The organism is Kitasatospora sp. NPDC090308 (genome assembly GCF_044769485.1).
Classification (GTDB): Bacteria; Actinomycetota; Actinomycetes; order Streptomycetales; family Streptomycetaceae; genus Kitasatospora; species Kitasatospora fiedleri.
Genome location: NZ_JBIVXY010000005.1, coordinates 1 through 454,291, shown reverse-complemented (window position 1 = coordinate 454,291; position 454,291 = coordinate 1). Strand labels below are relative to the sequence as shown.

At 75.0% G+C, this 454,291-nt stretch carries 401 protein-coding genes, 1 tRNA gene, 2 pseudogenes and 2 riboswitches (1 of these 406 cut by a window edge); of the genes and pseudogenes, 234 read left to right on the top strand and 170 right to left on the bottom strand.

Going from position 1 to position 454,291, the window contains the following annotated elements; translation table 11 throughout:
* From hisS to ACIQVD_RS15250, 3 genes are all read left to right on the top strand, one after another.
* A protein-coding gene (gene hisS / locus ACIQVD_RS15260; protein ID WP_400689533.1) for a histidine--tRNA ligase crosses the window boundary here: on the top strand, positions 1–545 show its final stretch. Its footprint begins 718 nt before the window's first position; the window shows 545 of its 1,263 coding nt (coding positions 719–1,263); its start codon lies beyond the left edge, outside the window; its stop codon occupies positions 543–545.
* Entirely contained in the window at positions 542–2,356 is a 1,815-nt protein-coding gene (gene aspS, locus ACIQVD_RS15255; protein ID WP_400689530.1) for an aspartate--tRNA ligase, read from the top strand. Before hisS ends, aspS begins: the two co-directional genes overlap by 4 nt.
* Positions 2,357–2,512: 156 nt before the next feature.
* Complete coding sequence (locus ACIQVD_RS15250) at positions 2,513–3,019, top strand: GNAT family N-acetyltransferase (protein ID WP_400689528.1); 507 nt, start codon at positions 2,513–2,515, stop codon at positions 3,017–3,019.
* On the opposite strand, the gene ACIQVD_RS15245 is transcribed toward ACIQVD_RS15250, so the two are convergent.
* Complete coding sequence (locus ACIQVD_RS15245; RefSeq protein ID WP_402289327.1) at positions 2,992–3,957, bottom strand: LysR family transcriptional regulator; 966 nt, start codon at positions 3,955–3,957, stop codon at positions 2,992–2,994. The two genes, ACIQVD_RS15250 and ACIQVD_RS15245, sit on opposite strands and share 28 nt — an antisense overlap.
* A gap of 363 nt (positions 3,958–4,320) precedes the next feature.
* Here ACIQVD_RS15245 and ppk2 point away from each other — a divergent pair, with 363 nt between their 5' ends.
* From ppk2 to rpsD, 4 genes are all read left to right on the top strand, one after another.
* Complete coding sequence (ppk2, locus tag ACIQVD_RS15240) at positions 4,321–5,118, top strand: polyphosphate kinase 2 (protein ID WP_400689791.1); 798 nt, start codon at positions 4,321–4,323, stop codon at positions 5,116–5,118.
* A 9-nt stretch (positions 5,119–5,127) separates the two neighbouring features.
* Positions 5,128–5,748, top strand: coding sequence for an L-threonylcarbamoyladenylate synthase (locus tag ACIQVD_RS15235; RefSeq protein WP_400689522.1), 621 nt, complete (start codon positions 5,128–5,130; stop codon positions 5,746–5,748).
* Positions 5,749–5,804: 56 nt separating this feature from the next.
* Positions 5,805–7,154 carry a replication-associated recombination protein A gene (locus ACIQVD_RS15230; RefSeq protein WP_400689519.1) on the top strand — a complete coding sequence of 450 codons (1,350 nt, stop codon included), beginning with the start codon at positions 5,805–5,807 and terminating at the stop codon, positions 7,152–7,154.
* A gap of 305 nt (positions 7,155–7,459) precedes the next feature.
* Positions 7,460–8,074 (top strand): 30S ribosomal protein S4, encoded by a 615-nt coding sequence (gene rpsD / locus ACIQVD_RS15225; protein ID WP_033211599.1) that lies wholly within the window; start codon positions 7,460–7,462, stop codon positions 8,072–8,074.
* Here rpsD and ACIQVD_RS15220 read toward each other — a convergent pair.
* Entirely contained in the window at positions 8,062–10,233 is a 2,172-nt protein-coding gene (locus tag ACIQVD_RS15220) for an ATP-binding protein (protein WP_402289322.1), read from the bottom strand. The two genes, rpsD and ACIQVD_RS15220, sit on opposite strands and share 13 nt — an antisense overlap.
* Positions 10,234–10,457: 224 nt before the next feature.
* On the opposite strand from ACIQVD_RS15220, the gene ACIQVD_RS15215 reads away from it, so the two are divergent.
* The 14 genes from ACIQVD_RS15215 (at position 10,458) to ACIQVD_RS15150 (ending at position 24,517) form a co-directional block, all read left to right on the top strand.
* Complete coding sequence (locus ACIQVD_RS15215) at positions 10,458–10,937, top strand: DUF948 domain-containing protein (RefSeq protein ID WP_100835270.1); 480 nt, start codon at positions 10,458–10,460, stop codon at positions 10,935–10,937.
* Between the two features lie 5 nt (positions 10,938–10,942).
* Entirely contained in the window at positions 10,943–11,383 is a 441-nt protein-coding gene (locus ACIQVD_RS15210; protein WP_400689516.1) for a DUF6167 family protein, read from the top strand.
* Positions 11,383–14,049 carry an alanine--tRNA ligase gene (gene alaS / locus ACIQVD_RS15205; RefSeq protein WP_402289318.1) on the top strand — a complete coding sequence of 889 codons (2,667 nt, stop codon included), beginning with the start codon at positions 11,383–11,385 and terminating at the stop codon, positions 14,047–14,049. Before ACIQVD_RS15210 ends, alaS begins: the two co-directional genes overlap by 1 nt.
* 14 nt (positions 14,050–14,063) lie before the next feature.
* Complete coding sequence (gene ruvX, locus ACIQVD_RS15200; protein ID WP_100838352.1) at positions 14,064–14,537, top strand: Holliday junction resolvase RuvX; 474 nt, start codon at positions 14,064–14,066, stop codon at positions 14,535–14,537.
* 130 nt (positions 14,538–14,667) lie between these two features.
* The gene (gene mltG / locus ACIQVD_RS15195) at positions 14,668–15,855 is read left to right on the top strand and encodes an endolytic transglycosylase MltG (protein WP_402289314.1); all 1,188 of its coding nucleotides are present in this window, start codon (positions 14,668–14,670) and stop codon (positions 15,853–15,855) included.
* 116 nt (positions 15,856–15,971) lie between these two features.
* On the top strand, positions 15,972–17,915 hold the full coding sequence (mltG, locus tag ACIQVD_RS15190; RefSeq protein ID WP_402289311.1) for an endolytic transglycosylase MltG: 1,944 nt from the start codon (positions 15,972–15,974) through the stop codon (positions 17,913–17,915).
* 89 nt (positions 17,916–18,004) lie between these two features.
* Entirely contained in the window at positions 18,005–18,826 is an 822-nt protein-coding gene (locus ACIQVD_RS15185; protein WP_400689503.1) for an ABC transporter ATP-binding protein, read from the top strand.
* 23 nt (positions 18,827–18,849) lie between these two features.
* Positions 18,850–19,344, top strand: a complete 495-nt coding sequence (locus tag ACIQVD_RS15180; protein ID WP_402289531.1) for a GNAT family N-acetyltransferase — start codon at positions 18,850–18,852, stop codon at positions 19,342–19,344.
* An 11-nt stretch (positions 19,345–19,355) separates the two neighbouring features.
* Complete coding sequence (locus ACIQVD_RS15175; protein ID WP_400689500.1) at positions 19,356–20,183, top strand: shikimate dehydrogenase; 828 nt, start codon at positions 19,356–19,358, stop codon at positions 20,181–20,183.
* Between the two features lie 170 nt (positions 20,184–20,353).
* Positions 20,354–21,538: a chorismate synthase gene (aroC, locus tag ACIQVD_RS15170; protein WP_400689497.1), complete on the top strand. Its 1,185-nt coding sequence runs from the start codon at positions 20,354–20,356 to the stop codon at positions 21,536–21,538.
* A complete protein-coding gene (locus tag ACIQVD_RS15165; protein WP_400689494.1) occupies positions 21,535–22,065 on the top strand; it encodes a shikimate kinase in 531 nt (176 codons plus the stop codon). Before aroC ends, ACIQVD_RS15165 begins: the two co-directional genes overlap by 4 nt.
* Entirely contained in the window at positions 22,058–23,152 is a 1,095-nt protein-coding gene (gene aroB, locus ACIQVD_RS15160) for a 3-dehydroquinate synthase (RefSeq protein ID WP_400689491.1), read from the top strand. Before ACIQVD_RS15165 ends, aroB begins: the two co-directional genes overlap by 8 nt.
* Positions 23,149–23,601 (top strand): type II 3-dehydroquinate dehydratase, encoded by a 453-nt coding sequence (gene aroQ / locus ACIQVD_RS15155; RefSeq protein WP_100835262.1) that lies wholly within the window; start codon positions 23,149–23,151, stop codon positions 23,599–23,601. Before aroB ends, aroQ begins: the two co-directional genes overlap by 4 nt.
* A gap of 67 nt (positions 23,602–23,668) precedes the next feature.
* The gene (locus ACIQVD_RS15150) at positions 23,669–24,517 is read left to right on the top strand and encodes an AAA family ATPase (RefSeq protein ID WP_402289304.1); all 849 of its coding nucleotides are present in this window, start codon (positions 23,669–23,671) and stop codon (positions 24,515–24,517) included.
* 79 nt (positions 24,518–24,596) lie between these two features.
* On the opposite strand, the gene ACIQVD_RS15145 is transcribed toward ACIQVD_RS15150, so the two are convergent.
* Entirely contained in the window at positions 24,597–25,499 is a 903-nt protein-coding gene (locus ACIQVD_RS15145) for an SDR family oxidoreductase (RefSeq protein WP_402289301.1), read from the bottom strand.
* Positions 25,500–25,593: 94 nt separating this feature from the next.
* Between ACIQVD_RS15145 and ACIQVD_RS15140 the strand changes: the two genes are divergently transcribed.
* The 4 genes from ACIQVD_RS15140 (at position 25,594) to ACIQVD_RS15125 (ending at position 29,266) form a co-directional block, all read left to right on the top strand.
* Positions 25,594–26,160, top strand: a complete 567-nt coding sequence (locus ACIQVD_RS15140) for a helix-turn-helix domain-containing protein (protein ID WP_402289298.1) — start codon at positions 25,594–25,596, stop codon at positions 26,158–26,160.
* A 78-nt stretch (positions 26,161–26,238) separates the two neighbouring features.
* Positions 26,239–27,045, top strand: coding sequence for an Fpg/Nei family DNA glycosylase (locus ACIQVD_RS15135; protein ID WP_402289295.1), 807 nt, complete (start codon positions 26,239–26,241; stop codon positions 27,043–27,045).
* Between the two features lie 82 nt (positions 27,046–27,127).
* Positions 27,128–27,820, top strand: coding sequence for a DUF6445 family protein (locus ACIQVD_RS15130; RefSeq protein WP_402289293.1), 693 nt, complete (start codon positions 27,128–27,130; stop codon positions 27,818–27,820).
* A gap of 83 nt (positions 27,821–27,903) precedes the next feature.
* Positions 27,904–28,114: riboswitch (cobalamin riboswitch) on the top strand.
* 30 nt (positions 28,115–28,144) lie between these two features.
* Positions 28,145–29,266 carry a HoxN/HupN/NixA family nickel/cobalt transporter gene (locus ACIQVD_RS15125; protein ID WP_402289290.1) on the top strand — a complete coding sequence of 374 codons (1,122 nt, stop codon included), beginning with the start codon at positions 28,145–28,147 and terminating at the stop codon, positions 29,264–29,266.
* A 7-nt stretch (positions 29,267–29,273) separates the two neighbouring features.
* Here ACIQVD_RS15125 and ACIQVD_RS15120 read toward each other — a convergent pair whose 3' ends face one another.
* Positions 29,274–30,119 (bottom strand): EamA family transporter, encoded by an 846-nt coding sequence (locus ACIQVD_RS15120; RefSeq protein ID WP_402289287.1) that lies wholly within the window; start codon positions 30,117–30,119, stop codon positions 29,274–29,276.
* Positions 30,120–30,238: 119 nt separating this feature from the next.
* Here ACIQVD_RS15120 and ACIQVD_RS15115 point away from each other — a divergent pair, with 119 nt between their 5' ends.
* Positions 30,239–30,814: a helix-turn-helix domain-containing protein gene (locus tag ACIQVD_RS15115; protein ID WP_100835256.1), complete on the top strand. Its 576-nt coding sequence runs from the start codon at positions 30,239–30,241 to the stop codon at positions 30,812–30,814.
* 93 nt (positions 30,815–30,907) lie between these two features.
* Here ACIQVD_RS15115 and ACIQVD_RS15110 read toward each other — a convergent pair whose 3' ends face one another.
* Both ACIQVD_RS15110 and rpmG read right to left on the bottom strand, forming a co-directional pair.
* A complete protein-coding gene (locus ACIQVD_RS15110) occupies positions 30,908–31,150 on the bottom strand; it encodes a type B 50S ribosomal protein L31 (protein ID WP_400689461.1) in 243 nt (80 codons plus the stop codon).
* 57 nt (positions 31,151–31,207) lie between these two features.
* Entirely contained in the window at positions 31,208–31,372 is a 165-nt protein-coding gene (rpmG, locus tag ACIQVD_RS15105; protein WP_100835254.1) for a 50S ribosomal protein L33, read from the bottom strand.
* Between the two features lie 138 nt (positions 31,373–31,510).
* Between rpmG and ACIQVD_RS15100 the strand changes: the two genes are divergently transcribed.
* The 5 genes from ACIQVD_RS15100 (at position 31,511) to ACIQVD_RS15080 (ending at position 35,617) form a co-directional block, all read left to right on the top strand.
* A complete protein-coding gene (locus ACIQVD_RS15100; RefSeq protein ID WP_400689458.1) occupies positions 31,511–32,626 on the top strand; it encodes an aminopeptidase P family protein in 1,116 nt (371 codons plus the stop codon).
* A gap of 70 nt (positions 32,627–32,696) precedes the next feature.
* On the top strand, positions 32,697–33,260 hold the full coding sequence (gene efp / locus ACIQVD_RS15095) for an elongation factor P (RefSeq protein ID WP_033211640.1): 564 nt from the start codon (positions 32,697–32,699) through the stop codon (positions 33,258–33,260).
* 2 nt (positions 33,261–33,262) lie between these two features.
* On the top strand, positions 33,263–33,700 hold the full coding sequence (nusB, locus tag ACIQVD_RS15090) for a transcription antitermination factor NusB (protein ID WP_099897939.1): 438 nt from the start codon (positions 33,263–33,265) through the stop codon (positions 33,698–33,700).
* 70 nt (positions 33,701–33,770) lie between these two features.
* Positions 33,771–34,634, top strand: a complete 864-nt coding sequence (locus ACIQVD_RS15085) for a thioesterase family protein (protein ID WP_400689454.1) — start codon at positions 33,771–33,773, stop codon at positions 34,632–34,634.
* Between the two features lie 197 nt (positions 34,635–34,831).
* A complete protein-coding gene (locus tag ACIQVD_RS15080) occupies positions 34,832–35,617 on the top strand; it encodes a hypothetical protein (protein WP_400689451.1) in 786 nt (261 codons plus the stop codon).
* A 136-nt stretch (positions 35,618–35,753) separates the two neighbouring features.
* Here the strand turns inward: ACIQVD_RS15080 and ACIQVD_RS15075 are convergent, their stop codons facing one another.
* Positions 35,754–36,257, bottom strand: a complete 504-nt coding sequence (locus ACIQVD_RS15075; RefSeq protein ID WP_030459171.1) for a transcriptional regulator — start codon at positions 36,255–36,257, stop codon at positions 35,754–35,756.
* Positions 36,258–36,520: 263 nt separating this feature from the next.
* On the opposite strand from ACIQVD_RS15075, the gene pyrR reads away from it, so the two are divergent.
* From pyrR to ACIQVD_RS15010, 13 genes are all read left to right on the top strand, one after another.
* On the top strand, positions 36,521–37,132 hold the full coding sequence (gene pyrR, locus ACIQVD_RS15070) for a bifunctional pyr operon transcriptional regulator/uracil phosphoribosyltransferase PyrR (protein ID WP_111555853.1): 612 nt from the start codon (positions 36,521–36,523) through the stop codon (positions 37,130–37,132).
* Between the two features lie 122 nt (positions 37,133–37,254).
* Entirely contained in the window at positions 37,255–38,547 is a 1,293-nt protein-coding gene (locus tag ACIQVD_RS15065) for a dihydroorotase (RefSeq protein ID WP_400689447.1), read from the top strand.
* Positions 38,547–39,104, top strand: coding sequence for a hypothetical protein (locus tag ACIQVD_RS15060; RefSeq protein WP_100835248.1), 558 nt, complete (start codon positions 38,547–38,549; stop codon positions 39,102–39,104). The genes ACIQVD_RS15065 and ACIQVD_RS15060 overlap by 1 nt, the downstream gene beginning before the upstream one ends.
* On the top strand, positions 39,101–40,258 hold the full coding sequence (gene carA / locus ACIQVD_RS15055) for a glutamine-hydrolyzing carbamoyl-phosphate synthase small subunit (RefSeq protein ID WP_400689443.1): 1,158 nt from the start codon (positions 39,101–39,103) through the stop codon (positions 40,256–40,258). The genes ACIQVD_RS15060 and carA overlap by 4 nt, the downstream gene beginning before the upstream one ends.
* A complete protein-coding gene (gene carB / locus ACIQVD_RS15050; protein ID WP_400689440.1) occupies positions 40,251–43,559 on the top strand; it encodes a carbamoyl-phosphate synthase large subunit in 3,309 nt (1,102 codons plus the stop codon). Before carA ends, carB begins: the two co-directional genes overlap by 8 nt.
* A gap of 92 nt (positions 43,560–43,651) precedes the next feature.
* The gene (locus tag ACIQVD_RS15045) at positions 43,652–44,749 is read left to right on the top strand and encodes a quinone-dependent dihydroorotate dehydrogenase (RefSeq protein ID WP_402289276.1); all 1,098 of its coding nucleotides are present in this window, start codon (positions 43,652–43,654) and stop codon (positions 44,747–44,749) included.
* Positions 44,750–44,799: 50 nt separating this feature from the next.
* Positions 44,800–45,639 carry an orotidine-5'-phosphate decarboxylase gene (gene pyrF / locus ACIQVD_RS15040; RefSeq protein WP_400689434.1) on the top strand — a complete coding sequence of 280 codons (840 nt, stop codon included), beginning with the start codon at positions 44,800–44,802 and terminating at the stop codon, positions 45,637–45,639.
* A 229-nt stretch (positions 45,640–45,868) separates the two neighbouring features.
* Positions 45,869–46,195: an integration host factor, actinobacterial type gene (gene mihF, locus ACIQVD_RS15035; RefSeq protein ID WP_030459182.1), complete on the top strand. Its 327-nt coding sequence runs from the start codon at positions 45,869–45,871 to the stop codon at positions 46,193–46,195.
* Between the two features lie 48 nt (positions 46,196–46,243).
* Positions 46,244–46,801: a guanylate kinase gene (gmk, locus tag ACIQVD_RS15030; protein WP_400689430.1), complete on the top strand. Its 558-nt coding sequence runs from the start codon at positions 46,244–46,246 to the stop codon at positions 46,799–46,801.
* Between the two features lie 52 nt (positions 46,802–46,853).
* Complete coding sequence (gene rpoZ, locus ACIQVD_RS15025) at positions 46,854–47,120, top strand: DNA-directed RNA polymerase subunit omega (protein WP_030459184.1); 267 nt, start codon at positions 46,854–46,856, stop codon at positions 47,118–47,120.
* A gap of 194 nt (positions 47,121–47,314) precedes the next feature.
* Positions 47,315–48,541, top strand: coding sequence for a bifunctional phosphopantothenoylcysteine decarboxylase/phosphopantothenate--cysteine ligase CoaBC (coaBC, locus tag ACIQVD_RS15020; RefSeq protein ID WP_400689426.1), 1,227 nt, complete (start codon positions 47,315–47,317; stop codon positions 48,539–48,541).
* 246 nt (positions 48,542–48,787) lie between these two features.
* The gene (gene metK / locus ACIQVD_RS15015) at positions 48,788–49,999 is read left to right on the top strand and encodes a methionine adenosyltransferase (RefSeq protein WP_400689423.1); all 1,212 of its coding nucleotides are present in this window, start codon (positions 48,788–48,790) and stop codon (positions 49,997–49,999) included.
* A 100-nt stretch (positions 50,000–50,099) separates the two neighbouring features.
* The gene (locus ACIQVD_RS15010; RefSeq protein ID WP_402289269.1) at positions 50,100–52,202 is read left to right on the top strand and encodes a primosomal protein N'; all 2,103 of its coding nucleotides are present in this window, start codon (positions 50,100–50,102) and stop codon (positions 52,200–52,202) included.
* Positions 52,203–52,414: 212 nt separating this feature from the next.
* Here ACIQVD_RS15010 and ACIQVD_RS15005 read toward each other — a convergent pair whose 3' ends face one another.
* The gene (locus ACIQVD_RS15005) at positions 52,415–52,927 is read right to left on the bottom strand and encodes a hypothetical protein (RefSeq protein WP_402289266.1); all 513 of its coding nucleotides are present in this window, start codon (positions 52,925–52,927) and stop codon (positions 52,415–52,417) included.
* A gap of 216 nt (positions 52,928–53,143) precedes the next feature.
* On the opposite strand from ACIQVD_RS15005, the gene def reads away from it, so the two are divergent.
* The 3 genes from def (at position 53,144) to ACIQVD_RS14990 (ending at position 56,418) form a co-directional block, all read left to right on the top strand.
* Positions 53,144–53,689 (top strand): peptide deformylase, encoded by a 546-nt coding sequence (def, locus tag ACIQVD_RS15000; protein ID WP_100835238.1) that lies wholly within the window; start codon positions 53,144–53,146, stop codon positions 53,687–53,689.
* Positions 53,690–53,894: 205 nt separating this feature from the next.
* A complete protein-coding gene (fmt, locus tag ACIQVD_RS14995) occupies positions 53,895–54,827 on the top strand; it encodes a methionyl-tRNA formyltransferase (RefSeq protein WP_400689415.1) in 933 nt (310 codons plus the stop codon).
* Between the two features lie 157 nt (positions 54,828–54,984).
* The gene (locus ACIQVD_RS14990; protein ID WP_400689413.1) at positions 54,985–56,418 is read left to right on the top strand and encodes an RsmB/NOP family class I SAM-dependent RNA methyltransferase; all 1,434 of its coding nucleotides are present in this window, start codon (positions 54,985–54,987) and stop codon (positions 56,416–56,418) included.
* 53 nt (positions 56,419–56,471) lie between these two features.
* Here ACIQVD_RS14990 and ACIQVD_RS14985 read toward each other — a convergent pair whose 3' ends face one another.
* Positions 56,472–57,302: a helix-turn-helix transcriptional regulator gene (locus ACIQVD_RS14985; protein ID WP_402289261.1), complete on the bottom strand. Its 831-nt coding sequence runs from the start codon at positions 57,300–57,302 to the stop codon at positions 56,472–56,474.
* Positions 57,303–57,404: 102 nt separating this feature from the next.
* On the opposite strand from ACIQVD_RS14985, the gene ACIQVD_RS14980 reads away from it, so the two are divergent.
* Positions 57,405–58,214, top strand: coding sequence for an SDR family NAD(P)-dependent oxidoreductase (locus ACIQVD_RS14980; protein WP_402289258.1), 810 nt, complete (start codon positions 57,405–57,407; stop codon positions 58,212–58,214).
* Positions 58,215–58,406: 192 nt separating this feature from the next.
* Positions 58,407–59,378 (top strand): aldo/keto reductase, encoded by a 972-nt coding sequence (locus ACIQVD_RS14975; RefSeq protein ID WP_100835233.1) that lies wholly within the window; start codon positions 58,407–58,409, stop codon positions 59,376–59,378.
* Between the two features lie 159 nt (positions 59,379–59,537).
* Here the strand turns inward: ACIQVD_RS14975 and ACIQVD_RS14970 are convergent, their stop codons facing one another.
* Both ACIQVD_RS14970 and ACIQVD_RS14965 read right to left on the bottom strand, forming a co-directional pair.
* Positions 59,538–60,260 carry a leucine-rich repeat domain-containing protein gene (locus tag ACIQVD_RS14970; RefSeq protein WP_402289254.1) on the bottom strand — a complete coding sequence of 241 codons (723 nt, stop codon included), beginning with the start codon at positions 60,258–60,260 and terminating at the stop codon, positions 59,538–59,540.
* Positions 60,257–60,769 (bottom strand): GNAT family N-acetyltransferase, encoded by a 513-nt coding sequence (locus tag ACIQVD_RS14965; RefSeq protein WP_402289251.1) that lies wholly within the window; start codon positions 60,767–60,769, stop codon positions 60,257–60,259. The genes ACIQVD_RS14970 and ACIQVD_RS14965 overlap by 4 nt, the downstream gene beginning before the upstream one ends.
* Positions 60,770–60,977: 208 nt before the next feature.
* Here ACIQVD_RS14965 and ACIQVD_RS14960 point away from each other — a divergent pair, with 208 nt between their 5' ends.
* Positions 60,978–61,604, top strand: coding sequence for a C39 family peptidase (locus tag ACIQVD_RS14960; protein WP_400689385.1), 627 nt, complete (start codon positions 60,978–60,980; stop codon positions 61,602–61,604).
* Between the two features lie 154 nt (positions 61,605–61,758).
* Here the strand turns inward: ACIQVD_RS14960 and ACIQVD_RS14955 are convergent, their stop codons facing one another.
* The gene (locus tag ACIQVD_RS14955) at positions 61,759–62,613 is read right to left on the bottom strand and encodes a hypothetical protein (protein ID WP_402289248.1); all 855 of its coding nucleotides are present in this window, start codon (positions 62,611–62,613) and stop codon (positions 61,759–61,761) included.
* A gap of 309 nt (positions 62,614–62,922) precedes the next feature.
* On the opposite strand from ACIQVD_RS14955, the gene rpe reads away from it, so the two are divergent.
* Entirely contained in the window at positions 62,923–63,606 is a 684-nt protein-coding gene (gene rpe, locus ACIQVD_RS14950) for a ribulose-phosphate 3-epimerase (RefSeq protein ID WP_100835229.1), read from the top strand.
* A 154-nt stretch (positions 63,607–63,760) separates the two neighbouring features.
* Complete coding sequence (locus ACIQVD_RS14945; protein WP_402289245.1) at positions 63,761–64,720, top strand: pirin family protein; 960 nt, start codon at positions 63,761–63,763, stop codon at positions 64,718–64,720.
* Between the two features lie 58 nt (positions 64,721–64,778).
* Here the strand turns inward: ACIQVD_RS14945 and ACIQVD_RS14940 are convergent, their stop codons facing one another.
* On the bottom strand, positions 64,779–65,375 hold the full coding sequence (locus ACIQVD_RS14940; RefSeq protein ID WP_402289243.1) for an O-methyltransferase: 597 nt from the start codon (positions 65,373–65,375) through the stop codon (positions 64,779–64,781).
* A gap of 203 nt (positions 65,376–65,578) precedes the next feature.
* Here ACIQVD_RS14940 and ACIQVD_RS14935 point away from each other — a divergent pair, with 203 nt between their 5' ends.
* On the top strand, positions 65,579–66,613 hold the full coding sequence (locus tag ACIQVD_RS14935) for a patatin family protein (RefSeq protein ID WP_400689372.1): 1,035 nt from the start codon (positions 65,579–65,581) through the stop codon (positions 66,611–66,613).
* 442 nt (positions 66,614–67,055) lie between these two features.
* Here ACIQVD_RS14935 and ACIQVD_RS14930 read toward each other — a convergent pair whose 3' ends face one another.
* Together ACIQVD_RS14930 and ACIQVD_RS14925 are read right to left on the bottom strand one after the other, a co-directional pair.
* Complete coding sequence (locus ACIQVD_RS14930; protein ID WP_400689370.1) at positions 67,056–67,580, bottom strand: hypothetical protein; 525 nt, start codon at positions 67,578–67,580, stop codon at positions 67,056–67,058.
* Positions 67,581–67,856: 276 nt separating this feature from the next.
* Positions 67,857–69,494 carry a hypothetical protein gene (locus ACIQVD_RS14925; protein ID WP_402289239.1) on the bottom strand — a complete coding sequence of 546 codons (1,638 nt, stop codon included), beginning with the start codon at positions 69,492–69,494 and terminating at the stop codon, positions 67,857–67,859.
* A 143-nt stretch (positions 69,495–69,637) separates the two neighbouring features.
* Here ACIQVD_RS14925 and ACIQVD_RS14920 point away from each other — a divergent pair, with 143 nt between their 5' ends.
* Positions 69,638–70,450, top strand: a complete 813-nt coding sequence (locus ACIQVD_RS14920) for a DUF6348 family protein (RefSeq protein ID WP_402289236.1) — start codon at positions 69,638–69,640, stop codon at positions 70,448–70,450.
* Between the two features lie 94 nt (positions 70,451–70,544).
* Here the strand turns inward: ACIQVD_RS14920 and ACIQVD_RS14915 are convergent, their stop codons facing one another.
* The 3 genes from ACIQVD_RS14915 to ACIQVD_RS14905 form a co-directional block, all read right to left on the bottom strand.
* The gene (locus ACIQVD_RS14915; protein WP_402289233.1) at positions 70,545–71,048 is read right to left on the bottom strand and encodes an NUDIX hydrolase; all 504 of its coding nucleotides are present in this window, start codon (positions 71,046–71,048) and stop codon (positions 70,545–70,547) included.
* On the bottom strand, positions 71,045–72,544 hold the full coding sequence (locus tag ACIQVD_RS14910; RefSeq protein WP_400689358.1) for an SDR family NAD(P)-dependent oxidoreductase: 1,500 nt from the start codon (positions 72,542–72,544) through the stop codon (positions 71,045–71,047). The genes ACIQVD_RS14915 and ACIQVD_RS14910 overlap by 4 nt, the downstream gene beginning before the upstream one ends.
* Before the next feature lie 174 nt (positions 72,545–72,718).
* Entirely contained in the window at positions 72,719–73,684 is a 966-nt protein-coding gene (locus ACIQVD_RS14905) for an AEC family transporter (RefSeq protein ID WP_402289230.1), read from the bottom strand.
* A gap of 649 nt (positions 73,685–74,333) precedes the next feature.
* On the opposite strand from ACIQVD_RS14905, the gene ACIQVD_RS14900 reads away from it, so the two are divergent.
* Positions 74,334–75,164, top strand: a complete 831-nt coding sequence (locus ACIQVD_RS14900; RefSeq protein WP_400689352.1) for a transglycosylase SLT domain-containing protein — start codon at positions 74,334–74,336, stop codon at positions 75,162–75,164.
* A 125-nt stretch (positions 75,165–75,289) separates the two neighbouring features.
* On the opposite strand, the gene ACIQVD_RS14895 is transcribed toward ACIQVD_RS14900, so the two are convergent.
* Positions 75,290–76,366, bottom strand: coding sequence for a Gfo/Idh/MocA family protein (locus ACIQVD_RS14895; protein ID WP_402289226.1), 1,077 nt, complete (start codon positions 76,364–76,366; stop codon positions 75,290–75,292).
* 131 nt (positions 76,367–76,497) lie between these two features.
* On the opposite strand from ACIQVD_RS14895, the gene ACIQVD_RS14890 reads away from it, so the two are divergent.
* Entirely contained in the window at positions 76,498–77,085 is a 588-nt protein-coding gene (locus ACIQVD_RS14890; RefSeq protein ID WP_400689347.1) for a TetR/AcrR family transcriptional regulator, read from the top strand.
* A gap of 235 nt (positions 77,086–77,320) precedes the next feature.
* A complete protein-coding gene (locus tag ACIQVD_RS14885; RefSeq protein WP_402289222.1) occupies positions 77,321–78,760 on the top strand; it encodes a GuaB1 family IMP dehydrogenase-related protein in 1,440 nt (479 codons plus the stop codon).
* A gap of 94 nt (positions 78,761–78,854) precedes the next feature.
* On the opposite strand, the gene ACIQVD_RS14880 is transcribed toward ACIQVD_RS14885, so the two are convergent.
* The 3 genes from ACIQVD_RS14880 to ACIQVD_RS14870 all read right to left on the bottom strand — a co-directional run bounded on the left by ACIQVD_RS14880 (position 78,855) and on the right by ACIQVD_RS14870 (position 81,578).
* The gene (locus tag ACIQVD_RS14880) at positions 78,855–79,199 is read right to left on the bottom strand and encodes a hypothetical protein (protein WP_402289219.1); all 345 of its coding nucleotides are present in this window, start codon (positions 79,197–79,199) and stop codon (positions 78,855–78,857) included.
* 65 nt (positions 79,200–79,264) lie between these two features.
* Complete coding sequence (locus ACIQVD_RS14875; RefSeq protein WP_402289216.1) at positions 79,265–80,776, bottom strand: hypothetical protein; 1,512 nt, start codon at positions 80,774–80,776, stop codon at positions 79,265–79,267.
* Positions 80,777–80,909: 133 nt separating this feature from the next.
* Positions 80,910–81,578: a DUF5995 family protein gene (locus ACIQVD_RS14870; RefSeq protein ID WP_402289213.1), complete on the bottom strand. Its 669-nt coding sequence runs from the start codon at positions 81,576–81,578 to the stop codon at positions 80,910–80,912.
* 650 nt (positions 81,579–82,228) lie between these two features.
* Here ACIQVD_RS14870 and ACIQVD_RS14865 point away from each other — a divergent pair.
* Complete coding sequence (locus tag ACIQVD_RS14865) at positions 82,229–82,444, top strand: hypothetical protein (protein ID WP_402289210.1); 216 nt, start codon at positions 82,229–82,231, stop codon at positions 82,442–82,444.
* Positions 82,445–82,465: 21 nt separating this feature from the next.
* Positions 82,466–83,638, top strand: coding sequence for a tyrosine--tRNA ligase (gene tyrS / locus ACIQVD_RS14860; protein ID WP_402289207.1), 1,173 nt, complete (start codon positions 82,466–82,468; stop codon positions 83,636–83,638).
* 25 nt (positions 83,639–83,663) lie between these two features.
* Here tyrS and ACIQVD_RS14855 read toward each other — a convergent pair whose 3' ends face one another.
* Positions 83,664–85,250 carry a CehA/McbA family metallohydrolase gene (locus ACIQVD_RS14855; protein ID WP_402289204.1) on the bottom strand — a complete coding sequence of 529 codons (1,587 nt, stop codon included), beginning with the start codon at positions 85,248–85,250 and terminating at the stop codon, positions 83,664–83,666.
* Positions 85,251–85,815: 565 nt separating this feature from the next.
* On the opposite strand from ACIQVD_RS14855, the gene ACIQVD_RS14850 reads away from it, so the two are divergent.
* The 5 genes from ACIQVD_RS14850 to ACIQVD_RS14830 all read left to right on the top strand — a co-directional run bounded on the left by ACIQVD_RS14850 (position 85,816) and on the right by ACIQVD_RS14830 (position 90,927).
* A complete protein-coding gene (locus tag ACIQVD_RS14850; protein WP_402289201.1) occupies positions 85,816–87,585 on the top strand; it encodes an ATP-binding protein in 1,770 nt (589 codons plus the stop codon).
* The gene (locus ACIQVD_RS14845; protein WP_030462807.1) at positions 87,582–87,989 is read left to right on the top strand and encodes a roadblock/LC7 domain-containing protein; all 408 of its coding nucleotides are present in this window, start codon (positions 87,582–87,584) and stop codon (positions 87,987–87,989) included. Before ACIQVD_RS14850 ends, ACIQVD_RS14845 begins: the two co-directional genes overlap by 4 nt.
* A gap of 262 nt (positions 87,990–88,251) precedes the next feature.
* Complete coding sequence (locus tag ACIQVD_RS14840) at positions 88,252–88,605, top strand: DUF742 domain-containing protein (RefSeq protein ID WP_100835214.1); 354 nt, start codon at positions 88,252–88,254, stop codon at positions 88,603–88,605.
* The gene (locus tag ACIQVD_RS14835; protein ID WP_402289197.1) at positions 88,586–89,275 is read left to right on the top strand and encodes a GTP-binding protein; all 690 of its coding nucleotides are present in this window, start codon (positions 88,586–88,588) and stop codon (positions 89,273–89,275) included. Before ACIQVD_RS14840 ends, ACIQVD_RS14835 begins: the two co-directional genes overlap by 20 nt.
* Positions 89,276–89,352: 77 nt before the next feature.
* On the top strand, positions 89,353–90,927 hold the full coding sequence (locus ACIQVD_RS14830; RefSeq protein WP_402289194.1) for a cytochrome P450: 1,575 nt from the start codon (positions 89,353–89,355) through the stop codon (positions 90,925–90,927).
* A 27-nt stretch (positions 90,928–90,954) separates the two neighbouring features.
* Here the strand turns inward: ACIQVD_RS14830 and ACIQVD_RS14825 are convergent, their stop codons facing one another.
* Both ACIQVD_RS14825 and ACIQVD_RS14820 read right to left on the bottom strand, forming a co-directional pair.
* Positions 90,955–91,176 (bottom strand): hypothetical protein, encoded by a 222-nt coding sequence (locus ACIQVD_RS14825; protein WP_402289191.1) that lies wholly within the window; start codon positions 91,174–91,176, stop codon positions 90,955–90,957.
* A gap of 698 nt (positions 91,177–91,874) precedes the next feature.
* Positions 91,875–92,672, bottom strand: a complete 798-nt coding sequence (locus ACIQVD_RS14820; protein WP_100835212.1) for a lytic polysaccharide monooxygenase — start codon at positions 92,670–92,672, stop codon at positions 91,875–91,877.
* Between the two features lie 682 nt (positions 92,673–93,354).
* On the opposite strand from ACIQVD_RS14820, the gene ACIQVD_RS14815 reads away from it, so the two are divergent.
* From ACIQVD_RS14815 to ACIQVD_RS14795, 5 genes are all read left to right on the top strand, one after another.
* The gene (locus ACIQVD_RS14815; protein ID WP_100835211.1) at positions 93,355–94,476 is read left to right on the top strand and encodes an LLM class flavin-dependent oxidoreductase; all 1,122 of its coding nucleotides are present in this window, start codon (positions 93,355–93,357) and stop codon (positions 94,474–94,476) included.
* Positions 94,473–95,408 carry an ABC transporter permease gene (locus ACIQVD_RS14810; protein ID WP_402289187.1) on the top strand — a complete coding sequence of 312 codons (936 nt, stop codon included), beginning with the start codon at positions 94,473–94,475 and terminating at the stop codon, positions 95,406–95,408. Before ACIQVD_RS14815 ends, ACIQVD_RS14810 begins: the two co-directional genes overlap by 4 nt.
* A 38-nt stretch (positions 95,409–95,446) precedes the next feature.
* The gene (locus ACIQVD_RS14805) at positions 95,447–96,496 is read left to right on the top strand and encodes an ABC transporter substrate-binding protein (RefSeq protein WP_402289184.1); all 1,050 of its coding nucleotides are present in this window, start codon (positions 95,447–95,449) and stop codon (positions 96,494–96,496) included.
* 40 nt (positions 96,497–96,536) lie between these two features.
* Positions 96,537–97,361 (top strand): ABC transporter ATP-binding protein, encoded by an 825-nt coding sequence (locus ACIQVD_RS14800; protein WP_402289529.1) that lies wholly within the window; start codon positions 96,537–96,539, stop codon positions 97,359–97,361.
* A gap of 163 nt (positions 97,362–97,524) precedes the next feature.
* Complete coding sequence (locus tag ACIQVD_RS14795; RefSeq protein ID WP_402289181.1) at positions 97,525–99,363, top strand: hypothetical protein; 1,839 nt, start codon at positions 97,525–97,527, stop codon at positions 99,361–99,363.
* Between the two features lie 224 nt (positions 99,364–99,587).
* Here the strand turns inward: ACIQVD_RS14795 and ACIQVD_RS14790 are convergent, their stop codons facing one another.
* Positions 99,588–100,982, bottom strand: coding sequence for a uracil-xanthine permease family protein (locus ACIQVD_RS14790; protein WP_402289178.1), 1,395 nt, complete (start codon positions 100,980–100,982; stop codon positions 99,588–99,590).
* A gap of 182 nt (positions 100,983–101,164) precedes the next feature.
* A complete protein-coding gene (locus tag ACIQVD_RS14785; protein WP_402289175.1) occupies positions 101,165–101,737 on the bottom strand; it encodes a TetR/AcrR family transcriptional regulator in 573 nt (190 codons plus the stop codon).
* Between the two features lie 83 nt (positions 101,738–101,820).
* Here ACIQVD_RS14785 and ACIQVD_RS14780 point away from each other — a divergent pair, with 83 nt between their 5' ends.
* The 3 genes from ACIQVD_RS14780 (at position 101,821) to ACIQVD_RS14770 (ending at position 103,518) form a co-directional block, all read left to right on the top strand.
* Positions 101,821–102,699, top strand: a complete 879-nt coding sequence (locus tag ACIQVD_RS14780) for an SDR family oxidoreductase (RefSeq protein ID WP_402289172.1) — start codon at positions 101,821–101,823, stop codon at positions 102,697–102,699.
* A 302-nt stretch (positions 102,700–103,001) separates the two neighbouring features.
* Positions 103,002–103,190 carry a hypothetical protein gene (locus ACIQVD_RS14775; RefSeq protein WP_402289169.1) on the top strand — a complete coding sequence of 63 codons (189 nt, stop codon included), beginning with the start codon at positions 103,002–103,004 and terminating at the stop codon, positions 103,188–103,190.
* A gap of 79 nt (positions 103,191–103,269) precedes the next feature.
* Positions 103,270–103,518 (top strand): hypothetical protein, encoded by a 249-nt coding sequence (locus tag ACIQVD_RS14770; protein WP_402289167.1) that lies wholly within the window; start codon positions 103,270–103,272, stop codon positions 103,516–103,518.
* A 133-nt stretch (positions 103,519–103,651) separates the two neighbouring features.
* On the opposite strand, the gene ACIQVD_RS14765 is transcribed toward ACIQVD_RS14770, so the two are convergent.
* Positions 103,652–103,990, bottom strand: coding sequence for a hypothetical protein (locus ACIQVD_RS14765; RefSeq protein ID WP_402289164.1), 339 nt, complete (start codon positions 103,988–103,990; stop codon positions 103,652–103,654).
* Between the two features lie 492 nt (positions 103,991–104,482).
* Here ACIQVD_RS14765 and ACIQVD_RS14760 point away from each other — a divergent pair, with 492 nt between their 5' ends.
* Positions 104,483–105,727, top strand: coding sequence for a peptidase S8 (locus tag ACIQVD_RS14760; protein ID WP_400686341.1), 1,245 nt, complete (start codon positions 104,483–104,485; stop codon positions 105,725–105,727).
* Positions 105,728–105,803: 76 nt separating this feature from the next.
* On the opposite strand, the gene ACIQVD_RS14755 is transcribed toward ACIQVD_RS14760, so the two are convergent.
* Positions 105,804–106,727 carry an NAD(P)H-binding protein gene (locus ACIQVD_RS14755; protein WP_402289161.1) on the bottom strand — a complete coding sequence of 308 codons (924 nt, stop codon included), beginning with the start codon at positions 106,725–106,727 and terminating at the stop codon, positions 105,804–105,806.
* A gap of 86 nt (positions 106,728–106,813) precedes the next feature.
* On the opposite strand from ACIQVD_RS14755, the gene ACIQVD_RS14750 reads away from it, so the two are divergent.
* Positions 106,814–107,530, top strand: coding sequence for a TetR/AcrR family transcriptional regulator (locus tag ACIQVD_RS14750; RefSeq protein WP_400686336.1), 717 nt, complete (start codon positions 106,814–106,816; stop codon positions 107,528–107,530).
* Positions 107,531–107,798: 268 nt separating this feature from the next.
* Entirely contained in the window at positions 107,799–108,566 is a 768-nt protein-coding gene (locus ACIQVD_RS14745) for an NPP1 family protein (protein WP_402289159.1), read from the top strand.
* A 191-nt stretch (positions 108,567–108,757) separates the two neighbouring features.
* Here ACIQVD_RS14745 and ACIQVD_RS14740 read toward each other — a convergent pair whose 3' ends face one another.
* Together ACIQVD_RS14740 and ACIQVD_RS14735 are read right to left on the bottom strand one after the other, a co-directional pair.
* Positions 108,758–112,240 carry a discoidin domain-containing protein gene (locus ACIQVD_RS14740; RefSeq protein WP_402289156.1) on the bottom strand — a complete coding sequence of 1,161 codons (3,483 nt, stop codon included), beginning with the start codon at positions 112,238–112,240 and terminating at the stop codon, positions 108,758–108,760.
* A 47-nt stretch (positions 112,241–112,287) separates the two neighbouring features.
* Positions 112,288–114,066, bottom strand: coding sequence for a discoidin domain-containing protein (locus ACIQVD_RS14735; protein WP_402289153.1), 1,779 nt, complete (start codon positions 114,064–114,066; stop codon positions 112,288–112,290).
* Between the two features lie 354 nt (positions 114,067–114,420).
* Here ACIQVD_RS14735 and ACIQVD_RS14730 point away from each other — a divergent pair, with 354 nt between their 5' ends.
* A complete protein-coding gene (locus ACIQVD_RS14730; protein WP_402289151.1) occupies positions 114,421–115,752 on the top strand; it encodes an MFS transporter in 1,332 nt (443 codons plus the stop codon).
* 78 nt (positions 115,753–115,830) lie between these two features.
* Here the strand turns inward: ACIQVD_RS14730 and ACIQVD_RS14725 are convergent, their stop codons facing one another.
* The 4 genes from ACIQVD_RS14725 to ACIQVD_RS14710 form a co-directional block, all read right to left on the bottom strand.
* On the bottom strand, positions 115,831–117,939 hold the full coding sequence (locus tag ACIQVD_RS14725) for a cellulose binding domain-containing protein (RefSeq protein ID WP_402289149.1): 2,109 nt from the start codon (positions 117,937–117,939) through the stop codon (positions 115,831–115,833).
* 357 nt (positions 117,940–118,296) lie between these two features.
* The gene (thpR, locus tag ACIQVD_RS14720) at positions 118,297–118,899 is read right to left on the bottom strand and encodes an RNA 2',3'-cyclic phosphodiesterase (protein ID WP_402289146.1); all 603 of its coding nucleotides are present in this window, start codon (positions 118,897–118,899) and stop codon (positions 118,297–118,299) included.
* Between the two features lie 46 nt (positions 118,900–118,945).
* Positions 118,946–119,797: a fumarylacetoacetate hydrolase family protein gene (locus ACIQVD_RS14715; RefSeq protein ID WP_400686320.1), complete on the bottom strand. Its 852-nt coding sequence runs from the start codon at positions 119,795–119,797 to the stop codon at positions 118,946–118,948.
* Between the two features lie 363 nt (positions 119,798–120,160).
* On the bottom strand, positions 120,161–120,796 hold the full coding sequence (locus ACIQVD_RS14710) for a hypothetical protein (RefSeq protein ID WP_402289144.1): 636 nt from the start codon (positions 120,794–120,796) through the stop codon (positions 120,161–120,163).
* Positions 120,797–121,147: 351 nt separating this feature from the next.
* On the opposite strand from ACIQVD_RS14710, the gene ACIQVD_RS14705 reads away from it, so the two are divergent.
* Positions 121,148–122,491, top strand: coding sequence for a hypothetical protein (locus ACIQVD_RS14705; protein ID WP_402289142.1), 1,344 nt, complete (start codon positions 121,148–121,150; stop codon positions 122,489–122,491).
* A 145-nt stretch (positions 122,492–122,636) separates the two neighbouring features.
* Here ACIQVD_RS14705 and ACIQVD_RS14700 read toward each other — a convergent pair whose 3' ends face one another.
* Positions 122,637–122,906, bottom strand: a complete 270-nt coding sequence (locus ACIQVD_RS14700; RefSeq protein ID WP_400686311.1) for a GlsB/YeaQ/YmgE family stress response membrane protein — start codon at positions 122,904–122,906, stop codon at positions 122,637–122,639.
* Positions 122,907–123,174: 268 nt separating this feature from the next.
* On the opposite strand from ACIQVD_RS14700, the gene ACIQVD_RS14695 reads away from it, so the two are divergent.
* The 5 genes from ACIQVD_RS14695 (at position 123,175) to ACIQVD_RS14675 (ending at position 127,548) form a co-directional block, all read left to right on the top strand.
* Positions 123,175–124,188 carry a hypothetical protein gene (locus tag ACIQVD_RS14695; protein ID WP_402289140.1) on the top strand — a complete coding sequence of 338 codons (1,014 nt, stop codon included), beginning with the start codon at positions 123,175–123,177 and terminating at the stop codon, positions 124,186–124,188.
* A gap of 122 nt (positions 124,189–124,310) precedes the next feature.
* Positions 124,311–125,117 (top strand): hypothetical protein, encoded by an 807-nt coding sequence (locus ACIQVD_RS14690; RefSeq protein ID WP_402289137.1) that lies wholly within the window; start codon positions 124,311–124,313, stop codon positions 125,115–125,117.
* A 262-nt stretch (positions 125,118–125,379) separates the two neighbouring features.
* Positions 125,380–125,868, top strand: coding sequence for a MarR family winged helix-turn-helix transcriptional regulator (locus tag ACIQVD_RS14685; RefSeq protein ID WP_402289526.1), 489 nt, complete (start codon positions 125,380–125,382; stop codon positions 125,866–125,868).
* The gene (locus ACIQVD_RS14680) at positions 125,865–126,722 is read left to right on the top strand and encodes an ATP-binding cassette domain-containing protein (protein ID WP_402289135.1); all 858 of its coding nucleotides are present in this window, start codon (positions 125,865–125,867) and stop codon (positions 126,720–126,722) included. The genes ACIQVD_RS14685 and ACIQVD_RS14680 overlap by 4 nt, the downstream gene beginning before the upstream one ends.
* Positions 126,682–127,548, top strand: coding sequence for an ABC transporter permease (locus tag ACIQVD_RS14675; RefSeq protein ID WP_111552544.1), 867 nt, complete (start codon positions 126,682–126,684; stop codon positions 127,546–127,548). Before ACIQVD_RS14680 ends, ACIQVD_RS14675 begins: the two co-directional genes overlap by 41 nt.
* A 29-nt stretch (positions 127,549–127,577) precedes the next feature.
* Here the strand turns inward: ACIQVD_RS14675 and ACIQVD_RS14670 are convergent, their stop codons facing one another.
* Positions 127,578–128,045 (bottom strand): SsgA family sporulation/cell division regulator, encoded by a 468-nt coding sequence (locus ACIQVD_RS14670; protein WP_402289524.1) that lies wholly within the window; start codon positions 128,043–128,045, stop codon positions 127,578–127,580.
* A 325-nt stretch (positions 128,046–128,370) separates the two neighbouring features.
* Here ACIQVD_RS14670 and ACIQVD_RS14665 point away from each other — a divergent pair, with 325 nt between their 5' ends.
* On the top strand, positions 128,371–129,591 hold the full coding sequence (locus ACIQVD_RS14665; RefSeq protein ID WP_402289133.1) for a PucR family transcriptional regulator: 1,221 nt from the start codon (positions 128,371–128,373) through the stop codon (positions 129,589–129,591).
* 15 nt (positions 129,592–129,606) lie between these two features.
* Here ACIQVD_RS14665 and ACIQVD_RS14660 read toward each other — a convergent pair whose 3' ends face one another.
* From ACIQVD_RS14660 to ACIQVD_RS14645, 4 genes are all read right to left on the bottom strand, one after another.
* A complete protein-coding gene (locus ACIQVD_RS14660; protein ID WP_402289130.1) occupies positions 129,607–130,050 on the bottom strand; it encodes a hypothetical protein in 444 nt (147 codons plus the stop codon).
* A 119-nt stretch (positions 130,051–130,169) separates the two neighbouring features.
* Positions 130,170–131,828, bottom strand: a complete 1,659-nt coding sequence (locus tag ACIQVD_RS14655) for an alpha/beta hydrolase (protein WP_402289127.1) — start codon at positions 131,826–131,828, stop codon at positions 130,170–130,172.
* Positions 131,804–132,112, bottom strand: a complete 309-nt coding sequence (locus tag ACIQVD_RS14650; RefSeq protein WP_400686289.1) for a hypothetical protein — start codon at positions 132,110–132,112, stop codon at positions 131,804–131,806. Before ACIQVD_RS14650 ends, ACIQVD_RS14655 begins: the two co-directional genes overlap by 25 nt.
* Before the next feature lie 180 nt (positions 132,113–132,292).
* Entirely contained in the window at positions 132,293–132,766 is a 474-nt protein-coding gene (locus ACIQVD_RS14645) for a hemerythrin domain-containing protein (RefSeq protein WP_400686286.1), read from the bottom strand.
* A gap of 96 nt (positions 132,767–132,862) precedes the next feature.
* Between ACIQVD_RS14645 and ACIQVD_RS14640 the strand changes: the two genes are divergently transcribed.
* Together ACIQVD_RS14640 and ACIQVD_RS14635 are read left to right on the top strand one after the other, a co-directional pair.
* On the top strand, positions 132,863–134,146 hold the full coding sequence (locus tag ACIQVD_RS14640; protein ID WP_402289124.1) for an MFS transporter: 1,284 nt from the start codon (positions 132,863–132,865) through the stop codon (positions 134,144–134,146).
* A 231-nt stretch (positions 134,147–134,377) separates the two neighbouring features.
* Positions 134,378–137,836, top strand: coding sequence for a carbohydrate binding domain-containing protein (locus ACIQVD_RS14635; RefSeq protein WP_402289122.1), 3,459 nt, complete (start codon positions 134,378–134,380; stop codon positions 137,834–137,836).
* Positions 137,837–138,102: 266 nt separating this feature from the next.
* On the opposite strand, the gene ACIQVD_RS14630 is transcribed toward ACIQVD_RS14635, so the two are convergent.
* The 4 genes from ACIQVD_RS14630 to ACIQVD_RS14615 form a co-directional block, all read right to left on the bottom strand.
* Positions 138,103–138,927 (bottom strand): CHAP domain-containing protein, encoded by an 825-nt coding sequence (locus tag ACIQVD_RS14630; protein ID WP_146616408.1) that lies wholly within the window; start codon positions 138,925–138,927, stop codon positions 138,103–138,105.
* A gap of 153 nt (positions 138,928–139,080) precedes the next feature.
* Positions 139,081–139,965, bottom strand: coding sequence for a peptidoglycan-binding protein (locus tag ACIQVD_RS14625; protein ID WP_400686277.1), 885 nt, complete (start codon positions 139,963–139,965; stop codon positions 139,081–139,083).
* Positions 139,966–140,225: 260 nt separating this feature from the next.
* Positions 140,226–140,669 (bottom strand): hypothetical protein, encoded by a 444-nt coding sequence (locus tag ACIQVD_RS14620; RefSeq protein WP_400686274.1) that lies wholly within the window; start codon positions 140,667–140,669, stop codon positions 140,226–140,228.
* Between the two features lie 402 nt (positions 140,670–141,071).
* The gene (locus ACIQVD_RS14615) at positions 141,072–141,233 is read right to left on the bottom strand and encodes a hypothetical protein (protein ID WP_158585356.1); all 162 of its coding nucleotides are present in this window, start codon (positions 141,231–141,233) and stop codon (positions 141,072–141,074) included.
* A 553-nt stretch (positions 141,234–141,786) separates the two neighbouring features.
* On the opposite strand from ACIQVD_RS14615, the gene ACIQVD_RS14610 reads away from it, so the two are divergent.
* The gene (locus ACIQVD_RS14610; protein ID WP_402289117.1) at positions 141,787–142,761 is read left to right on the top strand and encodes a LuxR family transcriptional regulator; all 975 of its coding nucleotides are present in this window, start codon (positions 141,787–141,789) and stop codon (positions 142,759–142,761) included.
* A gap of 48 nt (positions 142,762–142,809) precedes the next feature.
* Here the strand turns inward: ACIQVD_RS14610 and ACIQVD_RS14605 are convergent, their stop codons facing one another.
* Positions 142,810–143,238, bottom strand: a complete 429-nt coding sequence (locus ACIQVD_RS14605; protein WP_402289114.1) for a MerR family transcriptional regulator — start codon at positions 143,236–143,238, stop codon at positions 142,810–142,812.
* Positions 143,235–143,423, bottom strand: a complete 189-nt coding sequence (locus ACIQVD_RS14600) for a hypothetical protein (RefSeq protein WP_402289111.1) — start codon at positions 143,421–143,423, stop codon at positions 143,235–143,237. Before ACIQVD_RS14600 ends, ACIQVD_RS14605 begins: the two co-directional genes overlap by 4 nt.
* Before the next feature lie 466 nt (positions 143,424–143,889).
* Between ACIQVD_RS14600 and ACIQVD_RS14595 the strand changes: the two genes are divergently transcribed.
* Complete coding sequence (locus tag ACIQVD_RS14595) at positions 143,890–144,690, top strand: helical backbone metal receptor (protein ID WP_402289109.1); 801 nt, start codon at positions 143,890–143,892, stop codon at positions 144,688–144,690.
* A 24-nt stretch (positions 144,691–144,714) separates the two neighbouring features.
* Here ACIQVD_RS14595 and ACIQVD_RS14590 read toward each other — a convergent pair whose 3' ends face one another.
* Both ACIQVD_RS14590 and ACIQVD_RS14585 read right to left on the bottom strand, forming a co-directional pair.
* The gene (locus tag ACIQVD_RS14590; protein WP_402289106.1) at positions 144,715–145,371 is read right to left on the bottom strand and encodes a TetR/AcrR family transcriptional regulator; all 657 of its coding nucleotides are present in this window, start codon (positions 145,369–145,371) and stop codon (positions 144,715–144,717) included.
* A gap of 133 nt (positions 145,372–145,504) precedes the next feature.
* Positions 145,505–146,182 carry a (2Fe-2S)-binding protein gene (locus ACIQVD_RS14585; RefSeq protein WP_400686258.1) on the bottom strand — a complete coding sequence of 226 codons (678 nt, stop codon included), beginning with the start codon at positions 146,180–146,182 and terminating at the stop codon, positions 145,505–145,507.
* 142 nt (positions 146,183–146,324) lie between these two features.
* On the opposite strand from ACIQVD_RS14585, the gene ACIQVD_RS14580 reads away from it, so the two are divergent.
* The 3 genes from ACIQVD_RS14580 to ACIQVD_RS14570 all read left to right on the top strand — a co-directional run bounded on the left by ACIQVD_RS14580 (position 146,325) and on the right by ACIQVD_RS14570 (position 148,425).
* A complete protein-coding gene (locus ACIQVD_RS14580) occupies positions 146,325–146,549 on the top strand; it encodes a hypothetical protein (protein WP_402289103.1) in 225 nt (74 codons plus the stop codon).
* 77 nt (positions 146,550–146,626) lie between these two features.
* A complete protein-coding gene (locus ACIQVD_RS14575; protein WP_402289101.1) occupies positions 146,627–147,598 on the top strand; it encodes an aldo/keto reductase in 972 nt (323 codons plus the stop codon).
* An 83-nt stretch (positions 147,599–147,681) separates the two neighbouring features.
* Positions 147,682–148,425: an SOS response-associated peptidase gene (locus tag ACIQVD_RS14570; RefSeq protein WP_402289099.1), complete on the top strand. Its 744-nt coding sequence runs from the start codon at positions 147,682–147,684 to the stop codon at positions 148,423–148,425.
* Positions 148,426–148,454: 29 nt separating this feature from the next.
* Here ACIQVD_RS14570 and ACIQVD_RS14565 read toward each other — a convergent pair whose 3' ends face one another.
* On the bottom strand, positions 148,455–148,661 hold the full coding sequence (locus ACIQVD_RS14565) for a hypothetical protein (RefSeq protein WP_400686246.1): 207 nt from the start codon (positions 148,659–148,661) through the stop codon (positions 148,455–148,457).
* 211 nt (positions 148,662–148,872) lie between these two features.
* Here ACIQVD_RS14565 and ACIQVD_RS14560 point away from each other — a divergent pair, with 211 nt between their 5' ends.
* Both ACIQVD_RS14560 and ACIQVD_RS14555 read left to right on the top strand, forming a co-directional pair.
* Entirely contained in the window at positions 148,873–150,759 is a 1,887-nt protein-coding gene (locus ACIQVD_RS14560) for an HAD-IA family hydrolase (RefSeq protein ID WP_402289097.1), read from the top strand.
* Positions 150,760–150,926: 167 nt separating this feature from the next.
* The gene (locus tag ACIQVD_RS14555) at positions 150,927–151,580 is read left to right on the top strand and encodes an endonuclease (RefSeq protein ID WP_402289095.1); all 654 of its coding nucleotides are present in this window, start codon (positions 150,927–150,929) and stop codon (positions 151,578–151,580) included.
* A gap of 71 nt (positions 151,581–151,651) precedes the next feature.
* On the opposite strand, the gene ACIQVD_RS14550 is transcribed toward ACIQVD_RS14555, so the two are convergent.
* Positions 151,652–152,653: a cytochrome c oxidase assembly protein gene (locus ACIQVD_RS14550; protein WP_402289092.1), complete on the bottom strand. Its 1,002-nt coding sequence runs from the start codon at positions 152,651–152,653 to the stop codon at positions 151,652–151,654.
* A gap of 156 nt (positions 152,654–152,809) precedes the next feature.
* On the opposite strand from ACIQVD_RS14550, the gene ACIQVD_RS14545 reads away from it, so the two are divergent.
* Positions 152,810–154,195 carry an FtsW/RodA/SpoVE family cell cycle protein gene (locus ACIQVD_RS14545; protein WP_402289089.1) on the top strand — a complete coding sequence of 462 codons (1,386 nt, stop codon included), beginning with the start codon at positions 152,810–152,812 and terminating at the stop codon, positions 154,193–154,195.
* Positions 154,196–154,392: 197 nt separating this feature from the next.
* Here the strand turns inward: ACIQVD_RS14545 and ACIQVD_RS14540 are convergent, their stop codons facing one another.
* Together ACIQVD_RS14540 and ACIQVD_RS14535 are read right to left on the bottom strand one after the other, a co-directional pair.
* Complete coding sequence (locus ACIQVD_RS14540) at positions 154,393–154,992, bottom strand: LysE family translocator (RefSeq protein WP_400686230.1); 600 nt, start codon at positions 154,990–154,992, stop codon at positions 154,393–154,395.
* Between the two features lie 16 nt (positions 154,993–155,008).
* Positions 155,009–155,755 (bottom strand): metallophosphoesterase, encoded by a 747-nt coding sequence (locus ACIQVD_RS14535; protein WP_402289085.1) that lies wholly within the window; start codon positions 155,753–155,755, stop codon positions 155,009–155,011.
* Positions 155,756–155,877: 122 nt separating this feature from the next.
* Here ACIQVD_RS14535 and ACIQVD_RS14530 point away from each other — a divergent pair, with 122 nt between their 5' ends.
* On the top strand, positions 155,878–156,504 hold the full coding sequence (locus ACIQVD_RS14530) for a CGNR zinc finger domain-containing protein (RefSeq protein ID WP_400686226.1): 627 nt from the start codon (positions 155,878–155,880) through the stop codon (positions 156,502–156,504).
* A gap of 113 nt (positions 156,505–156,617) precedes the next feature.
* On the opposite strand, the gene ACIQVD_RS14525 is transcribed toward ACIQVD_RS14530, so the two are convergent.
* The 3 genes from ACIQVD_RS14525 to ACIQVD_RS14515 all read right to left on the bottom strand — a co-directional run bounded on the left by ACIQVD_RS14525 (position 156,618) and on the right by ACIQVD_RS14515 (position 159,188).
* On the bottom strand, positions 156,618–158,006 hold the full coding sequence (locus ACIQVD_RS14525) for an FAD-dependent oxidoreductase (protein WP_402289082.1): 1,389 nt from the start codon (positions 158,004–158,006) through the stop codon (positions 156,618–156,620).
* A 214-nt stretch (positions 158,007–158,220) separates the two neighbouring features.
* Entirely contained in the window at positions 158,221–158,859 is a 639-nt protein-coding gene (locus tag ACIQVD_RS14520) for an MSMEG_1061 family FMN-dependent PPOX-type flavoprotein (RefSeq protein WP_402289079.1), read from the bottom strand.
* Positions 158,860–158,939: 80 nt separating this feature from the next.
* Positions 158,940–159,188 carry an SCO4226 family nickel-binding protein gene (locus ACIQVD_RS14515; RefSeq protein WP_400686220.1) on the bottom strand — a complete coding sequence of 83 codons (249 nt, stop codon included), beginning with the start codon at positions 159,186–159,188 and terminating at the stop codon, positions 158,940–158,942.
* 149 nt (positions 159,189–159,337) lie between these two features.
* Positions 159,338–159,465, top strand: a riboswitch (FMN riboswitch).
* A 183-nt stretch (positions 159,466–159,648) separates the two neighbouring features.
* Between ACIQVD_RS14515 and ACIQVD_RS14510 the strand changes: the two genes are divergently transcribed.
* The 9 genes from ACIQVD_RS14510 (at position 159,649) to ACIQVD_RS14470 (ending at position 167,386) form a co-directional block, all read left to right on the top strand.
* Complete coding sequence (locus ACIQVD_RS14510) at positions 159,649–160,308, top strand: riboflavin synthase (protein WP_402289076.1); 660 nt, start codon at positions 159,649–159,651, stop codon at positions 160,306–160,308.
* 56 nt (positions 160,309–160,364) lie between these two features.
* On the top strand, positions 160,365–160,946 hold the full coding sequence (locus ACIQVD_RS14505) for a nicotinamide riboside transporter PnuC (protein ID WP_402289522.1): 582 nt from the start codon (positions 160,365–160,367) through the stop codon (positions 160,944–160,946).
* Positions 160,943–162,256 (top strand): bifunctional 3,4-dihydroxy-2-butanone-4-phosphate synthase/GTP cyclohydrolase II, encoded by a 1,314-nt coding sequence (locus ACIQVD_RS14500; RefSeq protein ID WP_400686215.1) that lies wholly within the window; start codon positions 160,943–160,945, stop codon positions 162,254–162,256. The genes ACIQVD_RS14505 and ACIQVD_RS14500 overlap by 4 nt, the downstream gene beginning before the upstream one ends.
* A 95-nt stretch (positions 162,257–162,351) precedes the next feature.
* On the top strand, positions 162,352–162,846 hold the full coding sequence (gene ribH, locus ACIQVD_RS14495; protein ID WP_100835154.1) for a 6,7-dimethyl-8-ribityllumazine synthase: 495 nt from the start codon (positions 162,352–162,354) through the stop codon (positions 162,844–162,846).
* 119 nt (positions 162,847–162,965) lie between these two features.
* Positions 162,966–163,238 carry a phosphoribosyl-ATP diphosphatase gene (locus tag ACIQVD_RS14490; protein ID WP_111552569.1) on the top strand — a complete coding sequence of 91 codons (273 nt, stop codon included), beginning with the start codon at positions 162,966–162,968 and terminating at the stop codon, positions 163,236–163,238.
* A gap of 89 nt (positions 163,239–163,327) precedes the next feature.
* The gene (gene hisG / locus ACIQVD_RS14485; RefSeq protein WP_400686211.1) at positions 163,328–164,176 is read left to right on the top strand and encodes an ATP phosphoribosyltransferase; all 849 of its coding nucleotides are present in this window, start codon (positions 163,328–163,330) and stop codon (positions 164,174–164,176) included.
* Positions 164,177–164,229: 53 nt separating this feature from the next.
* On the top strand, positions 164,230–164,688 hold the full coding sequence (locus ACIQVD_RS14480) for a PH domain-containing protein (RefSeq protein WP_400686208.1): 459 nt from the start codon (positions 164,230–164,232) through the stop codon (positions 164,686–164,688).
* 308 nt (positions 164,689–164,996) lie between these two features.
* The gene (locus ACIQVD_RS14475) at positions 164,997–166,340 is read left to right on the top strand and encodes a hemolysin family protein (protein ID WP_400686205.1); all 1,344 of its coding nucleotides are present in this window, start codon (positions 164,997–164,999) and stop codon (positions 166,338–166,340) included.
* Positions 166,337–167,386 carry a hemolysin family protein gene (locus ACIQVD_RS14470; RefSeq protein ID WP_100835149.1) on the top strand — a complete coding sequence of 350 codons (1,050 nt, stop codon included), beginning with the start codon at positions 166,337–166,339 and terminating at the stop codon, positions 167,384–167,386. Before ACIQVD_RS14475 ends, ACIQVD_RS14470 begins: the two co-directional genes overlap by 4 nt.
* 63 nt (positions 167,387–167,449) lie before the next feature.
* Here the strand turns inward: ACIQVD_RS14470 and ACIQVD_RS14465 are convergent, their stop codons facing one another.
* From ACIQVD_RS14465 to ACIQVD_RS14450, 4 genes are all read right to left on the bottom strand, one after another.
* Complete coding sequence (locus tag ACIQVD_RS14465; RefSeq protein WP_400686203.1) at positions 167,450–168,172, bottom strand: DUF4230 domain-containing protein; 723 nt, start codon at positions 168,170–168,172, stop codon at positions 167,450–167,452.
* A complete protein-coding gene (locus tag ACIQVD_RS14460; RefSeq protein ID WP_402289519.1) occupies positions 168,169–170,001 on the bottom strand; it encodes an AAA family ATPase in 1,833 nt (610 codons plus the stop codon). Before ACIQVD_RS14460 ends, ACIQVD_RS14465 begins: the two co-directional genes overlap by 4 nt.
* Positions 170,002–170,317: 316 nt before the next feature.
* A complete protein-coding gene (locus tag ACIQVD_RS14455; protein ID WP_402289068.1) occupies positions 170,318–170,953 on the bottom strand; it encodes a uridine kinase in 636 nt (211 codons plus the stop codon).
* A 149-nt stretch (positions 170,954–171,102) separates the two neighbouring features.
* Positions 171,103–171,504, bottom strand: coding sequence for a hypothetical protein (locus ACIQVD_RS14450; RefSeq protein WP_111552575.1), 402 nt, complete (start codon positions 171,502–171,504; stop codon positions 171,103–171,105).
* Between the two features lie 209 nt (positions 171,505–171,713).
* On the opposite strand from ACIQVD_RS14450, the gene ACIQVD_RS14445 reads away from it, so the two are divergent.
* The 5 genes from ACIQVD_RS14445 to fxsA all read left to right on the top strand — a co-directional run bounded on the left by ACIQVD_RS14445 (position 171,714) and on the right by fxsA (position 177,174).
* The gene (locus tag ACIQVD_RS14445; RefSeq protein WP_176185772.1) at positions 171,714–172,154 is read left to right on the top strand and encodes an Lrp/AsnC family transcriptional regulator; all 441 of its coding nucleotides are present in this window, start codon (positions 171,714–171,716) and stop codon (positions 172,152–172,154) included.
* A gap of 42 nt (positions 172,155–172,196) precedes the next feature.
* A complete protein-coding gene (locus ACIQVD_RS14440; RefSeq protein ID WP_402289065.1) occupies positions 172,197–173,810 on the top strand; it encodes an amidohydrolase in 1,614 nt (537 codons plus the stop codon).
* Positions 173,811–173,880: 70 nt separating this feature from the next.
* Positions 173,881–174,684 carry an amidase family protein gene (locus ACIQVD_RS14435; protein ID WP_402289516.1) on the top strand — a complete coding sequence of 268 codons (804 nt, stop codon included), beginning with the start codon at positions 173,881–173,883 and terminating at the stop codon, positions 174,682–174,684.
* Positions 174,685–174,811: 127 nt separating this feature from the next.
* Positions 174,812–176,440, top strand: coding sequence for an apolipoprotein N-acyltransferase (gene lnt / locus ACIQVD_RS14430; protein WP_400686192.1), 1,629 nt, complete (start codon positions 174,812–174,814; stop codon positions 176,438–176,440).
* Positions 176,441–176,577: 137 nt separating this feature from the next.
* On the top strand, positions 176,578–177,174 hold the full coding sequence (gene fxsA, locus ACIQVD_RS14425) for an FxsA family membrane protein (RefSeq protein WP_400686189.1): 597 nt from the start codon (positions 176,578–176,580) through the stop codon (positions 177,172–177,174).
* Between the two features lie 115 nt (positions 177,175–177,289).
* On the opposite strand, the gene ACIQVD_RS14420 is transcribed toward fxsA, so the two are convergent.
* From ACIQVD_RS14420 to ACIQVD_RS14410, 3 genes are all read right to left on the bottom strand, one after another.
* On the bottom strand, positions 177,290–177,664 hold the full coding sequence (locus tag ACIQVD_RS14420; protein ID WP_014134296.1) for an RNA polymerase-binding protein RbpA: 375 nt from the start codon (positions 177,662–177,664) through the stop codon (positions 177,290–177,292).
* Between the two features lie 235 nt (positions 177,665–177,899).
* Positions 177,900–179,519 (bottom strand): FtsK/SpoIIIE domain-containing protein, encoded by a 1,620-nt coding sequence (locus ACIQVD_RS14415; protein ID WP_402289061.1) that lies wholly within the window; start codon positions 179,517–179,519, stop codon positions 177,900–177,902.
* Between the two features lie 177 nt (positions 179,520–179,696).
* Positions 179,697–179,891, bottom strand: coding sequence for a hypothetical protein (locus ACIQVD_RS14410; protein ID WP_100835141.1), 195 nt, complete (start codon positions 179,889–179,891; stop codon positions 179,697–179,699).
* Between the two features lie 348 nt (positions 179,892–180,239).
* Between ACIQVD_RS14410 and ACIQVD_RS14405 the strand changes: the two genes are divergently transcribed.
* From ACIQVD_RS14405 to ACIQVD_RS14380, 6 genes are all read left to right on the top strand, one after another.
* Complete coding sequence (locus ACIQVD_RS14405) at positions 180,240–180,641, top strand: ankyrin repeat domain-containing protein (RefSeq protein ID WP_400686183.1); 402 nt, start codon at positions 180,240–180,242, stop codon at positions 180,639–180,641.
* Positions 180,642–180,783: 142 nt separating this feature from the next.
* Positions 180,784–181,290 (top strand): GNAT family N-acetyltransferase, encoded by a 507-nt coding sequence (locus ACIQVD_RS14400; RefSeq protein WP_400686180.1) that lies wholly within the window; start codon positions 180,784–180,786, stop codon positions 181,288–181,290.
* Positions 181,291–181,545: 255 nt separating this feature from the next.
* Positions 181,546–183,009: an endo-1,4-beta-xylanase gene (locus ACIQVD_RS14395; RefSeq protein ID WP_402289057.1), complete on the top strand. Its 1,464-nt coding sequence runs from the start codon at positions 181,546–181,548 to the stop codon at positions 183,007–183,009.
* A 358-nt stretch (positions 183,010–183,367) separates the two neighbouring features.
* A complete protein-coding gene (locus ACIQVD_RS14390; protein WP_402289054.1) occupies positions 183,368–184,255 on the top strand; it encodes a nucleotidyltransferase domain-containing protein in 888 nt (295 codons plus the stop codon).
* 2 nt (positions 184,256–184,257) lie between these two features.
* The gene (locus ACIQVD_RS14385; RefSeq protein WP_402289513.1) at positions 184,258–184,788 is read left to right on the top strand and encodes a GNAT family N-acetyltransferase; all 531 of its coding nucleotides are present in this window, start codon (positions 184,258–184,260) and stop codon (positions 184,786–184,788) included.
* 106 nt (positions 184,789–184,894) lie between these two features.
* Positions 184,895–185,044, top strand: coding sequence for a hypothetical protein (locus tag ACIQVD_RS14380; protein ID WP_402289052.1), 150 nt, complete (start codon positions 184,895–184,897; stop codon positions 185,042–185,044).
* A gap of 7 nt (positions 185,045–185,051) precedes the next feature.
* On the opposite strand, the gene ACIQVD_RS14375 is transcribed toward ACIQVD_RS14380, so the two are convergent.
* Positions 185,052–185,858, bottom strand: coding sequence for an alpha/beta fold hydrolase (locus tag ACIQVD_RS14375; RefSeq protein ID WP_402289049.1), 807 nt, complete (start codon positions 185,856–185,858; stop codon positions 185,052–185,054).
* Entirely contained in the window at positions 185,855–186,370 is a 516-nt protein-coding gene (locus ACIQVD_RS14370) for a MarR family winged helix-turn-helix transcriptional regulator (RefSeq protein ID WP_402289047.1), read from the bottom strand. Before ACIQVD_RS14370 ends, ACIQVD_RS14375 begins: the two co-directional genes overlap by 4 nt.
* 131 nt (positions 186,371–186,501) lie before the next feature.
* On the opposite strand from ACIQVD_RS14370, the gene ACIQVD_RS14365 reads away from it, so the two are divergent.
* Both ACIQVD_RS14365 and ACIQVD_RS14360 read left to right on the top strand, forming a co-directional pair.
* Positions 186,502–187,317 (top strand): SDR family NAD(P)-dependent oxidoreductase, encoded by an 816-nt coding sequence (locus tag ACIQVD_RS14365; protein ID WP_402289045.1) that lies wholly within the window; start codon positions 186,502–186,504, stop codon positions 187,315–187,317.
* A 98-nt stretch (positions 187,318–187,415) separates the two neighbouring features.
* Positions 187,416–188,645 carry a LuxR C-terminal-related transcriptional regulator gene (locus tag ACIQVD_RS14360; protein ID WP_402289043.1) on the top strand — a complete coding sequence of 410 codons (1,230 nt, stop codon included), beginning with the start codon at positions 187,416–187,418 and terminating at the stop codon, positions 188,643–188,645.
* Positions 188,646–188,708: 63 nt separating this feature from the next.
* Here the strand turns inward: ACIQVD_RS14360 and ACIQVD_RS14355 are convergent, their stop codons facing one another.
* The 6 genes from ACIQVD_RS14355 to ACIQVD_RS14330 form a co-directional block, all read right to left on the bottom strand.
* Complete coding sequence (locus ACIQVD_RS14355) at positions 188,709–189,251, bottom strand: hypothetical protein (protein WP_402289041.1); 543 nt, start codon at positions 189,249–189,251, stop codon at positions 188,709–188,711.
* 208 nt (positions 189,252–189,459) lie between these two features.
* Positions 189,460–190,101 carry a vitamin K epoxide reductase family protein gene (locus tag ACIQVD_RS14350; protein ID WP_402289510.1) on the bottom strand — a complete coding sequence of 214 codons (642 nt, stop codon included), beginning with the start codon at positions 190,099–190,101 and terminating at the stop codon, positions 189,460–189,462.
* Between the two features lie 5 nt (positions 190,102–190,106).
* On the bottom strand, positions 190,107–190,958 hold the full coding sequence (locus ACIQVD_RS14345) for a DsbA family protein (RefSeq protein ID WP_402289039.1): 852 nt from the start codon (positions 190,956–190,958) through the stop codon (positions 190,107–190,109).
* A gap of 146 nt (positions 190,959–191,104) precedes the next feature.
* Entirely contained in the window at positions 191,105–191,743 is a 639-nt protein-coding gene (locus ACIQVD_RS14340) for a hypothetical protein (RefSeq protein WP_100835129.1), read from the bottom strand.
* Between the two features lie 233 nt (positions 191,744–191,976).
* On the bottom strand, positions 191,977–193,227 hold the full coding sequence (gene thrS, locus ACIQVD_RS14335; RefSeq protein ID WP_402289508.1) for a threonine--tRNA ligase: 1,251 nt from the start codon (positions 193,225–193,227) through the stop codon (positions 191,977–191,979).
* 370 nt (positions 193,228–193,597) lie between these two features.
* On the bottom strand, positions 193,598–194,668 hold the full coding sequence (locus tag ACIQVD_RS14330) for a helix-turn-helix transcriptional regulator (RefSeq protein ID WP_402289037.1): 1,071 nt from the start codon (positions 194,666–194,668) through the stop codon (positions 193,598–193,600).
* A gap of 148 nt (positions 194,669–194,816) precedes the next feature.
* Here ACIQVD_RS14330 and ACIQVD_RS14325 point away from each other — a divergent pair, with 148 nt between their 5' ends.
* The 3 genes from ACIQVD_RS14325 (at position 194,817) to ACIQVD_RS14315 (ending at position 197,673) form a co-directional block, all read left to right on the top strand.
* Positions 194,817–195,293 (top strand): DUF3224 domain-containing protein, encoded by a 477-nt coding sequence (locus ACIQVD_RS14325; protein WP_402289035.1) that lies wholly within the window; start codon positions 194,817–194,819, stop codon positions 195,291–195,293.
* Between the two features lie 156 nt (positions 195,294–195,449).
* Positions 195,450–196,778 (top strand): cytochrome P450, encoded by a 1,329-nt coding sequence (locus ACIQVD_RS14320; protein WP_402289032.1) that lies wholly within the window; start codon positions 195,450–195,452, stop codon positions 196,776–196,778.
* 112 nt (positions 196,779–196,890) lie between these two features.
* Complete coding sequence (locus tag ACIQVD_RS14315; protein ID WP_402289030.1) at positions 196,891–197,673, top strand: SDR family oxidoreductase; 783 nt, start codon at positions 196,891–196,893, stop codon at positions 197,671–197,673.
* A 42-nt stretch (positions 197,674–197,715) separates the two neighbouring features.
* Here ACIQVD_RS14315 and ACIQVD_RS14310 read toward each other — a convergent pair whose 3' ends face one another.
* Positions 197,716–199,209: a SulP family inorganic anion transporter gene (locus ACIQVD_RS14310; RefSeq protein WP_402289028.1), complete on the bottom strand. Its 1,494-nt coding sequence runs from the start codon at positions 199,207–199,209 to the stop codon at positions 197,716–197,718.
* A gap of 192 nt (positions 199,210–199,401) precedes the next feature.
* Between ACIQVD_RS14310 and ACIQVD_RS14305 the strand changes: the two genes are divergently transcribed.
* A complete protein-coding gene (locus ACIQVD_RS14305; protein ID WP_402289506.1) occupies positions 199,402–199,791 on the top strand; it encodes a MerR family transcriptional regulator in 390 nt (129 codons plus the stop codon).
* A gap of 43 nt (positions 199,792–199,834) precedes the next feature.
* Here the strand turns inward: ACIQVD_RS14305 and ACIQVD_RS14300 are convergent, their stop codons facing one another.
* The 3 genes from ACIQVD_RS14300 to ACIQVD_RS14290 form a co-directional block, all read right to left on the bottom strand.
* Entirely contained in the window at positions 199,835–200,233 is a 399-nt protein-coding gene (locus ACIQVD_RS14300; RefSeq protein ID WP_402289504.1) for a DUF1992 domain-containing protein, read from the bottom strand.
* Between the two features lie 753 nt (positions 200,234–200,986).
* On the bottom strand, positions 200,987–201,415 hold the full coding sequence (locus ACIQVD_RS14295; protein WP_402289025.1) for a MarR family winged helix-turn-helix transcriptional regulator: 429 nt from the start codon (positions 201,413–201,415) through the stop codon (positions 200,987–200,989).
* On the bottom strand, positions 201,415–201,831 hold the full coding sequence (locus tag ACIQVD_RS14290) for a polyketide cyclase (protein WP_402289022.1): 417 nt from the start codon (positions 201,829–201,831) through the stop codon (positions 201,415–201,417). The genes ACIQVD_RS14295 and ACIQVD_RS14290 overlap by 1 nt, the downstream gene beginning before the upstream one ends.
* Before the next feature lie 41 nt (positions 201,832–201,872).
* On the opposite strand from ACIQVD_RS14290, the gene ACIQVD_RS14285 reads away from it, so the two are divergent.
* Positions 201,873–202,418 (top strand): hypothetical protein, encoded by a 546-nt coding sequence (locus ACIQVD_RS14285; RefSeq protein ID WP_402289019.1) that lies wholly within the window; start codon positions 201,873–201,875, stop codon positions 202,416–202,418.
* Between the two features lie 221 nt (positions 202,419–202,639).
* Here the strand turns inward: ACIQVD_RS14285 and ACIQVD_RS14280 are convergent, their stop codons facing one another.
* On the bottom strand, positions 202,640–203,671 hold the full coding sequence (locus ACIQVD_RS14280; RefSeq protein WP_402289016.1) for an ROK family protein: 1,032 nt from the start codon (positions 203,669–203,671) through the stop codon (positions 202,640–202,642).
* 295 nt (positions 203,672–203,966) lie between these two features.
* Between ACIQVD_RS14280 and ACIQVD_RS14275 the strand changes: the two genes are divergently transcribed.
* The gene (locus tag ACIQVD_RS14275) at positions 203,967–204,995 is read left to right on the top strand and encodes a LacI family DNA-binding transcriptional regulator (RefSeq protein WP_402289014.1); all 1,029 of its coding nucleotides are present in this window, start codon (positions 203,967–203,969) and stop codon (positions 204,993–204,995) included.
* Positions 204,996–205,031: 36 nt separating this feature from the next.
* Here the strand turns inward: ACIQVD_RS14275 and ACIQVD_RS14270 are convergent, their stop codons facing one another.
* Complete coding sequence (locus tag ACIQVD_RS14270; protein ID WP_402289011.1) at positions 205,032–205,691, bottom strand: hypothetical protein; 660 nt, start codon at positions 205,689–205,691, stop codon at positions 205,032–205,034.
* A gap of 190 nt (positions 205,692–205,881) precedes the next feature.
* Positions 205,882–206,643: a response regulator gene (locus ACIQVD_RS14265; RefSeq protein ID WP_402289009.1), complete on the bottom strand. Its 762-nt coding sequence runs from the start codon at positions 206,641–206,643 to the stop codon at positions 205,882–205,884.
* Between the two features lie 113 nt (positions 206,644–206,756).
* Here ACIQVD_RS14265 and ACIQVD_RS14260 point away from each other — a divergent pair, with 113 nt between their 5' ends.
* The 4 genes from ACIQVD_RS14260 (at position 206,757) to ACIQVD_RS14245 (ending at position 213,380) form a co-directional block, all read left to right on the top strand.
* The gene (locus ACIQVD_RS14260) at positions 206,757–208,484 is read left to right on the top strand and encodes a CHASE3 domain-containing protein (protein WP_402289006.1); all 1,728 of its coding nucleotides are present in this window, start codon (positions 206,757–206,759) and stop codon (positions 208,482–208,484) included.
* On the top strand, positions 208,481–209,683 hold the full coding sequence (locus tag ACIQVD_RS14255; RefSeq protein WP_400686114.1) for a PP2C family protein-serine/threonine phosphatase: 1,203 nt from the start codon (positions 208,481–208,483) through the stop codon (positions 209,681–209,683). Before ACIQVD_RS14260 ends, ACIQVD_RS14255 begins: the two co-directional genes overlap by 4 nt.
* Before the next feature lie 232 nt (positions 209,684–209,915).
* Positions 209,916–212,327, top strand: coding sequence for a glycoside hydrolase family 2 protein (locus ACIQVD_RS14250; protein ID WP_402289004.1), 2,412 nt, complete (start codon positions 209,916–209,918; stop codon positions 212,325–212,327).
* 225 nt (positions 212,328–212,552) lie between these two features.
* On the top strand, positions 212,553–213,380 hold the full coding sequence (locus tag ACIQVD_RS14245; protein WP_400686110.1) for an alpha/beta fold hydrolase: 828 nt from the start codon (positions 212,553–212,555) through the stop codon (positions 213,378–213,380).
* Here ACIQVD_RS14245 and ACIQVD_RS14240 read toward each other — a convergent pair.
* Positions 213,370–214,320, bottom strand: a complete 951-nt coding sequence (locus tag ACIQVD_RS14240; RefSeq protein ID WP_402289000.1) for an aldo/keto reductase — start codon at positions 214,318–214,320, stop codon at positions 213,370–213,372. The genes ACIQVD_RS14245 and ACIQVD_RS14240 overlap by 11 nt on opposite strands.
* Positions 214,321–214,654: 334 nt before the next feature.
* Here ACIQVD_RS14240 and ACIQVD_RS14235 point away from each other — a divergent pair, with 334 nt between their 5' ends.
* The 3 genes from ACIQVD_RS14235 to ACIQVD_RS14225 all read left to right on the top strand — a co-directional run bounded on the left by ACIQVD_RS14235 (position 214,655) and on the right by ACIQVD_RS14225 (position 217,098).
* Positions 214,655–215,329 (top strand): DedA family protein, encoded by a 675-nt coding sequence (locus ACIQVD_RS14235; protein WP_400686104.1) that lies wholly within the window; start codon positions 214,655–214,657, stop codon positions 215,327–215,329.
* A gap of 180 nt (positions 215,330–215,509) precedes the next feature.
* Positions 215,510–216,202: an O-methyltransferase gene (locus ACIQVD_RS14230; protein WP_402288998.1), complete on the top strand. Its 693-nt coding sequence runs from the start codon at positions 215,510–215,512 to the stop codon at positions 216,200–216,202.
* A gap of 5 nt (positions 216,203–216,207) precedes the next feature.
* Positions 216,208–217,098 carry a Gfo/Idh/MocA family protein gene (locus ACIQVD_RS14225; protein WP_402288996.1) on the top strand — a complete coding sequence of 297 codons (891 nt, stop codon included), beginning with the start codon at positions 216,208–216,210 and terminating at the stop codon, positions 217,096–217,098.
* A gap of 31 nt (positions 217,099–217,129) precedes the next feature.
* Here the strand turns inward: ACIQVD_RS14225 and ACIQVD_RS14220 are convergent, their stop codons facing one another.
* Together ACIQVD_RS14220 and ACIQVD_RS14215 are read right to left on the bottom strand one after the other, a co-directional pair.
* Complete coding sequence (locus tag ACIQVD_RS14220; RefSeq protein ID WP_402289502.1) at positions 217,130–218,089, bottom strand: hypothetical protein; 960 nt, start codon at positions 218,087–218,089, stop codon at positions 217,130–217,132.
* A gap of 172 nt (positions 218,090–218,261) precedes the next feature.
* On the bottom strand, positions 218,262–219,350 hold the full coding sequence (locus tag ACIQVD_RS14215) for a hypothetical protein (protein ID WP_402288994.1): 1,089 nt from the start codon (positions 219,348–219,350) through the stop codon (positions 218,262–218,264).
* 153 nt (positions 219,351–219,503) lie between these two features.
* Between ACIQVD_RS14215 and ACIQVD_RS14210 the strand changes: the two genes are divergently transcribed.
* A complete protein-coding gene (locus ACIQVD_RS14210) occupies positions 219,504–220,670 on the top strand; it encodes a damage-control phosphatase ARMT1 family protein (RefSeq protein ID WP_402288991.1) in 1,167 nt (388 codons plus the stop codon).
* A gap of 262 nt (positions 220,671–220,932) precedes the next feature.
* Here ACIQVD_RS14210 and ACIQVD_RS14205 read toward each other — a convergent pair whose 3' ends face one another.
* A complete protein-coding gene (locus ACIQVD_RS14205; RefSeq protein ID WP_402288988.1) occupies positions 220,933–221,883 on the bottom strand; it encodes a formylglycine-generating enzyme family protein in 951 nt (316 codons plus the stop codon).
* Positions 221,884–222,012: 129 nt separating this feature from the next.
* Between ACIQVD_RS14205 and ACIQVD_RS14200 the strand changes: the two genes are divergently transcribed.
* A complete protein-coding gene (locus ACIQVD_RS14200; protein WP_402288986.1) occupies positions 222,013–224,361 on the top strand; it encodes an arylsulfatase in 2,349 nt (782 codons plus the stop codon).
* 308 nt (positions 224,362–224,669) lie between these two features.
* Positions 224,670–225,617, top strand: coding sequence for a GNAT family N-acetyltransferase (locus ACIQVD_RS14195; protein WP_282204948.1), 948 nt, complete (start codon positions 224,670–224,672; stop codon positions 225,615–225,617).
* Positions 225,618–225,701: 84 nt separating this feature from the next.
* Here ACIQVD_RS14195 and ACIQVD_RS14190 read toward each other — a convergent pair whose 3' ends face one another.
* Together ACIQVD_RS14190 and ACIQVD_RS14185 are read right to left on the bottom strand one after the other, a co-directional pair.
* Complete coding sequence (locus ACIQVD_RS14190; RefSeq protein ID WP_402288983.1) at positions 225,702–227,486, bottom strand: ATP-binding cassette domain-containing protein; 1,785 nt, start codon at positions 227,484–227,486, stop codon at positions 225,702–225,704.
* A complete protein-coding gene (locus ACIQVD_RS14185; RefSeq protein ID WP_402288980.1) occupies positions 227,483–229,555 on the bottom strand; it encodes an ABC transporter ATP-binding protein in 2,073 nt (690 codons plus the stop codon). The genes ACIQVD_RS14190 and ACIQVD_RS14185 overlap by 4 nt, the downstream gene beginning before the upstream one ends.
* A 543-nt stretch (positions 229,556–230,098) precedes the next feature.
* Here ACIQVD_RS14185 and ACIQVD_RS14180 point away from each other — a divergent pair.
* The 8 genes and pseudogenes from ACIQVD_RS14180 to ACIQVD_RS14145 all read left to right on the top strand — a co-directional run bounded on the left by ACIQVD_RS14180 (position 230,099) and on the right by ACIQVD_RS14145 (position 237,284).
* On the top strand, positions 230,099–231,472 hold the full coding sequence (locus ACIQVD_RS14180; RefSeq protein WP_402288977.1) for a condensation domain-containing protein: 1,374 nt from the start codon (positions 230,099–230,101) through the stop codon (positions 231,470–231,472).
* 146 nt (positions 231,473–231,618) lie between these two features.
* Positions 231,619–232,515, top strand: a complete 897-nt coding sequence (locus ACIQVD_RS14175; RefSeq protein WP_402288974.1) for a diiron oxygenase — start codon at positions 231,619–231,621, stop codon at positions 232,513–232,515.
* 37 nt (positions 232,516–232,552) lie between these two features.
* Complete coding sequence (locus tag ACIQVD_RS14170; RefSeq protein ID WP_402288971.1) at positions 232,553–233,404, top strand: hypothetical protein; 852 nt, start codon at positions 232,553–232,555, stop codon at positions 233,402–233,404.
* Positions 233,391–234,557 (top strand): NAD(P)H-dependent flavin oxidoreductase, encoded by a 1,167-nt coding sequence (locus tag ACIQVD_RS14165; protein WP_402288968.1) that lies wholly within the window; start codon positions 233,391–233,393, stop codon positions 234,555–234,557. Before ACIQVD_RS14170 ends, ACIQVD_RS14165 begins: the two co-directional genes overlap by 14 nt.
* Positions 234,558–234,592: 35 nt before the next feature.
* Positions 234,593–234,973 (top strand): annotated as a pseudogene (locus ACIQVD_RS14160) (holo-ACP synthase); the annotation flags it as partial.
* Positions 234,974–235,102: 129 nt separating this feature from the next.
* On the top strand, positions 235,103–235,342 hold the full coding sequence (locus tag ACIQVD_RS14155) for an acyl carrier protein (RefSeq protein WP_282206433.1): 240 nt from the start codon (positions 235,103–235,105) through the stop codon (positions 235,340–235,342).
* On the top strand, positions 235,339–236,523 hold the full coding sequence (locus tag ACIQVD_RS14150) for a hypothetical protein (protein ID WP_402288965.1): 1,185 nt from the start codon (positions 235,339–235,341) through the stop codon (positions 236,521–236,523). Before ACIQVD_RS14155 ends, ACIQVD_RS14150 begins: the two co-directional genes overlap by 4 nt.
* Before the next feature lie 14 nt (positions 236,524–236,537).
* The gene (locus tag ACIQVD_RS14145) at positions 236,538–237,284 is read left to right on the top strand and encodes a class I SAM-dependent methyltransferase (RefSeq protein ID WP_402288961.1); all 747 of its coding nucleotides are present in this window, start codon (positions 236,538–236,540) and stop codon (positions 237,282–237,284) included.
* Positions 237,285–237,404: 120 nt separating this feature from the next.
* Here the strand turns inward: ACIQVD_RS14145 and ACIQVD_RS14140 are convergent, their stop codons facing one another.
* On the bottom strand, positions 237,405–238,256 hold the full coding sequence (locus ACIQVD_RS14140) for a lysozyme (protein WP_402288958.1): 852 nt from the start codon (positions 238,254–238,256) through the stop codon (positions 237,405–237,407).
* 276 nt (positions 238,257–238,532) lie between these two features.
* Between ACIQVD_RS14140 and ACIQVD_RS14135 the strand changes: the two genes are divergently transcribed.
* The 3 genes from ACIQVD_RS14135 (at position 238,533) to ACIQVD_RS14125 (ending at position 241,586) form a co-directional block, all read left to right on the top strand.
* Positions 238,533–239,405, top strand: coding sequence for a metallophosphoesterase family protein (locus ACIQVD_RS14135; RefSeq protein WP_402288956.1), 873 nt, complete (start codon positions 238,533–238,535; stop codon positions 239,403–239,405).
* Between the two features lie 82 nt (positions 239,406–239,487).
* Entirely contained in the window at positions 239,488–240,618 is a 1,131-nt protein-coding gene (locus tag ACIQVD_RS14130; RefSeq protein WP_402288953.1) for a winged helix DNA-binding domain-containing protein, read from the top strand.
* Between the two features lie 227 nt (positions 240,619–240,845).
* Positions 240,846–241,586, top strand: coding sequence for a 3-keto-5-aminohexanoate cleavage protein (locus ACIQVD_RS14125; protein WP_402288951.1), 741 nt, complete (start codon positions 240,846–240,848; stop codon positions 241,584–241,586).
* A gap of 485 nt (positions 241,587–242,071) precedes the next feature.
* On the opposite strand, the gene ACIQVD_RS14120 is transcribed toward ACIQVD_RS14125, so the two are convergent.
* Together ACIQVD_RS14120 and ACIQVD_RS14115 are read right to left on the bottom strand one after the other, a co-directional pair.
* Positions 242,072–242,665 carry a hypothetical protein gene (locus tag ACIQVD_RS14120; RefSeq protein ID WP_402288949.1) on the bottom strand — a complete coding sequence of 198 codons (594 nt, stop codon included), beginning with the start codon at positions 242,663–242,665 and terminating at the stop codon, positions 242,072–242,074.
* A 311-nt stretch (positions 242,666–242,976) separates the two neighbouring features.
* A complete protein-coding gene (locus ACIQVD_RS14115; protein WP_402288946.1) occupies positions 242,977–243,705 on the bottom strand; it encodes a type II toxin-antitoxin system PemK/MazF family toxin in 729 nt (242 codons plus the stop codon).
* Positions 243,706–243,922: 217 nt separating this feature from the next.
* Between ACIQVD_RS14115 and ACIQVD_RS14110 the strand changes: the two genes are divergently transcribed.
* The 4 genes from ACIQVD_RS14110 (at position 243,923) to ACIQVD_RS14095 (ending at position 247,843) form a co-directional block, all read left to right on the top strand.
* Positions 243,923–244,276: a PRC-barrel domain-containing protein gene (locus ACIQVD_RS14110; protein ID WP_400686047.1), complete on the top strand. Its 354-nt coding sequence runs from the start codon at positions 243,923–243,925 to the stop codon at positions 244,274–244,276.
* A 685-nt stretch (positions 244,277–244,961) separates the two neighbouring features.
* Positions 244,962–245,996: a protein-L-isoaspartate O-methyltransferase gene (locus ACIQVD_RS14105; protein ID WP_402288944.1), complete on the top strand. Its 1,035-nt coding sequence runs from the start codon at positions 244,962–244,964 to the stop codon at positions 245,994–245,996.
* 398 nt (positions 245,997–246,394) lie between these two features.
* Complete coding sequence (locus ACIQVD_RS14100; RefSeq protein WP_402288941.1) at positions 246,395–246,889, top strand: hypothetical protein; 495 nt, start codon at positions 246,395–246,397, stop codon at positions 246,887–246,889.
* Between the two features lie 372 nt (positions 246,890–247,261).
* Positions 247,262–247,843, top strand: a complete 582-nt coding sequence (locus ACIQVD_RS14095; protein ID WP_400686016.1) for a GNAT family N-acetyltransferase — start codon at positions 247,262–247,264, stop codon at positions 247,841–247,843.
* A gap of 7 nt (positions 247,844–247,850) precedes the next feature.
* Here the strand turns inward: ACIQVD_RS14095 and ACIQVD_RS14090 are convergent, their stop codons facing one another.
* Positions 247,851–249,908 carry a glycosyl hydrolase family 28-related protein gene (locus tag ACIQVD_RS14090; protein ID WP_402288939.1) on the bottom strand — a complete coding sequence of 686 codons (2,058 nt, stop codon included), beginning with the start codon at positions 249,906–249,908 and terminating at the stop codon, positions 247,851–247,853.
* A 121-nt stretch (positions 249,909–250,029) separates the two neighbouring features.
* Positions 250,030–250,431 (bottom strand): YkvA family protein, encoded by a 402-nt coding sequence (locus ACIQVD_RS14085; protein ID WP_400686011.1) that lies wholly within the window; start codon positions 250,429–250,431, stop codon positions 250,030–250,032.
* Between the two features lie 191 nt (positions 250,432–250,622).
* Here ACIQVD_RS14085 and ACIQVD_RS14080 point away from each other — a divergent pair, with 191 nt between their 5' ends.
* Positions 250,623–250,865, top strand: coding sequence for a hypothetical protein (locus ACIQVD_RS14080; RefSeq protein WP_400686008.1), 243 nt, complete (start codon positions 250,623–250,625; stop codon positions 250,863–250,865).
* A gap of 133 nt (positions 250,866–250,998) precedes the next feature.
* On the opposite strand, the gene ACIQVD_RS14075 is transcribed toward ACIQVD_RS14080, so the two are convergent.
* Both ACIQVD_RS14075 and ACIQVD_RS14070 read right to left on the bottom strand, forming a co-directional pair.
* A complete protein-coding gene (locus tag ACIQVD_RS14075) occupies positions 250,999–251,583 on the bottom strand; it encodes an isochorismatase family protein (protein WP_400686005.1) in 585 nt (194 codons plus the stop codon).
* Positions 251,584–251,743: 160 nt separating this feature from the next.
* Positions 251,744–252,238 carry a glutathione peroxidase gene (locus tag ACIQVD_RS14070; RefSeq protein WP_100835088.1) on the bottom strand — a complete coding sequence of 165 codons (495 nt, stop codon included), beginning with the start codon at positions 252,236–252,238 and terminating at the stop codon, positions 251,744–251,746.
* Between the two features lie 186 nt (positions 252,239–252,424).
* Between ACIQVD_RS14070 and ACIQVD_RS14065 the strand changes: the two genes are divergently transcribed.
* From ACIQVD_RS14065 to ACIQVD_RS14055, 3 genes are all read left to right on the top strand, one after another.
* Entirely contained in the window at positions 252,425–253,129 is a 705-nt protein-coding gene (locus ACIQVD_RS14065; protein WP_400686002.1) for a flavodoxin family protein, read from the top strand.
* A gap of 97 nt (positions 253,130–253,226) precedes the next feature.
* Positions 253,227–253,589, top strand: a complete 363-nt coding sequence (locus ACIQVD_RS14060) for a hypothetical protein (protein ID WP_400686000.1) — start codon at positions 253,227–253,229, stop codon at positions 253,587–253,589.
* Between the two features lie 63 nt (positions 253,590–253,652).
* Entirely contained in the window at positions 253,653–254,534 is an 882-nt protein-coding gene (locus tag ACIQVD_RS14055; protein WP_402288933.1) for a class I SAM-dependent methyltransferase, read from the top strand.
* 321 nt (positions 254,535–254,855) lie between these two features.
* Here ACIQVD_RS14055 and ACIQVD_RS14050 read toward each other — a convergent pair whose 3' ends face one another.
* Positions 254,856–256,073 (bottom strand): cation:proton antiporter, encoded by a 1,218-nt coding sequence (locus ACIQVD_RS14050; RefSeq protein WP_100835081.1) that lies wholly within the window; start codon positions 256,071–256,073, stop codon positions 254,856–254,858.
* Positions 256,074–256,077: 4 nt separating this feature from the next.
* The gene (locus ACIQVD_RS14045; protein WP_100835080.1) at positions 256,078–256,548 is read right to left on the bottom strand and encodes a TrkA C-terminal domain-containing protein; all 471 of its coding nucleotides are present in this window, start codon (positions 256,546–256,548) and stop codon (positions 256,078–256,080) included.
* A gap of 525 nt (positions 256,549–257,073) precedes the next feature.
* Between ACIQVD_RS14045 and ACIQVD_RS14040 the strand changes: the two genes are divergently transcribed.
* Together ACIQVD_RS14040 and ACIQVD_RS14035 are read left to right on the top strand one after the other, a co-directional pair.
* On the top strand, positions 257,074–259,650 hold the full coding sequence (locus tag ACIQVD_RS14040; RefSeq protein ID WP_402288931.1) for a discoidin domain-containing protein: 2,577 nt from the start codon (positions 257,074–257,076) through the stop codon (positions 259,648–259,650).
* A 535-nt stretch (positions 259,651–260,185) separates the two neighbouring features.
* A complete protein-coding gene (locus ACIQVD_RS14035) occupies positions 260,186–262,198 on the top strand; it encodes a sigma-70 family RNA polymerase sigma factor (RefSeq protein ID WP_402288929.1) in 2,013 nt (670 codons plus the stop codon).
* A 117-nt stretch (positions 262,199–262,315) separates the two neighbouring features.
* On the opposite strand, the gene ACIQVD_RS14030 is transcribed toward ACIQVD_RS14035, so the two are convergent.
* Positions 262,316–263,770 carry an amidase gene (locus ACIQVD_RS14030; protein WP_402288927.1) on the bottom strand — a complete coding sequence of 485 codons (1,455 nt, stop codon included), beginning with the start codon at positions 263,768–263,770 and terminating at the stop codon, positions 262,316–262,318.
* 209 nt (positions 263,771–263,979) lie between these two features.
* On the opposite strand from ACIQVD_RS14030, the gene ACIQVD_RS14025 reads away from it, so the two are divergent.
* Positions 263,980–264,408 (top strand): nuclear transport factor 2 family protein, encoded by a 429-nt coding sequence (locus ACIQVD_RS14025; protein ID WP_402288925.1) that lies wholly within the window; start codon positions 263,980–263,982, stop codon positions 264,406–264,408.
* Positions 264,409–264,477: 69 nt separating this feature from the next.
* Here the strand turns inward: ACIQVD_RS14025 and lanL are convergent, their stop codons facing one another.
* The 4 genes from lanL to ACIQVD_RS14005 all read right to left on the bottom strand — a co-directional run bounded on the left by lanL (position 264,478) and on the right by ACIQVD_RS14005 (position 270,570).
* On the bottom strand, positions 264,478–267,207 hold the full coding sequence (gene lanL / locus ACIQVD_RS14020; protein WP_402288923.1) for a class IV lanthionine synthetase LanL: 2,730 nt from the start codon (positions 267,205–267,207) through the stop codon (positions 264,478–264,480).
* A 2-nt stretch (positions 267,208–267,209) separates the two neighbouring features.
* Positions 267,210–267,377 (bottom strand): SflA family class IV lanthipeptide, encoded by a 168-nt coding sequence (locus ACIQVD_RS14015; protein ID WP_199528016.1) that lies wholly within the window; start codon positions 267,375–267,377, stop codon positions 267,210–267,212.
* A gap of 242 nt (positions 267,378–267,619) precedes the next feature.
* Complete coding sequence (locus ACIQVD_RS14010; RefSeq protein WP_402288920.1) at positions 267,620–269,872, bottom strand: MMPL family transporter; 2,253 nt, start codon at positions 269,870–269,872, stop codon at positions 267,620–267,622.
* A 215-nt stretch (positions 269,873–270,087) separates the two neighbouring features.
* Positions 270,088–270,570, bottom strand: a complete 483-nt coding sequence (locus ACIQVD_RS14005; protein WP_402288918.1) for a tyrosine protein phosphatase — start codon at positions 270,568–270,570, stop codon at positions 270,088–270,090.
* A 430-nt stretch (positions 270,571–271,000) separates the two neighbouring features.
* On the opposite strand from ACIQVD_RS14005, the gene ACIQVD_RS14000 reads away from it, so the two are divergent.
* Positions 271,001–272,197 carry an aminotransferase class V-fold PLP-dependent enzyme gene (locus tag ACIQVD_RS14000; protein WP_402288916.1) on the top strand — a complete coding sequence of 399 codons (1,197 nt, stop codon included), beginning with the start codon at positions 271,001–271,003 and terminating at the stop codon, positions 272,195–272,197.
* A gap of 40 nt (positions 272,198–272,237) precedes the next feature.
* Here ACIQVD_RS14000 and ACIQVD_RS13995 read toward each other — a convergent pair whose 3' ends face one another.
* The gene (locus ACIQVD_RS13995) at positions 272,238–272,897 is read right to left on the bottom strand and encodes a TetR/AcrR family transcriptional regulator (RefSeq protein ID WP_402288914.1); all 660 of its coding nucleotides are present in this window, start codon (positions 272,895–272,897) and stop codon (positions 272,238–272,240) included.
* A 116-nt stretch (positions 272,898–273,013) separates the two neighbouring features.
* Between ACIQVD_RS13995 and ACIQVD_RS13990 the strand changes: the two genes are divergently transcribed.
* On the top strand, positions 273,014–274,162 hold the full coding sequence (locus tag ACIQVD_RS13990; protein ID WP_402288911.1) for an FAD-dependent oxidoreductase: 1,149 nt from the start codon (positions 273,014–273,016) through the stop codon (positions 274,160–274,162).
* Between the two features lie 193 nt (positions 274,163–274,355).
* Here the strand turns inward: ACIQVD_RS13990 and xylA are convergent, their stop codons facing one another.
* Positions 274,356–275,522, bottom strand: a complete 1,167-nt coding sequence (xylA, locus tag ACIQVD_RS13985; protein ID WP_400685964.1) for a xylose isomerase — start codon at positions 275,520–275,522, stop codon at positions 274,356–274,358.
* Between the two features lie 284 nt (positions 275,523–275,806).
* On the opposite strand from xylA, the gene xylB reads away from it, so the two are divergent.
* The gene (xylB, locus tag ACIQVD_RS13980) at positions 275,807–277,234 is read left to right on the top strand and encodes a xylulokinase (RefSeq protein ID WP_402288908.1); all 1,428 of its coding nucleotides are present in this window, start codon (positions 275,807–275,809) and stop codon (positions 277,232–277,234) included.
* Between the two features lie 210 nt (positions 277,235–277,444).
* Positions 277,445–278,815, top strand: a complete 1,371-nt coding sequence (locus ACIQVD_RS13975; RefSeq protein WP_402288905.1) for an ROK family protein — start codon at positions 277,445–277,447, stop codon at positions 278,813–278,815.
* 143 nt (positions 278,816–278,958) lie between these two features.
* Here ACIQVD_RS13975 and ACIQVD_RS13970 read toward each other — a convergent pair whose 3' ends face one another.
* The 4 genes from ACIQVD_RS13970 to ACIQVD_RS13955 form a co-directional block, all read right to left on the bottom strand.
* Positions 278,959–279,564 (bottom strand): polysaccharide deacetylase family protein, encoded by a 606-nt coding sequence (locus tag ACIQVD_RS13970; RefSeq protein ID WP_402288904.1) that lies wholly within the window; start codon positions 279,562–279,564, stop codon positions 278,959–278,961.
* 184 nt (positions 279,565–279,748) lie between these two features.
* The gene (locus ACIQVD_RS13965) at positions 279,749–280,780 is read right to left on the bottom strand and encodes a LacI family DNA-binding transcriptional regulator (RefSeq protein WP_100835064.1); all 1,032 of its coding nucleotides are present in this window, start codon (positions 280,778–280,780) and stop codon (positions 279,749–279,751) included.
* A gap of 180 nt (positions 280,781–280,960) precedes the next feature.
* Positions 280,961–281,110: a hypothetical protein gene (locus tag ACIQVD_RS13960; protein WP_402288902.1), complete on the bottom strand. Its 150-nt coding sequence runs from the start codon at positions 281,108–281,110 to the stop codon at positions 280,961–280,963.
* Positions 281,111–282,080: 970 nt separating this feature from the next.
* Positions 282,081–282,554, bottom strand: a complete 474-nt coding sequence (locus ACIQVD_RS13955) for a MarR family winged helix-turn-helix transcriptional regulator (protein ID WP_402288900.1) — start codon at positions 282,552–282,554, stop codon at positions 282,081–282,083.
* An 88-nt stretch (positions 282,555–282,642) separates the two neighbouring features.
* On the opposite strand from ACIQVD_RS13955, the gene ACIQVD_RS13950 reads away from it, so the two are divergent.
* From ACIQVD_RS13950 to ACIQVD_RS13940, 3 genes are read left to right on the top strand one after another with little or no spacing between them, the layout of a single operon-like run.
* On the top strand, positions 282,643–284,079 hold the full coding sequence (locus ACIQVD_RS13950; protein ID WP_402288897.1) for an MFS transporter: 1,437 nt from the start codon (positions 282,643–282,645) through the stop codon (positions 284,077–284,079).
* A 35-nt stretch (positions 284,080–284,114) separates the two neighbouring features.
* Entirely contained in the window at positions 284,115–284,687 is a 573-nt protein-coding gene (locus ACIQVD_RS13945) for a YbhB/YbcL family Raf kinase inhibitor-like protein (RefSeq protein WP_402288895.1), read from the top strand.
* Positions 284,684–285,448 carry a transposase gene (locus tag ACIQVD_RS13940; RefSeq protein WP_402288892.1) on the top strand — a complete coding sequence of 255 codons (765 nt, stop codon included), beginning with the start codon at positions 284,684–284,686 and terminating at the stop codon, positions 285,446–285,448. The genes ACIQVD_RS13945 and ACIQVD_RS13940 overlap by 4 nt, the downstream gene beginning before the upstream one ends.
* A gap of 217 nt (positions 285,449–285,665) precedes the next feature.
* Here the strand turns inward: ACIQVD_RS13940 and ACIQVD_RS13935 are convergent, their stop codons facing one another.
* Positions 285,666–286,076: a spore-associated protein A gene (locus ACIQVD_RS13935; protein WP_400685938.1), complete on the bottom strand. Its 411-nt coding sequence runs from the start codon at positions 286,074–286,076 to the stop codon at positions 285,666–285,668.
* 459 nt (positions 286,077–286,535) lie between these two features.
* Between ACIQVD_RS13935 and ACIQVD_RS13930 the strand changes: the two genes are divergently transcribed.
* From ACIQVD_RS13930 to ACIQVD_RS13915, 4 genes are all read left to right on the top strand, one after another.
* Positions 286,536–286,925 carry a DUF1508 domain-containing protein gene (locus ACIQVD_RS13930; RefSeq protein WP_400685935.1) on the top strand — a complete coding sequence of 130 codons (390 nt, stop codon included), beginning with the start codon at positions 286,536–286,538 and terminating at the stop codon, positions 286,923–286,925.
* Positions 286,922–287,335, top strand: coding sequence for a hypothetical protein (locus tag ACIQVD_RS13925; protein WP_402288889.1), 414 nt, complete (start codon positions 286,922–286,924; stop codon positions 287,333–287,335). The genes ACIQVD_RS13930 and ACIQVD_RS13925 overlap by 4 nt, the downstream gene beginning before the upstream one ends.
* A 436-nt stretch (positions 287,336–287,771) precedes the next feature.
* On the top strand, positions 287,772–288,803 hold the full coding sequence (locus ACIQVD_RS13920) for a substrate-binding domain-containing protein (protein ID WP_400685931.1): 1,032 nt from the start codon (positions 287,772–287,774) through the stop codon (positions 288,801–288,803).
* A gap of 252 nt (positions 288,804–289,055) precedes the next feature.
* Positions 289,056–289,640, top strand: a complete 585-nt coding sequence (locus ACIQVD_RS13915) for a hypothetical protein (RefSeq protein WP_400685928.1) — start codon at positions 289,056–289,058, stop codon at positions 289,638–289,640.
* 102 nt (positions 289,641–289,742) lie between these two features.
* Here the strand turns inward: ACIQVD_RS13915 and ACIQVD_RS13910 are convergent, their stop codons facing one another.
* Positions 289,743–290,093: a PRC-barrel domain-containing protein gene (locus ACIQVD_RS13910; protein ID WP_111552672.1), complete on the bottom strand. Its 351-nt coding sequence runs from the start codon at positions 290,091–290,093 to the stop codon at positions 289,743–289,745.
* A gap of 226 nt (positions 290,094–290,319) precedes the next feature.
* On the opposite strand from ACIQVD_RS13910, the gene ACIQVD_RS13905 reads away from it, so the two are divergent.
* From ACIQVD_RS13905 to ACIQVD_RS13870, 8 genes are all read left to right on the top strand, one after another.
* Entirely contained in the window at positions 290,320–290,928 is a 609-nt protein-coding gene (locus ACIQVD_RS13905; protein WP_402288884.1) for a hypothetical protein, read from the top strand.
* A gap of 240 nt (positions 290,929–291,168) precedes the next feature.
* A complete protein-coding gene (locus tag ACIQVD_RS13900; protein WP_402288882.1) occupies positions 291,169–293,667 on the top strand; it encodes a hypothetical protein in 2,499 nt (832 codons plus the stop codon).
* A gap of 111 nt (positions 293,668–293,778) precedes the next feature.
* The gene (pstC, locus tag ACIQVD_RS13895; RefSeq protein ID WP_100835057.1) at positions 293,779–294,795 is read left to right on the top strand and encodes a phosphate ABC transporter permease subunit PstC; all 1,017 of its coding nucleotides are present in this window, start codon (positions 293,779–293,781) and stop codon (positions 294,793–294,795) included.
* Positions 294,796–294,808: 13 nt separating this feature from the next.
* Positions 294,809–296,104: a phosphate ABC transporter permease PstA gene (gene pstA / locus ACIQVD_RS13890; protein WP_402288879.1), complete on the top strand. Its 1,296-nt coding sequence runs from the start codon at positions 294,809–294,811 to the stop codon at positions 296,102–296,104.
* A 26-nt stretch (positions 296,105–296,130) separates the two neighbouring features.
* Positions 296,131–297,843, top strand: a complete 1,713-nt coding sequence (locus tag ACIQVD_RS13885) for a substrate-binding domain-containing protein (RefSeq protein WP_402288877.1) — start codon at positions 296,131–296,133, stop codon at positions 297,841–297,843.
* Positions 297,844–298,000: 157 nt separating this feature from the next.
* A complete protein-coding gene (locus tag ACIQVD_RS13880) occupies positions 298,001–298,942 on the top strand; it encodes a sortase (protein WP_402288875.1) in 942 nt (313 codons plus the stop codon).
* Between the two features lie 35 nt (positions 298,943–298,977).
* Positions 298,978–299,859, top strand: coding sequence for a phosphate ABC transporter ATP-binding protein (locus ACIQVD_RS13875; RefSeq protein ID WP_402288873.1), 882 nt, complete (start codon positions 298,978–298,980; stop codon positions 299,857–299,859).
* A 167-nt stretch (positions 299,860–300,026) separates the two neighbouring features.
* Positions 300,027–300,578 (top strand): YceI family protein, encoded by a 552-nt coding sequence (locus tag ACIQVD_RS13870; RefSeq protein ID WP_400685909.1) that lies wholly within the window; start codon positions 300,027–300,029, stop codon positions 300,576–300,578.
* A 100-nt stretch (positions 300,579–300,678) separates the two neighbouring features.
* Here ACIQVD_RS13870 and ACIQVD_RS13865 read toward each other — a convergent pair whose 3' ends face one another.
* The gene (locus ACIQVD_RS13865) at positions 300,679–301,170 is read right to left on the bottom strand and encodes a hypothetical protein (protein WP_402288869.1); all 492 of its coding nucleotides are present in this window, start codon (positions 301,168–301,170) and stop codon (positions 300,679–300,681) included.
* A gap of 422 nt (positions 301,171–301,592) precedes the next feature.
* Between ACIQVD_RS13865 and ACIQVD_RS13860 the strand changes: the two genes are divergently transcribed.
* The 3 genes from ACIQVD_RS13860 (at position 301,593) to ACIQVD_RS13850 (ending at position 308,655) form a co-directional block, all read left to right on the top strand.
* The gene (locus tag ACIQVD_RS13860; protein WP_402288866.1) at positions 301,593–306,203 is read left to right on the top strand and encodes an AAA domain-containing protein; all 4,611 of its coding nucleotides are present in this window, start codon (positions 301,593–301,595) and stop codon (positions 306,201–306,203) included.
* Complete coding sequence (locus ACIQVD_RS13855; RefSeq protein WP_402288865.1) at positions 306,200–307,042, top strand: hypothetical protein; 843 nt, start codon at positions 306,200–306,202, stop codon at positions 307,040–307,042. Before ACIQVD_RS13860 ends, ACIQVD_RS13855 begins: the two co-directional genes overlap by 4 nt.
* A gap of 164 nt (positions 307,043–307,206) precedes the next feature.
* A complete protein-coding gene (locus ACIQVD_RS13850) occupies positions 307,207–308,655 on the top strand; it encodes a dihydrolipoyl dehydrogenase family protein (protein WP_402288863.1) in 1,449 nt (482 codons plus the stop codon).
* Positions 308,656–308,674: 19 nt separating this feature from the next.
* On the opposite strand, the gene ACIQVD_RS13845 is transcribed toward ACIQVD_RS13850, so the two are convergent.
* A complete protein-coding gene (locus ACIQVD_RS13845) occupies positions 308,675–309,352 on the bottom strand; it encodes a hypothetical protein (RefSeq protein WP_402288861.1) in 678 nt (225 codons plus the stop codon).
* 214 nt (positions 309,353–309,566) lie between these two features.
* Here ACIQVD_RS13845 and ACIQVD_RS13840 point away from each other — a divergent pair, with 214 nt between their 5' ends.
* Positions 309,567–310,586 carry an LLM class flavin-dependent oxidoreductase gene (locus ACIQVD_RS13840; protein ID WP_400685903.1) on the top strand — a complete coding sequence of 340 codons (1,020 nt, stop codon included), beginning with the start codon at positions 309,567–309,569 and terminating at the stop codon, positions 310,584–310,586.
* A gap of 52 nt (positions 310,587–310,638) precedes the next feature.
* Here the strand turns inward: ACIQVD_RS13840 and ACIQVD_RS13835 are convergent, their stop codons facing one another.
* From ACIQVD_RS13835 to ACIQVD_RS13820, 4 genes are all read right to left on the bottom strand, one after another.
* Positions 310,639–310,995, bottom strand: coding sequence for a putative quinol monooxygenase (locus tag ACIQVD_RS13835; protein WP_100835050.1), 357 nt, complete (start codon positions 310,993–310,995; stop codon positions 310,639–310,641).
* 123 nt (positions 310,996–311,118) lie between these two features.
* Positions 311,119–312,357 carry a 3-deoxy-7-phosphoheptulonate synthase gene (locus tag ACIQVD_RS13830; protein WP_400686378.1) on the bottom strand — a complete coding sequence of 413 codons (1,239 nt, stop codon included), beginning with the start codon at positions 312,355–312,357 and terminating at the stop codon, positions 311,119–311,121.
* A 38-nt stretch (positions 312,358–312,395) separates the two neighbouring features.
* Entirely contained in the window at positions 312,396–313,040 is a 645-nt protein-coding gene (locus tag ACIQVD_RS13825; RefSeq protein WP_100838318.1) for an O-methyltransferase, read from the bottom strand.
* Between the two features lie 235 nt (positions 313,041–313,275).
* The gene (locus ACIQVD_RS13820; RefSeq protein ID WP_400685900.1) at positions 313,276–314,004 is read right to left on the bottom strand and encodes a hypothetical protein; all 729 of its coding nucleotides are present in this window, start codon (positions 314,002–314,004) and stop codon (positions 313,276–313,278) included.
* Positions 314,005–314,689: 685 nt separating this feature from the next.
* Here ACIQVD_RS13820 and ACIQVD_RS13815 point away from each other — a divergent pair.
* Positions 314,690–316,438, top strand: a complete 1,749-nt coding sequence (locus tag ACIQVD_RS13815) for a class I adenylate-forming enzyme family protein (RefSeq protein ID WP_402288857.1) — start codon at positions 314,690–314,692, stop codon at positions 316,436–316,438.
* Positions 316,439–316,557: 119 nt separating this feature from the next.
* Here ACIQVD_RS13815 and ACIQVD_RS13810 read toward each other — a convergent pair whose 3' ends face one another.
* Entirely contained in the window at positions 316,558–317,433 is an 876-nt protein-coding gene (locus ACIQVD_RS13810; RefSeq protein ID WP_111552683.1) for a LysR family transcriptional regulator, read from the bottom strand.
* Positions 317,434–317,603: 170 nt separating this feature from the next.
* On the opposite strand from ACIQVD_RS13810, the gene ACIQVD_RS13805 reads away from it, so the two are divergent.
* Genes ACIQVD_RS13805 through ACIQVD_RS13790 form a run of 4 tightly spaced genes read left to right on the top strand, consistent with a single transcriptional unit; the run spans position 317,604 to position 321,259 of the window.
* Complete coding sequence (locus ACIQVD_RS13805; RefSeq protein ID WP_100835046.1) at positions 317,604–319,016, top strand: MFS transporter; 1,413 nt, start codon at positions 317,604–317,606, stop codon at positions 319,014–319,016.
* A gap of 52 nt (positions 319,017–319,068) precedes the next feature.
* Positions 319,069–319,677: a VOC family protein gene (locus ACIQVD_RS13800; RefSeq protein ID WP_402288855.1), complete on the top strand. Its 609-nt coding sequence runs from the start codon at positions 319,069–319,071 to the stop codon at positions 319,675–319,677.
* Positions 319,674–319,928 (top strand): hypothetical protein, encoded by a 255-nt coding sequence (locus ACIQVD_RS13795; RefSeq protein WP_402288853.1) that lies wholly within the window; start codon positions 319,674–319,676, stop codon positions 319,926–319,928. Before ACIQVD_RS13800 ends, ACIQVD_RS13795 begins: the two co-directional genes overlap by 4 nt.
* Positions 319,925–321,259, top strand: coding sequence for an FAD-dependent oxidoreductase (locus ACIQVD_RS13790; RefSeq protein ID WP_400685891.1), 1,335 nt, complete (start codon positions 319,925–319,927; stop codon positions 321,257–321,259). Before ACIQVD_RS13795 ends, ACIQVD_RS13790 begins: the two co-directional genes overlap by 4 nt.
* Positions 321,260–321,399: 140 nt before the next feature.
* Here ACIQVD_RS13790 and ACIQVD_RS13785 read toward each other — a convergent pair whose 3' ends face one another.
* From ACIQVD_RS13785 to ACIQVD_RS13770, 4 genes are all read right to left on the bottom strand, one after another.
* On the bottom strand, positions 321,400–322,275 hold the full coding sequence (locus tag ACIQVD_RS13785) for a LysR family transcriptional regulator (protein ID WP_402288850.1): 876 nt from the start codon (positions 322,273–322,275) through the stop codon (positions 321,400–321,402).
* A gap of 460 nt (positions 322,276–322,735) precedes the next feature.
* Positions 322,736–325,561 carry a cellulose binding domain-containing protein gene (locus ACIQVD_RS13780; protein ID WP_402288848.1) on the bottom strand — a complete coding sequence of 942 codons (2,826 nt, stop codon included), beginning with the start codon at positions 325,559–325,561 and terminating at the stop codon, positions 322,736–322,738.
* A gap of 284 nt (positions 325,562–325,845) precedes the next feature.
* Positions 325,846–326,925, bottom strand: a complete 1,080-nt coding sequence (locus ACIQVD_RS13775; RefSeq protein ID WP_400685884.1) for a LacI family DNA-binding transcriptional regulator — start codon at positions 326,923–326,925, stop codon at positions 325,846–325,848.
* 219 nt (positions 326,926–327,144) lie between these two features.
* Positions 327,145–328,101 (bottom strand): alpha/beta fold hydrolase, encoded by a 957-nt coding sequence (locus tag ACIQVD_RS13770; RefSeq protein ID WP_402288845.1) that lies wholly within the window; start codon positions 328,099–328,101, stop codon positions 327,145–327,147.
* Between the two features lie 168 nt (positions 328,102–328,269).
* Between ACIQVD_RS13770 and ACIQVD_RS13765 the strand changes: the two genes are divergently transcribed.
* On the top strand, positions 328,270–330,306 hold the full coding sequence (locus tag ACIQVD_RS13765) for a BTAD domain-containing putative transcriptional regulator (RefSeq protein WP_402288843.1): 2,037 nt from the start codon (positions 328,270–328,272) through the stop codon (positions 330,304–330,306).
* A gap of 269 nt (positions 330,307–330,575) precedes the next feature.
* Positions 330,576–332,267, top strand: a complete 1,692-nt coding sequence (locus ACIQVD_RS13760; protein WP_400685878.1) for a PP2C family protein-serine/threonine phosphatase — start codon at positions 330,576–330,578, stop codon at positions 332,265–332,267.
* Between the two features lie 82 nt (positions 332,268–332,349).
* Here the strand turns inward: ACIQVD_RS13760 and ACIQVD_RS13755 are convergent, their stop codons facing one another.
* Positions 332,350–333,213 (bottom strand): universal stress protein, encoded by an 864-nt coding sequence (locus ACIQVD_RS13755; RefSeq protein WP_400685876.1) that lies wholly within the window; start codon positions 333,211–333,213, stop codon positions 332,350–332,352.
* 329 nt (positions 333,214–333,542) lie between these two features.
* Here ACIQVD_RS13755 and ACIQVD_RS13750 point away from each other — a divergent pair, with 329 nt between their 5' ends.
* From ACIQVD_RS13750 to ACIQVD_RS13740, 3 genes are all read left to right on the top strand, one after another.
* On the top strand, positions 333,543–334,196 hold the full coding sequence (locus tag ACIQVD_RS13750) for a pyridoxamine 5'-phosphate oxidase family protein (protein WP_402288839.1): 654 nt from the start codon (positions 333,543–333,545) through the stop codon (positions 334,194–334,196).
* Between the two features lie 253 nt (positions 334,197–334,449).
* Positions 334,450–336,669, top strand: a complete 2,220-nt coding sequence (locus tag ACIQVD_RS13745) for an NADP-dependent isocitrate dehydrogenase (RefSeq protein ID WP_400685872.1) — start codon at positions 334,450–334,452, stop codon at positions 336,667–336,669.
* A gap of 101 nt (positions 336,670–336,770) precedes the next feature.
* A complete protein-coding gene (locus ACIQVD_RS13740) occupies positions 336,771–337,241 on the top strand; it encodes an NUDIX hydrolase (protein WP_400685870.1) in 471 nt (156 codons plus the stop codon).
* A gap of 41 nt (positions 337,242–337,282) precedes the next feature.
* Here ACIQVD_RS13740 and ACIQVD_RS13735 read toward each other — a convergent pair whose 3' ends face one another.
* Positions 337,283–337,819 carry a GNAT family N-acetyltransferase gene (locus ACIQVD_RS13735; RefSeq protein ID WP_400685867.1) on the bottom strand — a complete coding sequence of 179 codons (537 nt, stop codon included), beginning with the start codon at positions 337,817–337,819 and terminating at the stop codon, positions 337,283–337,285.
* A gap of 98 nt (positions 337,820–337,917) precedes the next feature.
* Complete coding sequence (locus ACIQVD_RS13730; RefSeq protein ID WP_402288835.1) at positions 337,918–338,346, bottom strand: GNAT family N-acetyltransferase; 429 nt, start codon at positions 338,344–338,346, stop codon at positions 337,918–337,920.
* 183 nt (positions 338,347–338,529) lie between these two features.
* Between ACIQVD_RS13730 and ACIQVD_RS13725 the strand changes: the two genes are divergently transcribed.
* From ACIQVD_RS13725 to ACIQVD_RS13715, 3 genes are all read left to right on the top strand, one after another.
* Entirely contained in the window at positions 338,530–339,690 is a 1,161-nt protein-coding gene (locus ACIQVD_RS13725) for an FAD-dependent oxidoreductase (RefSeq protein ID WP_402288833.1), read from the top strand.
* Between the two features lie 193 nt (positions 339,691–339,883).
* Positions 339,884–341,554 (top strand): ricin-type beta-trefoil lectin domain protein, encoded by a 1,671-nt coding sequence (locus tag ACIQVD_RS13720; RefSeq protein WP_400685858.1) that lies wholly within the window; start codon positions 339,884–339,886, stop codon positions 341,552–341,554.
* A gap of 213 nt (positions 341,555–341,767) precedes the next feature.
* Positions 341,768–342,505, top strand: a complete 738-nt coding sequence (locus ACIQVD_RS13715) for a TetR/AcrR family transcriptional regulator (RefSeq protein ID WP_402288831.1) — start codon at positions 341,768–341,770, stop codon at positions 342,503–342,505.
* Positions 342,506–342,569: 64 nt separating this feature from the next.
* On the opposite strand, the gene ACIQVD_RS13710 is transcribed toward ACIQVD_RS13715, so the two are convergent.
* Positions 342,570–344,321 (bottom strand): sodium:proton exchanger, encoded by a 1,752-nt coding sequence (locus ACIQVD_RS13710; protein WP_402288829.1) that lies wholly within the window; start codon positions 344,319–344,321, stop codon positions 342,570–342,572.
* 185 nt (positions 344,322–344,506) lie between these two features.
* Between ACIQVD_RS13710 and ACIQVD_RS13705 the strand changes: the two genes are divergently transcribed.
* Entirely contained in the window at positions 344,507–346,858 is a 2,352-nt protein-coding gene (locus tag ACIQVD_RS13705) for a hypothetical protein (protein WP_402288826.1), read from the top strand.
* 90 nt (positions 346,859–346,948) lie between these two features.
* On the opposite strand, the gene ACIQVD_RS13700 is transcribed toward ACIQVD_RS13705, so the two are convergent.
* Positions 346,949–347,578: a TetR/AcrR family transcriptional regulator gene (locus tag ACIQVD_RS13700; RefSeq protein WP_400685846.1), complete on the bottom strand. Its 630-nt coding sequence runs from the start codon at positions 347,576–347,578 to the stop codon at positions 346,949–346,951.
* A gap of 95 nt (positions 347,579–347,673) precedes the next feature.
* Between ACIQVD_RS13700 and ACIQVD_RS13695 the strand changes: the two genes are divergently transcribed.
* Positions 347,674–348,606 carry an aldo/keto reductase gene (locus ACIQVD_RS13695; RefSeq protein ID WP_402288824.1) on the top strand — a complete coding sequence of 311 codons (933 nt, stop codon included), beginning with the start codon at positions 347,674–347,676 and terminating at the stop codon, positions 348,604–348,606.
* Between the two features lie 81 nt (positions 348,607–348,687).
* On the opposite strand, the gene ACIQVD_RS13690 is transcribed toward ACIQVD_RS13695, so the two are convergent.
* From ACIQVD_RS13690 to ACIQVD_RS13680, 3 genes are all read right to left on the bottom strand, one after another.
* Positions 348,688–349,734: a hypothetical protein gene (locus ACIQVD_RS13690; protein ID WP_402288822.1), complete on the bottom strand. Its 1,047-nt coding sequence runs from the start codon at positions 349,732–349,734 to the stop codon at positions 348,688–348,690.
* Between the two features lie 100 nt (positions 349,735–349,834).
* Complete coding sequence (locus ACIQVD_RS13685) at positions 349,835–350,161, bottom strand: deoxyxylulose-5-phosphate synthase (protein WP_400685837.1); 327 nt, start codon at positions 350,159–350,161, stop codon at positions 349,835–349,837.
* A 107-nt stretch (positions 350,162–350,268) separates the two neighbouring features.
* Positions 350,269–350,808 (bottom strand): MarR family winged helix-turn-helix transcriptional regulator, encoded by a 540-nt coding sequence (locus ACIQVD_RS13680; RefSeq protein ID WP_402288818.1) that lies wholly within the window; start codon positions 350,806–350,808, stop codon positions 350,269–350,271.
* Between the two features lie 42 nt (positions 350,809–350,850).
* Here ACIQVD_RS13680 and ACIQVD_RS13675 point away from each other — a divergent pair, with 42 nt between their 5' ends.
* From ACIQVD_RS13675 to ACIQVD_RS13665, 3 genes are all read left to right on the top strand, one after another.
* Positions 350,851–351,756, top strand: coding sequence for an alpha/beta hydrolase (locus ACIQVD_RS13675; protein ID WP_402288817.1), 906 nt, complete (start codon positions 350,851–350,853; stop codon positions 351,754–351,756).
* Positions 351,757–351,906: 150 nt separating this feature from the next.
* Entirely contained in the window at positions 351,907–353,247 is a 1,341-nt protein-coding gene (locus ACIQVD_RS13670; protein ID WP_400685828.1) for an NAD(P)/FAD-dependent oxidoreductase, read from the top strand.
* 159 nt (positions 353,248–353,406) lie between these two features.
* Complete coding sequence (locus tag ACIQVD_RS13665) at positions 353,407–354,066, top strand: zinc ribbon domain-containing protein (RefSeq protein ID WP_400685825.1); 660 nt, start codon at positions 353,407–353,409, stop codon at positions 354,064–354,066.
* 70 nt (positions 354,067–354,136) lie between these two features.
* Here ACIQVD_RS13665 and ACIQVD_RS13660 read toward each other — a convergent pair whose 3' ends face one another.
* Entirely contained in the window at positions 354,137–354,388 is a 252-nt protein-coding gene (locus tag ACIQVD_RS13660; RefSeq protein ID WP_400685822.1) for a hypothetical protein, read from the bottom strand.
* A 189-nt stretch (positions 354,389–354,577) separates the two neighbouring features.
* Between ACIQVD_RS13660 and ACIQVD_RS13655 the strand changes: the two genes are divergently transcribed.
* From ACIQVD_RS13655 to ACIQVD_RS13645, 3 genes are all read left to right on the top strand, one after another.
* Positions 354,578–355,207, top strand: a complete 630-nt coding sequence (locus ACIQVD_RS13655) for a helix-turn-helix domain-containing protein (protein WP_402288812.1) — start codon at positions 354,578–354,580, stop codon at positions 355,205–355,207.
* 32 nt (positions 355,208–355,239) lie between these two features.
* Positions 355,240–355,791, top strand: coding sequence for a DUF3291 domain-containing protein (locus ACIQVD_RS13650; protein WP_402288810.1), 552 nt, complete (start codon positions 355,240–355,242; stop codon positions 355,789–355,791).
* A gap of 162 nt (positions 355,792–355,953) precedes the next feature.
* On the top strand, positions 355,954–356,961 hold the full coding sequence (locus ACIQVD_RS13645) for an NADP-dependent oxidoreductase (protein WP_400685813.1): 1,008 nt from the start codon (positions 355,954–355,956) through the stop codon (positions 356,959–356,961).
* 33 nt (positions 356,962–356,994) lie between these two features.
* On the opposite strand, the gene ACIQVD_RS13640 is transcribed toward ACIQVD_RS13645, so the two are convergent.
* The 3 genes from ACIQVD_RS13640 to ACIQVD_RS13630 all read right to left on the bottom strand — a co-directional run bounded on the left by ACIQVD_RS13640 (position 356,995) and on the right by ACIQVD_RS13630 (position 362,455).
* Complete coding sequence (locus tag ACIQVD_RS13640) at positions 356,995–358,977, bottom strand: hypothetical protein (protein ID WP_402288806.1); 1,983 nt, start codon at positions 358,975–358,977, stop codon at positions 356,995–356,997.
* A gap of 57 nt (positions 358,978–359,034) precedes the next feature.
* Positions 359,035–361,389, bottom strand: coding sequence for a CRISPR-associated endonuclease Cas3'' (locus tag ACIQVD_RS13635; protein ID WP_402288804.1), 2,355 nt, complete (start codon positions 361,387–361,389; stop codon positions 359,035–359,037).
* 91 nt (positions 361,390–361,480) lie between these two features.
* Positions 361,481–362,455, bottom strand: coding sequence for a serine/threonine dehydratase (locus ACIQVD_RS13630; RefSeq protein ID WP_402288802.1), 975 nt, complete (start codon positions 362,453–362,455; stop codon positions 361,481–361,483).
* A 308-nt stretch (positions 362,456–362,763) separates the two neighbouring features.
* On the opposite strand from ACIQVD_RS13630, the gene ACIQVD_RS13625 reads away from it, so the two are divergent.
* A complete protein-coding gene (locus ACIQVD_RS13625) occupies positions 362,764–364,107 on the top strand; it encodes a cryptochrome/photolyase family protein (RefSeq protein WP_400685801.1) in 1,344 nt (447 codons plus the stop codon).
* A gap of 231 nt (positions 364,108–364,338) precedes the next feature.
* A complete protein-coding gene (locus ACIQVD_RS13620) occupies positions 364,339–364,758 on the top strand; it encodes an STAS domain-containing protein (RefSeq protein ID WP_159072992.1) in 420 nt (139 codons plus the stop codon).
* A 70-nt stretch (positions 364,759–364,828) separates the two neighbouring features.
* On the opposite strand, the gene ACIQVD_RS13615 is transcribed toward ACIQVD_RS13620, so the two are convergent.
* The 3 genes from ACIQVD_RS13615 to ACIQVD_RS13605 all read right to left on the bottom strand — a co-directional run bounded on the left by ACIQVD_RS13615 (position 364,829) and on the right by ACIQVD_RS13605 (position 369,190).
* Positions 364,829–366,508 carry a sigma-70 family RNA polymerase sigma factor gene (locus ACIQVD_RS13615; protein WP_402288799.1) on the bottom strand — a complete coding sequence of 560 codons (1,680 nt, stop codon included), beginning with the start codon at positions 366,506–366,508 and terminating at the stop codon, positions 364,829–364,831.
* A gap of 258 nt (positions 366,509–366,766) precedes the next feature.
* Positions 366,767–367,492, bottom strand: coding sequence for a transglycosylase SLT domain-containing protein (locus ACIQVD_RS13610; RefSeq protein ID WP_400685795.1), 726 nt, complete (start codon positions 367,490–367,492; stop codon positions 366,767–366,769).
* Positions 367,493–367,936: 444 nt separating this feature from the next.
* Positions 367,937–369,190, bottom strand: a complete 1,254-nt coding sequence (locus ACIQVD_RS13605) for an SLC13 family permease (protein WP_400685792.1) — start codon at positions 369,188–369,190, stop codon at positions 367,937–367,939.
* A 202-nt stretch (positions 369,191–369,392) separates the two neighbouring features.
* Between ACIQVD_RS13605 and ACIQVD_RS13600 the strand changes: the two genes are divergently transcribed.
* The 4 genes from ACIQVD_RS13600 to ACIQVD_RS13585 all read left to right on the top strand — a co-directional run bounded on the left by ACIQVD_RS13600 (position 369,393) and on the right by ACIQVD_RS13585 (position 371,917).
* Positions 369,393–369,707, top strand: a complete 315-nt coding sequence (locus tag ACIQVD_RS13600; protein WP_402288795.1) for a hypothetical protein — start codon at positions 369,393–369,395, stop codon at positions 369,705–369,707.
* Positions 369,708–369,806: 99 nt separating this feature from the next.
* Positions 369,807–370,637 (top strand): hypothetical protein, encoded by an 831-nt coding sequence (locus tag ACIQVD_RS13595; protein WP_402288794.1) that lies wholly within the window; start codon positions 369,807–369,809, stop codon positions 370,635–370,637.
* A gap of 74 nt (positions 370,638–370,711) precedes the next feature.
* A complete protein-coding gene (locus ACIQVD_RS13590) occupies positions 370,712–371,371 on the top strand; it encodes a class I SAM-dependent methyltransferase (RefSeq protein WP_402288792.1) in 660 nt (219 codons plus the stop codon).
* Positions 371,372–371,419: 48 nt separating this feature from the next.
* On the top strand, positions 371,420–371,917 hold the full coding sequence (locus tag ACIQVD_RS13585) for a DinB family protein (protein WP_400685781.1): 498 nt from the start codon (positions 371,420–371,422) through the stop codon (positions 371,915–371,917).
* A 45-nt stretch (positions 371,918–371,962) separates the two neighbouring features.
* Here the strand turns inward: ACIQVD_RS13585 and ACIQVD_RS13580 are convergent, their stop codons facing one another.
* Together ACIQVD_RS13580 and ACIQVD_RS13575 are read right to left on the bottom strand one after the other, a co-directional pair.
* Positions 371,963–372,250: a helix-turn-helix transcriptional regulator gene (locus tag ACIQVD_RS13580; RefSeq protein WP_111552720.1), complete on the bottom strand. Its 288-nt coding sequence runs from the start codon at positions 372,248–372,250 to the stop codon at positions 371,963–371,965.
* A 59-nt stretch (positions 372,251–372,309) separates the two neighbouring features.
* Positions 372,310–372,774, bottom strand: a complete 465-nt coding sequence (locus tag ACIQVD_RS13575) for a nuclear transport factor 2 family protein (RefSeq protein WP_402288788.1) — start codon at positions 372,772–372,774, stop codon at positions 372,310–372,312.
* A gap of 156 nt (positions 372,775–372,930) precedes the next feature.
* Between ACIQVD_RS13575 and ACIQVD_RS13570 the strand changes: the two genes are divergently transcribed.
* The 4 genes from ACIQVD_RS13570 to ACIQVD_RS13555 all read left to right on the top strand — a co-directional run bounded on the left by ACIQVD_RS13570 (position 372,931) and on the right by ACIQVD_RS13555 (position 376,479).
* Positions 372,931–373,509: a TetR/AcrR family transcriptional regulator gene (locus ACIQVD_RS13570; RefSeq protein ID WP_402288785.1), complete on the top strand. Its 579-nt coding sequence runs from the start codon at positions 372,931–372,933 to the stop codon at positions 373,507–373,509.
* A gap of 127 nt (positions 373,510–373,636) precedes the next feature.
* The gene (locus ACIQVD_RS13565; RefSeq protein WP_100835002.1) at positions 373,637–373,807 is read left to right on the top strand and encodes a hydrophobic protein; all 171 of its coding nucleotides are present in this window, start codon (positions 373,637–373,639) and stop codon (positions 373,805–373,807) included.
* Between the two features lie 541 nt (positions 373,808–374,348).
* A complete protein-coding gene (gene map, locus ACIQVD_RS13560; RefSeq protein ID WP_400685772.1) occupies positions 374,349–375,116 on the top strand; it encodes a type I methionyl aminopeptidase in 768 nt (255 codons plus the stop codon).
* A gap of 523 nt (positions 375,117–375,639) precedes the next feature.
* A complete protein-coding gene (locus ACIQVD_RS13555) occupies positions 375,640–376,479 on the top strand; it encodes a transglycosylase family protein (RefSeq protein WP_402288782.1) in 840 nt (279 codons plus the stop codon).
* Between the two features lie 116 nt (positions 376,480–376,595).
* On the opposite strand, the gene ACIQVD_RS13550 is transcribed toward ACIQVD_RS13555, so the two are convergent.
* The 3 genes from ACIQVD_RS13550 to ACIQVD_RS13540 form a co-directional block, all read right to left on the bottom strand.
* Entirely contained in the window at positions 376,596–376,952 is a 357-nt protein-coding gene (locus ACIQVD_RS13550; RefSeq protein WP_400685767.1) for an immunity 51 family protein, read from the bottom strand.
* A 57-nt stretch (positions 376,953–377,009) separates the two neighbouring features.
* The gene (locus ACIQVD_RS13545) at positions 377,010–377,363 is read right to left on the bottom strand and encodes a hypothetical protein (RefSeq protein ID WP_100834991.1); all 354 of its coding nucleotides are present in this window, start codon (positions 377,361–377,363) and stop codon (positions 377,010–377,012) included.
* A gap of 96 nt (positions 377,364–377,459) precedes the next feature.
* Positions 377,460–378,587: a YhjD/YihY/BrkB family envelope integrity protein gene (locus ACIQVD_RS13540; RefSeq protein WP_402288778.1), complete on the bottom strand. Its 1,128-nt coding sequence runs from the start codon at positions 378,585–378,587 to the stop codon at positions 377,460–377,462.
* Positions 378,588–378,709: 122 nt separating this feature from the next.
* On the opposite strand from ACIQVD_RS13540, the gene ACIQVD_RS13535 reads away from it, so the two are divergent.
* Positions 378,710–379,822 carry a mechanosensitive ion channel family protein gene (locus ACIQVD_RS13535; protein ID WP_402288775.1) on the top strand — a complete coding sequence of 371 codons (1,113 nt, stop codon included), beginning with the start codon at positions 378,710–378,712 and terminating at the stop codon, positions 379,820–379,822.
* A 67-nt stretch (positions 379,823–379,889) separates the two neighbouring features.
* Here the strand turns inward: ACIQVD_RS13535 and ACIQVD_RS13530 are convergent, their stop codons facing one another.
* A complete protein-coding gene (locus ACIQVD_RS13530) occupies positions 379,890–381,023 on the bottom strand; it encodes a polysaccharide deacetylase family protein (protein WP_402288773.1) in 1,134 nt (377 codons plus the stop codon).
* Between the two features lie 118 nt (positions 381,024–381,141).
* Between ACIQVD_RS13530 and ACIQVD_RS13525 the strand changes: the two genes are divergently transcribed.
* Positions 381,142–383,622, top strand: a complete 2,481-nt coding sequence (locus tag ACIQVD_RS13525; RefSeq protein WP_400685756.1) for a SpoIIE family protein phosphatase — start codon at positions 381,142–381,144, stop codon at positions 383,620–383,622.
* Between the two features lie 210 nt (positions 383,623–383,832).
* Here the strand turns inward: ACIQVD_RS13525 and ACIQVD_RS13520 are convergent, their stop codons facing one another.
* Complete coding sequence (locus ACIQVD_RS13520; RefSeq protein WP_400685753.1) at positions 383,833–384,495, bottom strand: response regulator; 663 nt, start codon at positions 384,493–384,495, stop codon at positions 383,833–383,835.
* Positions 384,492–385,838, bottom strand: a complete 1,347-nt coding sequence (locus ACIQVD_RS13515; protein WP_402288769.1) for a sensor histidine kinase — start codon at positions 385,836–385,838, stop codon at positions 384,492–384,494. Before ACIQVD_RS13515 ends, ACIQVD_RS13520 begins: the two co-directional genes overlap by 4 nt.
* A gap of 242 nt (positions 385,839–386,080) precedes the next feature.
* Between ACIQVD_RS13515 and ACIQVD_RS13510 the strand changes: the two genes are divergently transcribed.
* The 3 genes from ACIQVD_RS13510 to ACIQVD_RS13500 all read left to right on the top strand — a co-directional run bounded on the left by ACIQVD_RS13510 (position 386,081) and on the right by ACIQVD_RS13500 (position 390,014).
* Complete coding sequence (locus ACIQVD_RS13510; RefSeq protein ID WP_402288766.1) at positions 386,081–387,592, top strand: alpha/beta hydrolase family protein; 1,512 nt, start codon at positions 386,081–386,083, stop codon at positions 387,590–387,592.
* A 154-nt stretch (positions 387,593–387,746) separates the two neighbouring features.
* The gene (locus ACIQVD_RS13505) at positions 387,747–389,327 is read left to right on the top strand and encodes a sensor histidine kinase (protein ID WP_402289499.1); all 1,581 of its coding nucleotides are present in this window, start codon (positions 387,747–387,749) and stop codon (positions 389,325–389,327) included.
* Between the two features lie 39 nt (positions 389,328–389,366).
* The gene (locus ACIQVD_RS13500) at positions 389,367–390,014 is read left to right on the top strand and encodes a response regulator (protein ID WP_402288764.1); all 648 of its coding nucleotides are present in this window, start codon (positions 389,367–389,369) and stop codon (positions 390,012–390,014) included.
* A 7-nt stretch (positions 390,015–390,021) separates the two neighbouring features.
* Here ACIQVD_RS13500 and ACIQVD_RS13495 read toward each other — a convergent pair whose 3' ends face one another.
* From ACIQVD_RS13495 to ACIQVD_RS13485, 3 genes are all read right to left on the bottom strand, one after another.
* Positions 390,022–390,369 (bottom strand): hypothetical protein, encoded by a 348-nt coding sequence (locus ACIQVD_RS13495; protein ID WP_402288761.1) that lies wholly within the window; start codon positions 390,367–390,369, stop codon positions 390,022–390,024.
* 153 nt (positions 390,370–390,522) lie between these two features.
* Positions 390,523–391,482, bottom strand: a complete 960-nt coding sequence (locus ACIQVD_RS13490; RefSeq protein ID WP_402288759.1) for a hypothetical protein — start codon at positions 391,480–391,482, stop codon at positions 390,523–390,525.
* 1,074 nt (positions 391,483–392,556) lie between these two features.
* Positions 392,557–393,231 (bottom strand): AAA family ATPase, encoded by a 675-nt coding sequence (locus ACIQVD_RS13485; RefSeq protein ID WP_402288757.1) that lies wholly within the window; start codon positions 393,229–393,231, stop codon positions 392,557–392,559.
* A 230-nt stretch (positions 393,232–393,461) separates the two neighbouring features.
* Here ACIQVD_RS13485 and ACIQVD_RS13480 point away from each other — a divergent pair, with 230 nt between their 5' ends.
* From ACIQVD_RS13480 to ACIQVD_RS13470, 3 genes are all read left to right on the top strand, one after another.
* Complete coding sequence (locus ACIQVD_RS13480) at positions 393,462–394,343, top strand: RimK family alpha-L-glutamate ligase (protein ID WP_100834979.1); 882 nt, start codon at positions 393,462–393,464, stop codon at positions 394,341–394,343.
* 131 nt (positions 394,344–394,474) lie between these two features.
* Positions 394,475–395,134, top strand: coding sequence for a RimK family alpha-L-glutamate ligase (locus tag ACIQVD_RS13475; protein WP_402288755.1), 660 nt, complete (start codon positions 394,475–394,477; stop codon positions 395,132–395,134).
* Between the two features lie 238 nt (positions 395,135–395,372).
* The gene (locus ACIQVD_RS13470) at positions 395,373–397,058 is read left to right on the top strand and encodes a GAF domain-containing protein (RefSeq protein WP_402288753.1); all 1,686 of its coding nucleotides are present in this window, start codon (positions 395,373–395,375) and stop codon (positions 397,056–397,058) included.
* A 33-nt stretch (positions 397,059–397,091) separates the two neighbouring features.
* On the opposite strand, the gene ACIQVD_RS13465 is transcribed toward ACIQVD_RS13470, so the two are convergent.
* From ACIQVD_RS13465 to ACIQVD_RS13455, 3 genes are all read right to left on the bottom strand, one after another.
* Positions 397,092–398,396: an RNA polymerase sigma factor gene (locus tag ACIQVD_RS13465; protein ID WP_402288750.1), complete on the bottom strand. Its 1,305-nt coding sequence runs from the start codon at positions 398,394–398,396 to the stop codon at positions 397,092–397,094.
* A complete protein-coding gene (locus ACIQVD_RS13460) occupies positions 398,396–398,815 on the bottom strand; it encodes a YciI family protein (RefSeq protein WP_400685733.1) in 420 nt (139 codons plus the stop codon). Before ACIQVD_RS13460 ends, ACIQVD_RS13465 begins: the two co-directional genes overlap by 1 nt.
* A 147-nt stretch (positions 398,816–398,962) precedes the next feature.
* Positions 398,963–399,559, bottom strand: coding sequence for a hypothetical protein (locus tag ACIQVD_RS13455; protein ID WP_402288748.1), 597 nt, complete (start codon positions 399,557–399,559; stop codon positions 398,963–398,965).
* Between the two features lie 219 nt (positions 399,560–399,778).
* On the opposite strand from ACIQVD_RS13455, the gene ACIQVD_RS13450 reads away from it, so the two are divergent.
* Positions 399,779–400,564 carry a GNAT family N-acetyltransferase gene (locus tag ACIQVD_RS13450; protein WP_402288746.1) on the top strand — a complete coding sequence of 262 codons (786 nt, stop codon included), beginning with the start codon at positions 399,779–399,781 and terminating at the stop codon, positions 400,562–400,564.
* Positions 400,565–400,585: 21 nt separating this feature from the next.
* Positions 400,586–401,158 carry a hypothetical protein gene (locus ACIQVD_RS13445; RefSeq protein ID WP_402288744.1) on the top strand — a complete coding sequence of 191 codons (573 nt, stop codon included), beginning with the start codon at positions 400,586–400,588 and terminating at the stop codon, positions 401,156–401,158.
* A 22-nt stretch (positions 401,159–401,180) separates the two neighbouring features.
* Here the strand turns inward: ACIQVD_RS13445 and ACIQVD_RS13440 are convergent, their stop codons facing one another.
* Entirely contained in the window at positions 401,181–402,035 is an 855-nt protein-coding gene (locus tag ACIQVD_RS13440; protein ID WP_402288741.1) for a hypothetical protein, read from the bottom strand.
* A 15-nt stretch (positions 402,036–402,050) separates the two neighbouring features.
* Between ACIQVD_RS13440 and ACIQVD_RS13435 the strand changes: the two are divergent.
* A pseudogene (locus tag ACIQVD_RS13435) lies at positions 402,051–402,497 on the top strand (AAA family ATPase); the annotation flags it as partial.
* A gap of 233 nt (positions 402,498–402,730) precedes the next feature.
* Here the strand turns inward: ACIQVD_RS13435 and ACIQVD_RS13430 are convergent.
* Positions 402,731–403,414, bottom strand: a complete 684-nt coding sequence (locus ACIQVD_RS13430) for a response regulator (protein ID WP_400685716.1) — start codon at positions 403,412–403,414, stop codon at positions 402,731–402,733.
* A gap of 819 nt (positions 403,415–404,233) precedes the next feature.
* Between ACIQVD_RS13430 and ACIQVD_RS13425 the strand changes: the two genes are divergently transcribed.
* The 5 genes from ACIQVD_RS13425 (at position 404,234) to ACIQVD_RS13405 (ending at position 409,492) form a co-directional block, all read left to right on the top strand.
* On the top strand, positions 404,234–406,195 hold the full coding sequence (locus ACIQVD_RS13425) for an amino acid transporter (RefSeq protein ID WP_402288739.1): 1,962 nt from the start codon (positions 404,234–404,236) through the stop codon (positions 406,193–406,195).
* A gap of 284 nt (positions 406,196–406,479) precedes the next feature.
* Positions 406,480–406,692 (top strand): hypothetical protein, encoded by a 213-nt coding sequence (locus ACIQVD_RS13420; protein WP_400685710.1) that lies wholly within the window; start codon positions 406,480–406,482, stop codon positions 406,690–406,692.
* 1 nt (position 406,693) lies between these two features.
* Positions 406,694–407,167 (top strand): E2/UBC family protein, encoded by a 474-nt coding sequence (locus tag ACIQVD_RS13415; protein WP_400685707.1) that lies wholly within the window; start codon positions 406,694–406,696, stop codon positions 407,165–407,167.
* On the top strand, positions 407,164–408,825 hold the full coding sequence (locus ACIQVD_RS13410; protein ID WP_402288736.1) for a HesA/MoeB/ThiF family protein: 1,662 nt from the start codon (positions 407,164–407,166) through the stop codon (positions 408,823–408,825). The genes ACIQVD_RS13415 and ACIQVD_RS13410 overlap by 4 nt, the downstream gene beginning before the upstream one ends.
* On the top strand, positions 408,815–409,492 hold the full coding sequence (locus ACIQVD_RS13405) for a DUF4189 domain-containing protein (RefSeq protein WP_402288734.1): 678 nt from the start codon (positions 408,815–408,817) through the stop codon (positions 409,490–409,492). Before ACIQVD_RS13410 ends, ACIQVD_RS13405 begins: the two co-directional genes overlap by 11 nt.
* A 43-nt stretch (positions 409,493–409,535) precedes the next feature.
* On the opposite strand, the gene ACIQVD_RS13400 is transcribed toward ACIQVD_RS13405, so the two are convergent.
* The 13 genes from ACIQVD_RS13400 to ACIQVD_RS13340 all read right to left on the bottom strand — a co-directional run bounded on the left by ACIQVD_RS13400 (position 409,536) and on the right by ACIQVD_RS13340 (position 422,657).
* Complete coding sequence (locus ACIQVD_RS13400; RefSeq protein ID WP_402288731.1) at positions 409,536–410,321, bottom strand: DUF4232 domain-containing protein; 786 nt, start codon at positions 410,319–410,321, stop codon at positions 409,536–409,538.
* A 440-nt stretch (positions 410,322–410,761) separates the two neighbouring features.
* Positions 410,762–411,964, bottom strand: coding sequence for a DUF5685 family protein (locus tag ACIQVD_RS13395; protein WP_402288728.1), 1,203 nt, complete (start codon positions 411,962–411,964; stop codon positions 410,762–410,764).
* Between the two features lie 114 nt (positions 411,965–412,078).
* Positions 412,079–412,537: a GNAT family N-acetyltransferase gene (locus ACIQVD_RS13390; protein ID WP_400685692.1), complete on the bottom strand. Its 459-nt coding sequence runs from the start codon at positions 412,535–412,537 to the stop codon at positions 412,079–412,081.
* Between the two features lie 113 nt (positions 412,538–412,650).
* Complete coding sequence (locus tag ACIQVD_RS13385; protein ID WP_100834969.1) at positions 412,651–413,031, bottom strand: DUF6188 family protein; 381 nt, start codon at positions 413,029–413,031, stop codon at positions 412,651–412,653.
* 159 nt (positions 413,032–413,190) lie between these two features.
* Positions 413,191–414,282 (bottom strand): NUDIX hydrolase, encoded by a 1,092-nt coding sequence (locus tag ACIQVD_RS13380; protein ID WP_402288725.1) that lies wholly within the window; start codon positions 414,280–414,282, stop codon positions 413,191–413,193.
* A gap of 170 nt (positions 414,283–414,452) precedes the next feature.
* Positions 414,453–414,641 carry a YegP family protein gene (locus ACIQVD_RS13375; RefSeq protein ID WP_100834967.1) on the bottom strand — a complete coding sequence of 63 codons (189 nt, stop codon included), beginning with the start codon at positions 414,639–414,641 and terminating at the stop codon, positions 414,453–414,455.
* A gap of 150 nt (positions 414,642–414,791) precedes the next feature.
* Positions 414,792–415,586: a phosphotransferase gene (locus ACIQVD_RS13370; protein ID WP_402288722.1), complete on the bottom strand. Its 795-nt coding sequence runs from the start codon at positions 415,584–415,586 to the stop codon at positions 414,792–414,794.
* A 34-nt stretch (positions 415,587–415,620) separates the two neighbouring features.
* The gene (locus ACIQVD_RS13365) at positions 415,621–416,943 is read right to left on the bottom strand and encodes an aldehyde dehydrogenase family protein (RefSeq protein WP_402288720.1); all 1,323 of its coding nucleotides are present in this window, start codon (positions 416,941–416,943) and stop codon (positions 415,621–415,623) included.
* 92 nt (positions 416,944–417,035) lie between these two features.
* Entirely contained in the window at positions 417,036–418,883 is a 1,848-nt protein-coding gene (locus ACIQVD_RS13360; RefSeq protein WP_402288718.1) for an asparagine synthase, read from the bottom strand.
* A complete protein-coding gene (locus ACIQVD_RS13355; RefSeq protein ID WP_402288715.1) occupies positions 418,876–419,484 on the bottom strand; it encodes a hypothetical protein in 609 nt (202 codons plus the stop codon). The genes ACIQVD_RS13360 and ACIQVD_RS13355 overlap by 8 nt, the downstream gene beginning before the upstream one ends.
* Before the next feature lie 19 nt (positions 419,485–419,503).
* Positions 419,504–420,337: a hypothetical protein gene (locus ACIQVD_RS13350; protein WP_402288714.1), complete on the bottom strand. Its 834-nt coding sequence runs from the start codon at positions 420,335–420,337 to the stop codon at positions 419,504–419,506.
* Between the two features lie 319 nt (positions 420,338–420,656).
* Complete coding sequence (locus ACIQVD_RS13345; RefSeq protein ID WP_402288711.1) at positions 420,657–421,808, bottom strand: hypothetical protein; 1,152 nt, start codon at positions 421,806–421,808, stop codon at positions 420,657–420,659.
* A gap of 180 nt (positions 421,809–421,988) precedes the next feature.
* Entirely contained in the window at positions 421,989–422,657 is a 669-nt protein-coding gene (locus ACIQVD_RS13340) for a cupin domain-containing protein (RefSeq protein WP_400685666.1), read from the bottom strand.
* 152 nt (positions 422,658–422,809) lie between these two features.
* On the opposite strand from ACIQVD_RS13340, the gene ACIQVD_RS13335 reads away from it, so the two are divergent.
* Positions 422,810–423,025, top strand: a complete 216-nt coding sequence (locus tag ACIQVD_RS13335; protein WP_400685663.1) for a hypothetical protein — start codon at positions 422,810–422,812, stop codon at positions 423,023–423,025.
* A 66-nt stretch (positions 423,026–423,091) separates the two neighbouring features.
* Here ACIQVD_RS13335 and ACIQVD_RS13330 read toward each other — a convergent pair whose 3' ends face one another.
* Both ACIQVD_RS13330 and ACIQVD_RS13325 read right to left on the bottom strand, forming a co-directional pair.
* Positions 423,092–424,489 carry an NADP-dependent succinic semialdehyde dehydrogenase gene (locus tag ACIQVD_RS13330; RefSeq protein WP_111552753.1) on the bottom strand — a complete coding sequence of 466 codons (1,398 nt, stop codon included), beginning with the start codon at positions 424,487–424,489 and terminating at the stop codon, positions 423,092–423,094.
* Between the two features lie 67 nt (positions 424,490–424,556).
* Positions 424,557–424,627 (bottom strand) — tRNA-Cys (locus ACIQVD_RS13325).
* Between the two features lie 303 nt (positions 424,628–424,930).
* On the opposite strand from ACIQVD_RS13325, the gene ACIQVD_RS13320 reads away from it, so the two are divergent.
* A complete protein-coding gene (locus ACIQVD_RS13320) occupies positions 424,931–425,299 on the top strand; it encodes a helix-turn-helix transcriptional regulator (protein WP_400686370.1) in 369 nt (122 codons plus the stop codon).
* Between the two features lie 95 nt (positions 425,300–425,394).
* Positions 425,395–425,808, top strand: coding sequence for a VOC family protein (locus tag ACIQVD_RS13315; protein ID WP_400685659.1), 414 nt, complete (start codon positions 425,395–425,397; stop codon positions 425,806–425,808).
* 79 nt (positions 425,809–425,887) lie between these two features.
* Here ACIQVD_RS13315 and sph read toward each other — a convergent pair whose 3' ends face one another.
* Complete coding sequence (gene sph, locus ACIQVD_RS13310) at positions 425,888–426,865, bottom strand: sphingomyelin phosphodiesterase (RefSeq protein ID WP_400685656.1); 978 nt, start codon at positions 426,863–426,865, stop codon at positions 425,888–425,890.
* A 188-nt stretch (positions 426,866–427,053) separates the two neighbouring features.
* Here sph and ACIQVD_RS13305 point away from each other — a divergent pair, with 188 nt between their 5' ends.
* Complete coding sequence (locus ACIQVD_RS13305; RefSeq protein WP_402288707.1) at positions 427,054–427,785, top strand: Clp protease N-terminal domain-containing protein; 732 nt, start codon at positions 427,054–427,056, stop codon at positions 427,783–427,785.
* A gap of 186 nt (positions 427,786–427,971) precedes the next feature.
* Entirely contained in the window at positions 427,972–428,595 is a 624-nt protein-coding gene (locus ACIQVD_RS13300; RefSeq protein ID WP_400685650.1) for a GNAT family N-acetyltransferase, read from the top strand.
* 261 nt (positions 428,596–428,856) lie between these two features.
* Here the strand turns inward: ACIQVD_RS13300 and ACIQVD_RS13295 are convergent, their stop codons facing one another.
* Positions 428,857–430,146 carry a hypothetical protein gene (locus tag ACIQVD_RS13295; protein WP_402288704.1) on the bottom strand — a complete coding sequence of 430 codons (1,290 nt, stop codon included), beginning with the start codon at positions 430,144–430,146 and terminating at the stop codon, positions 428,857–428,859.
* A gap of 377 nt (positions 430,147–430,523) precedes the next feature.
* Here ACIQVD_RS13295 and ACIQVD_RS13290 point away from each other — a divergent pair, with 377 nt between their 5' ends.
* Positions 430,524–431,165 (top strand): class I SAM-dependent methyltransferase, encoded by a 642-nt coding sequence (locus tag ACIQVD_RS13290; protein ID WP_402288701.1) that lies wholly within the window; start codon positions 430,524–430,526, stop codon positions 431,163–431,165.
* 34 nt (positions 431,166–431,199) lie between these two features.
* Here the strand turns inward: ACIQVD_RS13290 and ACIQVD_RS13285 are convergent, their stop codons facing one another.
* The gene (locus ACIQVD_RS13285) at positions 431,200–431,787 is read right to left on the bottom strand and encodes a helix-turn-helix domain-containing protein (protein ID WP_402288698.1); all 588 of its coding nucleotides are present in this window, start codon (positions 431,785–431,787) and stop codon (positions 431,200–431,202) included.
* Between the two features lie 46 nt (positions 431,788–431,833).
* Here ACIQVD_RS13285 and ACIQVD_RS13280 point away from each other — a divergent pair, with 46 nt between their 5' ends.
* A complete protein-coding gene (locus ACIQVD_RS13280; RefSeq protein WP_402288696.1) occupies positions 431,834–432,343 on the top strand; it encodes a YbaK/EbsC family protein in 510 nt (169 codons plus the stop codon).
* A gap of 581 nt (positions 432,344–432,924) precedes the next feature.
* On the opposite strand, the gene ACIQVD_RS13275 is transcribed toward ACIQVD_RS13280, so the two are convergent.
* Entirely contained in the window at positions 432,925–433,545 is a 621-nt protein-coding gene (locus ACIQVD_RS13275) for a MarR family winged helix-turn-helix transcriptional regulator (protein WP_402288693.1), read from the bottom strand.
* A 72-nt stretch (positions 433,546–433,617) separates the two neighbouring features.
* Here ACIQVD_RS13275 and ACIQVD_RS13270 point away from each other — a divergent pair, with 72 nt between their 5' ends.
* Positions 433,618–434,331: an SDR family NAD(P)-dependent oxidoreductase gene (locus ACIQVD_RS13270; RefSeq protein ID WP_402288691.1), complete on the top strand. Its 714-nt coding sequence runs from the start codon at positions 433,618–433,620 to the stop codon at positions 434,329–434,331.
* Positions 434,332–434,345: 14 nt separating this feature from the next.
* Here the strand turns inward: ACIQVD_RS13270 and ACIQVD_RS13265 are convergent, their stop codons facing one another.
* Entirely contained in the window at positions 434,346–434,642 is a 297-nt protein-coding gene (locus ACIQVD_RS13265) for a hypothetical protein (RefSeq protein ID WP_111552762.1), read from the bottom strand.
* 386 nt (positions 434,643–435,028) lie between these two features.
* Between ACIQVD_RS13265 and ACIQVD_RS13260 the strand changes: the two genes are divergently transcribed.
* Positions 435,029–436,351, top strand: coding sequence for a DUF2254 domain-containing protein (locus tag ACIQVD_RS13260; protein WP_402288688.1), 1,323 nt, complete (start codon positions 435,029–435,031; stop codon positions 436,349–436,351).
* Between the two features lie 129 nt (positions 436,352–436,480).
* Here ACIQVD_RS13260 and ACIQVD_RS13255 read toward each other — a convergent pair whose 3' ends face one another.
* Together ACIQVD_RS13255 and ACIQVD_RS13250 are read right to left on the bottom strand one after the other, a co-directional pair.
* Positions 436,481–437,437: a cytochrome c oxidase assembly protein gene (locus ACIQVD_RS13255; RefSeq protein ID WP_402288686.1), complete on the bottom strand. Its 957-nt coding sequence runs from the start codon at positions 437,435–437,437 to the stop codon at positions 436,481–436,483.
* Positions 437,438–437,708: 271 nt separating this feature from the next.
* Positions 437,709–438,878 (bottom strand): cytochrome P450, encoded by a 1,170-nt coding sequence (locus ACIQVD_RS13250; RefSeq protein ID WP_400685626.1) that lies wholly within the window; start codon positions 438,876–438,878, stop codon positions 437,709–437,711.
* A gap of 828 nt (positions 438,879–439,706) precedes the next feature.
* Between ACIQVD_RS13250 and ACIQVD_RS13245 the strand changes: the two genes are divergently transcribed.
* Positions 439,707–454,291: SDR family NAD(P)-dependent oxidoreductase (locus tag ACIQVD_RS13245; RefSeq protein WP_402288683.1), on the top strand; the 14,585-nt coding region annotated here is incomplete at its 3' end.

Below are 454,291 nucleotides of genomic sequence, written 5' to 3'. Positions count from 1 at the left end.
ACCTGCTCACCCGCGCGGGCGTCGCGTTCACCGACGACCCCAAGCTGGTCCGCGGCCTGGACTACTACACCCGCACCACCTTCGAGTTCGTGCACAACGGCCTCGGCGCCCAGTCCGCGATCGGCGGCGGCGGCCGGTACGACGGCCTGTCCGAGATGATCGGCGGCCCGGCGCTGCCCTCGGTCGGCTGGGCCCTCGGCGTGGACCGCACCTTCCTGGCGCTGGAGGCCGAGGGCGTCGCCCTCGACCTGCCGGCCGGCACCGAGGTGTACGCCGTCGCGCTCAGCGAGGAGGCGAAGACCGTCCTGTTCGCCACCGCGGTCGAGCTGCGCCGCGCCGGGGTGGCCACCGACCTCGCGTTCGGTGTCAAGGGCATCAAGAACGCCATGAAGTCCGCCGACCGGTCGGGTGCGCGCTACGCCCTGATCGCGGGCGACCGGGACCTCGCCGAGGGCGTGGTCCAGCTCAAGGACATGGAGTCCGGCGAGCAGACCCCCGTCGCCCTGGCGGCGCTCGTCACCACCCTGAAGGAGAAGCAGCTGTGATCCGCACGCACGACGCGGGCACGCTCCGCGCGGAGCACGCCGGCACCACCGTCACCCTGGCCGGCTGGGTGGCCCGCCGCCGTGACCACGGCGGCGTGGCCTTCATCGACCTGCGGGACGCCTCGGGCACCGTGCAGGTCGTGGTCCGCGACCTGGAGTCGGTGCACGGGCTGCGGTCCGAGTACTGCGTGAAGGTGACCGGCGAGGTCCGGGTCCGCCCCGAGGGCAACGAGAACCCGGACATCCCGACCGGCGCGGTCGAGGTCGTCGTGGAGTCCATCGAGGTGCTGTCCGAGGCCGCGCCGCTGCCGTTCCAGGTCGCCGAGTACGAGCCCGGCTCGGTCAACGAGGAGGTGCGGCTGCGCTACCGCTACCTCGACCTGCGCCGCGAGGGCCCGGCCCGCGCGCTGCGGCTGCGCTCGAAGGTCAACCACATCATCCGCACGGTGATGGAGGAGAACGACTACCTCGACATCGAGACCCCGTACCTGACCCGCTCCACCCCCGAGGGCGCCCGCGACTTCCTCGTCCCGGTCCGCCTCCAGCCGGGCCACTGGTACGCCCTGCCGCAGTCGCCGCAGCTGTTCAAGCAGCTGCTGATGGTGGCCGGCATGGAGCGCTACTACCAGATCGCCCGCTGCTTCCGCGACGAGGACTTCCGCGCCGACCGGCAGCCCGAGTTCACCCAGCTCGACGTCGAGGCGTCCTTCGTCGACCAGGAGGACGTGCTGGCCCTCGGCGAGAAGATCGTCGGCCGGATCTGGAAGGAGGTGCACGGGTACGAGATCCCGAACCCGCTGCCCCGCCTGACCTACGCCGACGCGATGGCGCGCTACGGCTCCGACAAGCCGGACGTCCGCTTCGGCCAGGAACTCACCGACCTGACCGCGTACTTCAAGGGCACCGAGTTCCGGGTCTTCCAGGCCCCGTACGTCGGCGCGGTCGTGATGCCCGGCGGCGCCTCGCAGCCCCGCAAGCAGCTCGACGCCTGGCAGGACTGGGCCAAGGCCCGCGGCGCCCGCGGCCTCGCGTACGTCCTGGTGGACGCCGAGACCGGCGAGCTGCGCGGCCCGGTCGCCAAGAACCTGTCCGAGGAGCACCTGGCCGGCCTGGCCGCCGCCGCGGGCGCCAAGCCCGGCGACGCGGTGTTCTTCGCGGCCGGCAAGAAGACCCCCTCGCAGGAGCTGCTCGGCGCCGCCCGCCTGGAGATCGGCCGCCGCTGCCAGCTGATCGACGAGTCGCAGTGGGCCTTCCTCTGGGTCGTGGACTTCCCGATGTTCGAGCCGATCGAGGACGACAAGGGCGAGTTCCAGGGCTGGCACGCCGTGCACCACCCCTTCACCGCGCCGACCGCCGAGTCGCTGGCCACCTTCGACACCGACCCGGGCAGCGCGCTCTCCAACGCCTACGACCTGGTGCTCAACGGCTCGGAGCTGGGCGGCGGTTCGATCCGCATCCACCAGCGGGACGTGCAGAAGCGGGCGTTCGACGCGATCGGCCTGTCCGAGGAGGAGGCCGCCGCGCAGTTCGGCTTCCTGCTGGACGCCTTCAACTACGGCCCGCCGCCGCACGGCGGCATCGCGCTCGGCCTGGACCGCGTGGTCACCCTGCTGGGCGGCTACGACACCATCCGGGACGTCATCGCCTTCCCGAAGACCTCCACCGGCGGCGACCCGCTGACCGGCGCCCCCACCCCCATCACTCCGGCCCAGCGCCGCGAGGCCGGGGTGGACGCCCAGCCCAAGGCCAAGGACAACGCCAAGGACGCCGCCAAGGCCGGTGCCGGGAGCGAGGCCGAGCCCACCGCCTGACCCCCGCCCCCGGGCGCCCCGCCGAGTTCTGACGGGGCATCACGGAGATCACGATTCGTCCCGGCCCCGGCCGGTGCGCGCCCACCAGGAGTAGGCTGCCACCGCCCGGGGCCGGACCGCTGCACAACGGGGTGCAGGGCGCACGAGGGATCAAGGATGACCGTACGCACCAGAGTTGAACTCCCCACCGACACCGCCGAGACCCGGCGGGTGCACATGGCGGCCTTCCCAGGCCCCGAAGAGGCGGACCTGGTGGACGCGCTGCGCCGCGACGCCGCCTGGCTGCCCGCCCTGTCCCTGGTCGCGGTGGACGAGCGCGAGGTCGTCATCGGCCACGCCCTGCTCACCCGGCTGCGGATCGGCAACGGCCGGGGCCTGGCCCTCGCGCCCGTCGCGGTCGCCCCCGAGTGGCAGCGCAAGGGCGTCGGCACCGCCGTGGTGCGGGCCGCGCTGGCCGCCGCCGCCGAGGCCGGCGAGCGGGTCGTGGTGGTGCTCGGCGACCCGGGCTACTACGGCCGGTTCGGCTTCGCGCCCGCCTCCGGGCACCGCATCACCGGGCCCTTCGACGTCCCCGACGGGCACTTCCAGGCCCTGCCGCTGCCCGGCGCCGACGGCGTCCCGCACGGGGTGTGCCGCTACCCCGCGCCGTTCGTCGAGGTCTGAGCACCCGCCGCCGGGGCCGACCGGCCGCCACCGGTCGCCCGGAACTGCACCTCCAGGTGCAGCCGGCAGGACTCCGCGAACGCCGCCATGGCCGGCGTCTCCGCCCGCCCCGGCGCCCGGAACAGCCCCACCAGGCTCGGCCCCAGCCCGCGCACCGGCAGGCAGCGCACGTCCGGGCGGCTCGCCCAGCGGCCCACCGCGCGCGGCGCGAACCCCACCCCCTGCCCGCAGGCCACCGCGGCCATCCACTCGTCCGCGTTGTGCGCCACCGCCCCGATCCGCACCGGCCGCCCGCCGCGCTCCGGCGCGCCCAGCCAGTACTCCCGCCACACCCCGGCCTGCTCCGGGATCGCCACGAACGGCTCGTCCCACAGCTCCGCCGCGTCCAGCGCGGTCCGGGCCGCCAGCCGGTGGTCGGCCGCCAGCACCGCCCAGCGCTCCTCGGTGCCCAGCGGCGCGTGCGCGTACCGCTCGGCCATCGACGCCGGGGCGTGCCACAGCGCCAGGTCCAGCTCGCCCGAGGCCAGGCCGGAGGACTCGTCGAACCAGTCGTTCTGCCGCAGCCGCACCCGCCAGCCCGGCATCCGGCGGGTGAAGTCCTTCACCACCGCCCGGCCCAGCAGGTTGATCGTCGACCCCTCGAAGCCCACCCGCAGCTCCCCGCCGGCCTCCGCCGCCGCCAGCCTGGTCGCCCGCAGCGCCCCCTCCCAGCCCGCCAGCAGCGCCGCGGCCCGCGCCACCAGCTCCGCGCCCGCCGCGGTCGGCGCCACCCCGGTCCGCGAGCGCCGGAACAGCTCCACCCCGAGCTGCCGCTCCAGCGCCCTGACCTGCCTGGTCAGCGTCGGCTGGCTCACCCCCAGCCGGGCCGCGGCCGCGGTCAGCTGGCCCTCCTCGGCGACCACGGTCAGGTAGCGCAGCATCCGGGTGTCCACATCCATGCCCCCAGGTTATGGACCAAGGCATTGGACCCGGGCCCCGGGGGTGCCGCAGAGTGGTCCGGCCTTCCCCGGCGCGCACGGCACCGGCGGCACGGGGGACCGCCGGTGCCCGCCGGGGAGGGGTGCCCGCGGGCCGCCCGAACTGCGGCGGCGCCCGGCGGCCCTTAGCCTGAGGGATCGTCAGCGTCGGCGACCCGGTGAGCGGAGGGCACACCCGTGGCGGCACCCAGCACAGGCAAGGCGGGCAAGGCGGGCAGGGCGGGCAGCAGCACAGGCAAGGCGGGCGGCGCGGGCAAGGCGGGCGGCGCGGGCAAGGCGGGCGGCGCGGGCAAGGCGGGCAAGAAGCCCGGCCGGGCCGAGCGGATGCCCAGGAAGCTCTACGAGGACGAACTGCTCCGCCTCCAGCGCGAACTGGTCATGCTCCAGGAGTGGGTGCGCACCGAGGGCGTCCGGATGGTGGTCGTCTTCGAGGGCCGGGACGCGGCCGGCAAGGGCGGCGCGATCAAGCGCGTCACCGAGTACCTCAACCCCCGGATCGCCCGGGTGGTCGCCCTGCCCGCCCCCACCGAGCGCCAGCGCGGCCAGTGGTACTTCCAGCGCTACGTCGAACAGCTCCCGGCGGCCGGCGAGATGGTGCTGTTCGACCGCTCCTGGTACAACCGGGCGGGCGTCGAGAAGGTGATGGGCTTCTGCACCGACGAGGAGTACTGGCAGTTCCTGCACCAGTGCCCCACCTTCGAGCGGATGCTGGTCGAGGCCGGCATCCTGCTGCGCAAGTACTGGTTCTCGGTCAGCGACGTCGAGCAGGAGCGCCGCTTCCGCGACCGGCTCCACGACCCGATGCGGCAGTGGAAGCTCTCCCCGATGGACGTCGAGTCCATCACCCGGTGGGAGGACTACTCGCGGGCCAAGGACGAGATGTTCGTCTACACCGACATCCCCGAGTCACCCTGGAACGTGGTCGAGAGCGACGACAAGCGCCGCGCCCGGATCAACATGATCGCCCACCTGCTGTCCACCGTCCCGTACCACGAGGTGGTCAAGCCCGCCGTCGCCCTGCCGCCCCGCCCCGGGACGCGCGGCTACCAGCGCCCGCCGCGGGACCTCCAGAAGTACGTCTTCGACCACGCCGCGACGGTGCTGGCGCAGGCCGGGAAGTAGGGTCGAGCAATGGCGAAGTACTTCGACGTGCACCCCGAGACGCCCCAGCCGCGCACCATCGGCACCGTGGTGGCGAGCCTCCGGGACGGCGCCCTCATCGCGTACCCCACCGACTCCTGTTTCGCCCTCGGCTGTCGCCTCGACAACCGGGAAGCCCTGGACCGGATCCGCACCATCCGGCGGCTCGACGACCGCCACCACTTCACCCTGATGTGCCAGGACTTCGCCCAGCTGGGCAAGTTCGCCCAGCTCGACAACAACGTCTTCCGCGCCGTCAAGGCGGCGACGCCCGGCAGCTACACCTTCATCCTCCCCGCCACCAAGGAGGTGCCGCGCCGGCTGCTGCACCCGAAGAAGAAGACCGTCGGCGTCCGCATCCCCGACCACGCCGTCACCCAGGCGCTGCTGGCCGAACTCGGCGAACCCATGGTCTCCAGCACCCTGCTGCTGCCCGGCGAGGAGGAGCCGATGACGCAGGGCTGGGAGATCAAGGAGCGCCTCGACCACGTGCTGGACGCGGTGGTCGACTCCGGCGACTGCGGGACGGTGCCGACGACGGTCGTCGACTTCTCCGACGGGGTGCCGGAGATCGTCCGCCACGGGGCGGGGGACCCGGAGCGCTTCGAGTAGCCGGAGCCGGGCCCCGGCCGGGGCGGGCTGTCGGAGCGGTCGCATAGGCTCGGGGCGTGGACGAGCCCGACCTTTTCACCCATGCCGCCGAGGAACGCCAGAGCGCCGAGCCGGGGCGCGCCCCGCTCGCGGTGCGGATGCGGCCGCGGACGCTGGACGAGGTGGCCGGGCAGCGGCAGCTGCTCAAGGAGGGCTCGCCGCTGCGCCGGCTGGTCGCCGGGTCGCGCGGCCCGGCGGCCACCAGCTCGGTGATCCTGTGGGGGCCGCCCGGCACCGGCAAGACCACGCTGGCGCACGTGATCAGCCAGGCGGTGGAGGGCCGGTTCGTCGAGCTCTCGGCGATCACGCACGGCGTCAAGGAGGTCCGGGCGGTGATCGAGGGCGCCCGGCGGGCGGTCGGGATGAGCGGCCGGGAGACGGTGCTGTTCCTGGACGAGATCCACCGCTTCTCCAAGGCCCAGCAGGACTCGCTGCTGCCCGCCGTGGAGAACCGCTGGGTCACCCTGATCGCCGCGACCACCGAGAACCCGTACTTCTCGGTCATCTCCCCGCTGCTGTCGCGGAGCCTGCTGCTCACCCTGGAGTCCCTCACCGACGAGGACGTCCGTACCCTGCTGCGCCGCGCCACCACCGACGAGCGGGGCCTGGGCGGCAGCGTGGAGCTGAGCGCGGAGGCCGAGGACCACCTGGTGCGGCTGGCCGGGGGCGACGCCCGGCGGGCGCTGACCACGCTGGAGGCGGCGGCCGGGGCGGTGCTGGAGCAGGGCGGGAAGCTGCTGACCCTGGCGGCGACCGAGACGGCGGTCAACCAGGCCGCGGTGCGCTACGACCGGGACGGCGACCAGCACTACGACGTGGCGAGCGCGCTGATCAAGTCGATCCGCGGCAGCGACGTGGACGCCACCCTGCACTACCTGGCCCGGATGATCGAGGCCGGGGAGGACCCGCGCTTCATCGCCCGCCGCCTGATGATCTCCGCCAGCGAGGACGTCGGCCTGGCCGACCCGACCGCGCTGTCCACCGCGGTGGCCGCCGCCCAGGCGGTCGCGCTGATCGGCTTCCCGGAGGCCCGGATCATCCTCTCCCAGGCGGCGATCGCGCTGGCCCTGGCGCCCAAGTCGAACGCCGCGTACCTGGCCATCGACGCCGCCCTGGCCGACGTCCGGCAGGGCCTGGCCGGCGCGGTGCCCGCGCACCTGCGGGACGCGCACTACGGCGGGGCGAAGAAGCTCGGGCACGGCAAGGGGTACCAGTACCCGCACGACCTGCCGGAGGGCATCGCCGCGCAGCAGTACGCGCCGGACGAGGTGCACGGCAAGGAGTACTACCGGCCGACCAGGCGGGGCGGCGAGGCCCGGTACGCGGACATCGCGGAGTGGACCAGGGCCCGGCTCAAGGGGGAGTGACCGTCCCGTATAGTAGGGGGGTGTGTCCCGGGCCCGGGGTTCCGCGAGGAGCGACCGGCCGCACCAGCGGGGCACCGAACCGGGGCCTCCCGCGAGGGAGTTCCCCCAGGAGCGGCGTGCACCGGCCTTCGGTGTCGCGGGCCTCCCACCACCCTTCCCGGTCGTGGGTGCCCCGTGTGCAAGCACATAGTGCCCGGTCGCGGAGAGCGGCTGACCGTCCGGCAACGGGCGGTTTTTCTCCGGGCCGCGAGAAGCGTCCTCCGTCAACACCTGGTGACAGCCGTATCTGAACAGGAAAAGGAAACATGGCGAACCAGAAGCGCCCCAAGGTCAAGATCGCCCGTGCTCTCGGCGTTCCGCTGACCCCGAAGTCCGTCAAGTACTTCGAGGCCCGCCCGTACCCGCCCGGCCAGCACGGCCGCGGCCGCAAGCAGAACTCTGACTACAAGGTCCGTCTGACCGAGAAGCAGCGTCTGCGCGCGCAGTACGACCTCAGCGAGAAGCAGATGGCGCGTGCCTTCGAGGCCGCCAAGAAGGTCGAGGGCAAGACCGGTGAGGCGCTCGTCGCCCTGCTGGAGGTCCGCCTCGACTCCCTGGTCCTGCGTTCGGGCATCGCCCGCACCATCTACCAGGCCCGCCAGATGGTCGTGCACGGTCACATCGAGGTCAACGGCTCGAAGGTCAACAAGCCGTCGTTCCAGATGAAGCCGGGCTACGTCGTCACGGTGAAGGAGAAGTCCAAGGAGAAGGTCCCCTTCCAGGTGGCTCGTGAGGGCGGCAACGCCGGCGAGGGCCAGACCCCGAAGTACCTCGAGGTCAACCTGAAGGCCCTGGCCTTCCGCCTGGACCGCGCGCCGCAGCGCCGCGAGGTTCCGGTCGTCTGCGACGAGCAGCTCGTCGTCGAGTACTACTCGCGCTGACCCGCGAGCGGAACGCCCCCCCGGTCCTCGGACCGCGGGGGCGTTTCCCGTTCCCCGGGGCCGTCCGCCGCGGGCGGGTCGAGGGCGCGGCGGACGGCGGCGTCCAGGTCGAGCCGGGAGCCGAGCCGGAAGGCCGCCGCGTACTCCTCGCCGCCGAGGCCGGCCCGGGCGCGCCGCTCGCACTCCAGGTGCGGGCCGTTGAAGGAGCGGGAGCCGAAGAACGGGGTGCCGACGGCCCGCCAGAGCCGGTGCGCGGCGCCCTGCAGGACCCGGGCCTCGCGCAGGTCGGCGTCCGCGCCCTCGGTGGCCAGCAGGGCCAGCAGGTCCATCGCCAGCACGATGCCCAGCAGGTCGCGGAACAGGTGGTTGAGCCGCATCGACTCGCGGGCCAGGGTCCGGGCCGTCCGCAGGTCGCCGGCCTGCCGCCGGGCGAAGGCCATCGCGTACAGGCAGTAGCCGTACGCCCACTGCTCGCCGTGCTCCTCGCAGGTCTCCCGGAGCCGTTCGATCCCGGCCCGGCCGCCCTCCTCGTCGCCCTGGAACAGCCGGGCGAGGGCGAGTTCGAACCTGGCCATCAGGACGTTGGAGTTGAGCTCGCCGAGGGTGTCGTAGTGCCACAGCGCCTCCTCGAACAGCTCGGCGGCGCGGGCCGGGTCGTCGCCGATCAGGGCGGCGCAGCCCTGCCGGTGGACGGCGTAGGCCAGCGCCCGGTCGTCGCCGGTGTCCTGGGCCTGGCGGCGGCACTCCTCCAGGGCGGGGCGGGCCCGGTCCAGGTCGCCCTGGAGGGTGGCGAGGTAGCCGGTGACCCAGAGCGCCTTGGCCCGGGCGTCGGTGGGTTCGGGGGCCAGCGCGAGGGCCCGGTCGAGCCAGTGCCGGCCCTCGCCGAGGTGGCCGGTGCCGACCCAGAAGTACCAGAGCGTGCCGGCCAGCACGAGGGCGAGCTGCTCCTCGCCGGGTTCGGCGAGCGAGAACTCCAGCGCGGCGCGCAGGTTGGGGTGGGCGAGCCGGGTGCGGTCGGCGGTCTCGGCCTGCCGGGGGCCGAACCACTCGACCTCGCCCCAGGTGGCGACGCCGAGGTACCAGTCGCGGTGGCGGCGGCGCAGCCGGGGGCCGTCGCCGCCGGCCCGCAGCCAGTGCGCGCCGTACTCGCGCAGGGTGTCGAGCATCCGGAAGCGGACGGCGCCGTCGCCGTCGAGGCGCTCCAGGACGGACTTGTCGACCAGCGAGTCGACCAGCCCGAGCACGTCGTCCGGCTCCAGGCCGCGCCCGGCGCAGACGTACTCGACGGCGTCCAGGTCGAAGCCGGCGGCGAAGACCGAGAGGCGGGCCCAGAGTAAACGTTCCTGCATGGTGCAGAGTTCGTGGCTCCAGCCGATCGCGGTGCGCAGCGTGCGGTGCCGGGGCGGGGCCGTCCGGGCGCCGCCGGTGAGCACCCGGAAGCGGTCGTCCAGCCGGGCCGCCAACTGCTCGACGGAGAGCGCGCGCAGCCGCCCGGCGGCCAGCTCCAGGGCCAGCGGGATGCCGTCCAGCCGACGGCAGAGCAGGGCCACCCCGGCCCGGTTGCCGGCCTCCAGCCGGAAGCCCGGCCGGACGGCCGCCGCGCGGTCGGCGAACAGCAGCATCGCCTCCGGGTCCGGCCCGCCGCCGGCCCCGCCGTCGGCCGCCGCCTCGTACGCCAGCGGGGCCAGCGGCAGCAGGTGCTCGCCCGCGGTGCGCAGCGACTGCCGGGAGGTGGCGAGCACCCGCAGGCCGGGCGCGGCGCGCAGCAGGGCGTCCGCCAGCTCGGCGCAGGCGTCGACCAGGTGCTCGCAGCCGTCCAGCACCAGCAGGGCCCGGCGGTCGGCGAGTTGCTCGACCAGCACGTCCAGCGGCGGGCGGGCGGTGTGGTCGGTCAGGTGCAGCGCCTCCAGCACGGCGTGGCCGAGCAGCAGCGGGTCCTGCACGGGGGCGAGCTCGGCGAGGTGCGCGCCGTCCGGGAAGCCGTCGGCCAGCCGGGCGGCGGCGCGCAGCGCGAGGCGGGACTTGCCGACGCCGCCCGGGCCGGTCACCGTGACCAGCCGGGCCCGGGCCAGCAGGGCGGACAGCTCGTCGAGTTCGGCGGCCCGGCCGACGAAGCTGGTGACCTCGGCCGGCAGCCGGCCCGCCGCCGTGCTCGCCATGGACGCCCCCGCCGCTAGGAAACCCGGAACCCGCCGACCCGCGTTCCGCGAGCCAAACCCCCAACGAGGTGACCTGACGGTAGGTTACGCGCCGGATCCGCCGGTCCGGCCGGGCCGGGGCGGGCCCGCCGGCGGATATACCGGTCGGGGAACGAGCCGCTGTCACGGTAGGGTTCGGTACGAGTTGCACACGTGGGGAATCACTGCCGAGGGAGCGCGCGAAGGTGTCCGTGGGAGAGCTGGCCGGGCTGCTGGTGGCCGTCTTCTGGGCGGTCCTGGTCACCCTGCTCGCCGTGGTGTTGGTGCGGCTGTCCAAGGTGCTGCGGGAGGCCACCGGGTTGGTCTCCGCCGTCACCGAGCAGGCCGTGCCGCTGCTGCGGGACGCGAGCAGCGCCGTGCACAGCGCGCAGGAGCAGCTGGAGCGGGTGGACGAGATCACCGCCAACGTGCAGGACGCGGCGGCCGACGCCAAGGCGCTGTCGTCCACCGTGGCCGCCACGCTGGGCGGGCCGCTGGTGAAGGTGGCCGCGTTCAGCTACGGCGTCCGCAAGGCCGTCTCCCGGCAGCAGGCCGGGCCCGGCGCGGTGCCGCAGCAGGCGGGTGAGCGCGAGGAGTTGGCCCGGCTGATCCGGGCCGAGGTGCGGGCCGCGACGGCGCCGCGCGGCGGGCTGCTGGCCCGGGTCCGCCGGGCCGTGAGGGGCTGACGGCGATGGTGCGCAGGATCTTCTGGATGGCGGTCGGCGCGGGCGCCACCGTCTGGGCCATGAACAAGGCCAACGAGGCGGTGCACCGCCTCACCCCGGACTCGCTGTCCGGCACCGCCGCCCGCGGCGCGCTCCACCTCGGCGACGCGGCCAAGCGCTTCGCCCGGGACGTCCGGGCCGGCATGGACGAGCGCGAGCGCGAGCTGCGCGCGGACCTCGGCCTGGACGGCACGGCGGTCGTCGAGCCGCCCCGCCGCCGGGCGCTGGGCGGGTCGGCCGCCGCCGACGACGGGGCCCGAGCTATCTCGGCGGCCCCGGGCTCCCCGGCCGCCGCCCTGCCCCCGTCGTCGCGCGCACCGCGCCGCACCACCCCCCAGACCCTCGTTGCCAAGCCCCGCCAGCGCGAGCTGCCGGGCCGCACGACCGATCGGAAGGACCCCCACTGATGGAGTCGGCAGAGATCCGCCGCCGCTGGCTGCGCTTCTTCGAGGAGCGCGGCCACACCGTCGTACCGTCGGCCTCGCTGGTCGCCGACGACCCCACCCTGCTGCTGGTCAACGCCGGCATGGTGCCCTTCAAGCCGTACTTCCTGGGCGAGGTCAAGCCGCAGTTCTCGCGCGCCACCAGCGTGCAGAAGTGCGTCCGCACGCTGGACATCGAGGAGGTCGGGAAGACAACCCGGCACGGCTCGTTCTTCCAGATGTGCGGCAACTTCTCGTTCGGCGACTACTTCAAGGAAGGCGCGATCACGTTCGCCTGGGAGCTGCTGACCAGCTCGGTGGCGGACGGCGGCTACGGCCTGGACCCGGAGAAGCTCTGGATCACCGTCTACCGGGACGACGACGAGGCCGAGCAGATCTGGCGGGACGTCGTCGGCGTCCCGGCCGAGCGGATCCAGCGCCTGGGCATGAAGGACAACTTCTGGTCGATGGGCGTCCCCGGCCCGTGCGGCCCGTGCTCGGAGATCAACTACGACCGCGGCCCCGCGTACGGCGAGGAGGGCGGCCCGGCGGTCAACGGCGAGCGCTACCTGGAGATCTGGAACCTGGTCTTCATGCAGTACGAGCGCGGCCACGGCGACGGCAAGGACGGCTTCGAGATCCTCGGCGACCTGCCGAGCAAGAACATCGACACCGGCCTCGGCCTGGAGCGCCTCGCCGCCGTCCTGCAGGGCGTCGACAACCTGTTCGAGATCGACACCAGCCGGATGATCCTCGACCGCGCCGCCGAGCTCACCGGCCACGCCTACGGCGCCGACCACAAGTCGGACGTCTCGCTGCGCGTGGTCACCGACCACTTCCGCACCGCGCTGATGCTGGTCGGCGACGGCGTCACCCCCGGCAACGAGGGCCGCGGCTACGTGCTGCGCCGCATCCTGCGCCGGGCGATCCGCAACATGCGGCTGCTGGGCGCCACCGAGCCGGTCGCCAAGGAGCTGATCGACGTCTCGATCAAGGCGATGGCCCCGCAGTACCCGGAGCTGGAGAGCGACCGCAAGCGGATCGAGACGGTCGTCGTGGCCGAGGAGAACGCCTTCCTGCAGACCCTGCGCTCCGGCACCAGCCTGCTGGACGCCGCGGTCACCGAGACCAGGCAGTCCGGCGGCGCGGTGCTCTCCGGCGAGCAGGCGTTCAAGCTGCACGACACCTACGGCTTCCCGATCGACCTCACCCTGGAGATGGCCGAGGAGCAGGGCCTCCAGGTCGACGAGGCCGGCTTCCGTCGCCTGATGCAGGAGCAGCGCGACCGCGCCAAGGCCGACGCCAAGGCCAAGAAGATGGGCCACGCCGACGTCGCCGCGTACCGCGAGGTCGCCGACAAGGCGGGCGCGTCCGTCTTCACCGGCTACAGCCACACCGAGGGCGAGGCCACCGTGGTCGGCCTGCTGGTGGACGGCGTCCCGTCGCCGGCCGCCACCGAGGGCGACGAGGTCGAGCTGATCCTCGACCGCACCCCGTTCTACGCCGAGGGCGGCGGCCAGCTCGCCGACCACGGCCGCATCCGGCTCGACTCCGGCGCGGTGGTCGAGGTCCGGGACGTGCAGCAGCCGGTGCCCGGCGTGATCGTGCACTCCGGCGGGGTGCTGTTCGGCGAGGTGGTGCTCGGCGCGTCCGCGTACGCCACCATCGACACCGACCGCCGCCGGGCCGTCTCGCGCGCCCACTCGGCCACCCACCTGACCCACCAGGCGCTGCGCGACGCGCTCGGCCCGACCGCCGCCCAGGCCGGTTCGGAGAACGCGCCGGGCCGCTTCCGGTTCGACTTCGGCTCGCCGGCCGCCGTCCCCGGCTCGGTGCTGACCGACGTCGAGCAGAAGATCAACGAGGTGCTGGTCCGCGAACTCGACGTCACCGCCGAGGTGATGACGATGGACCAGGCCCGCAAGCAGGGCGCCATCGCGATGTTCGGCGAGAAGTACGGCGACTCGGTCCGGGTGGTCACCATCGGCGACTTCTCCAAGGAGCTGTGCGGCGGTACCCACGTCGGCAACACCGCCCAGCTGGGCCTGGTGAAGCTGCTCGGCGAGTCCTCGATCGGCTCCGGCGTGCGCCGGGTGGAGGCGCTGGTCGGCGTCGACGCGTACCGGTTCCTGGCCCGCGAGCACACCGTGGTCTCCCAGCTGACCGAGCTGGTCAAGGGCCGCCCGGAGGAGCTGCCGGAGAAGATCTCCGGGATGCTCACCAAGCTCAAGGACGCCGAGAAGGAGATCGAGAAGTTCCGCGCGGAGAAGGTCCTGCAGGCCGCCGCGGGCCTCGCCGAGGGCGCCGAGGACGTCCGGGGCGTGGCCCTGGTCGCCGCCCGGGTCGGTGACGGCACCGGCGCGGACGAGCTGCGCAAGCTGGTGCTGGACGTCCGGGCCCGGCTCGGCAACCGCCCGGCCGTGGTCGCCGCGTTCACCGTCGCGGGCGACCGCCCGCTGACCGTGATCGCCACCAACGAGGACGCCCGGGCGCGCGGCATCAAGGCCGGCGAGCTGGTCCGGGCCGCGGCCAAGACCCTCGGCGGCGGCGGTGGCGGCAAGGACGACGTGGCGCAGGGCGGCGGCACGAACCCGGCCGCCGTCGCGGACGCCGTCGCGGCCGTGCGGGCGCTGGTGGCCGAGCGCGCGTGAGCGAGGAACACCCCGTGGAGGAGAAGGTCTTCCGGCGCGGCCGGCGGATCGCCGTCGACGTGGGCGACGCCCGGATCGGGGTCGCGGTCTGCGACCCCGACGGGCTGATCGCCACCCCGGTGGAGACCGTCCCCGCCGGGGGCCGCTCGCAGGCCCGCCTGCGGGCGATCGCGGAGGAGTACGAGGCCATCGAGGTGGTGGTCGGCCTGCCGCGCTCGCTGAACGGCAAGGAGGGCCCGGCCGCCGCCAAGGTCCGCGAGTACGCGGGCCGGCTGGCCGGCCTGCTGTACCCGGTCGGGGTGCGGCTGGTGGACGAGCGGATGACCACCGTCACCGCCGCCGCCGGGCTGCGCGCCTCCGGGCGGTCGGCCAAGAAGGGCCGCTCGGTGATCGACCAGGCCGCCGCCGTGGTGATCCTGCAGTCGGCCCTTGAGACCGAACGGGTGAGCGGGCGCGCGCCCGGCGAGAGTGTCGAGCCGGTGGTCTGACCGGTACGGGTTAGCTTCCCGGTCGAGGGGCCCGTGCGGACGCGCGTCCGCACGGGCCCCTGGCGTCGCGCGGGGGCGGAGGCCGCCCGGCCGCGGCGCCAGGACGCCGCCCGCCGCCGGAAGGCCCGCCGTGACCGACCCGTACACCGCGCCCGGACTCACCCCCGGCCACCTCGGCGCCCCCGTGCTGGAGCCCGAGGGCGCCCCGCCCGGCCTGCCGTACGGCGTCGAACCGCCCGACCCGGACCAGCTGCGCACCCGCGCCGCGTGCTGCCTGAGCGTCGCCGGGCTGCTCGGCGTGGCGATGGCCGCCGCGCTCGCGCTGTTCGTGCTCTGGCCCGAGGGCGAGCAGCCCGCCCCCGACTACCCCGGCGGCGGCACCGGGCAGGTCCAGGTCTCGGTCGCGCAGGGCGCCAGCATCACCCAGATCGGCAAGACCCTGACCGCCAAGCACGTGGTCGCCTCCACCCGGGCCTTCACCGAGGCCGCGGCCAAGAGCCCGGCCGGCGACAACATCCACCCCGGGACCTACACACTCAAGGAGAAGATGTCGGCGGTCTCGGCACTCAACGTGCTGCTCGACCCGTCCAACGCCAACGCCCTGACCATCCCCGAGGGCTGGCGCTCCACCCAGGTCTTCGCCGCGATCGACACCCGGCTCGGCCTGGAACCGGGCACCACCGCGGCCGCCGCCGAGCAGCACGCCGCCGAACTCGGCCTCCCCGCCGACGCCGCCGGCCACCTGGAGGGCTACCTCTACCCGGCCACCTACGCCGTGACCGGGGACAGCACCCCGCTCACCCTCCTTCAAGACATGGTCAAGGAGGCCGACGGCAACCTCGACGGTCCCGCGGTCGCCGACGCGGCCAGCGCCAACGGCGTCTCCCCGTACGGGCTGCTGGCCGTCGCCAGCCTCGCCCAGGCCGAGGCCGACAACCCCGAGGACATGGCCCGGGTCGCCCGCGTCGTCTACAACCGGCTGGCCAAGAAGATGCCGCTCCAGCTCGACTCCACCATCAACTACGCACTCGGCCGCTCCACCCTCACCACCACCCAGGACGACACCCGGCTCGACTCGCCCTTCAACACCTACGCCCACCCCGGCCTGCCGCCCACCCCCATCGGCAACCCCGGCCGGGACGCGCTGCGGGCCGCCCTGCACCCCGCCGACGGTGACTGGCTGTACTTCGTGACCGTCCGACCCGGGGACACCAGGTTCACCGACAGCGAGGAGCAGCAGCGCAAGAACGTCGACGAGTTCAACGCCTACCGCGCCCAGCACGCCTCGCCCCCGGCCGCCGGGAGCCCCTCCCCGTGAACGACAGCAGGCAGTGACCGTCCTTGGCTACGCTGCGGTACGGTAGCGTCTCCGACCACGGGCTGCGCGGACAGCACGCGGGTTCGACGGACACCCTGGACGCTGTAAGGGGATCGATGACTGATCAGAGCGGGCGCTACGGCTCCCAGGGCGACCAGCCGTGGTACCCCGGCGAACAGCCACAGCCCCAGGGCCCGTACGGGCAGCCGGACTACCTCCAGCAGTACCCCCAGGGCTACCCGCAGCAGCCGGACGGGTCCTACGGCGAGCAGCAGCAGTTCGTGCAGCAGCAACAGCCCGGGATGCAGCAGGGGTACCCGCAGCAGGGCTACCCGCAGCAGCAGGGCGGCTCCTACGGGGGCCAGCAGCAGTTCGTGCAGCAGCAGGGCGTGCCCCAGGGGTACCCGCAGCAGCAGGGCGGCTCCTACGGCGGGCAGCAGCAGTTCGTGCAGCAGCAGCAACAGCCCGGGATGCAGCCGGGCATGGCGCAGCAGGGCTACCCGCAGCAGCAGATGCCGATGGGGGCCGGCCACCCGCAGCAGCCGGGCATGCCGCAGCAGGGCGTACAGCAGCAGGGCGTGCAGCCGCAGCAGCAGTTCGGCCAGCGGACGGGCCTGCCGCCGCAGCCGGGGATGCCGCAGCAGGGCACCCCGCCGCACGGTTTCCCGGTCGGCCGGCAGGTGCAGCAGCAGTCGCAGCCGCAGCAGGGCCCCGCCGCGCGGGCGGCGCAGCCCCGGTCGGCGGAGGCGGCCGGCGGCCCCGGGCCGGACGGCATCGACTGGGAGGCGGAGGCCGCGGCCCTCGACGACCCGTCGGCCGGCCGCCGGAGCACCGCCGCGCCCGACGAGCGGACCGACGAGGAGCACGGGGACTGGGCCGAGGACGGGTACCTGGACGAGGAGGACGAGGACGCCTCGTTCTTCTCCGGGCAGGACGACTCCCGCGAGGCCGAGCGCAAGCGCAAGGAGAAGGGCAAGAAGTCGGGCCGCCGCAACCGCGGCGCGTGCCTGGTGGTCGCCCTGGTGCTGCTCGGCGGCGTGGGCGGCGCGGGCTGGTGGGGCTACGGCTTCTACCAGGACCACTTCGGCCCGCCGCCGGACTTCAAGGGCGACGGCTCCGGCTCGGTGAACATCACCGTCAAGGAGGGCGCGGCCGGCGAGGCGATCGGCAAGACCCTGCTGGACGCCGGCGTGGTGAAGAGCATCAAGGCGTTCAGCGCCGCGTACGAGAAGGACCCCAAGGGGCGCGGCATCCAGCCGGGCGTCTACACCCTCAGGCACCAGATGTCCGCCGCCGCGGCGCTCAAGGAGCTGGTGGAGTCCAACGGCGGCAACGCGCTGATCATCCCCGAGGGGCTGAAGGCCGCCGACATCTACACCAAGATCGACGGCAAGCTGAAGCTCGCCCCGGGCACCACGGCGAACGTCGCCAAGGACCAGGCCGGCAGCCTGGGCCTGCCCGGCTACGCCAACAACAACCCGGAGGGCTTCCTCTGGCCGACCCGCTACTCGGTCGCCGACGGCATGAAGCCCGAGGAGCTGCTGAAGCAGATGGTGGCCAACGCCGTCCAGAAGTACGGCGACCTCAAGCTGGACGAGGCGGCGCAGAAGATCGGGCTGAAGAACGCGTACGAGGTGGTGACCGAGGCCAGCATCCTGCAGGCCGAGGGCAACAACTCGGAGGACTTCGGCAAGATGGCCCGCGCCATCTCCAACCGCCTGACCACCAACGTCACCCAGCACAAGCTGGGCGTGGACACCACCCTGCAGTACTCGCTGGGCCGCACCAAGCTCACCGAGCAGGAGATCAACGACGGGTCGAACAAGTACAACTCGTACATCAACCCGGGCCTGCCGCCGACCCCGATCAGCAACCCGGGGCAGGAGGCGCTCGACGCCGTGCTCAACCCGACGCCGGGCGACTGGGTGTTCTGGCTGGCCGTCTCGCCGCAGGAGACCAAGTTCGCGGCGACCGGCGCGGAGCACGCCAAGAACACCCAGGAGTGGTGTCTGGCCAAGGGCATGAAGTACGACTCCAAGCACGTCGCCTGCACGTCCTGACCTGCGCGTCCTGACCTGAGCACGACGGGCCGTCCGGTGGGCGATATGGCTTTGCGGGACGGCCGGGTGGTGCGGGTAGCGTGAGGCGGATGGAGACACCGCAGACACCGCACCTGCCCGAACCGGCCCTGCTGGAGGCCGCCGCCGTCGACGTGGTCCGGGGCGGGCAGTACCTGTTGCGGGACGTGTCGCTGACCGTCCGGGCCGGGGAGCACTGGGCGGTGCTCGGGGCGAACGGGGCCGGCAAGAGCACCCTGCTGTCGCTGCTGGGCGCGGTCGAGCACCCCACCGCGGGCACCGTGAAGGTACTGGGCAGGCAGCTCGGCAGGGTCGACGTCCGGGAGCTGCGCGCGCACCTCGGGCACGTCAACCCGCGGCACCCGCTGCGCTCCCCGCTGACGGTGCGGCAGGTCGTGCTGACCGGCACCACGCAGACCATCGAGCCGGACCTGTGGCACCAGCCCACCGCCGAACAGCTCGACCACGCCGAGGAGTTGATCCGGACCCTGGGCGTCGCGCACCGCGCCGAGAGCCCCTGGACCACGCTCTCCCAGGGTGAGCGCGGCCGGGTCCTGATCGCCCGCGCGCTGATGCCCGAGCCCCGGCTGTTGCTGCTCGACGAGCCCGCCACCGGCCTCGACCTGACCGCCCGCGAACAGCTCCTGGAGAGCCTGGACGAGCTGCGCTCCCGCTACCCCGAGCTGGCCTCCGTGCTGGTCACCCACCACCTGGAGGAACTGCCCGGGACCACCAGCCACGCCCTGCTGCTGCGCGACGGCCTGACCACCGCGGCCGGCCCCGCCACCGAGGTGCTGACCACCGGGCTGGTCTCCGAGTGCTTCCGGCACCCGATCCGGATCACCCGCAGCGAGGGCCGCTGGTCCGCCCGCACCCGCCGGGGCACCGAGTGACCACCGCCCCGCCCGCCTGGACGCTGCGCCCCGCCACCGCCGCCGACCTGGAGCCGCTGGCCGAGCTGCGGGCCGGGGCGATGCGCCCCGACCTGGAACGGCTGGGCCGCTACGACGGGCACAGGGTCCGGCAGCGGCTGCGCGACGCGTACCGGCCGCGGCACACCTCGGTGGTCGAGGTGCCCGGCTTCCCGTCGCCCGCCGGGTGCCTGGCGCTCGCCCCCGACGAGCGGCCCGGCACCCTGCTGCTGGAGCACTTCTACCTCGACCCGGCGCTGCACGGCCGCGGCCTGGGCACCGCCGTGCTGCGCGACGCGCTGGAGCGGGCCGACGCCGCCGGCCTGGCCGTCCGGCTGAACGTGCTGCGGGGCAGCCCCGCCCGGCGGCTGTACGAGCGGCACGGCTTCGTGCTGGAGTCCGAGGACCCGGTCGACGTCTTCCTGCACCGCCCCGCCGCCGACCCCGCCCGCACTGCCCGCACCACCCGTACCGCCCGTACCACCAGCACCACTCCCTGAAAGGCCGCTTCGTGACCACCCCGCACCGGGCCGCCGTGCTCGGCTCGCCGATCGCCCACTCGCTCTCCCCGCTCCTGCACGCGGCCGGGTACGCCGCGCTCGGGCTGACCGACTGGCAGTACGGCCGGTACGACGTCGACGAGTCGGCGCTGACGGCGTTCGTCACCGGCCTCGACCCCGCCGAGTGGGCCGGCCTGTCGCTGACCATGCCGCTCAAGCGGGCGATCCGGCCGCTGCTGGACACCGTCAGCGACACCGCCCGGGCGGTGGACGCCGTCAACACCGTGGTGATCGACCGCGACGGGCGGCGGCACGGCGACAACACCGACGTCCCCGGCCTGGTCAACGCGCTGCGCGAGCACGGCGTCGAGCGGGTCGGGTCGGCCGCGGTGCTGGGCGCCGGGGCCACCGCCTCCTCGGCGCTGGCCGCGCTGGCCCAGGTCTGCGACGGCGAGGTCACCGCGTACGTGCGCAGCGCCGCCCGGGCCGCCGAGATGCGGGAGCTGGGGGAGCGGCTGGGCGTGGTGGTGCGCACCGCCGACTGGGCGGACGCCGCGCGGGCGCTGGCCGGACCGCTGACGGTCTCCACCACGCCGGTCGGGGCGACCGACTGCTTCGCGGCGCACCTGACGGCGGCGCCCGGCGTGCTGTTCGACGTGCTGTACCACCCGTGGCCGACCGCGCTGGCCGCGGCCTGCCTGGAGCGCGGCGGCACCGTGCTGGGCGGGCTGGACCTGCTGGTGCACCAGGCGGTGCTCCAGTTCGAGCGGTTCACGGGCGTGCCGCACGGCCCGCTGGCGGCGATGCGGAAGGCGGGCGAGACCGCGCTCGCCGGGTGACGGACCCGTTCGGTTCCGGACGTTCGCTGTCCGCCACCCGGACCGTGGCCCCGGTGACCTGCGGGACGTGAAAGGATCGGAGTTCGCCCGCCGTGTTCCTGCGGCCGGGCAGGACGAGACGCCGGGCCGGCCGCCGTTCACGGCGCGGGCCGCTGACGAAGGAGCTTTCGGTGGGTAGCTTGCGCTGGCTCACGGCGGGGGAGTCGCACGGCCCCGCTCTGGTCGCGACGCTGGAGGGCCTGCCGGCCGGGGTGCCGGTCACCACCGCGATGGTGGCCGACGCGCTGGCCCGCCGCCGGCTCGGTTACGGCCGCGGCGCGCGGATGAAGTTCGAGCAGGACCAGGTGACCTTCCTCGGCGGAGTCCGGCACGGCGAGACCATGGGCTCGCCGGTGGCGGTCATGGTCGGCAACACCGAGTGGCCGAAGTGGGAGCAGGTCATGTCGGCCGACCCGGTCGACCCCGAGGTGCTCGCGGGCCTGGCCCGCAACGAGGCGCTGACCCGGCCCCGCCCCGGCCACGCCGACCTGGCGGGCATGCAGAAGTACTCGATCGACGAGGCCCGGCCGATCCTGGAGCGCGCCAGCGCCCGGGAGACCGCGGCCCGGGTCGCGCTCGGCGCGGTCGCCCGCTCCTACCTCAAGGAGACCTGCGGCATCGAGATCGTCAGCCACGTGGTGGAGCTGGCCGCCGCCAAGGCCCCGGCCGGGGTGCTGCCGCTGCCCGCCGACGAGGCCCGGCTGGACGAGGACCCGGTGCGCTGCCTGGACGCCGACGCGTCGAAGGCGATGGTGGCCGAGATCGACCAGGCCCACAAGGACGGCGACACCCTCGGCGGCGTGGTCGAGGTGCTGGCCTACGGCGTGCCGGTCGGCCTCGGCTCGCACGTGCACTGGGACCGCCGGCTGGACGCCCGGCTGGCCGCCGCGCTGATGGGCATCCAGGCGATCAAGGGCGTCGAGGTCGGCGACGGCTTCGAGCTGGCCCGGGTGCCCGGCTCGCAGGCGCACGACGAGATCGTCCCGACGCCGGACGGCGTCAGGCGCACCTCCGGCCGCTCCGGCGGCACCGAGGGCGGCCTGTCCACCGGCGAGCTGCTGCGGGTGCGGGCCGCGATGAAGCCGATCGCGACCGTCCCGCGGGCCCTGCAGACCCTGGACGTGCGCACCGGCGAGCCGGCCAAGGCACACCACCAGCGCTCCGACGTGTGCGCCGTCCCGGCGGCCGGCATCGTCGCCGAGGCGATGGTGGCGCTGGTGCTGGCGGACGCGGTGGCGGAGAAGTTCGGCGGCGACAACGTCTCCGAGACCCGCCGCAACGTGCAGTCCTACCTCGACAACCTGATCGTCCGATGAGCGCACCGGCCACACCCGCGGTGGTGCTGGTCGGCCCGCCCGGCAGCGGCAAGTCCACCGTCGGACGGGTCCTCGCCGACCGCCTCGGCCTGCCGTTCCGCGACACCGACACCGATGTCGAGCAGGCCGCCGGCAAGCCCATCCCGGAGATCTTCCTCGACGAGGGCGAGCCGCACTTCCGGCAACTGGAGCGGGCCGCCGTCCGGGCCGCCGTCACCGGCTTCCCCGGCGTGCTCGCGCTCGGCGGCGGCGCGGTCATGGCCGAGGAGACCCGGGCGCTGCTCGCCCCGCTGCCCGTGGTGTTCCTGGAGGTGCCGCTCGCCGACGCGGTCAAGCGGGTCGGCCTGGACGCCCCCCGCCCGCTGCTCGCGGTCAACCCGCGGGCCCGCTGGCGCGAGCTGATGGAGGCCCGCCGCCCGCTCTACCTGGAGGTCGCCACCACCGTGGCCGACACCGGGGACCGCACGCCCGAACAGGTCGCCGACGCCGTACTCGACGCACTGGAGTTGGAGAACCCCCATGTCTGACCCGGACCTCGTCCGCATCCAGGTCGCGGGCAGCGACGGCCACGCCCCCTACGAGGTGCTGATCGGCCACCAGCTGCTCGGTGAACTCGCCCCGCTGATCGGCCCGAAGGCCAAGCGGGTCGCCGTCATCCACCCGGAGGCCCTGGAGGCCACCGGCGAGGCGGTCCGCGCGGACCTCGCCGACCAGGGCTACGAGGCGATCGCCCTCCAGGTGCCGAACGCCGAGGACGCCAAGAGCGCCGAGGTCGCCGCGTACTGCTGGTCGGTGCTCGGCCAGACCGGCTTCACCCGCAGCGACGTGGTGGTCGGCCTCGGCGGCGGCGCCACCACCGACCTGGCGGGCTTCGTCGCGGCGACCTGGCTGCGCGGGGTGCGCTGGATCTCGGTGCCCACCACGCTGCTCGGCATGGTCGACGCGGCCGTCGGCGGCAAGACCGGCATCAACATCGCCGAGGGCAAGAACATGGTCGGCGCCTTCCACCCGCCCGCGGGCGTGCTGGCCGACCTCGACACCCTGGAGACGCTCGGCAAGCACGACTACGTCTCCGGCCTGGCCGAGGTGATCAAGGCCGGCTTCATCGCCGACCCGGTCATCCTCGACCTGGTCGAGGCCGACCCGGAGGCCGCCACCACCCCGGCCGGGCCGCACACCCTGGAGCTGATCCGCCGGGCCATCCAGGTCAAGGCCGACGTGGTCTCCGGCGACCTCAAGGAGTCCGGCCGCCGCGAGATCCTCAACTACGGCCACACCCTGGGCCACGCCATCGAGCGCAACGAGCGCTACAAGTGGCGGCACGGCGCGGCGATCTCCATCGGCATGGTCTTCGCCGCCGAACTCGGCCGCCTGGCCGGGCGGTTGGACGACGCCACCGCCGACCGCCACCGCACCGTGCTGGCCTCGGTCGGCCTGCCGCTGACCTACCGCGCGGACGCCTGGCCGAAGCTGCTGGACGCCATGAAGATCGACAAGAAGTCGCGCGGCGACCTGCTGCGCTTCGTCGTCCTGGACGGCCTGGCCAGGACCTCCATCCTGGAGGGCCCGGACCCGTCCGTGCTGGTCGCCGCCTACGGGGAGGTCTCCGGATGAGCACGCCCGCCACCCGCGTCCTGGTCCTGAACGGCCCCAACCTGGGCCGGCTCGGCTCCCGCGAACCCGACGTGTACGGCTCCACCTCGTACGCGGGCCTGGTCGAGCGCTGCACCGCGCTCGGCGCCGAACTGGGCCTGTCGGTGGAGGTCCGGGAGACCAACTCCGAGGCGGAGATGGTCGGTTGGCTGCACGAGGCGGCGGACGCGAAGACCCCCGTGGTGATCAACCCGGGCGCCTTCACCCACTACTCGTACGCGATGCGCGACGCCGCCGCCCAGCGCACCGCCCCGCTGGTCGAGGTGCACATCTCCAACCCGTACACCCGCGAGACCTTCCGGCACACCTCGGTCATCGCCGCCGTCGCCTCCGGCACCATCGCCGGCTTCGGCCTCGGCTCCTACGAGCTCGCCCTGCGCGCCCTCGCCGAGCAGCTCACCGGCCGCTGACGCACGCCGGGCCCGGTGGCGGACTTGTGCCCGCCACCGGGCCGACGTGTACATTCGGCGCAGGGAGGTGACGGTGAGCCAGTACGCGCAGAACCAGCACGCGGGGGGCCAAGTGCCACCACGACCTGCGGTGTCCCCGCAGCCGACGGGCCCTCAGCCGCCGTACCCCGCACCGGCCCTGCCCGGCGCCACCCAGGCGATCCCCACCCTGGGGCCGGCCGCGCCCCGGCCGGACCGCCCGACCGTCCCGCTGAAGGCCGTCGGCCCGGTCGCGCCCGGCGGCACCGGCCACTTCCTGCTCCCGACCGGAGGGACCGTCCAACTGCCCGCCCCGCCACCGCAGCAGCCCGCGTTCCCCGCCCCGCTGCCCGGCCCGATCGCCGTCCTGCTGATCGGCCCGGCCGGCGCCGGCAAGACCACCGTCGCCCGGTACTGGGCCGAACGCCGCCCCACCCCCACCGCGCACATCAGCCTCGACGACGTCCGCGAGTGGGTCCAGTCCGGCTTCGCCAACCCGCAGTCCGGCTGGAACACCGCCTCCGAGGCCCAGTACCGCCTGGCCCGCCGCACCTGCGGCTTCGCCTGCCGCAACTACCTCGCCAACGGCATCTCCTGCATCATCGACGACGCGGTCTTCCCCGACCGCCCCGCGATCGGCCTCGGCGGCTGGAAACGCCACATCGGCCCCGGCATGATCCCCGTCGTCCTGCTCCCCGGCCTCGACCGCGTCCTCGCCCGCAACGCCGAACGCTCCGGCAACCGCCGCCTCTCCGACGACCAAGTCGCCCACATCCACGGCCGGATGGCCGGCTGGCGCACCTCCGGCCTGCCGATCATCGACAACTCCAACCTGAGCGTCCCGGAGACCGCGGCAGCCCTGGACCACGCGGTCCTGAGCCGGTTGCACGCGCGCTGAGGTTCCGCTGCGCGGCGAGGGGCGGAGGGGGTTGGAGGCGGTCGCCGCCCCGGGCCGTGCGGTCGCGGGTGTGCGGGGGTCAGCTCTCGGTGAAGTAGTGGTCCTGGTCGAGGTCGTCGAGCAGGCCCGGGTGCCGGGGCTGCCAGTCGAGCAGGGTGCGGGTGGCTTCGGAGGAGGCGGGCAGGTCGAGGGGGACGAGGCGGGCGAGGAAGCCGAAGTGTTCGGCGGCGCGGTCCTCGGGGACGGGGGCGGTGGGGACGCCGAGGCGGATGCCGATGCGTTCGGCGATCTCGCGGAAGGGGACGCCCTCGTCGTCGACGGCGTGCAGGCGGGTGCCGGCGGGGGCGTGTTCGAGGGCGAGGCGGTAGAGGTGGGCGGCGTCCAGGGTGTGGACGGAGGGCCAGCGGTTGGTGCCCTCGCCGAGGTAGCCGGAGGTGCCGGTGGCGCGGGCGATCCGGATCAGGGTGGGGACGAAGCCGTGCCGGTCGAGCGGGCTGTGGACGACCGGGGGCAGCCGGACGACGCTGGAGCGCACCCCGTCCGCCGCGGCGTCGACGATCGCCTGCTCGGCCTCGGTGCGCGGGGCGCCGGGGGCGACCAGGCTCTCCAGGGAGGGCCGGCCGGGCGTGTTGCCGCCGCCCGTCCCGCCGGTGCCGACCAGCGGCTTGCCGGTGCCCGCGAGCGCCTCGACCAGGACCCGGACGGCCTTCAGGTCGTCGGCCATCGCGCCCTCGTAGTCGCCCTGGGCCATCGCCTCGTGCTTGAAGGCGAGGTGGACCACCCCGTCGGCGGCCGAGGCGGCGGCCCGCAGGCCGTCCAGGTCGTCGAGGTCGCCGTGGCGGACGTCCGCGCCGAGGGCGGTGAGCGCGGTGGCGGAGGCGTCGGAGCGGGCCAGGCCGGTGACCCGGTGGCCGGCGGCGAGCAGTTCGGGGACGAGGGCGGAGCCGAGGTGGCCGGTGGCTCCGGTGACGAAGACGTGCATGGGGGTGGACCTCCGAGTGATGGGACCTTGTCCCGTCACCATAACGCGCGGAGCCCCGTGATGCGACCATCTCCCGTCACGTAGACTCCGTGCCATGGCCAGATGGGACCCGAACGCGCGCGAACGGCTGGAGCGCGCGGCGCTCGAACTCTTCGTCCACCAGGGCTACGACCGCACCACCGTCGCCGAGATCGCCGAACGCGCCGGGCTGGCCAAGAGCACCTTCTTCCGGCACTTCGCCGACAAGCGCGAGGTGCTCTCCGGCGGCGACGTGCTGCTGCGCCTGCTCGCCGACGCGATCGCCGCCGCCCCGCCCGGGGCCGGCCCGCTGGAGGCCGCCGGGGCCGCCCTCGCCGCCGCCGGTGCCCACGCCTTCACCGCCGAACGCCACCCCGCCGTCCGCGAGCGCCAGCAGGTGGTCGCCGCCAACCCCGAGCTCACCGAACGCGAACTCCTCAAGCGCGAGGCCCTCGCCACCGCCCTCACCGCGGCCCTGCGCGGGCGCGGCGTCCCCGACCCGGCCGCCGTCCTCACCGCCGAACTCACCCTGCTCGCCCTGCGCACCGCCCTCGCCCACTGGGCGGCCCGCCCCGGCCAGGACTTCACCGCCCTCGCCCTGGCCGAACTCGCCGCCCTGCGCGAGGCCGCCGCTGCCCTCTGAACCGGGCCGCCCGGCCTGTCCGAGCGCCCTGGGACAATGGACTCCTCGCGACCACCACGACCGAGGAGTTGACCGCCGGTGCCCGAGGGGCATGTGATCCACCGCCTGGCCAGGCAGAACGACGAGCTGTTCGGGGGGCGCCCGGTGCGGGTCTCCAGCCCGCAGGGGCGCTTCGCGGAGGGGGCCGCGCTGATCGACGGGCGGGTGCTGGACGAGGCGGAGGCGCACGGCAAGCACCTGTTCCTGGGCTTCGGCGAGCACTGGCTGCACGTGCACCTGGGGCTGTACGGGAAGTACGCGTTCGGGGCGGGCGAGGCGCCCGAGCCGGTCGGGCAGGTCCGGCTGCGGATGGTCAACGGCACCGGGTACGCCGACCTGCGCGGGCCGACCGCCTGCGAGCTGCTCACGCCGGAGGAGAAGGCGGCCGTCCACCGCCGACTGGGGCCGGACCCGCTGCGGGCCGGGGAGTCGGGGGAGGCGGCCTGGCGGCGGGTCTCCCGCAGCGGCAGCACGGTGGCCGCGCTGCTGATGGACCAGAAGGTGCTGGCCGGCGTCGGGAACGTGTACCGCGCCGAGGTGCTGTTCCGGCTCGGGATCAGCCCGCACCGCCCCGGGCGCGAGCTGTCCCGGGCCGAGTGGGACGCGATCTGGACGGACCTGGTGGCGCTGATGCACGACGGCGTGGCCGCGGGCCGGATCGACACCGTCCGCCCCGAGCACACCCCGGAGGCGATGGGCCGCCCGCCGCGGGTGGACGACCACGGCGGCGAGGTGTACGTGTACCGGCGGCACGACCGGCCCTGCCTGGTCTGCGGCACCCCGGTCCGCACCGAGGAGCTGGCCGCCCGGAACCTGTTCTGGTGCCCGCGCTGCCAGCGGTCCTGACGCCGCGTCACGGGCAAGCCTTGACGCAAGGTTGACCGGATCTTGGGCGAGGCCCCGGAACACCGCTCCTATTGTCGGGTCCATGCCCGCTCTCCCGTTCCAGGACCGGCGCCCCGCCCCGGCGCTCCCGGTCCTGCCGTACCGCAAGCCCACCCGCGGCCGTGACTACTGGGTCCTGGACGACGTCCTCCCGGACCCGGACGCGGTGCGCGCCCGGCACCTGGCGCGCACCGACTGGGACGAGGGCTACCCGCACAAGCCGGAGTCCTGGCCGGGCCTGCGGGCCATGCCCGGCCTGGAGCCGGCGGAGCTGGCGCGGGTCGAGGAGCTGGTCCGGGAGGCCACCGGCGCGCCGCGGATCTGGGCGCTGGACGAGGCCGAGGGCGGCACCTTCAACCACAACTGCGTGCAGGTGGTGGGCGCCGGGGAGTGCGAGCCGCGCCCGCACACCGACTCCCGCTCGCTGTGCCGCTACGCCGCCGTGCTGTACCTCAACCCGGCCGTCCCCAAGCGCTGCGGCACCAGCTTCTACCGGCAGAGCCTGCCCGGCGGCCGGCTCGGCGGCAACAGCGTGGTCGCCCCGCACAACAACCTGGTGGACGCGCTGGGCACCCGCTTCGTCCCGCCGGACTCCTTCACCGAGGACCTGGCCGTCCCGCACCGCTACAACCGGCTGCTGCTCTACACCGCCAACCTGATCCACACCGCGACCGAGTACCACGGGACGGCGCTGGAGGAGAAGCGGATGACCTGCGTCTTCTTCTGGATGGCCTGACCGGCGGTCAGCACACCGCTGACCAGGCGTGATCTGCGCCACCCCGGCCCGGGTGCGCCCTTGCCGCGGCACCCGCGGCGGGCCTACGGTGGGCGGGCCGTGGTGCTCGGGAAGCCGGTGCACCGTGTCCGCCACGCGAGTGCGCGGCACGGGAGTCCGGAGCGGCCCTCGCCACTGTGATCGGGGAGTCGTCGGCTCCCACCCCGTGCCACTGGCCCCCGCGGCCGGGAAGGCCGGGCGCCGGCGCGCAACACCCCGTCAGCCAGGAGACCGGCCACGGCATCTCACGAAGTGATCCACGAGGTGCTGGAGCGTGATCCGCGGATGACCGCGCCCGAATCGACCCTGGCCGGGACCGGCCCGGTCGCCGTCCTGCCCGCCCTGCGCTGGCGGCGCGAGGACACCCTGCGTACGGCCGGGCTGATGGCGGTGATCCTGGCCCTGCACGCGGTGGCCTTCGGGACGCTGCTGTTCCTGGTGGTGCCGTACGACTACCGGGTCGGCACCCAGGTGTTCGGCGTCGGCCTGGGCGTCACCGCGTACACCCTGGGGATGCGGCACGCCTTCGACGCCGACCACATCGCGGTGATCGACAACACCACCCGCAAGCTGATGGCGGACGGCCGCCGCCCGGTCTCGGTGGGCTTCTGGTTCGCGCTCGGCCACTCCTCGATGGTGGTGCTGATGGCCGCCCTGGTGGCTGGGGGCGCGGCGCTGGCGGGCACCCTGATGGACGAGGACTCGACCACCCACCAGGTGCTGGGCACCGTCGGCACCACCGCGTCCGGTGCCTTCCTCTACCTGATCGCGGCGCTCAACCTGGTCGCCCTGCTGGGCATCTGGCGGGTGTTCCGGGCGATGCGGGCCGGGGAGTACGACGAGGCCGAGCTGGAGAAGCACCTGGACGCCCGGGGCTTCCTGGCCCGGCTGCTGAACCGGGCCACCCGCTCGATCAGCCGCCCCGGGCAGATGTTCCCGGTCGGCATGGTGCTCGGCCTGGGCTTCGACACCGCCACCGAGGTCACCCTGATGGTGATGGCGGGCTCCGGCGCGGCCTCCGGCCTGCCCTGGTACGCGGTGGTCTGCCTGCCGCTGCTGTTCGCCGCCGGGATGAGCCTGTTCGACACCCTGGACGGCACGTTCATGAACATCGCCTACCAGTGGGCGTTCTCGAACCCGGTCCGCAAGGTGTACTACAACCTGACCATCACCGGGCTGTCGATCGCGGTGGCCTTCGTGATCGGCACCATCGAGCTGGTCGCCGTGCTGCACGACAAGTTCGGCCTGACCGACCCCGTCACCGGCTGGATCGCCGGCCTCGGCCTGGACAACGTCGGCTTCGTGATCGTCGGCCTGTTCGTGGTGGTCTGGGCCGCCGCGATCGGCTACTGGCGGATCGCCAAGCGCTCCCGGGCGTTCGGCGGCCCGCGGGCGGGCGCGTCCTGACGGCGCGTCAGCCGGCGGCCAGGATCAGTGTCCCGGCCACCGCGAGGCCCGCGCCCACCACCTGCACCCGCAGCAGCCGCTCCTTCAGCAGGCCGCGCGCCATCAGCGCGGTGACCACCGGGTAGAGCGAGGCCAGTACGGCCGCCACCGCCACCGACCCCAGGTGCGAGGCGGCCGCGTACAGGCCGTTCGCGGCCACGTCGGCCACCCCGACGGCGGTCAGCGCGGGCAGCGACCGGGCGCCCGCCGAAAGTCCGAGGGGCCGCCGGCGGGCCGCGGCGGCCAGCATCCCGGCCCCGACCACCGCGTTGGTCAGCCGCTGCACGCACAGCGTGAGCAGCAGGGCGCCGCCCGCGCTGGCGTGCGCGACCAGGGCCAGCACCGCCCCGAAGGCGAACGCCGCGCCCAGCGTCAGCACCAGCACCCGCCGGCCGACCGCGGGCCCGCCGCGCTGCGGGCCGCCCGCCAGGGCGACCCCGGCGACGGCCACCGCGATGCCCAACCCCTGGACGGCGCCGGGCCGTTCGCCGAGGAACAGGCCGACGCCGATCGGCACCAGCACGCCGACGGTGGCCAGCGGCGACACCACGCCCATCGGCCCGAGCGCCAGCGCCCGGTAGAACGCCAGCAGCGCGAACGGCCCGACCACGCCCGCCGCCACCGCGTACCAGAGGGCGGGGGAGGCCCCCGGCCAGCCGCCGGTGGCGGTCACCGCCGCCGCGAGCACCGCGGCGGCGGCCGACTGGGAGAGCACCACCACGGTCGGCGCGGGCACCCGCCGGGTGATCGCCCCGCCCCCGTAGTCGGCGACGCCCCAGAGCAGGCTGGCGAGCAGCGCGAACGCGGCGCTCACCGGAGGAACCGGCAGGCGGACAGCATGGTGGACCCCGCAGTACAGTCGGTGGATCTGTCGATGCCGCCGCAGCATAGTTCAACCTGCTGCACCCGCCCAACCAGAATATTGGACTGCCCGTGCCGGACGCCGATCTCGTCACCCAGGCCCTCGCCCGCAACCTCAAGCGTCTGCGGCTCGAACGCGGCCACACCCTGGACGCCCTGGCCGCCCGCTCCGGGGTCAGCCGCGGCATGGTCGTCCAGATCGAACAGGCCCGCACCAACCCGAGCGTGGGCACCGTGGTCCGGCTCGCCGACGCGCTCGGGGTCTCGATCGCCCGGCTGCTCGACTACGACGAGACCTCCGCCGTCCGGATCGTCCCCGCCGAGCAGGCCGTCCGGCTGTGGAACGGCCCCGGGGGCGGCAGCGGCACCCTGCTCGGCGGCGCCGAGGCCCCCGGGCCGCTGGAGCTGTGGTCCTGGCGGCTGCACCCCGGCGAGTCGCACGCCTCCGACCCGCACCCGCCCGGCACCGTCGAGATCGCCCGGGTCGACGAGGGCGTGCTCACCCTCACCCTGGACGGCCGCGAGCACCGCGTCCCGGCCGGGGCCACCGCCTCCTACGAGGCCGGCACCGCGCACGGCTACCGCAACGACGGCGACGCGCCGTGCCTGGTCACCATGGTGGTCTCGGTCCCCCCGCCCGGCGCGTAGCCGACCGCCGACCGCCGACCGCCGACCGGCGGCCGGACACGGGCGAAGGGCCCCGGGGAAGCCCCGGGGCCCTTCGCGTCCCGCCGTGCGCCGTCAGCCGCCGTACCTGCGCCGGTACAGCTCCACCCGGCCCTCGGTGTCCATCAGCCGGGCCCTGCCGGTGTAGAACGGGTGGCTCGCCGAGGACGTCTCGACGTCCACCACCGGGTACGTCCGCCCGTCGGCCCACTCGACCGTCCGCTCGCTCGCGGCGGTGGAACGGGTCAGGAACGACAGGCCCCCGGTCTTGTCGCGGAACACCACCGGACGGTAGTCGGGGTGAATTCCCTGCTGCATGACTGCTCCTCCTCGCTGTGTGTCGGTCGGTCTGGTCCTCCGGGCTCCCCGGGTGCCTCAGCGGGCCTCGCGGAACTCCACGTGCCGCCCGGCCACCGGATCGAACTTCCTCAGCACCATCCGGTCCGGGTCGTTGCGGCGGTTCTTCCGCGTCGCGTACGTGAACCCGGTGCCCGCCGTCGACCGGAGCGTGACCACCGGTCGCAGTTCGCTGCGTGCCATGCCCGCCTCCTCTCCGTCCTTCTCCCGGCAACGATTGCCGTTTTCATCAGGTCACAACACGGCCGCCCCGCCGGGCATTCCCCACCCGACGGCCCGCCCCGACAGGCGCCCCGGGGCCCCCGTTCGTAGGCTCGGAGCATGTCCGACGCGCACGCCGAACGACGCGAACGCCTCCGCGAGCACTGCAGCGCCTCCGGGGCCGACGCCGCGCTGATCACGCGCGCCGCCAACGTCCGCTACCTGACCGGCTGCCCGCCGCTGGGCGCCGCGCTGCTGCTCACCCGCGAGCGCGCGGTGCTCGCGGTGCCCGAGGACGCCGAGCCGGCCGAGGGCGGCGAGGGCGGCGAACGGCGGCTCGACCCGGAGGTCACCCGGCTGCCGGTGCCCGGCGAGGCCGACGCGGCGTGCGCCGCCGCCGAGGCCGCCGCCCGGCTGCGGGTGCGCGACCTGGCCGTCGAGGAGCACGACCTCACGGTGGCCCGGCACCGCGCCGTCGCCCGGCTGGCGCAGGCGGACCGGCTGCTGGACCTGGACCGGGCGGTCGAGCGGCTGCGGGTGGTCAAGGACGAGCACGAGATCGCCGACCTGCGGATCGCCGCCGAGATCGCCGACCAGGCCCTCGGCGAGCTGCTCGAATCCATCCTGGTCGGCCGCACCGAGCGGCACCTGGCGATGGAGCTGGAGCGCCGGATGATCGACCACGGCGCCGACCGGGCCGCCTTCCCGGTCTCGGTCGGCACCGGCACCCACTCCGGCCTGGAGCGCCACCAGCCCACCGACCGCCGGGTCGAGGAGGGCGACTTCCTCACCGTCGCGCTCGGCGCCAGCTACCGCGGCTACGGCATCTCCACCGCCCGCACCTTCGTGATCGGCGCCGCCCCCGCCGCCTGGCAGGTCGAGCTGCACCGGCTGGTCTTCCACGCCCAGCGGGCCGGCCGGGAGGCCCTCGGCCCCGGCGTCGAGCAGCACGTCCCGGACGACGCGGCCCGCTCGATCCTCCAGGCCGCGGGCCACGCCGAGCGCTCCGTGCACGCCCTGGGGCACGGCATCGGCCTGGAGATCCGGGAGGCTCCGCGCCTGGGGCCCGCCGACATGGGTAAACTGGACAATCGCGTGCCGGTCACCGTCGGCCCCGGGGTCCATCTCCCGGGTCGGGGCGGCGTCCGGATCGAGGACACGCTCGTGGTGCGGCCTCCCGAGGAGGGCGGGCCCGAGCTGCTCACCATCACCACCAAGGAGCTCCTCGCGCTGTGACCGAGCCCGGTCCCGGCGGCGCGCCGCTTGGTGTTCCTTGACAGCGGACATATCAGGAGTAAGTGCGCCCGTGGCTACCACGAACGATCTCAAGAACGGCATGGTCCTCAAGCTGGACGGCGGCAAGCTCTGGACCGTCGTCGAGTTCCAGCACGTCAAGCCCGGCAAGGGCCCGGCCTTCGTTCGCACCAAGCTGAAGGAGGTCCTCTCCGGCAAGGTCGTCGAGAAGACCTTCAACGCGGGCATCAAGGTCGAGACCGCCAACGTCGACAAGCGGACCATGCAGTACTCGTACCGCGACGGCGACGCGTTCATCTTCATGGACATGGACACCTACGACCAGGTCCCGGTCGACTCCGCCACCGTCGGCGACGCCGCCAAGTACCTGCTGGAGGGCTTCGAGGCCCTGGTCGCGCAGAACGAGGGCGTCCCGCTGTACGTCGAGCTCCCCGCCGCGGTCGAGCTGGTCATCGCCGAGACCGAGCCGGGCGTCCAGGGCGACCGCTCCACCGGCGGCACCAAGCCCGCCACCCTGGAGACCGGCGCCGAGATCCAGGTGCCGCTGTTCGTCACCACGGGCGAGAAGGTCAAGGTCGACACCCGCGACGGCAGCTACCTCGGCCGGGTCAAGTAACCGTGGCGGCTGCTCGTAGCAAGGCCCGCACCCGGGCCTTCCAGATCCTGTTCGAGGCGGACCACCGCGGCGTGTCCCCCGAACGGGTGCTCGCCGACTGGATCGCGCGGGCCCGCGACCCCCGTCCGGACGAGGGCATCCCGCAGGTCGCGGAGTACACCATGCAGCTGGTCGAGGGCTACGCGCAGCACGCGCGCACCATCGACGACCTGATCTCCACCTACGCGGTGGGCTGGACGCTGGACCGGATGCCGATCGCCGACCGCAACGTGCTCCGGCTCGGTGCGTACGAGCTGATCTGGGAGGACGGGACGCCCGACGCGGTGGTCCTGGACGAGTCGGTGGAGATCGCCAAGGAGTTCTCCACGGACGAGTCGCCGGCCTTCGTCAACGGCCTGCTCGCCCGGTTCATGGAGCTCAAGCCGAGCATCCGGCGCTGAGCCCCGCACCTCCCGAAGGCCGCCGGACCTGTTGGTCCGGCGGCCTTCGCGCGTAAGCTACCGGCAAGTAATGTTCTTGCCCGCCGCGCAGAAGGGCCGCGAAGCCATGCCGGAGACCACCCCCGCCTTCGAGTTCGACCAGGGCATCGCGCTCACCCCGCACCCCGGCGAACCCGGCCGCTACGACGGCGAACTCGGCGACGGCTGGCAGATCGGCGGCGGCGTCAACGGCGGCCTGCTGCTCGCCTTCGCCGCGCACGCCCTCGCCCGGGAGGCCGGACCGGCGCACCCGCACCCGCTCACCGTCAGCGGCACCTACGTCTCCGCCTCCCGGCCCGGCCCGGCCACCGTCCGCACCGAGATCGTCCGGCGCGGGCGCAGCCTGGCCACCGGCAGCGCCGTCCTCTCCCAGGGCGGCGAGGAGCGGCTGCGCCTGACCGCCTCCTTCACCGACCTCGCCGGGCTCGACGCGGAGGTCGCCACCACCGCGCTGCCGCCGGAGCTGCCCGGGCCCGAGCAGTGCATAGGCGTCGAGCACGCCCCGCGCGAACTCATCGCCCAGGCCGCCCTGTTGCAGCGCCTCGACCTGCGGCTCGACCCGGCCGCCATCGGCTGGGCGATGGGGCAGCCGTCCAAGCGGGGGCGCATCCAGGGCTGGTTCCGGCTCGCCGACAAGCGCCCCGCCGACCCGCTCTCCCTGCTGCTCGCCGCCGACGCCCTCCCGCCGGTCACCTTCGACCTCGGCCGCCCCGGCTGGGCCCCCACCATCGAACTCACCGTGCACGTCCGGGCGCTGCCCGCCGACGGCTGGCTCCGGGTCTCCCACGCCACCCGCAACGTGGCCGGCGGGTACTTCGAGGAGGACTGCGAGATCTGGGACGAGAACGGCCGACTGGTCGCCCAGTCCCGCCAGTTGGCGAAGACGCCGCGCTGAGCCCCCCGGCCCGGACCCGCTCCGGCGACGGTCGGTTGCAGACTTGTGACAGGCCGTGTGTGTGGGGCGGGTGTGGGAGGGGAGGAGTGGGACAGCAGTTGCTCGACCGAGAACCCCGGGAGCCACCGATGTCCAGGAACAGCCGCCGGCCGCGCCGTTGCAGTGCAGAGCCCTCGCACCGGGGCGGGGAGGTCTTCGTGACGGGCATCCTGACCGGCGAGGCGGACTTCGAGCGGGTGCGGGCCTGGCAGGTGACGGACGCGCCGGACTACGCCACGTACCTGCGGGAGGCCGGGGAGCTGCTGGCCGGGGCGGTCGAGGAGTACGGCACCGTCCGGGCCCGGATGTTCCACCCGGAGGACTTCGCCGACTACTGCCTGCTGCACGGGCTGGACGTGCGGGAGCAGGCCGCGCGGGACGGCTACCTGGTCAACCCGCCGCTGCAGACCCAGCTGGTGACGTACCGCGGCGAGGACCTGCCGGACTTCCTGCCGCGGCTGGTCCGGGCCCGCGAGGGCGGGCTGACGCTCCGGTACGCGGACCTGCTGATGGACGGGGCGCTGTGCGGGACGGCGGGCGCGGTGGCCGAGCCGCGGGCGCGCTGGACGTACCAGCAGGCGTCCGAGGTGTTCCGGCGGGTGCTGGTCGGGGCGGGCTGCGGGGCGTACGAGTTCCGGGTGGTGGTGGACGCGCCGTCCGGGCCGCTGGAGGCCCGGGCCCGGGTGCTGCACTGGGAGGACGGCGCGGTGCGGATCAACGACGAGGACCTGGACCTGGTCACCGCGGTGCTGTGCGCCGGGCTCTACCGCGAACTGCCGGGCGCCGCGGTGCTGCACGGGACGCAGGGCTCGGGCGCGCTGTGCGGGGAGTACCGGCAGGTGGCCTGGGCCTGGCGGAGCACCGGCCAGGAGTGGTCGCCGGCCGAGCTGGCGGTGGCCGGGGTGGCGGCGGTCCCCGGGTTCAGCCTGGGCACGGTGGTCTGAGCCGCCCGGCCGGCGCGGCCCGGCGGGCCCGGAACGGCGGGCGGGGAAGTGCGAGACAGCGGGGCGGGAGACCGGTTGCTTCCGGTGTCCCGCCCCGCTGTGACGTTTCTTCAAACGGACGAGCGGCCGACCGAGGTCAGCTCGCGTCCTCCTCGCGGACCGCGCGGCGCGCGTCCGGGTTCAGCACGCCCCAGCTGATCAGCTGCTCGGTGAGGATCGAGGGGGACTGGTCGTAGATGACGGCCAGGGTGCGCAGGTCGTCCTGGCGGATCGAGAGCACCTTGCCGTTGTAGTCGCCGCGCTGCGACTGGATGGTCGCGGCGTAGCGCTGCAGCGGGCCGGCCTTCTCGGACGGGACCTGGGTCAGCCGCTCCAGGTCGAGGACCAGGCGCGGCGGCGGCTCGGCGGCCCCGCCCGGGGTGCCGCCGGGCAGCAGCTCCTGCACCGGCACGCCGTAGAACTCGGCCAGCTCGGCGAGGCGCTGCACGGTGACCGCGCGGTCACCGCGCTCGTAGGAGCCGACGACCACAGCCTTCCAGCGACCCTGGGACTTCTCCTCGACGCCGTGCAGGGAGAGACCCTGCTGAGTGCGGATCGCCCGGAGCTTGGCTCCGAGCTGCTTCGCGTAGTCGCTGGACAATGGATCTCCCCGGACGAGATTGCTTCGCGTGCGCTGAAATGTGAGCGACGAGGGCCACTGCGGCGCACCTTCGTAACTCACTGTGAGGTTACGTAGAGTGAGGGTGGCGCGTCAAGCCGAATGGGGCACTCGTGCGAACGGGCGGCGAACGGGCCGCGATCAGCACGCTGCTACCATGGGCCAGGCTCCGGCTGCGGTCGGAAACCATTCCAGACATCCTTTAAGACCCGTCCCGTGAGGCGGGGAAGGAGGTCCGCTCCGGCATGACCACACCCAGTTCCACCCCCCGCGCCCCGCACCAGGTGCTGGACGCCACCGACATCGCCCGGGTCGTCACCCGGATCGCGCACGAGATCGTCGAACGCGCCAAGGGCGCCGAGGACGTCGTGCTGCTCGGCATCCACACCCGCGGCGTCCACCTGGCCCGTCGGCTCCAGGGCAAGCTGGCCCAGATCACCGGCCGGGAGATCCCGCTCGGGACGCTGGACATCACCATGTACCGGGACGACCTGCGGCTGAAGCCCGCCCGGGCCCAGGAGCACACCGAGATCCCGCCCGGCGGCATCGACGGCAAGCTGGTGGTCATGGTCGACGACGTGCTGTTCTCCGGCCGGACGATCCGCGCCGCGCTCGACGCGCTCAACGACATCGGCCGCCCGCGCGCCGTCCGGCTGGCCGTCCTGGTCGACCGCGGCCACCGCGAACTGCCCATCCGCGCCGACTACGTGGGCAAGAACCTGCCCACCTCGCTGCGCGAGGCCGTGCAGGTCCGGCTGGCCGAGTCCGACGGGCTGGACGCCGTCCTGCTGGGCGACCGCGACTACGCGGCCCGCTCCTCCCAGGCCCTCGCCGCCGACCCCGAACCCGCGCAGTAGCGCCGCGTGAAGCGCCACCCCGACCCCGGCCCCGACGGCGCCGCGGCCGCCCCGCGCCGCGCCCCCGGCCCGGCGACCGACACCGACGCTCCCCGCACCCCCGACCCCCAGGAGGCCGCCCAGTGACCACCTACCTGATCCGCAACGCCCAGATCCTCGGCGGCGCCCCCCGGGACATCCACATCGCCGACGGCGTCTTCGCCGCGATCGGCGAGGACCTGGACGTCACGGCCGACATCGACCTCGACGCGCGCGGCCTGGTCGCCCTGCCCGGCCTGGTCGACCTGCACACCCACCTGCGCGAGCCCGGCCGGGAGGACGCCGAGACCGTGCTCACCGGCACCCGGGCCGCCGCCATGGGCGGCTACACCGCGGTGCACGCGATGGCCAACACCTTCCCGGTCGCCGACAGCGCCGAGGTGGTCGAGCAGGTCTGGCGGCTCGGCCGGGCCTCCGGCTACTGCGACGTGCAGCCGGTCGGCGCCGTCACCGTCGGCCTGGAGGGCAAGGAGCTCGCCGGACTCGGCGCGATGCACGACTCCGCCGCCGCGGTCCGGGTGTTCTCCGACGACGGCAAGTGCGTGGACGACCCGGTGCTCATGCGCCGCGCCCTGGAGTACGTGAGGACCGTCGACGGCGTGATCGCCCAGCACGCCCAGGAGCCCCGGCTGACCGCCGGCGCCCAGATGAACGAGGGCACCGTCTCCGGCGAGTTGGGCCTGCCCGGCTGGCCCGCCGTCGCCGAGGAGTCGATCATCGCCCGGGACGTGCTGCTCGCCGCGCACCTCGGCGCCCGGGTGCACATCTGCCACCTGTCCACCGCCGGGTCGGTCGAGATCGTCCGCTGGGCCAAGGGCCGCGGCTGGGACGTCACCGCCGAGGTCACCCCGCACCACCTGCTGCTCACCGACGAGACGGTGCGCAGCAACGACCCGGTGTACAAGGTCAACCCGCCGCTGCGCACCGCCGCCGACGTCGAGGCGCTGCGCGAGGCGCTGGCCGACGGCACCATCGACGCCGTCGCCACCGACCACGCCCCGCACCCCGCGGCGGACAAGGACTGCGCCTGGACGGTCGCCGCGATGGGCATGGTCGGCCTGGAGACCGCGCTGTCGGTCGTGCAGCAGACCATGGTCGACACCGGCCTGCTGAACTGGGAGGGCGTCGCGGACCGGATGTCGCACCGCCCGGCCCGGATCGGTCGGCTGAGCGGCCACGGACGGTCGGTCTCGGTGGGCGAGCCCGCCAACCTGGTGCTGTTCGATCCCGCGTACCGTGGAGTGGTGAACCCCGACACCTTCGCCACCCGCTCCCGCAACAGCCCGTACCAGGGGATGGACCTGCCCGGCCGGGTGCACGCCACCTTCCTCCGCGGTGAGGCGACCGTGCTGGCCGGAGAGCTGGTCGAGCGCTGATGCTGCTCGCCACCGAGAAGGGCCGCGTCACCGACTGGCCCGGGTACATCGGCGCCACGGTCGGCCTGTTGATCCTGATCGCGCTGGTGTACTGGCTGATGCGGCAGGGCTGGAACTGGCGGCGCACGCTCCAGTCCGACCTGCCCGCGCCGGAGCCCGCACCGCAGGACCCCGGCCCGGCGCTGCTGGCGGCGCCCGGCCGCTACCACGGCTCCACCACCGCCGGGAACTGGCTGGACCGGGTCGTCGCGCACGGCCTGGGCAAGCGCAGCCTGGCCGAACTCACGCTCACCGAGCGGGGCCTGCTGGCCCGCCGCCCCGGCGAGGACGACCTGTGGATCCCGGCCGCCGCGCTCACCGGCGCCCGCACCGACTCCGGCCTCGCCGGGAAGGTCGTGCCGAGCGGACTGCTGGTGGTCGGCTGGCGGCTCGGCGGGAGCGAGCTGGAGAGCGGCTTCCGCCTGGACGCCGCCGCCGCGCACGACGACTGGGTCGAGGCCGTGCAGGCACTAGTGACACGTACGAAGACGATGAAGACGGAAGAGGCCGCCACATGACCGCACCTGCCCCCACCACGCAGCGCACCAGGCGGGAGCGCGTGCCTGCCGTGCTCGTCCTGGAGGACGGCCGGACCTTCCGCGGCCAGGCGTACGGCGCGGTCGGCGAGACCTTCGGCGAGGCGGTCTTCAACACCGGCATGTCCGGCTACCAGGAGACCCTGACCGACCCGTCCTACCACCGCCAGGTGGTCGTGATGACCGCCCCGCAGATCGGCAACACCGGCTGGAACGACGAGGACGACGAGTCGCAGCGGATCTGGGTCTCCGGCTACGTGGTCCGCGACCCCGCCCGGGTCGCCTCCAACTGGCGCTCGAAGCGCTCGCTGGACGAGGAGCTGGAGCGCCAGGGCGTCGTCGGCATCAGCGGGATCGACACCCGCGCGCTCACCCGCCACCTGCGCGAGCGCGGCGCGATGCGGGTCGGCATCTTCTCCGGCCCGGCCGTCGCCGACCGGGCCGAGCTGCTGGCCAAGGTGCAGCAGGCCCCGGAGATGAAGGGCGCCGACCTGTGCGCCGAGGTCGCCACCAAGGAGACCTACGTCGTCCCGGCGATCGGCGAGAAGAAGTTCACCGTCGCCGCCCTCGACCTCGGGATCAAGGGCATGACCCCGCAGCGGATGGCCGAGCGCGGCATCGAGGTGCACGTGCTGCCCGCGAACAGCTCGGTGGAGGACATCTACGCCGTGCGGCCCGACGGCGTGTTCTTCTCCAACGGCCCCGGCGACCCGGCCACCGCCGACCGGCAGGTCGAGGTGCTGCGCGGCGTGCTGGCCAAGAAGACCCCGTTCTTCGGCATCTGCTTCGGCAACCAGCTCCTGGGCCGGGCCCTCGGGTTCGGCACCTACAAGCTCAAGTACGGCCACCGCGGCATCAACCAGCCGGTGCAGGACCGCGCCACCGGCAAGGTCGAGGTGACCGCCCACAACCACGGCTTCGCCGTGGACGCGCCGCTGGACCGGGTGAGCGACACCCCCTTCGGGCGGGTCGAGGTCTCCCACGTCTGCCTCAACGACGACGTGGTCGAGGGCCTCCGGGCACTCGACACCCCCGCCTTCAGCGTGCAGTACCACCCCGAAGCGGCAGCCGGCCCGCACGACGCCGCCTACCTCTTCGACCGCTTCGTGAGCCTTATGGAGGGCCAGCGTGCCTAAGCGCACCGACATCAAGTCCGTCCTGGTGATCGGCTCCGGTCCGATCGTCATCGGCCAGGCGGCGGAGTTCGACTACTCGGGTACGCAGGCCTGCCGGGTGCTCAAGGCGGAGGGGCTGCGGGTCATCCTGGTCAACTCCAACCCGGCGACCATCATGACCGACCCGGAGATCGCCGACGCCACCTACGTCGAGCCGATCACCCCGGACTTCGTCGAGAAGATCATCGCCAAGGAGCGCCCCGACGCGCTGCTGCCGACCCTGGGCGGCCAGACCGCGCTGAACACCGCGATCTCGCTGCACAAGGCCGGCACGCTGGAGAAGTACGACGTCGAGCTGATCGGCGCCGACGTCGAGGCGATCAACAAGGGCGAGGACCGCGAGCTGTTCAAGGGCGTGGTCGAGGCCGTCCGCGCCAAGATCGGCCACGGCGAGTCCGCCCGCTCGGTGATCTGCCACTCGATGGAGGACGTCCTGGCCGGCGTCGACACCCTCGGCGGCTACCCGGTCGTGGTCCGCCCCTCCTTCACCATGGGCGGCGCCGGCTCCGGCTTCGCGCACGACGAGGAGGACCTGCGCCGGATCGCCGGCCAGGGCCTGACCCTCTCGCCGACCACCGAGGTGCTCCTGGAGGAGTCCATCCTCGGCTGGAAGGAGTACGAGCTGGAGCTGATGCGCGACAAGCACGACAACGTCGTGGTGGTCTGCTCCATCGAGAACTTCGACCCGATGGGCGTGCACACCGGCGACTCGATCACCGTCGCCCCGGCGATGACGCTCACCGACCGCGAGTACCAGATCCTGCGCGACATCGGCATCGCGGTGATCCGCGAGGTCGGCGTCGACACCGGCGGCTGCAACATCCAGTTCGCGGTCAACCCCGCCGACGGCCGGGTCATCGTCATCGAGATGAACCCGCGCGTCTCGCGCTCCTCCGCGCTGGCCTCCAAGGCGACCGGCTTCCCGATCGCCAAGATCGCCGCGAAGCTCGCCGTCGGCTACACGCTGGACGAGATCCCCAACGACATCACCGAGCAGACCCCGGCCTCCTTCGAGCCGTCCCTCGACTACGTCGTCGTCAAGGTGCCGCGCTTCGCGTTCGAGAAGTTCCCGTCCGCCGACGCCACGCTGACCACCACCATGAAGTCGGTCGGCGAGGCCATGGCGATGGGCCGCAACTTCCCCGAGGCGCTGAATAAGGCGCTGCGCTCGCTGGAGAAGAAGGACTCCCAGTTCAGCTGGGTCGGCGAGCCGGGTGACAAGGCCGAGCTGCTGGTCAAGGCCCAGGTCCCGACCGACGGCCGGATCAACACCGTCATGCAGGCGATCCGGGCCGGCGCCACCCCCGAGGAGGTCTTCGAGTCCACGAAGATCGACCCGTGGTTCGTCGACCAGCTCTTCCTGGTCAACGAGATCGCCGCCGAGCTCGCCGAGGGCGACAAGCTCGACCCGGAGCTGCTGCGGCACGCCAAGCGGCACGGCTTCTCCGACCAGCAGATCGGCGAGATCCGCGGCCTGCGGGCCGACGTGGTCCGCGAGGTGCGGCACGCGCTGGGCATCCGCCCGGTGTTCAAGACGGTCGACACCTGCGCCGCCGAGTTCGCCGCGAAGACCCCGTACTTCTACTCGTCCTACGACGAGGAGAGCGAGGTCGCCCCGCGCACCAAGCCCGCCGTGATCATCCTGGGCTCCGGCCCGAACCGGATCGGCCAGGGCATCGAGTTCGACTACTCCTGCGTGCACGCCTCCTTCGCGCTCGCCGACGCCGGGTACGAGACCGTGATGGTCAACTGCAACCCGGAGACCGTCTCCACCGACTACGACACCTCCGACCGGCTCTACTTCGAGCCGCTCACCCTGGAGGACGTGCTGGAGATCGTGCACGCCGAGCAGCAGGCCGGACCGCTGGCCGGCGTGATCGTGCAGCTCGGCGGCCAGACCCCGCTGGGCCTGGCGCAGGCGCTCAAGGACAACGGCGTGCCGATCGTCGGCACCCCGCCGGAGGCGATCCACCTCGCCGAGGAGCGCGGCGCGTTCGGCCGGGTGCTGCGCGACGCGGGCCTGCCCGCGCCCAAGCACGGCACCGCGTTCTCCTTCGAGGAGGCCAAGGCGATCGCCGACGAGATCGGCTACCCCGTGCTGGCCCGCCCGTCCTACGTGCTCGGCGGCCGCGGCATGGAGATCGTCTACGACGAGCCCTCGCTCGCCTCCTACCTGGAGCGGCACGCCGGCCTGATCTCCGAGCACCCCGTGCTGATCGACCGCTTCCTCGACGACGCGGTCGAGATCGACGTCGACGCCCTCTACGACGGTCACGAGCTGTACCTCGGCGGCGTCATGGAGCACATCGAGGAGGCCGGCATCCACTCCGGCGACTCCGCCTGCGCGCTGCCCCCGATCACCCTCGGCGGGTACGACATCAAGCGGCTGCGCTCGGCCACCGAGGGCATCGCCGAGGGCGTCGGCGTGCGCGGCCTGATCAACATCCAGTTCGCGCTCTCCGGCGACATCCTGTACGTGCTGGAGGCCAACCCGCGCGCCTCCCGCACCGTGCCGTTCACCTCCAAGGCCACCGCCGTCCCGCTGGCCAAGGCCGCCGCCCGGATCTCGCTCGGCGCCACCGTCGCCGAACTGCGCGCCGAGGGCCTGCTGCCCCGGGAGGGCGACGGCGGCACGCTGCCCGCCGACGCGCCGATCTCGGTCAAGGAGGCCGTGATGCCGTGGTCGCGCTTCCGCGACGTGCACGGCCGCGGCGTGGACACCGTGCTCGGCCCCGAGATGCGCTCCACCGGCGAGGTCATGGGCATCGACCGGGTCTTCGGCACCGCGTACGCCAAGTCCCAGGCCGGCGCGTACGGCGCCCTGCCCACCAAGGGCAAGGTGTTCGTCTCGGTCGCCAACCGCGACAAGCGCAACCTGGTCTTCCCGGCCCGCGCGCTGGTCGAGCTCGGCTTCGAACTGCTCGCCACCACCGGCACCGCCGAGGTGCTCCAGCGCGGCGGCATCCCCGCCACCGTGGTGCGCAAGCACTCCGACGGCGTGGGCCCGGACGGCGAGAAGACCATCGTCCAGCTGATCCACGAGGGCGAGGTCGACCTGATCATCAACACCCCGTACGGCACCGGCGGCCGCCTCGACGGCTACGAGATCCGCACCGCCGCGGTCTCCCGGGGCGTGCCCTGCCTGACCACCGTGCAGGCGATGGGCGCGGCCGTCCAGGGCATCGCCGAGCTGCGGCGCGGCGAGATCGGCGTGATGTCGCTGCAGGAGCACGCCGCCCTGATCAACTCCGGCCGCAGCTAGGCCGAACCCGTGGGGGGCACGCCGGTCCGGTCACCGGGTGCCCCCCACGTCCATGTCCCGGTCCGGCTCGGCTGACGGAGGTCACCCCCGCGATGTACAAGCTCCTGTTCCACCTGGTGTTCAAGAAGATGGACCCGGAGAAGGCCCACCACCTGGCCTTCTTCTGCATCCGGCTGGCCCGCTCGGTGCCCGGCCTGCGCACGCTGGTGCGGGCCCTGCTCGCCCCGCGCGACCCCCGGCTGCGCACCACCGCGCTCGGCCTCGACCTGCCCGGCCCGTTCGGCCTCGGCGCGGGCTTCGACAAGGACGGCATCGGCATCGACGGCCTGTCCATGCTCGGCTTCGACTACGTCGAGATCGGCACCGTCACCGGCGAGCCGCAGCCCGGCAACCCGGCGCCCCGACTGTTCCGGCTGGTCGAGGACCGGGCGCTGATCAACCGGATGGGCTTCAACAACCAGGGCTCGGCCCGGGTCGCCGCCCGCCTCGCCGCCCGCCCGCACACCACCAGCACCCCCGTCATCGGCGTCAACATCGGCAAGACCAAGGCCGTGCCGGAGGACGAGGCGACGGCCGACTACCTGAAGAGCGCCCGGGCGCTCGCCCCCTACGCCGACTACCTGGTCGTCAACGTCTCCTCGCCGAACACCCCCGGGCTGCGCAACCTCCAGGCCGTCCAGGTGCTCGGGCCGCTGCTGTGGGACGTCCGCAAGGCCGCCGACGAGGTCACCCGCCACCACGTGCCGCTGCTGGTGAAGATCGCCCCCGACCTCGCCGACGAGGACATCGACGAGATCGCCGACATGGCCCTGCACCTCGGCCTGGACGGCATCATCGCCACCAACACCACCATCGGCCGCGAGGGCCTGCGCACCCCCGCCGAGCGGGTCGCCGAGATCGGCATGGGCGGCCTCTCCGGCGCCCCGCTCAAGGAGCGCTCGCTGGAGGTGCTGGAGCGGCTGCGCAAGCGCACCGACGGCCGGCTCGCCCTCGTCTCGGTCGGCGGGATCGAGACCGCCGAGGACGCCTGGCAGCGCATCCTGGCCGGCGCCGACCTGGTCCAGGGCTACTCCGCGTTCATCTACCAGGGCCCGTTCTGGATGCGCAAGGTGCACAGGGGCCTGTCGGCCCGGCTGCGCGCCGCCGGGTACGCCACCATCGGCGAGGCGGTCGGCCGGGGCAACCGCTGAGACCCGCCCCGCCCACCGCACCACCACGACCACGACGACGAGAGACCGCGATGACTGACACCACGCCCTTCGGCACCCGCCTGCGCGCCGCCCTCGACACCCGGGGCCAGCTCTGCGTCGGCATCGACCCGCACGCCTCGCTGCTCACCGCCTGGGGCCTGAACGACGACCTGGCCGGGCTGGAGACCTTCTCCCGCACGGTGGTCGAGGCGCTGGCCGACCGGGTCGCGGTGCTCAAGCCGCAGTCCGCGTTCTTCGAGCGCTTCGGCAGCCGCGGCACCGCCGTGCTGGAGCGCGCGGTGGCCGAGGCCCGGGCGGCCGGGGCGCTGGTGCTGATGGACGCCAAGCGCGGCGACATCGGCTCGACCATGGCCGCGTACGCCGAGACCTTCCTGGCGCCGGACAGCCCGCTGTTCTCCGACGCGCTCACCGTCAGCCCCTACCTGGGCTTCGGCTCGCTCCAGCCGGCCGTGGACCTGGCGCACGCCAACGGCTGCGGCCTGTTCGCGCTGGCGCTGACCTCCAACCCGGAGGGGCACGAGGTGCAGCGCGCGGTCGGCGCGGACGGGCGGAGCGTGGCGCAGGCGGTGCTGGACCGGCTGGCGGCGGAGAACGCGGGCGCCGAGCCGCTCGGGTCGTTCGGCGCGGTGGTCGGCGCGACCCTCGCGGACGCCGGCGTGGACCTGGCGATCAACGGCCCGCTGCTGGCCCCCGGCGTGGGCGCGCAGGGCGCCACCGCGGCCGACCTGCCGCGGGTCTTCGGCGACCAGGTGCGCAACGTGGTGCCCTCGGTCAGCCGGGACGTGCTCAGGCACGGACCGTCGGTGGCGGCGCTCCGGCAGGCCGCGCAGGTGTTCGTCGACGATGTGAGGGGCGTCACAAACGCCTGAGCAATCGGCCGCCAACTCGGTTGATTTGACCGGAAAACTCCCAGGTCGGCCCCTGCTGACCTGGACTTTTCGTGTTCTTTTCCTGACGCGGCGGCCCAAGTTGGGTAGTGTCCGGCGGTAGGACGCCAGTTGGCGGTGGTCACGGCCACCTCCGCAGGTCAGAGCCTGTGGCGTCCGGGCACCACCAAGTCATGGCTCATCCCTTCCATCCACACCTGAGGTGAACGGCGTGGCTCTTCCGCCCCTTACTCCCGAACAGCGCACCGCCGCGCTCGCCAAGGCCGCCGAGGCTCGCCGGAAGCGTGCCGACGTCAAGAACCGGCTGAAGCACTCGGGCGCCTCGCTGCACGACGTCATCAAGGCCGGCAAGTCCGACGACGAGGTCATCGGCAAGATGAAGGTCTCCGCCCTGCTGGAGTCCCTGCCGGGCGTCGGCAAGGTGCGCGCCAAGCAGATCATGGAGCGCCTGGGCATCTCCGAGAGCCGTCGCGTGCGCGGCCTCGGTACGAACCAGATCGCTTCCCTGGAGCGCGAGTTCGGCGGCGCCGCCTCCTGACCGGAGGCCGGTGTCGGCGGAACCTCCGCGATCCGGGATAATCGGTGCATGAGTGAGCGTCCGCGGCTGACCGTGCTCTCCGGCCCCTCCGGGGTCGGCAAGAGCACGGTCGTCGCTCATATGAGGAAGCAGTTCCCCGAGGTCTGGCTGTCGGTGTCGGCGACGACCCGGCACCCGCGCCCCGGTGAGCGCGACGGCGTGCAGTACCACTTCGTCGACCACGAGCAGTTCGACAAGCTGGTGGCCAACGGCGAGCTGCTGGAGTGGGCGGTCTTCGCCGGGAACCGGTACGGGACGCCGCGCCAGGCGGTGCTCGACAAGCTCGACAAGGGCGAGCCGGTGCTGCTGGAGATCGACCTCCAGGGCGCCCGGCAGGTCAAGGAGTCGATGCCCGAGGCGCAGTTGGTCTTCCTGGCCCCGCCGAGCTGGGAGGAGCTGGTCCGCCGGCTCACCGGCCGGGGCACCGAGCCGCAGGACGTGATCGACGAGCGGCTCGCGGTGGCGAAGGTCGAGCTGGCGGCGGAGTCGGAGTTCGACACGACCCTTGTCAACACCTCCGTCGAGCAGGTAGCGGCCGAACTGCTAGCCTTGCTCGGTGTAGCCTGACCGGATCGGCTGCACCCAGCCGGTCTGACAAAACCACTTCGGAAGGTTCAGCGTGTCCTCTTCGATGACCGCGCCCGAGGGCATCATCAACCCGCCGATCGACGAGCTGCTCGAGGCCACCGACTCCAAGTACAGCCTGGTGATCTACGCGGCCAAGCGGGCCCGCCAGATCAACGCGTACTACTCCCAGCTGGGCGAGGGCCTGCTGGAGTACGTCGGCCCGCTGGTCGACACCCACGTGCACGAGAAGCCGCTGTCGATCGCGCTCCGCGAGATCAACGCCGGCCTGCTCACCGCCGAGGCGGTCGAGGGCGCCTGAGCCCCGCGCTCCCCGGAGGGCCCGTCCGACGCCACCGCGCGTCGGGCGGGCCCTCCGTCGTTCCCGGGGCCGTGGGTCCGTAGGCCCGCGAGGGCCCGCGGGGTGTGCGCGGTGACACGTCGCAGCCGCGCGCTGAGGGGCCGTAAGGTGGGCGCGAGCCCGTCGCAGCGTCGCAGCAAGGAGAGCCGACCGTCATGAACGCGTCCCGTGTGGTCCTCGGCGTGAGCGGCGGGATCGCCGCCTACAAGGCCTGTGAGCTGCTGCGGAGGTTCAGCGAGTCCGGGCACGAGGTGACGGTGGTGCCGACCGCGGCGGCGCTGCACTTCGTCGGGGAGGCGACCTGGGCGGCGCTGTCCGGGCGGCCGGCGGCGACCGAGACCTGGGAGCGGGTGCACGAGGTCCCGCACGTGCGGATCGGGCAGCGGGCGGACCTGGTGGTGGTCGCCCCGGCCACCGCCGACCTGCTGGCGAAGGCCGCCCACGGCCTGGCCGACGACCTGCTGACCAACACCCTGCTGACCGCCCGCTGCCCGGTGGTGTTCGCGCCCGCCATGCACACCGAGATGTGGGAGCACCCCGCCACCCGGGAGAACGTCGCCACGCTGCGGCGGCGCGGCGCGGTCGTCATCGAGCCGGCCGTGGGCCGGCTCACCGGCGTCGACACCGGCAAGGGCCGGCTGCCCGACCCGGCCGAGATCTTCGCCGTCTGCCGCCGGCTGCTGGAGCGCGGCCCGCTGGAGCGCGACCTGACCGGCCGTCACGTGGTGGTCTCGGCGGGCGGCACCCGCGAGCCGCTCGACCCGGTGCGCTTCCTCGGCAACCGCTCCTCCGGCAAGCAGGGCTACGCGCTGGCCGCCACCGCGGTGGCCCGCGGGGCCCGGGTCACCCTGGTGGCCGCGAACACCGCGCTGCCCGACCCGGCCGGGGTGGACGTGGTCCGGGTCGGCACCGCGCTGCAGCTGCGCGAGGCGGTGCTGAAGGCCGCCGGGGACGCCGACGCGGTGGTGATGGCCGCCGCGGTGGCCGACTTCCGGCCCGCCGAGTACGCTAGCGGCAAGATCAAGAAGGTGGACGGGGTCGAGCCCGCGCCGATCGTGCTGGTCCGCAACCCCGACGTGCTGGCCGAGGTCGCCGCCGACCGCCCCCGTCCGGGGCAGCTGGTGGTCGGCTTCGCCGCCGAGACCGACGACGTGCTGGCCAACGGCCGGGCCAAGCTCGCCCGCAAGGGCTGCGACCTGCTGGTGGTCAACGAGGTCGGCGACGGCAAGGCGTTCGGCCAGGACACCAACAGCGCCGTGCTGCTCGGCGCGGACGGCTCGGAAGTCCACATCGCGGACGGGCCGAAGGAGATCCTGGCGGACGCGATCTGGGACCAGGTCGCCGCCCGGCTGCCCCGCGACGGCGCCGAGGCGGAGCGTTAACCGACGCAACGCCCCGAGTTGTCCCGGTAGTTGGATCTTGCGGAGCCGCCGGTTCGGCCGCGACCCGCCCTGACCGGCGAAGATCCACCGGTGTGATCCGTGTCCCGGACACGACGGACCTTCGTCAGGAGTGCCCCGCGATCGGTAGCCGACCGTTACACTCCACTCCAGGAATCAAGTCTTTCCGGATGCCTCGGGACTTCCGAGCGCATTCAGTCAGCAGCCGCTGCAACCCCAGGGAGCGCTGTGTCTCGCCGCCTGTTCACCTCGGAGTCCGTGACCGAGGGACACCCCGACAAGATCGCTGACCAGATCAGCGACACCATCCTGGACGCCCTCCTGAAGGACGACCCGACCTCGCGCGTGGCCGTGGAGACCCTGATCACCACGGGTCTGGTGCACATCGCCGGCGAGGTGACCACGAAGGCGTACGCGCCGATCGCGCAGCTGGTCCGGGAGAAGATCCTGGAGATCGGCTACGACTCGTCGAAGAAGGGCTTCGACGGGGCCTCGTGCGGTGTGTCGGTGTCGATCGGCGCGCAGTCGCCGGACATCGCGCAGGGTGTGGACACCGCGCACGAGCACCGGGTCGAAGGCGACGTCGAGGACGAGCTGGACCGGCAGGGCGCGGGCGACCAGGGCCTGATGTTCGGTTACGCGTGCGACGACACGCCGGAGCTGATGCCGCTGCCGATCACGCTGGCGCACCGGCTGTCGCGGCGGTTGAGCGAGGTCCGCAAGAACGGGACGATCCCGTACCTGCGGCCCGACGGCAAGACCCAGGTCACCATCGAGTACGACGGCGACCGGGCGGTGCGGCTGGACACCGTGGTGGTGTCCTCGCAGCACGCCAGCGACATCGACCTGGACTCGCTGCTCACCCCGGACATCCGGGAGTTCGTGGTGGAGCCGGAGCTGAAGGCGCTGGCCGAGCAGGGCATCGAGCTGGTCACCGAGGGCTACCGGCTGCTGGTGAACCCGACCGGGCGGTTCGAGATCGGCGGGCCGATGGGCGACGCGGGCCTGACCGGCCGCAAGATCATCATCGACACGTACGGCGGCATGGCCCGCCACGGCGGCGGCGCCTTCTCGGGCAAGGACCCGTCCAAGGTGGACCGCTCGGCGGCGTACGCGATGCGCTGGGTGGCGAAGAACATCGTCGCCGCCGGCCTGGCCCGCCGGGCCGAGGTCCAGGTCGCGTACGCGATCGGCAAGGCCGAGCCGGTGGGCCTGTTCGTGGAGACCTTCGGCACCGAGAGCGTCCCGGTCACCAAGATCCAGGAAGCCGTCACCAAGGTCTTCGACCTGCGCCCGGCCGCGATCATCCGCGACCTGGACCTGCTGCGCCCGATCTACCAGCAGACCGCCGCGTACGGCCACTTCGGTCGTGAGCTGCCGGACTTCACCTGGGAGCGCACCGACCGCGTCGACGCGCTGAAGGCCGCCGCCACCAGCTGAGCACGCCCCATCCGCAGCCGTCCGTCCGGGGGTTCCCGCCCCCGGCGGGCGGCTGCGTCGTGCCGCCGGTGCTGTCGGCGGGTTCCGCTAGGTTGGGGGCGTGAGCAGCGCGGACGGCCCCGGGGAGCAGCTGGCGTTCATCCGGGAGACGGTGCGCCGGGCGAAGCCGCGGGCCGCGCGCGGCGTGGTGCCCGCCGAGCGGCAGCCGGTGGCGCGGGTGCTGGTCGACAAGGGTGTGCTGAGCCTGGACCAGTACTTCGACTACGCGGTGCCCGAGGCGATGTCCGAGGACGCCCGGCCGGGCGTCCGGGTCCGGGTGCGGTTCGGCGGCCGGGTCGGCGCGCACGGGCGGCGCGAGGGCGGGGCGCTGCACGACGGGTTCGTGGTCGAGCGGCGGGACGACTCCGACTACCCGGGCCCGCTGGCGCCGCTGGCCCGGGTCCTGTCGCCCGAGCAGGTGCTGACGCCGCAACTGCTGCGGCTGTGCCGGGCCGTTGCCGACCGCTACGCCGGGACGCTGGCGGACGTGCTGCAACTGGCGATCCCGCCCCGGCACGCCGGGGCGGAGGGCGAGCCGTCACCGCGCCCGCTGCCGCCGCCGGACGCGCCCCCGGCCGGGAGCTGGGAGCGGTACGTGCACGGGCCCGAGTTCCTCGGCTCGCTGGCGGGCGGGCACGCCCCGCGCGCGGTCTGGACGGCGCTGCCCGGCCCCGAGTGGCCGGCCGAGATCGCCCGGGCGGTCGCGGCGACCCTGGCCGCCGGGCGCGGCGCGCTGGTGGTGCTGCCGGACGGGCGCGCGGTGGCCCGGGTGGACGCGGCGCTGCGGGCGCTGCTCGGCGAGGGGCGGCACGCGGTGCTGGCCGCCGAGACCGGCCCGCAGGAGCGCTACCGGCGCTGGCTGTCGGTCAGCCGGGGCTCGGTGCGGGCCGCGATCGGCACCCGGGCGACGGTGTTCGCACCGGTGCGCGACCTCGGGCTGGTGGTGGTCTGGTCGGACGGCGACAGCAGCCACAGCGACCCCAACGCGCCGTACCCGCACGTGCGGGAGGTGGCGCTGCTGCGGGCCGCCGAGGAGGGCGCGGCGGTGCTGCTGGGCGGCGTGTCGATGACGGTCGAGGCCGCGCAGCTGCTGCGCTCCGGCTGGGCCCGGCCGCTGGCCGCCGCCCGGGAGACGGTCCGGCGGACCGCGCCCCGGGTGCGCACGGTGACCGAGCACGACCAGGCCCGGGACGGGGCGGCCCAGGCCGCCCGGCTGCCGTCGGTGGCCTGGGAGACCGCCCGGGAGGCGCTGGCCCGGGGGCCGGTGCTGGTCCAGGTGCCGCGACGGGGCTACGCGCCCCGGCTGGTCTGCGGGAACTGCCGGGAGACGGCCCGCTGCCGGGCCTGCGGCGGGCCGCTGCAGTCGCCGGCGGCGGACGCCGCGCTGGTCTGCGCCTGGTGCGGAACGGAGGAGGCGGACTGGCACTGCGTCGAGTGCGGGTCGTTCCGGCTGCGGGCCGCGGTGGTGGGCGTGCGGCGCACCGCGGAGGAGCTGGGCAAGGCGTTCCCGCGCATCCCGGTGCGGACGTCCGGGCGGGACGCGGTGCTGGCGACGGTGCCGGGCACGCCCGCGCTGGTGCTGGCCACGCCCGGCGCGGAGCCGGTCGCGGACGGGCCCGGGTACGCGGCGGCGCTGCTGCTGGACGGCTGGGCGCTGCTCAACCGGCCCGACCTGCGGGCCGGCGAGGAGGCGGTGCGGCGCTGGCTGACGGCCGCCGCGCTGGTCCGCCCGGCGGGGGAGGGCGGCACCGTCGTGGTGGTCGCGGAGCCGGCGGCGCGGCCGGTGCAGGCGCTGGTGCGGTGGGACCCGGCCGGGCACGCCGGGACGGAACTCGACGAGCGGGAGGAGCTCAGGTTCCCGCCGGTCTCGCGGATGGCCTCGGTGACGGGGCCGGCCCGGGCGGTCGCGGACCTGCTGGGGCTGCTGCGGCTCCCGGCGGGCGCGGACGTGCTGGGGCCGGTGCCGGTGTCGGTTCCGGCGCACGGGGGTTCGGGGGGTTCCGGGGGAGCGCGGGAGGAGGGGGTGGAGCGCGCGCTGGTGCGGGTCGCGCCGGGGCAGGGGGCCGCGCTGGCGTCCGCGCTGAAGGCGGCGCAGATCGCGCGGCTGGCGCTGCGGGGGGCGGAGACGGTGCGGATCCGGGTGGACCCGACGGACATCGGCTGAGACCCGCTGCGCCGGGCGTTGGCGGGATGGTGCGGAAACGGGGGCGCGGGGAACTGCGCGCGGCGGGAGTCGCGCGTCAGCGAGGTCGCGGGGTGGGGCAAGTTCTGGTCCTGCGTCGCGATCTGGCTGTGCGTGCTCGGTCGGCCGTGCAGTTCCCCGCGCCCCTGGTGTCGCGCGTTCCGGTGTCGCGCGTTCCGGGTTCGTCCGGAGCGTCAGCGGGTGCGCTGGGGCATCAGGGGGCTGGCCTGGCGGGCCTGCGGGATCGGGGGGCGGGCCGCGGCGGCGGCGTGTTCGGCCGCGGTGGTGGCGATGGTGGCGATGGGCGGCGGGGCGGCGGGGGTCTCGGTGTCGCGCGGGGTGGGGAGGAGTTCGCCGGTGGGACGGCGCATGCCGTAGCGGCGGTGGACGGCCTGCTTGGTGACGCCGAGGGCGGAGCCCACGGAGTCCCAGGAGAAGCCGAGGGCGCGGTCGAACTCGACGGCGGCGGCGACCAGGGTCTCGACGCTCTCGCGCAGTTCCTGGGCGAGCCGGACCGTCGGGGCCGGGGCGCGGCCGTAGACCACGAATCCGGCGGACGTGCTGGGGCGGCGGGGCCGGTAGACGTTGCCCAGCTGGGCGGTGAGCGTGCGCAGGGCGTCGACCTGGCGGCGGACCCGCTCGATGTCCCGCACCAGCAGGTGCAGGGACGCCCGGGCCCGGGCGTCGTGGTTGATCTGCTCGGCCATGGCCTCGTTGCCACCTCTCGGTCGGGTCGCGTGCTCGGGGCGCTCGCGCGTCCCGGTCAATTCGCATTGACCAACGCACGGCGGGTCGTTGGGTCACGCGCGGACTGCGACTCGGGATATGCCAGTGGCCGCTCCGAAGCGCCGCCGGGGATTGCATAGACTTCCCGGAGGCCGTCCTTTCCGGGCGGTCCTGTCGGTGCAGAGGGAGTCGCAGTCTTGGCAGTTCAGCCGATCCGGATCTTCGGCGACCCGGTGCTGCGGGCCACCGCGAAGCAGGTGACCGTCTTCGACAAGGAGCTGCGGAAGCTGGTGAAGGACCTCACCGACACCATGCTGGAGGCTCCCGGGGCGGGGCTGGCGGCGCCGCAACTGGGCGTCTCGCTGCGGGTGTTCACGTACCACGTGGACGGCGTGGTGGGCCACCTGATCAACCCGGACCTGTCGCTCAGCGAGGAGGAGCAGGACGGCCCCGAGGGGTGCCTGTCGCTGCCCGGCCTGCGGTTCGACACCAAGCGGGCGTACGGGGTGGTGGCCCGGGGCGTCAACATGTACGGGGACCCGGTGACGGTGGAGGGCACCCAGCTGATGGCGCGCTGCATCCAGCACGAGACCGACCACCTGGACGGGATCATCTTCATCGACCGGCTGGACCGGGAGGCCCGGAAGGCCGCCATGAAGGCGATCCGGGAGACGGACTGGGGCGGCGGCCCCGCGCCGACGGTGCGGATCTCGCCGCATTCCACCTTCGGCCCGATCCGCTGACGGTCCGCCCGACGGTTCGTCCGCCGACCGCGCGCGGACGCCGCCCGACGCCGGGCGGAAAAGCGGTGCCCGGAACGGCGGGCCGCCCGGCGGGCATTCTCCGGCAACCCGACGTTCCGACCGTTCGCATCCCAGCGAACCCAGCGAACCCAGTGTTCCCCGTGATCCCAGCGATCCCCGTGATCCCAGTGAAAGGCCCCCGCCCGTGCGTCTCGTCTTCGCCGGCACCCCCGAGGTCGCCGTTCCCGCCCTGGACGCCCTGCTGGCCTCCCGGCACGAGGTGGTCGCCGTGGTGACCCGCCCCGACGCGCCGGCCGGGCGCGGGCGCAGGTTGGTGGCCAGCCCCGTCGCGCAGCGCGCCGAGGAGGCGGGCATCGAGGTGCTCAAGCCGGCCCGGCCGAGCGAGCCGGAGTTCCTGGCCCGGCTGGCCGAACTCGCCCCCGACTGCTGCCCGGTGGTGGCGTACGGCGCGCTGATCCGGCCCGGCGCGCTGGAGATCCCGGTGCACGGCTGGGTGAACCTGCACTTCTCGCTGCTGCCCGCGTGGCGCGGCGCCGCGCCCGTGCAGCACGCGGTGCTGGCGGGCGACGAGGTGACCGGCGCGTCCACCTTCCTGATCGAGGAGGGACTGGACTCCGGGCCGGTGTTCGGCGTCCTGACCGAGACGGTCAAGCCCACCGACACCAGCGGCGACCTGCTCGGCCGGCTCTCCCGCGCGGGCGCCGAGCTGCTGGTGCGCACCATGGACGCGATCGAGGACGGGCAGGCCCGGCCCGAGCCGCAGCCGCTCGCCGGGGTCTCGCTGGCGCCCAAGCTCACCGTCGAGGACGCCCGGATCGAGTGGACCCACCCCGCGCTGCGGGTCGACCGGGTGGTGCGCGGCTGCGCGCCCGCGCCCGGGGCCTGGACCACCTTCCGCGGCGAGCGGCTCAAGCTGACCGGCCCGGTGCGCCTGCTGCCGGGCGAGAGCGCGCTGGCGCCGGGCGAGCTGGCGGTGGCCAAGAACAGCGTCCGGGTCGGCACCGGGAGCCACGAGGTGGAGCTCGGCGAGGTCCGTCCGCAGGGCAAGAAGGCGATGCCGGCCGCGGACTGGGCGCGCGGCGCACGGATCGAGACCGGGGAGCGCTTCGAGGGCTGAGGGCTGAGGGCCGCCGGTCGTACGGGGACGGGAGCGGGGACGGGGCTGGTCCGGACGGCGGGAGCGGGGGCGGGCGGCGGGTTCGGCCTAGACTTGGGGCGAGACCCCTCGGTGGGTCGGACCTGATCCGCAGCACCTTTGTTTCGAGGCACCCGTTGTGAGCACCCCCGCCGGCGCGAAGCGCGCCCCCCGTCCGCACCGCCGTCCCAAGAAGGACCCCGCCCGGATCGTCGCGTTCCGGGCGCTGCGGGCCGTCGACGAGCGTGACGCGTACGCCAACCTGATCCTGCCGTCGCTGCTGCGCGAGGCCGAGCGCAAGGGCATGGAGCGGCGCGACGCCGCGCTCGCCACCGAGCTGGTGTACGGCACGCTGCGCGGCCAGGGCACCTACGACGCGGTCATCGCGGCCTGCGTGGACCGCCCGCTGCGCGAGGTCGACCCGCCGGTGCTGGACGTCCTGTCGCTGGGCGCGCACCAGCTGCTCGGCACCCGGATCCCCAGCCACGCGGCGGTCTCCGCGACCGTCGAGCTGGCCCGGGTGGTGCTCGGCGACGGCCGGGCCAAGTTCGTCAACGCCGTGCTGCGCAAGATCAGCGCCCAGGATCTGGCGGGCTGGGTCGCCCAGGTCGCCCCGCCGTACGAGGACGACGCCGAGGACCACCTGGCCGTCGTCCACTCCCACCCGCGCTGGGTGGTCTCCTCGCTGTGGGACGCGCTCGGCCGCTGGCAGCCGGACGCGAGCGGCCGGGAGGCGATGGAGCGGCTGCTGGAGGCCGACAACGCCCGCCCCGAGGTGACCCTGGTCGCCCGGCCCGGCCGCTCCTCGGTCGCCGAACTGCGCGCGGCGCTGCCCGAGGTCGAGGACGGCCGCTGGTCGCCGTACGCGCTGCGGCTCACCGACGGCGGCGACCCGGCCGGGGTGGACGCGGTGCGGGAGAACCGGGCCGGCGTCCAGGACGAGGGCAGCCAGCTGGTCGCGCTCGCCCTCGCCAACGCGCCGCTGGACGGCCCCGACCGGCTCTGGCTGGACGGCTGCGCGGGCCCCGGCGGCAAGGCCGCGCTGCTCGGCGCGGTCGCCGCGGAGCGCGGCGCGGCGCTGGTCGCCTCCGAGAAGCAGCCGCACCGCGCCCGGCTGGTGGCCCGCGCGCTGGACGGAAACCCCGGCCCGTACGCCGTCATCACCGCGGACGGGACGCGGGGCGCCTGGGAGCGGGGCGCGTTCGACCGCGTCCTGGTCGACGTGCCGTGCTCGGGCCTGGGCGCGCTGCGCCGCCGCCCGGAGGCGCGGTGGCGGCGGCGCCCCGAGGACATCGCCGGTTTCGGTCCGCTGCAAAGGGAGTTGCTCCGTTCGGCGCTGGACGCGGCGCGGGTCGGCGGCGTGGTCGGCTACGCGACCTGCTCCCCGCACCTGGCGGAGACCCGGGCGGTGGTCGACGACGTGCTGCGCGGCCGGGAGGACGTGGAGTGGATCGACGCCCGCCCGCTGCTGCCCGGCGTCCCCGACCTGGGCGACGGCCCGGACGTCCAGCTGTGGCCGCACCTGCACGGGACGGACGCGATGTACCTGGCGCTGCTGCGGCGAACCGCCTGACGGCGGGCGGGAGCCGGGGCGGCACCGCGGGGGCCGGTGCCGCCCCGGCGGGGTCAGCCGGTGAGCGTCTGGGTTCCCAGGACGGAGAGCAGGGCGAGGCGTTCGGCGTCCTCGGTGTCGGGCCCGGCGGTGTAGGCCATGATGCGCAGCCGGCTGCCGGCGACGTGCAGGACGTCGCAGTCCAGGGTGAGGGGGCCGACGGCGGGGTGGTCGACGGTCTTGCGGCTCGACTCGTGCTCGGCGGTGGTGCCGGTGTCCCAGAGCTCGGCGAAGCGGGCGCTGCGCCGTCGGAGCCGGGTGATCAGGTCGGCGAGCGCGGCGTCGTCGGGGTAGAGGGCGCTGGTGCGGCGGAGGTCGGCGGCGAGGAGCCGCTGGAGGGCGCCGTTGGATTCGGGGGTGTGGCGCACCCGGGTGGTGGAGGTGACGAAGGCGCGCCAGGCGGCGTTCAGGTCGGGGCCGGTCCACTCTCCCATCAGGGCGGTGTGGAGGGGGTTGGCGAGGAGCTGGGTCCAGGTGGCGTCGTAGACCGCGACGGGGGTGGTGGTGAGGCGGTCGAGGATGCGGTGGACGCCGGGGGTGATGTGGCGGGGGACCGTGGCGGGGCCGGGCACGGCGAGTCCGGCGAGGCGGAAGAGGTGTTCGCGTTCGCCGCTCTCCAGGCGCAGGCCGCGGGCGAGGGCCTCGACGACCTGGGGTGAGGGGTTGCGGGCGCGCCCCTGTTCCAGGCGGACGATGTAGTCGGCGGAGATCCCGGTCAGGTGGGAGAGCTCTTCGCGGCGCAGCCCGGGGGCGCGTCGGCGGCCACCGCCGGGAAGGCCGGCCCGGTCGGGGGCGATGCGGTCGCGCCAGGCGTGCAGGGCCGCGCCGAGTTCTGTCGAGGGCATGCCCTCATTGTGGCAAAAGGGCGCTTTGTGTTTCCTGGTACCGATGGTCCCAGGAAAGCGGGTCCACTCCCTGACGGGGCGATCGGTGCGCATGCTGGAGGCATGAGTGAGACACGACGTGAGGAAACACCCGCCACGGGCAAGCTCGCCCTCGTCACCGGCGCGACCTCCGGCATCGGCAAGGCGTTCGCCGAACGCTTCGCCGCCGACGGCTACGACCTGATCGTCGTCGGCCGCCGCCGGGACCGCCTGGAGGAGTTCGCCGCCGCGCACCCCGAGGTCGGGGTCCGCACCGTCGCGGCCGACCTCTCCACCGAGGAGGGCATCGACGCCCTCGCGGCGATCTGCGCGGCCGAGCCGCTGGACGTGCTGGTCAACAACGCCGGCGTCTCCCACTACATGCCGCTGGCCGACCTGCCCGCCGACAGGGCCCGCGAACTCGTCAACGTCAAGGTCCTGGCCCCCACCCAGCTGATGCGCGCCGCGGTGGGGCCCATGCAGCGCCGCGGGACGGGCACCATCCTCAACGTCGCCGGCATGATCGCCTTCTCCGGGCCCGCCGACAAGAGCGTCATGCCCCGCCGCGCCGTCTACGCCGGGACCCTGGCCCACCTGGTCGCCATGACCCAGGCCCTGGCCGCCGAGGTCGAGGACTCCGGCGTCACCGTCGCCGTGGTCTGCCCCGGCGTGGTGGCCACCGAGTTCCACTCCTCCCAGGGCATGGACCTGAGCGCCGTCCCCCGGATGAGCGCCGAGGACCTCGTCACCGGCGCCCTGCGCGGCCTGGAACTCGGCGAGACCGTCATCGCCCCCGGCGTCGAGGACTACCGGCTGCTGCGGAACGTGTTCACCGCCGACCTCGCCGCCTTCGGCGGCCAGTCCCCGGCCCTCGCCACCCGCTACACCGCGTAGCCGCGGCGGCCGGTGCCCCTCGGGGGCGGACGGTTCCTGACGGCGGGTCGGCTGCGGGTGCGGACGCGACGGAGGCGGCGAGGCGGGCGGGTCGGGGGCGGCCGGTCGTGGCCGGCCGTGGCCGGTGCTGGACGGTGCTGGACGGGCGGGTGGTACTGGACAAGTCGGCCGGTGCGGCGGAGGGTGGAAGCCATGGAGTACACCCACCTCGGCCGCACCGGCCTGTCCGTCTCCCGGCTCTGCCTGGGCACCATGAACTTCGGCCCGCACACCGTGGAGGCCGACGCGCACCGGATCATGGACGCCGCGCACGGGCACGGCATCAACTTCTTCGACACCGCCAACGTCTACGGCTGGGGCGAGAACAGGGGCCTCACCGAGAGCATCATCGGCAACTGGTTCGCCAAGGGCGGCGGACGGCGCGAGAAGACCGTGATCGCCACCAAGCTGTACGGCGACATGGGCGACTGGCCCAACGAGGGCAAGCTCTCCGCGCTCAACATCCGCCGCGCCGTGGACGCCAGCCTGCGCCGCCTGCAGACCGACCACATCGACCTCTACCAGATGCACCACGTCGACCGGGACACCCCCTGGGACGAGGTCTGGCAGGCGATGGAGGTGCTCACCCTCCAGGGCAAGATCATCTACGTCGGCTCCTCCAACTTCGCCGGCTGGCACCTCGCCCAGGCCCAGGAGACCGCCAGGGCCCGCAACTTCCTCGGCCTGACCAGCGAGCAGTCGCTGTACAACCTGATCGAGCGCAGCGTCGAGCTGGAGGTCGTCCCCGCCGCCCAGCACTACGGACTCGGCCTGATCCCGTGGTCCCCGCTGCACGGCGGCCTGCTTGGCGGCGTGCTGCGCAAGGAGCGCGAGGGCGTGCGCCGCGCCGAGGGCCGGGCCCAGGACACCCTGAACGAGCACCGCGAGCAGATCCAGGCGTACGAGGACCTGTGCGAGGAGCTCGGCCACGAGCCCGGCGACGTCGCGCTGGCCTGGCTGCGCGGCCGTCCGGCCGTCACCGCCCCGATCATCGGCCCCCGCACCGAGGAGCAGTTGGACGCGGCGGTGCGCTCGCTGGAGGTCCGGCTGGACGCCAAGGCGCTGGAGCGGCTGGACGAGATCTTCCCCGGCTACCGCACCGCGCCGGAGCACTACGCCTGGTGAGGCGCTGACGGCTGGCGGCGGCTGACGGCGGCTGACGGTTGTCGAGCGTTGTCGACGGCTGTCGAGGGCTGTCGAGGGCTGTCGACGGCTGTGGGGGGCGGTCCGGCGGGGGTTCCTCCGCCGGGCCGCCCGTCCGTCCGCCCGTTCGTCCGGGTCGGGTCAGAAGTACACGGCGCAGCCGCGCCGTTCGAGGGCGTCGACCAGGTGCGGGGCGGGCGGGTGCGGGGTCCAGCGCAGGTCGAGCTTCTCCAGTGCGGGGAGTTCGGCCAGCCAGGACGGGACCTGCGTCAACGGGTTGCCGCGCAGGTCGAGTTCGCGCAGCAGCGGGAGCCCGGCCAGCGCGGGCGGCAGGGTGGTGAGCCGGTTGTCGCGCAGTTCCAGGCAGCGCAGCTCGCGCAGCCCGGAGAGCGCGGCGGGCAGTGCCGTCAGGCGGTTGCCGCGCAGGCGCAGTTCGCGCAGCCGGGACAGCGCGCCGAGGGCTGCCGGGAGGGCGGTCAACCGGCAGTTCTGCGCGCGCAGTTCGATGAGCCGGACCAAGTCGCCGATGCTGTCCGGGAGTTCGGTGAGCGGGTTGTCGCCGACGTTGAGGTAGCGCAGCCGGTGCAGGCGTCCGAGGGCGGCCGGCAGCGCGGTGAGCCGGTTGTCGTGCAGGTAGAGGAAGCCGGACAGGCCGGTGAGGGCGCCGATCCGGTCGGGGACGGCGATGAGCGCGTTGTGCCCCAGGTCGAGGGTCCGCAGGCGGGTGAACTCGCCGATGGTGTCCGGGAGTTCGGTCAGCTCGTTGTCCGCGAGGATCAGCACCTCGGCGTCCGTGCGGGCCCACACCCCGTCCGGTACGGCGCGCAGGCCCGCCCGCCACAGGTTCACCACCGGGCCGGTCACAGGGCCTTCTCCAGCCAGTGCGCGGCGTACGGGTTGGTGTTGTACGGCGGGATGTCCGCGTAGCCGGCGGCCGTGTACAGCGCGCGGGCCTCGGCGAATTCGGCCATGGTGTCCAGCCGCAGCCGGGTGCGGCCCAGCGCGCGGGCGGCGTCCTCGGCGGCGGCCAGCAGGGCGCGGCCCAGGCCGTGCCCGCGGGCGGACGGGCGGACGTACAGCCGTTTCAGCTCGGCGCTGCCGGGGGCGCCGGAGACGGTGGGGGCGCCGGGGTCGGCGGGGTCGGCGGCCAGGGTCCGGACGCCCGCGCACCCCGCCGGGCGGCCGTCCAGCCGGGCGAGCAGGAACACGCCGCCGCGCGGCGCGGTGAGTTCGAGGTCCGCCGGGGCCTCCTCGGCGGGCAGCGCTCCGGCGGGCGGGGGCCCGCTCCAGCGGCGGCGTACCTCGGCCTGGTACTCGGTCAGCAGCAGGCGGGCGTCGGGGGAGTCGACGGGTTCGGGGCGGATCTCGGCCACGGCGGTTCCGTTCGGGGGCGGGGGCGGGTGGGCGCGAGGACGGACGATACTGCCGAAACGACGGGCGGGCGATCACGCGGACGGGCGATGGCCACCGCGTCCGCCGGGCCGCGCGGCGCGGTTCCTCCCGCTGCCGGTGGGGTGGCGGTTCCCGGTGTCGCGGACGGCGCTCCGGGGGACGGGGGTGGAAGTGCGCCAGGATGACCGGGTGAAGCCGATCAGCCATCAGGTCCCCTACTACTCCCAGTGGGAGTCGCCCGAACTCGTGCCCGACATCCTGGACGGCACGCTGCGGGCCGCCGACGACCCGTTGTGGGAGCGCTCCGGCGCCGCCGACGAGGACGAGTACGAGTACTGGTCGTGGCGGCTGTGCGGGATGGCCTGCCTGCGGATGGCACTCGACCACTGGTGGGGCGTCGCCCCGGCGGCCGTCCCGCTCGCCGAGGAGTGCCAACGGGCCGGGGCGTACGTCCGGCACCCCGACGGGCGGCTCGACGGCCTGATCCACGCCCCGTTCGCCGCGTACGCCCGCACCCGCTGGGGCCTGCACGCCGAGGCGGTCGACCCGCTGCCCGCCGATCGGATCGCCGCCGAACTCGCCGCGGGCCGGCTCCCGGTGCTCTCCGTCCACCCCGCCATCCGCACCCTCGCCCCCGAAGTGCCGCGCACCGGCGGGCACCTGGTGCTCGCGGTCGGCGCCGACGACGAGGCGCTGCGGATCCACAACCCGTCCGGCTTCCCCGACGGCTCGCAGCGCGCCGCCCGGGTCCCCTGGGGCGACCTGGAGCGGTTCTACTCCGGCCGCGCCATCGTCCTCGGCCCGCCCCCGTACTGACCGGCCGGCCGGGCTCCGGGGGAGGCCCTGCTGATGCGGACGGCGGACGGCGGACGGCGGCTGGCGGGCGGCGGACGGCGGACGGCGGGCGGCGGGCGACGTCCGGTGCGGCTGAACCCCGGCCGGGCGGCCGGGGTGGGCGATCCGCTCGGCGTCAGGCCGCGTTGGGCAGGCCGATCGGGGTGGTCGGGGGCAGGTCGGCGCGGCAGGCGGCGGAGATCGGGCGCAGCGCGGTGAGGAGTTCGTCCAGCTCGGAGCGGTGGAAGTGCGTCCAGACCCGGGAGGCGGCCAGGTCGGTGGCGGCCTCCAGGGCCAGGTGGCGGCGGCGGCCCTCGGGGGTCAGCGAGCCGTCCGGGGCCAGCCAGTGGCGGTCGGTCAGACGGGCGGTGGCCTCGTCCCACTCGGTGTCGCTCCAGCCCCGGTGCGGCTGGAGCGTCTCGCGGCGGGTGTCCAGCGCGCAGCGGACCACCAGCGCCTCGCAGCCGTCGAGGCCCTCGGTGACCAGGGCGGCGACGTGGCCGTCGCCCCGGTGCTCGCGCAGCACGGTGGTGGCCTGCCACAGTCGGGCCAGGCGGCCCTCCGGGCGGGGGAGGTCGGCGTTCGCGGCGGCCAGCACGCGCCCACAACAGTCCAGGCCCTCGACGGCCCGTTCCAGCAGTTCCACCGAACGGTCGATCAGATCCGGCTTCACGTCCGCCAGGACGCGCCGCAGCGCGCCCGTCACCCCCTCGACCCGGGCCTCCAGCGCCTGCTCCGGGCTCGCCAGCGTCCACACCGCCGGCAGCGCCCGTTCGACCATCTGCGGCGCGAAGTTGAAGAACGCGGCCACCACCGGCGCCGCGTCCACCGCGCCCAGCGGCGCCGAGCGGCCGCCGAAGTAACCGCGCCAGTAACCGCGCAGCCCGGCCGCCTCGTACGCGGCGCGGGCCTCGGGGGAGAAGTAGGTGAGGGCGTGGACGGGTTCGAACAGCCACCAGAGAGCACGTGCGGGGTGGACGACCTGGGTCATCGGACGCCTTTCGTGAGGGGCGAGCAGCGTTGGGTCCGCCTGCTGTGGAGCCTGCCAGAGCGGGCCGACACCGGGAAGGGGAAGTGTTTCGGCAGTGTGAACACTTCGGGGGTGCGCCTCCGCGACGTGCGGGCGCTCCGAGACGGGGTCCGCCGCCCGGCCCGCTGCCCGGTCACCTGCCCGGTCACCTGCCCGATCTGCCGCCCGGCCCGCTGCCCGGCCACCTGCCGGGCCGTCCGGCGGACGGGGGATGATGGTCGGGGGCGGTCGCCCGGGCCGCCCGCACCGAGTCGTGAAGGTACCCTCGCCATGGCGCAGATCAACCCCAGCATCCTGTCCGCGGACTTCGCCCGCCTCGCCGACGAGGCCGAGGCGGTGCGCGGCGCGGACTGGCTGCACGTCGACGTGATGGACAACCACTTCGTCCCCAACCTCACGCTGGGCGTGCCGATCGTCGAGTCGCTGGCCCGCGCCACCGACACCCCCCTCGACTGCCACCTGATGATCGAACAGCCCGACCGCTGGGCCCCGCAGTACGTCGAGGCCGGCGCCGGCTCCGTCACCTTCCACGTCGAGGCCGCCGCCGCCCCCGTCCGGCTCGCCCGGGAGATCCGCGCCAAGGGCGCCCGCGCCTCGATGGCGCTGCGCCCCGCCACCCCGATCGAGCCGTACGAGGACCTGCTGCCCGAGCTGGACATGGTGCTGATCATGACGGTGGAGCCCGGCTTCGGCGGCCAGGCGTTCCTCGACATCATGCTCCCCAAGATCCGCCGCACCCGGCAGCTGATCGACAAGCACGGCCTCGACCTGTGGCTCCAGGTCGACGGCGGGGTCGCCCCCGCCACCATCGAGGCCTGCGCCGAGGCCGGGGCCGACGTGTTCGTGGCCGGTTCGGCGGTCTACGGCGCGGCCGACCCGGCGGAGGCGGTCCGCGCGCTGCGCGCCCAGGCGGAGGCGGCGAGCGCCGAGGCCTGGTGGGCCTGCAAGCACTGAGGCCGCCTCGTCGGCTGACGGGGGGGTGCGTCCGTGTCCGCGTCTGCGTGTGGGGGCGGGGCGGGGACGGGAGCGGGTGCGTTCGCGGGATTCGTCCGGACACGAGGGTGCGCGCGGCCGGAGGCGGCCGGCGGTCCGGTCGATACTGGCGGCCATGAGCAACCTCGACCGGAAACCCGCCCCGGCCGTCTGCGGACGCCAGGCCGCCACCGGCCCCGTCAAGGACCTGCTGACCGGGCGGCGCGTTCCGCTCGGCGAGTCCACCGTGGTCCGGCGGCTGCTGCCCAACCTCGGCCGCCGGATGGTCGGCGCCTGGTGCTTCGTCGACCACTACGGCCCCGACGACATCGCCGACGAGCCCGGCATGCAGGTGCCGCCGCACCCCCACACGGGCCTGCAGACCGTCAGCTGGCTGCACGAGGGCAGCGTGCTGCACCGGGACAGCCTCGGCAGCGTGCAGACCGTCCGCCCGCGCGAACTCGGCCTGATGACCTCCGGCCGGGCCATCTCGCACTCCGAGCAGTCCCCGCGCGAGCACGCGCCGCTGCTGCACGGCGCCCAGCTCTGGGTCGCCCTCCCCGACGCCCACCGGCACACCGCGCCCGCCTTCGAACACCACCCCGAGCTGCCCGTCGTCACCGCCGGCGGCCTGCACGCCGACCTCATCCTCGGCACCCTCGACGGGGCCACCTCCCCCGGCACCACCCACACCGCCCTCACCGGCGCCGACCTCGCCCTCCGCGAGGGCGCCGCCCACCGCCTCCCGCTCGAACCCGGCTTCGAGTACGCCGTCCTCGCCATGACCGGCAGCACCGACGTCGACGGCGTCCCGGTCGAACCAGGCTCCCTCCTCTACCTCGGCTGCGGCCGCCGCGAACTCCCGCTGCGCGCCCGCACCGACGCCGCCCTGCTGCTGCTCGGCGGCGAACCCTTCGAGGAACGCCTCGTCATGTGGTGGAACTTCGTCGGCCGCACGCACGAGGAGATCGCGGCGGCCCGCGCCGACTGGGAGACCGGCACCCGCTTCGGCCGGGTCCACGGCTACGACGGCGAACGGCTGCACGCCCCGCCACTGCCGCCGCTGCCGCTGAAGCCGCGGGGACGCGAGCGCTGAGCGGACCCGGGCATTGACCGGACCCGAGCATTGACCGGACCCGAGAGCCGAGCGGACGTCAGGGGCGGCGGGTGGCCAGCAGGGTGGACAGGTCGGGGGCGAGGCGGACCTCGGTGGTGAGCAGGGCCGGGTGGTCGTACCAGACGGTGCGGCCGGTGTCGGGCGCGCCCCGGTGGGTCGGTGGCCAGCCGGTGAGCGGGGTGAGGTCGTCGACCACCAGGGTGCCGCCGGGGGTGAGCAGGCGTTCCGGGTCGGCGGGCGCGGACTGCTTGCCGTTGCCGCCGCCGTCCAGGGCCAGCAGGTCGAACGGGCCGTGCGGGTGGATCCGCGTCCAGTCGCCGTGCAGCACCTCCAGGTCGGGCACGTCGGCGAACAACTCCCTTACCGCGGCCACGCGTTCGGCCTCCCGCTCGACGCTCACCACCCGGACGCCCGGCCGCCGCCCGGCGAGCAGCCAGCCCAGGCCGACGCCGCACCCGGTCCCGGTCTCGCCGATCCGGCCGGTCGCGCCCGCAGCGAGGGCCTGTAGCAGCCGCCCGTGCTCCGGGCGGCAGGACCGGGTGAACCCCAGCCGGTCCGCCAACTCGACGGCCCGGGCGACGGGTTCGGGCAGCGCGGCGGTGGCGGAGCGGGCGGAGGTGCCGAAGGATGACATGGCGTCACACTAGTCTGGCGCAGGGTGACGGGCCGGGGAGAGCGGGTGGGGGACGGGGGTGGTGGCGTGGCAGGGCGGTGCGCCCGGGTTCGTGTGCGACACTTCTCGGCGTTCCGGACGTCGGGGCCGCGGCGCTCGGCGGGACGTCCGGGCGGGCGGGGCGCGGGTGTCGGTACGGGAGTGCGGGAGTAGGGGAGTACGGCGTGGATCAGCAGGACGGGTTCGGGATCGCGGACACCGCGGACGCCACGGATGCCACGGGCGCGCGGGGCCGGGTCCTGGCCGCCCTCGCCGAGCGGTGGCGCACCGGCAGCCGTCCCGGCGGGCGGACCGACGGGCTGCGGATCGCGCTCGCCGTCGAGGGCGGCGGCATGCGCGGCATCATCTCCGGCGGCATGGCCCTGGCCCTCCACGAGGCCGGTCTCACCGGGGTGTTCGACGCCGTCTACGGAGCCTCCGCCGGGGCGCTGACCGGCGCCTGGCTGCTCAGCAGCGACCCCGGGCAGCTCGCGGGCTGGGCCGACGCGGAGTACGCCCGGGCGATGGTCCGGCCCGGCAACGTGCTGCGCGGCCGTCCCGTCGTCGACCTGCACAACCTGGTCGAGCACCTCTACGCGCACGTGGCCCGGATGGACTTCGACGCGATCCTCGCCAACCCCACCACCCTGCACCCGATCGCCACCCACACCGGCACCGGCGTCGCCACCGACCTCCACCCCCTGCTCACCGACCCGGCCCGGCTCCGCCTCGCCCTGCGGGCCAGCGCCGCCCTCCCGCTGCTCGCCGGACCGCCGGTGGAACTCGACGGCAGCCGCTACTACGACGCCGGGCTGGCCGAGTCCATCCCGTTCCGCACCGCGCTCGCCCAGGGCGCCACGCACGTCCTGGTGCTGCGCTCGCGGGGCCCGGTCCCGGCGACGGCGGCGACGGCTGCGGCGGCTGCGGTGGCGGCCGGGCCCTCGCGCGGCTCCCGGATGGTCGCCCGGACGGTGCTGCGCCGCTACCCCGCGCCGCTGCGCGACTCCTACCTGGGGCGGGCCGAACGGCTGCTCGCCGACGAGGAGTTGCTCGGCCGCCACGACCTCGCCCCGCCCGCCGACGGCCCCGCCGTGCTCTCCGTCCGCCCCGGGCCGGAGGCCCCGAAGGTCGGACGGCTGACCCGGGACCCGGCGCTGTTGCGGGCCGCGATGGACGCCGGGCGGGCGGCGATGGACGAGCTGATCGTCCGGCTGTCCTGAGCCGCGCCGTAGTTGGGGCGGAGTGGGGCGGAGGTCGGGCGGTGGTGGGCGTTGGTGGGGCTGTGCAGGATGGGGCCGTGCTGTGCGTTGCGCCGCCGCCGTCTCGCGGCTGCTGTCGCTGTCGCCGCGCCGTCTCGCTGCTGGCAGGATCGGCCGGGCGGGGATGGGCGGGCTGATCGTCCGGCTGACTTGAACCGCACTGCGGTTGGGCGGTGGTGGGGCTGTGCAGGATGGGGCCGTGCTGTGCGTCGCGCCGCCGCCGTCTCGCGGCTGCTGTCGCTGTCGCCGCGCCGTCTCGCTGCTGGCAGGATCGGCCGAACGGGGATGGAGGGGCTGATCGTCCGGCTGTCCTGAGCCGCGCTACGGTCGGGCCGTCGTCGGGCCGTGCCGCGCGTCGCCGCTGCCGCCGGCCCGCCGCTGCCGCCGGCCGCTGCTGCCGGGGTCAGCCGGCCCGGCGGAGCAGGATGCCGCGGCTGCCCGGGGCGAGGGTGCGGTGGGTGGGGCGCGGGGCGGCCAGGTCGATCTCCTCCACCAGCAGCCAGCCCTGTTGGGCGGAGAGCCACGGGCGGAGTCGGCCGTCCAGGGCGGGCGGGGCGAGGGCGACGAACAGCAGGTCGGTGGGGAGGGCGTGCAGCAGTTCCAGGTCCTGGCCGGCGTGCAGGGTGTCGATCAGCAGGACCGCGCCGAAGCGGCGGCGTACCGGTGGCGGGGCCGCCAGGTCGGCCCCGCTGAGCCGTAGTCGGGCCCGTCCGCGCAGTCGGTCCCAGAGTCGGGCCCGCAGGGCGGGGTCCGGTTCGGCGGCGTGCACGGTGTACCCGGCCCGCAGCAGCCGTCCGGTCAGCGCGCCGTCGCCGGCGCCGAGTTCGGCCAGCGCTCCGCTGCCCGGCGGCCGGTGGCGGGCGACCCAGGCGGCGGTGGCGTCCAGCCGTTCGGCCTCGTACTCGGAGGCCACCAGTGTCTCGGCCACGGTCACGTCCTGTCCCAGGGTTCCGAACGGCCGCGCGTGCGAACCGCTACGACCCTAGCCATCTGTTTCGTTCGTGGTCCATACCACCACGGTGAAAAGTTTACGGTTCACGGTCAATTCACAGGCTGGGCGGATGCGTTGCGGGCCGCGGACCGCAGGTGGCGGCGGGGGCGGCCGGGGGCGGCCGAGGTCGGCCGGGGGGGGAGAGAAGGGCGGAGCCCCGGCAGGCCCTGGTGGGGGCGCTGGCGGGGCTCCTGGGCCGTGGACCGGCCGGGGTCAGTGCAGGTCGTCGAGGTCGCCGAGCTCCTCGAGGTCGAGCTCGAAGTCGTCGTCGTAGCGGTCGTCGCGCTCGGACTCGGGCTTGCGCTGCGGGGTGACGCGGCCCAACTGGAGGTTGGGGTACATGGCGGCGCTGAGCTCGTCGGCGATGATGCCGTCGGGGGAGGCGGTGTTCTCGGGGTCGCCCTCGGCGGTGCGGTTGGTGCGGCGCTGGGAGGCGCCGCGGATGCCGGAGCCGCCGACCGGGCCGTAGCCGCCGTGGCCCATGGCCGCCATGCCCATCATGCCGCCCGGCGGGACGCCGCGGCCGACGGAGTTGGTGGCGGTGGAGGGGGAGGAGCCGGAACCCGAGCCGGAGCCGGAACCGCCGCTGCCCTCACCGGACTTCTGGGTCTCGATCCGGGTGCCGCTGCTGCCCCGGCCGCTGTTGCCGAGGCTGCCGGCCGGCATCGAGAGCCGGGGGACGAAGGCGCCGCCGCCCTGACCGCCGGTGCCGCCGGTGCCCCCGCCCGCGCCGCTGCCGGAACCGGACCCGGAGCCGCCGGACGCGCCGCCGCCGTGACCGCCGGAGACGAGCGGCTCCTTGAGGCCGAGCGTGTTGAGGCCCGAGCCGCCGCTCCTGCCGCCGGAGAGCCCGGAGCCGATCGGGCCGAGCTTGGGCATCAGGCCCGCGAACGCGGCGAGCCCCGCGTCGCCGCCGCCCAGGCGCGGACCGTTCAGCGCGGGGGACGCGCCGGCGGAAGCGCCGTTGGTGGCCGTCGCGTTGGGGCTGAGCGGGTTGGCCGCGAGCGAGGTGAGGCTGTTCAGCACCGTGCGGTTGCTGTCCTCGTTCTCGTTGAGGTTGCCCGCCATCTTGTCCATCTTGTCCGCGGTGTCGCGGAACGAGGCGAGGATGCGCTTGAGGACGTCCTCGGCGATGGTCTGCAGCACCTTCTCGGCGGCCTCGATCACCAGCTTGCCGAACTTGTCGCCGGAGTCGCCCATCTTCAGGCTCTGCACGATCCGCTTGAAGCTGGTGCCGTGCGTCTCGATGTCGTCCGCGCCGCGGCGCAGGTCGGCCGCGCACTGGGCGAGTTGGGCCAGGTCGATGGAGAAGCCCTGCCCGTTGGAGTTGTTGGACGGGGTGGGCACGATCTTCTGCGCGGCCTTCTCGATCATGTCCTCGATCGGCCGGGTGACGGTCTGGGCGAGCTTGCCGACCGCCGCCTCCAGCAGCTGGTTCATGATCTCGCGGCCCATCCGCAGCACCGCCGCCGCGCTCCACGGCCCGGTGGACGAGGCCGCCGCCAACTGGGCCTGGATGGAGAAAAGTTGGGTGATGGACTGGGTCTTGGCCAGCTCGACCACCACGGCCGCCGCCCGCAGCACCTTGGACACCGTCTGGCAGGTCTCGACGATCACCTTGGAGTACTTGGTGATGGTGCTCCACAGCTCGGAGAGCTTGTCCGCCGATTCGCCCTGGTAGACCTCGTGCAGCAGGGTGAGCGCCTTGTCCGCCGTCATCTGGGCGCCGTCCAGCGCTCCGGCGAACTTGTCCAACTGGTCGGCCAGTTGGTTGAGCTCGTCCTCGTTGGCGGCCGGGAAACGCACGCCCAGCAGCCCGATGATGTGGTTGAGCCCCGATGGTAGTTCCACAGCCATTGCCGCCCCCAGCTGCTGCCCGCGGTAAGTCCCTGATCGCGCAGTGCGACGATACACACAGCGGACGACATCGACTACCTGACCCGGTCCCCACCCACACATTGTGAGCAAATCTGTACAACGTTACGGTGTGCGCCATGGCATGGGGATCATGGTGGCGCGGCCGGTCGGGCACCGGCCCGGACGCGTCCGGCAAGAGTACGGAACGACCGTCCGAGCAGGCGGTGTTGGGCGCGGTGGCGGACGAACTGTCCGCGCTGCACGGCGAGCGGTGGCGGGTCGAGGGCGAAGAGGTCCGCGGGCCGGGCGAGTTGGCGGTCCGGCTGGGCGCCGCGCCGGACGACGACCCGGACCGGCTGGAACTGGTGTTCCTGGCCGACCGGGACCGCCCGGAGACCGCCGTCCGGGACCGGGTGCCCCGGATCGACGGCGGCGACCAGGACCCGGTCCGCCGGGGCGTCGAGGCGTGGGCGTCCACCACGGGCGCCGCGCTGATCGAACTCGTCGCCCACAACGGCCGGTTCGCCGGCCACCTCGACCCCGCCGACCCGGACGGCCTGCCCGGCTGGCACGCCATCCACGGCGGCGTGGTCGGCTGGGGCACCGGCCGGCACTTCCACGACGTGCAGGACTGGCTGGTCCGCAACCCCGTGCTGCCCGCCCTCGCCCCGGCCCTGGGCGGGGACCTCGGCCGGGACCAACTCGTCGGCGTGCAGGTGCACTTCGGCGGTAGCGGTGGTAGCGGTGGAGGTGGTGGCGGCGCCGGGCAGTCCGCCGAGGTATGGGTGCACGGTGAACCGCACGCCGCCGCGTCCGCGGCCCTCGCCGGGCTGGACTGGCCCCGGGTCACCGAGGGCGACGCCTACGCCCGGACCTTCGTCCTGCTGGTGCGCCGCGCCGGGACCAGGCCCCCGGCGAACGTCCGGCTCCGGGCGGCCGAGCGCAGGTAGCGCAGGTAGCGCAAGGCGCGGAGGACGCGTCGCGGAGGCGCTCCGGAAGTCTCCGGGCCGCCTCCGCGGGGTTCCGCACGTGCCTGACGGTCCGTCAGGAGTGCGGTGCCGCCGCCGGATAGTGCCAGGTGCCGCCCGGGGCGCGGTGGTCCGGCAGCCAGGCGGCCAGCACCTGCGCGGACGGGTAGAACATCGGCTCGGGGAGCGCGCCCACCGGGAAGCGCTCCCAGCCGGCGCACGCGTGCGGTTCGGTGACCAGGGCCTCGGCCAGGCTCGGCGGGGCCAGGACCGCCGCCGTCACCCGGGTGCGGCCCAGCTCGTGGTCGAGCAGCACCGCCAGCACCCGCATCTCCTCGGCGGGCAGCACGATGCCGGTCTCCTCGGCCAACTCCCGTGCGGCGGCGGCCTCGAAGGACTCCCCGGGGTGGTCCACCTTGCCGCCCGGCAGGCTCCAGGTCGGCGACTCCCCGGCGGTGGTGCGCCGCCCGAGAAGCACTCGCCCGTCCCCGGTCGGCACGATCACGCCCGCGCCGACCAGCGGCGGCAGCGGGTGCGCGGCGGCCGGGGGCCGCGCGTCGAGGGGCCGGACGTCCGTCACCACTTGCCCTTCTGGTAGTCCTTCAGGAAGCAGCCGTAGAGGTCCTCGCCGAGTTCGCCGCGGACGATCGGGTCGTACACCCGGGCCGCGCCGTCCACCAGGTCGAGCGGGGCGTGGAAGCCCTCCTCGTGCAGGCGCATCTTCTCCGGGTGCGGGCGCTCGTCGGTGATCCAGCCGGTGTCCACCGCGGTCATCAGGATGCCGTCGGTCTCGAACATCTCCTGCGCGCTGGTGCGGGTCAGCATGTTCAGCGCGGCCTTCGCCATGTTGGTGTGCGGGTGGCCCGAGCCCTTGTAGCCGCGCTCGAAGACGCCCTCCATCGCCGAGACGTTGACCACGTACTTGCGGCGCGCCGAGGACGCGGCGAGCGCCGGGCGCAGCTGCGAGATCAGGATGAACGGGGCGGTGGAGTTGCACAGTTGCACCTCCAGCAGCTCGATCGGGCCGACCTCGGAGACGGTCTGCACCCAGCTGTTGGTGTCCGCCAGGTCCGGCACCAGGCCGCCCGCGTCGATCGCCGTCCCGGCCGCGATCCGCTCCGGCGAGGCCGAACCCGTCACCAGGGCCAGCGAGGTGACCTGCTCGGCGCTCACCGAGGGCCGCTCGCCGCGGCTCTGCCCCGGCAGCGCCGGCACGTCCACCGCGCCCGAGCCGAACCGGCCGATCACCGTGGACGCGGGCAGCGCCCCGGCCGGCAGCGGCGCCGACTCGGCCGCGACCAGCTCGCGGTACGCCCCGGGGGAGCGGCGCACGGTCTGCGCCGCGTTGTTGATCAGGATGTCCAGCGGGCCGTCCGCGGCGACCTCGTCCGCCAGCGCCATCACCTGCGCCGGGTCGCGCAGGTCGATGCCGACGATCTTCAGGCGGTGGATCCACTCGGCGCTGTCCGGCATCGCGGTGAAGCGGCGGATCGCGTCGTTCGGGAAGCGGGTGGTGATGGTGGTGTGCGCGCCGTCGCGCAGCAGGCACAGCGCGATGTACATGCCGATCTTGGCGCGTCCGCCGGTCAGCAGCGCGCGCTTGCCGGTCAGGTCGGTCCGGGCGTGCCGGCGCGAGCGGTTCAGCGCGGCGCAGGAGCGGCACAGCTGGTGGTAGAACGCGTCCACCTCCACGTACCGCTGCTTGCAGGTGTAGCAGGAGCGCGGGCGCTCCAGGATGCCGGCCAGCTCGGTGGTGGTCTCGGTGCTCAGCCCGAACGCGCCCGCCGTCTCGTCGTCGATCCGCCCCGGCGCGCCCGTCGCGGTCCGCGCCGTCACCGCGCGGTCGTTGGCGGTCTTGCGGGCCCGGGTCTCCTGCCGGCGGCGCTGCTTGAGGGTGCGGAACAGGCCGCCGACCGCCAGCCGGACCCGGATCGCGTCCGGGTGGTCGACGTGGATCTCGTCCAGCTCGGCGAGCACGTTCAGGCACAGCTCCAGGCGTTCGGGGTCGATGCCCTTGCCGTAGTCGGTGTCGTCCTCGACCGGGGCGCTGCCCGGGCCGCTCTGCTGGTTCGTCACTGCCGATGCTTCCTCGTCGCCCCATCCGTACCGCCGAACTCTACGGGAGCGGCCCCCGCCGGAGCGAAGCCTGTGACCTGCCGCACTCCCGGACCGGTGGTCTGCCGCACTCCCGGACGTGTGACCTGCCGCACTTCCCGGTCGCCGGCCCGCCGCGCACCCCGGCGGGTCCGGTCAACCGCCGCCCAGCGACCAGGCGATGACCGACAGCGTCAGCATCGACAGCACCGTCGACGCCAGCACCGCCGAGCGGGCCAGCACCGGAGCCGCCCCGTACAGCCGCGCGTACACGTACACGTTCTGCGCTGTCGGCAGCGCCGACAGCAGCACCGCCGCCCGCAACTGCGGCCCCCGCAGGTGCAGCAGCAGCGCGCCCACCGCCAGCGCGGCCAGCGGCTGCCCGACCGTCTTCACCAGCACCGCGAGACCCAGCTCACCCCGGTCCGGGCGCTGCGCCGCCGCGCCCGGCGGGGTGCGCAGCGACAGTCCGAGGGTGACCAGCGCGGTCGGGACGGCCGCCGCGCCCAGCAGGTCCGCCGAGTGCGCCAGCGGCCCCGGCAGCCGCCAGCCCGCCGCCGAGAACAGCGCGCCCAGGCCCGCGCCGAGGATCACCGGGTTGCGCAGCGGCAGCAGCGCCAGGCGCCGCAGCCGCGCGGCGGGGCGGGAGGCGGGGGAAGAGGGAGAAGGGGAGGCGGTGGTCGCGTCCAGCACGGTCAGCATCAGCGGGGTGACCAGCAGCACCTGGAACAGCAGCACCGGTGCCGCGTACGAGGCGTCGCCGAGGACCTGCGCGGCGACCGGGATGCCGAGGTTGCCCGAGTTCACGTAGCCCGCCGCCATCACCGCCACCGTCCGCTCGGCCGGGGTCCGGCGCAGCCGCCGCAGCCGCCGTCCGACGGGCAGGCCCAGCAGGGAGGCGATCAGCGTCCCGGCGGCGAACGCCAGTACCCAGCGGTCGGCGAAGGAGGCCAGGTCGGTGCGGGCCACCACGGTGAAGAGCGCGGCCGGCATCGAGACGTGGAACACGAACCGCCCGAGCACCGCCTCCGCGTCCGCCCCCAGCAGCCCCGTCCGCCCGGCCAGCCACCCGGCCGCCGTCAGCACCCAGATCGGCGCGAACGCCGAGACCAACGCCTCCACCCTGACCTCCCGCCGCAGTCAACCAGGCCCGCCCGGGCCCGGGGCCGGTGGGGGGAGGGGATGGGGCCGGGGGAAGGGGGGGCGAGGGGAGGGCGGAGGCGTGAGCCGGGTCACGGCGTGGGCGGTTCCGGTGGTCGGGCGGATGCGGTGGGTGGCCGGGGGGAGAGCGGCGTCACAGGGCGGGGCGGTGGCCGGGGTCACACGGGGGGCGGGGGCGCGGAGCGGGGGCGGAGGGGGTGGAGCCCTTGGCGGGACTGGGCTCGGGCCCAAATTCCCGGTGTCGGGGGGAGGTTGGGCGGTGCTGTGACCTTCTTCATAGGCGGGGTGGAATACGGGGGGTCGGTGAGAGTGAACTCCCTTGGTAGATAAGGGAATTCGAGTTGTGGAGGAGTTGTGTAGGTCCCATTTGGGGGTGTTTGCCGCCTGGTTGGGGCTCCGGCAGTCTCGTGGTTGTGCCCCGAGCCGATCCGAGTGCTCACGGGGCTTCATGACGCAGCGGACCGCGAGACCAGCGCGGCGCGGCGTCCCCGGTGAGCAGGAGCCGCCGGGCCGGCCGTCCCGGGCCGAAGGAACCCGCACCGAGCGGGGACCACGCATGTCCGCCCGGGCCCGGCATGACCTGGAACCGACTCTCGGAGGTACCCGAAACATGCGACGCATCAAGCACAACCTCGGCCGATTGCCCCAGGTGCGGATGGGCCACCACCGCATGCCCGACGCCGTCCTCGGCATCGGACTGGCCGGCGCCATCGCCGTGGGCACGCTGCTGCCCGTCACCCAGGCGTTCGCCGGACCCGCGTCCCACCGCACCGACGCCGCCGCGGTCACCGCCGCGGACACCCAGGACGCGAACCGCGACGGCGGCCAGGCCGCCTCCCGCAGCGAGGCGCGCGAGCCGGTCCAGCAGGACCAGCCGGCCGCCGACCAGCAGGCCGCGGACCAGGCCAAGCAGGCCGCCGACCAGCAGGCGGCCGAGCAGGCCGCCCAGCAGCAGGCCGCGGACCAGGCCAAGCAGGCCGCGGACCAGCAGGCGGCCGAGCAGGCCGCCCAGCAGCAGGCCGCCGAGCAGGCCAAGCAGGCCGCGGACCAGCAGGCCGCCGAGCAGGCCGCCGCCGCCGCGAAGAAGACCTACCCGAACAACCTGGACGGCTGGATCCAGGAGGCCCGCGACGTCCTGGCCGCCAACGGCCAGCACGTCCCGTCCGCGAAGGCGATGCGCGCCGCCGCGATCGCCGAGTCCTCCGGCAACCCGAACGCCCAGAACAACTGGGACTCGAACGCCAAGAAGGGCACCCCGTCGATCGGCCTGACCCAGGTGATCATGCCGACCTTCAAGGTGTACGCGCTGCCCGGCCACACGGACATCCGCAACCCCGTCGACAACCTGATCGCCAGCTCCCGCTACTGCGACGCCCGCTACGGCAACATGGACAACATGGCCGCCGCCCGCGGCTACGGCGCCAACTGGCGCGGCTACTAGGAACCGCCCACCAGCGCGGAACCGCCTCTCGGCCCCCTCGGTGCACCGCACCGCAGGGGGCCGCGGCACGCCCGCGGGGAGCGGGCGGGCCGGGGGGAGGGGGACCGGGACCGGCGGCGTCGCGCTCAGCGCACCTGCTGCGGGGCGCCGGTCGCCGCCGAGCGCTCGATCGCGGCGAGGAGACGGTGGTGGGCCGCCGCGGTGTGGAAGTCCGGGCTGGGGGTGCGGCCCCGGGCGATCGCCTCGGCGACCTCCTGGTAGACGGCCGCGACGTTGGCGACCGGACCGGCGGCGGGGTCGAAGGGGACGGTCCGGTAGCGGGCGGGGACCGGTGCCGGTTCGCCGTCGACCCGGATGTCCCAGTCCGTCCAGTGCATGTACGTGCCGGGGCGGGGCGGGACGGCGGTCAGCGTGCCGTCGGAGCCGACCAGCTTGATCAGGAACCCGTCCGGGCTGCCGCTGCCGCCGTGCACGGTGACGGACGCGGCGGCACCGTTCTCCAGCGTGCCGAGGAGCAGCACCTGGGAGGGCACCCCGTTGCGGACCGTCCGCCCGGTGCCGGTGACCTCGACGCGGTCGCGGGACCGGGGCAGCCTCGCGGAGACCTCGACCAGCGGGCCCGCGACCCGGTGCAGGGTGGCCAGGAAGTGGCCGGCCATGACGGTCAGCAGCGAGGTGCCCGCGGCGGGATCGGTGGACCACTCCAGTTCCGGCGCGATCCGGGGCCCGCCCAGCGGATCGCCCGCGGCGACCAGGACGGCGGACTCCAGGCGGCCGATCGTCCCGGCGGCCAGCAGGTCGGCCACGTACCGGGCGTCCGGCGACCGGTGCCCCTGCAGGTTCACGGCGTGGACGACGCCCGCCGCGTCGGCCGCCCGGGCGAGTTCCTCCGCCTCCGGGGCGTCCACGCCCAGCGGCCACTCGGAGAGCACGTGCTTGCCCGCCGCCAGCGCGGCCCGGACCGCCGCCGCGTGCCCGGACGCCTTGACCGACACCACGACCAGGTCCACCTCGGGACGGGCGGCGAGCGCCTCGGCGCCGACGAGGGCCAGCGGGACGCCGTGGGCGGCCGCCACCCGGTCGGCACCGGCCTGCCCGGTCGTCGCGACCGCGGTCACCTCGAAGTCCGCGAGCCCGGCGAGTGCGGGCAGGTGCGAGGCGGCGGCCCAGCCGCTCGCTCCGACGATTCCGACCCTGATCACGCGTCCTCCCCGACGGCCTGTCCTGCCCGGTTTCTAACCGATCGGTTAGAAACTAGGCGAGCGGGCGCGCGGATTCAAGGGGGGTCGAGGGAGTACCGTGCCGGGAGGCCGGAAACCGGAGGAGGTACGGCATGCCAGGCGGTCGCCCGCGCGCCTTCGACCCGCGGACCGCGCTCGACCGGGCGCTCGAACTCTTCTGGCGGCAGGGCTACGAGGGGACGTCCCTGTCGGACCTGACCGCGGCGATGGGCATCAACCGCAACAGCCTCTACGCGACGTTCGGCAACAAGGAGGAGCTGTTCCGCAAGGCGCTCGACCGCTACTTCACCGGCCCCGGCGCCTTTGCCGCCGAGGCGCTGGAGGAACCCACCGCGCGAGCCGTCGTCGAGCGGATGCTGCTCGGGGCCGTCGAGCTGACCGGCGGGACGCACGCGCCGCCCGGGTGCCTGAGCGTCAACAGCGTGCACGCCTGCGGCCCGGACTCCCGGGCGGTCCGCGAGGAGGTGATCGCCCGGCGGATGGCCGGTGAAGCCGCCCTGCGCCGGCGCTTCGAGCGGGCCCCCGACCTGCCGGCCGGCTGCGACCCCGGCGTCCTGGCCCGGCTGGTCCACACCGTCACCGACGGCATCGCCGTCCAGGCGGCGAGCGGTCACACCCGCGAGCAGGTGCGGCAGGTGGCCGACCTGGCGCTGCGCACGCTGTTCCCGTCGGCGGACTGAGCCGGACCGGGGCGGCCGGGGGTGGCCGCGCGGGGGCCGGTGGCGGGGGCCGATGGCGGGGGTTTGGAGGTTCGTACGAGGCGGTTCCGGGATCGGGGGCGTCCGGTTGTGGTGATCTTCAGGATTCGGGCGTGGGCTGGCTCGGGGCGGGGGAATCAACGAGAATCGAACGTTGGGTGTGCGCGGCTCGGCCGCGTGGCGCCGTAACGTTTCTCCCCAGCCAGAGAGCCCCTTCATGCGCTTCCTGAACGACCTCAAGCCCGCGTACGACCTCACGTACGACGACGTCTTCATGGTCCCCAGCCGTTCCGCGGTGGGCTCCCGGCAGGGTGTCGATCTGTCCTCGAACGACGGGACGGGAACCACCATCCCGCTGGTGGTGGCGAACATGACCGCGATCGCCGGGCGGCGGATGGCGGAGACGGTGGCCCGGCGCGGCGGGCTGGTGGCGATCCCGCAGGACATCCCGATCGAGGTGGTGTCCGAGGTGATCGGCTGGGTCAAGCAGCGGCACCTGGTGCACGACACCGCGCTGACGCTGAGCCCCGGCGACACCGTCGCGGACGCGCTCTCGCTGCTGCCCAAGCGCGCGCACGGCGCGCTGGTGGTGGTCGAGGGCGGCAAGCCCGTCGGCGTGGTGACGGAGAGCGACTGCCAGGGGGTGGACCGCTTCACCAGCCTCTCCGAGGTGATGTCGCGCGACCTGCTGCTGCTGGACCGGGACATCGACCCGCGCACGGCGTTCGACCGGCTGAACGAGGCGCACCGCAAGCTCGCCCCGGTGGTCGCCGGGGACGGCACCCTGGTCGGCCTCCTGACCCGGAAGAACGCGCTGCGCGCCACCCTCTACACCCCCGCGGTGGACGGCGCGGGCCGCCTGCGGATCGCCGCCACCGTCGGCATCAACGGCGACGTGGCCGGCCGGGCCAAGGCGCTGCTGGAGGCCGGGGCGGACGTGCTGGTGGTCGACACCGCGCACGGCCACCAGGAGTCGATGATCAGCGCGCTGCGCGCGGTGCGCGGGCTGGACCCGCAGGTGCCGGTCGTCGCGGGCAACGTGGTCTCGGCGGACGGCGTGCGGGACCTGGTCGAGGCGGGCGCGGACATCCTCAAGGTCGGCGTCGGCCCCGGCGCGATGTGCACCACCCGGATGATGACCGGCGTCGGCCGGCCGCAGTTCTCCGCCGTGCTGGAGTGCGCCGCCGAGGCGCGCCGGCTGGGCAAGCACGTCTGGGCGGACGGCGGCGTGCGCCACCCGCGCGACGTGGCGATGGCGCTGGCCGCGGGCGCGTCCAACGTGATGGTCGGCTCCTGGTTCGCGGGCACCCTGGAGTCGCCGGGCGACCTCCAGGCCACCGCGGACGGCCGCCAGTACAAGGAGAGCTTCGGCATGGCCTCGGCCCGCGCCGTGCGCAACCGCACCTCCGAGGAGTCGGCGTACGACCGGGCCCGCAAGGCCCTCTTCGAGGAGGGCATCTCCACCTCGCGGATGTTCATCGACCCGGCCCGCCCGGGCGTCGAGGACCTGATCGACTCGATCGTCGCGGGCGTCCGCTCCTCCTGCACCTACGCGGGCGCGGCGAGCCTGGAGGAGTTCCACGAGAAGGCGATCGTCGGCATCCAGAGCGCGGCCGGCTACGCCGAGGGCAAGCCGCTGCACTCCAGCTGGGCCTGAGCGGTCGGTAGTCGGTAGCCGGCGGGGGCCGGGAGAGGGGCCGGGCACTCCGGGGGAGTGCCCGGCCCCTCCGCGCGCCGCCCCCGGCCCGGAGTCAGAAGGCGTAGCCGCCGTGCTCGTCCCACGGGACGTCGAGGTCGTCCAGGTGCACGTGCCACCGCGCCCCGGGCAGGGCGCGGCGCAGGGCGGTCACCGCAGCCAGCACGTGGGTGATCACCGGCAGCGCCCGGTCCGGGTCGAGCGGCAGCTTGGTGGAGCCCGCCACGATCCGCCCCGGCTCGCCGCCGCCGTCCTCGGGCAGGTCGTACAGGTACAGGCTCTCCTCGTCCCGGTACGGGAAGGACGCCAGGTGGGCGGCGGCGACGCGGGCGACCGCGGACGCCTCGGCCGCGGTCAGCGGCAGCGCGCGGGCTGCGGAGTAGTAGAGGGAGACGCTCATGGCCGGAGCGTACGGGCGCGGTACGACAGCGCCGCCGGGCTCGCGCCGCCTTCTCCGGGAGCCGGTCAGCGGTCGCGGTGCGCCGTCCGGGAGCGTGCCGCGAGGCCGTGCGGCGGTTCCCGGCGGACGGTGACGGTGCTGACCGCCGTCCCGTCGGACGAGTGGACGTGGATCCAGCCCCGGGCGAAGTCCCACAGGTCGTCGTGCGCGCCGCGCTCGGTGGGCGCCCCGAGCGGCAGGTCCGCGCGGGCGGGCTCGCCCGGCATCCCGTCGACGAAGGCCGCGAAGCGCTCGCTCCGGTGGCCGCGGCCACCGATCTCGACCTCGGCGACGGCGCCGCGGCGGAGCGTCAGGCGCACCCCGGGGAGGCCGCGCACGTGGGCGACGAGCGGGTGCGCCTCCGGTCGGCCCAGGACGTCGAGGAACAGCGTGAACTCGCCGGAGCGCCACCGGTGGACGCCGGGCGGGGCGCTGGTCCCGCGCAGGACCGCCGTCACCGCGTCCGCGGTACCGGCCACGTACTCGACGTACTCGACGTACTCGACCAGGAGGTCGCGGGTGCCGTAGCGGTACAGGTCGGTGCCCCCGCCGGTCGCCGACGGCAGGCCGAGCGCGCGGTGGAAGTCCGCGCGGGTGGGCGGCCGGGCCGTCCCGGGGAGCAGGTCGGGCGCGTGCCGGTAGGCCGGGCCGGAGGCGTCCGCGCGGAGCCGGACCCGGGCGCTCAGGACCCGGCCCTCCTCGACCTGCACCTCGACGCCGCCGTCGAACGCGAGCAGCCGCCGGGGAGAGCCGGAGGACGCCGCCCACCGCCGGCCCGTCCCGCCCGCGAGCCGCGCCACCTCCCGGAAGGCCGCGCCCGCCTCGGGCTCCCCGAGCGCGGCGAGGAAGGCGCGGACCGGGCCCTCCGGCAGCGGCCGCGGGGCCGGGCGCTCCAGGGCGATCTCGACCAGGCCGCCGTCGGCGTACCCGAGCCGCACCCGGTCGCCCTCGACGGCGTACACGTCGCCGCCCTCCTCCACCGGATCGCCCAGGACCGCCCGGGCCCGGGCGCGGTCGCTGCCCGGGGGCAGCCCGCCGATCAGCGCGGCCGGGCGGGGGTGGGCGCCGTCGCCGACCAGCCGGAACACCCGGTCGGCGGTGCCGTTCGGGCCGGCGGCGAGGCTCCGGGAGACCTCGGCCCGGGCGCTGTCCGCGGGTTCGTCCAACGCGTCGACGTGCCACCAGAGTTCGCCCTCGAACCGGGGCGGCAGCATGCGGGCCCGGCACGGGGACCACCGCTCCGGGTACCAGGACCCGCCGCCCGGGTGGAACAGCAGCAGGTCGTCGTGCTCGCCCCGCCAGCACTCGCCCTCGAACGGCCCCAGCCCCTCACCGGCGAGCGCCGCGGCGTACTGCTCGTCCGTCAGCGCGAACAGGGCGTCGGCGGAGCCGTGGCCGACCTGCTGGTCGACGCCGACCCAGGCCCGGCCCGTCGACACCTCGACGCCGAGGCTCGGCCTGCGGGCGACCTGCACGAAGTGCCGCGGGTCGGGGCCACGGCGCTTCGACCCCTGTTCGTCCTTCGTGCGCTTCGCCATGGCTGTTCCGTCCCGTGCTCGTGCTCGTGTCCGTGCCCGCCCTCGTCCGCAGGCCGTCCCGGCGTCCGATCCGGCGCCCGTCCCGCCGGTGGACCCATCATCGGGCACCGGTCCGTCAGGCCCCGGAGCGCGGTCAGTTCGGGCTGAGCGGGGTGAGCAGGGCGCGGCCGACCATGCCGACGGAGCCGGAGAGGGCGTCGGCGACCAGGGCGCGGGCGGGCGGCAGGCGGCGCAGCTCCCACAGGGCGAGGACGGAGGCCCAGGCGGCGTCGCGGGCGCGGTCGATGCTCCAGACCGACAGCACGTGCAGCAGCGCGCCGCCGGCCGGCACGGGCAGCAGGGAGGCGCGGACCTCGGCCTCGACCCGGGCGAGCAGGGCGTTGATCCGCAGGTAGTCGGCGTGCAGCCGGTCGGGGGTGCGGTCGGTGAGGCGGCAGGTGTCGAGGACGGCGAGCGGGAGGTCGTTCTCGATGTGGGCGTTCATGCCCGCCAGGGCGAACTGGAGCGGGTGGACGCCCGGGGCGGCGCGCAGCTCGAACAGCGGGCGCCAGCAGGCGGCGGGGCGGCGTCCGGCGCGGTCGTCGTCGACGGCGGCGAGGTAGCGGGCGGCGAAGACGGCGTCGAGTTCGGCCATGGCGGCCGGGTCGTCGAAGTACCCGGCGGCGAGGTGGTCGCGGACCAGCCGGGTGACGGTCAGGTACATCGCGTTGAACACGGCGACCCCGTCGCGGGACGGGAGTTCGGCGGCCAGGTCCGTCATCCGGTCGACCACCTGGTCCACCGTCAGTACCGGTGCGGTCATGCGCACGCTCCCATCGGGATGATCGGACAAGGGGATGGTGGGCTGATACTCCGTCACCTTCGCAGCCGGGGGCGCCGCTGCCAAGGCGCACACGTGGTGCGGGCGGGTGGAAAACCGCGGCGCGCGGGACGGGGGGAACCGGGCGCGCGGGACGCGGAAAAACCGGGTGCGCGGGGCGGGGGAGATGCGGCAGCATGGGCGGCGACGGCGGTGCCGGGCGCGGTTCGCGCTCCCGCCGTTCCCTGTCCCCGGAGGTTCGCGTGGTGAAGCGATATTAGTGGCGGCTCGCACCGCCCTCCGGCCTGCCCTCCTCACCCCGGGCGGCCGGGACTCCCGGCCTTCGGACGATCCCGTTGACGCGCTGACGTACTGACGCGCCGACGCGTTGACGCGCCCGCCCCGCCGTGCCTGCTGCGCCTCCGACCGGGCGCGGCCGGGCGTCGGCACCTGCCGCGAGCCGTGGGCGGTCGCCCCTTCGCGGGCCGGCCGGCAGCGCTGTCGACCGGCCTCCTCCGAACCCCCCGCCTCCGTCGTCCCGTGCCGCCCGGCCGTGCCCACCGCGTCCACCGCGTCCACCGCGCCGCTGTGTCCGCTGTGCCCGCGTGCCTGCCGTGCCGCCGTACGCCGACGCACCCCCCGAGAGGATGGCCATGACCGCCACCGCGTTCGACCGCACCACCGCACGGATCCGTGCACTGATCGAGGACGAGGGGGAGTGGCGGGAGGGCCCGGAGCTGGGCCGGCTGCTCGGGCTGCTGGCCGGGCGCCGGTGCGCCGACCTGTCGGGGCTCGGCCCGCGGCGGCAGGCCGAGCTGCTCGGGGCGCGCGCCGCGCAGGTGCTGCCCGGCGTCCGGTCGCTGGCCTAACTGCTGGGCGAGGGAAGGCCGTTGACGGTGAAGTTCGGCATCGACCCGACCGGCGCGGAGGTGCACCTCGGGCACGCCGTGCCGATGATCCTGGCCAGCCGGTTGCAGCGGATGGGCCACCGGGTGGTGTTCCTGGTCGGCGACGTCACCGCCCGGATCGGCGACCCGTCCGGCCGCAGCGCCGAGCGCCCGCCGCTCACCGAGGAGGACGTCCGGCGGAACGTGGCCACCTACCGGCAGCAGGTCGGCCCGTTCTTCGACTTCTCCCGCGCCGAGTTCCGCTTCAACAGCGAGTGGCTGGCGCCGATGACACTGCCGAGCTTCCTGGCGGTACTGGCCCGGCTGCCCGCCTCCGCCGCGCTCCAGCGCGAGGACTTCCGCACCCGGCTCGCCGAGGGCAGCGGGCTCACCCTCGCCGAACTCGTCTACTCCGTGGTGATGGCGACGGACTCGGTGGAGCTGGCCGCCGACGTCGAGCTCGGCGGCCTCGACCAGCTGCTCAACCTGCAGATGTGCCGCCGGGTGATGGCGGCGGCCGGGCAGCGGCCCGAGGTGGTGCTGGCCACCGGGCTGATCGAGGGCACCGACGGCACCGGCGCCAAGATGAGCAAGTCGAAGAACAACTACGTCGCCCTGGGCTTCCCCGCCGAGGAGATGTTCGGCCGCCTGATGGCCTGCGCGGACCGGCTGCTGCCCGGGTACCTCCGGGCACTCACCGAACTCCTCGACGAGGAGGTCGAGCTGCTGCTCGCCCAGGTCGGCGACGGCCGCCGGCACCCGGTGGCGGCGAAGACCCTGCTGGCCGCCGCCGTCACCGCCACCGTGCACGGGGAGGACGCCGCGATCGCCGCCCGGGACGCGTTCCGGGCGCGGTACGCGGTGCGCCGCTACTCCCGGGCGGGGCCGCTGCCCGCCGTCGACCCGGCCGTGCACGGCGCGGCCACCCTCGGCGACCTGCTGGTCAAGGTCAGCGGCGAACTGCCCAGCCTCAACCAGGTCCGCCGGGTCGCCGCGGCGGGCGGCCTCAGGCTGGTCGTCGAACACACCGACGGCGCGCAGCACACCGTCCCGCTCACCCGCACCGACGCGGACGAGCGCCTGCTCGTCGTCCTCGGCACCCACGACCTCGCCCGCCCGACCGCCACCCGCCGGGTGTTCCTGCGCTGCGGGCGGAAGGTGCTGGAACTGACCTGAGCGGGGGCGCGAGGAGCGGAGCGGGTCAGGGGGTGGTGGCGAGGAGGATCGGGTTGGTGAGGGCCGCCATCGGGCCCCAGGGGAGGGCGGGGCCCATGGTGGTGCCCTGGCCCGGGGTGCCGTCCGGCCTGGGGTGGCGGACCTCGGCGCGGACGTAGCCGGCGAGGGAGGCGGTGGTGCGCCAGGTGAGGGTGGTGGGGCCGGTGGGGGAGAGGGGCTCCTGGTGGAGCTGGCCCTCGTCGGTGAGCAGGCGGGCGGTCCCGCCGGGGACGCCGGAGACGGTGAGGCGGACGTCGACGGGGGCGTCGGCGGGGACGGTCAGGCGTTCGCCGATGCCGGCCTGGCGGCCGTGGCCGGTGGCGGTGAACTCCAGCTGCACGGCGGCGGATTCGGCGATCCAGCTGCGTCCGGCGCGCAGGCCGTCGAGGACCGCGGCGCGGCTCAGGTCCTCGGCGAGGACGACGTTGTGCGGGCTGCCGATCGGCTGCGGCTCGCTGTGGGCGTCGCTGTTGCCCAGCGCGGGCAGCCAGCCCCGGCCCTCGCGCAGGGCGGCGGCCAGGCCGGCGTCCCAGGTGTCGACGGCGGATTCGTCGTCGTACGTCCAGGGGCCGTTCCAGACCTCGACGGCGTCGGCGTCCCGGTAGCCGAACTTCCACTGGCAGGCCACGTACGGGCAGTAGGGGTGCGCGGGGACGACCAGGCCGCCGTCGCGGCGGACCTGGCGGGCGAAGCGGGGGAACAGGTCGTCGCGGGAGCGGTAGCGCCAGTCGACGAAGCGGCCGGGCTCCAGGCCGAGGGCCAGCCAGTGGCCGTTGCGGGTGGTGACCTCCTCGCCGGTGACGATCAGCAGGTCGTCCCCGGCCAGCGGGCCCCAGACGCCGTGCGCGGAGCTGGTGTTGTGGTCGGTGGAGACGATGAAGTCCAGCCCGGCGGCCCGGGCGCCGGCCGCGACCTCCTCGGGCCGGCGGCGCCCGTCCGAGTGCACGGTGTGCAGGTGGCAGTCGCCCCGGTACCAGGCCCGGCCGCGGCCGCGGGCCCGTTCGGCCGGGTAGTGCGGGGTGAAGGCCGGGCCCGGGCGGCCGAACCGGAAGGTGACCTCGACCGTGTAGGCCAGGCCCTGCGGGGCGACCTGGTACGGGCCGAGCACCACGTGCCAGGTGCCCGGGTCGATCGGTCCGGGCAGGTAGCCGGGGGTGGCGGCGGTCGCGGAGATGCTGAACGAGTCGCGGAAGCCGCCGGACCAGCCGCGGAAGCCCCGGCCGCCCGGGTCGGTGCCGCGCTGGTCGAAGAGGCCGATGTCGCAGGAGTTGCCCGGGGTGCCGGCCGGGACGGCGGGCCGGTCGTAGCGGTACGACACCGCGATCTCCCGCACCCCGGGCGGGACGTCCACCGGGAGGTGGACGAAGTCGGGCGCGCCGGTGGGGAGTCGGCCGGTCAGCGTGACGGTCCGGTCGGCGGGGGCGGGACCGGGGCCGGAGGCGGAGGGACCGGTGGTGGGGGCGGCGGAGGCGGTGGCCGGGGCGGCCAGGCCGACGGCGGTCGCGGCACCGGTGGCGAGGCCGGTGCGCAGCAGGGCGCGGCGGCCGGGCCGGGCGGACGGGTCGGTGGGCATCGGGGCCTCCGGTCGTGGGCGCGGACGGGTCGTCCGGGGTCCCTACCCGGCGGGGTGAACCGGCGGTGATCCGGGGGCGAGCCGGGGCCCACCGGACTGCGGAGGAGCCGTGAACGGGGTGCGCGGCGGCGTCCGGGCCGGGCCGGGGCGGGCCCTCGAACCCCTGTCGCGGGGGCGGGCGGGAGTTCGAGGACCGGCCCTAGCAGTTTCGACCGGCCGTGGTCGAAGGTTTGCCGGGACTGCCGCTCGTCCGGGTGAATCCGGCGGGTGGGGCTACTCCGGGGCCGCATGGTGCGACAAGCCTATGAGTCGGGCGCGGGACGGTCCGGACCGCCCGGGCGGGCCCCGGGAACAGCCTCTAGCAGGGGCAACTCTCCTGGGGGAAAAGAGCCCTGACGGACCGTCAGGTCCTCCGTGCACCGGCTATGCTGCTTCGCGCCCGGGCCCCGCCGCACCGCCCGGCCCCGCCCACCCCCCTGTCCCCTCCGAGCGTATGAGGATGCTGATGCTTCGAGCCGGATCGTCACCAGACGGATCGTCTTCAGGAGGACGGCTGCCCGCGGCCGTGCTCGTCTGTCTGCTGCCCGCGGCGGTGATCGGCGCGGCCGTCGGCCTCGCCGCCGCGGCGAACCCGGGCGCGGCGACCTCGGGGATCATCTGGTGCGGCCTGGTGGGCGCCGCGGCCGTGGCGGTGGCGGGGTACGAAGCGGTGCGCCGGGGCCGCGCACTGGAGCTGGCCCGCGAGGAGGCCGCCCGGCAGGACGCCGAGCAGCGGCACCGCCTGGCCCGGCAGCAGGCCGGCATGCTCGAACTCGCCAGGAACGAACTCCCGCAGGCCGTCGCCCGGATGCAGGGCGGCGAGTTCATCACCGACGTGCTCCGCTCCTACGAGCAGCAGCACGTCACCAACGCCGGCGACGAGTTCCACGACTTCCGCTACGCCGTGCTGCGCGCCGTCCTGGACGCCGTCGACAACGAGGAGGCGATGCGCGAGTCCGCGCAGCGCGCCTTCGTCAACATCGCCCGCCGGGTCCAGGCCATCGTCCACCGCCAGGCCATCGACCTGCGCAAGATGGAGGACCGGCACGGCGACGACCCCGCGGTCTTCGACGACCTGCTGCTGCTCGACCACGGCAACGCCCTGATCGGCCGCCTCGCCGACTCCATCGCCGTGCTCGGCGGTGCCCGCCCCGGCCGCCAGTGGAACAACCCCGTCCCGCTGTACAGCGTGCTGCGCGGCGGTATCTCCCGCATCCTCGACTTCCGCCGGGTCGAACTCCACCCGGTCTCCGAGGTCGCCGTGGTCGGCCCCGCCGTCGAACCGCTGATCCACGCGCTCGCCGAACTCCTCGACAACGCCACCCGCTACTCGCCGCCGCAGACCAACGTCCACCTCACCGCCGTCGAGGTGCAGACCGGCATCGCCATCGAGATCGAGGACGGCGGCCTCAGCCTCGGCGAGGAGGGCCGCGCCCGGGCCGAACGGATGCTCGCCGAGGCCGAGTCCGGCATCGACCTCAACGGCCTCGGCGAGGCCCCCCGGCTCGGCCTCGCCGTGGTCGGCCGACTCGCCCGCGCCTACGGCTTCCAGGTCTCGCTGCGCCCCTCCGCGTACGGCGGCGTGCGCGCCGTGCTGATCGTCCCCGAGGCGTACATCACCACCGCGCCCGCGCCCAGCCGCGCCCACGGCATCGGCCGGATCGCCACCACCACCCCGCTGGCCTTCCCCTCCCCCCAGGGGCCGGGCGGCCAGTACGACGGCGAGCCCTACCCGCCGGTGCCCGGCGCCGAGTTTGCGGACACCGCGCCCCGCCCGCACCCCGCCGCCGCCACGCACACCCCCGCCGGGGGCTTCGCCGCCACCGGGGCCTTCCCGGCCTCCGCACCGGGGACGTTCCCGGCCCCCTCCGGCGGCACGTTCCCGCGCGCCGTGCCCGCGGCGGCGTCCGGACCGGCGTCCGCGACGGGGTCCGGGCCGACGTCCGGACCGGCGTCCAAGCCGTACGAGGACGACGTGCCCCAGGTGTTCGAGCGCACCGCGAACGGGCTGCCCCAGCGCCGCCGGCACGCCGCACCGTCCCGCTTCGGTGCTTCCCGCCCCGCGCAGCAGGCCCCGGCCCGGACGCCGGCCCCTGCCCCGACCCAGGCCCCGGCGCCCGCGGTGCGGGCCGCGACCGCGCCGCAGACACCCGTACCCGCACCCGCCCCCGAGCCGGTCCAACCCGGCCTGTGGCTGGCCGCCTTCACCGACGGCGTCAACGGCACCGCGCCGGCCGCCGGGCCGGGCGGCGGCAGCCACGCCAGTGACGAATCAGCAGGGAAAGGCGACAAGTGATTCAGCAACGGACCAACATGGACTGGATGCTCAAGGACCTCGCGGAGACCGTCCCGTGCATCCGGCACGTCATCGTGCTGTCCGCGGACGGCCTGCGGCTGGCCCAGCACGGCACCGACCCCGACACCGCGGACCGGCTGGCCGCCGCCTGCGCCGGACTCCAGAGCCTGGCCAACGCGGTCGGCCACGAGTTCCCGCACGGCGACGGGCGGATGCGGCTGGTGGTGATCGAGGTCGGCGGCGGCTTCTTCTACCTGATGGCGGCCGGCTCCCGGGCCTACCTGGCGGTCCTCGCGGACGAGGGCGTGGACGCGGGCCTGGTCGGCCAGCGGATGCGCGACCTGGTCGCCCGGATCGGCGAGCACCTGACCACACCCGTCCGCGGCAGCGAGCAGATCGCGTGAGTCGCGCCGCCGACCCGACCGGCCGACGGGTCGGGCCAGGGGCCGGGCGCCCCGTCGGGCCACGGGCCGGACGGCGGGCGCTCCGTCGGGCCGGGTCACGGCCGGGCCGGGCGGGCGCACCGCCCGCCGGGTCCGACGCGGCAGCGGCGGCGACGGCGGCGGCAGTCGCAGCCGCCGGGACGGCCGGAACCACCGGGACGGCCGGAACCACCGGAACACCGCCGACGCGCCGACCGGCCGTCGGCCACACCGAGGTGCGGGGATGAGCAACCAGGACTGGGCGGACGCCAACCCGGAGCGGCTCTACGTGATCAGCGGGGGGCGCGACCGCAAGTCCGCCACCGCCGGGTTCGACCTGGTCACGCTGGTCGTCGCCCGCGCCCGGCCCGAGCCCACCATGCAGCCCGAGCACGCCGCGATCCTGCGGATCTGCGGCTCCCCGCTCTCGGTCGCCGAGATCTCCGCCTACCTGCGGCTGCCGAACAGCCTGGTCACCGTCCTGCTGGCGGACCTGCTCGCCGAGCGCCGGATCGAGGTCCGCGCCCCCGTCCCCCCGGCCGCCCTTCCCGACCTTTCCCTGCTGGAGGCAGTGATCCATGGACTTCAACGGCTCTGAGCCGCGCGGGCCGCGCGAGGCCGAGCTGCTCCCGGCGACCGTGGCCACCGCCGTCAAGGTCGTCATCGTCGGCGGCTTCGGGGTCGGCAAGACCACCCTGGTCGGCGCGGTCAGCGAGATCCGCCCGCTGACCACCGAGGAGACCATGACCGAGGCGGGCGTCGGCATCGACGACCTGGCCGGGGTGGAGCGCAAGGACTCCACCACCGTGGCGATGGACTTCGGCCGGATCACCATCAGCGACGAACTGGTGCTGTACGTCTTCGGCACGCCCGGCCAGGAGCGCTTCTGGTTCCTCTGGAACGGCCTGTTCGAGGGCGCGCTGGGCGCGGTCGTGCTGGTCGACACCCGCCGGCTGGAGGTCTCCTTCGACGTCCTGGGCCGGCTGGAGGACCGCGGGGTGCCGTTCGTGGTCGCGCTCAACGGCTTCCCGGAGTCGCCCCGTTACCCCGTCGACGAACTGCGCGCCGCGCTCGACCTGCCGCACCACGTGCCGATCGTCCACTGCGACGCCCGCTCCCGGGAGTCCAGCCGGGACGTGCTGATGGCCCTGATGCGCTACCTGTACGACCTCGCCGCCCAGCCGGGCGGGTCCGGCGGGTCCGCTGCGTCCGGTGCGTCCGGCGGGTCCGTCCCGGCCGCGACGCCCTCGGCCCAGCCGGTCGGCTGACGTCCCGCCGTCCCGCCCGCCGCCCCACCGGCCGCCCGCGGCCCGTCAACTCCTCCTCCTCTCCCCGGAGTCATCCCGTGACGTACGAAGAGCACGCGTACCAGGGCGCGCCCGTCCCGCCGCCCGGCTGTCCCGCCCACCGCGCCGCCGGGGGGCCGCCGGGCGGTGGACTGCTGCGGCTGTTCGGCCCCGAGGCCGAGGCCGACCCGGCCGGTTTCTACGAGAAGCTGCGCGCCGAGCACGGCGAGGTCGCACCCGTCCTGCTGCACGGCGACCTGCCGGCCTGGCTGGTGCTGGGCTACTCGGCGAACCTGACCGCGATGCGCACCCCGTCCCGGTTCTCCCGGGACTCCCGGCGCTGGACCGAGTTCCGGGAGGGCCGGGTCGCCCCCGACTCCCCGGTGCTGCCGGTGATCGCCTGGCAGCCGACCTGCTCCTTCGTCGACGGCGAGGAGCACCGCCGGCTGCGGGTCGCCGTCACCGACGGCCTGAACCGCTTCGACCGGCGCGGCATGCGGCGCTACGTCACCCGGTTCTCCGACCAGCTGATCGCCGAGTTCGGCGACAGCGGCCGGGTCGACCTGGTCTCCCAGTTCGCCGAGCACCTGCCGATGCTGGTGATGACCCAGCTCCTCGGCATGCCCGAGGAGTACGGCCCGCGGCTGGTCGAGGCCGCCCGCGACCTGGTCAAGGGCACCGAGACGTCCGTCGCCAGCAACGAGTACGTGGTCGAGTCGCTGCGCCGCACCGTGGAGCGCAAGCGCGACGAGCCCGGCCAGGACCTGATCACCTGGCTGATCGAGCACCCGTCCGGGCTGAGCGAGGACGAGGTGCTGGAGCACCTGCGCTCGGTGCTGCTGGCCGCCAACGAGACCACCATCAACCTGATCTCCGAGACGCTGAAGATGGTCCTCACCGACAGCCGCTTCCGCGCCCACCTGTCGGGCGGCCAGATGACCCTGCCGGACGCGCTCGACCAAGTGCTCTGGGACTCACCGCCGTTCATGCTGGTGCCCGGCCGCTGGGCGACCGGTGACACCGAACTCGGCGGGCAGGCCATCAAGGCCGGCGACATGCTGCTGCTCGGCGTCGCGGCGGGCAACGCCGACCCGGCGGTCCGGCCCGACCTGGACACCCCGCTGTTCGGCAACCGCTCGCACCTGGCGTTCGGCAGCGGTCCGCACGAGTGCCCCGGGCAGGAGATCGGGCGGGCGATCGCCGAGTCCGGCATCGACATCCTGCTCACCCGGCTGCCCGACCTCCAACTCTCGGTGGAAGAGGACCAGTTGGTCTGGCGGGGCAACTGGATGTCCCGGCACCTGACCGAGCTGCCGGCCCGCTTCACCCCGCGCGCCGCGCTCCAGCCGCAGGCGGCGGCACCGGCCGCCGGGGCCGTCCCCTCGAACCCGTCGTACCCGTCGACCTCGCGGTATCCGGAGACCGCGCCGACCGCGCCGTCCGCGCCGTACCCGTCGAGTTCGGCGACGGCGTTCGGGCCGTCCGTGCCCGGCCCGCGGACGCCCGCCACCACCCCGGCGCGGACGGCGCCCGTCCCGGTGGCCGTCGCGCCGCCGCTGCCGCCCGCACCGCCGGTGGTGCCCCCGCAGCGGCGCGGCTGGTGGGGTGCGCTGCTGGCCCGGCTGCGGGGCTGACGGGGGCGGCCGGTCCCCGCCCCGGCCCTACCGGGAGGGGCGGGCCGGGGCCGGGTCCGGGATCTGGGCCGGGCCCGGGATCTGGGCCGGGGCGGTGGTCCGGGCTGCCGCCGTTCCGGCCGGGGCCCGGGCGAAGGCGCGGACGAACGGGTGCGGGCCCTCGTGCTCCGGGGCCAGCTCCGGCTGGAACAGGGTGGCCAGGTGGGACGGGTGGCCGGGCAGTTCGGCGATCCGGACCTCGCCGTCCACGTCGTGCCCGGTGGAGCGCGTGTCGTGCGCGCGCAGCGCGTCCAGGCAGCCGGGGGCGGGCGTGTAGCCACAGTGGTAGCGGGCGGTGGCCGGCCGGCTCCGCGCCGAGCAGCCGGGCCGCCGCCGAACCGGGGGAGAGCCGGATGCCGCCCTCCTGCCGGTACAGCGACCAGGACAGCGGGACGATCACCAACTCCGCTGCCCCCGGCTCCTGTTCGGCGTGGGCCGCGCCGCCGACGCCGCACGCGTGCCGTCAGGGCGGCAGCCGGGCGGGCCGGGAGCCGGGGGCGTGAGGCGCGGCGCGTCGGGCCGGAGGCTGAGCCGGGCGGTGGGTGTGCTGCGGCGGGAAGCCGGGGGCGCGAGGACCGCGGAGGGCGTGGCGACGATTCGGGGGATGGCGGTCGCGGCCGGGGCGGACGGTCGGCCGGGGTGCCTGGTGGGAGGGCCGACGGCCGGTGGGCGTGTTGCTGCGCGGGTCGAGGTGGGAAGGCGGGGCGTCGGCGATCCGGGGCGGACGGTCGGGCGGACGGGGATGCCCGGTGCACGTCGCGGGCAGCAGCCGGGGCGGGGGGCTCGGGAGCGCGTGGGCCCCCGACCCGGGTGCGGGTCGGGGGCCTGGTGCCGGGCCGGGTCGGGCGGCCCTCCCCCACAGGGGGCCGTCGGTCGGTCAGCGGTGTCGCGGGGTGCCGGGTGGCTCGTCAGCAGGCGCCGAGGTCGTCCCAGACGCCCCACTGGCCGGTGGTGCCGGGCTGCTCGCCCTGGGTCCACCACTTGGCGCGCCAGTTGTGGCCGCCGTAGGAGACGGTCTGGCCGGCGCTGTACGCCGCGGTCGCGTTCCAGGCGGCGGTCGTGCAGCTGCCGGTGCCGCCGGTGGTCCCGCCCGTGGTGCCGCCGGTGGTGCCGCCCGTCGTCCCGCCGGTGGTCCCGCCGGTCGTGCCGCCCGTGGTGCCCCCGGTGGTGCCGCCCGTCGTCCCGCCCGTGCCGCCGATGTTGACGTCGATGCAGGAGTAGAACGCGTTCGCGGTGTCCGAGATGTTCCACACCGCGAGGACCTTCTGGCGGCCGGTGTAGCTGCCGAAGTTCACGGTCTGGCTGAGGTCGGCCGGCGGCTGGGCGTTGTTGCCGGGGAACGTGGCGATCAGCTTGTTGCCGATGTAGTACTGCCAGTTCGCGGTGGAGTGCCGGGCGGTGAAGTGCCAGGTGAAGGTCTGGACGGAGGACACGTTGGTGACCTTCCAGCCCAGGTTGTCGTTGTCCAGCTCGGCGTACTCGGAGTGACCGCCGGAACAGGTGAACAGACCCTTCGGGCCCTCGACGCTCTGCGGCTCGTACTTGATCTGGCCGCAGCTGACCACGTTGTTGGCGCACTGGTCCTGGCGGCTCGCCGGGTTGGTGATCCAGCCGTGGGCGCTGGCGGTGCCCGCGCTCATGGTCATGCCGAGCAGGGGGGCGACCAGCGCGCCGACGACGGCGGTCACCTTTCTCTTGGTCTGCATGGGGGGTGCCTTCCTGAGGTGGGGGGTTCAGGTCCGTCCTGGACCGTCCAGGTACGTCGGTCCCCGTCGTGGCGCGGTGGGGCGGACACGAACGGGGTTCCTCCGTACGACCGTTGCGACAGGCCGGAGACGGTCATAGGTCTAGACCGACTGCTGGGGGAGACGATAGCGGCGTACCGGGCGCGGTCAAGTGGTTGAACGAAAGGTTTGTTTCCAGTAGGCGCGGTCCGTCGAATAACTGATCGGACGTCACCGGGGTTGGCCGAAAAGACCCGTGGCGCCGACCGCTTCGGCGAACCGTCCGGATCGTGGACGCAGTGACCGCGATGTGGACGTTTTCGACCCCCGACCGGCCGGAACGTGGTAGCTTCCGGCGCATGTCGCAGCGCGTATTCCTCACCACCCGGGGTCACATCGACCTTCTCCGGGTGTGTTCCGCTGCCTGTCGCCGCGCCTGAGCGCCGCACGCCCCCGGCTTCGCCGGTACCCCGCCGCACCTGCGCGTCCGTAGCCCCCGCGTCCGCACCCCCGCGTCCGCAGCGGGTGCGGAGGGTGCCGTCGCCGCGCCCGCACCCTGCCGACCGTACGACCCGGTACGCCCGGTCAGTCCGGTACGCCCGTGTGCGAGCCCCGCCCGCTGTCCCGCCCGCCGCCTCGGCCGCCCCCGGAGAAGAGGACCCCCGTGCCCGACCGAACCCCCGTGTTCCACTGGTTCCTGCCCACCGGCGGCGACGGCCGCGACCCCGGCGGCGTCACCGCCGTGCAGGGCCGCACCGGTGCCGCGACCCGCCGGCCCGCCGACGTCGACTACCTGGCGCAGGTCGCCCGGGCCGCCGAGCAGGCCGGGTTCACCGCGCTGCTCGCGCCGGTCGGCCTCGGCTGCGTCGACCCGTGGGTCCTGGCCACCGCGCTCACCCAGCACACCCGCCGGATCGGCTTCCTGGTCGCCTTCCGAGCCGGTTTCGCCAGCCCCACCCTGCTCGCCCAGCAGGCCGACTCCTTCCGCCGCCTGGCCGGCGGCCGGCTCCGGCTGAACGTGGTGACCGGCGGCGACCCCGCCGAACAGCGCGCCTACGGCGACCACCTGGCCCACGACGAGCGCTACGCCCGTACCGACGAGGTGATGGCCGCGCTGCGCGACCTGCTGGACGGCAAGCGCGTCGACCGCCGGGGCGAGCACCTGCAACTCGCCGACGCCCAACTCGTCGACCCCGCCGTCGAGCACCCCGTCCCGCTGTACTTCGGCGGCGCCTCGCCCGCCGCCGAGCAGGTCGCCGCCCGCCGCGCCGACGTCCAACTGCTGTGGGGCGAACCGCCGGCGGCGATCGCCGAGCGGATCACCCGGCTGCGCGCGATCGCCGCCGAGCAGGGGCGCACCCTGCGGTACGGGCTGCGGCTGCACGTGATCAGCCGCGACACCGCCGAGCAGGCGTGGGCCGAGGCCGACCGGATCCTGTCCGGCATCGACCCGGCGGCCGTCCGGGCCAGCCAGGCCCGGTTCGCCGCGATGGACTCCACCGGCCAGGCCCGGATGGCGGCCCTGCACGGCGGCGGCACCGCCGCCGCCCGCGACCTGCTGGTCGCCCCCAACCTGTGGGCCGGCATCGGCCTGGTCCGGGAGGGCGCCGGCACCGCCCTGGTCGGCTCGCACGACGAGGTCGCCGCCCGCCTCGCCGAGTACCGGGCCCTGGGCGTCGACGAGTTCATCCTCTCCGGCTACCCGCACCTGGAGGAGGCGTACCGGGTCGGCGAGGAGGTCGTGCCCCGGGTGCGCGCCCTGCTGGCCGAACGGGACGCGGCATGAGCGCGGCGACGGGGACCGGGACGACGACCGGTACGACGACCGCCACGAAGGCCGGTACGAAGGCCGGTACGAAGGCCGGTACGGCGGGCGTGACGGGAACGCCGGGTGCGGCGGGCGCGTGGGCCGGGGCCTCCCGGGGCCGGGCGGCCGAGGCGCTGCGCTGGACGGCGCTGCGCGCCCTGGCGCTCGCCGCGCTGCTGGCCGGCTGGCAGCTCGTCGTCCAACTCCAGGTGTGGCCGAGGGCGTTGGTGCCCTCGCCGGGCGAGGTGTGGCACCAGTTCGTGCTCGCCTCCACCGTCCACGACGGCGTCCGCGGCTACAGCGGCCACCTGCTGGGCGAGCACCTCGCCGCCAGCCTGCGCCGGATCGCCCAGGGCACCGGCTGGGCGGTCCTGTTCGGCACCGCGCTCGGCCTGGCGATCGGCACCCTGCGCCCGGTCGCGGTGGTGCTGGAGCCCGCCGTCACCTTCCTGCGCACCCTGCCGCCGCTGGCCTACCTGAGCCTGCTGGTGATCTGGTTCGGCATCGACGAGTCGCCCAAGGTCTGGCTGCTGCTGATCGCCGCGCTGCCGCCGGTCGCCGCCGCCACCGCGGCCGCCGTGCGCGGGGTGCCCGGCGACCTGCTGGAGGCCGCCCGGGCGCTCGGCGCGGGCCGCTGGTCGCTGCTGGGCGGGGTGGTGCTGCCCGCCGCGCTGCCCGAGATCCTCACCGGGGTGCGGATCGCCGTCGGCGTCGCGTACACCTCGGTGGTGGCCGCCGAGACCATCAACGGGGTGCCCGGCATCGGCGGCATGATCCGCGACGCCCAGCGCTACAACCAGACCGCCGTCGTGCTCGCCGGAATCATCACCATCGGCCTGTCCGGCATCGTCCTGGACGGCCTGCTCAAGGCCGTCGAACGGCTCGCCGTGCCCTGGCGCGGACTCGCCTGACCGTCCGTCAATCCTTTTTTATCCCAAGGGAGTTCGCCATGTCCGAGAACCGCCGTACCGTCCTGCGCGCCGCCACCGCCGCCGCGGCGGCCGTGCTGCTGACCGCCGCCGCCACCGCCTGCTCCAGCTCCGGATCCGGCAGCGCCGACGGCAAGGGCAGAACCACCGTCCGGATCGCCTACCAGGAGATACCCAACGCCGACCTGGTGGTGAAGGACAGGCGGCTGCTGGAGCAGGCGCTGCCCGACGCCGACGTCAAGTGGGTGAAGTTCGACTCCGGCGGCGACGTCAACACCGCCGTCCTGGCCGGCTCGGTCGACTTCGGACTGGCCGGCTCCAGCCCCGTCACCAAGGGCCTGGCCGCGCCGCTGAACATCCCGTACAAGGTGCTCTGGGTGCACGACCTGATCGGCGAGAACGAGGCGCTGGTCGCCCGCGGCGGCATCACCTCGGTGGAGCAGCTGGTCGGCAAGAAGGTCGCCACCCCGTTCGGCTCCACCTCGCACTACTCGCTGCTGGCCGCCCTCCAGGCGGCCGGCGTCGACCCGGCGAAGGTGAACGTCATCGACCTCCAGCCGCAGGACGCGCTGGCCGCCTGGAAGCGCGGCGACATCGACGCCGCCTACACCTGGACGCCCACCCTCACCGAGCTGGAGAAGGACGGCAAGGTGCTGGTGACCAGCCGCCAGCTCGCCGACCAGGGCAAGCGCACCGCCGACCTCGGCGTGGTCACGAACGCCTTCGCCCAGGCCCACCCCGAGATCGTCACCGCCTGGCTCAAGGCCGAGGACCAGGCCGTCACGCTCGCCAAGAGCGACCCCGAGCAGGCCGCCGCCTCGATCGCCAAGGAGCTCAACCTCAGCCCCGCCGACGCGCTCGCCCAGCTCAAGCAGCTCGTCCTGCTCACCGCCGCCGAACAGGCCGGCCCCGACTACCTGGGCAAGCCCGGCGCGCCCGGCAGGCTCGCCGACAACCTGCACGACGCCGCGGTGTTCCTGAAGGGCCAGCAGAAGATCGACGCGGTGCCCGACGCCTCGGTGTTCGCCAAGGCACTGGCCGTGGAGGAGCTGGCCCGTGTCACCGGCTGAGGCGCCCGGACCGCCGACCGGGGCGGCCGGGGCGGCCGAGGTGGGCGAGGTGGCCGAGGCGGCCGAACGCACGCCCCCCGCAGTCGCGTTGGACCGGATCACGGTCCGGTACGGCGGCACGCGGGGCCGGCGGCGGGCCGGGCGTGAGGTGACCGCCGTCCACGACGTCTCGTTGACCGTCGCGGAGGGGGAGTTCGTCGTCCTGGTCGGCCCGTCCGGCTGCGGCAAGACCACCCTGCTGCGGGTGGTCGCCGGGTTCGAACCGGCCGTCGAGGGCGGCGCGCTGGTGCACGGCGCGCCGCCCCGGCCCGGGCACGGCACCGGGCTGGTGTTCCAGCAGCCGCGGCTGTTCCCGTGGCGCACCGTCGGCGGCAACCTGGCCTTCGCGCTCGCCCGGCACGGTCTGCCCCGGGCCGAACGGGCCGCCCGCACGGCCGAGTTGCTCGACCTGGTCGGCCTGTCCGGCTACGCCGGGCGGCGCACCTGGGAGCTGTCCGGCGGCCAGCAGCAACGGGTCGCCATCGCCCGGGCACTGGCCGGCCGGCCCCGGCTGCTGCTGCTCGACGAGCCGTTCGCCGCCCTGGACGCGCTCACCCGCGAACGCCTCCAGGAGGAACTGCGCACCCTCACCGCCCGGACCGGCACCGCCGTGCTGTTCGTCACGCACTCGGTGGACGAGGCGGTGCTGCTCGGCTCCCGGGTCCTGGTGATGGCCGCCGACCCCGGCCGGGTGGTCGCCGACCTGCCCGTCGACCTGCCCCGCGACAGCGCCACCGACCCCGCCGCGCTGCGCGGCACCCCCGAGTTCGCCCACCTGCGCGGCACGCTCTCCCGCACCCTGCGGGAGGCCGCCGGGGCCGCCTGACGGGCCGTCACGCCAGCGTGTCCGGCAACGGCCGAGGACCGGGGTTCACGGCGGCGCTCAGTCCGGTCGTCCGCCCGCTCCGCAGGCTTGCCGGGCGGGCGGGGCGGGAACGATGGACCAGGGGGGCCCGCGCCGTGGAGCGGGTCGGGAACGGGGGAGCGGGATGACGAGTGCACGGGGCCGCCACGCGGCGCGGAGCGCCCTGGTCTTGGTGGCCGTCTGGTGGCTGTGGATGCCGCTGCTGGCGGTGCTGACCCGGGTGGTCAAGCACTTCCTGTTCGGCGGCTTCGGCCAGCAGGACCAGAGCTACCTGCTGCTGGTCGAGCGCCTGTTCTTCCCGCGCGGCGGCCCGCTGGACGCCGCGCCGCTGTTCTGGTTCTGGCTCGCGATCGGCCTGGGCGGCACCGGGGTGGCGCTCGGGTACGTGGTCGAGGAGTCCGGGGCGGGCCTGCGCGACTGGTGGGTCCGGCTGGCGACGGCCGCGGTGGTGCTGGCGGTGCTCGGCTCGCTGGTGCGCGCGGGCACCGGCCTGTGGGACGACGACAAGGACGCGGGCCGGTTCTACGCCCGCTCCACCGTCCTGGACGTACCGGCGGGCGGCGCGGCCACCCCGCGCTCGGTGCTCCCGGTCACCGAGCACAGCCGTCCCGGCGACGGTACGCGCTGCGACCTGGTCGGCACCTCGGACGTCCCGGCCTGCGTCAAGACCGCCCCGATGCCGGACTTCGACTTCGAGGCCCGCACCGCGTCCTACGCCGCCGCCACCAAGGCGCTCACCGACAGCGCGGGCCTGACCTCCGGCGTCCACCTGCTGAACCACAGCCTGCACTACCTGCCCGGCGCCGCCGCCGGCGACGGCGCTGCGGGTGACGGCAGCAGCGGCCGGCCGGCGGCCGGGGTGTGGACGGCCGTGCTGGACGGCTCCGGCGAGCAGCCGATGGAGGGCGTCGCGGTCTGGGACGGCGGCTCCAACTCCGTCACCTCCTGCGCCTTCGGCGGCGACCACGCCTTCGACCGGGCCTTCGGCGGGACGGGCGCGGTCAGCCTGCGCAACCTGCTCGCCGAGCGCTTCCCCGACCTGGTCTACAGCGACCAGGACATCTGGGGCTACTGCGACGGCCCGGACGTCCGCACCGCCCGGCCCGTGGTCGTCATCTCGGTGGCCAGGCAGACCGGTTGGAAGCAGCGCACGGTGCTCGCCCCGGCCGGCGTCCTGGTGCTCAAGGGCTCCGCCGACGGTCGCCCCGACCTCGCCCACCGGCCCACCGCGGCCCCCGGCGACCTGCCCGGCGCGGTCTACCCGGCCTCGGTGGTCCGCTCGCAGATCCACGAGGTGCAGTGGCTCGGCGGGCGCGGCGCCAAGGACGACCGCGGCTTCGGCTACGACCACACCTCGGCCGCCGCGAACGCCACCAACCCCGGCGAGTTCCTGCTCCGCTCGAAGGCCGACGGCCACCTGTACTACGTGACGCCGCTGGTGCCCCGGGACAGCTCCTCGCAACTGGTGGTCGCCTTCGCGGTCCTCCAGGCCGACCGGGTCGGCGACGGCCTCAACGACCTGCACGTGTACGTCCGGGCCGACGACGCCCCGTCGGTCAACCTGGACGTGCTGGCCAGCCGGATGGTCTCGTACATGGCCCAGCAGACCTCGATCACCATCAGCGTGGGCGAGGGCGGCGCGCTCCAGGAGATCATCCCGTTCGGCCGGGACATGTGGCGCGGCTTCGTCGACTTCAACGGGCAGACCCAGGACTACATCGACCTCTCGGGCGACGCCACCGTCACCCCCAACCTGGTCTCCCTCAAGGGCGCCGTCATCCCGCCCGGCGCCCAGCCGCAACCGCAGCCGCAGCCCGATCCGGCGGCGACGCCCGCGCCGCAGCCCTCCACAGCACCCGTCGGCTGCGGCGGCGACCCGGCCCAGCTCTCCGACCGCCAACTCGCTGACTGCATCGCCGAGTTGTCCCGCACCCTGCAGGGCCGCCTGCCGGCCGGTGGCTGAACCGGCCGACGGGCGGGCTCTCGGCGTCGGGCGTCCGCCGCAGCGCGGGCGGCGCCGCTACACCGAGGGCGACGTGGAGCGGCTGCGGCTGCGCACCGTCCTGCGCGCCCACGAGCAGCGCGTCCTGGACCGACTCGCCGAGCCGCACCGCTCGTTGGACATCGTCCGGCACGAGGTCGCGGCGTACGAGGACTACCTCGACGGGGCGGCGGACCGAGCCGGCCTCACTCCCGCCGCTCGTCGTCGTACGCGCTGGTGCCCTCGTCCAGCAGCGGGCCGTCCCCGGGCTGCGGGTGCTTCAGGTGGGCGGGGGCCAGGGCGCGCAGGCCGTGGTAGCCGAGCAGCGTGATCAGGGTGCCCAGCGCGATGCCGCTCAACTCGAAGTCGTCGGTGAACTTCAGCGTCACGTTGCCGATGCCGACGATCACGCCCGCCGCGACCGGCACCAGGTTCAGCGGGTTGGTCAGGTCCACCTTGTTGTGGATCCAGATCTGCGCGCCCAGCAGGCCGATCATGCCGTACAGCACCACCGTGATGCCGCCCAGCACCCCGCCCGGGACCGCCGCGATCACCGCGCCGAACTTCGGGCACAGGCCGAACAGGATCGCGAAGCCGGCCGCGCACCAGTACGCCGCCGTCGAGTACACCCGGGTCGCCGCCATCACGCCGATGTTCTCCGCGTACGTGGTCGTCGCCGGACCGCCCACCGCCGTGGAGAGCACCGTCGCCGCGCCGTCCGCCATGATCGCGGTGCCCATCCGGTCGTCCAGCGGGTCACCCGTCATCTCCGAGACGGCCTTCACGTGCCCGGCGTTCTCCGCGATCAGCGCCACCACCACCGGCAGCGCCACCAGCACCGCCGAGGTCGAGAAGCTCGGCGCGTGCAGCGACGGCAGGCCGATCCAGTCCGCCTTGCCGACGCCCGACAGGTCGAGGCGCCAGTGCTCCGTCGCCGCCCCGCCGCCCACCGGCGAGTCGATCCTTCCGAAGACGCGGTCGAACAGCCAGGACGCCGCGTACCCGAACACCAGCCCCAGGAAGATCGCGATCCGTGACCAGAACCCGCGCAGCACCACCAGCGCCAGCGCCGTGAACGCCATCGTCAGCAGCGCCGTCCACTGGTCCTGCGGCCAGTACGTCCCCGCCGCCACCGGCGCCAGGTTGAACCCGATCAGCATCACCACCGCGCCCGTCACCACCGGCGGCAGCACCGCGTGGATCACCCGCGCCCCGAACCCCTGCACCACCGCCCCGCACGCCGCCAGCACCGCGCCCACCACCAGCAGCGCACCCGTCAGCGTCGACGCGTCCCCGCCCTGGGCCTTGATCACCGCCGCCACGCCCACGAACGACAGGCTGGAGCCCAGGTACGACGGAATCCGCCCCTGCGTCACCAGCAGGAAGAACACCGTCGCCACACCCGACACCATCACCGCGAGGTTCGGGTCCAACCCCATCAACACCGGCGCGACGAACGTCGCCCCGAACATCGCCACCACGTGCTGCGCCCCGAGCCCGACCGTCCGCCCCCACGACAGCCGCTCGTCCGGCCGCACCACCGCCCCCGGCCGCGGCGCCCGCCCGTCCCCGTGCAGCTTCCACCCGAACCCGACCTTCATCCCGTTCCCTGTTCCACTCGACCGGACCGCCCTGGAGCGGGCTCCATGACCACATGCTGACGCACCATGATCCCCCGCCCGCGGAATCGTCCGGGTCGGTGGGCGCCGCGTCAACCGGGTCGTCGAAGAGAGGGGGCGGACGACGTCGCCGAGGTCGGTGCCGCCTGCCGGGACAGCCGGGGCTACCGCAGGTCGGTGACGGCCGAGCGCAGTTCCTCGAACGCCGCGCGCAGGTGGGGGGCGAGTTCCTCGTCGTCCCGTTCGGGGTTCCACCGCTGGTACCCCGTGGTGAAGGCGAGCACGCCGATCTCGGCCGCTATCCGCGCCGCCGGTCGGGGCACCCGCCGCCTCCCGAGCGCTTCGGCCATCGCGGCGGCGAGGCCGGCGTGCTTCTGCTCCAGGCCTTCCTGGAGCTCCCGGTTCGCCTCGACCGCCGCTCGCATCAGCGGACTGATCTCGCGGTTGAAGGGCGTCATCGCGGCGGCGGCGTGTTCCAGCCCGGCGCGCACGGCCTCCAGCGGGGTGGCCGAGGGCGGGGCGGCCTCGATGCCGTCGGCCAGCAGGCGGCCGAGCGTCTCCCGGCCCGCGGTGAGGACGTCCCGCTTGTCGCCGAAGTAGCGGTGGAAGGTGCTGCGGGTCAGGCCCGCCCGCTCGGCGATCTGGGAGACGGTGGTGGCGTCGTAGCCCTGCTCCGCGAACAGCCGCAGTGCTTCGGCTACCAGGCGCTGCCGGGCGTCGGGCTTCCATCGTGGCATGTCGCCATCGTACGTGATGCGACAGGTGGCGCATCGCGTGTACATTGATGAGACACCTGTTGCATCACTCTGGGGAGACTCCCATGCACGTGTTCATCACCGGCGGGACCGGCCTGATCGGATCCGCCGTCCTCGCCGAACTCCTCTCCGCGGACCACCGCGTCACCGCGCTCGCGCGCTCCGACGCCTCGGCCGCGAAGGCCCGGGCGGCCGGCGCCGACGTCCTGCGCGGCAGCCTCACCGACCTGGACGTCCTGCGCGAGGGCGCCCGGAAGGCCGACGGCGTGATCAGCCTCGCCTTCGGCAACGACTTCAGCGCGCCGGACGCGTTCGTCCGGGCGATGGCCGAGGAGGCCGCCGCCGTCGACGCGCTGGGAGAGTCCCTGGTGGGCACGGACCGCCCGCTGGTCGTGGTCTCGGGCACCCCCGCCGTGCCGGGCCGGCCCGCCACCGAACAGGACGCCCTGCCCGAGGGCCCGGTCGCCGAGCGCAGCCGCACCGTGGCCCGCGCGCTCGCGCTGGCGTCCCGGGGCGTGCGCAGCTCCGCGGTGCGCATGCCGCGCACCGTGCACGACAACGGCGCCGGCGGCTTCGCCGGACTGCTCACCGAGGCCGCCCGCCGCACCGGCGTCGCGGGCTACCCGGGCGACGGCGAGCAGCGCTGGCCCGCCGTCCACGCGCGCGACGCCGCCGTGCTGTTCCGCCTCGCCCTGGAGCAGTCCCCCGCCGGCGGCGTCTACCACGCGGTCGCCGACGAGGGCGACAAGGTCCGCGACATCGCCGCGGTCATCGGTCGCCGCCTCGACCTCCCGGTCCGGCCCGTCCCGCAGGAGGACTTCGGCTTCCTCGGCCCGATCTTCGCCACCGACCAGCCCGCCACCAGCACCCGCACCCGCGCCGCCCTCGGCTGGACGCCCACCCACCCGAGCCTGCTGGAAGACCTGGAGAACATCGCACCCTGACCCCCGCCGGCCCCGCCCGGACGGCGACACCCGCAGTGCGGCCGGCCGGAGCTGTCGTCCTCCGTCAGGTGGGCCGTCGACAAGGTCCGGTCCGACCGCAGCAGGACATCGCCCGGACGGTTGTGCCGTGCTGCGGTAAGCGCCCTCGCAGGCGGCCGGTGCGCCGGCGCCCTGCGAGGGCTTCCGGGTCGACCCTGTTTTCTCGTGACCGCGGGGGAGATCCGTCGTAGCCTGCTGCCCGCGGATCGTGCGGGAAGGGAAGTGGGCTACGGACGTGGGACGCGCTTCCAGCGGATCGCCTCGTGAGTAGGCGTCGCTACGTGGCCAGAGGTGTTCCTGGCGGATACCGCGTCTGGGACAACCGGGGGCGCCGGTGGTGGGGTGATCTTTACGAGCTCTGCCCCGACGATCTCACTGCCGAACTGAACGGCGGGGCCGATCCGGAGAGACTCACCGCTCTCCTCAAGCGGTACAGGGCCCAGAAGCGGTAGTGCGGATGTCGTGACAGGAGGGCGAAGAGGTCCCGGGCCGGGGCGCCGAGCAGGCCGTCCGCGCGTGAGTCTGCGGCCCATGACGCCGATCATCGCCCGGCGGATCGACGGCGAAGTGCCGGCGGGTGGTTCGGGGGCCGCCGAGGCGGCGCCCGGGTTCATCGCGCGGCTCGACGGGGCGTACCGCCGGCTCACCGTGGACGACGGCGCCGCCGCCTTGGGCGCGGCGCTGGGGCTGCGGCGGTCCGTCCTCGCGGAGCGCGAGGGGTGGGGGCGCCGCAGGCCGGTCGAGATCCCCTGGGGGAGTGGCCCGGGCGGGCGCCACTGAGCGCGCGACGGCCCGCGCGCGACGGCCCCCGCCGACTCCGTTGCGGCGGGGGCGACTTGGGCGGTGGTGGTCCGGTTGCCCGGCTGCCGCACTACGGCCCGCCATCGGGGCCCCGATGGCGGGCCGGGTCGGGTCAGGGGCGGCGGAGCTTGCGGAAGATCAGCCAGACCACCAGGGCGATCACCGCGATCACGATGACGGACACCAGCAGGAAGCCGATCAGGCCGCCCTTGGACTTCTTCTTTTTCTTCGCCTTGCTCTTCGCCAACTGGGTGGCGTGCTGGGCCCGTTGGCCGGTCGGGGCCTGGGGCTGGGTCTGGGTGCCGGCCGCCGGTGCGGCGGCGGGTGCCTGCTGGGCGGCGGCGGTGACCGCGGTGGTGCGCGGTGCGGCGGACGCCGTGCCGGTGGCCAGCGTGGCGCCGCCGCCCGCCAGTGCCAGGGCGAGCAGCACTCCTGCCAGACGTGTTCTCATCTGCCAACCTCGTTCCCGTCCGGCCCCCGTGGCCTGCGACCGGTTCACTGTGGCAGGTGTCGGGCGCGCCGCGACAGGGGAGGGGCGCGGCCTGTTCCCGGACTGTGACGGTGTCACCGCCCGGTCCGGCGACGGTCACGGTCGGGTCCCCGGGGGTCGGGGGCGGAAGCGGCGGAAGCGGCGGAGGGGGCGGAAGGGGGCGGAAGGGGGCGGAAGCGGAGGTAAACCCTCCCCAGGCGAAGGGGCGTCGACTGGCCAAGCGTCAGGCCCGTTGGGTAAAGGTGCGGTTCGGATCGTCCCGGGCCGCTTGTTGGGCATGAGCATGCCCGCCTACTGTCGAACGCCAGTCCGGTGTTGCACGGACTCCCCGGTTCGACGGCGGCCCCGAATCCCGCCGTCAGGCCCGGCCCGGCCACGCGGGCGGACACCATCCGCCGGTGCGGCCCGGCCTGCACCGCTTCCGGTCTACCCCAGCCAAGGAGGCACTTCCGCATGCGCACTTCCGCCGCAGCCCGCCGTACGGCCCTCGCCGTCGCGGGCACCGCCGCCCTCCTCCTCTCCGCCTTCACGGCCGCCGCCCCGGCGGGCGCGGCGGCCGACCCCCAGGTGTACGGCAAGGACGGCACGTCCTGGGTCAAGGCGTGCGACACCCTCGCCCACGGCGACACCGTGGCCTGTCACGCGCTGCGCGTGACCAGCACGGTGGAGGGCGTCCGGCAGCTCGGCGTCACCCCGAACGCCACCCCGTCCGGCCTCGGGCCGAGCGACCTGCTGAGCGCCTACAAGCTGCCAGCCAACGGCGGCGCCGGGACGACCATCGCGATCGTGGACGCGTACAACGACCCGAACGCCGAGTCGGACATGGCCGTCTACCGCTCCCAGTACGGACTGCCCGCCTGCACCAAGGCCAGCGGGTGCTTCAAGCAGGTCAACCAGACCGGCGGCAGCAGCCTGCCGGCGAACAACTCCGGCTGGGCGGGCGAGATATCGCTCGACCTCGACATGGTCTCCGCGATCGCCCCCAACGCCCACATCATCCTGGTCGAGGCGAGCAGCGCGACCATGGCCAACCTCGGCACCTCGGTGAACACCGCGGTGAGCCTGGGCGCCAAGTTCGTCTCCAACAGCTACGGCGGCTCGGAGTCCTCCGCCGACACCTCGTACGACTCCTCGTACTTCAACCACCCGGGCGTCGCCATCACCGTCTCCTCCGGCGACTCCGCCTACGGCGCCCAGTACCCGGCCGCCTCCAGGTACGTGACCGCGGTCGGCGGCACCGCCCTCAAGCGGGACTCCAGCGCCCGCGGCTGGTCGGAGAGCGTCTGGCTGACCAACTCCACCGAGGGCACCGGCTCCGGCTGCTCCAAGTACGACGCGAAGCCGACCTGGCAGAAGGACACCGGCTGCACCAAGCGCACCATCGCCGACGTCTCGGCCGTCGCCGACCCCGCCACCGGCGTCGCCGTCTACCAGACCTACGGCGGCAGCGGCTGGGCCGTCTACGGCGGCACCAGCGCCGCGGCCCCGATCATCGCCGGCGTCTACGCCCTGGGCGGCAACCCCTCCAGCGGCTCCAGCCCGGCGTCCTTCCCCTACGCCCACACCTCCGCGCTCTTCGACGTGACCTCCGGCTCGAACGGCTCCTGCTCGCCCTCCTACCTCTGCAAGGCCGGCGCCGGCTACGACGGCCCGACCGGCCTCGGCACCCCCAACGGCACCGCCGCCTTCACCGGCTGACGCCGCACCGCTCGGAACGGCTCCGACCGGAGGCCGCCACCCCGCGAGCCGGGGTGGCGGCCTCCGCCGTGTCAGGTCAGGCGGCGCCGGCGAGCAGGTCCCGGACGGTGCGGGGCTCGCGGGCGAGGAGGGCGGACAGCAGCGGGTCGGTGCCCGCGAAGTGGCCCTGGGCGGCGGCCTGGTAGATGCCGAGGGTGAAGCGGGCCATGAACTCCGGCGTGCCCGAGGCCACTTGGGTGGCCACCCACTCCTCGGGACCGACGGTGACGCAGCGGACCGGACGGCCGGACAGCTCGGCGGCCAGGTCGGCCACCTGGTGGAAGGTGGGCGCCGCGGCGGCGGTGAGGGTGACCGGGCCGTCGTACCCGCGGGCGGCCGGACCGCCGTGCCCGTCGGTGGTCGGACCGTCGTGCCCGTCGGCGCCCGGGCCGCCGTGCCCGCCGAGGGTGGCGAGGATGACCGCGGCGGCCTCGGCGGCGTCCTCGCGGGCGGTCCAGGAGACCGGGCCGTCGGCGGGGACGGTGAGGGTGCCGGTCTCGCGCCAGGGCCCGGCCAGGTGGGCGAGGCTGTGGGCGTAGAAGCCGTTGCGCAGGGCGGTCCAGGCGAGGCCGGAGTCGGCGAGCAGCCGCTCGGTCGCGGCGTGGTCGCGGGCGGGCTTGAAGGCGCTGTCGGGGTGGGCGCCCTGGTGGCTGGTGTAGAGGACGCGGCCGACGCCGGCCGCGACGGCGGCGTCGATCGCGGTGCGGTGCAGGGCGACGGCGTCCGCGCCCGGGTCGCTGGCGGAGACCAGCAGCAGTTGGTCGGCGCCCTCGAAGGCGCGGGGCAGCGAGGCCGGGTCGGCGTAGTCGCCGCGGCGCACCCGCACGCCGAGGTCGGCGAACCGCCGGGCCCGGGTGGGTTCGCGCACGGCGACGACGACCTCCGCGGCCGGGACGCGGGCCAGCAGGTGGTCGACGGTGGCGCCGTTGAGCGCGCCGGTGGCTCCGGTGATGACGATCATGGTCCACTCCACGTGTTATCGGTGTTTCGCTTTCGACGTTAGCACTGGAAATTCACCGATAACAAATGTGAGATACCATTGGAAACGTGAACGATGCCGGTCCCCGCCCCCCGCAGACCTCGCGCGACGCCGTCCGCGCCCGGCTGGTCGAGGTCGCCGCCCGACTGCTCGCCGCCGACGGCCCCGACGCGGTCACCACCCGCTCGGTGGCGCTCGCCGCCGGCGTCCAGGCCCCCACCATCTACCGCCTCTTCGGCGACAAGGACGGCCTGCTGGACGCCGTCGCCGAGCACGGCTTCGCCACCTACATGGCGCGCAAACCGCCGGTCGACGCGGACGAGGACCCGGTGCGCGGGCTGCGCGCCGGCTGGGACCTGCACATCGGCTTCGGCCTGGTCAACCCGGCCCTGTTCCGGCTGATGCACACCACGGCGCCGAGCCCGGACGGGCGGTCCGCCGCCGAGGCCGGGCTGCGGATCCTGCGGCAGCGGGTGGGCCGGGTCGCCCGGGCCGGGCGGCTGCGCGTCCCCGAACGGCGCGCCGTCGACCTGATCCGGGCGGCCGGCACCGGGGTCGTCCTCACCCTGATCGACCAGCCCGAGGAGAGCCGCGACACCACCCTGGCCGACCTGGCCTGGGAGGCGGTCCGCAGCACTGTCCTGGTCGACCCCCGGGAACTCGCCCTCTCCGTCCCGGCCACGGCCGCGGTCACCCTGCGCGCCGCGCTGCCCGGCCTGGAGGTGTTCACCCCGCACGAGAGCGCGCTGTTCGGCGACTGGCTGGAGCGCGTCGCCGAAGCCTGAGGACGCGCCGCCGGAGTCCGCGGGCGCGCCGCCGCCCCGTTTCGACCGGCGTTCCCCGCCCGGCCACCCCTCGTGCGCCACCCCTCGTGCACCACCCCGTACCCCCGCGTCGGCGCGCCCGGCGCGGGGGTCGTCCGACGCCCCGGTCCACGCCTTGACGGTCGTGGGTGCCCGCTCTAGATTCGCCGTGCCCGTACCGGAGTTGACGGCCCGTCGGCCGCCCGGAGCGGCGAACCGCACCGCACGCGACGGCTGACGAGGAGCCACCATGCGCAAGCCGAGTTCTCCGGCCAGGGCCCTGCTCGGCCTGGCCGCCGCGACGGCGCTCGTCGTGGCACTGCCGGCCTCCGCCGGGGCCAACGTGCTGACCCGGCTGCCGCAGAACGCCCCGGGGCTGGACCAGACCTTCTCCCCGGCGTACGACTACGACAAGGACGGCTGCTACGCCACGGCCGCGATCGGCGCCGACGGCACGATCAACCCGGGGCTGAAGCTCGGCGGCGACGTCAACGGCCACTGCCACGACTACGCCCAGCTCGCCGACTCCAACACCTACTCGCGCACCAGGTGCAACAACGGCTGGTGCGCGCTGATGTACGCCAGCTACTTCGAGAAGGACCAGGCCACCCTGGGCCCGGCGGCGATCGGGCACCGGCACGACTGGGAGCACGTGCTGGTGTGGGTGCACGACGACCAGGTCCAGTACGTGTCGGTCTCCCAGCACAGCGGCTACCAGGTCGCCGCCCGCTCGGCGATCCGCTTCGACGGCACCCACCCGAAGATCGTCTACCACAAGGACGGCGTCTCCACCCACGACTTCCGGTTCGCCAACGCCAACGACGAGCCGGCCGAGAACGCCACCGGCACCTGGTTCTACCCGCGCCTGGTCGGCTGGGACGGCTACCCGGCCGGCTACCGCGACAAGCTGCTGGCGGCCGACTTCGGCGCGGCCACCATCAAGATCGGCGACGGGGACTTCGCGTACGCGCTGGCGCACGCGATGCCCGCGGGCATCCCGTTCGACCCCAATGCCTGACGCCCGACGCGCGACGCCCGATACCCGGCGCCAGGACGGTCGGAGAGGCCGCCGCGGCCGCCGAGGAGAAGCGGGGAAGCCGAGAAGCGGGGAAGCCGAGAAGCGGGGAAGCCGAGAAGCGGCGAAGACGAGGGCCGGGGGCGCCCCGAGGAGGGCGCCCCCGGCCGGGGGGGACGGGAAGGGGGGCGGGGTCAGTCCATCGTGTTGGCGACGACGGTGGTCGGGTTGGCGAGGGTGGCGGTCAGCGGCAGGTTGCGCGAGCTGTCACCGACCAGGATCTGGTAACTGCCCGCCGTGGCGGTCCAGTTGCTGCTTGCGGTGTCCCAGTGCGCCAGGTCGTGCGCCGTCACGGTGAAGGTGACGGTGCCGGACGCGCCGGGGTTCAGGGTGATCCGCTGGAAGCCCTTGAGCTGGTGCGGGGGCTCGCCGGTGGCGGCCGGGGCACCGACGTACAGCTGGGCGACCTCCGTCCCGGCCCGGCCGCCGGTGTTGGTGACGGTCGCGGTGACCGTCGCCCGGCCGTTGGTCAGCGGGCCCACCTGGAGGTTGCCGAACGCGAAGCCGGTGTACGACAGGCCGTGGCCGAACGGGAACAGCGGGGTGAGGTTGTTCGTGTCGTACCAGCGGTACCCGATCTTCAGGCCCTCCGAGTACTGCACGGTGCCGCCGGTGCCCGGCCACTGCGCGGGGGTGTTCGCCGGGACCTGGGAGAGCGAGGCGGGGAAGGTGATCGGCAGGTGCCCGGACGGGTTGACGTCGCCGAACAGTAGCGCCGCGATCGCCTCGCCGAACTCCTGGCCCTGGTAGAAGCCCTCGAACACGCCCGCGACCTGGTTCAGCCAGGGCATCATGATCGCGGAGTTGTTGCTGAGCACCACGACGGTGTTCGGGTTGGCCGCGGCCACCGCCGAGATCAGCGCGTCCTGGTTGTCGGGCAGGGTGAGCGTGGTGGTGTCGGCGGTCTCGTGGCCGTAGTCGTCGGCCGCGAAGACGATCGCCACGTTCGAGGACCTGGCGAGCGCGACCGCGGCGGCCTGGTCGGTGCCGTCGTTGTAGGCGACGGTGGTGTTCGTCCCCGCGGTGCGCTGCTGGATGCCGTACAGCGGGGTGTAGGTGCCGGAGCTGGTGGCGTTGCCGCTGCCGCCGCCCGAGGTGAGCGTGCCGGGCCCGGCCTGGGTGCCGATGATCGCGAGCGAGCGGCCGCCGTTGGCGTCGAGCGGCAGCAGGCCGTTGTTCTTCAGCAGGACGGTGCCCTCCTCGGCGCCGCGCAGCGCGACCGCCCGGTGCGCCGGGGTGGCGACGATGGCGGTCTTGGAGCCGCTGGGCGCCTTGTCGAACATGCCGAAGCGGAACATCTGGGTCAGCACCCGGGAGACCATGGTGTCGAAGGTCGCCTGGGTGACCTGGCCGTTGGCGACGGCCTGCAGCAGCGCGGTGGCGAAGAAGCCGCTGAACGGCATCTCGACCGTCTCGCCCGCGTTGGCCGAGGGCACGGTGGAGTGGATGCCGCCCCAGTCCGAGGTGATGAAGCCCTGGAAGCCGGCCTGCTGGTACATCGCGACGTTCTCCAGCGCCGGGTTCTGGCACGAGTACTCGCCGTTGACCATGCTGTACCCGCACATCAGCGCCGCCGCGCCGCCCTTCTCGATCGCGGTCTGGAAGGCCGGCAGGTAGATCTCCTGGAGGGCGCGGGTGTCGACGATCTCGTTGCCGGGCGCCGAGGGCTGCTCGACGTTGTACGCGGCCACGTGCTTGACCTCGGCCATCACGCCCTGGCTCTGCATGCCCTGGACGTCGGCGCTGGCGATCTGCCCGCTCAGGTACGGGTCCTCGCCGAAGGTCTCGTAGGCCCGTCCCCAGCGCGGGTCGCGCACCATGTTGACGGTCGGGCCGAGCGAGACGTTCACGCCCTTGCCGGCGAACTCCTGGCCGACCGCCACGCCGAACTCGTGCACGTAGTCGGTGTCGAAGGTGGCCGCGGACACCTCGCCGTCCGGGAACTGGGTGACGCCGCCGAGCCCGTCGCCGACGCCGCTCGGCCCGTCCTCGAAGTTGACGTCCGGGATGCACAGGCCGGGCTGCCCGGCGATCTGCCCGATGTACACCTCCGAGCCGTCGCCGTACAGCATCCGGTCCTTCTGCTCCTGGGTCATCGCGCCCATCAGCTGGGCGACCCGGGTGGCGACCGGCACGTCCGGCCGGTTGACCCACGGGCAGGTGCCCGGTGCGGGCTTCGGCGGCGGCGGGGGGATGGTGACGGTCTGGTTGCCGACCGTGCGGACGGCCAGCTCCCAGAGCGAGAAGCCGTACCCGGTGGCCCGGGTGGTGGCGTACAGCCGCAGGTAGCGGCCGGTGCCGGAGGCGTTCACGGTCTGGGTGCCGCCGGTGCCCGTCGTGGTGGACCAGACGGTCGTCCAGTTGGCGTCGTCGGTGGAGAGGTCGATCCGGAACCCGCTGGCGTACGCGTTCTCCCACTGGAGCACCACCTGGCACACCGGCAGGTTCCCGCCGAGGTCCACCACGATCCACTGCGGCTCCCCGACCTCGCTCGACCAGCGGGTCAGGGTGCTGCCGTCGGTCGCGTAGAACGCGTCGTACGCCGGGTTGCCGTCCTGCACCGAGGACCCGGTGGCCGGGTGCCCGAGCGCCGCGTTGACGGTGCCGCAGCCGCCGCCCCCGCCGGACGGGGACGGTGACGGGGACGGCGAGGGGCTGGTGCTGCCGCCGCTGCCGCCGGTGAAGACCTGGAACTCCCAGAGCGAGTAGCCGTACTGGGTGGCCCGGGCGGTGCCGTACACCCGGACGTACCGACCGGTGGCGGCGAGGTCCAGTGTCTCGGTGCCGCCGGTGCCGGTGGTGGTGGACCAGGCGGTGGACCAGTTCGTGCCGTCGGTGGAGGTCTGGAGCTGGAACGCCGTGGCGTACGCGGCCTCCCAGCTCAGCACGGCCCGGCAGAGCGTCAGCGCGGAGCCGAGGTCGACCTGGAGCCACTGCGGGTCGGCCGCGGCGCTGGACCAGCGGGTGCCCGCGTCGCCGTCCACGGCCGCGGCGGCCGGGAAGGCGTCGCTCTGCTGCGAGGAGGCGGTCACCGGCCGGTTCTGCGCGGCGTTCTGGGTGCCGCAGACGGCCCCGCCCCCGCCGCTCCCGGCCGTCCCGTAGACCTGGAACTCCCAGAGCGAGTAGCCGTACTGGGTGGTGCGGGCGGTGCCGTACACCCGGACGTAGCGGGCGGTGCCGCTGACGTTGAGCGTCTCGGTGCCGCCGGTGCCGGTGGTGGTGGAGTAGGCGGTGGTCCAGGTCGAGCCGTTGGCGGAGAACTGGAGCTGGTACGCCTTGGCGGCGGCGGTCTCCCACTGGAGGACGACCTGGCTGACCGTCTGGACGGTGCCCAGGTCGACCTGGAGCCACTGGGGGTCGGCGGCGGCGCTGGACCAGCGGGTGCCGGTGTTGCCGTCGACGGCGGCCGAGGCCGGTGTCCCGGCGTTCTCGGTGGACGAGGCGGTCGCGGGCTTGTTCTGCGAGAGCAGGGTCCCGGCGGCCTGCGCGGCGGGCGCGCCGGAGACCAGCAGGGTGGTGAGCAGGGCCAGGACGGCGAGCGCCGCCGTCCACAGCGTTCTGACGGTGGGGCGGGGCACCGGGGCGGAGCCCGGTGGGCGTGCTGCGCGTGCGTTCACGGATCTCCTCGCGGACGGCGGTCGAAGGGGCGGACGGGCGGCCGGGCTCAGTAGCCGACCGCGACCTCCAGCCACTGCGGGTTCGCGTGCGAGATGTAGGAGGACTGGCTCGCGTAGTCGTCGTACGGGAAGCCGTACGCCAGCGAGTCGATCGCGCGGTCGTGCCAGAACTTGGCGTAGTAGTTGGCCGGGCCCGCCGCGTAGTACTTGCTCGGGTCGGACCACTGGCTCTGCGGCAGCGTGGCGACGTGCCGGTTGAGCGCCGCGCACATGCCCGGGTCGCCGGCCAGGGTGCCCGCGCAGCCGAAGATGTTCGAGGTGGACTCGTTCACGCCGACCGAATTCGCGTACGCCGTGAAGTAGTTGGCGTTCACGCCGCCGGTGCGGAAGCTCGGGTCGCTGCCCGGCGCGATGATCCGGTACGGGGCCTCGGTCTGCGCCAGCACCTTGAACTCCTGCGGCACGGCGTTCGCGAAGTCCTGGAACAGCTGGGTGCGGCTCTCGTTGAACACCGACTGCGCGTCACCGACCTGCACGTCGTAGCCGTCGGTGGTGTGCAGCCGCATCGCCAGCGGCAGGGCCCAGGCGTCGACCCGGGTGGTGTTGCCGTTGAACACGTTCGCGCCGACGGTGAACTCGATGAAGTCGGCGTACCGGCTGGTCGGCGAACCGAGGTAGAAGTACATCCGGCCGGAGGAGTTGGCGGGCATGTCGAGGTAGGGCTGCTCGGCGATCGAGTGGGTCTGCCCGTTGAAGCTCCAGTAGACCTGGCTGTCCGGGTAGGCGCCGTTGGTGCGGTTCAGCACCTTGACCGTCAGCACGTTCGAGGCCGGCGGGATGGTGCTGGTGTCGCCCCAGAACGGGTCGGTGCCGGTCCCGGAGGTCGGGCTCGGGCTGGGCGAGGAGCCCGTCCCGGTGGTGAAGACCTGGAACTCCCAGAGCGAGTAGCCGTACGGGGTGGTGCGGGCGGTGCCGTACACCCGGACGTAGCGGGCGGTGCCGGTGAGGTTCAGGGTTTCGGTGCCGCCGGTGCCGGTGGTGGTGGAGTAGGCGGTGGTCCAGTTCGTGCCGTCGGTGGACAGCTGGAGCTGGTACGCCTTGGCGGCGGCGGTCTCCCACTGGAGCACGGCCCGGCAGACGGTCTGGACGGTGCCCAGGTCGACCTGGAGCCACTGGGGGTCGGCGGCGGCGCTGGACCAGCGGGTGCCGGTGTTGCCGTCGACGGCGGCGGAGGCGGGTGTCCCGGCGTTCTCGGTGGACGAGGCGGTCGCGGGCCGGTTCTGCGCGGCGTTCTGGGTGCCGCAGGTGCCGGGCGCGGAGGAGCCGCCGTAGACCTGGAACTCCCAGAGCGAGTAGCCGTACTGGGTGGTGCGGGCGGTGCCGTACACCCGGACGTAGCGGGCGGTGCCGCTGACGTTGAGCGTCTCGGTGCCGCCGGTGCCGGTGGTGGTGGAGTAGGCGGTGGTCCAGGTCGAGCCGTTGGTCGAGAGCTGGAGCTGGTACGCCTTGGCGGCGGCGGTCTCCCACTGGAGGACGACCTGGCTGATCGCCTGGCTGGTGCCGAGGTCGACCTGGAGCCACTGGGGGTCGGCGGCGGCGCTGGACCAGCGGGTGCCGGTGTTGCCGTCGACGGCGGCCGAGGCGGGTGTCCCGGCGTTCTCGGTGGACGAGGCGGTCGCGGGCTTGTTCTGCGAGAGCAGGATCCCGGCGGCCTGGGCGGTCGGCGCCGGGGCCAGGGCGAGCAGCAGGCTCGCCAGCAGGGCGGCGACGGCGAGGAGGGCGCACAGCGGCGTCCTCCAGTGCAGGTGGGTGCGTGGCGCGAGCATCTGACGGCTCCTCGGGTGCGCGTGCAGGTGGGGGTGGGATGTGCGGGCGCGCAGCGAGAGAGAGGGGAGCGCTGAGAGCGCTCTCTCGCCCCAGCAGTGTGCGGAGCTGGGAGAATGCATGTCAAGCGGGAGAGCGCTCTCCCATTTCGGCGCTCGGAGACGGTCTGAAACCGGCACGTCGGAGGGGTCGGCCGGGCGCACCGGAACGCGGGATTCCGCCCCGGGCGGAGGGTCGGGGCGGGGCGCGGCTAGGGTGCGTGGGGGCACCGGCCGGTCCGCTTCTCAGGTCCGTTCGGCGCGTTCCGCCCGTTCCGTCCGCTCCGCCTGTCCCGTCCCCCGGAGGCCCGCGTTCCCATGGAGTCCAGCCCGGAGTTCCGTGTCCCCGTGCAGGCCCCGCCGGGCGTCCGTCCGGCGGACCGCTCGGAGCCCCGGCCGCCCGGCGCGGCGGTCCGCCGGCACCGCCGGGCCCTGCAACTCTGCTTCGGGATACCCGGGCTGGCGCTCGCCACCTGGGTCACCCGCACCCCCGACGTCCGGGACCGGCTGCACGCCTCCACCGCCGAGATGGGCCTGGTGCTCTTCGGGATGTCGATCGGCTCGATGCTCGGCATCCTGGCGGCCGGCGCGCTGGTGGCCCGGTTCTCCACCCGGCCCGTCATCATCACCGGCATGGGCCTGGTGCTGGCCAGTTCGGGCACCACCGCCCTGGGCGCGGCCCTCTCCTCGGCCCCGCTGGTGGCCTTCGGCCTGCTGCTGATCGGCGCGGGCGTGGGCCTCTCGGAAGTCGCCAGCAACGTCGACGGCGCCGACGTGGAACGCGCGTACGGCCGCCCCGTCCTACCCGCCCTGCACGGCTGCTACAGCCTCGGCACCCTGATCGGCGCCGCCCTCGGCGCGGGCGGCGCCGCGATCGGCCTGCCCGTCCCCTGGCACCTGGCCGCCGTCCTGCTGGTGACCGCCGTGCTGTTCGCCCTCGCCCTGCCGGGCCTGCGCCCCGGCCTCGGCCGCGCCACCGGTGCCGACGCCGGTACTGCCGCCGGTGCCGACGCGCCGGTTCCCGGCAGTGCCCCGGCGGTGACGGCGGCGGACCGGCGGCCCTACCTCGACCCGCGGCTGCTGCTGATCGGCGGCGTGGTGTTCGCGATGACCCTGGCCGAGGGCTCCGCCACCGACTGGCTGCCGCTGCTGATGGTCGACGGCCACGACATGCCGGCCGGCCTCGGCTCGCTGGTCTACGCCGGGTTCGCCGCCACCATGGCCGCCGGCCGCTTCGCGGGCGGCCCCGTGGTCGCCCGCCTCGGCCGTCCCCTGGTGCTCGGCGGCGGCGCGCTCCTCACCGCCGCGGGCATCGCGCTGGTCTCGCTCGTCGACTCCCCGGCCGCGGCGGGCTGCGCCGTCCTGCTCTGGGGCCTGGGCACCGCCCTCGGCTTCCCGCTCGCGCTCTCGGCCGCCGGGGAGTCGGGCCCCGACACCACCGCCCGGATCGCCCTCACCTCCCGGATCGGCTACGTCGCCCTGCTCGCGGGCCCCCCGACGCTCGGCTTCCTCGGCGAGCACCACGGGCTGCGGGCCGCGATGCTCCCGGTCCTGCTCCTGGTCCTCACCGCCGCCGCCCTCTCCCCGTCCACCGCGACCCGGGCCCCGTCCCCGGTTCCGTCCCCGGCCCCGGTCGGCAACGAGACCTGACCGCCCGTCGACGACGCCCGACCGGCCGGGAGCGGGGGCTCCCGGCCGGGTGCGCGGGCGGCGGCCCGGTGCGGAGGGTCAGCCGATGGTGCGGCAGACCGTGCCGTTCAGCCGGAACACCGTCGGGGACGGGTTGGCGCCGTTGTTGCCGCCGACGAAGCCGAACTCGGCGGAGGTGCCGCCGTTCGGCGCCAGGCGGGCGTTGTCCCGGCCGTTGGTGACCCGGACGTGCTGCCCGGTGGCGGCGATGTCCGCGTTCCACCAGGAGCCGACGGACTGTCCGGCGGAGGGCCAGTCGAAGTCCAGCGTCCAGCCGTTCAGGTCCGCCGGGCCGGTGTTGCTCACCACGACGTCGGCCACGAAGCCGTTGCCCCAGCCGCTGGTCACCCGGTACGAGACGGTGCAGGTGCTGTCGTCCGGGGTGCCGGTGGTGAAGGTCAGCGGGGCGGAGGGCCGGGAGAGGCGCCCGGCCTGGTCGCGGGCCAGCACGTTGACGGTGTGCCGGGAGCCCGGCGGCAGGTTGCGCAGGGTGGTGGAGGTGCCGGTCGAGGAGCCGATCAACTGGACGGTGGTGCCCAGCTGTTCGTAGACCTCGTAGCGGTCCGCCGCACCGGTGGCGGCCGGCCAGGACAGGGTCGCGGTGGTGGCGTCCACCGCGGTGGCGCGCGGCGCGCCGGGGGTGCCGACGGTGGCGGCCGACGAGCCGGTGCCGGGCTTGGCGTGCACGGTCAGCACGGTGATCGAGTACGGGGCCAGGGTCACCGAGGCGGCGGTCGCGGTGCCGGTGGCGTCCACCAGGCCCGGGTCGCCGGGCGCCCAGCGCTGCACCGCGGGGGCGGCGGTGCCGGGGGTGAAGCCGAGGTAGCGCAGGTCCGCGGTGTGGGTGGTGGCGGGGCTCCGGTTCAGCAGCAGCACGCCGAGGTCGCCGTCGGCGCGCAGCACCGCGTGCGAGGAGACGTCGGGGCCGGAGGCGCCGGAGGCCAGCATGGTGTCGCCGGGGTCGCCGAGCGCGCCCAGCGCCTTGATGCCGTGGTACGGCGCGAACGGCGTGTTCACGGCCGGCTCGCAGACGCTGCCGGTGCAACTGCCGTTCGACAGCAGGCCCATGTCGCCGTAGTCGGTCTCCCCGTTGACGGTGGTGATCGGGCCCGCGCCGTTGTGGGTGTCCCACCAGTCGACGCTGAACACGCCGTTCTCCAGCGCGGTGCTCATCGCCTCCGCCGCGAACAGGCCGTTCGGGCGGCTGGTGAGGGCGCCGTTGCCGGAGTCGGAGTTCACCTCGGTCATCGCGATGCCGATGCGCGCCGAGTCCGCGCCCGCGTACCGGTCCAGCAGGCTGCGCACCTCGCGCAGTTCGCCGGGCAGTTGCCGCACGGCGGCCAGCGCCTGCTCGCCGCCGCCGGCGTTCGGGTACCAGTGGACGCTGACGAAGTCCACGTCGTGCGCGACGGCGGCCAGCACGGTGTGGTTCCAGTCGCCGCTGTCGCCGGCCGCGACGATGCCGTCCGGCCAGTTGCCGGGCATGGTCAGCACCGCGCCGATCTTCACCGTCGGGTCGACGGCCTTCATGGCCGCGGCGTACGCCTTGACCTCCCGGGCGTACTGGTCCGGCGACTTGTCGGCGTGGGTGTCGTTCTCCCAGCCGCTGCCGTAGACGCCGTTGCCGTAGATCTCGTTGCCGATCTCCCAGTACTTCGCCCCGTAGCCCTTGGTGACGTTGGCGTACCGGACCCAGTCCGCCGCCTCCTGGGGGGTGCCCGAGCCGTAGTTGGCGATCAGGATCGGCTGCGCGCCGGTCGCCCGCACCGTCCCCATGAACGCGTCGAACCCGGTGCCCGGGGCGACGTAGCCGCCCGGCGCGGTGTGGTCGGCCCAGTGGTAGATGTCCGCGTACGAGCCGCCCGGGTAGCGCAGCGCGCCGATCCCGGCGTCCCGGTAGAGCGAGGCCACCTGGGGGTCGTTCATGGCGGAGTCCCAGATGGCGGTGTTGACGCCGAGCGCGGCCGGATCGACGGTGCCCAGGCCCGCGTTCGCGTTCACCGTGACCGTGGTGTCGCCGACGGGGACGGGGTCGGCGGCCGCGGCGGGGGCGGACAGCGGCAGCGCCGCCGCGAGCACGGCCAGGACGGCCGGGGCCGCCGCGGCGAGCGGGCGGCGGGGCCCGGCTGATCTCCTGCGGAACAGCATGGGGGTCGTTCCTCCCGGGTGGGGCGCCGGCCCGGGGCCGCACCACGGCGGCCCCGGGCCCGGACGGGGGCGGGGGATGTGAGGGCGGTGCGGCGTACGGTGCCGCGGGGCGGTCGACGGTGCGTGCGCCGACCGCCTTGGGAGCGCTCCCATGGTGGGAAGGCGAGCCGGGGCTGTCAATCCCGCGCCCGTGCCCCCGGCCGTCCGCGCAGCTCCGGGGGCCGCCGGGGCGGGTGAAACGTTCGCGGGGGGCCGGGCGGCGGGGTTCCGGGCCGTGGGGTTCCAGGTGGCGGGGCCTCGGGCGGTCGGGCCTCAGGCGGCCGGGTCTCGGGCGGTGCGGCCTCGGGCGGCGCGGTCTCAGGCGGTGCGGTCGGGACGGCCGGCGGTGGCGAAGGGCCAGGACTCGATGTCGCGGTAGTGGATCGGGCCGGGGCCGCGGGCGGTGTTGCTGCCGACCAGGTGCAGGCGCGCCGTCCACCAGCTCCGGCCGGTGAACCCGGCGAGGACGGCGGCGCTCGCCGGGACGCTGGTGGCGTCGTCGCGGCGGGCCCGGGCCAGCGTCAGGTGCGGGTGCAGCGGGCGCTCCCGGAAGCCGATGCCCCGGGCGCGCACCAGGCCCCGGACCTCCTCGGCCAGCCGGTGCAGCCCCGCCAGGTCCCCGTCGACGCCGCTCCACAGCAGCCGCCCGTCGAAGTGGCCCCCGCCACGCAGCCCCAGCCGCAGCGCGGGCCGCCCGACGGCGGCGCCGGACAGCGCGGAACGCAGCAACGGGACCGCGCCGGACGGGAGTTCACCGAGGAAGGCCAGCGTGATGTGCCAGTCCTCGATCCGGTTCCAGCGCAGCCCGGGGTACGCCTCGTAGGCGGGGCGCAGCGCCCGGGCCAGCTCGTCCTTGGCCTCGTCGGGCGGGGCGAGCGCCACGAAAGCGCGCAGGGCCGGGGGCTCGGAAGGATCGTCCACCAGGGATTTCTAGCACCCCGGCCCGGCCTTGCCGGCCGTCGGCCCGTCAGGCGTCGGCGAGGGTCTGGCGCTGGGTGCCGAGGCCGTCGACGGACAGCTCGACCACGTCGCCCGCCCGCAGGTACGGCTTGTCGGGGCGGCCGAGGGCGACGCCGGCCGGCGTGCCGGTGTTGATCACGTCGCCGGGGTTGAGCACCATGTACTGGCTCAAGTACCAGACCAGGTACGGCACATCGAAGATCATGTGCGCGGTGCTGCCGTCCTGCCGCGACTCGCCGTTGACGCTCAGCCGCAGGCCGAGCGCCTGCGGGTCGGGCACCTCGTCCGGGGTCACCAGCCAGGGGCCGAGCGGGTTGAAGGTCTCGCAGGACTTGCCGAGGTCCCACTGCGGGGAGAAGTCGAGCTGGAACTCCCGCTCCGAGACGTCGTTGCTGACCGCGTACCCGGCGACGCACGCGGCGGCCCCGGCCGGGTCGGCGAGGTAGCGGGCGCGCTGCCCGATCACCACCGCCAGCTCCACCTCGTAGTCCGTCCGGGTCGAGCCGCGCGGCACCAGCACCTCGTCGTCCGGGCCGACGACCGTCGCCGGGTCCTTCATGAACACCACCGGCCGCGCCGGGATCGCCGCCCCGGTCTCCTCCGCGTGGTCCCGGTAGTTGAGCCCGACGCAGACCACCTTCCCGGGCCGGGCGACCGGCGCCCCCCGCCGCACCCCGGCACTCGCCACCACCGGCAGCGACCCCGCCGCGAGCGCCGCCCGCACCCGCTCGACCCCGCCCCCCGCGAGGAACGCCCCGTCGATGTCACCGGTCAGCCCGGCCAGCGAGTACGCGGTGCCGTCGGCGTCCAGGACGGCCGGCAACTCTTCACCGGGCGCGCCGATGCGCAGCAGCTTCATGGGGAACGGACTCCTCTGCGGGCGGGGACGGGGTGCCTGACGACCTTAGGTTTCCGGCCCGGGCCACGACAAGGAGCCCCCCTTCCCGGCGGACGCCGGTCAGGGGCCGGCGCGGATGCCCGGGCGAAGGCGGAGGGGGATCGCCCGGACACGGTGGGGCGACCTCGAAGCCGACGTCGGTCCGGGCAACTCCCGAGAAGCGCGTCGCGGTCCTTCGCGGCCGGTCGGGGCCCGACCGCCGGGAGAGCGATCGGGAAGGTTTCCGAACGGAACGGGAGCCGTCAATCCCCTTGGTGAAAAAGGGGACTGGTGGCATATCGGGTCCGTCCGTCCGACCGGTGTCCTCGGCGTTCTCGGTGGTTCTCAGTGCTCGAGGTCGGCGCGCATCCGGACGAACCGTGCGGCGGCGTCCGCCGGGGAGGTGGCGGGGAACAGCGCGACGGCGGCGGTGGAGGCGTCCGTCCAGCCGCACAGGGCGTCGGCGCCGAGCGGGAAGCACTCCAGGTTGCCGCCGAGCGGACCGGCCGGGTAGGCGACGGAGGTGCCGGGGCTGCCGGTGGAGCCCTCGCCGAGCGCGTAGTCGATCAGGCCGCGCCACAGGTGTTCGCGGCGCTTGCTCGGGTCCTCGGGCACGTTGTCGACTCCGGCGAACAGCACCGGACGGCCGGAACCTCCCTTCGCCTGCCGGTAGTTGGCCTCCACCAGGGTCATCCCCTCGCGCATCTCGCCCGGGTCGACCGGCACGTCGCTCAGCTGCGCGTCCCCGGTGGCCCGGGTCAGGCCGCCCGCCGTGGCGGCCTCGGTCAGGGCGCGCTTGCCGCCCGACGCGGACGCGGAAGCCGAAGCCGAAGTCGACGCGGAAACCGAGGCGGACGTGGACGTGGGCGGGGCGGCGTCGGCGTCCGTGCCCTCCGGGTCGCAGGCGGCGAGGGTGAGCGTCGCGGCCAGCGCCGCGGTGGCGAGCAGGGTGCGGGCGGCGAGCGGGCGGCGTCTGGTCATGGCGGGTTCCTCCCGGGTGCGTGGTGGCGGAGCGGCCGACCGGACGGGGCGGCTGGACCCCGTGCGGCGGTACGGGGCAGGACGCTACGGCCGTCCGTCGGGCCGCCGGGGCGAAGACGCGGATTCCGGACCGCATCGGGACCGGACGGTGACACGCCGGCGGACCGGTCGCAGCGAAGGGGACGGGGGCGGGGGCGCGCCGGCGCCGGGCCGCCGGGCCGCCGGGCGTCGGGTGGAAAACCGTTTGGCCGAACGGCGCGCCGCGGCGATGATCGGGCGGGTGCGCGCCCCGGCCGGTGCCGGAGCGCCCCGTGGACCACCCCCCACCCCCGAACTCCAGGAGAAGACTGCGTGCACGCCGACCTCACCAAGGCCCGCGAACTGCTCGACGCCGGTGACCCGCAGGGCGCCGTCCGGGAACTGCGGAGCGTCGCCGACGGCCTGAGCGCCGCCGAACTCGCCCCGGCAGTGAGGCAGTTGGCCGAGCTGGTGGGGATCGACGACCTGGCGGGCGCCGCCGCCGAACTGGCCGCCGACCCGTCCGGCCCCGCCGCGCTGTACGCGTACGGGTACGCCTGCATCGAGCACGGCCTGTCCGAGTTCGCCGTCCCCGCGTTGCGCCAGGCGCTGCGCGGCGCGCGGCAGGCCGCCGCCGAGCCGGAGGCCAAGGCGGCCAAGCGGCGGCTGTTCGGCCGCTCCCGCCCGGCCGGGCCGGCGGTGAACCCGCGGCAGGTGCTGCTGGAGCTGGCCGTCGCGCTGGAGGACGGCGAGCGGCACCACGAGGCCGTCGAGCTGCTCCGGGAGCACCGGGACGTCACCGGCGACTGGCCCGACCGCTACCTGCTGGTGCACAACGCGCTGATGGCCGGGGACCTCGACCTCGCCCGGGAGGTCTTCGGGCAGCTCTCCGCGCCCGACGACACCTGGCGCCCCGCCGCCGACCGGATCCGCCGCACCCTGGCCCGGGCCGCCGCCGTCCCGCCGGCCGGCCCGGCCGACCTGCGCGGCTGGCACCACGTGCTCACCGGCGGCCTGCTCGCCACCCTCTCCCCGTACGGCCACGACGCCGGGATGACCGGCCGCTGGGCGTACTTCCAGGGCGGCTGGGACGACTGCCGGCTCGGCCTGGAGCGGCTGCGCGTCGTGCTGGACGCCACCGGCCGCCGCCCCGCCGCCGTCGCGCTGCTGCCCGACCGGGGCAGCCGGGCGCTCGGCCTGGCCGCGGCCGAGCTGCTGGGCCTGCCCGCCGCCCCGTACCGGCCGGGCACGCCGGACACGCTGGTGGTGGCGTACGACCTGAACGAGCTGGACGGGGAGGTGCTCTCCGCGCTGCACGAGCGGGCCCCCGGCGAGCTGCTGTACGAGCACGCCACCTGCTGGACGGACACCCCCGCGGTGTCGGCGGACGTCTGCGGCCTGCTGGTGCAGCGGATCGTCGCGCCCTGGGAGCCGCGGATGACGGTGGACGGGGACGGCGAGGTCACCTCGTCCCCGGCCGACGAGCGCCCGGCCGAGGAGCTGGCCCGGGAGATCCTGGCCGCCTCCGCCGAGCCCGACCCGGGCGACGGGGCGACCCCGCCCGACCCGGACGCGGCGCTGGCGGGCTTCGCGGCCCGCGCCGCCGCCACCTGGGCGACCGGCAGCCGGGACCGGATCCGCTCCGCCGGGCCGGTGCGCAGCTCCCGCTTCGACTGACCGGCCACCGCGTCGCCCGCCGCGTCGCCCGCCGCGCCGTCCGCCGCGCCGTCCGCCCGGTCCCCGGGAGGACCCCCGGCACGCCACCGCCCGCCCGGCAGGGAGCCGGGCGGGCGGTGGGTGGGTCGGCCGTGGACCGCGGGGGCTACCTGCCCGAGCGGGACTTGCTCCAGGCCGGGGCGACGAAGGCCACCAGGACGACGGCGAAACCGATCTGGAGCAGGTGCCTGATCCAGTCGATGCCGCCGGTGTGCCGGACGCCGATCCAGCCGGCCACCAGGTTTCCGAGCAGTGCGCCGACCGCACCGAGCAGCATGGTCAGCCACCACGGGATGGACTGCGGTCCGCGCAGGATCAGCTTGGCCAGCACGCCCAGCACGAAACCGATCAACAGAATCCAGAGGAGTTGGAACATCGAGACCCAGCCTTTCCGGTCGGGCGCCGGCGGTCGACGGCGGTGAGCCGTACACGGGCCCGCCGACGGGACGGTCCGCACCAGCCATGATCGCGTGCCGGGGGAGCCCGGGCATCTCGACGGACACCCGTTCGCCGGGTTTGCAGAACCCGGGCAAAGGGTACGCGCGGTAGCCGAACCGGAGGGTCCGGTGATTGCGTCACGACGCGATGTGATGGGATAAACGACCTCAGCAGACGTCAGGTCAGGTCCTACGGGGGGACACGGAATGGCAGCGGGTTTCGGTTACGAACCGGGCGAATTGGCGCGGATCCAGCAGGACTTCCAGGCGATCCAGCAGCGGATGGGTGAACTGTCCCAGCGGACCGGCCGGATCAAGGGCGTGATGGCCAGGGCCGTCACCACCGACCTCGCGGCGGGCGCCCTCGGCGGCGTCATCGGGTTCGGCGCGGTGGTCGCCCAGGTGCGTGAACGGGTCGGCGCGATCGAGCGGCAGGTCGCGGCCCTGGAGGCCACCAAGAACGAGCTCACCAAGAACCTCGGCAGCGACGTCAACAAGCTCGGCGTCATCGTCAAGCAGTACGCGGACGCCGAGCGGCGCGCCCGCGAGGGCGTCCGGAAACCCGGCCAGGGCGGCCACCCGGGGAAGCCGGCCGACCCGAAGAAGCCCGCCGGCGGCCACGGCGGCACGCACGAGGCCAAGCCCACCGGACCGAAGAAGCCGATGCCCACCAGCCCGAAGAAGCCCACCGGCGGCCACGGCGGCCACGGCGGCCACGGCGGTCACGGCGAGGACCCCACGCCGACGGTCTCCCACGAGGGTGCGATCAAGGTCGGCCAGGTCAGCTACCAGGGCGCCGGCAAGTACCGGAGCGGCGAGGCCGCCTGCCGCGAGTACATCTCCCAGGCCCTGGACGCGATGGGCGTCACCGACCCGAAGGCCCGCGCCGCCTGGACCGAGGGCATGCTGACCATCGCCTCCCGGGAGTCCTCGTACAACGCGCCCGGCTCGCAGATCAACGCCTGGGACAGCAACGCCCACGGCGCCGTCGTCGGCGACGGCAAGCCCGCGAACTGCTCGCGCGGCGGCTGGCAGTGCATCCCGAGCACCTTCGCGGCCAACCACGTCAAGGGCACCTCGACCGACATCTACGACCCGGTGGCCAACGTCGCGGCGTCCATGACGTACATCCGCAGCAGGTACAAGGTCGCGCCGGACGGGCACGACCTGGCGAGCAAGGTGCCGCAGGCCAACCCGCACCACAAGCCGCAGGGCTACTGACCGGGCCCCCGCCGGGACGGCCGTTCCCGCCCGGGGACGGCCGCCCCCGCCGCGCCCCGTCCCGGCCGGGCCCGTTCCCCCTTCCTCTCTCCACCGTCCTCGAACTCCCCAGGGATACATCCGTGCGTTCGCTCCGCCTCGCCGCCGCCACGGTGGCCTGCCTGTCCGCCGTCGCCTTCCTGTCGGCGTGCGACCCGGAGGGCACCGACACCGGTGACTCCGCCGCCTCCGCCGCGCCCGGCACCGCGTCCACCGCCACGGCCGCCTCCGCCGCGCCGTCCGCCGACGGCGCCAAGTCCCCCGCCGCGTCCAAGACCCCGGCCGCGCCCGAGGCCACCCCCGGGAAGGCCGGCCGGCTGCCCGCCGGGGTGTGGATCGACCCGAAGTCCGTGCCGCTGAACTCCGCGCTGCACTGGAAGGCGGGCCCGGCGAAGGTGCTCGGCGAGAAGGGCAGGCTGCGGATCGAGGAACTCTGCAAGATCCCGCGCGACGACTCCTTCGCCGAGGTGCCGATCGTGGAGACCGCCGCACTGGGCGGCGCCGCCGGGGACTGGTCGGCCGACGAGACGATCGCCAGCTTCGGCTCGTCCGCGAAGAGCAGCGCCGCGGCGCAGAGCGCGTACGCCCTGCTCACCGGCGTCACGGAGGGGCTGAAGGGCTGCGCCTCCACCGTGCCGGGCGCCACCGTCAAGGTCACCGTCGAGGACGGGGCGTCGGTGGCCGCCACCCTGACGGTGCCGCAGTCGGGCGGCGGCAGCACCGAGGTGCGCGAGTACCTGACGGCGAAGGACGGCTCGCTCGCCGAACTGACCCTGCACGCCCAGCTGCCCAAGGGCGGCCACCCGAAGACCGCCTGGTCCGGGGGCTCCGACGACGCGGTGCTGAACCCGCTGGGCGGCGCGGTGTGCACCGCGTTCGACGACTGCTGAGCCCGCTTCCCGTCCCACCCCGCCCGTTCCACCCCGCCTGTTCCACCCCTTCCGCCGGGCCGGTCCGCGTGCGCAACGCGGCCCGGCCCGACGGCGTTCCGGCGCGCTGCTCCGGTGCTCCGGTGCGGCGTTCCGGCGCGGCGTTCCCGGAAGCTTGCGGAACTCTTTACCGGACACCCCTCGACCGATACCTCTCATTCAGAGCTAAAATCGAAGGGTGAGCGAACACCTGGCGAAGGGCCCGGAACCCGGTGAACGGGCGGTGCCGAACGGTGCCGAGACCGGAACGGCGGCGGAGGCGGAGGAGCTCTCCGTCCTCCTGGTCGGCATCCAGCGGCTGATCCGCCGCCAGCTGCGGGCGGGGCTGGCCGTGCCGCGGCTGCGCGGCGCCCAGGTCGAACTGCTGCGCCTGGTGGCGGACACGCCCGGGACGCGGGTCTCGGAGGCGGCCGAGGAGCTGTTCCTGGCCGGCAACTCGGTGTCCACGCTGGTCAACCAGCTGGTCGGACAGGGTCTGCTGCGCCGTGAGACCGACCCGGCGGACCGGCGGGCGGCGCTGCTGTACGTCACCGACGAGGCGGTCGAGCGGCTGGCCGCCTGGCGGGTCCGGCGGGCCGAACTGGTCGGCGAAGTGGTGGCGGAACTCGACGAGGCGGAGCGGGCGGCCCTGGCGGCCGCGGTGCCCGCCCTGCGCGCGGTCGCGGCCGGCCTGCGGGCCAGGGCGGCCGGAGAGGGGAGTGCGGAGGCATGAGCGAACAGGACCAACCGGCCGTCGAGTGCCGGGAGTTGGTGTACAGCTTCCACCACGGCCGGGGGAAGGGCCCGGTCACCCGGGCGGTGGACGGCGTCGACCTGACGGTGCGCCCCGGCGAGGTGTTCGGGCTGCTCGGGCCGAACGGCGCGGGCAAGACCACCACGATCCGGGCGATCACCACCCTGCTGCCGACGTCCCGCGGCATGGTGCGGGTGTTCGGCCACGACTGCGCCGCCGAACGCACCGGGGTGCGGCGCCTGCTCGGCTACGTCCCGCAGGCGCTGTCCGCGGACTCCGGGCTGACCGGGCGGGAGAACGTCGCCCTGTTCGCCCGGGTCTTCGACGTCTCCCGCGCCGAGCGCGCCGAACGGGTCGCCCAGGCGCTGGCCGCCGTCGACCTGACCGAGGCCGCCGACCGGATGGCCGGCACCTACTCCGGCGGCATGGTGCGCCGGCTCGAACTGGCCCAGGCCCTGGTCAGCGCGCCCCGGCTGCTGGTGCTGGACGAGCCCACCATCGGACTGGACCCGATCGCCCGGGCCGGCGTCTGGGAGCGGGTGGACGCGGTCCGCCGCGCCACCGGCATGACGGTGCTGGTCACCACCCACTACATGGACGAGGCGGACCGGCACTGCGACCGGATCGCCCTGATGGACCGCGGCCGGATCCGCGCGCTCGGCACCCCCGAGGAGCTCAAGGCCCGGGTCCGGGCCGAGGACCCGGCCCAGCAGGCGCCCACCCTGGACGACGTGTTCCGGCACTTCTCCGGGCGCGCGCTGACCGACGACGCCAAGGAAGGGGAGTTCTCGGATGTCCGCCGCACCCGCCGCACCGCAAGCCGAGTCGGCTGAGCACCGCCCGTCCGCCGGGCCCGAGTTGGGCCTGTTGCTGGTACCGCCGAAGGCCCGCACGGGCTGGCGGGTGGTCCCGGCCCGGGTCGTCGCGATGTGCACCGTCGAGCTGCAGAAGCTGCGGCACGACCGCACCGAGCTGTACACCCGGGCGGTCCAGCCCGCCCTGTGGCTGCTGATCTTCGGGGAGACCTTCACCCGGCTGAAGGCGATCCCGACCGGCGGCATCCCGTACCTGGACTACCTGGCGCCCGGCATCATCGCGCAGTCCGCGATGTTCATCGCGATCTTCTACGGCATCATGATCATCTGGGAGCGGGACTCCGGGGTGCTCACCAAACTGCTGGTCACCCCGACCCCGCGGGCCGCGCTGGTCACCGGCAAGGCGTTCGCCGCCGGGGTGAAGGCGGTGATCCAGGCCGCCGTGGTGGTGGTGCTGGCCGCGGTGCTCGGCGTCGGCATGACCGCCAACCCGCTGCGGCTGCTGGGCGTCGCGGTCGCGGTGGTGCTCGGCTCGGCCTTCTTCTCCTGCCTGTCGATGACCATCGCGGGCATCGTGCTCACCCGCGACCGGCTGATGGGCATCGGACAGGCCATCACCATGCCGCTGTTCTTCGGCTCCAACGCGCTCTACCCCGTCGACCTGATGCCCGGCTGGCTCCAGGCCGTCAGCCGGGCCAACCCGCTCAGCTACCAGGTCGACGCCCTGCGCGGCCTGCTCATCGGCACCCCGTCCCACCTCGCCCTCGACTTCGGCGTACTCGCCCTGGCCACCGGCGCCGGCATCACCGCGGCCTCCGCGCTGCTGGGGCGGCTGGCCCGCTGAGAGCCGCTGGCCGCGCCCCCGGCCCGGCCTCAGCAGCCGGGCTCGAACGCCCCGCCCGCGCCGCCCGCCCTGTTCGCCGCGTTCGCCGCGAACAGGGCGTCCAGCGCCCGGTCCACCCGGTCGCGCTCGGCCGCCCCGCCCGGCGGGACCAGGTGCAGCGTGTGCCGCACCCAGGCCGCCACCCGGGCGGCGGGAGCCTGGAGGAAGGCGTCGCCCTCCGGGGAGCAGAGCATCAGGGCGACCGTCCGCCGCCCGTCCACCGAGGCCGGCCAGACCCGTACGTCGCCCAGCCCGGTGGGCCGCAGCAGCCCCTGCGCCAGCAGGTCCCGGGCGAAGAACCAGCCGATCGGCTGCGCCGAGTCGACGTGGAAGGCGACGTGCACCGCGTACGGGTCGTCGGTGCGGTACACCAGCCGCGCCGGAACCGGGAAGACCTCCTCCGGCGACAGCAGCAGGTCCATCACCAGGTCGAGGCGCAGCTCGGCGGGGCTCTCCATCACGGGTGCCCTCTCCACTCGGTCCGGCCCGGCGGGTCCGGGCCGGTCTGGGCAGCAGACTAGAGCCGCCCGGCGCGCCCCGGGCCCCGCCGGCACCAACGCTGTCCGGACGGACAGCCGCGGCCCGGCCCGGCCTGTGGGCCGCGACAAAACGCTCCGCCAACGGCCTGACGCCGCGTCAACACCCGCCCCCGCCCTCACCCGGGGAACGCCCGTCCGGCCGCAGCCCGTCCCGGCACCCCACGCCGCCCCCGGCCGCCCGGCGCGCCTCCGCACCCACCGGACGCGCCACCGCACGCCACCGCGCGCCGCCTAGGCTCACCGCATGGGCACCCGACTCACCGACGCGCCGCCCGACTCGGCCGCGCGACTGGCCGGCCACCTGCTGAACCGACTCACCGCGCTCACCGAGGAGACGGTCCGCCGGATCCGCGGCGCCATGACCGTCTACCGCAGCGCCGGACCGCTGCCCGCCGGGGACCTCGCCGAATCCGTCCGCAGCAACATCGAGTTCACCCTGCGCCGGCTCGCCCACGAGGACGGCCTCAGCCTGGAGGCCCCCCGCCGCACCGGGCGGCTGCGCGCCGAGCAGGGCGTCCCGTCGGCCACCGTGCAGTCCGCGTTCCGGGTCGGCTTCGCCCACCTCTGGGAGACCATGGCCGCCGAGTCGCAGCGCCACGGCCTCGCCACCAGCGAGGAGTTGGTGCAGATGGCCACCGACGTCTGGCGGTTCAACGAGGAGTCGACCACCGCCATGATGAACGCCTTCAACGAGACCACCGCCCTGCTGATGGTCCGCCGCGACCAGGAGCGCTCCGCCCTCGTCGACGTGGTGCTGCGCGGCGGCATGGGCAACCCCGGCTCCGTCCTGGAAGCCGCCGACATGCTCACCCTCCCATACGACGGCACCTTCGCCGTGGTTGTCGCCCACGCCCCCGGCCTCGCCCGGCAGGCCCTCCCCGACATCGAACCCACCCTGCGCGCCCACGACATGGGCTCCGCCTGGCGGCTCACCCCCGACGCCCACATCGGCATCGTCTCGATGCGCGCCGCCGCCGCGATCGACCTGCTGGTCGACACCCTGCGCGGCCAGACCGTCCGCCGGGCCGGCGTCAGCCCCTGCTACACCCGTCTCGACCAGACCCCGCAGGCCCTCCACCTCGCCCAGGTCGCCCTCGCCAGCTCCGCCCGCCCCGACGAGACGGTCACCCTCTTCGACGCCAACCCGCTCCCCATGCTGGTCGCCAGCGCACCCTCCACCGCCTCCCGGATCGGCAACCAGGTGCTCGGCCACGTCACGGCGCTCCCCGACGGCCAGCGCGACCAACTCCTCACCACCCTCTCCACCTGGTTCGCCGTCGACGGCTCCGCCGACAAGGCCGCCAAACTCCTCCACTGCCACCCCAACACCGTCCGCTACCGCCTGCGCCGCATCGAACAGCTCTCCGGCCGCTCCACCGAACGCCGCCTCGACTCCGCCGAGCTCTACATCGCCCTCCAGGCCGTCCTCCACCTGCCCGAGGTGGTCCGCGACCCCCTGGAGTGACCCGGTGCGCGACGGTCAGGGGGCGGGAGGCGGCATGAGGCAGCGGGTGTTGACGGTGAAGGTGAGCCGGTCGGTGCCCCCGCCGGTGCTGACGTCGATGAAGTAGCGCCCTTCGGTGTGCCTGGCGTACAGGAGCACGTCGGGCCGGTCCTGCACTGTTTCGCGGTAGCCGGTGACGGTGAAGCCGTCCTTCTCGAGAGCGGACCTGATCTTGCGGACGGCATCGGGATGTTGAGTCCGGGGGACGACGCCCGTTGCGTGGTAGGCGAGGGTGTATCGGCCGTCGGCGGCGACTTCGCCGTTCCTGCCCTCGCAGGTGCTGAAGTAGGGCTTGACGCTGTCCGGAGTCAGGGCGACATCGGCGGTCTGGGCCAGGTACCGGGTCAGGTGCTGGGCCCATGCCTCGGCTTCACTCTTGGCCATGACAGGCAGCGGTTCGTTCGGATCGGGGCTGTTCACGCAGGCTCCCAGGAGGAGTGACAGGGCCAGGACGACAGCGGCGCGGGTTGGCACGCGGTGTCCGGGAGGTGTGCTCGATCGGTGCATCGGAAGGTCTCTGTCCGGGCGGCGTTCGGGTGTCACAGGCCGGGCACGAGGGCATCGGGCTCGCCGCGGTGGTTGTCGACGGTATTCGGCGGCCGACCGGCGATGATCTTCCCTTGGTTGGCCAGGCTCTCGCTGTGGGGATCCCAGTAGCCGCTGTGGCCGGAGGTGTCGATGGCGAGGGTGTTCCCGTCGAAGACACCGAGGGTTGGGTCGGGGCCGAGGGTCAGACCGGTGGCGAGGCTGATGTTGTCGTCGGCTGCGGTTCCGGCCCAGAAATGGTCGGGATCGATGTGGAGGTCGGAGGCGGTGCCGGTGGTCATGCCGGGGCTGGCGATGGCGACGATGTCGTCCGCCTGTAGGCCCTGGCCCCCGGCTGCGGCGGCTCCGACGGCGGTGGTGCCGTAGCTGTGGCCGATGACGGTCAGGTGGCTGCGGTGGTCTCCTGCGGAGACGCGCAGGCCGCTGGTGAAGCGACGCATGTCCTCGGCGCCGTCCTCGGCACGGCCGCGGGTGAGGACGCTGCCGCTCACCTCGGGCGCGTCGTAGCCGAGCCAGGACACCACCGCGATCCTCTGCCCCGGGGCAGCCGCCTCCTCCGCCGCGTCCTGCAACCTGCTGATCCGGTCGATCTGACCGGGCATCTCCTTGACGGTCGTGCCGGTGCCGGGCACCAGGACGGCGGTGTGGTCGGCGGTGTCCGGATCGCCGGTGGACACGATGGCCCTGCCGTCGCCCCGCGGGTCCAGGCCCAGCAGGAACAGCCGGTGCTGTTCGTCAGATCCGTCCCGCCGGTCGAGCGTCTCCTTCAGTACGCGGAGGGCGGTCTCGCGCCGGCCGTACTCGTCGGCCGTCAGCCCCGAGCCCCTGGCGTCGCCGGCCTTCAGGGCGTCGAGCCGCTGCTCCAGGACGAGGCGGTTGGCCCGGTCCCGCACGGTGGCGGGGAGGCCGTCGAGGCGGCCGAGCTCCTCGGGGTGCAGGGCGAGGAGGCGCTGCTGCTGTTCGGGCGTCAGCGACCTCCACCACCGGGCGGCCCGTGCGGGGTCCTCGTTCGCCGGGAGGTACGGGGCGGCGAGGGCGAGGTCCGCGGCGACGTCCCGGACGTCCTTGGCCGATTCGCTCGCGGCCCCGAACACCCGGGGCCGCGTGAGGATGTCCGCGCCGAGCCGTCCGAGCGCGCGGGCGCCCTGGTCGCTGGCCTCGCGGGCGGTGTCGAGTGCGGTGTCGATGCGGCCCTGGAGCTGCGCGCGCAGCAGGGTCCGGCGTTGCCGCTCGTCGCGGGCGTCCGGGTCGTGGCGGTCCGACGCGGCCTGCGGCGGGAGGCCGACCGTGCCGTCGTCGGCCACCGGGAGGTTCCACTCGTCGGCCCGCCGGAGCGCGTTCGACAGGTTCGTCCTGGCCTGGTCCATCCGGTCGGCGACGGTGTCCAGCACCAGCGCCACCGACTCGGCCTCCACCCGGACGACCTCCAGCTCCTGCTCGGTGGACTCCATCGTGAAGAACGCGCTGTCCGCGTCCCTGCCCTGCCAGTGCGCCCGCAGCGGCCCGTTGACCCGGTGCCGGTGCCGGCCGTTGGCGTCCTCCGCCGCGGCGGACAGCCGACGCCAGCCCTCGGCCGCATCCCGGAGGCCGCCGGGGTCGAAACGCCGGAGCAGCGCGAAGTCGCCGCTCACCGCGCCCCCGGCTTCCGCCACGTCCCGGCGATCCGGTCGTCGTTCCACTCGTGCCCCTGCGCACTGGCCTCCAGGGCCGCGGCCGTGGCGGCCAGCCGCTCCGCCAGCCCGCCGAGCGGCGGCGCCCACCCGTTCGCGAGGCGCTGCAACTCCGCGCCCACCGACCACCCCGCCAGCTCCCCGCCGGTCGCCCGGCTGGCACCGGTCGCCGCGGCGACCGGCCGCCGCAACTCCTCACCGATGCTCCGCGAGGCGGCGGCCGAAGCCCTCAACTCGGCCGGGTCCACGCTGATCTGCTCGCTCACTGATCTCCCCTGGACGGTGCCACCGGCAGAGATCATACGGGCACGTAGTGACACTGCGTATCCACCCGGATACTCGGCAGGTGGACGCGCGCCGGGGTGGTGCGCCGGGCGCCGAGGTCCGGCACCGCACCACCGGACCCGCTGACCGGGGGTGTCGCGCCGGGTGCCCGCGAGGTCGGGTCAGCCCGGTGGGGAGGGGCGGCGGTCGGGGTGGGCGGCCCGCCAGGCGGCCATCGAGGTGTTCCAGTCGGCGGCGGTCAGGGCGATCAGGGAGGCGGGGAAGAGCCCGTCCTCCTCCTTGGCGATGTGGGCGTGCAACTCGGCGAAGGCGGTCAGCAGGGCGGAACGGTCGGCGGGGCGGGCGAGGTCGGTGGTGGCGAGGAGGTCCGCGAGGGCGCGGTGCTCGGTCTCCAGGGCGTCGATGTACGCCGTGAACTCCGGGTCCGTGCGCATCACTCGGAACAGGCCGTCCTCCTCGCCCCGCCAGTGCGCGGCGAGTTCGGCGGCCAGCGGTGCCAGCAGTGCTCCCGCCGAGATCGGGTCGTCCGACTCCAGTAGGCGGGCGATCTCCCCGGTCAGGTCGGTGGCCGCCTCGTGCTCCCGGATGAAGTCCTTGATCAGCGGGATCTCGCGGCACCCGCAGTAGTGGCACATCCCGCCAGTGTGGAGGCCCGACCCCGCTGGTGGACCGACGGCACGCGGGGACGGGATTTGCCTTCGAGCGGGTCGAGGTTCCTAGCGTCGGCCGCCATGGGAACCAGCACTGCCGATACCGATACCGATACCGATACCGACACCGACACCGATACCGATGCCGCCGGGCTGCCCCGGGCGTACCTGTGGTGGCTCGCGGGCACCCGGGTCTCCGCCGTCGGGGACGCCGCCCTCGCCGCCGCCCTCGGTTGGGCCGGTGCCGGCTACGGCGGGTCGGCCGCCGGGCTGGTGCTGGCCGCGGTCACCGTGCCGCGCACCGTCCTGTTGCTGCTCGGCGGGGCGGTGGTCGACCGGTACGGGCCCCGGCGGGTGGCGCTGCTCGCGGACGCGGCGATGGTGGTCGTCGTCCTGGCGTTGGCGGTGGTGGACCGGACGGCGGGTGGCGGCCGGTGGACGCTGATCGGGTTCGCGCTGCTGATCGGCACCGTCGACGCCTTCCAGCTCCCCGCGAGCGGTGCGCTGCCGCGGCTGCTGGTCACCCCCGCCCAGCTGTCCCGGGCGCTGGCGCTGCGTCAGGCCGGGGGCCAGGTGGCGGTGCTGCTCGGCGCTCCGGTCGGCGCGCTGCTGGTCGGGGGCGTCGGCCTGGCGGGGGCGGCGGTCGCCGACGCGGTGACCTTCCTCGCGGTCCTCGCGGTGACGCTGCGGCTGCGGGTGGGGCTGCGGGAGGAGGAGGGGGAGGAGGTCGGACGGAGCGGGGACGGCCTGGTGGCGGGACTGGCGGACGGTCTGCGGGTGGTGCGGCGGGACCGGACGCTGCGGGTCGCGCTGCCGGTGGCCGCGGTCGCGGCGGCCGGGGTGCTGCCGGTGGTCGGGCTGCTCGGACCGCTGCTGGTCCGGGCGCACGCCTGGGGCGCGGGCGCCGTGGGGCTGTCGGCCGGGGGACAGGCGCTCGGCGTGCTGGGCGTCTCGCTGGCCGCCGCCCGGTACGGGGTGCTCCGCCGGGCCGGGCGCGGCGTCGTCCTCGGGCTGGGGATCGCCGCCCTCGGCACCGCCGCGCTCGCCCTGGCCCCCGCCCCGGCCCAGGCCGGGGCGGCCGCGGTGCTGGTCGGGGCCGGTTCCAGCGTCTTCGCCTGCCACCTGGGCCCGCTCGTGCTGTCCGGTGCGCCCACGACCCACCTCGGGCGGGTGCAGGCGCTGCTCGCGCTCGTCCAGAGCGCGGCCCTCACCGCGGCCAACCCCGTCTGGGGCGCGCTCGCCGGGGCGGTCGGCGTCCGGGCCTCGCTGCTCGGCTGCGCGGCCCTCACCGGCGCGGTGGCGGTGGCGGTGGTCGTGACCCGCGCGCTGCGGGAGCCGAAGGGGCTTCTGATGGTGGCGAGTTGACGGAGCGTCAGTTCCACTGTCCCCACTGGTGGTTGCGGAAAGAATTTTCGGCGAGTGGGGTGGATTCTCGGCGGAATGCCCGGCAGTGGGGAGGTCAAGAAGTCTTTACAGGCCGGTCATGTCTCAGTAACCTCCTGGAAGTTCTTGCAGGTTCTTGCGCAAGTTCCCCCACCCACCCCCTGCCGCAAGGCAGTTCCCCACCGCCTGCGGCCCCGTACGAGGGGCACTCCCTTGATCAGACGAGCACGGCACCGACGGCGCCCCATCGCCGTCGTCCTCACCGCGGTAGCGGCGCTCACCGCCGGTCTGCTGTCCACGGCCCCACTCGGCGCCGCCGCGAGCGCGGCGGCCGGCACCGCGGCGGTCGGCGGCAACACCGCCACCGTCTTCTACTACACCAGGACCAGCAACTGGTCGGCGTACAAGCTGCACTGGGCCCCGGACGGCGGTGCCTGGACCGCCGTGCCGGGCGTGGCGATGGAGGCGGCCTGCACGGACTGGGTGAAGAGGACCGTCGACCTGGGCAGCGCCACCGGGTTGCAGGCGACGTTCACCGACGGCTCCGGCACCTGGGACAGCAACGGCGGCAAGAACTACGCCCTGGGCACCGGCGCCGTGGTGGTCAAGGACGGCGTGATCGCCCACAGCGACCCGTGCGGAGACGACAACGGCGGTACCGGAAACCCGAGTTCGAGCCCGAGTCCGAGCCCGGGCGGACAGGGTGGCACCGGCGCGAGCGCGACCGTCTACTACTTCACCAAGTCCCGCAACTGGTCGGCCTACGACCTGCACTACGCCCCGAACGGTGGGACGTGGACCGCCGTGCCGGGCGTGGCGATGGAGGCGGCCTGCACGGACTGGGTGAAGAGGACCGTCGACCTGGGCAGCGCCGCCGGATTGCAGGCGACGTTCACCGACGGCTCCGGCAGCTGGGACAACAACGGCGGCAGGAACTACGCCCTCGGGACGGGCGTGGTGACGGTCAAGGACGGCGTCGTCGGCAGCACCGCGCCGTGCTCCGCCGGGACCGCGAGCCCGAGCCCGAGCCCGAGCCCGAGTCCGTCCACCAGTACCTCCCCGTCCGCGTCCGCGTCCCCGTCCCCGTCCGCGAGCAGCAGCCCGCCCGTCGGGAAGAGCGCCACCGTGTTCTACTCGACGGCCGTGGTCGGCTGGAGCGTCGTCAACCTGCACTACGCCCCGGCGGGCGGGGCGTGGACGGCGGTGCCGGGTGTCGGGATGACGCTCGCCTGTCCCGGCTGGTACAGGCGCACCGTCGACCTGGGCGGTGCGGCCACCCTGGCGGCGACGTTCAACAACGGCAACGGCACCTGGGACAACAACAACGGCGTCAACTACGTCCTCCCGTCGGGCGTCAGCACCGTGCAGAACGGCAAGGTCACCGCGAACGCCGCCGACCCGTGCGCGGCCGTCGTCCCCGACACCACCGCGCCGAGCGCGCCGAGCGGCGTGGCCGCCGCCGCGACCGACACCTCCGTCGTGCTGACCTGGGAACCGGCCACCGACAATGTGGGTGTAACGGGCTACCGGGTCACCCGTAGCGGTGGCACCAAGGGCACCTCGGTGGTCAACGTCGGCTCGACGGTGTACGCGGACAGCGGCCTGGAGCCGCGCACCGTCTACACCTACACCGTCAAGGCGCTGGACGCGGCCGGGAACGTCTCCGCCGCCTCCGCCGCCGCGGTCGCCACCACCGGGGAGGCCCCGCCGGCCGCCCGGCCCGGCGAGATGATCGGCACCGACCCGCGCAAGGACCCGATCTACTTTGTGCTCACCGCCCGCTTCTACGACGGTGACCCGTCCAACGACCGGGGCGGCAACCAGGACGTGAAGTCCGGCAACGCGGCCAACGGCGACCCGATGTTCCGCGGCGACTTCAAGGGGCTGGTGCAGAAGCTCGACTACGTCAAGGGCCTGGGCTTCTCGGCGATCTGGATCACCCCGGTGGTGCTCAACCGCTCCGACTACGACTACCACGGCTACCACGGCTACGACTTCTACCGGGTCGACCCGCGGCTGGAGTCGGCCGGGGCCTCCTACCAGGACCTGATCAACGCCGCCCACGCCAAGGGCATCAAGGTCTACCAGGACGTGGTCTACAACCACAGCTCCCGCTGGGGCGCCAAGGGCCTGTACGTGCCGACCGTGTACGGCGTCCGGGACGCGCAGTGGTCCTGGTACTACGACGAGAAGCAGCCCGGCTTCGAGTACGACGGCCTGACCGTCGAGCCGAAGAGCGGCAAGTCGTACTACAACGGCGACCTGTGGTCGACCACCCAGCCCAGCGGCCAGACCTGCGTCGGCTGGGGCACCCCGACCCAGTACAAGAGCCCCGAGGGCTACACCATCTACAACTGCCAGTGGCCGAGTCCGACCTCTGGCATGTTCCCGTCAACCTACTATCACACCTGCTGGATAGGCAATTGGGAGGGCGAGGACTCGCGCTCCTGCTGGCTGGCCGACGACCTGGCCGACTTCAACACCGAGGACGCCGACGTCCAGAACTACCTGATCGGCGCCTACGACAAGTACATCGACATGGGCGTGGACGGCTTCCGGGTCGACACCGCCGTGCACGTCCCGCGCGTCACCTGGAACCGGCGCTTCCTGCCCGCCATCCAGCAGCGCGTCACCCGGGACTGGGGGCCGGCCAAGGCGCAGAACTTCTTCGTCTTCGGCGAGGTCGCCGCGTTCGTCAACGACAAGTGGAACCGCGGCTCGGTCAACCACTCCGCGCAGTTCTACACCTGGAAGGAGCGCAAGGACTACACCGCCGACGACGCGCAGGCCGCGCTCGACCAGTACACCTACGAGGAGCAGCTCGGCACCGGCAACCAGCCGACGTCCGCCAACGCCTTCCTGGACGGCAACGCCTACCACGCGCCCGACCACTCGAAGTTCTCCGGCATGAACATCATCGACATGCGGATGCACATGAACTTCGGCGACGCGCACAACGCGTACAACAACGGCAAGGACTCCGACGACTCCACCAACGACGCCACCTACAACGTGGTCTACGTCGACAGCCACGACTACGGGCCCAACAAGTCCGCTGTGCGCTACACCGGCGGCACCGACGCCTGGGCCGAGAACATGGCGCTGATGTGGACCTTCCGCGGCATCCCCACCCTGTACTACGGCTCCGAGATCGAGTTCCAGGCCGGGAAGCAGATCGACTGCGGCCCGTCCTGCCCGCTCGCCACCACCGGCCGCGCGTACTACGGCGACCACGTCGAGGGCAGCGTCACCGCCCCCGACTTCTCCGTCGTCTCCGGCGCGAGCGGCGCCGTCGCCGCCACGCTCCAGCAGCCGCTGGTCAAGCAGGTGCAGCGGCTCAACCAGATCCGCCGGGCGATCCCCGCCCTGCAGATGGGGCAGTACTCCACCGAGGGCGTCACCGGCGGGATGTCCTTCAAGCGCCGCTACACCGACGCCGCCGCCGGGGTCGACTCCTTCGCCCTGGTCACCGTCACCGACGCCGCCACCTTCACCGGCGTCCCCAACGGCACGTACCGGGACGCCGTCTCCGGGGCCGTCCGCACCGTCACCGACGGCACCCTGTCCGTGCCCGCCCCCGGCAAGGGCAACCTGCGGGTCTACGTCCTCGACCTGGGCGGCAGGAACGCTGCCCCGGGCAAGGTCGGCACCGACGGCCCCTACCTGAAGTAGCCACCCGCGCCTCGGCGTTGCGGCACCGCGGCAGCGGTCGGCGAGCCGTCGGCCCGCCGTCGGTCCGTCGGCGGCCCGCCGACCGCACGCCGACCGCACGTCGACCGCACGTCGAAGCCCCGTCGGACGGAGGCGACCTGGAAGGGTCACCTGCCCGACGGGGCTTCGACACGTACCGCTGCGGCTCCGGCGGAGTTCGTCACACCGCCGTGGGCCGCGCGCTCACCGGATCGGCCCGGTGCTGCCGGGGGCCGGTCGGTGGCGGTTTAGAAGTGGATCATGTGCTGGAAGGACGACTCCGCGCTGCTGACCTTGAGGTGGCTGCGGGTGCCGTAGGCGAGCGGGTTGTTCCAGTTGTACTCCTCCACGTCGAAGGAGCCGTCGGAGTACACCGCGTTGACGTAGGCGACGTGGCCGTAGGCCCCGTGGGTGTCGTTCACGGCGATGGCGCCGACGGTCGGGGTGGTGTTGACGCTGATGCCGAGGCGGCGGGCGGCGTCGTCCCAGGTGCTGGCGTTGCCCCAGGTGGTGCCGCCGTAGGAGTTGCTGAAGTTCGGGATGCCGAGGCGGTCCGCGATGCGGAAGGCCGCGAAGGCGGTGCAGTTCTTGGCGGCGAAGCCGCGGGTGCCGCCGTCGAAGTCGTTGGTGGGGCTCTCGTTGTCGTTGCTGGAGCTGCTGAGGAACTTGTGGGAGGCGTCGTTGTTCTTCAGGGTGGAGTTGAGGTTGCCCTTGGCACCGGGGGCGAAGTCCTGGTAGGAGCCGGCGTAGCCGCTGTTGTAGTAGACGCGGACGGTCTGGCTGCTGCGGTTCCACACCGATGCGGCGTTGTTCTTGACGCAGAGACCCTGGCCGGCGCCGGACCCCTTGAACTCGTAGCAGTCCGGCTGGCTGTCCCCGTAGTTGCTGAGGGAGCCGGTGAAGTCGGAGACCGAGCCAGCCTCGTCGCTGTTGTAGTAGTAGCAGAACTCTCCGGAGCCGCAGGATCCGTCGCGGGACGCGGCGAAGGCGGGCGCGGAGGTGGTGGCGATCAGCGGGACGGCCAGCGCCAGGGCGGTGCCGGCGACGGTGATCATGTTGCGTATGTTCTTCACGGTCTTCTCTCTCGGTGACGTGCCGTCAACGGGCGCTGACGGGCGATCGGGTCGTGCTTCGGTCGTGCTTCGGTCGTGCTCGGGCCGTGCCCCGGTCGTGCTCGGGCCGTGCCTCGGGTCGTGCGTGGGTCGTGCTCGGGAGGTACCGCGCGGTCAGTGCGTGCGCTGGTACTCCTCCCAGGTCTGGATCGGGACGTGGGGGCCGTCGTCGGCGGCGTGGTTGGCCAGGCCGTTGAGGCCGAGGTAGTAGTCACCGGTCTGGTTCTGGGCCTGCGTGGACAGGTCGGTGTCGTTGATCGCGGCGGCGTGGATGTGCCACGGCCAGTCGCCCTGGTTGGGGTTGCGGACCCAGGCGGCGAACCCGACCTGGCGCAGGGCCTTGGCGACGGCGGTGCGGGTGGCGCTGGTCATGCCGTCGACGTTGATGTCCACGACACCGCCGCCGTCGTGGGTGCCGGCCGAGGTGGGGTCGCCGCCGGGGTTGTAGGAGCCCTGGTCCAGGGTGAGCTTGTAGCCCAGGAGGCGTTCGGCTTCGGTCAGCATGTTCTGGGTGCGGGTGTCGATGGTGTAGCCGTTCCGCTGCACGTGGGCGCCGGGGCCGATCTGCTGGGTGACGGTGTACCGGCCCTGCCCGAGCGTGGTGAGGGAGGTGGTGCCGGGCAGACCGTTGGCGGCCAGGCCGGTGTAGCCGAGGGAGCGCTGGTAGGCGGCGTAGGCGGTGATGGTGGTGGTGCCGAAGTAGCCGTCCACCCACTTGGCGTCGAGGAGGCCGCGGGCCTGCAGGGCCCGCTCGACGGCCAGGACCGAGTCCTTGGCGCCCGGGGTCAGCGTGTTGTCGGCGCGCCGGGGGTCGATCTGGGCGGCCAGCACGGTGGCCTCCATGTTCACCGTCGGCAGCGCGGTGGCCGCCGCCGCCTCGGTACGGGGCGTCGGGGTCGCCGCGTTGGCCTGGGCGGCGCTCAGCACCAGGCCGCTCAGGACGGCGGCGGCCGTGAGCAGTCGGGCGGCGGTCTTGCGGGTCTTGATGGCGGATGCCATGCGATGGTTCCTTCTGGTTCGGTGGAGGATGGATCTCGACCCCGGCCCTACTCCCGTCCCGGTGTCGGGCAGCGGGCAGCGGGCGGGCGGGGGTTCAGTCGAAGGGGCTCCCGGCCGGGGCGGCGCTCAGCGGCACCGTTGGTCGGTGCGGCCGGCCGGTGCGGTCGTCACGGCTGTCAGGACTGTTGCGACCGTCACGGCCGTCACGGTCGCCGGTGTTCCGGGAGCCGGTGCCACGGCGGTCGCCGCGGGTGGGACGGTCAGCAGCGGACGTCGGTCTTGACCGCGATGTCGCCGTCGTTGGGGTAGGGGATGGGGCCGTAGCCCGTCCAGCCCAGGCCCTGGGTGCACTCCGCCAGGGTCGCGGCACCGAAGGACCACAGCTCCACGGAGTTGTGGCCGCACCGGGGGTCCTGGACGTCGTGCCCGCCGCCGGTGACGATGGCCGTGCACACGTCCCAGCTGCTGTGGGTGTTGCGGTAGCCCTCCCACACGTACAGGTAGGAGTAGTTCTTCCCGCAGCCCTTGTACTGCTTCACCGACGCCATCGTCTGTCCGCCGACGTTGAGGTAGGCGGTGCTGCCGATCTGGGTGACGCTGGAACAACCGGACGGGGTGGCCGCGGCGTTGGCCGCTCCGGGGATGGCGACGAGCATCGGCACGGCGATGGCCGCGGCGGTGGCGATCTTGGCGAGGACGCGCATGGCGAGGAGCCTTCTTTCGGGAAAGGGGAAGGGAGGAGGTGTCTCGGCCGTCGCCGGGGCGCCGGAGCGGGTTCCGCCGGGGGCGGGCCGGGCCGCTCGGGGCGTGCGGAGACCGGCGGGCGGGGCCGAGGGAGCCTGGGACGACCGCTGCGTCGGCCATCGGGGGCTGTCGCGGTCGGGGTCGTCTCTTCCCGACTGGACGTCATGTGCCGGGCCGGGCCGAGGTGTTCGGACGGCGGCGGCGGGCAGGTGGTGCTCGACCTCCGGGCGGGACGGCCTCGTGCGGCCGGGAGAGCCGCGGGCTCGGTCCCTGGAGGTCTGCGTGGAAGTCCGGGTGTGGCCCTCGGTGGGGCTCTCGGTGGGGCTCTCGGTGGAGGCCCCGGTCGAGCTCTCGGCGGAGGCTCAGGTGAGGGCGAGGCACCAGCCGCGCAGGGCCGGCGCTTGCTGCAGAGCGCGTTCGCAGACGTGGCGCAGGTTCATGGTCGCCGCGTCCGGGGTGTCCGCGATGATCGCGGCGGCGATGCGGTAGCAGTTGAGGTCGACGCGGGTGCGGATGTGTTCCACTCGGTCTTCGTGCCGGCTGTGGACCCAGATCAGGTCGGTGACCGCTTCAGCCGTCAGTTGCGAGGGCGCCGGATCGGAACGGACGAGAGTCACCGCGACCAACTGCACGAGGTCCGGTCAACTCTGTGCGGGGGGTGAAGCAGGAGCGGAATCCCAGTCGAAGCCCGAGGCGGTGACGGAGTGTCGGACGGCCGAGTGATCGGCGGCGAGGCCGTCCGCGGCGACGGAGACCAGACCGACGGTGAATGCGGCGATCAGACCGGTGCATACGATGCGTATCGAGTGAGCCACGACTGTTCTCTCCTGTTTCGTACCCATGCTGTACCCGTGAGTGGTTGCTGTGTCAGTGAGTGGTTCGCGGAACTCGTCCCGGTTTTTGCGGCGTTTTCCGCTGACGAGGAAGAGCTTGCCGCCTACGGAAGGCGATGTCACGACTACAGAAGTGGCATCAAGTCACTCGGCATCTAAGTGCCAGATCATTTCGCCTGCGAAAGCATTGCGTCCCCGGCCGCCGTGCACCGATGATGATCATCGATACGGGGAGGGTGTCGCGGTGTTGCAAGTACTGGGATTGAACGCCCTGACGGAGGGCGTCTACAGGGCCCTGCTGGCCGAGCCGGACGCGGGGGTCGAGCGGATCGCCACGAGCCTGCGCCTGACGGAGGCACAGGTGCGTGAAGCACTGGACGAGCTGCTGGAACTGACGCTGCTTCGGCCCGCGGGCGGCTCCCACGCGCTACGGGCCGTCAGCCCGGAGGTCGGTCTGACCAGGCTACTCGCCCGAAACCAGAATCAACTGCTGTTCCGCCAGCAGCAGTTGGAGAGCGCCCGGTCCGAGATCGCCGCCCTCTCCGCCGAGTACGTCGACCGGCGGCCCGACGACGAGCAGGTCCTGCGGCTGGAATCCCTCGACGCCGTCCGCGACCGCCTGGAGGAACTCGCGGCGACCGCGACCCGGGAATGCCTCTCCCTGATGCGGGGGGGAGCAGTTCGTCCCGATTCCATCCAGGCCGGCAAGCACCCCAATCAGCTGGCGCTGGAACGCGGAGTGGTCATTCGCAGCATCTTCCAGGACAGCTTCCGCAACGACCCCGACACCCTGCGATATGCCCGGTGGTTGGCCGAGTTGGGCGGCCTGACGCGCACCGTGCCGCTCCTGCCGATCCGGCTGGTGATCGTCGACCGCAGCATCGCCCTGGTGCCGATCGACCCCAGTGACGGCCGCCGCGGCGCGCTGGAGCTGCACGGGGCGGCCCTGATCCAGCCGCTGTGCGCGCTGTTCGACGAACTCTGGCGCAGCGGAACCGACTTCGGGCAGCCCGCCCCCCGCGACGGCCAGGACCTCACCGGGTCCGAGCGCGCCCTGCTGGAACTGCTGGGCCACGGCCACACCGACGAGTCCGCCGGCCGCAAGCTGGGCCTGTCCCTGCGGACGGTGCGCCGGATGATGCAGGACCTGATGAACCGGCTGGGCGCCGAGAGCCGCTTCCAGGCGGGGGCCCAGGCCGTCCGGAACGACTGGCTCTGACCTCGCGGCGGCCGCCCCGCAGCGGCTGCCCCGGGGCACTGCCGGGCACTACCGGGGCGCGCCGTCCGCCGTGGCGGGGCCGGTGAAGGGAACAGGGCAGCCCGGGGTCCCGGCGCACCGGGTGAGGTCGTCGCAACCGGCGTCCAGGGCCGCGGTGAGGACTCCGCGGACGGCGGCCGGGTCGGCGATCCTCCGCTCGACCTCGGTCGGCTTGCGCCGGGCGCGCTCCTGGAGCCCGGGAACGGGACGGCCGTGGCGGTGGCGGCCGGTCTCCAGCAGCTCGGCGACCTCCTCCAGGGAGAAGCCGAGGCGCTGGGCGGCCTTGACGACCCGCAGCACGGTCACGGCCCGCCCGTCGTAACGGCGGTGGCCGCCCGGGGAGCGGTCGGGCTCCGGCAGCAGGCCGCGGCGCTCGTGGGAGCGCAGGGTCCGGGCGTTCACCCCGGCCGCCCGGGCGACCTGCGCGGGTCCGCTCACCGCGCCCTCCCGGCCGCCGCCACCCGGCGCTCCAGCGCCGCCAGGACCGCCGCGTGCGCCGCGCCGACCGCGATGCCGAGCACCACCGCGCCCCCGTCGGCCGCGACGTCGAAGACGAAGAACGAGCAGCAGCCGCCCTCCCGTCCGGCCAGCTCCCGCTCCTCGACGCCCTCGCCGCCGCGCAAACCAGGCGCAGCCGCAACGGCTCCGGCCGCGAGACCCGCTCCAGCCGTTCGGCGAACAGCGCGTCCCACTCCGCCGCCCGCAGCGGCCGCTCCGCCACGGGCAGCGCGCACGAGGCCGGCACCCGGTCCGGACCACCCCTCCCGCTCATCTCGCCCGCTCCCGCCACCAGGTCCCCGAGCGGGGACGCCTTCGACGGTAAACCCGTACCCGGGCACCGGATGCAACCGCGGCTCGGGCGGCCGTGCAGCGGTCGTCCCCGAATCGCAGGCCCGAACCGTGGCCCCGAACCGGAAATGCGCCCGGCCTGTTCCCGTTCCGTACACCCGGGGTTCGCGGGGTTCTCCACGCGGTGGTGGCGGCGGGCGAATCCGATTCCGGCGTGATGTCGGGAAAATCCGGGCGCCCGGACATTCCGAATTCGTGAAAAATGCGTCATTGGCCGCCGAATTCAGTAGCGTGTCCCGCATGGACGCGGCGCGGCGGTTGACGGACGACGAGGGCGACGACGTACGGCTGCCGCCCGGGCTCCGGCGGGTGGTCTCCCTCGTCCCCTCGCTCACCGAGGCCGTCGCCGTCAGCGCCCCCGGCCTGCTGGTCGGCGCCACCGACTGGTGCACCCACCCTGCCGGGCTGGACGTCGCCCGGATCGGCGGCACCAAGAACCCCTCGGTGGAGGCGATCTGCGCGCTCCGCCCCGACCTGGTGATCGCCAACGAGGAGGAGAACCGCGCCCCCGACCTGGCCGCGCTGCGCGCCGCCGGACTCCCGGTGTGGACCACCCGCGTCCGCGACCTCGACCAGGCCCTCGCCTCGCTCCACCGGCTGCTCGTGGACGTCCTCCAACTCCCCAGCCCCGACTGGCTGGTGGCCGCCCGGCAGGCATGGTCCTTCGAGCCGCCCGCCCGCGCCGTGCGGGCCGTCGCCCCGATCTGGCGCCGCCCCTGGATGGTCCTCGGCCGGGACACCTTCGCCACCGATCTGCTCCGCCGCCTCGGCGTCGACCTGCTCCCGGCCGACGACCCCGACCGCCCCGGCGCCCCCGACCGCTACCCGCGCCTCCCGCTCGCCGAACTCCACGCCCTGGAGCCAGAGTTGCTGCTCCTGCCGGACGAGCCCTACCGCTTCACCGCCACCGACGGGCCGGACGCCTTCCCGGGCCTCCCGTACGCCCTCCTCGACGGCCGCCACCTCACCTGGTACGGCCCCTCGCTCGCCCAGGCCCCGGCCGTCCTCGCCGCCCAGCTCGCCGACCGCCGCCACCCCTGACCGCCCGAACACCCCGACGGAGGGTCAACTCAACTGCAGCGGAAGCCCCTTGCGGCGCGCGGCGGACGCCTCGCCGAGGGCGACGAGGGCGTCGGCGAGGCGGGCCGTCTGGGTGGCGACGGTGCGTTCCGGGTCGGCCTGGGAGGTGAGGAAGGCGCCGTCGAAGCCGGCGAGGCTGAAGTGGTCGAGTTCCTCGGCGACCGCCCGGGCGGTCTCGGGGCCCTGGTCGGCGAAGACGGCGGAGATCATCGCCCGGATGTGGGCGCGGGCCTCGTCGCGCACCCGCCGGTTCATCTCCGCGACCTCGGCCTCGGTGGCCTCGTCGCTCAGCAGCAGCAGGAAGTGCAGCCGCATGAAGTCGGGCTGGGCGGCGAGGACTTCGGCGGTCCGGTCCAGGTACCAGGCCATCCGCTCGCGGTGGCTGCCGCCCTCGGGGGGATCGCGGTGGGCGGTGCGCATGGCGGCGAAGAAGTCGCGGGCGCCGCGCGCCATCACGGCGGAGAGCAGGCCGCCCTTGGAACGGAAGTGGTGGTAGATCGCGCTCCGGGGCAGCCCGGTCTCGGCGGTGATGGTCGAGATGGTGGTGGCGGCGTAGCCCCGCAGGGCCATCACGCGGGCCGTCGCGTCGAGGATCTCCTCCTTCGAACGCCGACCGCGCCGGTTGCCGCCCGGCTCCGCCACCCCTGTCCCTGCCCCGGCCGCTTCCCCCGCCACTGCCCCGCCGCCCCCTCGTGCGATGCGTCACCCACTGCCCTCACCCTGCCTGCTACCCGCCGATCCCGGGTTCACGGGCCCGGCCCGCCCGGAGCGGGGCTCAGCGGCGGGGCGCCCGGGTGAACACGCAGTCGCCGCAGAGGCCGCCGGACGGGGTGCGGTAGTACAGGCAGCACGAGGCCCGACGGAAGGCCAGCGGACGCCCGGGCGGGGAGACCGTCCCGGTGGCCGCGAGCGCCGGGCGGGCCAGCAGGGCGCGGGCCAGCGCGGCGGCCGGGGCGCGGAAGGCCGGGACGGTCGCCGCCTGGCGGGCCGCACCGACCAGCGCGGAGGCGGCGTTGCCCGCGAGCAGTCCCGGGGCGAGCGGGGTGACGGCGCGCACGGCCCCCGCGAGCGGCGCCAGTCGGCCCGTCAGCACCGTCGCCTCCAGCGCCTCGGCGGTGGCCTCCCGGCCGGGCGCGGACGGCAGCCACAGGTCGAACGGCCCCTGCGGCGGCAGCGCGAACCACGCCCCGCCCAGCTCCGGCACCCGCCCCGTCGCCAGCGCCGCCCCGAGCGCCACCGACCACAGCCGCGCCGCCAGCCCCAGGTGCGCCGTCGACGCCGCCACCCGCGGCTCGCCCGTCCCCAGCACCCGGCCCACCTCGGCGATCCGCGCCGCCAACGGGCCGTCTGCTGCGGACAGTTCGGGCAGCGGCCGGAAGCCGGGCGGCGGGGACGCGTCGGTGCGGACGGCGAAGTACGGGCCGAGCGCGGCGCGCGGATCGGTGGCCGTCACGGTCGGGACGACGTCGGCGGATCGCAGGTGAGGGGCACATCGCGGAGTGTAGTGTGGCAAGCCGCCCGACGCGGGCGGGGAGTTCGGCAAGCAGGGCCGGAACGGGCTGACCGCACTGGTCCGCCGGCCGTTCCAGCACGCGGTGGCCGCCTCGGCCAGCAGCGGCGAGGCCGAGCTGGTGGCGCTGGAGCGCTGGCACGGCCGGGCCGAGGCCGCGCTGAGCGGCGACACCCTGCACAACGTGATCAACGGCGGCACGTTCAGCGGCATCACGATCCAGGGCAAGGTCAACGGCGGCGTCCACCAGCACCAGTACCAGCCGCAGCAGGCACCCGCGCCGACGAACGGCACCCAGCAGCCCGGGTGACCCCCTGGCGTCCGCCCGGCCCCGGCGCCTAGGGTCCCGTCCCGGAACGGTCGGCTCACCGGTGAGGGAGAGAACGGATGCGGTACCGCGAGCTCGGGCGCAGCGGCGTGCAGGTCTCGGAGGTCGGTTACGGGGCGTGGGGGATCGGGGCGTCCAGCTGGGTGGGCGCCCGGGAGGAGGACTCGCTGGCGGCCCTGCACCGGGCGGTCGACCTGGGGGTGAACTTCGTCGACACGGCCCGGGGGTACGGGGAGAGCGAGCGGCTGGTCGGCCGGGTGGTGCGGGAGCGGGCGGCCAACGGCGAGCAGGTGCGGGTGGCGACCAAGGTGCCGCCGCTGAACGGGCAGTGGCCGGCCCGCGCCGGGGTGGACCCGGCGGAGACCTTCCCGGGGGCGCACATCCGGCAGAGCCTGGAGACCTCGCTGGCGGTCAGCGGGCTGGAGCGGTTCGACCTGCTCCAGTTCCACGTGTGGAGCGACGAGTGGCTGGGCCGGGGCGACTGGCTGGAGACCGTGCGGGAGCTGAAGCGGGAGGGCCTGATCGGCCTGTTCGGCGTCTCGATCAACGACCACGAGCCGCACAGCGCGGTCGAGTTGGTGCGCAGCGGGGAGGTGGACGCGGTGCAGGTGATCTTCAACGTGTTCGACCAGTCGCCGCTGGACGAGTTGTTCCCGGCCTGCGAGGAGCACGGCGTCGGGGTGATCGTCCGGGTCGCGCTGGACGAGGGCGGGCTGACCGGCCGGATCACCGCCGACACCACCTTCCCGGAGGGCGACTTCCGGCGGCGGTACTTCCGCGACGACCGGCCCGCGCAGGTGGCCCGGCGGGTCGCGGCGATCACCGCCGACCTGGGCATCGAGCCGGACCGGCTCGCCGAGACGGCGCTGCGGTTCGTGCTCGGCGCGCCCGCCGTCTCGACGGTGATCCCCGGCATGCGCACGGTGCGCCACGTGGAGCGCAACGCGGCGGTGGCCGACGGGGTGCCGCTGGACGAGCGGCAGCTGAAGGTGCTGGCCGGGCACCGCTGGGAGCGCAACTTCTACTCCTGAGGCACTCCCGCGAGGCACTCCCGGGGCCCGGCGCCCGGCGCCGACGCGTGCGGTTGTCGGGGTTCGGTGGCAGGGTGGGACGCATGTGCGGTCGTTTCGTCTCCACCACCGATCCCGCCGACCTGGTCCCCCTGCTCGACGTGGCGAGCTGGGACCCGACCGAGGCCCTGGCGCCGAACTGGAACGTGGCCCCGACCCAGCCGGTCTCCGCCGTGCTGGAGCGGGTGGACCCCGAGACCGGCGAGGTGGTCCGCCAACTGCGGACGCTGCGCTGGGGGTTGGTGCCGTCCTGGGCGAAGGACCGGTCGGGCGCGGCCCGGCTGATCAACGCCCGCTCGGAGACCGTCGACCAGAAGCCCTCGTTCCGCCGGGCCTTCGCGAAGCGCCGCTGCGTGATCCCGGCCGACGGCTACTACGAGTGGCGCCCGGTGCCCGCCGCCGACGGCCGCAAGGCGTACAAGCAGCCCTACTTCCTGTCCACCGGCGGGCTGATGCTGATGGCCGGGCTGTACGAGTTCTGGCGGGACGCCAGCCTGCCCGAGGACGACCCGGCGGCCTGGCTGGCGACGACGACCATCCTGACCACGGACGCCACCGACCGGGCCGGCCGGGTGCACGACCGGATGCCGCTGATCATCGACCGGGACGACCTGGACAGCTGGCTCGACCCGGCCGGCACCGACCCGGCCGACCTGCACGACCTGCTGCACCGCCCCGCCGACGGCGACCTCCTGGTCCGGGCGGTGCCGACCGCCGTCAACCGGGTTTCCGCGAACGGGCCCGAGCTGCTGGCCGACACCCCGGACCCGCTGGGCCTGTCCGACTGACGCCCCGCCGGGGGCCGCCGGCGCCCGGGTCAGTCCCCGCTGCTGGTACCGGACCGGCCGCTGGTGATGCCGTACCGCCGCCGGTTGCGCTCGGTCCGCCGGATCATCCTGCCCACGCCGAGGGTGACCCGGGCGACGGCCCGCACCCAGCCGGGGCCGCCGCGCGCGGCCCACACCACGCAGGTGCAGCCGCCGAGCGCGAGCAGCAGGACGACGATCAGAACCGTGCCGACCATGGGGCCACCTTCCGTTCCGGGACGTACGGTTGGATCATCCCAGGCCACCGCCGCCACGGCCGGGCGACGCGCGACCGGCGGCCCGGCCTTTCCACCGGGCCGCTGTGGCACTGCGGCACTGCGGCACTGCGGCACTGAGCCGCCGAGCCACCGAGCCGTCACGGGACGGGGCTTGACACCCGCCCCGCCCGCACGGTTCGGTGGAACACGTATGACCGACACCTTCCCGCCCGACGCCTCCCCGCGCGGCTCGTTCCCGCCCGGCTCCTCCCCGCACAGCCCGTCCCCGCACGGCGGCCCCGCGTTCGACGCGCTCCAGGGCCTGTCCGTCGGTGACGCGCTCGGCGCCCAGTTCTTCGTCCCGGCCGTCGCCCGCGCGCACCTGGACGCCCGCACCGCACCGCCCGGCCCGTGGCCGTGGACCGACGACACCGAGATGGCCTGCTCGGTGTACGCCGCCCAGTGCGAGCGCGGCGCGATCGACACCTTCGACCTCACCCACGCCTTCGCCCGCCGACACGACTTCGACCGCGGCTACGGGCCGGCCGCCAACCGGATGCTCCGGCTGGTCCGGGAGGGCGGCGACGCCCGCCGCCTGGCGGCCGAACTCTTCGACGGCCAGGGCTCGTTCGGCAACGGCGCGGCCATGCGGGTGGCCCCGCTGGGCGCCTGCTACGCGGAGGACCCGGCCGCCGCCGTCCGTCCGGCCGCCGACACCGCCGTGATCACCCACACCCACCCGCAGGCCGTGGACGGCGCGATCGCGGTGGCCGTCGCCGCCGCCCTCGCCGTCCGGGCCCGCACCACGGCGACCACGCCGGAGCGCCTGCTGCGCGAGGTCGCCGACCTGACCCCGCACGGCGCCGTGCGGCGGGGCGTCCTGGAGGCCGCCGGGCTGACCGACCGCTCCGACCCGCGGGCGGCCGCCGCCGTGCTCGGCAACGGCAGCCGCACCAGCGCCGCCGACACCGTCCCCCACCCCCGGCGGTGTCCGCCCCGCCCCCGGCCACCTGACGCCGATGCGCCTGCCGCGCCCCCACCCCGTCCCCGCGCTGCGCTGGTCCGACCGGCAGTGGCACCGCTACCGGGCCGGACTGCGCACCCCCCGGTGGCTCACCCACACCGCCGACGGCACCCTGCACCTGCACCGCGCCGACACCGGCCACGAACTCTGGGCCCTGGACTTCGCCCCCGCCCCGGACGGCCACTGGCACCCGCGCGCCGCCCGCACCGAGGCCCACCCGGCCCACCGGGCCGGCCCCGCCCACCTGCTCGACGTCCTCCTGGAACTGGAAGCGGAACCGGCGGACGGGGCGCCCGGTACCGCGAGGTGAGCGCCCGGTGGCCGGGTGGTGACGGCACGTCAGCGGCCGGTAGGGTGAAACGGGGCGAGGACGGGAGGCGGGCGGTGATCGAAGCGGTGCTGTTCGACCTCGACGGCACGCTGCTGGACCACGACGGGGCGGCCGAGGCGGCCCTGCTGGCCGGGGTCGCGGCGGAGCTGCCCGGGCGGGAGTTCGACCGGGACGAGGTGCTGCGGTTCTGGCGCCGCCTCGAACGGGTCGAGTACGACCGCTACCTGGCGGGCGAGTCGACCGTCCACCAGCAGCGCCGCAACCGGGCCGTGGGGCTGGCCGCGCACCTCGGGCTGGGGGAGTGGCCGGCCGAGCGGGCCGACGCCTGGTTCGCCGGTTACCTGCGGCGCTACGAGCGCTCCTGGCGGGCCTACCCGGAAGTGCCGCGTGCGGTACGGGAGTTGGGCGCGTCGCGGCGGACGGGCGTGATCACCAACGGGGAGGGCGACATTCAGCGGCGCAAGCTGCGCGCCGTCGGCCTCGACGTGCTCGTTCCGCACACCACCGCCTCCGCCGAGGCGGGTTGCGCCAAGCCCGACCCGGCGATCTTCCACCTCGCCTGCCGCGCCCTCGGCGTCGCCCCCGGGCGCACCGCGTACGTCGGCGACCGCCTGGACGTGGACGCGCAGGCCGCCACCGAGGCCGGGCTGCTGGGCATCTGGCTGGACCGCGAGCCGAGCGGCGAGGAGAGCGCCGTGCCGCGGGTGCACTCGCTGGCCGAGGTCGCCGCGCTGCTGGGCTGAGCCCCCGGAGCCCCGACCGTCCCGTCCGCCCGTCGTTTCCCGGTGGGCGGGCGCGGGCCGAACCGGGGCGTTCGCGGCGTGGCTGCGGGCCGGTCGGGGCCGCCGCCGCGTACCGTCGGGCCCGACGGCTGGCGGTTCGTCAGCGAATCAATGGCGGGAGGGCCGGAATGGACACGCGGCGACGGGTGGCGGTGCTGGTGGAGGCGGCCGGGGGCACGTACCCGGAACAGGCGGGCATCGTGCTCGCGGACCGGGCCGAACCGCTCTGGCAGCTCCTGGTGCTGAGCAACCTGGTGTCGGCCCGCGTCCAGGGCGCGATCGCCGTCACCGGCACGGCCGCGCTGATCGCCGCCGGGGCCGGAACGCCCTACGGCACCCTGGAGTTGGGGCGGCAGCACTGCAAGGACGCGCTGATCGCCGGGCGCTACCGCCACTTCGCCGAGGGCACCGCCACCCGCCTCAACGACTGCGCCCGCCTGGCCCAGGACGAGTACGGCGGCGACCTGCGCAAGCTCGCCGTCGCCGCCCAGCACCGCCCCGAACGGACCCGGGCCCTCCTCCAGCGCTTCCCCGGCATCGGCCCGGCCGGCGCCGCCGCGTTCTGCCGCGACGCGCAGGCGGTCTGGCCGCACCTGCGCCCGGCCCTGGACGCCCGGGTGCTGGCCGGTGCCGAACTGCTCCGGCTCCCGACCGACCCGGCCGAGCTGGCCGCCCTGGTCGACCCGGCCGAACTGCACCGGCTGGCCGACGCCCTGGTCCGGGTCGCCCTCGACCCGGAGTTCGCCGGACGGGTGCTGAACGCCGGCGAGCCGGTCGGGTAGCCCGGACCGGGGCGGCGGCGCGGGGCGACAGCGCGGGGCGGCAGCGCGGGGCGACACGGGGGTGCGGGGCCTCAACCGCCGTAGCGGTGCCGGAGGTTGGGGTCGTCCAGCCACCACGGCCGGTCCCCGACAGCAGCGCTCGCGGGAGCGCCCGGGGCGGTGCCCGCCGGGGAGACCGCAGCGGAGGCCGCCGCCGCCCGGGCCTCCTCCGCCGCGTCCAGCGCGGCGTCCACCGCCGCCGTCTCGGCGCGCCCGGTGACGATCATCCGGCGGATCAGCGCGCACAGGAAGGGCAGGCCGACCAGGTCGCCGAGGATCCAGATCGCGTTGCCGCCGACGAACTGGTCGCGGGCGAGGGTGGGCCCCCAGTCGCGGGCCAGGCCCGCGTAGTACGGCTCGGCGATCACGTGGCCGCCGTACAGCAGCACCAGGGCGAGGGCCGCGTCGAAGACCACCTCGACGAAGGTGATCACCACGCCGATCATCAGCGGGTACGGGTGCGCGACCGGGTCCAGTTGCAGGCGCGGCCAGAAGTAGAGCAGGCCGAGCAGCACCGGGACCAGGTGGAAGCCGGTGTTCCAGACCGGGTCGGTCAGCGTGCGGGCGTACAGCGGCGTGAAGTACAGCAGCCAGGGCGGCGCGACCAGCAGCACGGTGGACACCAGCGGGAACATCAGCACCCGGGAGACCCGGCCGGACAGCGCCGCCCGCAGCCGCTCGCGGCCCGCCGCCGGGAGGGTGGCGGCCAGCAGCGAGACGGGCGCGCCCAGGGCGAGCAGCATCGGCACCAGCATCAGCAGCAGGACCAGCTGCACCGCGCGGTCGGTGAACAGCACCCGCTCGTACGCGCCGAGGCCGGAGCAGGTGGTCCAGACCCAGACCGCGAGGCTGCCCAGGAACGCCAGGGTGCGGTACCAGGGCCAGCGGCCGGAGCCGCCGGTGCGGTGGCGGCGGGCGCCGGCCAGGTAGCCGGCCGCGAGCAGGACGGACAGGGCGGCGACCGCCGGTTCGAGGGTCCAGGTGTCGGCCAGCGCCGACCAGTGCCAGGGCGCGACGGCCGCGGGGTGGGTCATGCCGGGGGGCCTCCTTCGGGCGGCGGTGCCGGTGGCGGGGCCCGGCGGTGGAACCCGGGGCGGGGTTCCGGGCGTCGTCGCAGGGTCGGGCCCGCGACCGCGGACCCGGCTCCACTATCTACGCCACTGTAGAATCTACCGAGTGGGGGAGCCCGGGTGAACGCCGCCCCGCGCAGCGCCGGCCGCCGCCGCGCCGCGCACCGCCGCCGCAGCGAACTCACCCTGCTGCTCCTCGCGGTGGCCGTCTGCCTGGCGGGCTGGACCACCGCTAGCCTGGCCCTGCGCGGCACCGTCCCGCCCGGCCTGCTGCCCTACGGCGCGGGCCTCGGCGCGCTCGCCCTGCTGCTGCACCTCGCCGTCCGCCGCTGGGCCCCGTACGCGGACCCGTTGATCCTGCCGCTCGCGGTCCTGCTCAGCGGCTTCGGACTCGTCCTGCTCGACCGCCTCGACCGCTCCTACGCGCTCTGGCACCCCGACAAGGGCGACTGGCAGAAGCTCCCGGCCGCGCCCGCCCAGGTGCAGTGGACGGTGATCGCCGCGCTGCTGGCCGTCGGCGTGCTGGCCGTGGTCCGGCACCACCGGCTGTTCCAGAAGTACGTCTACCTGATCATGACGGGCGCGCTGGTGCTGCTCGCCGCGCCCGCGTTCTTCTCCGGCGACAGCTTCGGCGCCAAGCGGTGGATCCGGGTCGGCGGACTCTCCTTCGAACCGGACGAGTTCGCCAAGGTCGCCATCACGGTCTTCTTCGCCGGGTACCTGACCGCCAACCGGGACGCCCTCGCGCTCACCGGCCGCAAGGCGTGGGGCCTGCACCTGCCGCGCGGCCGCAACCTCGGTCCGGTGCTGGCGATCTGGGTGGTCAGCCTGCTGGTGCTGGTCTTCGAACGGGACCTCGGCACCTCGCTGATCTTCTTCGGCGTCTTCGTGGTGATGCTCTACACCGCCACCGAACGCACCGGCTGGGTGGTCATCGGCCTGCTGATGGCCGTCGGCGGCGCGGCCGTGGTCGGCGACCTCGAACCGCACGTGCACGGCCGGGTCGAAGCCTGGCTGCACCCGCTCGACATCTACGAACCCGTCCACGACCCGGCGCTGATCTCCCAGCAGCCCGCCCAGGCCCTCTTCGGCCTCGGCACCGGCGGCGTCCTCGGCACCGGCCTCGGCCAGGGCCGCCCCTTCCTGATCGGCTTCGCCGGGCGCAGCGACTTCATCTTCACCACCATCGGCGAAGAACTCGGCCTGGCCGGCTCGATGGCCGTCCTCCTCCTCTACGGCCTGCTGGTCCAGCGCGCCCTGCGCACCGCCGTCGCCCTGCCCGACCCCTTCGGCAAACTCCTCGCCACCGGCCTGGCCGCCGCCCTCGCCCTCCAGGTCTTCGTCGTCGTCGGCGGCGTCACCGGCCTCATCCCGCTCACCGGCAAGGCCCTCCCCTTCCTCGCCGCCGGCGGCTCCTCCCTCACCGCGAACTGGCTGCTCACCGTCGTCCTGCTCAAACTCTCCGACGCGGCGGGCCGGGCGGAACTGCAACCGGGCCCGCCCTGACGCCACCGCCGCGCCTGCCACACCCCGGAGGAGCGTCCCGACCGCCCCTGAACCGAACCGCCCCTGAACCGAACCGCCCCTGAACCGAACCGCCCCTGAACCGAACGGTCACTGGACCGAAGGGCCCCGGGCCGCGCGGGCCCGTCCGCCGGGGCCGGTGGACGTGTTCCGGTCCGCCGGGGTTCCGCGGTCGGACGTCAGGCCCCGGCGAGCGCGTGCAGGCCCAGGGCGAGCAGGACGGCGGCGGTGGCACCGGTGGTCCAGGCGCGCAGGCGGGGGTGCGGGCGGGCGCGGCCGAGCAGGGCGGTCCAGCCGAACAGCCAGCCGCCGACCAGGGCGGCGTGCGCGGCGGCCAGGGTGAGGACCTGGCCGGTCAGCGGACGGGTGGCGTCCAGGAACTGCGGGACGAGCGTCAGGTAGATCGAGGCGGCCTTCGGGTTGAGGACGTTCGCCAGCAGGGCCTGGACGAGGACGGGGCCGCCGCGGCCCGGTCGGCGGGCCGGCGGCCGGCCGGCGGAGCGCCAGGTCCAGACGGCCAGGCCGATCAGGTAGCCGCCGCCGGCCAGCCGGACGGCGGTGAGCGCGCCGGGGTGGTGCGCGGTCAGCCCGGCCAGTCCGGCGATCGCCAGACCCGCGTGCACGGCCAGTCCGGCGACGGTGCCAAGCACCACGGGCACCGCCCGTCGTCGGCCGTGGTCGGTGGTCTGCCGGATCAGCAGGGCCAGGCTCGCGCCGGGGGTGGCGATCAGCGGGAGGAGGGCGATCAGGAACCCGGCGACGGCGTGCGGGGTGGCCACGGTGCGCGCCGGGCCGTCAGAGCACGACGCGGTAGTGCGTGGTCAGCCGGCGCTCCTCGTCCAGGACGTGGTAGGCGAGTGCGGGCGGCTGGTCGCGCCCGATGAAGTCTTCGGTCTCCCAGGGAAGTTGGAGCGTCCAGGTGACGGCGGGCCCGACGATCAGCGGCCGTCCGGCGAAGGTCGAGACGGCGGCGGTGTGCGCGTGCCCGGTGAGGACGGCGACCACCTCGGGGTGGTCGCCGAGCAGCGCGGCGAGGTCCTCGGGCCGCCGCAGCCGGCAGGAGTCGGGCACCGGGTGGTGCAGGGCCACCGGCGGCTGGTGGAAGGCGATCAACGCCGGTGTTCCGGGCGGGAGTTCGGTGAGGGTGCGGTCGATCCAGCCGAGCGTGGCCGACTCCAGCAGGCCCTCGTCCCGGCCGGGGACGGTCGAGTCGACCATCAGGATCGCGGTGCCGCCGACCAGGTGCGCCCGGTTGATCGGCGCGGTGTCCGGCTCCTCGCCGAGCAGGGCCTCGCGGTAGGCGGGGCGGGCGTCGTGGTTGCCCGGGCAGTGCAGCACCGGGAAGGGGGCGTCCGCCAGCAGTTCGGCCGCCTCCCGGTACTCGTCCTCCGTCCCGTGGTCGGCGATGTCGCCGGTGACCAGCAGCGCATCGACGGGCCGGGGCAGGCCGCGCAGGTACCGCACGACGCGGGCCGCGCGTTCGGTGGCGCGCTCGGTGCCGTCCAGGTGGAGGTCGCTGATCTGGGCCAACAGCAGGGGCATGGGGGCTCCTTCGCCGGTGCCTAATGGTTGTCTTTCGCTTTGGCGTTAGGGACTTTAGGGTAGGAGCGATCGGCGCGGCAAGGGAGAATGTGCACCGGCGGCACGGGCGAGGAGGCGGACGCATGGCGAACGAGGGCGACACCCGGCAGGGGTGGCCCGCACTGGACTTGGTGGGCACCGTCCGCCACGACGGCAACGGCGGCGTGCTCGACGACCTGGCGGAGGCCGGCGACGCGGCCGCCTGGCTGGCCGAACACGGCACCCGCTTCACCGGCCCGGCCGAACTCCCCGACCTGGACGCCGACTTGCACGCCGAGGTGCTCGAACTGCGCCGCGCCGCCCGCGCCCTGTTCGCCCGGGCCGTCAGCCCCGGCCCCGCCAGCCGCGCCGACGCGCACCGGCTGATGCCCGCCGACCGGGCACTGGAACGGCTGAACGCCGCCGCCGCGCTCGACCCGGTCGCCCCGCAACTCGGCTGGGACGCGGGGGAGCCACCGGCCCGGATTCGTCCGCTCTCCTCCACCGGGGACGCCCGCGCCCGGCTGCTCGCCGCGCTGGCCCGCGCGGTGATCGAGTTCCTGGCCGGGCCCGAGCGGGAACAGCTGCGGGCCTGTCAGGCGCCGCGCTGCGTGCGGTACTTCGTCAAGAGCCACGGCCGCCAGGAGTGGTGCAAGACCTCCTGCGGCAACCGGGCCCGGGTCGCCCGGCACTACGACCGCCGGCGCACCGGCCCCGCCCCGCAGGACTGACCGGCCCGGGCCCCGCGGCCTTCCGCGCGGTCGCGCGCGAACGCCCGGCCGGGCGCGCCGCAGGACGTGGTCCTGGACGGTCCGGCCGGGCGTTCACCCGGGCCCGCGGGCGGCTACCGCGGGTTGCGGTCCGCCGCCCGGTCGCTGCGGGAGGCGTCGAGCATGCCGACCCGGTCGACGACCTTGACCCGCTCGCGGTTCTCCGCCGCGCCGAGGGCCTTCTCGTGGGCGTCGAGGTGCTGCCAGCCCTCCCAGGTGGTGAAGTCGACGCCGCGGCTGCGCAGGAAGCCGACGACGGCGTCCTCGGCGGGTTCGGCGGCGGGCCGCAGCAGGCCCGCCGCGTGGTCGGCGACCAGGCAGGCGACCGTCTCGTTGGCGTCGCCCTTGGTGTGGCCGATCAGGCCGACGGGGCCGCGCTTGACCCAGCCGGTGACGTAGACGGAGGGCAGGTGGGCGCCGTTCTCCTGGACCCGGCCGGCCTGGTGCGGGACGGTCGCGGTCAGGGTGTCGAAGGGCAGCTTGGGCAGTTCGTCGGAGCGGTAGCCGACCGCCCGGTAGACGGCCTGGACCGGCCAGTCGCGGAAGGTGCCGGTGCCCACCGTGTTGCCGGTGCCGTCGAGTTCGGTGCGCTCGGTGCGCAGCGCGACGACCTTGCCGTCCGCGCCGAGCACCTCGACCGGGTTCTCGAAGAAGTGCAGGTGGATGCGGTGCGGCCGGTCGCCGACGTCGCGGATCGCCCAGTTCTCCAGGGTGGAGGCGACCATGTCGGCCTGCTTGTTGGCGCGCCGGGTGGCGATCGAGCCCTCGTCGTAGTCGATGTCCTCGGGGTCGACGACGACCTCGATGGTGGGGGAGTGGTCGAGTTCGCGCAGCTCCATCGGGGAGAACTTGGCCTGCGCGGGCCCGCGCCGCCCGAACACGTGCACCTCGACGGCGCGGTTCGCGGCCAGGCCCTCGTACACGTTCGGCGGGATCTCGGTGGGCAGCAGCTCGTCCGCGGTCTTGGCCAGGATGCGGGCCACGTCGAGCGCGACGTTGCCGACGCCGAGGACGGCGACCTGCTCGGCCTCCAGCGGCCACTCGCGCGGGACCTCGGGGTGGCCGTCGTACCAGGAGACGAAGTCGGCCGCGCCGTACGAGCCGTCCAGCTCGATGCCGGGGACGTTCAGGTCGCGGTCGGCCTCGGCGCCGGTGGCGAAGACCACCGCGTCGTAGAAGCGGTGCAGTTCGTCGAGCGAGAGGTCGCCGGGGTAGTCGACGTTGCCGAGCAGGCGGACCTGGGGCTTGTCGAGGACCTGGTGCAGGGCGGTGATGATGCCCTTGATCCGGGGGTGGTCGGGGGCGACGCCGTAGCGGATCAGGCCGAAGGGGGCGGGCAGGCGCTCGATCAGGTCGATGGAGACGCCGGGGGCGGCGGCCAGGTCGGACTTCAGCAGCGCGTCGGCGGCGTAGATCCCGGCGGGGCCGGAACCGACGATGGCCACCCGGACGGGGCGGGGCATGGGCAGGTACTCCTGTTCGACTCGGGGCGCGTACCGCCCAGCCTCGCGGCCGGCGGGCGCGCCCGGTACCGGGCTCCGGCTTATGTCGTCATAAGCCGAAGCTATGGCCCCCCAAAGTTCCGCCTATGCGGAGATCCCGTGCCTCCCAGCATGCACCAGCCCGCCGCGAAGCCCTCCCGGCCCCCCTCCCGCGACCCCCCTCGCGGGCCCCGGGTCACTCGTAGCGCAGCCGCAGCGACTCCTCCTCGGCGGCCACCACCTGCTCCAGGGTGAGCGCCGGATCTCCCACGTGGGAGAGGGTGATCTCGGCCGAACCGGGCGCCGCGTCGGCGGGCAGCCACCGCTCGGGCCGCCAGGCGGACGAGCGCAGCAGCGCCTTCGGGCAGTGCCCGTACACCTCGTCGGCGGCCACCACGATCGCGGTGCGCGGCGGCTTGCCCACCGGCGTCAGCCGCGCCAGCAGCTCCGGGTCCTCGCTCACGCAGGCCCGCCCGTTGACCCGCAGGGTGGCGGCCCGGCCGGGGACGACGAAGAGCAGGCCGGCCTTCCCGGTGGCGGCGACGTTGTGCAGGGTGTCCAGCCGCCGGTTGCCGGTGGCGTCCGGGATCGCCAGGGTGTGCCCGTCCAGCACCGCGACGAAGCCGGGCGGGCCGCCGCGCGGCGTGGCGTCGCAGTTGCCGTCCGCGTCGGCGGTGGCGACGAACACCAGCGAGGAGCAGCCGATCAGCCGGCGGTCCGCCTCGTGCAGGCGGTCCACCTGCTTGCGCCGCACCAGCGCGCTCGGCTGCTCGTACAGGGCCCGCAGGCGGGCCGGTCCGCGGATCGCGTCCGCGGCCAGGGCGTCGAAGATCACCCGCCCGACGCTACCCCCGCCCGCCGCGCGCCCGGCGGGCGGCGTCGGCACTCGGCGCGCGCGGCCCGGACCGGAAGGCGTCAGACGTGCAGCGGCACCGGGTGCACCTCGTCCGCCGGGTGCCCGGTCCGCTCGTGCACGCGCTGCACGGCCTCCCGGGACGGGGCGGAGGACAGGCAGTAGACCGTCCCCGAGTCCGGGTCGGCCCAGGCCTGCCGGAACTCCACGCCCTCCTCGCCCTGCGCCGCCAGGTCCGCCTCGTGCGCGGCCCTCAACTGGTCGGCGGTGATGCCGGCCATCCCGTGGTGGACGTCCATGAACATCGTCATGCCGGCTCAACTCCTCGGTCGGGAGTCCTCCGTACGGAGAACTATTCCCTCCCACCGTGCTCCGCCGGCGTGAACCAGGCCACAGCACGCGTCCTTGCGGCCGGACCACCGGCGCGTGCAAGAATGTGGGTGCAGTACCAGTGACGTTCAGCGCACTCCGGGGTCGGTGAAAATCCGAACCGGCGGTTACAGTCCGCGACCCGTCCGCAGCCAGCGGGCGGTTGACCAGGTGAAATTCCTGGACCGACGGTTAAAGTCCGGATGGGAGGCGTGCGCGGCGGACCAGGCGTGTCAGTACCGCGGCCCACCCGAGGGCCGGGGTGCGCAGCAGGACGGCAGCGAACCCGTGCCTCGGCGAGGAAGCCCAGGCGCCCCGGGGGAGCCGCGTCCGGCGTGCCGTCCGCAGTCAACTCCCATGAGCCGCCCCGGAGTCCGCGCCCCAAGCGCGAGGAGAACCCGGGTGTTCACCGGCATCATCGAAGAGCTCGGCGAGGTCGTCTCCATCGAGGAGATCGGCGCATCCTCGCGCATCCGCCTGCGCGGGCCGGTCGTCACGGCCGACGCCCGGCACGGCGACTCCATCGCGGTCAACGGCGTCTGTCTGACCGTCCTCGACGACAACGAGCAACTCGCGGACCGCCCCGGCGAGTTCAGCGCCGACGTGATGCGCGAGACGCTGCTGCGCTCCAGTCTCGGCGTGCTGCGCCCCGGCTCCCGGGTCAACCTGGAACGGGCGATGGCGCTCGGCGCCCGGCTCGGCGGCCACCTGGTGCAGGGGCACGTCGACGGCACCGGGACGCTGCTCTCCCGCGAGCCCGGCGACCTCGACCCGGACGGGAATCCGCGCTGGGAGGTGCTGCGTTTCACCCTGCCGCAGCCGATCTCGCGCTACCTGGTCGAGAAGGGGTCGATCACCGTGGACGGAGTGAGCCTCACCGTCGTCGAGGCCGCCCTCGACTCGTTCACCGTCTCGCTCATCCCCGCCACCCTCGCCCTCACCACGCTGGGCGCCAAGGCGGTCGGCGACCCCGTCAACCTCGAGGTGGACGTGCTCGCCAAGTACGTCGAGCGGCTGCTCGACACCCGTGCCCTGCCCGACACCCTGGGGGGTTCCAAGTGAGTGCGTTCGGAGACCTGGCCTTCACCGCCTTCGGCGAGCACGTGAAGGTCGCCGACATGACCGGCAACCTGATCGGGCTCGGCGCCCTGGCCCTCGGCTGGCGCCGCTCGGTGCTCACCTGGCCCGCCCAACTGCTGGCCGGCGCGGTGCTGATCACCGCCTTCCTCGGCGGGCAGGTGCCCGGCCTGATCGGCAAGCAGGTGATCGTCATCGTCGCCGCCGTCTGGGGCTGGATGCAGTGGAGCCGGGGCCGCCGCGACACCGGCCAGGTCGAGGTGCGCTTCGCGAACTGGCGCGAACGGGCCGTGCTGGTCGTCGCCACCGCGGCCGGCACCGCCGCCGTCGCCGCGCTCTTCCACGCCTTCCCGAAGCTGTCCTGGAACCCGCTGCTGGACGCGTACATCTTCGTCGGCACGCTGGCCGCGATGTACGCCCAGGCCCGCGGCTGGGTCGAGTTCTGGTTCGCCTGGATCGCCGTCGACCTGATCAGCGTCCCGTACTCGTACACCCACGGCTACGTCTTCTCGGCCCTCACCTTCAGCATCTACTTCGTCCTGGTGGTGGCCGGCCTGGCCAGCTGGTGGACGAAGGCCCGGGCGGCCCGCACCGCCTCGATCCCCACCGGAGCCGCCGCATGAGCGCCCAGCCCACCACCCCCCGGCCCACCACCCCCCGGCCCGCCGGTCCCGGCCCCGCCACCGGGCCGTTCGCCCTCGACCCGGTCGAGCGCGCCGTCGCCGACATCGCGCTCGGCCGTGCCGTGATCGTGGTCGACGACGAGGACCGCGAGAACGAGGGCGACATCGTCTTCGCCGCCTCGGCCGCCACCCCCGAACTGCTGGCCTTCACCGTCCGGCACTCCTCCGGCGTGATCTGCGTCCCGATGACCGGCGGGGAACTGGACCGGCTCGAGCTCCCGCCGATGACTCGGGTCAACGAGGACCGCAAGGGCACCGCGTACGCCGTCTCGGTCGACGCCCGCGACGGCGTCTCCACCGGCATCTCGGCCGCCGACCGGGCCCGCACCGTCAAGCTGCTCGCCACCGCCGGCACCGAGCCCACCGACCTCACCCGCCCCGGCCACGTCTTCCCGCTGCGCGCCGTCGACGGCGGCGTGCTGGTCCGCCCCGGCCACACCGAGGCCGCCGTCGACCTGGCCCGGCTCGCCGGGCTCCCCCCGGCCGGCGGCATCGCCGAGGTGGTCAACGACGACGGCACCATGGCCCGGCTGCCCGAACTGCACGCCTTCGCCCGCGAACACGGCCTGGCGATCATCTCGATCGAGGACCTGATCGCCTACCGCCGCCGCACCGAACTGCACGTCGACCGCGCCGCCGTCACCCAACTGCCCACCGAGCACGGCACGTTCACCGCCGTCGGCTACCGCGGCACGATCGACGGCACCGAGCACCTGGCCCTGGTGGCCGGCGGCCTGGACGCGGACGGCCGGCTCCCCGAGGGCGAGGACGTGCTGGTCCGGCTGCACTCCGAGTGCCTGACCGGCGACGTGTTCGGCTCGCTGCGCTGCGACTGCGGCCCCCAGCTGAGCGCCTCGCTGGCCGCCGTCGCCGCGGCCGGCCGCGGCGTGGTGCTCTACCTGCGCGGCCACGAGGGCCGCGGCATCGGCCTGGCCCACAAGCTGCGCGCCTACCAGCTCCAGGAACAGGGCCTGGACACCGTCGACGCCAACCTCGACCAGGGCCTGCCCGCCGACGCCCGCGACTACTCGATCGGCGCCCAGATGCTCACCGACCTCGGCGTCCGCTCGCTGACCCTGCTCAGCAACAACCCGGCCAAGCAGACCGCGCTCACCGAGCACGGCCTCAAGGTCGCCGCCCGCCGCCCGCTGCCCACCACCGCGAGCGAGCACAACCTGCGCTACCTGCGCACCAAGCGCGACCGGATGGGCCACGACCTGCCGTGGCTGGAGGAGGACGACGGCAAGTAGCCGCCGCCCCCGCACCACCGCACGCCCGCACCGCCGCACGCCCGCACCACCACTAGCAACGAACCACCGCCAGCAACGAACAGAGGAAGACGAACATGGCCGGCCACGGAGCCCCCGTCCTGTCCCCGGAGAGCCTGGAGAACTGCGCCGACCTGCGGGTCGCGGTGATCGCCGCGCAGTGGCACGAGCAGGTGATGAACGGCCTGCTGGACGGCGCCCGGCGCGCCCTGAAGGACCTGGGCATCGGCGACGCGGCCGTGGTCCGCGTCCCGGGCACCTTCGAGCTGCCGGTCGCCGCCAAGCGGCTGGCCGCCGCCGGGTACGACGCGGTGGTCGCGCTGGGCGTGGTGATCCGCGGCGGCACCCCGCACTTCGACTACGTCTGCCAGGCCGCCACCGTCGGCCTGACCCAGGTCTCGGTGGACACCGGCGTCCCGATCGGTTTCGGCGTGCTCACCTGCGACACCGAGCAGCAGGCGCTGGACCGGGCCGGGCTGCCCGGCTCCGCCGAGGACAAGGGCCACGAGGCGGTCACCGCCGCCGTCGCCACCGCCGCCGCGCTGCGCGCGGCGCTCGCGCCCCGGAGCTGACACCGCCCCTCCGCACCGCGGACGGCGGTTCCCCGCACCGTGGACGCCGTCCACCGGACTGTCCACGGTGCGGAACCGTTTACCGTCCGTCAGCCCGCACCCCGTAAGGTGAGCCCATCATGGCTTCCAAGACATTCGAGGAGCTCTTCGCCGAGCTCCAGCAGAAGGCCGCCACCGGCGACCCCGCGTCCTCCCGTACCGCCCAGCTGGTCCAGCAGGGCGTCCACGCGATCGGCAAGAAGGTCGTCGAGGAGGCCGCCGAGGTCTGGATGGCCGCCGAGTACCAGTCGCCCGAGGAGGCGGCCGAGGAGATCTCGCAGCTCCTCTACCACGTTCAGGTGATGATGCTCGCCCGCGGGCTGACGCTCGAAGACGTCTACAAGCACCTCTGACGCGCACCTCCGACAGGTGCCTCCAGCAGTCCCGTTCCACCGCCCGTCCGATCGCTCCACTGCTCGCCAACGCGAAGGGTCCGCCACTCATGCTCCGCATCGCCGTCCCCAACAAGGGTTCGCTCTCGGGTCCCGCGGCGGAGATGCTCCATGAGGCCGGCTACCGGCAGCGCAAGGAGGCCAAGGAGCTCGTCCTGGTCGACCCGGACAACCAGGTCGAGTTCTTCTTCCTGCGCCCGCGCGACATCGCGGTGTACGTCGGCTCCGGCCGGCTGGACGTCGGCATCACCGGCCGCGACCTGCTGCTCGACTCGGCCTCGGAGGCCGAGGAGGTGCTGGCGCTCGGCTTCGCCGGCTCGACCTTCCGCTTCGCCAAGCCGGTCGGCGCGGAGCTCTCCGGCGTCCGGGACCTGGACGGCCTGCGGATCGCCACCTCGTACACCGGCCTGGTCGAGCAGCACCTCGCCGAGCACGGCGTGAAGGCCACCGTCACCAAGCTGGACGGCGCGGTGGAGACCGCCGTGCACCTGGGCGTCGCCGACGTGATCGCCGACGTGGTGGAGACCGGCACCAGCCTGCGCAACGCGGGCCTGGAGGTGTTCGGCGAGCCGATCCTGGTCTCCGACGCGGTGGTGATCCGCTCCAAGGGGGCCGGCGAGGACGCCGCGGTCGAGCAGTTCCTGCGCCGCCTGCAGGGCGTGCTGGTGGCCCGCCGCTACGTGCTGATGGACTACGACATCCGGGCCGAGAAGGTCGGCGAGGCCGTCGCCCTCACCCCGGGCCTGGAGTCGCCGACCGTCTCGCCGCTGCACACCGAGGGCTGGGTCGCGGTCCGCTCGATGGTGCTCCGCAAGGAGGCCCAGCGGATCATGGACGACCTGTGGGCGATCGGCGCCCGGGCCATCCTGGTCACCAACATCCACGCCTGCCGCATCTGACCCGCCACCGGGCGGGGCCGCCACCCCCGGTCCCGCCCCTCCTGGAGCCACCCGTGTCCACCCCCGCACCCGCCGCCCTGCCCGTCACCTGGGCGCCCCGCCGCAACCGCGCCGTGCTGTACACGCTGTGCGCCGTGCTGGTGGTGCTGTTCTCGGTGCTCGCCGTCGTGCTGCCGGAGAGCTGGCAGTTCAACGACCGGGTGATGATGGCCTGCTCCGGCCTGCTGTTCGCCGCGGTCGGCCTGATGCTGGCCCGCCCCAAGGTGGTCGCCGACGCCGAGGGCCTGACCGTGGTCAACTTCGTCCGCAGCCGCCGGCTCTCCTGGGCCGAGGTGGTCCGGGTCAACTTCCGGGCCGGCGACCCCTGGGTGGTGCTCGACCTCGCCGACGGCACCGCGCTGGCCGCCGTCGGCATCCAGCCCGGCGGCGGCCGGGAGCAGGCCATCCGGGCCGCCCGCGCCCTGCGCGACCTGGTCGAGGAGCGCGGCGCCGGCCGCGAGCAGCGGGCCTGACCCACCCCGGACGCACGCGCCCGACCCGCCTCCGGACGGCACGGGCCCGCTTCCGCCCCCGGACGCACGCGCCCGCCTCCGCCCCCGGACGGGCGGCCCTGACACGCCCCGGACGGGCGGGGCGGACGGGCCCGGAGAAGCGTTCGGGTATCGTCTAGGCTGGTAAAACCGCGGCAAAGCCCACCCGAGAACCGGGCTGCCCGCCTCCACCCGCGACCAGAGGAGTGACACCTCCCCTCGATGGACGATCCGTCCGGTAGTACCCGCGCCGCCGCGCACGTCTCCAGCCGGGGAAGGCGGGCGGCCCGATGACCACCGCCTGGCTCCTGCTGCTCGCGGCCTTCCTGCTCATCCTCGCCAACGGCCTGTTCGTGGCCGCCGAGTTCGCGTTCGTGACCGCCGACCGCGGCACCGTGGAACGCGCCGCGGCCGACGGCGACCGGCGGGCCAAGGGGCTCTCCAAGGCCCTGCACAAGCTGTCCTTCCAGCTCTCCGGCGCCCAGCTCGGCATCACCATCACCTCGCTGGTGGTCGGCATGCTCGCCGAACCGGCGCTGTCCGTCCTGCTGAAACCGGTGTTCACCGCCGTCGGCCTGCCCGACTCGGCGGCCCGCGGCACCGCGGTGGCCGTCGGCCTGGTGCTGGCCACCGTGATCCAGATGGTGATCGGCGAACTCGTCCCGAAGAACTGGGCGATCTCCCGCCCGATCCGGGTCGCCTACGCCGTGGCCGCCCCGCAGCGCGCGTTCTCCGCCGCCTGCCGGCCGCTGATCGCCTTCCTCAACGGCTCCGCCGACCGGATCGTCCGGGCCTTCGGCGTCGAGCCCCAGGAGGAGCTCGGCCACGCCCGCACCGCCGACGAACTCGTCGCGCTGGCCCGGCACTCGTACCAGGCCGGCGTCATGGACGAGGAGTCCGCGACGCTGTTCGTCCGCACCCTGGGCCTGGGCGAGCTGACCGCCGAGTCCGTGATGACCCCGCGGATCGACGTCGCCGCCCTCCAGCAGGACGCCACCGCGACCGACGTGCTCAACCTGACCCGGGCCACCGGGCTGAGCCGCTTCCCGGTGTACGCCGAGAGCCTGGACGAGGTCACCGGCACCGTCACGCTCAAGGACGCCCTCGCGGTCCCCGCCGCGCGGCGCGACCACACCAAGGTCCGCCACCTGTGCGCCCCGCCGCTGCTGGTCCCCGAGACGATGTCCGCCGAACGGCTGCTCGACCTGCTGCGCCGCCGCGAGCCGATGGCCGTGGTGGTCGACGAGTACGGCGGCACCGCCGGCGTCGCCACCATCGAGGACATCGTCGAGGAGGTGGTCGGCGAGGTCCAGGACGAGCACGACCCCGCCGACACCCCCGACCTGCGCCCGCTCCCCCCGCGGGACGGCCTGCCGGTCTGGGACGCCGACGGCCGGGCCCGGCTCGACCAGCTCGCCAAGATCGGCCTGCACGCCCCCGACGGCCCGTACGAGACGCTCGGCGGCCTGCTCGCCGACCTGCTCGGCAAGCTCCCCGCCGTCGGCGAGCGCGCCCACCTGCCCGGCTGGGAGCTGACCGTGACCGCCGTCGACCGGCACCGCACCAGCCGGGTCGAGGTCCGCCGGGTGCACGAGGACGAGAACGACGACGAGGACCGGGACAACCACCGATGAGCGCCCTGCAACTCGCCTTCTCGCTGCTCCTGCTGCTCGGCAACGCCTTCTTCGTCGGCGCCGAGTTCGCCGTCATCTCGGTGCGCCGCAGCCAGATCGAGCCGCTCGCCGAGGCCGGCGACAAGCGCGCCCGCACCGTGCTGCACGCGCTGTCCAACGTCTCCGCGATGCTGGCCGCCGCCCAGCTCGGCATCACCGTCTGCTCGCTGCTGCTCGGCGCGCTCGCCGAACCGACCATCGCGCACCTGCTGGAGCCCGCCTTCCACGCGCTCGGCGTGCCCGAGTCGGCGATGCACCCGCTGAGCTACGCCATCGCGCTGAGCATCGTGGTGTTCCTGCACATGGTGATCGGCGAGATGGTGCCGAAGAACCTCGCCCTGGCCGGGCCGGAGCGGGCCGCGCTGCTGCTCGGCCCGCCGCTGGACCGGCTGGCCCGCTGGCTGGCCCCGTTCATCGCCTTCCTGAACGCCTTCGCCAACGGCGTGCTGCGGCTGTTCCGGGTCGAGCCCAAAGACGAGGTCGACTCGGTGGCCACCAGCGAGCAGCTGCTGCTGATGCTCACCGACTCCGGCGAGGCCGGGTTCCTCGACGACAGCCGCCGCGAACGCCTGGAGGACGCCCTGGAGATGGGCAGCCGCCCGGTCACCGAGGTGCTGCTCGACCCCGAGCAGCTGGTCACCGTCGGCCGCGAGGTCACCGGCGAGGAGATCCAGCGCCTCGCCGTGCGGACCGGCTTCTCCCGCTTCCCGGTCGCCGACGAGCACGGTGCCGTCCTCGGCTACCTGCACCTGAAGGACTCGCTGGAGGCCGACGACCTGGCCGCGCCGATCCCCGAGCGGCTGTGGCGGCCGATCACCGTGCTGCGGGCCGGCCTGCCGCTGGACGACGCGCTCGCCGCGATGCGCCGGGCCGCCGCCCACCTGGCCGCCGTGGTCGACCCGGACGGCCGCCAGCTCGGCCTGGTCGCCCTGGAGGACGTCCTGGAGGAGCTGGTCGGCGAGGTCCACGACCCCGACCACCGCCCGCCCGCCGCCGCCCAGCGCTGAGACGGCCCCCGTTCCTCCGGCCGCGCGGCCGGAGGAACGGGGGCCCGGGGGTGCGGGGCGGTGCTACGCCACGGTGACCGTGACCGAGGTGAAGCCCAGCGAGCCCAGCAGGCCCGACAGCATCGCCTTGGTGTTGTTCTCCGCGGTCGCGGTCAGCTCGGTGTCCTTCGCCGCCTTGTCGATCTTCTCCACGGCCAGCAGCTCCACCTTGTGCTGGTCGTCGGAGGTGCTGGACGAGAACAGGTCGCCGAGCCGGTCGAACAGGCCGCGCTCCTGCGAGTACATGTAGGAGTGCTTGACGTCCAGCGCCGCGTCCGCGAGCTGCGCGTGCGGGATGGTGATGGACGCGGTGCGCCGGTCGTCGGAGACCTTCACCGAGTCCGGCCCGAGCTTGCCCAGGTCCACGTAGGCGCCGACGGTGCCCGCGCCCACGTACAGGCTGCGGGTGCCGAGGATCGCCGACGGCAGGAACTTGGCCTCGTTGGCGAGGTCCACGATGACCTGGAAGTTGCCGGTGGCCGCGTTGTAGCGGCTCATGTTCTGCACCGACTTGAGCACCGCGGGCTGGCTGCGGTCCACGCTCTTCTCGGCGAACGGGTTCGGCAGGCCCGGCAGCCAGCCCAGCTGCCCTAGCCCCAGGAACAGGGCCAGGATCACGGCCAGCGTGACCGGCAGGGAGACGTACCAGGGCACCCGGCGGGGCCCGGCCGTCCGTACGCGTTCCGCTCTCGGCGCCGGGTCCTCGTCGTCCTCCCGGCCGGCGCGCTCCTCCCGGACGCCCTTCACTGGCGGCCGTCGATCAGCTCGCCGTACGCCTGCAGCAGGTCCGGCAGCCGCAGGGTCGCCAGATCCTCCCGGGAGGGCACGCCGCGCTGCCCGGAGAGCCGCAGGTCCCGGTAGGCGCAGGACTTCTCGTACAGGGTGCGGATGAAGCGGCCGTTGCCGAGCTGGTCGATCCAGCCCTCGGCGACCACGTGTCCGCAGATCGAGGTCAGTTCCTCGGCCGCGTCCACGTCCCAGCCGTCGCCGTCGGCCTGGGCCAACTTCAGGCCGATGTCGGCCAGTTCGGCGGGGCGGTAGGACGGGAAGTCGACCCGGGTGGTGAACCTGGAGTTCAGGCCCGGGTTCGTTGCCAGTAGTCGATTCATGCCGTCCGGGTACCCCGCAAGGATGATGACCAATCGGTCCCGGTTGTCCTCGGCCCGCTTGAGCAACACCTGCAGCGCCTCGTCGCCGTACGCGTCGCCCTTGCTGTAGCCGGAGTTGGCCAGCGAGTACGCCTCGTCTATGAACAGCACGCCGTCCAGCGCCGAGTCGATCAGCTCGTTCGCCTTCACCGCCGTCTGACCGAGGAACTCGCCCACCAGGTCAGCCCGTTGGGCCTCCACCAGGTGGTCGCCGGAGAGCAGCCCGAGGGCGTGGAAGACCCGGCCGAGGATGCGCGCCACCGAGGTCTTGCCGGTGCCCGACGGCCCGGAGAACACGAAGTGCCGCTTGGGCGGCTGCACCGGCAGCCCCCGGTCCGCGCGCAGCCGGGCCATCCGCAACTGCGCGGACAGCGCCCGCACCTGGCGCTTGACCGGGTCCAGGCCGACCATCGCCTCCAGCTCGGCCAGCGCCTGGTCCAGCTCCAGCCGGGCGGCCGGCGCCGGGTTCGGGCCGGCCGGCGGGATCGCCTGCGCCATCGGCCAGTTGCCCAGCCGCGGCGTCAACGGCGAGGAGCCCGAGGCCCGTTCGGCCAGCTGGGCCCGGCCCGGCTCGGCCGCGCCCGGGGCGCCGTCCTCCTCGCACGCCTCCTCGCTCACCCCGCCGGACCCGCCGCGGAACTCCACCGGCTCCAGCTCCTCCAGCGCCCCGGCCGGCCCCGCCGCGCCCCGGTACTCGCCGAACGCCTCGCCGTCCAGCAGCCCGTCCTCGGCCGCGATCGCCGCCAGCCGCTGCGCGGTGTCCATGAACGCCGGGTCCGCCCGGTGCACCGCCCGGTACAGCGGCAGCGCCGCCGCGCTGCGCCCCGCGCCCTCGTACGCCCGGGCCAGCCAGTAGCGCAGCTCCTTGCGCTGCGGCTGCTCGGAGCGGCAGCGCGCCAGCGAGGCCGCCAGCGGGCGCTGGGCCTGCGCGCACATGTCCAGCCGGACCCGGGCCATGCCCGCGAACAGGCCCGCCTCGATGCCCAGCACCGGGTCGTCCAGCAGGCGGTCGGTGTCCCGGATCAGCTGCTCCCAGTCCTTGAGCAGGTAGGAGCGGCAGGCGTGCAGGAAGCGCACCGCGGGGTCCCGCTCCGGCGGCGGGCAGTCCGTCAGCGCCTGCTCCAGCTCGGCCAGGTGGCGGCCGTCCAGCCAGTGCGAGGCGTGCGCCAGCGCCAGGTCCTGCGGGGTCTCCAGCACCGGCTGCACCCACCAGCCCAGCCAGTACCAGGAGCTGAGCGGACGGCGGTGGCGCTCGCGCTGCTCGCCGAAGCGGTCGCGGTGCCGGTGCATCGCCAGCAGCGCGCCCGCGGTGTCGCTGCGCAGCGCGTGCAGCCCGAGCCAGGCGTCCGCCATGCCGGGGTCGACGTAGACCGCGGCGCGGAACTCCTCCTCCGCGCGGGCGTACGAACCGGCCGTGTAGGCGTCCATGGCCCGCGACCAGGCGCGGTCGGCGTCCGGGTCGGGACCCGCCGCGGCGGGACCCTCGCCGCCGGAACTCTCCACCGTCACTGACGCCCCCCGCCAGACCTCGGGGCGCTCCTCTGCGCGCCTGCGTGGCATGGTACCGGCGCGGCGCTGATCCGGAAGGGTGCCGCGCGGCTCGAATGGCGCGAGACGATCGCATCCCGGCGGGGGCGGCGGGCCGGGGAGGAGGGCAGGACGACGCCCCCGGCTCACGGGGGAACAAGCCGGAGGCGCCGTGTCTGTGGTTGCGGATTCAACTGATTTCCGCGACACGCAGAACTTAAATCCTGATGATGTCGCAGGTCAAGACCGGTCCGCCCGGTTCACTCAGGGTGCTCCCGGAGATCCGCCCGGTGACCCCGTCGACCCGCAGCGCCGCGTGCGGGCGGCTCGGGTCCGCCGCGAAGTGCGCGTCCTCCGCACGCGACCAACCCGCCCAGAACTCGGCCAGTTCCGGCCCGTCCCGCAGCTGCCCGCGGGCCCGCGCCGCGGCCGGATCGAGCTCCATCCACAGCAGCGCCGCCAGGTGCGGGCGCACCTCCCGCCGGCCCGCGCCCACCCCCTCCAGCAGCACCACCGGCGCCACCGGCACCGCCCGCTCGGCGGTGAAGGCCCGCGCCGTCCAGTCGTACACCGGGTGCCGGCCCGCGACCCCGCGCGCCAGCGGCTCCAGCACGCCCGCGCGCAGCCGCTCCGTCCAGCCGAACGGCTCCTCGTGCGTGGCCAGGTCGTCCAGGTGCACCACCGGGGCGCCGCCGAGCGCGGCGGCCAGCCGGCCGGTGAACGTGGTCTTGCCGGAGCCCGCGTGCCCGTCCACCGCGACCAGCCGCACCGGGCCCAGCGAGGGCGGCAGCGCGAGCAGGGCCGCGGCCGGTACGGACAGCTCCGCGGGCGGGGCGGGGAGGGCGGCGTCCATCCGGCCAAGGGTACGCGGGCCGGGCCGGACGCCGGGCTCCGCGCGTCAGGACGTCAGGGGCGGGGGGTGATCCCGGAGGGCGCCGCGGGCGGCACCCTCGCCGGGACGTCGGACCGGCCGGGCCGGTCCGGCTCTGCGGGCCGCGGCCGTCAGGCCGCGCGGCGGTCGCGCTGCGCGGGCACCAGCGCCCGCACCGGGCGGTGCGCCCCGGCGTGCGAGAACGGCTGGGTGCGCCAGTCCAGCGCGGACGGCAGCGCCACCAGGTTGTCCGGGCCGTCCGACCGCGGCGGCTCCTCGCACTCGGGCAGCTCGGCCGTCGGCAGGCCGGTGCCGGGGCAGATGGCCGGCTGGAAGGGGTTCCACGCGGAGGTCAGCACCGCGTGCTGGGGCAGGCGCTCCTCGTCCCCGATCAACGCGATCGGGCGGTCGCACTCCGGGCAGTGCACCCGGAAGCTCTCCCAGGTGTCGGCCGCGCCCGAGTCCGCCCCGAAGGGCGCCTCGAGCGCGCCGGGTTCGTCCTCGACGTCGGAACGCTGGTCGGTGGAAGGCATCGTGATCCCCCTCGGATCGGGCCGGAACCTCTCGTCGTCCGGGCCACCAGCAGCACTTCCCAGTGACGGCACGTCATAACCCTGCACTCCGGCGCACGGTGATGCATTCCTTGTGTTCCTCGCCACATTCCGTTGGCATGTGCCCCCCGGATGCGCCCCCCAGCGAGCTGTCTGCACAGCCCGCCCGCGATCGAGTAGGTTGACGCCTTGTGGAGGAACTCGACCAGCGCATCGTCCAGCTGCTGCTCCAGGACGGACGGATGAGCTACACCGACCTGGGCAAGGCCACCGGCCTGTCCACCTCGGCCGTGCACCAGCGGGTGCGCCGCCTCGAACAGCGCGGCGTCATCCGCGGCTACACCGCGATCGTCGACCCCGAGGCGGTCGACCTGGCGCTCACCGCGTTCATCTCGGTCAAGCCCTTCGACCCCAGCGCGCCCGACGACACCCCCGAGCGGCTCGTCGGCCTGCCCGAGATCGAGGCCTGCCACAGCGTCGCCGGCGACGAGAACTACATCCTCAAGGTCCGCGTCCCCGGCCCCGGCGACCTGGAGGACCTGCTGGCCCGGATCCGCTCCGCGGCGGGCGTCTCCACCCGCACCACCGTCGTGCTGTCCACCCCGTACGAGGCCCGCCCGCCCAAGCTCTGACCCGGTCGGGGGCGCGCTGTCCGCGGTGCGAGACTGGACGCCATGACCGAACGCACCGACCGGACCGTGCTGCTGCGCGGCGGCAACGTCTACAGCCCCGCCGACCCCTTCGCCACCGCCATGCTGGTCGAGGGGCAACACGTCGCCTGGGTCGGCAGCGACGGAGCCGCCGAGGCGTACGCCGACACCGTCGACGAGATCGTCGAACTGGACGGCGCCCTGGTCACCCCCGCCTTCGTCGACGCCCACGTGCACGCCACCTCCACCGGCCTCGCGCTCACCGGCCTCGACCTCACCGACTGCGCCTCGCTCGCCGAGGCGCTGGAGCGGATCGCCGCGTTCGCCGCCTCCTGCACCGGCGGCGCCCTGATCGGCCACGGCTGGGACGAGACCCGCTGGCCCGAGCACCGCGCCCCCGCGCTGGCCGAACTCGACGCCGCCGCCGGCCCCGTGCCGCTCTACCTCTCCCGCACCGACGTCCACTCCGCCCTCGCCACCACCGCGCTGCGCGCCCTGGTACCCGGCCTGGACGCGCTCCCCGGCCACCACCCCGACGGCCCGCTCACCCGCGACGCCCACCACGCCGTCCGGCAGGCCGCCCTCGCCCACCTCACCCCCGCCCGGCGCCGCGCCGCCCAGCACGCCACCCTGCGCCGCGCCGCCGAACTCGGCATCGGCACCCTGCACGAGTGCGCCGGACCGCAGATCTCCTCCGCCGAGGACCTCGCCGCCCTGCTCGCCCTCGCCGCCGAGACCGACGGCCCCGAGGTCTACGGCTACTGGGGCGAACTCGGCCCCGAGGGCATCGAGACCGCCCGGCGGCTCGGCGCGGTCGGCGCCGGCGGCGACCTGTTCGTCGACGGCGCGCTCGGCTCGCACACCGCCTGCCTGCACGACCCCTACACCGACGCCCCGCACACCGGCGTCGCCTACCTCACCGCCGCCGAGATCGCCGACCACGTCACCGCCTGCACCGAGGCCGGCCTCCAGGCCGGCTTCCACGCCATCGGCGACGCCGCGATCGGCGCCGTCGTGGCGGGCGTGCGCGCCGCCGCCGACAAGCTCGGCCTCGACCGGGTCAAGGCCGCCCGCCACCGGGTCGAGCACGCCGAGGCCCTGACCTACGAGACGCTCGCCGCGTTCGCCGAACTCGGCCTCACCGCCTCCGTCCAGCCCGCCTTCGACGCCGCCTGGGGCGGCCCCGACGGCATGTACGCCGAACGCCTCGGCGCGGAGCGGGCCGCCGCCCTCAACCCCTTCGCCGCGATGCTGCGCACCGGCCTCCCGCTGGCCTTCGGCTCCGACGCCCCCGTCACCCCGCTCGACCCCTGGGGCACCGTCCGGGCCGCCGCCTTCCACCGCACCCCCGAGCACCGGATCTCGGTCCGCGCCGCCTTCACCGCCCACACCCGCGGCGGCCACCGCGCCCTCGGCCACGACGCCGACGGCGTCCTCGTCCCCGGCGCGATCGCCTCCTACGCCGTCTGGGACACCGCCGACCTGGTCGTCCAGGCCCCCGACACCCGCATCGCCGGCTGGTCCACCGACCCCCGCTCCGGCACCCCGGGCCTGCCCGACCTCACCCCCGGCCACCCCCTCCCCACCTGCCTGCGCACCGTCGTCCGCGGCCGCACCGTCCACCGCCGCACCGCGTAGGACCGGTCCGGCCGATCCTGCCGGGCGCCCGACGCCGCGCGCCGATCCGACAAGATCCGCAAGGGAGGCCCTGGCCGCAAGCGGGGTGGTCAGCCGCACCGTGGCGGACACCGCCGCCGCCCTGGACGTGCCGGCCCGGCCCGACCCGGGCAGCTGGTGGTCGCCGCCCGCCCCCGCGCAGCGCCACGCCGCCGCGCTGGAGCGGCGCCCGCCGACCGGCCTGCGGATCGGCCACCTCACCGACTCCCCGCTCGCCGGGATCACCGTCGACCCGGCCTGCCGGACGGCCGTCCACCGGGCGCTGCACGCCCTGGAGGCCGCCGGGCACCGCGTGGTCGACACCGCGCTGCCGCTGCCGCCGCCGACCGAGGAGCTGGTGGGCGCGTTCACCACCGTCTGGAACACCGGCGCGGCCGGCGTCCCGCTCACCGACCCGGACCGGGTCGAACCGCACGACCGGGCCCTGCGGGACGCCGCGCACGCCGTCGACTCCTGGGCCTACGCGCAGGCCGTGCAGCGCGCCCAGCGGCTCTCCCGCGCCCTGGTGGAGGGCTTCCTGGCCGGGTTCGACCTGCTGGTCACCCCCACCATGGCCTGCCTGCCGCCGCGGATCGGCGCCTGGCGGGCCGCGGCCGCCGAGGACCCGGCGGCCGCGCTCCGCGACTCCTACCCGAGGGGCGGGTTCACCTCGCTGTCCAACGTCACCGGCCAGCCCGCGCTCCCGCTGCCGCTGCACCGGGACCCGGCCACCGGCCTGCCGGTGGGCGTCCAGCTGGTCGCCGCCCCCTGGCGCGAGGACCTGCTGCTCCAGGTCGCCCGCACCCCGGAGGAGGCGCTGCCCTGGTCCGGACGCCGCCCGCCGGTCGGCCGCTGACGGGCCGTCGGCCGCGCGGGGGCGGCCGGGGGAGTGAGGTACCTTTCCTGGGACGTCGGACGAGGTGGAACGCGCGTGCGCCCCTCCCGGCGCGGAGACGATCCCGAGGTAGAGAGGTGGTGCGCAGGTGGCACTGCCCGTTTCGCAGGAGCAGCCGGTGGCCGAGCAGGACGCGGAGCCGCCGGCGCCCGGGCCGGGTGGCCGCGGGGCGCGGTGGGCGGACGGCCGCCGGGCCTGGTGGGGCCGGACCGTCCTCGCCGCGCTCTGCGGCCTGGCCCTGGCGTTCGCCTTCCCGCCGTTCGACGGGTGGCCGCTGTCGATCCTCGCGGTGGCCGGCCTGGCGCTGCTGACCCGGGGCCGCCGGGCCCGGCACGGCGCCTGGCTGGGCTTCGCCTTCGGCGTCCCGTTCTTCGTGGTGCTGCTGTCCTGGCTGCGCCCGGTCGGCTGGGACGCCGCCGTCGGCCTGTCGCTGATCGAGGCGCTGTTCCTGGCGCTGATGGGCGCGGGCACGGCGCTGACCTCCAGGCTGCGCGGCTGGCCGCTGTGGGGCGCGGTGCTCTGGGTCACCCAGGAGTGGATGCGCGACCGGCTGCCGTTCGGCGGCTTCCCGTGGGGTCGGCTGGCGTTCGCCAACACCGCCAGCCCGTTCACGCCGCTGGCCGCGCTGGGCGGTGCCCCGCTGGTGACCTTCGCGGTCGCGGGCAGCGGCACCCTGCTGGCCTGGGCCGCGCTGAGCGCGGTGCGCGCCCGGCGCACCGACACCGAGCTGCCCTGGCGCACCGCGGTCGGCGCGGCGGGCGCGCTCGCGCTGGTGCTGGTCGGCTACGCGGTGCCGGTGCCGACCTCGGCGGACGACACGGTGAAGGTCGCCCTCGTCCAGGGCAACGTGGACCGCCCCGGCATGGACTTCCTGGGCCGCCCGATGGAGGTGCTGGACAACCACGCCACCGCCACCGAGAAGCTCGCCGCCGCCGTCGCCGCGGGCACGGCGCCCAAGCCGGACGTCGTGATCTGGCCGGAGAACGCCTCCGACCTCGACCCGTTCACCGACCCGGCGGCCTACGCCCGGATCGACGCGGCGGTCAAGGCGGTCGGCGTCCCCACCCTGGTCGGCGCGCTGGTCGACGGCCCCGACGAGCAGCACGTCCAGAACGAGGGCATCGTCTGGGACCCGGCGACCGGCCCCGGCGCCTCCTACACCAAGCAGCACCCGGTCCCGTTCGGCGAGTACGTGCCGTTCCGCACCGAGCTGTCCAAGGTGATCAGCCGCCTCCAGCGGGTCGCCCGGGACTTCTACCCCGGCGACCACAACGGCGTGATGCAGCTCGGCCCGGCCCGGATCGGCGACGTGATCTGCTTCGAGGTGGCGTACGACGAGATCGTCCGGGACGCGGTCGACCAGGGCGGCCGGGTGATCGTCGTGCAGACCAACAACGCCACGTACAACAACACCGGGCAGACCGAGCAGCAGCTGGCGATGTCCCGGCTGCGGGCGGTCGAGCACGGGCGGGCGGTGCTGATCGCGGCGACCAGCGGCGTCTCCGCGGTGATCACCCCGGACGGTGCGGTGCAGCAGCGCACCGGCGAGATGGAGCAGGCCGTGCTGAACGCGGTGGTGCCGCTGCGCGACGGGAGGACCGTCGCGGACCGGGTCGGCGCCGCGCCGGAGTGGACGCTGGCCCTCGGCGGCGTGCTGGCCTGCGCGTTCGCGGTGGCCGGCGGGGTGCGCCGGCGGAGGGCGGAGCGCGCGGCCTGAGCGGCCGCGGGCCGACGGCCCCGGGTGCGCGCCGAGGAACACGGCGGGTCCCGGGGCCGTTGTGCTGGGTGGTGCCGTGGACGCGGCCGGAGAGGCCGGCCGCCGCGGAGAGCACCGCGATGGAGTGGATCCGTACCGTGTCCCGGCAAGCAACCCCGGCCCGCCCGGCCCGCCGCGGCCGGCTCGCCCGAACCGTGCCGCTGCTGGTCGTCGCCTGGCTGGTGCTGGAAATCTGGCTGGTCACCGTGGTGGCCGGCTGGATCGGCTGGTTCCCGACCCTGCTGCTGCTGGTCGCCGGGGTGTTCCTCGGCGGCGCGGTGATCAAGCGCGCCGGGGCGCGGGCCTTCCGGGCCGCCGTCGAGCTGTCCAGGGACCCGCAGTCCGCGCAGCCGCAGACCGGCACGTCGATGACGGTGCTGGCCGGCCTCCTGCTGATGGTCCCCGGCTTCCTGTCCGACCTGCTGGCGGTGACCTTCCTGCTGCCGCCGACCCGGGCCGTGTGGCGCGCCGTCGGCCGCCGGATCGCCGGCTCGGCGCTGCGCTCCACCACCCCGGTCGGCGCGGACCGGTTCGCCGACGCGGTGCGCCTGCAGGAGCAGCTGCGCATCCACCGGCCCGACGGCAAGGTCGTCCAGGGCGAGGTCGTCGACCCGCCGGCCGGCCCGCGCGGCTCCGCCGACCCCTCCGGCCCGTCCGGCCCGGACACCGGGTACCGTCCGCCGATCGCGCCCTGACGCTCCGTCGGACGCTCCGTCCGGCGGTTCCCGCGCACTCTCTTCCCGTGCACGCGGGAACGCCGAAGGGCCCCGGGGAACCGGGGCCCTTCGGCGGTGGTGCGGCGCTGGTCCGTCAGGCGGACTTGCGCGAGTCGCGCGGGTGGATCGCCAGGTTCATCCCGCCCGAGCGCAGGACGGCCAGGCGCTCGGCCAGGACCTCCTCCAGCTCCTCGCGAGTCCGGCGCTCCATCAGCATGTCCCAGTGGGTGCGGGTGGGCTTGGTCTTCTTCTCCTCCGGCTCCTCGCCGTCGAGGAGGGCGGCCTCCTGGCCGCAGAAACGGCATTCCCACACCACGGGAATCTCCGCCTCGACCGAGAACGGGACCTCGAAGCGGTGTCCGTTCTGACATGCGTACTCAACGGTCTGGCGGGGTGCCAGGTCAATACCGCGGTCGGTCTCGTAGCTGGTCGCCCCGAGTCGCGTGCCGCGGAGAGCTCGCTCGCTCATGAATCGTGCCTCCCGGGCTTCTTGCCCACAGGACTAGTGGTCGCTGTCTTCGTCGCTGGGTCCAACGCTCGACCTCCGACGAAGATTCCCGTCCGGGACATACGTCGCCTGTCGTGCCGCCCCTGTTTGTACCCATGGTCGCCCGTTTTGTCACATCTGGGCGGTGTTATCACCCGGCGTGTCACATTTTGTGCACTTATGGTCCGCCGAAGGGCGTCGGGCCCGACCGGTCTTCTTACCAGACCGGGCGCGGACTAACCTGCGCCGGGTCCTTCGTCAGATCGGTCGGCCGCGGCTGCGGCTCGGCGTCGGCCGGTCCGGCGTCGACCGGTCCGGCACCGACCCCCTCGGCGACCGCCGGAGCCGCCGCCTCGGTGCGGGTGTCGTGGTGCGGCAGCAGGGCGACCACCGCGTCCCGCAGCGCGGCCGGGGCGTCCTCGTCCAGCGGGTCGACGGTGACCGGGACCTGGAGCCGGACCGGCGCGGCGGCGCCGATCCGGGCGTAGCCGCGGCCGGGCGGGGTGTGCGCGGCGGGCGCGATGTCCAGCGGGCCGCCGAGCGCCGCCGCGCCGGAGTCGACGGTCACCGGGCCGAGCACCACCCGGGCCCGGGCGCAGGCGTGGACGGTCGCGGAGATCCGGTCCCGGGCGTCCAGCGCGTCCACGAACACCACCGTGACCCGGGCCGCCCGGCCGTGCCGCAGCGGCACCTCCAGCAGCTCCTGCGGGTCGGTGCGGCCCTCGGCGTGGGCGAGTTCGGACAGCTCGGTGAGGTGGTCGAGCAGGATCCACAGCGGGCGGGTGACGTCGGCGGGCGCGGCCAGCCCGTGGTGCCGGGCGGCGTTCAGCGCGACCAGCCGGCGCTCGGTCTCCTGCGCGCACCACTCCAGCGCGGCGAGCGCCCCGTGCAGGCTGGTCTCCACGGTGTGCACGCCCGGACGGTTCACCAAGCAGGCGTGCTCGCCGGTGCTCGCCCCGTCCACCACCACCAGGTCGCCGTGCGGCAGCGCCTGCAGGGCGATCGAGCGCAGCAGCGTCGAGGTGCCGTGGCCGGGCGCGCCCAGCGCCAGCAGGTGCGGCTCGGCCGAGCGCGGCCCGACCCGCCACACCACCGGCGGCTGCTGCCCGGTGACGCCGCCCTGCTCGACCGGGATGGTGCGGGGGCTGCCCGCGCCGTCGGTGAAGCCCAGCACGATCTCGCCCGGCGCGGTGACGAAGCGCTGCGCGGCGATGTCGGCGGGCAGCGGGGCCAGCGCCGTCACCCGCAGCCGGTTGGACTCCTCGTCCCAGTCGAAGCGGTACTCGCGCGAGCGGCCCGCCTTGCCCTGCACCACCTGCTCGATCCGGGCCCGGGCGGCCGGCTCGGTGTCGGTGAAGTACGCCGGGTAGACGATGTCCAGCGCGGCCAGCCGCCCGTCCGGGTCGAACGCCCAGTCCGCGAACACCGCCTTCCACTCGCCGTCCACCCGGTACAGCGCGCCCGGGTCGTCGTAGCCGCCGAAGTAGGGGGTGAGCGCCGCGTACAGCGCGGGCAGCTTGACGTCGGCGGCCTCCGGCTCGGGCACCGGCGGGGACTTGGGGCTGCGGCCGACCCAGGCGGCGGAGGCGACCAGGGCGACGATCGCCAACAGCGGGCCGTGCGGCAGCAGGAAGACGCCGAGCACCACGGCCGCGCCGACCAGCAGCGTCGGGCCGCGCCGCTCCTTCGGGGTGGCCGCCCAGCGGTCCTTGGCCCACTCGGCGTGGCGGCGCAGGCCGCGGCCGATCAGGGCCAGCGGGGCGAACACGTCGGCGGCGTGGTCGCCGGCGCTGCGGGCGAGGTCGCGGCCCCGGGTGAAGTGGCGGGTGAGGGACATGCGGGCTCCGGAGGGCAGGGAGGGGGAACGGTCACGGGGACAGGCACGGGGAACGGCGGCGGGGGACGGCCGCGGGGTACGGCGGTGGCGGGCTGACGGGGGATCGGCCGGGCGGGGCTGGCAGAAGGCCCGGGGCGGTGGGATGTCCGCGCCCGGGCCGTAAGGAGCAGGGACCGCTCAGAACTTCAGGCCGCCGATCAGGCTGGCCAGGCTCGCGCCGCCCGCCTGGATGGTCGGGGCGATCGAGGAGCCCGCGACGTAGAAGCCGAACAGGGCGCAGACCAGTGCGTGGGAGATCTTCAGCCCGTCCCGGCGGAAGAAGAGGAAAGCGATCACACCGAACAGGACGATGCCGGAGATGGAGAGAATCACGGGATTGCTCCTCACGAGGGGCGGGGACAGTGTGTACAGAAAGTGCCTTCATGGTGACAAGAAGTAATAGATGATGGGGTGCGGCAAACGGGTGGATCTCACCCGAGCACTCGGATCGGCGGTATACGTCCCGCGGGGCGGGGATGCGCAGGGCCAGTGGATCGCACCGGCGCACTCAGGCGTCCCCGCGCCTGGCGCGACCGCGCTCCGCGCACCCGGAATTCGCCCGAACGGCCGTGCCGCGCCGCGCCGGACGGCGCCGCGGGGGCGTCCGCTAGCGTTCGCGGTGGCACCACCAGGACGATCAGCGGCCCGCGCGGCCGCCCACCGGAAGGCGGAGAACACCCCATGACCGATCCCACCGTGCAGCCCGACGAGGACGTCATCGCCCTGGCCGGGCGGCTCTTCGAGGCCGCCCGCACCGGGGACGCGGCGCTGCTCGCCGCCTACCTCGACGCCGGCACCCCCGCCGACCTCACCAACGACCGCGGCGACACCCTGCTGATGCTCGCCGCCTACCACGGCCACGCCGCCGCCGTCACCGCCCTGCTGGAGCGCGGCGCCGAGGCCGACCGGGCCAACGACCACGGCCAGACCCCGCTGGCCGGCGCCGTCTTCAAGGGCGCCACCGAGGTCGTCGACGCCCTGCTCGCGCACGGCGCCGACCCGCGGGCCGGGGCGCCCTCCGCGCTGGACGCGGCCCGGATGTTCGGCAAGGACGACCTGATCGCCCGTCTCACCCGCGCCTGAGCCCGGCCCCTGCGCGGCTCCTGCAAGGCCCCGACCCGGCTCCTGCCTGGCTCTTGCCCGGCTCCTGCGCGGCTCCTCACCTGGCGGTTCACCCGCCCCCGGCACCGAGCGGGCCGGGGGCGGGCCCGTACCCTTGGGCGCCATGGAGATCCGCACCACCGGCTTCGGACACCCCGACGCCCAGCAACTCGCCGCCGAGGTCCAGCAGGAGTACGTCCGCAGGTACGGCGACGGCGACCAGACCGCCATCCACACCGACCACTTCGACCCGCCCGCCGGGCTGTTCGTGATCGGCTACCAGGACGGGCGGCCGGTGGCCTGCGGCGGCTGGCGGGCCAAGGAGCGGGACGCGGACGGGCTGCGCGACGGCGACGCCGAACTCAAGCGGATGTACGTCGTCCCCGACGCCCGCGGCCGGGGCCACGCCCGCGCGGTGCTGCGCCACCTGGAGGCCGCCGCGGTCGCCGCCGGGCGGACCCGGCTGGTGCTGGAGACCGGCACCCTGCAGCCGGAGGCGATCGCGCTCTACACCTCCGAGGGCTACGCCGAGATCCGCAAGTTCGGCTACTACAAGGACCACGAGCAGAGCGTCTGCATGGGCAAGGAACTGGCCGTCGTCCCCGTGGCGCAGCCCGCTGACGTGCGGTAGCTGTAACTTTCTTGACGGCGGAGCCGGTCGGGGCGGCCGCGGACCCGGGGGCCGGGGCCGCGGCCGCCGCGTCGTTTCCGGCTCCAGCCGCAGGTCGGGGCGGTGGGCGTCGAAGGACGGTCGAACGTCCGTCGAAATTTTCGGAGTCGGCCCGGCGGTGGCCGGTGGCGGTCGGCCCCGGCGCTCCGTTGCCGGGGCCGCGCGGGCCGCCGTACGGTCCGTGCACCCCACCCACCCCCTCGGAAGGGACCCACCATGGCTGCACAGTTGCGCGCAGCTCGCCGGCCCGGGCGCGCCCTCGCGGCGCTGGCCCTCGCCGCCGCCGGCGGACTGCTGGCCGCCGCCACCGTCGGCAGCGGACCGGCCGGTGCCGCGGGCACCACCCTGCGCGACCTCGCCGAGGCCAAGGGCGGCTACTTCGGCACCGCCCTGACCCAGTCCAACCTGAACAGCTCCACCATCACGGCGATCGCCGGCACCCAGTTCGACATGGTCACCCCCGGCAACGAGATGAAGTGGGACACCACCGAACCCTCCGCCGGGAACTTCAACTTCGGCCCCGGCGACCAGATCGTCTCCTTCGCCAAGGCCCACAGCATGCGGGTGCGCGGCCACACCCTGGTCTGGCACAGCCAACTGCCCGGCTGGGTCAGCAGCCTGCCCACCGCCCAGGTGAAGGCCGCGATGGAGAACCACATCACCACCGAGGCCACCCACTACAAGGGCCAGGTCTACTCCTGGGACGTCGTCAACGAGCCGTTCAACGAGGACGGCACGCTGCGCACCGACGCCTTCACCAACGCGATGGGCTCCGGTTACATCGCCGACGCGCTGCGCACCGCGCGCGCCGCCGACCCGAACGCCAAGCTCTACCTGAACGACTACAACATCGAGGGCCTGGGCGCGAAGAGCGACGGCATGTACCAGCTGGTCTCCTCGCTCAAGCAGCAGGGCGTGCCGATCGACGGCGTCGGCTTCGAGAGCCACTTCATCGTCGGCCAGGTCCCCAGCACCCTCAAGGCCAACATCCAGCGCTTCACCGCGCTCGGCGTGAACGTCGCCATCACCGAGCTGGACGACCGGATGCCCGTCCCGGCCAGCGCCGCCAACCTCGCCCAGCAGGCCACCGACTACGCCAACGTGGTCAACTCCTGCCTGGCGGTGACCGGTTGCGTCGGCGTCTCGCAGTGGGGCGTGGGCGACCCGGACTCGTGGATCCCGGACTTCTTCTCCGGCTACGGCGCGGCCACCATGTACGACAACAACTACCAGCCGAAGGCCGCCTACAACGCGGTGGTGACGGCGCTCGGCGGCAGCACCTCCTCGCCGTCCCCGTCCTCCTCGCCCTCCTCCTCGCCGTCCTCGTCGCCGTCCTCCTCGCCGTCGGTGCCGCCGACCGGCGCGGCGTGCAAGGTGAGCGCCCAGGTCAGCGCCTGGAACACCGGCCTGACCGAGAACGTCACGATCACCAACACCGGCGGCAGCGCCGTGAACGGCTGGACGCTGACCTTCACGCTGCCCGGCGGGCAGAGCGTCACCAACGCCTGGAACGCCACCGTCAGCCCGGCCGCCGGCCAGGTCGGCGCGAGCAACCTGTCGTACAACGCGGCGATCCCGGCCGGGGGCTCCACCACCTTCGGTTTCCAGGCCAACCACACCGGCAACGCCGCCGCGGCGAGCGGCTTCGCCCTCAACGGGGTGGCCTGCGCGGCCGGTTGAGCCGGGCGGCCGTCCGGACGGTCCGGGCCTGCCGGGCTGAGTCCGCCGGGCTGAGCCGGACCAGCTGAGCCGGGTGCGCCGATCATCCGGGCGGGACCGGGTCGGTCGGCCCAGGGCCGGGCGGGGCCGGGGCGACCGATTCAGGCCGGGCGCCGTGCGGGCGGCGACCGGTGGCGCGGTGGGGGCGGTGCGGCGCCCCCACCGCGCCCTTGTGCGTCCGGGCACCGCCAGCACGGCGGTGCCTTCCGGTGCCTTCCGGTGCGGGCCGGTGCGGGCCGGTGCGGGCCGGTGCGTGTCGGTGCGTGTCGGGCGGAAAATGCCTGGCGGCGGACGGTGCGGTGGGGCAGGGTGGCGGGTGATGACGAACGAGGGCGCGGGTGCGGCGGCGGAGCGGGACGAGGGAGAGAGCGGCCTCGGGTCCGGGCCCGGGCTCGGGCGGATCGCGGAGCGGCTGGCGCGGGTCGGCGGGGTGGTCGGGGTCTGCCTCGGCGGCAGCCGGGCGCGCGGCACGCACACCGCCGGGTCCGACTACGACCTCGGCCTGTACTACCGCCCCGGGCAGCTCGACACCGGCGCGCTGCGGGAGTTGGCCGCCGAGCTGTGCGGTCGTCCGGTGGAGGTGGCCGAGCCCGGCGGCTGGGGCCCCTGGGTGGACGGCGGCGCCTGGCTGGACATCGGCCCGGCCCGGGTCGACTGGATCTACCGGGACGTCGAGCGAGTCCGCCACTACGCGGCCGAGGCCCGCCGGGGCCGGTACGTCTCCGGCCAGCAGCCCGGACACCCGTACGGCGTGCCGTCCTACGCGTACATCGGCGAGCTGGCGCTGGCCCGGGTGCTGGCCGACCCGGCGGGGGAGCTGGCCGCGCTGCGGGGCGAAACCCCTTGTTTCCCGCCCGAGTTGACGCGGACGCTGGAGGCCGACGCGGCCTGGGAGGTGCCGTTCGTGCTGGCCAACGCGCGCAAGGGCGCGGGCCGGGGGGACGCCGGGTACGTCGCGGGCTGCCTGTTCCGGGCCTTCGGTCTGCTGGTGCACGCGCTGCACGCGCGGGCCGGGCGGTGGCTGGTCAACGAGAAGGGCGCGATCGCCTCGGCCGGTCGACTGCCGTGCGCGCCACCGGAGTTCGAGCGGCGGGCGCAGGAGCTGTTCGCCGTCGGCGGCACCGGTCCGGCGAGCCTGGCGGCGCTGCTGGACCGGGCGGAGGAACTGGCCGGCGAGGTGCTGGCCGGAGCGGGAGGAGCACCGTGACCGTGACCGAACTGACCACGCCCAGGCTGCTGTTGCGCCAGTGGCGGGACGGCGACCTGGACCGCTGGGCGGAGCTGAACGCCGACCCGGAGGTGCGCCGGTACTTCGGCACCCTGCTCGACCGGGAGCAGGCCGCCGGTTCGCTGGAGCACTTCCGGGCCGAGCTGGCGCGGCGCGGCTGGGGCTGGTGGGCGGTCGAACTCCGCTCGGAGGGAAGGTTCCTGGGCTTCGCCGGGCTCGACCCGGTGGACGAGGGGATGCCCTTCGACGGGGTCGAGGCCGGCTGGCGGCTGCACCGCGACGCCTGGGGCCACGGCTACGCCACCGAGGCCGGACGGGCCGTCCTCCGCTACGGCTTCGAGGAGTTGGGGCTGCCCGAGATCCTGGCCGTGATCGCGGCCGGGAACGCGCCCTCACGGGCGGTGGCGCGGCGGCTCGGCATGGTGCACGACCCGGCGGCGGACTTCCTCGACCCGAGCGTGCCGCCGGGGCCGCAGCAGCACGCGGTGGTGTACCGGTTGGCCAGAAGCTGACTGAACGTCAATTCCTTTACTGTGAGCCGGATTCGTTCGGCAGCAGGAGGTGGTGGGCGCGGTGAAGCGATCGGGGTCGGTGAGGCTGAGCAGGTGCCCGCCGGAGGTGTGGAAGAGTCGGGCGGGGGTGTCGGCGGTGCGGGCGGTGGCGCGGCGGCTCGGCATGGTGCACGACCCGGCGGCGGACTTCCTCGACCCGGGCGTGCTGCCCGTGCCGCAGCAGCGCGCGGCGGTGTACCGGCCGGCCGGGAGCTGACCGAACGTCAATTCCTTTGCTGAGGGCGGGAGTCGTCCGGCAGCAGGAGGTGGTGGGCGCGGCGCAGTAGGGCGGTGAAGCGGTCGGGGTCGGTGAGGCTGAGCAGGTGCCCGCCAGGGGTGTGGAAGAGCCGGGCGGGGGTGCCGGAGGTGCGGGCGGCGGTCAGGAAGAGCCGCTCGTCGGCGCGGAACGGCAGGTCGGAGCGGCCGTTGAGGAAGAGCGTGGGGGTGGTCAGTCGGCCGGTCAGGGCCAGGAAGTCGTGGCGGCGCAGTTCGGCGACGCTCTGGGTGAGGGCGGGCAGGTGGAAGCCGCCGGACAGCACCGCTTCGGCGGACTCCGGCGGGAGCAGCCGGCGCATCGCCCGGGCCTGGAGCCGGGCCGAACGCTCCTGCCCCAGGCGGTCGTTCAGTCGTCCGGCGGCGGCGTAGACGGCGGCCTGCGCGCCGCCGGTGCGGGCGGTGCAGCCGTGCAGGACGAGTGCGGCGAGGTCCGCGGGGTGGCGGGCGGCGTGCGCCAGCGAGACGTACCCGCCCAGGGACAGGCCGAGCAGCAGGGGGCGGCGTCCGGTCGACTCGTACGCCTCCCGGACGGCGCGGCGGACGGTGTCGACGGCTGCGTCCAGGGTGAACGGGCGGTCGGCGAGGGCGCCGTGGCAGGGCAGGTCGGGGGTGCTGACCCGGAAGTCGGGGGCGAGGCGGCGGGCGTGCGGGCGCCACATCGCGCCGGACAGTCGGATGCCGTGCACCAGGACCAGCGGGGGAGCGGTGTCGGGGCCGAACACCGTCAGACCGGGCGCGAGTTGCCGTCCGGTCACGAACGGTCCCCGTCGGGGGAGGGCTCCGCCGCGCCCGCCAGCATGTGCTCCTGCACCAGGCCCAGCACGTCCGCGGCGCGGCCGAGCTGCTCCGGGGGCGTCGCGCCGAACACCTCGGCGAGCAGGCCGCAGCGGGCGGCCCGGACCGCGTCCAGCACCCGGCGGCCCTCCGCGGTGATGGCGATGACGCCGCAGCGGCCGTCGGCCGGGTCGGCGCTGCGGCTGACCAGCGCGTCGGCGCGCAGGCGGCGCAGTTGCAGCGAGGCCGTCGAGACGTCGATGCGCAGGCACTCGGCGATGTCGGACACCCGCATCGGGCCCGCCGCCGCGAAGTGCTCCAGCAGCCGCAGCGCGCTGGGCGGCATGTCGCACCCGGCCAGCCGGGCCACCTCGGCGCGGACGTGCCTGCTCTCGCTCCACCGGACCAGCGCGGACAGCGCCGTCTCCAGCCGTGCCAGCTCCGGCGCGACGGCGGCGGCAGCGGCGGACGGCGGGGTGGCTGGTGAGATCACCGGACCAGCCTACCGGGCCCGGCCGCGCCCACCTGACGCTCCGGCAACTGCGGCACCGAGCAGCGCAGTTGTCGGCCCCTCCGGTCGAATGCTTTGATATCTCAAAGCATTTCCGGGCGTGAAGGGGAACCATGGCCACCGCAGTGATCACGGGCGGGACGGACGGCATCGGCCGCGCCCTCGCCACCGTCTACCTGGAGCGCGGACACCACGTCCTGGTGGTCGGCACCAACCCGGCCAAGGGCGCGGCGTTCCGGGCCGAGGCGCACCGGCACGGCACGAGCGACCGGGCGCACTTCCTGGCGGCCGACCTCAGCCTGGTCGCCGAGAACCACCGCCTGATCGACCACGTCACCGCCCACCACCCGGCCGTCGACGTCCTGGTGCTCGGCGCCCGCTACCACCGCTCCACCCGGGCCGAGACCGCCGACGGCCTGGAGGCCAACTTCGCCCTCCACTACCTCAGCCGCCACCTGCTCTCGCACGGCCTGCTGCCCCGACTCCGGCGCGCCGAACGGCCCGTGGTGCTCAACTTCGGCGGCGCCGGACTGACCGGCCCCGTCCGCTGGGACGACCTCCAACTGCGCCACGACTACCCCGGCACCGGAGCCCTCGGCCACAGCGGATCGCTCTGCGACCTGCTCGCCGCCCACCTGGCCGCCACCCACCCCGACGTCCCCCAACTGGTCAACCACCCCGGCACCGTCGCCACCAGCTTCGCCGGCGAGTACGACCCCGCCACCGCCGCCCACGTCGCCCACCTGCGCGCCCACGCCAAACCCCCCGCCCAGGCCGTCGCCCAGATCCTCCCCTACCTCGACGCACCCCCGGCCCCCCTCACCGCCGTCCTCGAAGGCCGCCGCGTCCCCACCGACACCCCGGCCTTCGACCCCGCCGCCGCACTGCGCCTGCACACCGCCACCGAGGAACTCCTCGCCGCGCTGTGAACGGCCGCCGTGGTCGCCACCTGGCCGTTTATCCAATGTCCAGCCGCCGCGGGCACCATCGGCGACCACGGCAGCGGCCACGGCGGAGGGGGGACCGGATGAACCGGCGCGGCGAGTTCACACCCACGGGACGCGCGGGCACCCGGCCGCGCGGCGCCTCCCCCTCGGCGGCGCGCCGGGGCCTGCCGGCCGCGCTGCGGCGGGCGGTGCACGCCGCCCGCCGGGCCGCCGACTCGGTGGCGGTCTTCGAGGACGCCGTCCCGCCGCTGGCCCGGGCCCTGCCGTTCGACCTGTGGGCCGGGGTGCTGCTCGACCCGGTCACCCTGCTCAACGTCGGCGGCAGCTTCCGGCACGGCGTCGGCGCCGAGTGGATGCCCCGGATGCTGGACATCGAGTACCGGGTGGGCGACGCCAACCAGATGCCGCACCTGTCGCGGATGAGCACCCCCGTGGGCAGCCTGGCGTCCGAACTGGACGGGCGGCTCGACCGCAGCGTGCGCTACCGGGACATCTACCGCCCGCAGGGACTGGCCGACGAGATGCGGGTCCTGCTGCGGGACGCCGGCCGGGTGTGGGGCGCGCTGGTGCTGGTCCGCGCCGCCGACCGGCCGCCCTTCTCGCCGGCCGAACTGGAGCTCGGCGCCGCCCTGTCCGGCGCCCTGGGCCGCGCCCTGCGCCGCTCGCTCGCGGCCCCGACCAACCCGGCCGACGGGCCCACCGCCGGTCCGGCCGGCGGGCCCACCACCGACCCCGTCGGCAGGTCCGTCGGCGGGCTCCTCGCCGGCCCGGCCGCCGTCGGGCCGAGCGCGCTGACCCTGCTGTCGGAGGAGTACGCGGTGCTCTCCCAGAGCCCGGGCGCCGAAGCCCGCTACGGCGAACTCGCCGAGGCCCGCGCGCACGGGACGGGCCTGCCGGCCTCGGCCTACAGCGTCGCCGCCGCCACCCTGCGGAGCGAGAGCGGGGGCAGCCGGGTCTGCGTGCCGACCCTCGACGGCGGCTTGGCCGCCATCGAGGGCTGGCGGCTCGACACCGCCGACGGCACCCGGGTGGCCCTGACCGTCGGGCCGGCCGTGCCCTCGGACCGGATCGCCGCGCTGATCCACGCCTACGGCCTGACCCCGCGCGAGTGCGAGGTCCTCGCCCACGTGCTGCGGGGCAGCCCGACGGCCGAGATCGCCGACCGCCTCGCGCTGTCCCCCTACACGGTGCAGGACCACCTCAAGGCGGTCTTCGACAAGACCGGGGTGCGCTCCCGCAAGGAGCTCGCGGGCCGGCTCTTCTTCCGGCACTACCTGCCGGGGCCCGCCGCCCCCGACCGGTCCCGGTGACCCGGCCCGGCCCGGACCGGGTCGCCGGGACCGGATCGCCGGTACCGGGCCGGGTGCGCGGGATCAGGCGGTGTTGCTGAAGGTCAGGTCGAGGGTGGCCCAGTCCTTGCCGCCGTTCTCCCCGTTCTTCAGGTACACCGTGTAGGGCACCGACTGGCCGGCCGGCACCCGGACGCGCACGCCGGTGACCTCGTCGTCCAGGTCGGTGGTCCGGTCGTTGGTGCCCTCGAAGAAGAAGGCGTCGAGACCGAACTCCAGGGTGCCCGCGGCGTCCACCACGGACGCGTAGGCGTGCAGCTCGACCCGGATCTCGCCGCCGCAGTACGTCCGCCACCACTCGTTGGGGCCCACCGTGCCGTTCGTCCAGTTCTCGGCGTGCACCTCACCGCGGCAGTACGTGCCCGCCGCCCACCCCTCGTCGTCGCGGATCGTGAACGGTCCGCTGATCACGGCCTTCCGCCAGACCCCGGCCGCCGCGGAACCCGACCCGTCCGCGGCCGCGGGCGCCGCCGCCGCGGAGACGGCCGGTGCGGCCACCGCCCCCACCACCAGGGCCGCCACCGCCGAGACGCGCGCCAGGGAGCCCAAGTACCTTCCGATACCCATGAGTTGTTCCTTCCTCGTGCCGCTGTGCACCACCCCCGGGAAGCCCCCGGAGCCGGTGCACCCACCCTGGCCGCGCGGCACGGCGGCAACCATCCCAGAAACCTGGGGTCCCCCCGCCACCCGCACCGTACGGACGCCCGGCCGGGGCGGACGCGAACGGCCCCCGCCCGGGAGAACCGCAGGTGGGGGCCGTTCTACGGGGCGGTGGTCAGAGGAGGGTCGACCAGTAGTACCAGAAGCGGTTGAGGATCAGGAGGGCGATCACCAGGTAGGCGGCGACCGGGACGAGCCACTGGAAGCGGAGGGCGGCCAGGCGGCGGAGGGGGGCGGGGGCGGGGAGGGCGCCGGTGCGGAGGTTGTGGACGGTGGTGTACCAGAAGGCGGTGATGACCACGGCCCAGACCACCATGCAGTAGGGGCAGAGCGCGCCGATCTCGTACAGCGCCTGGTCGACCAGCCAGGCGACGAAGCCGAGGCCGAGCAGGGTGCCGGACTGGAGGGCGAGCCAGAACCAGCGGCGGTGGGCGGCGCCGGCGACCAGGCCCGCGCCGACCGCGGCGAGGGCGCCGAAGGCGGCCAGGCCGATCAGCGGGTTGGGGAAGCCGAAGGCGGACGCCTGGGCGGTGCGCATGATCGAACCGCAGCTGATCACCGGGTTGATGTTGCAACTGGGCCGGTAGGCCGGGTTCTCCAGCAGCCTGAGCTTGTCCAGGGTGAGGACGGCCGAGGCGGCCAGGCCGATCAGGCCGGCGACCAGGAGCATCCAGGCGTAGCCGCGGGAGGCGCCGATCGGGGTCTTCCCGGGGGCGGGCGCGGTGGCGGGGGTGGTGGTGGTGAGGGCCGTGGTCATCCGGGTCACCCGCCGATGGTCTGCTGGACCAGGGCGGTGAACTGGTCGCCGGTGAGCGGCTTGCCGTCCTGGCCGATCACGGCGAGCTGCTTGCCGTCGAGCTTGACCGTCGGGGTGCCGGAGACGCCGCTGCGGTTGAACGCGGTGGCGACCTCGGCCGCCCAGCTCTTGTAGGTGCCGTCGGTGACGGCCTTGGTGAACGCCTCGGTCTTCAGGCCCGGGACCTGACCGGCCAGGTCGAGCAGGTGGTTGACGTCGCCGAAGCCGTCCTCGCTCTCGGCGGGCTGGTTGGCGTACAGCACGTCGTGGAACGCCTTGAACTTGTCGACGCCCTCGTTCAGCGCCGCGCCCGCCGCGGCCAGCGCGGTCTTCGAGCCCTTGCCGCCCAGGTTGTTGTCCAGGAACGCGGCCAGGTGGTACTCGATCTTGTAGTCGCCCTGGTCGGCGAGCTGCTGGACGCTCTTGCCGGCCGAGGTCTCGAACGCCTGGCACACCGGGCAGCGGAAGTCCTCGTAGACGGCCAGGGTGTGCGGGGCGTCGGCCTTGCCGTAGACGACCACGGTGTCGTCGGTGGCGCTGGTGTGGGCCGGCGCGACGGCGGCGGCCGTGGACGGACCGTCGCCCTTCGAGCCGCCCGCGATCGCCAGCGCGGTGCCGCCCGCGATCACGGCCACGGCGGCGGCCACCGACACGCCGATGGTCAGGCCGCGGCGGCGCTTGGCGGCCCGGGCCTCGGCCTGCTGGGCCTGCTTGAGGCGCTCGCGGGCGGTGGCGCGCTGCTGCGACTGGGACTGGGACTGGGACGGGAACTGGGGCTTCTGGGGCTGGGACTGCTGGTTCGGGTGGTTGCTGGTCATGGTGATCCGTCGTCTCCTCGGCACCCGGCGGCGGCGCGGCCCGTACGGGGACGGGTCGGGACAGGGCACGGCGGGGTGCGGGTAAAGAAGGGGAGGGGCGCGCCTCGGCGGGCGCCCGGGACGGAACGCGTCCGGGTGACGGTCCGTCAGCTGGCGAGGGCCGGCTGCGGGGGGCCGCGACGCGGAGCGGGGGAGAGGACGAGCACCTGTGGACGGCGGGCCGCGGGCTCGGTGCCCGGGGACGGCAGCAGCGCGGCCGGGCAGGCCGGGCGGACGGCCGACAGCAGCGCGCGCCAGGGTGCGGGCAGCAGGCGGGCCAGTGCGTCCAGCGCCGCCGCGACGCCGCTGAGCGCGTCGTCCGCCAGCCGCAGCCAGGCCGCGGCGGCCAGCGCCAGCGCCAGGTGCACGGCCAGCACCAGCAGGCGCAGCAGGCCCGCCGAGTCGTGCGTCCACTGCGCGAACAGTTCCGAGCCGCCCACCGAGTCGCCGCCGCAGACCAGCAGGTCCACGCCCCGGGCGGGCCGCGCACAGGCGTCCTGGCCGAGGTTGAACGTGGTGTTCAGCAGCAGCTCCACCGGCACCAGCACGGAGGACAGCAGCAGGAAACGGCGGCGCGCCCCGTCGAGGACCACCGCCAGCAGGAAGACCGCGACGCTCGCCGCCGCGACCAGGGTGAGCGGCAGGGCACGCCCGGTGATCGCCACCTGGCCGAACGCGGCCAGCGGCACGGCGAGCGCGGTGAACACCGCGCCCCGCAGGGCCTTGGTCGCGTGAATGCCGGTCATGGTGAAGGAGTATGGCACGCCGAAGGTCCCGGGGACGAGGGTCGGACGGCACCCGTCCCGACCGCCCGTACCGTGAATAAGCCCTGCGTAAAGGGGGTGCGGGTCGGACGCAGGACGGGTGCGGTGCGGGCGGGACACGGGTGGCGGGCGGTTCCGGGGACACCCCCGGGACGGCGTGCGGGCGGTGCGCGGACGCCGTCCGCGTGGGCGGCGTCACGTGCCCCGGGTGGCGCTCACCACAGCTCGACGGCGTGCGACCGGACGCGTCCGGCGATCCGCGCCAGCACCTCGCCGGCCGGCGCCGGGCCGAGCCGCCGACCGTCCCGGAGCCGCAGCGCCAGACTCCCGCCGGCGGCCTCGCGCGGACCGAGCACCACCTGGTACGGCACCAGCCGCGCCGCCCGCACCCGGGCCCCCAGCGAACCGCGCTCCGCGCCCAGCACCTCGGCCCGCAGGTCCAGCTCCAGGCAGCGGGAGGCCAGCGCCCCGGCCGCCTCCGCCTGCTCCGCGCCCAGCGGCAGCACCGCCAGCTGCACCGGCGCCAGCCAGGCCGGGAACGCCCCGCGGTGCCGCTCGATCAGGTGCGCCACCGCCCGCTCCACACTGCCCACCACCGACCGGTGCACCATCACCGGCCGGTGCCGCGCCCCGTCCGGCCCTGCGTAGTGCAGGTCGAACCGCTCCGGCTGGTGGAAGTCGACCTGCACGGTCGACAGGGTCGACTCCCGCCCCGCCGCGTCCAGCACCTGCACGTCGATCTTCGGCCCGTAGAACGCCGCCTCGCCGACCCCCTCCTCGTACGGCAGGCCCAGCTCCGCCAGCACCCGCACCAGGATCGCGGTCGCCCGCTCCCACAGCTCCGGCCGCGCCGCGTACTTGCCGCCCGGGCCCGGCAGCGACAGCCGGTAGCGGGACGGGACGACGCCCATCGCCCGGTACGCCGCCACGATCAGCTCCAGCGCGCCGCGCACCTCCGCCGCCGCCTGCTCCGGGGTGCAGAACACGTGCGCGTCGTTCAGCCGGATCGCCCGCACCCTGGTCAGCCCGCCCAGCACGCCCGAGCGCTCGGAGCGGTACATGTCGCCCAGCTCGGCCATCCGCAGCGGCAGCTCCCGGTAGCTGCGGGACCGGGACCGGAACAGCACCGCGTGGTGCGGGCACAGGCTCGGACGCAGCACCAGCTGCTCGTCGCCGCCCATCTCCAGTGGCGGGAACATGTCCTCCCGGTAGTGCGCCCAGTGCCCCGAGAGTTCGTACAGCTCGCGCTTGCCCAGCACCGGCGAGTACACGTGCCGGTAGCCCGCCCGCCGCTCCAGGGCGCGGACGAAGTCCTCCAGGCTCTGGCGCACCACGGCGCCGTCCGGCAGCCAGTACGGCAGACCGGAGCCGATCAGCGGATCGGTGTCGAACAGGCCCAGCTCGCGGCCCAGCCGGCGGTGGTCGGGCGCGGCGGGCGCGGCGGGCCCGGCGGATGCGGCGGGCACGTCGGGAACGTCGGGTGCTTCGAACACGGCGGTCTCCTCGGGGACGTACGGAACGGATTCACGGGGAGGGGCCGGGCCGCCGGGGAGGACGTGCACGTGCACACGCGAAAGCCCCGGAGCTCTCGGCCCCGGGGCTCGCACACGCACAGCGGTCAGCGCGCCGGGACACTCTCCGGCGTCGTCGTCGACATCGCGGCGCGCTTCATGCCCGCCACCGTAACGGCCCGCCCGGCGATCGGCACCCGAATATCCGCGGTGCGCCGATATCCGCGGTGCGCCCGGACGGTGCCGTGCCACCACGGCGCGGTGGCCGCCCCGGGAGAACCGCGCGCCGCCCCGCTGGACGGGGTGCTCGGCGGACGCGGCCGGATCAGGACGGGGCGGCCGTAGTGCTCGTTTCGGCGTAGCGGCGGGCCAGGGCGGCGACCGCCTCGGCGACGGCGGCGCGCAGCGCGGGCGGGGCCAGCACCTCCGCGTCCGGGCCGAGCCGGAGCAGGTCGGAGACGGCCACCGGCGTGGACTCGACCGGGAGTTCGACCACCGCCCAGCCCTCCTGGTCGGGCGGGCCGGCCTGCCGGGCGGCCTCGGCACCCGCCGTGCCGAACTGGGCGGGCAGCAGCCGCAGCGCGCGCGGGGAGACCCGGACGGTGGCCGTGTCCTGGTGCAGCATGCCCGTCAACTCACGGGTGGCGGACGCCCAGTGCGCGGCGAGGTCGAAGTCCGGCGGGCGGGTGAAGTGCCGGTCGGCGACCTCGGCGGCCAGGATCCGGGAGACCCGGTAGGTGCGGACCGCGGCGGCGGCCTCGGCGGGCGGCGCGGCGCTCCCGGGAGCCGGTGAGGTGCGGGCGGGGACGGGCGGGACGCCCTCGGGGGCCGGTGCGGCGGACGCCAGCAGGTACCAGATGCCGCTCTTCAACACCAGCCCCAGCGGCCGCAGTTCGCGGTTCACCTCGCCGCGCCAGCGCCGGTAGTGCACGCGCAGGACCCGCTGCTCCCAGACCGCCTCGGCGACCCGGGCCAACTCCGGCACGGGGTCCGCGTCCCGGAACCAGGAGGCCGGATCGAGGTGGAAGCGCTCCTGCAACTGCCGTGTCCGGTCCGCGAGTTCGACGGGCAGCGCGGCCCGCACCTTCAACTGGGCGGTGGCCAGCACCGCGCCCAGGCCCAGCTCCTTCGCCGCGTCCGGCACCCCGGCGAGGAACAGCGCCCCGGCCTCGTCCCCCGTCAGCCCCGTCAGTCTGGTCCGGTAGCCGCCCACCAGCCGGTACCCGCCGGTCCGGCCGCGCTCGGCCAGCACCGGCACGCCCGCCGCGCCCAGCGCCTCCACGTCCCGGTGGACGGTGCGCACCGAGACCTCCAGCTCGGCGGCGAGTTCGGTGGCCGCGCAAAGACCCCGGTTCTGGAGCAGCAGGAGCAGGGCGAGGAGACGGTCGGCGCGCACCCCGCCATCATCGCGCAGACCGGCCGGAATACCTGACAGGAGGTGTCAGGTATGGCCGCCAGCCTTGGTGGTGCGGCGCACCCGGCGGGGCGCGACCGCGGGCCCTCGCTGCGCGGAACCGCCGCGCACCGGACGGAAGGACGGCGCCATGACCACCGCAGACACCACCGGCAGCACCATCAGCACCACCACCGGGAGCACCGCCACCGGGAGCACCGCCACCGGGAGGACCGCCACCGGGAGCATCAGCTTCGCCGACTGGACGGAGCAGGAGGCGGCTTCGAGCCCGGCGGGCCCGCGGACCGCGCGCGCCTCGGTCGCGAACACCTTCACCGGCGGCATCGAGGCCGTCCGCACCGCCTGCGACTACAGCATCGCCTACACCACCGGCCACGAAGGCGCGTTCACCGGCATGGAACTGGTCACCGGCAGCGTCGACGGCCGCCACGGCACCTTCGTCCTGGAGCAGCGCGGCACCTTCGCGGCCGACGGCACCATCCACTGCGCCTTCACCGTCGTCCCGGGCAGCGGCACCGAGGACCTGGCGGGGCTCACCGGCACCGGCGAGTACACCTGCCGCCCCGGCGCGGAGTCCTTCCCCTACTCGCTCAACTACCGGTTGTAGGGAGGGAAGGGGGCGGGCGGCCGTAGCAGGGGGCTCGACGAGCAGGAGGGGGGCGCGGGAGGAGCGGAGACGGTGTCGGACCGCCGACGGGGGGCGGTTCTCCCGTTAGGGTGGTCGGTGTCCGTACGGTGCAGTCCAGCGTGGTAGGAGAGTGCCTTGGCCACGGCCGCCAGCAGTGTTCTTCCCGAACTCGACGCCGGGGCGTTCGCCCGCTGGCGGGCCGGCGGCGGGCAGGTGGTCGATCTGCTGGGCGCGGCGAGGGAGTTGGGTCCGGTCGCGGGGTTCCGGCTCGGGGACCGGCAGGTCGTGCTGGTGACCGGGGCGGGGCAGGTGCAGCAGGTGCTGGCGAAGAGCCCCGACACGTACGTGAAGCGCGGGCACCGGGTCAAGCCGCTGCTGGGCGGCGGGCTGCTGTGCGCGGCGGGTGAGCCGTGGCGGCGTCAACGCAAGCTGTTGCAGCCGCAGTTCACCGGGCGCGGCATCCGGACGTACGAGCCGCAGATCCGGGCCGCGGCGGCGGACACCGCCGAGCGCTGGCGGGTGGCCGCCGCGGCGGGGGAGGTGCGGGAGATCGACGCGGACCTGCGGTACTTCTCGCTGGACGTGATCTGGCGTTCGCTCACCGCCCACCCGCTGGACCCGGACACCCACCGGCGACTGGTCGCGGCCGGGGAGGGCTTCGCGGCGATCCCGGCGTTCGCGCCCGCCACCGGCGACACCGCGATCGACTTCCGGGAGGCCAACGAGCACGTCGACCGGGTCGCCGAGCGCGCGATCGCGCTGGCCGAGGAGGCCGGGGAGCCGGGGTTGATCCAGGTGCTGCTCCGGGCCGCGGCCGAACTCCCGGACTACACCGAGCGCCTGGTGCGCGACGAGCTGATGACGCTGGTGGTGGCCGGGTACGAGACCACCGCCACCGCGCTCAGCTGGCTGTTCCTGCTGCTGGACGCGCACCCCGAGCAGCGGACCCGGGCGCTGGCCGCCGGACCGGCCGGTTCGGCCGAACGGGCTGCCGCGATCCGGGCGTTGATCGACGAGACGCTGCGGCTGTACCCCGTGGCCTGGCTGATGCCCCGGTACGCGGCCGAGCCGGACACGCTGGACGGCATCCCGATCGAGGCCGGGACGACGGTGCTGCTCTCCCCGTACCTGACCCACCGCGACCCCGGGCTGTGGCCCGACCCGGAGGAGTTCCGCCCGCAGCGCTTCCTGGACGCCGAGCGGCGCCCGGCGCCCGGCGCGTACCTCCCGTTCGGCCTCGGGCCGCGGGCCTGCCTGGGCGCGCAGTTCGCCGTCCGGGAGATGGCGCTGCTGCTGGAGGAGCTGCTGCCCGCGTACCGGGCCGAGATCCGGGACGCCCCCGCCGGGGCCGGGTACGGGCTCACCGTGCACCCCGACGGGCCGGTCCGGGCCGTGCTGCACGCCGAGACCGAGGCCGCGGCTGAGACCGAGGCCGGGACCGAGGACGCGGTGGCGGCGGAGTAGCGCACGGGGGCTCCGGGACGGGGCTCCGGGACGGGGCTCCGGGACGGGGGCTGCGGGACGGAGCCGGAAAACGGTTGGTCAGGGGGCTGACGAGCTGTCAGGATCCGGTGCCGTGAGAGCCGCCGACCCGCATCCCGCCCGCGCCGAGCGTCCCGTCGCGCTGGTCACCGGCGTCGGCCGGACGGTCGGCATCGGTGCCGCCGTCGCCGAGCGCCTGGCCGCCTCCGGGTGGGACGTCGCCCACAGCTACTGGACGCCGTACGACACCCGGATGCCCTGGGGCGTCGAGGACGGGGCGGTGGCGGCCGTCGGCGCGGCGATCGGCGCGCACGGCGCGCGCCACCTCGCGGTGCCGGCCGACCTGGCGGACCGGGCGGAGCCCGCCCGGCTGTTCGACCGGGTCGAGGCCGGGCTCGGCCCGGTCACCGCGCTGGTGATGAGCCACGCCGAGTCCGTCGACTCCGGGCTGCTGGACACCACGGTGGAGAGCTTCGACCGGCACTTCGCGGTCAACGCCCGGGCGAGCTGGCTGCTGATCCGCGAGTTCGGCCTCCGCTTCACCGGCGCGTTCGGCACCGGCCGGATCGTCGCCCTGACCAGCGACCACACCGTCGGCAACCTCCCGTACGGCGCCAGCAAGGGCGCCCTCGACCGGATCACCCGCGCCGCCGCCCGCGAGCTCGCCCACCTCGGCGTGACGGCCAACGCGGTGGACCCGGGCCCCACCGACACCGGCTGGATGGACGATCCCGTGCGCGCCGAGACGCTCGCCCGCACCCCGCTGGCCCGGCTCGGCACCCCGCAGGACGCCGCGCACCTGATCGACTTCCTCTGCTCCCCGCAGGGCCAGTGGATCAACGGCCAACTCCTCCAGAGCAGCGGCGGGTTGAAGTAGCGCCGAAGGAGCGAGGGGCGAGGGCGAGACGACGGCCGGGGTTCAGTGGGCGACGGCGAGTTCGCCGCTGAGGCGGTCGTGCAGGGCGGCGCTGGGGTGGTTCAGGCCGGTGATCTCGACCTGCTTGCCGCGCTGGGCGTACTTGGCGCGGACGGTGTCGAGGGCGGCGACGGAGGAGGCGTCCCAGACGTGGGCGGCGGTCAGGTCGATGACGACCAGGTCGGGGTCGCCGGCGTAGTCGAAGCGGGTGGTCAGTTCGTCGGCGGAGGCGAAGAACAGTTCGCCGGTGACGGCGTACACCACCCGGCCGCCGTCCGGGTCGGGGGTGGCGGTGACGTCGGCGTGCTGGGCGACCCGCTTGGCGAAGAGGGCCGTGGCGAGCAGTGAGCCGATCACGACGCCGATCGCCAGGTTGCCGGTGGCGACCACCACGACCACGGTCACCGCCGTGACGGCCGACTCGCCGACCGGGAGGCGGCGCAGCGTGGCCGGGGCGATCGAGTGCCAGTCGAAGGTGCCGAAGGAGACCATCACCATCACGGCCACCAGCGCGGCCATCGGAATCCGCGAGACCACCGGTCCGAAGACCAGGCAGAGCACCAGGAGGAACGTTCCGGCCAGGAAGGTCGACACCCGGGTCCGGGCGCCCGACACCTTCACGTTGATCATCGTCTGGCCGATCATCGCGCAGCCGCCCATCCCGCCGAACAGCCCGGTCACGATGTTGGCGACGCCCTGCCCGATCGACTCCCGGCGCTTGTCGGAACGGGTGTCGGTGATCTCGTCCACCAGCTTCGCCGTCATCAGCGACTCCATCAGCCCCACCAGCGCCATCCCCAGCGCGTACGGGGCGACGGTGGCCAGGGTGTCCACCGTGAACGGCACGTCCGGCAGGCCCGGCACCGGCAGCGAGGACGGCAGCGCGCCCTGGTCGCCGACCGTCGGCACCGCGACGCCCGCGCCCACCGTCACCAGCGTCAGCACCACGATCGACACCAGCGGCGCCGGCACCACCCGGGTCAGCTTCGGGAACCACACCATCAGCGCCAGGGCGGCCGCCAGCAGCGGGTACACCGCCCACGGGACGTGCGTCAGCTGCGGCAGCTGGGCCAGGAAGATCAGGATCGCCAGCGCGTTGACGAACCCGACCATCACCGCACGCGGCACGAACCGCATCAGCTCGGCCACGCCCAGCGCGCCCAGCACGATCTGGAACACCCCCGCCAGGATCACCGCCGCCACCAGGTAGCCGAGGCCGTGCTCCCGGTTCAGCGGCCCGATCACCAGCGCCACCGCGCCCGTCGCCGCCGAGATCATCGCCCGCCGGCCGCCCACCACCGAGACGGTCACCGCCATCGTCACCGACGCGAACAGGCCGATCTTCGGATCGACCCCGGCGATCACCGAGAACGAGATCGCCTCCGGGATCAGCGCCAGCGCGACCACCAGGCCCGCCAGCACCTCGGTGCGCCACACCTTCGGGTCGGAGCACCAGGCGGGCAGGCGGAGGGAGCGGGACAGGGCGGAGGAGGACAAGAGGCGGCAACCCGTCGTGGAGGGGAGGGCGGAGAGGGGAGAATGAAGGAGGGAAGCCGAACTCTACCCTAACGTGAGGGTAGGGTTCGCCCGGTGGACGGAGGAAGGCGCAGCGTGGGCGAGGACGTGGACGTGGACGGGGCCGTGCGCGCGGACGAGGGCGCGGACGGGAGCGCGGGCCCGGACCGGCACATGCAGATCGGCGAGGTCGCCACCCGCACCGAACTCTCCCTGCGCACCATCCGCCACTACGAGGAGACCGGCCTGGTCGTCCCGTCCGCCCGCTCCCGGGGCGGCTTCCGGCTCTACACCGAGCGCGACGTCGCCCGGCTGATGGTGATCCGCCGGATGAAACCGCTCGGCTTCACCCTCGACCAGATGCGCGAACTCCTCGACGCCACCGACCGCCTGGACGCCGACGGCCCCTACGGCGAAGGCGGCCCCCCCGCGCTGCTCGCCCTCGTCCGCACCTACGAACGCGCCGCCGCCGAACAGGTCGACCGCCTGCGCGTCCAACTCGCCCGCGCCGAGGACTTCGCGCACACCCTCCGCACCCGGCTGGACGAAGAACCCGGCACGTGACCGGCCCGCCCCCGGGAACCGCCCGCCGCGCCCGCCGTGCCCGTCACGGGTGGGAGTGGCGCCACTCCGCGACGGCCGCCTCCACGTCCACCGGGGCGACTCCCGGGGGCGGGACCTCGATCGGGCGGCGCAGGGCGGCTTCGATCCGGGCGTTGGTCTCGGCCGGGCGGCCGCGCAGCAGCGGTCCGGTCGGTGCCAGGCGTGCGGCGTCCAGGGCCCCGCGCAGTTCGGCCCGCAGGGCGAGGGAAGGCGGCAGGGAGGAGAGGCCCTCGCGCGCCGGCTTCTCCCGCAGCCACCACATCTCGTGGTACGGCTGCCCCTCGTTCGCCAGCGGCTTCCCCGCGCCGGGCAGGTCGTCGAACGCGCCGCGCTCGGCGGCCTCCCGGATCTGCCGGTCGACCCAGCTCTCGAAGGTCGCACCGGGTGGCTTGCGTTCCGTCATGCGGTGGTCCTCCCGTGTCGGGCGGCAGCGGCAGCGGGCTTGGAGGGAGGTCCTCTCGTCGCTGGAGATGACGTACTCCTCCTCGTCCTCCTCCTCGTCCAGGGGGTCGCCGTCGAAAGTACGGGCGTACAGGTCCAGCACGCGGGCGGCCTTGGCCTGGAAATTCGGGTCGCGGATGAAGATCCAGGACCGGTACTGCCAGGGCTTGATCGCGTCGGCCTTGAGCCGGCGGCGCACGGTGGAGGCCGACACGGCCGGGGCGATGGCTCGGGCGGCCACCTCGCGGGCCGGTTCCGGGCACGACCGGCGGGGCAGCGGGGTCCCCGGTCTCGGCGGGTAACCGGCAGGCCGGCGCCTTGACTTCGGCGACCTGCCGCGGGGTGGACGAGGGCGGCCTGCCTGAGCGCCTGCGGTCGGCGAGGGCGGGGCAGGCCGCCGGCGGTGAACCGGCCCCGTCAGGTGCGCACCGTGTCCACGTGCATCCGCGCCTGCGCGGCTGTCCGGGCGCCGGGGCGCCCTCGGGCCGCCGGCAGCACGATGGTTGCCCGCTGCCGGGCCTGACGCGGGGTCTTGCGACCGTAGGCCGTTTTCTTCAGCCGGTGGCGCCCGGAGACGGTCGGCGCGACGGCCGCGGCGGGGGTGACAGACATGAGAGGAGGGCGGCCGCTCCTTCCGGGGTGGGGCGGGCCGGTTGCAGATGCCACCGGCCGGGGGGTTCGGGGTCGGCGGCCTGCGGTTGTCGGTGAGGGCGATTCAGGTTCCGGGACGGGCCAGGCGGCCGAGCAGCGCTACCGCGTCGTCGAGGGGCACCGGTTGGAAGAACCGTGCGTCAGCGCGCTCAACGGCGGCAGTCGCGCGTGGGGCCAGGTCGGCGCCGGTGTCGGTGACGCGCAGTCGTTTGGCGCGGGTGTCGGCCGGGTCGACTTCACGCTCGATGAGTCCTTTGTGCTCCAGGGTGCGTAGTACCTGGGAGGTCATCTTGACGTCGGTGCCGGCTTGGCGGGCGAGGGTCAGCTGGTTGGGGTACTCGCCTTGGGTGTTGAGCCACCAGGTGCAGGCGAGCAGCACGAACTGCACGTGGGTCAGATCGAGCGGGGCCAGGGCGGTGGCGATGTCGCGCTGCCAGCGCAGCGTGGCGTGCCACAGCAGGAATCCGGGGCTGTCGCCGGGGCTGAGGGGCATCAGCGCAGCGCCAGCTCGGCCAGCGAGGCCATGGTCTCGGGCCAGTCGGCGGTGATGCCCGGGCCGATCTGCGGGCCTGCCTCGTCGGCGCCGGTGCCGGTGATCTCCATCCGGTACACCACGCGGATCCGGTGCTGGTCGATCCGGTCGATCCGGTGGGTGGTGCGCAGCAGCAGGCCGTCGAAGCGCGCCTCGTCGACGAATAGTTCGCCTTCGACCGCCTCGGCGATGTGCAGCAGTACCGGGTCGTCCCCGGGCGGCGTCATCGTGATCTGCGTGCCCGTCGCGAACGGGCCGCTGATCTCGATCTTCTCGATCTCGGCGTTCCAGGTGCCCCAGTTCTCAACGTCGGCCCAGAGCTGCCAGATCGCCTCGGGGGTGGCCTCGGTCTCGATGCCGTGCTCGTACTCCCACATGCGTGGTCTCCTCGACTAGATGATCTATCCATAGATTATCTATGCGGAGACTATCTGTCCAGTGGCGCACGGCCTCCATCCGCAGTGCCGCGACCGCCCAGGCGACCGAGGTCGTCCCGGTGACCACGAGGGCGGACCTGCGGCACGGCGACCTCGCCCCGCTCGGCGGCAAGAGCCCCTCCACCGAGCAGATCGACGCCCTGCTCCAGGACGGCGCGGTCGACCTGGCCGGGCACTGCGCCAGGGACGTGCCCGGGGACGTGCCGCTGCCGCGCGGACCGGTCTTCGCCGCGCACCTGGCACGGCCGGGCGGGCGGGACGTGCCGCTGTTCCCCGCAGGTTCCGGCCACCGCACGCTCGCCGACCTGCCGCCGCACCGGGCGCGGTGGTCCGCTCCCCGGCCGTCCGCCGCAAGGCGCGGACCCTCCGGGCCCGGCTCGGGCTCGTCCGCCCCGGGTGCTTCGGGACGGACGGGATGCCGCCCGCCGTCGGCGCGGGCGTCCTCGGGCCGGAGTGCCGCCAGGGCGACCGCGCCACCGCGGCGCTGCCGGAGCAGGTCGACCGTCCGCGTGCCCGGTGCGAGGTGACCGCGGAACGCGTCCTGCTGCCCGGGCCGCGCGGACACGGCAACAGCCCCGTCGCCGGGTACGGCACCACCGAGCCGGACGGCCGACTCGTGCTGCGCGCCATGGTGTTCGGCCGCGCGAGCAGCCGGTTCGCCGACGTGACGCTCCGGGACGAGCACCGGGGCGGCCCGGCCGTCCTCGGCACCCGGGGCGCGGGGCCCGGCACTCGGCCGCGGGCGCGGTCAGCGGGGGCCGGCGGGCCAGGTGTGGCGGGTGAGGGCGGCGGCGCCGATGAGTCCGGCGTCGGTGCCGAGGTGGGCGGGGTGCAGGGTGAGGTGGCGGGTGAAGGAGAGTGTCGCGTAGTCGGCGAGGTGGCGGGTGAGCGGGTCGAAGAGGATCGGGCCGGCCTGGGCGACGCCGCCGCCGATGACGGCGGCGTCGAGCTCGACCAGGGTGGCGGTGGCGGCGATGCCGGCGGCGAGGGCACGGGCGGCGTGGTCGAAGGCGGCCAGGGCGAGCGGGTCGCCGGTGCGGGCGGCGCGGGCGACGGCGCCGGCGTCGGCGTCCTGGCCGGGGCCGGGGGTCCAGCCGAGTTCGGCGGCGGTGCGGGCGATGGCGGTGCCGGAGGCGAGCGTCTCGACGCAGCCGCGGGAGCCGCAGGGGCAGCGGCGGCCGTTGTAGTCGATGGTGATGTGGCCGAGGTGCCCGGCGTTGCCGGTGGTGCCGGTGTGCAGGGCGTTGTCGAGGACGAGTCCGGCGCCGACGCCGGTGGAGACGACCAGGCAGAGCACGTTGCGGTAGGGGCGGGCGGCGCCCCGCCAGTGCTCGGCGGCGGTCATGGCGAGCGCGTCGCCGCCGAGGGCGAGCGGCAGGCGGCCGGCGGCGGGGTGTTCGGCGACCTGGTCGAGCAGCGGGAACTCCCGCCAGCCGGGGATGTTGACGGGGCTGACGGTGCCGCGGGCGGTGTCGACCGGCCCGGCGCTGCCGATGCCGAGGGACTGGACGCGGTGCCAGTCCGGGTGGCGGGCGAGGTCGTCGAGGACGCGGTCGACGGCGGTCATCAGCTCGTTCCGGTCGCCGTCGGCGGGGGTGGGTACCTGGAGGCGGTGGTGCAGGGTGCCGCGGGTGTCGACCAGCCCGCCGGCGATCTTGGTGCCGCCGATGTCGAGGGCCGCGATCAGCGGCCCGTCGACCGGCCCGGGGGCGGGAGCGCCGTCCGGTGCGGACCCGTGGGAGCCGGGGGCGACGGCGGTACCGGCCGTTTCGTAACTCATCGTGACGTCTCCGCAGGTGTGGCAGGGGAGCGCCGTGGTGCTGGGCAGGGCGCTGCCGGGTCGTACCCGGTGATTCTGACGCGATCTGACAACGTTGTCCAGCGCCCTCGGTCACGGTCCGGTGCCTCCGGTGCCGAGCGGCCCGGAGGGTCGGTCACCCCCGTCGGGCTGCCGCTTCGCCGGTGCCGCTCACTGCCTGTAGCTGCGGTGGCGGGGGCGGTGGTGGCGGTGCCGGGAGGGCGGGCCGGTCCTCGGGCGTGCCGGGGCCCGCCGGGCCCGCACTATCCTCCCTGGCATGACCAGCAGCCCTGCCAGCAGCCCTCGCGGTGCCCGCCCGACCATGAAGGACGTCGCGGCGGCGGCCGGGGTCGGGCTGAAAACGGTCTCCCGGGTGGTGAACGGCGAGAGCGGGGTGACGCCCGAGATGGCCGCCCGGGTGCGGACCGCGATCGAGACGCTCGGCTTCCGGCGCAACGACAGCGCCCGGCTGCTGCGCACCGGCCGGACGGCGAGCGTCGCGCTGCTGCTGGAGGACATCAGCGACCCGTTCTCCTCCGCGCTCTCCCGCTCCGTCGAACAGGTCGCGGCGGCCGAGGGCTGCCTGCTGTTCACCGGCTCCAGCTCCGAGGACCCTTCGCGCGAACGGGAGTTGGCGCTGGCGTTCTGCGCCCGGCGGGTGGACGGGCTGATCGTCGTCCCGGCCGGGGACGACCACCGCTACCTGCTGCCCGAGATCGAGTCCGGCACCCCCGTGGTCTTCCTGGACCGCCCCGGCAGCCGCATCGACGCCGACGCCGTGCTCAGCGACAACGCGGGCGGCGCGCAGGCCGGCACCGCGCACCTGATCGCCCACGGTCACCGCCGGATCGGCTTCGTCGGCGACCTCCCGTCCATCCACACCGCCGCCGAACGCCTGCGCGGCTACCGCGCGGCGATGGCCGCCGCCGGGCTGCCGGTCGACGAACGCTGGGTCGACTGCGGCCCCACCGACCGCGCCCGGGTCGCCGCCGCCGTGCACCGCCTCACCACCGGCCCCGACGCCGTCACCGCCCTGTTCACCGCCAACAACCGCGTCACCCTCGTCGCCCTGCACCGGCTCCCGGCCGACCGCCGCCCCGCCCTGGTCGGCTTCGACGACCTCGAACTCGCCGACCTGCTCACCCCCGGCCTCACCGTCGTCGCCCAGGACCCGGTCGCCCTCGGCGCCCTCGCCGCCCGCCGCCTCTTCGACCGCCTCACCGGCGACACCACCCCGCCCGCCCGCCTCGAACTCCCCACCCTCCTCGTCCCGCGCGGCTCCGGCGAGACCCCGCCGCCGGACTGAGTCCGGCGGGGCGGGCCCCGGGGCGGCGGCCGGGGGTCAGTCCCGGAGGGCCAGCTCCAGCCAGTACCGCCGGTCCTCGCCGATGCGGTGCGGGGGGAGGTCGGAGATCCAGGCGGCGACCTCGGGGCCGACGGGCAGGTCGCGGTGGAAGCCGAGGCGCAGGTCGGGGAGTTCGCCGTAGGTCAGCCACCGGTCGAGGGTGTCGGCGAGGTGGCGGTTCGCGGTGGGGGTGGGGGTCTCGGCCCAGGTGCGCAGCCAGGGGGTGACCGTTCCGGTGGCGACGGCGAGGGTGCCCAGCACCTCGGCGGCGTCCGCGCCCGGGTCGGCCAGGGCCGCGGGCCACCAGGCGTCCAGGACCTCCCGGACGAGTTCGGCGCGGTGCCAGTCCGGCCAGCCGGCGGCGACCAGGCGGTCGGCGACCAGCGGGCCGTCGACGGCCAGGGTGCCGGTGGTCAACTGGCGCAGGATGCGCGGGGCGAGGCGCCGGTAGAGGGTCGGGAAGTCCGTCCAGTGGTCGGGGCTCTTCGCGGCCACCGAGTGCAGCAGACTGTTCGGGACCAGGGCCGGCGGACCGGCCAGGGCCGCCAACTGCCCGGCGGTGTAGCAGTGTTCGCAGCCGCCGACCGCCGGTCCGGGGCGGGCGGTGCGGTCGAGGGCGTCCAGGGCGTGGTGCAGGCGCTGTTGCGCGGTCGTCATGCCGGTCCCTGCCGAGGGGTACTCCGCCGGGGCGTCCGGCGAAGATGGCGACGCTACCAGCAGCCGCCCCGCCGTGGCGCGGCGGGGACCTGACGACGCGATGACCCGCAGGTGGCCGGTGCGGAGCGGGACGCGGGGGAGTGCGGGGCCCCGGCCGGGCTGGTGGGCCCGGCCGGGGTGGTGGGGCGGGTCAGTCGCGGGGCGGGCGGGTGGCGGTGTCGAGGTAGAAGGCGTCGATGCTCTGCACGGCCTGCTCGAACTCCGCCAGGTTGACCGGCTTGGTGACGTAGGCGTTGGCGTGGCTGCTGTACGCGCCGGTGACGTCGTCGGGGGCGGAGGAGGTGGTGAGGACCACGACCGGGATGGTGCGCAGGTCCTCGTCGGACTTGAGGACCCGGAGCAGGTCGCGGCCGTTCATCCGGGGCATGTTGAGGTCCAGGACGATCAGGTCGGGGCGGACGGTGCCCGGGGTGCGCAGGTGCTCCAGCGCGGCGAGGCCGTCGGTGACCTGGACGAGGTTCCGGGTGCCACGCTCGGTCAGCGCCTCTTCGATGAGCATGGCGTCGGCGACGTCGTCCTCGACCAGCAACACGTCGAAGGCACGGGCGGGGCTGGTCATGGTCGGGGTCTCCGTAGGTGCTTCGTCGGAATGGTCGTAGAGGCCGGGCCAGCGGTGCCGGGCCCCCTGGCGGGTCATGCCGCATGCGGAGCCGAGTTGGGGGTAACCGGCTCCTGCCCTGGCAGCGGTCGCGGCCGCGTCCCGCTGGAGGCGTTCCGCGGCCTGCTGGAGCTGGTTCAGGACGTGCAGCGTGCCGAGGGCCTGCCTCAGCTCGCCGCCGCTCTCCTGGAGCAGCTCCGCGACCAGGCGCCGTGCCAGCCGCGCCACCGCGGCGTCCGCGATCGCGGCCGTCTCCTGCGGGGTGGAGCGGAGCACGAAGTTCTTGCCAGGCATAGCCGAACAATAGGCCCTGATTTCACCCCTCGACAACAACGCTTGTCGGACAGCCTCTACAGTGTGCGCTGCGCCGCCCTCCCGGGTCGGCCTTTCCCGGAGGGGTTCACACCATGCACGACGACCGCAGGCCGACCCGCGGACGCTCGCTGTCCACGTGGACGACCAGGCGCTGGCTGCGGGTGGGTGCCGCGCTGTCCCTGGCCGTCCTGGCACTGCTGGGTGTCGCGGGGTTCTGGGCGCTGGGCCGCACCCAGGACATCAGCACGAACCTGGTGGACGTCCGCTCGCCCGCCATGTCCACCGCGTTCCGCCTGGAATCGGTGCTGCTCAACCAGGAGACCGGCATCCGCGGCTACGGCCTCAGCGGCAACCCGGAGTTCCTCCAGCCCTACCGGCAGGGCCTGGCCGACCAGAAGACCCACACCGACACCCTGCTCGGCCTCCTGCACGGCAACGACTCCGCGCTCGCCGACCTCGCCGCCGTCGAGGCCGCGGCCGGGCAGTGGCAGCGGGAGGTCGCCGAGCCGATCGCCGCCGCGCCCCCCGGCGCGCCCGTGCCGCAGGCCGCCGCCTCGGCCGAAGCGGGCAAGGCCGAGTTCGACCGGATCCGGGTCCAGCTCTCGCGCCAGCAGGACCACCTGCGGGCCGACCGCGCCGCCGCCCGGGCCGACCTGCTGGCCACCACCCGGGTCCGGAACTGGGTGTTCACCGCGATCGCGGTCGTCATCGTCGTGCTGACCGTGCTGGTCTTCGAGGGGCTGCGCCGCGGCATCACCGACCCGCTGGAGCGGCTCGGCGCGGACGCCCGCCGGATCGCTGCGGGTGACTTCGATCACCCCATCATCGGCAGCGGCCCCGCCGACCTGCGCCGCCTCAGCGCCGAGATCGACTCCATGCGCCGACGGCTGGTGCGGGAGCTGGCCTTCACCGAGCAGGCCCGCCTGCGCCTGGACGCCCAGGCCGCCGACCTCCAGCGCTCCAACGCCGAACTGGAGCAGTTCGCCTACGTCGCCTCGCACGACCTCCAGGAGCCGCTGCGCAAGGTCTCCAGCTTCACCCAGCTGCTCCAGCGCCGCTACGGCGGCCGGCTCGACGCCCGGGCGGACCAGTACATCGACTTCGCGGTCGACGGCGCCAACCGCATGCAGGTCCTGATCAACGACCTGCTGGACTTCTCCCGGGTCGGCCGGGTGCACCGCAACCACCAGGACGTCGACCTGGAGAAGGTGCTGGAACGCACCCTGGACGTGCTCAGCGACAACATCGCGGAGTCGGGCGCGGAGATCACCCACGACCCGCTGCCCACCCTGTTCGCCGACCTCACCCAGATGGGGATGCTCTGGCAGAACCTGATCGGCAACGCCGTCAAGTTCCGCCGCCCCGGCACCGCCCCGCGCATCCACGTCTCGGCCGCGCACGACGGCGGGCTGTGGCACTTCGCCGTCACCGACAACGGCATCGGCATCCCCCCGGAGTTCGCCGTCAAGGTCTTCGTGATCTTCCAGCGCCTGCACACCAAGGACGCCTACGCGGGCAGCGGCATCGGCCTGGCCATGTGCAAGAAGATCGTCGAGTTCCACGGCGGGACGATCGCCGTCGACCCGTACCACCGCGAGGGCGCCCGGATCACCTTCACCATCTCCCCGGAGCCGCCCGCGGTCTCCGCCGGGACGGAGACCCCCGACGCGGCGGAGCTCCCCGCCGTCCCCGCGACGTACCTCGCCGCCGCGGGGTACCCCGCGGCGACGCACCCCGCCGCGACGCACACCCCCGACGGGACGGAGACCGCTGCCGCGACGGACACCGCCGACGCCGAACCAGGGCGGGAAACGCGATGACGTCCACCGTCACCAGCCCGCCCCGCAGCGACCCCGACGAACCGGCCTACCGCGTCCTGCTGATCGAGGACGACGAGGCGGACGCCATCCTGGTCGAGGAACTCCTGCACGACACCGGGATGCCCTTCGAACTCACCGTCCGCACCACCCTCGCCGCCGCCCGGGCCGCCCTGGCCGAGCAGCGGACCGACTGCATCCTGCTCGACCTGCACCTGCCCGACGTCTCCGGCACCGCCGCCGTCACCGCCGTCCGCGAACTCGCGCCGCACAGCGCCGTCATCGTCCTCACCGGCCTGTCCGAGGACCGGGCCGGCACCGAGGCGATGGCCGCCGGCGCCCAGGACTACCTGGTCAAGGGCAAGGTCGAGGCCGAACTGCTGCGCCGCTCGCTGCGCTACGCCGTCTACCGCAGCCGCACCGAGCGCGCCAGCATCCAGGCCGAGGCCGGGCGGCTGCGCGCCGAGGAGAACGCCCGGCTGGAGCGCGGCCTGCTCCCGCCGCCGATCCTGGGCACCTCCAAGGTCGAGGTGACCAGCCGCTACCTGCCCGGCGCCCCCATGGCGCTGCTCGGCGGCGACTTCCTCGACGTGGTCGAGGGCGACGACGGCCTGCTGCACGCCGTCGTCGGCGACGTCAGCGGGCACGGCCGGGACGCCGCGGCCCTCGGCGTCCTGCTCCGGATCGCCTGGCGCTCGCTGATCCTCGGCGGCCACCGGGGCCAGGACCTGCTGCACCTGATGGAACGGGTGCTGGTCGCCGAACGCGACAACACCTCGCTCTTCGCCACCTGCACCCTGCTCACCCTCGACCAGGAGAACCGCACCGCGACGCTCCACCTGGCCGGCCACCACGAACCCCTGCTCACCACCGCCGAAGGCACCCGGGAACTGACCGCCGCCCACGGCATCGCCCTCGGCATCCTGCCGGGGTTGCGGCAGTGGCCGCACACCACCGTCCCGCTCCCCGACAGCGGCTCCCTGACCATCTACACCGACGGGCTGGTCGAGGGGCACAACGGCGCCACCGGAGGGCGGCTCCAGGTCGACGGACTCCTCGCCCTGATCGGCACCACCGCCGCCGACCCCGTCGACCCGGCCGCCCGGATCGACCGGCTCATCGAACAGGCCCAGACCCTGAACGCCGGCCGGCACACCGACGACCTCGCCGTCCTCCACCTCGCCTGGGGCAGCGACCACTGACCGGGCCGCGACCGCTGGCCGGGCCGCCGCGACCACTGTCCGGCGCGCGGCCCGGGCCCGGCCCGGCGGCGGGGCGTCCTGCGCGCGGGTGCGGTCGGCGGTGGTCGGCCGCTCCGGCGGCGTGCTCCGCCGCCGCCAGGACCCCTGTTCCGCCTGCTCCGGGCGGGTTACGGTGCTGCTCGCGCCGCGCGCCCGACCACCGGCCCGGCCGGACCACCGAGGAGCCGCACAGATGAAGGACACCACCCCGCTCGACCAGGGCTGGAGCCTGCACCACGAGGGGCAGCGGCTGCCCGCCGCCGTCCCGGGCTGCGTCCACACCGACCTGCTGGCCGCCGGGCTGATCCCCGACCCGTACCTGGGCACCAACGAGCCGGAGGTGGCCTGGGTCGACCGCCGGGACTGGACCTACACCCGGGAGCTGCCCGCCCACGGCAGCCGCCACGAGCGCACCGACCTGGTCTTCGACGGCCTCGACACCGTCGCCACCGTCACCCTGGGCGGCACCCGGCTCGGCTCCACCCGCAACATGCACCGCCGCCACCGCTTCGACGCCACCGGCCTGGCCGGCGAGCTGAAGGTGGAGTTCACCAGCGCCTACGCGGAGGCCGAGCGGGTCCGCGCCCTGGTGGGCGAGCGCCCCAACTCCTACCCCGAGCCGTTCCAGTACGTCCGCAAGACGGCCAGCAGCTTCGGCTGGGACTGGGGCCCGACCCTGCCCGGCGCGGGCATCTGGAAGCCCGCCCGGCTGGAGCACTGGTCCACCGCCCGGCTCGCCGAGGTCCGCCCGCTGGTCACCGTCGACGGCGCCGCCGGCCGGGTCGAGCTGCACGTCACCGTCGAGCGCACCGCGAGCGGCGCCGGCCGCCCGCTCATCCTGCGCGCCTCGGTGGCCGGGGCCCGCGCCGAGGCCGTCCTCGACGGCGACACCGGCGTGCTCGTCCTGGAGGCCGCCGACGTCGCCCTCTGGTGGCCCCGCGGGTACGGCGGGCAGGCCCGGTACGACCTCGACGTGACGCTCGCCGACGGCGCCGACGGCGCCGACCCGCTCGACGCCCGGCAGCACCGGATCGGCTTCCGCACCGTCGAACTCGACACCTCCGCCGACGGACACGGCAGCGGTTTCACCCTGGTGGTCAACGGCGAGCGGCTGTTCGTCCGCGGCGCCAACTGGATCCCCGACGACACCCTGGTCACCCGGGTCACCCCCGCCCGCTACCGCCACCGCCTCCAGCAGGCCGCCGACGCCAACGTCGACCTGATCCGGGTCTGGGGCGGCGGCATCTACGAGCAGGAGCCCTTCTACGACGCCTGCGACGAACTCGGCCTGCTGGTCTGGCAGGACTTCCCCTTCGCCTGCGCCGCCTACCCCGAGGAGCAGCCGCTGCGCGGCGAGGTCGAGGCCGAGGCCCGCGACAACGTGGTCCGGCTGATGCCGCACCCCTCGCTGGTGCTGTGGAACGGCAACAACGAGAACCTGTGGGGCTTCCGCGACTGGGGCTGGGAGCGGGAACTGGCGGGCGACTCCTGGGGCGAGGGCTACTACCTCGGCCTGCTGCCCCGGATCGTCGCCGAACTCGACCCCACCCGCCCCTACACGGCCGGCAGCCCCTGGTCCGGCAGCTGGGACCACCACCCCAACGACGTCGACCACGGCACCCACCACTCCTGGGAGGTGTGGAACCGGCAGGACTTCGCCGAGTACCGGGCCGCCGTCCCGCGCTTCGTCGCCGAGTTCGGCTGGCAGGCCCCGCCCGCCCACGCCACCCTGCGCCGCGCCCTGCCCGGCGAGGAACTCGCCGCCGACTCGCCCGGCCTGCTGCACCACCAGAAGGCCGCGGACGGCAACGGCAAGCTGAACCGCGGCGTGGAGCGCCACTTCGCGCCGCCCGCCGACTTCGACCGCTGGCACTACCTCACCCAGCTGGTCCAGGCCCGCGCCGTCGCCACCGGCGTCGAGCACTGGCGCGCGCACTGGCCGCACTGCGCCGGCACCGTCGTCTGGCAGCTCAACGACTGCTGGCCGGTCTCCTCCTGGGCCGCCGTCGACGGCGACGGCCGCCGCAAACCGCTCTGGTACGAACTGCGCCGCCTGTACGCCGACCGGCTGCTCACCCTCCAGCCCGCCGACCGCGACGGCGCGCCCCGGATCGCCCTGGTCAACCAGTCCGCCGAACCCTGGACCACCGCGCTGCGCCTGCGCCGCCTGGACGCCGACGGCCGGGTGCTCGCCGAGACCGCCGTCGAACTCACCGCCCCGGCCCGGGCCGTCCACCGGCTGCCGGTGCCCGCCGAGCTGCTGCCCGCCGCCGGCTCGGACCGGGAGTACCTGGTCGCGGACGCCGACGGCCTGCGCGCCGTGCACGTCCCCGTCCCCGACAAGGCGTTCGGCTACCCGCACCCGGAGTACGAGCTGGCCGTGCGGGCGGCCGGGGACGGCGCGGTCGACGTGGTCGTCACCGCCCGCACCCTGGTCCGCGACCTGCTGCTCCAGGCCGACCGGATCGACCCGGCCGCCGCCGCCGACCGCGGCCTGACCACCCTGCTGCCCGGCGAGCGCACCACCATCCGGGTGCACGGCCTCACCGCCGCGCCCACCGCCGCCCGGGTCCGGCAGGCCCTCTTCTGCGTCGAGCCCGCCTGAACACCCGGGCGGTGCAGGGGAGTCGAGCCCCGACCGCACGGGCCCGGCCCGCCCTCCGGCAGGCCGCCGGGCGGGCCCGGCCCGGGTGCGCGGGACCCCGGACTGTGCCTTGAATGGTCGAGGTGACGCCGTCCCGCCGACCCCGGCCGGACCGGCGCACCCGACCCACCCCTCCCCGCCAGGACTGGCCGACCGGCGCCGCCTGGCCCCGGATCGGAGACACTCATGCCTGTTTGCACGACCCGCGACGGTGTGGAGATCTTTTACAAGGACTGGGGGAACGGCCGACCGATCGTCTTCATCCACGGCTGGCCGCTGAACGGCGACGCCTGGCAGGACCAGCTGAAGGCCGTCGCCGACGCGGGCTTCCGCGCCATCGCCCACGACCGGCGCGGCCACGGCCGCTCCACCCCGGTGTACGACGGCTACGACTTCGACACCTTCGCCGACGACCTGAACGACCTGCTCACCAGCCTCGACCTGCGCGACGTCACACTGGTGGCGCACTCGATGGGCGGCGGCGAGCTGGCCCGCTACATCGGCCGGCACGGCACCGCCCGGATCCGCTCCGCGGTGCTGCTCTCCGCGATCCCGCCGCTGATGCTCCAGGGCCCCGACAACCCCGAGGGCGTGCCGCAGTCCGTCTTCGACGGCATCAAGGCGGGCATCCTCAAGGAGCGCTCGCAGTTCTGGAAGGACACCGCGGTCGGCTTCTTCTCCGCGGACCGGCCCGGCAGCAAGGCCACCGAGGGCAACAAGGACGCCTTCTGGTACATGGCCATGGCCGAGACCATCCAGGGCGGCGTGGCCTGCGTGGACGCCTTCGCGCACACCGACTTCCACGCCGACCTGGAGAAGTTCGACATCCCGCTGCTGGTCGTCCACGGCGACGACGACCAGGTCGTCCCGATCGACGCCACCGGCCGCAAGACCGCCGAGCTCGTCCCCGGCGCGGTCCTCAAGGTCTACGAGGGCGGCTCGCACGGCATCGCGCTGGTGCCCGGCGACAAGGAGCGGTTCAACCAGGACCTGCTCGACTTCCTCACGTCCTGACGCCCGGGCCGGGCGCCTGGCCGTCCGGGCCGTCCGGGCCGTCCTGGCCGTCCAGCAGGGCGAGCTGCTCGGCGGTCAGGCGCAGCGCCCCGGCGTCGAGGTTCTCGGCCAGGTGGGCGGGGTCCGAGGTGCCGGGGATGGCCAGCACGTGCGGGCCGCGGTGCAGCGTCCAGGCGAGGCGGACCTGGGCGGGGCTGGCGCCGTGCGCGGCGGCGACGGCGCGCACCCGGGCGTCCCGCTCGGCGGCGGGCGCGCCCTCCCGGGCCCGGCCGGAGATGGCGAAGAACGGGACGAAGGCGATGCCCAGGCCGCGGCACAGGTCGAGCAGCCCGTTGTCGTCGGCCAGTCGGCGGTCCAGGCCGTAGGAGTTCTGCACGCACACCACGGGGGCGATCGCCCGGGCCTGGTGGACGTGTTCGGGGCGGGCGTCGGACAGGCCCAGGTGCCGGATCAGCCCGGCCCGCCGCAGGTCGGCGAGCGCGCCGAAGTGCTCGGCGACGGACTCCGCGTCCGGCCCGTTGCGGCGCAGGTTGACCAGGTCGAGGTGGTCGGTGCCGAGCTGGCGCAGGTTCTCCTCTACCTGGGCGCGCAGCTGCTCGGGCCGGGCCATGGTGTACCAGGCGCCGTCGGGGGTGCGGCCGGGGCCGACCTTGGTGGCCACGGTGATCCGGTCGGCGCCGGGCCAGCCGGCCAGCGCCCGGCCGATCAGCCCGTTCGCGGAGCGCAGCGGCGAGAAGTAGAACGCGGCGGTGTCGACGTGGTCCACGCCGTGCTCGAACGCGGTGTGCAGCAGCCGGACGGCGGCCGCCCGGTCGATCGGCGGCCCGTCGGAGTTGCCGTGCATCCCGTTGCCGGTCAGCCGCATCGCGCCGTAGCCGAGCCGGTTCACCCGCCGGTCGCCGAGCTGCCAGTCGCCCGCCGCCGAGGCGTGCGCGGTCATGTCGTCCCCCTGTCGTCGGTGTGCCGCGGCGGTGCCACGGCGTGTCAGGTGACGGAGTATGGGCCCGCGCCGCAGGGCCGCGACAGGGCCGCGGGCGTTGAGTGATCTCACATCCGGGACGGGAACGAACGGCTCGGCGCGCCGCGTTGGATCCGGTGTACGGCACCTGCGGGGGAGGCGGCCGGGCCGGGGCCGGGAGGAGGCACTCGGCGCGGTGTGCGGGAGCGGATAGGCTGACCCGGCTGGTTCTTTACTGAAATTTTCCTGTGTGCCGTACGACTGTGCCGTACGACGTGTCGACGGCCTTGTCCTGCCCAGACGGAGGTACTCCGCCTTGCACGTCGACCAATGGATCAACGACGTCCCACCGACCCTGGTGTACGCGATCATCGGCCTGATCATCGGTCTGGAGAGCCTGGGCATCCCGCTGCCCGGCGAGATCGCCCTGGTCACCGCCGCGCTGCTGGCCGCCAAGGGCACGGTCAGCCCGTGGGGCGTGGCGCTCTGCGCGATCGCGGGCGCGATCATCGGCGACTCGATCGGCTACGCGATCGGGCACAAGGGCGGCCGACCGCTGTTCGACCGGCTGGGCCGGAAGTTCCCCAAGCACTTCGGGCCCGACCACCTGGCCACCGCCGAGCGGCAGTTCCAGCGCTGGGGCATGTGGGCGGTGTTCTTCGGCCGGTTCGTCGCCCTGCTGCGGATCTTCGCGGGCCCGCTGGCCGGCACCCTGCGGATGCCGTACTGGAAGTTCCTGATCGCCAACGTGCTGGGCGGCGTGGTCTGGGCGGGCGGCACCACGCTGCTGGTCTACCAGGTCGGCAAGGTCGCCGAGAAGTACCTCCAGGGCGCCTCGTACATCGGGCTCGGCGCGGCCGTGCTGTTCGGCGCCGGGTCGGCGCTGGTGCTCAAGCGGAAGGCGAAGAAGTCCCGCGCCGAGCACCCGGAGCAGTCCGGCGGCAAGAGCGGCGAACCGCTCGCCGAGACCTTCGCCGAGGCCACCGACTGACCCCCGCCGAGCCCCGCACCTCACCGGGGCCGCCGCACCTCACCGGGGCCGCCGCACCCCCTCGCCGGGCGCGGCGGCCCCGGCGTGTTCCGGGACGTGCGGAGGCCGGGGCCGGGACGCGGCGGAGTAGGGTCGCACCCGCGAGCCGATCACGGCCCGATCACGGAGGTGGGGAAGAGCATGCGGCAGAACGACCCGCAGGTGTGGACCGCGGTGGACGAGTACGCCCAGGAACGGCTGATCGGGCCGGACGAGGTGCTGGACGCGGCGCTCGCGGCGGCCGACGAGGCCGGGCTGCCGCAGATCGCGGTGGCCGCCAACCAGGGCAAGCTGCTGCACCTGCTGGCCCTGACCCGGGGCGCCCGGCGCATCCTGGAGATCGGCACGCTGGCCGGCTACAGCACCATCTGGCTGGCCCGCGCCCTGCCCGCCGGCGGCACCCTGACCACCCTGGAGATCGACCCGGCGCACGCCGCCGTGGCCACCGCCAACCTGGACCGGGCCGGCCTGGCCGACCGGGTCGAGGTCCGGGTCGGCCCGGCCCGCGACAGCCTGGCGCAGCTGATCGACCAGGGCGCCGGACCGTACGACTTCTTCTTCATCGACGCCGACAAGGCCAACATCCCGCACTACGTCGAGGCCGCCCTGGCCCTGGCCCGGCCCGGCGCGGTGATGGTGGTCGACAACGTGGTGCGCGGCGGGAAGCTCGCCGACCCCGACAGCACGGACGAGGCGGTGCGCGGCGTGCGGCGGATGCACGAGCTGCTCGCGGGCGACGAGCGGCTGGACGCCACCACCGTGCAGACCGTCGGGACCAAGGGGTACGACGGGTTCACCCTGATCCGGGTCGCCGACGCCGCAGTGGAAGACTGAGCACCATGCGCATCGGACTCCTCGGCACCGGCCCCTGGGCGGGCTTCGTGCACGCCCCCGCCCTCGCCGCCCATCCCGACGTCACCTTCGCCGGACTCTGGGGCCGCCGCCCCGAGGCCGCCGCCGAACTCGCCGCCGTGCACGGCGTCCCGACCTACCCGACGGTGGACGCCCTGCTGGCCGACGTCGACGCGGTCGCGATCGCCCTCCCGCCGGACGTGCAGGCCGAGTACGCGGCCCGGGCCGCGCAGGCCGGCAAGCACCTGCTGCTCGACAAGCCGGTCGCCGCGACGGTCGACGCCGCCCGCGCCGTCGAGGACGCGGTGGCCGCGTCCGGCGTCGCCTCGGTGGTCTTCTTCACCACCCGGTTCGGCACCGTCCAGGAGGAGTGGATCACCGAACAGGCCGCCCAGGACGGCTGGTTCACCGCCCACTGCCACTGGATCGGCTCGGTCTTCACCACCGACAGCCCCTACGCCGCCTCCCCCTGGCGCCAGCAGAAGGGCGCGCTCTGGGACGTCGGCCCGCACGCCCTGTCCGTCCTGCTGCCCGTCCTCGGCGAGGTCGACCGGCTGACCGCCGCCCCCGGCCCCGGCGACACCACCCACCTGGTGCTCCGCCACCGCGGCGGCGCCTCCAGCACCGTCACCCTCAGCCTGACCGCCCCGCCCGCCGCCTCCGCCCACGGCGTCGCGGTCGAACTGCGCGGCACCTCCGGCGTCACCACCCTCCCCCACCGCGACGAACACCCCACCGCCGCCTTCGCCCGCGCCCTGGACGCCCTCCTCACCGCGGCGAAGACCGGCGACCCGCACCCCTGCGACATCCGCTTCGGCCGCCAGGTGGTGGAGGTCCTGGCCACCGCGGAGGAACAACTGCTGCGCGGCGGCCGCTAGTCGACGGGTCCGACGGGGGAGCGCTCCGGGGTCACCGCGACTCGGAGCGCTCCCCCTCCGCCTGCGCCGGGGCGTCTGCGGTGCCCGTGCTTTCCGTGGTGTCCGTGGTGCCCGGGGCGTCCGTGCTTCCCGGGGTGTCCGCGCTGTCCCGCCGGGGCCGCTTCCAGGGGCGGGGAATCCTCGCCACCAGGGTGCTCCCGGGGGCGGCACCCTTCGCGCTCCCCTCGGCGCGGTCGTCCCCCGTGACGTCGTCGAGCAGGTCGGAGTCGTCGAGGTCGAGGACGTCCGAGCCGCCCTGGTGCGCGGGGCGGGCCAGTTCCAGGCCGCCGAGGTGGTTCTTCAGCCGCTTCGCCATCGGGCGGTAGGTGGCGTAGGTGAGCACGCCGGAGACGGCGGCCCCGACCACGGGAACGGCCTTGGAGACGCTCTTCGCGAAGCTCTGCTTGGTCATCTCGACGCCGAGGTAGGCCGCGACCTTCTTCACCACGGGGTAGATCACGCCCTGGGTGAGCGCCTTGCGGGGCAACTGCTTGACGACCTGCTCCGAGATCCTCGTCGCCAGCTTCCCGACCGCCGTGTTCGCCGACTGGGTGCCGAACATGACGCCGAGGAAGAGCGTGAGCACGCCCTTGGTCGCGTCGTCGAGGTCGTCCTCGCGGGAGAACAGGTCGGGCCAGCTGTAGAGGTAGGCGAGTTTCTGCGAGATCCGCAGCATGTGGCCGAAGTACTGGGCCAGGTCGGCGGGCACGGTGGCCGGCAGGAAGAACACGCCGGGGAGCCCCGCGGCCGCGGAGAGCGCGCTGACCTTGCCGGTCTCGTAGGCGATCGAGTCGTTGGCCGCCTTCTCCAGGACTTCGGCCGGGACGCCCGCCGCCGCCGGGCTCTCCTCGATCGCCCGGCGGACCTGCTCCTCGGAGCAGCTCCGGGCCAACGCCTTGCGGAGGTACGCCTCCCGGTCGATGCGCACCCCGGGGAGGTTCGCGGCGTACATCAGCACGGAGGAGAAGCGCAGTTCCGGGTTCTCGGGCTCTCTGTTCGCGGTCACGGCGGGAACCTATCGCATCCGGAGCGCACCGGACCTCCGTCAAGCATCCACCGTCGTCCGGTAGTTGGGGCAGCGGGCGGTGAACGGGACCGGTTCCGGCCGGTCAGCCAGGGTCAGGTCAGGGGCCGGTGGGGCGGCGGTCGGCGGGGCGGCGGGGTGGGATCGGGGTGGCGGGGAAGTCGCGCGGGCCGGTCCAGAGGGCGGGGACGGCGTCCGCGCGGCGGGCCAGTTCGTAGGCGACGGCCTCGTAGTTGACCCGCCAGCCGCGGAAGTGCGGCCAGGCTTCGGCGACCGTCCGCTCCAGGGGCATGCCCGACGCGGCGACCAGGGCCGCCGCGGCGTCGAACTCGGCGTACGTCAGCCGGATCTGACCGTCCGGGTCCGGGTCCGGGTCGAACGGGATGCGCAGCGCCGTGGCGATGTCGCGCAGCGCGGTGAACCCGGCGCGCAGCAGCAGGCGGGCCTCGGGCGGGGCGGAGCGCGGGACGAGCGCCAGTTGCATCGCGGCCGCGTCCATCACCGCGATCAGGCCGACCACCCAGCTGCGGTACGGCTGCGGGGAGCGGAACGAGATCAGCACCGGGTAGTTGGAGTGGCCCTCGCCGAGGTCGGCGGCCAGCCGCTCCCAGTCCCGGTACAGCTGCGGCAGCCCGCTCTCGGTGCGCACCAGCGCCTGCCGGGCCAGAAGCTCCGGCCCCCAGGCCGGCTCGCCCGCCCGGGACTGCAGCAGCGTCACCTCCAACTCCCGCCGGTTGTAGGCCCCGTAGAGCGTCGGCAGGTAGGCGATCAGCAGCGCGATGATCAGCGGGCCGTTGGCCGCCGCCAGGAAGTCGATCACCGACAGGTGCAGCCGGTCGCCGCTGGCGAAACCCAGCGTGAACAGGCTCGACCCGGCCTCCCGGAACGCCACCCGCCACGGCAGCCCGGACGTCCCCCGCAGCAGCAGGGTGTACGCGAGCAGCGTGGACGTCAGCCAGCAGCCCAGCATCCCCAGCAGGACCAGCGGCGCCAGCCAGGTCTGCGCCCGGTCGATCGCCCGGTAGCCGCCGAACGGCGCCGCGACCGTCCGCAGCACCCGGCGCAGCACCGACCACAGCCGGATCACCAGGGCCGAGTACAGCCCGCGCGGCACCACCAGGGTCCGCAGGATGCCGGCCGCCGTCGTCAGCAGCAGCGCCGCCCCGGCCACCGTGAAGATCACTCTCATGCGGACATTGTGGCGGCAGCCCGACCGGCGGAGGGCGCGGCCCTGCCGGGGCGGTCGGGCGCGGCGTGAAAGCATCGCCGGGAACGCCGCCTGACCGCCCGTCCGCCTGACCGCCCGTCCGTCCGTGCCACTGCGAGAGAGCCGAGCCCGCCCGTGCCGAACCCCCCGAACCTCCCCGACGCGCCCGTGATCCGGATCGACGTGCCCGGCTCCTTCGCCCGGGGCGTCTTCCACGAGCGCCACCCGGTGCTGATCCGGCAGGTGCTGGACGCGCTGCCGTACGGGCCGGCGCAGCGGGAGCGGCTGGCGGCGCTGCTCGCGCAGAGCACCGGCGGCGGCGTGCTGGAACCGCCGGACGGGGACGACCCGGACGCGGCGCGGTGGCGGGAGTGGGGCACCGGGCTGTGGGGGAGGAGGTGGGACGAGGCGCCGTTCCTGTGGGCCGAGAGCTACTTCTACCGCCGACTGCTGGACGCCACCGGCTACTTCCGGCCCGGCCCCTGGCGGGGCGTCGACCCGTTCGCCCCGGTCAAGGCCGCCGAACTGGCCGGGCCGGCGGTGGCCGGGGAACTGGCCGCGCTGGACGCCGCCGAGCCGTCGCGGCAGGCGCTGCTGTCCGCCGCGCTCTGGGGCAACCGGGCCGACCTCGGCTTCCGGCTCACGGCGGGGGACGACGGGACGTCCGTCGCCGCGCTGGTCGCCGACGACAGCGCGGCGCTCTGGTCCGTGCTCGAACACGGCCGGGGCGGGCGGGTCGACCTCGTCGCCGACAACGCCGGACGCGAACTCCTCCCCGACCTGGTCCTGATCGACCACCTGCTCACCTCCGGCCTGGCCGGACGCGTCGCCCTGCACGTCAAACCGCAGCCCCACTTCGTCTCGGACGCCACCACCGCCGACACCCTGGCCGCCCTCGCCCGGCTGCGCACCGCCCCCGGGGAAGCCGCCGCCGCGATCGGCGAGCGGCTGTGGCGGGCGATGGGCGCGGGCACCCTGACGATCGGCGCCCACCCGTTCTTCTGCGCCCCGCTGCCCTTCGACGCGATGCCCGCCGACCTGCGGGACGAACTCTCCGGCGCCACCCTGACCATCCTCAAGGGCGACCTCAACCACCGCCGCCTGGTGGGCGACCGCCACTGGCCCCCCACCACCCCCTTCGCCGCCCTGACCGCCTACTTCCCGACCCCCGTCGCCACCCTCCGCACCCTCAAGTCCGACGTCGCCGTCGGCCTCGCCCCCGGCCTCCCGCCCCGACTGGACGCCACCGGCACCCCGTGGCGCACGGACGGGCGGCACGCGCTGATCCAGGTCCGCCGGTAGGACGGGTTTCCGGGGTCCACGCGGCTGCTGAGGCGTGACGATCTCGGTGCGGGGCTCGGGGGCCGGTGCCCGGTCGCCGAGCCCGCCGACCGGGCCGGCGACCGTCGGCGGCGGGGCCGCTCCGGTGGGCGTCCCCCGGCCTTCGACCGGCAGGACCGCGGGGTGCGTCACGCGAGCGACGGTCCGCGTCGCGGTGGTCCAGCAGCGGCCCCGACCGGGTGGCGTCCGGCTGCGGGGTTCCGGGCCGGAGGGACGGGACCGGTCAGAGCCGTCGTCGGATGCAGCGGAAGCCGAGGTGGCAGGTGGAGGTGTCCTCGCTCTCGCCCTGGCGGGCGGCGGGGCGGTAGCGCAGGCAGTAGGAGGGGGCGCAGAGGTGGGACCCGCCCTTGATGGTGCGGCGGGCGAAGCCGTCGGGGCCCGGGGCGCCGTGCTGGTTGCGGGGGTTGCGGGGGACGCAGCAGGGTTTGGCGGGGGCGTCGGGGTGGCGGGTGGTGTAGTGGTCGGCGGTCCACTCCCAGACGTTGCCGGTCATGTCGTGCAGGCCGTGGCCGCCTGCGGGGTAGCGGCCGACGGGGGTGGTGCCGGGGCGGCCGGTGGGGGTGTCGGGGCGCCAGGGGAAGTCGCCGTGCCAGGTGTTGGCCATCCGGCGGCCGCGGGGGGTGAAGTCGTCGCCCCAGGCGTAGGTGGCGCCCTCCAGGCCGCCGCGGGCGGCGTACTCCCACTCGGCCTCGGTGGGGAGGTCCTTGCCGGCCCAGGCGGCGTAGGCGAGGGCGTCCTGGTGGGCGACGTGGGTGACGGGGTGGAGTTCGCGGCCGTCCAGGGTGGAGCCCGGACCTTCGGGGTGGCGCCAGTTCGCCCCGGGGACGTACTCCCACCAGCGCCGGTAGTCGTCCAGCGGCACGGGGCCCGGGGTCTGGCGGAACACCAGGGAACCGGGCACCAGCAGCGCGGGGTCCGCGTCAGGGTAGCGAGCCGGGTCGAGGGGGCGTTCGGCGAGGGTCAGGTGGCCGGTGTCCTGCACGAAGCGGCGGAACGCGGCGACGGTCACGGGGTGGACGTCGAGGAAGAAGCCGTCCACCGCCACCGGGTGGACGGGGCGCTCCTCCGGGTAGAAGTCCTCACTGCCCATCAGGAAGGTGCCACCGGGGATCCACGCCATGCCCTTCGGTGCCCGCCGCAACCCGGCCGCCGCCGGGGTGGTGGTCTCGTCCATTCGCCCATGATCCCCGGCCGGCCGGGGCGCACGGGGCGTGCCACGCCGGACCGGCTCCCCCCACCGGACGGCCGTTCTGCGGATAATGCCCGAATTGAGGGGATTCTTCGAGGCAGAGGATGGCGTGGCATGTCCGATGAGCGTTTGACGAGTCTTCCGGTACCGGACCGGCCGTACCAGGGCCCCCTGGCGGTGGATGTCCGGGACCTGGACGAGCCCCTGCCGCCGGTCGAGGTGAAGCGACCGCCCGCGCAGGCGCCGAACGTGCTGCTGATCCTGTTGGACGACGTCGGGTTCGGCGCCTCCAGCGCGTTCGGCGGCCCGGTCCGCACTCCCACCGCCGAGCGGCTCGCGGCCGGCGGCCTCAAGTACTCCCGCTTCCACACCACGTCCCTGTGCGCGCCGACCCGGGCCGCGCTGCTGTCCGGGCGCAACCACCACTCGGTGGGGATGGGGCACATCACCGAGACCGCGACCGCCTCGCCCGGCTACAGCTCGGTGCGGCCCAACTCGGCGACCCCGCTGGCGGAGATCCTGCGTCAGAACGGCTACAACACCGCGCAGTTCGGCAAGTGCCACGAGGTGCCCGTGTGGGAGTCGGGACCGACCGGACCGTTCGACCACTGGCCCACCAACAGCGGCTTCGAGAAGTTCTACGGCTTCATCGGCGGCGAGACCAACCAGTGGGCGCCCGCCCTGGTCGACGGCACCACCGCGATCGACCCGCCGGACGACCCCGATTACCACCTCATGCCCGACCTCGCGGACCAGGCCATCGCCTACGTCCGCCAGCAGAAGTCCCTCACCCCCGACAAGCCGTTCTTCCTCTACTTCTCGCCCGGCGCCACCCACACCCCCCACCACGTCCCCAAGGACTGGATCCCCAGGTACCGGGGAGAGTTCGACCAGGGCTGGGACGCCGTGCGTGAGGCGACCTTCCAGCGGCAGAAGGAGCTCGGCGTGGTCCCCGCCGACGCGCAGCTGACCGCCCGGCCGGCCGAGATCCCCGCCTGGGAGGACGTCGACGAGGCGTGGAAGCCGGTGCTGATCCGGCAGATGGAGGTGTACGCGTCCTACCTGGAGTACGCCGACCACCACACCGGCCGCCTGGTCGACGCCCTGGGCGAGCTCGGCGTCCTGGACGACACGCTGGTGATGTACATCATCGGGGACAACGGGGCCTCCGCCGAGGGCGGCCTGCACGGCTCGTACATGGTCACCAACGCCTCCAACGGCGGAGCCGAGTTCGAGACCCCGGAGTTCTGGACCGAGCGCCTGGAGGAGATCGGCGGCCCGCACGCCTACAACCACTACGCGGTCGGCTGGGCGCACGCCATGTGCACCCCCTACCAGTGGACCAAGCAGGTCGCCTCGCACTACGGCGGCACCCGCAACGGCACCATCCTGCACTGGCCCGCCAAGGTCACCGACGCCGGTGGCGTCCGCCACCAGTGGCACCACGTCATCGACGTCGCCCCCACCGTCCTCGACCTCGCCGGCATCGCCGAGCCCCACACCGTCAACGGCGTCACCCAGACCCCGATGCAGGGCGTGACCTTCGCGCCGACCCTCACCCACCCCGACGCGCCCGAGACCCGCCACGTGCAGTACTTCGAGCTGATGGGCAACCGCGGCATCTACCACAAGGGCTGGACGGCGGTCACCAAGCACCGCACCCCCTGGGACCTGCTCGCCCAGGGCACCGACTTCAACTCCGACCAGTGGGAGCTCTACGACACCGGCACCGACTGGACCCAGGCCCACGACATCGCGGCCCGGCACCCGGAGAAGCTCGCAGAACTGCAGCAGCTCTTCCTCATCGAAGCCGTCCGCCACAACGTCCTGCCGATGGACGACCGCGCCGCCGAACGCATGAACCCCGACCTCGCCGGACGCCCCACCCTCTTCCGCGGCACCACCCTGCGCCTCTACCCCGGCATGACCCGACTCGGCGAGAACGTCGCCCTGAACGTCAAGAACAAGTCGTTCAACGTCACCGCCGAACTCGACGTCCCCGACGCCGGCGCCGAAGGCGTTGTCGTCTGCCAGGGCGGCCGCACCGGCGGCTGGGTCCTGATGGCCGACAAGGGCCGCCTCGCCTTCCACTACAACTACTGCGGCCTGCTCCGGAGCACCGTCACCGCCCCCGACCCGCTCCCCGCGGGCACCCACCAGGTCCGCGCCGAGTTCGCCTACGACGGCGGCGGCATCGGCAAGGGCGGCACCCTCACGCTCTTCCTCGACGGTACCCGGGTCGCCCAGGGCCGCATCGAACGCACCCACCCCCTCTACTTCTCCTTCGACGAGGGCATGGACATCGGCCGCGACACCGCGATGCCCGTCTACGAGGGCTACACCGACCCCCACGGCCGCTTCACCGCCACCATCCGCTGGGCGCAGGTCGACCTCGGCGACGACGACCACAGCCACCTCGTCGACCCCGCCGAACACATCGCCGCCGCCCTGCGCCACCAGTAGCCCGCCCGGGCACCGCCGGTGCTCCGCCCGCCCCGCCCCGGGCGGGGTGCCGGTGGACGGTCGGCGGCTCCCGGGGCCCACCCGCACTTCGCGCAGGCCCTCGCCACCGGTGCCGGGCTCGACTCCGACCTGGGTCACCGGCGCACCCTGGGGGGCATCGTCGACGGCTACGCGGATGCGGTGGACGGACGGGGACGGTGACGGGCGATCGTGGGCGGGAAACGGGAAAGTCGTGAGGCGGAGTCGGTCGGCCGGATAGAAAGGGTGGGTTTGCCGGAGAAGTCGACGACGGAGGAGGGGGAGCGGCGATGGCACTCCCGGACGGTATGACGGTGCGGCCCGCGGCGGCCGGGGACGCGGCGGCGGTCTGCGCGCTGCTGAACCAGGTGGACGAGATGGAGATCGGGTGGGCGGAGACCGAACCCGACGAGGTGGAGTCCGAACTCGGCCGACCAGACGTCGACTTGGCACGCGACACCTGGCTCCTGCACGACGCCGACGGGCAGTTGGTCGGGTACGGGCTGGTCCGCGACCGCTCCGGCGGCGAGCGGATCGACCTCGACCAGTACCTGCTGCCGGGCCAACTCGCGGGCGGCCTGCACCTGTTCGACCTGATGGAGGCCCGCGCCACCGAACTCGCCCGCCGCAACGGCGCCGACCGCGCGGTCCTGCACCTGCTGCTCAACGCCGAACCCACCACCGACACCGATGCGATGCGGGCCCGCGGCTGGCGGCTCGCCCGCCGCCACCACGCCCTGCGGCGCGACGTCTCCCCGGAGACCGACCCGCTGCCCGAACCCCCCGCCGGAGTACGGCTGCGCGACTGCGCCCGGGAGGAGGACCGGCGGATCGCCCACCGGCTGCTCCAGCAGACCTTCGCCGAGCACTACGACTTCAAGCCCCGCGGCTACGAGCAGTGGCTGGCCGACATCCACGCCGACACCGTCGACTGGTCCCGGGTCTGGGTCGCCGAACTCGACGGCCAGGGCGACGTCGGCGTGCTGCGCACCGGCGTCCGACTCCCCACCCTGGCCTGGGCGTTCAACATCGGCGTCCTGCCCGCCGCCCGCGGCCGCGGCCTCGGCGGCTACCTGCTCCGGCACTTCTTCGCGGTGCACGCCGCCGACGGCCGCTCCGCCGTCGGCCTGGGCGTCGACACCGAGAACGCGACCGGCGCGCCGGAGCTGTACCGCAAGCACGGCATGGAGGTGGACTTCTCCGTCGACACCTGGGCCCTGGTCCTGCCCACCTCCTGACGCTGACGGCGGGCGGGCGGGCGGGTGCGGGGGCGGAGACGGTCGTCGGCCCCGTCCCCGTCCCCGTCCCCGTCGGCGGTGGGGTCAGGCGTACACCCGGGCCTGGAGGCGGTACAGCTCCGCGTACAGGCCGCCGGCGGCGAGCAGGTCCTCGTGGGTGCCGGCCTGGGCGAGGCGGCCGTGTTCCAGGACCAGGATCAGGTCGGCCATCCGGACGGTGGAGAAGCGGTGCGAGACCAGCACGCTGACCGCGCCGGTCCGGGAGCGGGAGTCCGCGACCAGCCGGGCGAACCGTTCGAACAGGGCCTGCTCGGCTGCCGCGTCCAGTGCGGAGGCCGGCTCGTCCAGGACCAGCAGCAGCGGGTCGCGGCGCAGCAGGGCGCGGGCCAGGCCGAGCTTCTGCCACTGCCCGCCGGACAGGTCCACGCCGTCGCCGTAGCTGCGCCCGATCAGGCCGTCCAGGCCGCCGGGGACGGCGGCGGCCACCGGGGCGGCCTCGGCGGCGTCCAGGGCGGCGGCCAGGGCCGCGTCGTCGTCGATCCGGTCGAGGTCGCCGATGCCGGTGTTGTCGCGCAGGCGCAGTTCGAGGCGGGCGAAGTCCTGGAACAGGGTGGCGACCCGGCGCTGCCAGTCGGCGGGGTCGGCGGCGGTCAGGTCGACGCCGTCGACCAGGACGCGTCCGCCGGTCGGCCGGTAGAGGCCGCAGAGCAGCTTGATCAGGGTGCTCTTGCCGGCGCCGTTCTCGCCGACCACGGCGAGCGCGGTGCCGGCCGGGATGTCGAGCGTGACGTCGTCCAGCATCCGCCGGGTGCTGCCCGGGTACTGGAAGGAGACGTGTTCGAGCCGGATGCCGCGGGCCAGGACGAGCGGAGCTGACGTATCGTCAGAAGGCTTGGAGGGGAAGGGGGTCGAGGGTTTCAGGGCGTCGAGGCGGTGGGCGGTGCGGCCGGCGTCCTGGAGGACGGTGAGCAGCTGGATCGCGGTGCCGACCTGGAGCGAGAGCTGGGCGGCCAGCGTGATCACCAGGATGACGTCGCCGAGCGGCGAGACGCCGTGCTGGGCCTGCCGGACCACCAGCCAGATCGCGGCGGCGTAGCCGAGCGCGAAGCAGAGCTGGCCGCCCGCGCGCAGGGCGGCGGCCCGGGTGTGGGCGCCGCCGAGCAGGCGGGTGGTGGCGCGCCACTCGCGGTGGTGGCGGTCGAGCAGGAAGGGCGCGGCACCGGCCAGCCGGGCCTCCTTGGCGGTGGCGTGGCCGGTGGCGACGTCCAGCAGGTGGCGGCCGAGGCGCTGGTGCGGGGCGGCGGACTCCTTGGCGGCGTCCAGCAGGCGCTGGGCCCGGTGGCCGGCCAGCACCGGGACGGCCCCCAGTAGCGGGAGCAGCAGCAGCCACGGGTCGAGCAGGCCGAGCAGCACCGCCGTCAGACCCAACTGGATGGCCAGACCGGCGAGTTGCAGGGCCGCTTCGAGCGAGGCCCGGGTGCGCGGCAGGTCGTCGCGGACGAGCGCGAGCGTGTCGGCGTACCGGGGGGTGTCGAGGTCCTCCAGGCCGGGCGCGCCGTGCGCGAGGGCGACCAGCCGGTTCTGCAGCTCGACCTCGCCGAGGTCGCCGAGCTCGAAGTAGGCCAGGTGCGCGAAGTGGCCCATCATCAGTTCGAGCACCAGCAGGACGGCGGCGGCCAGGCCGAGCAGGACGGCGCTGCCGCCGTGCCCGGCGAGCGTCTCGGTGGTGAGGCCCTTCAGGCACAGGGCGATCAGCGGGGTGGCGAGGCAGCCGGCCGCCATCATGGCGGCGGCGCGCAGCAGTCGGCGCGGGTCGCACCGCCAGGCGAGGACCAGCAGGTGGCGCAGGGCCGGGATCAGGTCGGTCACCGCGGGGCCTCCTCGGCGGGCGGGGTGCCGGCGCCGGTGGCGTCCGGGGAGTCGGCGGTGGTGGCGTCGGCGTCGGCAGTGGTGGCAGCGGCGTCGGTGGCTTCGGCGTCGGCGTCGGCGTCGGCGTCGGCGGTGAAGCGTTCGGCCTGGGCGCGGAACAGGCGGGCGTACTCGCCGTCCAGGGCCAGCAGTTCGTCGTGGGTGCCGGACTCGGCGACCCGGCCGCCGTCGAGGACGACGATGTGGTCGGCGCGCCGGACGCTGGAGAAGCGGTGCGCGATGATGACGCTGGTGACGCCGCGGGTGATCTCCAGGAAACGGTCGAAGAACGCGGCCTCGGCGCGGACGTCGAGCTGGGCGGTGGGCTCGTCCAGGACGAGCAGGGAGGCGCCGTCGGCGAGGGCCAGCATGGCCCGGGCCAGGGCGACCCGCTGCCACTGCCCGCCGGACAGGTCGCTGCCGCCCCGGTAGTGCGAACTGAGCACGGTGTCCAGGCCGTCGGGCAGCGCGTCGAGCACGTCGAGGACCCCGGCCCGGTCGGCGGCGGCCCGCAGCGCGGTCCGGTCGGTGAGCCGGGCGGGCCGGCCGAGGGCGATGTTCTCGGCGCCGGTGAGCTCGTAACGGGCGAAGTCCTGGAAGATCACCGCGATCCGCCGGTGCCAGTCGGCCACCGGGCGGTGGGCCAGGTCGGCCCCGCCGACGGTGATCCGTCCGGCGGTGGGTTCGCGCAGCCGGGCGAGCAGCCGCACCACGGTGGTCTTGCCCGCGCCGTTGAGGCCGACCACGGCGGTGGAGCGGCCGGGCGGCAGCTCCAGGTCGAGGTGGTGCAGCACGTCGGGGCCGTCGGGGCGGTAGCGGAAGGAGACGTCCTCCAGCCGGATCGTCCCGCCGGTCGGCACCCCGTCCCCGGCGGTGGCGGTGCCTCCGGACGCGTCGGCGGGTGCCGGTGCGCGGGACGGGCGCTGTTCGAGGGTGCGCAGGGCGTCCTCGGCGGTCAGCCCGTACAGGGTCTGCATGTCGCTCTCGGGGAAGAACACGCCGAACCGCATCGGCACCAGCACCGCCTGGAGGGCGGCGGAGAGCTGGAGCAGCGTCAGGGTGTGCGCCGCGCCGCCCCGGGCGAGCAGGGCGAGGGCCGCGCCGCCGCCGAGCAGGCCGACCGCGGCCAGGCCGAGGAAAGGGCGGAACAGCAGGCGGCGGCGGGTGGCCCAGAGCGGTTCGAGGTAGCGGCGGGCCTCGGCGGTGTGCCGTTCGCGCAGCCAGGGGACCAGGCCGAGCATCCGGGCCTCCTTGGCGAGGCCGGTGCCGGTGGCGGTCCTGCGCAGGTACGCCAGGCGCCGGCGGCGGCCGGTCATGGTGGCGCGGGCCGCACCGAAGCGGCTCAGCGCGCCGCGCTGCCCGGCCCGGATGACCAGCGCGGCGGCGGTCACCAGCAGGGCCGGGAGCCAGCCCAGGGCGATGCCCACCACGGTGGCCGCGCCCAGCAGTTGGGCGTAGCGGGCGAGCAGGCCCAGGGTGCCGGCGGCGGCCTCGCCCGGGGTGGGCGAGAGGCGGTCGAAGCCGCCGCGGGCCTCGGCGAGCAGGTCGAGGACGTCCTGCTCCTCCAGTTCGGCACTGTCCAGGCCGTCCAGGGCGCAGGCCATCAGGTCGGCGATCCGGGCGCCGTCGACCTGCCGGGCCACCAGTTCGCCGACCAGGGACTGGAACGGGGCGAGCGCCTGGTGCAGGACGAACGCGGCGGCGGCGATCAGCAGCGCCGCGGTCGGCCCGCCGCCGCCGGTGCGGGCGGCGGGCAGGGCGGCGATCAGGTGGCTGGTGGCGGCGATGAAGCCGATCGGCAGCAGGCCGACCGCCAGGTGCAGCACGGTCGCCCCGGCCAGCAGGGCCGGGTGCAGCAGGCGCAGCAGCCGGGCGGCGGCCAGCCGGTGCCGGACGCGGCGGCGCAGCCGTTCCGGCAGGCCGGGGGCGGGCGGGGCTCCGGCCGCCCCCGGCCCGGGCCCGGAGGGCGGGGAGGGTGCGGCGGGCGGGGGAGGCGCGGCGGGTGCGGACGGCGGGGCGGGAGAGGGCACGGGCGGGTGCCTCCGGGTTTCGGTGGGTCTCGTCGAACGGGACGGGGTGCGCCCGGGAGCGCCGCGGGGCGGAGGGGCGGCGCGGGGCGGGAACGCGGGAGGGTGCCCGACAGCCGGGACGTCGATGTCGCCGGGGGGCACGGGTCCCCGAGTCTGCTGCAGGGCCGTCAAGTCCGTCAAGAATTCACCTGACAGTCACTCGGAGTTGGTTGCGAACGACGGCGGAAGCGTGGGCGAGTCTTCCGTTTGGTCTAGACATTTGATCGACATCCGGGCTAGCGTCCTGTCCGGATCGGGACCGGCCGGACACCGCCGGTACTCGTTCTCCTTGCGCTCGACGGGGGTTGGCGCATGTTCCCGGGCTGCGGCAGGCCCGCTGCCGGGAGGGTTGTTCCGCCGCGCCGCCGCGCCCATCAGGCCGGCCGCCCGGAACGCATCCCCCGGTCGCACGCCCCGTTTCCGCCCGGCCGTCGCCTCCTTCCCGCCGACGGCCCTCGTCCGCGCGCCGTCCCACCGGCGCGTACCGGAGAGGAACCCGCTGCTGTGGAGAGCGTTGACACCCGTACGGTGGCCTACCGCGGTGCCAGGACCGGCACCGCGCCCATGACCTGGGGCCAGCGCGCGATCTGGAAGTCCATCCGCTGGCTGGACGAGGGCGCCCACTACTTCAACATCCGCCGGATCGCCCAACTGCCGGACGGGACGAGCCAGTTGCAGGTGGACGCGGCGATCGTCGCGCTGCTGGAGCGGCACGAGGCGCTGCGCACCACCTTCCACGAGGGCGCCGACGGCTGGCGCCAGCACCTCACCGACACCGGCACCCTGCGCTACTCCGTGGTCGACGCCGCCCCCGGCGCCGCCGCGGACACCGCCGCCCGGGTCGCCGACGAGCTGGTCGCCCGGACGTTCCGGCACACCGAGGAGATCCCGTTCCGCTGCGCCCTGGTGCGCGACGGCGGCCGGCCCGCCCACCTGGTGCTGGTCTTCTCCCACCTCGGCGTGGACTTCTGGGCGGTGCGCGAACTGGAGCGCGACCTGCGGGAGTTGCTCGCCGGGGAGCAGGGCCCCGCCCCCGACTGGCAGCCGCTCGACCAGGCCGGGTACGAGAGCGAGGGGGAGGGCGCCCGGCGCGGCGCCGCCGCCGTCGAGCACTGGCGGCGCACCCTGGAGAAGACCCCGCCCGCGCTGTTCCCGCCGGTCGACGACCAGGGGCGCCCCGAACGCTTCGTCCGCCTCGGCATGGACTCCCCGGCCGCCGCCGTCGCCGCCACCGCGATCGCCGAACGCTGCCAGGTCTCCACCGGCACCGTACTGCTCGCCGCCACCGCCGCCGTGCTCGGCGCCTGGACCGGGCACCCCCTCGTCCCGCTGCAACTGATCGCCGTGAACCGGCACGACGACCGCACCCGCCGCCTGGTCGCCGCGATGGCCGAGAACGCCCTGTTCTCCCTCGACGTCGGCACCGGCACCTTCGACCAGGCCGTCAAGCGCGCCTTCCTGGCCGGCATGAACGCCTACCGGCACGCCCACTACGACCCGATCGCCGTCGACGAGGTGCTCGACGCCGCCCGGGAACGTAACGGCGGCGTGCTGCAACTCGGCCACTTCTTCAACGACAAGCGGATGCACGACCGTTGGGAGGACCTGCCGGACGTCCCCGCCACCCCGGAGGACCTCGCGCCGCTCACCGCGAAGACCCGGATCTTCCACGTCGGCTCCTGGGAGCGCCAGGACGCGCTGTTCTTCGTCCACACCACCTACGCGCCCGACACCGCACTGCTGTACCTGATGGCCGACACCGCACTGATCCCCCGCCAGGACATCGAACGGGTGCTGCGCGCCTTCGAGGGCCTGCTGGTGGCCGCCGCCGCCGAGCCGGTCGAACTCGCCACCGTCGCCTTCGACTTCGACCGCTGAGCCGGTCGAACCCGTCGCCGTCGCTGTTGCCGTTGCCGTCGCCGCCGTTGCCGTCGCCGTCGCCGTCGCCGCTTTCGGCCGCTGAACCGCGTAGCCGCCGAGCGCGGACCGCCACCCCCCGACCGTCGCACCGAGAGGAACCCCGCATGACCACCGCCGCCCCGACCGCCGACACCGCGCCCGTCTGGGACGAGGAGGTGGCCGCCGCCGTCACCCGGCTGACCGCCGCCGCCGAGAACGAGTACTACAACCCCTACCAGACCTTCGACTGGCCCGAGCGCATCCCCGAGGGCGCCCTGTGGATGAGCGAGGACCTGCTCACCGTCCACGGCACCGCCGCAGCGGCCGAGTTGGGCCGCGAGCAGTACCTGGCGCTGTCGAAGTGGGAGAGCATCAACTTCTACAGCCTCAACGTGCACGGCATCCGCGAGCTGATGCAGGAGGTCGTCCGGCGCATCCACGCCCCCGGCTACGAGATCCCCACCCCGTTCTTCCACCACTTCCTCGGCGAGGAGAACGAACACATGTGGTTCTTCGCCGAGTTCTGCCTGCGCTACGGCGGCCGGCTGTTCCCCGACCGGTCGATGGCCTTCTCCGCCGAGAAGCACTCCGCGCGGCTCGACAACTTCGTGGTGTTCAGCCGCATCCTGATCTTCGAGCAGATCGTCGACCACTTCAACAGCAGGATGGCCGCCGACACCGCGCTGCCCGAGACCATCCGCGCCATCAACCGGGTCCACCACCAGGACGAGTCCCGGCACATCGCATTCGGCGCCCAACTGGTGCGCGCGCTGTGGCAGCGCCTGGTCGAGGCCGGGGACGAGCGGGAGACCGAGCGCGGCCGGCAGTACGTCGAGAAGTACGTCCAGTCCTCGATCCAGCAGCTGTACAGCGTCGACGCCTACCGCGACGCGGGCATCCCCGACCCGCTGGCCTTCCGCGCCCGGGTCATCGCCGACCCCGCCCGGCAGGCCGCGCACGCCGCCATCACCTCCCGCACCACCGCGTTCTACCGCCGCATCGGCGTGCTCGACGCCGCCTGAGAACCCACCGACCCCCGCGCCCAGCAAGGGAACCCGCATGAGCACCCGCACCGCCGACCTGCCCCCGCTGCGCGAGCCCGGCCCCGGCCTGGTCGTCCTCGACCCCGTCCGCGCCGCGCTGCTGACCGAACTCGACGCGCTGTTCACCGGCCTCGCCGAGCAACTGCACGCCCCCGCCGTGATCGGCCCGCCGCTGCTGCCCGCCGAAGGGCTCGCCAAGCTCGACTACTTCCGCAACTTCCCGCACCTGGGCGTCGCCGCCGCCCGCTACCAGGGCGACACCCTGGACGCCCTCGCCGCCGGGGAGCCCCCCGCCGAGCAGGGCGTCCACCCCACCGGCTACCTGCTGCCCTCCGCCACCTGCTACGGCCTGCTGCTCTCGCTCTCCGGCGCCGAGGTCGGCGACGGGCAGCGGGTCACCGCCATCGGCCGCTGCTTCCGCAACGAGGACCACTACGACGGGCTGCGCCGCCTGTGGGGCTTCCACATGCGCGAGGTGCTCTACCTCGGCACCCCCGACGGCGTGCGCGACCACCTCGCCCGCTCCAAGGAGTTCGTCCTCGACCTCGCCGCCGCCCTCGGCATCGTCCTCGACTACCAGCCCGCCAACGACCCGTTCTACGACCGCACCGGCTCGCGCGCCAAGCTGATGGCCCTCGATCCGGTCAAGTACGAGTTCCTGGCCGTCGACGGCACCGCCATCGCCTCCGTCAACCGGCACCGCAACTTCTTCGGCGACCGCCTCGGCATCACCTCCGGCGGCGAGGCCGCGCACAGCGGCTGCACCGCGTTCGGCGCCGAGCGCTGGGTGCACGCCGCGATCCTCACCCACGGCAGCGCCGACGCCGCGCTCGAACGGGTCCGCGAGGTGCGCGATGAGCGCCGCTGACGCCGGTGCCGCCTCGGCCGGTGCCGCCGTCGCCGTCGCCGCTGCGGTGGCCGCCGCCGACGCCGCCGCCGCGGTGGGCGCCGCCGCGCTCGGCGTCGAACTCCCGCTGGTCCAGGCCGGGATGGGCGGCATCGCCGGACCGGAGCTGGCCGCCGCCGTCAGCGAGGCCGGGGCGCTGGGCACCGTCGCCCTCTACAAGAGCGACCGCGCCCTGGCCGCCGCCCTGGTGGAGCGGACCGCCGCCCGCACCACCCGCACCTTCGGCGTCAACGTCATCCCCGAGGTCGCCGACCGGCTGCTCGACGAGCAGCTCGACGCCGTCCTCGACCGGGCCGACCGGCAGCTCACCGTCAACAGCTACGGCCTGCCGCCGCGCCCCTTCGCCGAACGGGTGCGCGCCGCCGGACACCGGCTGCTGGTGCAGACCGGCAGCCACCGCGACGCCCGCACCGCCGCCGGGCTCGGCGCGCACGCCGTCACCGTCCAGGGCACCGAGGCCGGCGGCCACCACCTCGGCGAGCGGCCGCTCGCCGACCTGCTCGCCGAGCTGCGCGCCGACTCCGGCTTCGACCTGCCGGTGTTCGCCGCGGGCGCCGTCGGCACCGGTGCCGACCTGCTGCGGGTCCTGGCCGCCGGGGCGAACGGGGCGATGTGCGGGACGCTGTTCGTCGCCGCCGCCGAGTCCGCCGCCCACCCCGACTACCGGCGCGACCTGATCGCCGCCGGACCGGCCGACACCGTCGTCACCGACCGCTTCTCGATCGGCTGGCCCGGCCGCACCCACCGCGTCCTGCGCAGCGCCGTCACCGAGGCACCGGCGCCGCTGCCCTCCGCACTGATCGCCTGGACCACCGTGATGGGCAGCCGGCGCCCCGTCCCGCGCGGCTCCGCCGCCGCACCCACCGCGGAGGCCGAGGGCCGGGTCGGCGAGATGGCCCGCTACGCCGGACTCGGCTGCGGCGCCGTCACCGCCGTCGAACCCGCGGCGGCGATCCTCGCCCGCCTGCGCGAGCAGTACGCGCGGGCGAGGGACTCGGCGCAGGTGCGGGTGCGGGTGCAGGTACAGGTAGAGGCACAGGTGCAGGCAGAGGCGCAGGTGTCGGCACACGCCCCGGCGCGGGCGCAGCCGCCTGCGCCGGTCGCGGCCCGGTGACCGGGGAGGACGCCCTGCGGGCGGCCCTGCACCGGATGCTCGGCGACACCCCCGACGGGACCGACCCCCGGCTGCGGGTCGGCGTCGACCTGGTGCACGTCCCCCGCGCCGCCGCTGTCGCCCGCCGCCACGGCGAGCGCTGGCTCGCCGACCAGTTCACCCCCCGGGAACGCGAACAGCTCGCCGCCGCCGACGGCACCCCCGACGCCACCCTGGCCGGGCGGCTCGCCGCGAAGGAGGCGTTCCTCAAACTGCTCGCCCCCGACGGCGAGTTGATCCGCTGGCGGGACATCGAAGTGCTCCGCGGCCCCGGCGGCGCCCCCGCCGTCCACCCGCACGGCACCGCCCTGCGCCGGCTGCGCGCCGAACGCCTCGCGCAGTGGACGCTCAGCATCACCCACGAGGGCGAGTGGGCGATCGCGGTCGCCGCCGCCCTGACCGACACCCCCCTTCCCTCCCCGACCACCTCCCTTTCCTCCCCGACCACCTCCCGCCCGTCCGACACCCCCCGCCCGTTCCCGACCACCCCACCGAGGAGTCACCCCGTGCAGCAGATCGCCGACTGGATCCAGGGCAAGAACCCGAAGCTCGGCCGGGAGGTCGAACCCGCCGAGGACCTCATCGAGGGCCGGCTGATCGACTCGCTCGACTTCCTGGAGTTCATCTACCTGCTGGAGAGCGTCTCCGGCCGGCCCATCGACCTCGCCGAGGTCACCGTGGACGACTTCCGGACGCTGGAGCGGATCGAGGAGCGCTTCCTCGCCCCCGCCGAAGGCGCCGCGTGAGCGGCACCGTCCGGTTCGGCAGCTGCGACGCCGAGGCCCACTGGCGCCCCGCGGAGCTGGCCACCCTGCCCGCGCTGCGCAATCCGCACAGCGAACGCCTGACCCGGGAGATGGACCAGCTCCAGGCGGTGCTCTGCGGGCCCGGCGACGTCCTGCTGACCAACCGCCAACCACCCTCCGTGTTCACCGAGTTGATGCACGCAGCCGGTTTCGGGGCCCGCCACCTCGCCGTCCCCGGCGACCCGGCGGAGCCGGTCGAGCGGCGGCTCGCCGCGCACCCCGTCCCCGGCCTGGCCGGGGCGGTGGCCGCGCCGTACGCGATGCTGCCCGGCACCGCGCCGGTGCTCGCCCGGCAGGGGCTGCGCGGGCGGCTGCCGGAGCCGGACGCCGTCCGGCTGGTCAACTCCAAGACCTGGACGACGGAACTGGGCCACCCCGGCGCCGGCGCCGTCGTCACCGACCTCGCCGAACTGCGGGCCGCGGCCGGGGCGCTGGGCCCGTGCGTGGTCAAGGACCCGTACGGGGTCTCCGGCCAGGGCAACCTGGTGGTCGAGTCGCCCGAGCGGCTCGCCTTCCTGGAGCGGCACCTGGCCCGGGAGGTGGAGCGGCGCTCGGCCCGGATCGAGCTGATCGTCGAGCCGCTGCACCGGCCCGCCGAGGACTTCGCCGCGCACTTCACCATCGACCCGTCCGGCCGGCCGCACTGGCACGGCATCCGGCAGGTGCTCAACGACGGCCACGCGTACCGGGGTTCGGACCGGCCGAGCCCCGAACTGCTGGCCCGGCTGGACCGGGCGGGCTACCGGGAGACCGCGGAGTCCGTCGCCGAGGCCGCCGCCGCGGCCGGCTACCGGGGGCCGCTGTCGGTGGACTCGATGACCACCGCCGACGGCACACTCGTCCCCGTGCTGGAGGCCAACGCCCGGCTCTCGCCCGGCATGATCGCCCAACAGCTGGACGCCCGGCTGGAGTTGCGGCTCGTCCCGATCGGCGGCGAGGGCTGGTTCGAGCGGCTGGTCAACGCCCTGGACGAGGCCCGGCTGCTGCCCGCCGCCGGCGGCCCGGGCCTGCTCCCGCTGGCCGCCGGTACGCTCGCCGCGCCGCGCGGCTGGCTGTTCCTCGCGGCGCTCGGGGACGCCGACCCCGCCCCGCTCACCCCCGTCCTGGAACGACTCACCTGAGGAGAGAGCCCGCCGTGGCCGACACCGTGTACGACGCCAGCACCGCCGCCGACTACCGGGCGGCACGTGAGATCCCCCGCGAGGGGCTGACCGCCTGGCGGGAGGCGATCGCGGAGCACGCCGCGCCGAGCCCCGGCGCCACCGTCCTCGACGTCGGGGCGGGCACCGGGGCCTTCGCCACCGCGCTGCGCGGCTGGTTCGGCGTCCACGTGGTGGCCGTCGAACCCGCCCCGGCCATGCGGGAGTTGATCCCCGTGGGGGAGGGGATCACGGTCCTCGACGGCCGGGCCGAACAGCTGCCGGTCGCGGACGCGGGGGCGGACGCCGCCTGGCTGGGCTCGGTGGTCCACCACATCGGCGACCTCGCCGCCGCCGCACGGGAGTTGCACCGCGTGCTGCGCCCCGGCGGGACGGTGCTGATCCGCAACGCCTTCCCCGGCCGGTGCGAACGCGACCTGCGGGTGCGGTACTTCCCGGAGACCGCCGCCGGGATCGCCGACTACCCGACCGTGGAGCACGTCACGACGGCGTTCGAGGCGGCCGGGTTCACCCCGGTCGCCCTGCGCTCGCTGCCGCAGCGCTCCGCGCCCACCCTGGCCGCGTTCGCCGCCGGACTGCGCCGCGACGCGGACAGCAAGCTGCGCGCCCTGCCCGACGAGGCGTGGCAGGCCGGGCTCGACCGGCTGCGCCGGGCGGCCGCCGAGCGACCGGAGGAGGAGGCCGTCAGCTGGATGGACCTGCTGGTGCTGCGCCGCGACTGAGCATCCCCGCCCGTCCGCCCGTCCGCCCGTCCGCCCGTCCGCAGCCGGTGCGGGGCGGAGTCCGGCTGCGGACGGCTGTGGACGGCTGCGGGCGGGCGGGGCGGGCGGGGGTGCGGTGGGTCAGCCGTTGGCGAGGGCCTGGATGCGGTCGAAGGCACCGTTGAAGTAGTTCTGGTCGCCCGGCAGGGTGCCGGAGTCGGAGTACTGCCAGATGGTCTGGTAGGACCAGCCGGCCGGCAGGGTGCCGACGGCGGAGGCGTAGCGGGCTATCCAGAGCGGGTTGGTGGCGCCGAAGGAGGAGTTGTTGCCGGTGCAGGTGGTCCACCAGTCGGTGGTGGTGTAGATCGTCGGGTAGCGGCCGGTCTTGCTGTGCACGGTGTTGGAGAAGTCGCGGATCCAGCTGACCATCCCGGCCTGACTCAGGCCGTAGCAGGTGGCGCCGTACGGGTTGTACTCGATGTCCAGGGCGGGCGGCAGGGTCTTGCCGTCCTTGGACCAGCCGCCGCCGTGGCCGACGAAGTAGGTGGCCTGGGTGGCGCCGCTGGAGACGTTCGGCAGCGCGAAGTGGTAGGCGCCGCGGATCATCCCGACGTTGTACGAGCCGCTGTACTGCTGGGAGAAGTACGGGTTGGTGTAGCTGGTGCCCTCGGTGGCCTTGACGTAGGCGAACCGGCCGCCGTTGGCGTACGCGGTGCTCCAGGCGACGTTGCCCTGGTAGCCGGACACGTCCATGCCCTTGGTCTGGGTGGCGGCCAGTGCTGCGAAGGTGCTCGCGGTGTCGGCTGTGTCGGCGCGGCCCTCGTGGCCGGCGACGGTCGAGCCGGCGAAGTCCCGTTCGGGGTGGAAGCCGGCGGGGGTGCCCGGCGCGGCGGCCTGGGCGGGGACGGCGGCGACGGCGCCGACGAGCAGGGTTGCGGACGCGGCCGCGGTGGCGGCGCGACGGAGCATCCGGGTGGTGCCGGAAGCGGGCATGACGACTCCTCAATCCGGTGGCGGCGGCCGGATCGGCCGCATGCCGAGAAGATATAGTCATGGCCCCGTCAGTCAACAGAGTGTTGAAACTACACATCGAATGACCGTATGTAGAGCGAACATCCATACATGTGACAACTGAACACCCGTGGTTCCGCCGGGCGTTGACGCGCCGACCGGAGAACGGCCCGCTGGCGCGCCCCACCGCCTCGGCGGTAGCGTGTCAACGCGCGTCCCGCTGCCGGGACGCCGGGCCGAGACGAGGACGGGGGAACGGTGCCGGACGGACGCCTGCTCGCGGTGAGCGACCTGCACGTCGGCGTCGCCGACAACCGCGGCACCCTCGAAGCGCTCCACCCCACCGGCCCCGACGACTGGCTGATCGTCGCGGGCGACGTCGCCGAACAGGTCCGCGACGTCGAGGCGACGCTGCGCTTCCTCACCGGCCGCTTCGCCCAGGTGATCTGGACGCCCGGCAACCACGAACTGTGGAGCACCGCGCACGACCAGGTCGACCTCCCCGCCCCCGCCCGCTACCAGCTCCTGGTCGAACGCTGCCGCGCCCTCGGCGTCCACACCCCCGAGGACCCGTTCCCGGTCTGGCGGGGCCCCGGCGGCCCGTACGCCGTCGCCCCCGTCTTCACCCTCTACGACTACAGCTGGCGGGTGCCCGGCGTCGCCGACAAGCAGCAGTCGCTGGCCCGCGCCCACGAGAACGGCGTGGTCTGCACCGACGAGTACCGGATCGACCCGGCGCCCTACGCCGGCGTCGACGACTGGTGCCGCGAACGGGTCGAGGCCACCGAGAAGGCGCTCGCCGCGCACGACCCCGGCCTGCCGCTGGTCCTGGCGAGCCACTGGCCGCTCGACCGCCGCCCCACCGACATCCTGCACTACCCCGACTTCGCCCAGTGGTGCGGCACCGACCGCACCGCCGACTGGCACCGCCGCTTCAACGTCGCCGCCGTGGTCTACGGCCACCTGCACATCCCCCGCACCACCTGGTACGAGGACGTGCGCTTCGAGGAGGTCTCGATCGGCTACCCCCGCGAGTGGCGCCGCCGCGGCCACCCGCGCGGACTGCTCCGCCAGATCCTCCCCTACCCCGGCCCGCCCGAGCAGCCCGTCCCCGCCCCGCCCGCGCCCTGAACGCCCCTGCCCCGGACGGCCGCTGACAGTGCCGACGGCTAGGGTCGGTGCCCTCGGGAACCGGCACGGAGGGGGACGCGCGGTGGGCGGAGTCGAACTGACGGCGGACCAGGTGCTGGCCTGGCGCCTGCGCCGCCAACACCTCGGCACGGCACCGCCCCCGGACGGGCCGGTCGCCGTGGTCGAACGCCTCGCCGGGGTGCAGGCCCAGGTCCCGGCCGCCGCCGAACTCGCCGTCGCCCTGCGCACCGGCCCCGGCGCCGCCGCGCAACTGCGCACCGCCCTCGCCGACGGCCGTCTGCTGCGCACCTGGGCCCAGCGCGGCACCCTGCACCTGCTCGACCCCGCCACCGCCGCCGACGCACTGGCCCTGATCGGCTCCGCCCGCACCTGGGAGAAACCCGCCTGGACCAGGGAGTTCGGCGCGACCCCGGCCCAGGTCGCCCAGCTGGTCGAAGCCGTCGCCGAACTGCTCGACGGCACCGTGCTGACCAGGGAGGAACTGACCGCCGCCCTCGCCGCCGATCCCCGGTTCGCCCCGCTGGCCGAACAACTGCGCTCCGGCTGGGGAACGCTGTTGAAACCGCTCGCCTGGCAGGGCGCACTCTGCCACGCGCCCGCCCCCCACGGCCGGACCGCCTTCACCCACCCGGCCAACCACAGCCCCACCTGGCCCGGCCTCCCCCCGGTGGACCAGGCCGGCCCGCGCCTGCTCGCCGCCTACCTCGGCGCGTACGGCCCGGCCGACCTGGACCGGTTCGACGCCTGGCTCTCCCGCAACAGCCTGCGCCGGAGCGTCCTCAAGGGCTTCGCCGCCGCCCTCGGCGACCGACTGACCGAAGTCACCGTCGACGGCACCCCCGCCCACGCCCTCACCGAACACCTCGACGACCTCGCCACCACCGCCCCCACCACCGGCTCGGTCCACCTGCTCGGCCCCTTCGACCAGTACGTCCTGGGCCCGGGCACCAAGGCCACCGAAATCCTCCCACCCGCCCACCGCCCCGCAGTCAGCCGCACCGCCGGCCGGATCGCCCCACTCCTCCTGGTCGACGGCCGCATCACCGGCACCTGGCACCAGGACGGCCCCACCCTCACCCTCACCCCCTTCACCCACCGCCCGCCCACCGAGTCCCTCACCCCGGCCCTCACCCGCCTCGCCACCGCCACGAACACCCCGGACCTGACCATCCGCTGGTCCACCGACGGCTAGCACCGCAACGATGCCTGCCGGAACGCGTCCACGGCCCAAGAGCTGACGCTCCGTCCCCACGAGCACCGCTACAGCACCAAGGCCGCCCCCCGCTCGCGCGGAGGTCTGCCCCGCCCAGCACCGGTAAGTACGGGGTGGACACCGTCCTCCCCGTGTGCGCGGGGACGGTCCCGCATCGCACCAAGCGGTTGAGCAGCCACCCAGCACTTTCTGAGAGGATCGTCCGCATGCTGCAGGTATGCCCGAACGGGGCCAGGAGCCGCGTCGAGTGCGATCGTCTCCCCCTGACCGCAACGGAGTTGGCGGCTGAGGTCCGGTCGGCGGTGCGCGCCGGGGCCGAGGACGTGCACCTGCACCCCAAGGATCCCGCGGGCCGGGACACGCTGGAGCCGGAACACGTGGCTGCCGCCGTCGCGGCGGTGCGCGCGGCGGTGCCCGGCGTCCGGATCGGTGTGACCACGGGCGCGTGGGCCGCGCCGGACCCAGAGCGGCGCGCCGCGCACGTGCGGGCCTGGACCGTGCTGCCCGACCACGCCTCGGTGAACTGGCACGAGGACGGCGCGGACCTGGTCGCCGACGCGCTGTTGGCCCGGGGGGTCGGCATCGAAGTGGGGATCTTCTCCGGCACCGACGCAGCCCGCCGCTTCCTCGCCTGGCCGAGGGCCCACCGCGCGCTGCGGGTGCTGGCCGAGATCACCGAGACGGACCCGGCAGCCGCCCTGGTCGGTGCCGAGGCGCTGCTGGACACCTTGCGGGCCGGAACGGATCTGCCGGTCCTGCTCCACGGGGAGGACGGCTCGGCCTGGCCGGTCTTGGCGATGGCCGCCGCCCGGGGCCTGGACACCCGGATCGGCTTGGAGGACGTCCTCCACCTGCCGGACGGCTCCCCCGCCCGTGACAATGCCGAACTGGTGAGGAAAGCAAGGAAGTTGATCGATGCGCAGTCCGGCGGCCGACCGTTGGCCTGAGTCGGTGCCGCCGAGGATCCGCTGTTCGCGGCCCTTCCATCCGAGGCCCTGAGCGGCCTGGTGGGCGGCGGTGAAGTCGCCGGCCAGGCGCAGGAGGTGGACGAGGCCGCGGCGGGGGCGATGCGGCTGGTGCTGTCGGTGACGCTCTGCACGCCGTGGCGGGAGTCGGTGCGGGCGCGGTGTTCGTGCTGGCGGCGGGCGAGTGCGGAGAGGGTCTCGACTGGCATGTCCGCCGCGCTGGCCGCGGTGGTGGGCGTGCCGTGCGACCTGGTGCTGCGCGGCCTGCCCCGGGACATGGACGTCAGCATCCCGCTCCAGGAGCGGACGTCCGGCTACCGCCGGGGCTGGCCGGGTCGAGGTGCGGCCGGACGTCCTGGTCCTCTTCGTCCGACTCCTGCACCGCAGCCCGGCCAAGTCCGCCAGGGGCGCCCGAGGCTGCTGACCGATCCCGCGCCCTGCCGTCCGACGCGCGACGTCGGCGGGCGTCAGCCGGTCCTCGGACGGGTGTGGGCGGCGATCCGGGCGTCGTCCCAGTCTGCGAGCCGGGCGAGGTCGTTGCCCGCCCACAGGCCCAGGGTCAGCAGCAGTTCGCGGGCGTCCTCCGCCCGGGACGCCGGACGCATGTGGTCCAGCACCGGCGCGCCGATGTGGACCAGCGCGGCGGCCGACGGCGCCCCGGGGTGCTGCCGGACCTCGAGGACCGCGGTGTCCAGGACCTCGATCGCGGTGGGACCGGCGGAGTGCGGGTGCGCCTGCCTCCCGGCGAAACGGTGGCCGAAGTCGAGCAGCCACTGCCGGGCGAGGTCGTGATCGTTGTCGAAGCGGCGCAGCAGACAGGCGGTCGACTGCAGCGCCAGGACAGCGGTGGCCAGTGTCGCCTCCGTCGCCAGGACGGCACGCCGCTCCCAGCCGTTCAGGACGGCGGTGAGCGTGTCGACGATCCGCCAGTCGGGCAGCTCGGCGCCGGTGGTGCTCCGGGCGGCCGCGTCCAGGGCGCAGGCGCGCAGCAGCCAGTGGGCCAAGTCGTCGCCACCGCTGTCGGCGGAGACTTCGGCGGCGGTGACGGGGTCGGCGGCCATGCGGTTCGCTCCTTCGGTCGTCCCCACGGACCGGTTGAGCGCGGGCAGGCCCGGCCGGAGGGGCTCAGATGCACAGACACCGTCTCTCCCCCCGCTCCCGGCCCAACCCTCACCCGGTCCGTGGAACGGCTTTTCACTCCGTAGGGGGCCGTCCCCGCAGGTGCGGGGACGGCCCTGCCCGGGCCGGGCCGATGTTGGTGGCCGTGGTGGCCGAGGGCCTGGACCCTGCGGGTGAGGTGGCTCGGGCTGGCGGGAAGGGCGGTCCGCCAGCCTGCTGCCGGCCGGAGCGGGCCTGCCCGGGCGGGCCCGGGTCAGCGGGCCGCCGACAGGTCGAGACGGTCGGTGACCTCGCGCCACAGGTCGGCCGGGCAGAGCCCCAGCGGTCGGCGGAACCCGTCGTAGGGCACGCGCAGCGGCGTGTGGTTCTGGAGCCAACTGCTCTCGTGCCCCGAACGGTTCCACCCCGTGTTGGCGATCGGCCAGTAGTGCTCGGGCAAGTCGCTCTTGTCCTGGCTGGTGATCTTCAGGACGGTCGCACCCGTCGGTCCCGCGCCGACGACCAGGCAGGGCCGGTCCTTGCCGCCGTCCCCCTCCTCGAAGGGGACGTACGCGTACCAGACCTGACCGGGCTGCGGGCGCTGTCCCGCCCGGGGCCGTGGCGGGAGCGGCGGGCGCCGCGAGCCCGGCCCCGTCCTGCCGCCACGGGGACCGCGCGGACCTCCGGCGGAAGACGGCCTGCCGCCCACGCGACGGCGCACCCTCCTCCACCACGAGGGGACGAACCACAGGGCCGCCGCGCCGGCGAGCGCGCCGACCGCGACCAGGGCGCTCCAGATTCCGTGCCCGAGGAGCAGCCGGGAGCCCAGTGCCCAGAACGCGCCGTAGCCGAGGTACAGGGCCAGGCGGACGAGCCCGTCCGGCAGGTGCGCGGGGGAATCCCCCCGTCCCGGGCGGGCACTCCTCCCGCCGGAGCTCTCGCCGGAGTTCCTGCCGGGGGCGGCGGGGGCCCCGCGGCGCCGCTTCTTCCGCTCTTCTTCCAACGTCTCTTCCTCCTGCTTCCCGGAACCGTCCCGCCGTGTCCGCGGGGCAGCGCATGCCCGGTCCGGCAGTCCGGACTCCTGCCGGTACCGCCCGGCCCGGGAGCGGGTGGCGACGCGGAGCCTCCCGGAGGGCGCGTCCGGTGCGGCATGTTCGCCGGGGACCGGGGCAGGCGGCCTGTCGTACGGAGGACCAGGCACGCCGAACGAGGAGGCAGCGATGACCGAGGCTATGTGGGGTTACGAGGGTGCCGAGGGCTACGCCGCGGGCGCGAACCTGACGGGGTACCGGGTCGAGGCGACGGACGGCCACATCGGCAAGGTCGACAAGCACACCGTGGACGTCGGCGCCGGCTACCTCGTGGTCGACACCGGCCCGTGGATCTTCGGGCGCGAGGTGCTGCTCCCGGCGGGCACCGTCACCCGGGTCGACGACCAGGAGAAGACGGTGTGGGTCAACCGCACCCGGGACGAGGTCAAGAACTCGCCCGAGTACGACAAGGACCAGCACGCCGACGACCCGGCCTACCGCCAGCAGGTCGGCGACTACTACGGCAACGGCACCGGCATCTGACCCGCCGCACCCAGGCCGATCGGGGCCCCGCGTCCGCACAGGACGCGGGGCCCCGCCCGTTCCGCACCCCGCCGGCCTCCGCCCCCTGGACTGCGCACTCACCGCCACCCCGCTCTGCCCGGCTACCTCGGCGAGCTTGTCCACGGCAGCCGCATCGCGCCGGTAACGGCTGGCGCATCCACCGGACCTGGAGCAGCGGCGGTGCCGTCAAGACGGTGCGCGTCGGCCCGCACCCCTGATCCGCCCGCCCGGTACCCCGCGCGGGCAGCGCGGGGACGGCCCTTCGCGACCTGCGGCGTTGTGACGGCTCTGCCGTTTCTTTGCCATGCCTGGTTGTTCGATGCGTTCAGGAGTCAAGGAGCGGTGTGGGTGCGCCTTGGCATGGTGGCACGACGGTACGAGGTGGGGTCCGCCGACCGGCTGGGCGGAGTGCGGAAGGTCGGCGTCAACTCGCCGACCTATCATGCGTTCTGACGCGTACCACCGCCCGGCGGCCGGTGGCGGAAGGGTGGGACGGTGGCCGGTCGGGCCGCCCGACGGCTGTCGGGGGAGGGGGAGCGCGATGGGTGAGCACGAGAAGCCGGCGCCGGATTCGGGGCAGGGGACGCCTCCGCCGGGGAACTCCGACGGCCAGGTTCCCCCGCCGCCGCCCGGCGACGGCAAGCACAAGAAGTAAGGGCCCCGGGTGGTCGCGGTCGACGGTGCCGCTGCCCGAGCCGCCGCCGAGGCGCGGCGGCGGCTGGACGGGGAGATGGCGCCCGGCGGGTTGTGGCCGGAGCGCTCGCCGTGGATCCGTGACGCGGTCGCCCGCCTCCCGCGCGACGCGTTCGCGCCCGAGCGGCTGTGGGACTGGGACGGCCATGTCTGGCAGCCGGTCGACCGCGGCTCGAAGCCGGATCGTTGGCTGGAGTTGCTGTGCGGCACCGCGCACCGCGCCGCGGTCACCCAGGTCACCGGCGGCCTGCCGACCTCCAGCCTCTCGGCCCAGGCCCTGGTCGTCGACATGCTCGACTCCCTCCGACTCGAACCCGGACAGCGCGTCCTCGAACTCGGCACCAGCCCCTCCGCGTGGAACGCCGCCCTGCTCACCCACCGCGCCGGGCCCGGCCCGGTGACCACCGTCGAAGTCGACCCCGACCTCGCGGCCGCCGGCGCCACCCGGCTCAAGACGGCGGGCCTGGACGTCGACGTGGTGACCGGGGGCGGCAGCCTCGGCCACCCGGCCGGCGCCCCGTACGACCGGGCCATCGCCACCTACGCCGTCGACCGGGTGCCCTGGGCCTGGATCGAGCAGACCCGTCCCGGCGGGCGCCTCGTCCTCCCCTGGGGCCGCCTCGGCCACGCCGCCCTCACCGTCGCACCCGACCACACCCACGCCACCGGCTGGATGCAAGGCCTCGCCCAGTTCATGCCCGACCGCACCACCACCCCACCAGGAACCCGGGACTTCGCCACCGTCCGCGCCCACACCCCGCCCTCCGGCCCCGAACAGCACACCACCCGCGACCCCGAACACCTGCGCACCGACTGGAGCCCGCTGTTCCACCTGCGCGTCGTCCTGCCCGAGTCGGTGATCACCACCGCCGTCGACCAGGACGGCGCCAGCGCCTGGATCCACGACGGCCACGAGTCCTGGGCCACCCTGTCCTCCACGCCCGAAGGCGTCTACCGTGCCCAGGGCGGCCCCCGACATCTCGCCGACCTGCCGGAGAACGCCTGAGCGGAGTGGGAGGAACTCGGTCGACCGTCGGTCTACGACTACGGCATGACCGTCACCCCGGAGCGGCAGTGGATCTGGCACGCCGACCCCGACAACTGCCCACGGTGGCCCACCTCAACCTGACCACCCACCAACAGTTGCAGACCCCCGCCGGTAGAAGGACACCGTGTTGTACGTAGACAACACAGCACGGCTGACCCCCGCCTGCGCGGGGAGCAGTTGCCGTCCGGCGCGTTGGCATCCAGGGCGATGGGGTTGTCGGCGTACGCGTCGAAGTGCTCAGGCGGGTACAGATGGACGTGCGCAACCGCGTGACCCGTCAGGACTCATGCCCACCGCGGCGGTGAGGAGGGGAGAACCGCTTGTCGTCCGTGCCGGTGAGACCGGATGATCAGCTCATGTACACAGGTATGGGCGCCGCCGCCGACATCCCACTGAGTGCGCTCTTCCCCCGGCTGTCCGCTGCCGATGTCGAATCACTACAGCGCGCGGCTCGCAGCGTTGGCGGGACTCTGCCGGAGGCTGCCGCCAACGGGTGGGACTGGTGGCCGGAGCATGCGGTTTTCGCGGGGCCGCCGTCCCGGGCACGGGTGATCCTCATCCTGTGCGTTGTTCAGCCGTCGGAAGCAAGTGACTGGTTGGAGTTCCAACTTCAGGTGGGTTGGACGGGCCTGGGGCAGCATGAGGTGACCGCCTCGGTCAACGTGGGCTGCTGGTGCGAGACCGACCACGGCACCCACGACGTCGACATCCTCAAGTTCGTCGTCGGTGACGAGATCTCGCTGCCACGGGCCTTCGCAGCATGTGCCGAACGCATGATGGGCTGGGTGAACGACCCATGCGACGCAGACTTCTGGCGCACCCGGGAGGACCTGCCGGCACGTCAACCGTAGGCTCTGGCTCAGGCCGATTCGGTTCCTTCGCCCCGATCCGGGCCGGGCGGTTTCCTGATCATTGGCTGGGCACATTCGTCTGTACCTCGTGGAGCATGTTGGGGTGTATGCCGACAGGGGGCATCCCCGCGGGCGGAGGGTCCGGTGTCGTGGGGTGCACGGCGCCGGCTGGGCCCTCGGCGGGAGGGGTGTGCGGCGCGGTCGGCCCCCGGCCCGGGGTCGACCGCGCCGGTCGGGGGGTCCCCGCCGGGCCGTGGGGGTGGCCCGGCGGGGTGGGTGCTGTGGCACCATGGCGGTTCCGGCGTCCCGCCGTGGCGCGGTGTCCGCCTGGCCGCGCCCGTACCACCGCACCCCGTTTCGAGGAGAGCACCGATGACCGCCGCCGAGCCGACGTCCGCCCCGGCCACCGACCGGACTCCCGACCCGGTGCTGCGGCCCGCGGGGCCCGCGGACGTGCCGGCGCTGGTGGCGCTGGTGGAGTCGGCGTACCGGGGCGAGGCGAGCCGGGCCGGGTGGACCACCGAGGCGGACCTGCTGGCGGGGCAGCGCACGGACGAGGCCGCGGTGGCCGAGCTGCTGGGCCGTCCGGACTCGGTAGTGCTGCTGGTCGAGCGGGACGGCGCCCCGGTGGCCTGCTGCCACCTGGAGCGGCGCGGCCCGGCCGCGTACTTCGGCATGTTCTCGGTGTCGCCCGCCGTCCAGGGCGGTGGCCTGGGGCGGCGGGTGCTGGCCCGGGCCGAGGAGTGGGCCCGGGCCGCGTGGGGGTCGACCGCGATGGAGATGACGGTCATCGACCAGCGCGCCGACCTGATCGCCTGGTACGAGCGACGGGGTTTCGCCCGTACCGGCGAGTTCGAGCCCTTCCCCTACGGGAACGAGCGCTTCGGCGTGCCGCTCCGCCCCGACCTGCGGTTCGCCCGGCTGGTCAAGCCGCTGGAGCCGCAGGGGGAGTGACGGCCGGTCACCAGTTGGAGGGGGCGGGCGGGGCGACCACCGGCGGGCGGTCGTCGCAGGTGATGGTGTTGGGCAGCTCCCAGGAGGCCAGCCAGTCGCCGGTGGTGCCGCCGCCGGAGTTGCCGCCCAGGTCGGCGACCGAGAACTCGGAGCCGGCCGGGGTGAAGTGGAAGGTGCCGCAGTTGTTGACGCCGACGGCGCCGACGTTGCGGGCCACCACGTTCTGGAAGCTGGCCGAGCCGGCCACCCGGGCGCTGAGCACCGAGGTGCCGGTGCCGTCGATCCGGACGTCCTTGAAGGCCAGGTTCGACAGCTTGTACTGGTCCTTCACGCCCCACTCGGCGACCGCCATGATCGCGTTGTAGGTGGAGTCCAGGTAGTGGTCGCCGGTGACCTTGACGTCCGCGTCGATGTCCCGGTCCAGCACCTCGAACCAGATCGCGCCGAGGCCGATGTTCCAGTTCAGCTCGTAGGTGCCGGCCCGCACCGTGGTGTTGTCGGTGAAGTGCAGGTAGCCGGTGAACGGCTCGGCGCCGAAGCGGGAGCCGGCGTGCAGGCCGGAGCCCTCGCGGACCGGGTCGGCGACCAGGTTGTTCGAGACGGTGGTGTCGGTGCCGCCGTACACCGCGATGGCGTTGGCCAGGGTCGGCGACTGCACGGTGTTGTGGTCGATGACGGTGCGGGCGTCCTCGGTCTTCTCCGACCAGAGCGCGATGCCGTCGTCGCCGGTGTTGCGCAGGAAGTTGTCGCGGATCACCGAGTCGGCCACGCCGGTGTGGAAGTTGATGCCGTCGGCGATCTGGTCGGCGATCTGGTTGCCGGTGATCCTCAGGTTCTTCATCGGGCCGTCCAGCCAGATGCCGACCTTGGTGTGGTGGATGTACAGGCCCTCGATGCTGGAGTCGCTGAACGCCCCGCCGATGCCGTTGACCTGGTCGGTGTCGATCCGCTCCCGGACGTCGCCCTCGATCGCGAACCCGGACAGGTGGACGTTGCGGCTGCCGCCCTGCGCCGCGTCCTTGCCGTAGAGGCCGACGCCGGTGTGCACGCTGCCGTCCGGCGCGGGGGCGGACAGGGTCTGCTGGCTGCCCTTGAGCACGGTGTACCAGCTGCCCGCGCCGATCAGCGTGACGTCGTCGACCACCAGGTGGCGGTTGACCTGGAAGACGCCCGGCGGCAGGTAGACCGGCAGGTGCAGCAGCTTGGCGAGCTGGACGGCCCGGTCGATGGCGTCCGCGGAGTCGCGCCGCCCGGTCGGGTCGGCGCCCAGCGCGAGCACGTTGACGGCCTTCAGCTCGACGTGCGGCGCGGCCACCAGCTGGGAGTCCAGCAGGTCGATCGCCGCCCAGGGCGCCTTGGACCCGGCGGGCAGCGCGATCCGGACCTTGTCGCCCGCCTTGTAGGTGCGGCCCAGCAGCAGCCGCTGCTCGTCGTACATGTGGCCGGGGCGGAACGGGGTGGAGACGGCCGGGGCGGGGGTGGTGTCGGCGGGCACGCAGCCGCACTCGGTGATCCACCAGTCGGGGTGCAGCAGCCCGGCCTTCGGGTCGTTGCTGAACGGGTACTGGTTGTACAGCCAGGAGTACTGGCTGGTGGCCGAGAGCTGCCGGCGGTCCTTGCCGTTGACGGTGACGTCCAGCGGCGCGGTGAGGCCGCCGCCGTTCGCCGCGTCCGGCAGGCTGTAGCGGACGGTGATCGCGTTGGCGTCCTTGGGGAGGGTGAACTCCACGTACTGGCCGGGCGCCAGCTTCACCGCGCTGCGGCCGGACGCCTCGGCGGCCAGGGTGTACGCGGTGCGGTCGGCGGCGATCACGCTGCCGTTGGTGGCGGCGTGCTCCGCCTCCTGCTCCAGGAAGTCCACCCGCGCGCCGCGGCCCGCGGTCAGCGCCGGGTCGATCCCGGCCCGGGTCACCGCGGCGTTGCTCCCGCCGGACGCGGACGCGGCCTGCGCGGCCGGGGCGCACAGCGCCACCCCCAGCCCGAGCACGGAGGCGACCACCACCGCTCCCGCGCGGGCCGGACGGGACAGCACGGAACGGTGGGGGGATGCGGGGGCAGCAGTCATCGGGGACCGGCTCTCTGAAAGGCGTGGTGGAAGTGAGCCGACAGTAGGGGGACGTGCCGCACCACCACAAGAGAGTTGCGCAGAAATTTCTTACAGATGTCAGCTTCTTGCGACTTGAAGGTTAATCGTTGCGGTGCGATCGGCTCCCGGCCCACTCCACGTACCGGCCCGACTCCCGGGTCAGCCCCATCAGGAACCACAGCAGCAGCGCCGTGTCGTCACCCCAGCCGATCACCGGCAGGAAGTCCGGCACCGCGTCCACCGGGCTGAGCAGGTACACCCCCACCGCCACCGTCAGCGCCGCCAGCTTCCCCGGCCCGACCCCCGGGTAGCGGCCGGTCAGCGCGTCCCGCAGCAGCCGGGGCAGCGCCCGCACCCGCGCCCCGAGCCCCGGCGCGCCAGGCCGCCGGGTCTCCCGGTACAGCCCCCACGCCGAGCGGGTCACCGCCACCCCGTCCAGCCCGCGCACCCGGGCCCCGCCGCCGGTGCCGCCGACGCCGCCCCTGCCCCGTCCCTTGCCCATCCGGTCCTCCCCGCACGTCCGGCCGGTTCCGCTCCCGGCCGGTTCCGCTGCCGGCCCTCCACGGTACGGGACGCCGCCCACGCTCCGGTGGTGCTCGGGTCGGTGCCCGTGCCGGTGCTCGGGGTGACGCGACACGCTGCGGGTGGCGGAGCGGGCGTGCGTCGCGCCGCGGCCCGGCCGATGCTGGCCGCATGACGAGCCACACGAACAGCAGCAGCACCGAGGAGCCCCTGGTCCGGGTCGCCGAGTTCCGCACCGACAGCCGCTACCGGCTGGTCCACTTCCAGGGGGAGGGCTGGAAGCCGCTCGCCCCCGAGGAGTTCGAACCCGAGGTGCGCCACCACTTCCCCGACCTCGACCCGCGCGACCCCGTCCGGGTGCACTGGGACGACCGCCCCTGGGAGTGGCCCGCCTGGCGCCCCGGCGAAGCCTGACCCGGCGCGGCGAAGCCTGACCCGCCTCGGCGGAGCCTGACCCGACGCGGCGGAGCCTGACCCGACGCGGCGGAGCCCGCGCCCACCGCCCCTCACGGGAGTCGGTGGGCGCGGGCTCCGCCGCGTCCGGACGTCAGCGGCCCGCGGCCAGCAGCGCCAGGACCTCCTCGGTGGTGCCGGTCTCGCCCAGTCGCGGGAAGATCCGCTCCACGCTGTTGCGGTGGGCCTCCGGGTCCATGTCGGTCATCGCGTCCACCACCGGCGTCACGTGGTAGCCGTGCTCGTGCGCGGCCCGCGCGGTGGACTCCACCCCGATGCTGGTGGCCACGCCGGTCAGCACGATCTGGGTGACGCCCCGGCGGCGCAGCTGCACGTCCAGGTCGGTGCCGTGGAAGGCGCCCCAGTTGTGCTTGGTGACGACCAGGTCGGACGGGTCGTGCAGCTCGGCGGAGAGCCGGTCCCAGCCCTCGGGGTGGGCGGCCCCGCCGCCGGAACGGTTCTGCTCGGTGCGGCCGGGCGGCACGTCCCCGCCGTCGGCGGCGAAGGACACCCGCACCAGCACCACCGGCAGCTTGGCGGCGCGGAACGCCCGGGCGAGCGCGACGCTGCGCTCCAGCACCTCGGTGGTGGGGTGCGGGGCGCCGGGGATGGCGAGGATGCCCTGCTGGAGGTCGATGACGACCAGGGCGGTGGTCGGGTCGAGCGCGGTGACGGACACGGCGGACCTTTCGGGGGAGGGGCGGGAGGGCGTGCGGACAGGCCGGAGCCCGGACTGTCCAGTTCCACTGTGCAGGTTACCTGTACAGTTCGAACCACCGGACCGCCCGGGCCCCGGACCCGTCACGCGACCGGGCGCCGCCCGGCCCCGGCCGCCCCGCTCAGCCGCCGAGCTGCGCCTCGATCGCGGCCACCAGCTCCGCCGACTCCGGCTCGGTCCGCGGCCGGAACCGCCCGACCACCTCGCCGTCCGCCGACACCAGGAACTTCTCGAAGTTCCACTGCACGTCCCCGGCCTCGCCCGCCCCGTCCGGGACCTCGGTCAGCCGCGCGTACAGCGGGTGGCGCTCCGCCCCGTTCACGTCGATCTTCTCGAACAGCGGGAACGACACCCCGTACGTGGTCGAGCAGAACTCCTGGATCTCCTCCGCCGACCCCGGCTCCTGCCCCATGAACTGGTTGCACGGGAACCCGAGCACGGTGAACCCGCGCTCCCCGTACGTCTTCTGCAACTGCTCCAGACCCGAGTACTGCGGCGTCAGACCGCACTTGGACGCCACGTTCACCAGCAGCAGCACCTTGCCCCGGTACTCGCCCAGCGAGGACGGCTCGCCCGCCAGCGTCCGGATCGGGAGCTCGAACAGCGAATCCACCATGACCTGAACCTGCTTCCTGTGCGACGACACACCAACGCCCCCGAACCTACCCCCCGTCCGGGCCCGGACGCCGGGACCCCCGACACCGCGGCCGCTGCGCCGTCCGGCGGAGGGTCCCCGCCGGGCGGCGGCCCGCGTGGTCCGATGGGCCACCGGAACAGCGGCGAGACGAACGGACGGACGGCGATGACCCAGTACTCCGACCTGCGGGCGGTCTTCCTCAACTGCACCCTCAAGCGCAGCCCCGAACGCAGCCACACCCAGGGCCTCATCGACCTCAGCGCCGGCATCCTGCGCCGCCAGGGCGTCCGGGTCGACGAGATCCGCGCCGTCGACCACGACATCGCCACCGGCGTCTGGCCCGACATGACCGACCACGGCTGGGACACCGACGAGTGGCCCGTCCTCTACTCCCGGCTCATGGACGCCGACATCCTCACCCTGGCCGGACCGGTCTGGCTCGGCGACAACTCCTCGGTGACGAAGCGCGTCATCGAGCGGCTCTACGCCTGCTCGTCCGTCCTCAACGACCGCGGCCAGTACGCCTACTACGGCCGGGTCGGCGGCTGCCTGATCACCGGCAACGAGGACGGCGCCAAGCACTGCGCGATGAACGTCCTCTACAGCCTCCAGCACCTGGGCTTCACCATCCCGCCGCAGGCCGACGCCGCCTGGGTCGGCGAGGCCGGGCCGGGGCCGTCCTACCTGGACGAGGGCTCCGGCGGCCCCGAGAACGACTTCACCAACCGCAACGTGACCTTCATGACCTGGAACCAGCTGCACCTGGCCCGGATGCTCAAGGACGCCGGCGGCCTCCCGGCCCACGGCAACCAGCGCTCCGAGTGGGACGCCGGCTGCCGCTTCGACTTCGAGAACCCCGAGCACCGGTAGCCGGCGCCCGCCCCTCCGGACCCGGACGGCGACTCGAAAACCGGAGATGCGCACGACCGCGTACCGCGGGGCCGGGCGGTGGCCTAGGCTCGGAGGCATGTCGAACCCCGACGGGCTGCTCGTCGATATCGCCGCGACGGTCGAATCCGAGCACAGCAACCAGATGTCCATGACAGTAGTGGTTCCCGGTGCGGTGATCACCGGCAGGCTCGCGCCGGCCGCCCTGTGGTGGGAGCGGGTGGCGGACGTCCTGCGCACGTCCGACCACCTGAAACCGTTCGCCACCCTGTTCAGCCACCCCGCCGAGCCCGCGCCCTCCCCGCCCACCCACCTCCACCTGCACCGGGCGAAGATCCTCCAGGGCGACTTCGGACTGCCCCACACCGGCGGCATGTACCGGATCGCCATCGCCGACATCAGCGCCTGGTCGGTCGGCGACCTCAGCTACTCCGACGACTGACCGCCCCCGCCCCACCGGGCCCCGCCCCCCGCCGGGGCGGGGCCCGGCGTGTTCAATGGGCCCATGGACTCCACGCACGGGAACGGACGGGCCGCCAGCCGGACCGCGGTGCTGGTCTGCCAGGGCCGGGCGGTCGCCGACGGCCGCACCGCGACGGGACGCTTCGCGGACCCGGTGGCGGTCCGGCTGCTGCGCCCCGCGGAACGGGCGGTGGTCGACGCCGTACGGGCCGGCACCCCGCCGCAGGGCTGGCAGGCCCGCACCGGGTACGAGAGCGTACGGGCCTGCGCCGAGGTGGCGGTGCCCCGGACGGTCGCCATCGACGAGGCGCTCCGGGAACGGGCCGGCGGCCAGCTCGTGGTGCTGGGCGCCGGGTTGGACACCCGCGCCTGGCGGCTCGCCGCGCTCGCCGACACCGACGTGTGGGAGGTCGACCACCCGGCCTCCCAGCAGGACAAGCGCCGCCGCCTGGCCGACGCCGAAGTCCGGCCCGTCGCCCGGTCGGTGCGCTTCACCCCGGTCGACTTCGCCGTCGACGACCTCGGCGCGGCCCTGGCCGCCGCCGGACACGACGCCGCCGCCCCGACCACCTGGCTCTGGGAGGGCGTCGTCCCCTACCTCACCCGCGACCAGGTCCGCGCCACCCTCGCCGCGCTCACCGCCCGCTCCGCCCCCGGCAGCACACTCGTCCTCAACTACCAGGCCCCCTCGGCCGCAGCGACCGTCGGACGGCTGCTGACCCGGCTGCTGCGCAACTCCATCACTGCGGGCGAACCCTGGCGCTCCCGGTGGAAGCCGGAACGGATGGCCGCCCTGCTCGCCGAACACGGCCTGCGGACGCGCTCCGACCGGGACCTGCTCACCCTCGCCCGGTCCCTCGACACCCCGGTCGCCACCCGCGCCTCGCTGCGTTCCGGTCGGGTGGCGGTCGCCGAACTCGCCTGAGTGGGCGGGAGGAAGGGGGAAGGGGAGGGCCGCCGGGGGGGCTCCGGTGGGGGCGCGTCGCGCTGTGCTCGGGCCAGGGTGGCGGTTGCCGAACTCGGGTGAGTGGGTGGCGGGAAGGGGTGGGGCGTCGGGGCTGTCGGTGTTGGCGGGCCGCCATTCGCGCTTCGCTGCGCTCGGGCCGGGTGGCGGTCGCCGAACTCGGTTGAGCGGGCGGCGGGGAGAAGGCGGGCGGTGGGTGCCGACGGGACGTCAGACGCCGACCGCCCGCCGCCCCTTCGGGCAACGGGCGGCGGGCGGCAAGTGGCCGTCGAGCGCGGGTGGTCAGACGCGGATGCCGGGTTCTTCGGTTTCGGGGTGGGGGTGGGGTTCGGTCGTGGCGGTCCGGTCGCGGCGGGTGAGGCGGGCGGCGAGGGGTTCGGTCCAGCGGGCGGCGAGGGGGCCGATGATGACGAGGAGCAGGACGTAGGCGGTGGCGAGGGGACCGAGGGAGGGTTCGATGCCGGCGGTGACAGCGAGTCCGGCGATGACGATGGAGAACTCGCCGCGGGCGACGAGTGCGCCGCCGGCGCGCCAGCGGCCCTTGGTGGCGATACCGGCGCGGCGGGCGGCCCAGTAACCGGTGGCGATCTTGGTGAGGGCGGTGGTGAGGGCCAGGGCGAGGGCGGGCAGCAGGACGGGCGGGATGCTGGCGGGGTTGGTGTTGAGGCCGAAGAAGACGAAGAAGACGGCCGCGAACAGGTCGCGCAGCGGGCTGAGCAGGGTGTGGGCGCCTTCGGCGGCTTCGCCGGACAGGGCGATGCCGACGAGGAAGGCGCCGACGGCGGCGGAGACTTGGAGTTTCTGGGCGATGCCGGCGACCAGCAGGGTCAGGCCCAGGACGACGAGGAGCAGTTTCTCGGGGTCGTCGTGGGAGACGAAGCGGGAGATGAGGCGTCCGTAGCGCAGGGCGACGAACAGGACGGCGCCGGCGGTGGCCAGGGCGATGGCGAGGGTGACGCTGCCGACCAGGAGTCCGGCCCCGGCCAGCAGGGCGGTGAGGATCGGCAGGTAGACGGCCATGGCGAGGTCTTCGAGGACCAGGATGCTGAGGATGACCGGGGTTTCGCGGTTGCCGAGCCGGCCGAGGTCGCCGAGGACTTTGGCGATGACGCCGGAGGAGGAGATCCAGGTGACGCCGGCCAGTACGACGGCGGCCACCGGGCCCCAGCCGAGCAGCAGGGCCATGGCGGCGCCGGGCAGGGCGTTGAAGACGAAGTCGACCAGTCCGGCGGGGTACTGGCTCTTGAGGTTGGTGACCAGGTCGGCGGCGGTGTACTCGAGGCCGAGCATGAGCAGCAGCAGGATGACGCCGATCTCGGCGCCGGTGGCGACGAACTCCTCGCTGGCGCTGAGCGGGAGCAGGCCGCCGTGGCCGAAGGCGAGGCCGCCGAGCAGGTAGAGCGGGATGGGGGAGAGGCCGTAGCGGGAGCCTATTCGGCCGAGCAGCCCCAGGGTGAGGATGATCGCGCCGAGTTCGATGAAGACGGTGGCGGTGTGCAAGCGTTCACTCCCTTCCGAGGATCACGGCGGCGGCGTCCACGCCTTCGCGGGTGCCGATCAGGATGAGGGTGTCCCCGCCGGCCAGCCGGAAGTCCGGGGTGGGGGAGGGGACGGCGCCGGTGCGGCGCAGGACGGCGACGATGGAGACGCCGGTCTCGGTGCGCATCCGGGTCTCGCCGAGGGCGCGTCCGTTCCAGTGCGAGGAGCCGGTCAGTTCGACGCGTTCGGCGACCAGGCCGAGGCCGGAGGTGTGCAGCAGGTTGGGGCTGTGGTGGGTGGGGGTGAGCGCGTCGATGAGCGCGGCGCTCTCACCCTCCGTCAGGTGGAGGGAGTGGGCGCAGGCGTCCGGGTCCTCGCGGCGGTAGGTGTTGACGGTGCGGGTGCCGTCGCGGTGGGCGATGACCGAGACGTGTTGGCGTTCTCGGGTGGTGAGGTCGTACCGCACGCCGATGCCGGGCAGCGGGGTCGATTGCATGCGCGAAACGGGCACGGTGCATTCCTTCGGGTGCAGGTCGGGGCGGTCGTCCCACCCTTTCAGAGGTGGGCCCGAGATCGTAAGGGTCAACCAAAGGTAAAGGCATTCCCAAGAGGGTGACCTTCCCCACGCCGGGTCTCCCGTCCGGTCCCGGGCCGAGCGCGGGCCGAGCGCGAGCCGGTCCCGGGTCGAGCGCGGGACGGCGGGAGGCCGGAGACGGGGCGTCGGCTCCCGCGGAGCCCCCCGAACCGCGATCTGGGAGAGCGCTCTCCCTGCGCGATCCCGGGAAATCGAGATGTTGGCGTCAGGGTCTCTACTTTTCTCTCGCCATGAACTAACCTGATGCGGCGGCGTTTCCCCCAGGTGAAGCCGAGGTTTCAAGCCACCCCCACGGCAGGCTTGACGCCCGGTGCATCCTGGCGTGACACTCCGCCTGGAGAGCGCTCTCCGCTGTTTTCCCCACCCCACCCACCGCTCACAGCAGGAGGAGCCATGCGGCTCGCCCCTCCCCCTTCCGGTGCCCCCATGCGCCGGACGCCTGCCGTACTCGCCGCCGCGGCCCTGGTCGCCGGTGCCGTCATGACGATCCCGGGCACCGCGCAGGCCGCGGACTCGCTGATCTCGCAGGGCAAGGCGGTCACCGCGTCGTCCATCGAGAACGGCGGCACCACCGCGGCCGGTGCCGTCGACGGCGACCTCGGCACCCGCTGGGCCTCGGCGGCCTCCGACCAGCAGTGGCTGCAGGTCGACCTCGGTTCCGTTTCCAGTATCAGCAAGGTCCAGCTGAACTGGGAGAACGCGTACGGCAAGGCGTACCAGATCCAGACGTCCAACGACGGCACCACCTGGACGACGATCTACTCCACCACCACCGGCGCCGGCGGCACCGAGGTGCTGAACGTCTCCGGCTCCGGCCGTTACGTGCGGATGAACGGCATCACCCGCGGCACCGGATACGGCTACTCCCTCTGGGAGTTCCAGGTGTACGGCACCCTCGGCGGCACGCCCACCGGCAACCCGTCCACCCCGACGGGCGGGACCTGCTCCACCGACAACGCGGCCCAGGGCAAGACCGCCACCGCCTCCTCCACCGAGAACGGCGGCACCCCGGCCTCCTCCGCGGTCGACGGCAACCTCGGCACCCGCTGGTCCTCGGCCGCCGCCGACCCGCAGTGGCTCCAGGTCGACCTCGGCTCCGTGCAGCAGCTGTGCAAGGTCGACCTCAAGTGGGAGGCCGCGTACGGCAAGTCGTACCAGATCCAGGCGTCCAGCGACGGCACCACCTGGGCGACGATCTACTCCACCACCACCGGCGCCGGCGGCAACGAGACGCTGAACGTCTCCGGCTCCGGCCGCTACGTGCGGCTGTACGGCACCCAGCGCGCCACCAACTACGGCTACTCGCTGTGGGAGCTGGGCGTGCACACCGGTGGCGGCGGCTCCACCGTCCCGCCGGTGCAGGGCGGCGGCGACCTCGGCCCGAACGTGCTGGTCTTCGACCCGTCCACGCCGAACATCCAGGCCACGGTCGACCAGGTCTTCGCCAAGCAGGAGTCGAACCAGTTCGGCACCGACCGCTACGCGCTGCTGTTCAAGCCGGGCACGTACAACAACATCAACGCCCAGATCGGCTTCTACACCTCGATCGCGGGCCTGGGCCTGAACCCGGACGACACCACCTTCAACGGCGACGTCACCGTCGACGCGGGCTGGTTCAACGGCAACGCCACCCAGAACTTCTGGCGCTCCGCCGAGAACCTGCACCTCAAGCCGGTCAGCGGCACCGACCGCTGGGCCGTCTCGCAGGCCGCGCCGTTCCGCCGGATGCACGTCGAGGGCGGCCTCAACCTCGCCCCCGCCAGCTACGGCTGGGCGTCGGGCGGCTACATCGCCGACTCCAAGATCGACGGCCAGGTCGGCAACTACTCGCAGCAGCAGTGGTACACCCGCGACAGCTCCATCGGCGGGTTCTCCAACGGCGTGTGGAACCAGACCTTCTCCGGTGTCCAGGGCGCCCCCGCCCAGGGCTTCCCGGACCCGCCGTACACCACGCTCGACACCACGCCGGTCTCGCAGGAGAAGCCGTTCCTGTACCTGGACGGCAACGCCTACAAGGTGTTCGTGCCCGCCAAGCGCACCAACGCCCGCGGCACCTCCTGGGGCAACGGCACCCCGCAGGGCGCCTCGCTGCCGCTCAGCCAGTTCTACGTGGTGAAGGCCGGCGCCACCGCCGCCAGCATCAACCAGGCGCTCGCCCAGGGCCTGAACCTGCTCTTCACCCCCGGCGTCTACCACGTCGACCAGAGCATCAACATCACCCGCCCGGACACCGTGGTGCTCGGCCTCGGCCTCGCCACCGTCATCCCGGACAACGGCGTGACCGCGCTCAAGGTCGCCGACGTCGACGGCGTCAAGGTCTCCGGCCTGCTGCTGGACGCCGGCACCGTCAACTCCCCGGCCCTGCTCCAGGTCGGCAACGACACCCCGGGCGCGAACCACGCGGCCGACCCGATCGTCATCCAGGACGTCTTCGTCCGGGTCGGCGGCGTCACCGCCGGCAAGGCCACCAACGGCATGGTGATCAACAGCAACAACACCATCGTCGACCACACCTGGATCTGGCGCGCCGACCACGGCGCGGGCGTCGGCTGGGAGAGCAACCGCTCCGACTACGGCTTCGTCGTCGGCGGCAACGACGTCCTCGCCACCGGCCTGTTCGTCGAGCACTTCAACAAGTACGACGTGTGGTGGAAGGGCAACGGCGGCCGGACGATCTTCTTCCAGAACGAGAAGGCGTACGACGCCCCCAACCAGGCCGCGATCCAGAACGGCAGCACCAAGGGCTACGCCGCCTACAAGGTCGAGAACAACGTCACCACCCACGAGGGCTGGGGCCTGGGCAGCTACTGCTACTTCAACGTCGACCCGACCATCGTGATGGACCACGGCTTCGAGGTCCCGAACGCGCCCGGCGTCAAGCTGCACGACGTCCTGGTCAACTCGCTGGGCGGCAACGGCCAGTTCCTGCACGTGGTCAACAACACCGGCGCCGGGACCTCCGGCACCGGGACCGTCCCCTCCAACCTGGTCTCCTACCCGTAACGGGAAACCACGGCCAGTACGGAACCGGCGGCCACCGTCCCCATGCCCGGGGCGGTGGCCGCCACCGTTTCGTCCCGCCGACCGCACCGACCGCGCCGACCGGGCCGACCGCACCGGGCGCGGACGCGGAGAAGCCGGGCACCGCGCCCCGTGCAGGGGGAAGGGCGCGGTGCCCGGCGTGCCCTGCCGGGCCGGGGTGGGGCCGGGTGGGGCCCGGGTCGGCAGGGGTGGGGACGGACGGGCGGTGGGGGCCGCCCGGCCGCCTGGTTCAGGGGGTGCCGGAGGCGGGGCGGCGGGGTCGGCGTGCCATCCTCGGTCCTCCTCCTGTTCCCCGGGACGCTCGGCGCGGCGCTTCCCGGGACGTTCCCCGGGGTGCGTCGCGCACGTATCGGAGACCGCCGCCGGAGGCACCCGCCAACACAAATTCCGGCCCGGACGGAGAATTTCTGTTGGCGGCCACCCCCGGGGCCGGTCTCCCAGGACGGAGCGCGATCCCGCCGCAGCTCCCACCCCGCGTACGGAGAGGAACGGACCCATGCCGCACACCAGACGCAGTGGACCCGACAGCGCAACGGTGACGGCGGCGCGCGCCGGGGACCGGCAGGCGCTGGAACACCTGGTGGCCCAGAGCCTGCCGCTGGTCTACAACATCGTCGGCCGCGCGCTGAACGGCCACGCCGACACCGACGACGTCGTACAGGAGACGCTGTTGCGCACGGTCCGCGGACTGCCCGACCTGCGGGACCCGGCCGCTTTCCGCTCCTGGCTGGTGGCCATCGCCGTCCGGCAGGTCCGCAACCGCCAGCAGGACCGGGCCGCGGCCCTCGACCGGTCCGCCCGGCTGGAGGAGGCCGAGGCGATACCGGACCCCGCGCTCGACTTCGCCGGGCTGACCGTCCTGCGCCTGGGCCTCACCGAACAGCGCCGCGAGATCGCCGAGGCCACCCGCTGGCTCGACCCCGACGACCGCGAACTGCTCGCGCTCTGGTGGCTCAAGGAGACCGGCGAACTCGAACAGGCCGACCTGGTCGCCGCGCTCGGCCTCAGCTCCGGCCACGCCGCCGTCCGGACCGGCCGGATGAAGAAGCAACTGGACCTCTCCCGCCTGCTGGTGCGCGCCCTGGCCGCCGACCCGCGCTGCCCCGGACTGGCCGAGACCGCCGCCACCTGGGACGGCACCCCGGGCCCGCTGTGGCGCAAGCGCCTGGCCCGGCACGTGCGCGACTGCGGACGCTGCACCGGCGGACGCGGCGAACTGCTCCCCGCCGAACGGCTGCTGTACGGCCTGCCGCTGCTGGCCGTCCCGCCGAGCCTCGACCCGGCCCGCATCCTCGCCGCGCTCGCCCCGGACGGCACGCACCCCGGCGGGCCCTCCGGCCCGGCCGGTGACGGTCCGTCCGGTGACGGTCCGTCCGGTTCCTCCGGCGGCGCTCCGGGTGGCCGCTCCGGCCACCGGCGGCCGCGCTCCGCCCGGACGAAGCCGCTGCTCTCCAAGCCGGTGCTGGGCGGGGTGGCGGCGGTGGCGCTGGTGGCCGCCGCCGTCCTGGTCGGGACCGAGCTCGCGCCGGGGCAGGACGCCGCCCCGGCGGCGGCCCCCGTACCGGCCGGGGCCGTCGCGCCGCCCACGGCCGCCGAGGCGCCGGCGCTGCCGGTCCCCGACGGGACGTCACCGTCGCCCTCGCCCGCGCCGTCCGACTCGTCCTCGCCCTCGTCCTCGTCCCCGCCCTCGCCGTCCGGCTCGGCGTCGGCGTCCGCGTCCGTGTCCGCGTCGTCCCCCGCGGCGGCCCCGGCGCAGCAGAACCCCGTCGCCACCTCCGCGCGCAAGGGCGTCGGCGTGTGGTCCTTCACCGGGGTGAACCAGGCGCTCGCCGCCTCCGGCGCGGGCTGGTACTACACCTGGGCCCCGCAGCACCCCGGCATCACCACGCCCGCCTCGGCGTCCTTCGTCCCGATGATCTGGGGCGCGTCCTCGGTCACCGACGCCGCCCTCGCCCAGGCCCGCGCCAACGGCCCCTACCTGCTCGGGTTCAACGAGCCCGACATGGCCGCCCAGTCGAACATGACGGTCGACCGGGCGCTGGAGCTGTGGCCGAAGCTGATGCAGGCCGGGCAGACCCTGGGCAGCCCGGCCGTCGCGTACGGGGCCGACACGCCCGGCGGCTGGCTGGACCGCTTCATGACCGGCGCCGCCGCCAAGGGCTACCGGGTCGACTTCATCACGCTGCACTGGTACGGCGGCGACTTCCGCACCCCGCAGGCCGTCCAGCAGCTGACCTCCTACCTGGAGGCGGTCCACCAGCGCTACCACAAGCCGATCTGGCTCACCGAGTACGCCCTGATCGACTTCTCCCAGGGCACCCGCTTCCCGACCGCCGACCAGCAGGCCGCCTTCGTCACCGCCTCCACCAAGGCCCTCGACGCGCTGCCCTACCTCCAGCGCTACGCCTGGTTCGGCCTCGGCGCGGACCCGGCGAAGCCCAGCAGCGGCCTGTTCACCGACGGGACGACCGCCACCGCCGCCGGACGCGCGTACCAGGCCGCCCGCTGACGGCGCCGCCGTGCCGCCGTTCCGCCGTTCCGCCGTGCCGCCGCGCCGCCCGCCGACCCGTTGCGCGCACGGCCGGTGGGCGCACGGCCGGTGGGCGGCGGGCGGTCCGGCGCTGGCTCAGTGCGGTGCGCGGAAGCCGCCGAGCTGTTCCTCCAGGAGTTCGGCCAGGCGCAGCGGGGTGCGGTCCTCGTACATCGGGCCGATCAGCTGGACGCCGACCGGGAGGCCCCCGGCGGAGGGGCCGGTGGGGACGGCGGTGGCGGGCAGGCCCGGCATGGTGGCGAGCCCGGCCCAGACCAGCTGGTCGAAGTAGGGGTGGTCGGTGCCGTCGACGGTGATCCGGCGGCGCATCAGGTCGGGGTCGTGGTCGTGCGGGAAGGCCGGGGTGGGGGTGATCGGGGCGACCACGGCGTCGAACTCGGCGAAGAACTCCCGCCAGCCGTGGCGGTGCAGTTCGCGGCGGTGGTCGGCGGCCAGCCAGTCGCGGTGGGAGAGCGTCATGCCGCGCAGCCGGGCGGCGTCCAGGCTGTGGTCGTCCTCGCTCAACCCGGCCGCGCGGGCGACCAGTTCGCTGTGCAGGCCGGTGGGGAAGTGGGCCGTGCGGCCGGAGAACAGCAGCAGGGTGTAGAGCTCGGCGGCGTCGGCGAGGTCGGGCAGCAGCGGGCTGTGCCGCTCGACCCGGGCGCCGCCCGCGGTGAGCGCGTCGGCGACCCGGGCGAGGCCCGCGCGGACGTCGGCGCCGGTCGGGATGAACGGGTGCTCGTCCAGGACCAGGACCCGGAAGTCGCGCAGCCGGTCGTGCCGGGCGGCCGGCAGGCGCAGGGTGTGCGCCAGGCCGCCGGTCAGCGGGTCGGGCCCGGCCATCACGTCGAGCAGCAGGGACAGGTCGCGGGCCGAGCGGGCCATCGGCCCGGCGACGGCCAGGTCGATGTCGGCGGGCAGCGCGGGGGCCGGGGGCGGGACCATGCCGCGGGTGGGCACCAGGTGCAGGGTCGGCTTGTGCGCGTAGACGCCGCAGAAGTGGGCGGGGGTGCGCAGCGAACCGGCGAGGTCGGTGCCCAGCGACAGCGCCCCGAACCCGGCGGCCAGGGCGACGGCCGAGCCGCCGGAGGAGCCGCCGCAGGTGCGGGAGCGGTCCCACGGGTTGGTGGTGGTGCCGTGGATCTCGTTGAAGGTCTGGATGTCCTGCAGCCCGAGCGGCACGTTGGTCTTGCCGAGCACCACCGCGCCCGCCGCCCTGACCCGGGCCACCGGCAGGGCGTCCTCGGCCGGGACGTGGTCCCGGAACTGCGGCATGCCCCAACTCGTGGGCAGACCGGCCACGTTGTACGACTCCTTGACCGTCACCGGGATGCCCAGCAGCGGCCGCTCCTCCCCCCGCGCCCGGGCCCGGTCGGCCTCCCGGGCGGCGTCCCTGGCCCGCTCGAAGTCCGGCACGCAGATCGCGTTCAGGGCCCCGTCCTCCCGTTCGATCCGGCCGATCGCGTCCTCGGTCAGCTCCACCGAGCTGACCTCCCCGGACCGCAGGGCCGCCGTCAGTTCTTCCGCCGTCGCGTGCGTCCACTTCTCCATGGAACGGGACCGTACGTGCCCCCGGCGAGGGGCACGAAATGCCGTGCGGGGCAACCGGATCGGCGGGACGGCCGCGACCGCCCGACGGCGCGACGGCGTGACGGCGGTGCGGTGACAGCGGACCGAGAGCGCGCCGAGAGCGGTCTGCCGGTGGGGGCCGTCACGATGGGGGCACCGGCACGGAGAGTGTGAGGGAGCGGGGCGGGACGATGGACGAGAAGCTGGACGGGACGCTGGTCGCGCGGATGCGGGAGTACCTGGCGGCGGGCGCGGCGACGGACCTGGAAGCGCTGGAGGCGCTGTACGACGAGGAGTTCGAGAACCTCCGGATCGACGAGGCGGGCCGGGTGGCACGGCTGACGAAGGCGCACTTCATGGGCCGGTTCCGGGCCCTGGCCGCCCGCGGCGAGGCGGTCGGCGGCAGCACCGAGGACGTCCGGTTCCTGGCCACCACCCGGCACGGCGACCAGGGCACGGTCGTCGTGTACCGCTGCGAGGACGGCGTGCCGGCCCGCTACACCTTCGTCTGGCGCCGGGCGGACGGCCGATGGGCCACCCTGCTGCGGGAGTTCGCCTTCGAGCGGGACGTCACGCCCCTGCTGCGGATGATGGCGGCGCGGGCCGGGGAGTCGGGGTGACGTCTGGTCAGGGGCCGGTCCGGCCCTGGCGGTAGCGCCGGCACCAGCCGCTCCGGCGTCCCGCGGGCGTCAGGGGAGCACGCCGAGCGGGGGGCCGCCGGGGGAGTGCAGGCGGCGGAGGAAGGAGAGGACGCCGGTGGTGCCGGTGGCGTGGCCGAAGGACTCGCGGACCAGGCCGGCGTCGGGGAAGACCGGGTGGGTGGCGGGGCCGGCCGAGCGGGCCAGTACGAGGGTGGCGACGGTGCCTGCGGCGGTGTGGAACTCCGGTGCTCCGGGCGCGAGTTCGAGCATCAGGTCGCCCACTCCGGCGAGGCCGCAGCACTGGGTGGCCAGTGGCATGCGCGGGGCCAGCACCAGGCAGGCGCGGGCGCACCGTTCGGCGAGGGCGCGGTGGGCGGGGGCGCCGAGCTGTTCGGCGGCGCGGGCCAGGACGGCGCCGATCCCGGCCAGCCCCCGGCACCAGGAGCCGTAGCGCCGGGTGGCGCCGGGTCGGGCGGCGGCGGCGAGCAGCGCGGGGACGGCCTCGGCGAGGCGTGCGCAGGCCCGGGCGGCGTGGCGCCGGGAGTCCGGGTCGCCGGTGGCGCGGGCGTGCGCGAGCAGGAAGTGGGCGACGCCCGCGTCGCCGTGGGCGATCCCCCGGGTGAGGGCGGCGTCGCCGGGACGCGGTACGGCGGGCGGGGTGAGGCGGGCGCGGCCGGTGGTCAGCCGGTCGCGGCAGGCCGTGGCGGCGGCGAGGTGCCGGTCGGTGGAGACGGTGGCGGTGGCGGTGGCCGGGGGGAGGCGGGCCAGGAGCAGGTGGCCGAGGCCGGTCCCGGCGACGCCGTCGATCAGGTCGGCCTCCGGCGGCCCGCCGCCGGGGCGCTGCTCCGGCAGGTCCGGCAGGTCCCGCAGGTCCGTCGCGCGTTCCGGGGGCGGGACGCCGGCGGCGGTCAGGAACAGGTCGACACCGGCCCGCCCGCAGTAGAACCCGGGTGGGAGCGTGCGGTCCTGGCGGGCCGTCCAGTCGGCGAGCGCGGCGACGGCGGCCGGGACGCCGGGGCGGTGCAGGTGCTGGAGGAGTTCCAGGCCGAGACCGGAGCTCCCGCCGTAGACGTCGACCGGGGTGGGGACGCCGGAGCGGTCGGCGCGCGCCGGGTCGGCGATCCGGTGGGCCTGGGCGACGCAGCGGGCGACGGTGTGCTCGACGATCTCCGCCAGCCGGTCCCGGTCGGGCGGGACCGCTGTCGCCGCCGCCACCACCTTCGTCGGCGCGGTGCGCGGCGCGGGTTCCGGCGGGCGTGGCGGGTCGGACTCGACCGTCGGGGTGAACTCCGCTGCGCGGTAGGGGTGGTGGCCTCTTCCGGAGCGGCTGCCGTGGCGCAGCCGCTCCGCGCCGACGGCCCGGGTCCCGGCGTCGGGGCTGGTCAACTCATTGATCAGGGTGCGGAGTCGGCGGTGGGCGTGGCCGGGGAGGGCGAACTCCAGGCAGGCGAGCGTGCGTTCGCGGTTGACGGCCGGATCGGGGTCGAGGACGACCGGGTCCAGGCCGGTGGCGGCGAAGTGCAGCGTCATGCCCAACGCGTGGTAGTCGTCGGCGGGTTCGGCCGGGGCGCCGGGGCGGTGCACCGGCCCGCTGTAGCCGGGGGTGGAACCGTCCGGTCCGGTGCCGTGGTGCGCGCTGATGCCGAAGTCGACCAGGTGGCAGCGCCCTCCGGCGTCGAGGACGACGTTGTCGGGCTTGAGGTCGCGCACCACCACGCCCCGCCGGTGGACGCCGTCCAGCACCCGCAGCAGCCGGACGGCGAGCGGGCCGGGCGCGCGCGGGTGGTCCGGTCCGGCCGCGGCGAAGGGCCCGTGGTCCTGCACCTCGCGGCGCAGGTCGCGGTTGCCGCAACTGGTCGTGACCAGGTACTCGTCGGCGCGGTGGCGGAAGTAGTCGAGGGCGCGCGGGACGCCGGGGACGCCGTCGAGCGCGGTGAGCACGGCGTGCTCGTTGCGCAGCCGGTCGCGGGCGTCGGAGCCGTCCGCGTCCTCGGCGACGTGGGCGCGGGCCTGCTTGACCACCACCGCCAGCCCGCTGACCAGGTCCAGGGCCCGGTAGACGTTGCCCTGCGCCTTGCGGGCGATCCCGCCGGTCACCCGGTAGCGCCCGCCGCCGAACCCGGGCCGCCCCGCCTGTGCCTCCACCGGCCCGGACGGCCCGTCCGCCCGCCCGGCCGCCACGTTCGCCCCGGCCGCCACGTTCGCCCCGGCCCCCGCGCTCGTCCCGGCCGGGCCGGCGTCCGCGGGGCGGGCGAACGGGTCCGCGGCCCACGGCGGGCAGCGGTACGCGGTGCCCGCCAGGCCGTCGAAGAGGCGCCCGTCGGGGCCGGTCATCACGGATTCGAGGCGCCCGCTGCGCCCGGTGCGGTAGTCGCCGGTGAACGGCCCGTAGCGGTAGTAGACGGGCGAGTCGGGGTCGAGGCGGCGGTCGCCGGTGATCGGCGGTCCCTCCCGGCCGCGCAGGGCGGCGGCCAACTCGGTGGCGAGCGGCAGGAGTTCATCCGGCGTCGGATAGACGGTGATCGCCTTGCCGACCGAGGCGGCGTCCCGGGTGCCGGAGTTGAGGGTCCGCAGCACCTCGGGGTCGCGGGCCCACTTGGCGTGGCAGACGTGCCGGGCCAGCACCGGCAGGACGAGCGCGAGGACGGCGTCCAGGGTGCCGGGGCGGGCGGAGACGTGGAGCTTCCAGCCGTGCTCCATCGCCGGCATCCGCGGATCGTTCAGGTACGACCAGGTGTCGTCGGACCAGGGGCGGCGGCCGGCGATGGGGCCGGTCACCGTCAGGAGTTGAAGTCGCAGGCCACGCGGGTGGTCGCGGTCACCCACGGGTCGGACAGACAGGCGGTGGGGCCGTGGTCGGTGCGGTCGTCGTCCTCGAACACCAGGGTCTCGTCGTCCACGGCCAGCGGGCCGGCGTCGCGGATCGCGGTGGGGGTGGCAACGGGCATGTGACGCCTCCAGGTCTTGTCGCGCGTCCGGCGCGGCCGCGGGTTTGCGCCCGGCGCCGTGGACCGCCCGGCCCGGTCGGGCCGAAGTCCTGGGGCACGAAGGTAGGCAGGAACGCCGCACCTGACAAGGGGGCGGACGGACCGCTTCCGCACCGGCGGCCGACCGGTGGGAGCGGTGGGGCGGGCGGGGCGGGTGGAGCGGAAGGGGCGTCCGGCGCGGTGCTGACGGAGCATCGATTCCGCTATCGGGCAGAGACGTTGCTCCCCTCGGCGTCGATGTCCGGGAGGAGTCGGTCCAGCAGTCGCGGGGTCCACCAGGCGGCGTCGCCGAGCAGCGTCATCGCGGCGGGGACCATCAGCAGGCGGACCACGGTGGCGTCGATCAGCACGCTGACGGCCAGGCCCAGGCCCATCATCTTGACCACCACGTCGTCACTGACCACGAACGCGGCGAACACGCTGACCATGATCAGGGCCGCGCAGCCGATCACCCGCGCGGTGGTCTCCAGCGCGTGCGCGACCGCGCCGCGGCTGTCGCCGGTCCGCCGCCAGTGCTCGTGGACGCGGGAGAGCAGGAACACCTCGTAGTCCATGCTCAGGCCGAAGACGATGGCGAACATCATCATCGGGACGTAGCTCTCGATCGGCACCTTGCCCGCCACCCCGAGCGCCGGGCCGCCCCAGCCCCACTGGAACACCGCGACCAGCACCCCGTACGAGGCGGCGATCGACACCAGGTTGAGGACGGCCGCCTTCAGCGCGACCAGCGGGGCCCGGAACACCAGCAGGATGATCAGGAAGGCCAGCGCGACCACCACCGCGATGATCGGCAGCAGCCGGGCGGCGATCAGGTCCAGGAAGTCGACCTGGGCGGCGGTGGTGCCGGTGACGTACGTGGTGGCGGGCGTGCCCCGGACCGCGTCCGGCAGCACCGTGTCGGAGAGGTGGCCGACCAGGTCGGTGGTCCGTTGGCTCTGCGGGGCCTGCGCGGGCGTGACGGTGGTGAACAGCACGTCGCCGTCCGCGCTGGTCTGCAGCGGCGCGGTGCCCGCCGTGTCCGGCACGCCGGTCAGCGCCTGCTGGACGGCGGCGGCCAGCGCCGGACGGTCGGACGCGGCGACCGCGCTCTGGTCGACCACCACCGTCAGCGGGCCGTTGGAGCCCGGGCCGAACGCCGCCGCCATCAGGTCGAACGCCCGCCGGTCGGTGAACGAGGTCGGGTCGGCGCCGTCCCCGACGTGCCCGAGCCGGATCGACGGCAGCGGCACCGCCAGCACCAGCACCGTGACCAGGCCCGCCGCCAGGTACCACCACGGCCGGCGCTCGACCCGCCGCGCGTACCGGTGCCACAGGCCACTCGCCGCCGCCCCGCCCGGGCCGGTGCCCTCGGCCACCGGCGGGCGCACCGTGAAGCGGTCCATCCGGCGGCCGACCACGCCCAGCAGCGCGGGCAGCAGCGTCAGCGCGCCGCACACCGCCGTCACCACCGTCACGCCCGCCGCCAGGCCCAGCTTCGCCATGAACGAGATGCCCGACACCGACAGGCCCGCCAGCGCGACCACCACCGTGGTGCCGGAGATCAGCACCGCCCGGCCGCTGGTCGCCACCGCGTGCCCGGCCGCCGTCCCCGGGTCCCGGCCGTCCATCAGGTTCTGCCGGTGCCTGGTCAGCAGGAACAGCGCGTAGTCGATGCCGACGCCCAGCCCGATCATCGTCGCCAGCGTCGGCGCGACCGTCGCGAAGGTGGTCAGCGCCGCCAACAGACCCAGCAGCCCCAGGCCCAGGACCACCGCGACCAGCGCGCTCACCAGCGGCAGCCCCGCCGCGACCACGCTGCCGAACCCGGCCAGCAGCACCACGACCGCGACCCCGAACCCGATCAGCTCGCTCACCCGGTCGCTCGGCTCCGGCCGCGCCAACTCGCCCAGCGGACCGCCGTACTCGACCTCCACGCCCGCCTGCCGCAGCGGCGCCACCGCCGCGTCCACCTGGCCCAGGTAGTCGTCGCCGAAGGTCGCCAGTACGCCGTCGAAACGCACCGTGACGTACCCCGTCAGCCCGTCCGCGGCCAGCGGCCCGCCCGGCTGCGGGGCCTGCCCCGGCGGCGGCAGCGGGTTCTGCGCCGACAGCACGTGCGGCAGGCGCTGCAGGGAGGTCACCGCCTGGTCGACCTGCGCCTGGAACTGCGTCAGCGGCTGCCCGTCGTGCAGCACCACCTGCGCGCCCGTCCCGCCCGCGGCCGGCTCGTGCGCGGACAGCACGTCCGCGCCGTCCTGCGCCTGGGTGCCCGGCAGGGAGAAGTCGTCCGAGTACGTGCCGCCCACGGCGTGGTCCGCGATCTGTGCCCCCACCAGCACCAGCAGCCACCCCGCGAGCACCACCACCGGATGCCGGGCGCACCACCCGCCCAGCCGCCACAACCGCCCCCGGGACGGCGGCCCGGACGCTCCCGCCGGACCGGACGCCGACGCTGACGTGCTGCCGGACGAAGACATCAACCCTCCCAGGGGCACAACGCCACCACCCGCGCACGGTGACCGAACCCCGACGTTAGGCGCGCCTCCGCCCCCGCCCCGACCCGCCGCCCCGCGACACGGCCAGGCCCACCCGAACGCCGCCACCCCACCGGCCGGGCGGGCCGGTACGAGTGACGGTCGGACGGTAGGGCGGTCGGTTGGTCGGCCTGTCGGTTGGTGGGTTGGTCGTCTTGTCAGCCGGTCAGTTGGTCGGTCCAGGCCCGCTGTTCGGCGGTGTCCGGTACCGGCAGGCCGCGGGCCCGGGCGATCCGCGCCCACGCGTCGTCCGGCTCCGTGCCGCAGCGGACCAGCACGGCCGCCGCCAGCAGCGAGGACCGTCCGATCCCGGCCCGGCAGTGCACCGCCAGGTGGCCGCCCGCGTCCAGCCTTCGCGCCAACTCGTCGATCACCGGCCGGACTTCGGCCAGGACGGGGACGGTGCGGTCCGGGATCGGCACCGCCGTGAAGCGCAGCCCGGCGGCCCGGACCAACTCCGGCTCCGCGCCCAGCCCGAGCTCGACGCACTCCGGGACGGTCAGCGCGCTGACCACCTCCGTCACCCCCAGCGCGGCCAGCCCCGCCACCTCCTCCGCGAGCCAGTCACCGCCGCGCGGCCGGGCCATGGTGCTCAGCAGCCCGGGACCGGGCCGTTCGATCGTGAACAGGGTGGGACGCATGACGGCACGGACCTCCGGGACGGGGGAGAGGGAACGGCGGTCACCGGCACGGGCCTTGGCGCGGGCGGTGACCGAGGCGGCGTCGGCCCGGCGGTCGGCAGGACAGCGGACCGGAGCGTCGACACCGAGGGAACGACCGGCCGGCCGGGTGCGAACAGGCGCGAGAAGAGGCGCGCGGTGCGACGGCGGGCGGTGCCCCGAGCGTAGCACCGCCCGCCGGACGGGCCGTCAGGACGTCGGTGTCCCGTGCCCCGGGCCGTCCGGCCCGCCCTCCTCACCCCCCACCCCGCCGCCCGTCACCCCGACCAACGAATGCCCCGCCGCGAGGGGAACCGGCCGCCACCGACGGCGCGTTACCCCCGGGCGCCGAAGAGTTTCGCGCGCCGCCCGCGGCGAGGACGCGCGGGCGTGGTTCCGGGAGGGGGCGCTGGTGGCGGGGATCGACGTGGAGCGGGTGCGGCGGGAGACGGCTGGGGTCGGGCGGGTGGTGCACCTCAACAACGCCGGGGCGGCGTTGCAGCCGCGGGTGGTGGTGGACGCGGTGGTGGAGCACCTGCGGCTGGAGGAGGAGATCGGGGGGTACGAGGCGGCGGACGCGCGGGCCGGGCGGATCGAGCGGACGTACGACGCGCTGGCCCGGCTGGTCGGGGCCGGGCGGGAGGACGTCGCGGTGGTGGAGAGTGCCACCAGGGCCTGGGACATGGCGTTCCACGCGCTGCCCTGGGCGGCGGGCGACCGCATCCTGACCGCCCGCGCCGAGTACGCGAGCAACGCCATCGCGTACCTCCAGACGGCCCGCCGCCACGGGGTGCGGGTCGAGGTCGTGCCCGACGACGCCGACGGGCAGCTCGACGTCGACGCGCTGCGCGCGATGATCGACGAGCGGGTCCGGCTGATCGCGGTCACGCACGTGCCCACCCAGGGCGGGCTGGTCAACCCGGCCGCCGAGATCGGGCGGGTGGCCCGGGAGGCCGGCGTCGTCTACCTGCTGGACGCCTGCCAGTCCGTCGGCCAACTCCCGCTGGACGTGAGCGAGATCGGCTGCGACCTGCTCACCGCGCCCGGCCGCAAGTTCCTGCGCGGCCCGCGCGGCACCGGCTTCCTGTACTGCTCGCCGCGGATCCGCGAACAGCTGCAACCGCCGTTCCTGGACCTGCACGCGGCGACCTGGACCTCGGCGGACGACTACGAAGTCCGCGCCGACGCCCGGCGGTTCGAGAGCTGGGAGGGCAACTGCGCGGCCCGGATCGGCCTCGGCGTCGCCGCCGAGTACGCCCTCGCCCTCGGCCCGGACGCGATCGGGGAACGGGTCACCCGGCTGGGCGCGGCCCTGCGCGCCCGCCTGCGGACACTGCCCGGGGTGCGGGTGCACGACCGGGGCGCGCGGCAGTGCGCCCTCGTCACCTTCACCGTCGAGGGCCGCGACAGCGAGGACGTCGCCCGCGCGCTGCGCGACAGCGGGATCAACGTCTCGGTCTCCCTCGCCGAGTACGCGCGCTGGGACCTCGGGCCCCGGGGCCTCGCGTCGGTCGTCCGCGCCTCGCCGCACTACTACAACACGGAGGCCGAACTCGACCGGCTGGTCGAGGCGGTGCCCGCGCCGGCCGGGTCGTCCGGGCGGTGCTGAGGGGACTGCGCTGAGGGGGGCGGTGCTGAGGGGGCGGGTGTCAGCTCGCCGTTCCGGATGCCGGCCGGTCCGGCCGGTCCGGCCGCTCCGGTGGCGCGGGGCGGCCGGCCAGGCCGTGGAGGAGGAGGTCGGTGAGGGTGTCGACCACTTCGGTGTCGTCGTGGGCGGGGTGGTCGGCGGTGAGCAGGGCGTAGGAGAGCAGGCCGAGCATCGCGCCCATCGCGGGGGCGAGCAGGGCGGGGTCGCCGGGGAGGGGGCGGCCCTGTTCGCGGAGGTATTCGAGGTGGTCGCGGAGGACGTCGGTGTCCGTGGTGAGGCGCTGCCAGGCCCGGCCGGAGCGCGGGCCCGCGGCGACGATCGACTCGAACAGGGCGATGGTGACCGGCAGGTGGTCGCGCATGGCCTGCCAGGACGCGCCGAGGTGGGCGCGCAGTTGGTCCCGGTCGCCGAGGTCGTGCTCGCGCGGGTGGACCTGGGCGACGACCTGGCCGCGGGCCTGGGTGCGGACGTCGTCGAGCAGGGCGCGCAGCAACTCGTCCTTGTCGGCGAAGTGCGCGTAGAACGAGCCGGTGGCCCGACCGGCGGCCGCGGTGATGTCGGTGATCTTCGTGTTGAGGTAGCCGCGTTCGACGAACTGCTGCCGGGCGGCCTCCAGTAGCGCCGCCCTGGTCCCCGCCGCCTGCGCCTTGCGCACGCCCATCGCGTCCAGCCTCCCTTGACCCGCAGCCTTGACCCGCCGTTCGTGCCGACAGCATACTGACGTCCAATTCGGTGAATAGATATTCATTGAACGTCGATTCAATGAGGGGTGGGCCCATGAAGGCGGTAGTCATCGGCGCGGGGGTGGCCGGCGCGGCGAGCGCGATCGCGCTGCGCAGGATCGGTGCCGAGGTGACGGTGTACGAGGCGCACCCGGACCCGGCCGGCCGGGTCGGCGCGTTCCTGGGCCTGGCCGTCAACGGGCTGCGGGCGCTGGAGTCGCTGGGCTGCCTGGACGAGGTGCGGGCGGCGGGCTTCGAGGTCGACCGGCAGCTGATGTGGTCGGGGCGCGGCAGGCTGCTGGGCGACGTGCCGCGCGGCCGGGCGGCGGACGACCCGCTGCGCGCGGTCACGCTGATGCGGGCCGACCTGGTCGCGGCGCTGCGGGCGGCGGCGGTCCGGGCGGGCGCGCGGATCGTGCTCGGCGAGCGGCTGTCCGGGCCGGACGACGGGACGGAGGGGAGTGCGGCGGGCGGTCCGGTGGCGGCGGCGGTGGCCGGTGCGGACCTGGTGGTCGGGGCGGACGGGCTGCGCTCGACCGTCCGGCAGGTGCTCGACCCGGGCGGGCCGGAGCCCTCGTACGCCGGGCTGTACGGGGTCGCGGGCGTCGCGGAGGGGGTGCCGGAGGCGGGCCCGGGCCGGACGTTCAACCTGACCTTCGGGCGTCGCGGCACGTTCCTGCACCAGCCCGCGCCGGACGGCACCGTGTGGTGGTCCGCGCAGCTCGTCGGCCCCGTGCCGCCGGGCGGCCCCGCGCTCGGGGCGGCGGAGGTGGCCGAGGTCTTCGCCACCGAGGAGGTGCCCCGGCGGATCCTCGGCGCGGCCCGGGTCGAGGCGGCGACACTGTTCCACGTCCTGCCGCCGGTGCCGCGCCGCCAGGACGGGCGGCACGTGCTGGTCGGCGACGCGGCGCACCCGGTGGGCGCCGGGCAGGGCGCGTCCATGGCGCTGGAGGACGCGGTCGCGCTGGCCCGGGCGCTGCACGCCGGGCCCGACCGGGCCGCCGCCCTGGCCGCGTTCGACCGGGAACGGACGGCCCGCGCCGGGAAGCTCGCCCGCACGGCGGCGGCCAACCGGGACGCCAAGACCGCGGGCCCGTTCGCCGCCCGGGTGCGGGACGCGGTGATGCCGCTGGTGTTCGCCCGCGGCTACGCCCGGTCGACGGGCTGGCTGCACGACTACCGGCCGGGGGCGCTCCCGCGCTGAACGGACACCGGGGGCGGATTCCCGCGCGGGTCGGCCTCGCGGGAGCACGTCCCCGTCCGGCCGGGGGTCCGTCGGTGCAGCTGGGTGATGCTCCGTCAGCAGAGCTGTTAAGTACCGGAGTTGAGTGGGCTCGAATCCGGTCGGTCCCCAGGGACGGGGAGCCGACCGGAGCCGTTCCGGCCGCCGTCCCGGCTCAGCGGGCGCCGAGCAGGTGCTCGATGGCCAACTGGTCGAGGTGCTCGAAGGCCATGCCGCGCTCGGCGGCGGCGGTGACGTCGAAGTCCTCGAACGCCGAGCGGTCGGCGAGCAGCGCGGACAGGCCGTCGGCGGCGGTCGGCCGGGCGAGCTGGTCGAGGCGGGCGGCGCGCAGCGCCTCCTGCACCTGCGGGTCGGCGCGGAAGGCCAGCGCGCGCTCCTTGAGCAGCAGGTAGTTGCGCATGTTGCCGGCCGCGGAGGCCCAGACGCCGTCGAAGTCCTCGGTGCGCGGCGGCTTGAAGTCGAAGTGCCGCGGGCCCTGGTAGTCGGAGGACTCCAGCAGGTCTACCAGCCAGAACGCCTGCCGCAGGTCGCCCGCGCCGAACCGGAAGTCCTGGTCGTACTTGATGCCGGACTGGCCGTTCAGGTCGATGTGGAACAGCTTGCCCGCCCACAGCGCCTGCGCGATGCCGTGCGGGAAGTTCAGGCCCGCCATCTGCTCGTGGCCGACCTCGGGGTTGACGCCGACCAGTTCGGGGCGCTCCAGGCGCTCGATGAAGGCGAGGGCGTGGCCGATGGTCGGCAGCAGGATGTCGCCGCGCGGCTCGTTCGGCTTGGGCTCGATCGCGAAGCGCAGGTCGTAGCCCTGCTCCGTGACGTAGTCGCCGAGCAGGTCGAAGGCTTCCTTCATCCGGTCGAGGGCGACCCGGACGTCCTTGGACGCGCCGTGCTCGGCGCCCTCCCGGCCGCCCCAGGCGACGTACACGCTCGCGCCCAGCTCGACCGCCAGGTCGATGTTGCGGATGGTCTTGCGCAGGGCGTAGCGGCGCACGTCGCGGTCGTTGGCGGTGAACGCGCCGTCCTTGAAGACCGGGTGGGTGAACAGGTTGGTGGTGGCCATCGGCACCCGCAGGCCGGTGGACTCCAGGGCGGCGCGGAAGCGCTTGACGATCGCCTCCCGCTCCGCGTCCGAGGAGCCGAACGGGACCAGGTCGTCGTCGTGGAAGGTCACGCCGTACGCGCCCAGTCCGGCGAGCCTCTCCACCGTCTCGACCGGGTCCAGGGCCGGACGGGTGGCGTCGCCGAACGGGTCGCGGCCCTGCCAGCCGACCGTCCACAGGCCGAAGGTGAACTTGTCGGCGGGGGTGGGGGTGAGCTGGCTCATCTCGTACTCCAAACGCTGGTGATCGACCGGGTGGATCGACCGAGGGATCGACCGGTGGCCCGACGCGAATCGGGGCCGGAACCGACGGTAACCCGGATCGGGGTCTATTCGTCAGGCCGAAAGACAAATTAATATGGCCGAGCCCGGGAGGGAAGCCCCCGTGCGCAACACCCGACGGAACCCACGCCCGACGGAACCCGGACCCGGCGGAACCCACTCCGGTGGAACCCCGCCCCGGACGGCCGCACACCGGCGCCGGACGACCGCAGACAGGAGCACGCCCCATGGCACACCCGCAGGTGGTGATCGGCGTCGACAGCTCGACCCAGTCCACCAAGGCACTGGCCGTCGACGCCGAGACCGGCCGCGTCCTCGGCGAAGGCCGCGCCCCCCACCGGGTCGACTCCCGCCACGGCCAGGAGAGCGACCCCGCCCAGTGGTGGGACGCCCTCACCGCCGCCGTCGCCGCCACCGGCTGGGCCGACCGCGCCCAGGCCCTGGCCGTCGGCGGCCAGCAGCACGGACTGGTCACCCTGGACGCCGCCGGAGCCCCCGTCCGCCCCGCCCTGCTCTGGAACGACGTCCGCTCCGCACCGCAGGCCGCCGAACTGGTGCGGAAGTTCGGCGCGGACCGGTGGGCCGCCGAACTCGGCAGCGTCCCCGGTGCCTCCTTCACCGCCGCCAAATGGGCCTGGCTGCGCGCCACCGAACCCGAGCACGCCGAGCGCACCGCCGCCGTCCGCCTCCCGCACGACTACCTCACCGAACGGTTCACCGGTACCGCCACCACCGACCGCGGCGACGCCTCCGGCACCGGCTGGTGGACCCCCGACGGCTACCACTCCGCCGTCCTCGACCACCTCGGCCTCGACCCCGCCCTGCTCCCCGCCGTCACCCCCGCCGGAACCCCCGCCGGCCACGCCCGCCCCGGCGGACCGCTGCGCCCCGGAACCCTCGTCGCCGCCGGCACCGGCGACAACATGGCCGCCGCCCTCGGCCTCGGCCTCACCGCCGGCACCCCCGTGCTCAGCCTCGGCACCTCCGGCACCGTCTACACCGTCGCCCGCCACCGCCCCGCCGACCCCACCGGCACCGTCGCGGGCTTCGCCGACGCCCTCGACGGCTGGCTCCCGCTCGCCTGCACCCTCAACTGCACCCTCGCCGTCGACCGGATCGCCACCCTGCTCGGCCGCGACCGCCAGGACGTCGAACCCGGCGGCAGCGCCGTCCTGCTGCCCTACCTCGACGGCGAACGCACCCCCGCCCTCCCGCACGCCAGCGGCCTGCTGCACGGCCTGCGCCACGACACCACCGCCGGCCAACTCCTCCAGGCCGCCTACGACGGCGCCGCGTACTCGCTGCTCGCCGCCCTCGACGACGTCCTCGCCGTCGACGGCCCCGACGCCGCCGACCCCGAACGGCCGATCCTGCTGATCGGCGGCGGCGCCCGGGGCCGGGCCTGGCAGGACACCGTCCGCCGGCTCTCCGGCCGCCCCGTCCAACTGCCCGCCGCCCGCGAACTGGTGGCCCTCGGCGCCGCCGCCCAGGCCGCCGCGCTGCTCACCGGCGAGCGCGCCGACGCCGTCGCCCGCCGCTGGGGCACCGCCGACGGCCCGGTGCTGCCCGCCCTGGCCCGGGACGACGCGGCACTCGAACGGATCGGGACTACCATTTCGCAGACGGCCGCCCTCCAGGGGGACGGCCCGCGGTGACCGGAACCGGACCGTCCGGCCGGGACCGCCGCACCCCACCGGGCGGCCACCCCGACCGGACGGGACGGGGCGACCGGCGGGAACGGGTCGACCGGACGGCGGCGACCACGGCCCGCCCGGGACCACCGGACGGGTCCACCGGACGGGCAGTGAACGGCAGACGGCGGACAGACGGTGCGGCGGACAGCGGCGCGGAGGGACAGGGCGGACGTGGCAGAGGACGGGCAGCAGCAGCCGCCTGACGGCGACCCCGGGACCAGGCGCGGCCCCGCCTCCCAGCAGGACATGCGGCGGCAGAACCTCGCCCTGGTGATGCGCACCGTCGCCGCCGCCCACCCGCTCTCCCGCGCCGACGTGGCCGGCCGCACCGGGCTGACCCGGACCGCCGTCTCCAGCCTGGTCGACGAACTCATCGGCGGCGGCCTGCTGCTGGAGGGCGAGCTGGAGCGCAGCGGCCGGGTCGGCCGCCCCGGCCGGGCCCTGGTGCTGAACGGGGACGGACCGGCCGGTCTGGGCCTGGAGATCGGCGTCGAGCACCTCAGCGCCTGCGTCCTCGACCTGCGCGGCGAGGTCCGGGTCGAACTGCACCGCCCCGCCGCGAACGCGGGCCGCTCCGCCGAGCAGACCCTCGCCGAACTCGCCGAACTCGCCGACCGGGCCGAACGCGAGGCCACCGCGCTCGGCCTGCGGGTGGTCGGCCGGGTGCTCGCCGTCCCCGGCAGCGTCCCGTTGGGCAGCCCCGCCAACCAGGTCGAGCACGCCCCCAACCTGGGCTGGCACCAGGTCGACGTCACCGAGCTGTGGCCCGGCCCCGGCACCGCCCCCGCCGTCGAGAACGAGGCCAACCTCGGCGCGCTGGCCGAACTCTGGCAGGGCACCGGCAGCGGCACCTTCGTGCACATCTCGGCGGGCGAGGGCATCGGCGGCGCGCTCGTCCTGGACGGGCGCCTGTTCCGCGGCGTCCAGGGCTTCGCGGGCGAACTCGGCCACCTCACCGTCCGCCCCGACGGCCGCCCCTGCTCCTGCGGCGCCCGCGGCTGCCTCGAACCGTACGCGGGCCTGGCGGCCGTGCTCCGCTCCGCCGGGTTCACCGACGAACTGGACGAACTGGACGGGCCGGACGGGTTCGACGGGTTCGACGGGCTCGACGAGTCGGACCGGCTGGAGCGGCCGGAGCGGCCGGACGGTTCCAGCGGGGCGCCGGGTGCGACGAGCCTGACGGGACGTCAGAACGGCGACCCCATCGCGGAGTTGGTCCGCCGCGCGGAGCGGGGCGACCCGGCGACCCGGCGCGCGCTCCGGCACGCCGGCACCGCGCTGGGCACCGCGCTGGCCGCCGCGGTCAACCTGGTCGACCCCGACTCGCTGGTCCTCGGCGGCGGCTACGCCGACCTGGCGCACTGGCTGCTGCCCGCGATGCGGACCGAGCTGGCCGCGCTGATCCGGGTCCGCCCCTGGCCCGAAGAGGCCCTGCGCGCCTCGCCGTTGGGCCGCCGCGGCCCCGTCCTCGGCGCGGCCCTGGTCACCGTCCGCAGCCTGCACTCCGACCCGGCGGGCCTCTGGCTGGCCGAGACCGCCTGACCGGACGTGCCTCCACCGTTCCGGCCGGGCCTTCCGGCCGCGTGGTGCGGTGCGGCGGGTTCACCGGTGGCCGGGCGCGTGGTGCTGGGCGGGTGCGCCCGGCCACCGGAGTGCGGGGGAGGGGCCGGAAGGCGGCGGGAGGGTCAGCGGGGCAGCGGGGTCGAGCGCAGGCCGCGGGCGGTGAGGGCGGCCAGGACGGCGGGCAGCGCGGTGACGGTGTTGCGGTTGCCGTGGTCGTGCAGCAGTACGGTGTCGCCGGGGCGGGCCGCGGCCACCGCGGCGGCGACCTCGGCGGGCGGTGTGCCGTCCCAGTCGCGGGTGTCGACCTCCCAGAGCGTCTCGGTCAGGCCCGCCGCGGCGGCGAGCGAGCGGATCGCCGGGTCGGTGTCCCCGTACGGCGGTCGGAACAGCGTCGGCGGGCGGCCGGTGAGCGTGGTCAGGAGCCGGTTGGTGCGCTCGATCTCGTCCCGGGCGGCGGACCGCGGCAGGCCCGGCAGGGAGGGGTGCGACCAGCTGTGGTTGCCGATCGCCATGCCGGCCCGGTCCAGGGCGCGGACCAGTTCGGGGTGGCGTTCGGCCTGCGCGCCGCACAGGAAGAAGGTGGCGCGGTGCCCGGCGGCGGTGAGCGCGGCGAGCAGCTCGGGCGTGGAGTCCGGGTGCGGGCCGTCGTCGAAGGTCAGCGCGAGGGTGCCGGCCGACGCCGGCGGGCCTGCGGCGTCGGGTGCGGACCCGGGTGCGGGCTCGGCCATGGTGCCCCCTCCTGGCGGGTCGAAAATTTCGAACTCCGGCCGAATGTTACGGCGCGACCCGGACGACGGTAGGGGAGCCCGGCGAGGGCGTCAACCATCCGCGCGCGGCCCGGAGGGTCCGGACCGCGCGCGGATGAATGAGGCGGATGAATGAGGGTGGGCGAGGGTGGGCGGGGTGCCCCGCTCAGGCGTCGGCGGGCGGCGGGGCGGTGCTGGCGCGGACGACCAGGCTGGTGGCGAGGTCGACCCGGGTGGCGGAGGGGTGCTCGCCGCGGCCCAGGCCGATGGCCAGCCGGGCCGCGGTCTCGGCCATCTCCACCAGCGGCTGGCGCACCGTGGTGAGCGGCGGCCCGACCCAGCGGGCCAGCGGCAGGTCGTCGAAGCCGACCACCGAGAGGTCCTCCGGCACCCGCAGGCCCAGTTCGCGGGCGGCCTCGTACACGCCGAGGGCCTGCAGGTCGTTGCCCGCGAAGATCGCGGTGGGCCGGTCGGGCCGGGTGAGCAGGGCGCGGGCCGCGGCGTACCCGGCCTCGTGGTGGAAGTCGCCCTCGTGGATCAGCTCCGGGTCCACCGGCAGCCGGGCGGTCCCCAGCGCGGTGCGGTAGCCGTCGATCCGGGCGCGGCTGCACATCATGCCGGACGGCCCGGAGATCATCGCGATCCGGCGGTGGCCCAGGTCGAGCAGGTGGCGGGTGGCGGCGAGGCCGCCCTGCCAGTTGCCGGTGCCGACGGCGGGCACCCCCTCGGCCGGGTCGCCGGCCGGGTCCAGCACCACGAACGGGATGTCGCGGCTGGTGAGTTGGTCGCGCTGGGCGGCGTCCAGCTCGGACAGCACCAGCACCACCCCGGCCGGTCGGCGGGCCAGCACGCCGTCCACCCAGGTCTGTCCCGGGGTGAGCCGCCCTGCGGACTCGGAGAGCACCACGCTCAGCCCCTCGTCCCGGGCGACGTTCTCCACCCCCCGGATCACCTCCATCGCCCAGGCGCTGTCGAGCTGGTGGAAGACCAGGTCGAGCAGCCGGGACGGCGGTGCGGCGGTGCGGCGGCGCTGGTAGCCGGTGCGGCGCAGGATCTCCTCGACCTTGGCCCGGGTGGCGGGCGCGACGTCGGCCCGACCGTTCAGCACTTTCGAAACTGTCGGCGCCGAGACGCCGGCCGCCCGGGCGATCTCCGACAGCGTCGGTGCGGGGTCGGGTTCGAGTTCTGCAGCGCTCATGGCACGGATAGTAGCGCCCCCGGGAGACGCGGCGGGACGGCGTGCGGACCGGGGCCGTCCCCGGCGGGCGGCCCCGGTCCGGCCGATTGCGCGGCGTAGTGCCATCGCAACATTCGGCAGCCGAACGAAACATGGCGGCTGGCTGTTGCGGCGCGCTTCGGTGGCCCGCCGGGCGCGCGCTCAGTGCGCCGGGAAGCCGTACGCCGTCCAGTCGTCCAGCACCCGCTGCCGCAGCCCGGCCGGGAACGAGCCCGCGAAGGACGCCGTGCGGCCCCGGAAGTCCCGCGGCAGCAGGCGGTCGGCCCCCGCCGCAACCGAGTGAGAAGTCATGTCATGTGGTGGGCCTGCGGTGGCGGGCGAGGGCGGCGGTGGAGCCGGCGCAGTCCGCCGAGCCGGGCGACGGTCCGCTCGATGGCCCGGCGGTGCCGGCCGGGACGAGTCGGGGGCTCGGTGCTGCTGCGGCGGAGATGCGGTGGGTGGTCTGCCGTCTCCGCAGGCAGGAGCGGATGAAACGGTGGCCGCAGGCCTTGTCGCCGTGGAGCTTGCCAGGCCGACGGCGTCTCGGGCCGCGGCGGGAACGGATCGGCGGGATCGGCACCGCCATTGCGGAAGCCGGCATGACCGTCCGCTACACCACTCCTTTCGGCTGGCTGCCACCGAAGCCGAGCACCGGCCGGGCCACTGACCGGCCGAGCCGGGAGCGGAGGACCGGCGGTCGAGGCGGTGCGACGTCACGGTTGTCCGCCGAGCCCGAGCTTCTTCACCCCGAACGGGGAGGAGACCGTGGGGGGGCAGCCCAGCCGTGGTGGACGAGTGCGATCCGGGAAGGCACTGGCGTCAGCGGATGGACGGCTTTGCCTCGCGACCAGTTCGCGAGCAGGCCCTCGGTGGTGTCGACGGTGGTGACGACCACCGTCACCTGGAGCTTCCCGTCGCCCCATGTGTTCCACGGGGCCCACCGCTCGGGCCGGGCCTCGCCCCCGAGGCGGGCGCACGCCTCCTCCTGGTGCTGCTCCGCACAGGTCCGTGGAGGATCTGACATCGGCATTGCGTGGGGGCTCCCGCGCTCCGCTGGCTGCTGCTCGTCTTCGGTTACGCCCTGTTTGCCGGGCTGATCCGGCTTCCGGACAGCGGCGTTGTCCGCCCGCTCGTGGGCCTGCGGACTTCCGGCTCGGGGAGCCTCCGCACCGCGAACAGGACCGCGGAGAACGCGAAGTCAAGGCAATCGCCACCAGGGCGATGCGATACCGGGCTCGCGCGGCCGGAGCTGGGCCAAAGCGGCGCCATGTCCTGTCGGACTCTATGAGTCGGCGACGCGTCGCATGATGTGCGACGCCTTGAGGAGGGTTTCGCGCTCGCCTTCGGTGAGTCGGGCGAGTTGGTCGTCTAGCCAGCCGGAGCGCACGGCAAGTGCGGCCCGGGCGAGCTCGGTTCCCGCCGGCGTGACATGAAACAGCACGCGCCGGCCGTCCGACGGGTCCTTGTCCCGTAGTGCGTGCCCGCCGCTGACGAGACGGTTCACGGTCTGACTCATGGTGCTTGGTGTGACGTGGGCGCGGCGGCTCAGCTCCGTGAGGCTCTGCGGGCCGTGGTTGTAGAGCTTGACGAGAACGCCCATGGCCGCGTCGCCCAGCTCCCCCTCGCCGCGTTCGGAGCGGAAGCGGCTGTAGAGCCTGGCCACGGCCACTTTCAGCTCGTTGCCGAGTACTGCGTCCAGGTCGCCGCCGGCTTCGTCGCTGCGGTCCGGTCCGGTGGGTTTTGCCTGCGCACTCACGATTGCTTAGTATACCCAAAGGAAGTCTTTCGTAATACGAAAGACCTGCTCTTTCCGTGGTGCACCGCACCAGATCACGAGGCCCCCCATGACATCCCCTCCGGTCAGGACCCCCGCGCCGCAGGCGGCCGACTCCGTCTCGAAGGACGGCTTCGGCCTGCGATTCACCTTCCCGCTGATGCTCGGCACGACGCTCAACCCGGTAAACAGCTCGATGATCGCCACCGGTCTCGCGGGGATCGCGGCCGACTACCACCTCGGCCCCGGTCAGGCCGCGAGCCTCGTATCCGTGCTCTATCTGTGCAGCGCCGTCATGCAGCCGACGATGGGCAAGCTGGCAACGCTCTTCGGCCCGCGCAAGGTGCTCCTGACCGGCGTCACGATCCTCCTCGCCGGCGGACTGCTGGGTACCCTGGCCCCCGACTTCCAGGTGCTGCTGCTCTCGCGCGCGCTGATCGGGATCGGCTCCTCCGCGTGCTACCCCGCCTCGATGGCGCTGGTGCGGCGGCGGGCGGAGCGCCTGAAAACCGGTGTGCCCAGCACAGTGCTCGGCAACTTCTCCATCGCCTCGCAGATCGTCGCGGTGCTCGGCCTGCCGCTGGGCGGTGTCCTCGCGGGCGCCTTCGGCTGGCGGGCGCTGTTCTTCGTCAACGTCCCCCTGGCCCTGCTTGCGTTCCTGTTCACCGCCCGCAACGTCGAGAAGGACGCCCCCACCCGCGGCCGGGGAGTCCGGCGCACCCTGGCCGCTCTCGACCCGGCCGGGATCACCCTGTTTGCGGTGTCCGTGGTCGGCCTGCTGCTCTTCCTCAACGACCTCGAGCACCCCGCCTGGCCGCTGGGCCTGGTCGCGCTGCTCGCGGCCATCGCACTGACCGTCTGGGAGCGCCGTGCCGGATCACCGCTGATCGACGTGCGCGCCCTCGCACGCAGCGCGGCGCTGCGCCGCACCTATGCACGCCAGATGCTGGTCGGACTCGGGGTGTACACCTCGATGTACGCCATCACCCAGTGGCTGGAGGGCAGCGCCGGCTACTCCTCGTTCCAGTCGGGACTGATCATGCTCCCGCTGTCCGTGGTCAGCATGGCCCTGGCCCGGATCGTCTCCACCCGCGGCTGGGTGCGCCGGCCCCTGGTGACCGGCGCCGTGGCCCTGGCGCTGGCCGGTGCCACCATGGCCGCCGCCGACAGCGACGGCGGCCTCGTGCTCCCGCTGGTGATGACCGCGGCCCTCGGCTTCACCAACGGCCTGTGCAACTTCGCCAACCAGACCACCTTGTACGTCCAGACCACCGGCGACGACATCGCCGTCGCCTCCGGCCTTTTCCGCACCTTCGGCTACATCGGCGCGATCTTCTCCTCCAGCGTGCTCTCGCTGGCCTTCGGCGATCGCGTCACCGACGCCGGCTTCCACCACATGGGCTGGGTGGTCGCCGCCCTCGGCGCCCTGACCACCCTGATCACCCTCCTGGACCGCACCGTGCCCGCCAGCGTCGCCGGGCCCGACCGGCACGCCGACACCAACTGAACCCGGCACCAGCACACACCGACCGGAGTTGCCCGATGAAACTGCTCGCCCTGCTCCTCACCCCGCTCGGAATCCTGCTGCGCCGTAAGCGCGCCGGGGCCGCCAACAGCGTCCGCCACACTCCCGAACTGGCAACGACCGCCGCACCGCTGGAGGTCACCTCCGCATCGTTCACCCACCGAGCGCCGATCCCGTACCGCCACGCCACCATGGACATGGGCCCCAACATCTCGCCCGCTCTGGAGTGGAGCGAGCCGCCCGCCGGCACCGTCCAGATGCTGCTCGTCATGGAAGACACCGACACCCCCACGGCCAAGCCCGCCCACCACGTGATCGTCACCTTCGCCCCGACGCCCCGACGGATCGAAGAAGGCGAACTCACGGCGGACAACGCCCGCTTCACCTACCTGCCCGACCGCCGCGGCCGCACCGGGTACCAGGGACCGCGCCCCTTGCCCGGCCACGGAACACACCACTACGGCTTCCACCTCTACGCCCTCGACCGGATCGCCCCACTGACGGATGCGTCCACCTTCGACGCCCTCCTCCCGCACCTGTCCGGACACGTCCTGGCCTCCGGACACCTCGAAGGCACCATGCGCGGATGACCCCACAGGGACGACCCGCCGCGCCCGGGGAAGGACGGCGGGGTCCGCGTTTCATGAGAGCGTCTTTCGTCGGCGCGGTCGGGCGGGGCGCCGAGCGTGGATGCGGTGGTGGCCGCCGCCGAGGGACTGAGCAACGGCGCCACCGCACGGGAGCTCGCAGTCACTGTGAACACGGTCCGCAAGTGACGTGGCCGGTTCGCGCTCCACGGGCCGGACGGTCTCAAGGACGCCAATCGCTCGGGACGCCCCAAGACCTACGGCCCACAGGTACGGGTGGCAATCGTAGCGGCGGCTACCAGCCCACCCCTGTATCCAGAGGCGACCTGGTCGAATACCGCCGCCACGGCACGGTGTCCTCGGCAGCCCTGAACGTGCGTACTGGAGAGGTCCTCACCGAGGTCATCGCCCGGAACAACGCGGTGACCTTCACCGTCTTCCTCGACCAACTCGACGCGGTCATCGCCGCAGACCGGACCATTCACGTGGTCCTGGACAACGGCTCCTCCCGGACCGCCAAGCACACCGAGAAGCGGCTGGCCGCGCACCCCCGCTGGACCGCGCACTGGACCCCGCCGCATGCCTCGTGGTTGAACCAGATCGAGCTGTACTTCTCTGTCACGACCCGCCGAGTCCTGCGCCACGGAGACCTCTCCAGCCGCGACGACCTCATCGACGGACTGGAGACCTGCGTCATCGGCCGCGACGAGACCGCGGCGCCGTACAGGTGGAGCTACGACGGCACCCCGTTCAAGGCCACTTGACCAGTCCCGACGCCCCCACGGACTTGCGCGGAGCAGCACTAGGTCTCCTCCATGCGGTCCGGCATCGCCCTGGGACGCAGAATCACCGCGTCCGCGAGCTTCGGCCCGGGGCGATCCGCCTCACCGTCGAGGCAGCCGTCCCCGGGGAGGTGGTAGTGGCGAAGTCCCCGGGCCGGCGCCCGGGACCACGCCGGCGAGCGGAGCCGGTTGCAGGGGGTCAGCTGCAGTGGGAGTGGAACTGGTTGTTGATCTCGCCGTTGATTTCACCCTCCCAGTCGATGCACGTCCCCGGCGCGTACAGGTACACGGGACCGGCGTAGGTGGTGTAGAAGTCCAGGTCCTGCTTCCACTGGGTGGTGCCGCTCTTCTTGATCGACGCCCCGATGTCCACCAGGTAGGAGCTGGGGTGGGTGCGGACCGTCACGACACAGTTGTAGCCGTTGGAGCTGTTGTACGTGAGGAAGACCGTCCCGTCGGCCAGCGGCAGGGTGTCGATGACGCCGTAGCCGGAACCGCACACGCCGTTGTAGGTGGCCGCTGCGGCCACCGAGGGGGTGACGGCGACTCCGGTGGCCGCGAGCGCGGTGACCGCCGTCGTGAGGGCGGCCCGCTTGAGGAGCTTCTTCATGGTTCCACCTGTCCTTGTCCGCTGCTGTGATCCGGCGGGCGGCCGACGTCGTACCGGTGGGGTGATCGCTCCCGGCCCCCGCGGTCATGCTGCTGGACCGGCGTATCGTCACGGTGGCGTCCGCGTATCGCCGGTCCGCCGGGACGGTCACCGCCCGATGGGAGGACCCCGAGCCCGTTACCGGCCGGGGCCCGGCGGGTGGACGAGAGGGCCGGGCGGCGGTGGCGTGCGGCGCGCAAGGGGGGCCCGGCCCGGAGCGTCCCGCATTAACGAGGGAGAACTTCGGGGCGAACAGCGTCGGCGTGGGAGGGATTCCACTTCCGGACCTCCTCTGTGCACACATAGCGTTCGCGGCGTGACGATGTGCGTCCGGTCCGTGGTCCACGCGGGGCGGCAGGGCGTTCGGTGGCGCGGCCGGGGAACGGTCGTGGTCCGGCAGACGATCCGGGGGTAGCGGCGGTGCGCGGGGAGGGCCTGTTCACGGAGCGGGCGCCGAACGGGCGGTTCCAGTGGCAGCTCAAGGCGATGAACGGCCGGGTGGTGGCGGTGTCCTCCTCCGTCCACGAGTCGTCCGCCGACGCCGAACGGGCGTTCGCGGAGCTGGTCGCCCTGGGGCCGGCGCTGGTGGCGCGGATCACCCATGTCCGCGACGGGCTGGGCTGGACCTGGGTGGTGCCCGGGCCGCGCGGTAATCCGTTGGTCAAGTCGAGCCGGGCGTACGAGCGTTACGCGACCTGCCAGAACGCGTTCCGGCGGTTCATGGCGCTGGTGGCCCGGATGGCGGCGGAGGAGGCGGTAGCGGCGGAGGCCCCCGCCCCCGCCCCCGCCGGGTCCGGGGACGGTTCGTGAGCACGGTGGAGACCGGCCGCGGCCCCCGGCTGGTGCCGGTGCGCGGGGCGGACGGCCGGGTGGGCTGGTCGCTGGTGGCCGCGAACGGCAGGCGGCTCGCCTCGGCCGTCCGCGCCTACCGCAACGACCGCGAACTGGCGGCTGGAATAGGGGAGTTGCTGGCCGAACGGGCGGCCCTGCGGTTCGTCCTCGGCCAGCGCGAGGACCGGCTCTGGGTCTGGACGGCGCACCTGCCCGCCCGTACCACCCGGGCCGGCGCGGGCGGCGGCGAGGCGATCGCCCGCAGCGCCCGGGGCTACCTGCGCCGCGACCAGTGCCGGCAGAGCGTGACCGCCTTCCTCCAGGGCGCCGACCACGTCCAGCGGCTGCGCCGCCTGGGCGGCGGCTCGGCCCTGTCGCCCGGCTGGTAGGCGTACCAGGGCCCATCAACCCCCTTGCGAAGGGGGCCGATTGGCGTGCCCCGAGGGTGGTCGGCCGGAGTCGTCCTCGGCCTCCGGCGCCGGGCCGGAGGCCGCCCGGACGGATGCGGGCCAGTGGTGGAGGGTTGCGCGGGACTGGTGCAGCGGGAGTGAAGCGGAGATGGCCGGGGTGACCCCGTGGGCACACCTGGAGAAGAACGCCTCCGTGGTGCGAAGGACGGTCGACGGACCGTCAAACACCTTGCTGAGCAGGGTATTTACGAGAGCAGGCGGATCGTCGGCGGCGGGGCGGCCGGGGGAGGCGGTGCTTCCGGACGGCGGGCGGTCGCGGCGAGGATCACTCCGCCGGGAAGCCGCGGAGCTCTCCGGCACCGGGCCCCGCCAGGCCCGGTCCAGCTAGGACTTTCCTTGATGGAGGAACAGGACCATGCGTCACACCGCTGCCAAGGCGTTCGCGGCCGCCGCGATGACCGCCGCCGCTCTCGCCACCGTCGCCGTCCCGGCGATGGCTGACCCGGCCACGGGTGTCACCCCGGCTGCCCAGGACATCGTCGGTGCCGGCTCGGACACCACGCAGGCTCTGCTCAACCAGTTCTCGGTCGACTACAACGCCACCCTGGGCGCGGGTTCCACCCTGCCGCACCTGTACAGCTGGGACGCGACCGGTTCGGCCACCATCACCCCGAAGGCCGGTGCCGGCACCATCACCCGCCCGAACGGCTCCGGCGCCGGCATCTCCACGCTGAACGCCACCACCAGCACCACCCTGGACTTCGCGCGCTCCTCCCGCACCCGGCAGGGCACCGACCCGGCCACCATCCTGTTCGTGGCGTTCGCCAAGGACGCGGTGACCTGGTCGGCGAAGTCCGGCGGCAACGCCCCGACCAACCTGACCACCCAGGACCTGAACGACATCTACTCCTGCAAGGCCGGCAAGACCAACTGGTCGAACTTCGGCGGCACCGCCGGCACCATCAAGCCCTACCTGCCGCAGCTCAGCTCCGGCACCCGCTCCTTCTTCCTGGGCGCCATCGGCAACCCGGTCCTGGGCGCCTGCGTCGTCAGCGGCCCGGAGGAGAACGAGGGCACCGACGCCGCGCTGAACGACCCGAACGTCATCTTCCCGTACTCCGTCGGCCACTGGGTGGGCCAGGCCAACGGCCACACCACCGCCACCGACGACAAGGGCAGCCTGACCCTGCGCAGCATCAACGGCGTCGCCCCGCTGACCGGTACCGGCACCCTGAACGCCGCCTTCGCCAACCCGACCTACGGCCGGGTGCTCTACAACGTGGTCCGCGCCGGCGAGTGGAACGCCAGCCCGGCCACCACCCAGAGCACCGCCCTGCGCGCGATCTTCGGCCCGACCGGCTACATCTGCTCCACCGCCGGCCGCGCCAGCATCACCAGCTACGGCTACCTCAACCTGGCCGCCGCGTCCTGCGGCTCGACCATCTGACGCTCCCGCACCGGGTCCGTCGCCCCCCCCCGCACCACCCGCCGCCCGTCCCGGCCACACCCCGGGACGGGCGGCGGCCCTTGGCGGCACCAGGTACGACCACGCACCAATCACGCGCCACGCCTCATCAAGCACCACGTGTCAGCACGCACCACGCGCCATCACGCAGCACCGTCCCGCGCCACGCGCCGCCACGCACCACGCGCCACCATGCACCGGGTGCCACCGCGCACCCCGTCCGAAGGAGCCACGATGTCCCGTCTCACCGTCCGGATCGCCGCCGCGGCCGCCGGCCTCGCCCTCGTCGCCACCGCCGCCTCCGCCACTTCCGCCTCCGCCGCCCCGGCGGCCGGCAACGCGGTGATCAACGAGAGCAACGCCTTCTTCCAGCAGGCCGCCCAGGCCGGCATCGTGGCCGTGCCGCTGCCCACCGCCACCGCGGGCTACAACGCGACCACCGGCCTGTCGGCGAGCTTCCCGGTGACCGACGGCACCGGCGGCCTGCGCGACTTCTTCGGCGGCGTCCAGCTCGGCGGCGGCCTGCTGTTCGTCGACGCGAAGACCGGCAGCGCGGTCTCCTTCCACCAGCTGGCCTTCTCCTTCGAGGACTGGACGCTGACCGCCGTCCCGGACGGCTCGACCACCCCGGTGGCGCTGTTCGACCCGGCCGGTGACAACGCCATCAACTACAGCGGCACCACGCAGAACCTGACCGCCACCTCGCTGGTCCTGGACGCCGCGGGGGCCCAGTACCTCGACACCAGGCTGCACACCGCCTTCTTCGCGGCGGGTCAGAGCGTCGGCTCCTTCACGGTGGCCTACACGCCCGCCTCCTGACGCTCCGCCAGGCCGATTCGTCAGGTCGGCCCGACGGCACGGCAACGCCGGGGCCCCGCGCGTATCACGCGCGGGGCCCCGGCGGGTGGGGGACGGGCCGGGTCAGATGGTTCCGCCGCTGTAGTAGCCGCCGAGCTGGTCGCGGTAGGCCGGATCGTCGGTGTGGTGGCCCGCGTCGCGGGCGGGCGAGTTCTTCACCTCGTCCTTGGAGCGGTTCACGTACACCGCCTGGTCCTCGTGGTCGATCCGGGTGATGGTGCCGGCCGGGAGCAGCACCTCGTGGCCGAAGATCCACGGGCCGGTGTCGACCACGATGTAACCCGCGTCGACGTCCTCGGTGTGCTTGTCGACCTTGCCGATGTGGCCGTCGGTGGCCTCGACCCGGTAGCCGGTCAGGTCCGAGCCCGCGGTGTAGCCCTCGGCGCCCTCGTAGCCCCACAGTCCGCTGGTCACAGCTGCCTCCTCGTCGGTGTGCGTCGATCGTCTGCTGGACACTCGACTGCCCCGGACCCGGTCGATCATGCCTCCGCGGGACGGACAGGACGGACAGGGCGGACGGAACGGACGGGGCGCCGGGAGGGGGTGTCGGCGGGTGCCGGGGTGCCGGGAGAGGACGGGACGGCGGCGGCCCGTGGCGTGCCGGATCGGTGCGGCGGTGCGACGGGCTTAGGGTCGCCGGGTGGACGCATCCCCGGAGCACGGACAGCAGCACGAGCGGGAGCCTGGGCAGGAGCACGCGCAGCGGCACGGACGGCAGCACGCGCGGGACCGGCCGCCCGCGCCGGAGCGGAGCGGGCACCGCCCCCGCCGCTGGCGGGAGGTCTCCCCGACCCGGCGCGGCCTGGTGCTGGCGTGGTGGGGCTTCACCCTCACGTTCGGCTTCCTGCGGCTGCTGACCTGGCTGATCCACATCGACGCCGCCGGGGTGGGCAACGTCTCGGCGGGCGGCGTCCACATCCACCACTACGTCTGGGGCATCCTCATCCTGATGGTGGTCGGCGCGCTGGGCCTGGTCGAGCGGTCGGCGCGCTGGCGGACCTGGATGGGCCTGGCCTACGGCATCGGCACCGCCCTGGTCATCGACGAGACCGCCAACCTGATCGACCTGAACGACGTCTACTGGGAGGACGCCGGCTGGGTCAGCATCGCCGTCGCGCTGATCGTCATCGGCATCGCGGGCAGCGCCCTGGCCCTCACCCACCGGGACGAGACCGGCCCCGACGGGGCGGGAGACAGGGCGGGAGACGGAGCGGCGGACGGGGAGGCGGACGGGGAGGGGAAGGACTGACGCCGGGCGGCAAGCGCAGCGCTCCCCGCCCGTCCGACGGATTCCGGACGGGCGGCCCGCGTTTCTGACGGTACGCCAATTGGCTTGATTCGAGCACTAATTGGGGTCTCGTACACCTGGTGGACAGCGAACGGCCAGGCGGGACTGGCCGAATGGCGTCGGGGCGGCCGGACGGCGGCTCCGCTCCCTGTCACCCGTGCGTGCCCGATTCGGCGCGCCGTCGCCGGAGGTGCTGCGCCGATGAGAACCCGCCCTTGGGGGCCGAGAACCGGATCGCGTCCGTCGCGGACCTACCTGGCGGCCGTGCTGGCCTGGGCGGTGGCCGCCGCCGTGGTCTTCCTGCCGCTCGGCGGACCGGGGGTCCAGCCCGCCCTGGCGGCCTCGGGGAAGACGGTGGAGGGCCCGGCCCGGTTCGACCCGAACACCTGGACCGACGGCCCGCGGGGGACCGTCACCGTCTCGCAGGTCAACGACCTCAGGAACCAGGTGGTGCACGTCAGTTGGACGGGCCTCACGCCGACCGTCGACTACATGGGCCAGCCCGTCCAGGTCATCGCCCCGCTGGCCCGGGACGCCTACTACCCGGTCCGGATCTACCAGTGCCGGGGCGAGGACCCGAAGGTCACCGACTGCTACGGCTCCACCCTGTACGGCGGTGACCCGGCCGGTGGCTTCCTGCAGGAGCCGCCCGCGGCCGGTCCGGCCCCGGAGTTCCCGTCGAACGCGGTGATCGCGGCGACCCACCCGGACGGCACCGGCGAGGCGGACATCGAGCTCTGGACCGCGGCGCAGAGCCAGGGCCTCGGCTGCGACGCCACCCACAGGTGCTCGCTGGTGGTCGAGCCGAACTACGGCGGCGACTCGATCGGCGCCAACAGCTACCCCGACGTGGTGATCAACTGCGACGACCACTCGCTCGACATGGACTTCAGCTTCGACACCGCCACGGACGCCTCGTTCCTGCTCCGCCCGAGCGGCACCAGCTTCCTCTCCGGCGAGTCCTGCGCCTGGAAGCGGCACGTCACCATCCCGCTGGAGTTCGCGCCGACCCCCGACGCCTGCACCGCCGGTGACGCGGACTTCTCCGCGATCGGCCTGGAGATGGCCGACCGGGCCATGCAGCAGTGGCGCACCGGCAGCTGCCTGGACCGCGACCCGCTGCGGGTGCAGTACTCCGTCGGCAACGGCGAGCCGCAGGCCCGGGCGGCCTTCCTGCGCAGGTCCGGCGCGGACGTCGCGCTGACCTCGGTGCCGAGCACCGACCCGCCGACCCGCCCGTACGTCTACGCGCCGCTCGCCAACAGCGCCATCTCGGTGGTCTTCGTCATCGACGACAGCGCCACCCACCGGCAGGTCCGCCGGGTGCGGCTCAACCAGCGGCTGCTGGCGAAGATGCTCACCCAGACCTACCGCTACTACAACGACGACGACACCGACACCGTCCGGGGCAACCCGCTCTGCCTGTTCGACGACGAGGAGTTCCGCGAGCTCAACGCCGACGCCTCGCCCGGCGTGACCTGGCCCGGCTGCGGCAACCTCGCCAACACCGAGCCGGTGGTGGTCGGCGGGACCACCGACCTGGTGCACCGGCTGACCGAGTGGATCGTCGCCGACCCGGACGCCGCGCAGTTCCTCCAGGGCGCCCCCGACCGGTGGGGCACCCACGTCAACACGAAGTTCCTGCCGTCGAACTTCACCGGCTACCCGGTCGACTCGTTCCAGGCGCTGGACTACACCGGCCAGAACAACCACAAGCAGTACGAGTGGAACCCCGTGCTGGGCGGCCTCGGCCAGGTGCTGCGGATGGTGCTGGAGAACCGGCTGTCCTGCCAGCTGCCCTACGTCAACGCGGACGGCCAGCACGAGAAGTGCTCCGCCATGGCCCCCGGCAGCCGGGCGCTGTTCGCCGTCATGGACAGCGGCAACGCCCAGGCGATGAGCCTGCCCGAGGCCGAACTGCCCAACCCGGCGGGCGGGTTCACCACACCGACGATCACCGCGATGCAGGCCGCCGCGGACGACATGCCGTTCGACGAGGCCACCGGCACCCAGCAGCTCCCGTACGGCGACGCGGGCTCCGCCTACGCCAAGGACCCGAAGGCGTACCCGCTGACCATGGTGCAGTACGCGATGCTGCCCACCGACGGCCTCGGCCAGGCCAGGAGCGCCGCGGTGAGCACCTTCGTGCGCGACGTCACCGACCCCGCCAAGGGCCAGGTCTACGGGCGGGCCGCCGGACAGCTCGCCCTCGGGTACGCGGGCCTGACCAAGGCCCAGCTCGCCCAGGCGAAGGCCGCCGCCGCCCACGTCGCGGCGCAGGACGGCGGCACGCCGAGCAAGCCCGCCGACACCGGCACCGGGGACGGCTCCGGCTCCGGTTCCGGCTCCAACGGCGTTGGCTCCGGCGGGAGTTCGGGCGGCAACGGCAGCGTCGGCGGCACCACCGCCGGCGGCGGTACGGGCGGTGCGGACGGCTCCGGCGGCACCCCCGCGCAGAGCGCCGCCGCCCCCGGCACGCCCGGCGGCAGCCCCTCGCCCGGCCTGGCCGCCGCCCCGGTCGGACAGGCCGCCGCCGACCGGGCCGGGACGGCCCGGCTGCTGCTGCCCGTGATCCTCGCCGTCGGCGCCGTCCTGCTGGTCGGCGGACCCGCCGCGCTGTTCCTCGGCGGCACCGCCGCCGGCGCGAACCTCCGGCGCGGCACCGGGCGGCTCTGGTCGCGGCTGACCCGCCGTAGCTGACCCGCCGCAGCCGACCCCGCCCCGCCGGACGGGCGCCCCGCGCGCCCGTCCGGCGACCACCGGCCCGTCCGGAACACCCCAGGAACCCTCACCGCGCCGAGAGTTGACACCATGACAGCCGCCGTCCAGCCGACGGACACCCGCGTCCCACCGCCGACGCCCGACCCCGACCGGCCCCGCCCGATCAGCGCCCCCGCCTCGCCCGCCGACCGCGCCTTCCGCGGCGTGCTGCGCGCCGCCGGCCTGTCGGTGTTCGTCCTGATGGGGCTGATCGCCTTCTTCCTGCTGATGCGCGGCACCGAGGCGCTGCGCGCGGTCGGCTGGTCCTTCCTCACCGAGCAGAACTGGCGCACCGCCGCGCACACCTTCGGCATCGCCGCCGTGCTGCCCAACGGCATCCTGATCGCGGTGATCGCGCTGTGCATCGCGGTGCCGGTCTCGCTCACCGCCGCGCTGTTCATCTCCGAGTACGCGCCGGTGCGGCTGCGGCCCGCGCTGGTCTCGCTGGTCGACCTGATGGCCGCCATCCCCAGCATCGTGTACGGGCTGTGGGGCCTGTTCTTCCTCCAGCCGCGGTTCGTCGGCCTGTGCCGCTGGCTGGCCAACCACCTCGGCGGGCCGCTGCCGTTCCTGGAGGTGCGCACCGGCGACACCCCGACCTCGTACACCTCCTCGACGTTCATCGCCGGGACGGTGGTCTCGCTGATGATCATCCCGATCATCACCTCGCTCAGCCGCGAGGTGTTCTCGCAGGCCCCGGCGGGCGAACGGGAGGGCGCCTACGCGCTCGGCTCGACCCGCTGGGGCATGGTGCGCACCGTGGTGCTGCCGTTCGGGCGCGGCGGCGTGATCGGCGCGGTGATGCTCGGCTTCGGCCGGGCGATGGGCGAGACCATCGCCGTCGCGCTGATCATCTCCCCGGTGTTCCGGATCTCCTGGCACGTGCTGGAGAACGGCGGCGGCTCGATCTCCTCGCTGATTGCGCTGCGCTTCAGCGAGTCCGACGGCCTCTCGCTGTCCGCGCTGATGGCCGCCGGCCTGGTGCTGTTCGCCCTCACCCTGCTGGTCAACGTGGCCGCCGGGTTCGTCATCAGCCGGTCCCGGTCCGGCGCCTCGACCTCGGACTGACCGGAGGACCCCGATGCACCCCACACCCCCCGACACCGCCACCGACGCCGCTCCCGCCGCCGCCACTGTCACCGCCGACACCGACACCGACACCGACACGGCCGCCGCCACCGCCCCGCCCGAGCAGCGGCGGATCAGGCTCGGCGGCACCACCCGCGAGGAGGTGCTCACCCTGCTGGGCGCCGCCACCGGCTCGCTCGCCCTGGACTGGGTGCTGTACGAGCGGGTGCTGCCGTTCAGCGGCGCGTTCGGCTTCCTGCTCTGCTGGTACCTGCTGTTCCTGGCGGTGTACACCGCCGCCGGGCGGCTCCAGTGGGACGCCCTGACCGTCCGCGAGCGGCTGGCCACCGCGCTGGCCTGGAGCTCCGGCCTGCTGGTGCTCGCCGTCATCGTCGAGCAGATCGGCTACGTCGCCGTCCGCGGCCTGGACGCCGCCCGGCACTGGAACTTCTTCACCGAGACCATGCGCACCACCGCCCCGCTGTCGCCGATCACCTCCGGCGGCTGCCTGCACGCCGTGGTCGGCTCGCTCGAACAGCTCGGCCTGGCCACCCTGTTCTCGGTGCCGCTGGGCATCCTCACCGCCGTCTTCCTGGTCGAGGCCGGGACCACCCGGCGCGGCGCCCGGGTGGTCAAGCCGGTCCGGGTGCTGGTCGAGGCGATGACCGCGCTGCCGTCCATCGTGGCCGGCCTGTTCGTGCTCGGCGTGGTCATCCTCACCCTGGGCGCCGAGAAGAGCGGACTGGCCGCCTCGCTCGCCCTCACCGTGATGATGACGCCGATCGTCACCCGCGCCGCCGAGGTCGTCGTCCGGCTCGTCCCCGGCACCCTCAAGGAGGCGTCCTACGCGCTCGGCGCCTCCCAGTGGCGCACCGTGTGGCACGTGGTGCTGCCCACCGCCCGGCCCGGACTGACCACCGCCGTGGTGCTCGGCATGGCCCGCGGCGTCGGCGAGACCTCCCCGGTGCTGCTCACCGCCGGGTTCACCGCCCGGATGAACCTCGACCCGCTGCACGGCAACCAGGCCAGCCTGCCGCTGTACGTCTGGAACTACGTCAAGCAGCCCTACCCCGACATGGTGGCCCGGGCGTTCGCCGGCGCGCTGACCCTGATGGCCGTGGTGCTGGTGCTGTTCGTCACCGCCCGGGTGCTGGGCCGCCACCGCGCCCCCGCCGACCGGCCCACCCGCCGCCCGCCGCGCCGGGCCCGCACCGCGGGCACCGCGCCCGTGGCCGTACCCGCAGCCGTACCCGTACCGGCAGCCGCACCCGTCCTGGCCACGACCGCGTCGGCGGTGGAGAACCGATGACACGTCACAGAAGGAAGACCCGTCCCGTGCGACTCCGTCACCTGGCCTCGGCGCTGCTCACCGCCGCGCTGGCCCTGCCCACCGCGCTGCTCGGCGCGACCCCCGCGCACGCCGCGACCTCGCTGAACGCGGACGGCTCCAGCTGGGCCGGGCCGGCCATCGACCAGTGGCGGCGCGACGTCGGCCCGATGGGCATCGAGATCGACTTCAACCCGGTCGGCTCGGCCGCCGGGCGCGTCCAGTGGTCCATCGGCCAGGACGACTTCACCGCCTCCGACGTGCCGTTCCGCAGCAAGGGCGACAGCGGGGTGGACCCCGGCAAGCAGGGCAGCGGCCTGGGCGGCGCGGAGAACCCGCAGTACGGCTTCTCCTACGTCCCGATCACGGCCGGCGGCACCGCGCTGATGTACCACCTGGAGCTCGGCGGCAAGAAGATCACCGACCTGCGGCTGTCGCCCGACACCGTCGTCGGGATCTTCACCAACCGGATCACCTCCTGGGACGACCCGAAGATCACCGCCGACTACGGCAAGGCGCTGCCGAAGATCCCGATCACCCCGGTGGTGCGCTCCGACGGCTCCGGCGCCACCGCCCAGTTCACCCGCTGGATGGAGCACACCCACCAGGCCGAGTGGGACGCGTACTGCACCAAGGTCAACGGCGTCAGCTGCGGCGACTACACCGAGTTCTTCCCGCCGTCCGGCCGGATGACCGCGCAGAACGGCTCCGACGTGGTCGCCGGCTACATCCAGTCGCCGACCGGCATCGGCGCGATCGGCTACGACGAGTACGCCTTCGCCAAGCGCAGCAACTGGCCCGTCGTCAAGGTGCTCAACCCGGCCGGGTACTACACCCTGCCGACCGCCTCCAACGTCGCGGTGGCGCTGACCGCCGCGAAGATCCGCGGCGTCGACGACAGCACCTCGCCCGACGACCCGGACTACCTCCAGCAGAACCTCGACGGCGTCTACAACAACGGCGACGCCCGCTCCTACCCGATCTCCTCCTACAGCTACCTGATCGTGCCCCGGGCGAACGCCTCCCGCCCGGTGCCGCCGCGCTTCAACGACGCCAAGGGCAGCGCGCTCAGCCGCTACCTCGCGTACGTGCTGTGCGCCGGACAGGGCGAGGCCGACGACCTCGGCTACTCGCCGATCCCGCGCAACCTGGTGCGCGGCGGACTGCTCCAGACCCAGCACATCCCCGGCAACGCCAGCCCCGTCGACCCGAACACCCTCACCAACTGCCCCAACCCGACGTTCAACTCCGCCGGCGAGCTGACCGTGCTCAAGAACGCCCCGCAGCCCAGCCCCTGCGACAGGAAGGGCAGCCCGCTGGACTGCACCGTGCAGAACGGCCAGCCGGTCAAGACCGGCAGCGCCAACTCCGTCTCCGGCAAAGCCGGTTCCGGCAGCGGCGGCGCCGGTGCCGGTGGGACGGGCGGCGGCACCGGCGGGACGGGCGACACCGGCGGGACGGGCACCGGCGGGGCCGAGGGCGCCCAGCCGGTGATCGACCCGCAGACCGGCGAGGTGCTCGACGCCGGCAGCGGCGGCTCCGGCACCGGCGGGGGCACCGGCGGCGCCGCGCCCGCCGCGGTGGTCGCGCTCGGCGGACGGCCGCAGGACTGGCTGCTCTCCACCCTCACCGCGCTCGAACTGCTCGGCGTGGTCGCCGTCCCCCCGCTGCTGGCCGCCTGGTGGCGCCGCCGCGACCGGTCGGCGGGCGGCAGCCGGTGAACCCCGCCACGAGGACCGCCATCCGCGCCGCGGACGCCGTACCGGTGGTGCCAGCCGTACCGGCTGGGCCTGCCGCGCCGGTGGTGCCCGCCGCAGGTGCCGCGGTCCCCGCACGTTCCGCATCCGCCGCATCCGTCGCAGTCGAGGAGACCAGCAGATGACCGCGCCCGCCCTCGAACGGCCGTCCGCGGCCGTACCGGGACCGCTGCCCGCGTCCGCGTCCGCGTCCGCGTCCGCGCCGGAGAAGAACGCCGGGGGGTCCGGCTCCGAGCCGGTCCCCGGCGGGCCCCGGTGGCGCCTGCTGCCGGCCGCCGCCCGGGCGGTGACGCTGGCGGCCGTGCTGCTGCTCGGCTTCGCGGGCTACCTCTTCGCGCTGTCCGGCCTCCAGGAGGCCCGCCACCAGTCCACCGCCTACGCGACCCTGCGCGACCGGCTGGCCAACGCCACCGCGCCGACCGGCCCCACCGAGGACGGCGCGCCGCTGGCCGTCCTCGACATCCCGGCGCTCGGCCTGCGCCAGGCCGTGGTGGTCGAGGGCACCACCGGCCGCGACCTGATGCGCGGCCCCGGGCACCGGCGCGATACCGTGCTGCCCGGACAGCCCGGCGTGGCCGTCCTGTTCGGCCGCTCCACCGCGTTCGGCGCGCCGTTCGCCGACCTCGGCCGGCTCCGGGTCGGCGACCGGATCGACGTCACCACCGGCCAGGGCAGCTTCCACTACACCGTCAACGCCCACGGCGACGGCGACCACCCGATCCAGGACGCCGCGCCCAACCGGCTGGTGCTGGTCACCGGCGACTCCGACTGGATCCCCACCAGCACCGTGCTGGTCGGCGCCCGGCTGGACGGCGACCCCGAACCGGCCGGTGCGAAGCGGCCCGCCACCACCGCCGCCGACAAGGCGCTGGCCGCCGACAAGGGCGCCCTGTCCGCGCTCCAACTCTGGTCGCTGGCCCTGCTGCTGGCCGTCGTCGCGGCCGTCGTCACGACTCGCCGCTGGCGCCGCGCCGCCGCCTACCTGTGCTTCGCGCCGGTGGTCGCCGCCCTGCTCTGGTCGGTGTACGAGAACGCCGCCGCGCTGCTCCCCAACGTCTACTGACACCCTCCGGCTTTCCGGGAAAGGACCGCCCCCCGATGACCGAGACCGCCCAACCCCCCTTCCCCGTGCAGAAGTTCGGAGACCAGGACGACCCGCCCACGGTGCCGCTGCCGCCGGTGGCCGCCGCGCCGCCGGAGCGCCCGCTGTCCGGGCTGGAGACCCGCGAGGTCACCGCCTGGTTCGGGCAGCGCAAGGTCCTCGAACGGGTCTCGTTCGCGATGCGGGCCGGTGAGATCACCGCGCTGATCGGCCCGTCCGGCTGCGGCAAGTCCACCTACCTGCGGATCCTCAACCGGATGCACGAGATGGTGCGCGGCGCCGCGCTGGCCGGGGAGGTGCTGCTCGCCGGGGAGGACGTCTACGCCCCCGGCCGCCGCCCCGCCGAGGTTCGCCGCCGGATCGGCATGGTCTTCCAGCGCCCCAACCCGTTCCCCACCATGTCGCTGTACGACAACGTGGTCAGCGGGCTCAAGCTGGCCGGCATCAGGGCGGGCCGCGAGGAGCGCGACCACCTGGTCGAGTCCAGCCTGCGGCAGGCCGGGCTCTGGGACGAGGTCAGCAACCGCCTGGGCACCCCCGGCGGCGCGCTCTCCGGCGGCCAGCAGCAGCGCCTGTGCATCGCCCGTTCGCTCGCGGTCTCCCCGGAGATCCTGCTGATGGACGAACCCTGCTCCGCCCTCGACCCGACCTCCACCCGCCGGATCGAGGAGACCATCGCCGAACTGCGCCACCGGGTCACCATCGTCATCGTCACCCACAACATGCAGCAGGCCCAACGCGTCTCCCAGTCCTGCGCGTTCTTCCTCGCCACCCACGACACCCCCGGCCGGATCGTCGAGTCCGGCCCCACCGAACGCCTCTTCACCGACCCGGCCGACCAGCGCACCGCCGACTACGTCAACGGCCGCTTCGGCTGAGCCCGCTGACGAGCCGTCGGCGAACCTCCGGCGGTCCCTCGTCGGCCCGCCGACCGCGTGTCACGAGGAGCCGAGCCGGGCCGAACGCCTAGCGTTTGCGGGGGACCGGGGCGAGCAGCCGCCGGCCCCCCCCGCAAACGCACCGCCGCGAGAAGAGAGCGCAGACCATGACCGTCAGCCTGCCCGAGCTCACCGGGGACTACGTCCTCGACCCGACCCACACCCGGATCGGGTTCGTCGCCCGCCACGCCATGGTCACCAAGGTGCGCGGCGCCTTCCACCAGTTCGAGGGCAGCGCCCACCTGGACGGCGCCGACCCGGCCGAGTCCACCGGCCAGGTGGTGATCAAGACCCAGAGCATCGACACCGGCGTCGAGCAGCGCGACCAGCACCTGCGCACCAACGACTTCCTGGACGCGCCGAACTTCCCCGACATCACCTTCCGCACCACCCGGGTCGAGCAGAAGTCCGACAGCGAGTACCGGGTCACCGGCGACCTCACCATCAAGAGCACCACCAAGCCGGTCAGCATCGACTTCGACTACACCGGCAACGCCGTCGACCCCTACGGCAACCTCCGGGTCGGCCTGGAGGGCTCGGTCACCATCAGCCGCAAGGAGTTCGGCATCACCTGGAACGCCGCGCTGGAGGGCGGCGGCGTGCTGGTCGGCGACAAGGTGGTGCTGGAGTTCGACGTCTCCGCGATCAAGCAGAGCTGACGGCACCCCGGGGCCGCCCCCGCCCACCCGGACGGGGGCGGCCCACGCGCGTCCCTCGGCCAGGATCAGGACCGTCGGGCGGGCGAGAGCGCGACCGCCTTCAGCAGAGCGTTCGCGGTCTCGGTGGAGGTCGGCGACGGGTGGGCGCCCGCCAAGACGGTGGCGTCCGGGCGCCGGTCACCCGCGTCAGCGCGGCGAACACCTCGCCCCGCTGCGGGGCGGTGACCATCGCGGTGAGCTGGGCGTTCGTCAGCGGTGGCGTGAGCCGCCTCATCTGGATCGGCTCGCCACTGGACTCGGCTACGTGCACCCGGTGGCCGTCCGACGCGGCCCAGAACGCCCGCCACTCCAGGCCGCCGTCGGTGATCCGGCTACGGAGCTTGTCGATCACCAGCAGCGGGCCGTCCGGGAGCACCGTCCGCGCGCAGGAGTCCGTCAGCGTCTGGAACGCGTCCAGGCAGCCCAGCTGGTCGATCCGGTCGGCGGTGTGCTGCACGGTGACCTCGATCAGGCTCGCGCCGGACCCGTCGTCGAAGGTCAGCACCGTCCCCAGCCGGTGCGGGTCGCGGTTCCCCGACCATGCGCCGTCCACCGGCCGGACCGTTCCGCCCGGCAGGTAGTACCCGGTCAGCTGGTTGAACCGCTGATCCGACAGCCGCGGGCGCGCCGGGACCGCCGGGGCGTCCGCGCCGAACGGCAGGTGCCCGCCGCTGCCTCGCTTGCCAGCCGTCCGTGCACCGGCTCGGGCGTCAACTCGGCCACGCCGCCCAGCACCCGGGAGAGGGCCACGGTCAGTTCGTCGTCAGTGGGCAATGGTGCGGCACCGTCTTCTGGGCCCGACGGCACGTGACATCTCGCCGGGCTCGGATCCGGGACGGGAAACGTCTGGCAACAGGTGGAAACGCACCGTGTCCAAGCCATTGCACAGGGTAGATCGAGCCACTTTTTCGGGAGCTGCTTCCGGCCGGGCCCCTCGTGGCAATCCTGGAACGTTCGTCACCGACCGAGGGGAGAATGGTGGACGTTCCACACCTGCATGCACGGAACCCGGAAGTCATCGGCCGCACGGCCGCGCTGCTCGGATTCCTGCGCGAAGTGGTGCAGAGCGGGACGCAGCGTTCGAGGGACACCCGTTCCTGGGGACAGCTGTGGCTGTGCGACCTGCCGGCGGCTGTGGCTCCGCCCAACGGGCAACCCGACCGACCGCTGCTCGTCCTCGACCACGTCCCGCAGAGCGCCCCGCCCGAGATCCCGGCCGAACTGCTCGGCTGGCTGGACACCAGGGACGTGGAGAACCCGGACACGGACCCGCCGCTCGCCGAGCAGGGCCCGGAGCGCCAGCCGGCCGCGGACCGCGGTCAGTGGCAGGACACCGGGGCGACGCTCGAGCGGCGCGTCGCGGACGAGGTGCTGCGCTCGTACGGAAACTGGCTGACCCGCTGGCGGCGGTGGGCCGAACGCGAACGCGCGGACCGGCCGCTGCGCGAGCTGTACGAGACCGTCTACCGCTGGCACCAACGCCTGGTACAGCAGGACGACCAGGTCGAACTGGTCCTGGGAACCGGTCTGTTGACGTGGAGCGATCCGCGTGGGGCGGTACTGCACCGTCACGTCTTCACCCGCCGGGCGGTCACCGAGGTGGACCGGCGCACCGCACGGATCACCGTGCGGCTGTCCGGCGACGGCGAGATGCGCCTGGAGGACCAGGACTTCCTCGACAGCGACGACGGCCTGGTGCCCGAACGCTCCACGGCCCTGGCCGAGGAACTGTCGGCCGACCCGGTGCACCCGCTGAGCGAGGAAGCGCTCGAGTGCCTGACCAGGTGGCAGGAACTGGTGCTGCCCCGCCCGGTGTCCTTCCACGCGGGCTGGCGCCCGCCCGCCGCACCGGAAGTGGCCTTCCGCCTGACCTTCGCGCCCGCGCTGATGCTGCGCCCGATGAACCGCAACGCGGTGCTGCGCTGCTACGAACGGATCGCCCAGACCGTGGTGGCGGAACGCCAGGCACCGCTCGGCCTGGCCCAACTGGTCATGACCATCGGCCCGCAGGCCCGGGCTGAGTGGAGCGCCGACTCCGCCCGCGGCCTGTTCGACGAGGAACCGCTCTTCCCGGGCAAGACCAACGCCCAGCAGCGGGCCGTGCTCGACCGCCTCCAGCGCGACACCGGCGTGGTGGTCCAGGGCCCGCCCGGAACCGGCAAGACCCACACCATCGCCAACCTGCTCAGCGCGCTGCTCGCGCAGGGGCAGCGGGTACTCGTCACCAGCGCCCGCGACCACGCCCTGACCGTGCTGCGCGACAAGCTGCCGCCGGCCGTCCGCGACCTGTGCGTACTGCTGCTCAGCGGTGCCCGGCAGGACGGCGCGGGCGAACTCGAACGGACCGTCAACGCCCTAAGCGATCAGGTCGCGTCCGGCGACCCGGGCCAACTGCGCGAGGAGATCCGGCGGCTGACCCAGCGCCGGCAGGAAGTGACCAGCCGCCGCAAGCTGCTGACCGAACAGGTCATCGCGCTCCGGGAGGCCGAACTCTACCGGCACCCGGAGGTCGCGCCCGGATACTCCGGCACCCTCGCCGCGATCGTCCGGCAGGTCCAGGACGCCGCTCCCGCCCTGTCGTGGATCGGCAGCCTCTCCGACCACGCGCCGTCCGCACCGCCGCTCACCGCGCTCGAAGCGGAGGAACTGCTGGTCCTCCTCCGGGAAGGCACCGCGGACCTGGCTGCCGGACCGCTGCCGCCCTCCCCGGCGACCCTGCCGACCCCGGGGCAGGTGGCTACCGCCGTGGCGGACGAGTCACCGGACACCGGCCTCCCGGACGAGGCCGCCGACCTGCGCAACCGGCTCACCGCGCTCGACACCCCGACCACCGACCACCTGGTCGAACTGCTCGCCTCCGGCCGGGCCCTGCTGCACCGGATCGGCGCACCGTGGGAGGCCGCGCGCTGGGGCGGCGCCGAATGGTCCCGGCGCGCCCTCGCCGACCGGCTGGCCCGCCGCCGAAGCGACCTGTGGGACCGGGTCGCGGAGGCCGGGGCGGCGCTCGCCGCCGTCGCCGACGGACTCGCCCGGGCAGGTGTCCGAACCGTCGTCCTGCCGGAGACCCTCACCGCCGAGCAGGCCAGCCTGATCGTCGCGGCCGTCCCCGAACTGCGCGCGCACCTGGCCGGCCGGCGTGGTCTGCGCGGTCTGATCGTCCCGAAGGCCCAGCGCCAGGTCCGGGAACTGCTCGACACCTGCCGGGTCGACGGGCGCCCGCCCGCCGACGCCGCCGATCTCGACGCCGTGCACGCCCACCTGCAGGCCCACCGCACCCTGGCCACCATCGCCGTGCGCTGGGCGCAGGTCGACGCTCCGCTGGAGGACGGGCCGCTGGAAGTACGCCTGGCGACCCTGCGGGAGCGCTACCGGCACCTGGAGTCGGTAGCGGCCTTCGGCGGCCTCCGGGAACGGGTGGACGACCTGCTGGTCGGACGCGGCGTCTACCTCGATCTGACGACCCCTCGGCAGTGGGACCACTTCACCTCCGCGGTGTCCGCCCTGGCCGGCCGCCAGCGGGCCGAGGACGCCGCCGCCCGACTCGCAGCCTGGGAGCGCTCCCTGCGCGGCGGGAGCGAGGGCCACCCCCCGAACCCCGAGTCGCTGGCCATGGCGCAGGCCCTCGCCGACCGGGACCTCGACCGCTACGGCAAGGAACTCGACGCCTACACGACGGCCCACGCCAGGCAGCGGCAGGCACGGCGCTGCGCGGAACTGCTCGACGCCCTGCGCGCGGCGTCCCCCGCGCTGGCCAACCGGATGGTCGCGGAGTGCCACGACCCGGCGTGGGACGACCGGACGGCGCGCCTCGCCGACGCGTGGGCATGGGCGGGAGCCTGCCGCTTCGTGCACGAGGAGCGGGCCCCCGGACGGGAGCAACGGCTCGACGCGGAACTCACCGAGTGCGAGGCCAAGCTCGAGGAACTGACCGGGGACCTGGCTGCTGCCAAGGGCAGACTGCACTGCCTGCAGCGGATGACCCCGGAACAGCGCTCCGCCCTGCAGGCGTACCGCAGCCACATGGCGTCCTACGGCAAGGGCAAGGGCAAGATCGCCGCTCAGTTCGGGGCGGCCGCCCGCAGCGCCATGCAGGTCGCGCAGGGGGCCGTACCCGCCTGGGTGATGCCGATCTCCCGGGTCGCCGAGATGATCGAACCGCGCCAGGACGCCTTCGACGTGGTGATCGTGGACGAGGCCAGCCAAGCGGGCATGGACGCCCTGTTCCTGCTGTGGCTCGCCCCGCGGATCATCGTGGTCGGTGACGACAAGCAGTGCACCCCGGCGGTGGCCGGCTTCGGCCGCGTCCAGCAGATCCAGGACCGGCTCACCGCGCACCTCCCGGACGTCCCGCGGCACCTGCGGCAGCTCTACACGCCACAGTCCAACCTCTACCAGCTGCTGTCCACCTTCTTCCCCTCGACGATCCGGCTCCAGGAGCACTTCCGCTGCATGCCGGAGATCATCGGCTGGTCCTCGGCGATGTTCTACAACCCGCCCGGGCTGATCCCGCTGCGGCAGTACGGCGGTGAACGGCTCGATCCGCTGCTGACCCACTATGTGGCCGACGGGGTCGCCGAAGGCCGGGACCACCGCATCCGCAACCCCCGGGAGGCCGAGGCGATCGTCGACCGGCTGACCGCATTCACCACCGATCCCGCCTACGAGGGCCGGACCATGGGGGTGATCGTGCTCCAGGGCGGTTACGGCGGCCAGGTGAAACTGCTGGAGCAACTGATCGAGCAGCGGATCCCCGCACCGGTCCGGGAGAAGCACCGCATCCGGGTCGGTACCCCCGCGATGTTCCAGGGCGACGAGCGCCACGTCATCCTGCTGTCGATGGTGGTCGACAAGGTCCGCAAGATCGCCGGAGGACTGCGCAGCGAGCAGCAGGCGTACAACGTGGCCGCCAGCCGGGCCCAGGACCAGATGATCCTGTTCTACTCCGTTCCTCCGGACCGGATGAAGCCGGGAGACCTGCGGCTGAGCCTGCTCGGCTACATGCAGAACCCGCCGGCCGCGCTGGCGGAGGCCGATGACCTCGGCACCGTGCTCCCCGACGTGCCGCGCAAGCCCTTCGACTCGCTGTTCGAGCAACAGGTCTACCTGCGGATCAAGGAACGCGGCTACCACGTCGTCCCGCAGTACCCCGCGGGGAACAAGCGAATCGACCTGGTGGTGATCGGCGCCCGCGGCAGGCTCGGCGTCGAGTGCGACGGGGACCACTACCACTCCACGCTGGACCAGCTCCGGCACGACCAGCAACGCGACCGCGAACTGCAGCGCGTCGGCTGGCGTTTCTGGCGGATCCCGGAGAGCGAGTTCCGGTTCGACCCCGACCAGGCGCTGCTCGGCCTCTGGCAGGAACTCGACCGGCTGGGCATCGCCCCCGCGACCTACCGGCCCCGCCACGGTGAGGGACCCGCTGGAGAACAGCCGCCCTGGCAGCCGCTGATCCTGCCCGAGACCGACGACCAGGCCGACGACCAGACCGGTGACCAAGGGGAGGAGCCGGCCGCCCTCCCGACCGACCCAGACTCCGACCGCCCCGGCCACTCCGACCGCACTCCCGACGAAGGAACCCGATGACCACCGACCGCACCCTGCCGCTCGACGAGAACACCGTGGCCGAACTCGCCAGGGTGGTCACCGGCGACGACGACCTCTACTACCGGAAGGGCTACGAGATCGAGGGCTTCCTGCGCCGGGCCGGCTGGCAGGACGTCCCCGCGTACGACGGCCAGTACCGACGGGAGTGGGCCCTCGAACTGCTGATGGAACGACGCGACCGGCCGGACGAGATCGAGAAGGTGCTGCTCCGCCTGGCCGACGCCCGCGAATACCTCGACGAACCCGAACTCCTGACAGAGGTGATCGCCGCGATCAACTCCTTCCTGGTGCACGAAGGACTCCGACTGGAGTCGCGCGGCAGCGGCCCCCGGCTGCTGGTGTGCGACCCGGCACTGGCCCATCCCTCCGAGTACGGGGCGACCGAACTCAAAGCGGCGATGACCGACATCGTCCGCGACCCCGCGATGGTCCTGCTGCTGCAACGGCGCCTGGACGAGGCCCGCACCTGCTACGCCCACGGCGCGCACGTGGCGGCCATCGTCATGCTGGGCAGCCTGATGGAGGGCGTCCTGCTGCAGACCGTGGTGGAACGGGACCGGACACTGCTGGGCAATACGGCACCGCGGAACGTGAGGTTCGAGACCCTGATCGACCTCTGCCACAAAGCAGGGTGGATCGACGGCGACGCCCAGAAGTTCAGCCACGTACTGCGCCACTACCGGAACTTCGTCCACCCGGACCAGGAGTCCCGCGAAGCGCACCGCCCGGACCGGGACACCCTCGGCATCTGCTGGCAGGTGGTGAACGCCGCGCTCAACGACCTCGCGGCCTCGGCGAACGGACCGGGCGGGAAATAGCCGACGGCCCGATCGTGCACGTCGGCCCCGGTGGCAGCCGCCCCGGGGCCGATCCGGATGTCGGAGCTGTGAGCCGGGACGGCGGACGGCCGGGTGTGGTGCACGATGGGGCTGATGTGCCGTCACCGGGCGGCGGACGAGTCGGAAAGGGCGGGTGGACGCGGATGGGTGCCGAGGGCGGCGGGCGTGACGACTACGACCTGGTGGTGATCGGGGGCGGGCCGACCGGGGAGAACCTGGCGGACCGGGCGCGCGCCGGAGGGCTGAGCGTGGTCCTGGTGGAGAGCGAACTGGTGGGCGGCGAGTGCTCGTACTGGGCGTGCATGCCGAGCAAGGCGCTGCTGCGCCCGGTCGCGGCGCTCGCCGACGCCCGGCGGGTGGCGGGCAGCCGGGAGGCCGCCGCGGGACGGCTGGACGCGGCGGCGGTGCTGGCGCGCCGGGACGGGTTCGCCTCGCACTGGCACGACGAGGGGCAGGTGGAGTGGCTGGCCTCGGCCGGGATCGACCTGGTCCGCGGGCACGGGCGGCTGGACGGCGAACGGCGGGTCACCGTGGACACGCCCGGCGGCGGGCGGCGCACCCTGACCGCCCGGCACGCCGTCGCCGTGTGCACCGGCACCCGGGCCGCCCTGCCCGACCTGCCGGGGCTGGCCGGGGCCCGGGTGTGGACCAGCCGGGAGGCCACCTCCGCGCAGGAGGTGCCCGGGCGGCTCGCGGTGGTCGGCGGCGGCGTCGTCGCGGTCGAGATGGCCACCGCCTGGCGGGCGCTGGGCAGCGAGGTGACCCTGCTGGTGCGCGGCGGCGGGCTGCTGGACCGCACCGAGGACTTCGCCGGGCAGCTGGTCTCCGACGGCCTGCGGGCCGCCGGGGTGGACGTCCGGCTCGGCGTCTCGGTCACCGCCGTGCACCGCGAGTCCGCCGGGGCCGGCGCGCTCGCCCTCGACCTGTCCGACGGCACCCGGCTGCCCGCCGACGAGGTCCTGTTCGCCACCGGCCGCCGCCCCGCCACCGCCGACCTCGGCCTCGACACCGTCGGGCTCGAACCCGGCGGCTGGATCGAGACCGACGACACCGGCCGCGCCACCGGCGTCCCGGCCGGCTGGCTGTACGCCGCGGGCGACGTCAACCACCGCGCGCTCCTCACCCACCAGGGCAAGTACCAGGGCCGGGTCTTCGGCGGCGTGATCGCCGACCGGGCCGCCGGCCGCCCCCTCGACCTCGCCCCCTGGGGCCGCTCGGTGGCCACCGCCGACCACGCCGCCGTCCCGCAGGTGGTCTTCGCCGACCCCGAGGTCGCCGCCGTCGGCCGCACCCTCCAGGAGGCCCGGGACGCCGGGCTGCGGGTGCGCGCCGTCGACTACGACCTCGGCAGCGTCTCCGGCGCCGCCCTGTACGCCGACGGCTACCGGGGCCGGGCCCGGGCCGTCGTCGACCTCGACCGCGAGGTCCTGGTCGGCGTCACCTTCGTCGGGCCCGGCGTCGCCGAACTCCTGCACTCCGCGACCGTCGCCGTCGCCGGGGAGGTCCCGCTCGCCCGGCTCTGGCACGCCGTGCCCGCCTACCCGACCATCAGCGAGGTCTGGCTCCGGCTGCTGGAGACCTACCGGGGCTGACCGGCCCGGCGGCGGGGCGTCAGCCGCGCAGTCTCCCGGCGGCCAGCTTGCCGAGGGACTGCTCGGCGGCGGCCTCGGCGGGCGCGTCGGCGGCGCCGGTCCCGGCGCGGTCGGCGACCGCCTCGATCGCGTAGTGCGAGGCGCCGACGGTGAAGAGGAGCTCCGGGTCGCCGCCGTCCTCGGCGCGGGTCAGCAGCACCGCGCCGTCACCGACGCCGGGGACGGCCACCGAGGTGAAGGCCGGGTCCGCGGTGGTCCGGGCGAAGACCGCGTCGTCGACCAGCCGCAGCGACAGGTACGAGCGGCGCGAGCCCCAGGTGCACGACCACGGGCGCTCCGTGGACGGGCCCTCCGCGAGCAGCCGGGAGCCGCCGCCCATCGCCGCGCTGACCTGCTCGTCCGTCCACACCGTGCAGGGGTCGGCCGGGCGGCCCGCCGGCCCGGCCGCGGACGGGTCGCCGCTGACGGTGACGGTGACGCTGACCGAGCCGGGAACGGAGGCGGTCGGGGAGGCGGAGGCGGCGGAGGTCGGGGAGACGGCGGAGGTCGGGGCCGGGGCCGGGGCCGCGGCGTCCGGGCTGCCGCCCGAGGAGCCGCAGCCCGCCGCGGCCAGCGCCACGGCCGCCACCAGCAGGGCGCGCCGCCCGCGGGGGAGCGGACCGGCGAACACGGGGACGGGGAACACCCTGGCGAACATCGTCGTCCCTCCCTCCCGGAGCACCCGACGTCCGGCGCGTCCGGTGGCAGCAGCCACCGTAGCCGGGCCGGACGGCGGGCCGGGACGGAACCGGGGAACCGGCGGTGTTGCGGGAGCGTGACGCCAGGTCACAATCCCGGCCGACGGTTGATCATCCCGGCCCCGGTGTGTGAGCGTGGCGGGACGGAGACCGAACGGACCGAGGAGGAACCCGGTGCCCACCCCCGACCGGCCGCTGCGCTCGCTGGGATTCCTGACCATCGGCCTGTTCGACGAGCACGACCCGGCGGGCGGCCACGAGGCCACCCTGCGGCTGATCGAACTCGGCGAGCAACTCGGCTTCGACAGCGCCTGGTTGCGCCACCGGCACCTCCAGTACGGCATCTCCTCGCCGCTGACGGTGCTCGCCGCCGCCAGCCAGCGCACCCGCCGGATCGCCCTCGGCACCGCCGTCACCCCGCTCGGCTGGGAGAACCCGCTGCGCTACGCGGAGGACCTGGCGACGGTCGACGTGCTGTCCGGCGGACGGCTCAACCCCGGCGTCAGCGTCGGCGTGCCGATCCACTACGAGGAGGTCAAGGACGCGCTGTACCCGGACACCGCCGACCGCGAGGACTTCGGCTACGGGCGGGTCGAGCGGCTGCTCGGCCTGCTGCGCGGGGAGCGGGCCAGCAGCTTCCGCGGCACCGAGGGCATCGAGGCGTACTCCGAGCGCGTCCAGCCGCACGTGCCCGGCCTGGCCGGGCGGGTCTGGTACGGCGGCGGCAGCCTGCGCTCGGTGCGCTGGGCCGGCGAGCACGGGCTGAACCTGCTCACCAGCAGCGTGGTGCGGGCCGAGGAGAGCGAGGACTTCGAGGCCAACCAGCTCGCCCTGATCCGGGCGTTCCGCGCCGCCCACCCCGCGGGCGAGGCGGCCCGGGTCTCGCACGGACTGGTGGTCGTCCCCACCGACGGCGCCACCCCCGAGCAGCGCGCCAAGTACGAGGCGTACGCCGCGTCCCGGCTCGCCCGCACCCGCGCCCCGCAGGGCCCCGGCCGGCTGCTGTTCGCCCCCGACCTGGTCGGCACCAGCGAGCAGCTCGCCGAACGGCTGTACGCGCACGCCGCGTTCCGGGAGAGCGACGAGGTCGCGTTCGCGCTCCCGTTCACCTTCGCGCCGGAGGACTACACCCAGATCCTCACCGACCTCGCCACCCGGCTCGGCCCGCTGCTCGGCTGGAGCCCGGCCCGCTGACGGGGGGGTCAGCGGGCCGGGCGGCCGGGGTCGGTCCGGGTCCGGTCCGGGGTCAGCCCTGCTCGGCGTCGGCCGGGGCCGGGTCCGGGTGGTGCAGGGAGTAGACGGTGTAGGCGTGCGGGTCCGGCTTGGCCAGCTCGGCCGCGCGGTCCCGGACCCGCTGGATGTCGGGGTCGCCCATGGCGGCCTTGATGCCGTCCTTGTGGCTCCACTGCGCGACGTAGAGCAGCCGCTTGCCGTCCCGGCTGGTGAGGATGTTCACCGACAGGCAGCCCGGCCGGTTGCGGATGTACTTCTCGGCGCCCTCGCTCATCACCTCGGCGAGTTCCTTCTGGTTCTCCGGCTCGACGTCGAAGACGTTGATCATGAAGATGGCGCCGTCGTCGGTGCGCAGGATGGTCTCGCTCATCAGGATCGTTCCCTTTCCCTCGGGTTCGGTTCATTCACTGGTGGACAGTGGTGGGCGGTGGTGGACATCGGTGGGCGGTGGCGGACGTCGGAGGTCACCGGGGGCACCGGCGGTCACCGGCGGTCACCGGTGGGCGGTGAGCGGCCCGGGCGGGCCCGCCCAGGCGCGGGCCACCTCGACGGCCTGGGCCGGGTTGAGGCGGGGGTCGCAGTGCGAGGCGGTGCCGGGCGGCGCGGTGCCGGGCCCGGTGCCGAGCTCCGCCGGGTCGGCCCAGACGCACTCGGCGACCTCGTGCGGGGTGGTCTCCAGGTGCAGGCCCGCCGGGATGCCGCCCGCCGCGGCGACCGCCTCCTGGAAGGCGTGCACCTCGGCGACCAGCGTCCGCACCGAGCGGACCTTGACCCCGTTGGGCGCCTTGACGGTGTTGCCGTGCATCGGGTCGCACAGCCACACCACCCGGTGGCCGGCCCGCTGGACGGCGGCCACCAGCGGCGGCAGCGCGGCGGCCACCGCGGCCGCGCCCATCCGGACGATCAGCGTCAGCCGGCCCGGCTCGCGGCCGGGGTCCAGGCGGTCGCAGAGCGCGAGCAGGTCCTGCGGGCGGGTGGTCGGCCCGATCTTGCAGGCGACCGGGTTGGCGACCTGGGCCAGCATCATCGCGTGCGGGCCGTCCGGGTTCCTGGTCCGCTCGCCGATCCACGGCAGGTGGGTGGAGGTCAGCAGGATGTCGTCGGTGGCGGTCCGGCGCAGCAGCGGCAGCTCGTAGTCCAGGACCAGTGCCTCGTGGCTGGTCCACACCGGGGCCCCGGCGGGCAGCCCCCAGGCGCCGCCGCGCTGGCGCAGGCAGGCCACGGCGGAGCGGGCCGCGTGGTAGCAGTCGACCATCCGCCCCGGGTCGGCCCGCCGGGCGGCCGCGGTGGGCTCCGGCGCGTTCACCAGGTGGCCGCGGTAGACCGGCAGTTCGAGGCCGTCGACGGTCTCGGTCGGGGCGCTGCGCGGCTTGGCGAACTGCCCGGCGATCCGGCCGATCCGCAGCACCGGCCGGCCGGTGCCGGTGGTCATCACGCCCGCCAGCGCGTCCAGCAGCGCGGCCTTGCGGACCACGGTGGACGGCTCGCACTCCTGCGGGTCCTCCGCGCAGTCCCCGGCCTGGACGACCTGGTACTGGCCGGCCGCGGCCTCCGCGAGCAGGGTCCGCAGGTGGCGGACCTCGGCCCAGGTGACCAGGCCGGGCAGCCGGGCCAGTTCGGCGCGGGCGGCGGCGGCCCGGACGGGGTCGCTCCAGTCGGGCTGCTGCTCGGCGGTGGCGGCCTGCCGGGTCCACTCCTCGTCGAGGTCGGTGAACGGCCGCTCGGCGGGCAGCAGGTGCTGCGGCGGGTGGCCGGGGCGGGCGGTGCCGGTCACCGCGGGCCCTCGTTCCACGGGCCGCGGGAGGCGCGCTCGCCGGGGGCCAGCCGCCGGGCCGCGGTCAGCCCGTCGGCGATCGGCAGCATGACCAGCTCGACCCGCTCGTCGCGCCGGGCGTGCTCGTTGAACGCCCGGACGGCGGCCGGCTTGGGGCCCGGGTCCTCGTCGATCACCTGGCCGCTGAACAGCGTGTTGTCGACCAGCAGCAGGCCGCCGGGGCGCAGCCGGGGCACCAGTTCCTCCCAGTAGCCGACGTAGCCGGGCTTGTCCGCGTCGATGAAGGCCAGGTCGAGGTGCGGCTCGGCGGGCAGCGCGCGCAGCGTCTGCAGCGCGTCGCCCAGCCGCAGCTCGATCCGGTCGGCCACGCCGTCGCGGACCCAGAACTCGCGGGCCAGCTCGGTCCACTCGGCCGAGACGTCGAAGGTGATCAGCGAGCCGTCGGCGGGCAGGCCGCGGGCCAGGCAGAGCGAGGAGTAGCCGGTGAAGGTGCCGACCTCGACGATCCGGCGGGCGCCCAGCAGCCGGACCAGGAAGGTCAGCAGCGCGCCCTCCTCGGGGGCGACGGACATGTGCGCCTGGTCGGGGATCGCCGCGTGGGTCCGCTCGATCAGCTCGGCCAGCAGCGGGTCCGGCGTCATCCGGCCCTGGGCCAGGAGGTAGTCGTGCAGCTCGGGCGTGAGGGCCACGCCTCGGGGGGTGAGTGTGTCGTTGCGCAGCACAGGATTCTCCCGAGTGAGGTGGGGCGGTGGGCGGAGCGGGCGGAGCGGGCGGAGCGGGCGGAGCGGTCGAGCCGGCCGAGCGGTCCGGCCCGGACGGGACGGCGCGGTGCAGGGCGGTGCAAGGCGGTGCAGGGTGGTGCGGTGCGGGCGGGTCTCAGACGGAGCGGGCCGGCGGGGCGGCGAGCACCGGGTCGACGGGGTGCCAGGCGGCGTAGGCGTGCCGGACCGCCGCGGTCTGTTCGGGCAGTCCGGCGATGAACGCGGTCAGGTCGCCGGGACAGTGCAGCTCGAACCGGCGGCGCAGCCCCGGGTGGTCGTGCTCGCGGACGAAGTACATGACGGTCGAGCCGTCGGGGCCGCCCTCGTGGGGGTTGTGCCCGCCCCCCTCGGTGAGCAGCCCGGCCTCGACCCGCCAGGAGGCGACCAGCCGGGTCAGCAGCCCGGTGCTGGGGCGGGCCACCACGAACGCGGTGTGCTGCTCGAAGCCGTTGACCACCTCGGCCTCCTCGACCTGCGGGGCGTACGCCCGGCTGTCGCGCGGGAAGAGGAACACCTCCACGGCGGCGTGGCGGCGCCCGTTGGGCAGGCCGAGCCGCAGCCGGGTGATCCGGACGTCGCAGTCGGCGGGGTCGAGCCCGTGGCGCTCGGCCAGCCGGCGGCGCACCACCGTGCTGGGCACCACGGGCGACGGCGCGAGGCCGAGCTGCTGGAGCCCGTGCAGGCCCTCGTCCAGGGTGCGGGGGAACAGCAGCAGGCCGCAGTGGTCGAACACGCAGTGCTGCTCGGTCAGCGCGGCGGCGTCGCCGCCGGCCGGGACGGGGGCCAGCAGGGACGAGGCGACCGCCGCGGAGGCGAGCCGGGCGCTGCGGACGACGTCGTCCAACTGGCGCAGCCCGGCCGCCGAGAAGACCTCGGACCCGGGGCGCGTCCCGGCCCCGGAAAAGCCACCGGTCTCCGGAATTCCGTGGACCGACCCCGGCTCTGCATTCGCTTTCTCGAAACGTCGTGCAATCGACATCGATACCTCCTGCAACGGGGACGACCGGAATTCTGTAGTGGCCGCGGACCGTTCGGCAAGCCTTTCCAGGGCCGATCGGGCCGGACCGGCCGGCCGAAGTGGCCGGATTCCCACCGGTCCGGCCCCGTGGCCTGGGCAAACGGGCGGATTCGGTTTTCTCGATGGTGTCCATCGGCCCGGCCGAACGGTTTTCCGGCGTGTTGCGCCCCCACCCCGAGCCCGTCCGGAAGCCGCCGGCCCGCGCCCCCCGATTGATTGTTCTTAACGCGTGCCGCCTGGTCCGTGCCCCTTTTGGGCACCGCCGGGGCCCTTCGACCGGTGCCGCCGATGGATCACATCGGAACGGCCGAAGCTTCCGGGGCGAATCCGCCGGACCGCGGTGGGCGCCACCGCCCGGGCGGTCCGGATATAAGGGCTCCTTATTCGGACCGACCGGTCCGGGTGAATTGGAATCCCTTATCGGGGCGCCCTGGACGGGCGGTCGGCGGCATGAGCAGAATCCCGGTCGGAAAGCACCGGATGTTTGCGCCGACGCCGATGGAGGACCTCCGTGAAAGCTCCCCCCGAGGAATCGACAACGGTCTCCCCGGTCTCCCGCACCTTCGGCGAAGCCCTGGAGCGGGCCGCCGACCGCCGCCCGGGGCCGGCCGTCCTGGACGGCGACCGCTGGTACAGCTGGCAGGACTGCCTGCGCCAGGCCGAACGGACCGCCGCCGCCCTGCACCGGCGGGGACTGCGGGCCGGCGAGGTACTGGCGGCCCAACTGCCCAACGGCTGGGAGCTGGTGGTCCTGCACGCGGCCACCGCCCGGCTCGGCGTCCTGCTGCTGCCGCTGCACTCCGGGTACGGCGCGCACGAGGTCCGCTCGCTGCTCGAACAGTCCCGGGCGAGCGCGCTGGTGGCCCGGGACTCCTACCGCGGCCGGGACCGGACCGCGGAGATCCGCGCCCTGCGCGAGCACCTCCCCGCGCTGCGGGAGGTCTGGGTCTCCGGCGGCGCCGTGCCCCGGTCGGCGGACGGCCCGGACGGGCTGCGCAGCTCGGCCGAACTGCTGGACGGGGCGCCGGAGTCGACCGGCGACCTGCCCGAGCCCCCGCGCGACCCGGACGCGCCGCTGATGCTGCTCGCCTCCTCCGGGACCACCTCCCGGCGCCCCAAGCTCTGCGTCCACAGCCACGCCGGACTGCTCGGCAACGCCGCGGCCGTGGCGGCCGACGGCGGCCTCGGCGCCGGGGACACCGTGGTCTCGGCCAGCCCGCTCAGCCACGCCTTCGGCATGCTCTCGGTGCACCTGGCACTGGTCGGCGCGGGCGCGGTCGGGCTCTTCGAGAGCTGGGAGCCGCGCCGCTTCCTGGCCGCGCTGCGCACCGCCGGCGCCACCGCCGCGTTCGCCGTACCGGCCCAACTGCGGGACCTGATGGCCCTGTTGGAGCAGGAGGCGGCGGCCGGGCCGGAGCGTCCGGTCGCCGGGCTGCGGGAGGTCCGCACCGGCGGCGCGCCGGTGCCCCGGGAACTCGCCGAGGGCGTGCGCCGACGGCTGGGCGCCCGGCTGATCGTCCAGTGGGGGATGACCGAGGTGGGCGCGGGCACCTTCACCCGCCCCGGCGACCCGCCCGAGGCGGCGGCCACCATCGGCCGCCCGGTGTCCGGCGGCGAGGTCCGGGTGGTGGACGCCGCGGGCGTCCCGGCCGCCCCCGGCGAGACCGGGGAGCTCCAGTACCGCAGCCCGTACCTGTTCCGCGGCTACCTGCACGCGCCGGAGCTGACCCGGGCCGCGTTCACGGCGGACGGCTGGCTGCGCTCCGGCGACCTGGCCGCCCTCCACCCCGACGGCTCGGTCGGCTACCGGGGGCGCGGCGACGAGCTGATCAACCGGGGCGGGCTCAAGTTCAGCGCCCTGGAGGTGGAGGAACTCCTCAACGACCTGCCGCAGTTGGCCCAGCACGCGGTGGTGGCGCGGCCCGACCCGCGGCTGGGCCAGCGCTCCTGCCTGCTGGTCGCCCTGCGCGAGGGCGCCCGGCTGACCCTCGACGAGGTGACCGGGCACCTGTCCGGCAAGGGCCTGGCCACCTACAAGCTGCCCGAGCAGCTGGTCGTGGTCGACCGGCTGCCGACCACCGTCACCGGCAAGATCGCCCGGGCCCGGCTGAAGGAGATCCCGCTGGACCCGCCGCCCGCGGCGGACCCCGCGCAGCCGACGGTCCCGCCGCTTCCCGTGCAGCCGTCGGCCCCGGCGGCCCCGTTCGTGCCCCGCCCCCGGGACGGGCAGCGGCGGGCGGACCTGGACACGGCCCGATGAGCCCCCGGACCCGCCTCCCCGTCAGCCGCCCGGTCGGCCGCCCGGTCGGCCGTCCGGCGAACGGCTCCGGGGCTGGCTCCGCGAACGGCTCCGGGGCTGGCTCCGCGAACGGCCCGCGCTCAGCCCGCCAGCTGCTTGCGGATCGCGGTCTGGAAGCCGATCAGGCTCGGGTTGGCCGAGTTGCGGTCCAGCCAGGTCATGGTGATCGCCGTCCGCAGTTCGCTGCCGCCGATCTCCACCACCGCCACCTCGCCCCGATCGGCCTGGTTGCGGACCGAGACCAGCGGCAGCAGCGCGCAGCCCATCCCGGCCGAGACGCAGGCGCCGAGCGTGCCGATGCTGTCCACCTCGGCGACCGGCTCCTTGCCGCCGGCGCCCCCGAACGCGCCGTCGTACATCTCCCGGAACCCGCAGCCCTGCTGGGTGGCCAGGAACGGCTCGGCGGCCAGCTCCGCCAGGTCGGCCCGGCCGCGGGCGGCCAGCGGGTGCCCGGGCGGCACGATGATCACCAGTGGCTCCTCGGCCAGCGTCTCCGCGCGCAGGCCGCTGTCCTCCGGCGGCGTGCCGAAGGTCAGGCAGAGGTCGAGGTCGCCGCGGCGCACCGACTGGTAGAGCTCGCCGCGGTTGAACTGGGAGACCCGGACCCTGGTCTGCGGGTACAGCTCGCGGTAGTACGAGAGCACCTCGGGCAGCAGGTACAGGCCCAGGGTCTCCAGGGCGCCGAGGGCCAGCTCCGTGGTGGGCCGGGAGACCGCGAACCGGGCCTCCTCGATCAGCTTGAGGATCCGGTCGGTGTAGGAGGAGAGCACCTCGCCCTGCGGGGTCAGCCGGATCCTGCGCTGCGAGCGGTTGATCAGTTCGACGCCCAACTCGCGTTCCAATGACTGGATCTGATCGCTCACGCTGGACTGGGCGTAGTGCAACTCGCGCGCCGCCTGTGTCACGCTGAGCGTCCGGGCAACCACCTCGAACGTGCGAAGGTGTCGTAACTCCATGATGGTGGTACCCCTCTGACGATCTATCGGCTGGGCCGATTGTATCCATAGGCCATTCCCGTCGTCAGTACCGTCAACTCCCCTTCCGGGTCCGGAAGAATGGCACTTCCCGCCTCCGACCAACCGATGATCCGGGGGCGAGGCATGCCATTCTTGAACGAGGAGCACACATGGCTACCCAGGCCGGCGTCCAGGCCGCCGTCACTCCCACCGGCCCCGAAGGACCACCCCGCACCCTGCTGATCGGGCTCTCGCTCGGCTACTTCATGGTGCTGCTGGACATGACCATCGTCTCGGTGGCCCTGCCGGCGATGGCCGACTACCTCCACGTGGGCCTGAGCGGCCTGCAGTGGGTCACCAACGGCTACACCATCACCTTCGCCGCCCTGCTGCTCACCGCGGGCTGGCTCTCCGACCGCTTCGGCGGGCGCCGGGTCTTCGTCTGGGGCCTGGTCGCGTTCGGCGTGCTGTCCGGCGTCTCGGCGCTGGCCACCACCCTGCCGGTGCTGGTCGCGCTGCGGCTGGCGCTGGGCGCGGCGGGCGCGCTGCTGCTGCCCTCCTCGCTCGCGGTGATCACCAACGCCTACACCGACCCCGCGCTGCGGGCCCGGGCGGTGGGCTCCTGGGCCGCGATCACCGGCGCGGCGCTGGCCGCCGGACCGGTGGTCGGCGGCGTGCTGACCGACACCGTCGGCTGGCGCGCGATCTTCCTGATCAACGTCCCGCTGGCGGTGATCAGCCTGGTCATCACGCTCCGGCTGGCCCCGGAGACCGCCCGCAAGCAGCGCAGCGGCCTCGACCTGCCCGGCCAGATCAGCTCCGTGGTCGCCCTGGCGGCCCTGGTGTACGCGCTGATCGAGGGCCCGGACAAGGGCTGGGGCGCCCCCGGGGTGCTGGTCGCCTTCGGGCTCACCGTGCTCGGCGCGATCGTCTTCCTCGCCGCCGAGCTGCGGGCCGGGGACGCGGCCATGGTCCCGCTGCGGATGTTCCGCAGCCCGGGCTTCTCGCCCGCGGTCGCGGCGGGCCTGCTGGCCAACTTCGGCCTCTCCGGCCTGCTGTTCGTGCTGTCGCTGTTCTTCCAGGACGGCCGCGGCTACTCCCCGGTCGTCGCCGGCCTGGTCTTCCTGCCGCTGACCCTGCCGACCGCCTTCAACCCGATCTACACCGGCCGCCTGGTCGGCCGGATCGGGCCGCGCAAGCCCGCCACCATCGGTTTCAGCCTGATGGGCGTCGGCGCGCTGCTCCAGGCGCCGTTCACCGACGACTCGGCGCTCGCCCTGGTGGCGACCGTGGTGGGCCTGCTGGCCTTCGGCTTCGGCGTCTCCTTCGCCCTGCCCGCGCTGGTCGCCGGCATGGCGAGCACCGTCCCCGCCGAGTTCGCCGGCATGGGCGCCGGCGTCCTCAACTCGGCCCGCCAGGTCGGCGCCTCGCTCGGCGTCGCCGTCCTCGGCGTGATCCTCAACCTGTCCTCGTCCAGCGCCGACGGCACCCGTTGGGCGCTGATCGTGGGCGGACTGGTCCTGCTGCTCGGGGCCGTCGTCACCAGTACCGGACTGCGCGGGAAGGCACCCGCCAAGTCCTGACCCACCCCCGAGCGCGCGCCCGGTTCCGCCCTACCCGTCTCCAGGAGGAACATTGGCTACCGCACCACCGCCCATCCGGCCGCCGGCCCCGTCCCAGGGGCTGAGCGTCGACGGGGTCGACCACCTGGCCTTCGTCACCTGGCGACCGCGCGAGACGTACGAGTTCTACACCCGGGCCCTCGGCATGCCGCTGGTGCACGCCATCACGGCCACCGGGTGGGTCACCGACGACTACCCGGACTTCGTGCACTTCTTCTTCGACATGGGCCGGGGCAACCGGATCGCGTTCTTCTACTACTTCGGCCTGCCCGAGGAGGCGCCCCCCAGCGACCTCATGCACCGCTCGCGGCACGTCGCCTTCCACGTCGAGACCGAGGAGGAACTGCTGGCCTGGCGCGACCGGTTGAAGGCCCACGGAGTGCGGGTCACCACGCCGCTCGCCCACGAGCTGATCGAGTCGATCTACTTCGACGACCCCAACGGTCTCCAGCTGGAGATCACCCGACCGCTGCGCGAGATGTCGGGGATCGACGCCCGCGACGCCGAACTGACGCTCCAAGCGCTGATCGACGTCACGGGCGCGTCCCGGCCCTCGGTGCAGGCGATGTGGCAGCGCAAGGCGGAACTCATCCGGAAGAACCTGGAGGTGCCCGCGCCATGACGCTCGCCCTGTACGTACTCGACGTGCCGGAGTTCGAAACGGTGGTGGCCGCCGCCCGCCAGGCGGGCATGGACGCCCGGTCCACCGGCGACTACCTCGAACTGACCTCGCCCACCGACGAGGTGGTGCTGCGCCGCGAGGGCACCGGCATCCGCACCGCGCTCTGGCACGCCGCCCTGACCGGCGGCCTCGCCGGCCGCATCGTCCTCTTCACCGCCGACACGCTCCACCTGACGGGGGACGGCCGATGAGCAGCGAGCCGACGAGCAGCCGGCCGACGAGCAGCGAGCCGATCGGCGACCGGCCGACCGGAGACGGGCCGACGAGCAGTCAGGAGCACCCCGTGGACCGCGCCGCCGACCGCCGCACCACCCGCCACCCCGTCCTGGTGGTCGGCGCGGGCCCGGCCGGGCTCGCCGCGGCGCTCGCGCTGCGCGCCGCCGGGATGCCCGCCGTCGTCCTGGAACGGCGCACCGCCGAGACCGTCCGGCCCGGCAGCCGCGCCGCGTACGTCCACGGCGCCTCGCTGCGCGAACTGGAGCGGCTCAGCCCCGGACTCGGGCAGCGGGTGGCCGGCCGCGGCGTGATGTGGGCCACCAAGCGCTCCTTCTGGGCCGGGCACGAGATCTACACCCGCACCTACCCCCGCTTCGCCAAGGACGGCCTGCCCCCGTTCACCAGCCTGCCCCAGGTGGACACCGAGGACCTGATGGCCGCGGCCTGCCGCGAGCACGGCGTCGAGTTCCACCACGGCGTCGAGGTGAAGTCCGCCGAGACCACCCCCGACGGCGTCCGGCTGGTCGACTCCACCGGGCGGGCCTGGGAGGCCGACTACGTCATCGCGGCCGACGGCGCCCGCTCGCCGCTGCGCGACGCGATCGGCGTCCCGCTGGAGGGCCCGCGCTCGCGCAACACCTTCGTGGTGGTCGACCTCAAGGACGACCCGGCCCACCCGGTGCCGATCGAGCGGGTCTTCCACTACAAGCACCCCAAGGCCGGCGGCCGGAACGTGCTGATCGTCCCGTTCGCGGGCGGCTGGCGGGTCGACCTCAACCTGGCGGTCGACGACGACCCGGAGCGCTTCGTCTCCCCCGAGGGGCTGAGCCGCTGGATCTCCCGGGTGATGCCCGCCGCGTACGGGGAGCGGGTCAGCTGGGTGTCGACCTACAAGTTCGCCCAGCAGGTGGCCACCGAGTTCACCGACACCCACCACCGGGTGCTGCTGACCGGCGAGGCGTCCCACCTGTTCGCCCCGTTCGGCGCGCGCGGCATGAACTCCAGCATCCCGGACGCGGTCCGGGCGGTGGAGGCGGTGCACGACGCGCTGTCGGCCGACGGGCGGGCCGCGGCCACCGCGCAGATCGCCCGGTTCGCCGCCGAGCGCAAGGAGGCGGCGCTGTACAACCGGGGCTGCGCCAGCACCGCGCTGGAGCACATGGTGGCGCAGCGGCCCGCGGTCCGGCTGCGGCGGCGGATGGCCGTCGCGGTGGCGCTGGCCGGGCAGAAGGCGGGCGCCTGGCTGGACTCGGCGCCGTACGGGCCGAAGCTGGCCGCCAAGGGGGCCGCCCGCAACAACTACTGACGGACCGTCCGGTCCCGCCCCTCCGCCCGTCCGTCCGGGTGCCCGTCCGCCCGTCCGCCCGGGTGGGGGCGGGGGCGGGACGGTCGGCCGGGGCGGGTTCCCGCTCCGCCCCGCCGGGTCCCGTCCGGCCACGGTCACGGTCAGGGCGGGCCGAGCGGGACGTCCCGGAGCGCGGCCCGGGCCGCCGAGCGGGCGGCCCCGATCACCGGTTCGCGGGCGGAGGGGGAGAAGGCGAGGTAGACCGGGAGGGGCTCCGGGTCCGGACAGAGGGTGCCGGACGGCACCGGACGCAGCGAGGGGTCGGTGTGGTGCACGTTCGCGGTCAGCACGGTGTAGGCGAGCCCGGCCCGGACCGAGGCCCGCACCGCCAGCGGGTCCGAGCACCAGGGGGCCGACCGCCAGGGGACGTTGTGCTCGGCCAGGGTCTCGATGATCCGCCGGCTCAGGGCCGAGCGCTCACTGACCAGGGCCACCGGGACGGGTTCCTCGGGCAGCGGCGAGTCCGGCCCGTACCAGGCCACCCGCAGCCGTCCCAGCATCTCGCAGCGCGGCGTCTCGATGCCCAGCAGGATCGCCGCCTCCAGCTCCCCCTGGGCGACCCGGTCGGCCAGCGCGGCGCTCAGGCCGGTGGCGATCGAGCACTTCAACTGCGGTCTCTCCGCCGCCAGTTCGCTGAGCATCGTGCGCAGACCGTCGGCGAAGTGGACCGAGCAGCCCAGGCTGAGCGAGTCCAGCGAGCCCAGCGTCGATATCCGGCCGAGCACCTCGTTGTTGAGCAGGATCACCCGGCGGGCGTGCGCCAGCACCTCGCGGCCGACGGGGGTCAGCAGCAGCGGGCGTCTGGTGCGTTCGAACAGCGGTGCCTGGACAATGGATTCCAGCCGCTGGATCTGCTGGCTTATGGTCGGCTGGGTGACGTGCAGGGAACGGGCGGCACAGGCGAATCCGCCTTCGTCGACAATCGCCACGAGCGCGCGCAGCAACTTGACCTCGATGTCGCGTAAAGACACTTTCACGCACCTGCTTCTCGGTAGACACGGCCACGCCGATGGCCATGTGGGGGACCGGGCACGGAAAGGGGCTTCCGAGTGGCCCGGAGGGCAGGGAAACCGGTCAGTGCCGGCCGTTTCGCGAAGGAGTCAGCAGGGCCTGTTTTCGGGTGGAATCTCCTTCGGGAAGCGGACGGGAGAGACGGCCGGGGCAGGGGTGGGACACCGCCCGGACACGGCCGCCCCACCCGCCGGCGGGCCCGAAGCGGTGCCCGCCATTCCTGAATACTCGCATGCCCGATCGATTATTAAACGGGGCGAGCGTGACGTGACCGGATCGCGCGCTTCCTGTGAACGGTGCGTCCGGAATCCGTCAGTGGGACTGCCGGTGCGCGGGGTGGGCCCGGGCACGACGGAGCCCGGGGCGCCTCCTCCGTGAGGAGGACGCCCCGGGCTCCGGGCGCGGGGTGGTCGGTCTGCCGGTGCGTCAGCCGGTCTTCACGGCGCACGCGGCGCCGTTCAGGGTGAACGCGGTGGGGGCGGTGTTCGCGGTGCTCCAGCTGCCGTTGAAGCCGAAGGAGACCGAACTCCCCGGGGCGATCGCCCTGTTGTAGCCCGCGTCGGTGACGGTCACCTTCGCGCCGCTCTGCGCGACACCGCCGTTCCACAGCGAGGTGACGCTCTGGCCGCTCGGGAAGGTCCACGCCACCGTCCAGCCGTTGACCGGCGCGGTGCCCCTGTTCGCGACCGTCACGTTGGCGCCGAAGCCGCCGCCCCACTGGCTGCTCACCGCGTAGGTGACCTCGCAGGAGGAGGTGCCGCTGCTCGGCGAGGAGGACGGCGACGGGGACGGGGAGGTGGAGGGGGACGGCGACGGGGACGAGGAGGTGGAGGGGGACGGGGAGGCGGAGGTGGAGGCGGACGGGGAGGGCGAAACGCCGCCCGCCGTGTCGCCGTACAGGACGCCCCGGCCGTTGGTGCCGACGTAGACCCGGCCGTAGATCCGCGGGTCGCCGGTGATCGCGCCGCCGGTCCAACCCCACTGGTGGGCGTCGTCGTTGATCCGGACCCAGCTCGCGCCCGCGTCGTCCGAGCGGAACAGGCCGCGCACGCCGCCGATCTTCGCGGAGGTGTACATCGCCGGGTGGGTCCGGCCGGGGGCGGCCTTGCCGAAGCCGATGTTGTCGGCCTGGTCGACGCCCGCCTGCTTGGCGAAGGTCGCGCCGCCGTCGGTGGAGTGCCACAGGCCGTAGCTGGTGGTGGCGGTGCCGCCGGCCAGCCAGACGTCGCCCCTGGTGCCCGGGACGGCCTTGAAGCGCACCGACTCGGCGGGCAGGCCGCTCGCCTTGGCGGTGAAGGTGGCGCCCGCGTCGGTGGAGACGTAGAAGGTGCCGCCGGACCAGCCGTAGAAGGTCTTCGGGTCGACCCGGTCGGCCTGCACGCTCGCGCCCGCCGGGATGCCGGTGGCGGCCGTCCAGGAGTTGCCCGTCCCGGCGGAGCGGTACACGCCGGTGCCCTTCGGGCTCCACACGGTGGCCGAGCCGTCCGCCGCGAGGGCGACCTGCCCGCCGCCGGTCACGCCGGCCGGCTCGGCGGAGGCGGCGAACCAGTGGGAGCCGCCGTCCGTCGAGTAGCCGATGTGCTTCTCGGTCGAACCGGACGCGGTCTCGCCGACCCGCACCATGGTGGCCGGCGCGGCCTCGGCGAAGTCCATCGAGGTGCCGGAGGTCAGGTCCGGCTGGGCGAAGGTCTGCGACGGGACCTTCGTCGGGTCGTCGTGCCGGAAGCCGCCGAGGTCGCTCAGCGAGCTGAGCAGCGGCGCGCCGGTCGGCGGCGAGATCAGCTCGTTGGCGGCGGTCTCCTCGATGCCCTTGACCACCGGGGTGATGGTGAGCTTGGCGCCCTTGTCGAAGTCGGTCAGGTTGGAGGAGCCGTACAGCGTCGCGCCGGTGCCGTACAGCATCCGGTCGGAGTCGAACGGGTCGATCTCCAGGGCCTCGGTCATCCAGCCGAGCTTCGGCGCCTCCTCCGGCGCGGAGGCGTTCGCGTGGAAGGTCAGCCACGGCACCGCGGAGACGTCCATGGTGTACCGGTCGACCCGGTTCGGGTAGCCGTCGTACGACCAGAACGGCTTCCAGGTCGCGCCCGAGTCGGTCGAGCGCCAGATCTGGGTGTCCGGCCACCACGAGCTGTAGCCCGTCACCATCAGCACGTTCGGGTGCCGGCGGTCGACGGTCAGGCCCGAGTAGCCGAAGTAGTTGTCGCTGCTGTTCGAGGACGGCACCGGGCTGACGTTCGTCCAGGCGCCGGTGCCCGTCGCGTACTTCCACACGTCGCCGTGCGCGCCGTCGTACGGGCCGCCGGTGTCCGAGTACGAGACGAACAGGTTGCCGCCGGACGCGTCCAGCACCGCCTTGTGCGGGACGAAGCCGGTCGGCTGGCCGCCGATCCTGGTCCAGGTCGCCCCGCCGTCGTCCGAGCGGTAGACGCTGTTCTGCTGGTCCGCGACGCCGACGAACACCGTCCTGGTGACGCCGTTGACGGTGCCGCTGCCCTGGTCGAACACCTCCCACAGGATGCCCAGCGGGTCGTTCTGGTAGCCGGAGGTGTCGGTCGGGTCCGGCGCGTACGTGCCGGTCACCGGGAAGGTGCTGACCCGCGACCAGGTCACGCCGTAGTCGGCGCTGCGCCACAGCCCCTTGCCGCTCGGCGCGCCGAACCAGAGCACCGCGTCGTTGTTCGGGTCGATGGTGAGGCGCTCGCCCATGCCGCGGCCCGGCATGTTGCCGCCGATCTTGAACGGGAGGGTGGTGCGCTGCCAGGTCCTCCCCTGGTCGGAGGAGCGCAGGATCGCGCCGTTCGCCGGGTCCCAGCTGTTGGTGTAGGTGCCCGCCGCGACGTACACCCGCTTCGGGTCCCTGGCGTCGGTGGCCAGGCTGGCCACCCCGGTCAGGCCCCAGTCGTCCCAGCCCAGCGAGTCCAGCAGCGGGATCCACTGCTTGGTCGCCGGGTCCTGCCGGTACGCGCCGCCGATGTCGGTGCGGGCGTACACCAGGCCCTGCTGCCCCTGGTTGAACACGATGCCCGGGATGAACCCGCCACCGCCGATCTGCACGTTGTTCCAGCTGTACGGCTGGCTCCCGACGGCCGCCGCGCCCGTCGGCTCGGCGGCACTGGCGGTCGGCCGGGGCAGCACCGCGGTCGCCACGCAGGCGGCGAAGGCGGCGACGGCGGCCACCACCGCCAGCACCGGCCGGCGTCCGCGCACCGGGGGCCGCGAGGCGGCCCGGCGCTCCGGGGGGACAGGGGTCATGGGGGCTCTCCTCGGTCACGGGTGCGGAGGACCAGAAAAGCCGCCCGGTCCGCCCGGCCGACAGCGGCCGGGTTCCGCACGGGGGTGAAACCGCAGGTCGGTGCCGCGCCCGCGGTGGAAGTTACATCGGCTCCAGGGCCGACCGGCGCCCCGGGAACCGGCCCTGACGGAGCGTCGCGCACCTGCGGCGGGCCGCGTTCGACAGCCGTTCGACGGCCCGCCGCCGGCCCGTACGCGTCCCCGCCGCCCGGACGGCCTCCACCGGGCGGCGGACGGGACCCCGGTCAGCAGGACTGGCGCACCACCAGGTGGGTCGGCAGCACCACGGAGCGGCCCGGCGCCGCGTCCTGGAGCAGCTCCACCGCGCGGGCGCCCAGGTCCTCCACCGGCTGGCGGACGGTGGTCAGGCCGGGCCGGGAGGTCGCGGCGGCCGGGGAGTCGTCGAAGCCGATCACCGCGACGTCGTCCGGCACCCGCCGCCCGAGCCGGCGCAGCGCCCGCAGCGCGCCCACCGCCATCGCGTCCGAGGCGGCGAACACCGCGTCCACGTCCGGGTACTGGTCGAGCAGCCGGAGCATCGCGTGCTCGCCGGAGCGCGACCCGAAGTCGCCGTAGGCCACCGCGCAGCGGGCCGGGTCGCCCCGGTCGGCCAGCGCCCGCCGGTAGCCGGCCAGCCGGTCGGCGCCCGCGGCGGTGTCCGGCGGCCCGGCGATGGTGGCGATCCGCCGCCGCCCGGCCCGGTGCAGCAGGTGGACGGCGGCGCGGGCACCGCTCAGGTTGTCGGCGTCCACGTGCGCCAGGCGCTGCGACTGCGGCGGCCGGCCCAGCGACACCACCGGCACGCCCGCGGCCTGCACCAGCCCGGGCAGCGCGGGGTCGCCCCACCGCCCGACCAGCAGCACGCCGTCCACGTGCCCGCCGCACAGGTAGCGCACCAGCGACGGCCGGGCCGGCCCGGGGCCCGCCGTCAGCACCACCAGCTCCCGGTCCGGGACGACGCGCTGCGCGCCCGCCAGCAGCCGCACCGGGAACGGGTCGGCGTGGAAGCGCAGCACGTCCGCGAACGCCACCACGGCGATCGCCCCGGTGTCCCGGGCCGTCGCGGCGGGTGCCCGCCGGCGGACGTAGCTCAACTCGCGGGCCGCGCGCTCGACGCGGGCGGCGACCTCGGCGGACACCGGCGCGGACCGGTTCAGCACCCGGGACGCGGTGGCGCTCGACACGCCCGCGCGGGCCGCGACCTGGGCCAGCGTCGGGCCGGGGGACGCGCTCGGCGCCCCGTCCGGCCCGGAGATCGGGAACGGGACGGCGCGACCCGGCTGGCGGGTGGCGCCGATCGGCTGGGGGAGCGGGTGAACGGGCAACGCGGTCGCCCTTCCTGGCACGGGGTGGGGGAGCCCATGGCCACCCGCCCGGGGCCATCGGTGTCCGCACCGTAGGGTCCTGGTCGGTGGACCGTCAAGAGCTCCGACACGACCTTCTCCCCGCCCCGCCCGAGCCGGGCCCCGCTCCCCACCCGCCCCCGCCCGAAACCTCCCTGACGCACCGTCGGAACATCCGGTCCCGAAGGCCACCGCCGACGGTCAGCGGGCCAGCAGCTCCCGGACGGCCGCCGTGATCTCGTCGGGGGACTCCTCGGCCATGAAGTGGCCCGCGCGGGTCAGGCGGTGGTCCAGGTCGGGGGCCCAGGCGCGCCAGACTCCGGCGGCGTCGTAGCCCAACTGCGCGCCCCAGTCCTGCTGGACGACGGTGACGGGCACGGCCAGCTGCGACCCGGCGTCCAGGTCGGCCCGGTCGTGCAGCACGTCGATGCCCGCGGAGGCGCGGTAGTCCGCGACGATCGAGGGGACCGCGGCGGCGCTCGCGCGGAGGTACTCGGCGCGGACCCGCGGGGGCAGGGCGGCCGGGTCGTTCGCCCAGGTGTCGAGGAAGGAGCCGAAGAACGCGTCCGCGCTGTTGGCGATCATCGTCTCCGGCAGGCCGGGCGGCTGGGCCATCAGGTACAGGTGGTAGCCGACCGCCGCCGAGGTGCCGTGCAGGACGTCCCACATGTCGAGGGTCGGCACCACGTCGAGGATGCCCAGGTGGGTGACCGTCCCGGGGTGGTCCAGCCCGGCGCGGAAGGCGACCAGCGCGCCCCGGTCGTGCCCCACCAGCGCGAACCGCCGGTGGCCGAGCGCCGCCGCCAGCGCCACCACGTCGGCGGCCATCGTGCGCTTCGCGTACACCTCGGGGCCGGTGGCCGCGGGCTTCCCGCTGGCGCCGTAGCCCCGCAGGTCGGGGCAGATCACCGTGTGCTCGGCGGCGAGCCGCCCGGCGACGTGCCGCCACATCAGGCGGGTCTGCGGGAAACCGTGCAGCAGCACCACCGGGCTGCCGCTGCCGCCCACCCACGCGGCCAGCTCCACCCCGTCCGCACCTGGCAGCCGGACGTCCTCGAAGTCCTCGAAGTCCTCGAAGCCCTCGAAGCTCTCGAAACCTGCGGGGCCTGCTGCGGGACCGGGCGTGCCGGACGTGCCACCGGATGTCAGGGACGTCATGACAGGGACCTCTTCCTCGGACCGGGTTCCCCGGATCGGGAACCGACCGCACCAGCCTCGGCGACGCCGATCAGCAACCGATCAGCATCCGGATCGGCGACCGCCCGGCCACGCCGCAGCCCCCGCCGCCCCCGCCGTCCGCGCGCCGCTCCGGGGCAGGATGGGGCCATGCGAATCGACGTGCTCGGTTCCGTCCGGGCCCGGCGCGCGGACGGGACCCCGGTGGGACTGGGCGGCCCCCGCCACCGCGAAGTGCTGGCCCGGCTGGTGGCCGCCGAGGGGCGGATGGTCCCCACCGACACCCTGGTCGACGCGCTGTGGGACGACCCGCCGCCCCGCGCCGTCGGCGCCCTGCGGACCTTCGTCGCCGCCCTGCGCCGGGCCCTCGAACCCGACCGGCCGCCCCGCACCCCGCCGCGCCTGCTGGTCACCGAGGGCCCCGGCTACGCCCTGCGCCTGCCCCGGGCGGACGTCGACGCCCACCGCTTCCAGGACGTCCTCGCCCGCGCCCGGCACGACCCCGCCGCCGCGCCCGAACTCACCGCCGCGCTCGCCGACTGGCGCGGCCCCGCCTACGCCGACCTGCCCGACCGGCCGTGGGCCCGGCGCGAGCGGACCAGACTGGAGGAACTGCGGCTGGACGCGATCGAACTGCGCGCCCGCCTGCTCCTCGACGCGGCCCCGACCGCCACGGACGACACCCGGGCGAGCAGCACCCCCGACCCCGCCCCCGACACCGCCCCAGCCCCCACCCCGACCGCCCAACTCGCCGCCCTCGCCGCCGAACTGGGCGCCCACGTCGACGAGCACCCCTGGCGCGAACCGGCCTGGGCCCTGCTCGCCCGGGCCCTGCACCGGGCCGGGCGGCAGGCCGACGCGCTGGCCGCCCTGCGCCGCGCCCGCACCCTGCTCGGCGAGCGGCTCGGCCTGGACCCGGGCGCGGAACTCCAGCGCCTGGAGGCGGACATCCTCACCGGCGCCGCCCCGTACGGGCAGCCGCCCGCCGCCTGGAGCGTGCCCGGCGGCCGGCTCGGCCCGCGCACCACCGTCGACCTCGCCCGCACCCTCTCGCTCGCGGGCGGCGACGCCCTGCTGCACGCCCGCCGCGACCGCCTCGCCGCGATCCACGCGGCCGAACGCACCGGCGACGCCGAGCTGACCGCCCGGGTCATCGGCGCCTACGACGTCCCCGCGCTGTGGAGCCGCGCCGACGACGCCGAACAGTCCCGCGCCGTGGTCGAGGCCGCCGAACGGACCCTCGCCGCGCTCGGCCCGGCCGCCCCCGACGCGCTGGCCGCCCGGCTGCTGGCCACCGTCGCGGTCGAGAGCCGCAGCGCCGACCTGACGCCCGACCGGCTGCGCCGCGCCGGGCGGGCCGCCCGGCGGGCCGAGTCGCTGGCCCGCGGCCTGGGCGACCCCGCGCTGCTGGCGTTCGCCCTCAACGGGGTCTTCCTGCAGTCCTTCGGCCGCCCCGGCCTGGCCCCCGACCGGGACCGCACCGGCGCCGAGATCCTCGACTTGGCCACCCGGCACGACCTGCCGCACTTCGCCGTCCTCGGCCGACTCGTCCGCCTCCAGTCCGCCTCCGCGCTCGGCGACCTGGACGCCGCCGCCGCGCACGCCCGGGCCGCCGAACGGCTCGCCGCCAGCACCGAGGCGCCCCTGGTCGGCGTCCTCACCGGCTGGTTCCGGGCCCGGGCCGCGGCCGACCGCAGCACCCACCCCGGCGGGCCGACCGCCGCCGAGGCCGCCGCCCGCTACCGGGACGCCGAAGCGACCCTGCGCACCGCCGGGATGCCCGGCCTGCGGCGCGGCCTGCTCCCGCTCGCCCTGCTCGGCCTGCGCCTGCTGCACGACCGGCCCGCCCCCACCGACCCGCGCCTGGACTGGGGCCCGTACCTGCCCTGGGCGCGCCCGCTGCTGCTGCACGCCCAGGGCCGCCGGACGGAGGCCGCCGCCGCGCTCGCCGCCCTGCCCGACCCCCCGTCCGACCACCTCCAGGAAGCCCTGTGGTGCCTGACCGCCCGCGCCGCCGCCCTGCTCGGACAGCCCGCCCCCGCGGCCCGGGCCGCCCGGGCCCTGCACGCCGCCTCCGCCGAACACGCCGGAGCCGCCAGCGGCCTGCTGACCCTGGGCCCGGTGGCCCGCTACCTGGCCGAGGCCCGCGCCTGCGTCGGGGGGAGCGGAGGGAGCGGGGAGGCATAGGGAGAACGGGGCGGGCTCCGTCCGCGGCGGAGTCGTCGAACGCCGCGCACCGCCGACCGCCCTCGCTGCGCCCTCGCCCGAGGTGACGCGGCCCCGGCCGCCCCAGCCCGCCGGAGACCGCCGGAGACCGCCGGAGACCCCCGGAGACGGGGGCGCCGGCCCCCGGCGGCCCGGCCCGCCCCGCGGCTCACCCGTCCGGTCCGCCGAGGTCGCCGCCCGGCCGGGCCGCCGGAAAAGTGGCGGAGAACGCCGACCGGAGAGGGGCTGCCGTGTACGGGCGACCGCAGCGGGCCGATTGGGGCGAGGCCCTGCGCCGCACCGTCGAGCGGCTGCGCGAGGAGCAGAGCCGGGCCGCGCCCGCCGAGCCGTCCGGGCCGCCGCCGGTCGTCCCGGACGCCGCGCTCGACCCGGACCTGGCCCGCCCGCCGGACCGCGACCTGCACCACCTGCTGGACGCCCTCCCGCAGGCCGCGGTGCTGGCCGAGCCGGTGCTCGACGCGGCGGGCGACGTCCGCGACCTCGCCGCGGTGATCGTCAACGAGGCCGTGCTCCGGCACCCGCACCACCCCGGCCAGGCGCACCGGCAGGCCGCCGAGGAGGGGCGCGGCGTCTCGCTGCGCGAGGCGTACCCGGGGCTGTGGAGCGCGGCGTTCGCGGACACCGTCGGCGAGGTGCTGCGCACGGGGCACGCGGCCCGCTCGGTGCCGGTGCGGCGGCGCTACCCGGTGTCCGACGGCGGCACCCGCACCCGCCGCGAGCACGTCACCGCGCACCGGCTGGGCCGGCGGCTGCTGCTGGTGTGGCCCGACGACCGGACCGAGGAGATCGCCCGCGCCGCGCAGCGGATCGCCCGGGTCGGCTGGGCCGAGTGGGACCTGCACGAGGACCGGCTGGACGTCTCGCCCGGCCTGGCCGTCCTGCTCGGCCTGCCCCCCGACACCGCCGCCCTCCCCCCGGGCCGGGCGCTGCGCCGGGTCACCGAGACCGCCCGTCCCGCCCTGTACCGCGAGCTCGACCGGCTGCTGGCCACCGGCGAGGACATCGACGTGCTGACCGAGCTGTACGGGCCCGGCCGGCCGCGCCGGGTCCGGCTGGTGGCCGAGGCGGTGCGCGAGGACGGCGGGCCGATCGAGGGCCTGCGGGTGGTGCTCCAGGACGTCACCGAACTGTGGGAGAGCCGGCGGCGGCTGCGCGAGCAGCAGGAGGAGACCGAGCGCCAGGCCCGCCGCGCCGACACCGAGCACTACGTGGTGCAGCGCCTCCAGGAGGCGCTGCAACCGCGCTCCGCGGCCCTGGTCGGGACCGGCGTCAGCACCGCGGTGGCCTACCGCCCGGCCGAGGGCGGGGTCGGCGGCGACTGGTTCAAGGTCCGTCAACTCCCGGACGGCCAGGTGCTGTTGGCGGTCGGCGACGCGCGCGGGCACGGCCTGGACGCGGTCGCCCTGATGTCGATGCTGCGGCACGCGCTGGCCGGACTGGCGTTCACCGGCGCGCTGGTCGAGTCCCTGGGCGGCTGGCTCAACCGGATCGCCTGCGACGAGGGCGACGAGGCCACCGCCACCGCGATCGTCTCCCGCTACTACCCCCACCGGCGCCTGCTGCGCTGGATCTGCGCCGGTCACCCCCCGCCGGTCCTGCTGCGCGACGGCCGGGCCGCCCCGATGACCCCCGAGACCGGCCCGCCGCTGGGCGTGCTGCCCGACGTCTCCTACCGGGCGGTGGAGACCTACGTCCGCCCCGGTGACACCGTCCTGCTGTACACCGACGGCCTGATCGAGCGCCGCGACCAGGACATCGACGCCCGCCTCGCCGCGCTCTGCGCGGCCGTCCACCGGCACGCCACCGAGGACTGCGCGACCGGACCGGACCTCCAGGAACTGGTGGACGCCGTGGTGCGCGACATGTCCGGCCCGCTGTCGGAGGACGACGCGACGCTGCTGGCCTTCCGCTTCGACCGCTGAGCCGCTGAGCCGCTGAGCCGCGGGGGCGCGGGGGCGCTGGGGGCTCAGCGGCCGGGGCGGCCGGGGCCGGTGGCCGCGGGGGTCAGTCGTGCGGTATCACCGCGACCGGGGCCTGCGCGTGGTGGATCACCGCGTGGGCCACCGAGCCGAGCTTGCTGCCCAGGCCCAGGGTGCGCCGGCGGCGGCCGACCACCACCAGGTCCGACTGCTCGGACGCCTCGACCAGGGCCGCCGCGCCGCCACCGGTGCGGACGTCCTCCAGCACCAGCGTGCGCGGGTACTTCTCCCGCCACGGGGCGACCGCCTCGGCGACCATGCCGACCGCCAGCGCGCCCAGCTCCTGCTGCTCGGTCTCGACCGGGATCCACCCGGCGTACCCGTAGGCCGGCGGCAGCTCCCAGCCGTGCACCACCCGTACCCGGGCGCCGCGCAGCCGGGCCGCCTCGAAGGCGAACTCCAGGACGGCGTCGTTCGGTTCGAGCGCGTCCAGGCCGACGGTGACCTCCGGCTCGTGCCGCTCGGGCTCCGGCCCGCCCTCGCGGACCAGCACCACCGGCGCCGCCGAGCGGCCCGCCACGCCCAGGCTGACCGAGCCGACCAGCAGCCCGCGGAAGCCGCCCAGCCCGCGGGTGCCGATCACCAGCAGCTCCCCCTGCTCGGCGGCGGCGGTCAGCCCGTCGACCGCGGCGTCCGGCACCAGCTCGCCGGAGACCTCCAGGCCCGGGTACGCGGCGGTCAGCTCCCGGGCGACGTCGTCCAGCATCGCCCGCCCGCCGCCCTCCAGGTCCCCGGTCCCGACCCGGCCGTCGGACGTGCGGCCCAGGTACGGCCAGGCGTGCAGCAGCCGCAGCGGCGCACCCCGGCGGCCGGCCTCCTGGGCGGCCCAGTGCGCGGCGGCGCGGCTGCGGACGGACGCATCGACTGCGGCGAGAACGGGACGAGTCATGGCAGTGCCTTCCCTGTACGAATCCCCGTGGGCCCCCATCGCCCGGCACCGGGGTCGTGGCCCACTCTGCTCCGGCCCGGCCGGGCCCGCCAGGGCCGGCGGGCCCGGCCGCCCGGGGCCGTTGGTCCCGGGCCCGCCCCCGCACCCGCGCCCCGGCGCCCCCGCACCCCGGCGCTCCGGCGGCGAAGACAGGTCCAAGGCCCCTGCCGGGCCGGGCCCGGGTCGCGGACCATGGGGGTACCGGCCGGACGCAGTACGCAGTACCAGGCGCCGGGAGCAACCCGTCCCGCGCACCGGCCCGGACCGACGATCCACGGGAGGTGACCGGAGTGACCACCGACCACGCGGCTCCGACCGCGCTCGCCCGCCGCTTCGCCGACCGCCTCGCCGACCTCGGACTCACCGAGGCGCAGGCAGCCGCACGGGCCGGCATGTCGACGGCGTACCTGCACCGCGTCCTGGAACTCGGGCCCGACTTCGACCCGCTCGCGCTGCTCCGGCTGGCCGCCGTCCTCGGCCTGGAGTACGAGGAGCTGGTGGCCGGCCGCCCCGCCGAACGGGTGAGCCGTCCGGCCGGCCCCGTGCTGGTCGGACCGCCCGTCCTGGGCGAGCTCGACGTCGCCGAGTGCTGGCGGCGCCTGGGCGCCAACGGCCTGGGCCGGATCGCCCGCACCGGCCCGGACGGCCCCGTGGTGCGCCCCGTCGGCTACCTGGTGCACGGCCGCACCGTCCTCTACCGCACCGCCGAGCACGGCCCGCTGGCCCCCGGGGCGGGCGGCGACGCCGCGTTCGAGGTGGACCGCGCCGACGGTGACCTGCGCGAGGGCTGGAGCGTGCTGATGGTCGGCCCGCTCGAGTACGTCACCGAACCGGCCCTGCTCGCCGAACTGCCCCGGCCCGCCGGACACGGCCGCTGGGTGCGGCTGACCCCGACCACCGTCACCGGGCGGAGCATCCGGACGGCCGCCGCCCCCGGGAGCTGAGCCCGCGGGCGCGGGCCGGCGCGCCCCGTTCCACGCGGTCGTCTTCGGCGGGACGGCCCGCAACCTCACCGCCCGCGCCGAGGCGACCGCGACCGAGGCGACCGCGGCCGGGACCTCCCGTGCCGACGCCGCCGACCCGGGCGCCGCCCGGACCGGGTCGGAGTGACCGCCGGTCGGGGGGTTGGTTGCGGAGATCCCCCCGGGACGAGATATCTTGACGTCAAGACGTTCAGACGTGGAAGCTGGAGCTACGGTGACTGACTCGACCATCATCTACACCCACACGGACGAGGCCCCCGCCCTCGCCACGTACTCGTTCCTGCCGGTCGTCCAGGCGTACGCCGCCACCGCCGGTGTGAGCGTGGAGACCCGCGACATCTCGCTGGCCGGTCGGATCATCGCCGTCTTCCCGGAGTACCTCCAGGAGGACCAGCGCATCGCGGACGCCCTCACCGAGCTGGGCGAGCTGGCCAAGACCCCCGGCGCCAACATCATCAAGCTGCCGAACATCTCGGCCTCCATCCCGCAGCTCAAGGCCGCCGTCGCCGAGCTCCAGGCCCAGGGCTACGCGCTGCCCGACTACCCGGACGAGCCGAAGACCGACGAGGAGCGCGACATCCGCGCCCGCTACGACAAGGTCAAGGGCTCCGCCGTCAACCCGGTGCTGCGCGAGGGCAACTCCGACCGCCGCGCCCCGCTGTCGGTCAAGAACTACGCCAAGACCCACCCGCACCGGATGGGCGCCTGGTCGGCCGACTCCAAGACCAACGTCGCCACCATGGGCGTCGACGACTTCCGCTCCACCGAGAAGTCCACCGTGATCGCCGCCGACGGCGCGCTGCGCATCGAGCTGGTCGCCGAGGACGGCACCGTCACCGTGCTGCGCGAGAAGGTCCCGGTGCTGGCCGGCGAGGTGGTCGACGCCTCCGTGATGCGGGCCGCCGCGCTCAACGAGTTCCTGGCCGCGCAGGTCGCCCGGGCCAAGGCCGAGGGCGTGCTGTTCTCGGTGCACCTCAAGGCCACCATGATGAAGGTCTCCGACCCGATCCTGTTCGGCCACGTGGTGCGCGCCTTCTTCCCGAAGACCTTCGCCGCGTTCGGCACCGACCTGGCCGCCGCGGGCCTCAACCCGAACAACGGCCTCGGCGGCATCCTGGCCGGTCTGGACAAGCTCCCCAACGGCGCCGAGATCAAGGCCTCCTTCGACGCCGAGATCGCCGACGGCCCGGCCCTGGCCATGGTCGACTCCGACAAGGGCATCACCAACCTGCACGTCCCCAGCGACGTCATCGTGGACGCCTCGATGCCGGCCATGATCCGCACCTCCGGCCACATGTGGGGCCCGGACGGCAAGGAGGCCGACACCCTGGCCGTCCTGCCCGACAGCTCCTACGCGGGCGTCTACCAGGCCGTCATCGAGGACTGCCGCGCCCACGGCGCCCTCGACCCGGCCACCATCGGCTCCGTCCCGAACGTCGGCCTGATGGCCCAGGCCGCCGAGGAGTACGGCAGCCACGACAAGACCTTCGAGATCGGCGCCGCCGGCACCGTCCGCCTGGTCGACGCGAACGGCGAGACCGTCCTGGAGCAGGCCGTCCAGCCCGGCGACGTCTTCCGCGCCTGCCAGACCAAGGACCTGCCGATCCAGGACTGGGTCAAGCTGGCCGTCACCCGCGCCCGCGCCACCGGCGACCCGGCCGTGTTCTGGCTGGACGCCGAGCGCGCCCACGACGCCGTGCTGATCGAGAAGGTCAAGACGTACCTGCCCGAGCACGACACCGAGGGCCTGGACATCCGGGTGCTCTCCCCGGTCGAGGCCACCAAGCTCTCGCTGGAGCGCATCCGCCGCGGCGAGAACACCATCTCGGTCACCGGCAACGTGCTGCGCGACTACCTCACCGACCTGTTCCCGATCCTGGAGCTGGGCACCAGCGCCAAGATGCTGTCGGTCGTCCCGCTGATGGCGGGCGGCGGCCTGTTCGAGACCGGCGCCGGCGGCTCCGCCCCGAAGCACGTCCAGCAGCTGGTCAAGGAGAACTACCTGCGCTGGGACTCGCTCGGCGAGTTCTTCGCGCTGGCCGCCTCCTTCGAGCACCTGGCCGGCACCACCGGCAACGCCGGCGCCAAGGTCCTCGCCGACACCCTGGACCGCGCCACCGGCACCTTCCTCAACGAGGACAAGTCGCCCTCGCGCCGCCTCGGCGGCATCGACAACCGCGGCAGCCACTTCTACCTGGCCCTGTACTGGGCCCAGGAGCTGGCCGCCCAGACCGAGGACGCCGCGCTGGCCGCCGCGTTCGCCCCGCTCGCCGCGACCCTGGCCGAGCAGGAGCAGGCCATCGTCGACGAGCTGATCGCCGTCCAGGGCCAGCCCGTCGAGCTCGGCGGCTACTACCAGCCCGACCCGGCCAAGGCCGCCGCCGTGATGCGCCCGTCGAAGACCCTCAACGACGCGCTCGCCACGCTGGCCTGACGCTCCGTCGGACCGCCCGGACGCCGTCGCGCACCGCCCTCCGGGGCGGGGCGCGGCGGCGTTCCGCGCTCCCCGGGCGGGCGCGCACTACAGTGCCCGGTATGCCCACCCCGCACTTCATCCTGGACCTGCGCGAACACGTCGGCCACGGCCCGCTCTGGCTCTCCGGCATCACCGCGGTGGTGGTCGAGGACGGCCGCATCCTGCTCAACCGCCGCTCCGACACCGGCCGTTGGGCCCTGCTGCACGGCATCGTCGAACCGGGCGAGCAGCCCGCCGACACCGTGGTCCGCGAGGTGCGGGAGGAGACCGGCGTCACCGTCCGCCCCGAGCGGATCACCAGCGTCCTCACCCTGCCCGCCTTCGCCTGCGCCAACGGCGACCGCGTCCAGTACCTGGACCTCGCCTTCCGCTGCCGCCCGCTGTCCGGCGAGGCCACCGTCAACGACGACGAGTCCCTCGCCGTCGCCTGGTTCCCCCTCGACGCCCTCCCCCCGCTGGCCCCCAACGACACCCTCCTCCTGGAGAAGGCCCTCACCGACCACCCCGCCCCCTGGTTCGCCCTGGGCTGATCGCGTCAACTCCGTTGCCGCGCACGGCTGCCGGGGGAGGGTCAGCGCGGGTGGCGGACGCCGAACCACTGTTCGGCGCCGTACTCGTGGAAGCGTTCGACCTCGGTGAAGCCGAGGCGTCGGGCGACGCGGAGGGAGGGGGTGTTGGCGGTCCGGGCGGAGAGGACGACGGGTTCGCCGGGGAGGGCGGTGGCCAGCCAGTCGAGGGCGGCGGTGGCGGCTTCGGTGGCGTAGCCGTGGCCCCAGGCGTGCGGGAGGAAGAGGTAGCCGAGTTCGCGTTCGCCGCCCTCGGGGCGCAGGTGGCCCGGGCGTTCGGGGCCGCGCGGGTCGAGTGTGACCAGGCCGATCATCGCGCCGTCCAGGTCGACCACCAGCAGGCCGGGGCGGCCCCGGGGGACGTCGGGCAGGGTGCGTTCGAACTCCTCGCGCGGGCGGGCGCCGCCGATGTGGGTGCCGACCTCGGGGGAGGTGAACAGCTCGACGATCGCGGGCCGGTCGCCGGGCAGCGGCTCGCGCAGCAGCAGGCGGGCGGTCCGGATCGGGGCGGGCGGCCAGGGCAGCGCCGGGGCTTCGGTCATGCCCGTCAACGTATCGTGCACGGCCGATGTCCGGTCAAGGGGCGGCCGGGCCGCGGTGCGGGCGGTGCCGACGGGTCGTCAGGGGACGTCAGGGGACGTCAGGGGGCGTCCAGGTCGCGGCGCCAGGCGACCTCGGTGGCCAGCGAGCCGTCCGCGAGGTACCGGCGGACCTGCGGGGCGCCGGCGAGGGCGGCGGCGGCCTCCGGGACGGGCACCTCGCGGAAGCCCATGTGCTGCCAGAAGGAGCCCGTGTCGGTGGAGAACAGGTAGACCCGGCGGATGCCGCCGGCGGTGGCCTCGGCGAGGACGTCCTCGACCAGGCGGCGTCCGGCCCCGTGGCCGCGCCGGTCCGGGCGGACGGCGACGCTGCGCAACAGGGCGGCCGGCCGGGCGAGTTCCAGGGCGGCGCTGGCGATCGGCCCGTTGGCGTCGCGGGTGGTCCACAGCAGGGTGTCAGGGTCGTCCAGGCCGTGCGGGTCGAGTCCCTGGGCGTGCAGGAAAGCGGTGATGTCGGGGGCAGTGGTCACCGAGCGGGGTCCTTCCGGTGCGTGCAGTGGCCGGGGCGGCGGTGGGAACGGTACCCGAGGGCTGTTACGCAGAGTGACGCGCCGCCGTGTCGCGCGTGTGAACCCTGCGTGCCGAACTTGTTCGTCACGAACGTGTTCGTTACGCTCGAAGGGCAGCCACCGGACGAACCCGAGGAGCCCGCCGTGACCACCACCGCCCACCACGCCACCGGCCGCACCGCCCACCACCCCCTCGCCGTCCTGGGCGGCGGCCTCGGCGGCCTCACCCTGGCCCGGGTCCTGCACGTGCACGGCATCCCCGCCGCCGTCTTCGACCTCGAACCCGACGCCGCCGCCCGCACCCAGGGCGGCATGCTCGACATCCACCACGACTCCGGCCAGCCCGCGCTCGAGGCCGCCGGGCTGCACGAGGACTTCCGGCGGATCGTCCACCCCGGCGGCCAGGCCCTGCGCCTGCTCGGCCCCGACGCTACCGTCCACCTCGCCGAGGAGGACGACGGCGCCGGCGGCCGCCCCGAGGTCGACCGCGGCGACCTGCGCGACCTGCTGCTCTCCGCGCTGCCCGCCGGCGCCGTGCACTGGGGCCGCAAGGCGGTGGACGTCCGGGCGCTCGGCGACGGCCGCCACCGGGTCGAGTTCGCCGACGGCGGCGCGATCACCACCGACCTGCTGGTCGGCGCGGACGGCGCCTGGTCCAAGGTCCGCCCGCTGCTCTCCGACGCCCGGCCCGCCTACACCGGCGTCTCCTTCGTCGAGGCCGACCTGCACGACGCCGCCCGCCGCCACCCCGGCGCCGCCGCCCTGGTCGGCGGCGGGATGTTCATGGCCCTCGGCGGCGGGCGCGGCTTCCTCGGCCACCTGGAGTCCGACGGCAGCATCCACGTCTACGCCGCCGTCCGCGCCGACGAGAACTGGCCGCCCGCCGCCGGGCCGGCCGCGCTCCGCGAGGCCGCGCTCGCCGCCTTCGACGGCTGGAGCGAGCGGCTGCGCGCCCTGCTCGCCGACGCCGACGGGGAGTTGACGCTGCGCCGGATCCACGCGCTGCCGGTCGGCCACCGCTGGGAGCGCCGCCCCGGCGTCACCCTGCTCGGCGACGCCGCGCACCTGATGTCCCCGTTCGCGGGCGAGGGCGCCAACCTCGCCATGCAGGACGGCGCCGAGCTCGGCCTCGCCCTGGCCGCCCGCCCCAGCGACCCGGAGGCCGCCCTGGACGCCTACGAGCAGGCCATGTTCGCCCGCGCCGAAGCCTCCGCCGTCGAGTCCGCCGCCAGCCTGGAGCTGATGTTCGGTCCCGACCCGGTCGCCGGGATGCTCGCCATGTTCGCGGGGGCCGTCGAGGAGTGAACGCCGGCCCGGCCGCGGCGGGTGCGGGGCTCCGCGGAAGCTCCCGCGGAGCCTTCAGAAGGTAAACGTTGTAGCGGAGTTCGAAGCCGAACGCGTCCAACTTCTTGTCGAGCGCGGGGCTGATCGCCATGCTGCATACATGACATCCCTGAGTGCACGGCCGATGCGCCGCGCGTGGAAGAGAGCGCTCTCATTGCTGCCCGTCGTCGCGCTCACGGTGGCCGCCACCGTCACCGCGACGACGGACACCGCGGTCGCGGCCCCCGCGCCGCCGTCCGGTTTCTCGCTCACCTGGAGCGACGACTTCAACGGCGCGTCCGGGACGGGCATCGACCAGAGCCTGTGGAAGTACGACACCGGGCCGGGCAGCAACTTCGGCACCGGCGAGATCGAGACCATGACCAGCAGCACCTCCAACGTCTACTACGACGGCCAGGGCCACCTGGTGCTCCAGGCGCTGCACTCCGGCTCCGACCCGCGCGCCGGTTGGACCTCCGGCCGGGTGGAGACCCAGTCGGCGTCCTTCGGCGCCCCGGCGGGCGGGGTGGTGCGGATGGAGTCCGTCCTCCAGCAGCCCAACGTCAACACCTCCAACGGTGCCGGGTACTGGCCGGCGTTCTGGATGCTCGGCGCGCCGCTGCGCGACGGGGTGACCTGGCCGAAGTCCGGCGAGATCGACATCATGGAGGACATCAACGGCCGCAGCTCCGTCTTCAGCACGATCCACTGCGGGGTGAACCCGGGCGGCCCGTGCAACGAGTCCACCGGCATCGGCTCCGGCGAGCGCGCCTGTCCGGGCTGCCAGACCGGCTTCCACGACTACGCGGTGGAGATCGACCGCTCGGTGTCGCCCGAGCAGATCCGGTTCTACCTGGACGGCGGCAACTTCTACACCGTCAACGCCAACCAGGTGGACGCCACGACCTGGGCCAACGCCGTCGACCACCCGTTCTTCATCATCTACGACCTGGCGATCGGCGGCGGCTTTCCGGACGCCTTCGGCGGCGGCCCGAACGCGGCCACCGTCTCGGGCGGCAAGCTGATCATCGACTCGGTCGCCGTCTACAACAAGGGCCCGGGCTCCGGGGGCGGTGGCGGGACGGTCTCCGGCCAGGCCATCACCGGCCCCGGCGGCAAGTGCGTGGACGTGGCGGGCGACGACAACGGCGGCGACGGCACGGCGGTGCAGCTCTGGGACTGCCAGTCCGGGGCCAAGGACCAGCACTGGACCTGGAGCGGCCAGACCCTCCAGACCCTCGGCAAGTGCCTGGACATCGCCGGGGGCAACAGCGCGGCCGGGACGAAGCTCCAACTCGCCACCTGCAACAACGGCGGCTACCAGAACTGGGTCGCCAACGGCGACGGTTCGCTGCGCAACCCCGCCAGTGGCCGGTGCGTCGACTCCCCGTCGGGCGCCACCGCCAACGGCACCCGGCTCCAGATCTGGGACTGCAACGGCTCCGGCGCGCAGAAGTTCGCCATCGGTGCGCCGATCTACGGCCCCGGCGGCAAGTGCGTGGACGTGGCCGGTGACGACAACGGCGGCGACGGCACGGCGGTGCAGCTGTGGGACTGCCAGTCGGGCGCCAAGGACCAGAAGTGGACCTGGAGCGGCCAGACCCTGCAGACCCTCGGCAAGTGCCTGGACATCGCGGGCGGTAACAGCGCGGCCGGGACGAAGCTCCAACTCGCCACCTGCAACGGCGGCGGCTACCAGAACTGGGTGGCCAACGGCGACGGTTCGCTGTCGAACCCGACCAGCGGCCGGTGCGTCGACTCCCCGTCGGGCGCCACCGCGAACGGCACCCGGCTCCAGATCTGGGACTGCAACGGCTCCGGCGCCCAGAAGTTCGCCCTGGCCTGAGCGTCAGCGCCAGCGCCAGCGCGAGCGTGAGCGGTGAGCGCGGCGGGTGCGGCGGCGCGGAGGTCGTGCCGCCGCGCCCGGTGCGGGGCGGTGCGGTGCGGGGGCCGGGGCGGGGTTCGGTGTGCGGCGCGCTCTGAGAGCGCTTTCAAGGCCGCGTCGACCGTCCCGGCCCGCGCCCCGGGCCCCCGGCGCCGATCATCTATGTTGGTGGCCATGGACGACAGCCCCGCCCCCGCCCCGCGCAGCCGCCGGGAGCGGCCCGCCAAGCCCGCGCTCACCCAGGCCGGCATCGTGGCGGCGGCCGTCCGCCTGATGGAGACCGAGGGGCTCCAGCGGGTCACCATGCGGCGCCTGGCCCAGGAACTCGACACCGGCCCGGCCTCGCTGTACGTCTACGTGGCCAACACGGCCGAACTCCACGCCGCGATCCTGGAGCACCACCTCGGACGGGTCGACCTGGGCGCAGCCGCCGGCGCGGGGGCTGCCGAGCCGGGCACCGCCGGAGACCCGGGCGCCGCCGCCGACCCGGGCCGGGACTGGCGCGGGCGGCTCGCCGCGGTGCTGGAGTCCTACACCGCCGTGCTGCTCGAACACCCGGCGCTGGCCCACTCCGCGCTGCTCGCCCGCCCCGCCGGGCCGCACTACCTGGCACTGGTGGAGACCCTGCTGACCCTGCTGGAGGAGGGCGGCGTCCCCGCCGGGCAGGCGGCCTGGGGCGTCGACACCCTGCTCCAGGTGGCCACCGCCACCGCCGCCGAGCACTCCGCCCGCACCGGCGCGGCGGCCGAGGCCGAGCACGGCGCGATGGTCCGCGCCCTGCGCGAGGCCGATCCGTCCCGCTACCCGAAGGTGGCCGCGACCGCCGGGGAACTGGTCTCCGGCCGCCCCACCGAACGGCTCGCCTGGACGTTCCGGATGCTGGTCAACGGGGTGGCCGCCACGCCGCGCTGACGTCCCGTTCCTCGGCGGAGGGAGGGGCCGTCGGGAGGGGCCGTCGGGGGTGGGTGGCGGTCGGTCAGGGCGGGCCGAGGACGATCCGTTCGGTGACCCGGTCGCGGCGGGGCGGGGTGCCGTGCGGGGTGGCCGGGTGCAGGTGGCCGGCTCGGTCGAGGGTGAACAGCAGGTCGTGGCCGGGCGGCAGTTCGCCGTCGGCGGGGCGGCGCAGGATGCGGGCTCCGGCGGCGTGCCGGCGGGCCAGTTCGGGGCCGGTCAGGGCGGCCGGGAGGACCGTCGCGGTGGGCGGGCCGCCGACCGCGCCGGGGCCGGGCGCGGTGGCGGGCAGCCGGAACACCGGCAGTTCGGACACCTCGTGCAGGACGGCCGCCGCCAGCGCGTTGAACTCGTCTTCGGCGGTCAGCAGGTACACCGCGGTGACGCCCTCCCGCTCGGCGCCCTCGCCGCTCGCGGCGGCCAGCAGTTCGCCGTCGGCGAGTTCGAGCCCGGCGGCCGAGATCCGGGCCCGCTGCTCGTCCCGCCCGGCCCACAGCAGCACGTCCAGCCCGGCCGAGCGGAGCACGGCGGCCAGCTCGACCGTCCACGGCTCGCCGCCCACCAGCAGCGGGCGGGAGCGGGCCGGGCGGGTCACCCGCAGCAGCCGGGCCACCGGGACGGCGCTCAGGCCGTACAGCGTGACGGTGAACACGATCACCAGGAAGGTGGCCGGGAGGATCTTCTCCGCGCCGCCGACGCCCGCCGCGGCCAGGCCGGTGGAGAAGGTCGCGGCGGTGGAGGCGGCGACGATGCCGCGCGGCGCCATCCAGCCCAGGAACGCCCGTTCGCCCTCCGCCAGGTCCGTCCCGGCCGTGGACAGCGCCGCGACCACCGGCCGCACCACGACCGCCAGCACCGCGACCAGCCCGAGCACGGGCAGCAGCACCGGGCGCACCGACGACCAGGTGACGGTCGAGGAGATCGACACGAACAGCACGCCGACGATCAGCGGGACCAGCGTCTCCAGGAAGATCCGCCGGGCGGGCGGGTCGAAGGCCGGGACGGTGGCGACCACCACGCCCAGCACGATCGCGGCGATCAGCCCGGTGTCGTCGCGCAGCGCGTCGCAGACCGCGGCCACGCCGACCACCACCGCCAACTGGGCGCTGGTGCCCAGTACTTCGTTCAGCCGCGCCCGCACCAGCAGCAGCCACAGCAGGGCCGCGCCGAGCAGCCCGCCGAGCAGGCCCAGGCCGACGCTGGCGGCGAACTCCAGCAGCCCGGCGCCCAGCCTCCGGTGCTCTTCGCTCACCAGCGCGTGGAAGACCAGCGCGCCGAGGATGCCGCCGACCGCGTCGATCAGCGAGCCCTCCCACAGCAGCACGCGCCGCACCCGCTCGGTGGGGCGGACGAAGTCCAGCAGCGGCCCGACCACCGTCGGCCCGGAGACCACCAGGATCGCGCCGAGCATCGCCGCCGCCTTCCCCGAGACGCCCAGCAGCGGGGCGGCCGCGAACGCGGCGGCCGGGGCGGTCAGCAGGGTGCCGACCCACACCAGCCGCACCACCGTGTGCCGGGCGTGGCCGGTCAGTTCGCGCAGGTCCAGGCCGAGCCCGGCGTCGTACAGGATGACCGCGACGGCGAGCGAGACCAGTGGTGAGAAGGCCGGACCGAGCAGCCGGTCGGGGTGCACGTCGTCGGTGAGCGCGCCCGCCGCGAAGCCCACCGGCAGCAGCACGATGATCGCCGGGACGCGCAGCCGGGCGGCCAGCAGCTGGGAGGCGACGGCCAGCACCAAGGTCAGCCCGGACCCGATCAGGATCTGCTCAGAGGTCATCCGCCCATCCCAAGCCGCCGACCACCGCCCCACCCCGCCACGCGCCCGGCGGGTCACCCGTCCGGCCCAGCCCGGCCCGCACCGCCGTTCCCGCGCCAGCCGCTCCCGCGCGGTCCGGTTCGCGCGGTCCGGTCCGGGCGGTCCGGTCCGGGCGGATGTCGGAGGCTCCCGAGAAGATCACGGCCATGGAACTCCGCACCGTCCTCGCCGGACTCGACGCCCACCCCTGGGCCGCCGTCAACCACGCCTACGGCCCGGCCGAGGACCTGCCCGGGCTGCTGCGGGCCCTCGCCGAGGACGGCGCGGACGCCGAGGAGGCGCTGGACGAGCTGTACGGCTCGATCGTGCACCAGGGCACCGTGTACGCGGCCAGCGCCGACGCCGCCCCGTACCTCGCCCGGATTGCCGCCTCCGGCCGACGGAGCCTCGACGCGCTCCGGCTGCTCGGCTGCCTCGCCGAGAGCGAGGACGAGTGCGAGGTCGCGCCGGGCGCCGTCCGGGCCGCCGTCGCCGCCCAACTGCCGCTGCTCCTGCCACTGTTGGCCGATCAGGATGCCGCGGTCCGGCAGGCGGCCGGCTGGACGGTCGGCCACACCCGGGACACCGGCCCCGCGCTGCCCGCCGTCCGGGCCCGGCTGGCCGTCGAGACCGAGCCCGTCGTCCGGGCCGAACTCCTCACCGCGTACGGCCGGTTGGACCGGGCGGGTGCCGCCGCCGAGGCCCGCGCGCTGCTCGGCCCGGGCGCGCCCGCACCGCTGCGCCTGGCCGCCGTGTTCGCCGCACTGGACGCCGGGGAACCGTGGCGCGCCGCGCACCACGACGCCGTCCTCGGCCTGCTGCCCGCAGCCGGGACGGCCGGGTCCGGCCACACGTACGAGCACCGGGAGCCGCTGCGCGCGATCGTCGGGGCGCTGCTGGAACGGGACACCGAGGCCGACCGCGAGAGCGCCCTCGCCCTGCTCGACGCCGCCCTGCGCGACGAGCGCCCCGAGGCGCGGGCCGAGGCCCTGTGGGCGGCCGACCTCGCCTGCGCCCGGTCCCGCAGCGCCTCGCGACGGCTGATCCCCGCGCTCGTCCCGCTCGCCGCCGACGCGACGGCCGCCCGCCTGCTGGGCAAGCTCGGCCCGGCCGCCGCCGAGGCCGCTCCGGTCCTCGCCGCACTCGCCGAACCCGCCGTGCGGGCGGACGACGAGTCGGACGATGAGGCGGCCGACCGGGCGCTCGCCGCGCTCGTCCTGGTGGCCCCGCAGGCCGCCGCCCCGCTGCTGGCCCGGGCGCTCGGCCGTCGCCCGCGCGCCCTACAGTGCGCCGCCGGGTCCCACGCCCCGGCCGACGCCCCCTTCCCGTTCGACCCCGAGCTGTTCGCCGCGGTCCGCGCCCGCCTGGCCGCCAGGACGCCGGAGCGTCCCGAACCCTGCGACTGCCCGCCGACCGGGGACCAGGGCGACACCGCCGGGCTGGTCCACCTGCTGCGACAGTGGGGCCCGCAGGCCGTCGAGGCGCTGCCCGAACTGTGCGCCGTCCTACCGCAGTTCCCGTACGCCGCCACCGCGATCACCGCCGTCACCGGGGGCGTTGTGGGTACCGCTGCGGCTGTGGCTGCGGATGCTGCCGCCGGGGGTGTCGTGGACGTTGCCGCCACCGCGATCACCGCCGTCACCGGGGGCGTTGTGGGTACCGCTGTGGCTGCGGGCGCTGCCGCCGGGGGCGTCGTGGACGTTGCCGTCGGCGCGGGCACCACCGTCGCGATCGCCGCCGGGCCGCAGTGGCGTGAGCAGGCCGCGACCGCCCTGCGGGCCGGGGCCGGGAAGCTGCTCGTGGCGCAGGCGCTGCACGTGCTGACCGGTGAGACCGGGCCGCTGTTCACCGCCGTCGAGGCGGCGCTCGCCGGCGGGGCGCGCGGCGTCGCGGAGGGTGCTCGCGCTGCGGCCGCCCTCGGACCGGCGGCCGGACCCCTCGTCCCGGCGCTGCGGGCGGCGCTCGGCCGCGCCGTCGACCGCGACACCGCACGCGACACCACGCCGGAGGTCGACGCCGACCTCGCGCTCGCGCTCGCCCTGTGGCGGATCACCGGGGAGGCGGCCGAGGCCGTCCCGGTGCTGGACGCGGTGTTCGACCGCTGCGAAGGCCGGCGGTGGTTCCACTGGACGGCCGCCCGGGCCGCCCGCGAGATCGCCGTGCTCGGCCCGGCCGGGCGCCCGCTGACCGCCCGGCTGCACGCCCTCCTCGACCACCCGGCCCAGGCGCCCTCGGCCGTCCTCGGGCTGCTCGCCGTCGCCGACCCGGCCGACCTCGACCGCGCCCGGCTCGCCGAGGCGGCGCTGCACTCGGCCGAGACCCGCGCCGACCTCGACACCGCCTGCGACGCGCTGCGGGCCCTGGGCCCCGCCGTCCTGACGCCGCGGCAGCGCGACCGGCTGGCCGCACTCGCCACCGGCGACCGCCGCCTGTCCGGCTTCGGGGCCGAGGACGCGGTGATCCGCGAGGACGAACAGCTGCGCACCGTGCTGGCGTCCCTCCTCGACCGTCTCGGCTGAGGCCGGGGTCGGCTGAGGACCGGCCCGGCTGAGGACCGGCCCGGCTGACGACCGGACCGGCCCGTGCGGGGAAGCGACCCGGCGGGCCGGTCAGGCGGTGGGCCGGAGGGCGTCCGCCACGAGGTCGAGGAGCGGCCCGGTCAGCTCGGGGTCGTTACCGGCCGTCGTGGAGAGGAAGACGCCCAGGAGCATCATCGTGACCGTCTCGGCCGGCACGTCGTCCCGCAGCGAACCGGCCTCCGCCCCGGCGTCGAGGATCGCCGCGATCGCCGCGGTGATCCGCTCCCGGGTGGCCGGGGTCGCGATCGCGCCGGAGGCCCAACCGGCCCGCAGGGTCTCGGAGATGCCGCGCTTGGCCGCGAAGAACGCGGCGTAGCGGTCCATCCAGGCGCGCAGCGCCGCGTCGGGCGGGAGCTGGGCGAGCAGCGCGGGCGCGCTGGTGACCACGGCGTCGAGCTCGGTCGCGTAGATGGCCTCGACGAGCGCTTCGCGGGTGGGGAAGTGGCGGTAGAGCGTGCCGATGCCGACACCCGCCTCGCGGGCGATGGCGTCGAGGGTGGCCTGGCCGCCGGTCGCGGCGAAGGCGTCCCGGGCGACGGCGAGCAGCCGCTCGCGGTTGCGCTGCGCGTCGGCCCGGGGCGGACGCCCGGCCGCGGGGGCATCGGACCCGGACGGTCCGGCCGCGGGGGAGTCGGAGGCGCGGGGGTCGGGGGCGGTCAAAGCGGAGTCCCTCCGGTTAGTGCTGATCGGTGCTACGGTGGCCGGTAACGGAGTCCCTCCGTTTACCTCCATCGTCTCACGGGAGTGACCTCGCCATGACCTCCACGGCCCGATCCCCGCAGTTCACCGCCACCGGCGCGGAACGGGCCGGCGGGCCCGGCACGCTCGCGGGCCGCACCGTCTCCCGGGTCGGCTTCGGCGCCATGCAGCTGCGCCGCCTGGACCACGCCGCCTCGGTCGCCCTGCTGCGCACCGCCGCCGAGCTGGGCATCGACCACGTCGACACCGCCCAGTTCTACGGCGCGGGCGCCGCCAACGAGGCGATCGGCGCCGCGTTCACCGCCGAGGACGACGTCCTGGTCGCCAGCAAGGTCGGCGCCGAACCCGCCGCCGGCCCGCTCCCGCTGCGGCTGGCCCAGCGCCCCGAACAGCTCCGCGCCGCCGTCGAGGACAACCTCCGCAGCCTCGGCTGGGAGCGGATCCCGCTGGTCAACCTGCGCCGCGCCGGCCACGGCCCGGGGCTGCGCGCCGAGGGCGACCAGGTGGTCGACCTGGACGACCAGCTTGCCGTCCTGACCGAGCTGCGCGACGCGGGCAAGATCGGCGCCCTCGGCCTCAGCAGCGTCGGCGCCGACGAACTGCGCCGGGCCCTCCCGGCGGGCATCGCCTGCGTGCAGAACGCCTACAGCCTGGTGTCGCGCGACGACGAGGACGTCCTGCGGCTCTGCCTCGCCGAGGACGTCGCCTGGGTCCCGTACTTCCCGCTCGGCGGCGCGTACCCCGGCATCCCGAAGGTCGCCGACGAGCCCGCCGTCCTCGCCGCGGCCCGGGCGCTCGGCGCCTCCCCCGCCCAGGTCGGCCTGGCCTGGCTGCTCCACCACGCCCCCCACACCCTCCTCATCCCCGGCACCGCCGACCCCGACCACCTCCGGGCCAACGCCGAGGCCGGCGCCATCGTCCTCGACGCCCCGACCCTGGCTGCCCTGGACGCCGTCCCCTCGCGCTCCGGCGACATCGAACACTCCTGACCCGGCCCCGCACCCCGAGGAGCGGTCACGGGCGCCGGAGCGGTTCGGCGCGGCCCCGACCACCGCCGGGCGCTCACGGGCTCACCAGGGGTGCGTGGCGCCGCGGTACCCGCGCAGTTCGGGGCGGCGGATCCCGGGCAGGCGGACCAGGGTCTCCCGGAAGGCGCCGCCGTGGGGCTCCAGCGGATACCGGGGGCGCGCCGGCAGCGGGTAGTCGTCGCGCAGCACACCCGCCGGGAGCGTCCCGGTGGCGGGCACCGGCGACGTCTCCCCGGCGCCGGTGAGGTACGCCCAGACTCCGCCGTCCAGCGGCACGACCGTCGCCCGCCGGTCGGACGGTCGCCACGGCTCGCCCGTGCCGGGGTGGCGGGGGACGAGGAGGACGTCGGGTCGGGGCCGGGGCACGGGGACGCCCGGGCCGGCCAGTCCCACCGAACGGGGGTCGGGCCCGGAGGGGAGGCGGCGGGCCACGGCGTGGCCGAGCAACTCGGCCACGGGGCCCGCCGGGAGGGTCACCGGGCGGTTCCCGGTGGCCACCACGAGGTGGGCCGGCGCGACGCCGAACGCGGCCTCCCAGCGGCGGCTCCACGACCCGTCGGGTTCGACGGGCAGGACGCGGTGCCCGGCGTGCTCCAGGTCCGCCCGGTCGGGGAGCGGAGCGGTCGGGAGCCCCGAGGGACGGCGGACGACCGCGTCGGGCTTCAGCCACACCGTCTGCCACGAGCCGCAGTCGTCGATCCGGGTCGCCACGGCGCGCCCGCAGCCCGTGCAGGCCGGATTGGGCCCGTCCCGGCCGTCCACGCCCCGGCAGTAACCCGCGCACTTCTCCCGGATCAGGGTCGTCGACCGGGAGTCACCGGGAGCGATGACGATCTTGCCCCGGGCGCCGAAGGAGACGGAGTGCACCGGCGCGTACACCCCCTGCCGGGCGGCCGCCTCCTCCCCGACCTCCGCCCACAGCCGCCACGGCGGTCCGGTGGGCAACCGCTCGACGGCGTACGTGGCCGGCTCCATCAGCGGAGGGTGGAGCTCCTCCCAGGCGCCGTAGTGGGTGTGGACGGGGAGGGCGACCCGCGACACCGGTGCCGTCAGCCCGGTACCGCACCCGGCACACGCGAACACGTCCAAACAAGCTCCTCCACCCTGGTCCACCGGGATCGTGCTCCGTCCGGGGCGGGGGAGCCGGCGGATTTCGGGGCGGCGGGGTGCGCCGGGCCGCGGCCCCCGATCAGATCACTTGCCGGACGAGCGCCTCGGCCACGGGCTCGCCGGTGCGCCGCGCGCACGCCATCCGCTCCCGCACCTCGCGCAGCGTGCGGGGACGGTATCCGGGGCCGCCGCAGCAGTTCTTGTGGAAACCCACACCCGCGTTCAGCAGCACCGTGAGGGTCCGCCAGGCCGCGGTGTCCCGCCGCCGGGGCGCGGCGAAGGCCGACCCCGCGTGGACCAGCGGCTCCGAGCAGCGCGGGCAGGTCCGCGGCCGTTCCCGGTCGTAGGGCTGCTTGTACGAGGCCCGGCAGGGCAGGCAGACGTACGAGGTCTTCGCGTGGGCCATGCCCACCAGGATGGGCATCGCCCGTGGCGAGTTCGACCGGATTTCCAGGGGGCCCGGACGGGCGGGGGCGGTCCGTCCGGAGCGGCCCGCTCCGGGGTGACGGGGGGTCAGCCCGCCGGGGTGCCGGTGCGGTGGTGTTCGAGGGTGGTGCGCAGGGTGGCGAGGGTGCGGGCGAGGGCGGTGAGGGCGGGGGCGTCCAGGGTGGGGGTGAGGAGTTCGGTCAGGGCCTCGGTGTAGGTCCGTTCGGCCCGGGCGGTCAGTCGTTCGCCCTCGGGGGTGAGGGTCAGCAGGGAGGAGCGGCGGTCGTCGGGGTTCGGGTGCCGGACGGCCCAGCCCTGCTTCTCCAGGCGGTCGACGCCCTTGCTGGTCGCGCCGACGCCGATGGCGAACTCGGCGGCCAGGTCGGCCACCCGGCAGCCGGGGTGTTCGCGCAGGTAGTGCAGGAACTCGTACTGCGAGGTGACGATGCCGTGCCGTTCGCGCAGCCGGTCGCCGAGGGCGTTGTAGAGGCGGGTCTCGCAGCGGATCAGGTCGGCGAAGAGCGCGGGGAGGTCCGGGAGTTCGGGGAGTTCGGGACGGCGGGCGGGGTCGGGGGAGTCCGCGGGGAAATCCGTCGCGGTGCGGTCGTCGGACAATGTATATTCCATGGCATATAGTGTGGCGGAAGCTACTTCTGACAGGAGTGTGCCATGAGCAGGGAACAGCGCGCCGAGATCGACCGGAGGCTGCGGAAGCCGGCCCCCGAGGGGGAGCCGACGGTCGAGCAGATCCGGGCCGGGTTCCGGGAGCTGATGGCCGAGATGATCGTCCCGCACGAGCGCATCCGCACCGCCCCGGCCGAACTCGGCGGCCGTCCCGCCCTGCGGGTCGACCCGGTCGGGGCGGCGCGGGACGGGACGATCCTGTACTTCCACGGCGGGAGCTGGGTGTTCGGCTCGCCCGAGACCGCCCTGTCGCTGACCGGCCACCTGGTCGCCGGCAGCGGCCTGCCCGCGTACTCGCTGGACTACCGGCTCGCCCCCGAACACCCCTTCCCGGCCGCCGTCGAGGACACCCTGGCCGCCTACCGCGCCCTGCTGGAGCGCGGCGCGGACCCGGCCCGCACCGTCCTCGCGGGCGACTCCGCGGGCGGCGGCCTCGCCGTCACCACCGCCCTCGCCGCCCGGGACGCCGGACTCCCGCTGCCCGCCGGCATCCTGGCCTTCTCCCCGGGCGCCGACGCCACCCGCACCGGCGCCAGCATGGAGACCAAGGACGGCATCGACCCGATCTTCACCCGCTCCTCCTTCGACCGCACCGGCGCCATGTACCTGGCCGGAGCCGACCCACGCCACCCCCTGCTCAGCCCGGCCGTGCACGCCGACCTCACCGGCCTGCCCCCGATGCTGATCCAGGTCGGCGCCAACGAGGTGCTGCTGGACGACTCCACCCGGCTGGCCGCCCGGGCGCGCGACGCGGGCGTGGACGTCGTCCTCGACGTCACCGCGGACGTGCCGCACGTCTTCCAGTGCTACGCCGGCGTCCTCGACGAGGCCGACGAGGCGCTGGAACGGGCCGCCCTGTTCCTGCGCCAGCGCACCGCCGCCGACCGGTGACGAGTCCTCCCGCGCACCCCGGACAAGGCGGGCACCTCCGGGCGGAAGCGGTGAAACCGCCCCGCCCGGAGGGGAGTTGCCCGTCACGAAAAGGCAGCCGAACCCCGGACTCCCGGTGACCGAGCGCGCCGCGTCCCTTACTGTACGGACATGAGTTCTAGGGGGACCGCGGCCGGTGACCGCGGCACGGCAGTGGTGATCGGCGGCGGACTGGCCGGATGCCTGGCGGCCTGGGCGCTGCACGGCGTCGCGGAACGGGTCGTGGTGGTCGAACGCGACCGCTACCCGGACGGGGTGGACTTCCGCCCGGGCGTCCCGCAGGCCAAGCACGGCCACCTGCTGCTGGAGGCCGGCCAGCGCACCATCGACGAACTGCTGCCCGGCGCCCTCGCCGAACTCCTCGCCGCCGGGGCCACCCGGGTCCCGCTCTCCGGCGGCCTGCGCTGGCTCACCTCGGCCGGCTGGCTCGCCCCCTACGACAGCGACCTGGCCGTCCTCACCTGCAGCCGCCCGCTGATCGACCAGGTCGTGCTGGAGCGGGTCCGCGCCGCGCCCAACGTCGAGTTCCGCACCGGCACCGAGGTGATCGGCCTGCTCGGCGACCGGCACGCCGTCACCGGCGTGCAGGTCAACCGCCGCGGCCGGCACGGCGAGGAGACCGAGGCGATACCCGCCGAGCTGGTCGTCGACGCCGCCGGGCGCGCCACCCGCGCCGCCAAGTGGCTCTCGGTGCTCGGCGCGCCCGCCGTCCCGCGCGACCGGGTCGACGCCGGCGTCTCCTACGCCACCCGCTTCTACCACCGCCCCGCCGACGCCCCCGCCGACTCCGCCGTCTACCTGCAGAGCCACGCCCCCGACCAGGGCCGCTTCGGCGTCCTGCTGCCCGTCGAGGGCGAGCGCTGGATCGTCGGCATGGGCGGCATGCGCGGCTTCGAACCCTCCCTCCAGCCCGAGGAGTTCGAGAAGCAGCTCGGCCTGCTCCGCGACCCCGTCATCGCCGAGACGGTGATCGGCGCCAAGCCCACCGGCCCGGCCCGCGGCTTCGTCCCCGGACCGAGCGTCTGGCGGCACTACGAACGCTCCGCCACCCACGGCTTCCTCGCCCTCGGCGACGCCTCCTGCACCTTCAACCCGGTCTACGGCCAGGGCATGACCGTCGCCGCGCTCGCCGCCCGCGCCCTGCGCGACGCCGTCCACCACCGCGGCGACCTCGGCCACGCCGCCGTCCGGGAGACCCGGGACGCCATCGCCGGCGTCACCAGGAACCCCTGGCAGATGGCGGCCGGCGAGGACGTCCGCTTCGCCGGCACCACCGGTGGCCCCTCCGGCCTCCAGGTCCGCGTCCAACAGCGGATGCTGGACCGGGTGCTGGCCCGCGCCGTCACCGACGCCCGGGTCGCCGGCGCGTTCCACCGGGTCGCCGCGATGGTGGAACCGCCGACCCTGCTGTTCCGTCCCTCCGTGCTGGGACCGGTCCTGTTCGGCGGCTGACCACACCGATCGACCACACCGACCGACCGCACCGGCGGCCGGACCGCACCGGCGGCCGGGCCACCGGCCCCGCACCGGCCCCCGCCCCCGGGTGTGGGAGCCTGTGTGACGAATCCAGACGGCACCTGTGGAGCACCTGTAAAGGGTTGGGCGGCGGACATGAGCGAGATCCAGTTCAGCAACAACTACCGAGACCTCAGCGAGCAGCACGGCACCGGCGCGGGCTTCCAGTTCGAGTTCTCCTGCGCGCGCTGCTACGACACCTGGCGCTCCGAGTTCGAACCCTTCCGCACCGGCCAGGCGGCCGGCTGGATCAACAAGGGCGTCAGCGCCGCCTGGAGCCTGCTCGGCGGCAGCGCCTCCAACGGGCTCACCAACGCCGCCGACGGCCTGGCCGGCGCCAGCTGGGGCAGCGGCCGCGACGCCGCCTTCCAGCGCGCCATCGGCAACGCCCAGCAGCACTTCAACCGCTGCGCCCGCTGCACCCACTACGTCTGCGGCCGCTGCTGGAACGCCACCCAGGGCCTCTGCCTCGGCTGCGCCCCCGACACCGCCGCCGAGGCCGCCGCCGCCCGCCAGCGCGGCCTCAACGACGCCGTCACGCAGAACGCGTACACCCACGGCCAGTCCCGGGCCCCGCAGTTCGACGTCACCACCGACCGCCAACTGGTCTGCCCGCAGTGCCGCGCCGAGACCCACGGCACCCCGTTCTGCCCCGGCTGCGGCTTCCGCCTCGCCCAGCCCCCGCAGTGCACCTCCTGCCACGCCGAGGTGCCCGCCGGCTCCGCGTTCTGCCCCGGCTGCGGCACCCGCCGCTGACGCTGATCGGGCGCGGGCACCCGCACCGCGCGCGGACGCCGGGCCGGGCCTTTCCGGGCCCGGCCCGGCGTCAGGTGCCGTGGGTGGGGAGCAGCAGGATGCGTTCGGGGTCGTAGCGGTGCCAGGCGGGGGGTGCGGTGGCGCCGATCAGGCGGAGGCGGCACCACGGGGTGCCCTCGGGGGAGTGCCACCAGGCGTTGATGCGGCCGAGGGCCCAGGTGTCGGAGTCGTCGAGCAGGACTTCGACGGGCTGGTAGGCGGGCCGGACGTCCGGTTCCGGCGGGGACCAGGCGGGGTCGGTCTGCAGCTGCGGAGGGAGCACTGCGGGCCTCCTTCGAGTCCGGTCGGCGGGGGTGGACGGGTGCGGGGTGCCCGAACGACCCGGCTGGTGGCGGTCGGGAACACTCTACAGAGGTGTAGAAACGAATCGTCGGCAATCCGGGCAGTGTGGCGCAACGCTGCCGCCCCGGTGGCGCGTTCGCGTCGGGCGGGCCGGTCATAGACTCGACGGATGACTGCTGAGGACTCCTCGATCGAGGCGCTGGGCGCCCTCGCCGACCCGGTGCGGCGCGCCCTCTACCGGCACGTGGCCGACGCGGCGGAGGAGGTCGGGCGGGACGCCGCCGCGGCGGCGGCCGGCGTCTCCCGATCGCTGGCGGCGTTCCACCTGGACAAGCTGGTGGACGCGGGCCTGCTCGCGGTCTCCTACCGGCGGCCGCCGGGACGCGGCGGCCCCGGCGCGGGGCGGCCCGCCAAGGTGTACCGCCGGGCGGAGGCGGAGTTCGCGGTGGCACTGCCGCCCCGGGAGTACGGCGCGGCCGGCCGGCTGCTCGCCGAGGTGGTCGAACGGGCGGGCCTGGACCGCGAGTTGCAGGCGGCGGCCCGCGCGGCGGGGTCGGCCGAGCAGCCCCCGGACGTGCTGGCGGCGCTGCGCGAGCGCGGCTACGCGCCGTTCCTGGACGGGGAGGTGGTGCGGCTGCGCAACTGCCCGTTCCACGCGCTGGCGGACGAGTTCCCGGCGCTGGTGTGCGGGATGAACCTGGCGCTGCTGGAGGGCCTGGCGGGGGAGGGGTGGACGCCCGCGATGGACCCGTGCGCGGGCGGCTGCTGCGTGTCGCTCTCTAAAAACAATAATCATTGACGTTAGAAGCCGGTCCGGGCCATGCTTGCCGCATGACTGCCCCTCAGGCCGCTGCCGCCGTCCCCGCCGCGCCCGCCGTCGCCGCGCCCGCTGCTCCCGCCCCCGCCGCCGTCGCGCCCGCCCCCTCCGGCCACCAACTGGCCCAGGTCAACGTCGGCCGTACCGTGGCCCCACTGGACAGCCCCGAACTCGCCGGTTTCATGGCCCAGTTGGCGGAGATCAACGAACTCGCCGAACGCAGCCCCGGCTTCGTCTGGCGGCTGGTCGACGCGGCCGGCGCGGACGCGACGGGCCTGCGCCCCGACCCGGACGACGGCCTGTTGCAGATCAACTGCTCGGTCTGGGAGTCGGTCGAGGCGCTGCGCGCGTACGTCTACCGCAGCGACCACCTGCGGGTGCTGGCCCGCCGCCGCGAGTGGTTCCGGCGGCCGACGGGGGCGCACCAGGCGATGTGGTGGGTCCCGGCCGGGCACCGTCCGAGTGCGGCCGAGGCGATGGCGCGGATCGCCCTGATCCGCGACCACGGACCCGGCCCGGAGGCGTTCACCTTCCGCGAACCGCACCCGGCGCCGGACGCCCGCTGAGCCGCCCACCGCCGACCACCCGGACGGCTGCGGGCGGCCGGGCGGCGTGCCCCTGGTGTTTTGACTAAGCGCTTGCTTAGACTCGGCCGGGTGGGGTCGCCGGCCCATCCCCCGAGCGCCGGCGGCCCCGCGTCCCGTCCCGCCCCCTCGCAGGAGAGCGCCATGCCGGCCACCAACCGCCAGATCCGACTCGCCCGCCGCCCCGTCGGCCCGGTCCGCCCGGAGGACTGGACGCTGACCGAGGAGCCGGTCACCGGACCGTCCGAAGGCTGGTTCCTCGGCCGCACCCGCTACCTCTCCCTCGACCCGGCGATGCGCGGCTGGCTGGACGACCGCCCCTCCTACCTGCCGCCCGTCGCGCTCGGCGAGGTGATGCGGGCCGGCTCGATCGTCGAGGTGGTCGAGTCCGCCCACCCCGGCTTCCGGGTCGGCGAGTTCGTCACCGGCACCTTCGGCGTCCAGGAGTACGCGCTGTCCGACGGCCGCGGCGCCCACCGGGTCGACCCGGCGATCGCCCCGCTGCCCACCTACCTCGGCGCGCTCGGCATGCCCGGCATGACCGCCTACTTCGGCCTCCTGGAGGTCGGCGCGCTGCGCGAGGGCGAGACGGTCGTGGTCTCCGGCGCGGCCGGCGCGGTCGGCAGCCTGGTCGGCCAGATCGCCAAGGTGAAGGGCTGCCGGGTGGTCGGCATCGCCGGCGGCGCCGCCAAGTGCGCCTGGCTGACCGGGGAGTTGGGCTTCGACGCGGCCGTCGACTACCAGACCGAGGACGTCCGCAAGGCCCTGCGCACCCACGCCCCCGACGGCATCGACGTCTACTTCGACAACGTCGGCGGCCCCGTCCTGGACGCTGCGCTCACCCGGCTGGCCATGCACGCCCGGGTGGTGATCTGCGGCGCGATCAGCCAGTACAACAACGAGCAGGCCGTCCAGGGCCCCTCCAACTACCTGTCCCTGCTGGTGCGCCGGGCCCGGATGGAGGGCTTCGTCGTCTTCGACCACGCCGCCCGCTACCGGGAGGCCGCCCGGGAGATCGCCGGCTGGATCGCCGACGGCCGCCTCACCACCCGCGAACACCTGGTCCAGGGCGGCGTCGACGCCTTCCCGGAGACCTTCCAGATGCTGTTCCGCGGCGCCAACACCGGCAAGCTGATCCTCGAACTCACCTGACCCGGAACGCCGTTGGCGCAGGCACCCGCGGGGTCAGCCGATCGGGCGCAGCCGGGTGCCGGAGGCGGTGACGGCCTCGACGCCGGCCGGGCCGGTGCCCGGGTCGTCGAGGGCCAGGGTCCGGCCGGGCGGGGCGGGCTGGTCCAGCCTGCGGGACGGGGTGGTGACCAGCAGGCGGGAGACCCGGCGGCTGGCGGCGACCAGCAGGTAGGCGGTGCCGTTCGGGGCGCGCCAGCGGTACTGGGCGACGGTGTCCTGCTCGTAGCGGCTACAGGCCCGGCCGTCCGCGCGGGCCAGCCGTTCGGCCCGGCCGCCGTTCGGGGGCAGCACCGCCGCCGCCGCGCTGCCCGAGCCGTCCCAGCGGTCGGCCCGCAGGCAGGCCCAGGCCAACTCCCCGGCGTTCTGCGGGAGCCGCTGGTCGGCGAACTCCCACAGGTTCAACTGCCGTACGCCCGGCCCCGCTTCGGGCACCGCGCAGGCACCCGCCGCCCACCGGCGCAGCGCCTGCGCGCCGACCGCCTCCCGGGGCGGGCGGGCCGGTGCGGAGCCGTCCGGCGGCGGGGTGTAGGTGAGGTGCGCGGGGGCGAGCCCGCCGAGGTCGGCCAGCAGGAAGGCGTGCTGCTCGGCGACCACCGGGTCCGACCGCAGTTGCAGCACCGGCCCCGGGCAGCCCGGCGCGGCCGTCCCCGGCACCGGGTCGGTCACCCCGTCGGCGAAGGCCAGCGGGCGCTCCGCCTCGTCCGGCCGGTCCAGCCGCCGGGTCGCCGCGGACGCCACCCACGGCGCCAGCAGGTACCGGGCCCCGCGCTCGTCGCGCCGCAGCACCACCGCCGCACCGGCCGTCACGTCGCTGTCCCCGGCCGCCGCCAGCGCCAGCACCGGTCCGCCGGTCCCGGCCGTCGCCCCGGACGCCGCCCCGGACGCCGATCCGGACGTCGGTCCGCTGCCTGCCGATCCGCTGCCTGCCGATCCGCTGCGTGCCGATCCGCTGCGTGCCGGTCCGCCGGACGTCGGGCCGTCGGTGTACCGGGCCAGGCTCCGGCCGTCCGTCAGCAGCACCACCGCCGTACCGTCCAGCCGTCCCGCGTACAGCAGTTGGGGCGCGGCGGCGGGCGGACCCGGGGTGCTGCCGGGCTCGGCGGCGGCGGACGGCCCGGCCTGCTGCCAGGCGGTGACCGCGCGGCCGACCAGGGCGGTGTCGTCCACCAGTTCGCCGCGGGCGGGCCAGACGGCGAGGTCCAGCTTCGCGGTCCGCCGCCACAGGTCCGCGGCGCGGCGCTCGGGCGGGACGGCCCGCGCGGCGGGCGGCGGCGCGCTCGACCCGCCGGTGCCGCCACCGGGCGGGCCCGGCACCGGCAGGACCGCGGCGGTCAGTGCCACCGCCACCGCCGCGGCCACCAGGGCCCAGCGGCGTCGGCGGCGCAGCAGGTCGCCCGGCCGCAGGTGCACCGTGCAGGCGTCGTAGCCGGGCGGGAGCTCCGACCAGCCCGCGCCGCCCAGCGAGCGCAGCAGCTCGTCCCCGGCCCGGACCGCCTCGGCCGGCGCCTCCACCCCGGCCCAGGCCAGCGCCTCGGCGGCCTCGGCCCGGTCCAGTCCGTCCAGCACCCGGAGCGCGAAACCGGCCCGCGCCGGGGCGGGCAACTCGGCCAGCCGGACGTCCAGTTCGGCGTCCCCGTCATCCGGCGGCGTGAACAGCCGCACCCCCCACACTCGGGGGAACACCGCCCCCGGCCAGCGCCGCCGACGCAGCGCCCCGCGCAGCACCCGGGCCCGCACCGCCTCGTACCCCGACGCGTCCCCGGACCGGCCTGCGGCCTTCCCGCCGAGCACCGGCAGCGCCCGCTGCACCACCGCGTGCGCCGCCACCACCCGGGCGTGCCGCCCCCGGTCGGCGGGCAGCGTCAGGTACGCCATCCCCACCAGGTGCCGGTAGTGCCGCACCAGCAGGGCCTCCGCGGACTCCGGCCGCCCGCCGGAACCGGCCGCCCGGGGCCGTGGCAGTGTCCTGAGATCCATCGGCCCCTCCAAGGCTCGGCACGCGACCGGGGTACGTCGGACGGACCAACGAGTGGATCATCGGATAGTTGCGCGGGGCCCGTCCGGGCAGCCGGGGGCCGTGGGGCCGGGGGCCGCCTGCTCGGCGGGCGGGACCGGGCCGTCGTGCCGGGCGCTGGAGCGCCAGTCGGCGGTGCGGACCAGGGACTCCAGGTGGGCGAGCCGGAACGGCCCCAGGTCGGGGGCGGTGAGCAGGGCGGCCAGCAGCGGCGCCCAGCGGCCGTCCGGGCGGAACGGGGCGGCGGGGTCGAGCACCCGGGCGGGGAAGCGCTCGCCGGTGGGCAGGGCCAGCGGCGGGGTGCGGTCGCCGGGGTGGACGCCGAGCAGCGCGGGGGCCGGCTCGCCGCTCTCCGGGCGGACGGTGACCCGCACCCGGCCGTGATGGGCGGCGGCCAGGTAGGTGACCAGGGACGGGTCGGCACCGGGGGCGTGCCAGTGCGGGCCGGCCAGCAGCAGGAGCGCGCTCACCAGCTCGTGCCGGAAGGACGGGCGGGACGAAACCCCGGTGCTCCACGGCGACCTGGACTTGGCGAGCAGCCCCGGCGGCGGGTCGCCCCCGCCGCCGCGGAGCATCGCCTGGAACACGTCGTGGCACTTGCCGAGGTCGTGCAGCCGCCCGGCCAGGGCCACCGCCTCCCGCTGGGCCGCGCTCAGGCCGGGCAGCCCGGCGGTGAGGGCGCGGGCCTCCTCCTCGGTCTCGCGCAGGTGCTGCTCCAGCGGGACCCAGGCGGCGCACGCGGTGGCCGGGGGCGTGCGGCCGGTGAAGAGCGGGGGGACGGGGACGCGGCTGCCGGGCGTCCAGCCGGTGCCGGGCAGGTGGCCGCCGCGCGCCGCGTCCAGCAGCAGGAGGGTGCCGGAGCGCAGGTCCGCGGCGGTGGCGGGCCGCCACCGCCCGTCGGCGGCGTCCCGCAGCCAGGCCCCGCCACCGCCGTCCGCCGCCAGCCGGGCGCGCACCTCGTCCAACGGCGCCTCGCACTGCTCGGCGCGGCCGGGCCCGGGCTCGTCCGGGGCGGGGCCCTCCGGTGCCAGGGCGCGCCAGGCGACGAAGACCGTCCGCTCCCGGTCGGGCAGCAGCCACCGGCTCGCGTCGACCGGCTCGGCACCGGGCGCGTTGTCGAACAGCGCCACCAGCTCGGGCACGCCCAGCCCGGGGGCCTGCGGCACCTCCGGCTCGACCCGGGCCCGGAACAGGTCCGCGACGGTGACGGCCGCCCCCTCGTGCGCCGCCAGCCAGCGCGCCGCAGCGCCGCCCGCGTCCCCGGGGCCGTCCCCGCCCCCGTCCCCGTCCGGTGGGACGCACCACAGCAGGTCGCCGCCCTCCGGGTGCTCGCCGTGCCGGTTGCAGCGCCCGGCCCGCTGGACGAGGGCGCTCCACGGGGCGAGTTCGGTCAGCACCGTGCGCGCGGAGAAGTCGGACCCGGCGTCCAGCGCCCGCGTCACCACCAGGAAGCCGTCCCGGCCGTCCCCGCCCGCCGACTCCGCCACCGGGTCGTACCGGTCGTCGTACCGGTCGCCGCACCGCTCGGCCGAGCGCTCCGCCGCGCGCAGGTACGGGTGCAGCAGCACGACCGGCCGGTCCGGGTGCGCGGCGCGCAGCGCGGCGTGGACCGCGCGGGCCCGGGCCGGTGAGCCGAGCGCGGCGACGGTCCGGGTGCCGGGCTGGTGGGCCGCGCTCAGGGCCGCGACCAGGTCGGCCACGTACCGGTTCGGGTCGGGGTCCGGGTGCAGGCGGCGGACCCGCCGGACCCCGGTCGCGGCGGCCCCCGCCGGGGGAGCGGTGCCGTCGCCGACCGCGGACATCCAGGTGCTGCCGGTGGGCGCGGTCGTGCCCAGCGCCTCGCGCAGCGTCTGTAGCCGCTCGCCGGTCGGCAGGCCGGGGCCCAGCAGGTGCGCCTCGTCGAACACCCAGTGCGCGTCGTTGTTGAGCAGCCCGAACGAGACCGGCGCCATCGTCCGGGTGTCGGCGAAGCCGCGCATCAGGGCCCGGCTCAGCAGCACGTCGTGGGTGCCGACCAGGATCGCGGTCCGCTCCGGGTGGCGCCGCCAGGCGCCGTTCTGCGCCTCCGGCCCGGCGAGCAGGTGCAGGCCCACCGCGTCCGCCAGGCCCAGCCGGTGCAGCCACCCGTCGATCCGCCGGTGCGTCCAGTGCGGGAGGCTGCCCTGCGGCAGCGCGTACACCAGCCGCCGCGCGGTCGTCCCCGGTGCGGCCACCGTCCGCCGGTACAGCCAGGCCAGCACGGCCCCGGCGGTCTTCCCGCCCCCCGACGGCACCCGCACCGTACGCGGCAGCCCGTCCGCCGCGAGCGTCCGCTGGTAGTCGTACGGCCGGTGGCCGGTCGCCGTGCGGAAGAACTCCTCGAACCCCTGCGCCATCCCCGTTCCCCTCCGTCGGACCGGCCACCGACTCTAGGGCGCGGCGCGGACGACGGGCCGTCAGTTCGCCGGTACGGCAAGGGGAACGGGGTCAGGCGTCGTCCCGGTCGTCCCCGTCAGACCCGTCGGCCCCGTCGGCCCCGGCCAGGGTCGTCAGGTCGGTGTTGGCGCCGCACAGCACCACGCACACCCGCTCGTCCTGCGCGGGGCGGTAGCCGGTGCCGAGGGCGGCCAGGGCGGTGGCGGCGGCGTGCTCGACGGCGATCCGGTGCTCCTCCCACAGGTCGCGGCGGGCCCGGACGATCGCCGCGTCCGGGACCAGGACGGTGCGCACGTCCCGGTGGCGGGCGGCGGCCAGGGCGGTGGCGGAGGCGCGGCGGGCGCCCAGCGAGTCGGCGGCGACCGAGTCGACGGGCACGTCCACGGGCGCGTCGGCGGCCAGCGCGGCGTGCAGGGCCCGGCAGTTCTCCGGTTCGACGGCGACGGTGCGCACCCCGTGCGCGCGGGCCGCGGTGGCCACGCCCGCGAACAGGCCGCCGCCGCCGACCGAGACCACCACCGTGTCCAGGCCCGGCACCTGGCGGTGGACCTCCCCGAGCAGGGTGCCCGCCCCGGCCGCCACCAGCGGGTGGTCGTAGGCGTGCGAGGCCAGCGCGCCGCTCGCCGCCGCGAACTCCTCGCAGGCCGCCAGCGCCTCCGCGTACTCGCCGCCCGCCAACCGGACGTCCGCCCCGTAGCCGCGCAGCCGGGCCACCTTCACCGCGGGCGCGTTCACCGGCAGGAACACGGTGGCCCGCACGCCCTGCTGCCGGGCGGCCCACGCGCAGGCCAGGCCCGCGTTGCCGCCCGAGGCGATGGTCACGCCCGCGTCCGGCAGGGTGCCCGCCTCCCGGTGCGCGCGCAGGAAGTTGACCGCGCCGCGGGCCTTGAACGAGCCGGTGTGCTGCATGTACTCCAGCGCCAGCCACACCCCGCCCGGCCCGCCCGGAACCACCCGCACGGGGCGGACCAGGCCCGCGATCCGGTCGGCGGCGGCCTGGACGTCGGCGTGGCTGAGCTGGTGCACGGTACGGCTCCCGGTGGTGTGATCGGTGAGGGGGACGGGCCGACAGTACCGCCGAGGCCCGCCCCGGCCCGCCCCGGCCCCATCGGCCCCATCCGGTGCGGCGAGCGCTCCGAAGACGTACGGGGCACCCGTCCCCGCCGCAGAACCCCACAACACCACAGCGCCACAGCGCCAGACCGCCACAGCGCCAGACCGACCAGACCGCCCAGGCCGTCGGCCCGACCACCGCCCGGCGCGGCCACCGCGCCGCCCGGAACACCGACAGGTCGCCAAGTCGACACCGCGAGCCCCGTACGGAAACCAGCACCATGACTCTCGCCATCGTCCTGTTCACCCAGGACCTGCGCCTGCACGACAACCCCGCCCTGCACGCCGCCCGCGCCGGGGCCGACCGGGTGGTGCCGCTGTTCGTCACCGACCCGGCGATCGCCGCCGCCGGCTTCGCCGCCCCCAACCGGGCCGCGTTCCTGGCCGGCTGCCTGGCCGAACTGGACGCCGCACTGCGCGGGGCCGGCGGCCGACTGCTGGTGCGCGAGGGCGACACCGCCGAACGGACCGCGCAACTCGCCGCCGAGACCGGCGCGGCGAGCGTCCACGTCGCCGCCGGGGTCAGCGGCTACGCGCACCGCCGCGAACAGCGGCTGAGCGCCGCGCTCGGCGAACGGCTGCGGGTGCACGACGCGTCGCTGACCGCCGTCCCGCCCGGGGCCGTGCGGCCCGCCGGGCGCGACCACTACGCCGTCTTCACCCCCTACCACCGGGCCTGGCAGCAGACCCCCCGCCGCACCCCGCTGCCGGCCCCGTCCGCCCTGCACACCCCCGAGGACCTGACCGGCGCCCCGCTGCCCACCGCCGCCCCCACCGCCCGCAGCCTCCCCGACCCCGGCGAGGCCGCCGCCCGCCGCGCCTGGCAGCGCTGGCACACCGACGACTACGCGGCCCTGCACGACGACCTCGCCGCCGACGGCACCTCCCACCTCTCGCCCTACCTGCACTTCGGCTGCCTGTCCGCCAACGAACTCGCCCACCTCGCCGAACGGCGCGGCGGCCACGGCGCGGACGCCTTCGTCCGGCAGCTCGTCTGGCGCGACTTCCACTACCAGGTGCTCGCCGCCCGCCCCGACGCCGCCCGCGCCGACTACCGCCACCGGCCCGGCCACTGGCGCGAGGACCCGGAGGAACTGGCCGCCTGGCGCGAGGGCCGCACCGGCTTCCCGATCATCGACGCCGGGATGCGGCAGCTCGCCGAGACCGGCTGGATGCACAACCGGGCCCGGCTGCTCACCGCCAGCTTCCTCACCAAGTCGCTCCGCCAGGACTGGCGGCCCGGCGCCGCGCACTTCCTGCACCACCTGGTCGACGGCGACCTCGCCAACAACCAGATGAACTGGCAGTGGGTGGCCGGCACCGGCACCGACACCCGCCCCAACCGCGTCCTCAACCCGCTCACCCAGGCCGACCGCTACGACCCGTCCGGCGACTACGTCCGCCGCTGGCTCCCCGAACTCGCCGACCTCCCCGGCCGCGAGATCCACCGCCCCTGGCAGTCCCCGCGCCGCCCCGCCTCCTACCCGGCCCCCCTGATCGCCCCGGACGCCACCGGGCAGCGCATGCGCCAGGTCCTCCAGGAGCGGGAGAACACGCCCGGCTAGTCCCACCGGGTCCGCACCGGGAGGCCGCCCCCGTGGTACCGCCAACCGGAGGAAATCCTGTGCAGATCATCGGGTCGGCCAGCGAATTCGACCGTTCAACGGTCCCTGGCCATGACATTTCGCGGAAATTACTCCGCTCGACCGCCAAATCGTCACCTGGAACAGGGTTGCCGCCGGAGGAAACGGGCAGGGGGCCGCATACCCCCAGCGGCACCAGAGAAAGGCAACAGCGTGGCACTGAGCGTGAGCTACGGGGAGCGATACGGCTGGACAGTGGTCCAGGTGGCCGGGGAGGTGGACATCAGCGGAGTCGCTGCCCTCCGCGAACGCCTCCAGCGACTGGTCACCGACGGCTGCCTGCGGATGGTGGTCGACATCAGCCGGGTCGACTTCTGCGACTCCACGGGCTTCGCCGTCCTGGTGGCCACCCGCCGGATGCTGTCCTCCCGCGACGGACAACTGCGGCTGGTCCTGCCCGGACCCGACGTCCACACCCGCAAGATCCTCCAGCTCTTCGGGATCGAGCGGATCTTCGACGTCCACGACTCGGTGGACGAGGCACTCGCCGACCTGCGCGAGACCGTACTGACCGCGGACGCCGCCGACGCCGTCCCCCGCCCGCGGGAAGGGACCCACGCCACCACCGACTGACCGCTCGACCGGAGACGGAGGCGGGGGCGTGGGCGGGACGACGGTCTCCGCGCCGTCCGCGGCTCCGGCCTCAGCGCGGCGTGCCGAAGTCCTGCGTCCACCAGGGTCCACCCGTGCCCAGGTGGACCCCCACACCCAGCTCGGTGAACTTGCAGTTCAGGATGTTCGCCCGGTGGCCCGGGCTGTTCATCCAGCTCTCCATCACCGCGGCCGCGTCCTTCTGCCCGCGCGCGATGTTCTCGCCCCAGCCGCTCCACGCGTACCCGACGGCGTCGATCCGCTGCTGCGGACCGGCCCCGTCCGGGTTGGTGTGGTCGAAGAAGTTGCGCGCCGCCATGTCCTCGGAGTGCCGCAGCGCCGCCGTCGCCAGCTTCGCGTTGGCCCGCACCGGCCCGCAACCCGCCTGCGCGCGCTGCGTGTTGACCAGGTCCACCACCTGCTGCGCCAGATCCGTCGACCGCTTCGCGGCGGAGGCCGCGGCCGGGTTCGCCGACGCTGCGGCCGACCCGGACCCGGGCGCCGCCGGAGCGGACGGCCTGGCGGAAGCCGACGCGGACGGGGAGGGGGCGGCGGAGGAGACCGGCGCACTCGGCGAGGGGGAGGCCGCGGCGGACGGGGACGCGGACGGCGCGGCGGACGGCGAGGCGTCCCCGTCGGCCGCCGGGGCGGTGCCCTGCGCCGGGTCCACCAGCGCCGCCACGGACGGCGGCGGCTGCTCGGCCGCGCCCACCGCCGGCGGCGTGTCCGTCCCGCCGACCACCACCAGCAGCCCGGCCACCACCGCCACCGCGGCCACCACCCCGCCGCCCAGCACCACCGGGGCCGGACCGCGCCGCCGGGCCCGCCGGTGACCGCGCCGCGCCCCCGCCCGGTGCGCACCGCTCGCGGACGGGCCCCGCCGGTGCGCCGCCCGCCCGGCCCGCGGCGCGGACCCGCCGCCGGTGCCGTCGCTGCCGCTGTGGGAGGACGCGGCGGCGAGCTCCTGGGCGAACCGCGCCCCGTCCGGCAGCGGCACCAGCGCCAGGCCCGCCAGCAGCCCCTCCGCCGGGACCAGGCCGCGGCGCTGCTCCCCGCACACCGCGCACTCCCGGGCGTGCCGCCCGATCCGCTTGCGCCACAGCGCGCCCGGCACGCCGTCCCAACCGGCCGTCACCTCCGCCAGCCACGGGCAGCCCGGCACCGCGGCCAGCGCCCGTACCACCACCCGGGCCGCCTCCAACTGGCCCTTCATCCGCTGCACCCGTACCGCCGCGTGCTGCGGCGATATCTCCAGCGCCGCCGCCAGCTCCGTCCGCGACAGCTCGCCCGCCGCCTCCAGCCACCACAGCGCCAGCAGTTCGCGGTCCCCGTCGTCCAGCCAGCGGGTCGCCTCCGCGACCTCGCGGCGCTGCTCCGACAGGCCCAGCCGGACGATCGTCAGGCCCACGAAGTCCGCCGCCGGATCGGCCACCGCGGCCGGGTCCGGCACCGCGTCCACCGCGTCCGCGTCCCGGAACCGGCGCCGCACCTGGTTCAGCGCGATCGCCACCAGCCAGCTCCGGAACCCGGCCGGGTCGCGCAGCCCGGCCAGGCCGTCCACGGCCCGCAGCATCGTCTCCTGCACCACGTCGTCGGTGTCCGGGTGCCCCGACAGGGCCCGCCCCACCACGTTGTAGACCAGCGGCAGGTGCCCGCCGACCAGCTCCGCCACCGCCTGCCGGTCACCGCACTGCGCCCGTCCGACCAGCGCCGCCGTCCGTCCACTGTCCACAGCCCGGCCCGTCCTCGTGTTCTCGCGTCCTGCCCTCACACCCTTGGAGATCCACCGGCCAGCGGCGGATAACGCAAAAACGGGAGGGAACCTTCGGCAGAGGCGAAGCATAGTGAGCCGGGAGGCAACTCCCGGGACGGGGGAGGTGAAGGTGACGTGCGGGAACGGCGAGGCCCGCGCCACCACGGGGGTCGCGCGGGCCTCGGGCCGTACGTCGTGTGCCGTGCTCCGCCACCGCGGGGCCGCGGTCGGGGCCGGTCAGTACCAGTGGTGCGACTGCCAGAACGACCAGGCGCCGCAGGGGCTGCCGTAGCGGCTGTTCATGTAGTTGAGGCCCCACTTGATCTGGGTGGCGGGGTTGGTGCGCCAGTCCGCGCCGGCCGAGGCCATCTTGGAGCCCGGCAGCGCCTGGACCAGGCCGTAGGCGCCGGAGGAGGCGTTGCTCGCCGTGTAGTTCCAGCCGCTCTCGCGGGTGACGATCTGGCTGAAGCACTGGAACTGGGTGTCGCTGCCGATGATCCCCCGGGCGATGTCCTGGACCGAACCGGCCGGGACGCTGGCCAGCACGCTGCGCGAGGAGTCGCGGTTCGCCTGCTCGGTGGCCCGCTTCGCCTCCGCCTCCTCGGCGGCCTTGGCGTCCTTGGCCGCCTTCTCCGCGGCCGCCTTGGCGGCTTCGGCGGCCTTGTCCGCGTCGGCCTTGGCCTGGGCGTCGGCCGCGGCCTTCTGCCGGGCGGCCTCGGCGGCGGCCTTCCTGGCGGCGGTGTCGGCGGACACCTGCTGGGCGTCGGCCTGCCGGCCGATGCCGTCGCTGACGTTCTGGGCCTGCGCACCGGTGGGCGCGTCGGCGAGCAGCGTGGCGCTCGCGACGTCGACCGTCTGGACGGCCTTGCCCTCGCTGCCGGCGGCCGCACCCACGACCGCTCCGACGGCGGTCACGGCGGTGGCGGAGGCGACAGCGACGCCCCGGACCGAGATCCGAGTCACATGGTTTCCTTCCGGCGTCGCCCGTCCTGTGACCGCACGGGCGCGTTATCTGCCCCTGGCGCTGGCCTCCGTCGAACGCTGGTCACGGGAGACGCGGACTCGGCCGCCGCCCCGGGCGGACCCGGAGCGGCGGGTGGATCGAGCGGCGTACGGCCTCGCGGTCGTGCAAGTCATCGGCCCGCCGACCGGAGTTGGCGGGTGTGCGGGGCCGTACGCAGGGCCTGACGCCGATTCACCCTGCCTCACCCGGCCGTGTCTACGCAATTCCCCCGGCCGTGGCGGATCTCACACCGCCGATCATCGGAAAACCCGGCGAACGGGAGCTGACGCCCGGTCAGTTCGCCCGCCACCCGGGCGGTGTGCGTGCGGCGTGCGTGCGGTGTCCGGGCGGCGCCAGGGCGTCGGCCCGCGGGGCGACCGCCGCCGGACGGCCGCCGCCACCGCTCAGAACAGGCGCAGCGAGACCCAGAGGGCCAGCACGGACGCCGCCAGGGTGGTCGGCACGGTGAGCGCGCCCAGCGCGGTGAACAGCCGCGGACCGCCGTCGTCGACCTCCCGCTCCCGGGTGATCCGGCGCCACAGCAGGGTGGCGAGGGAGCCCGCGTACGTCAGGTTCGGGCCGAGGTTCACGCCGAGCAGCACGGCCAGCACCGGGCCCGGACCGGACGGGGCGGCCAGCGGGACCAGCAGCAGCGTCGCCGGGAGGTTGTTGACCAGGTTGGCCAGCACCGCCGCCAGCCCGGCCAGCGCGAACAGCACCGGCAGCGTGTCGCCCGCCGGGACCACCGCCGCCAGCCGGTCGGCCAGCCCGTTGTCCACCACCGCCCGCACCACCACGCCCAGCGCCAGCACGAAGGCCAGGAACGGGACGGCCGCCGCCGACAGGATCCGGCGCGGCGTGCTGCGCCGACCGGCCAGCGCCCGCACCGCCAGCACCAGCGCGCCCGCCGCCGCGGCCCACGCCGGGGAGACGCCGACCGCCGAGGCCAGCACGAAACCCGCCAGCGTCCCCGCGACCGTCCACAGCGCGAACCGGGGCAGCCGCACCCCGCCCGCCGCCACCGGCCGCTCGGCGGGCACCGCCAGCTCGGCCGCGAACCACCGCCGCAGCACCAGGTACTCGACCCCCACCGCGGCCAGCCAGGGCAGCGCCATCAGCGCCGTGAACCGGCCGAACCCCAGGCCGCTGGCGGTGAACGCCAGCAGGTTGGTCAGGTTGGAGACCGGCAGCAGCAGCGAGGCCGTGTTCGCCAGGTGCCCGCACGCGTACACGTGCGGCCGGGGCCGCACCCCCAGCGTCCCCGCCGTGGCGATCACCACCGGGGTCAGCAGCACCACCGTCGCGTCCAGGCTGAGCACCGCCGTGACCACCGCCGCCACCGCGAACACCTGCCCCAGCAGACGCACCGGCCGCCCGCCCGAAGCCCCCGCCATCCAGCGGCCGCACGCCTCGAACAGCCCCTCGTCGTCGCACAGCTGCGCCAGCACCAGCACCGCCGCCAGGAACCCCACCACCGGCGCCAGCCGCCCCACCTCGGCCCACGCCGCGGCCGGCGACACCGCCCCCACCGCCACCAGCACCCCCGCCGCCGGCACCGCCACCACCGCCTCCGGCCACCCGAACGGCCGCCGGACCGCACCCACCAGCACCGCCGCCAGCAGCACCAACGACAGCACCTCGGCGGACACCGTACTCACCGGACCCGCTCCTCCCTCACACCCGACGCACCGGACCCGGCGGGTCCGACGAACGCCCCATCCAAGCAGCTCCGCCCCCGCCGCCACCCGACCCGGCACCCCCGGCGACCGGTGCCTTTGCGCGGACGGGGACCCGGCGGAAGGCTGGGGGCAGGGAGCAGGCCAGCAGGCCAGCAGCCCAGCAGATGCAGAAGGAGGGGGCATGTCCGTCCGACCACCTACCCCGAAGATCCGCGCGCAACGGCTGCGCGCGGCAGCGGCCGGCGGCTTCTCGCTCGGCTCGACCGCCTCGTTCCTCTCGATCGGTTCGATCGGCTCGTTCCTGTCCGTCGGCTCGGTCGGGTCCTTCCTGTCGATCGGCTCGGTCGGCTCGGCGCTGTCCGTCCTCTCCCTCGGCTCCTGGCGCAGCACCGCCTCCGTGCTGTCCGCCGAATCGGCCCTCGCGGTGCTCTCCTACCGCTCGGTCCGGGCCGTCGCCGCGGCCCACCGCCGCCGCGGCGGAACCCGGCACGGCTGACCGGGACCCGGCGGTCGGTGTTCGGCGCCCGGTGACCGGTGCCCGGTGCCCGCAGAAAATGCGGTGCGCCGGACGGGGCGCGAGCGCCATCGTGTCGGAATGACACGGACGCTGGTCGCGGGCGCACTGGCCGGGCTCGGAGTGGCGCTGCCGCTCGGCGCGATCGGCGTGCTCCTCCTCCAGGAGGGCCGCCGGGGCTGGGCCCCCGCCGCGGGCGCCGCCACCGCCGTGGCCACCGTCGACGGCGCGTACGCGGCAGCCGCCGTGCTGGCCGGACCACAGGTCGCCACCCTCCTGACCGGACACGAGACCGCAGTACGGGCCGCCTCCGCCCTCCTGCTCGCCGCGATCGCCGCCCACGGACTGCTCGGCCTACGCCGCTCCGCCGCCACCGCACCTGCGGGGCCTGCCGTCCCTGCCGAGCCTGCCGGGCCCGTGGCTCCCGGCGTGTCTGCCGCCCCTGTCGTAGCTGCCGGGCCCGTGGCTCCCGCCGCTCCCGCCGCACCCGTCGTACCTGCCGAGCCTGCCGCGCCCGCCGTTTCCGTCGAACCCGCCGTCCTCACCGTCCCCGCCGTTTCCGTCGAACCCGCCGTCCTCACCGTCCCCGCCGTGCCCGCCGCGTCCGCCATGCCCGGTCGGGCGTCCGTGGTGGCCCGCTCCTTCCTCCGGTTCGCGCTGCTCACGGCCGTCAACCCGACCACCGCCCTCTACTTCACCGCCCTGATCACCGGCCGGGGCAGCGCCGCCGGTGACGGCTCCACCGCGTTCGTCGTCGGCGTCTTCCTGGCCTCCCTGGCCTGGCAGCAGGTGCTCGCCGCGGCCGGGGCACTGGCCGGGTCGCGGCTCGGCCCCCGGGCCCGCCGGCTCACCCACGCCGCCGGGTACGGCCTGGTCGCGGTGTTCGCGGTACGTCTCGCGCTGGCCGGCTGAGACGGCAGAGACGGCAGAGACGGCCGAGGGAGCCGAGACCGCCGACTGTCACCGGCGGGTGGGATCTTGTCCGGATGGACGAACCTCCGCTCGGCCCGATCGCCGCCTACTGGAACGCCGCCGCCCCCTCGTTCGACCGGGAGCCCGACCACGGCCTGCGTGACGACGTCACCCGGCGGGCCTGGCGGCGGCGCCTCGCGGGGTGGCTGCCCGGTGCGGGGCTCGACGTGCTGGACGTCGGCTGCGGCACGGGTTCGCTCTCCCTGCTCCTCGCCGAGGCCGGGCACCGGGTGACGGGCGTCGACCTCGCCCCCGCGATGGTCGACCGGGCCCGGGCCAAGCTGGCCGCCGCCGGGCGGAACGGGCGCTTCCTGGTCGGTGACGCGAGCCTCCCCCCGACCGGTGACGGTCGGTACGACGCGGTGCTCTCCCGCCACCTGCTCTGGACCCTCCCCGACCCGCACGCCGCCCTCCGCGCCTGGACCGACCTGCTGCGCCCCGGCGGCCGCCTGCTGCTGGTCGAGGGCCGCTGGCGCGAGGCCGACGCGCCCGTCGAGCCCTACGCCCCGGGCACCGAGGGCCTGCCCTGGGCGGGCGGCGTCACCGCGTCCGTCCTGGCCGCCGCGCTGCGCCCCCTGGTCCGCGACCTGCGGGTCGAGCCCCTCGAAGCCGACCCGGCGCTGTGGGGCGGCCCGGTCCACGACGAGCGCTACGCGGTCCTGGCCCTGGTCTGAGTCCCGTTCGGGTGCGGGCTGTCGGCGGGACGGGGTACGGTCCGGCCCATGGCCGACACCGAACTGACCACGCTGCTGGGTGTTTTGAACGGCAAGCGCAAGCACGTCCTGGACATCCTGGAGGGATTGGACGAGGAGGCACTGCGCCGCCCGGTCCTCCCCTCCGGCTGGAGCTGCCTCGGGCTGGTGCACCACCTCGCCCTGGACGTCGAGAAGCTCTGGTTCCGCGCGGTCGCGGCGGGGGACCGGACCGCGATCGACGAGATCCTCGACGCCGGGGGCGACGCCTGGCAGCCCGCCCCGGAGTTGACGGCCGAGGAGGTCTTCGCCCTCTACCGCGGGCAGGCGGCGCTCTCCGACGTCCTCCTCTCCACCGCCTCCCTCGACGCGTCCCCCGCCTGGTGGCCGGACTTCTTCGACGGCTGGCGCTACGACACCCTGCGCGAGGTCGTCCTGCACGTGATCACCGAGACCGCCACCCACGCCGGCCACCTGGACGCCGTCCGCGAACTCCTCGACGGCCGCCAGTACCTGGTCCTCGCCTGACCGCCCACCCCTGGTTGCCGGTTGCCGCCCCGGGCCCCGGGGCGGCTACTCGTGCGCCCCGCTCCCGCTGAGCGGGGGGCAGCCCGCGGGTTCGCCGAGCCAGACGTGGGCCGCGGTGTCGAGCGGCAGGCCGAGCGCGGCGCAGAGGCCGACGACGGTGCCGAAGCCCGGACTGGGCAGCCGGCCCATCTCGATCTTGCGCAGCGTCTCGGGGGAGATCCCGGCGCTGTGGGCGACGGTGGCGGGGTCGCGACCGGCCCGGGTCTCGCGGAACAGCGCACCCAGGCGGCGGCCGGCCTCGATCTGCTCGGGGGTCAGGGGGACTCGCACCATGCGGACACGCTACTGAACCGCCCGGCCCGCCGCCCAGGCGGGCAGCTCAGGCGGGCAGCTCAGCGCAGCGGCAGTTCCGGTCCGCCCCGCTCCGCGGCCGGTCGCGGGCCGTGGATGCGACGGTCGGCGGCGTCGATGCGGACGTCGTTGATGCCGGCCTCGCGCCGCCGCATCAGGCCGTGGCGGTCGAACTCCCACAGCTCGTTCCCGTAGCTGCGCCACCACTGGCCGTCCGCGTCGTGCCACTCGTACTGGAACCGGACGGCGATCCGGTCGTCCTCGAACGCCCAGAGGTCCTTGCGCAGGGCGTACTCCCGCTCGCGCCGCCACTTGGCGGCGAGGAAGGCGGTGACCTCGGCGCGGCCGGTGAGGAAGGTGTCGCGGTTGCGCCAGACCGTGTCGGGTGTGTACGCGAGGGCGACCCGGGCCGGGTCACGGGTGTTCCAGGCGTCCTCGGCGGCCCGGACCTTGGCGAGGGCGGTGGCGCGGGTGAACGGGGGGAGCGGCGGGCGGTCCTCGGGCATGGTGCCTCCTGCGGGTGCGTCGTCGTGCCGGTCGCCGGGTCGAGAACGACCGTTCTCCATCCGGCCGGGGCCTACGCTAGGGAACGACCGTTCTCCACGTCAAGCACGGTCAAGCAACCTCAAGCGACCTCAAGCACCGCCGAACCGGAGCCGCCGATGCCCGCCCCGCACACCGAGGAGCAGACCCGCCAGGACGGCGAGGCCCTGCTCGACGCCGCCGAAGCCCTGTTCTACGAGAAGGGCATCCGCGCCGTCGGCATGGACGAGGTGCGGGCCGCCTCGGGCCTGCCGCTCAAGCGGATCTACCGCCTGTACCCCGCGAAGGACGACCTGGTGGTGGCCGTCCTGCGCCGCCGCGACCTGCGCTGGCGGGCCGGCCTGACCGCCGCCGTCGAGACCACCGCGGCCTCCACCCCCCGCGCCCGGCTGCTCGCCGTGTTCGACTGGCTGGGCCACTGGTTCGCCGAGCCCGGCTACCGGGGCTGCGCCTGGATCAACGCCTTCGGCGAACTCGGCCCGACCTCCCCGGCCGTCCTCGCCGAGGTGCGCGCCCACAAGGCGGCCTTCCACGCCCAACTCGCCGACTGGGCCCGCGCAGCGGGCCTCACCGACCCGACCCCCGTCCAACTCCTCGCCGAGGGCGCCATCGTGACCGCCGCGATCGACGGAGACCCCGCCCCGGCCACCCGGGCCCGCGCCGCCGTGGAGGCACTCCTCGACGCCACCGCCCGCTGAAACCCCGCCCCCGCCCCGGGCAGGCCGGCCCGCGACCGCGTGCCCCGGCGGCCCTCACGGATTCATGTGAATATTCGGCCAGCTCAGGGGCATACGGCGGTCCGACACCGACTGCGTGGAGGTCATCATGGTTCCCCTTCTTCTGGTTCTGCTGCTGGCGCTGATCCTGTTCGGCGCCGGGTTCGCGCTCAAGGCCCTGTGGTGGGTGGCCATCATCGTGCTGGTGGTGTGGGTGGTGGGCTTCGTCGCCCGCGGCACCAACGCCGGTGGCAGCCGCGGCCGCTGGTACCGCTGGTAGCCGACGGCCAGGACAGCACCCCGGAGCGACCGGACACCGAGCGGGGCCCGCGCATCAGCGCGGGCCCCGCTCCCGTACGCCCGCCCGCTCCACCACTACCGCCACCGGAGGCTGCGCCTACGGTCCTCCGCTCCGGCCGGCTGGACGGGACTCCCAAGTGTGGGAGGGCAGTTCGCGGCTCAGGCGTCCGCGCGGCGGGGCGGGACCATCCCCGCGGGCGCGGGGACGGTCCCTGCGCGATCACCGCCCTCGGTGGCGACCAGGACTGTTCCCTGCGCTCGTGTGGCGCTTCGGTCAAGGCAGTAGGTGCCCGACGTGTCCGGTGCCGGCCCGGCAGTCGGCGGGCCGGGGCGGGTCGGGGGCCTCCGCCGGCTCGTGGGCTGCGGTGCTCCGCCGAGGTGGCCTTCGTGGGGTGTTCTCGGGGGTGGGCGGTATTTGAATACCGGGGGCTGCTAGCGTGTCGCTGTCCGCTGCCGGTATTTGAATACCGGCGGTTCTTTCGACCGGGCGGCCGGGTGGTCGTCGTGCAGGGAGCGGTGCCGTGATCGAGCTGAAGACTCCGCAGGCGATCGAGAAGATGGCCGTCACCGGCCGGTTCGTCGCCGAGACGCTGGCCGAGCTGGCGGGGCTGGCCGAGGTGGGGCGGGACGTGATGGACCTGGAGTTGCGGGCCCGGAAGCTGGTGGACCGGCGGGGGGCCGAGTCCTGCTACTGGGACTACGCGCCGTCCTTCGGGCGCGGGCCGTTCCGCAACGTGATCTGCCTGTCGGTGAACGACGCGGTGCTGCACGGTCAGCCGCACCCCTACGTGCTGGGCGACGGCGACGTGCTGAGCCTGGACTTCGCGGTGTCGATCGACGGCTGGGTGGCCGACGCGGCGGTCACCGTCATCGTGGGCACCCCGGACGAGCGGGACGTCCGGCTGGCGGAGTCGACCCGTACCGCGCTGGACGCGGCGATCGCGGCCGCCGTGCCGGGCAACCGGATCGGGGACATCTCGGCGGCGATCGCGGCGGTCGGCCAGGGCGCGGGCTACCGGATCAACACCGACTTCGGCGGGCACGGCCTGGGCCGCACCATGCACGAGGACCCGCACGTGGCGAACGTCGGGCGGCCCGGGCGCGGGCTGGAGCTGCGGCCCGGGCTGACGCTGGCGCTGGAGCCGTGGTGGTGCACCGGTTCGGCGAAGCTGCGGGTGGACGCGGACGGCTGGACGCTGCGTTCGGCGGACGGCTCGCGCGGGGCGCACTCCGAGCACACCGTGGCGGTCACCGAGGGCGGGCCGCGGGTGCTCACCGCACTGTCCTGACGGGGGAGTTCGGAGCCGGGTCCGGCCACGGCGGGTGACGGCCGGGTGGACGGTGGGTGGCCGCTGTGGCCCGTCCCATAGGCGGATCGCTGGACAGTCGGCGCGCCGTCAGCGGGAGGCCACGGAGGGTGTGCGGTTCCCCGGCCGGAGGCGGTCCGAACCGGTGAGCCCGGTCACAGCCGCCGCCGGTCCCGCCCCGCCCGGGCCCGGAAAATGGCGGCCGGGCCGGGCCGCGGAGGGCGCTGTACTGGCGGTAACGGGGTCCTGACCTGCGTAAACCTTCGAATGCTTGGAGTTCGGCCCGGGCGCCCGTAACTTCGTAACCAGTGCAGGGCGCACTACCCGGGATCACCCGAAACCAACGCCCCGGTGCGGCAACCGAGCCGCCCGACGGGCAGGGTGACCGCGACGGAGAGCAGGTCGGACCTCGACCGCACCGTCCGATCCACAAGCGCGAGAGACCGCAGGGCCCGTCGGGCCCCTGGTTCCGCCTTGCCTGCCCGGGGCATCCGAAAGGAATCGCATGATCTTCCGTAACGAGACTGCCGCCACCGAGACCGCCACCACCGCCGAGCGGGGCAACCGGAAGCGCAACCGCGTCCGGGCCGCCATCGTCGCGGGCAGTGCGGTGGCCGTCCTCCCGGTGGCCGGCCTCGTGACGGCGACCTCGGCCTCGGCCGCGGACGTGTCCACCTGGGACAAGGTCGCCCAGTGCGAGTCGACCGGCAACTGGTCGATCAACACCGGCAACGGCTTCTACGGTGGCCTGCAGTTCACCTCCTCCACCTGGGCCGCCTTCGGTGGCACCGCCTACGCCCCGCAGGCCGACCAGGCCACCAAGGCGCAGCAGATCGCGGTCGCCGAGAAGGTCCTGGCCTCGCAGGGCCCGGGTGCCTGGCCCGTCTGCTCCGTGCAGGCCGGTCTGACCCAGGGCGGCGCCGCCGCGCAGGTCGACACCTCGTCCGGCAGCAGCACCGGCAGCACCAGCAAGTCGAGCACCACCAGCACCAGCACCGGCACCGGCAGCAGCAAGTCGAGCGCCACCAGCGACTCCGCGAGCAGCAGCACCGCCGGCACCAAGTCCGCGAAGTCGGCCACCACCGACTCCGACCCGGCCTCCACCAACACCACCGCTGACAGCGGCAAGTCCTCCTACCAGGGCCACCAGTCCTGGAAGAAGGGCGGCCACACCGGCGGCGGCAACACCACCGGTGGCAGCACCTACACCGTCAAGTCCGGTGACACCCTGGGCGCCATCGCGGCCGCCAACGGCACCACCGTGGACGCGCTGTTCAGCGCCAACGCCCAGACCATCGGCTCCTCCGCCGATGTCATCTACCCGGGCCAGGTCCTGACCGTCTGATCGGACCCCCGATCGGACTCCGGTAGGACCGGACCCCGCGCACGACGCCGACGGCCGCCCCTCATGTCGGGAGGGGCGGCCGTCGGCGTTCCCGCGTGCGGGACGGCCAGGGGCCGTCAGTCGAACCAGTCGGGCTCGGCGGCGTCGATCAACTCGCGCAGGCCCGGCCGGTCGTGGAAGGCCCCCGAGAGCAGCGCGCCGAGCTCGCGCAGCGCCGCCGCGTCCTCCCCGTAGGCGACGAACATGCCGGCCTCCGGGTCGTACCGGAACCGGCCCTCCAGCTGCGGCGCCCGCGAGCGGACGGCGGAGCGGGCCACCGCCTCCCAGCCGTAGCCGCCGTTCTGCTGCCCCGCCGCCTCGAACACCTCGTCCACCTCGACCATCCGGTCGTCGGTCAGCAGCAGGCCGTACGAGCCGGGCTTGTGGTCGTACTCGATGAACACCAGCGGGGCGAAGGTCTCACGATCAGTCATGGCCCGGACGCTACCGGTGGCCACCGACAGCCGGGGACGGCCGGGGGAGCGGGGCCGTCAGTAGGGGAGGACCTCCTCGACCGCGCTGGTGCCCGAGCCGGGGCGGGACTCCCACCGCCAGGTCTCGTCCAGCCGCAGCCGGCCGTCGGCGAGCCGGGTCAGGACGCTGGTGCAGTGGCCGGAGTTGGTCTCCCCGGCCCGGTTGAGCTGCACGTACCGGAAGTCGACGGTGTCCCCGGTGCGGGTGCCGACCAGGTGCCCGTGCACCACCTCGCCGCCCTGGTAGTCGGCCCACACCAGGCCCTCGTCCTCGTGGTACGCGAACCGGGTGCCGGGGTCGACCTCGCCCTGCTCGGGACGGGACACCGGGGCGAACTCCAGCCCGTCGAGCGAGGGCAGCGCGGACAGCATGGCGGGGCTCCTTGGGCCGGGCAGCGGGTGTGACGCCCAGTCGACCACGCCGGGGCCCGCGTCCACCGGGGCATCCGCATCATGGACAGCCGGTGCTCAGGCGGCGGTCGAACCGCCCCGACGACCCTGCGGCGGGGCGTTCTTGGCGGACTCGTCCTTCGCCGGAGCGTCCTTCGCCGGTGCCTCCTCCGTGGGGGCGTCCTTCGAGAGGGAGTCCTTCGCGGGCGCGCCCTCCCGGGGCCCGTCCTCGCGGGGTCCGTCCTCCCGGGGTTCGTCCGTGAAGTCGACGTCGACGCGCTGCTCGGGGCGGCGCTCCTCCTGGCGGGCGATGTCCCCCAGCACCTGCTCGTCCGGGCCGGTCATCGGCGGCTGGAGCAGGGAGCGGGGCCACAGGCGGCGGGCCAGGACGGTGTTGGTCTCAGCGGCGTACACGGTGACCTGGGCGGCCAGGTACAGCCAGGAGAGCAGGCCGATCACGGTGGCGAAGAAGCCGTAGACGGCGGTGGCGTGCCGCAGTTGGTGGGTCACCAGGGCGGCGCCGAACGCCTGGAGCAGGGTGAAGAGCGGGCCGGCGAGGAAGCTGCCCGGCCACAGCGAGCGGACCGGGACCTCCTTCGGGGTGAGGATCCACAGACAGGCCAGGAACAGCAGGGTGTTGAGGACCGCCGCGAGCAGCAGCCCGCCGATCCGGGCGGCCGGTCCGCCCAGCGCGGCGCCGACCAGGGCCGCCGCGGCCGTGCTCAGCAGCAGGCCGGTGCCGAGCGTGGCGAACAGCGCCAGGCTGCGCCAGAGCCGGGACCAGTAGCCGGGGCGCTGGAAGTTGGGGACGTTCCACACCTCGGCCATCGCGTGCTGCAGCACCTGCGCGATGCCGAGCGCGCCGTAGAGCAGGCCCGCCGCACCGATCACCAGCGCCAGCCCGCTGCCCTGCACCGAGTGCACGTTCTCCCGCAGTTGGTCGCCGATGATCGGGAAGTCGGCGAGCGCCGAGTCGACCACGGCCTGCTGCGCGTCCGGGTGCCCGTGCAGGACGAAGCCGAGCACGGTGGAGAGCAGGAGCAGCAGCGGGATCAGTGAGACGAAGCCGTAGTAGGTGATCAGCGCGGCCAGCAGCCCGCCCCGGTCGTCGCCGTACTTCTTGACCACCCCGACCACGACGGCCAGTGGTCGGCGGCGCTGCTGGGTGCGGTCGACGGCGCGCAGGGCGCGTTCGAACGGGTTCACGGCTCGGGCTCCTCACAGTGACGGACGGCACTCGTGCGTATGCCCCGCCCGGGGGTGTGAACGCACGGGGGACGGAAAGGCGGGCGGAGGACCCGGAGCCGAGTGGTGAGGAGGCAGGGCAGGTGTGGTGGTGGAGCGCGGTGCGGCTGGTGGTGGTCGGTGCGGCGGTGGCCCTGGTGCTGTACGGGGTCGACCGGGTCGTGGAGGTGACGACGCGTCGGCTCTCGGTGCGGGCGGGGAACGTGCCCCGGGTGCTGCGCGGCTGCCGCCGCCCGATCCTCGCCGTGACCGGCTGCGGGCTGCTGCTGGCCGCGATGCCGTGGGTGCGGGCGCCCGGCGGGATCGGGCACCTGCTGGTGCTCGCCACCATCGGCTCGTGCGCCTGGCTGGCCGCGCGGGCCGCCGCGCTGGTGCTGGACGGGGCGGTGCGGCTCGCGGTGCGGCGCCGGGACGCCGCCTGGGCCGGGCGGGCCCGCACCCAGGTGGGGCTGCTCAGCCGGATCCTCCAGGCGGCGATCGCGCTGCTGGCGCTGGCCGGGATGCTGATGACCTTCCCGGCGGTCCGGGTGGTCGGCACCAGTCTGCTGGCCTCGGCCGGGCTGGTCGGCGTGGTCGCGGGCATCGCCGCGCAGAGCGCGCTGTCCAACCTGTTCGCGGGCATCCAGATGGCCTTCGGCGACCTGGCCCGGATCGGCGACGTGGTGGTGGTCGGCGGCGAGTGGGGCACCGTCGAGGAGATCACCCTGACCGCGGTGGTGATCGCCACCTGGGACCAGCGGCGGATCGTGATGCCGATGTCGTACTTCGCCGGCCGCCCGTTCGAGAACTGGTCGCGCCGCTCCGACCGGATCACCGGCACCGCGCTGCTGCACCTCGACCACAGCACCCCCGTCGACCTGCTGCGCGCCGAGTTCGAGACCTACCTGGCCAAGAACCCGCACTGGGACGGCGAGGGCAGCGCCCTCCAGGTCGTCGACACCACCCCCACCACCCTGGTGGTGCGCGCCCTGGCCACCGCCGCCAACGCGGGCGACGCCTTCGAGCTCCGCTGCGAACTGCGCGAACACCTGATCGGCTTCCTCCGCGAACACCACCCGCACGCCCTCCCCCGGGTCGCGGTCGCCCCCGCACCCGGCGACCGGACGGACCCGACCACCGCGACGGACACGGCACACGTGGCGGACGCGGCGCACGTGGCGGACGCGGAAACGGCGGAGGCGAGGACGCGGGCCTGACGGCGCACCGTCGGGGACGGGACGGGAGCCGGGGTCTCGATGCCGGGGTCTCAACGGGGCCGGGGTCTCAGAGGTAGTCCTCCAGGCGGGCGATGGCGAAGCCCTGGGCGGTGGCGGCGTCGACGACCCGGCGCAGCATGTCGGGCATGGTGCCCTTCCAGTCGGTGGAGGGGGCGCGGAAGTGGGTGAGGACGATGTCGCCGGGGTGGAACTTCTGGTCGGCGTAGCGCCACTCCAGGTGGTCGGGGAAGGCTTCCTCGTTCCACAGCGGGAAGGCGGTGACGCCGCAGGAGGCGGCGGTGCGCAGGGCGGCCTCGGTGTACTCGCCGTAGGGGGGTCGGAACAGGCGGGGGCGGGTGCCGGACACCTGCTGGAGGTGGTCCTGCTGGTCGCAGATCTCGCGCCGGAGGGCGTCGGCGTCCAGGCGGCGCAGGTCGGGGTGGGTGAGGGTGTGGTTGTTGAGCGTGACGCCGTGGGCCTGGAGGGCGCGGAAGTAGCCGTAGTCGGAGCGGGCCAGGTAGTCGGAGAGGAACGCGGACATCGGGACGCCCAGCTCGGCGGCCATCGCGGCGAACTGCGGGTCCTTCTCGGCGCCGTCGTCGACGGTCAGGAACACCACCTTGTCGGTGGTCGGGACGCGGTAGACCACCGGCGGCAGGCCCGGGGCGCGCTTGACGCCCGGCCCGTCGGCCAGCTCGGGCTTGACGGCGGGCGGGGCGGGGGCGCGCAGCGGGAGCGCGGCGAGGCCCCAGCGGCGGGCGGCGGCGAGGGCCTGCTGCATGCCCGCCTGCTGCTCGGCGGCGGACACCCGGGCGTTCAGCTCCTGCCCGGCGGCGGCCTGCGGGCGGGCGGCGGGCATCGCGGCGAGCGCGGCCTGGGCGGCGAGAACGGCCTGCGCTGCCTGGGCGGCTTGCGCTGCCTGGGCCTGCGCCGCTTGGCCCGCCTGGGCCTGGGCCTGGGCCGCCGGGACGGCCTGTACGGCGGCTGCGCCGGTGGCGGGCGGGGCGGCCGGGGCGGAGGTGCGGGCGGGGTCCTGGGCGTACAGGGCGGAGCAGCCGACGGTGAGGGTGGCGAGCGCGGTGAGGGCGGCCAGGCCCCGGCGGTGGCGGCGTCCCGGCCCGGAGCGGCGGGCGCGGGTGCGGGTGCCGCGGGCACCGGGGGTGCCGGGAGCGCTGGAGGGCACGGTGGAGGGGATCGCCATACCGGCAGATGATCCCCTTGCCGTACCTGTCGTACCGACACGCCGTGGAGCGTCACCCGGACGGAGCGACACCGTCCCCCGTTTGACTCGACCCCGACGGCGGCGTACAGAGTGAGACATGCGCCCGGGTGTCCCGGCGGACCCGTCCGGCCCGCCCCCACGGACCGACCCCGAACCGGCGACGCGCACCGGCCCCCCGCCCGGTGCCGCCCGCCCGCGCTGGGGCGCGGCCGCGGAGGCGCTGCTCGCCGACGGCCTGCTGCGCGCCGTCCGGGCCACCGCCGCGTACGGGGGCGTGCTCTACCTGCACTCCGCCGACCGCCGCTCGCTGGCCGTCGCCGCCGTCGTCGGCATCCCGCTCAGCCTGATCGAACCGTTCCGGCGGATCGCCGTCGCCGCGCCCCTGCCGGTCGCCGACTCCTACCGGGCCGGCCGCACCGTCGTGCTCGCCGACGCCGACGACACCATGCGCCGCTACCCCCGCCTCGCCGTCGGGCTCCCGTACGCGTACGCCTCCGCCACCACGCCCGTCACCGTCGGCGACCGGACCTTCGGCGTGATCGCCGTCTTCTGGCCCGCCGGCGGCGCCCGCCCGCCCGCCGCCACCCGCCGCCAGCTGCGCACCGCCGGGAACCGCCTGGCCACCGGCCTGCTGCCGTACGGCGACCGGGTCCGCGGGGAGCGCCCGCCCGTCGTGGTGCCGCTGCCGGCGCCCGGCGGCGACGGCATCCGGCTCGGCTTCCTCGACTGGGACCTGGCGGAGGGCCGGCTCACCGCCGACGAACGGCTGCGCGAGATCCTCGGCACCGGCCCGTACGACGGCCGCGCCGCCGCCCTGCTGGACCGGATCGTCCCCGAGGACGTCGCCCCGCTGCGCGAAGCCGCCCGGCGGGCCGCCCGGCAGGGCCAGCCGTTCACCCACCGGGTCCGGCTGCGCGACCCCGGCGGCGGCACCCGGCAGCTCGACCTGTCCGGGCACCCCGTCACCGGCTCCGCCCGGCTGGTCGTCGCCGTGGTCGACGCGAGCGCCGCCGCGGCCACCGCCGCCGCCGTGGAACGCCTGCGCGACGGCGTCTTCGCCCTCGACCCGGACGGCCGGATCGGCTACGTCAACCACAGCGCCGAACTGCTGCTGCACGCCCCCCGCGCCGAACTGCTCGGCCGGCGCCCCTGGGACGCGCTGTCCTGGCTCGCCGACCCCGCCTACGAGGACCGCTACCGCTCCGCGATGCTCGCCCAGCAGCCCACCGCGTTCCTCGCCCGCCGCCCGCCCGGCCACTGGCTGGCCTTCTCGCTCTACCCCGACGCGCACGGCCTCACCGGCCGGATCGTGCCCGCCGCCCCCACCGAGGACACCCCGCTCCCCGAGGCCCCGCCCGCCGTCCCCGCCTCCCTCGGCGGCGTCTACCACCTGCTGCAACTCGCCTCCGCGCTCACCGAGGCGGTCACCGTCCGCGAGGTCGCCGACGCCGTCGCCGAGCAGATCCTGCCCGGCTTCGGCGGCCAGGAACTCGCCCTCTACCTGGCCCGCGGCGGACGGATGCACCTGGTCGCCGAGACCGGCTACCCCGCCGGCTTCCTCGACCCGTTCGAGGGCACCCCGATCCGGGCCCGGCTGCCCGGCACCGAGGTGTTCACCACCGGCGCGCCGATCTTCTTCGAGTCCGGGAACGAACTCTCCGCCGCCTACCCCGGCATCCCGCGCGACGAGATGGCCGCCTGGGCCTTCCTCCCGCTGATCGCCTCCGGCCACCCCGTCGGCAGCCTCATCCTCGGCTTCGACCGCCCCCGGGTGTTCACCTCCGAGGACCGCTCCGTCCTCACCGCCCTCGGCGGCCTGATCGCCCAGGCCCTCGAACGCGCCCGCCTCTACGACGCCGAGTCCGCCGTCGCCCGCGGCCTCCAACAGGCCCTGCTGCCGCACCGGCTGCCCGCCGTCCCCGGCCTCGACATCACCGCCCGCTACCTGCCCGGCACCCGCGGCATGGAGATCGGCGGCGACTGGTACGACGTCCTGCCCACCCCCGACGGCGGCGTCGTCCTGATCATCGGCGACGTCGAGGGGCACAGTGTCAAGGCCGCCGCGCTCATGGGCCAACTCCGCAGCGCGGTAAGGGCGTTCGCCAGCGGGGACGACCCCGTCGAGACGGTCGCCCGCCGCACCAACCACCTGCTCGTCGACCTCGACGCCGGACTGCTCGCCTCCTGCTGCCTGCTGCGCCTGGACCCCGCCACCCGCACCCTGCACGCCGTCCGGGCCGGTCACCCCCCGCCGCTGCTGCGCGCACCCGACGGCCGCACCACCGTCCTCGACCTGGACGGCGGACCGCTGCTGGGCATCGACGACGGCCTCGACTTCCCCGCCACCGAGATCCGGCTGCCGCCGGGGGCCACCCTCGTCCTCTACACCGACGGCCTGGTCGAATCCGCCGCCGCCCCCCTCGCCGAGGGCATCGACCGCCTCCGCACCACCCTCGCCCACGCCCCCACCTCCGCCCTCGAACCACTCGCCGACCTCCTCCTCGGCCAGGCCCGCCACGACGGCCACCGGGCGGACGACATCGCGGTGCTGATCGCGCGGCTGGCGGGGGCGCCCTGACCGGGGCGTCCTGGAGGGCGGGGGTGGCCGGGGGAAGGGAGGGGCGGAGAGGGGGAGTGGAGGGACGGGCCGGGGCGGACGACATCGCGGTGCTGATCGCGCGGCTGGCGGGGACGCCCTGACGGGGACGTTCTGGCGGGCCGGACGTCTCGTGGGCGGTGGCCGTGGCGAGTTGGGCCGGACGTCCTGGCGGGCGGTGGCCGGGGTTGGTCAGGTCGGGCGGACGAGGTGGCAGTCGTAGGCGAAGACCACGGCCTGGACGCGGTCGCGGAGGTCGAGTTTGTGCAGGACGCGGCCCAGGTGGGACTTCACGGTGGCTTCCGCGAGGTGCAGGGCGGCGGCGATCTCGGCGTTGGACAGGCCGCGGCCCACCTGGACGAGCACCTCGCGTTCGCGGGCGCTGAGGCGGGCGAGCCGTTCGTCGCGGTCGGTGCCCGCGCCGTCGGGGAGGTACGGGCGGAAGTCCTCCAGCAGGCGGCGGGTGATCCGGGGGGAGAGGACGGCGTCGCCCGCGGCGACGTTGCGGATCGCGGTGAGCAGTTCCTCGGGCCTGGTGTTCTTGAGCAGGAAGCCCGAGGCGCCGGCGCCGAGCCCGGCGAAGGCGTACGCGTCCAGGTCGAAGGTGGTGAGGATCAGCACCTTGCTGCGCGGGCGGAGCCGGGTGATCTGCCGGGTCGCCTCGATCCCGTCGGTGCCGGGCATCCGGACGTCCATCAGGACGACGTCGGGGCGCAGTTCCCGGGCGAGGCGCACGGCCTCGGCGCCGTCCGCCGCCTCGCCGACCGGGGTCAGGTCGGGCTGGGCGTCCAGGATGGTGCCGAAGGCCAGCCGGAGCAGGGCTTCGTCGTCGGCGATCAGGACCCGGATCGTCATGCGGACGCCGCCGGGACGCCGTCGAGCCGGAGGCGGACGCGGACCGCCCAGCCGCCGCCCGGGAGCGGTCCGGCCCGCAGCGTCCCGCCGTGGGCGGCCACGCGTTCGCGCATGCCCGCGATGCCGTGGCCGGGGGTCTCGTGGCCGGGGGCGCCGTGTCCCGAGGACGGGGGCGGGCCCGGGTTGTCGTCGGTGACGTCCACGGTGACGGCGGTGGCCGTGCAGCGGATCCGGACCTCGGCGCGGGTGCCGGCGGGGGCGTGCTTGAAGGTGTTGGTCAAGGCTTCCTGCACCAGGCGGTGGACGGTCAGTTGGACGGTGGCGGGCAGCCGGGCGGGCTCGCCCCGGACGTCGACGCGGGTCGGCAGCCCGGCGGCGCGCATCCGGTCGGCCAGGTCCGCCAGTTCGGCGATGCCGGGCAGCGGGTGGCGCTGCGCGTCCGGTTCGTCGGTGCGCAGCAGGCCGAGCGAGCGCCGCATGTCGGTCAGGGCCTGCCGGCCGGTCTCGGCGGCCCGGAGCATCGCGGCGGTGGCCTTGTCGGGCGAGTGGTGCCGGGCGTGGACGGCGGCGTCGGTGAGCGCGACCATGACGGACAGGTTGTGGGTGACGATGTCGTGCACCTCCCGGGCGATCCGGGTCCGCTCCTCGGCGACGGCCAGCCGGGCCTGCTGGTCCTGCTGCTGCTCCAGGCGCGCGGCCCGTTCCGCCAGGACCGCGAGGTAGGCGCGGCCGGTCCGCGCGTTGGTGCCCAGGGTGGCGGTGGCGACCACCGTCGCGGTCAGGGCGAGGAAGGGGGCCTGGAACGCCCCTCCGGTCGTCCAGCGCAGGCAGGCCAGCAGGGCCCCGCCGGTCAGGACGGCGCAGGCGAGCAGCGTGTCGCGCCGCGCCGCCGTGTCGAGCCGTACCGCCGTGTCGGGCCCCGCCGTATCGGGCCCCGCCGTGTCGGGTCGCACCCGGTCTGGCCGTCCGGCGTGCGAGGCCACCGCGTACAGGGCCACCAACAGGGCGGCGTCCGCCGGCAGTTGGATGCCGACCAGCCACTGGACGCCGGCCGCGGCGGCCACCGCGGCGAACACCGCGCGCGGGGCCCGGCGCCGCCACCGCAGCGGCAGCACGAGCGCGGTGGTGAGGGCGGCGGCCACCGGGAGTTCGCGCGGCGCGTGGGTGGCGGCGACGTGGAGCAGCAGCAGGGAAAGGAGCAGTGCCGTCGGCAGCGACTCCCTTACGGGGGAGGGGAGTTGGAGCTGCTCGATCCGGCGGCGCAGGGCCGTCCCCGCCCGCCGTGCGGTCTCCCGGCGGGGTCCGGGGTGGGCCCTGCCGGGCCCTGCGGCGGCCTCGGTCATCACACGCGTTCCCGTCCTCTGGTGCTCTGGTGCTCTGGTGCCTGGGTGCGCCGCGTCGCGTCGCGCGGTGCTGCCACGGTAGGCCGCGGGGGCGGCGGCGCACATGCACCCGGCGTCGGAGGGCGGCGGGCCGGGGTACGACCGCAGGAGGAGTCCCGGTACCTCCCGGGGTCGCAGAACGGCCGCCCGCCAGGGGTGTTCGGCTGCGACCGCGGGGGCAGTGCGGAGGCGACCCGGGGGCGATGTGGCGGGGGGCGGCCCGCGCCGAGGATGGCGGCGTGACCGAGACCATCACGGGGCTTTCGCTGTCCCTCCCGGAGTTCCTGGCCGTCCTGAGCGCCGTCGCGCTGGTGGCGGCCCGCTGGCTTCCCCCGGCCGCCCGCCCCCGGGCCGCCGTCGCGGCGGGGGCGGTGTTCGCGCTGTCCGCCGCCGTGCTGGGCGGGCTGGGCGTCCGCTGGCAACTGCTGCCGGTGCTGGCGGGCGGCGCCGTCGCGCTGCCGTTCGCGCTGTCGTCCGTCCTGGCCCCGCCGCTGCGGCGGCTGCGCCGTCGCCCCGCCCGGCCGGCCCGGCGGGCCCCGTGGTGGCTGGCACTGCCGGGGTCGGCGGCCTGCCTCGGGCTGATCGCGGCGGGGCCGGTGGCCGCCTGGGCGTTCCCGGTGCCGGTGTTCCCCGAACCGTCGGGCCCCTTCGCGGTCGGCACCCGGGTGGTGCAGTGGACCGACCAGGACCGCCCGGAGACCTTCACCGCCGACCCGGACGACCGGCGCACGGTCGTCGTCCAGCTCTGGTACCCCGCGCAGCCCAGCCCCGCGAGCACGCCGCGGGCCCCGTACCTCGGGCGCACGCCGCAGGAGGCGCGCACCGTGGCCGACGCGCTCGCCGACGGCGTCGGGCTGCCCGACTTCCTGTTCGACGGCGCCGCCCACGCCCGGACCCGGGCCGTCGCCGACGCCCCGGTGGCCGGCGGGGACGAGCGGTTCCCGGTGGTGCTGTTCTCCCCCGGCTCGGGCGGGGCGCGCACCCAGAACACCGCCTGGGCCGAGGAACTGGCCGGCCACGGCTACCTGGTGGCCGCCGTCGACCACCCGTACGACTCCGCGGCGGTGGTCCTCGACGACGGCCGGACGGTCCGCGCCGCGACCGCCTCCAGCGGCGACCGGGACACCGACGAGCGGCTCGCGGCCGACTGGACGGCCGTCCGGGCCGCCGACCTCGGCTTCGTCCTCACCCGGCTGGAGGACCTGGACCGGGCCGGCGGCACCGACCCGCTGGCCGGCCGCCTGGACACCGGCCGGGTCGCCGCGACCGGCCACTCCATGGGCGGCGCCGCCGCCCTCCAGGCGGCCCGGCGGGACCCCCGGATCGACGCCGTCATCGACCTGGACGGCTTCCCGCACGGCCCCGCGACCCCCGCCCTGCACCAGCCGGTACTGGCCCTCACCCAGGACCTCACCCCGAGCACCGACCCGCGCTACCTGCCCCGCCTCACCGAGGCCCTCGCCGCCGACACCGCGACGAGCTACCGCCTCACCGTCCCCGACACCGCCCACCTCAGCTTCACCGACGCCCCCCTCTACCTGCCGCCGGTCCCCTCGATCGTCGGCACCCTGGGCCGCACCGCCGCCCCCCACCTCGTCGCCGCGACCACCCTCGCCTTCCTGGACGCCACCCTCCGACACGCCCCCGGCGACCTCCCCGCCACCCTCTCGCCCTACGGCCACCTCACCGTCCACCCCCCGAGCACGGACGGCTGACCGGCCCCGGCCCCCGCGCCCCCGGGCCCGCGCCCCGGCCGCCCGCCCACCCCTCCGCCCGCGGAGGGCCCGGAGCGACGATGGTCGGGGCGGGCGGGCGACTTTCGGGGGCATCGGGGGCCGGGGCGGGGTGGCTAGGGTCGGGCGGGTGAGGATGCGGACGTGGATCGGGCGGGCGTTCCCCGGGCCCTGGGGATGGGCGGCGGCGGGCCGGGAGGTGCTCGGCGGGCTGCTGGTGTGCGGGCTCGCGGCGCTGTTGCAGGCGGGCGACAGCGGCGGGTGGCCGTCCGGGCTGGTGGTGGGGGCGTGCGCGGTGCTGTTCGCGCTGCGGCGCGGGCTGCCCGGAACGGTGCTGGTGGCGTCGGCGGCCGGGGTCGGCGGGCCGACCGGGTTCCTGCCGCTGCTGGTCGCCGCCGGGTACTCGGCCGGCCGCCGGATCGGCCGCCCGTGGCGGGCCCCGGCGGTGCTGGCGCTGGGCTTCCTGGGCACCGTCGGCGTCGGCGTCCTCCAGAACCGGCGCGACCACTTCCCGCTGCCCGTCCTGCTCGGCCTGTGCGTCGCCGGGTACCTGCTGATCGGCGTGCTGCCCGCCGTCATCGGCCGCTACCGGGCCCAGCGCGTCGCCCTGCTCGCCAGCCTGCGCGAGCACAACGCGCAACTGCTGCGCGAACGCGTGATGATCGCCCGGCAGGCCCGGCTGCGCGAACGCCACCGGATCGCCCAGGACATGCACGACAGCCTCGGCCACCAGCTCGCCCTGATCGCCGTGCACACCGGCGCCCTGGAGGTCGACCGCACCCTCGGCGAGCAGCAGCGCGAGGCCGTCGCCGTGCTGCGGCAGGCCGCGACCGGCGCGATGCGCGAACTGCGCGAGGTGGTCGGCCTGCTGCGCGAGGACACCGCGACCGCCCCCGGCGGCGTCGACGCCGTCGACCGCCTGGTCGAGACCTCCGGCGCGGCCGGCGCCCGGATCGAGCTGCGCCACCTGGGCCCGCCCCGCCCGCTGCCCGCGTCCACCGGCCACGCCGCGTACCGGATCGCCCAGGAGGGCCTGACCAACGCGCACAAGCACGCCCCGGGCGCGGCGATCGAGCTGACCGTCCGCTACGAGCCGGACGCCCTGGTGGTGGAGGTGGTCAACGGCCCCGGCGGGGACGGCGCCGCGGCGGTCTCCGGCGGGCAGGGCCTGACCGGGCTGCGCGAACGGGCCCGGCTGCTGGGCGGGATGGTGCACAGCGGGCCGCTGCCGGACGGCGGCTTCCGGCTGGCCGGGATGCTGCCCTACACCGCGGAGGGGGCCCGCGCCGCCGAACCCGAGGACGAGGAACTCGCCCTGCTGGCCGTCGAGTCGGCCGAACCGGAGAAGCGCCGCCGGAGCCCCGCGATGGGCTGCGCGCTCGGCGCGCTCGCGGTGCTCGGGGTGGTGGCCGCGGTCGCCGTGCTCGGCGCGGTCATGTTCGTCAGCTCGATGCGGGACGCCACCGTCCCGGCCCGGCTGTACGACAGCATCGAGGTCGGCCAGAGCGAGCAGTCCGTCAACGAACGGCTGCCGGTCGGCAGCGAGTTCCTCACCCACGACTTCCGGAAGATCGGCCCGCCGGTGCCGGCGGGCGCGCACTGCCGCTGGTTCGCCGGGGACCGGGAGAGCGGACTGGACGGCGACCAGGACGTGGTCCGGTTCTGCTTCGAGGACGGCCTGCTGGTGGAGAAGCAGCACTTCCATGGCAAGGTGTGAGCCGAGAACGGGCGCAGGCGCAGGAGGGGAGGACGGGTCGTGATCCGTGTCCTGGTGGCCGACGACGAGCCGCTGATCCGGGCCGGCATCCGGATGATCCTCACCTCCGCCCCGGACGTCGAGGTGGTCGGCGAGGCCCCCGACGGGGCGCAGGCGCTGCGGCTGGCCCGCGAACTCGCCGCGGACGTCCTGCTGCTGGACATTCGGATGCCGGTCCTGGACGGGCTGAGCGCGCTCGCCGAACTGCCCCGCGCCGCGCCCGGCACCCGGGCCATCGTGCTCACCACCTTCGGCGAACGGGAGAACGTCCTGCGGGCGATCACCTCCGGCGGCGCCGGCTTCCTGCTCAAGGACACCGCGCCGGGCGAGCTGATCCAGGCGGTCCGGGCCGCCGCCACCGGCCACGCCTTCCTCTCCCCGGCCGCCACCCGGCACATCGTGGACAGCCTCGCCGAAGGCCCGGCGGCCGCGCGCGGCGAACAGGCCAGACGCCGACTGGCCGTGCTCACCGCCCGCGAACGCGCCGTGGTCGAGCTGCTCGGCGAGGGGCTGTCGAACGCCGACACCGGCGCCCGCCTGCACATGAGCGAGGCGACGGTGAAGACCTACGTCAGCCGCATCCTGGCCAAACTCGACTGCGAGAACCGGGTGCAGGCCGCCCTGCTGGCCCGCGACGCGGAACTCTGACGCACCGTCAGATCCACTCCTCCGGCAGCGGGAGGCCGAGCTGCTCGGCCCGCTCGACGTACGCCTTCCGGATCCGCCGCAGCGCCTCGGGCCGGTACGGGTCGTCCGGCGCGATGGCCGACGCGACGGCCAACGCCTCGGCCAGCAGCTCCCGTTGCAGATCCGGCCGGAGCAACACCGGCTGGTGGAGGGTCAGTTCGATCGCCGCCAGCGCCAGCCTCGGCAGGTGCACCGCCGGGTTGTCCCCGGCCAGCAGGCGGTGCGCCCGGTACGCCTGCCACGGGGTGGGCGGCTCGCTGCCCGCCAGCAGCACCCGCGCCCGCAACGCCAGTTCCTGATCCACGTGTGAGGACACACGGCTCCCATCGATCTCGTCCAAAGGGGGGAATGCGGACGAGTCTGCGGCCCGCGGGGCGGGTCGGACAAGGGAGGACGGACGTGCGCTCGGTCCTACCGGAAACGGCCGTGAACAGGCAGAATGTGGATCGATACGCTGCCGGGCGGGGGCTCAGGCGGTGGCGGCGGTGACGGCTCCGGTGACTGCGGGGTCCGATTCCGCGCCCGGGTCGGTGTCCGTTGCGGTGGCCGGTTCGGCGGCTGGTTGGGTGGTTGAGGCGGCGAGGCGTTCGCCGATCAGGTCGAGTTCCGCGGACACCTGGGCGCGCAGCGCGGGCAGCAGGGCGAGGGCCGCGCGGGCGGCGTCCGGGTCGGGGTGCGGGTCGCGGTGGGCGGCGGCGACGGCGGTGCGCAGCGGCAGGACGGCCAGCGCGGTCTCCCACGCGGTGCGGTGCACGCCGGTGGCGTAGCGGGAGGTCAGGTACTCCAGCGGGGCGAGGGCGAGCGCGTCCCGGTCGGCGGGCCCGGCGAGCCGGTGCTCGGGCAGCAGCCAGGCCACCCCGTCCCGGGCCACCAGGTCGAACGCCCGGGACAGGTCCGGGGCCGCCGGGCCGCGCGCCGACTCGATGGTCGCCGCCGCCAACAGCCGCTCCAGCATGGCCGCTTCGCGCGGGTCGGTCGGCCGGTCGGGGTGCTCCTGCCCGGCCAGCAACTGCTCCAGGTGGTAGCGCTGGCCCCAACTGCCCACCGAGCGGTGCATCGCCCCGGCCCGGGTCTCCCGGATCGCGGCCAGCGCCAGCGCCCGGGTGGTCAGGTCCCGGCGCACCGCGAAGGCACCGGCCGCCCCGTCCGGGAACAGCCGCTCCAACGCGCACCGGACGGCGTCCACCGTCGGCCCGTCGTACCAGCGCAGCGTCCAGCGCTGCCCGACCGGTTCGTACTGCGGCTCGACCGGGACGCGGAACTGCACGGACAGCCGATCGGCGACCCGCCGGGCCAGCGGGCCGTGCGACGGGGACCGGGGGGCCTGCGGAGGCCGCGGGGCCTGCGGCTGCGAAGCCGCCGGCGCACTGTGCGCGGACCCGGGCGCGGGCGCGGCGGCGCGCTCCGGGGTGCGTTCGGGGGTGACCATGGCCGGAGACTAGCCACGGCCGACCGCAGGCCACGGCGCCGACGGGCGACGCGCGGAGCGGCTCAGCCGTTCGCCGCAACCCGCGACGCGAGAGGCGCGGCCGGTCGGCGGTCCGTCAGACGGCGCGGGCCGACCGGCCGCCGGCCTCAGCCGGTGGCGGGGCGGGGGAGCGATTCGGCCGGGGCGGGGCCGACCGTGGGTGCCCGGCGGGCCGCCGGGTTGCGCGGGCGAGTGAACGACTCGACCGGTGCAAGCCGTCAGGTGGCGGAACCGGGCCTGCTAGTGGTCGGGCCGGGGGTGGTCGGCGGTCTGTCAGGTCGCTCAGATCGCTCAGGCCGGTGGCCTCAGCCTGTCGGCGGGCCGTGCCGGGCCGTGGCCGTTCGGCGGTCCGTTCGGCGGCGCGGGCAGGTTTGCTGGTGGTCTGAGCCGGTGGTCGGGGCAGTGGTGGCGAGGAACGGTCGGTGGTCTGTCAGGTCGCGCGTGCGGGTTGGCCGGTGGCTTCTGCCCGTCGGCAGGCGGGACCCGGCCGGGCCGTGGGTGCCCGGCGGGCCGCGGGGTGGTGCGGGTGGATGAACGACTCGACCGGTGCGAGCCGTCGGGGGCGGAACCGGGCCTGCTGGTGGTCGGGGCGGTGGTGGCGGGGAACGGTCGGTGGTCTGTCAGGTCGCGCGTGCGGGTTGGCCGGTGGCTTCTGCCCGTCAGCAGGCGGGACCCGGCCGGGCCGTGGGTGCTCGGCGGGCCGCCGGGTGGTGCGGGTGCGTGAACGATTCGACCGGTGCAAGCCGTCAGGTGGCGGAACCGGGCCTGCCGGTGGTCGGGGCAGTGGTGGCGGGGAACGGTCGGTGGTCTGTCAGGTCGCGCGTGCGGGTTGGCCGGTGGTCTCAGCCCGTCGGCAGGCCGGGCCGGGCCGGGCCGGGTCGTGGCCGTTCGGCGGGCCGTCAGGTGGCGGAGCTGGGTCGATTGGTGGCCTCAGCCAGGGGTCGGGCGTGGCTCGTCGGGGTGGTCGGTGGTCTGTCCGGCGGCGAGGGGTGGTCGGCCGGTGGCCTCGACCTGTCGACGGGCCGTCAGGTGCCCTCAGCCGTTGGCCGGGACGGCCATGGGCGCGGCCGGGGCGGTGCGGGGTGCCGGGAGGAGGTGTTGCGGGGCCGGGGTGGGGGCGGGGGCGGGGGTGAACTCGATGGTGGTGAGGTGGGCGGCGGACGCGCGGGGCAGCAGGACGGCGGAGGCCACGCCGGGGGGCAGCGGGCCGTCGGCGGTGACCAGGGTGCGCAGTGCGGCGGCGGCGCGGCGGTGGCGGGCGAAGGCGTAGCGGGAGACCCGGCGGCCGCGGCGGCGCTGTCCGTCGGCGGCCTGCGCGGGGCTGGCGTCGAGCAGCAGCAGGTGCAGGCGGCGGCCCTGCCGGGCGGCGGTGCGGGCCAGGGCGCGGCGCACCCAGGGCAGGGTGCCGCAGTCGTGGACGACCAGCGGGCCGCCGGCCCGTATCGCCGCGCGCAGCCGCAGGTAGTGGGCGAGCCGGACCAGCGGCCGGTAGAGCGCGTACGGGACGCCGGGCAGGGCGCGGGCGAACCGGGCCCGGGTGTGCTGGGAGTCGATCACCCGGGCGCGGGCGCAGCGCCGCATCAGGGTGCTCTTGCCGCTGCCGGGCAGCCCGGAGACCACCAGGACGTCGTCCGCCGGGTAGGCCAGTCGGGCCGGGGCGGGACGGCCGGTCAGGTCGTGCCGGGCGTGCGGGCGCAGCTGCGGGGACACGCGGTCCTCCTCAAAGGGTCTGCCAAGGGTGCGTCATGTGAACGTCATGCCCAGGGAAGTCGGTTCCAGCCCTCGTCGGGGCGGCTGTGACGCGGCTGTATCCGTTCCCGGACACCCTGGGTGAAATGCGGCGGATGATCCATGGCAGGGTGGGCGGACGCGATTCGCCCCGGGGGAGTCCGACGGGGGCGGAGGGGAACAGTGGGAACAGTGGGAATGGGGTGGGGCGCATGAGGTTCTGCTTCCTGGTCGAGGAGCACTACCGCAACGACGGGATGCCGCTGGCCGTGGTCGAGCACCTGCGGGCCACCGGCCACCGGGTGGACGTGCTGCGTCCGGGCGCCGACCTGCTCGACCTCGCCGAGCTGGTGCGCGCGGGCGAGCACGACGCGTGGGTGCTCAAGACCGTCTCCGGCGGCCCGGGTCTGGGGCTGCTGGAGTCCGCCGCCGCGGCCGGTCTGACCACCGTCAACGACGCCCGGGCGATCCGTCCGGTCCGCGACAAGGCGCAGGCCGCCGTGGTCGCAGCGCTGCACGGCCTGCCGATGCCGCGGACCTGGGCCGCCGCCGACCCGGCCGCGTTCGCCGCGATCGACGCCCGCCGCTACCCGCTGGTCGTCAAGCCCGCCGACGGGTCCTCGGGGCGCGCCGTCCACCTGGTCGAACGGCCCGAGCAGCTGGCCGAGTTGGCCGCGCCCGCGGACGGCGGACTGCTGATCGCCCAGCCGTACGTCCGCAACGACGGCTGCGACCTGAAGGTGTACTGCGCGGGCGGCGAGCTGTTCGCCACCCGGCGCACCTCGCCGCTGCACCCGAACCGCCCCGCCGTGGAGCGGCCCGTCCCGCTGCCGCGCGAGGTCGCCGCGCTCGCCGCGCAGGTCGGCGAGGTGTTCGGCCTCGACCTGTACGGGCTGGACGTGCTGATCGGCCCGGACGGCCCGGTGGTCGTCGACATCAACGACTTCCCGAGCTTCCGCCAAGTCCCGGACGCCGTCGAGCGGGTGGCCGACGCCGTGGTCCGGCTGGCCCGCACCGGCTCCTCCTGGCCCACCCCCGGCGCGGGCCCGCTGCTCACCGACGCCGGGGTTCCCGAGGCCCGGGCCGCCCGGTGACGCCGCCCCGGCCGCCCCGACCGTCCCGGCCGGCCCCGACGCCCCGACCGCTGCGGATCGCCCTGATCGCCCGCGAACCAGACCACCCGCTGCTCGCCGGGGCCCTTCAACTGCTCCGGCGAGAAGGGCACGTGGCGGTCGGTCAGGACGAACCGGCGGACGTGGTGCTGCTCAAGGCGCGCGACCCGCACGCGCTGCGGCGGGCCGAGCGGTACGAGCGGGCGGGCACACCCGTGCTCAACTCGGCCGCCGTCACCGCCCGTTGCCAGGACCGCGCCTGGATGGAGCGCACCGCCCGGGCCGCCGGACTGCCGTTCGCCGCCACCCTCGGCGGCGGCGTCATCGCCGAACTCGCCTGGCCCGGACCGGTGGTGGTGAAGAGCCGGCACAGCCGCAAGGAGGACCTGGTGGCCCGGGCCGACACCCCCGCGCAGTGGCGCGCGCTCGCCGAGCGGTGGCCGGGGGAGCCGGTGCTGCTCCAGCGGCCGGTGTCCGGCGACGGCTGGGACCGCAAGCTGTGGGTGGTCGGCGGGCAGGTCTTCGCCGAGCTGCGCCGCTCCGAGCTGGAGCCCGGCGGGCCGGAGCGCCGCCCCTGGACGCCCGACCCGGGCGAGCGCGCCGTCGCCCTGGCCGCCGGGGAGGCGTTCGGGCTCCAGGTGTACGGCGTCGACCTGCTGCCGGGCCCGGACGGCCCGGTCGCCGTCGACGTCAACGCCTTCCCCGGCGTCCGCCACCAGGCCGGCGCCCCCGAGGCGCTCGCCGCGCTCGTGCTGCGCACCGCCGGACGCTGAGCCGCCCGCCCCGCCGGACGCTGAGCCGCCCCCACCGCCGAGACCGCCGCCCGTCCCGCCGAAACCGTTGCCCGGCCCGCCCGTTCCCGTCGTGACCTGCCGGTTCCCGGCGCGCGGAGCGCCTACCGCATCCGCACCCCGTCGGTCCACCCGCCCCCGGGCGTCTGCGAGAATCGGTGCGCGGCGGAGCCACGGACGAGGGAGGAACGCGGTGCGCGAGGAGGGACCGCGGTCGCGGATGCCGCAGCTGAGGCTGGACGAGCTGCTGGCCGAGCTGCAGGCCCGGATCGACGTGGCCCGGGGCACCCGGGACCGGGTGCATAGCCTGCTGGAGGCCGTCCTGTCGGTCGGCCGGGAGCTGGAACTCACCCAGGTGCTGCGCCGGATCGTGGAGGCGGCGGCCGTCCTCGCCGACGCCAAGTACGCGGCGCTCGGCATCATCGGCCCCGACGGCGACACCCTCTCGCAGTTCCTGACCGTCGGCCTGGACGAGGAGGAGATCGCCCGGATCGGCCCCTACCCGACCGGCAAGGGCCTGCTCGGCGAGCTGATCCGGCACCCGCAGCCGCTGCGCCTGGAGAACCTCACGGAGCACCCGGCGTCCACCGGCTGCCCCGCCCACCACCCCGAGATGCGGACCTTCCTGGGCCTGCCGGTGCGGGTGCGCGACGAGGTGTTCGGCAACATCTACCTGACCGACAAGCGCGGCGCGGCCGGGTTCGACGACGACGACGAGTCGGTGATCGCCACCCTCGCGGTCGCCGCGGGCGTGGCCATCGACAACGCCCGCCTGTACGAGGAGGCGCAGCGCCGGCAGCGCTGGCTGACCGCTACCGCCGAGATCAACCGCCGTCTGCTGTCCGGGAGTTCGCGCACCCAGGTGGTGGAGCTGATCGCCCAGCGGGCCTGCGACATCTCCGGCGCGAAACTGGCCGAGGTGTTGACCGCGCTGCCCGACGACAGCGGCCTGCGGGTCGAACTGGCCCTCGGCGGGGACGTCAACGGGCGGGTCGGGGTGGCGGTGGCGCTGGACGGCACGATCTCCGGCGCGGCCTGCGCGACCGGCTTCCCGGTCACCTCGCCCGACCTGGCGCAGGACCCGCGCTACCCCGGCTGCGTGCCGCGCTTCGAGGGCATGGGCCCGGCCGTCGCGGTGCCGCTGGGGCGGGCCGAGGGCCACACCGAGGGGGTGCTGCTGCTGGTGCGCGGCAGTGGCGAGCCGGAGTTCACCGAGCGCGAGACCGACCCGCTGCTGGGCTTCGCCGACCAGGCCGCGCTCGCCCTGGAACTGGCCGAACGGCGCCGCGACGCCGAGCAGTTGGCCGTCCTGGAGGACCGCGACCGGATCGCCCGCGACCTGCACGACCTGGCCATCCAGCGGCTGTTCGCCACCGGCATGACGCTGCAGAGCGCGTCCCGGTTCATCGACCACCCCGGCGCGGCCGACCGGGTCCTGCGGGCGGTCGGCGACCTGGACGAGACCATCAAGATCATCCGTTCGACGATCTTCGGGCTGCGGGTGCGCGAGGCCGGCGCCGGGCAGGGCCTGCGGGCCCGGGCCGTGCACGTGGTCGAGGAGGCGCAGGCCGCCCTCGGCTTCGCGCCCCGGCTGAGCATGGAGGGCCTGCTCGACACCGACGTGCCGCCCGCCGTCGCCGACCACCTGGTCGCCGTCCTCGGCGAGGCGCTCAGCAACGCCGCCCGGCACTCCCGGGCCGGCCGGGTCGAGGTCACTCTCCAGGCGGCCGGCGGCCAGGTCGCGCTGACCGTCCAGGACGACGGCGTCGGCATCCCCGCCCAGGGCCGCCGCAGCGGCCTGCGCAACCTGGAGGAGCGCGCCCGCACCCTCGGCGGCTCCCTCGCCGTCACCGCCCCGCCCGCCGGTGGAACCGTCCTCAACTGGACCGTCCCACTGGGCCACTGACGACCCGTCAGGTCTCGGGCACCGGGCCCGCCGTCAGCCCAGCGCCGCCGCCTTGCGCAGCAGGACGGCCCGTTCGCGGGCGTTGCCGCAGCGCCGGGCGGCGAGTTCGAGTTCGGCGCGGGCCTCGGCGGTGCGGCCCAGGCGGGAGAGCAGTTCGCCGCGCACGCTCGGCAGCAGGTGGGAGCCGGGCAGCCGGCCGGTGGCGAGCAGGTCGTCGACGAGGGCCAGCGCCTCGGCCGGGCCGCTCGCCATCGCGACCGCGACCGCCCGGTTCAGCTCGACCACCGGCGACGGGGCGATCCGGCCGAGCGCCTCGTAGAGCAGCACGATCCGCTCCCAGTCGGTCTCCGCCACCGAGGGCGCCACCGCGTGGCAGGCGGCGATCGACGCCTGCAACCCGTACGGCCCCAGGCCGCGCCCGGTCGACGCGGCCCGGCCGAGCGCCGCCACCCCGCGCCGGATCGCGGAGCGGTCCCAGCGCCCGCGGTCCTGGTCCTCCAGCAGCACCGCCTCCCCGTCCGGCCCGGTGCGGGCCGGGAAGCGCGCCGCCGTCAGCTCGAACAGCGCCAGCAGGCCGTACGGTTCGCCCTCGTCCGGCAGCAGGGCGGCCAGCGTCCGGGCCAGCCGGAGCGCCTCGTACGCGAGGTCCGGGCGGAGCAGGTCCGCGCCCGCCGTCGCGGTCGACCCCTCCGTGAACACCACGTACAGCACGCTCAGCACCGCGCCCAGCCGGGCCCGCCGCTCCTCGGCGGGCGGCAGCTCGAACGGGACGCGGGCCGCGGCGATGGTCTTCTTCGCCCGGGTGATCCGGGCCTGCACGGTGGGCACCGGCACCAGGAACGCCCGGGCGATCTCCTCGCTGGACAGGCCGCTCACCACGCGCAGCGTCAGCGCCACCCGGGCCTCGGGCGAGAGCACCGGGTGGCAGGCGGTGAACACCAGCGCCAGCACGTCGTCGTCGATCCGGTCCGGGTCCCACGGCAGGTCGTCCGGCCGCCCGCCGCCGGGCGCCGCGCCCGCGTGCGCCTCGCCCTCGGCGAGCGGGCCCGCCAGCAGCGCGTACCGCTCGTCCAGCGCCGAGCGGCGGCGGAAGGCGTCCACCGCCCGCCGCCGGGCGGTGGTCAGCAGCCAGCCCACCGGTTCGGCGGGCGCGCCGTCGCGCGACCAGCGGACCAGCGCCTCCGCCAGCGCCTCCTGCGCGACGTCCTCGGCCAGCGCGAAGTCCCCGGTCCAGCGCGCCAGCGCGCCGACCACCCGGGCGGACTCGATCCGCCAGACCGCCGCGACGGCCCGCCGCGCCGCCTCGGTGACCGGCGGGCCGTCGTCAGTGAGCGGCATCAGAGCTGACCGGTCCGCTCGCGCCACGCCCGCTCCTTGACGATCCACTCGTTGTCCTGCGGGAACTCCTCGATGCCCGGCACCCGCCGCACCTCGCACTTCGACCCCGGCATCGCCGGCAGCCGCTTCGCCCACTCCACGGCCTCCTCCTTCGAGGCGACGTCGATCAGGTAGAACCCGCCGAACAGCTCCTTCGTCTCCCCGTACGGCCCGTCCGTGACCACCGGCACCTCGCCGTCGAAGTCGACCACCGCGCCCTGCGACGCATCGTCCAGGCCCTCGGCGGCGACCAGCACGCCCGCCCGGATCAGCTCCTCGTTGAAGCGCCCCACCGTTTCGAGCATCTCCTCGAAGGGCGTCTCCATCATCTTCGCGAGCGTCTCGTCCGTCGCCCGCATGATCAGCATGTACTTCGCCATCGCCGCTCTCCTCGTTCTCGGGGCCGTGTCCCGACCCTCTCTACCCCAAGGTCGAACGGCGCGGGCGCGGATCGACACGGGAACCGAAAAAGTTCGTCCTTCTCCCCGCACCGCCCGTCCGACGGCCTCCGGCAGCCGCCGCCCGGGTCAGCGCGCGGTGGTGTGCGGGGTGCCCGGACGGCCGCTGACGGGGGCCAGGTCGATCGAGGTGACCCCGGCCTCCGAGCTCACCACGATCCGGTCCGGGCCGTACCACTTCGCGCCCTGGTGGGAGCCGGGCCCGTTGCCCTCGCCCCACGTGCCCAGGACCCGGTGGCGGGCGGACCAGCCGCCGCCGACCACCAACTCCAACTGGTGGACCGGATCGATGGAGAAGGCGACGTCGGTCACGGTCAGCACCCGGTCCGGGTGGTCGGGGTGCACCGACCGGACCACGGACGGCTCGTCGCCGGCCGCCATCGCGGACAGCAGCACGAACGGCGCCCCGGCGGCGATCGTCCCCACCAGGACGGCGGCGAAGCCGATCTGCGAGAACGCGCTGCGGAACTCGCACTCGACCACCACCGAGACCGCGCCCAGCACGATCGCCGCCCCGACCAGCAGCACCGGACGGTCGGGCAACTGCTCGACCTTCACCAGCCCGCCCGAGCGGGCGGCGTGCCGACCCGGCAGGTGAACCAGCACGGCCAGCAGCGCCACCCCCCTGAGCCACCAGGCGATCCGCCGGCGACGCCACGCCGGCATCCGTCCGCGGACCCGTCCGTCCGTCCGCCCGCCCCCGCACCCGTTCCCCTCCCCGATGATCGGCTGGGCGGACTGTACTACGCGCACCTGCCGGGCGTACGTCGGCCGTTCACCGGGCGGGAACGGGCGGGACGGGCGCGGGACGAAGACCGTCATGGTTCTGCAACAGCCTGCCGGAGCCCCTCCGGGCCCGGCGACCGGGGCGTCTAGGTTGGGCGGATGAGCCTTTCGACCGAAGCGGTCGCCGCGGCGGGGGCGGCCTGGGTGTGGATGCCGGACGACGCCGAGGTCGTCGAGGACGCCGGGTACACGATCCTGCGGCTGCCCGACTACTACGGGTTCGACCTGTCGGTGGTCTCCTTCACCCCCGCCGGACCGCTGGCCCCGGCCGTGGACGCCGTGCTGGCACGGGCCCGGACGCTCGGCCCGCCGGTGCTCGACTGGCAGGTGCTGATCGGCGACCCGCCCGGCCTGCGCGACGAACTGGCCGCGCGCGGCGGGCGGGTGAAGCTCGGCCTGGAGATCCTGGCCGCGGACCTGGCCGACGGCGCACCGGCGCTCCGGCCGCCGACCGTACCGGTGGAACTGCGCTGGGCCACCGACTTCGTGACGGTACGGGACGGAGCCGCCGTCGAGGTCACCGGCTTCGGCGGCGAACTCCCGCCCGCCACCCGGCTGGAGCGCACCGCGGCCAGGAACGCCAAGGCCACCCCGGCGGGCCGGGGCGGCACGCTCGTCGCCTACCTGGACGGCGAGCCGGTCGGAACGGGCGGCGTGGCGGTCGTGGACGGCGTCGCCCGGCTGACCGGCGGCGTGGTCGTCCCGGCCCGGCGGGGCCGCGGGGTGTACCGGGCGGTGCTGGCCGCCCGGCTCGACTACGCGGCGGCGAACGGCGCGACGATGGCCCTGGTCAAGAGCAACCCGGCCACCTCCGGGCCGATCCTGCGGAGGACCGGTTTCACCGCCTTCGGCCAGGAACCCGTCTACGCCCTCCCGTTGGGCTGACGGCGGAGCGGGAGGAACGTGGTGGAGCGACGGAGACTGATCGGGACCGGGGCGGCCGCGGCGGTCCTGCCCGCCTGGTGGGTGCTGCGCCGGGCGGTGGGCGGCGGTGGCGGCAGCGGTGACGGCGCGAACGGCGGTGGCGGCAGTGGTGGTGGTGGCGGTGGCGGGTGGCACACCGACCACGCGGCGCTGGAGCGGGTGTTCCCGGCGCTCGGCCCGCTCACCGACGCCAGGTGGACGAGCAGCCGGGACCACGACGACCGCGGCCTGCCCTCGCCGGACCTGGTGATCGTCGGCCTGGCCCGGCTCGCCCCCGGCCGGCTCGGCGAACTGACGGCGGCCCACCCCTTCGTCCCCGGCGGCCCGGCCGAGGCGGACGTCTCCGCCACCTCCTGGTTCACCGCACCGCTCAAGGGCCAGGGGCCCGAGGACCCCGAGTGGAACCGCTCGGACGACCTCGACCGCAGCGGCAACGGCCACCGGGCCGCCCTGTGGTTCGACCGGCGCAGCGACACCGTCCGCTTCCACGCGCTCGGCCCGGGCGCGGACCAGGGCACTCCGGCCGCCGGAGGGCCCGCGCCCGCCGCCGGGTGAGCAGGGACGGCTCGTACGGGTGTCAGGCCGGGACGTTGCCGATGACGGCCCTGGTCAGCGGGGCGAGCCGCTCCGACAGCCGGCCGAAGTCCGCGGTGCGGCCGTCGGACCACTGGGCCATGCCGACCAGCATGCCGCGCCCGTAGGCCGAGAAGTCCTGCACCAGCCCGCTGTCGGCCGGGAGCGCGCGCAGACCCGAGCCCTCGGGCGGGAGTTGGACCGCGACCTGGTAGTTCTCGGCGTCGGTGCCCAGCAGCATCAGCAGGTGCGGGATGTCGGCCGGGTCCTTCATGGTGAACAGCGCCAGGTCGTACTGGTTGCCGTCGGCGTCCCGGTACAGCGCCAGGTCGACGCCGAGGCAGCCGTGGCTCTGCGTGATCAGCCCGGCCAGGGTGGGGGCCACGGTGTCCGGCCCGGTGCAGTCCGGGTTCGCCACGTCCGCGACCAGGCTGTACCCCTGCACCTGCTTCGGGAAGACCGACAGCGGGATCGCCGCACCGGGCCCGCCGGACGAACCGGCCGGAGCGGCGGTCGTGGCGGCAGGCGAACCGGCCGGAGCGGCGGTCGTGGCGGCGGACGCAGCGGCGGGAGCGGAGGTGGCGGACGGCGCGGGTGCGGCGGCGGGCTCCGGGTGCAGCGGGCCGAGTGCGTACGCCCACGCCCCCGCAGCGGCCAGCAGGGCGGCGGCCGAGAGGAGCAGCAGGCGGTGCCGCGAGCGGCGCCGGGGAGGCCATTGCTGCCGGGCCGCCTGCTGGGCCGCCTGCTGGGCCGCCTGCCGGGCCCGTTCGGCGGCGCTCGGCTCTCGTACCGCGTTGTCCTTCTCGAACTCCCTGACGAATTCATCCCACAGATCGTCACCGGATCCACGCATAGTCACAGCCCCAGGACCATAGTGATCTTTGCTCCGCTTGGAAAGCGCGGTGTACGTCCCGTCCGGCGGGGAGTCGGACGGACCCGGAGGAAGGGGGACGGCCGGGTGCTGGTGGCGGTGGCGGGGCTGCCCGGGGCGGGCAAGAGCGCGGTGGTCGAGGCGCTGGGCCGGAAGTCGGCCGCGCCGGTGGTGTCGGTGGACCCGATCGAGGCGGCGATGCGGCGGGCCGGGACCGGACCCGAACAGCCCACCGGCCTGGCCGCGTACGCGGTGGCCGAGGCGGTGGCGGACGGGGTGCCGGCGCCGGGGCAGCACGTGATCGTCGACGCGGCCAACGCCGTCGAGGCGGCGCGCGGGCAGTGGCGGGCGCCGGCGTCCCGGCACGGCGGGTCGGCGCTGTTCCCGGAGGCGGTGTGCCCGGACCCGGAACTGCACCGCCGCCGCCTGGCGGGCCGCAGCCGGGGCATCGCGGACTTCCCCGAGCCGACCCGGGCGCCGGTGCAGTGGCTCCGGGCGGAGTTCGAACCCCGGCCCGCGCGAACCCCGGCCCGCGCGGGCCGCGGACCGGTCGGGCCGCCCGGAACGGCTGGTGCTGGACAGCACGGACGCGGCGGAGCCCAACGTCTCGGCGGCGCCGGCCTTCCTGGGCGCGGTCCACTGACCGACCGGTCACCCCCCGGGCGCCGCGGCGGCCCTGGAGCTCAGAAACCCCGCTCGCCGCTGCCGCCCGGCTGCGCGGCCAGGGTCTGGGTGGCGATCACCGCGGCCTGGACGCGGCGCTCCACGCCGAGCTTGGCCAGCAGCCGGGAGATGTGGTTCTTCACGGTCTTCTCGGCGAGGAACACCCGCTCGCCGATCTGGCGGTTGGTCAGCCCCTCGCCGATCAGCGCCAGGATCTCCCGCTCCCGGTCGGTCAGGTGCGGGAACTCCGGCGCGGGCGCCGGGGTGTCGCCGCGCAGCCGGGCCATCAGCCGGGTCGCCGCGCCCGAGTCCAGCATCGACCGGCCCGAGGCGACCGTGCGGATCGCGGTGACCAGGTCGGTGCCGCTGATCTGCTTGAGCACGTAGCCCGCCGCGCCCGCCATGATCGAGTCGAGCAGCGCCTCCTCGTCGTCGAACGAGGTGAGCATCAGGCAGGCGAGTTGCGGCATCCGTGAACGCAACTCCCGGCAGACCGTCACCCCGTCGCCGTCCGGCAGCCGCATGTCGAGCACCGCGACGTCCGGACGCAGCGCCGGCACCCGGGCCAGCGCCTGCTCGACCGTCCCGGCCTCGCCGACGACCTGGAGGTCCGGCTCCGAGTCCAGCAGGTCGTGCACCCCGCGGCGGACCACCTCGTGGTCGTCCAGCAGGAACACCCTGATCGGCGCCGAACCCTCGGACATGGCAGCACTCCTCCTGGCAGACCCCTGCACCCCGCGTACATCCCGCAGTCTGCCAAACCCGCCCCGCCCGCCGACAGGGCCACCCGCCCCCGACCGCCGCCCGTGCCGGGACCCGACCGGCTCCCGGCACGGTCCTGACCGGCCCTTGACAGCTTCCGCCCGGACGTGCTCGAACCGCCCGCCGCGCACAGCACCCTTCACCTCGCCGCGCCCACCGCCCACGTCACCCGCCCACCGCCCACGTCACGCGTCGCCCGCCACGCGTCACCGCTCGGCACGCCAGGGCGGCCGCCCGCCGCCCGGCCCGGCCCACCCCGCGGCGGAGCGGATCGCGCCGCACGCCCCCGCCCCGCCGGTGGTGCGGCTGCTGACGGCGGTCGAACCGGCGGCGGGTCAGCGGGCGCACGGACGGGCGGTGCGGACGGGGCGCGCGAGGGTTCCTCTCCTCGGCGGCGCGACCGCCCCCCGTGGGCGGCCGCGACCTTGGCAGCGTGTCGAAACGCTTCGGCGCGCGGCCAGGGGCAGGAGGTCCCGCGCACCGGGCCGATGGTCCCGGACCGGACGGACCGGACGGACCGGCCTGGACCCCCGCGCCCGGGCGAACCGTCCACCGGCCCCGCCCCGACGGCCCGGCGGCCCGGCGGCGTCCCGGGACCGCACTCCGCTCGGGCGCCGCCCGCTCGGGCCAATGAAGCGCGGGCCACGCCCCGGCCTGCCCCGGACGGCGGTGGACGTGACCTACATTGACCTGGGAGTCCGCCCGGCGGGCCGGAGCACCCGGCGGTCCCGGGCGGCCCCCTCCCGGACAGGAGCAGCACAGTGGTCGACACCGCCCCCGCGGACGGACGGACGGCGCGGCAGCGGTTGCGCGCCTGGCTGCTCGACGGCCTCTCCGACATGGCCAAGCAGTACCCCGGCCCGCACGCCGAGGCCCCCGACCAGCAGCACGGCCGGCGCTGGTGGAAGGTGATGTGCCTGACCGGCCTGGACTACTTCTCCACCCTCGGCTACCAGCCCGGCATCGCCGCGCTCGCGGCCGGCCTGCTCTCCCCGGTCGCCACCCTCGTGCTGGTGCTGGTCACCCTGTGCGGCGCGCTGCCGGTCTACCGCCGGGTCGCGCAGGAGAGCCCGCACGGCCAGGGCTCGATCGCCATGCTGGAACGGCTGCTGTCGTTCTGGAAGGGCAAGCTCTTCGTCCTCGCGCTGCTCGGCTTCGCCGCCACCGACTTCGTGATCACCATCACCCTGTCCGCCGCCGACGCCACCGCCCACCTGGTCGAGAACCCGCACCTGCGCGGCGCGCTGGGCGGCCACCAGGTGCTGATCACCCTGCTGTTGGTCGCGCTGCTCGGCGGCGTCTTCCTGAAGGGCTTCAGCGAGGCCATCGGCATCGCGGTCGTCCTGGTCGCCGTCTACCTGGCGCTGAACGTGGTGGTGGTCGCCGTCGGCCTGTGGCACGTGGCCACCGACCCGTCCGTGGTCACCGACTGGACGCACGCCCTCGGCCTGGAGCACGGCAACCCGCTCGCGATGATCGGCGTCGCCCTGGTGGTCTTCCCCAAGCTCGCCCTCGGCCTGTCCGGCTTCGAGACCGGCGTCGCCGTCATGCCGCACATCGAGGGCGACCCGGACGACACCGAGGAGCGCCCCACCGGACGCGTCCGCGGCGCCCGCAAGCTGCTCACCACCGCCGCCGTCATCATGAGCTGCTTCCTGATCACCACCAGCCTCATCACCACCCTGCTCATCCCCGCCGACGACTTCGAGCCCGGCGGCCCCGCCAACGGCCGTGCCCTCGCCTACCTCGCCCACCACTACCTCGGCGGCGCGTTCGGCTCCGTCTACGACCTCTCCACCATCGCCATCCTGTGGTTCGCCGGCGCCTCCGCGATGGCCGGCCTGCTCAACCTGCTGCCCCGCTACCTGCCCCGCTACGGCATGGCCCCGCACTGGGCCCGCGCGGTGCGCCCGATGGTGCTGGTGCTCACCGCGACCGCCTTCCTGATCACCTGGCTGTTCGACGCCAACGTCGACAAGCAGGGCGGCGCGTACGCCACCGGCGTCCTGGTGCTGATCACCTCCGCCGCGATCGCCGTCACCATCGCCACCCACGCCGCCCGCCAGCGCGGCTGGACCGTCGGCTTCGCGGTCATCGCCGGGGTCTTCCTCTACACCACCGGCATCAACATCGCCGAACGCCCGGACGGCGTGAAGATCGGCGCCTGCTTCATCGCCGCGATCGTGCTGGTCTCGCTCGCCTCCCGGCTCGCCCGGTCCTTCGAACTCCGGGTCACCGACGTCCGGTTGGACCAGGTCGCGGAACGCTTCGTGCGCGACACCGCGCACCGCACGATCCGCTTCATCGCCAACGAGCCGGCCGGCCGCGACCTCGCCGAGTACCGCGACAAGGTGCACCAGATCCGCGCCGACAACGACATCCCGGCCGAGGACGACCTGGTCTTCGTCGAGGTCACCGTCCGCGACGCGTCCGACTTCGAGGCCGAACTGCACGTCCGCGGCGAGGTCCTGCACGGCCGCTACCGGGTCCTCACCCTCGAACACTCCAGCGTCCCCAACGCGCTCGCCGCGACCCTGCTGCACGTGCGCGACACCACCGGCCAACTCCCGCACATCTACTTCGAATGGACCGAGGGCAGCCCCTTCGCCCAGTTCCTGCGCTTCTTCCTCTTCGGCCAGGGCGAGGTCGCCCCCGTCACCCGCGAAGTGCTCCGCGAGGCCGAACCCGACCGCTCCCGCCGCCCCCGCGTCCACGTGGGCTGAGGCCCGGCACCGTCCCCCGCCCGGCCCGGGTGGGGGTGGTCCGGGCGATTCCCGGTCGTGGTCCGGCTGCTGGTCCGCGAACCGGCCCGGGGGAGCGGGCCGCGGCGCATGATGGGGGAACCGTCGGCGGTGCCCGAACCGACGGGGAGCCGGCGCGCGAGCCGGCCGGTCAACGGCCCCTGCGGCAAGGCGGGTTCACCGGAACCGGAGGAGCGGGCGGAGCCCGCCCCCGGCCGGACCGACCGTCCCGGCCGCCCGGACGAACCACGCAGGAGGAGCAGGACATGGGACGCTACGTGATCAACGGCGAGGTGGTCGACGTGCGCGCCGACGACCCGACCGCGGAGCAGCTCAAGCGGGCGGCCGGCATCGCGACCGACGACTGGGTGATGGCGGCCATGCCGAACGGCAGGATCGAGCGGGTGGCGGACGCCGACCGGCTGCCGAACGGCGTGACCGACGTGACGATCGTCCCGCGCTACGAGTACGGGTCCTGAGGTGGCCGCCGACCTGAGCGCCACCGGGCGCCGCCGGAGCCGCCTACAGGCCGAGGTGCAGCTCCTCGCCCAGCGCTACCGAGCAGTCAACTACGACCGCCAGGAGGCCAGTTGGGTGCACATCGGAAAGTTCCCGGTGCCCGGCGGCTGGAGCCGCCGCGAGGTCGAGATCCTGATCGACGTCCCGCACGGGAACCCCGGCTACCCCTCGGTCGCCCCGCAGTGGTTCTGGACCGACCGCGACCTGCGGACCTCCGACGGCCGCTCGATCCAGCACTTCTTCACCGCGGGCGGCTTCACCGCGGCCGACCAGGAGTACCTCGACAAGGGGTGGGGCCACTTCTGCATCCACGTCAGGTCCTGGCACCCGGCCGGCGGCCTGCGCCTGCGCGAGGGGCACAACCTGCTCTCGTACCTGGACCTGATCGCGGCGGTGTTCCGCGACCGCGAGCGACTCGCCGGAGGGCGGCCGTGAACGACCTGGACATCGTCTTCCCCGGCCCGCAGTGGGACCTGTTCCGCCGGCACCTGCTCGGCCCCCACCCCGGCCCCGGCGGCAGCGACGCGGACGAGCAGCTCGCCTTCGCCCTGGCCGCCCCCGCCCCCGCACCCGGCCCCGGGTCCGGGCCCAACGGCGTCCGGCTGACCGTCCGCGAGCTGCTGCTCGCCGGGCCGGCCGACCTGGAGCGCCGGACGCCGGTGGCGGTCGCCCCCACCGCCGAGTTCGTCGCGGCCGCGCTCTCCCGCTGCCGGGAGGAGGGCTGGAGCCTGATCGAGGCGCACTCGCACCCGTTCAGCCACGGCCCGGGGACCACGTTCAGCGGCATCGACCGGGCGAGCGACCGGGCGAAGATGCCCCCGGTGGCCGACCTGCTGCCCGCGAACGCCCGGCACGCCACCATGGTGCTCGGCCACGGCAGCCTCGACGCCCACCACTACGACCGGGCCACCGCGAGCATCCGCCCGGTCCGCCGCATCCTGGTGGTCGGCGCCGGGGACGGCCGCCCGCCACTGACCCGGATCACCCCGAGCGGCGCGCTCCGGCCGCAGGGCCCGCCCACCCCGGCCGAACCGCCCGGCCGCACCCGCCGACGCCCCTGGCGCAGCCGCCACGCCTACCCGGACGCCCCGGAGGCCCCCGCCGTCCCGGCCGAGGACTCCCGCCACGACCGCCAACTCCCGCTGCTCGGACCGGAGACCCAGCGACTGCTGGCCCGCACCACGGTGGCGATCGTCGGACTCGGCGGCCTGGGCTCCTTCACCGCCCTGGAGTGCGCGCACCTCGGCTTCGGCCGGCTCGTCCTGGTCGACCCGGACACGGTCGAACGCTCCAACCTCAACCGGCTGCTCGGCGCGACCGAGGCCGACGTCGGCCGCCCGAAGGTCGAGGTGTACGCCGACCTGCTGCGCGCCGTCGCCCCGGACAGCACCGTGGAGGCGGTGCACGACCAGATCCTGAGCGACCGCGCCCTGGGCCCGGTGCGCACCGCCGACCTCCTGCTGGGCTGCGTGGACAGCGACGGCGCCCGGCTGGTGCTCAACCAGCTCGCCGTCCAGTACGTCCTGCCGTACCTCGACGCGGGCAGCGGCACCCGGATCGACGCCGCGCACCGGGTCACCCACGCCGGCGGGCAGGTCCAGGCCGTCCTGCCCGGGCTGGGGTGCCTGGAGTGCCAGGGCGCCATCAACGCCCGCCGGGCCGCCTTCGACCTCGCGCCGCCGGAGGTCCGGACCCGCGAGATCGCCCACGGCTACGGCACCCGCGAACCGGCGCCCTCGGTGGTGTTCCTCAACGGCGTGGTCGCCTCGCTGCTGGTGGCCCGGGCCGTGCAACTCCTCTCCGGCGCCCTGCCCGCCCCCGGCGGGGACGCGCTGCCCGCCCTCACCCTCTACGACCTGCTCGCCCCCTCCCTCACCCCCGTCACGGCCACCGCCGCCCCCACCTGCCCCACCTGCGGGCCCGGCGGCGTCACCGCCCTCGCGGACCTCTCCCCGCTGCACGACGCGGGCCCGACGCACGCCCCCGCCCCGCCGCCTGCCCCGGCCGCCGCACCGGCTCCCGCCCCGGCTCCCGCCCCGGCCGTTCCGGATGCCCGGCCCGTCGCCGTCGGGGAGGGCCCAGGTGGCGGCTGACCCGATCCCGGTCAACGGGAGCGCGGGCGAACTCCCCCCGCACCCCCGGCGGCCCCGCCCGGACCCGCCGCGCCCGGACCCGCCCCGGCGCGGCGGCGGGGGTGGCGGCGGCGGTGCGGGCGGCGTCATCGCCCTGATCCTGCTGGCCGTCGTGGGGATCGGCGTGGCGACCGAGAACCGCGACCCGGACCGCCCCACCCCCGGCCCGACGTCCACGGCACCCGCCGCCGCCTCCCACTTCGTCCTCCCCGCCCCGCCCCTCCTCACCCACTCCTACGACCCGCCGAGCCTCCCGGACACCGAGCCCGTGGACGTCGATCCGCCCGTCGTCGACCCGCCCAGTATCGACCCGCCCGTCGTCGATCCGCCGAGCCCGCCCCCGCCGCCGGTCCGCTACGGCGCGATCGCCGTGGACGGCAAGGGCGGCACCGGCCGGGCCTGGAACTACCCCTCCGCCGAAGCCGCCCAGCAGCGGGCGATGTCAGAGTGCCCGGGCACCGACTGCAAGGTCCTCACGGCGTTCTCCGACGGCTGCGGCGCGGTCGCCTACAACCCCACCGCCCGCCACTACTGGGGCGGCCACGGAAAGACCCGGGCCGAGGCCCAACAGGCCGCGATCGCCAACGCCGGCGGCGGAACCTGGATCGCCTGGGTCTGCACCGGCTGAGCCCGCCGCCCGTCTCCCCGCGAACAGGGCGAGCGGCGGGACGTCAGGACCCGTCCGGCTGCCAGGCGCCGACGCCGATCCGCCCCGTCGTGCCCAGGTCGAGTTCCGGCGTCACCGTCACCGGCGCGGCGTCCGGGGTGGCCCGCACCCGCACGTACGGGGCGTTCACCGGGGCCGAGGAGGCGTCGTCGGTGTTGCGCCACACCAGCGTCGCGTGCGCCTTCCCGCCCGGTGCGACGGTGAAGCGCCGGGGCGGGGCGTCCGCGCCGGCGCTCGTCGCGATCGCCGCGCCGCCCTTCAGCACCTGGACGCCGTCCAGCGGGGCGTGTGCCTCGTCGAACAGCTGGGTCTGCGGGTAGCCGTTCAGCGTGACGTCCTTCGTCCCGCAGTTCTCCAGGTGCAGCCCCACCACCCGCAGCCCCATCGCCGCGTCGCCCTGGTCCGCGTAGACCCGGATTCCGGCGGCGGGGCAGGCGCCGCCGGTCGACGGGGCCTCCGCCGTCGGCACGCTGCGCACCCGGGTGATCCGCACCTTCGGTACGGGCGCCGCGGCGCCGGACGGGCCGGGGGAGCGGGTGGACCGCGCGGCGCCCGAGAAGGTCGGGTCCGCGCCCACCGGGAGGTCCGGCGGGGCGGGACGCCCGGTCAGCGGAAAGGTGCCCCGGACGGTCGCCCCCGGCGCCACCGCCGTCCGGGTCCCCGTCGCGTTGGACGACAGCCGGGCCTCGGTGCCCGACCAGCCGAACGACACCGCGACGTCGACGGCCGCGGTGCCCGGATTGGTCACCTCGTACTCCAGGCAGTCCGCGCTGACGGCGAGGACGCGCACCGTGTCCCGGGTCCAGCCGTCCGGCCGCGCCGCCGGGGCCGCCCCGCAGGGGCCCGCGCTGCCCGTGGCGGACGGTGCCGCGGACCCCGCCGCGGTGCCCCCGCCCGCCGTGACCGACCCGCACCCGGCGGCCGCCCCGATCGCCACGACCGCGACCGCGGCCCCCACACCCACCCGAACCGTCCGCATCCAAGCCATCCGCCGAGTCGATCACGAACCTTCCGCCCGGGCTGTGGCCCGCCTCACACCTCGTGCAACAGCCCTGCAACGGTTGCCTGCCGACACCCCGTCAGACAAGCCCGCCAGGCGGCGTCAACTCCCCTCCACCGCAAGGGTGGTGGGCTGACTCGGCGTCAGAACGGCAGCGAGTGCAGCCGGACCGTCCCGCCTGCCGATCAGCCGGACGGCCCGGCGCGGTGTGGACCGCGCTCGCCCCGGGTTCAGCAGTCGCAGCCGCAGTCGCACCCGCTGCAACACCCGTCGCCCCCGCAGCAGTCGCAGCAGTCGCAGTCGCACGCGTCGCAGCAGTCGCCGCAGTCGCAGTCGTGCCGCTGGCAGAACCCCTCGCGCCGCTCGCGGGTGAACGGGTCGTCGTGGTCGCAGCAGAGCAACTGGCAGGTGCAGGCCATCGTCAGCCAGACCGCGCAGCCCGGGATCAGCGAGCGGGGCTGCTTCGGCTTCCTGACGTCGTGGGTGTGCTCCGGTGCCGACGGGGCGCCGGGGTCGGCGCCGGGGTCGGTGTCGGGCGGGGAGGTGCGCGCGGCGGCGTTCGCGCAGGCCCGGTGGTGGGCGCGGCGTCCGAAGACGCGGTCCACGGCCTCCTCGGTCTCGTGGCCGAGCAGGCGGTGGACGAGCGCCCGGTCGGTGAACTCGACCTCCCGGAGGGCGAGTCGGATGCCGTGGACGGCGTCCCGGCACAGCCGCTCGGCCTCGGCCCCGGTGGTGCCGGAGACGGTGAGCGGGTTCCACAGCCCGCGGGCCTCGTCGTCCGCGCGGTCCTCGGCGGCGTCCAGCAGGTGCGCCAGCCGCCCGAACAGCCGGCCCGCCTCGGCGAGCGCGGTGGCGTTCCCCGGCCGGCCCGCCAGGACCGCGGTGTGCGCGAAGGCCGCCGCCGTGGCCTCCTCCGTCGGCGCGGTGGCGAGCAGCAGCGGCCCGCCGGCGGTCACCGCGGACTCGGCCGCGCCCTGGCGCCCGGCGGCGGCGAGCAGGACGCCGGTGTCGAAGCCGACGGCGGCGCCGCCGCCCGCGCTCTGCCGGTCCCAGCGCCTGGTCACCCGCCGGGCACCGGCCGCCACGGGCCGGCGGGCGAAGACGCCGTCGCCGTCCAGGACGTGGTCGCGGACCTTCACCGAGGCCAGCGCCAGCGAGACGGCCGCCGCCAGCCGCGCCCCCTCGCCGGTCGCCACGGGCGCGGTGCGCATGCCGCGCAGCGGACACGGCCCGGCCGTGCGCCGGTCCGCCGCCCGCGGCGACTGCGCCTCGACCAGGACGGAGACGACCAGGCCGTCGTAGTTGGTCGCCGTCCGCGCCAACTGCCCGTGACCGTCGCGCAGGGCCAGGCACAGCCCGCACAGGTGCGCCGTCCACGACGCGTGCAGGCGCTCCGACAACCGGTGCCTGCACGGCCTGATGATTCCGAACACGTCCCGCCCCCTTCTCCCCGCCCACCCGCGCCGGTCAGCCGCGCTGGTCAGCCGTGTCGACCGGCCGCCATCCTAGTGACGCGAGGTCCGCCGCCGGGGTTCCCCCTCCCCGGCTCAGCGGTGGCCGGACGACACGTCCAGCGAGAAGTGGAACGCCACCACCGACATCCGCCGCGCGTGGTAGAAGCGGTGCGCGCCCTGGTTGACCACCCCGGAGTCCAGCTCCACCCGCGCGCAGCCCGCCAGGGCCGCCCGCCGCGCCAACTCGGCCAGCAGCCAGGACCCGACGCCGCCCGAGCGCAGCGCCGGATCGGTCACCAGGTCGTCGACGAACAGCACCCGCCCCCGGCTGGTCGCCAACGTCCGGTGCGTCGCCACGCCCACGCAACGGCCGCGTCCGGTCGGCGAGTTGTCGTACGCGGCGGTGAACACCAGCCCCTGGCCCGCCGCTTCGGCCGCGAACGCGGCGAAACCGGGGCCGCTCAGGGCGGGCCGCAGCGCTCTGATCAGCGGCTCAACATCCCTGGTCAGCACCGCACTTGGGACGTCCACATCCTGTGCCAGCAGTTCCATCCGCCCATTGTTGCCCGCCTCGAACGGCCGTCGCACCCGGGTATCGGGCCCCACCCCGGGCACACCGCCCGCGACGCACCGTCAGTGCGGGCGTCACAGGGCGGACGCGGACCTCACGGGCCGAACGAGCCGTCCGGGCCGCCGGTGCACAGCAGCCCGGCGGGGGAGGAGAGCTGCCAGGGGTGGACCGGCCCGCCGGGGGCCGGGTCGGGGGCGACGGCGAGGACCTGGCCGGTGTCGAAGGCGAGCTCCAGGCCCCCGGCCGGGGTGACGGTCGTCGCGGTGATGACGGCGTCCGCGAGCCGCCCAAGCGCGCCGGAGGTGGTCAGGCCCAGCGCGGGGTAGAAGTGCTCGACCTCCGCGCCGTGCCGCAGCCGGAAGTCGTTCTCGACCGTCAGCAGCAGCTCGCCGTCCAGGCGCAGCAGCAGCCGACTGCCGCCGCCGAGCGCCCGCACCGCACGGCCGTCCAGCTCGGACCCGAGCGACTTCCCCACCCCGCACCTCCCGGTCTTCCCGATCTCCGCGATCCGCCCGCCGCACCGGCGGACACCGCCCCGACCTGCCTATTCATACCCGGCCGGGCCCCCGGTACCCGCCGCGAACCGCCGACCGCCGCCCCGGCAGCGTCACCCAGGGGCCGTGCGGGGGGCCGCTCAGGGGCCGATCAACGGGGGCGCGCCGTCGACGAGTTCGACCGGCCCGGCCGTCGGCGGCAGGGCGCGCACCGCCAGGCAGGCCGCCAGCCGCCGGGCCTGCGGCGGGCTCAGCACCGCCGCGGCCTCCCGCGGGGTGAACAGCCGCCACTCGGCGATCTCCTCCTCCTGGACCCGGACCGCCGCCAGCATCCCGGGGCCCGCCGTCCCGCCGTCGTACACCAGCGACAGGTGCGGCGGCTCCGGCGCCCGCCCCGCCCCCGACGTCCGGCCGCCCACCCAGTCGACGGCCAGCAGACGGCCCGGTTCGTGCCGCCAGCCCAGCTCCTCCAGGGTCTCGCGGCGGGCCGCCGCCCGGGGCAGCTCCCGGTCCGCCTCGATCGAACCGCCGGGCAGCACCCACGGCGACTCGCCCCGCCACGGCGCCAGGCGCACCAGCAGCACCCGCCCGTCCGGGTCGCTGAACAGCGTCCGGGCCTTGGCCCGGATCCGCGGGCGGGTCGCGTAGTAGGTCGCCTTGTCCAGCGGCGGCGGCGGTGCGTCCCGCCCGCTGCCGGGGGGCAGCAGCCCCTCCAGGGCGGTCGCGCCGAGGTACGCGGGGGCCGGGCGCGGCGGCAGGTGCAGCGCGGAGTGGCCGACCGGCAGGCCGTCGGCGAGTTCCAGCGGGGCGGCGGCGCGCGGGGCCAGCACGCACGCCCCCATCCGGCGCGACAGCAGCGGGGGCACGGCGGAGAGCAGCAGCTCGGACGGCAGGTGGACCATCGCGTCCAGCTCGGCCCGCTCCAGCCGGACGGCCGCCAGCTGCTCCGGGGTCAGCGGGTCGGCCCAGTACAGGAACGCGGCGATCGGCGGCCGGTCGTGGTCCCGCGACCAGTCCAGGCAGGCGAGTTCGCGCAGCACGGGCGTGACGCCCAGCTCCTCGCGGATCTCCCGGACGGCGGTGTGCCGGGGCGAGGGGTCGGCCGGCTCCCAGCCGCCGCCGGGCACCGCGACGGGGTGCTTGGCCCGGTACGCGTTCCGCACCACCAGCAGCCGCCCCCGCTCGTCGGGGAACAGCACCCCCGCCGCCGCCATGATCTCCCGCCCGCTCACCGCAACCCCCTCGCTCGCCTCCGGCCGTCCCCGCCCAGCATGCCCCGGACCGCCCCCGCCGCGCCGCGACGCCGACGAGCCCGTGACGGACCGACAACTCGGTCGCCACGGGCCCGCGCTCCCGGCCCGCCACGGTCCACCGCCCGCAGCTCCCGGCCGGTGCGCCGCCGTCAGGCGTGCGCCGGAGTCTCCTGCAGCTGCGCGTACGGCGCGAGCTTGCGGATCGACTCGATGCTCTTCAGGCACTGCTCGCGGGACTCCTCCGGCTCGCCGATCACCACGACCGAACCGTTGCTCGCCTTGAGGCGGAAGCGGTGGTTGCCCGACTCGTCCACGTACAGCTCGAACTTCCCAGCCATGCCAGTACTTACCTCTCACTCGGGTGTCCCCCCGGACTTCCGCCCCCGAACCGCACCGTACGGACTGCCCGCCCCCGCCGCCCGCCGGGGCGTCCATCCGGGGGCCGGGTCGCCCACCCGCTCCGGGCCTCCTCCCCGCCGACGGGCGGGTCAGGACGTCAACGCCCGCTCCAGCGCGGGGCGTCGGTCCGCGAGCCAGGACTGCAGGCGGTCCCAGCGGGGCCAGCCGCCGTACGCGTCGAAGTACCGGGTGGACGTGGGGTCCCCGGCCGTGACGCGGCGGGCGACGAAGGTGCGGCAGACGGCGGTGGCCTGTTCCAGGACGGTCGGCAGGGCGAGGCGGTCGGCCGGCCGGAGGCCGTAGGCGGTGGCGAACAGGGCGAGTCGGGCCGGGACTTCGAGGTCGGCGCGGGCGGTCTCGGCGGCCGTCGCCGGGTCGAGCACCGGCACCCAGTAGCGGGCGGTCAGGGCGACGTCCCAGAGCGGGCGGCCGGGGGCGGCGAAGTCGAAGTCGATCAGTGCGGCGGCCCCGCCCGCGCGGAAGACCACGTTCTCCGGGCAGACGTCGTTGTGGCACAGCAGCGGCCCGCCCTCCGGGTCGGCGAACTCGCCGGGCCAGGGCGCCGCCGGGTCGAACGGCGTCCGGGCGGCGGCCTCGTGCCAGCGGCGCAGCAGCCGGGCCACCGACACCAGCGCGTCCTCGCCCAGCGCCCAGGCCGGGTACGGCGGCAGGGCGACCTCGCCCGGCAGGAACTCCAGCCGCTCCCGCCCGCCCGCCACCGGGCCCACCGGCACCGGCGCCCCCGGGAAGCCGCCCGCCCGCAGCCCGGTCAGGAAGGCGTGCAGCGCCCCGGCGTGCGGCGGCGCGGGCCGCTCCACCACGTCCCCGCGCCGCACCACGGCCCCCGCGTTCGCCAACCCGCCCGTCAGTGGTTCCCCGTCCATGCCCCGATCCTCCCACCGGACGGCCACCGGCGGCTCAGAGCAGCCGGGCGGTGACCGTCTTGGGCCGCTGGTACTCGCGCAGGGCCAGCGCCGACAGGTCGGTGCCCGCGCCGGAGGAGCGGCGGCCGCTGTGCGGGAGTTCGGCGGACTGGGCGAGGTGGCAGTTCAGCCAGACCTCGCCGGCCGAGATCCGGTCGGTGAGGGCCAGGCCGGTGGACAGGTCGGTGGTCCAGACCGAGGCGGCCAGGGCCTGCGGGACGGACTCGGCCAGCGCCACCGCCTCGTCCAGCGTCGCGGCCCGTTGCACGGTCAGCACCGGGCCGAACACCTCCTCGACCACCGCCGGGTCGTCGTCCGGCAGGTCGGCCAGCACCGTCGCGGGCCGCCACAGCCCGTCGCCGCGCCCCGGCGCGGTGTGCACGGTCTTCGCCCCGGACGAGGCCAGGAGGCGGTCGTAACGGGCCGCCTGGTCCGGGTTGTTGAGCGGGCCGAAGTCCCGCCCGGCCCGCCGCTCCGCCATCGCGGCGGCCAGCGCGGCCACCGCCTCCCGGTAGGCCGGCTCCAGCACGATCACCCGGGCGGGCGCGGCGCAGCTCTGCCCCGCGTTGTACGTGCACGCGGCGGCGAGCTGCCGCCAGGTGTCGGCGGGGGCGTCCGGCAGCACCAGCACCGGGCTGTTGCCGCCGAGTTCGAGACTGACCGGGGTCAGCCCGGCCCGGGCGGCCACGTCCGCGCCACCCGCCGGGCTGCCGGTGAAGGCGATCAGGTCGCAGCCCGCGCCGACCAGCAGCCGGCCGGTCTCCCGGTCGCCCGGCAGCGCGGTCAACACGCCCGGACCGAGGGCCTGTTCGGCGTGCTCGGCGAGCAGCAGCGCACTGTCGGGGGTGGTCTCGGCGGGCTTGAGCACCACCGGGTTCCCGGCCGCCAGCGCGGGCGCGCAGCGCCAACCCGCCATCAGCAGCGGGTAGTTCCACGGCACCACGGCCGCCACCACACCGACCGGCTCCCAGCGCACCCAACTCTGGTGCCCGGGAAGGTAGTCGCCCGCGGCGGGCGCCGTCGCGGCCCGCACCGCACCCCCGTAGAACCGGAACAGGTCGGCCACCTCGGACACCTCGTTCGCCGCCTCCGCCACCGGCTTCCCGGTCCCGGCGCATTCGGCCGCCACGTACTCCCCGGCGTGCCGCTCGACCAGCTCCGCCAGCGCGCCCAGCCGCCGCTGCCGCTCCCGCGGCGCCAGCGCCGCCCACCCGGCCCGGGCCGCCCGGGCCCCGGCCACGGCCGCCGCCACCTCGTCCGCCCGGCCGGGCGCCACCGTGCGGCGGACACCGCCGGTGCGGGGATCGATCAGTTCCATCGGCGCTTCTCCCTCGTTCGCACAGGACTTCTTCACCGGACTTTCCGCCGGACTTCCCGCCGGAATTCTCGCCGGTCCTCTCGCGGCACTTCTCACAAGTCGTAGGCGCGCAGCCACAGTTCGAGGGTGAGCAGCAGCCACAGCTTGCCGCCCTGGCGGGGCAGCAGCAGCCCGCCGCCGCGCATCCAGGTCTCCACCGTGTCCGCCCGGAACAGGCCCCGGGCCCGGGCGGTCGGCCCGAGCAGCAGGTCGGCGGCGAGCTCGCTGAGCGGGCCGTGCAGCCACTGCTGCACGGGCACCCGCATGCCGCTCTTCGGCCGGTAGGTGACGGTGTCGGGCAGCAGGTCGCGCACCGCCTCCTTGAGGATCCACTTCTCCTCCGTGCCGCGCAGCTTGAGCCCCGGCGGGGTGGCGAACGCGTGGTCCACCACCCGCCGGTCGAACAGCGGCGAACGCCCCTGCACGCCCTGCGAGGCGGTCAGCCGCTCCACCTTGGTGAGGATGTGGTGCGCGCCCTTGGTGCGCAGGTTGCAGTGCAGCAACTGGTCCAGGAGCGAAGGGAACCGGCGGTCCGTCAGGTAGGGGGCGACGTGTCGGCGCGGGTGCGGGGCCGGCTCCAGCGCGGCCAGCGTCTCGCCGGTGAGCAGCGCCGGCAGGTCCTCCCAGCACTTGCGGTACGTGTGCAGGTAGGCGTCCGCCCGAGCCTGCGCCGCGTCGTCGTCCCGCATCAGCTCGAACGCCAGCATCGGCAGGTTCTTCGGCCCGCCGAACACCGGGTCCCCGCCCTCGCCGTTCAGCGACACCGCGATGCCGTCACCCGCCACCGCCTCCGCCAGCATCAGGTTCGGCACCGTCAGCGGGTCCCCGACCGGGCTGTCCAGCAGCGCCACGGTGTCCGCCAGCCGCGCCGCGACCTGCTCCCCGGGCACCGTCAGCACCCGGTGCGCCGTCCCGCAGTGCGCGGCCACCAGGCCCGAGTAGCCCAGCTCGTTGGGCAGTTCGGCGCCGAAGCTGATCGAGTACGTGCGCACCGTCCCCCCGTGCAGCCGTGCCGCCAGCGCCGTCACCAGTGAACTGTCCACCCCGCCGGACAGCAGCACCGCCACCTCGCGCCCGCCGTCCGGCAGCCGCCGCGCCACCGCCCGCTCCAGCAGCTCCCGCAGGCCCTCCGCGTAGTGTCTGGTCGTCAACTCGCCGTCGGAAAGCCCGGGTTGGGGCTCCCAGAACACCTCGACGTCCACCCGCCCGTCCGGCCGCAGCCGGGTCACCCGGCCGGGCAGCAGCTCGTGGACGCCGCGCAGCAGGGTCTCCTCGCCCGGCAGGTAGGCGAAGGTCAGGAAGGAGCGGACCGCCGACAGGTTCAACCCGGTCTCCACGTCGGGGCGGGTCCGCAGCGCCCGCAGCGAACTGGACGCCGCCCAGCCGCCCCCCGCGGTCCGGCAGTGGAACGCCGTCCGGGCGCCGACGTGGTCGCGCACCAGCACCAGGTCCGGCCCGTCCAGCACCGCCAGGGTGAACATCCCGTCCGCCGCCCGCAGTCCGTCCGGGCCCAGCGCCAACCAGCAGCGCAGCAGCAACTCCCCGTCCGGGCAGGACGGTTCGGCCGGACGCCCGGCGGCGGCCAGCGCGGCCAGCAGCTCCGTCCGGTTGTGCAGCGTCACCTCACCGACCGCGGTGCGCCCGTCCACCGTGAACGGGCCGTCCGCGAAACCCGGCTCCCCGGTCAGCAGCGCCGCCGCGAGCCGCCGCCCGCCCGCCTCGAACGGGCCCGCCACCAGGCCGGGTTCGGGCCCGACCGGGGCGGGCAGCGAGCTGACCGCGTAGCGGGCCGGAGGGGTGGGGCGGTCGAGGTGGTCGAGGTGGTCGAGGTGGTGGGGCCGGGTGGGGGTGCCGGGCGAGGCCGCGGTGCGGGCCGTCGTCCCGGGGTGCTGCTCAGCCAAAGTCGTCCCCGTCCCAGCCGTCGTTGTCCGGCGGATCGCCGCCGTCGGCGCCGTCCCCGGCGCTCCCGAACCCGCCCGAGTCGAACCCGTCCGGGTCGAACCCGTCGTCGTGCCGGTGGTCGTCGCCCCCGTCGTCGAAGCCGCCGTCCCCGCCTCCGCCGTCCCCGCCGCTGCCGCCGTCGCCCCCGGCGCGAGCCCGCTCGGCCTCCTGGCGCAACTCCTCCTCCTCGTCGGCCGAGAGGAGTTCGGGCGCGTAGTGCGCGGCGGCCACGCCCGCGCCCAGGCCCAGCGCGCCGAGCACCACGCCGACCCGGCCCGGGAACGAACTGCGGTTGACCAGCACGTACCGCCCCTGGCCCCACACCGTGCGGCCGTAGCCGACGTCCCGGCCGTAGCCGACCCGGCCGTCCGCGTGGACGCGCTTGACCAGGTCGCGGCCCAGCCGCTCGTCGGTGCCCGCGTCACCCCGGTCGTCCCGCCAGTGGACGCGGCCGTCGGCGCCGCGGCTGCGCCACTCGCTGCGGCCGTCGGAGTACCGGCGGTGCACCGTGCCGTCGGCCAACAGCTCGTCGCTGTAGGTGATTTCGGGTGGCTGGGTCATCGTCCACGTCCTCGGGGGGTCAGGGCGTCGGCCAGGTCAGGAAGCCGGTGTCGCGGGCCCGGGTGGGCGCGGCCGGACGGGCGGGCGGGGCGAAGCCGCCGCCGCGGACGGTGCGCAGGACGGTCCGCAGCAGCCGGGCCGGACGGACCGCGGCCAGCTCGGCGACCCGGCCGCCGGCCAGCCAGGCCCGCTCGGCGGCCGGCAGCTCGGCGGGCAACTCCTCGACCGCGCACCGGGGTCGTCCGCCGGGCGCGGCCAGGTGCAGGGCGGCGGCGTGCCGCGGCAGCAGCCCCGCCGTGCGCACCCGCAGCCGCGGCCCGGCGTGCGCGCGCACCCGGACGAACAGCTCCAGCCCGGCGGGGGAGGCGTCGTGCAGGACGTGCACCACCGCCCCGTCGGCCCGCGCCATCGCCGCCAGCAGCCGCCCGTCCAGCGGCAGCCGCTCCGGGGTCAGGATCGGGCAAGCCCCTTCCAGGTGCAGGCGGTTGGCGCGCAGCATCCCGGCGATCGCCGGGTCCTGGCAGACCAGCAGCCGGGGGAAGGCGTAGTCGTACAGGTCGCCCTCCGGCCCCGGCCGGTGCGGCGCGGGGGTCACCAGGTCCGGCAGGACGTCCAGTTCGGGATGCCGGGCGAGCGCGGCGGCGAACCGGGGCTCGGACAGCAGCGGCCGGGTGGTGTACCGCAGGCGGTGCGGCCCCCGGTGCAGCGGGAACAGCGTCCGGTCCGTCTCGTAGTACAACTGCCGCGCGGTGAAGGCGAGTCCGCCGGGCCGGGCGCAGCGCTCGGCGGCCGACCGCAGGGCGCGGTCGAGCAGCCGGTCGGGCACCGGTATCGCGGCTATCGCCGGTGTCACAGCGAACCTCCCGGGCGGGCGGCCCCGCGCGGGGCGAACGGGCTTGGGGTGAAAGGGTGTTGAGCTGGTGCGAGGTGCGCGGTCATGGGGTGTCGTCCGTCGGGGTGGTGTCGGTTCCGGTGCGCGGGGCGGGAACCGCCTGCGGCCAGGTGAGGAAGCCGATCCGTTCGGCCCGTCGCCGGGTCTCCGCCGGGTTCTCGACCTCGGCGGCCCCGGTCCGGGCGGGCGGCCCCGCGCGGGGCGGACGGGCTTGGGACGAAAGGGTGCTGGGCGGGCGCGAGGCGTGCGGGCGGGTGGCTGGGGTCCGTGGTGTGCGCGGTCATCGGGTGTCGTCCGTCGGGTGCGGGGCCGGGGTGGTGTCGGTTCCGGTGCGCGGGGCGGGAACCGCCTGCGGCCAGGTGAGGAAGCCGATCCGCTCGGCCCGTCGCCGGGTCTCCGCCGGGCTCTCGACCTCGGCCGCCGCCCCGGCCCGGACGGGTGTGGCGGGGACGGCGACGGCCCGTTCGACGGCCTTGTCCAGCAGTGCCATCAGCTTCACCGGCGGCAGGGCGATCAGCGGGGAGGACCAGTTGTCGAGCAGCCACTCCCGTTCCCGGTCGGGCAGGCGCTGCCAGCCGGGGGAGCCGGCCAGCACGTCGGGCACCGCCAGCCGCTTGGCGCCGCCGGTGCGCAGCCGCACCGCCCGCGCGGGGACGTCGACGGCGCGGGGCAGCAGCCCGCAGTCCACCACCCGGCGGTCCGGCAGTTCGGCGCGCAGCCGCGCCGTCCGGGCCAGCGCGGTCAGGGACAGGTCGCGCACCACCACCACGGGCAGTCCGGCCGGGAGCTGCGCGGGCGTCCGGGCCAGTGCCACCCGGTGGCGTTCGGCGAAGCCGTTGACGTGCAGGAAGTCGAACACGCCGGGCAGTTCGCACAGCACCACGGCGCGCGGGCGGGTCGGCCAGGTGGGGATGGCGGCGGTCGTCAGCTCCGCCAGCCCGTCCGGGAGCGCGCCGTACACCTGGCGCCAGCGCCCGGCGACCCGCCGCTCGAAGTCCTCCGGCCGCACCCAGGTGCCGAACGGCCGGGGCGGGCGGTACTGCTTCGCGCCCTGGAACTGCCGGTAGGACAGCCAGCCGAAGAGGAACGCGAGCGGGTCGAGCAGCAGATAGGCGAGGCCGCCGATGCCGAAGGAGAGCGAGACGACGAGGACGACGGCCATCGCCAGCACCATCCCGCCGGTGACGCTGCCGCGCCGCTCCTGCCCGGTCGGGAAGCGGTACAGGCGGCGTTCGTTGACCCAGTACAGCTGTTCGACGGTGATCCGCAGCCCGCCGGGGGCGGCCTTCGCCACCAACTCGCGGAACTTGGTGTCGTGCAGGCGCCCCGGCTCGACCTTCGGGTCGAGCGCGAACACCTTCCGGCAGTTCGAGCAGGTGTGGCCGGTGCGTTCCCGCTGTCGGCGGTCGACGTGGCAGTGCGGACAGATCATCGGGCGTCCTCCCAGGGCGACGGGCGTCCTCGGTCGGGGGGCTGATCTCGGCGGGCCGTCATCGGACACTCCATCAGACGCAGCCGACAGCCGGGACGTTGCACCAACCCAACCAACCCAACCAGTCCAACCAGCCCAACCGACCGCCCCGGCCGTACCGGGCACCCGCCCCGGCCGGCCTCACCGGGTGTCCTCCAGTGCGGCGGCGGCCCGGCGCAGCCCGAGCGCCAGCCGCTCGCGGAAGGTGACCGTGCCCGGGCGCTGGGCCGCCGCGACCTCCCGCAGCGCGGCGGCGAGCCCGTCCTCGCCGCGCCGCTCGGCGGCCTCGGCGGTGATCGCGTAGTCCTCGTGGTCGATGCCGTAGCCGGTGTTCGCGGCCAGGATCGCCAGCCGGTCCCGGCCCCGGTTGCCGAACGAGTGCGGCATCAGCTCGGGTATCCGGATCAGCGTGCCCGGCGCCAGCCGGACCTCCACCACCTGCCGCCGGCGCGCGTCGTACAGGCCGCAGGAGGCCGGGCCGAGCGCCAGCACCAGGTGCTCACCGCCGTGCGCGTGCGGGGTGAACGCGCTGTGCGGGGCGACCAGGCCGAGCTTGTAGGTGGCGTTCGACGGGCGTTCCGGGGAGGTCGCGGCGTCCCCGATGAAGTAGTGCGCCCACTGCCGGTCGTCGATGAAGCGCAGCAGCCCGCTGTCCGGGTCCTGCGGGCCGAGCTCCCGGGCGCCGGCGCGGTCCGCGCGCAGCACCCGCCCGTCCGGGCGCAGCCGGTACAGCTCGGCGCCGTCCGGCAGCCCGGACGCCTGCCGCTCCAGCGCGCGCAGCCCCCCGCGCAGGTCCCCGCGTATCGGCATCAACGGCCCCCTCGTCGGTACTCGCCGTGATGCTACCCGGGCTGCCGGGTGTGCTGACCAGCGGGATACTCGAACAGACGTTGAACTCTGCGGAGGTGAGAGCGATGCCCGCGACCGCTACCGGAACGCCGCAATCCAACCCGATCCGTCGAATGGCCGCCTGGCTGACCGCCAAGCACAACTCCTCGCTGGTCTTCCTGCTCGCCCTGTCGCTGGGCCTGGGCCTGGTCGCGCCGCAGGTCGGCCAGCTCTGGCTGCTGGTGGTGTTCTCGGTGGTGTGGGGCGTGACCGTCGTCGCGTTCGCCGCCCAGTTCGTCGGCCGCCACGAGCACGCCCACCCCCGCCACGCCCACCCGCACCACGCCTGAGCCCCTCCCGCCCCTCCCGCCCCGGGCGTGGCCGCGTCCACGGCCACGCCCGCGCCGGGGGCCGGGTCAGCTCCCGGACCACACCGTGGTGATGTTGCAGAACTCCCGGATGCCGTGACCGGACAGCTCCCGCCCGTAACCGGAGCGCTTGACCCCGCCGAACGGGAGGGCCGGGTGCGAGGCGGTCATCCCGTTGAAGAAGACCCCGCCCGCCCGCAGGTCGCGCACGCACCGCTCGCGGTCCGCGTCGTCCCGGGTCCAGACGTTGGAACTCAGGCCGAACGGCGAGTCGTTGGCGACGGCGACGGCCTCGTCCAGGTCGGCGACCCGGTACACGGTGGCGACCGGGCCGAACGTCTCCTCGCGGTGGATCCGCATCCGGGGGGTGACGCCGGTCAGCACCGTCGGCAGGTAGTACCAGCCGTCCGCCAGCGCCGGGTCGTCCGGTCGGCCGCCGCCGCACTCGGCGGTCGCGCCGAGCGCCACCGCGTCCGCCACCAGCTCCTCCAGGTCGGTGCGGCCCTGCTCGGTGGCCAGCGGGCCGACCTCGGTGCCGTCCGCCATCGGGTCGCCGACGGTCAGCGCCCGCATCCGCGCGGTGAATGCGGCCAGGAACTCCTCGTACACGTCCGTGTGCACGATGAAGCGCTTGGCGGCGATGCAGGACTGCCCGTTGTTCTGCACCCGCGCGGTCACCGCCCGCTCGGCCGCGGCCGGCACGTCCGCCGAGGGCAGCACCAGGAACGGGTCGCTGCCGCCCAGCTCCAGCACCGTCTTCTTGATCTCGTCCCCGGCCACCGCCGCCACCGAACGGCCCGCGCCCTCGCTGCCGGTCAGCGTCACCGCGGCGATCCGCTCGTCCCGGATCACCGCCTCGACCGTGCCGGAGGAGATCAGCAGGGTCTGGAAGCACCCCTGCGGGAACCCGGCGCGGGCGAACAGCTCCTCCAGCGCGAGCGCCGTGCGCGGCACGTTCGAGGCGTGCTTGAGCAGGCCCACGTTGCCCGCCATCAGGGCCGGCGCGGCGAACCGCACCACCTGCCAGAACGGGAAGTTCCACGGCATCACCGCCAGCACCGGCCCCAGCGGCCGGTACCGGACGTACGCCGACACCCCGCCCGAGTCCTCCACGTCGCCCGGCTCCGGGTGCTCGTCCGCGAGCAGCCCCTCGGCCCGCTCCGCGTACCAGCGCATCGTCTTGGCGCACTTCGCCGCCTCGGCCCGGGCCTGGGCCAGCGGCTTGCCCATCTCCAGCGTCATCGTCCGCGCGACCTGCTCGTTCGCCTGCTCCAGCAGCTCGGCGGCCCGCCGCATCAGCTCGGCCCGGTGCGCGAAGGTGGTCAGCCGCCAGGACTCGAACGCGGACTGGGCCCGGGCGAGCCGGCGCTCCACGCCCGCCTCGTCCAGCGGATCGAAGACCTCGACGGTCCGGCCGTCGGCCGGATTGACGGTGGCGATGGCCATCGGGCCATTCCTTCCTCGACTGCCGCCCGGCCAACCGGGCGGGGGGCGGACATCGAGGGGAGCGAGGAGGTGGAGATAGGAATCGAACCCATGTGCACGGCCCTGCAAGCCGCTGCCTCGCCTCTCGGCCACTCCACCCGGCTCCCTCGCGTGACTCAGAAACTAGCAGCGGGAAAACCCGGAGCGGGAGTCCGACGCACCCGGAACTCACCCGAATGCCGACCCTGCCCCGAAATGTGACGATCAATCAGCGGATGATCGGTTTTGCCCGCCGCCCTCGCTCCCTACCCCCTGCGCCCGCCCCTACTCCTCGCTCCTCGTCTCCTGCGCCTCACCCTTCACGCCTCACCCTTCACGCCCCGCCCGCCGTCCGGCTCCGCGACTACCCTGGGCGCCGTGCAGATCGACGACCTCAAGCGCCTCCGCAGGGCCCGCGACACCATGGACCGCGACTACGCCGAACCGCTGGACGTCGCCGCCCTCGCCAGGGTCGCGCTGATGTCCGTCGGCCACTTCCAGCGCAGCTTCCGCGCCGCGTACGGCGAGACCCCGTACAGCTACCTGATGACCCGCCGGATCGAGCGGGCCAAGACGCTGCTGCGCCGGGGGGACCTGTCCGTCACCGAGGTGTGCATGGCCGTCGGCTGTACCTCGCTGGGCTCGTTCAGCACCCGGTTCACCGAACTGGTCGGCGAGAGCCCCAGCGCGTACCGGGCCCGCGACCACAGCGCCGCCGAGCACATCACCGCGTGCGTGGCGATGTACCTGACCCGGCCGATCCGCGGCACCGACACCGGACGGCCGCAGTGACCCGAGGCGGTGGCCCGCCGGTCGCGGCGGACCGGGCCGGGAACGGATCAGGAACGGAGAAGCGCGGGCCGGGGCGGGTCAGTAGCGTCGGGGGCATGGACATCAAGCTTTCGCAGTGCTTCATCGCCGTCGACGACCACGACGCCGCGCTCGGCTTCTACCGCGACGCGCTCGGCCTGGAGGTGCGCAACGACGTCGGCTTCGAGGGGATGCGCTGGGTCACCCTCGGCTCGGCCGCCCAGCCCGAGGTCGAGGTCGTGCTGGAGCCCCCGGTCGCCGACCCGGGCGCCACCGAGGCCGACCGCCGGGCCGCCGCCGAACTGCTCGCCAAGGGCCTGCTGCGCGCCGTCAACTTCCGCACCTCCGACTGCGACGCCACCTTCGAGAAGATCCGCGCCACCGGGGCCGACGTGCTCCAGGAGCCGATGGACCAGCCCTACGGCGTCCGCGACTGCGCCTTCCGCGACCCGGCGGGCAACATGGTCCGCTTCGCCCAGCCCCGCCAGTAGTGTCCGCCCGCCGCCGCCCGGGAACCCCCCGGGCGGCGGCGCGCGTCCGGCCGCTTCCGGCCGCCGCCTCCCGCCCGGCTCAGCCCGCGAGCAGCGGGTAGTGGTCCGACAGGTCGGTGTAGGTGTACGAGGTGCCCCAGCTGCTGACCGTCCACGGCGCGGAGTGGAAGCGGTGCACGGTGTTGGTGTACTGCTGCGGGCGGGCGTGGTCGGCCCGGTACAGCACGTAGTCCAGGTCCTCCTTCGGCTCGCCCGGGTACCGGTAGGCCGCGATCGAGTTGTCGACGGTGTCGAAGGAGTTCGCCCAGCCGGTGCGGGTGGTCGCCGGGGCCAGGTTGCCGTTGGCCAGCAGCGCCGGGTACTCGCCGCCGTGCGAGTCGATGTTCAGGTCGCCGGCCAGCACGATCGGCTCGTTCGCCGGGATCTGCTCGGCGTCCAGGAAGGCCCGCATCGCCCGCAGCTGCTTGGCCCGGACGTCCGCGGCCTGCCCGCTCGCGCAGCCGGAGTCGGTGGACTGGAGGTGGGTGCCCACCACGTGGGTGCGCTGCCCGTTCACGTTGATCTGCGCGTAGACGAACCCCTTGTTGGACCACCAGTCCGAGCCGCAGGCGTCCTTGAACACATACTGCTCCTTGCGCAGGATCGGCCACTTGCTCAGCAGCAGCACCCCGCCGTCCTCCGGGGTGCTGCTGCTGTAGCTGCCGGAGGTGGCGTCCCAGCCGGAGGTGGAGCGGCCCACCACCGGCGTGCGGTACGGGTAGGCGGCGGACGCCTTCGCGGCCAGCGCGTCCGAGGCCGCGTTGTCGAACGCCTCCTGGAGGACCACCACGTCGTGGCCCTGGAAGAAGTCCGCGCCGGCGATCGCCTGGGCGCGCTGGGCCTGGCCCCAGTTCGGGTAGAGCGAGGTGCTCATCAGGAAGGTGTTGTAGCTGAGCACGTCCAGCGGGGCGACGGCGGCGGGCGCGGTCTCGGCGTGCGCGGCGGCCTGAGGAACCGTCAACAGGGCTGCGGCGGCGGTGAGTACGGCGGCGAGACGGGTGCTGCGGGTGGTGGTCACGGGAACTCCGGGGGTGAGGGCCGGTCGATGTTGTGCAGTCAACTCGGGCCTCCGTGACACGGACAAGACGGCGGACGGCGGCCGGGTGAACTCGGCCGAAACACCCGCTACCGGCGGGTAGGAATCGGCCCGCCATCCACTGTCAACCAACGGTTGACACCCCCGGACTGTCAACCTAAGGTTGCCTCATGGCTGACACCTCTGGAGCGAAACCCTCCGTCCGGCTCGACGACCTGATCGAGGGCATCAAGAACTCGTACCCCGAAGCGCTCGACCAGCTCTCCAACGCGGTCCTGGTCGCCGACCACCTCGGCGACGTGGCCGACCACCTGATCGGCCACTTCGTCGACCAGGCCCGCCGCTCCGGCGCGTCCTGGACCGACATCGGCCGCAGCATGGGCGTCACCCGCCAGGCCGCCCAGAAGCGCTTCGTCCCCAAGGATCCGGGCGAGGTCACCGCGATCGACACCGCGCAGGGCTTCAACCGCTTCACCCCGCGCGCCCGCAACGTGGTGATGGCCGCCCACCAGGCCGCCAAGGACGCCCACAACGACGAGGTCCGCCCCGCGCACCTGGTGCTCGGCCTGCTCGCCGAGCCCGAGGGCCTCGCCGCCGCCTACATCGTCACCAGCGGCGTCCCCCTCGACACCGTCCGCCGGGCCGCCCTGGCCGCGCTCCCGCCCGCCGTCGAGGACGCCCCCGAACTCGTCCCCTACGACGCCGGGGCCAAGAAGGCCCTCGAACTCACCATGCGCGAGGCCCTGCGCCTCGGCCACAACTACGTCGGCACCGAGCACCTGCTGCTCGCCCTGCTCGAACACGAGGCGGGCGACGGCATCCTCACCTCCCTCGGCCTCGACAAGACCGCCGCCGAGACCGAGTTCCTCGCCACCCTCGCCCAACTCGCCCCCGAATCCTGACGAACCACCCCCTCACCCCGCGGGCGGCGGGGCCGCCCGGGACGGGAGCGGCCCCGCCGCCCGCGGCTGCCGCCGTCCGCCACCGCCGGCCTCCGGCGGGCGAAACTCCGTTGACGCCGCGTCGGCGCGCCCGGTTCGCTGCTGCCGGGAACGATCCCGCGCGCACGTACGGAGGGTGGAGCACGCATGGCGTACCGACTGCAGGGCCCGGTGCTGGAGGGGCGGCTGGTGCGGCTGGAGCCGCTGGAGCAGCGGCACGCCGCGGAGTTGGCGCGGGCGGCGGAGGAGGGGCGGGACAGCTACGGCTTCACCTGGGTGCCGCGCGCCGACGAGGTCGCCGGGTACGTCGAGACCCAGCGCCGCCGGGCCGCCGACGGGCTGGCCGCCCCGTACGCGCAGATTTCCACGGCCACCGGCCGGGCCGTCGGCGCGACCGCCTTCCTGGACCCGCGCACCCTGCCGGACACCGGCGTCCTGTACGCCGTCGAGATCGGCTTCACCTGGCTCGCCGCCTCCGCGCAGGGCACCGGCGTCAACGCCGAGTCCAAACTGCTGCTGTTCCGGCACGCCTTCGAGGAGTGGAACGTCCGCCGGGTCGACCTCAAGACCGACGCCCGCAACGAGCGTTCCCGCGCCGCGATCGCCGCCGTCGGCGCCCGCTTCGAGGGCGTCCTGCGCAACTGGTCGCGCTCCTGGGCCCCGGGGGAGGACGGCCGGCTGCGGGACGCGGCGATGTTCTCGATCACCGCCGAGGAGTGGCCGCAGGCCGGGGCCGCCCTCCGGGAGCGCGTCGCCCGCTACGGGACGTGACCGTTCGTCCGGTCACTTCCCGTGCGGGGGAGGGGGGTTGGCCGGGCCGGGCGGGGGCGGGGGCGCGCCGCCCATGCCGGTCGGCTTCCCGGACGGAGCTTTCTGCGGTGCCACGGTTCCCCTCCTCGGTGCGTCCGGCGGCGGCGCGGGCCGCCGCCGGCAGGTGCGGTCAACGGCTGGATTCCCGCCGTGCGCCCGGCTGAAGCGAGCCCGCGTGCGGGCACGTCCGGGCAGCTCAGCGGCTGTGGAACGATGATCCGATCATCGTTCCGGGGTGGACGGTCCTTCCGGCGCGGACGGCCCCGCCGGGCGGACGGCCCACTGGTGGACGGTGCCCTGGTGCAGGGCGGCGTAGACGCGGTCCCGCAGCGCGTTGGCGTCCGCGTCGGTGAGGGTGCGGCGCAGGTCCCGCAGGACGACCTTGAGCAGCAGGTTCTGCTGGTCGGGACGGGCCCCCAGCCGGGCCAGGGCCTGCGGGGGGAGGGCGCGGCACGGGGTGGCGGAGAGGATCTCGACCGTCTCCACCCGGTCCGCGTCCGGGCCGAGGGCGTCCCGGACCCGGTCGCCGAGATCCTCGGCGAGGTCGGCCCCGTCCACCGCGACGGACAGGTCGCGGCGGATCGCGGGCAGCGCGGAGACCGGCCGGTACGGCGCGAGGTCGGTGAGCTGGGCGGCGACGGCCGGATCGGCCGAGCGCAGCAGGCGGATGTCCGGAACGCCCTTGCGCAGCATCAGCACCCGGTCCAGGCCCATCCCGAGCGCCAGCCCGCTCCACCGCGGCCCCAGCCCGGCCCCGGCCAGCACCCGCGGATGGGCGAGCCCGCATTCGGCGACCTCCACCCACGCGCCGTCCTGCCCGTTGCCCTCCTGCCCGTTGCCGTCCTCCGCGCCGCTGTTCCGCCCGCCGCTGCTCCGCCCGCCGCCGCCCGCCGCGACGTCCAGTTGGCGTCCCGCCAGGGTGTACGGGTGGACCCGCTCCTCGGTGCGGTACTCCGTGCCCGGCAGCAGCGCGTCCGCGAGCACGGCGATCATCTCCGCCAGGTCCGCCGGACCGGCCGGGACCGGGCGGCGGGTCAGGTACCACAGGTCCAGCTGGTGCGGGGTGCCGCTGTGCAGCCGGTCGATGCTGTCGCGCCGGTACACCAGGCCCGGGCAGACCAGCAGCACCGCCTCCGGCGCCTCCCCGGCCGCCTCCTGCGCGGCGAGCGCCCGCAGCGCGCCCGGGACCAGCGCGCTGGAGTGGCTGCGCAGCATCCGCCGGTCGTCGACGTACCGGGTGTAGCGGGCGTCCCGGGTGACGTCGTCCGCACGGTAGTTGAGGTGGTCGTAGTTGTCGGCGACGGTCACCGTCCGCTCGCCCCGGTGCACCCGCACCGCGCAGCCCCAGCGCCCGGCCAGCGCCTCCGCCGCGCGGTCGACGAGCAGTTGCAGGGCGTGCGGCCCGGCGGCCGGGTCGGTCAGGTCGCGGACGGCGAGGTCGCGGGCGAGCTGCTCCGCGGAGAGGTGGCGGACGGCGGTGGGGGCGGTGCTGCGGGCAGGGTCGGTGGACATGGCGGCCTCCGGAACTGGGCGGACGGACGGGACGACGAGGGGGGAACACCACACCCCCCGGCCCCTGGGCACGACCCGCCACCGGGGGCCGACCCGCTCCGCCGGAGCACTGCCTCTCTCGCTACCGGCGCGACGGAACCCGCCCCCTGCGGCACCCATCGGGAGCCGGGGGGCCGGTAAATCGGCGGCAGAGCGCGACGACGGCCATACCCGGAGTCTAGGCACCCCGCCCCGAGCCCCCGCAACCCGTTTTCCGACCGCCCCGCGACCGCCCCGCGAGCGTCCGCGACCGCCCCGGGACCTCCCGCGACCGCCTGACGCCCGCCGCTAGGCTGGGCGCCGCCATGGGAAGACCGGGGCGGCGGAGGGGTGCGGCGATGACGGCGACCGGCGGGGTCGGGCAGGCGTACGACGGGGTGGCGGAGCTGTACGCCCACCTGTTCCGGGGCGAACTCGGCGGCCGGGAGGACGAGTTGGCGGCGATCCGGCGGCTGGTCGCGGCACCCGCGGTGGCGGGGCGCGGACTGCCGGTGGGCGACCTCGGCTGCGGGCCGGGAGAGGCGACCGAACTGCTCGCCGGGTTCGGCGTCCGCGCCTTCGGCCTGGACCTCTCGGCCGGGATGCTGCGACAGGCCCGACTCGCCCACCCGGCGCGGCCGTTCGTGCGGGGCTCGCTGACGGCGCTCCCGCTGGCGGACGCCTGCCTCGGCGCGATCCTCGCCCGCTACTCGCTGATCCACCTCCCGCCCGCCGAACTCCCCTCCGTTCTGGCCGAGTTGCGCCGCGTCCTGGCCCCCGGCGGGCTGCTGCTCACCGGCTTCTTCGCCGCCGACCCCGAACTCGGCGACACCGACCGCCCCGTCCCCTTCGACCACAAGGTCACCACCGCCCACCGCTGGCCGGTCGACACCCTCGCCGGGCTCTTCCGCGCGGCCGGCCTCACCGAGACCGCCCGCACCCTGCGCGTCCCCGCCCCCGGCGAACGCTTCCCGCAGGGGACGCTGCTGCTCCAGGGCTGAGGCCGCCCGAACCGGCCCCCGCGGCCGTGCGGCCTCAGCCGTGCGGGTGGCGCACCACCAGCACCGCCTCGACCTCCTGCGCCACCGCCTCGTAGCGGTGCGGGACGTCCGCCGCCCAACTGTGGTGGCCGCCGGGGGCGACCGCGACGGGTGACGCCTCGGTGCCGACCAGCGCGGTGCCGGTCAGCACCACCAGGTGCTCCACCGTGCCCGGCGGGTGCGGGGTCGAACGGCGCACCCCGCCCGGCCGGATCCGGATCCGGTACGTCTCCGAGACCGCCGCCGCGTCCTCGAACCGCTCCAGCAGCACGGCGTCCAGCACCCGCCCGGACACCCCGGCGTTCAGCGCCCGCCCCGTCGCGGCCTCCCGGGCGGCCTGCTCGGGCGCCTGCAACGCGGCGCTCAGCGGCAGGCCGAGCGCGGTGGTCAGCGCGTACAGGGTCTCCAGGGTCGGGTTGCGGGTGCCCGCCTCCAGCCCCGAGAGGGTGGCCTTGCCGAGGCCCGCACGGCGGGCCAGCTCCGAGAGGGAGAGCCCGCGGGCGGTGCGCAGTTCGCGCAGCCGCAGGCCGATCCGCGCCGAGAGGCCGGCGCTCGCCGAAGCCGGTTGATCCTTTGCTCGCATGCGGTCTATCGTTCCACACACGGAACGTTCCGTATGTGGAACGCGAATGCCCCGAGGAGCCACCGTGGAACCAGCAGCACCCCTCGCCCTCCCGACCCGCAGCGCCCGGGTCGCGGCCGCCCTCGCCGCCGCCGGCCTCCCCGGGACGGTCCGCCGCCTCGCCGACTCCGCCCGCACCGCCGCCGAGGCCGCCGCCGCGCTCGGCTGCGAGGTCGGCGCGATCGCCAACAGCCTGGTCTTCGTCTCCGACGGCGAACCCGTGCTCGTCCTCACCAGCGGCCGTCACCGCGTCGACACCGCCGCCCTCGCCGCCCGCTGGGGCCGCGGCCCGCTCCACCGGGCCACCCCCGAGCAGGTCCGGGAGGCCACCGGCCAGGCCATCGGCGGCGTCGCCCCGACCGGCCACCCCCGCCCGCTGCCGACCGTGGTCGACCGGGCCCTCACCGACTACCCCCAGGTCTGGGCCGCCGCCGGCACCCCGCACACGGTGTTCCCCACCACCGCCGAAGAACTGCTCCGCCTCACCCGCGGCACCCTGCTCCCGGTCGGCCCCTGACCCCGCTGACCCCGCCGTCGGCCGACCGGACGCCGCCGAGCCCGGGCCCGCCGACGAACCCCGCCCGCCGGGCCCGGGGCCGGGGCCGGGCGTCCCGGGTCGGCGGATCGAGCCGCCGGGTCGCCGGGTCGTCGGGTCGCCGGGTCGTCGGGCCGCTGGTTGGACGGGCCGTCGGGTGGTCGGGCGGTCGCTTCGCCTGTGGCGGTGCGGTCTGGCCGGGTGGTTAGGCCGATACTTCGCCTGCGGCGGTGCGGTCTGGTCGGTGGACTTGATCGGGCCCGCCGGGTTGCCAGGTTGCCGGGTCGTCGGGCCGCTGGGCCGCCGTGCCGCTGGGCCGTTGGTTCGACAGGTGGCCGGGTGGTCGGGCGGTCGCTTCGCCTGTGGCGTTGCGGTCTGGCCGGTGGGCTCGATCGGGCCTACCGGGTCGTCGGGCCGCTGGTTGGACGGGCCGCCGGGTGGTCGGGCGGTCGCTTCGCCTGTGGCGTTGCGGTCTGGTCGGTGGGCTCGATCGAGCCCGCCGGGTGGTCGGGCCGGCAGGTCGTCGGGCCGCCGAGCTGTCGGGCCGCCGTGCCGCTAAGCCGTTACTTCGCCTGCGGCGGTGCGGTCTGGTCGACGGGTCCGATCCGTTGGTGGAGGTCGGTGAGCAGGCGGTCGAGCAGGGTGGCGAGGTGGTGGCGTTCGGTGGGGGAGAGGCCGGTGACCAGGTCTGCTTCGCGGCCCAGGACGGCGTCCACCGAGCGTTCGATCAGGGCGTGTCCGTCCGGTGTCAGGGTGACCAGTACCGCCCGGCCGCCCGCCGGGTCGGGGGAGCGGCGTACCAGGCCCTCCCGTTCCGCCCGGGCCACCCGCTGGGAGATCGCCCCCGCCGTGACCAGCGTCCGCCGGGTCAGCTCGCGGGTCGTCAGTTCGTACGGTGCGCCGGAGCGGCGCAGCACCGCCAGCAGGTCGAGCGTGGCCGCGTCGATCCCGGCGGCTCGCAGCACCCGGTTGCGGTCGTCCGCGAAGAGTTTGGCCAGCCGCCAGATCGGGGTGACGATCTCGATCGAGTCGGTGGGCGTGCCCGGCCGTTCCCGCTGCCACGCCGCCGCGATCGCCGCCGCCGAGCGGTCCCCCAGCGCCTCCGACCCAGGCCCGTCCAGCGGGCCGTCCGGCGCGTTGCGGCCGTCCGGGGAGCCGTCCGACGGGTCCGATGGCTCGGCCATGGGGGTTGCCTCCTGCCGTCCCTGAGCTATGTTTAGCGCTAAACGTAGCAGTCGCGGCCGCAGGAGGAAGCAGTGACCCGTACCGTGCTCGTCACCGGCGGAACCAGCGGGATCGGCCGGGCCGTCGCGGCCCGGTTCGTCGCCGACGGGGACGAGGTGCACCTGACCGGGCGGCGGGCGGAGGCGGTGGGGCGGGTCGCCGCGGAGCTCGGTGCGCACGGGGTGGTGTGCGACGCGACCGATCCGGTGGCGACGGCCGCGCTCGCCGGACGGTTCCGGACGCTGGACGTGCTGGTCAACGCGGTGGGCGGCCTGCCCGCGGCCCCCGCCACCGGGACGCCGCTCGGCGACGTGCTCGCCGCCTGGCAGGCCAGCCTCGCGCAGAACCTGCTCGGCGCCGTCCTCACCACCGAGGCCGTGCGCGCCCTGCTCGCGCCCGGCGGGACGGTGATCAGCCTGGGCTCGATCGGCGCGGAGCGGCGCGGCGGCGCGTACGGGGCCGCGAAGGCTGCCCTCGCCGCCTGGAACGCCTCGCTCTCGGCCGAGCTGGCCCCCCGCGGGGTCAGCTGCAACGTCATCGCGGCGGGCTACGTCGAGGGCACCGGCTTCTTCGGCGGGGCCCTCGCCGAGGAGCGCCGCCGCGCCCTGATCGAGGAGACCCACGACAAGCGCCCCGGCACCGTCGAGGACGTCGCCGCCACCGCGCACTTCCTCGCCTCGCCGGGCGCCCGCCACCTCACCGGGCAGACCCTGCACGTCAACGGCGGTGCCCACACCACCCGTTGAGCACCCGGCGCGGGTCAGGCGTTCTTCCGGGCCCGCTGCTCGGCCGCCCGCAGCAGCTCGGCGGTACCGGCCAGCCGACCGGCCGCAGTGGTCAGGGCCAGCCCGGCGTCGGGGGTGGTGCGGCGGTCGCCGGTGACGTCGGTCAGCTCCTGCAAGGACTCCATCAGCTCGGCGATCGCCCCCAGCAGCAGGTGCTCGTCCGCCGCCGGGACGGCCTCCCGGCGCACCCGCAGCGGGACGACCGCCTCCTCGCGGAGCTTGGCCCGCGACTCCTCCAGCCCGGTGACGGCCCTCTGCACTCCGGCGTCCACGCCCGCTCCTCTCCACCGCGGCCGGACGGCCGACCGCCGCCCGTAGGAGGGCGACCTACCCACCCCCGGACCGCCGCACCCCTCACCGCACCCACCCGGCGGCGCTCGTCCCACCCCCGCGCGCCCACCCGCCGACGCTCGCGCCCCACCACCGCTGTACGCCCCACCACCGCTGTACGCCCCACCACCGCTGTACGCCCCACCACCGCTGTACGCCCCACCGCCGTCCGCGCCCCACCACCGCTGTACGCCCCGCCGCCGTCCGCGCCCCACCGCCGTCCGCGCTCCGCCACCGCTGTACGCCACGGCCACCGACGCCGCGCGCCCGGCCGCGTCCGGCCGCGTCCTTCCCGCCCGCCGCCGCGCCCCGCGACTAGCCTGGCCCGATGAGCGAGCAGCACGGCGGGAAGGGGCGGCGGCCGCGGTACCGGGCGCTGTCGCCGCTGCGGGAGCACCTGCGCGAGGCGTTCTGGTTCGCCCCGCTGCTGACCTGTCTCGGCGCGGTGCTGCTGGCCGGGCTGACCGACCTGCTGGACCGGGAGATCTTCGCCGAGGCCGCGGCCGAGCAGGCCGCCGACACCCTGCTGTCGTTCGGCTCGGCCGCCAAGAGCGTGGTCTCCACCGTCAGCTCCGCGATGCTGACCTTCATCGGCGTGGTGTTCTCGATCTCGCTGGTCTCGCTCCAGATGGCCGCCAGCCAGTTCAGCCCCCGGGTGCTGCGGCTGTACGTGCGCAGCCGCCTGATCAAGGCGACCTTCGCCACCTGCCTGGCCACCTTCGTCTACACGCTGCTGGTCCAGCTCGGCTACGACGACACCACCGACCCGGCCCGCGCGGTGTCCGTCCCGATCGTCTCCACCGTGGTCGCGCTCGCCATGGTGATGCTCAGCCTGGCGCTGTTCGTGCTGTACGTGCAGGCGACGCTGCGCCTGCTGCGGGTGCCGCACGTGATCGACCGGGTCACCGGCGAGTCGCTGCGGGTGCTCCAGGACTACCGCTGGCTGGCCCCGCCGGGCGCCGGACCGGCGCCCGGCGGGGCCGCCGAGGGGCCGACCCTGCTGCACGAGGGACGCGGCGGCGTGCTGCGGGACGTCAACATCCGCCGACTGATCCGGGTCGCCCGGCGGCACGGCACGGTGCTGCACCAGGTGCCCCGGATCGGCGACTTCATCGCCCCCGGCACCCCCACCGTGGTGGTGGTCGGCGGCACCCCGCCCCGGCCGCGCCGGATCACCACCGCGCTGAACGTCGGCGTCGACCGGACCATGCACCAGGACCTCAGCTTCGGCTTCCGCCAGCTCGTCGACATCGCCATCCGGGCGCTCTCCCCGGCCGTCAACGACCCCACCACCGCCGTCCAGGCCGTCGACCGGATCCACCAGCTGCTCGCCGTGCTGGCCCCGGTCCACCTCGGCGAGCTGCGCCACCGCGACCGGGACGGCGCGGTGCGGCTGGTCCAGCCGGTGCCTGGCTGGGAGGCCACCGTCGACCTGGCGTTCACCGAGATCCGCGGCTGCGGCGCCGGCCAGCCCCAGGTCACCCGCCGCCTGGCCGCCGCCCTCGACGACCTGCTGCGGATCACCCCCGAACCCCGCCGCGCCCCGCTGCTGCTCCAGCGCGCCCTCCTCGAACGCGCCGTCGCCGAAGCCGTCCGCGACGCCGACAACCGCGCCTTCGCGCTGACCCCCGACCGCCAGGGCATCGGCTGACCCTCTCCGGTTCCCCCGCCGGAACGTCCGGTTCCCCACCGGAACGCCGCACCGCCCGGAACGGGAGCCGTTCCGGGCGGTGCGGTGCGCGGTGCGCGGTGTCGGGTCGCGGGTCGTCCCGTACGGGGGTCAGCCGATGGCGCGGTTGGCGCCCCGCTCCAGCGAGGCCAGGTACCGGTTGTACGCCTCCAGCTCGGCGTCGCCGTCCCGGTCGGCGGCCCGGTCGCGGCGGCGGGCCTGGCGCTCCTCGGACTTGGCCCACTGGAGGGTGAGCGCGATCAGCACGATCGCGGTGGGGATCTCGCCGAACGCCCAGGTGATGCCGCCCGCCAACTGCTGGTCGTCGTGCAGGTTCGTCCCGGCGGGCGCCGTCGCGGCGGAGAAGGTGGACACCAGCTGCCCGGAGGCCATCATCACCGCGACGCCGAAGAACGCGTGGAACGGCATGCCCATGAACAGCTCGATGATCCGCATCACGAAGCCGGGGCGGTGCGGGCCGGGGTCGACGCCCATGATCGGCCAGAAGAACAGCAGGCCGACGGCGAGGAAGTGCAGCATCATCGCCAGGTGCCCGATCCGGTACTGCATCAGGAAGTCGAACAGCGGCGTGAAGTACAGCACGTACAGGCTGGCGATGAACGCCGGGATGGTGAACGCCGGGTGCGAGACGATCCGTACGTAGGTGGAGTGCAGCAGGGCGACCAGCAGTTCGCGCGGGCCCCGGCCGCTGCCCTTGCGGGCCGGGCGCAGGGCGCGCAGCGCCAGGGTGATCGGGCCGCCGAGCAGCAGCAGGATCGGGGAGAGCATGGACAGCACCATGTGCTGCATCATGTGGGCGCTGAACAGCACCATGCCGTAGTCGTTCAGGCCGGTGTTGGTGACCAGCAGGACGGTGCCGACGCCCGCCGTCCAGGCGACCACCCGGCCGGCCGGCCACTTGTCGCCGCGCCGCCACAGCCGGACGGCGCCCGCCAGGTACAGGCCGAGGGCGAGCGCGCAGAACACCAGGTAGGGCCAGTCCGGCGACCACTCCAGGGTGCGGGAGAAGGTGAAGGGGGGGAGTGGTCCCCCTCCGTGGTGGTGCATCCCCGTCATGCCGTCGCCCATCGGGCGGCCCCGCTTTCGTCCATGCCGACCGGGCCGCCGCGCGCGCGGCGGCCCGGCGCGGCCCGGTGTGGCCCGGTCCGGTTTGGTCCGGTTTCGTTCGGGCCCAGCCTAGGCGGCGCTTACCGCGGCCCGGTGAGCGCCCCCGGGACGAGGGCGTTCCGGTCGGCGCGGCCCGGGGCGTGGCCGTCGGCCGCTCGACGGGCCCGTCGATCCGTCCGGTTCCCGCGCCCGGGGTCCGGGAGACCGCGGCTCACCACGTGACCGGCAGCGCCTGCAGGCCGCGGAAGACCAGTTCCGGCACGTAGGCGAGCTCGGACTCGTCCACGGCGAGGCGCAGTCCCGGATACCGTTTCAGCACGGACCCGATCGCCACCCGCATCTCCCGGCGGGCCAGCACCGCGCCGAGGCAGAAGTGCGGCCCGTGCCCGAAGGCGAGGTGCGCCGCCGGTCCTTCGCGGGTGATGTCGAAGCGGCCGGGGTCCGGGTACGCACCCGGGTCGCGGTTGGCCGCGACGATGACCGGCAGCACCGGTTGGCCCGCCGCCAGGCGGACGCCCTCCAGATCGACGGGCTCGGTCGTGACCCGGACCTCTGCCGAGGTGAAGAGCCGGCTGTAGCGCAGCAGTTCGTCGACCGCCGGTCCGATCAGGTCCGGTGCCGACCGCAGCAGCGCGAGCTGGTCCGGGTGGCGCAGCAGGGTCAGGAACGAGTTGCCCAGCTGGTTGACGGTCGTCTCGTGGCCGGCGATCAGCAGGCCCTCGAGGTTGGCCAGCAGCTCGGGCTCGGTGAGGTGGTCGCCCTCGTCGTTGGCGGCGACCATGGCCGAGATCAGTCCGTCGTCCGGCCGCGCCCGCTTCTGCCGCACCAGGTCGGCGAGCCAGTCCTGCATCTCGCCCTGGGCGGACCGCAGTTCGTCCGGAGTGATGTCCGTGACGAACAGCCGCCTGGTCCACCTGCGGATGGCCCCCGCCTCGGAGTAGGGCACGCCGAGCAGTTCGCAGATGACCATCAGCGGCAGCGGGGCGCAGAGACCTGCCACCAGATCCGCGGGGGGTTCGAGGGAGTCGAGCAAGGAGTCCACGACGGACTGCACCCGTGGTTCGAGCCGGTCGACCATGCGCGGGCTGAACGCCTGCGACATCAGCTTGCGCAGGCGGGCGTGGCGCTCGCCGTCCAGGCTGGTGACCAGTAACGGGTCGGCGGCGACGGACAGTTTCAGCGGGCTGCCCGGCAGCGTGGCCGCCTCCCGGCTGAACCGGCTGTCGCTCAGGACCTGCCGCACCGCCCGGTGGGAGAGGGCGAGCCAGACGTCCGCGGCCCCCATCGTCGCGAGGACGACCGGGGCCTGCGCGAGCAGGGCCTCGGCCTCGGGCTCGTTGTCGAGGTGGTGCGGCGTGGTGAAGGGGAACGTGGCGTGCATCGCTGCCTCCTGACTGGGCGTCACCGGGCCCGGGCGCCGGGTGCCGGGCCGCGAACGGCCGGGACCGGTGCAGGGAACGGTGACGGCCGGGTGGTGGGCCGCCGGGGGCGGGGGCGCTCCGCGGTCGTCTCGAAGCGACTCGAAGCGACTCGAAGTGACTCGAAGTGACTCGAAGTGAGGGGGGCGAACCGTTCGGCCGGAGCCGCCGACGGCGTCGGTGGCGTCGGTGGTCGGTCCGCCCGATCCGGGCGGTGAGCGCCGTGCGGCGGTTTTTCCGGGTGGCCGGACGACGGTCGAGGACGTTCTTCTGCGCGAGTGCGAACGGGATTCTAGGGCGTTGTCACCGGCGGCGTCGATGGTGCCCCGTGAACCCGTTCCGGGCGTGACGGCGCGGGGGGCGGCCGGACTTCCGCGAGAAACGGCGCGTTTCCCGGACACAGCACGAATCGCGCCACGGCGCCTTTGTCGTGCAGGCATATGACATTGCGATGTGCTTCGTTTGAGCCAGCCTTCGCGTGGCCTATGGCGACGGCGTGATGTTACTGCCATGCTCGTCTCCGCGGCGGGACGATCATCGCTTCGGCCCCCTCACGCTCAGCTCACCAGCGCATCTTCCTCGGAGAGCGTCGCCCACGCCGTCCCTTCCGAGGACCGCTCCACTGATCCAGGCGCCCGAAGCGCGGTCGAGTCCGTTTCGGATATCACCGGGCCGCCGGGCTGCCCGCGTGCTCCACGCCCCGGCCGCCCGCGCGGCGGGGCCGCACCATCGGGACTGCTACGGAAACACCCCGCCTTCCTTCATTCCCCGGCTCACGAGGTGTCGCTGCGATGCGCTTTCCCCTGGATTCGGACGCCGATCGTGTCGCTGTCATCGGCATGGCGGGCAGGTTGCCGAAAGCCCCGGATCCGGAGGCGTTCTGGCGACTGCTGTGCGACGGGGCCGACGCGATCACCGCGCCGCCCCCGGGCCGGCAGGTCGTGCGGCACGGCGGCTACCTGGACCGGGTGGACGGCTTCGACGCGGCGTTCTTCGGGATCTCCCCCCGCGAGGCCGCCGGCATGGACCCGCAGCAGCGGCTCATGCTCGAACTCGCCTGGGAGGCCCTGGAGGACGCCCGGATCGTGCCGAGCACGCTGACGGGCGGCCCGACGGGGGTGTTCGTCGGCTCGATGTGGGAGGACTACACCTCCCTGGCCCACCCGGGCCCCGTCACGCCCCACACGCTCACCGGCACCAGCCGGGGGGTCATCGCCAACCGCGTCTCGCACTTCCTCGGTGTGCGCGGACCGAGCATGACGGTCGACACGGCCCAGTCGTCGGCGCTGGTCGCGGTGCACCTGGCGGTCGAGAGCCTGCGCCGCGGCGAGTCGGCGCTCGCCCTGGCCGGCGGGGTGAACCTCAACCTGACCGCCGCCCGCGAGGAGGGGGCGGCGGAGTTCGGCGGCCTGTCCCCGGACGACCGCTGCTTCACCTTCGACGCCCGGGCCAACGGCTTCGTCCGCGGCGAGGGCGGCGCCTTCCTCGTTCTGAAACCGCTGGACCGGGCCCTGGCCGACGGGGACCGCGTCTACGGCGTCATCCGGGGCAGCGCGGTCAACAACGACGGCGCCACGCGGAGCCTGACCGTGCCCAGCGCGCAGGCCCAGGAACAGGTCGTCCGCGAGGCACTGGCCCGCGCCGGCGTGCGTCCCGCGGACGTGCAGTACGTGGAGCTGCACGGCACCGGCACCGCCGTCGGCGACCCCGTCGAGGCCGCCGCCCTCGCGGCGGCCTACCGCGGCCCGGCCGGGTCCGGCGACCCCGACAGCGCCCTGCGGGTCGGGTCCGCCAAGACCAACGTCGGCCACCTGGAAGGCGCCGCGGGGATCGTCGGCCTGCTCAAGGCCGTCCTCAGCGTGCACCACCGCGCACTGCCGCCGAGCCTGAACCACGAAACCCCCCACCCCGGCATCCCCCTCGACGCACTGGCGCTGCGGGTCCAGACCGCGCTGACCCCCTGGCCGCGGCCGGACGCGTCCCTGCTCGCCGGCGTGTCCTCGTTCGGCATGGGCGGCACCAACGCGCACGTGATCGTCGAGCAGGCGCCCGGTCCGGCCGCGCCGCCGGTCCGGCGGCCCGCCCCCGGAGCCGGGCCGGCGCCGTGGATCGTCACGGCCCGGACCAAACAGGCGCTGCGCGCGCAGATCGGGCGCCTGCGCGAACACGTGCGCAGCCACCCGGACCTGACCGCCGCCGAGGTCGCGCACGCGCTGGCCACCACCCGAACCCGCTTCGCGCACCGCGCGGTCCTGCTCGACTCCTCCCGGCTCGCCGCCGGCCGGGCCGGCACCCCGGGCCGCACCGTCTTCGTGTTCCCCGGCCAGGGCGCGCAGTGGGTCGGCATGGGCCGGGAGCTGTACGCCGCGTACCCCGTCTTCCGGACCGCCATGGACGAGTGCGCCCGGGCCCTGGCCCCGTACACCGACTGGTCCCTGGCCGAGGTCCTGGACGGCGCCCCGCTCGACCGCGTGGACGTCGTGCAGCCCTCCCTGTTCGCGGTGATGGTGTCCCTGGCGGCCCTGTGGCGCTCCTTCGGCGTCGAGCCCGACGCGGTGGTCGGGCACTCGCAGGGCGAGATCGCCGCGGCACACGTCGCGGGCGCGCTGTCGCTGCCCGACGCGGCCCGGATCGTGGCACTGCGCAGCCGCGCGCTGGTCGCGCTGACCGGCCGGGGCGGCATGGTGTCCGTGGCCCTGCCCGCCGAGCGGGCCGAGGACTACGTGTCGCGCTGGGGCGGCGCGCTGACGGTCGCCGTTGTCAACGCCACCGGTTCGGTCGTGGTGTCCGGCGACACGCAGGCCCTGGCCGAACTGGTCGAGTCCTGCGCGGCGGACGGTGTCCGCGCACGCGTGGTCCCGGTGGACTACGCCTCCCACTCCGCGCACGTCGAGGCGGTCCGCGAGCAACTGCGCACCGCACTGGACGGGGTGCGGCCGCGGCGGGGCACCGTCCCGTACTACTCCGCGGTCACCGGCGGCCTCCTCGACGACACCACGGCGCTCGACGCCGACTACTGGTACCGCAACCTGCGCGAGCCGGTCCGCTTCGACCTGGCCGCCGCCGCACTGCTGGCGGACGGGCACGACGTCGTGGTCGAGGTCAGCCCGCACCCGGTGCTGCTACCCGCCCTCGAACAGCTCCTGGAACAGGCCCGCGAGCGGACCGGCGCGCCCGGCGTCGCCACCGGCACGCTCGGCCGCGACCGGGGCGGGCCGGACGACTTCCTGACCGCGCTGTCCCGGCTGTTCGTGGCCGGCGTGCCCGTCGACTGGTCCCCGGCCGTCGCCGGGGCCGCGCCGGTCGACCTGCCCACGTACGCCTTCCAGCGTCGTCCGTACTGGCTGCCCGAAGCGGCGGCCGGGCGGGTCGGCCGGACCCCGGCCGACCCGGGGACGCGAACGGCGGACACCGCCGCGCCCGGTCCGGACACGGACGACCCCGCGTCGGGCGACGCGGGCGACACGGCCGCCGTGGTCACCGCGCAGATCGCGCTCGTGCTGGGCCACGAGAACCCCGCGGACGTCGATCCCGCGCTCACCTTCAAGGACCTCGGCTTCGACTCGATCACCGGGCTCGAACTGCGCAACCGCCTGGCCGCCGCCCTGGACCGGCCCCTCCCGTCCGGCCTCGTCTTCGACCACCCGACGCCCGCGGAGCTGATCGACTGGCTGCGCACCGGCCCCGGCGACCGGTCGGCCCCCGCCGCGCCGACCGCCCACGACGACGACCCGGTCGTCATCGTGGGCATGGGCTGCCGCTTCCCCGGCGGGGTGGCCTCGCCGGACGACCTGTGGCGGCTCGTCGCGGCGTGCGGGGACGCGATCGGCGGCTTCCCGGACGACCGAGGCTGGGACCTGGGCGGCCTGTACGACCCCGAACTGCGCGGCGCGGGCACCACGTACGTCAACCGGGGCGGGTTCCTGGAGGCGGCGCCCGGCTTCGACGCCCCGTTCTTCGGCATCTCGCCCCGCGAGGCGCTCGCCATGGACCCGCAGCAGCGGCTCGTGCTGGAGACGGCCTGGGAGACCTTCGAGCACGCCGGGATCGACCCGACCTCGCTGCGCGGCAGCCACACCGGCGTGTTCACCGGCGTCTGGTCGTCCGGCTACGCGACCGGACCGGGCCTGCCGCAGGACCTGGAGGGTTACCTGCTGACCGGCGTCGCGACCAGCGTCACCTCCGGCCGGGTCGCCTACCACCTCGGGCTGCGCGGTCCGGCGCTGTCCGTGGACACCGCCTGCTCCTCGTCGCTGGTCGCCCTGCACCTGGCCGCCCAGTCGCTGCGTACGGGCGAGTGCTCGCTGGCGCTCGCCGGCGGTGTCACGATCATGGCGACACCGCTGGGCTTCACCGAGTTCTCCCGCCAGCACGGCCTCGCGGCGGACGGTCGCAGCAAGCCCTTCGCCGCCGCGGCCGACGGTACGTCCTGGGCCGAGGGCGCCGGTCTGGTGCTGTTGGAGCGGTTGTCGGACGCCCGTCGCAACGGTCATCGGGTGTTGGCGGTGGTGCGGGGTTCGGCGGTCAACCAGGACGGTGCGTCGAACGGGTTGACGGCGCCGAACGGTCCGTCGCAGGAGCGGGTGATCCGGCAGGCGTTGGCCAGTGCCGGGTTGTCGGGGTCGGACGTGGACGTGGTGGAGGCGCACGGTACGGGGACGACGCTGGGCGACCCGATCGAGGCGCAGGCGTTGCTGGCGACGTACGGTCAGGGGCGGGACGAGCCGCTGTGGTTGGGGTCGGTGAAGTCCAACATCGGGCACACCCAGGCGGCGGCGGGTGTGGCGGGTGTGATCAAGATGGTGATGGCGATGCGGCACGGTCAGCTGCCGCGAACCCTGCACGTGGATGAGCCGAGTTCGCACGTCGACTGGTCGGCGGGCCGGGTCGCCCTGCTCACCGAGGCCCGGCCGTGGCCCGACAGCGGCCGCCCGCGTCGCGCGGGCGTCTCGGCGTTCGGCATCAGCGGCACCAACGCCCACCTGATCATCGAGCAGTCCTCCGACCCGGACCCCGGCCGCCTTCCCGAGCCCGCCGACCGGGCCGCCCCCACCGTCTGGCTGCTGTCCGCGAAGACCGACGCCGCGCTGCGCGCCCAGGCCGAGCGGCTGCACGCGTACGCGACCGCCCACCCCGACGTCCCGGCCGCCGCGATCAGCCGCGCCCTGGCCGCCCGCACCCGGTTCGAGCACCGGGCCGCGGTGGTCGGCACCGACCGGGACGACCTGCTGTCCGGCCTGGCCGCGCTCCCGCCGGCACCGCCCACCCGTACCGGCGGAACCGTGTTCGCCTTCCCCGGGCAGGGTGCGCAGTGGGCGGGGATGGGCCGTGACCTGTACGAGCAGTCCGAGGTCTTCCGCGCGGGCATCGACGCCTGCGCCGCCGCCCTGGCCCCGTACACGGACTGGTCGCTGGTCGACGAACTGCGCCACGGCGCGCTGGACCGCGTCGACGTGGTGCAGCCGGCCCTGTTCGCCGTCATGGTGGCGCTGGCCGACCTGTGGCGGTCCCACGGCGTGCGGCCGGACGCCGTGGTCGGCCACTCCCAGGCGGAAATCGCGGCGGCGTACGTGGCGGGCGCGCTGTCGTTGGAGGATGCCGCGAAGGTGGTGGCGCTGCGCAGCAGGGCGCTGGTCGCGCTGGCCGGGCACGGCGGCATGGTGTCCCTCGCGCTGTCCGTCGAACAGGCCGCCGACTACCTGGCCCGTTGGGGCGGGCGGCTGACCACCGCCGTGGTGAACGGGCCCGCGGCCGTCGTGGTGTCCGGCGGCCTCGACGCGCTGGACGAACTGCTGACGGCCTGTGAGTCCGACGGCGTCCGCGCCCGGCGGCTACCCGTCGACTACGCCGCCCACTCCGCGCAGGTCGAGGCGGTCCGCGAGCAACTCCTCACCGACCTGGCCGACATCACACCACGTCAGGCGGCGGTCCCGTTCTACTCCACCGTCACCGGCGAGCCGGTCGACACCGCCGCCCTCGACGCCGCCTACTGGTACCGCAACCTCCGCGAACCCGTACGCTTCGACCTCGCCGCCGCCCGGCTCACCGCCGACGGCCACTCCGTCTTCGTCGAGGTCAGCCCGCACCCCGTCCTGGTGCCCGCGCTGGACGTCGCCGCCACCGGCACCCTGCGCCGAGACCACGGCGGCCTCACCGAGTTCCTCGCCGCGGCGGGACGCCTCCACGCCGCCGGAACCGACGTCGACTGGACGCCGGTCCTGCCCCGCACCGCACCCGGGGCGGACCTGCCCACGTACGCCTTCCAGCGCGAGCCCTACTGGGTGACCGCGACCCCGCCGGTGCCCCGTGGCGACTGGCGGTACGAGGTGGCATGGGCACCGGCGAGCGGTGCCGCGGTCCCGGTGGACCCGGATCGCTGGCTCGTCCTGGCCGCGACCGGGCACCCGTGGGCCGAGGCCCTGCGCGAACGGGGCTTCCCGGTGGCCGACAGCTGGGACGCGGCCGGCACCGGTGACGCCCGGCCCGGGCCGGACGGCGTGCTGTCGCTGCTGGCGCTGGACGAGGAGCCGCACCCCGACCACCCGGTGCTCCCGGCGGGCCTGGTCCGCACCCTGGACCTGGTCCGCACCCTCGACCCGGCGCGCAGCCCGGACCCGGTGAGGGCGGCGGCCGTCCCGCTGTGGTGCGCGACCAGCGGCGCCGTGAGCACCTCGGACACCGACCCGGTCACCAACCCGGCCCAGGCCCTGGCGTGGGGCACCGGCGCGTCCGCGGCGCTGGAGTTCCCGCACCACTGGGGCGGCCTGGTCGACCTTCCCGCCGTGCCCGACGAGGAGAGCGTCAACGCGCTGCTCGTCGTGCTCGCCGGTACGGGCGAGGACCAGGTGGCGATCCGCGGCGCCCGGCGCCTCGCCAAGCGGCTGCGCCGCAGGGCCCCGTCGGGCCCGGCCGCGCGGTCCTGGCGGCCGCGGGGCACGGTGCTGGTCACCGGCGGCACCGGCGCGCTCGGCGGACACGTGGCCCGCCGCCTCGCCCGGCAGGGAGCGGAGCACATCGTGCTGGCCGCCCGCCGCGGCCCCGACGCACCCGGCGCGGCCGGACTGCGCGACGAACTGGAAGCAGCCGGGGCACGGGTGACCGTGGCGGCGTGCGACGTGGCCGACCGGGACGCCCTGCGGGACCTCGTCGAGCGCGTCGGCGACATCCGCGCGGTCTTCCACACCGCCGGCGTGATCAGGGCCACCAGGCTGGCCGACACGACACCGGCGGAGTTCGCCGAGGTCGTCACGGCCAAGGTCGCCGGGGCGGCGAACCTGGCGGAACTCCTGCCGGACCTCGACGCCCTCGTCCTGTTCTCCTCCACCGCGGGCGTGTGGGGCGACGGCCACGGCGCGGCCTACGCCGCCGGCAACGCCTTCCTCGACGCGCTGGCCGCCCAGCACCGCGCCCGGGGCCGCGCCACGACCTCCGTCGCCTGGGGCATCTGGGCCGAGGGCGGCATGGCGGCCCTGGAGCCCGTGCAGCGCCAGCGCACCCTGCTCGGGCTCGGCGAACTGGACCCGGGCCGGGCGCTCGACGCGCTGCAGGACGTCCTCGACCACGACGAGGCCCTCGCGGTCGTCACCGAGGCCGACTGGGCGCAGTTCGCCCGCGCCTACACCCACGCGCGGCCGAGCCGGCTGCTGCGGGACCTGCCCGAGACCCACGGCCGGACGCAGCACCCCCGACCCGCGCCCCCCGCCGCCGGCACCGACCTGCTGGAGCTGATCACCACCCACGTCGCCGTGGTGCTGGGACACGCCGCCCCCGAACGGCTCGACCCCCGGCGGGCGTTCAGGGAACTGGGCTTCGACTCACTGACCGCGGTGGAACTGCGCAACCGCCTGGCCGCCGCGCTCGGGGTGGAACTGCCCGCCACCCTCGTCTTCGACCACCCCACCCCGGCACGGCTGGCCGCCCACCTGTCCGGCGACCGGGACGCGCCGCAGGCCCCGGCCCCGGCCGCGACGGACGAGCCGATCGCGGTCATCGGCATGGGCTGCCGCTACCCCGGCGGCGTCGGCACCCCCGAGGACCTGTGGCGGCTGGTCGCGGACGGCGTGGACGCGGTCGGCGACTTCCCGGCCGACCGGGGGTGGGACGTCGACCGCCTCTACGACCCGACGGGGAGCCGCCCCCGCACGTCGAGCACGTCCCGGGGCGGCTTCCTCGACGCCGCCGGCGACTTCGACGCGGCGTTCTTCGGGATATCGCCCCGCGAGGCGCTCGCCATGGACCCGCAGCAGCGCATCCTGCTGGAGACCGCGTGGGAGACCATCGAACACGCCGGCATCGACCCGACCACGCTGGAGGGCACCCCCACCGGCGTGTTCACCGGCCTGTGGTCCACCGGCTACGCCGCCGGACCCGTCCCCGACGACCTGGAGGGCTACCAGGTCACCGGCACCGCGTCGAGCGTGGGGTCCGGCCGACTGGCGTACCAGCTGGGCCTGCTCGGCCCGGCCCTGTCCCTGGACACCGGCTGCTCGTCGTCCCTGGTGGCCCTGCACCTGGCCGCGCAGGCGCTGCGCTCGGGAGAGTGCTCCTTCGCCCTGGCCGGCGGCGTCACCGTCAACGCGACACCCACGCTGTTCACCGAGATGTCCCGGCAGGGGGCGAGCGCGCCCGACGGCCGCAGCAAGCCCTTCGCCGCCGCGGCCGACGGGGCGGGCTGGGCCGAGGGCGCCGGCCTGCTGCTGCTGGAACGCTTGTCGGACGCCCGCCGCAACGGCCACGAGGTGCTGGCGGTCGTCCGGGGCTCCGCCACCAACCAGGACGGTGCGTCGAACGGGTTGACGGCGCCGAACGGTCCGTCGCAGGAGCGGGTGATCCGGCAGGCTCTCGCCAATGCCGGGTTGTCGGGGTCGGACGTGGACGTGGTGGAGGCGCACGGTACGGGGACGACGCTGGGTGATCCGATCGAGGCGCAGGCGCTGTTGGCGACGTACGGTCAGGACCGTTCCGAGCCGTTGTGGTTGGGGTCGGTGAAGTCCAACATCGGGCACACCCAGGCGGCGGCGGGTGTGGCGGGTGTGATCAAGATGGTGATGGCGATGCGGCACGGGCAGCTGCCGCGAACCCTGCACGTGGACGCGCCGACCTCGCACGTCGACTGGTCCTCCGACGCGGTCCGCCTGCTCACCGAACCGGTCGCGTGGCCCGGGACCGGGCGGCCCCGGCGGGCCGCCGTCTCCGCCTTCGGCATCAGCGGCACCAACGCGCACGTCATCATCGAGCAGAGCATCCTCGAACAGCCCGCCGAGGCCGACTCCGCCGCACCCTCTCCCCGGGGCCGCGCGGACGACCAGGTCCTCTGGCCGCTGTCCGCCAGGTCCGAGCCGGCGTTGCGGGAACAGGCGCGCCGGTTGGGCGAGTTCGTCGCCGCGTACCCCGAGGTGGGTCCGGCGGCGGTCGGGGGCGCGCTGGCTGCCCGGACGGTGTTCGAGCACCGGGCCGTGGTGGTGAATGGTGCGGAGGCGTTGGAAGCGCTGGCGGAGGGCCGCACAGCGCCGGGTCTGGTGACCGGCGTGGCTGGTGTGGTGGGTCGGTCGGTGTTCGTGTTCCCGGGGCAAGGTGCGCAGTGGGTGGGGATGGGTGCGGAGTTGTACGCCTCGGAGCCGGTGTTCCGTGCGGCGATCGATGCGTGTGCCGCTGCTCTGGAGCCGTTCACGGGCTGGTCGTTGGTGGAGGTGCTGACCGGTGGTGGGTCGTTGGAGCGGGTGGAGGTGGTGCAGCCCGCGCTGTTCGCGGTGATGGTGGCGTTGGCGGAGTTGTGGCGGGCGCACGGGGTGGAGCCGGACGCGGTCGTCGGGCATTCGCAGGGGGAGATCGCGGCGGCGTACGTGGCGGGCACGCTGTCGTTGGAGGATGCCGCGAAGGTGGTGGCGCTGCGCAGCAGGGCGCTGGTCGCGCTGGCCGGGCACGGCGGCATGGTGTCCCTCGCGCTGTCGGCGGACGACGCCGTCGGCTACCTGAGCCCCTGGGGCGACCGGATCACCGTCGCGGTGGTCAACTCCGCCTCGACCGTCGTGGTGTCCGGCGGCCTCGACGCGCTGGACGGACTGCTGGCGGCCTGTGAGTCCGACGGCGTCCGCGCCCGTCGGCTGCCCGTCGACTACGCGGCGCACTCCGCGCAGGTCGAGGCGGTCCGCGAGCAACTGCTCACCGACCTGGCCGACATCACACCGCGACAGACAGCGGTCCCGTTCTACTCCACCGTCACCGGCGAGCCGATCGACACCGCCGCCCTCGACGCCGCCTACTGGTACCGCAACCTCCGCGAACCCGTACGCTTCGACCTCGCCACCCGCCTCTTGCTCGACCACGGCCACACCGTCTTCGTCGAGGTCAGCCCGCACCCGGTCCTGGTGCCCGCGCTGGACGTCGCCGCCACCGGCACCCTGCGCCGCGACCACGGCACCGTCGGGGAGTTCCACACCGCCCTGGCCCGCCTCCACGTCCAGGGCGTCGCCGTGACCTGGCCGCACGACCGCCCGCACGGCGTCAGGCTGCCGCGCTACGCCTTCCAACGCCGCACCTACTGGCTGACCCCCGCGGCCGGCGACCACGGCACCGGGCACCCGCTGGCGGGCACCACGGTCGAACTGCCCGACGGGACCACCGTGCACAGCGGCCGCGTCTCCACCCGCACCCACCCCTGGCTGGCCGACCACGCCGTCGACGGCACGGTCCTGCTGCCGGGCACCGCCTTCCTCGAACTCGCCACCCTGGCCGGCGGGACCCTGGACGACCTCGTCCTGCACCTGCCCCTCGCGCTCTCGGACACGCCCACGGACATCCAGGTCTCGGTCGGCGGCCCGGACGACGCCGGCCGCCGCCCGGTCACCGTGCACTCCAAGGGCGGCGACGGCTGGGTCCGCCACGCGTCCGGAACCCTCGGCGGCCGGGTGACGGCCGGTCGCCTCGACTGGCCGCCGAGGAACGCCGAACCCGTGGACCCCGAAGGGTTCTACGCCGTCCTCGCCGGACTCGGCTACCGGTACGGGCCCGCGTTCCGGGGCGTGCGGGAGCTGTGGCAGGGCGAGGACGAACTGTACGCCGAGGTGTCCGTCCCCGACGGCGCCCGCTTCGGCCTCCACCCCGCGCTCCTGGACGCCGCGCTCCAGCCGCTGATCCTGCTCAGCCCCGACACCCGGGTCCGGCTGCCGTTCTCCTTCTCCGGCGTCGCCGTGCACACCACCGGTGCGTCGTCCGCCCGGGTCCACCTGGTCCGCACGGGCACCGACACCTACCGCGCGACACTGGCCGACCCGTCCGGCAACCCGGTCGCGGACATCACCGCGCTGACCGTCCGTCCGGCCGCCGAGGCCCGGGCCGCGGTGCTGCACACCCGGTGGACGCCCCTCACCCCGGGCACGCCGACCGAGGTGGTGCCGAGCCCGGTGCTCACCGCGGAAGCCGACGCGGACTCCGTGCACGCCCTCGTCCAGCGGGCCCGCGCGCTCGTCCAGGACTTCCTGGCCGAGCAGCCGGAGCGGGCGGCCGCCCGCCTGGCCGTCCTGACCCGCGGCGTGGCCGGCGCGGCCGTGCGCGGCCTGGTCCGCAGCGCCGCCGCCGAGCACCCCGGCCGGTTCGTCCTGGTCGACGTCGGCGACGCGTCCGAGCAGGACGCGGTCCGGGCCGCCAGGACGGCCGGCGACGAACCCGAACTGGCCCTGCGCCCGGAAGGCGTCCTCGTACCGCGACAGGTCAGGTACGTGCCGGAACCGGCCGCCCCCGACGGCGCGTACCGGCTGAGCGAGTCCGGCACCGGGCAACTGGATGACCTGGCCCTGCTGCCCTGGCAGGAGGCCGCGCTGGAACCCGGGCAGGTGCGGGTCGCGGTACGCGCGGCCGGCCTGAACTTCCGCGACGTGCTCATCACCCTCGGCATGTACCCGGACCGGCCCCCGCTGGGCGGCGAAGGGGCCGGCACCGTCATCGAGGTCGGCCCCGGCGTCACGGCCTGGCGGCCCGGCGACCGCGTCACGGGAATGATGCCCGGCGCCTTCGGGCCGCGCGCGGTCGCCGACCACCGGCTCCTGACGGCGATCCCCGACGGCTGGAGCTTCACCACGGCGGCGTCGGTGCCCGTCGCGTTCACCACCGCCTGGTACGGGCTGTTCGACCTCGGCGAACTGCGCCCCGGCGACCGGGTCCTGGTCCACTCCGGCGCGGGCGGTGTGGGCATGGCCGCCGTCCAGCTGGCCCTGAACAGCGGCGCGGAGGTCTTCGCCACCGCGAGCCCCGCCAAGTGGGACGCCCTGCGGCGCCTCGGGCTGGCGGACGACCACATCGGTTCGTCCCGCGACACCCGGTTCGCCGACCGGTTCCCGGCCGTGGACGTCGTCCTCAACTCGCTCGCGGGGGAACTCACCGACGCCTCCCTCCGGCTGCTCGCGCCCGGCGGACGGTTCGTCGAGCTGGGCAAGACGGACGTCCGCTCGCCCCAGGGCCTGATCCACCGGGCCTTCGACCTCAACGACGTCGACCCCGCGCGGCGGGGCGACATCCTCTCCAGGGTCGTGGCGATGGTCGCCGACGGGACGCTGGAGCCGCTGCCGGTCACCGCCGCGGACCTCCGCCAGGCCGCCGACTCCTTCCGGCTGATGAGCCAGGCCCGGCACACCGGCAAGATCGTCCTCACCGTGCCCCGGCCGATCGACCCCGACGGCACCGTGCTGATCACCGGCGGCACCGGCACCCTCGGCCAGGCCGTCGCCCGGCACCTGGTGTCCCGCTACGGGGTACGGCACCTGCTGCTCCTCAGCCGCCGCGGCGGCGCGGTGCCGCACCTGGAGCTGGAGCAGCGCGGGGACGTCGACGTGCGGGTGGTGGCCTGTGACGTCGCGGACCGGGACGCGCTGGCGGCCGTACTGGACGCCATCCCGGCCGCGCACCCGCTCACCGCCGTCGTCCACGCGGCCGGCGTGCTCGACGACACCGTCGTGGCACGGCTGACCGCGGAGCAGCTCGACCGGGTGCTGCGTCCCAAGGTCGACGGCGCCTGGCACCTGCACGAGCTGACCCGCGAGCACGACCTCGCCGCCTTCGTGCTGTTCTCCGCGGCCGCGGGTGTGCTCGGCAACGCCGGCCAGGCCGGCTACGCCGCCGCGAACTCCTACCTCGACGCGTTCGCCGCACACCGGCAGGCCCTCGGACTGCCCGCCGTGTCGATGGCCTGGGGCCACTGGGAGCAGGAGAGCGGCATGACCGCCCACCTCACCGCGGCCGACCGCCGACGCCTCGCCCGCAAGGGCGTCCGCCCCCTCAGCACCGAACGCGCCCTGGCCATGTTCGACACCGCACTGGCCGCCGGACGTCCCGCGCTGACCACGGCCGACCTCTCGATACCGCCGACCCTGCCGACGCCCAAGGCCCCCGCGTCGGACCTGCTGTCCCTGGTGACCGCCCACACCGCCACCGTCCTCGGCCACTCCGACGCCGCCGCGATCACCCCCGGACTCGCCTTCCGCGACCTCGGCTTCGACTCCCTGACCTCCGTCGAACTGCGCAACCGCCTCGCCGGTGCCACCGGCCTACGGCTGCCCGCGACCCTCGTCTTCGACCACCCCACCCCCGCCGACCTCGCCGACCACCTCGCGGCCGAACTCTCCGGTGCGCCCAAGGGCGTTGAGCCGGTGGCGCCGGTGGTGTCGGTGGCGTCGGTGGACGGCGGGGTCGATCCGGTGGTGATCGTGGGCATGGGGTGCCGGCTGCCGGGCGGGGTGGGGTCGCCGGAGGAGTTGTGGGGCTTGGTGGCGGGCGGGGTCGATGCGGTGGGTGAGTTCCCGTCGGACCGTGGGTGGGACGTGGGCCGTCTCTACGATCCGGCCGGTGGTCCGGGGACGTCGTACACGCGGTCGGGCGGGTTCCTCGCGGATGCGGCGGGCTTCGATGCCGCGTTCTTCGGGATCTCGCCGCGTGAGGCGTTGGCGATGGACCCGCAGCAGCGGGTGCTGCTGGAGACGGCGTGGGAGACGTTCGAGGACGCAGGGATCGATCCGACGTCGTTGCGGGGCAGCCAGACAGGTGTGTTCACCGGCATCTGGTCCTCCGGCTACGTCGGCAGCCCCGACCAGGCGCCGCCCGACACCGAGGGCTACCTCGCCACCGGCATCTCGCCGAGCATCACCTCCGGCCGGGTCTCCTACCTGCTGGGCCTCCAGGGCCAGGCCGTCTCCATCGACTCCGCCTGTTCCTCGTCACTGATGGCGATCCACCTCGCCGCGCAGGCACTGCGCTCGGGCGAGTGCTCGCTGGCCCTGGCCGGCGGGGTGACCGTGAGCGTGACACCCCTTCAGTTCACGGAGTTCTCCCGCCAGCGCGCGCTGGCTCCCGACGGTCGGTGCAAGCCCTTCTCGTCGACGGCCGACGGGACGGCGTGGGGCGAGGGTTCGGGGTTGGTGCTGCTGGAGCGGCTGTCGGACGCCCGCCGCAACGGTCACCGGGTGCTGGCGGTGGTGCGGGGTTCGGCGGTCAACCAGGACGGTGCGTCCAACGGCCTGACCGCGCCCAACGGCCTCTCCCAGGAGCGGGTGATCCGGCAGGCGTTGGCGAACGCGGGTTTGTCGGGGTCGGACGTGGACGTGGTGGAGGCGCACGGTACGGGGACGACGCTGGGTGATCCGATCGAGGCGCAGGCGCTGCTGGCGACGTACGGTCAGGGGCGCACCGAGCCGCTGTGGTTGGGGTCGGTGAAGTCCAACATCGGCCACACCCAGGCCGCCGCCGGTGTGGCGGGTGTGATCAAGATGGTGATGGCGATGCGGCACGGGGAACTGCCGCCGACGCTGCACGTCCAGGAGCCCACGCCGCACGTCGAGTGGGACACCGGTGACGTCCGGCTGCTGACCGAGGCCCGGCCGTGGCCGGAGACCGGGCGTCCCCGCCGCGCGGGCATCTCGGCCTTCGGGGCCAGCGGCACCAACGCCCACGTCGTCATCGAACAGTTCCCCGAGAAGACCCCCGAACAGCCCGCCGCGGACGACTCCGCGGAGCCCACCGTGTGGCTGCTGTCCGGCAAGTCGGACGACGCCCTCCGCGCCCAGGCCCGACGGCTCGCGGACCACGTCACCGCCCACCCCGGCCTCCGACCGGCCGCGATCGGCCGGGCCCTCGCCACCACCCGCACCGTGCTCGCCCACCGGACGGCCCTGGTGGGCAGCACCCGGGCCGACCTCATGGCGGACCTGACCGCCCTCGCCGACGGAGACCCCCGCATCGTCACGGGTGTCGCGGGTTCGCCGGGTCGGTCGGTGTTCGTGTTCCCGGGGCAGGGTGCGCAGTGGGTGGGGATGGGTGCGGAGTTGTACGCCTTGGAGCCGGTGTTCCGTGCGGCGATCGATGCGTGTGCGGCTGCTCTGGAGCCGTTCAC

What these genes read in the sequence shown, in the direction of transcription:
- ACIQVD_RS15250 (WP_400689528.1), top strand. Translation starts at nt 2,513, where the DNA reads ATGACCGTACGCACCAGAGTTGAACTCCCCACCGACACCGCCGAGACC.
- ACIQVD_RS15245 (WP_402289327.1), bottom strand. Translation starts at nt 3,957, where the DNA reads ATGGATGTGGACACCCGGATGCTGCGCTACCTGACCGTGGTCGCCGAG.
- ppk2 (WP_400689791.1), top strand. Translation starts at nt 4,321, where the DNA reads ATGCCCAGGAAGCTCTACGAGGACGAACTGCTCCGCCTCCAGCGCGAA.
- ACIQVD_RS15235 (WP_400689522.1), top strand. Translation starts at nt 5,128, where the DNA reads ATGGCGAAGTACTTCGACGTGCACCCCGAGACGCCCCAGCCGCGCACC.
- rpsD (WP_033211599.1), top strand. Translation starts at nt 7,460, where the DNA reads ATGGCGAACCAGAAGCGCCCCAAGGTCAAGATCGCCCGTGCTCTCGGC.
- ACIQVD_RS15220 (WP_402289322.1), bottom strand. Translation starts at nt 10,233, where the DNA reads ATGGCGAGCACGGCGGCGGGCCGGCTGCCGGCCGAGGTCACCAGCTTC.
- ACIQVD_RS15210 (WP_400689516.1), top strand. Translation starts at nt 10,943, where the DNA reads ATGGTGCGCAGGATCTTCTGGATGGCGGTCGGCGCGGGCGCCACCGTC.
- alaS (WP_402289318.1), top strand. Translation starts at nt 11,383, where the DNA reads ATGGAGTCGGCAGAGATCCGCCGCCGCTGGCTGCGCTTCTTCGAGGAG.
- mltG (WP_402289311.1), top strand. Translation starts at nt 15,972, where the DNA reads ATGACTGATCAGAGCGGGCGCTACGGCTCCCAGGGCGACCAGCCGTGG.
- ACIQVD_RS15185 (WP_400689503.1), top strand. Translation starts at nt 18,005, where the DNA reads ATGGAGACACCGCAGACACCGCACCTGCCCGAACCGGCCCTGCTGGAG.
- ACIQVD_RS15165 (WP_400689494.1), top strand. Translation starts at nt 21,535, where the DNA reads ATGAGCGCACCGGCCACACCCGCGGTGGTGCTGGTCGGCCCGCCCGGC.
- aroB (WP_400689491.1), top strand. Translation starts at nt 22,058, where the DNA reads ATGTCTGACCCGGACCTCGTCCGCATCCAGGTCGCGGGCAGCGACGGC.
- aroQ (WP_100835262.1), top strand. Translation starts at nt 23,149, where the DNA reads ATGAGCACGCCCGCCACCCGCGTCCTGGTCCTGAACGGCCCCAACCTG.
- ACIQVD_RS15145 (WP_402289301.1), bottom strand. Translation starts at nt 25,499, where the DNA reads ATGCACGTCTTCGTCACCGGAGCCACCGGCCACCTCGGCTCCGCCCTC.
- ACIQVD_RS15140 (WP_402289298.1), top strand. Translation starts at nt 25,594, where the DNA reads ATGGCCAGATGGGACCCGAACGCGCGCGAACGGCTGGAGCGCGCGGCG.
- ACIQVD_RS15130 (WP_402289293.1), top strand. Translation starts at nt 27,128, where the DNA reads ATGCCCGCTCTCCCGTTCCAGGACCGGCGCCCCGCCCCGGCGCTCCCG.
- ACIQVD_RS15125 (WP_402289290.1), top strand. Translation starts at nt 28,145, where the DNA reads ATGACCGCGCCCGAATCGACCCTGGCCGGGACCGGCCCGGTCGCCGTC.
- ACIQVD_RS15110 (WP_400689461.1), bottom strand. Translation starts at nt 31,150, where the DNA reads ATGCAGCAGGGAATTCACCCCGACTACCGTCCGGTGGTGTTCCGCGAC.
- rpmG (WP_100835254.1), bottom strand. Translation starts at nt 31,372, where the DNA reads ATGGCACGCAGCGAACTGCGACCGGTGGTCACGCTCCGGTCGACGGCG.
- ACIQVD_RS15100 (WP_400689458.1), top strand. Translation starts at nt 31,511, where the DNA reads ATGTCCGACGCGCACGCCGAACGACGCGAACGCCTCCGCGAGCACTGC.
- ACIQVD_RS15085 (WP_400689454.1), top strand. Translation starts at nt 33,771, where the DNA reads ATGTTCTTGCCCGCCGCGCAGAAGGGCCGCGAAGCCATGCCGGAGACC.
- pyrR (WP_111555853.1), top strand. Translation starts at nt 36,521, where the DNA reads ATGACCACACCCAGTTCCACCCCCCGCGCCCCGCACCAGGTGCTGGAC.
- ACIQVD_RS15060 (WP_100835248.1), top strand. Translation starts at nt 38,547, where the DNA reads ATGCTGCTCGCCACCGAGAAGGGCCGCGTCACCGACTGGCCCGGGTAC.
- carA (WP_400689443.1), top strand. Translation starts at nt 39,101, where the DNA reads ATGACCGCACCTGCCCCCACCACGCAGCGCACCAGGCGGGAGCGCGTG.
- ACIQVD_RS15045 (WP_402289276.1), top strand. Translation starts at nt 43,652, where the DNA reads ATGTACAAGCTCCTGTTCCACCTGGTGTTCAAGAAGATGGACCCGGAG.
- pyrF (WP_400689434.1), top strand. Translation starts at nt 44,800, where the DNA reads ATGACTGACACCACGCCCTTCGGCACCCGCCTGCGCGCCGCCCTCGAC.
- gmk (WP_400689430.1), top strand. Translation starts at nt 46,244, where the DNA reads ATGAGTGAGCGTCCGCGGCTGACCGTGCTCTCCGGCCCCTCCGGGGTC.
- coaBC (WP_400689426.1), top strand. Translation starts at nt 47,315, where the DNA reads ATGAACGCGTCCCGTGTGGTCCTCGGCGTGAGCGGCGGGATCGCCGCC.
- ACIQVD_RS15005 (WP_402289266.1), bottom strand. Translation starts at nt 52,927, where the DNA reads ATGGCCGAGCAGATCAACCACGACGCCCGGGCCCGGGCGTCCCTGCAC.
- ACIQVD_RS14985 (WP_402289261.1), bottom strand. Translation starts at nt 57,302, where the DNA reads ATGCCCTCGACAGAACTCGGCGCGGCCCTGCACGCCTGGCGCGACCGC.
- ACIQVD_RS14980 (WP_402289258.1), top strand. Translation starts at nt 57,405, where the DNA reads ATGAGTGAGACACGACGTGAGGAAACACCCGCCACGGGCAAGCTCGCC.
- ACIQVD_RS14975 (WP_100835233.1), top strand. Translation starts at nt 58,407, where the DNA reads ATGGAGTACACCCACCTCGGCCGCACCGGCCTGTCCGTCTCCCGGCTC.
- ACIQVD_RS14955 (WP_402289248.1), bottom strand. Translation starts at nt 62,613, where the DNA reads ATGACCCAGGTCGTCCACCCCGCACGTGCTCTCTGGTGGCTGTTCGAA.
- rpe (WP_100835229.1), top strand. Translation starts at nt 62,923, where the DNA reads ATGGCGCAGATCAACCCCAGCATCCTGTCCGCGGACTTCGCCCGCCTC.
- ACIQVD_RS14945 (WP_402289245.1), top strand. Translation starts at nt 63,761, where the DNA reads ATGAGCAACCTCGACCGGAAACCCGCCCCGGCCGTCTGCGGACGCCAG.
- ACIQVD_RS14940 (WP_402289243.1), bottom strand. Translation starts at nt 65,375, where the DNA reads ATGTCATCCTTCGGCACCTCCGCCCGCTCCGCCACCGCCGCGCTGCCC.
- ACIQVD_RS14920 (WP_402289236.1), top strand. Translation starts at nt 69,638, where the DNA reads ATGGCATGGGGATCATGGTGGCGCGGCCGGTCGGGCACCGGCCCGGAC.
- ACIQVD_RS14900 (WP_400689352.1), top strand. Translation starts at nt 74,334, where the DNA reads ATGCGACGCATCAAGCACAACCTCGGCCGATTGCCCCAGGTGCGGATG.
- ACIQVD_RS14890 (WP_400689347.1), top strand. Translation starts at nt 76,498, where the DNA reads ATGCCAGGCGGTCGCCCGCGCGCCTTCGACCCGCGGACCGCGCTCGAC.
- ACIQVD_RS14885 (WP_402289222.1), top strand. Translation starts at nt 77,321, where the DNA reads ATGCGCTTCCTGAACGACCTCAAGCCCGCGTACGACCTCACGTACGAC.
- ACIQVD_RS14880 (WP_402289219.1), bottom strand. Translation starts at nt 79,199, where the DNA reads ATGAGCGTCTCCCTCTACTACTCCGCAGCCCGCGCGCTGCCGCTGACC.
- ACIQVD_RS14875 (WP_402289216.1), bottom strand. Translation starts at nt 80,776, where the DNA reads ATGGCGAAGCGCACGAAGGACGAACAGGGGTCGAAGCGCCGTGGCCCC.
- ACIQVD_RS14870 (WP_402289213.1), bottom strand. Translation starts at nt 81,578, where the DNA reads ATGACCGCACCGGTACTGACGGTGGACCAGGTGGTCGACCGGATGACG.
- ACIQVD_RS14865 (WP_402289210.1), top strand. Translation starts at nt 82,229, where the DNA reads ATGACCGCCACCGCGTTCGACCGCACCACCGCACGGATCCGTGCACTG.
- ACIQVD_RS14855 (WP_402289204.1), bottom strand. Translation starts at nt 85,250, where the DNA reads ATGCCCACCGACCCGTCCGCCCGGCCCGGCCGCCGCGCCCTGCTGCGC.
- ACIQVD_RS14840 (WP_100835214.1), top strand. Translation starts at nt 88,252, where the DNA reads ATGAGCAACCAGGACTGGGCGGACGCCAACCCGGAGCGGCTCTACGTG.
- ACIQVD_RS14835 (WP_402289197.1), top strand. Translation starts at nt 88,586, where the DNA reads ATGGACTTCAACGGCTCTGAGCCGCGCGGGCCGCGCGAGGCCGAGCTG.
- ACIQVD_RS14820 (WP_100835212.1), bottom strand. Translation starts at nt 92,672, where the DNA reads ATGCAGACCAAGAGAAAGGTGACCGCCGTCGTCGGCGCGCTGGTCGCC.
- ACIQVD_RS14810 (WP_402289187.1), top strand. Translation starts at nt 94,473, where the DNA reads ATGAGCGCGGCGACGGGGACCGGGACGACGACCGGTACGACGACCGCC.
- ACIQVD_RS14805 (WP_402289184.1), top strand. Translation starts at nt 95,447, where the DNA reads ATGTCCGAGAACCGCCGTACCGTCCTGCGCGCCGCCACCGCCGCCGCG.
- ACIQVD_RS14795 (WP_402289181.1), top strand. Translation starts at nt 97,525, where the DNA reads ATGACGAGTGCACGGGGCCGCCACGCGGCGCGGAGCGCCCTGGTCTTG.
- ACIQVD_RS14790 (WP_402289178.1), bottom strand. Translation starts at nt 100,982, where the DNA reads ATGAAGGTCGGGTTCGGGTGGAAGCTGCACGGGGACGGGCGGGCGCCG.
- ACIQVD_RS14785 (WP_402289175.1), bottom strand. Translation starts at nt 101,737, where the DNA reads ATGCCACGATGGAAGCCCGACGCCCGGCAGCGCCTGGTAGCCGAAGCA.
- ACIQVD_RS14780 (WP_402289172.1), top strand. Translation starts at nt 101,821, where the DNA reads ATGCACGTGTTCATCACCGGCGGGACCGGCCTGATCGGATCCGCCGTC.
- ACIQVD_RS14770 (WP_402289167.1), top strand. Translation starts at nt 103,270, where the DNA reads ATGACGCCGATCATCGCCCGGCGGATCGACGGCGAAGTGCCGGCGGGT.
- ACIQVD_RS14765 (WP_402289164.1), bottom strand. Translation starts at nt 103,990, where the DNA reads ATGAGAACACGTCTGGCAGGAGTGCTGCTCGCCCTGGCACTGGCGGGC.
- ACIQVD_RS14760 (WP_400686341.1), top strand. Translation starts at nt 104,483, where the DNA reads ATGCGCACTTCCGCCGCAGCCCGCCGTACGGCCCTCGCCGTCGCGGGC.
- ACIQVD_RS14755 (WP_402289161.1), bottom strand. Translation starts at nt 106,727, where the DNA reads ATGATCGTCATCACCGGAGCCACCGGCGCGCTCAACGGCGCCACCGTC.
- ACIQVD_RS14745 (WP_402289159.1), top strand. Translation starts at nt 107,799, where the DNA reads ATGCGCAAGCCGAGTTCTCCGGCCAGGGCCCTGCTCGGCCTGGCCGCC.
- ACIQVD_RS14735 (WP_402289153.1), bottom strand. Translation starts at nt 114,066, where the DNA reads ATGCTCGCGCCACGCACCCACCTGCACTGGAGGACGCCGCTGTGCGCC.
- ACIQVD_RS14730 (WP_402289151.1), top strand. Translation starts at nt 114,421, where the DNA reads ATGGAGTCCAGCCCGGAGTTCCGTGTCCCCGTGCAGGCCCCGCCGGGC.
- ACIQVD_RS14725 (WP_402289149.1), bottom strand. Translation starts at nt 117,939, where the DNA reads ATGCTGTTCCGCAGGAGATCAGCCGGGCCCCGCCGCCCGCTCGCCGCG.
- ACIQVD_RS14715 (WP_400686320.1), bottom strand. Translation starts at nt 119,797, where the DNA reads ATGAAGCTGCTGCGCATCGGCGCGCCCGGTGAAGAGTTGCCGGCCGTC.
- ACIQVD_RS14710 (WP_402289144.1), bottom strand. Translation starts at nt 120,796, where the DNA reads ATGACCAGACGCCGCCCGCTCGCCGCCCGCACCCTGCTCGCCACCGCG.
- ACIQVD_RS14700 (WP_400686311.1), bottom strand. Translation starts at nt 122,906, where the DNA reads ATGTTCCAACTCCTCTGGATTCTGTTGATCGGTTTCGTGCTGGGCGTG.
- ACIQVD_RS14695 (WP_402289140.1), top strand. Translation starts at nt 123,175, where the DNA reads ATGGCAGCGGGTTTCGGTTACGAACCGGGCGAATTGGCGCGGATCCAG.
- ACIQVD_RS14680 (WP_402289135.1), top strand. Translation starts at nt 125,865, where the DNA reads ATGAGCGAACAGGACCAACCGGCCGTCGAGTGCCGGGAGTTGGTGTAC.
- ACIQVD_RS14675 (WP_111552544.1), top strand. Translation starts at nt 126,682, where the DNA reads ATGTCCGCCGCACCCGCCGCACCGCAAGCCGAGTCGGCTGAGCACCGC.
- ACIQVD_RS14670 (WP_402289524.1), bottom strand. Translation starts at nt 128,045, where the DNA reads ATGGAGAGCCCCGCCGAGCTGCGCCTCGACCTGGTGATGGACCTGCTG.
- ACIQVD_RS14665 (WP_402289133.1), top strand. Translation starts at nt 128,371, where the DNA reads ATGGGCACCCGACTCACCGACGCGCCGCCCGACTCGGCCGCGCGACTG.
- ACIQVD_RS14645 (WP_400686286.1), bottom strand. Translation starts at nt 132,766, where the DNA reads ATGTGCCACTACTGCGGGTGCCGCGAGATCCCGCTGATCAAGGACTTC.
- ACIQVD_RS14640 (WP_402289124.1), top strand. Translation starts at nt 132,863, where the DNA reads ATGGGAACCAGCACTGCCGATACCGATACCGATACCGATACCGACACC.
- ACIQVD_RS14625 (WP_400686277.1), bottom strand. Translation starts at nt 139,965, where the DNA reads ATGGCATCCGCCATCAAGACCCGCAAGACCGCCGCCCGACTGCTCACG.
- ACIQVD_RS14620 (WP_400686274.1), bottom strand. Translation starts at nt 140,669, where the DNA reads ATGCGCGTCCTCGCCAAGATCGCCACCGCCGCGGCCATCGCCGTGCCG.
- ACIQVD_RS14595 (WP_402289109.1), top strand. Translation starts at nt 143,890, where the DNA reads ATGGACGCGGCGCGGCGGTTGACGGACGACGAGGGCGACGACGTACGG.
- ACIQVD_RS14575 (WP_402289101.1), top strand. Translation starts at nt 146,627, where the DNA reads ATGCGGTACCGCGAGCTCGGGCGCAGCGGCGTGCAGGTCTCGGAGGTC.
- ACIQVD_RS14570 (WP_402289099.1), top strand. Translation starts at nt 147,682, where the DNA reads ATGTGCGGTCGTTTCGTCTCCACCACCGATCCCGCCGACCTGGTCCCC.
- ACIQVD_RS14565 (WP_400686246.1), bottom strand. Translation starts at nt 148,661, where the DNA reads ATGGTCGGCACGGTTCTGATCGTCGTCCTGCTGCTCGCGCTCGGCGGC.
- ACIQVD_RS14560 (WP_402289097.1), top strand. Translation starts at nt 148,873, where the DNA reads ATGACCGACACCTTCCCGCCCGACGCCTCCCCGCGCGGCTCGTTCCCG.
- ACIQVD_RS14555 (WP_402289095.1), top strand. Translation starts at nt 150,927, where the DNA reads ATGGACACGCGGCGACGGGTGGCGGTGCTGGTGGAGGCGGCCGGGGGC.
- ACIQVD_RS14550 (WP_402289092.1), bottom strand. Translation starts at nt 152,653, where the DNA reads ATGACCCACCCCGCGGCCGTCGCGCCCTGGCACTGGTCGGCGCTGGCC.
- ACIQVD_RS14535 (WP_402289085.1), bottom strand. Translation starts at nt 155,755, where the DNA reads ATGCCCCTGCTGTTGGCCCAGATCAGCGACCTCCACCTGGACGGCACC.
- ACIQVD_RS14530 (WP_400686226.1), top strand. Translation starts at nt 155,878, where the DNA reads ATGGCGAACGAGGGCGACACCCGGCAGGGGTGGCCCGCACTGGACTTG.
- ACIQVD_RS14525 (WP_402289082.1), bottom strand. Translation starts at nt 158,006, where the DNA reads ATGCCCCGCCCCGTCCGGGTGGCCATCGTCGGTTCCGGCCCCGCCGGG.
- ACIQVD_RS14515 (WP_400686220.1), bottom strand. Translation starts at nt 159,188, where the DNA reads ATGACGATGTTCATGGACGTCCACCACGGGATGGCCGGCATCACCGCC.
- ACIQVD_RS14505 (WP_402289522.1), top strand. Translation starts at nt 160,365, where the DNA reads ATGACCGGCAACCTGATCGGGCTCGGCGCCCTGGCCCTCGGCTGGCGC.
- ACIQVD_RS14500 (WP_400686215.1), top strand. Translation starts at nt 160,943, where the DNA reads ATGAGCGCCCAGCCCACCACCCCCCGGCCCACCACCCCCCGGCCCGCC.
- ribH (WP_100835154.1), top strand. Translation starts at nt 162,352, where the DNA reads ATGGCCGGCCACGGAGCCCCCGTCCTGTCCCCGGAGAGCCTGGAGAAC.
- ACIQVD_RS14490 (WP_111552569.1), top strand. Translation starts at nt 162,966, where the DNA reads ATGGCTTCCAAGACATTCGAGGAGCTCTTCGCCGAGCTCCAGCAGAAG.
- hisG (WP_400686211.1), top strand. Translation starts at nt 163,328, where the DNA reads ATGCTCCGCATCGCCGTCCCCAACAAGGGTTCGCTCTCGGGTCCCGCG.
- ACIQVD_RS14475 (WP_400686205.1), top strand. Translation starts at nt 164,997, where the DNA reads ATGACCACCGCCTGGCTCCTGCTGCTCGCGGCCTTCCTGCTCATCCTC.
- ACIQVD_RS14470 (WP_100835149.1), top strand. Translation starts at nt 166,337, where the DNA reads ATGAGCGCCCTGCAACTCGCCTTCTCGCTGCTCCTGCTGCTCGGCAAC.
- ACIQVD_RS14460 (WP_402289519.1), bottom strand. Translation starts at nt 170,001, where the DNA reads ATGGACGCCTACACGGCCGGTTCGTACGCCCGCGCGGAGGAGGAGTTC.
- ACIQVD_RS14455 (WP_402289068.1), bottom strand. Translation starts at nt 170,953, where the DNA reads ATGGACGCCGCCCTCCCCGCCCCGCCCGCGGAGCTGTCCGTACCGGCC.
- ACIQVD_RS14450 (WP_111552575.1), bottom strand. Translation starts at nt 171,504, where the DNA reads ATGCCTTCCACCGACCAGCGTTCCGACGTCGAGGACGAACCCGGCGCG.
- ACIQVD_RS14440 (WP_402289065.1), top strand. Translation starts at nt 172,197, where the DNA reads ATGACCGAACGCACCGACCGGACCGTGCTGCTGCGCGGCGGCAACGTC.
- ACIQVD_RS14420 (WP_014134296.1), bottom strand. Translation starts at nt 177,664, where the DNA reads ATGAGCGAGCGAGCTCTCCGCGGCACGCGACTCGGGGCGACCAGCTAC.
- ACIQVD_RS14415 (WP_402289061.1), bottom strand. Translation starts at nt 179,519, where the DNA reads ATGTCCCTCACCCGCCACTTCACCCGGGGCCGCGACCTCGCCCGCAGC.
- ACIQVD_RS14405 (WP_400686183.1), top strand. Translation starts at nt 180,240, where the DNA reads ATGACCGATCCCACCGTGCAGCCCGACGAGGACGTCATCGCCCTGGCC.
- ACIQVD_RS14400 (WP_400686180.1), top strand. Translation starts at nt 180,784, where the DNA reads ATGGAGATCCGCACCACCGGCTTCGGACACCCCGACGCCCAGCAACTC.
- ACIQVD_RS14395 (WP_402289057.1), top strand. Translation starts at nt 181,546, where the DNA reads ATGGCTGCACAGTTGCGCGCAGCTCGCCGGCCCGGGCGCGCCCTCGCG.
- ACIQVD_RS14390 (WP_402289054.1), top strand. Translation starts at nt 183,368, where the DNA reads ATGACGAACGAGGGCGCGGGTGCGGCGGCGGAGCGGGACGAGGGAGAG.
- ACIQVD_RS14365 (WP_402289045.1), top strand. Translation starts at nt 186,502, where the DNA reads ATGGCCACCGCAGTGATCACGGGCGGGACGGACGGCATCGGCCGCGCC.
- ACIQVD_RS14360 (WP_402289043.1), top strand. Translation starts at nt 187,416, where the DNA reads ATGAACCGGCGCGGCGAGTTCACACCCACGGGACGCGCGGGCACCCGG.
- ACIQVD_RS14355 (WP_402289041.1), bottom strand. Translation starts at nt 189,251, where the DNA reads ATGGGTATCGGAAGGTACTTGGGCTCCCTGGCGCGCGTCTCGGCGGTG.
- ACIQVD_RS14350 (WP_402289510.1), bottom strand. Translation starts at nt 190,101, where the DNA reads ATGACCACGGCCCTCACCACCACCACCCCCGCCACCGCGCCCGCCCCC.
- ACIQVD_RS14345 (WP_402289039.1), bottom strand. Translation starts at nt 190,958, where the DNA reads ATGACCAGCAACCACCCGAACCAGCAGTCCCAGCCCCAGAAGCCCCAG.
- ACIQVD_RS14340 (WP_100835129.1), bottom strand. Translation starts at nt 191,743, where the DNA reads ATGACCGGCATTCACGCGACCAAGGCCCTGCGGGGCGCGGTGTTCACC.
- ACIQVD_RS14325 (WP_402289035.1), top strand. Translation starts at nt 194,817, where the DNA reads ATGACCACCGCAGACACCACCGGCAGCACCATCAGCACCACCACCGGG.
- ACIQVD_RS14305 (WP_402289506.1), top strand. Translation starts at nt 199,402, where the DNA reads ATGCAGATCGGCGAGGTCGCCACCCGCACCGAACTCTCCCTGCGCACC.
- ACIQVD_RS14300 (WP_402289504.1), bottom strand. Translation starts at nt 200,233, where the DNA reads ATGACGGAACGCAAGCCACCCGGTGCGACCTTCGAGAGCTGGGTCGAC.
- ACIQVD_RS14295 (WP_402289025.1), bottom strand. Translation starts at nt 201,415, where the DNA reads ATGCCCCTCAGCCCCGGCGACAGCCCCGGATTCCTGCTGTGGCACGCC.
- ACIQVD_RS14290 (WP_402289022.1), bottom strand. Translation starts at nt 201,831, where the DNA reads ATGTGGGAGTACGAGCACGGCATCGAGACCGAGGCCACCCCCGAGGCG.
- ACIQVD_RS14285 (WP_402289019.1), top strand. Translation starts at nt 201,873, where the DNA reads ATGCGGAGACTATCTGTCCAGTGGCGCACGGCCTCCATCCGCAGTGCC.
- ACIQVD_RS14280 (WP_402289016.1), bottom strand. Translation starts at nt 203,671, where the DNA reads ATGAGTTACGAAACGGCCGGTACCGCCGTCGCCCCCGGCTCCCACGGG.
- ACIQVD_RS14275 (WP_402289014.1), top strand. Translation starts at nt 203,967, where the DNA reads ATGACCAGCAGCCCTGCCAGCAGCCCTCGCGGTGCCCGCCCGACCATG.
- ACIQVD_RS14270 (WP_402289011.1), bottom strand. Translation starts at nt 205,691, where the DNA reads ATGACGACCGCGCAACAGCGCCTGCACCACGCCCTGGACGCCCTCGAC.
- ACIQVD_RS14265 (WP_402289009.1), bottom strand. Translation starts at nt 206,643, where the DNA reads ATGCCTGGCAAGAACTTCGTGCTCCGCTCCACCCCGCAGGAGACGGCC.
- ACIQVD_RS14260 (WP_402289006.1), top strand. Translation starts at nt 206,757, where the DNA reads ATGCACGACGACCGCAGGCCGACCCGCGGACGCTCGCTGTCCACGTGG.
- ACIQVD_RS14255 (WP_400686114.1), top strand. Translation starts at nt 208,481, where the DNA reads ATGACGTCCACCGTCACCAGCCCGCCCCGCAGCGACCCCGACGAACCG.
- ACIQVD_RS14250 (WP_402289004.1), top strand. Translation starts at nt 209,916, where the DNA reads ATGAAGGACACCACCCCGCTCGACCAGGGCTGGAGCCTGCACCACGAG.
- ACIQVD_RS14245 (WP_400686110.1), top strand. Translation starts at nt 212,553, where the DNA reads ATGCCTGTTTGCACGACCCGCGACGGTGTGGAGATCTTTTACAAGGAC.
- ACIQVD_RS14240 (WP_402289000.1), bottom strand. Translation starts at nt 214,320, where the DNA reads ATGACCGCGCACGCCTCGGCGGCGGGCGACTGGCAGCTCGGCGACCGG.
- ACIQVD_RS14230 (WP_402288998.1), top strand. Translation starts at nt 215,510, where the DNA reads ATGCGGCAGAACGACCCGCAGGTGTGGACCGCGGTGGACGAGTACGCC.
- ACIQVD_RS14225 (WP_402288996.1), top strand. Translation starts at nt 216,208, where the DNA reads ATGCGCATCGGACTCCTCGGCACCGGCCCCTGGGCGGGCTTCGTGCAC.
- ACIQVD_RS14220 (WP_402289502.1), bottom strand. Translation starts at nt 218,089, where the DNA reads ATGTACGCCGCGAACCTCCCCGGGGTGCGCATCGACCGGGAGGCGTAC.
- ACIQVD_RS14215 (WP_402288994.1), bottom strand. Translation starts at nt 219,350, where the DNA reads ATGAGAGTGATCTTCACGGTGGCCGGGGCGGCGCTGCTGCTGACGACG.
- ACIQVD_RS14205 (WP_402288988.1), bottom strand. Translation starts at nt 221,883, where the DNA reads ATGGACGAGACCACCACCCCGGCGGCGGCCGGGTTGCGGCGGGCACCG.
- ACIQVD_RS14200 (WP_402288986.1), top strand. Translation starts at nt 222,013, where the DNA reads ATGTCCGATGAGCGTTTGACGAGTCTTCCGGTACCGGACCGGCCGTAC.
- ACIQVD_RS14195 (WP_282204948.1), top strand. Translation starts at nt 224,670, where the DNA reads ATGGCACTCCCGGACGGTATGACGGTGCGGCCCGCGGCGGCCGGGGAC.
- ACIQVD_RS14175 (WP_402288974.1), top strand. Translation starts at nt 231,619, where the DNA reads ATGACCACCGCCGCCCCGACCGCCGACACCGCGCCCGTCTGGGACGAG.
- ACIQVD_RS14170 (WP_402288971.1), top strand. Translation starts at nt 232,553, where the DNA reads ATGAGCACCCGCACCGCCGACCTGCCCCCGCTGCGCGAGCCCGGCCCC.
- ACIQVD_RS14165 (WP_402288968.1), top strand. Translation starts at nt 233,391, where the DNA reads ATGAGCGCCGCTGACGCCGGTGCCGCCTCGGCCGGTGCCGCCGTCGCC.
- ACIQVD_RS14140 (WP_402288958.1), bottom strand. Translation starts at nt 238,256, where the DNA reads ATGCCCGCTTCCGGCACCACCCGGATGCTCCGTCGCGCCGCCACCGCG.
- ACIQVD_RS14125 (WP_402288951.1), top strand. Translation starts at nt 240,846, where the DNA reads ATGCTGCAGGTATGCCCGAACGGGGCCAGGAGCCGCGTCGAGTGCGAT.
- ACIQVD_RS14120 (WP_402288949.1), bottom strand. Translation starts at nt 242,665, where the DNA reads ATGGCCGCCGACCCCGTCACCGCCGCCGAAGTCTCCGCCGACAGCGGT.
- ACIQVD_RS14110 (WP_400686047.1), top strand. Translation starts at nt 243,923, where the DNA reads ATGACCGAGGCTATGTGGGGTTACGAGGGTGCCGAGGGCTACGCCGCG.
- ACIQVD_RS14100 (WP_402288941.1), top strand. Translation starts at nt 246,395, where the DNA reads ATGTACACAGGTATGGGCGCCGCCGCCGACATCCCACTGAGTGCGCTC.
- ACIQVD_RS14095 (WP_400686016.1), top strand. Translation starts at nt 247,262, where the DNA reads ATGACCGCCGCCGAGCCGACGTCCGCCCCGGCCACCGACCGGACTCCC.
- ACIQVD_RS14090 (WP_402288939.1), bottom strand. Translation starts at nt 249,908, where the DNA reads ATGACTGCTGCCCCCGCATCCCCCCACCGTTCCGTGCTGTCCCGTCCG.
- ACIQVD_RS14085 (WP_400686011.1), bottom strand. Translation starts at nt 250,431, where the DNA reads ATGGGCAAGGGACGGGGCAGGGGCGGCGTCGGCGGCACCGGCGGCGGG.
- ACIQVD_RS14080 (WP_400686008.1), top strand. Translation starts at nt 250,623, where the DNA reads ATGACGAGCCACACGAACAGCAGCAGCACCGAGGAGCCCCTGGTCCGG.
- ACIQVD_RS14070 (WP_100835088.1), bottom strand. Translation starts at nt 252,238, where the DNA reads ATGGTGGATTCGCTGTTCGAGCTCCCGATCCGGACGCTGGCGGGCGAG.
- ACIQVD_RS14065 (WP_400686002.1), top strand. Translation starts at nt 252,425, where the DNA reads ATGACCCAGTACTCCGACCTGCGGGCGGTCTTCCTCAACTGCACCCTC.
- ACIQVD_RS14060 (WP_400686000.1), top strand. Translation starts at nt 253,227, where the DNA reads ATGTCGAACCCCGACGGGCTGCTCGTCGATATCGCCGCGACGGTCGAA.
- ACIQVD_RS14055 (WP_402288933.1), top strand. Translation starts at nt 253,653, where the DNA reads ATGGACTCCACGCACGGGAACGGACGGGCCGCCAGCCGGACCGCGGTG.
- ACIQVD_RS14045 (WP_100835080.1), bottom strand. Translation starts at nt 256,548, where the DNA reads ATGCAATCGACCCCGCTGCCCGGCATCGGCGTGCGGTACGACCTCACC.
- ACIQVD_RS14040 (WP_402288931.1), top strand. Translation starts at nt 257,074, where the DNA reads ATGCGCCGGACGCCTGCCGTACTCGCCGCCGCGGCCCTGGTCGCCGGT.
- ACIQVD_RS14035 (WP_402288929.1), top strand. Translation starts at nt 260,186, where the DNA reads ATGCCGCACACCAGACGCAGTGGACCCGACAGCGCAACGGTGACGGCG.
- ACIQVD_RS14030 (WP_402288927.1), bottom strand. Translation starts at nt 263,770, where the DNA reads ATGGAGAAGTGGACGCACGCGACGGCGGAAGAACTGACGGCGGCCCTG.
- ACIQVD_RS14025 (WP_402288925.1), top strand. Translation starts at nt 263,980, where the DNA reads ATGGACGAGAAGCTGGACGGGACGCTGGTCGCGCGGATGCGGGAGTAC.
- ACIQVD_RS14015 (WP_199528016.1), bottom strand. Translation starts at nt 267,377, where the DNA reads ATGCCCGTTGCCACCCCCACCGCGATCCGCGACGCCGGCCCGCTGGCC.
- ACIQVD_RS14010 (WP_402288920.1), bottom strand. Translation starts at nt 269,872, where the DNA reads ATGTCTTCGTCCGGCAGCACGTCAGCGTCGGCGTCCGGTCCGGCGGGA.
- ACIQVD_RS14005 (WP_402288918.1), bottom strand. Translation starts at nt 270,570, where the DNA reads ATGCGTCCCACCCTGTTCACGATCGAACGGCCCGGTCCCGGGCTGCTG.
- ACIQVD_RS13995 (WP_402288914.1), bottom strand. Translation starts at nt 272,897, where the DNA reads ATGGGCGTGCGCAAGGCGCAGGCGGCGGGGACCAGGGCGGCGCTACTG.
- ACIQVD_RS13990 (WP_402288911.1), top strand. Translation starts at nt 273,014, where the DNA reads ATGAAGGCGGTAGTCATCGGCGCGGGGGTGGCCGGCGCGGCGAGCGCG.
- xylA (WP_400685964.1), bottom strand. Translation starts at nt 275,522, where the DNA reads ATGAGCCAGCTCACCCCCACCCCCGCCGACAAGTTCACCTTCGGCCTG.
- xylB (WP_402288908.1), top strand. Translation starts at nt 275,807, where the DNA reads ATGGCACACCCGCAGGTGGTGATCGGCGTCGACAGCTCGACCCAGTCC.
- ACIQVD_RS13970 (WP_402288904.1), bottom strand. Translation starts at nt 279,564, where the DNA reads ATGGCCGAGCCCGCACCCGGGTCCGCACCCGACGCCGCAGGCCCGCCG.
- ACIQVD_RS13965 (WP_100835064.1), bottom strand. Translation starts at nt 280,780, where the DNA reads ATGAGCGCTGCAGAACTCGAACCCGACCCCGCACCGACGCTGTCGGAG.
- ACIQVD_RS13960 (WP_402288902.1), bottom strand. Translation starts at nt 281,110, where the DNA reads ATGACTTCTCACTCGGTTGCGGCGGGGGCCGACCGCCTGCTGCCGCGG.
- ACIQVD_RS13950 (WP_402288897.1), top strand. Translation starts at nt 282,643, where the DNA reads ATGACATCCCCTCCGGTCAGGACCCCCGCGCCGCAGGCGGCCGACTCC.
- ACIQVD_RS13945 (WP_402288895.1), top strand. Translation starts at nt 284,115, where the DNA reads ATGAAACTGCTCGCCCTGCTCCTCACCCCGCTCGGAATCCTGCTGCGC.
- ACIQVD_RS13940 (WP_402288892.1), top strand. Translation starts at nt 284,684, where the DNA reads ATGACCCCACAGGGACGACCCGCCGCGCCCGGGGAAGGACGGCGGGGT.
- ACIQVD_RS13935 (WP_400685938.1), bottom strand. Translation starts at nt 286,076, where the DNA reads ATGAAGAAGCTCCTCAAGCGGGCCGCCCTCACGACGGCGGTCACCGCG.
- ACIQVD_RS13920 (WP_400685931.1), top strand. Translation starts at nt 287,772, where the DNA reads ATGCGTCACACCGCTGCCAAGGCGTTCGCGGCCGCCGCGATGACCGCC.
- ACIQVD_RS13915 (WP_400685928.1), top strand. Translation starts at nt 289,056, where the DNA reads ATGTCCCGTCTCACCGTCCGGATCGCCGCCGCGGCCGCCGGCCTCGCC.
- ACIQVD_RS13900 (WP_402288882.1), top strand. Translation starts at nt 291,169, where the DNA reads ATGAGAACCCGCCCTTGGGGGCCGAGAACCGGATCGCGTCCGTCGCGG.
- pstC (WP_100835057.1), top strand. Translation starts at nt 293,779, where the DNA reads ATGACAGCCGCCGTCCAGCCGACGGACACCCGCGTCCCACCGCCGACG.
- pstA (WP_402288879.1), top strand. Translation starts at nt 294,809, where the DNA reads ATGCACCCCACACCCCCCGACACCGCCACCGACGCCGCTCCCGCCGCC.
- ACIQVD_RS13880 (WP_402288875.1), top strand. Translation starts at nt 298,001, where the DNA reads ATGACCGCGCCCGCCCTCGAACGGCCGTCCGCGGCCGTACCGGGACCG.
- ACIQVD_RS13875 (WP_402288873.1), top strand. Translation starts at nt 298,978, where the DNA reads ATGACCGAGACCGCCCAACCCCCCTTCCCCGTGCAGAAGTTCGGAGAC.
- ACIQVD_RS13870 (WP_400685909.1), top strand. Translation starts at nt 300,027, where the DNA reads ATGACCGTCAGCCTGCCCGAGCTCACCGGGGACTACGTCCTCGACCCG.
- ACIQVD_RS13860 (WP_402288866.1), top strand. Translation starts at nt 301,593, where the DNA reads ATGGTGGACGTTCCACACCTGCATGCACGGAACCCGGAAGTCATCGGC.
- ACIQVD_RS13855 (WP_402288865.1), top strand. Translation starts at nt 306,200, where the DNA reads ATGACCACCGACCGCACCCTGCCGCTCGACGAGAACACCGTGGCCGAA.
- ACIQVD_RS13850 (WP_402288863.1), top strand. Translation starts at nt 307,207, where the DNA reads ATGGGTGCCGAGGGCGGCGGGCGTGACGACTACGACCTGGTGGTGATC.
- ACIQVD_RS13845 (WP_402288861.1), bottom strand. Translation starts at nt 309,352, where the DNA reads ATGTTCGCCAGGGTGTTCCCCGTCCCCGTGTTCGCCGGTCCGCTCCCC.
- ACIQVD_RS13835 (WP_100835050.1), bottom strand. Translation starts at nt 310,995, where the DNA reads ATGAGCGAGACCATCCTGCGCACCGACGACGGCGCCATCTTCATGATC.
- ACIQVD_RS13825 (WP_100838318.1), bottom strand. Translation starts at nt 313,040, where the DNA reads ATGACGCCGGACCCGCTGCTGGCCGAGCTGATCGAGCGGACCCACGCG.
- ACIQVD_RS13810 (WP_111552683.1), bottom strand. Translation starts at nt 317,433, where the DNA reads ATGGAGTTACGACACCTTCGCACGTTCGAGGTGGTTGCCCGGACGCTC.
- ACIQVD_RS13805 (WP_100835046.1), top strand. Translation starts at nt 317,604, where the DNA reads ATGGCTACCCAGGCCGGCGTCCAGGCCGCCGTCACTCCCACCGGCCCC.
- ACIQVD_RS13795 (WP_402288853.1), top strand. Translation starts at nt 319,674, where the DNA reads ATGACGCTCGCCCTGTACGTACTCGACGTGCCGGAGTTCGAAACGGTG.
- ACIQVD_RS13790 (WP_400685891.1), top strand. Translation starts at nt 319,925, where the DNA reads ATGAGCAGCGAGCCGACGAGCAGCCGGCCGACGAGCAGCGAGCCGATC.
- ACIQVD_RS13780 (WP_402288848.1), bottom strand. Translation starts at nt 325,561, where the DNA reads ATGACCCCTGTCCCCCCGGAGCGCCGGGCCGCCTCGCGGCCCCCGGTG.
- ACIQVD_RS13770 (WP_402288845.1), bottom strand. Translation starts at nt 328,101, where the DNA reads ATGACGTCCCTGACATCCGGTGGCACGTCCGGCACGCCCGGTCCCGCA.
- ACIQVD_RS13765 (WP_402288843.1), top strand. Translation starts at nt 328,270, where the DNA reads ATGCGAATCGACGTGCTCGGTTCCGTCCGGGCCCGGCGCGCGGACGGG.
- ACIQVD_RS13755 (WP_400685876.1), bottom strand. Translation starts at nt 333,213, where the DNA reads ATGACTCGTCCCGTTCTCGCCGCAGTCGATGCGTCCGTCCGCAGCCGC.
- ACIQVD_RS13740 (WP_400685870.1), top strand. Translation starts at nt 336,771, where the DNA reads ATGCCCACCCCGCACTTCATCCTGGACCTGCGCGAACACGTCGGCCAC.
- ACIQVD_RS13735 (WP_400685867.1), bottom strand. Translation starts at nt 337,819, where the DNA reads ATGACCGAAGCCCCGGCGCTGCCCTGGCCGCCCGCCCCGATCCGGACC.
- ACIQVD_RS13715 (WP_402288831.1), top strand. Translation starts at nt 341,768, where the DNA reads ATGGACGACAGCCCCGCCCCCGCCCCGCGCAGCCGCCGGGAGCGGCCC.
- ACIQVD_RS13710 (WP_402288829.1), bottom strand. Translation starts at nt 344,321, where the DNA reads ATGACCTCTGAGCAGATCCTGATCGGGTCCGGGCTGACCTTGGTGCTG.
- ACIQVD_RS13705 (WP_402288826.1), top strand. Translation starts at nt 344,507, where the DNA reads ATGGAACTCCGCACCGTCCTCGCCGGACTCGACGCCCACCCCTGGGCC.
- ACIQVD_RS13695 (WP_402288824.1), top strand. Translation starts at nt 347,674, where the DNA reads ATGACCTCCACGGCCCGATCCCCGCAGTTCACCGCCACCGGCGCGGAA.
- ACIQVD_RS13685 (WP_400685837.1), bottom strand. Translation starts at nt 350,161, where the DNA reads ATGGCCCACGCGAAGACCTCGTACGTCTGCCTGCCCTGCCGGGCCTCG.
- ACIQVD_RS13680 (WP_402288818.1), bottom strand. Translation starts at nt 350,808, where the DNA reads ATGGAATATACATTGTCCGACGACCGCACCGCGACGGATTTCCCCGCG.
- ACIQVD_RS13675 (WP_402288817.1), top strand. Translation starts at nt 350,851, where the DNA reads ATGAGCAGGGAACAGCGCGCCGAGATCGACCGGAGGCTGCGGAAGCCG.
- ACIQVD_RS13670 (WP_400685828.1), top strand. Translation starts at nt 351,907, where the DNA reads ATGAGTTCTAGGGGGACCGCGGCCGGTGACCGCGGCACGGCAGTGGTG.
- ACIQVD_RS13665 (WP_400685825.1), top strand. Translation starts at nt 353,407, where the DNA reads ATGAGCGAGATCCAGTTCAGCAACAACTACCGAGACCTCAGCGAGCAG.
- ACIQVD_RS13655 (WP_402288812.1), top strand. Translation starts at nt 354,578, where the DNA reads ATGACTGCTGAGGACTCCTCGATCGAGGCGCTGGGCGCCCTCGCCGAC.
- ACIQVD_RS13650 (WP_402288810.1), top strand. Translation starts at nt 355,240, where the DNA reads ATGACTGCCCCTCAGGCCGCTGCCGCCGTCCCCGCCGCGCCCGCCGTC.
- ACIQVD_RS13645 (WP_400685813.1), top strand. Translation starts at nt 355,954, where the DNA reads ATGCCGGCCACCAACCGCCAGATCCGACTCGCCCGCCGCCCCGTCGGC.
- ACIQVD_RS13640 (WP_402288806.1), bottom strand. Translation starts at nt 358,977, where the DNA reads ATGGATCTCAGGACACTGCCACGGCCCCGGGCGGCCGGTTCCGGCGGG.
- ACIQVD_RS13635 (WP_402288804.1), bottom strand. Translation starts at nt 361,389, where the DNA reads ATGGCGCAGGGGTTCGAGGAGTTCTTCCGCACGGCGACCGGCCACCGG.
- ACIQVD_RS13625 (WP_400685801.1), top strand. Translation starts at nt 362,764, where the DNA reads ATGACTCTCGCCATCGTCCTGTTCACCCAGGACCTGCGCCTGCACGAC.
- ACIQVD_RS13600 (WP_402288795.1), top strand. Translation starts at nt 369,393, where the DNA reads ATGTCCGTCCGACCACCTACCCCGAAGATCCGCGCGCAACGGCTGCGC.
- ACIQVD_RS13595 (WP_402288794.1), top strand. Translation starts at nt 369,807, where the DNA reads ATGACACGGACGCTGGTCGCGGGCGCACTGGCCGGGCTCGGAGTGGCG.
- ACIQVD_RS13590 (WP_402288792.1), top strand. Translation starts at nt 370,712, where the DNA reads ATGGACGAACCTCCGCTCGGCCCGATCGCCGCCTACTGGAACGCCGCC.
- ACIQVD_RS13585 (WP_400685781.1), top strand. Translation starts at nt 371,420, where the DNA reads ATGGCCGACACCGAACTGACCACGCTGCTGGGTGTTTTGAACGGCAAG.
- ACIQVD_RS13580 (WP_111552720.1), bottom strand. Translation starts at nt 372,250, where the DNA reads ATGGTGCGAGTCCCCCTGACCCCCGAGCAGATCGAGGCCGGCCGCCGC.
- ACIQVD_RS13575 (WP_402288788.1), bottom strand. Translation starts at nt 372,774, where the DNA reads ATGCCCGAGGACCGCCCGCCGCTCCCCCCGTTCACCCGCGCCACCGCC.
- ACIQVD_RS13570 (WP_402288785.1), top strand. Translation starts at nt 372,931, where the DNA reads ATGCCCGCCCCGCACACCGAGGAGCAGACCCGCCAGGACGGCGAGGCC.
- ACIQVD_RS13565 (WP_100835002.1), top strand. Translation starts at nt 373,637, where the DNA reads ATGGTTCCCCTTCTTCTGGTTCTGCTGCTGGCGCTGATCCTGTTCGGC.
- ACIQVD_RS13555 (WP_402288782.1), top strand. Translation starts at nt 375,640, where the DNA reads ATGATCTTCCGTAACGAGACTGCCGCCACCGAGACCGCCACCACCGCC.
- ACIQVD_RS13550 (WP_400685767.1), bottom strand. Translation starts at nt 376,952, where the DNA reads ATGACTGATCGTGAGACCTTCGCCCCGCTGGTGTTCATCGAGTACGAC.
- ACIQVD_RS13545 (WP_100834991.1), bottom strand. Translation starts at nt 377,363, where the DNA reads ATGCTGTCCGCGCTGCCCTCGCTCGACGGGCTGGAGTTCGCCCCGGTG.
- ACIQVD_RS13530 (WP_402288773.1), bottom strand. Translation starts at nt 381,023, where the DNA reads ATGGCGATCCCCTCCACCGTGCCCTCCAGCGCTCCCGGCACCCCCGGT.
- ACIQVD_RS13525 (WP_400685756.1), top strand. Translation starts at nt 381,142, where the DNA reads ATGCGCCCGGGTGTCCCGGCGGACCCGTCCGGCCCGCCCCCACGGACC.
- ACIQVD_RS13520 (WP_400685753.1), bottom strand. Translation starts at nt 384,495, where the DNA reads ATGACGATCCGGGTCCTGATCGCCGACGACGAAGCCCTGCTCCGGCTG.
- ACIQVD_RS13515 (WP_402288769.1), bottom strand. Translation starts at nt 385,838, where the DNA reads ATGACCGAGGCCGCCGCAGGGCCCGGCAGGGCCCACCCCGGACCCCGC.
- ACIQVD_RS13510 (WP_402288766.1), top strand. Translation starts at nt 386,081, where the DNA reads ATGTGGCGGGGGGCGGCCCGCGCCGAGGATGGCGGCGTGACCGAGACC.
- ACIQVD_RS13505 (WP_402289499.1), top strand. Translation starts at nt 387,747, where the DNA reads ATGCGGACGTGGATCGGGCGGGCGTTCCCCGGGCCCTGGGGATGGGCG.
- ACIQVD_RS13490 (WP_402288759.1), bottom strand. Translation starts at nt 391,482, where the DNA reads ATGGTCACCCCCGAACGCACCCCGGAGCGCGCCGCCGCGCCCGCGCCC.
- ACIQVD_RS13480 (WP_100834979.1), top strand. Translation starts at nt 393,462, where the DNA reads ATGAGGTTCTGCTTCCTGGTCGAGGAGCACTACCGCAACGACGGGATG.
- ACIQVD_RS13470 (WP_402288753.1), top strand. Translation starts at nt 395,373, where the DNA reads ATGCCGCAGCTGAGGCTGGACGAGCTGCTGGCCGAGCTGCAGGCCCGG.
- ACIQVD_RS13465 (WP_402288750.1), bottom strand. Translation starts at nt 398,396, where the DNA reads ATGCCGCTCACTGACGACGGCCCGCCGGTCACCGAGGCGGCGCGGCGG.
- ACIQVD_RS13460 (WP_400685733.1), bottom strand. Translation starts at nt 398,815, where the DNA reads ATGGCGAAGTACATGCTGATCATGCGGGCGACGGACGAGACGCTCGCG.
- ACIQVD_RS13455 (WP_402288748.1), bottom strand. Translation starts at nt 399,559, where the DNA reads ATGCCGGCGTGGCGTCGCCGGCGGATCGCCTGGTGGCTCAGGGGGGTG.
- ACIQVD_RS13450 (WP_402288746.1), top strand. Translation starts at nt 399,779, where the DNA reads ATGAGCCTTTCGACCGAAGCGGTCGCCGCGGCGGGGGCGGCCTGGGTG.
- ACIQVD_RS13430 (WP_400685716.1), bottom strand. Translation starts at nt 403,414, where the DNA reads ATGTCCGAGGGTTCGGCGCCGATCAGGGTGTTCCTGCTGGACGACCAC.
- ACIQVD_RS13420 (WP_400685710.1), top strand. Translation starts at nt 406,480, where the DNA reads ATGGGACGCTACGTGATCAACGGCGAGGTGGTCGACGTGCGCGCCGAC.
- ACIQVD_RS13390 (WP_400685692.1), bottom strand. Translation starts at nt 412,537, where the DNA reads ATGGAACTGCTGGCACAGGATGTGGACGTCCCAAGTGCGGTGCTGACC.
- ACIQVD_RS13375 (WP_100834967.1), bottom strand. Translation starts at nt 414,641, where the DNA reads ATGGCTGGGAAGTTCGAGCTGTACGTGGACGAGTCGGGCAACCACCGC.
- ACIQVD_RS13370 (WP_402288722.1), bottom strand. Translation starts at nt 415,586, where the DNA reads ATGGACGGGGAACCACTGACGGGCGGGTTGGCGAACGCGGGGGCCGTG.
- ACIQVD_RS13365 (WP_402288720.1), bottom strand. Translation starts at nt 416,943, where the DNA reads ATGGAACTGATCGATCCCCGCACCGGCGGTGTCCGCCGCACGGTGGCG.
- ACIQVD_RS13355 (WP_402288715.1), bottom strand. Translation starts at nt 419,484, where the DNA reads ATGACCCAGCCACCCGAAATCACCTACAGCGACGAGCTGTTGGCCGAC.
- ACIQVD_RS13345 (WP_402288711.1), bottom strand. Translation starts at nt 421,808, where the DNA reads ATGATCTGTCCGCACTGCCACGTCGACCGCCGACAGCGGGAACGCACC.
- ACIQVD_RS13340 (WP_400685666.1), bottom strand. Translation starts at nt 422,657, where the DNA reads ATGCCGATACGCGGGGACCTGCGCGGGGGGCTGCGCGCGCTGGAGCGG.
- ACIQVD_RS13335 (WP_400685663.1), top strand. Translation starts at nt 422,810, where the DNA reads ATGGCCGCCTGGCTGACCGCCAAGCACAACTCCTCGCTGGTCTTCCTG.
- ACIQVD_RS13330 (WP_111552753.1), bottom strand. Translation starts at nt 424,489, where the DNA reads ATGGCCATCGCCACCGTCAATCCGGCCGACGGCCGGACCGTCGAGGTC.
- ACIQVD_RS13320 (WP_400686370.1), top strand. Translation starts at nt 424,931, where the DNA reads ATGGACCGCGACTACGCCGAACCGCTGGACGTCGCCGCCCTCGCCAGG.
- ACIQVD_RS13315 (WP_400685659.1), top strand. Translation starts at nt 425,395, where the DNA reads ATGGACATCAAGCTTTCGCAGTGCTTCATCGCCGTCGACGACCACGAC.
- ACIQVD_RS13305 (WP_402288707.1), top strand. Translation starts at nt 427,054, where the DNA reads ATGGCTGACACCTCTGGAGCGAAACCCTCCGTCCGGCTCGACGACCTG.
- ACIQVD_RS13300 (WP_400685650.1), top strand. Translation starts at nt 427,972, where the DNA reads ATGGCGTACCGACTGCAGGGCCCGGTGCTGGAGGGGCGGCTGGTGCGG.
- ACIQVD_RS13295 (WP_402288704.1), bottom strand. Translation starts at nt 430,146, where the DNA reads ATGTCCACCGACCCTGCCCGCAGCACCGCCCCCACCGCCGTCCGCCAC.
- ACIQVD_RS13290 (WP_402288701.1), top strand. Translation starts at nt 430,524, where the DNA reads ATGACGGCGACCGGCGGGGTCGGGCAGGCGTACGACGGGGTGGCGGAG.
- ACIQVD_RS13285 (WP_402288698.1), bottom strand. Translation starts at nt 431,787, where the DNA reads ATGCGAGCAAAGGATCAACCGGCTTCGGCGAGCGCCGGCCTCTCGGCG.
- ACIQVD_RS13280 (WP_402288696.1), top strand. Translation starts at nt 431,834, where the DNA reads ATGCCCCGAGGAGCCACCGTGGAACCAGCAGCACCCCTCGCCCTCCCG.
- ACIQVD_RS13275 (WP_402288693.1), bottom strand. Translation starts at nt 433,545, where the DNA reads ATGGCCGAGCCATCGGACCCGTCGGACGGCTCCCCGGACGGCCGCAAC.
- ACIQVD_RS13260 (WP_402288688.1), top strand. Translation starts at nt 435,029, where the DNA reads ATGAGCGAGCAGCACGGCGGGAAGGGGCGGCGGCCGCGGTACCGGGCG.
- ACIQVD_RS13255 (WP_402288686.1), bottom strand. Translation starts at nt 437,437, where the DNA reads ATGCACCACCACGGAGGGGGACCACTCCCCCCCTTCACCTTCTCCCGC.
- ACIQVD_RS13250 (WP_400685626.1), bottom strand. Translation starts at nt 438,878, where the DNA reads ATGCACGCCACGTTCCCCTTCACCACGCCGCACCACCTCGACAACGAG.